This window comes from Bradyrhizobium sp. I1.14.4 (assembly GCF_050435825.1).
GTDB lineage: Bacteria > Pseudomonadota > Alphaproteobacteria > Rhizobiales > Xanthobacteraceae > Bradyrhizobium.
Window position 1 is genome coordinate 112112 of sequence record NZ_JBNDLA010000003.1, and the last position, 461373, is coordinate 573484.

Consider the following 461373-nt stretch of genomic DNA (forward strand, 5'->3'; position numbering starts at 1 on the left):
GGCGCAGCCATGGCGCATTGCTGGAGCGAGCCGTTCCAGTTGAACACCAGATGCTGCTCCTCGCAGGTGGCGGGCGACAGCACGGCACATACAGTGACAATCAGATCAATCGGGTTCATGCATGAAACCTCGCGGGCGTCGTCAAAAGATAACATAAGCGCTACGCCCACAGCAGGCGGAAGTTTCAATTCCGTGCGAGGATCGAGCGGAACCTGGCACGGCCCCGCGCCCAATCGCGCCAGCCTTACCCCAGCCGGCAACCGTGGGACCGGCGCCTTGCCGCCAGTTCATTTCGTCAATAAGCTGGTTCCCCAAACTGCTAACAGGCTGATGGCTCTTACGGAAACCCCCTGGCGCGGCATCGCGGTCGCTGTGTGCTTGCTGGCGCTCGTTGCCGGCACTTGGGCTCTCACGTGTCAAGTTCGGCGAGCGGCTGCGCAGCCGCAGCCGGGCAAGTCGGATTCGGGCCGCACCGAGCCTTCCCACACCGCAAACAGCGGCCAGGCAGCGGTCAAGCTTACGCCCAACCAGCAGGGACAGATCGGGCTCGAAACCGCGGTAGCGGAAGCTGCTCCGCATCCTGAGCAATTCCGCGCGTACGGTGCAGTGCTGGACATCTCCCGCATCACGGAGCTCGCCAACAGCTACGCCAATGCGCAGGCTCAACTCCAGACGGCGCAGGCCAAGTTCGAAGTCGCGAAGAGCGCATTCGACCGGACCAAGAATCTCGTCGACTCCGCCGCGCTGCCGAAAAAGGAAGCCGAAACCGCAGAGGGAACGTTGCGGACCGACAAGGCCGCGCTTGCCGCGGCGGAATCGCAGCTCAGGACTCTCGCGGCAACAGCACAGCAGGAATGGGGGCCGGTGATCGGCCGCGGAATCGTCGAGCGCTCGCCCGCCGTTGTCAGGTTGATCGAGCGCGATCAGTTTCTGGTTCAGGTGACGCTGCCTCCCGGCGTGACTGTCACCGGGACTCCGGGAACGGCTCTGGCGCAGGCGCCGACGCGAAATGCGAATATCGATCTCCAGTACATCTCCGCGGCAACACGCACCGACCCCCGTATTCAGGGATTGAGCTATTTCTTCTCAGCGCCCGGCGATAGCGGCCTGCTGCCCGGCATGAACACCACTGCTTATGTGCCGTCGGGCAACACTTACGAGGGCGTGTTCATCGAAGATACCGCGATTGTGCGATGGCAGGGCCGATCGTGGGTTTACCTGCGCGTGAGTTCCGACAGCTTCCGACGGCATCCGATCAGCACGGATCAGCCGGTCTCGGATGACGACTACGTCGTCAGAGACATTCCATCGGGATCCGAAATCGTCATCCGGGGCGCACAGGTCTTGCTGTCCGAGGAGGCCAAGAGCGAGCTTCGGAGCGGCGACGACAATGACTGACGGCATCGGCTCCAACAGGTCAGGGCCGCAAGCCGCTCTCGTCGCGTTCGCCATCCGCTTCCGCGGCATCGTGCTCGCGCTTTCGTTCGCGCTGCTGGGCTATGGCCTGTTCACGCTCGGCGAAGCCAAATACGGAGTCTTCCCCGAATTCGCACCGCCACAGGTCACGATCCAGACAGAAGCTCCCGGCCTCAGCCCGGAGCATGTCGAGATTCTGGTCACGCAGCCGATCGAAACGTCGATCAACGGCTTGGCCGGCGTCGAAAGTCTGCGCTCATCGTCGATCCAGGGCCTCTCCGTGGTGACGGTCGTCTTCCAGCCGGGTAGCGATATCTACCGGGCGCGCCAATTGGTGACGGAGCGTCTCGCGGTCGTGGCCGCGCGGCTGCCGCAAGGCGTGCAGCCGCCGTCGATGACACCATTGACTCCGCTGGCCGGCACGGTGCTGGTCATTGGTCTGACGTCCGACCAGCGCTCGCTGATGGATTTGCGCACCATTGCGGACTGGACCGTGGCAAGACGGCTTCTGGCCGTACCGGGCGTGGCACAAGTATCCACTTACGGCAAGGATGTCAGGTCTCTGCAAGTGCAAGTCCGCCCGGACGACCTGATCCGGTTCCGGGTCGGCCTGAATGATGTACTGACCGCCGCACGCAAGGCCACCGGCGTACGGGGCGCCGGCTTCATCGATACCGCCAATCAGCGCATCACGCTGCAAACCCTGGGGCAGTCTTTGACGCCCGACCAGCTTGCCCGCACCGTTCTTCTGCACGAAGGCGGCGCAAGCGTAGTTCTCGGCGACGTCGCCACCGTCTTGACCGCTCCCGAGCCGCCAATCGGGGCCGCCCTCATCGACGGCTTGCCTGGCATCATGCTCATGGTCAGCCAGCAATACGGCGCGAATACGCGAGAGGTCACCGCGCGGGTGGAAGCCGCCCTGCAAGAACTGCGACCTGGCCTTGAAGCCGACGGTATTCAGCTCCATGCGGACATATTCCGCCCCGCCAATTTCATCGACGCGGCGACCGAGAACGTGCTCAACGCCTTGGTGATCGGTGGGGTGCTCGTGGTCGTTGTTCTGTTTCTATTTCTGTTCGACTGGCGCACCTCGATCATCAGCTGCACCGCCATCCCTCTATCGTTGATAGCGGCCGTGCTCGCACTGCAATGGATGGGTGAAACGCTCAACACGATGACGCTGGGCGGCCTTGCAATCGCGATCGGCGAAGTCGTCGATGACGCCGTGATCGGCGTCGAGAATGTCGTACGTCGATTGCGCGAAAACCGCCGGGCAACGGCGCCGCGATCCGAGGCTCGCGTCGTACTTGAGGCCTTCCTCGAAGTGCGTACCGCGGTTGCCTATGCGACGTTTGCGGTGCTGCTGGTCTTCTTTCCGATCCTGGCGCTCTCCGGCATTGCCGGCCGTCTCTTCGGCCCCCTGGGCATCGCCTACATCTTCGCCGTGCTCGCCTCGCTCGCGGTCGCCCTTACGGTGACGCCGGCGCTCTCCATGCTGCTCCTCGTCGAGAGGACCGGCGGACAGCGCTCGCATGAACCTCCTGCGGTGCGGTGGTCCCGGCGCCACTACCAGGCCTTGCTGCGTCGCATCGGCCGTTACCCGAAGCTGGTGATGACGGCGGCCGCGGTTTTGACGATCGGCGCGGCGATGCTGCCTTTCTTCGGCGGGACCTTCCTACCGGATCTGCGGGAAGGCCATCTGATTCTGCACGTCTCTGCGATCCCCGGCACCTCGCTCGACGAATCTCTTCGTATTGGCAAACTGATGACGGATACGCTCCGACAAATCCCGGGTGTACGCAGGGTGGCGCAGCATGCAGGCCGGGCCGAGGCCGGCATCGACACGGTTGGTCCGCATTCCAGCGAGTTCGAGATCGACCTGGAGCCGGGGCTCTCGGGTCAGGCACAATCCGCAGCAGAAGCGCGCATCAGGGTAGCTCTGGCCGGCTTCCCCGGGGTTTCCTTCTCGAGCAAGACTTACCTGACGGAACGCGTCGAGGAGACCGTCTCCGGCTTCACCGCGGCGGTGGTCGTCAACATCTACGGGCCCGATCTCGACTCACTCGAGCGCACTGCGCGCGACGTCGCCCGAGAACTGGATGAAGTCGCGGGTGCCGTCGACGTGCAGCAACGATCCCCGCCGGGGATGCCGCAGGTAAATGTGACGCTTCGCCCGACGGATCTGCAGCGCTGGGGGCTCGATGCGGTCGAAGTGCTCGAACTGATTCGCACCGCCTATCAGGGCGATGTCGTCGGCCAGGGATATGAAGGCAATGCCGTCTTCAATGTCATCGTGATTCTCGACGCGCATGCCCGCGCCCGGCTCACTCAGATCGGTGACCTGCCGGTGCGCACGCCGAGCGGCGCCTACATTCTGCTGAAGCAAATCGCCGACGTCTACGAGACCTCGGGCCGTTATCAGATTCAACACCTGAATGCACAGCGCGTTCAGACCGTAACGGCGAACGTCAGCGGACGCGATCTCGAATCCTTCGTGGCTGCCGCCAAACGCAAGCTGGCCCGCGAGGTCGTGCTGCCGCCCGGTGCTCATGTGGAATTTGCCGGAGCGGCCGAGGCCCAAGCCCGGTCGCGTCACGATCTCATCGTCAACTCGTTGCTGGCCGGGACGGGTATCGTCGTTCTGCTTTCGATGGTTACCGGCCATTGGCGAAATCTGTTGCTGGTAATGATCAACTTGCCGTTTGCCTTTGTCGGTGGCGTGTTCGCATTGGCGTTGACTGGTGGCCTGCTTTCGCTCGGATCGATGGTCGGCTTCGTCACGCTGTTCGGAATCACGCTGCGCAACTCCATCCTCATGATCTCGCACTACGAGCACCTCGTCCTCGTCGACGGTCGCGTGTGGGGGTTGGATACCGTGATCGAGGGCGCGGCCGACCGCCTCGTCCCGATCCTGATGACGTCTCTCGTGACCGGCCTGGGATTGCTGCCGCTCGCGATCGGCGCAGGAGAGCCGGGACGTGAAATCGAGGGCCCGATGGCGATCGTCATCCTTGGGGGTCTGATGACCTCGATGGCGCTTAGTCTGCTGGTGCTGCCTAGCCTCGCGCTTCGATATGCGCGTTTCAAGGACCGCCCCTGAGTACACGCAAGGCGTGTGACGATCTGAACCAGGGTTCGCTTCACAAGCGGCAGCAGCGCCGACCAAGTATTGGCGCAGCAAAATCCGGCAATGGACGGTTGAGATTTGGGGCGGATCAGGCTTTGCTCGACGACGCCGGAGCGATCAATTCGACAGGCGCCCAGAAATCGAAAGACCCGTCGATACTGCTACGGCTTCGACGGCGTTCACCATCGAAGCCGTACCAGGCCGCCAGGTGGTCTTACTTGCGCGCTGCGCAGGCGTACATGTTGATTTCCATGCCGACCGGCACTTCGACGATCTTCGGTGTTTTCCAGGCCATTTCCTTCTCCCAAGTAAAAGTTGGCGCGAGCCTCGCGCCGCGCGGCAAGCTAGGGCTGGCGTTTCCAGGGCGCAAGCTGGGGTGGTAAGGACCCGACTTCGCTGCTGGACATGCCGAAACGGACGACGGCTCGCTGACGTCCGCCCGGCTTTGAAGCGGCAGGGAAATTCCGACACTGATCTGTCAGGCATTTTCCGGCTGCCGGGTGGCGACGCACGGATAAGGAGACCAGATGGCTCCAGCCGAGTCTTGTCCAAGAGCGAAATCGCAACTTTTTTTGTTATGCGTGGAATCCAGCGTCAATATCCGGAATCGGCCCGGCAAAATACGCGGGGCATGCGCCTATTTGAGCAAACGCAGCAGGGCCCGGCCGGCACGCGATTTCAATTCCTTCGCATCCAGCGTTCCGTCATTGTCGGGATCGGCGGCCTTGAAACGCTGCTCGACGACCGCGAGGTATTCGTCGAGCGTCAGGGTGCCGTCATGATCCGGATCCGCCATCTTTAGCTCTTTCGCGGTCAGCCGTCCGCGCAATTCACGCACGTCGAGCGTGCCGTCATGATCGGGATCCAACTTCGCGAACAGGTCGGCGGCAGCCTTCTTGGCTTCGGCAAGATCAACCGTGCCGTCATTGTCGGGATCGAGCATCTTCAGCGCGCTGTTGCGCCCGGATGCCGCCAAGGCGGGGCCCGACAGGACAGCCACGGCCAAAGTCAAAGCAAGCGATCGGCGCGAAATCATCATTTGTCTCCCTTAAGTACCGCTCCGGCAAAAGATACGGAGCGCGCCCTGCGATCGAAGCTCACCATAGCAGCTTCGATCATGCTTCCTACAGTTAGTGCAATCGGCGAGACCCTGTCGGGTTTCGGGTGGAAAGAGACGGCCTCACGGATCATCTGTGGCGTCTGCCGATTGCATTGCACCAGAACGAGCGAGGTAACCTCATGAGCGACATTTGCCGGACCATGCTGGGCTGCCTCGTTGCGGTCGGTCTGATCGCGCCCGTGTCCGCGCAGAACGAGGCCCCTGCCCGATCGGCTGAGACGGTCCGGCAGCGCACGCTCACTGGCAAGGAGCGGCTCGGCCGCAAATGGACCGACGAGCAGCGGATCGACAATTGCAACGTGCCGCCGGACAAGCGGGGCACGAAGGCGCGTCCAACTGTCTGCCCCCATGCACCGTCAAGCTGATCGAGCCATTCGCGCTGCGACATAACCGCGAGCTGTGCGTGGTGTTGTGTATTCCACGCCACGGTAAGCTACGGACGCCCTTGCGAAAAACCTGATGTGCTCAACCTGCCTCCTGCGGTTGGCTGGGGTTCGTTCACGTTTTCGTATTGACCCGTTTTGCTTTCAGGCGGATGGTTCCATCCGCAACGTCAGGAATAGGCGTGCAGAAAAAGGTTCATTGGGAGGATATGATGAGACGCATTGCGCTGGCCGCAAGCCTCGTGATTCTTGCATCGTATGGTGCAAGCGCTCAGACCAACGAGCAGTTGGTCAAGGGTGCGACTGATACATCGAACGTTCTCAATTATGGAATGGGTTACAATCTTCAGCGTTTCTCGACGCTGAACCAGATCAATAAGGACACGGTCAAGAATCTGGTCCCGGTCTGGAATTACAGTTTGAACGACGACCGCAGCGAGGAATCGCAGCCGCTCGTCTATCAGGGCGTCCTCTACATCACCACACACAACGCCACGATCGCGGTCGACGCCAAGACCGGCAAGCAGATCTGGAAGACCAAGGTCGAATATCCCGCCGAGACGCCGCGTATCGTCTGCTGCGGCATCATCAATCGCGGTGCCGCGCTGTATGACGGCAAGGTGTTCCGCACCACCCTCGACGCCAACGTGATCGCGCTCGATGCCAAGACCGGCAAGGAGCTGTGGCGCGAGAAGGCTGCGGACATCAAGGAAGGCTACTCGATGACGGTGGCGCCGCTGGTCGCCGACGGCGTCCTGATCACCGGCATCTCGGGCGCCGAATTCGGCACCCGCGGCTTCATCGACGGCTGGGATCCGGCGACCGGCAAGCGCCTCTGGCGTACCCACTCGATCCCGACTCCGGACGAGCCCGGTGGCGATACCTGGAAGGGCGACACCTGGAAGCTCGGCGGTGGATCGACCTGGATCACCGGCTCCTACGATGCCGAATTGAACACGGTGTATTGGGGCATCGGCAACCCCGGGCCGTTCAACTCGGCGGTGCGTCCCGGCGACAACCTTTACACCTGCTCGGTGCTCGCGCTCGATCCAAAGACCGGCAAGATCAAGTGGCACTACCAGTTCTCGCCGAACAATCCGTTCGACTATGACTCGGTGGCCGAGATGGTGCTCGCCGACATGAATGTCGAGGGCAAGCCGACCAAGGTGCTTATGGATGCCAACCGCAACGGCTTCTTCTACGTGCTCGATCGCACCAACGGGAAGCTGCTCGCGGCCAATCCTTATGTGAACGTCAACTGGGCCACCGGGATCGACATGAAGACCGGCCGCCCGATCGAGACCGACGTTGCCAAGGATGCACGTGACGGCAAGAAGGTCACGGTCTACCCGTCGATCCTCGGCGGCAAGAACTGGGAGCCGATGTCGTTCAATCCGCAGACCGGCCTCGCCTACGCCAACACACTCGCCTTCGGCGGCAAGTACAAGGCCGAACCGGTGACGTTCAAGCAGGGCGAATGGTATCTCGGCATGGATCTCACCGATCCCTGGGAATGGGGCACCGGACCGCGCGGCCATCTCAAGGCGATCGATCCGATGACCGGCAAGGCGAAGTGGGAAGCGCCGAGCGACATTCCGCGCTTCTCCGGCGTCCTCTCCACCGCCGGCGGCGTGGTGTTCTCCGGTCAGCTGACCGGCGAATTCGAGGCGTTCGACGCCGACACCGGCAAGAAGCTCTGGCAGTTCCAGACCGGCTCGGGCATCGAAGGACAACCCATAACCTGGCAGCAGGACGGCGTGCAGTATGTCGCCGTCGCCTCGGGCTATGGCGGCGTCTATTCGCTGTTCTCCGGCGACGAGCGGCTTGCCAAGGTCCCACCCGGCGGCTCGCTGTGGGTTTTCGCGGTCAAGAACTGAGCGCGGAGCCCACGTGACTGAAAGAGTACCCCCGTTGACGGCGGCGATCTTCGCCGCCGTCACGGCGGCCTTGATCACGTTGATCCCGGCGGCCGCACAGCAAGCCAATGCAATCGACCTTCAGGGTCGAGCCGACCAGGGCAAGGTCACCTACGCCAAGAACTGCTCGCATTGCCATGGGCCCAACATGGTCAACTCCGGCACCATCACGCCGGACCTGCGCGCGTTTCCCGACGACAAGGCACGCTTCGTGACCACCGTGAAGCAGGGCAAGAATGGCAAGATGCCGCCCTGGGCCGACATCCTGAGCGAGCAGGAGATCGCCGACGTCTGGGCCTTCCTGTCGAACCGGAGGCCCCAATGAGGGCCCTCGTGACGGCTCTGCTCCTCGCCATGACGGCGGCAGCGCATGCCGCCGACGAGCCGCTCAAAGTATGCCTCGACGAGGATCTCCCGCCGCTGTCGGCGCATCATCGCGGCAAACCGGATGCCGGCTTCGACGTCGCGCTCGCGCAGACCATTGCAGAGCGCCTCGGACGGCCGCTCAAGATCCAGTGGTTCGAGAGCAAGCTCGACGAGGATTCCAGCCCCGCGCTGGAAGCCAATGCGTTGCTGTCGGACGGGCGCTGCTCGCTGGTCGGCGGCTACGCTCTCACCACGGATTCGCTGAAGGTGCCCGGCGTCACGACGGCAAAGCTGCCTGACTTCGACGGAGCGACGCGCGACGATCGCCGTCGGCGGATCCCAATCGGCGTGCTGGTGCCAAGCCAGCCCTACATCTATTCGCCGATGACCATCGTCCTCGGTCCCAAAGCCAAGGACAAGATCAAGGGCCGCAAGATCGCCGATATCGGCGATCTCGCCGGCCTGCGCCTCACGATCGAAAGCGGCACGCTGGGCGATGCCATCCTGATGACCTTCGACAAGGGCAAGCTGATCGAAGACATCACCCATCTCGTTCCAGGGCGCAGCGACCTGCTGGGGGAGCTCGAGCGCGGCGAATTCGACGCAACGCTGCTCGACCTGCGCCGGTTCGACGCTTACCGCGCGAGCCATCCCGACACTGGGATCACCGCCTCCGGCTATTATTATCCGATCGGCGCCAACCGCGGTTACGCCGCACTCGAAACCGACAAGGCGCTGCTGGAAGCCGTCAACAAGGTGCTGTCCGACCTGCAAGCCAAAGGCACCATCGCCGAGCTTGGCAAGGCCGCAGGCCTCACCTGGCTCGCACCACGCGAACCGATCATCCTCGGCGACGTCTGGCTGAAGATCCTGAACCGCTGAGCCACTCGCCCTGCTATTTCAGATAATTGGCCAGGTTCATGCTCTGGATCTTGGCGATCGCCGAATAGGACGCCGTCAGCTGCGCCTGATAGGTCGAAAGCTGCGCCGTCACCGCAGCAACATCGACGCTGGTGAGGTTGGTCGACAGAGTCTTCGCAAAGTTCTGGTAATCGCTCTGGCTGGTGCTGGCGGTCTCGATCTGCGACGCCGCGGTCGAAAGCTTTGCCTGCACCGTGGATGTAGCGTCCAGTGCATTGCTGGCGAGATCGAGCGCCTGCGAGATATCGCTCGACGACAACGTCGTGCTGTTGCCGACGTATTTCAATAGCCGCATGACCTGCTCGAAGGCCGGATTTTCCGCGGTAACGCCGTAGGCAATCGACTGGCTGTCCGAAACGCGCACCGACGCGATCTCGCTGTCGCCTTGGTAGTAACTGGTGTCTGCTGTCGTCAGCGATCCGGTTCCGGTCCCAAAGGTCGACAGATCCGCCGACGCGGTATCAGTGCGGGCGCCGCTGAAAACATATTCGCCGTCATACTGGGTGTTGAGCAGCCCCTGCATCTGCGACATGGCCTGCTGGGCATAGTTGATCACCGATGCCGTCGCCGTGCTGCTGCCGGTGGTGGCTGCGCTGAGCTGGGTCCGAAGCTGCGTAATGATATCGGTCACCGAACCGACCGCCGAATACATCGCCTGCACCTTGTTGTCGGCGAGGTTGCTGGCATCGATATAGGACTGGGCGCGGGTCACCGAGACCTGCAAATTGATCACGCGCCCGGCGCCGGAACCGTAACCACCGAAATCCTCGGATTGCAGCCCGGAGGACTCCTGCACCTGCTCGTTGGCCATCACCGCCTGCACCCGCAGCGCGCTTGATATCATCTGGTCCGACTGTGCGAAGGTGGCAACACGCATCATCATGACAACGCCCTCACACTCAGCTTGAGCTCATCGCGGTCATCAACGCGGAGAACATGGCGTTGATGGCCGTAATGATCTGGGACGCGGCAGCGTATTTGTTCTGCAACGAACTCAGATTCGCACTTTCCTGGTCAAGGTTGACGCCGGACTGCGACGACAGGGAACTCGCATAGGTCGACTGCGCGGTCTGCTTGGCGGTGTAGGCCGCCGACGCCTGGGTCGCCTTGCCGGCGACGTTGGCGACGATCGCAGCCGCATAATCGGTGAAGGAGCCGGTGGTGGCGCCCAGCCCGCCCGCCATGGCGAAACTGGTCGACCCTGTCAGCGTGCTCGAGAGCAAGTTCACCACCGTCGCCGAGCCCGGCGACAGCACCGAGTTTCCGACCGTCAACGTGGATGACGCGTCGAGCGTCGACGTCGGCAGCGCCGCCGTGCCGCTGAGGATGTCGCTGCGCACCGCGATGTCAGAAGCGCCGGTCCCCGTGATCAGGCCGTTGAGCCCGAAATAGTCCGAAAAGCCCTGACCCGAACTACCGACCGAACTCGTCATCTCGTTGATGGCGACGCCGTTGCCGGATCCGGTTGCCGAGATCGACAGATGTCCGTTGGCATCGACCGAAGCTGACAGACCCGAGATACCATTGATCGCGTTAACGAGATCACCAACCGTCGCATAGGACGACAGATCGAGGTCCTTGTAGGACACGAGATTGCCGCTCTTGTCCGCAACCGCGATCCGCACCGTGCCGGTTGCCGACAACGGCGTTGAACTGCTGACGGTGGCTATTCCGGTCAGGCTGACCGGCGGCGGCACCGATGTGCCTTGGTTCGATACGGCATTCACGCTCGAGGCAAGCTGCTCGGCGAGCTCATCGAGCTGCGACTGCGCGGCCGGCAACGTCTGGTCACGCAGGGTAATCAGCGCGCTGACCTTGCCGGAGGAAATCTGCGAGGTGATGTCGACCCCGTTGACGGTGATGCCACTAAAGCTGTTGGATGATCCGGTGCCATACGTCGTCGATGCCGTGACGTTCGACGCCGGCGTATAGCTCAGCGGGTGCGCCGTGCTGTCGACCAGGGCCTGTCCCGAGCCGGTATAGACCTGCAGATCACCGCTCGACGTGGTGAAGTAGCTCACATTCATTTGCGACGCGAGGTCCTGCAGCGCGCTATTGCGCTGGTCCTCGAGATCGGCGGTGGGTTGGCCCGCGGCCGCTTCCTGCTTGATCTGCTTGTTGAGGTCCGAGATCTGCTGCAGATCGGTATTGATGTCGCTGACCGACGAGGCGATGTCCTGGTCCGCATTGGCGCGCAGCTTCTGGATCCCGCTTGAGGTCTGCTGCAGCTGGGTGGTGACCGCGGCGAGCGCGCTGACGGCGTTCGACTGCAGCGACGCACTGCTCGGCGTGCTCGCCAGCGACGACAACGCCGACTCGAACGCCGCAATCGTATTGGCCAGCGAGGTGCCCGTCGTGGCGCTGTCTGCGCTCGACGTGCTACCGTAGAGCTGCTCGAGCTCGGTCAGATAGCTGTTGTTGGTATCGGCGGCGCCAAGATCGGAATCGGCTCCGACCAGAGACTTCAGGAGCAGCTTGTCGACGGCGCTGCTGATGCCGGTGATCGTGACGCCGGTACCGACACCGGAGGTGACGCTGCTGCTCCGGTTGGCGGTCTTCTCGGTATAGCCCTTGGTGTCGGCATTGGAGATATTGGCCGAGGCTACGCTGATCTGCACCTGCGTGGCGGATAGCCCGCTGAATGCGATGCTCCGTGCAATATCGAGCGACGACACGGCCAAATCCCTCCGGCGCCGACCCGATCAGGCCCGCACGTTGGTGCCATAGGACATCGCGGGCGTGACCCGACGGCCGCCGGCCCCATAAGGCGATACGTTGGCGATCTGCTCGCGGATCGCCTGCATGATCGCCTCGATCCTGCGGTTGCTGGCATCGATCGCTGCACGCAGCCGCATCACGTTCTCGTCCATCGCGACCCGAAGCTTCAGGATGCGATCCATCAGCTGCTCACGCAGCACGCGGTCGTTGACGTTGAGATTTGCGGTCTTGCCGACCGCCTCCGCCACACACTGCTCGAACAGGGTGGCGAGCCGGTTCTTCTCGTCGACCTGCTTCAGCCGGGAGGCCGGCAAGCCCTTGGCGAGCTCGACGTTCTCCTCGTTTACGATCGCAATCAGATTGTCGATCAGTGCGATCAGCGACCTGGCGCGCTCATCATTGCCTGCGGGATTGATCTTGATGTTGCGTTCCGGTGTCATGTCATCGCTCCCGTTCAAGCTAGTGTCCGCGACGCAGGGCGCGAACCGATAGTGCGCTGCGCCCGTACGCGGTGATTGCCGTTACCCGGACCGCGGCCCGGTTGAGTTCCTGGTCGAGCCGCGCGCATTCGCGCATGAGCTGATCTCGCAATGTTCCGACGTCGTCGAGCAACGTACGGAGCTGCGCCCGATCGCTCGGCTGAACCGAGGCGGCCCTCGCCTTCAGCCGCTGCAGCCTGACCAGCAAGCGGTCATTCTTCTTTTCGGTCATCATCGCGACACCGCCGAAATCAGCGTATCGAACATCTTGTTGACGGTGGTGATCACCTGCGACGCGGCCGAATAGGCCTGCTGCGCCGAGATCATGTTGGAGAACTGGCCGCTGGTGTCGGTGGTGCTCGATTCCAGTTCGCTGCCGTAGATCGTGCCGGCACCGTTGGTCCCCGAGGTCTGCAGCGTGGCGCTGCCGGAGGCTGCCGTCGCGGAATACATGCCGTCGCTCGCCGCGTTCAATCCGTTGGGATCGCTAAAGGTCGCGACCGCAATCTTGTAGATCGTGATGGTCTGCCCATTGGAGTAGGTGGCATCGACCACGCCGCCCTTTCCGATCGCGATGCTGCTCAGCTTGCCGTAAGGGAGGCCGTCCGACGTGATGCTCGTGAGATCAACGGCTGGCGTGGTCTCGCCCGATGAGTATTGCGTGAGGCCGTCGGTCTTGCCGGCCGTACCGAGATTGAGCGTGATGGCCGTGCCATTGGCGGTGGAGCTGTCGGCCGCACCGTCCTTCCAGCCCGTCACCGAGATTGTTGGCGGGCTCGGAACCGTCGAGGCGAGCGAGCCGTCGCTATTGAAGGTGATATCCACCGTATCGGTGATCGCGTTGGCGCTGGCCGTACTGGAGTCCGATGCGAGCTTCGGCTGCTCAAAGCTGGCCTGCCAGGTATTGTCGGCGGTCTTTTTCCAATCGATCTGAATCGTGCTCGCCGTGCCCAGCGAATCGTAGACCGTCATCGAGCTGTTGAAGGTCGCGCCGACCGCGGCATCGGCCGGCAGATTCGCCGCGACGGTGGTCTTGGTGGTGGCGCTGCCGCTGGTCGAGACCACCTGCGTGTTGATCGGCCCGAGGCTCGCGGCCGAGGCATTGCCGAGGATGTTACCTTGAGCGTCAGTGCGCCAGCCCTCGAGGTAATTGCCGTTGTTGACGAGGTAACCCGAATTGTCGGTGGTGAACGCACCGTTGCGCGTGTACGAGGTGGTGCCGCCGGACGTCGCGTTGCTGGTCACGAAGAAGCCGCTGCCCTGGATCGCGACGTCGGTGGCGTTGGTGGTCGCGGACAGCAAGCCCTGCTGGGTGATGTTGGCGCGGCCGGATACCGTGACACCGCCGGACGTATATGAGGTGGCGCTGTTCGACGCCGTCACCAGATCTTCGAACATCGCCGACGTGGTCTTGTAACCCGTGGTATCGGCGTTGGAAATGTTGTCGGAAATCATTGCCAGCGACTGGCTCTGCGCATTGAGCGCCGAGATCGCCGAGGAAAGAGCACCAGTGAGACTCATGATATTACTCCGGAAGCAATCAGGACGTGACGCCGATGATGTTGGCGGCGCTGACGGGGACGCCGTTCACGAGCAGCGACGGCGTCGAGCCGGAGGCATCGATCCCGGTCACCGTTCCCGTCATCGTGGTGTAGCTAAGCAGCGAGTTTCCGGCGGAGTCGGTCGCGGTCACCTGGATCGTGTACTGGCCGCCGTTGCTGAGCTGGGTGCCGCCCGTGGTCTGGCCGTTCCAGGTGAAGGTGTTTGAGCCCGCGGTTCCGCTCCCCTTGCCGCTCCACACCGTATTGCCCGAGGAGTCCTGGATCGCGATCGCGACGTTGGAAGCGGCCGAAGTGAGCGAGTAGCCGAAGGTCGCAGAGCCGTTGGTCAGCTCCGCCGTGTTCGTCTTCGCTTCGACGGTGTGGCCGATATAGTTGACGGAGTTGAGCGTCACGAGGCTCGAAAACGAGCTCGCGAGCGACGTCATGCTGGCGTTGGTCGACTGCTGCTCGGTGAAGTTGGCGTAGGAGGTGAGCTGGTTGATGAAGTCGGTCGTGCTGGTGGCGTTCAGCGGATCCTGGTTTTGCAGCTCGCTGACGAGCAGGTTGAGGAAATCGGTCGAGCTCATCCCCATCGACGCACTCGACGATGAGCTCGAGGCGGCGGAGGTTGCTGCAGAGGTTACCGAGGAAACGGTCATGACAAGGCTCTCTTCGCCGCGGGCTAGGGCGACGGAACGCGTTGGAACATTGGGATCGTGAAGTCGTTCGCAGATAAAACGGATGACGCGGCGAATTCAGGCGCGGATTCATCCGCGCGGAATCACTTGATTAATCGGCAGAATTTGCCGTGTCGGCCGTGGCCACGAAGACTGCAAACGCGCGCAGGCCGGCCCGCCGCGAAAGCGCGGACCGCAGTAACAAGGAGTGCGGAGAGTTCAGAGCGAGAGGCTGATCGGCAAATCCGGCTCGCCGAGCATCAACACTGGCGGCGCCAACGCGGGCAACAAGCAAAGGGCGAGCAACAGCGCCGGCAGCACCTTGCCGTGCGGTGCGGATTCGCCCGGACCTTGCGCATCGTTCGACTGATCCTCGGACGGGGCTTGCCCCGCGGTCGGCTCTTGGGGCAATTTCTCTTGGGGCAGTTTCGCCGCCGCGGTCACGATGCGGTCGACAAGGCCTTTGGGAGCACGAACCGGCGGCGCCGCGAGCGCGCGTCGTACCGCGCTCGCCTCCTCGTAGAGCGTCCGCGCTTCAACCGAGGATGCGAGGAGCTGGACGGCGGCAAGGCGCTGGTCATCGGGCCAGCGGGACAGATCCTCCCCCAGCCGGTCGATCAGGTCTTCGAATGTCGCAACGTCCATCCCGCGCGCAGATCCAGCCTCGTCGCCAAGGCTGTCATAAAGCATTCGCGGGACGGCGGAAATCAATTTCCGCCGAGGTCGCGTCAGGTCCAGCATGATGTCCGCCGCGCAGCCATTTTCCCACCAGGACGCCTGCCCGGGCGCCCTGCCCCCACCCGGAAAAGCCGCTTCGCCGGGTAATTCGCGCCTTGTCCGCGCTTAGCGGCCGGCGACTGATTCGAGCGTCCTGGCCTTGGCGGCCTTGCCGGCGGTTGCCTCGACGAACTTCCAGGCGTCCCGGAGTTCCGTCAGGCTGGCGATGATGCGCCGGAAATTCTCTTTGGCCTGCGGCCGGCCGTAGGCGCGCAGGCACGCCATGATCAGGGCGTTGTAAGTCCGGTACAGACGATCGGCCATCGCGCCGCCGCGGGTGAAGTCGAGATTGTGGCTCAGTCCGCGCAGGATCGCGGTCGCCCGCGTCAGATAGGTGTGCCCTTCCTCGAAGCGCTTCGCTTCGTGCGCTTCCAGCGCCTTCTGCAGCAACGTGATGGCGCCGTCGCACAGCATCACCACCGCCTTCAACGGCGGAACCGCCACCGCTGCGGATCGATAGGCATTGTTGGCGTGGTAGGCCGTGGCATTCTGGGTCATTATTTACTCGATGATGCGTTCAGGAGGGCGCTCAGGTAGCCCAGCGTGTTGTTCGCGCTTTCGATGGCGGCCTGATAATTGGCGTATTGAACCTGCAGCTGCGCCTTGAACGTTGCCGCATTGCTCTGAATATCGTTGACCTGCGACTGCAGATCGGTGTCGCGCGACTGCAGGTTGGAGATCATGGTCTGGAGTTGACCGCTGGTCCCGGAGCTGGTGTGCGCGAGCTGGTAGAGCTGCGTCGCAAGGCCGGAGGTCGACGTCACGGTGATCGATTGCGAGGTCGAGCCGGTATAGCTGAATGCCATGCCGGCGTAGATCGTGCCCGAATTTCCGATGATCGTATTGCCGACTACCGAAAAGCCGGAACTGTCGCCGCCGACGGAAACGCCGGTCAGCGTGCCGGTCGAATCCACCGCCACGTCGAGCGTGAAGGATTGCGGCGACGTGCCGGTATTGACCACACTGAGCTGACTGGACGAGGTCGTGGTCTGCGCGGACAGCAGCTTGGTGACGCCGGCAAGGTTTTGCGTCAGCACGGTCGACAGCGTGCCGGTATCGAGCTGCAGCTCGTTGTTCTCGTTGAAGGACAGGCCGAGATCGGCCATCGTCATCCCGTTCACTGTCCCGCTGAGCACCTGCTGGAGCTGGGTCATAATATCGCGCATCGTGCTGTCGCCGAACAGCACTGCGCTGGAAGCGGCCGTGCCGTCGGAATTCTGCGCCGACTGCGCGATCACCTGGTCGCGAAACGCATTGTAGTTGGTTACGAAGGTCTGCAGCGCGGACGTGATCTGGCTGGTGTCGGTCTGGATGCTGATATTCAGGCTGGTGCCACTGGGCGTCGGCTGCAGCAGGTTGAAGGTGACGCCCGGGAGCACGTCGGAAATATCGTTGGTGTTGCGGGTGAGCGCGATTCCGTCGAGGGAGAATTCCGCGGATTGCGACTTCTGCAACACGTCGGTGAAGGCCCCGGATGTGTCGGTAACGCCGAGCTTGTTCAGGATATCGTCGCCTGACGTCGACGAATAGGTGATATCGGCGGCGTCCTGGGTCCCAGTCAGCACCATCTCATAGGAGCCGCTCGACACCTGAACGATGGAGGCCTGGATATTGGTGGTCGAGGTCTGAGCATTGATGGTGTCGACGACATCCTGCATCGACATACCGCTGGTGATCGAGATCGCCGTGCTGCCGCCGCCCGCCAGGCCCAGCGAAAACGTGCCGGAGAGGCCAAGCGCCGTCGACATGCTGGCCTGCGAGGAGCCGATCACCTTCTGCGCGGCCGCGAGCTGGGTGATCTGGAGACTGTGATCGCCGGTCGCCGAGCCGCTGTTGACGCTCATGTTGAGCGCCGAAGAGGCGCTGACGTCACCGGTCGACGAGATCGTCGCCGAACGCGTGGCGAACGCGTTGGTGGCGATCGAGTTGATGATCGACGTGCTGAGCGACGACAACCCCGTGGCCAGCGTCGACAGCTCGGTCTGCAGGGATTGGTAGGCGGTGATCTTGGCCTGGTTCGCGGTGATCGACGTGGTGATCGTGGTCGCCTGCGCGAGCTTGGCGTTGACCTCCGCGTCAATCAGGGCAGTCCAGTCGATACTGGCCGAATTGGTCGTGCCGGTCGTTGTCACCGTGCTGGCAGAACTGGCCGACGTCGTACCTGATGTGCTCGAGGTGGCGCTGCTAACCGTCATGTCGACACTTCCGCCGCAATAGGAATCGGGCCGGCATCATGCCGGCCCGATCTGTCCTTCGAATTAGCCGAGCAGCTTCAGCAGGTACTGCGGCATCTGGTTCGCCGCCGTTTCCGCCGAAACCGCGGCCTGGGTCTTCACTTCGGCCGAAGACAGCGTCGCCTGCTCGGCGGCGATATCGACGTCCTTGATCGCCGAATTGGCGGACTGCAGGTTCTGGGTCTGGGTCGAGATCGAGTCGGCGCTGAAGTTGAAACGGGACTCCTGGGCACCGATCTCGGCGCGGGCGGACGACACGGTGTCGATCGCGCTGTCGAGGGCCGACATTGCGCTGGTCGCGCTCGACAGGCTGGAGACGTCGAGCGAGGTCACGCCGAGCGAGGACGCCGTCAGGCTGGTCAGGGTGATCGTGATGGTGTCGGCCGAGGTCGAGCCAACCAGCACCGAGACGCCCGAGGAGAACACGCTCGAACCGTCGAGCAAGCTCTGGCTGCTGTAGCGGGTGCCGCTGGCGATCGAGTCGATTTCGCCCTTGAGCTGCGTGAATTCCGAGTTGATGTAGGCACGGCTGGAGTCGGCCACGGTGCCGGAGGCGGATTCGGAAGCCAGAGACTTCATGCGGGCCAAGATGTCCGAGATGTTGGACGCACCGCCGTCGGCGGTCTGCAGGATCGACGTCGCCTGCGCGGCGTTGGTGGCGGCCTGCTGCAGCGTCGTGATGTCGGAGGAGATGCGGGTCGAGATCGCGAGGCCGGCCGCGTCGTCGGAAGCCGAGGTGATGCGCGAGCCGCTCGACAGCTTCGACAGCGCGCTGGTTTCCTGCATCGAGTTAATGTTGAGGTAACGAACCGCGGAGTTGGCGGCGGTGTTGGTGGAGATTGCGGGCATGAGTAGCTCCTGTGCTGATGGGGCATGGCATGCCGCATCGTGAAAAAGAGAGGTGACGCGGATCCAGCCCCCGTCCGCCCGATCAAACGGATCGGCCGCCGGTGGTCAGGCGCGAAATCTTCAGAAGCCGGAATTTATGGTTAGCAGTCGGTAAATGCGCCGCGCAGGTCGCGCTCGTGCCGCTTGAGCATTTCGCAGCTGTTGCCGCCCGCGCTTCAGCAGCGACTCCACCGCGGCTACGGTCGTGTCCATCACCTCGGCGATCTCGCCGTTGCTCATGTTCTCGTGATAGGAGAGGATTACCGCGACGCGCTGCTGCTCGGGCAGCCGCCGCATCGCGACCTCCAGAAGATTGCCGATTTCGTTGCGCTCGATGACGGTGCTTGCGTCGAGCTGCGTGTCGGCAACCTCGGGCACGACATCGACATTCTCGGTGCGCGGCTTGCGGCGCAGATCGATGCAACGGTTGCTGACGACGCGATAGAGCCAGGTCGAGAACTTGGCGCGGCCATGCTGCCAGCGGCCGCGATGCGTCCACACCTTCAGCATCGTGTCCTGCACCACGTCTTCGGCATCGGCGGCGTTGCCGACGATGCGCAGCGCGATCGCGTAGGCGCGATCGACATGACGTTCGACGAGAGCACGAAACGCCGCCTCGTCGCCGGCGGCAAGGCGGTCGAGCAGTTCCTTGTCCTCGTCCTGGATCTCGACGGTGTCGAGCGGACCCGCATCAGCAACCGTGGGGACGTTGCTCCAGGGGGCAACCGCTTCGACCGGCGCAACCGCGGCCGTCGTGGCCTCGATCTCGGCCGCTGCCGTCATATCAAGCGCGTAACTCATGCCCCGCTCTCCAACCAGCGCCGCTGGCACACATCCCATACGGCTTCTGAGCGTTGAACGGAGGGGCCGAGCAAACCAGGCGAAGTTTTTTCGTTATTTTTCAAATGCTTAGCTGGATTATTTTGCCGACCACCCGGCAAAAGCTGCCGCTGCGCCAAGGCGTGGGGAAAAATTCGACGGGGTTTGGAGCAGTCGTTCAGCATCGTCTCGCATTCTCGCGGGAAAGATCGTCGCGCCGGAAAACGCTGTTGTCACACCAACTAACGCCACGCGAACACATGCATGCGCGGAGCATGCGAGTGATCCATCATCGTTGGTCGCCATCTTGCATTCGACGATTGCGACTAGGCAGTTTTTTCCGAATCACCATTTCGACGTTATCGGATTTTTTGAATCTGTCAGTCGTGAAGCGCGCGTTTTCGAATCTTGCATCAACTTTTTTGAAATGACGCGCCTGATTTGTCTCACGCACGCGTTCAACGCATAAGGACAGGCGGGAATTTTGTGTATGGCGATCATGACGATCGACGCGACGCGTCGAGCGCAGAATGTTTCTGCATGTTCATTCGATGTTTTCGATACATTTCTGTTGCGCGCCTGCACGACGCCGGATGGCGTATTTGAAAGGGTTTTTCAGCTTTCCTACGTTGCTGAAAAATTTCCAGATATGTCTATCAGTTTCGTTCAGCATCGAATCCAGGCGGAAGCGCGTGCGCGCAAGCTCGCGCGCGAGCGTAGCGGATCCACTGAAGTTCGCATCGCCGACATCTACAAGTACTTTCCGTTCAGGCTGTTCGGCCTAAACCGCGATGCGTTGCAGGATCTCGCGCGGATCGAGTTCGAAGCCGAGCTCGAGCTCTGCCGCGTCAATCCGGAAATGCTTGAGCAATATCTGGACATGAAACACAGCGGTTTTCGTGTCGGCTTCATTTCCGACACCTGCTGGAGCACCGACCAGCTCGCGCAACTGCTGCGTTCCTGCAGCCCCGGACTGGCCTGGGATTTCCTCTACGCATCCTGTGATCACGGCAGCAGCAAGAGCGAAGCGCTGTTTGAGACCTATCTCGTCGAGCAAGGCATCGATGCGGCAAGCTCATTCCATGTCGGCGACAATCACAACGCCGACATCAAGAGCGCCCAGCGTCACGGCATCCGCCCGCGCTACTATCCGCAAGCCAGCGCGGCATTGGCCTCGAGGTTTCAGCGCGAAACATCGATCTTCGAATTGCTGTGTCCCGATCAGCCGTCGCGGCTCGATTGCGGCGCCCGCACGTTGCGGCGCGTGGTGACGGCGCGGAGCGCAGAGCATTCTCCCGCTTTCAACCTTGGTGTGACCGTGCTCGGCCCGGTGATGGCGGCGTTCGACGCGTTTATTGAAGCGCGGCGTGCGGCGCTCGCTCGCGACGGCGCGCGGGTTGCGATCGGATTCCTCGGCCGCGACGGTCTGCTGCCGTACCGGGTCCGGCAGGCAAATCACGGTGAGACCGGCGCCTATCTCGAGATCAATCGTCGTGTCAGCCTGGTCGGGTCCGCTGATACGCTTGAGCCTTTATCCGAGCTGCTGAGCCGCGTCGTCAAGATCGACGCGGCGACCTTTGTCGATATCGTCAAGGTGCGGCCACCCGCCGTGATGAAGTTCTTTGCGCAGTATCCCGACGGCATTGCGAGCGGCCGCGAACTGGCCGATGCCCTGCCCGATCTGATGGACCCGCGCGAAATCACCGATATCGCTGCCGGCGTTCGGGCCCGTCTCCTCACCTACCTTCGCGCGCGGATCCGGGATTTCGACGGCTGCACCGATCTGATCCTGGTCGACCTCGGCTATTCCGCAAGCGTGCAGAAGTCGCTGCGGCGCATCTTCGATCGCGAAGGCATTCGCATCCGCCTGCACGGCGCTTATCTGCTGACGCTTGACGATGCCTTTGACGATATCTCCGACGACGACACCGCCGAGGGCTTGATCTCGGATCGCATCGTCACGCCACACGTCAAGCGCATGCTGATCCGCAACGTCGCGTTGCTGGAGCAGCTTTGCTGCTCCGCGGAAGGATCGGCGCGCGACTATCACGCCGGCGAGGTGTTGCGCGAGGGCGATCAACGCCCCGGTGCTCAGCTGGCGCTGGCGGCCGAGGTGCAATCCGGGACGCTGGCCTATGTCTCGCGCGCCCGCGAGCTGGCGCCGCGCTGCGCATTGCAGCCCGACGCGGACCCCACTGTTGCGGCACGCTGGACCGCCGCTGTCCTCGGACGTCTCCTGCTGCTGCCCGAAGATGATGAGCTCGTGCTTCTCGGCGGCATCAAGCATGACGTCAATCTCGGTACCCAGGCGCTGGCGCCGCTGCTCGACGCCAACTTCATCAATGACTGCATCGTTGCGCGCGGCCTGGCGGCGGCCTGCACGGCCCCGGCGCCTCCAATGTGGCTAGCCGGCAGCTTTGCCGCGTTGACGCCCTCGCACGCTTATCTCTACACGCTGTTCGGCGCCAATCGCCTGCCCGCGAACGTGTTCGGCGAGTCTCAATGCGGGACGCTGCAGGTCGGCCTGTTCGGGCGCGACGGTCAGGCGTCGCTGGAAGCCATCAGCATCTATCATACCGGGTTCGGCGACCTCCGCCTGCGAATTCCGCTGTCGCGCCGCATGGCAGTTGCGACCATCGCTCTGCCGCTGGCGAAGCTCACCCGCGGCGGGATGCTCAACGGCATCACGGTCCAGTATGGCGAGAGCGCCGCCAAGGCCGCGGAGAGTTCGAACGCGACGGCGATCGCCGAGGGACGGCTCATCGATGCCGGCCTCGAGAGGCGCGGCCGTCAGTTCAGCGCCACCGCCGAGGACGGTATGCTGCTGATCCCGGTCGATGGATTCGAAGACGATGTTGCGATCTACACGGTCGCGCTGACCACCCTCGACCATGACTGCATTCTTGCAGTCGGGGACCGCGAAGGCAACGCAGCCCCCTCGGCCAAGCTGACCTGGCGCAGCGCCAACGGCACGCCGGCAACCAACGGCAGCTGAATTGTCCGCCTGATCTGGCCGCCTCGCTCGTAGAAGGTTAACGAGGGGTAGCGCGGGCATGATTTTGGCTGACACGGTGCAAGCGGACGGCTTGCAGGCGAATTTCGACCAATTGCTGGCGGCGAACGGCATCCGGATGAACGCCGCACAGCGCCGGCGGCTCGCATGGCTGTCCGAGCGGCTCGGACACGCGGCCGTCCATCAGGCCGGTTCTGTGCCGGCCCGCAACCACGGCGTCATCATCCTGGTTGAGCCGCCGAGCGGCCCCGCCGCCGAGATGCTTTGCCGGTCGCTTCGCGCCGACTGTGCGGTCGTCGTTCCCTTCGGCGAGAACCCCGCCTTCGATTTCCTGAAGTCCAAGCTGACCGACTTCGGGACCATCGGGCCGAGCTTCGAGGGCCCGCACGAGATGTGGTGGGGCGGCCTCAATTGGCGCCCGATCGCTCCCGAGGAAGGCTCGAGGTCCGATCCACCGCTGCGCGTGGTCTGCTGCTATCCCCGGGGATTTGGCGACGACCACGCCCGCGCGCTCCGGGAGAAGCTGGCCGAATTCCGGATCGCCTGCGACATCGCGCCGATCGACACTGCGGATGGCGAGCACATGCGGGCGTCCGAGAAGTCCGCCTTCATGCTGCGGATGTGGGAGCAACACCGCGAGCCGCTGCTCTTCATCGAGGCCGATGCCACGCTCAGCGAGCCGCCGCTGCTGCCGTCATTCCTCAGTTGCGACGTCGCGATCCACAAATGGAATCGGTGGGAGATGTCGGCGCGCACCCTCTATCTCGGCCGCACCGCGGCCGCCGAAGCACTGCTGCGCAACTGGCATCACATCGCGACTGCCTATCCCGCGGTTTGGGAGGGTTACCTGCTCGACCAGGCTTGGAGCCTGACATCGTCGCAGATGGCGCTCGACACTGCCTGGCTGCCGCGCTCGTACCACGCCCCGGCCGGAGACGCCGGCACGCCTCGCCACACGACGGTCGTTCACAATCTGCCCACCGATAACAGCGATCTTGGACCCGACGCCGAATTCGGCGTCGCGATGCGGGCCGCGCGACGCGCCGGCCGCAGCGGGGGGCGTGACGCCATGATCGTGATCAAGTCGCAGGCGGCCTCGAATGACGCGATCACCGTGATCATGCGCGATATCGCGACCAGTGACACGCGCGAAATGGCTGCCAGCATCGAGGCGCTCACCGGCGCGTTCGCCGCTGATTGCGGCGGATTCGGCCGGCTCGAACTCGCGCTCTGCGCCTGGCAGGACGATATCCGCGCGGCGAAGTCGGCAGCGAAAAGCGCGAACAACCGGATCATCGAGATCGCGCCGTGGCAGACATTGCCGGTCGATCTATTCCGCACCGTAGGCCGATCCCGCGATGCCGGCAGCGTCGTCGTCATGGCAGGGCAGCGCGGCTGACGCCGGCAGCACAACTGAATAAGGGAAGGGCATCCACATCATGAAGACCATTATCCTTCTCACGGGCGTCGAAAGCCAGCAATTCGCGCTCACCGAGCTGTTGAAGGCGCACAATCCGGCGCTGTCGTTCCGCTGCGCGGTGACCGCCGAGGACCTCGCAGCGATCGAGCCAGAGGTCTTGCGCGAAGCCCGGCTGTTGGCCTTCACCACCAGCGTCGTCGTGCCGGGTCACATTCTGGCAGCGCTTGGCCACGGCGCCTACAATTTCCACCCCGGCCCGCCGCAATATCCCGGCTGGGCACCGGCGCATTTCGCACTTTATGACGGTGCCCGCACGTTCGGCGCGACAGCCCATGCGATGGCCGCGCGTGTCGATTCCGGCCCCATCGTCGGGGTCGAGTCCTTCATCATTCCCGACAAGATCAGCGTGCGCGGGCTCGAGCAGATCGCTTATGTGCGGCTTGCCCATCTGTTCTGGCGGATGTCACGCGATCTCGCCCGCGATCCCTCGCCACTGAAGGAATTGGAGATCGCCTGGTGTGGCATCAAAAGCACCCGGCAGATGTATCGCGAGATGTGCGAGCTTCCGGCCGGCATTAGCGCCGGCGAGCTGGCGCGCCGGATCCGGGCCTTCCACGACGACTTCCGCGGCATCCCGCTGACCTGCTCGCTGCACGGCATCTGCTTCGAGCTGTCGACGACAGCCACGCAGGCACCCGAGGCGCCGCAGGTGATCTCGCCGCCGCTCGCCGCGGCCTCCTGAGAATTGGCCTCAACCGCGCGTCGCGCGGCCCCGGACCTCGCGGCGCTGCTGCAACAGCGCCCTCACCGCGCGCTCTGCGGCTCGCGCGGAGCCGAAATAGCCGCCATCGAGGCCGTCAAAGGCCCGATCTGAGGAGAAGAAGCAGAAGCCACGGTTATCGCTGACAACGATACCCGCGGTGCGATCCGATACTTCGATGACATAAGCTTGGGACATTTGGGCTTGGGACATGCGTGCTCAATCGCCGAATGGCGGCGCTCCTGTCTGATTGTCGGTGCTTTGGATTTGTCGAAGCGATCAACAACAACAGACGCCGGTTGCCGCCGAGACACAGCGATGCTGCATGCGGCTTCGCATGTCGCACATCAAGCTGCGGTGGTTATGTCTCATTGCGGTGACCTTGAACAACACGGATATCGCGCATCAATATCCGGCCGAAGCTCGTGGCGGTCAATGAAATGGCTGTCCAAAGATGACGGCCCGGCGCGACGCCTCATTCGCGACGAGCGGAAAAACAGTACAGTTTTTGTGGTACCGGTTGCAGACTGCTGAATTGGCCCGGCACCGACCATCCTGGTGCCCGGCCAATTTTCCTCAAGGCAGGATCGGCGGGTGATAGGTGAAAGTCGCCATCAGGATCGCGGCCAGCAGCATCACGATCGGGAAGTGGATGAAGAACTGCATCGACGTGTAGCCGATCAGGTCCTTCGACTTCAGGCCGAGAATGCCGAGCAGCGGCAGCATCCAGAACGGGTTGATGAAGTTCGGCAGCGTCTCGGCGATGTTGTAGACCATCACCGTCCAGCCGAGATGCGCGCCGATATCGTTGGCCGCCTTCATGATGTAGGGCGCTTCGATGATCCACTTCCCACCGGCCGACGGCACGAAGAAGCCGAGCAGCGCCGAATAGATTCCGACCAGAAACGAAAACACGGTGGAATTGCTTGAGGCGCCGACGAACCAGTGCGCGATCGTGTCCGATAGCGTCGTGCCGCTGCTGTTCGGCACCTTGGTCAGGATCTGCGCGATGCCGGCGTAGAACGGAAACTGCAACAGCACGCCGGAGACGCTCGGCATCGCCTTCGAGAAGGACTCGATCAGGCTGCGCGGGCGCCAGTGCAAGACGATGCCGAGAATGAGGAAGACGAAATTGTAGGTGTTGAGCCCCGACAGCGTGATCAGCGGATTGCCCGACTGGAACGTCTGCCACAGCCAGCCGCCAGCAAGGAGGGCGATCAGGATCGTCAGCAGCGGGCTGAACTCCAGCCAGTCGCCCGGACGGGCCGGCTTCCTGGCTTCGATGCGATCATCGCCAAGCGCAACGCCGAGGTCTGCCGCCGTCTTCGTTTGCTCTGCCACCGGCGTCGTGAAATAGCAGATCGCCGCCGACACGACGCTCACCATCGCGACGGTGACCATATTCTGCCAGGTCAGGATGGTTTCCGAGAAGCCGATCACGCCGGTGATCGGCAGAAGAGATGCAGGAATGCTGCCGGCATTGGCCTGGAGCTGTGCGGCGGAGGACGTGATGCCGAGGGTGAAGCCGCAACCGAGCCCGAGATAGCCGGCCGCGCCGGCCGCCCGATAATCGAGCCGGATGTCCGTGCGCCGCGCGATCTCCCGCACCAAGAGACCGGAGAAGATCAGGCTCAGGCCCCAGTTCAGCAGCGAGAGAAAGATGCTGAGCATCCCGACAAAGACCACCGCGCCGCGCCCGGTCTTCGGCACGCTCGCGAGCCGCGCAAGCACAGCCGCCACCGGCGGCGACATCGCCACGACATAGCCGCCGATCGCGACCAGTGCCATCTGCATCGTGAAGGGAATCAGGTTCCAGAACCCGTCCCCAAACGCTCGGCTGACTGCGAGCGGCGAGCCGCCATGCAGGATCGCGCCTGCCGCAACCACAATCACCGCGATCAGGACGAAGACGTAGGCATCCGGAAACCAACGCTCCGCGAACGACACCAAGGCTTGCGAAAATCGCGCCACGATGTTGTCCGCGACGGGTTTTCGCAGGCCCACGGTTTGATCGTGCATTGCATTCGTCATCAATATGATCCCCTTCCGGTAATGCGGTTACAGCCTTCAGTGCTGATTGGTCATCAAAGCGCGAGCGTCAGATCGGTGAGCGGCACGGCCTGGCAGGCAAGGCATTGCCCCTCGCTGCCATCGACGGGGCCGAGATGGGTGAACTCTCCATCGACGACCTGAACCGCGCAACTTTCGCATTGCCCGACGCGGCAGCCGCTCGGCAGCACGACGCCTGCCGCACTGGCCGCGTCGAGCAGCGTCCCCTGCTCCGGTCCCCAGGAGAAGCTCTGCTTGCTGTTGGCAAGCCGGACGGTACGCGGGGCAAGATCGCTCGGCACTGCCGGCGGTGACACGAAGCTTTCCGCAAAGATGTCGAAGCGCGGGATGCCGAGCGCAGTCACGGCCTCGATCTGCGCCGTGACGAAATCCGGCGAACCGCAGATGTAGACCAGCGGACGGCGTGCCAACAGCGGCTTGACCTGTTCGAGATCGAGACGCCCCCTGCGCAACGACTGCGACGCGACCGCGTCGAGCGCGAGCGGCGCGGAATAGAACGTCACCCGCGTCAGCCCCGGCGTGCAGGCTTCCAGCTCCGCAAGCCGCCGCGCAAACGGATGCTCGCGGCGGTTGCGGCAGCCATGGAGCAGCAGGATTTCGGCAACGCGATCCTGTGGCGCTACGTGTTGCAGCGTCTCGAGATGGCTGATGAAAGGCGTGATGCCGATGCCGGCCGCGAGGAGGATCAGTGGCCGCGGTCCCTTCAACGGGGGCGTGAAGATGCCGCCCGGCGGCTCCAGCAGAACCTCGTCGCCGACGGCTAGACCATGCAGGTGATCCGGCATGAAGAACCGCGCGTCGCCACTCCGCACTTCGTCGAAGAAGCGTCCCTTCACCGCGATCGACAGCGCATTCGGCAAATCGCCCGATCCGGTCAGCGAATAGGCCCGCATCTCCGTTGCACCGGGCAGCGAGGTCATCACGTGCTGGCCCGGCAGGAAGTCGGGCAGCGGGCCGCCGTCAAGCGGCCGCAGGCTGAGCGCGACGACGTTATCGGCCTCAGCCCTACGTTCGCGAACCGCGAACCGCCGCTGGCCGCTCCACACGCCGCGGCTGGCCACGCCGTCGCGCCTGATCTCGCAGACGATCGCGCGCAGCGGGACGGAGCCGCTGACCGGATCGCGCGCATCGTCGTGCAGAACCGCGTTGATGTTGCGCGTGCGGATGCCTGATGTCGCGGAACGATCGCGGCCGAGCGGCGGACAGTCTTCCCACCAACCGAATTCGGCGACGACGACGCGATCGTCAAGCGCTGCATTGAGACGCACCTTCAGACGCACGGCACCGCCGGGCGTCTCGACCACGGCCCAGTCGCCCTCCACAAGCCCGCGCCGCCCGGCGAGCCGCGGGCTGATCTCGACAGCCGGGTCCGGCGACTTGCGCCGCAGCGAGGCGATATGCCGATGTGAGGAGTGAACGAACCACCCGCTCTTGGCGGTGGAGAGCACAAGTGGAAAGCGTTCATCCGCCGCCGTCGTAAGTGGGCTGCCGACCGGCTCGACGTGATCGGGCAAGGGATCGTGCCCGTGTCCCAGCAACAGCTCCGAATAGATCTCGACACGGCGCGTCGGCGTCGCGAAGCCCGCCACCGTGCCGTCCTCGCCCGTGACGGCGTATTTTTCGTTGCGGAAGGCCTGCGGGAAGCGGCGCCCTTCGGGATGCTCGCGCAGGTCGTCGACACCGATGCCGAGCGGCGCCAACTGATAGTTCCAGCCGGCCTTGATGTCGCCGCCGAAGAACAATTCTCCCATGCCAAGCTTGAGCGCGAGTGCGGCGGCTATTTCATAGTCGGCCTTCACCGCGCCGACCGGCTCGACCATGCGCGGGCGAAACTGCACAGTCTCGACCGCGTCCTGCGTGATCTCGAACCCGATCTTGAGTGCATCGCGCTCCCATGGCGTGCTGGCCGGCAAAACGAAATCGGCGCTCTCCGCGGTCGGGTTCATGAACATGTCGATATGAACCTGGAATTCCAGCGCGTTCAGCGCGGCACGGTTACGCTCGGAATGGCCCTGCGAGACGACGAAGTTGGTGCCGAAGGCGACCAACGCACGTACTTGATAGGGCTCGCCCTCAAGCACGGCGCGGCTGAAATCGCGCGCCGTGATCCAACCCTTCGCCGGCGGGCCGAGCGGCAGTTCGGCAATGCCCAGCGCCTTGGCCTGCTGTTCCGGCGACAGGATGTTGTAGTCGTTGAGGGCGCGCGTCGGCGGCGGGACCGGCCAGCGATTGCCGCCGGGCCGATCGCAGGCGCCGGTCAGCGCGTACAGCGTTGCGATCGCCCGCTCGATCGCGGTGGCGTTGGTGTGCTGGCCCACGCCGGTCCAGGAATGATAGGCAAGCCGAGGCCGCGTGGCGAGCAGCGCGTTGAACGCGTCGACGTCCTCGACGCGCAGCCATGTCAGTTCCGCCACCCGCGCCGGTGTGTAAGGCGCAACGCGCTCGGCGAGCAATTCGAACGCGGTTGCCGCCGATATCATCCGGCCGTCGCGAGCAAGGATCGATAGCGCGCCGCGCAGCTCACCACTGCTCTCCGGCGCGTAGCTTGTATCGCATGGTACAGGCGAGCCCGACGCATCGAGACGAACGAAAGCCTCGGGCGCGCCGTTCGGCCACATCGCATCGGCGCGCAGGAAACGCCCGGTGGCGCGATCGACCAGCAACGATCCGTTGGTCCATGCGGTGACGAAGTCCGCATCGAAATTACCGGTCGCGATGAGATGACGGATCGCCCCCATCGCAAGCGCGCCGTCAGCGCCCGGGCGGATGCGCAGCCAGAGATCGGCCTGCTGACCCGAGCCGTTGGGCTTGGGATCGATCACCACAACCTTGGCGCCGCGGCGCCGCGCATCGGCGATCCGGGTCGCCTGGGCGAGCCAGGTGCGGGCGGGATTGTGGCCCCACAGGATAATCGCATCCGCATTGTCGTAATCGGGAAAGCCGATGCCGCGCCCGAAGGTCAGCGCGTGCGCATAGTCCTTGTGCCAGCCGCAGATCTCGACTGCATAGATCAGGTTGGGACTGCCAAAGCCGCGGATGAAGCGCTCGACCCACTCGAAACTGTCGACCATCGGCGTGCCGCTCGGCGTGGTGACGCCGAACGCCACCGCCTCGGCGCCGCTCTCGGCGCGGATCGTGCCGAGCCGCCCGGCGATCTCGGTCAACGCCTCGTCCCAGGACACCTCGACCCAGCCCGGATCGGCAGCATCGCGCGGCCGGGTCCGCTTGAGCGGGACAGTCAGACGGCGCGGGCTGGCGACGATTTCGGGGGCCGCGCGGCCCTTGGCGCAGAGCGCCCCGCCAGTCGGATGGTTTTTTAATACCTCTACACCGACAAGGCGCCCGTCCTCGACCACGGTGACGGCACCGCAGCGCGAACGACAAAGCGTGCAATAGCCGGGTACCCGCTGTTTCACTGTCGTTTCACGATCCAAGTCACCGGTTATGACGCATTCTTGTAGCGCGTTACACATTTACGTCATACGCTACCGAGCCCGTCAAGGCTAAGTAATAATCAGGGACGAATCAGAGTTCCCAGCGAGAGGCGGCAACGACCACCCATGGACCAGAATTTGCGAGAACAGGTGCTACAGCGGGTGCGCGCCGAGATCATTTCCGGGCAGAGCCTTCCGGGCACGATGTATTCGGTGCCGAGTCTCGCGGCGAGCCTCGGCGTCTCCTCGACACCGGTGCGTGAAGCGTTACTCGAGCTCAGCCGCAGCGGCCTGGTCGAGCCGATGCGCAACCGCGGCTTCAAGGTGGTGGAGCCGTCACTGACCGAGCTGCGCAACCTGTTCGACATGCGCGAGGTGTTGGAATTGCACGCCGCCGTGCTGGTCGCCGCCAATCCCCCGCAGGATCTTCCGGCCGTGCGCGGCTGGGCCGACCAGATCGCCAAGGCCGTCGAGACCGACGACGTCCAGCTCTATCTGGAAGCCGATCGCAACTATCATCGCGAGTTCATCGCAGCCGCCGGCAACGAGCTGCTGACCGACACGGTAATGGGCCTGCGGGACAAGATGCGGCTCTACGGCATCAGCTCACGCGCGGGCCTCGAGCGGCAGCAGGCTTCGGTGCCCGAGCACTACCGGCTGATCGAGCTCGCGCTCGCCGGCGAGACCGAGGCGCTGCCGACCTTGCTTCGCAGCCACATCCGCTCCTGGGAGCCGATCTTCGTCGATGCCCTGCTGCGCTCGAAAGAGCACGCGCGCGAGCCGCTGCGGCAGGCGCGCGGTTGACGCACGGGGCGAGTTGGATAGCTCGTCGCGGTGACCGGCTAGTCCAGAATGCTCTTGTAGTGCTCCGAGAAGACATCGCGGCCGATGATGAGCCGCATCACCTCGGAGCTTCCCGCCAGGATCCGATTGACGCGCGCGTCCGTGAACATCCGGCTGATCGGATATTCATCCATATAGCCTGCGCCACCGTGCAGCTGTACGCCAAGGTCAAGCATCTTCCACTCGACTTCCGACGACATCATCTTGGCCTTGGCGCCCATATTGCTGGTCAGGCGCCCCGCATTGTGCTCGGCCACGCAGTGATCGACATAGACCTGCACGAGGTCGATCTCGGCATCCATCTCCGCCATGCGGAACTGGGTATTCTGCTGTTCGGCCAGCGGCCTGCCGAACAGCTTGCGATCCATCACGTAGGCGCGCGTGATGTCGAACGCCTTGCGGCCATTGGCGATCGATCCGACCGCGGAGATCAGACGTTCCTCGGCAAGGCCCTCCATGAGGTAGTAGAAGCCCCTGCCGGGTTCTCCCAGCACGTTGGCCTTGGGCACCTTCACATTGTGGAAGAACAGTTCGGCGGTGTCCTGCGCCGGCATGCCCATCTTCTTGAGATTGCGGCCGCGCTCGAAGCCTTCCATGCCGCGCTCGACGATCAGGAGCACCATGGCATGCTTCTTCTCGGCACCTGCGAGCTTGGCCGCCACGATCACCACGTCTGAATTGATGCCGTTGGAAATATAGGTCTTCGCGCCATTGAGCAGGAAATGATCGCCCTTGTCGTCCGCCGTCGTCCGCATGCCCGCGAGGTCCGAGCCTGCGCCGGGCTCGGTCATCGCAATGGCCAGGATGGTCTCGCCGCTGACGCATTTGGGCAGGAACCGCTCACGCTGCTCCTCGGTGCCGAAGCGCTTGAAGTAGGAACCGACCAGGCGGCTGTGCAGCGTGTTGAACCAGCCCTTGCAGCCCGAGCGCGCGGTCTCCTCGATGATGATCTGCTCATAGCGGAAGTCCTCGTCGCCCATTCCGCCATATTTTTCCTCAGGCCAGATCATCAGGAAGCCGAGGTCGCCGGCCTTCTTGAACGCGCTACGGTCGACGATGCCGGCCTCCCGCCACGCCTCCATATGAGGCGCGATCTCGCTGGCGAGGAACTTGCGGTAGGAGCCGCGGAAAATGACCTGATCTTCGGTAAAGCTGCGCATCAATCACCCAATAGCGCCCTTATGGAAACCGGCCGGCGCGCGGCGAGGCACCGGTAAAAAAAATTTGGAGCGCCGGTTCTGCTTCAATCAAAACCGACGCTCCGTCATCGAAACAGTCGATGTCTTACTTGCCCTTCCAGTTCGGCGCGCGCTTTTCCGCAAATGCAGCCGCGCCCTCGCGGGCATCCTCGGAGACGAAGACAGGACCGACGATCTCCCGCTGCTTCTTCCACATCTGGTCTTCCGGCCACAGCCGGGATTCGACGATCACCTGCTTTGATGCCTTGACGGCGAGCGGGCCGTTGGCGCCGATCGCTGCTGCAAGCTCGAGCGCGGCGTCGAGCGCCGGACCATCGGTCACGCGGTTGATGATGCCGAGTTCGTAGGCGCGCTCCGCGCCGAAGAACTCGCCGGTCAATGCGAACTCCATCGCCACACGGAACGGCATCTGGCGCGGCATGCGGATCAGCCCGCCGGCTGCCGCGGCCAGCCCGCGCTTCACCTCGGGGATCCCGAACTTGGCGTTGCGGTTGGCGACGATCATGTCGCACGACAGCGCGATCTCCATCCCGCCGGCAAGCGCGTAGCCGTCGACGGCCGCGATCAGCGGCTTCTTCGGCGGCGCCTCGGTGAGGCCGGCGAAGCCGCGACCGGGGATCGACGGCCGCTCGCCCTTCAGGAACCCCTTGAGGTCCATGCCCGAGCAGAATGTGCCGCCGGCGCCGGTGACGATGCCGACGCCAAGAGCATCGTCGGCGTCGAGCCGGTCGATCGCCGCGGCCACGCCCCTGGAGAGGGCGAGGTTGGCCGCGTTCTTCGCTTCCGGCCGGTTCAGGGTAATGATCAGTATAGGCCCGCGGACTTCAGTGAGGACCGGAGCTTCTTCGGACATCGCTTTCATCTCCTGTTGCCGTGCGCAATCACTTAGCGCGGAGCCATCCGGATCGCGCCATCGAGGCGAACGTCCTCACCGTTGAAGTAGCCGTTGGTGATCATGGTCAGCGCCAGATGCGCGTACTCCTCCGGCATGCCAAGACGCTTCGGGAACGGCACCGACGCGCTGAGCGCGGCCTTGACGTTCTCAGGCGCCCCCTGCAGCAGCGGCGTGTTGAAGATGCCCGGCAGGATGGTGTTGACGCGGATGCCCTCGGCCATCAGGTCGCGCGCGATCGGCAGGGTCATGCCGACAACGCCGGCCTTCGAGGCCGAGTAAGCCGCCTGCCCCATCTGGCCGTCCTCGGCCGCGACCGAAGCCGTGTTGACAACCGCACCGCGCTCGCCGTGCTCCAGCGGGGCCAGCGACAGCATGCCCTGCGCCGACTTCGCGACGCAGCGGAAGGTGCCGACGAGGTTGATCTGGATGATGCGGTTGAAGGCGTCGATCGGGAAGTGGGTGGGTTCGCCGGTCTTCTTGTCCCGGCCGGCGGTCTTCACCGCGTTGCCGGTGCCTGCGCAGTTCACCAGGATGCGCTCCTGGCCGTGCGCCGCGCGGGCCTTGGCGAAGCCCGCATCGACCTGCTCGTCGGAGGTGACATCGACCTTGCAGAACACACCGCCGATTTCCTTGGCGATGGCCTCGCCCTTCTCTTCGTTGAAGTCGAAGATCGCGACCTTCACGCCTTGCGCAGCGAGCGCGCGCGAGGTGGCTGCGCCGAGGCCGGACGCGCCGCCGGTGACAACGGCGGCGACCGATGAATCGAGTTTCATGCAGGTTCCTTTCGCGCTCAGATGCGTTCGATGATGATGGCCGGCGCCATTCCGCCGGCGGCACACATGGTGACGAGACCGAAGCGTCCGCCGCTGCGCTCGAGTTCGTCGAGCGCCGTGCCGATCAGGATCGATCCGGTCGCGCCGATGGGATGGCCGAGCGCGATCGAGCCGCCATTGATGTTGACCTTCTCGCGATCCAGCTCGAGGTCGCGGATGAACTTTTCGGCGACGACCGCGAAGGCCTCGTTGATTTCCCAGACGTCGATGTCGTTCTTGGTCAGGCCGGCCTTGGCGAGCACCTTCTTGGCTGCCGGCACCGGGGCGTTGAGCATCAGCGTCGGGTCATCGCCCTGGTTGGCATAGGCCACGATCCGGCCGCGCGGCTTGAGGCCATGCTTCTCGGCATATTCCTTCGACGTGATCAGCACGGCGGCGGCGCCATCCACCACGCCCGAGCTGTTGCCGGCATGATGCACGCCCTTCCAGTCGAGATCCGGGTAGCGGCGCTGGATCTGCTTCTTGAATGTCACGCCGTTGCCGAGATCGAAATCGGCGAGTTGCTCGAAGCTGGGCTTCAGCGAAGCAAGTCCTTCGGCGGTGGTCTCGGGGCGCGGAAATTCTTCACGATTGAGGGCAACGCTGCCGTCGTCGTTGAGGACGGGAATCACCGACTTGGCGAAGCGGCCTTCATCGATAGCCCGCTTGGCGCGCTGCTGGCTGACCAGCGCCAGGGTATCGCAGGCCTCCCGGCTGATCCCCTCGCGCGTGGCGATGGCGTCGCCGCACACGCCCTGGTGCGACTGCGGGTGAATCTCGTCAAGCGCCGGATTGCCCGAACCCATCATCCGCGCCGGCTGCCCCGCCTTGGAGCGTTCGGCTGCGAGGGTCTGCTGATAGCTCATCATCTCGGTACCGCCCGCGATGACGCAATCTTCCATCCCCGACATCACCGATGCTGCCGCGAGGTTCACCGACGTGATGCCGCCGCCGCAGAAACGATCCAGCGTCGTGCCGCTGGCGTTGATGTCGTATCCGGCGGCGAGCGCCGACATGCGTCCGAGATCGCCGCCCTGCTTGCCTTCCTGGGTCGACGTCGACCAGATGATGTCATCGACGGTCGACGTATCGAGCTTGTTGCGCTCCTTGAGCGCGCCGAGCACCGTTGCCGCCAGTTGCTGCGGATGCAGATGCGACAGCGCACCCTTGCCCGGCTTGCCGATGCCGCGCGGCGTGCGGACCGCGTCAATGATGTATGCTTCAGACATGCGTTTCCCTTTGCTTTGGATGTGTCTTTACCGTGAGCTCGTGCCGATTGGTTCCGACCGTTTCCGCTGCGTCTTCTACCCGGAACAAGCCGAGGCGTCAGCGGTGTGGCGTCACCACAAGCGGCGCGGCAACCGAGTTGCGTTGATCTTCGAAGTACTCGAAGCGCGAGTTGATCGCTCGCAGCATGGACGGTTGCGCCTTCTCGCGCTCCTGCTCGTCGGCGCAGACGGGCTTGTCGCAACCCTCCGCGAACAACGGGACGCCCGGCGCGGCGGCGTGCGGACCGAGAGCATATTTCTGCTCTTGCGGCAGGTAGATCAATTGGCCGATCTGGGTGAGGGTCAAGGTGAGACGGGAGACCGTCGATCGCGGAAGACCGCAGCGATCGGCGATTTCGCGATTGCCCAGGCGTATGCTTCGACCTTCGAAGCAACGCACGATGTCGAATGCGCGCGATACCACCTGTATCACGCGCCGGTTGTCCGTGCCGGCGATGTCTTGCGCCATCAATACCTCAGATCGACGTCCCATCGTTTACGCCTCACTCCTCATTTATCGTACGGGTGAATGCAGCCCACCCTGGTTCGGACAGGACACGCCGATCCGCGACATCGCTGTCGCGCGCCCGACGCCGAGCGGCGCACGCGCGAACGGACCCGCATGCAGGATTGATCTGAAGGCAGGCGCCTGGTCTTCCAGCCCTGTGAAGCCGCGACCGCGCGGGGCAAGCAGCTTCGGATATCGATCGCCGGCCAGCATCAGGCGGATTCTTTCCCTAGGGTTCGGACCTTAATTAATTGATTAATTAGTCAGGTGATTAAAGTGAGCGCCTCGCCCTGTCAACCATCGTTGCCGCAGGGCGCCCCGCGCTCGGATGGCACCTCATGCATCGCTGAATTCGCTTGGGGGCGCAGCAGTTGCCGATCCGTCGTGACGAACTTCGGACCAATGCTGGACGGTGATGGAACGAAATGCGGCGACACGAAACTCCGCCCGCAGCAGCGTACGGACGCCGACACCTGACGCAAAGGCGGTCGCGGAATCACGCGCGACGAGCCGTCATCGGTCCGCGCGGCGATTGCCGGACATTGCAAGACGAACACGCAGGACAGATGAGATCGCGGATCGAAAAATTTGTGAGGGGCGAACAAAGACCAGCCGGGTTGTCTGAACAGACGCGACTGCTGGCCGGAATGACCGTTACGAGGGCTAAACCTAAGCTATGAAAGCTTGGTGGGCGCACCAGGGCTCGAACCTGGGACCCGCTGATTAAGAGTCAGCTGCTCTACCAACTGAGCTATGCGCCCGGAACTTGTCCGGAAATGACCCTCGCAAGAGAGGCCGTCGTTTAGCAAAGCGATTCCTTGATGTCCAGCAAGCTGGCGCAAGTTTTCCCGACTTTTACGCGCCCTCCCGGCCGACGAAAGGCCGCCGGATTCCCGCGGCCCTTCAGCGGCTAGGCGAGGACGCTGGCGGCTGGCGCTCAGAGCCGGCCGGAGCGCTCCTGATCCGGCCCGTCATCGCGGTCGAAACGATCGTGGTCAAGGCCGCCGCGACCACCACGTTCCCAGCGGTCCATGCCGCGCTCGAGGCGGTGGCGGCGCCAGCCCTCGGCGCCGAATCCACGCCCCTCCATGTGGGTGAGCATGGCCAGCCGCCGCTTCTGGTTGTCGTCGAGCGTCTTGTAGAGCGGGTCGGCGGCGTCGGCGATCTTCTTCAGCGAGGTCGCGGTCGCCGCCATGTTGTCGGCGCGCTCGCGCAGGCGTGCCACCGGATCGTCCGGCCTCTCGGCCTTGTCCGCATCGGTCTTCTCCGCGGCCATCCGCGCATTGGCACGATCGAGCCGCATCTTGGCGAAGTCGCGCACCGCGGCCTCGACCGGCGGCCACAGTTTCTCCTGATCGGCGTTGAGCTTCAGCCCGGCATGGACGGCGGCGATCCGCGCATCGAGGAACGCGGCCCGATCCTCGGGGCTCATCTGCGTATGTCCGTGGAACCAGGGACGATGCTGGGCATAGACCGCGGTCGAACCGGCTATCGTGAGCGCCGCGATACCGGCGAGCAGAACTTTCTTCATCGAAACCTCCTTTGAAGGTTGCCTGAGGATGATGCCGCCCGCGACTGCCTACAACTTACGGATTGGACAGACAGACCTCTCTTACCAAGATGTAATCGGTTTCATTTCCCGTCAGAAATCTTCTTAACCGGCAATCATCCCCAGCAATCGCGGCAGCCACAGCGAGATCTCCGGCACGTAGGTAATCAGCCCGAGGAACACCAGCATCGCGCACAGCCACGGCAGCACCGAGATCGTGATCTCGCTGATGCCCATCTTCGCGATGCTGCTGGCGATGTAGAGATTGAGCCCGACCGGCGGATGACACAGCCCGACCTCGGTGTTGACGATCATCAGGATGCCGAGATGCACCGGGTGCACGCCGAGCTTGGTCGCCAGCGGAAACAGGATCGGCGCCATGATCAGGAGGATCGACGACGGATCCATCACATTGCCGGCGAGCAGCAGGATGACGTTGACGACGAGCAGGAACATCCAGACCGAGAAGTTCTTGTCGATGATCCAGGCCGCCATCTCCTGCGGGATCTGTTCATGCGTCATCAGGAACGAGAACAGCACCGCGTTGGTGATGATGTAGAGCAGCATCGAGCTCATGCTCGCCGCCTGCAGCAGCACCTTCGGCACCTCGGAGAGCTTCAGCTCCTTGTAGACGAACACGGTGATGAAGAAGGCGTAGGTCGCGGCGACCGCGGCGGCTTCCGTCGGCGTGAAGATGCCGCCATAGATGCCGCCGAGCACGATCGCGATCAGCGACAGGCCCCAGATGCTTTCGCGGAAGGCGGTGAACTGCTGGCCGATGGTCGCGCGCGGCATCTTCGGATAGCCGTTGCGCTGCGCGACGAAGAAGGTCACCGCGGCCAGCATCAGCGCGAGCAGGATGCCCGGCACGATGCCGGCCATGAACAGCGCGCCGATCGAGGTGTTGGTGGAGACGCCGTAGAGCACCAGGATGATCGAGGGCGGCACCAAAATGCCGAGCGCACCCGAGGTCGAGATCACGCCGACGCCGAAACGCTTCGGATAGCCGTGATCGACCATCGCCGGCATCATGATCGAGCCGATCGCAACCACGGTGGCGACGCTCGAGCCCGAGATCGCCGCGAACATCGCGCAGGCCGCGACGCCGGCCAGCCCAAGGCCGCCGGGCAGATGCCCGACCAGCGAGGTCGTGAACGCGATCATGCGCCGCGCGACGCCGCCGCGGGTCAGGAAGGTGCCGGCCAGGATGAAGAACGGGATCGCCATGATGCCGAAATTGTCGAGGCCCGAAAACAATTTCAGGCCGACGCTCTCTATCGGCACCTCGGTCATGGTGAACAGGAAGGTGAGCACGGTCAGGCCGAGCGAAATCGAGATCGGCATGCCCGTCAGCATCAGGGCAAACAGCAGTCCGAAGATCAATGCGGCGCTCATCACGCTTCTCCAAGCGCGATCGGCGCAGTCTTGCTGGTCTCGACGCCATCGACATGGGAGGCGTCATGGTGCGGCAGTTCGTCGGTCCACCAGTAGTTCCAGCACACCTGCAGGAAGCGGAAGCACATCAGATAGGAGCCGAGCGGGATGCAGCCGTAGACGATCCAGCTCGGGATTTCGAGGTCCGGCGAGACCTGGTCGGTGTGCATCAATTCGAAGACGAACTTGGCGCCCATGGTGCCGACGATCGCGGTGAACAGCGCGCCGCCGAGCAGGCCGAAGGTGATGGTGCGCTTGCGCCAGGCATCATTGAGGCGGTTGATCAGGACGTCGACGCCGACATGGATGCCGGTACGCACGCCATAGGCGGCACCGAACTTCGCCATCCAGATGAACATGTAGATGCAGAGTTCCTGCGACCATGCGAGATTGATGCCGAACAGGTACGGATAGAGCACCGGAACGTCGACCAGAAAGCGGTGCACGACCGTGACGAAAGTCAGCAGCGTCGCGGCGCCCATCAGGCTCGCGATGATGATTTCCTCGAGCCGGTCCAGAATTTTCAGCAGCATTGATCTCCCCTGTCATGGCCGCCCCCTGCGGCCAGAGCACTAGTCTCCCTCTCCCCATTCTTACGGGGAGAGGGCTGGGGTGAGGGGCTCCCTCCGTGCGCACGTTGATAGTTGCGTTCGCGGAGACTCCCCCTCACCCGAAATTCAAGCTGCGCTTGAATTCCGATCTCTCCCCGCATGCGGGGTGAGGTGCACCGCCTCAGTTCATCGGGCCGCGGCCCGTTTCCTTGAGGAATTCGTCGATCAGCGGCTGACCGACGCGCGCGGCCACGTCCTTGTAGACCGGCATCATCGCCTTGCGCATCGCTTCGTCCTGCTCCGGCGTCAGCGAGATGATCTCGGTTTTGCCGGCCTTCTTGATCTCGGCGAGCGCGTCCTCGTTTTCCTTGGCGGACTGGCTGTTGCCGAACTCGGTGGCTTCCTTCATCGCTTTGGAGAGCTGCTCGCGCACATCGGCCGGCAGGCCGTCCCAGAACTTCTTGTTCACGACCACCACGTAGCCGATGTAGCCGTGATTGGTGACCGTGGCGTACTTCTGCACCTCATGCATTTTCTGCGTGTAGATGTTCGACCAGGTGTTCTCCTGGCCGTCGACCACGCCGGTCTGCAGCGCCTGGTAGACGTCCGAGAACGCCATCACCTGCGGAATCGAACCGAGCGCGCGGAATTGGGCCTCCAGCACCTTCGAGGACTGGATGCGGAACTTGAGCCCCTTGTAGTCCGACGGCGCGACCAGCTTCTTGTTCGCGCTCATCTGCTTGAAGCCGTTGTCCCAATAGGCGAGACCGGTCATGCCCTTGGAATCCAGCTTCTTGAGCAGCTGGGCGCCGAGCGGGCCGTCGGTCACCTTGCGCAGCGATTTCAGGTCGGGGAGGATGTAGGGCAGATCGAAGACTTCGAATTCCTTGATGCCGATCGGACCGAACTTCGAGTTCGACGGCGCCAGCATCTGCACCGCACCGAGCTGCAGCGCCTCGAGCTCTTCCTTGTCCTTGTAGAGTGTCGAGTTCGGGTAAACCTCGACCTTCACCTTGCCGCCGGTGTACTTCTCGGCGAGTTCCTTGAACTTGTCGGCCGCCTTGCCCTTCGGCGTATCCGAGGCCACCACGTGGCTGAACTTGAGGACGATCGGCGACTGCGCCGAGGCCTGCCCGACAAAGCTCAAGGCTGCGATCGACGCCGCAGCCAATATGAATTTACGCATGTTTCCTCCCGCGTAATTGCGGAGCACGAACACCGGCCCCGAGACATCCGGTCGCACCATTACAGAGAAGCAACGGCGATTGCCATTGCCCCTTTAGCAGGGGCTAATCGCGCCATTGCTGCGCTGCAAAATCAAACTGCGACGGTATTCCCTGCGGCTCTTGCGGCCACTTGATGACACTCGCCACAGGCTGTGCCCGGCCATGGCGGCGCGGTCAATGCGAGGTTTGGCAATGGCGAGTTCGCCAAGCGCGAATGCTGGTGCCTAACAGGAGCGTTCACGAATATCTCCGGCCATCGCGCGAGCGGTAGCGGCCAGTTACTCGGTGTCATCACCCGCGCATACGGGTGATCCAGTATCCAGAGACGTTCGTGCTTGAGCTGAGAGGCCGCGGCGTACTGGATCGCCCGCTTTCGCGGGCGATGACAGTTTGGATGGGGACGCGGCTTCGCATTCTCGCGACTTGATCTGTCCGAGCTTTGCTCTTCGTTCCGCCCTCTCTTGAACAGAGGGCGCAGGGAAAGCCGGGTGCCGATCGCACCCATGGGTCCCGCGTAATAAAAAACGCGGGATGTAGGACCACAGGTGTAACCGGAAACAACCCGGCTTCCCCTGCGCGATGGTTTTACGGCTTACTTCGTGCTCTCTCCGGCGAGACTTGGCTTTTTTGTCACCGCCCTCGCGAAAACTCTTGCGCGTTCTGCGAGAGGACACCTGCCACTTGGGCGTCAGGACCACACGACTTCACCGTCCGCTTCGCGTGCTCTCGTCAGTCGCACGCTCGGCGTCCACCGCATCTCACCGCAACACCCGTGACGATGCGCAGCGCCCCTCGATCGGGTGAGATGGGTCTATTGAACATCTGAGTTGGGTGAAACGCCAAGCGGAATATTTTCTTATCCCGATATTGACAGGTTTTGCTGATTTGCCCGTCGTGTCCAATGGGCAACACAACTCCGAACACCGCGCGGATCATCGGACGCCATCGAGGGTGTCGAACCTTGCTATTCGCCCGAATTGCGCGGCGCTTCGGCAAATTTTGTGAACGACATCACACATCCGGGCGGCGATCGAATGTAACATAGGGGCTAAGGGCGCAGGCTGAATTCGATCGACAACGCTAAGGCACCGACTCAGCGGTCCGCCCAATGGAGCGCGGCATGGTCGATCCATCAGTAGCAAAGCGGCTCGTCGAGGCCATCATTGCCAATTTGCCGGCTCCCATCCCCGGGAAGAGGCCGGTTCACACGCTCGGAATAGGCGTGAAGGGCAAGTTCGTAGCGTCGGACGTGGCGCGCACCTATTGCATCGCAGAGCATTTCAAGGGGCAGCCCATCGACGTGTCGGTGAGATTCTCCAACGGATTGGGGGGGCCGGAGCGGCATGATGGATGGTCCGATGTCCGGGGAATGGCGACACGTTTTCACCTGCCGGACGGCACCGCAAGCGACCTGATCGCTACGACGCTCGGCGAATTCTTCGTCCGCAATGTCGAGGACTTTTTCGAATTCTCCGAGATTGCGAAGCTCGAGCCCTATCAAAGAGAACGCTGGTGGCAGAAGCTTGGCGACATTCTGCAGCTCAAGGTGCCTCGGCGCAACCCGTACCCGAGCGAAACCAGGAGTGTCGATGCGGGAGCACTCCGTTATGCCAACCTGCACCGGTTCGCCCAGCTGGGAGTATTTCAGGTGGCTGCGATCGGCGCACCGGAGAGTTATGCCCGCGCGGCCTATCACGCCGTCCACACCTTCTGGGTGACGGGTCCCGATGGAGTTCGCCGCCCCGTTCGCTTTTCCTGGCAGCCGGTCGCAGGCGTTAGCAACACCGATCCCACGGCCGTGCCGCGTGATGACTATCTGCGCGAGGAACTGGCAAGCCGCCTGCGGCGATGGCCGGCCCGATTCATGCTGATGATGACGATCGGCGAAGCGGGCGACGCGCTCGACGATCCCACAAAGCCCTGGCCGGGAACACGAATCCGGGTCGCCATGGGGACCCTGACGCTGATCAAGGTGGCCGAAGATCAGGAGGCGGATGGCGAACGCATCAGCTTCAATCCCAACCGTCTCGCGCCCGGCATCGAACCCTCCGGAGATCCCATCCTCGAGGCCCGCCTGGGCGCCTATGAAGCCTCGCGTGAAATGCGCGGCGGTTGTCCCTTCAAGTGGAGGCCGGATGATGCCAAGTGATGCAGGTGTGCTCGATCGTTTTGTGGACTGGTTGCCCACGACCCTCTTTTTCAAGCGCGTGGCGTCATGGACCCTGGTGCCTTACTGGGCGCGGCGAACGCCGGTGAAGCCCTTGCCCGGGGGTCCCCACGCGTCGTTCCAGCGCAGTGACAATGTCCAGTGCATGATGAATCTGATCATGCCGCTCAAGATCAAGTCACCGATCGGACGAGCGGAAGCCGCGCTGGCGATCGCGCAAAACAAGGATGCGATCTACGCCGGATTGAACAATGTCGGCACGGTGCACTTCGCGCGCTTCGTCATCGTCGGCGACAACATCTGCATGTTCTCCGTCTACGACGGGGATTTCACCAATTACATTCGTGACTTCATCGCCACGATCGGCAGTGTGTTCAATGCCGTGGTCGAGCTCGTCGAAGGCGGAGATGACGTGATGCCTTGCGAGAAGAATGTCGATGCGTTCATCCAATGGGTGCACGAGCGCGACCTGTACCAGGTGCCGGACACCGCCACAGATTTTCTGAGAGACCAGGAAGCCTTGAATGGAGACAGGGCCGTATCACCCGTCAATGACGATCTGACCCTGCTTCCGCGCAAACTGGTCCTGCAGCTTCGCGCCAATCCGAACGTTTCGCTCGGCAGCGGCTACCGGGCCTATCCCGGATTCTCGGCGGCTCAGGTCCGCGAACGATTGGGGTTGGGCTGGTGAGCGCCATGATCGATTTAGCTGATCTGCAGGGCAACATCTTGCGTGGCTACACCAGGAAGCCGTACGTGCGCTACCTCATCCTGGAAGTCGCCGATCGCGTGGCGGCCAGGCGCTGGCTCGCCGCCTCGACATCCGGCCGCAGCGATGGTGCTCCGCAGATCACGAGCGGAGACTGGGGGGCAAGCAAGCCGGACACCTGTTTCAACATCGGCCTGACCTACGAGGGATTGCGCGCCCTCGGCACGCCGAGCGCTTCGCTTGAAATGTTCCCGAACGAGTTCATCGAAGGCATGACCGCCCGCGCCTTGAAGCTCGGGGATGTCGGGCCGAGCGCACCGGAAACCTGGCCGAAGCCCTTCAACGAGCCCAAGCGGATCCATCTCATCGCGACGATCTACGCCGAGAAGGCCGAGCAGCTGGACGACGTCCAGAAGCGCGCCCTCGCCGACACAAGCGCCGTCACACTGGTCGGCACCCGCGAGGGCTGCAGCTTCCCGGACGACCGCGTTCACTTCGGCTACCGCGACAACATCATGCAACCAAGGTTCGAGGGCATCCATGACTCGGATCGCTATGACGACGGACAACCGAGGGCTCCGCTCGGCACCGTATTGCTTGGGCATCGGACCAACCTCGAAGGTTTGATGTGGCGGGTTCCTCAGCCCGAAGAGTTGGGACACAACGGCACCTTCAACGCCTTTCGCGTGTTGAAGCAGGACGTCGCAGGCTTCGAGGAATATCTCGATCAGGCCGCCGACGAATTGCTCAAGCAACCGCAGGCCGTCGGCGAATTGCTGCCGCCCGGCGCCGAAGAGAAAATCTGCCAAATCCTCTCGATCGAAGGCCCGACGCCTCGTGGTGCCTTGCGCGAGATCGTCGCCGCCAACCTGTGCGGTCGATGGCGCGATGGCACGCCGCTGGCCCTTTCGGCAGACGTGCCTGATCCCAAACTGGTCAAGGCGGCGGATTTCGACTACGTCGGCGAGTCCCGTTGCCCCTACGGAGCCCATATCCGCCGGAGCAACCCGCGGGGCGGACAGATCGTGCAACGGGTCGCGAACAACAGCCGGCGCCTTGTCCGGCGAGGCGTGCCTTACGGGCCGGCCTATGATCGGACGCAGCCGCGCAAACCCGAACCGGAGCGAGGCCTGCTGGGCAACTTCATAGGGGCGAACCTCGGCGCCCAGTTCGAGGCCATGTCCTGCGATTGGCTCAACCTTGGCCTGCAAGACCCGCGCATCACCGGATCCAACGATCCGGTCACGGGCGCCAACGATCCCGCCGCCAGCTGGTTCGACTTGCCGCTCAAATCCGGCAGCACGATCCGGCTGCGGGGATTGCCGCGATTCGTCAGTACCCAGGGCGGCGCCTACGCGTTCCTGCCGAGCCTCCGGGCGATCCGCTATTTGGGATCGCTGACGACGTAAGTGGTCCAAACAGGCCGAGGGCCATTCGTCGGTCCGTGTCAGCAGCAGAGCGTCGATTTATCACTTCGCTAGCGCAGGATTTGCTAAAGCACGATGAGATCGGGTTGAATCGTCATCACGCTTTAGCTCTTTGTTTGAGCACGATCTTTTCGGAAACCCGCTTCGCACTTTTCCGGATCGCGCTCTAGCTCAGCATCCTCACCAGGTCATCAGCCTCACGCAGATCGCGGGATGTTTCCGCGGATGCAAATTTCGCGCGGGTCGAGATCAACAGGTCTCGTGCTTCGGCGCGCTTGGATGCGCTCTCGCCGGCGCCGAGCAGGCGCGCGATGCTGATCGCGGTGCGCAATTCCCAACCGACCGCCCCGAGCTTCCTGGCAGAGGCAAGCGAGCGTTTGAACAGGCGCATGGCAGCCCGGTCGTCTCGCGACGGTTCCTGGCACAACAGCGAGCCGTGGATCCGATAGATCTCGGCAGCAGCCCAGCGCTCGCCGGTTTGCTTCACCAGGGACTCAGCCGAAGCCGCGAAGCTTCGAGCCCTTTCGATCTGCCCGATCCGTCCGAATTCCGTGGCGAGCAGAATGCGATAGAGCGGCATCTGAATGCACCGGTCCTCCACGGGTAGCTTCTCGAGCAGGCCGCACAGTTGCTCGAGCACCTCCGGCGCAGAGCCTCGTGCAGCCAACGCAGAGGTCGCCCACAAGGGACCGATGACCCGGTACATCGGATAGCCATACTCGTCGGCGACCTTCAGGCCGCGTTGGACGCTGGCAAGGTTGGCCGCGAGATCGCCTTCATACCAGTGATCGGACACGCCAAGAATGGAGGCAAATGCCAACATGAACGGATGCCCGATCTCATTGGCGAGCTGCCGCGCCGTCTCACAGCACTCTCTGGCCCGGCCGGGCCGACCCAACAGCCATTCGATGTGCCCGGAATAGACCAGCGACACGATCAATGGATCATGCTGATAGATTTGGACCAGTTTGCCGTGATCACGAGCGTTGTAACGGGCGCTGATCAGAGCGGCGAGTTCACTCGCCTGCTCCAGGCGACCGAGAAAGAAATTGGCGATCAGGGCCGCGGTGTAGGCCATGAGGGCAGCCTCGTCGTCGCGCCACTCCTCGGCCCTGCGGACGAAATCCTGCGCATGCTCGAGGCCCTTGGTGAGCTCGCAGTTGACCAGCTTCGCTATGGTACTTCCCCACAGCACCGTCGCCTTCTCGCGAGTGGTGCCATAGCTCGCACAAAGCTTGAGTGCGCGACTGTAGGATCCATAGACGTGCGGATCGGACCACCCTGCGTTTGCGGTATAGGCCATCGCCAGGTTGGATTGCAGCGCGATTTCAGCTTCGAAGCGCTGTTGTGAAGCGGGCAGCCTCGGAATCAGCGAGAGACCTTCGCGCAGATGGGCCACGGCCTCCTTGGTGGCTGATCGGCGGAGCGCCGATTTGCCGGCCTGAAGCCAGGCCTCGATCGCTTCCGGAATGTTGCCTGCGCGCGCATAGTGATAGCCGAGCACGGCAGGCTGACTGCTCTCCCGGATCGCGGCCTCCTGAAGCAGCCACGATGCGACGCGCGCATGGAGCTCGCGCCGCTCCTCCTTGAGCAGCGAGGAGTAGGCGACTTCCTGTATCATCGCGTGCTTGAATGCGAAGACGTCTTTGGATTTCTCGACGCGATACACGATCTCGGCGCTCTCCAGTGCCCACAACGCGTGTTTCAGCGTTTGGTCCTTGCCTGGAAGCACGTTGAAAATACCGTCATAACTGAATTGCCTCCCGAAGACGGAGGCGATCTGGGCGACACGCTTGGCCGGACCAAGGCGATCAAGGCGTTCCATCAGCGAGTCTTGAATGCTCGACGGCACCAACGGTTCGGGCAATTTCTTGCTCAGCGCCAAACCGTCAGCGGCGCGCTCGACCGTGCGGGCATCGATCACGGCCCGCGTAAACTCCTCGATGAAAAGCGGCACGCCATCCGTTCTTGCGACGATCTGGCTGGTGATCCGGCGTGGGACGACGTCGCTGCCTGCAACGGCCGCCACCATTTGCTCGCATTCGTGCGGTGTCAGCTTTTGCAGAGCAATCCGCCGAACTGCCGAGCCCGACAACCAGTCTGCCTGGTAGTCATCGCGATGTGTGATCAGAATCATGACCCGCTCGCCAGAACAGCGAGCTGTTATTCGTCCCACCAGTTCGATGGTGGTCGGGTCGATCCACTGGACGTCCTCGGCAACGATCAATATCGGCCGCTTGTGCGAGGCCGCGATGAGAACATCGATGAACACCTGAAAAGCCCGGTCGCGCTCAAAGGGAGATCCGAGATCCACAGGTTCGTATTCCGCGCAGGCGGGTATCGACAGGACAGCCCCGTAGTAGCTGAGTGCGTCCGTGACGTTAGGCGCTTCTCTTGCCAAGAACGCGCGCAATTTTGCCAATGCGAGCTCCGCGCCGTCGGCCTCCTGGATGCCGGTCACGCGCCTGAGTCTCTCGATTTCCGGGGCAAGCGGCGTGTTAACGTGGAACGGCGAGCATTGCAGCGACACAACACTACGCCGAGACGCATCAAGGGAGCTGCGGAACTGGCGGATCAGGCGTGACTTGCCTATGCCGGGCTCGCCGGAAATGACGCCGACGTGTCCTGAGCCCGCTACCGTCTGCTGCCACATCTCGGCAAGCAGTGCGCTTGCGCTGGCTTGGTTAATCATCGGACCAAGAGGCAACCTCTGCGCCCTGTCGAACCTGCTCTCGCTGGACGCGAGAGCTTCCGCACTCCAGGCGTCGACCGGCTCCTCCACCCCCTTGAGCGTTCGTCGGCCAAGCGGCGCGTAGCTGAACGTTCCGCGGGTCAGCTCGTAAGTGCTCGCACCGACCACGACACCATTCTCGCTGGCGAGCCCTTGCAGGCGGGCAGCGACATGTGCGGAGCTGCCGAACACTTCCCGCCGATCGGGGGGCTCGCCGGGCACGCTGCCGACGACGACCAACCCGGTGTTCACCCCGATCCGCACACCAAGGCGGACGAAGCTGCCATCCGACAGCGGAAACTGATGTTCCTTGATCGCCGCGGCGACCGCCAGCGACGCACGCACCGCGCGTTCGGGATCATTTTCATGGGCTTGTGGCACACCAAAATATGCCAACAGTCCGTCGCCAATCAGTCTGGCGATGTGACCGCCGTAGCGGCTAATCTCCTCGTTGCAGATATCGCGATAGGTTTTGATAATCGTGAAGAATTCTTCGGGATCGATGCGCTCACTGAGGGGCGTCGAGCCGACGATGTCGACAAATGCCACGGTCAGCTGCCGGCGTTCGGCATGCAAAGGTTCGCTCCCGGCGTTTGTCGGTGACCGGGTCGACTGAGGTTCGCCCGCCTGATCCGGACTCGGCAGGCTGTTCATGACGCCACCATGTTCTATTTTCCCCCGTACCTGCCCCGAGGCTAGATCGACAGCAAGCCTCCCTTGACGCTGCCAAGCCGCCTGTACTCAGGCAGGTAGTTGCAAGGATTGAACACCATGCGCTCGCAGCCGTACAGCTGATTTCGCGCCGGAAAACTCCTGCTTTGGAAGGGTGTCGGTCCACCCCGCCCTCGGTCCCGGACGGCTATTCCGCGGCGGTCCGGATGTCGATCTTCTCGGCGCGGACCGCGCAGAACTTGAATTCCGGGATCTTGCCGAACGGGTCGAGCGCCGGGTTGGTCAGCAGATTCGCCGCCGCTTCCGCATAGCAGAACGGCATGAAGACCATGTTCTCGGGCACGTCGCGGTCGGCCCGCACCTTGACATCGACCGCGCCGCGGCGCGTCTCGAGCCGGATGAAGTCGCCGGGTACGAGGCCCTTCTTGCGCATGTCCTTCGGGGTCATGAACGCGACCGCCTCGGGCTCGATCTGGTCGAGCACCAGGGCCCGGCGCGTCATCGAACCGGTGTGCCAATGCTCGAGGACGCGTCCGGTCGACAGCACCATCGGATACTCGTCGTCGGGTAGCTCGTCCGGGGGGATCACCTTGGCCGGCACGATCTTGCCGCGGCCGCTCTCGGTCGGGAAGCCGGCGGTGAAGATGATCTCGTTGCCCGGCTTGTCCGGATCATCGACCGGATAGGTCACCGCGCCTTCGCGAACCAGGCGCTCCCAGGTGATGTTCTTCAGCGACGGCATCAGCTGAGCCATCTCGGTGAAGACCTCGCCCGGCCCCGCATAATTCCAGGGCAATCCCATCCGCTTGCCGATCTCCTGGATGATCCAGAGATCCTGCCGCGCATCGCCCGGCGGCTTGATCACCTCGCGCGCCAGCTGCACGCGGCGGTCGGTGTTGGTGAACGAGCCGGACTTTTCGGCGAACGCCGAGGCCGGCAGGATGACGTCGGCGTGGAACGCCGTCTCGGTGACGAACAGGTCCTGCACGACGAGATGATCGAGCTTGGCCAGCGCCTCGCGCGCGTGCTGCAGGTCCGGATCGGACATCGCGGGATTCTCGCCCTCGACATACATGCCGTGGATTTCGCCGGCATGGACCGCGTTCATGATCTCGACGACGGTCAGCCCGCGGACCGGATCGAGCTCCTGCCCCCACAGCTTCTCGAAGGCGCCGCGCATGTCGTCGCGGCCGACCGGCTGATAGTCGGGCAGGAACATCGGAATCAGGCCGGCGTCGGAGGCGCCCTGTACGTTGTTCTGCCCGCGCAGCGGATGCAACCCGGTGCCGGGGCGGCCGACCTGCCCGGTGATCAGGGCCAGTGCGATCAGGCAGCGCGCATTGTCGGTGCCGTGGACATGCTGGCTGATGCCCATGCCCCAGAAGATGATCGACGACTTGGCGTGGGCATAGGCGCGCGCGACCTCGCGCAGCGTCTCGGCAGGAATGCCGCAGATCGGCGACATCTTCTCGGGCGTGAAATCGACGATCTTGGCCTTGAGGTCTTCGTAGCCCTCGGTGTAGCCGGCGATGTACTGCTCGTCGGTCAGTCCTTCCGTGATGATCGTGTTGATCATCGCATTCAGCATCGCGACGTCGCTGCCCGGCTTGAACGCGAGGTGCTGCGTGGCATGGCGCGACAGAGACTGCCGGCGCGGATCCATCACGTACAGCTTGGCGCCGCGCTTGGCGGCGTTCTTGATGAAGGTCGCGGCGACCGGATGGTTCACGGTCGGATTGGCGCCGATCACCCAGATCACCTCGGCGTCGGCCGCGGCGGAGAACGGCGCCGACACCGCGCCTGAGCTCAATCCCTCGAACAGCGCCGCCACCGAGGAGGCGTGGCACAGCCGCGTGCAGTGGTCGACATTGTTGGAGCCGAAACCGGTGCGGACCAGCTTCTGGAACAAGTAAGCTTCCTCGTTGGAACCCTTGGCCGAGCCGAATCCGGCGAGCGCCTTCGCGCCCTTCTCATCGCGGATTTTCTTTAAGCCCGCCGCGGCAAGATCGAGCGCCTCTTCCCACGATGCTTCGCGGAAATGGGTGTAGGGATTTGCCGGATCGACCTGGTCGTTGACATCCTTCTTCACGCCCGGCAGCCGCACCAGCGGCTTGGTCAGGCGATTGGGGTGATGGATGTAGTCGAAACCGAAGCGCCCCTTGACGCAGAGCCGGTTGTGGTTGGCTGGGCCGTCACGTCCTTCCGCATAGATCACCTTCTCGTCCTTGACCTGATAGGTGACCTGACAGCCGACGCCGCAATACGGGCACAGCGAATCCACTTCGCGATCCGGATAGGTGACGCGCGTCTGCTTGTCGTCCAGCATCACCGCGGGCATGAGGGCGCCGGTCGGGCAGGCCTGGACGCACTCTCCGCAGGCGACGCAGGTCGATTCCCCCATCGGATCGTCGAAGTCGAACACGATCTTGGCATCGTGGTTGCGGTAGGCCATGCCGATCACATCGTTGACCTGCACCTCGCGGCACGCCCGCACGCACAGGCCACACTGGATGCAGGCGTCGAGATTGACGCGCATCGCCGGATGGCTGGTATCAGCGTGCCAACGCTCGGCAGCAGGGAAGCGGCTTTCGGTCACCCCGGTTTTCTCGGCCCAGTGCCAGAACTTCGAGTCCGGATCGTGCGAGGTCGCGCGCGCCGGCTGGTCCGCCACGAGCAGCTCCATCACCATCTTCTGCGCCGCCACGGCGCGCTGGCTGGCCGACTTCACCTTCATGCCGACCGTCGGCGTCCGCATGCAGGACGCCGCCAGCACGCGCTCGCCTTCGATCTCGACCATGCAGGCGCGGCAATTGCCGTCCGGCCTGTAGTCCGGCTCTGGCGAATAGCAGAGATGCGGGATCTCGGTGCCCTGGCGCTTCGCGACCTGCCAGATCGTTTCGCCGGCACGCGCTTCCACCTGGTGCCCGTCGAGCTCGAATTGAATCGTCAGGCCTTGGCTCGGCGGCGGAGAGTTCTGATCGTTGGTCATTCGAATCCTCGTCGAAATTCGTCTGCTCGGCCCGCCTACTCGGCGGCTTGCTGCGGACGAAACCCGTCCGGAAAATACTTGATGACGGAGGTCAGCGGATTGGAGGCCGCCTGACCCAGGCCGCAGATCGACGCGTCACGCATCGCCTGACTCAATTGGTCGAGCAATTCCTTGTTCCAGACCGGCTGCTGCATCAGCAGCGCCGCTTTCTCGGTGCCGGCGCGGCAGGGCGTGCATTGCCCGCAGCTCTCATCCTCGAAGAACTTCATCAGATTCAGCGCGGCATCCCTGACGTCATCGGCCTGCGAGAGCACGACGACAGCGGCGGAGCCGATGAAGCAGCCGTATTTCTCCAGAGTGCCGAAATCGAGCGGGATGTCGTCCATCGAGGCCGGCAGGATGCCGCCGGATGCGCCGCCCGGCAGATAGGCCTGCAGCGTATGACCGTCGGCCATGCCGCCGCAGAACTCATCGATCAGTTCGCGCACGGTGATGCCGGCCGGAGCAAGCTTGACGCCCGGATCCTTGACGCGTCCCGACACCGAGAAGCTGCGCAGGCCGTGGCGTTCGTTGCGGCCGTGGCTCTTCCACCAGTCGGCGCCCTTCTCGACGATGTCGCGGACCCACCACAACGTCTCGATGTTGTTGATCAGGGTCGGCAGGCCGAACAGCCCGACCTGGAAGGGATATGGCGGCTTGTGCCGCGGCAGGCCGCGCTTGCCCTCGAGCGATTCCAGCAGCGAGGATTCCTCGCCGCAGATATAGGCACCGGCGCCGCGCCGCAGATGCAGCATCGGACCGTCAGGCGGAAGCTTCGCGATCTCGCGCGCGAGAATCTCGCGGCAGGCCGGGTACTCGTCGCGAATGTAGATATAGACTTCGGGCGCCTCGACCACGTGGGCGCCGATCAGCATGCCCTCGAGGAAGCGATGCGGATCGGTCTCGAGATAATAGCGGTCCTTGAACGTGCCGGGCTCGCCCTCGTCGCCGTTCACCGCCATCAACCGCGGACCGGGCTCGCCGAGCACGGCGCGCCACTTGCGGCCGGCCGGAAAACCGGCGCCGCCGAGACCGCGCAGCGACGCATCGTCGAGCGCCTTCAGCAGCCCTTCCCGCGGCAGCTCGCCTGAGCGCAGGCGCGCCAGCAGCTGGTATCCGCCGTCTGCCACATAGGCGTCGTAGTCGACGTATGGGGGAAGGTGCACATGCGTGTCGCCGTTCTTCGCTGCGGCGAGCACATTGGTGACGGTCGCATGATCGACGAAGTTGTGGCCGACCTCTGCAGCGGGTGCGGTGTCGCAGCGGCCGACGCACGGCGCCCGCACCACGCGGATGCCCGGACCGGCGCGGTCCTGAAGATCCTTCAGCAACTGATCGCCGCCGAGCATCGCGCAGGTCAGCGAATCGCAGACCCGCACGGTGAGCGGCGCGATATCAGGCTCGCCTTCCTTCACGATGTCGAAGTGCGCATAGAAGGTCGCGGTCTCGAACACTTCAGCGAATGACAGCTTCATCTCGTCGGCGAGCGCGGCAAGATGCGCCGCCGAGATCTGATGGTGCTTGTCCTGGATCAGATGCAGGTACTCGATCAAGAGGTCGCGCTGCCTCGGCCGATCTGCGAGCAGCGCCTCGATCTCATGAGCGGCCACCGGATCGACCTGGCGTCCCTTAGGCGTGGCCTTCGCTCGCTTCCTGCCTTGTCCGGGATGCTCGAACGCGCGAACCTTGTGAACGTCGTCTCGACTCATGAAACCTCGCCTTGGAGCCCCGCTTTGCGCGAATGCGCTGCTTCAGCGAACCTTATTCTCTGGCATGCCAGAGGCAAGCAGTTTTAGAACGCCTCTAGCAGCGTCCGGTTGCCGCGCAGGCCATTGTTAATGTTTGCCTATCGGGCGATCTGAATTTGCTATCACACGCCTGTCCCGCTGCGCGGTCTCGACCGCGTTTCGGCTCACAGCAACTCGGCGTAGCCGAGAAAGCCGACGGCATCGCCCGGCGCGACCTGCACAACGGACTCGCCGAGTTCGACCAGTCCATCGGTCTCAATCAGCGACGACAGCAGACCAGCCCCTTCGCGGGGAAATTTGGTCGCCTCCAGCGAACCGTCCGCCGACCGGCGCAACGAGGCGCGGACATATTCACGCCGCCCACTTTTCTTTTTGTAGCTGAAGGCGGCCCGAACCGGCATCGGCAGCAAGGCAGACGGCACGGCGCCCGAGAGCGCCAGCACGGTCGGCCGCACGACGTGGACGAAGGTGACGAAGCTCGCCACGGGATTGCCGGGCAAGCCGATCAGCGGCGTGCCGTCGATGATTCCCATCGCCACCGGACGGCCCGGCTTGATCGCCATCCGCCATAGCACCAGCGACCCTGCCTGCTCGATGCCGGCCTTGACGTGGTCCTCTTCGCCGGTCGAGACGCCGCCGGTGGTCAGGATCAGGTCATAGCGGCACGCGACCTGCTTGAGCGCCGCGGCGAGCGCGGCTCGCTCGTCGCGCAGGATGCCGAGATCGCCGACCTCGCAGCCGAGCCGCCGCAACATCGCCATCAGCATAAAACGGTTGGAATCGAACAATTGAGCTTCGGTACGAGAGCCCCCGGGCGCGGCCAGTTCGTCGCCGGTGGAGAACACCCCGACGCGAAGCCGCCGTACCACATCGAGCGTGGTGAGCCCGAAGGCCGCGGCGACGGCGATGTCCTGCGGGCGCAGCCGCCGGCCCGACGCCAGCGCGACATGACCACGCGGAATGTCCTCGCCGGCCGGCCGCACATTGGCGCCGGCCTTCAGGCCGGCCGGCAGGATCACCTTCCCCGAATCGTCGATCCGAACGTCTTCCTGCATGAACACGGTGTCCGTGCCGTCGGGCATCGGCGCACCGGTGAAGATCCGCACCGCCTGGCCGGGCCGCGCGGGCTGCGCCGGCGCTCCCGCCTGCACCCGCCCGGCGACGGGAAACGCGCGCTCGCCGCTCGCCGGCAGGTCGGCGCCGGATACGGCATAGCCGTCGACGGCGGAATTCATGAAAGGCGGCAGCGGCAGGGGCGCGGCAACGTCACCGGCAAGGATGCGTCCATCTGCGTCCACCAGGGCAACGGCCTCCGTCTCGCCGACCGGCTTGACGCGCGAGGCGATGATCGCGACGGCCTCGTCGACCGACATCATCGGTCCGCCAAACGCGAAACAGTCGTCCGAAAGCTGCGCCATGATGTCCCTCAATCCTCGGCCATCGACAACATTTGTTCGGCCCTGATCGCGAACTGCGGCGTTATCCCTAAGCCGGACCGATCCTTGGCCAATCTCCTTGGTTGGCAGTTCCCGCAAACCGGCGGAAAGTGGCCAGTCGGTCTCCGATCGTGCTTATATCCCCTGCTCCATTGTCATGTGAACCCATCCGGACGCCGACCTGTGACCGAGAAGACCACCGCTCCCATTATTGTTCCTGATCCGGACGATCCGCGACTGACGGAGCGCGTCACAGGCGTCGATCAAACCGGCGAGCGGACCGAGATCAAGGTGCCGGTCGAGCGGCCGCTGACGCTGTACCTCAACGCGCAGGAGATCGTCACGATGATGACGATCAACGACTATCCCGAATACCTCGCGCTCGGCTACCTGCTGAACCAGAACATGCTGAAATACGACGACGTCGTCACCGAGGTCGAATATGACGACGATCTCGAGGTCGTCGTGGTGCGCACTGCGCACCACACCAATTTCGAGGCGAAGCTGAAGAAGCGGACGCAGACCTCGGGCTGCGCCCAGGGAACGGCGTTCGGCGACCTGCTTGAAGCCGTCGAGAAGGTCGCGCTGCCGAAGGCCGAGCTGCGGACCTCCTGGCTCTACCGGATGACGCACACCATCAACACGATGCCGTCGCTCTATCTGGAGGCCGGCGCCATTCACGGCTGCGTGCTGTGCAAGGAGAGCACGCCGGTCTGCTACACCGAAGATGTCGGCCGCCACAACGCCGTCGACAAGATCGCGGGCTGGATCTATCGCCACAACGTCGATCCGGCCGACAAGATTCTTTACACCACCGGGCGGCTCACCTCGGAGATGGTGATCAAGACGGTGCGGATGGGCATCCCGATCCTGGTCTCCCGCTCAGGGTTCACGGCATGGGGCGTCGATCTGGCGCGGCAGGTCGGACTGACGCTGGTCGGGCGCGCGCGCGGCAAGCGCTTCATCGCACTGTCGGGCCAGGAGCGCATCGTCTACGACCAGAACCTGGACTATGTCGAAGAGGAATCGATGCGTCACAAGCGCAAGGGCGAGGCCGACAATGACTGATATCCCGGGGACCGACATCCCGGGTGTGCTGCTGGCCGGCGGGCTCGCGCGGCGGATGGGCGGCGGCGACAAGCCGATGCGCAAGATCGCCGGCCGAACCATCCTGCAACGGGTGATCGACCGTCTCGCGCCGCAGTGCGGCGGGCTAATCATCAACGCCAACGGCGACCCCGCGCGCTTCGCCGGGTTCGGCCTTCCGGTCGTTGCCGACGATGTCGCCAACTATCCCGGCCCCCTCGCCGGCATCCTGGCGGCGCTCGACTGGACCGCGGCGAACCGGCCGGATGCGAAATGGGTGCTCAGCGCGGCGGGTGACTGTCCGTTTCTTCCGCGGGATCTCGTCAAGCGGCTGGAACAAGCGCGCGTGGCGCAGAACGCCGAGCTCGCCGTCGCCGCATCCGGCGGGCAGACGCATCCGGTCATCGGCCTCTGGAACGTGCGCTTGCGCAACGAGTTGCGCCACGCGCTCGTCGAGGAGGATATGCGCAAGATCGATCGCTGGACCGCGCGCTATCCGCTCGCGACGGTCGAGTGGCCGACCGAGCCGCTGGATCCGTTCTTCAATGCCAATACCGTTGAAGACATCATGGAAGCCGATCGCCTCGCCGCGCTTGACGACGGCTGAGACGCCTGTCTGCATTTGACCTCGCCGACGCGACCGGCAACAGCCGATCGCGTCGAGCCGACTCCCAGCCCAGGCGGAGACTCAGCGGAGGCTGCCAGCAAGGGGCCTGCTGGTTGCCCGCGATCAATGCCCCGCAGCGATCCTGGTCGGACCGCAGGCGCCGTCCTCTGCGTTGTCGTCGCTGTCGTGACCACGACCATGGTCCTTCATCTGACCATGATCGCCATCGCAATTGACCGGAGCGAACGACACCCCGCGGTAGACCGCTCCGAACGCGGGCGGCACGACGACCTCAAACGCTTCATTCGCCGGCAGCTTGGTTGCCGCGACCTTGTCCGTGATGGCAACCACCTGATTCGGATCGGCGCCGGGTTCGACCGAGTTGCCGACGGTCGACGTAACGGCGAAAATCGTCGCGGTGCCGTCGCGGCTCACGCGGCCGGTGATGCTGCGCAGGCCGCCGGTTGCCGGATCGGTCGGATAGCCGTTCACATGATAGGAACTGCCGAGGCTCAGGCCCTTCTGCAGCGTGTAGGCAAGGGTCCAGCTGCCGTTGGCATAGATCCATTTCTGCAGGCCGGCCGTCGGCGACGTGGCCGCGTCGGCGAGATTGCCGTCGCCTTCCTGGGCGACATAGAGCGTCGTTGCATTGGCGAACCAGATGCCGAAGGGATAGAAGCCGTTCGCGCCAGAGTTCGCCGTGGGATTGTTCGGGAAGCCCGGAAGAATGCTGAACGTCGTCGAGGCGGCGGTATCCGGGGTCGGCAGAACGCCCGGCTGGCCAACCTGATAGACCGTGTTGATGCCGTTGCTTCCGCTGCCCTTGGTCACGAAGAGCGTGTTGTCAGAGATCGCGAGGCCGCGGAAATTGTCGTCCTTGCCGGACTTGTCGATAGCAAAGCCGAGCTGGGCAACCGAGAAGCCGAACTGGAAGCCGTTCTTGCTGCCAGGCGTTCCCTGCTGCACGCCAACCACGGCATCAGAACCATCGACTCCCGGCGTTGCGAGTTGCACGCCGGTATCGTTGACGACAAGTACTGGCTGGATGCCGCTGCCGTTGCCGGCGTTGCCAACCGTGAAATACTGGTCGGCCTGGGTGCCATTGACCCTGTTGGCGCGGATCGCGCCGCGGCCATTGTCACCGCTATAGACGTTGACCTTGGTCCGGTGCAGCGAGCCGTCGAAATCCAGCTCCGCCACAACGCGCGCATGCACGCTGGTGTCCGGGTTGGTGGGATCGACATGGTTGGGCGAATTGGAGTTGGAAACATCCAGCTGGTTCACCGCAGCATCGTAGCCCATGAAGGTCACGGCCTTGCCGTCGGGCGACAAATGCAACGACAATTCAGACTTCGAACTGAAGCTCGTCACCGCCACGTCCGCCGGGACCGTCAGCGCGCCGATTTCGCGAAGGCGACGGCCTTCCAGATGAAATTTCTTGATCACGACCAGCGCGGTCACGCCGAAGTTCGAATCAACGGCCACGTTGTTGAAGACGCCCGGATAGGTGCCGTCGGCCACCGCCGTCGCGCCGGTCGGCAGCGTCTGGCCTACCACGACAGTCGACGGCTTGCCGGCGTAGACTGCTGTGCTGACGAGCAATTCATGCGGATTGCCGACGGTCTGCGATAGTGCCGGATGGACTGCAAACAGCACCGGTGAGAGCGCCGTCGTGGCAATCAGGCGCCGGACAATGGCGCGGCGTGTTGTTTGCGATTTGGCGATTGATTTGAACATAAGCCCCCCATTTTTGAAAATTTGAATGGGTTCCTCATACGGGGCCGACCGCGACACCCTTGTGACAGATCGCCGCAGTCGTGTTCACGTTCTGTAAATCTCGCAGCGCCTGCCCGCCGATGCAGGATTCGCTAAGGCGCGAAGAGATTGGGTTGGACCTTCATCGCCTCGGCCCATGGCTTGAGCATGATCTCGGCGCGAGCTTTCGCGTTTGCCGCGAGAAAACCGCTTCACACTTTTCCGAATTATGCTTTAGCCGGCCTGTTCGCCAACCCGGCCGACCCGATTCGTTCCGATGGCGCGCAGATAATCCAGCATCAGACGGCTGGTTGCGGACAGATGCGCGACGTCGCGGACCACGATCTTCAGCTCGCGCCGCCCCCAGTCGTCGCGCAGCGGGATCGCGCGAAGACCCATGCCGGCGCCGACGACCTCGAAGGCGCGATCGGGGATCAGCCCGAGCCCCATATTCGCCTGCACCATGCGACAGACCGCATCGAATCCGGGCACGTTGATGCGCAGCCGCATCGTCTTGCCCACTTGCGTGGCCGCATATTGCGAGCGCAGATAGATCGAACTCGCGGCGTGCAGGCCGATGTGGTCAAAATCGAGCGTCTCGGTGAACAGCAATTTCTCGCGGCCGGCCAGCGGATGGTTCGGCCGCATCACGACCACCAGATTGTCGTAGCGGTAGTGGAAGGCCTCGAGCGCGCGGCTGTCGGCCTCCGCCGAGCAGATGCCGAGTTCGGCGGCGCCCTCCTCGATGCCGCGCACCACCTGCCCGCTCGGCCGCTCCTGCAGATCGACGCGGAGCAATTCATGCGCGGCGAAGAAGGCGGAGAGATCCTCGGGCAGATACTGCACGATCGCCGAAAGGTTGGCGAGCATGCGGACATGGCCGCGCACGCCTTGCGAATATTCCGACAGCTCAACCGCGATCTTCTCGACATTGAGCAGTGTGACCCGGGCGTGGTGCAGCAGCGCCTCGCCGGCCGGCGTCAGCGCCATGCCCTTGGCGAGCCGCTTGAACAGCGTGACGCCGAACGCCAGCTCGAAATCGTTCATCCGCTTCGACACCGCCGACGCCGCGATCCCCTCACGCTGCGCGGCGCGGGTGAGGTTCTGCTCGTCGCAGACCGCGACAAACAGGCGAAGTGTGATGAGGTCGACGCGGCGGGTGAGCGCGGTCTCCGCGGGAGTGGCGGCGCGCGGGATATCTGACACGATGGAGGCAAGCGGCATGGGCGGCGTCCCCGGGAAAACACGCAGGGTAGCGCCGAGAGTGGCGCGGAAGATTCCAAAGCAGTGCGAGATAGAACGGATTGTTGGGATAGGATTCCAATAATCGTCAAATGAAGCGGATTCTATCCCAAGCCGATCACCCACAGCCGTCATTGCGAGGAGCGAAGTGACGAAGCAATCCATGCGTCAGCAAGCGGAGAGATGGATTGCTTCGCTTCGGTCGCAATGACGCAGGAAACGTAGGGCCCGCCCTACGTTCTGCCTCCCAAACAAAAACGCGGCGCCGGGGCGCCGCGTTTCCGAATGCGTGATAGGGCGAACCGTCAGCCCGCAACCTTGGCGGCCGGGACGTCGCGCTGGCGCTTCATCACGATCTTGTTCAGCGCACCGAGATAGGCCTTTGCGGATGCGACCAGCGTGTCCGGATCGGCGGCGCGCGCGGTCATCGAACGGCCTTCATGCGCGAGACGCACCGAGACTTCGGCCTGTGCGTCGGTGCCTTCGGTCACGGCGTGGACTTGGTACAGCTCCAGCTTGGCCTCGTGCGGCACCAGACGCTTGATGCAGTTGAAGACGGCATCGACCGGGCCGTTGCCCTCGGCTTCCTCGATCTTGATCTGGCCGTCGACGTCGAGCTTCATGGTCGCGCGCTGCGGGCCATGGGTACCGGCGATCACGGTCAGCGAGGCCAGCTTGATGCGGTCGTGCGCGGCCGCCATCTCTTGGTCGACCAGCGCCTCGATGTCCTCGTCGTAGATGTCCTTCTTGCGGTCGGCCAGCGCCTTCATCCGCGTAAAGGCATCCTCCAGCTGGTTGGCGCCGAGCTTGTAGCCCATCTCCTCCAGCTTGTGGATGAAGGCGTGGCGGCCGGAATGCTTGCCGAGCACCAGCGAGGACTGCTTCAGGCCGACCATCTCGGGCCGCATGATCTCGTAGGTTGAGGCGTCCTTCAGCACGCCGTCCTGATGGATGCCGCTCTCATGCGCGAATGCGTTACGGCCGACGATCGCCTTGTTGTACTGCACCGGGAACGAGGTCGCGGCCGACACCACCTTCGAGGCGCGGGTGAGCTGGGTGGTGTCGATCTTGTTCCAGTACGGAAACTTGTCGTTCCGCACATTGATCGCCATCACGATCTCTTCCAGCGCGGCATTGCCGGCGCGCTCGCCGATGCCATTGACGGTGCACTCGACCTGCCGCGCGCCGCCCATGATGCCGGCCAGCGAGTTCGCGACCGCCATGCCGAGGTCGTTATGGCAATGCACCGAGAAGACCGCCTTGTCGGAGTTCGGCACGCGCTCGATCAGCGTCCGCATGAAGTGGGTGTATTCCTCCGGCACGGTGTAGCCGACAGTGTCGGGGATGTTCACCGTGGTGGCGCCCGCCTTGATCACGGCTTCCACGATCCGGCACAGATAGTCCATCTCGCTGCGGGTGCCGTCCTCGGCCGACCATTCAACGTCGTCGATCTGGTTGCGGGCGCGGGCAACCATCGCGACCGAGGTCTCGAGCACCTCCTCGGGGGTCTTGTTCAACTTCACCCGCATATGCAGCGGCGAGGTCGCGATCACGGTGTGGACGCGACCACGCTTGGCGAATTTGACCGCTTCGGCGCAACGATCGATGTCGGCCGGATGGGCGCGGGACAGGCCCGCGATGACCGAGTTCTTGGAGCGGCGGGCGATCTCGCTGACTGCCTGGAAGTCGCCTTCAGAAGTAATCGGGAAGCCGGCCTCGATGACGTCGACGCCCATATCGTCCAGCAACTCGGCGACCTCGAGCTTCTCCTCGAAGGTCATGGTGGCGCCGGGGCACTGCTCGCCGTCGCGCAGGGTGGTATCAAAAATGATGACGCGGTCCTTCTCGGACTTGTTCGCGGTGGCCATGTCAGAAGTTCCTTTAAGCTTTGCGCCCGTCATGTTGCTCCTTGAGCAATTACTTGGGCGATATCAGGGTCCGGTGATCTCGAACACACCCCTGAGTGCCCAGGCGCAAACGCCCAGCCGGCCCTCAGGGGCAGGTAAGAAGAAGGCCGCCAATAAGCAGGGCGGGCGTTGCGGCCGGAATCGCGGCGGCAGCCAAGGCCACCTCCTCCGAAATCCCATCGATTTGGCCGCGAATCAGCATTGCCAGACCCTGTTGAGCGCCGAAATCCTCAGGCAAAACCGTTGACGGTTGGTTGCCGGGATGCGCCATACGCGGTCGTTCTAAACGATTATGGCAAGCCGCCGCAATGGGCAAAGATGGTCAGCGGGGTTGACCTAACGTGGCGCATGGCAGGGCGCGTTCCACCCCGTTCTCGCCTCCTCACCTCCGGCCGCGAGAGCTCGCGCGCAGGCTCGACGGCGAGCGGCCGTAGAGGTCGGCGAAGGCGGCGTTGAAGCGGCGGACGCTGCCGAAGCCGGCGCAGAAGGCGATCTCGATCATCGCATCGTCGGTGGTGTCGATCAGGCGCTTGGCGCGCTGGACGCGGCGGGTGGTCGCGACCTGCTGCGGGCTGGCGCCGACATGGCGCTCGAACAGCCGCGCAAGATGGCGCGAGGTGATACCGAGCCTGTCGGCCAGCGCTGCGACCGAGCCGCGCTCCAGCGCGCCGCCGTCGATCAGCTTCAGCGCACGCGCGACCGTTGAGCGCGTGCCGTTCCATGCCGGACAGAACGGCGCGGTTTCGGGACGGCAGCGCAGGCACGGCCGATAGCCCGCCGCCTCGGCCGCGGCGGCGGTCGGGTAATAGGCGACGTTGCGCGGCAACGGGTGCTTCACCGGACAGACCGGGCGGCAATAGATCCGCGTGGTCTTCACCGCGGTGAAGAAACGGCCGTCATAGCGCGCGTCGCGCCGCAGCCGCGCAGCGTTGCAGACCTCGAAGCTGAGCATGGCCGAAGAGTAGCGCATCGTACGGCCGAGAAAAGTGACTGACGGTGACGAGGTCCGATTCCGGCCAGCGTGAACCGCCGGGCCGATCTAGATCGAACCGATCGATCACCCCGGAGATATCGCCATGACCAGCCCGACCGCCAAAGACATTGTCCTCAACGCCTGGCAGACGTTCAGGACCCGCGACACCGGCCTTATCGCCGCGCTGTTCGCGCCGGATGCCGAATGGATCGCGCCGGCCCGCAACGCCACCGCGGTGGCGCTCGATTACACCGATCACATGATCGGCGCGGATGCGATCGCCCGCTTCATCTCGACCGAGATGCACCGCCTGTTCTCCGAGATCGACATCGCGTTCCGCGCCGTCCATGCCGATGGCGACAGCGTGATCGTCGAGGAGCGGATGCGCGCGACGCTGCCGGGCGGCCGGGCCTACGACAACGACTATTGCTTCGTGTTCGTGGTCGAGGCTGGCCGCATCAAGCAGGTGCGGGAATACATGGATACGCGCAAGGGCTGGCAGTTGGTGTTCGGAGAAGCTGCGATGTGAGAACTACCGTGGGACACCGGCTCGTGTGGCTCCGCCAGCACTCGGGTAAGGGACGCACCGGCGAAGGGGTTCCCTCCCGCCCTGCAAGGGGGAGGGAGCCGAAGAGAGTGCTCACCTCACGTGACCCCTGTCGCTCCTCACATGAACAATCGATGCCGGGACAAACCCTGCATCATGCGTTCGCGGCGAAACCATTCCTACACCATGATGTCATGCATGACACCGGTCAGTGACAACCACGGCGCGTGGGCGGCCGCGCAAATCAATCATTGCTCAACAGGTTGCTTCTAGTCTGCGGACGGCGACCGGGTGTTAAGGGCGCGACCTTTTTGGTTAAGGAGATATGGGGATCATGCCCGCGACGAAAATGGCCGAAGGGCTCAACCAGCAACAAGTCGGATTCAATCTCTTCCTCGTCGGTTTCCTGATCCTGTTCCTCGAACTCGCCTGCATCCGCTGGTTCTCGGCCAAAGTCGTCTTCCTTCAATTCTTCACCAACATCGTGCTGCTCGCCGCGTTCCTCGGCATGTCCTGCGGCTGCCTCGCCGCACGGCGAACCACCAACTGGCTTGCGCTGTTTCCGGGGCTCGCCCTCGTGACCTTCGCCGCCGTGGCCACGATCATGGTGCTGTATTCCAACTGGGGCCAGTTCGCGGTCGATGTCGGCCATCAGGCGTCGCCGCAGGAGGTGTTTTTCGGCACCGAATATCGCAACCCGGATCTCGCCAAGTTCGTCGTGCCGATCGAGGCGATCGCCGGGCTGTTCTTCGTGCTGATCGCACTGATGTTCGTCGGCCTCGGCCAGACGCTCGGCCGCGCCTTCGACGCCTACCCCAACCGCGTCGCCGGCTATTCGCTGAATATCGGCGGCAGCCTCGCGGGCATCATCGGGTTCTCGCTGCTGTCGTTCGCGCAGGCGCCGCCGGTGGTCTGGTTCGGCATCAGCTGCACCGGCATCGTCTACCTGCTCTACCAGGACAAGGCGCTGTCGATTCTGCGTCTTGCGACGATCATCATCGTGGTGGGATTTACCGCCTTCTACACCGATCGTTCCGACAGCCATGACATCCGCTGGTCGCCCTATTACGCCGTCGACCTCAACAAATCGAACGGCGTGATCACCGTCAACAGCATCGGCCATCAGGAAATGATGCCGTTCAGCGAACGCGGCTCGTCCTATTCGCTGATCCACCTGCTGCAGAAGCACAGCGGCGGCGCGCCGTTCAAGGACGTCATGATCATCGGCGCCGGCTCCGGCAACGACCTGGCGCACGCATTGCGCTTCGGCGTCGAGCGCATCGATGCGGTCGAGATCGATCCCGTGATCCAGAACATCGGCATCCACAACCATCCCGACAAGCCCTATCAGGATCCGAGGGTGATGCCGCATCTCGACGACGGCCGCCATTTCCTGCGCACCACCGAACGCAAATACGATCTGGTCGTTTACGCCCTCGTCGACTCGCTGATCCTGCACAGCGGCTACGCCAACATCCGCCTCGAAAGCTATCTGTTCACCGAACAGGCGTTCCAGGACGTCCGCCGCGTGCTGAAGCAGGACGGCGTGTTCGTGATGTACAACTACTATCGCCAGGGCTGGATCGTGCAACGTGTCGCCGAGATGGCGAAGCAGGTGTTCGGCTGCGATCCGCTGGTGCTGCCGCTGCCCTACAAGGAAACGCTGACGTCATCCGAAGCGGTCGGCTTCACCACCATCATCGCAGGCTGCAATCCGCGCATTTCCACCGCGTTCCGCGACCGCGGCAAGTTCTGGCTGAACAGCCTTCCGCCGGAAAACCTGTCGGTCAACGGCTTCGACAAAGCGCAGGACAAGGGACAGGACAAGGCTGCAGCCCAGCGCGGCGACTGGGTGCCGCTGGCGCCGGCGAAACTGGTGGTCGACAACGAAGGCGCCAGGCAATCGACCAGCGACGACTGGCCGTTCCTCTATGTCAGCGGCAGGTTGATCCCCGATCTGACCGTTCGCTCGATGGTCCTGCTCGGCGTGCTCGGGCTCGGCCTGGTCTATCTGTTCAAGCCGAAGGGCGCCTGGCGGCCCAACAACCGGATGTTCTTCCTCGGCGCGGCGTTCATGCTGCTCGAAACCAAGGCGGTCGTGCAGATGGCGCTGCTGTTCGGCAGCACCTGGGTGGTCAACTCGGCGGTGTTCTTCACCGCGCTGCTGCTGATCCTCGCCGCCAACCTGTATGTGATCAAGGTGCCGTCCACCCGGCTGGTGCGGCACTATGCCGGACTGCTGGCGCTGCTGGCAGTCTCGGTGCTGGTGCCGCTCGACACGTTCCTGAGCGGCGGCATCGTCTGGCGCTACATGATCCCGTGCGCGCTGGCGCTCGGCCCGATGTTCTTCGCGGGCGTGATCTTCGCCCGCTCGTTCCGCGACGAGGCCAATCCCGACCAGGCGTTCGGATCGAACATCGCGGGATCGGTCATCGGAGGCCTCGCCGAGTCATGCTCGACCCTGCTCGGCTTCCGCTATCTCCTCCTCGTGGCGATCGGCTTCTATCTGCTGTCCGCCTGGATGCCCTCGCGCAAGGGATAGCGATCGCGCGGCGCGAACGGCAGACGGCGCACGCTACTTCTTCGCGGGCGCCTTCTTCTCCGCCGCCCCGCCCTTGCCCTCCGCCTCCAGCGCGGCGCGGACGCGCTTGAATTCGCTCAAGTCGGCCTTGTCGACCTCGGGGAATTTCAGATCGAGCCTGTCGAGCGCATTGACGATGGTCGAACCGATCACGACGCGGGCGAACCATTTGTGGTCGGCAGGCACGACGTGCCAGGGCGCCTCCCTGGTCGCGGTATGGTGGATCATGTCCTGATAGGCGGCCTGATATTTGGCCCACAGCGCGCGCTCGGAGACGTCGGCCATCGAGAACTTCCAATTCTTGGCCGGCTCCTCGAGCCGGTCGAGGAAGCGCCGGCGCTGCTCCTCCTTGGAGACGTTGAGGAAGAATTTCAGGATCACGGTGCCGTTGCGCGACAGATAGCGCTCGATCGCGGAGATGTCCTCGAAGCGCTCGCGCCAGATGTCCTTGGTCACCAGCTTCTTCGGGATCTTCTGCTTGGCCAGCACATCGGCGTGCACCCGCACCACCAGGCACTCCTCGTAGTAGGAGCGGTTGAAGATGCCGATACGGCCGCGCTCCGGCAGCGCGATCATGGCGCGCCACATGAAGTCGTGGTCGAGTTCCTTGGTCGAGGGCTGCTTGAACGAGGACACCTCGCAGCCCTGCGGATTGACGCCCTCGAACACGCTCTTGATCGCACTATCCTTGCCGGCGGCGTCCATGCCCTGGAAGATCAGCAGCAGCGACCAGCGGTCCTGGGCGTAGAGCTTCTCCTGGAAATCGTTGAGCCGCTTGCGATTGGCCTCGATGATCTTGCCGCCGGCGTCCTTGTCGATGCCGCCCTTCTCGGCGGTCGGATACGACTTCAGGCGAAATTCGCCAGAGCCGTCGAAGCGGAACGGCGCGACGAAGGGTTTCAGCTCATCGGCGAGCGATGGGGACGGTTTGCTGCTCATGGCCTCTCGACGGCTTGCGTGGCGATTTGATCCGGTCGATCACGCTACCAAGAATGCCCTTGGGCAGGAAGATGATGAACAGCACCAGCAGCACGCCATAGACCAGGTTGTCCCAGCCGACCGCCTTGGTGCCGAACGAGATCCGCAGCACCTCGGCCAGCACGATGGTGATGACGGCGCCGACCGTCGGCCCCAGCGCGACGTAGACGCCGCCGACGATCGCCGCGAACACCATCTGAAGGGACACCGCGATGCCGCTCACGGTGTCCGGCGAGATGAACATCTGGTACTGGCAATAGAGCGCGCCGGAAAGCGCAGTCATCAGCGCGCTGATCAGGGTGATCTTGAGCTTCTCGGCGGTGACATTGACGCCGGCCGCTGCCGCCGCGTCCTCATCCTCCGAGATCGCCTCCATGGCGTGGCGGATCATGCTGCGGTCGATCGCGCGCCAGATCACGAGGCCCATGACCCAGACCGCGAGCGCGATCAAGTACCAGGTGATCTTGTCGTCGAATTGCAATGCGAGCAGCCCCTTGCCGCTCGGCGCGCGTTGCGGCGTGTAGCCGAGCGAGCCGCCGGTATAGTCGCGGGTCGCGGTGATGACCTGCAGCACGATGCCCGACAGCGCCAGGGTCACCAGCACGAAATAGTGCCCGGTGATGCGGAAGCGAAAGCACGGATAGGCGACGACAAGCGCGAGCACGCCCGCGGTCGCCATGCTCAGGGGGATGCCGATCCAGGGCGAGACGCCGAGGTGATTCCACAAGAGCGCGGTGACATAGGCGCCGATGCCCATGAAGCCGCCATGGCCGAGCGAGACCAGGCCGAAGCGGCCCATGATCGACCACGACGTATAGGCGAACGACCAGATCAGGATCAGCACCAGCACGTGCAGATGGTAGGGGTCGCGGTGCACGAACGGCAGCGCGACGAGTGCGATCAGCGCGATGGCCCAGCCGGCGGCCTGCCTGTTCACGAGCGCCTCGCCAGCAGGCCCGCGGGCCGGATGAACATCATGACGATGAAGAAGGCGAAGGCCAGCACGTAGCCCCATTCGAGATCGGAGAACAGGCCGCCGAGCGAGATGATCTCGGCGAACACGAAGGCCGCAATGAAGCCGCCGATGAAATTGCCGAGGCCCCCGAGCACGCAGATCAGGAAGGTGATCGGCCCGAACGAGAGGCCGACGAACGGATGCACGTCATATTGCAGCACCAGCAGGCAGGCGGCGAGGCCGGCCAGCCCGCCGCCGATCGCCGAGGTGACGAGATAGATCCGCTTGGCGTCGACGCCCATCAGCGGCATGATCTGGCGGTCCTGCGCGATGGCGCGGATCGCGGTGCCGGTGAAGGTGCGGGTCAGGAACAGATAGACGCCGATCATGCCGACCAGCGCCGCCGCAAACGACAGCAATCGCGCGTAACTGAAATTCATCTCGCCGAGCGCAAGCACCGGCAGGCGGATGCCGAGATTGCGGAAGTCGATGCCGAAGGCAACGGTGGCAAAGCTCTGCAGGATGAACAGCACGCCGCCGGTGGCGAGCAGCTGGTTGATCGGCGGTGCCGTCAGCAGGGGCGCGATGACCAGGAAATGCAGCGCGGCGCCGAGCAGCGCCACCAGCAGGATGACCAGCGGCGCGGCGGCCCAGTACGGCAAATGAAAAACCTGCACGAGATAGTACATGCCGTACATGCCGATCATCACGAGCTCGGCATAACAGATCCAGGTGACGTCGATGACGCCGAAGATCAGGTTCAGCCCGAGCGCCAGCAGCGCCAGCACGCCGCCGAGCAGGATGCCGTTAATGACGGCCTCCAGCAGGTAGATGTCGAAGATGTCGAGGAAGGATTGCATGGCTGCCTCTTTCTTACCTCTCCCGCTTGCGGGGGTCGAGACGAGCGAAGCTCGCTCTTAGGTCGGCGCGCGACGAGCGACGCCAAGCGTCGTCCGGAGCGCACCGGGTGGGGGCTCTCTCCGCAATTCGACTCGTGGAGACACCCCCCACCCCGGCCCTCCCCCGCAAGCGGGAGAGGGAGTAGACCTCGCGGTGATCGTCCCGACCAATCCAATCATCCCCTACACCCCCAAATACGCCTGCTTGATGGTGTCGCTTGCCGCCAGCTCCGCCGCTGACCCGGTGGCGCGGATGCTGCCGGCTTCCAGCAGATAGGCGCGGTCGACCACGCGCAGCACCTGCTGCACGTTCTGCTCGACGATCAAGACCGTCAGCCCGCTGGCGCGGATGCGCTTGACGAGCTCGAACACCTGCTGCACCACCACCGGCGCGAGCCCGGCCGACGGCTCATCGAGCAGCAGCAGCTTCGGGTTCGACATCAGCGCGCGGCCGATCGCGCACATTTGCTGCTCGCCGCCCGACATGGTGCCGGCCATCTGCTGCAGGCGCTCCTTCAGCCGCGGAAACAGCTCGAACACGAACTCCAGCCGCTCGGCGTAGTGCGCCCGGGCGCCCGGCATGTAGGCGCCCATCTTCAGATTGTCTGATACCGTGAGCCGCGGAAACAGCCGGCGATTTTCCGGCACATGCGCAATCCCGAGGCTGACGATGTGGTGCGCAGGCGTCGTGACGACGTCTGTGCCTTCCATCGCGATGGTGCCTCTGGTCGGGCGGATCAGCCCGGAGATCACGCGCATCAAGGTGGTCTTGCCGGCACCGTTCGGGCCGATCACGCCGACCGCCTCGCCCGCTCTGACGTCGAGGCTGACGTCGAACAGCGCCTGGAAGCTGCCATAGCCCGCGTCGATCGATTTCAATTCCAGCATGCCGGTCACGCCCCGATCCGGCGGCGCGCCTGCTCGGCGACGGCGGCAGCCAGGCTCGCATCCGCATCGGTGCCGAGATAGACCTCGATCACTTTGGCATCGCCGGCGACATCGGCCGGCAGGCCCTCGGCGATCTTCTCGCCGTGATCCAGCACCATCACGCGATCGACCACCCGCATCAGCACACCCATGATGTGCTCGACCCAGATGATGGTGATGCCGAGTTCGTCGCGGATACGGCGCAGCATGTCGGCGGCCTGGTCCATCTCGGTCTCGTCAAGCCCGCCGAGGCTTTCATCGGCGAGCAAGAGTTTCGGGCCGGTGGCGAGCGCCTTGGCGAGTTCGAGCTTCTTCAACCCGGCCGCGCCCAGGCCCTCGACGCTACCGTGACGATCGGTCGGCAGGCCGACCATCGCGAGCGCGCGTTCGGCCGCCTCCTCGGCCTTGCTGCGGCTGTGACGGCCCCGGCCGTAGAAGCCGGCGAGCACGACATTCTCGAAAATGCTGAGACGATGGAACGGCCGCGGAATCTGGAAGGTGCGTCCGATGCCGCCGACGATGATCCGGTGCGGGGCGAGGCCCGCGATCTCGCGGCCGTCGAACAGGATCGAGCCTTCGGTCGGCGGCAAGGTGCCCGAGAGCATGTTGAAGATCGTGCTCTTGCCCGAGCCGTTCGGGCCGATCAAGCCGAGGATTTCGCCCTGCTCGACGCGGAACGACACGTTGTTGACGGCGCGAAAGCCGCCAAACCGCTTGACCAGACCTTCGACGACGAGCACGGCGGTCCCTTTCGCGAGCGAGCTATTTGTAGCTGTACGTGGTGCCGGCCGGCAGCGGCAGCACGGTCTCGCGCTGCATCTGGCTCTTCGGCCACACCACATAGGATTTGTCGTCGATATATTGCAGCACCACCGGAAACGAGCGCGCGTTCTGCCCGGCGTACTGCTCGCCCTCGCCGTAGAACTTCACCCCGTAGCCAAGCATGGTGCCGCCCTCGGGAATGTCGGTGTCGAGCGCGGCCTTGCGCAGCGCGTCCGGATCGATGCCGCCATACTTCCTGATCGCGCGCGGCAGTACGTCGTCGAGGAACACATAGGCGTTGGCCGCACCGATGCCGACATGGGCGGAGCGGATCGGCACCCCGGGCTTCAGCCGGTCGAACTCCTCGCCGACCATCTTGATGACCGGCGGCAGCTTGGCATCCATGCCGTTCTGGTTGGCGAGCCAGATCGAGATCGGGTCGGTGTTGAAGAGATAGTTGGCGTCGGCGCCGAGGCCTTCCTTCAGCTTCTCGTAGACGCCATAGCCGGCGCCGTGGCCGACGATGGCGCCGAACTTCAGCCCCTGCTCGCGCGCCTGGCGGAATAAGAGGGTAATGTCCGGATTGTAGCCGGTGTGGAAGATCACGTCGGGCTTGGCCCGCTTCAGCTTGGTCACCAGCGCCGACAGATCGGGCGCTGTCGCCGAATAGCCCTCCTTGAGCACGATGTTGAAGCCGGCCTTCCTGGCGCCGGCCTCGTTGCCCTTGGCAACGTCGACGCCATAGGCACCGTCCTCATGGATGATGGCAACGCGGAGGTCCTTCGGCTCCTTGCCGAACTTGGACATGGAGTATTGCGCGATGAAGTCGGTCGTCATCACGCCGTACTGGTTGCCGGCGGCCTGCGGGCGGAACACGTATTTGTAGTTCTTGCCGTCGAACACGCCCGACGAGATGCAAGTCGTGATCCACATGAACTTCTTCATCTGGTCGACCCTCCCTGCCACCGGTACGCATTGCGCCGAGGAGAAGAAGCCCATCACCATGTCGACCTTCTCCTGCTCGAGCAGGCGGACGGCCTCGTTGATGGCGATATCGGGCTTGCTCTGCGCATCGGCATAGACCGCCTCGACCTTGTACCCCTCGACGCCGGTCCTGGCGTAATGGTCGAGCATGATCTTGACGCCGGTATATTGCAGCTCGGAGCCGCCGCCGGCCAGCGGGCCGGTCAGATCGAAGATCACACCGATCTTGATCTTCTTGTCCTGCGCGTGCGCGGCATCGGCCGCGCCCAGCGCCGCAACCGCGACCAACAGACCCGCGAGCCAGCGGGCGGCCCTCCTGACCGGCATGAATCCCTCCCCAGAGATTGTGCACTGCATTTTTGTTATCGTGCTGCCCTATCACAGGGGGAGCGGCCGATGATGTCAAGCGCGATGGCTGCGTCGCCGCGGCGCAGGCTTGCGCAAAGTTTCGGCGGTACGGTGCGGACGCGCGATGGCAGGACGCGTACTCATAAAACCCGCGTATGCTTTGCCGTCATGAAGGCGACGTGGAAGCCGGTCTGAATGAACGCCGGCTATGGGCCCACAATCGGACTCATGCATAGCGGCAGGAGCTCTACTCGATCACCTCATCGGCGGTGGCCAGTGGAAAGGACGGCACGGTGAGCCCGAGTGCTTTCGCAGACTTCATGTTGATCACCGGCTCGAATCTGGTTGGACAGTGCATGAGATCTCATCGAGCGATCCGGTGACATAGCGCCGATCTCTACATTGGCAAACTCGTCAATTTTCTTGAGAATCATATTACGGTTGCGAACGAAATGTCGCAGCCGGCACACCCCTCAAAAAAGGCGGCCGCTCGGGCCGCCTCTTCCTCTTCTTTGTGTCGAGGGATTACTGGCAGAGATGTTGCAGGCCGTCCGGCCCCTTGAACGTGGTGCCGGGCGTGCAGGAAAGGTTGTTGTGGGCGGCGTAGGTCTTCCAGTCGCGGCCGCCATAGCCGTAGCCATAGTAGTTGCCATAGCTGTTATCGTAGTAGCTATAGCTGTTGTCGAAGGCTCGGAAGGGGGCAGTTGCGATCGCCCCCGCGGTCGCGACGGCGCCGCCTACGACATTGCCCGCCACCTCACCGGGCCCGGCAGGCCTGCGGTACACTCTCTCGCTCGGCAAGGCGGCGTTGGCGTTACGGATCCGCTGGCTTGGGTAGGCCGCGTCACGCTGAAAGTGGCGCTGGCCTGTGGCGTGAGTTTGAGTTCCCTTGGTCCTGGTTTGGGCCTGCGTATACTTCGCATCCTTGGCTATTTTGCCCTCGGCCATCGCTGGGCTCGCGAGCACCGAAGCAACAATGGCCGCGGTGCCGAGGATGGCAAGACTTGCAGTCTTCAGTTTCGGCATTGGACGCTCCCTTTTCTGTGATTTGTGACCGAGGCAAGCATCACCGCCGAGGGATGTTCCGCGTGCCGCTTCTCAAACCCATGTGATCGGGCATTCAAGTCCCCGAGAAGCGGGGAATATTCGGAACAAGGACATGCCGCCGGCCCGCCAAATCAAGCGGAGAGCAGCGGCGGTTCGCACCAGTTCACGAGATTACGATGAACTGCGAATTTGTCCCTGCGCCTTTGGGCGGCGCGCGCACTTTCGCGCCTTTCCCGGAATCACGGAGAGTGAGCCGGTTCCTGTAGATCGGCAATTTCATCGGCCAGCAGGTCGCCAGTATCAAGCGGCGCATGTGCCGACGCAAACCACTCCCCGCGCGCCGCAGCCCTCCGGCGTGCGCGCTCGCTGATCGGCAGCCTTAACAGCTCGATGAGATGATACATCTCCTGTTGGGCCAGTCGATGCGACCGATCCGGGCGCTCGCCGAGGATTGCTTCGTCCAGTGTATCAAGGACGGTGAGACCGGAAGCGGAGAACTGCCGATACACGCTTCGTTCAGAACAACCTCCGACATCCCTGTACCCGAGCCTTGTTCCTGCTTCGGCAAGACCCCGCCGCGCCAGCCGGCGCGCCGATGAGCGGTTGTGGATGACGACCCAATCGGTATGGCCCCGGTCAAATTGGCGGCGTCGCCTGCGGGCGTCGCACACCAACTCCGCATAGTGACCGGTTCCCGTCACCTCGTGTGTGATGGGATCGATTGAGGCCAGCGTGCCGAGGTCGAGAAAGCTGTCAGTGACCGGCGTCAGCAGCGTATCCGCCACGAGGTGGGCGAGACGCATCAGGTAAGTATCCGTTGAAGGGGTATCGATCACCAGGAAATGGAGAGACTCCTTGAGGCTGGAGACCGCCTCCCCGAAAGCCGCCAATTCTGCGGCCTCATTGTCGTCCAGCTTCGCCCCCTCCGCACGCCGAACGTAACGATGCAGCGGAATTTCCAGATTGACCCGTCGGTGGTTGGCCCAGATGCGCCGGTTTTCGATGTATCGCGTGAGAGCCCTTTGATTGCTGTCGAGATCGATGGTGCCGACCCGCTGGCCCTGCTTCAGAAGCGCGACAGCCAGATGCATCGCGATCGTCGTCTTTCCTGAGCCACCTTTCTCATTCCCGATGACGACCACGTGCGGCGCCCCCGGCACTGCAATCGGTGCCGTGTACAGCATCACAGGCCTGGCAAATCTGCAATTATCGCTGAGAGATGAATTCGATCAACGACGCTCGGTTCCAAAGGACGTCGTGGCAAAATCCGAAATGGCGAGGCGGTTACAAAGATCCATGGATTGACAAGCCTCTCCAACACCGGCGCATGCACTTTCTGAGTTACCAGGATCGCCCTAGAGTCGCCAACGTCGCCACGGAACGCCCCATCGTCGTTGCGGAAATGCGCCGCCAAGCAGCCGGATGATCAGCAGCAGCACAATGGCACCGATAGTGGCGACAATGATGGTGTTGACGAAGCCGCTGCCGATGTGAATGCCCAAGCGGGGCAATAGCCATGTGCCGATCAGGGCACCGACAATTCCGACGGCAATGTCGCCGATCAGACCAAAACCCACGCCTGCAACAATCTTTCCCGCCAACCAACCTGCGATAAGGCCAGCCAGCAGGATGACTACAAGGCCTTCACCTGAAATGTACATCTTGGCCTCCTTCGGTCGAAAGAGGGTCGGCCGACTGATGTGCAAGACTAACCGCAGAAAGTCCCCAGAGTTCCTAGCGGCGACTTTCCGTGGGCACTCAGGTCCGCAATGGTTCAAAGCCGTCGATGACGGCTAACCTGGCGACGCCATAGGCACCGTCCTCATGGATGATGGCAACGCGGAGGTCCTTCGGCTCCTTGCCGAACTTGGACATGGAGTATTGCGCGATGAAGTCGGTCGTCATCACGCCGTACTGGTTGCCGGCAGCCTGCGGGCGGAACACGTATTTGTAGTTCTTGCCGTCGAACACGCCCGACGAGATGCAGGTCCGAACACGCCCGAGGAGATGCAGGTCGTGATCCACATGAACTTCTTCATGTGCTCGACCCGGGCCGCCACCGGTACGCATTGCGCCGAGGAGAAGAAGCCCATCACCATGTCGACCTTCTCCTGCTCGAGCAGGCGGACGGCCTCGTTGATGGCGATGTCGGGCTTGCTCTGCGCGTCGGCATAGACGGCCTCGACCTTGTAACCCTCGACGCCGGTCCTGGCGCAATGGTCGAGCATGATCTTGACGCCGGTATATTGCAGCTCGGAGCCACCGCCGGCGAGCGGGCCGGTCAGATCGAAGATCACGCCGATCTTGATCCTCTTGTCCTGCGCCTGCGCGGCAGCCGCCACGCCCAGCGCCGCAAGCGCGACCGACAGACCCGCGAGCCAGCGGGCGGGCCCTCCTGACCGACATGAATCCCTCCCCAGAGATTGTGCACTGCATTTTTTGTTGTCGTGCCGTTCTATCACAGGGGGAGCGGCCGATAATGTCAGGAGCGATGGCTGCGTCGCCGCGGCACAGGCTTGCGCAAAGTTTCAGCGGAACGCCACAGACGTGCGGCACCGGGCGGGTACTCATAAAACCCGCGTCGGCTTTGCCCTCAAGGGCGACATAGAAGCCGGTCTGAATGAACGTCGGCCATAGGCCGGAAACCGACGATATTCACTTTTGCGATTTCCGCTTGCTTGCTCCTTTGAGGCTAGTAACCGAAGTTGCGCTCGTGCCACCGGTCATTTGCAGACAGACCAGCAAATCAACGTAGCTCGCGTTTCCGCCAGCGGTGGCCTCGCCTTCACATTGGGCTCGGGTGGGTGCGGAATAAGAAGTCCAGATCGGCCCCAATTGTTGCTCCGCCGAGTTCTCGTCGCTCATGCATTTGTCGAGACTTTGCGGCAAAACCAACCCCATCTCCTTGTCGGCTTCTACGGAACCTTTGCAGGTCGCCGCAACGTCGAATTTTGGTACCTGGTCGGAAACCTGGATCAGCAGTCCGGCTCCTGCTGCGAGTCCTAGAATGGCTGCGTTCATGGCAATTCCTTTCTGAAAAGCGAGGTCACCCGGCTCTTCCGCGCAGCCATAACTGCGGCGGAGAGCCCAGAACATCTCAATAGCAAGGCGGATATGGATAGTAGCCGCACCTTGGACGCACCACAGGTGCAACCACGGCGCCACCGACAACTGCCCCGCCAACGACCGCGCGGCGGCTGGTCCGTCTTGCCACGCCGGCCACGCTTCCGGGTGTCGCAGGACGACCTACCCGTGCCTGAGCACCCACCACACCAAATGAAAGTCCGCCCTTTGACGGCGGTTCTATCGTCAGCAATGTTGCCGACATCAGAGCGATGGCGATCGTCGCAGCAAGTCTCGAAACAGATACCTTCATCGTCGTTCTCCTCAACTTGTGGATCTTGGAGCGATCGCGCTGCGCACGATCGATCTCGTCAGCACGACAACTTTTCGATGGCGATATTCACTGCATGCACTTCCGGACGAACTGGATTCGCTCGAGAAGACCGAGGCCTTGCGCTTCCGCCTGCTTGCGGCAGCCCTCACGCTTGTCCAGGCGCAGCCCGATTTTCTGAACTAGACTCAAGCCGACACCGCTTGAAACCTCCGGAGTGGCGGCTTCGGCCGAGGTCTTGCCGGCATCGGGTGACGGCCCGTCGCCGGCCGCTCGGACCACGGCTTCAAGTCGCTTGATGTCTTCGGAGCTCAGTTTCGGCCGATCGATATTCAGCGTGACCTTGCTCAGCTTGCCGGTGAAGGTAAACGGCGTGCTGTAGTCGTTGTCGTCGACCGGTGTGCCGGTATCCGACCCGATATCGAGAGCCTCATCCCACTGGAGGATGAACGGAAGCGTGTGCTCCATCTTCTCCGTCGCGACCGTGTTGCCGTCGACCTTCAGCACCCCAGTGCCGCCCTTTCCGATGCCGCTGTAGTCGCCGAACACCATGGTTGCGGCCCCGAGACCATCATATTTGAAGTCGAACTCGATCTGGTGCTTGCCGGGCGTCAGTTCCGGCCCTTCCCAGCGCACACGCTTGAGGTCGACCAGATTCCAGGTGAACACCGGCCTGTTTTTCAGGAGGTAGAAGCCGTAGCCGCCGAACCGTCCACCTTGGGTAATCAACATGCCCTCGGCGCCACCCTGCGGAATCTCGACGTCGGCCTTGAAGTCGTAGGACGTATTGAGCACGCTCGGGGCATCGCCGTTCGGTATGCCGGTCATCGGCCGGGTCCAGGCGAAAGATGTACGGCCGGCACTTAGACTCGGTCGCGGTGTCACCAACCGCCCGGCCACAGATGAATCAAGCGGCAGCACCTGATATTTCTCGGCTTCCTTCCAGAACAGATCCTGCATCTCCTTCAGCTTGGACGGATTCTTGGCCGCCAGGTCCTCGTACTGCGTCCAGTCGTTCTTGAGATCGTAGAGCTCCCAGGGGTAATCGAGCGGGCTTGGCAGCTTGGCAATCGTTACCCAGGGTGGCCGCAACACCTTGGTGCTGGCGATCCATCCGTCGTGATAGATCGCGCGGTCGGCGAACATCTCGAAGTACTGTGTCGTGTGCGTTGAGGGCGCGTTCTCGTTCTTCTTATCGAACGTGTACATCATGCTGACACCCTCGATGGGGCTCTGTTTGATGCCGTCTACCATCGTTGGCTGCTTGATATTCGCCGCCTCGAGGATGGTCGGCACGACGTCGATGACATGATGGAATTGATTGCGGATCCCGCCCCTGTCCGTGATCACCGCCGGCCATGAGATCGCCATGCCCTGGCGGGTGCCGCCAAAATGCGACACGATCTGCTTGGTCCACGAGAACGGCGTGTCGAACGCCCAGGCCCAGCCGATCGACATGTGGTTGTAGGTGCGATCGGTGCCCCAGACGTCGTAAAAGTATTTGAGCTGCTCGTCGACGGACGGATTGGCCTGGTTGAACATCGCCACTTCGTTCGGCGTGCCGTTCGGCTGGCCCTCCGCACTCGTGCCGTTGTCGCCGTTGATATAGATGATCAAGGTGTTGTCGAGTTTGCCGAGGTCGTCGATTGCTTGAACGACGCGGCCGATCTCGTTGTCCGCATACGCGACGTAGGCCGCAAAGATGTCGACCTGTCGCAGGAACAACTTCTTTTCGTCGGCATTGAGCTGGTCCCATTCCTTGATAAGGTCCTGCGGCCACGGCGTCAGCTTGGCGTTCTGCGGAATCACACCGAGTTTCTTCTGGTTTTCGAAGATCGTGTCCCGCAGCCTGTTCCAGCCCTGATCGAACAGGTGCATCTCGCTGATCTTCTTCACCCATTCCTGGGTTGGATGGTGCGGCGCGTGGGTGGCACCCGGTGCGAACTTGATGAGGAAAGGCTGATCAGGCGAAAGTGCATGGATGCGATTGACATAGTCAATTGCTTCGTCGGCCATTGCCGTCATCAGATTCCAGCCGGGTATTCCAACGTAAGGATAAATCGGAGTGGTGTTGCGAACGAGGTTTCCCGGCTCCCACTGATTGGTGTCGCCGCCCATGAAGCCATAGAAGTATTCAAAGCCCAGGCCGGTCGGCCATTGATCAAACGGGCCGGCCTGGCTCGCCTGATATTCAGGTGTGTTGTGATTCTTGCCGAACCACGCCGTATGGTAGCCGTTGTCCTGCAGGATTCGGCCGATGGTCGCCTTGTCCTTGGTGATGACACTGTCGTACCCGGGATAGCCGGTTGCCTGCTCGGCGACCACCCCATAGCCGACCGAGTGATGGTTACGACCGGTGATCAACGCCGCCCGTGTCGGCGAACAAAGTGCCGTAGAATGGAAATTGGTATAGCGAAGACCGTCCTTCGCAATCCGGTCGAGCGCCGGCGTCGGGATGACGCCGCCGAATGTGCTGGGGACGCCAAACCCGGAATCATCGGTGATGATCAAGAGCACGTTCGGCGCCCCCTTGGGTGGGACGATGCGCGCCGGCCAGTACGGTTTTGACTTCGTCGCCTCACGCTCGATCTTGCCGCCGAATTTTTCGGGCGGAGCCGGCAACTGCGAGCCGTCGATCGTCGTGGTGGCACTTGGCGCGCCCGGCGTGCCGGTGACTTGCTGAGCTGCTGCCGAAAACGAAACGATGAGTGTCAAGCTGAAGGCCAAAAACGACGATTTGTGAAGAGTCATAGCCGCACTCCTTGCTCGCAATAGAGGTCAGAGAAGTCAGGCAGATTCCGTGCAATCGAGGTCGGAAAACTTTGCGTAACAAAATTGATAGATTCAGTATTTGATCTGGATCAAGCAGCTGCTTCCGTTCTCAGATCGGTTCACCTGCAAGCAGACTTGGCTTCCATAAATCGAAGCTCATACAGTCTACGCGATCTGGCACACTACGCTATCGAATTCGCCGCGTCACCAATGCGACAGTCGGACGTACCGGATTTTTACGGGTGCCGCATCCGGCACGTTCGACGAATTAGCTCACTCTTGGCGTCAATTCCTTCCGTGAATTGATCCGGATCAATCGCGGAAAGCTATCCTAGTAGCTACCGCTTCCCCCTCAGAAGCGGACCTTATGCGTACACGCCTAGGCTGGCAGCTGCGTTTCGATGAACGCAGTGACGAAACGCGGCATGGCGGCGTTAAGATCGGCACGGCTGCGCACCAGATGGATGCCCGCGAGCTCCGGATTTTTCTGGCGCGCGAGGTTGGACTCGATCCGTGCACGCAGCGCGTCGCCCGGCATGTCGACCCGCAGGATCTGCATCATCGCGAGCGCAGTCCCGGTGTAGATGCAGTGCCAGTCGGCGTCGCCGCGGCAATCCGACGGCACGAGCCCCGTCTCCTCCTCGAGTTCCCGCATCACGCTGGCGGCGATATCGACGGTCTCGCCCCTGATGTCGTCGAGATCGGGCGTTCCGGAGGGGAAATAGATGCGTCCGGCATTCGCGGTCTGTTCGCCCATCACCCCACACACGAAGGCACCGTCGCTTGAGAGCAGCGCGCCCATCCCGAAGCCGTTGAAGATCTCACGGTCGGGAAAGCCCCAGTCGCGCCAGGCGAGGAAGCTCGCGAAATCGGTCTCGAAATAGCTCGCGCTGAGCCGCTCGCCGGCAAACACCGGATCGCGCCCGAGCAGGACGCGACCGTTCCACAGGTTCGGGTTCAGCCGCTGCTGCTCGGCGAAATGCGCATCGATCTCGCCCCGCCGCTCGTCCGCGAACGGCCATGGGCGCCGCTGCAATGCCAAGTCGAGCGCGGAGACGCGACAGATGAGCGGAGACTGCATGTCACTCACCGCAAACTCATTTCGGCATGAGCTCCGCGCGAATTACTTCGCGCTTCCGGTCGTCTTCTTGGCCTGATCGACATATTTGTTGGTGTAGGTCTTGGTGACGTCGATGCCCGCCTTCGCGACCTCAGGCGAGCCCTCGCTGAACACCGCGAGCACGGCTTCGGCGCCCTTCGGGTCCATCTTGCCGGTTTCCGAGAACATCGGGATCGTGTTCTTCAGCGCTGCGAGATACTGCGCCCTGTCCTTTCCGACGATCTCGTCCGGCATCTTGGCCATAATGTCTTCGGCGGTGTGCGAATGGATCCAGGCCAGCGTCGCCATGATGGCGTTGGTCAGCGCCTGCACCTCCTTCTCGTGGCCGTTGACCCAGGCCGCGGTCGAATAGAGCGCGCCACCGGGATATTCGCCGCCGAACACCGCAAGCGTGTCGTGCTGGGTGCGGGTGTCGCTCAGGATCTTGAGATCGGAATGGCTGCCCTGCAGAACAGTGACGGCGGGATCGAGCATCACGGCAGCGTCGATCTGGCCCTGCTCCATCGCCGCGACCGCCGTCGCGCCGAGGCCGACGCCGATCACGGCGACGCCCGTGGGGTCAAGGCCGTTCTTCTTCAAGAGATATTTCAGGAAAAAATCGGTCGAGGAGCCCGGCGCGCTGACGCCGACCTTCTTGCCGGCGAGATCCTTGATCGAATTGATCTCGCCGGTGTGCTTGGGCGAGACCACGAGCACAAGTCCGGGATAGCGGTCATAGACCACGAAGGCCTGCAGCTCCTGCTTCTTGGCCGCGAGGTTGACGCAGTGGTCGAAATAGCCGGAGACGACATCGGCGCTGCCGCCGAGCACGGCCTTGAGCGCATCAGAGCCGCCCTTGAGGTCGACCAGTTCGACCGCAAGCCCGGCCTTGTCATATTCGCCAAGCTGCTTGGCCAGCACGGTCGGCAGATAACACAGGCAGGCGCCTCCCCCGACCGCGATGGTGATCTTGCTTTGCGCTGCGGCAAGGCCCGTCGACAGGGTCAATGCCAGCAGCGTTCCGGCAAGCTTGCCAAGCAGTTTGTTCATGACGTCCTCCGTTCGACTGGCCGGCAAGATAGAGGAGCCGACACGGCTTGAGAAGGCGACTTTCCGATAGCTGGTCAAGCCGGCGGCGGCGACATAGCATCTCGGATACAAGAAAAGCCGAAGAAGCACCAAGAATACTTCAGGGGAAACATCAAGGGAGGTCTTCATGAATCGCATTGCAACCGCGCTGTCGATTGCCGCCGCCTTTGCCGCCGGCTGCGGCGTCACCCATTTGCTACGGCCGGCGCTCGCGGCCGAGAGCATCACCGCGCAGGTCATCCACACCGGCGAGATGGACGGCGACAAGCTCGGCGACGCCAACAAGGTCGGCTTCCGTTCCAAGATGTTCGTCTCGGCCGACGGCGCCACCATCTCGATCCAGGACGGCAATGTGCCGAAGCACATGCACCCCAACACCAACGAGATGCAATTCGTGCTCGAGGGCACCGGCACGGTCTGGCTCGGCGACAAGGAAGTGACGGTGAAGCCGGGCGACCTGATCGTGATCCCGAAGGGCACGCCGCATGGCGGCACCAAGCCGCAGGGACGCGCCATCAAGGCGATCGCAATCAAGACGCCGCCGCAGGCGCCGGACGATACCAAGCTGTTGGACTGAGAACGGGTCTCGCGAACGCGCGCCCGATGACGGGCCTCAATCTCCCCACAAACTCGTCATGCCCGGGCTTGTCCCGGGCATCCACGCCTTCGTTTCCAGGTGAAGAAAGACGTGGATGGCCGGGACAAGCCCGGCCATGACGATGCATGAAGGCCAGTCGCTTTCAGAAAGGATTTCTCTCGCGGAGGCTGCCACGCTTCGTCTTGCCCCTGCAATCTCGCCGTCAATGACGCCCGGTCATATGACGATTGACAGATAATTCACTTGCCTCAGTCCCGGCCGCTTCGTAATATGATGATCGTCATTTATAGAGGGCGGAACCATGAGCCTGGACGATCACCCCACGGTCAGGGCTGTGCGCGCACGCAGCAGTCGACCGGTCCGCGATGTCCCGGTTTCATCGGAGTTCATCAAGGAGATCGCGCGGAATTGCGGCGCCGATGACGTCGGCATCATCGAGTTCGAGCGCGCGGCCATCGCGCCGCAGCGGGACTTCATTCGAAAGGTCTATGGCCGGACGCGCTCCCTGCTTGCGATCGCCTGCAGCATGAACCGCGAGCCGGTGCGCTCGCCTTCGCGCTCGGTCGCCAACGAGGAATTCCACGGCACCTACGATCACGTCAATGAGACCGCACGCGCCATCGTCCGCGCGCTCGACGAGCACGGCATCCCGGCCTGCAATTCAGTCGCCGCGTTCCCGATGGAGATGGACCTGCCCAGGATCATGATGGTTCAGCACAAGCCGATCGCCGTCGAAGCAGGCCTCGGGCGCATGGGAATCCATCGCAGCGTCATCCACCCGAAATTCGGCAGCTTCGTCCTGCTCGGCACCGTCCTGCTCGGATGCGAGGTCGACGCCCATGACCAGCCGATCGACTACAATCCCTGCCTGGAATGCAAGCTGTGCGTCGCCGCCTGCCCGGTCGGCGCCATCAAGCCGGACGGCGGCTTCGATTTCCTGTCCTGCCACACCCACAATTATCACGACTTTCTCGGCAACTTCACGCAGTGGGTGGAGAAGGTCGCGGAGTCAAAGGACGCCAAGGACTATCGCGCCCGCGTTCCCCGCACCGAGACGCTGAACATCTGGCAATCGCTGTCGTTCAAGCCAGGCTACAAGGCGGCCTATTGCATCTCGGCCTGCCCGGCCGGCGAAGACGTAATCGGGCCCTTCCTCCACGATCGCGACGCGCATTTCGCCGACGTGGTGAAGCCGCTGATCGACAAGGACGAACTCGTCTACGTGATTCCGGATACTGACGCCGAGGACGCGGTGACGCGGCGCTTTCCTCACAAGAAGGTCCAGCATGTCACGTCCGGCCGCCATAGCGGCAGCATCCAGGCCTACATCTTCTCGCTCTCGCTCGGATTTCAGCGCGGCCGGGCGCGAGGTCTCGATTCCGTGACGCATCTGCGCTTCACCGGTGCAAGCGCGCTGGATATGACGGTCGTGATCAAAGGCAAGGATCTCCAGGTGGTGCCGGGGCGTCATGTCGGAGATGCGGCTTTGACCATCACCGCAGATGCCCAGGCATGGCTGCGCGTGCAGAACCGCGACCTCGAGCTTGCCGACGCGATTGCCACAGGGCTGGTGAGCTACAGCGATGAGAAGCTGTTCGCGGCCTACATGCGGTGCTTTCCGCTCTGAGCGAATTGCTCACACCAACAGACCGCCGCCGTCCACCGGAAGAGTCTGCCTGGTGACATAGCTGTTCAGCATCAGATAGAGATAGGCCGTGGCCGCTTCGGCCGGCGAGGCGGCGCGCGGCAGTGGCAAGCCCGCCACATAGCCGCGCACCCTCTCTTCCGGCATCTGTCTGACACGCTCGGTGAGAATGAGCCCGGGGCACACGGCATTGACGCGGACCGGCGCAAGATCGACGGCAAGGCCGCGGGCCAGGCTCTCGATCGCGCCCGCAGCCGCGGTCACGAACGGCATGCCTTTTTGCGGGCGATGCGCCAGCAGGCCGCCGGTCAGCGTGATCGATCCGTTCGGAGCGATCACGCGGCTGCCGTGCTTGACCGCCGCGAGCGCGCCCCAGAAGCGGAGAGCGAGGCCCTCGCGCGCGGCGGCGAGATCGAGATCGCGCGTCGCGGCGAACACCGGCAGGTCCCAATCGCCCGCCGTGATCGCGAGGTGATCAAAGCTGCCGACCTGATCGAAGAAGCGCGACACGCTGGCTTCGTCGCGCAGATCGACGATGCTGCCCGCAGATCCCGGCAACCGCGCAACCGCCGCATCGACATTGGCCGCCTTGCTGGAGGCAATCACCACCCCCGCACCCCGCTCCCGCGCCAGCGTAGCGACGGCGAAGCCAATCCCCGACGATCCCCCGATTGCGATCACACGCTTGCCATCGAGCGACATCGCAGCATCTGCCATGGCTGGTCTCCACTTCTTACTGCGCTGAATAGGCCAGTTGATCGAGATCGGCGATCAAGCCCGGCCCGACCGGTTCCCATCCGAGCTTCTTGCGCGTCTGCGCGCTGGAGGCCGGCATGTCGTATGCCGCGAAGGTGCCGAGCCAACCAAAGAAGGCCTCGGCCTCTTGCGGGGCGATGGATTTGGCCGGCAACGTCAGGCGACGCCCGATCGCTTCGGCAATCTCGCGCATCGGAACACCCTCTTCCGCGACCGCGTGATATCTCGCGTTCGGCTCGGCCTGTTCGATCGCCAGCCGGTAGAGACGCGCCACGTCGAGGACATGCGCCGCCGGCCAGCGATTTTGCCCGTCGCCCACATAAGCGCACGCGCCCTTTGCGCGGTACACCTCGATCAATGGGGTGATGAGACCCTGCCGGACCGGATCATGGACCTGGGGAAGACGCATGACCGATGCGCGGACGCCCTTCAGCGACAGAGCCGTCTGCTCCGACACGCGCGGGAACGGGAAGTCCGGCGATATCATCTGCGTCTCAATCGCAAGCTGGCCGGCCCCGGCCAATCCCGCCAATCCACCGGTCACGATCAGGGGCCGGTCCGATCCCGCCAGAACAGAACCCAGGGCTTCGATGGCGCAGCGGTCGATCTCGCAGCTCTTGGCGAAATTGGACCAGTCGTGAACGAAGCCCAGGTGAATGACAGCATCCGAAGCGGTTGCCCCCTTGCGCAAGCTATCAAGGTCCTCGAGCGAGCCGCGAAGAACCTCCGCACCGAAGGCAGAGATCGCGTTCGCCCCCTCGTCCGAACGGGCCATGCCAAGAACCTGATGTCCGGCGGCGATCAGGTCCTTGACGACGGGAGTGCCGATAAATCCGGTGGCACCAGTAACAAACACACGCATGAGGAAGTCTCCAAGTTTCGTTGGAGACAAATCTGGCCCCGCGCGCTATCCTGTTAAAGTAGTGACCTTATCATGGTATAGTTTCTAACAGCATGAGCGCGTCAGTCGAACAAGAGAACCTGCTCGGCGCTTACCTGAAGGACCGTCGCAGCAAGCTCGATCCGGCGACATTCGGCTTTCCACCCGCGCGGCGGCGGACGCCGGGCCTGCGCCGCGAGGAGGTGGCGCAGCGCGCCAACATCAGCGCGACCTGGTACACGTGGCTCGAACAGGGCCGCGGCGGCGCGCCGTCGGCCGATGTGCTCGACCGCATCGCGCGTGCGCTGATGCTGACCGATGTCGAACGCGAGCATCTGTTCCTGCTCGGCCTCGGCCGCACGCCCGAGGTGCGTTACCAGAAGAATGAAGGCGTCTCGCCGCGGCTGCAGCGCGTGCTCGACGCGTTGCTGCCGAGCCCCGCGGTGATCAGGACCGCGACATGGGACATCGTCGCCTGGAACCGGGCGGCGACCGTGATGCTGACGGACTATGGATCGCTGCCGCCGCGCGAGCGCAACGTGCTGCGCTTCATGTTCCTCGATCCGCGCGTCCGCGCCGCGCAACACGACTGGGCAAGCATGGCGCGCTTCGTCGTCGGGGCGTTCAGGGTGGACGCGATGCGCGCCGGCGCGGCCGCCGAGGTGCAACCCTTTGTCGATGAACTCTGCCGGCTCAGCCCGGAATTCGCGGCGCTCTGGCGCGACAACGACGTGCGAACCCATGGCGAGGGCGTCAAGCAGCTCCGGCACCCGATCCTCGGCCAGGTCAAGTTCGAATATTCCGCGTTCGCGGTCGATGGCCGGTCCGACCTCAGCATGATCGTCTACAATCCTGTTGATCCGGAGGTGGCCGAGAAGATCCGCAGGCTGATGGACATCCCGCCTGACAAGACCTAATCCCGCGTCACCGCCGTCGGCCGCCACACCAGCAGCCGCTTTTCGACCATCGTCACCGCCATGTCGATCAGGATGACGAAAGCCGACAGCACGAACATACCGGCGAACACGCCGGCGACATCGAACACGCCTTCGGCCTGCTGGATCAGGTAGCCGAGGCCGGCGGCGGAGCCGAGATATTCGCCGACCACCGCGCCGACCACGGCAAAGCCGACCGAGGTGTGCAGCGAGGAAAACATCCAGGACAGCGCCGAAGGCCAGTAGACGTGGCGCATCAGCTGCCGCTCGTTCATGCCGAGCATGCGGCCATTGTCGAGCACGGTGGTCGGCACTTCCTTGACGCCCTGATAGACGTTGAAGAACACGATGAAGAACACCAGCGTCACGCCGAGCGCGACCTTGGACCAGACGCCGAGCCCGAACCACAGCGCGAAGATCGGCGCCAGCACCACGCGCGGCAGCGCGTTGACCATCTTCACATAGGGATCGAACACCGCGGCGACGCGCGGCTGCCGCGCGAACCAGAAGCCGACCAGGATGCCGCCGGCCGAGCCGATCACGAAGGCGAGGATCGACTCCCACAGCGTGATCGCGAGATGCTTCCAGATCACCCCGCTCGAAAACCACTTGACGATCTGGCTGAAGACGTCGACCGGGTTGGAGAAGAAGAACGGCGGCAGCAGCACCTTGCCGAACACCGGCACGGTGGAAAAGAACTGCCACAACGCCAGCGTGACGACGGCGACCAGAACCTGCAGGGAAAGCAACGTGACGCGCGACATCAGGCGGCTCCCGCCTGCGTCGACTGGACATAGCCCTTCATCACCTCGTCCTTCAGTACGCCCCAGATCTCGCGATGCAGGGCATGGAAATCCTTCTCCATCCTGATCTCGGCGATGTCGCGTGGCCGCGGCAGCGTGATGCGCCAGTCGCCGATGATGCGCGCGCTGGGCCCGGCCGACATGATCACGACGCGATCGGCGAGCGCGATCGCCTCCTCGAGATCGTGGGTGACGAACAGCACCGCCTTGCGGTCGGCGGTCCACAATTCCAACAGCAGATTGCCCATGATCTGCCGCGTCTGGGCGTCGAGCGGGCCGAACGGCTCGTCCATCAGCAGGATCTTCGGATCGCGGATCAACACCTGCGCGAGGGCGACGCGCTTGCGCTGGCCGCCCGACAGCATGTGCGGATAGCGATTGGCGAAGGCGCCGAGCCCGACCGCTACGAGCCATTTCTGCGCCCGCGCGAGCGCCTCGGCGCGCGGCGTGCCTGAGATCTCGAGCCCGATCGCGACATTGTCGATCGCGGTCTTCCACGGGAACAGCGCGTCGGCCTGGAAAAGATAGCCGGCGTCGCGGTTGAGGCCGCTGAGCGGCCGGTCGAAGATCCTTGCCGTTCCTGCCGCGGGTTTCAACAGCCCGGCGGTAACATTGAGCAGCGTCGACTTCCCGCATCCGGTCGGGCCGACAATGGCGACGAACTCGCCATGCGCCACCGAAAGATTGGCCTGCTCGACCGCGGTATAGACGCGTCCATCCGCCAACCGAAACGCCACCGTCGCACCGTCAAGCGCGACCGCCGTCGGCTCCGTCATCGCCACGCATCCCTCCCGAACTTTGCGAGATGGCTTAGCGGTTCGGGCCGGCAAGTTCAACGCAGGAAGATGGCGCAGGCTGCGGTCACGCAGTTTTCAGACAGGCCGGGTTGCGCAAATGCGCAACCCGGTTGCGCATTGCGCCGACATCGTCGAGGCTGCGGGCCAAAGCGGCGGACAAGGAGAAACTCATGCGGATCGCAGTGGTGGGCGCTGGCGGCGTCGGGGGCGGCTTTGGTGCGGCGCTCGCGCATGCCGGAGCCGACGTCACCTTTATCGCGCGCGGTGCCCATTTGGCCGCCATGCGCAGCGAGGGGCTGAAGGTTCAGGGCGGCCGCGGCGAAAGCCATCTGGTCCCGACCCAGGCGACCGACGACCCGGCGCGCGTCGGCCCGGTCGATGTCGTGCTGTTCTGCGTCAAGCTGTGGGACGTCGAAAGCGCCGGCCAGCACATCAAGCCGATGATCGGCCCCGACACCGCCGTGATCCCGCTGCAGAACGGCATCGACGCGCCTGACAGGCTGATCTCGATCTTGGGACGCAACGCCGTGATGGGCGGCGTGGCGCAGATCAGCGCCTCGATCATCAAGCCCGGCGTGATCAACCAGGTCGGTACCTTCATGCGCATGATCTTCGGCGAGCTCGACGGCCGCATCACGCCGCGCGGCAAGGCGCTGCTCGAGCTCTCCCTGAGGGCCGGGTTCGATGCGACGCTGAGCGAGCAGATCAACACCGAGCTCTGGATGAAGTTCATAGGCCTCGCCACCAATGCCGGCATGACCGCCGTCACACGGCAGCCGATCGGCAGACTACGCGACGATCCCGATCTGCGCCCGTTCTTCGTGTCAGCCTGCGAGGAGATCATCGCCATCGCCCACGCCAGCGGCATCAAGCTGCCGCCGGACCCGCTTGCGAAGGTGCTCGACTTCATCGGACACGCGCCGCCGGCGATGAAGGCCTCGATGGCACTCGATCTCGAACGCGGCAACCGGCTCGAACTACCCTGGCTGAACGGCAAGGTGGTCGAACTCGGCCGCAAGCTCGGCGTACCGACGCCGACGCACGACATGCTCTATGCGGTGCTGAAGCCCTATGCGATGGGTGCGCCGTCCTGAAATCCCAGCAGGACTGAAATCCGCCGGCCGGCCTCACGCACCAGCCTGGAAAATTCCAGCAGCTTCTGCTCGTCGATGCGCGCGCTCGGCCCGTAGAGACCGACCGAGCCGACGACGCTGCCGCGGTGATCGAAACACGGCGCGGAGACCGCGACCGTGCCGGCGAAGATCTCGCTGTGGCTGGTCGCATAGCCGTTGCGCCGGGCAAATGCCAACGCTTCCTCCAGCCGCGCGCGGTCGGCACTCTTCGGGATGGTGGCGAGAAGTGCGGCCTGCCGCGCCGGGTCCATGAAGGCCAGCATCGCTTTGCCGGTCGAGCCCCGGGTCAGGCTCGAACTGTCGCCGACGCCACGGCTGATCGAGAGCACGTGACGGCTCTCGCATTCGAGGATGCAGATGCCGCGATCCTCCTGCATGCGGAACAGCGCGGCGGTCTCGCCGGTCGCCTCGCGCAGGCCTTCGACAACCGGACGTGCGATCGTGACGACTTCGAGCCCCTTCAGCCAGACATGCGACAGCTTCATCACGCCGTGCGACAGGCGGAAGCGCTGCGGGTCGCCTTCGGCCTGGATCAGGTCGCGCTGCGCCAGCGTCTGCAGCAGGCGATAGAGCGTCGGCCGGCTTAGCCCGACGCGCTTCTGGATCTCGATCACGCTCATCGCCGGCTGATCGGGCGTGAAGCATTGCAGGATCGCGATCGCGCGATCGACCGCCCGCACGCCTGACGCCCCCCGCTCCGCGCCGAGCTCCGTGTCTTGGGCTTCAGCCTTCGGTTTCTTCGCCATCCATCCACATCCGCAAATTCGACAGGGCGCGCTGCATCCAGCGCGCTTGACCAATCGGCACGCCCGGATAATATCGCATATTATGATAATAATGTCCATCAGATGGACATATAAAAATCGACCGGAGGATTGCAGTTGCCGCAGACAGACGCCTTGCGCACATGGGCCGCCTTCGCGATCGCCACGCTGATGCTCTCGGCGCCGCTGGCGCACGCCGGGCCCGACGGCTCGGACATCTCGGACGGAGTGGTGCGGATTGCGGTTCTGGGCGATTACGGCAGCGGCCGGGATCTCGGCGGGCCGGGCTCGGTGACCGCCGCCAAGCTTGCTGCCCAGGATTTTCACAACAAGGTGCTGGGCAAGCCGATCGAGATCATCTCGGCGGACCACCAGAACAAGCCCGACGTCGCGGTCGGGATCACGCGGCAATGGTTCGATGTCGAACATGTCGACGCCGTGACCGATCTCGCGGTGAGCTCGGTCGGCCTTGCGGTTGCCGGACTTGCGACGCAGAGCAACCGGACCGCGCTGGTCTCGGGCGCCGCGACGTCCGATTTGACCGGCGACAAATGTTCGCCCGTCATCACGCATTGGGCCGACGACACCTACGCGCTATCGGCCGGCCTGGTCGGCGAGCTCAGCCGCCGCGTCGGCAAGGAATGGTTCTTTGTCGCGGTCGACTATTCGTTCGGCAGCGCGATGGTGAAGGATGCGTCGCGCGCCGTCACCGATGCCGGCGGCAAGGTGAAAGGTGCGGTGCGCTATCCGTTCAACACCACCGACTTCTCGTCCTTCTTGCTGGCCGCGCAAAACTCCGGCGCCAAGGTGGTGGCGCTGGCCGGCACCGGCGCCGACACCGTCAACGCGGTGAAGCAGACCCACGAATTCGGCCTGCAACAGGGCGGGCAGACCATCGTCGGCATGCTGACCTTCATCTCCGACGTTCATTCGATCGGCCTGCGCGACGCGCAGGGCATGTACATCGCGTCCCAATATTACTGGGATGACGACGACGGCACCCGCGCCTTCGCCAAGCGCTTCATCGAGATCGAGAAGCGCGAGCCGACCAAGCTGCAGGCGGCGACCTATGCCGCCGTGCGCCATTATCTGAAGGCGATCGAGGCCGGCGGCAGCGACGAGGCCAAGGCGGTCAACGACGAGATGCGCAAGCTGCCGGTCGATTTCTTCGGCCGCCCCGCGCATATCCGCAAGGACGGCCGCGTCGTGTACGACCTCTCGCTCTACCGCGTGAAGAAGCCGGACGAGAGCAAATATCCCTGGGACTACTACCAGAAGATCGCGGTCATCCCCGGCGAGAAGGCGTTCCGCGCCGAGGGAACGGGCGGCTGCAAGCTCGACAAATAAGACGCACCATTATTCGCCGCGACGCACGGTCGCGCATGTAGGAACAAGGAGGAGCCGATGCCGCTTCGCAACGATTTCGATCAGCTTGTCGACGTCAAGGGTGGCTTCATCAGCCGCGAGATCTTCGTGGACGCCGATATCTACCGCCAGGAACTCGACAAGGTGTTCACCCGCGCTTGGCTGCTGGTCGGTCATGAAAGCCTGGTACCCAATCCCGGCGATTTCTACGCCTCGCGGATGGGCGAGGAGTCCGTCATCCTCTGCCGCGACAAGACGGGCGAGATCCACGTCTTTCTCAATTCGTGCCGGCATCGCGGCATGAAGGTGTGCCGCTACGAGCAAGGCAACACGTCGCTGTTCACCTGCCCGTATCACAGCTGGACCTACACCACCGACGGCAAGCTGCAGGGCGTTCCGCTGCACCGGACGCTCTATGACGGCGTCCTCGACCGCGAGGCCAACTCGCTGGTCTCGGTGGCGAAGCTCTGCAACTACAAGGGCTCGATCTGGGCGACCTGGGACAAGGATGCGCCCGACTTCATCACCTATCTCGGCGATGCCAAGATACATCTCGACCAGGCGCTCGACTGCCGCGACGGCCGCGAGGGCGGCTCCGAGGTGATCGGCGTCCACAAATGGGTATTCCCCGCCAATTGGAAATTCGCCGCCGAGAATTTCCTCGGCGACACCTATCACAATCCGAGTCACCGCTCGGTCGATCTGATCGGCATCGGGCCGAGCGCCGCGGCCGGCAAGAAGGGCCGCCGCGACGACGAACTGGAGAAGGCACAACACGTCTGGATCAGCTTTCCGGGAGGACACGGCGTGCACAGCGCGATCCAGCCCGAAGCCAATGAATACACCGAGTCCTTCCTCGACAATCCGATCCTCGAACAATACTTCCGGCACTGCTTCGAGGAGCGCAAGCGGCGGCTCGGCGAAGGGGCGCGACTGCTGCCCTTCGTCGGCACGATCTTCCCCAACACCTCATATCACGGTCGCCAGCCGCGCGGACTTTGCGCCTGGCATCCGCACAGCCCGACCTCGACCGAAGGCTGGCGCTTCTTCCTGGTCGACAAGGACGCGCCGAAAGAAGCCAAGGATTATCTGCGCCACTACTACATGCGCTACTCGGGCCCGGCCGGCATGACCGAACAGGACGACATGGAGAACTGGCTCTATGCGACCGCGGCGAGCACCGGCACGGTCGCGCGGCGCTATCCCTTCAACTATCAGCAGTCGATGGGCGCCTACACGAGCGGTCATCCGCTCGGCGGCGATGTCTCTACGCAAGTCACCGAGCAGATCGCGCGCGGCTTCTATCGGCGCTGGACCACCTACATGCAGGGCGGCGACTGGCACCAGTTGCTTGGATCCCCCGCAAGCAACCGGGAGGCCGCAGAATGACCGCGCCTCGGAAAACCGTCCTCGTCAGCGGCGGCACCTTCGGCATCGGCCGCGCGATCACACTCGGCCTCGTTCGCCGCGGTCATGCGGTGGTGGCGTTCGGCCTCGAGGCGCCACAGGTCTCGAGCACCGCGCAGAACGCCATTCCGGCCCTGCGCCAAGAGCTCGATCGCGAGGGCCTCTCCGCCGAATTGATGGAAGCCGATGTGTCGCAATCGGGCGATGTCGGCAAAGTGGTCGCGCAGGCCATGGCGCGGTTCGGCCGCATCGACGGCGTCGTCAACAACGCCGCGATCGGTCCGCTCGGCACCGTGCTCGACACCGACGAGGCGCTGTTCGATCGCATTATCGCCGTCAATCTGAAGGGACCGTATCTGACCAGCCGCGCGGCGATCCCCCACATGATCGCACAGGGCGGCGGCTCGATCGTCAACATCGGATCCGGCGCCGGCTGGGGCAAGCCGAACATGGCGGTCTACAGCGCGAGCAAGGGCGGTGTTGTCGCGTTGAGCGCCGCCATGGCCTACGACTTTTTCCACCAGCGCATCCGCGTCAACACCGTGATCCCCGGTGGTGGCGGCATCGTCAGCGGCATGAGCCTCGGCCGCGTCGGCGGCGACACCGCACGCTTCGGCAAGGGCGCGGCGGGCACCGCCGCGGGCCGCGTCGCCGCCGGTGACGATATCGCCAATGTCGTGGCCTTCCTGCTGTCGCCGGAAGCGGAAACGCTGTCCGGCACCGTGATCGATGTCGGCTGCTTCGCCCAGCAGGGCGGACCGATCCCGCCCAAGCCGACGACCTGACAACCCCGAGATGCCTGATGAGGAGCTACCGATGACGACGACCGTTCAGGATCAGGACAGGCAAGAGCATCCGGCCAATGCCACGATCGAGCGATCGGCGGCCTATTACCGGCTGAAGGCCGATGTCGAAGATTTCTACTACCACGAGGCCGATCTGCTCGATGACCGACGCTTCCGCGACTGGCTCGACTTGTTGAGTGACGACATCAGCTATTTCATGCCGATCCGGCGTAATGTGAAGTTCGGCCAGCAGGCCGCGCGCGAGAACACCAAACGCGGCGAAGGCATCAGCTGGTTCGACGAGGACAAGTGGACATTGACCAAGCGCGTCGAGCAGATCCTGACCGGCGTGCACTACGCCGAGGAGCCGCTGTCGCGGATCACCCATATGGTCAGCAATGTGCAGATCAAGGGCGCGCGGCCGAATATCGACGCGGCACATGAGCTCGATGTCATCAGCCGCTTCCTCGTCTATCAGAACCGCGTCGAGTACGAGACCTACATCTTCGTCGGCCGCCGCAACGACACGCTGCGCCTGACCGGCAATGGCTGGAAGATCGCAAGGCGCGAGATATTGCTTGAACAGAATATCCTGCTGGCCAAGAATCTCACGACGTTCTTCTGAGCGGGGCCGAGCGGGGCCAAGGGTTGCGTGGGTAGCAGGGGTAGCAAGGGCGGCGATGATTGACGTGATGGCGATCAAGGTGGGGGCGCGGCTGAAACTCGAGGCCGGCGTCGTCGCCGAGGTGGTGGACAACATGGACGACGGTCAGTGGCTGCAGGTGCGTTATCTGGAGTGCCCTGCCCGGCCCGGCGACGTCGGCACCGTGGAGCTGTGCCACGCGCAGGACGTCATCAAGGTACTCAGCGAGTAGTTGCGGCCAACGGACAACAGATCATGCTGCGATTTGAATACATGCCGAGCGATTTCCATCCACTGTTCCTGTTCCTCGGCGAGGCTGCAGACGTCGCCGCGCTGGCAAAGCTGTTGCGGCGCTTTGCCGAGAACCCGCAAGTCATTGCCGTGGCGGAACGGATTCCCGACGCCGTGTCACGCGACGAACTGGTGCTGGCGCCGGCCGACGACGAGTTCGGCATGCGGGATCTCGGCGGCCGGTTTGCCTGGAAGCTGACGGATTGGCAGGCAGAACGGATCGCCGAGCGCATCGAGCTCCTGACGCCCGAGGATAACAAGTCCGGCTCGGAAATCGTCGAGATCGGCAGCGAGGGCGAGATCCCGGTCAAGGTGTCGCGCGGCGAGTTCACCGACGACTTCCTGGTCACGCGCAGATAGCGGCGGGCAGATCGCGTGAGCTCACAACGCAAGCCAAAAGTCCTGATTGCGGGCGCCGGGATCGGCGGCCTCGTCGCGGGGTTGTCGCTGCTGCAGCGTGGGATCGAGGTCGAGATCTTCGAGCAGGCGTCCGAGCTGCGCGAGCTCGGCGCCGGCGTCCAGCTCAGCGCCAACGGCACGAGCGTCCTCGTCGCGCTCGGCCTCGAGCAACAGATGCAGGCCATCGCCTGCGAGCCGTCGGGCAAGGAGATCAGGCTGTTCAGCACCGGGCGAACCTGGAAACTGTTCGACCTCGGCGCCTCCTCGCGCGGAATCTATGGCGCGCCCTACTGGATGGTGCATCGCGGCGACTTTCACCGCGTGCTGGTCGACGCGTTCAATGCGCGGGCACCGGGGCGACTTCATCTCGACAGCCGCTGCTGCGGTTTTGACCAGGACGCCGACGGCATCTGGCTGCTACTCGCCAATGGTGAGCGGCGCCGCGGCGACGTCGTGGTCGGCGCCGACGGCGTGCACTCCGAGATTCGCCGGCAGATCGGCGGCGACAGCAAGCCGTTCTTCTCCGGCGTGGCCGCCTGGCGCGGTCTGGTGCCGATGCAACGGCTCCCGGCGGGCCTCAGGCGCGACGTGGGCACCAACTGGATCGGCCCCGGCGGCCACGTCATCACCTATCCGGTTCGCCGCGGCGAGCTGTTGAACTTCGTCGGCATCTTCGAGGGCGAGAGCTGGTCTGTCGAGTCGTGGACCGAACGCGGTACCGGCGAGGCCTGCAGCGGCGCCTTCGCCGGATGGAATCCGGAGATCCATGCCATCATCGACAACCTCGATGTTCCCTACAAATGGGCGTTGCTCGGCCGCGATCCGCTCGATCGCTTCGTCGTGGGGCGCGCTTGCATACTCGGCGACGCCGCGCATCCGACGCTGCCGTTCCTGGCCCAAGGGGCCAACATGGCGATTGAGGACGGTATGGTGCTGGCGCGCTGCCTCGAACGCTTCCCGCCCGATGAGGCGCTGCAGCGCTATCAGGCCGCGCGGCTGACGCGAACCAATACAATCGTGGTGAAGTCCGCCGAGAATGCCAGGCGCTTCCACAATCCGGCGCTCGCCGATGCCGAAGGCGCCGACGACTATGTCTCGCGCGAATGGCAACCGGAACGGGTGCGCGAGCGCTATGATTGGCTGTTCACCTACGACGCGTCGAGCGTGCCGGTCTGACGGCAGGCGTTCGTCACGCCTCGTGCTCCCGCGTCAGTGAGTGCGATGACGGCCGCGATGCGCCCGGCGCTTCGGAGGCAGTTGCGGAGCAAAAAAGGGATTCACCGAGCACATCGCGGACCGGCCAGACGCACTCGCCTGGCACTGCGGGATCGAGGTAAAGCTGCAGTCGATGTAGTTTCCGCCGAACCTGCCGCCATAGACATGCATGCACACCGGATAGTTCGGATCGTAGGCCTGCCCCGCGGCAGGTCCGGCCAGCGCGACCGCAAATGCGGCGATCGCGAACAGTTTCAGGCGCATCGGTTTCTCCCTGTCGTTCGGACGGTTTCCTCACAACTGCCGAAGTTAGTCAACAGCACCGGCGACGCGACGGCCATGCGGACTAAGCCGGGCGGCAAACCTGAGCGCGCTAAAGCATGATCCGGAAACGTGCGAAGCGTTTTCCGAAAGAATCATGCTCATACAAGGAGCCAAAGCGCGATGACGATTCAGCCAAATCTCATCGCGCTAGTCGCGCTGGCGATCTCGGCGCCCCCGCTCCTTCGGAGCGGTTTTCGGACCTTTGTAGAAGGGATTGACCGAGCATGTGGCCGACCGACCCGAGGCCGTTGCCTGGCATTGCGGAAGCGACGTGAAGCTGCAATCGACGTACTCGGGCGTCAGCCGGCCTTCATAGACTTCCATGCAGACCGGATAGTTCGGATCGTACATTTGCGCGGCGGCGGGCCCGGCGATGCAAACACCGATCGCGGCGATGATGGTGAATTTCAAGCGCATCGCGTTCTCCTCAAGCCTGGTCCGGAGCGCCGGGCACACGGCTATCGCTGTTCATCAGCCGGCTTGCCGTCGCCCTCACCGAGACAACGGATCATGAAGGCTGTCGTGTCCCGCGGCAGAACTTGCGCGGCACGCGCCTTGAGACGGCATTCGAGTTGTGCGATCTGGCGCGCCCGCTGCCGTTCCGATGGCAGCGTCGATTGGCGCAACCGGCGCAACGTCATCGGCGAGCCGTCCGACTCGAAGCTCAACTCGTACTTCTTGCCGTTCTGGTCGGTGGCGGCGCAGGTGATCGTGGACACCTGCCGCGTGATGAAGCTTCCGACCTGACGGCAGGAGCCTGTCGACATCTCGACCAGCGGCACCGGCAGCCCATCAACGCGCGGGCGGTCGCTCGACTTCAGCAACATGCGGTCGACCGCAAGCTCGAACAGATTGTCCTGGGTGCGCTCGGTGCTCTCGCCGGAGAACGAGACGATGTGACTCTTGTCGGCGGGATCGTCGAGCACCACGGTGAATTCGGAACGGCCGCGCAGGGTGTGGAAGTAGGCGACTGCCTTGCACGTATAGCTGCGGCCGGCGACCGTGACATTGCGGCAGCTGCCGGACATCAATGCATACAGATCGACGTCGTAGACCGGACCGGCGGCAACGGCGAGCGCAGGCAGGCAGACGACGGCAGCCGCAATCAATTGAGCGAAACGGGAGATCATGCTGAAACGTTCGAAAACAGGGTCGGTGGAGCGGTCCATGGCCCAAGGTCGCTGATTTCCACGGACTGTGCAACGAAGAAGCAGGCCCAAATGTGGACGCCCCGGGAACGACCGGGGAACGCAGCGCAATCCGTGCTGAAAGGTCGCGTCAGATTTGCGGGCCGGACAGCGTGACCTCGCGCTCGGCGCGGAACACGTTGCTGTAGAGGTTCGCGATCCACTGGCGGCCGCTTGCCGTCATGTTCAGGCAGTTGATGGCGCCCTGGATGTGCGGCGCAACCATATTCCAGTAGAATTGCGGATATCGATCGACGATGTCCGCCGGCGATTCATAGCCGAGCTGGCGGTTGATGCCGACTTCCTCGAATTCGTGATAGAGCGCGTTGGCCTTTCTGATGTAGTTGGGATCGCCGAGCTGCCCGATGAAATCCGCCGCCCGGACGATCGCCGCCTCATCGTCATATTGCTGGCCTTCGGACGCCGGAAACCGCGTGCCCTCGATGTTGCGCGCGACGCGTTCGCGATCGAGCGGAATGACGGCCTCGAGCCTGTCGAGCACATACAGCTTCGAGCGGTCGACGTGATACGGCATCAGCCCGGCATCCGACGAACCGCGCGGCAGCACCACCTTGTTGCCGGACGCATCGATGACGTAACCATCCGGTCCGTCGCCCTTCAGCAGCCCACGCACATAGCCGATGTCGTGGGTCAGGCAGGCGATGATCGTATGGGTGTAGTCCTCGGCGGTGACATGCGTGTGCAGCGCGCGACCGCGAATGATCTCGTGCCCGGCCAGCGTGACCAGCATCGTATGCTCGACATTATGGTAGAGCGCATCGCTGTTGCCGATGCATTCCAGCGCGATGCGTGCCGCAGCCGGCAGCAGTTCGCCGAAGCGGGCCTGCGAAGCCCCAAAGGTGCGACTGACCCATGTGGCGAGAAACTTCTCCAAAGCGCCTGCCGCCAACTCAGGTAACGTCATCATCGATGCAGCCCCCGACCGCGCAACGTTCCTCGCTCGCCCCGATCTCACGTCGTAGTTGGGCTGCAACTATAGCGTATCTGCGGGCGTGCGGCTACGCGCTGACGAACGTAACGATTCGCACCGGCCGTACTTTCCCGGCCTTGCCGGCCGCGAAGCCAAAGCCGCTGATGTGGCATGAACCCTGCATGATTCGGGTCAGACCGGGTTAATCCCACTGATAAAGGCCGTCATGCTTGTTACGCTCGTCGCTATCCTCTGCAATGCTCAACTCTGCATGGAAAAGGTCGTCACCACGAGCGACCAATCCGGCATCACCATGGGCGCCTGCGCAGTGAACGCGCAGATCGGCATCGCCGATTGGCTCTCCAAGGGCCCGTATCACGATTGGCACCTGCAGAGCTATAAGTGCATCATGGGCAAATACGTACCCAAGAACGAAGTGTGATGTGCTCACAGCCCTGCAGGGGCTGATCCGCTTCTGGTGCCCGATGGAACAGAAACCACGCGGCGCAGACGTCTGCGCCGCAAGCCAAAAGTCCGTTTTGCGAAACCACGGGCGCAACCGGTTGCGCCTCAAGTCAAAGTCCATTTTATGGGCTATCACTGTCGCACACAATGGTGAGACGTGAGGTCGCCCTGGAATGCCCGCAACGCCGCTGATTGCCTACGCGCATGTCGGCAAGAGTTTTGACGATGGTCGCGTGGTGGCGGTCGACGACGTCTCGCTTGACGTAGCCGAGGGCGAATTCCTGGCGATCGTCGGCGGCTCGGGCTCGGGCAAGACGACGCTGCTGCGGCTCGCCAACCGCCTGATCGAAGCCGACCGCGGCCAAATCGCCGTCGAGGGTGAAGACGTCAGCCGCATCGACCCGATCCTGCTGCGGCGCCGCATCGGCTATGTCTTCCAGAGCGGCGGGCTATTTCCGCATCTTTCCGTCGCCGGCAATGTCGGCATCACGCCGAAGCTTCTCGGCTGGCCGCAGGCGGAGATCTCGGCGCGGGTCGACGAATTGCTCGACCTGGTGCGGCTCGACCGCTCACAATATCGCGACCGTCTGCCGCACGAGCTCTCCGGCGGCCAGCGCCAACGCGTCGGCGTCGCGCGCGCGCTGGCTGCGAAGCCGCGCATCGTGCTGATGGACGAGCCGTTCGGCGCGCTCGATCCGCTCACCCGCGACGCGCTCGGCGACGATTATCGAACACTGCACCGCGCGCTCGGCCTGACCACGGTCATGATCACCCACGACATGACCGAGGCGTTGCTGCTGGCCGATCGTGTCGCGGTGATGCATGGTGGCAGGCTGCTCGCCCAGGGCACGCCTGCGGAACTCTCGGCCGACAGCGATGCCTATGTCGGCGAACTCATGCGCACGCCGCGGCGACAGGCGGAGCGCCTGGGCGCATTGCTGCCGCGGGACGGCACGGCATGAGCCTGTCAGCCGATCCACGCTGGAGCGAGGCGCTTTCACATTTGCCTGATTATCTCGGCAGTCATGTGCGGGTCAGCGTGGCCGCGCTGGCGCTCGGGCTTCTGATCAGCCTGCCGCTTGCGATCGTGGCACGCAACCGGCCGGTGTTGCTCGGCACGCTGCTTGGATTTGCGAGTATCGTGCAGACCGTACCCGGCCTAGCTTTGCTTGCGCTGTTCTATCCGCTGTTGCTGGCGCTCGCCGCGGTGACAGCGGCGTGGCTCGGCTTCAGCTTCTCCGCCTTCGGCTTTCTGCCGGCGGTGCTGGCGCTCGCGCTCTATTCGATGCTGCCGGTGTTGCGCAACACTATCACCGGCCTGTCGGGCGTCGATCCGGCGGTGCTGGAAGCCGCCCAAGGCGTCGGCATGACGCCGCGGCAATCGCTCGCCATGGTCGAGCTGCCACTGGCGCTGCCGGTGATGATGGCGGGGATCCGCACCGCCGCGGTGTGGGTGATCGGCACCGCGACGCTGTCGACGCCGATCGGCCAGACCAGCCTCGGCAATTACATCTTCGCGGGGCTTCAAACGCAGAACTGGGTGTTCGTGCTGTTCGGCTGCATCGCCGCCGCGGTACTCGCGCTTGTCGTCGACCAGTTGCTTGCGCTGATCGAGAACGGCTTGCGCAATCGCCGCCGAACCCGGACTGCGCTCGGCGGACTCGGCATAGCGGCCCTGATCGCGGCGACGCTGGTGCCCGCGATCGCGCGTCCGCACGCGCGCTATGTCGTCGGCGCCAAGACGTTCACCGAGCAATATGTGCTGTCGGCATTGATCGCGCAGCGCCTGCAATCGGCCGGCCTGCCGGCCACGATCCGCGCCGGCCTCGGCTCCAACGTGATCTTTGACGCGCTCAGATCGGGCGATATCGACGTCTACGTTGACTATTCCGGCACGCTGTGGGCCAACCAGTTCCACCACACCGACATCAGGCCCCGCATCGAGCTATTGGCCGGGCTGAAGACGACGCTGGCGAAGCAGGACATCACGCTGTTTGGCGAACTCGGCTTCGAGAATGCCTATGCGCTGGTGATGCCGAAGAAGCGCGCCGATGAGCTTGGGATCCATTCGATCGCCGATCTGGCGTCGCATGCCCCGACAATGTCGATCGCCGGCGACTATGAATTCTTCTCGCGGCCGGAATGGGCCGGCATCCAGAAGGCCTATGGGCTGACATTCCGCGCCCAGCGCCAGATGCAGCCGGATTTCATGTACGCCGCGGTCGCCTCCGGCGAGGTCGACGTCATCGCGGGCTACACCAGCGACGGGCTGATCGCGAAATACGGCCTGATTACGCTTGAGGACAACACGCACGCTATACCACCCTATGACGCCATCGTACTGCTGTCGCCGAAGCGGCGCGACGATGAGGCTTTCAAGACGGCGCTGCGGCCGCTGCTCGGCAAGATCGGCATCGCCGAGATGCGCGAGGCCAACCTGCGCGCGGCGGGCAATGATGCATCATCATCGCCCGACGCCGTGGCGCGCTGGCTGTGGGAGAAGGTCGGGGAAAAATAGCGCAGGAAGGGTAGAGCGAAGGAAGCTTCAAAGTCCCTTGATGATTCCCGCGTCGATCAACAGGCGGTTGAAGCGGCGCGCTTCCGCGCCGTCCTTGCAGGAATAGAACGTGCCGTTGCAGCGAAGCATGATGGCTTTCTGCTCCTCGAACGACGGATCGAGCGGAATGCCGGCGGCTTCCTGAATCACCAGCGGCAGGTAGGCGGCGTCGATCGTGTCCATCACGGCCGGGCTCTTCACCGGTTCGAAGTTGATGGCGTCGATCGCGTAGTATGTCGCGTAGTAGCTCGGATCGTAGCTCATGAGCTTCTTGCCGATGCCGGCTTCGTCGAGATCGGGGTCGAGCAGCTGCGGCGAGAATTCCGGCTGATGATCGCCATAGCGCACGATCAGGAACGGCTGCGACGGAAACTTCTTCTTCAGCGACGCGACGAAGCCGGCATAGTCGTTGGCGCTCATCGACTGCCGGCGCAGGTACTCGTCGACCGAAGGCGAATTGCCCGGCCGCTTCCATGCCGGCAACAGGTCGGGACGGAATTTCGTCTCCCACGGGAAATGATTGGCGGCGAGATAGACGAAGGTGAACAGCGGCGTGCCAAGCGTCGTCTGCTCGGCCATCAGCTTCAGCGCCTTGTCGTAGAAGAAGCTGTCGGGCTCGACGTCCTTGGCATGCAGATCGTGCGCGTCGTAGAAGCGCTGGATGCCGGTCGTGGTCTGGAAGTTGCGCGCGCTCATGAACGCGCCGAACGCCGGATACAGCGAGAGCGTCTCGTAGCCGCAGCGGCGCAGCGCCAGCGGCAGGCCGCGCGCGACCCGGCCGGACGCGATGCGGGTGACGAAATAGGAGAACCGGCCGAACGAGCGCGAGGACAGTCCCGCAAGCACGTTGTACTCGGTGAACCAGCTCGGTCCGCCATTGCTCTCGGCGAGGAACTTGCGCTCGACGCCGTCATAGGATTTGAACTGGCGGCCATAGCCCGGCGGCACCTTGATACCCGAGGCGGCGCGGATGTCGAAGCTCGATTCATCATGGATCATGATGATGTTCGGCCGCCGGCCGGCGGGATGGCAGGCGTCGACGAGGGGGATCCTGAGCTGCTCGCTCGCGCTCGGATCCGACTCCATGAAGCCATAGGCGACGAAGTCGGAGACCGCCGTCACGCCGGAGCGCGCGAACTTCGACAGATAGCCGTCATCGTAATAGCCGCGCCAGGCTTCATCCGGCCAGGCGAAGGCATAACCCGAGAGCGCGGCGGTGCAGGCCAGGCAGGCGGCCGCGGCCGGCAGGCGGCGGATGCGGAACGGATCGAGCCACCACAGCGCATACATCAAGGGCAGCGTGACGAGGCCGGCGCCGATGATCGACCAGCGCAGGTTCGGAAAGATCGTGAGCAGGAACGCCGCGGTGTCGCGATCGATCACCATCAGATCGACGAAGTTCGCGGTCATCTGCACGACGTCGTGCTTGAACCGCGACAGAAGCACCAGCACCACGACCAGCGTCAGCGACAGCGCACCCGACAGCGCCGGCCTGCGCAGCAGCGCGACGAACAGGAAGTTCAGAATTCCCCAGGCGAGCAGGAAGCAGAGCCGCGAGCCGAAATCGGTCTCGGTCCGCAGCATCAGGATCAGCGCGCCGAGATGCGGTGCGGCGACCGCCATCAGCCGCCAGATGCCGAGCGCGGCAAGACCGCCGGCCAGTGCGGCAACCGAGGAATTTTGCTGAGGCGCGGGCGCCATGGAGGGACGCAATACAACCCGGCGCAATGCCACGGCCTTGACTGGCAATGGCCAGGAGGCACACCGCACAGCCGGTGTCTGCGCGACGTCACGAAACCGTAATTGAATCGTCATGAACGCGCAATGAATTTGCCCGCCGGGTCCGGCACCGGCGCGCGCTAGACCTTGGCCGCAGGCGCCGCACTCCCTGCAAGGCCCGCAATGAAGAGATCGACGATGTCGGCGGCCATCTGCTCGACCTCCGCATCGGCGACGCCCCAGCGCGGCAAATGGCCGTCGATATGCATCCGCGCAAAACCATAGACCAGCGCGCGGCCGGCGATCTGGACCTGTTTGAGGTCACGCGTCCCGAGCTGACCGGCCGAAAATGCCTCCGCCAGCGTGCGCTCGGTCAGGCCGATCAACTCGGCGTTGTCGCTGGAGACGCCGGCCGAGCGGTCGTGGTCGAAGAAGCGACGGCTGGAGATGATCTCGAAATGGGTCGGGTTCTTCATCGCCCAGCGCAGATAAGCGATCCCAAGGCAGCGGAAGCGGCCGAGCGGATCGTCTGATGGTGCATTGGCGAGCGCCACCTCGATCTCGACGCGGAAACGGCGTTGCGCCTCCTCGGCCACCGCGTTCATCAGGGCGTCCCGGCTCGGGAAATGCCGGAACGGTGCGCCCGGCGAAACCCCGGCGCGGCGGGCGGCTTCGCGCACGCTGACCGCCTCCGGCCCGCCCTCGCCGACCAGTTGCATGGCGGCGTCGATCAGGACCCGGCGGAGGTCACCATGGTGGTACGGCCTGGCCGCCGACGCCCGCGCCGGACGCGGCTTGGCGGGCCGGCGCCCGGCAGGCGGGCCTTTGGCGGGGCGACGCATTGCGCACCTCTAGCATCACCCGCTTGTGAATGTAAGCGATGATTACACGGATTGACCGCGCTCGATCGCAAAATGTAACTGATGATTACATCAGCAAATGGAGGCAGGATATGGCGACGCATCGAAACTGGTTCGAAGGTTGGCGGCTGTTCGGCCTGCTCGCGCTGACCCTGATCGGACTTTCGATTTGGATCGCTGCGATGCGGCAGTTCGAGGTCGAGGGCGCGCGGATGGTGGTCCGCTTCACCGCACGGACGTCCCTGCTGTTCTTCTGCCTCGCCTTCTCGGCCGCGGCGCTGGCGCGGCTCTGGCCGAACGCCTGGACGTACTGGCAGCGCCGCAACCGCCGTTATCTGGGCGTCACCTTCGCGGCCTCGCACGGCATCCATGCGGTCGCGATCGCCGCGTTCGCGATGCTCGATCCGCCCGGCTTCGCAGCCGCAACCTCCGTAGTCTCCTACATCTTCGGCGGCATCGGTTATCTCGTCATCATCGCACTGGCCGCAACCTCGTTCGATCGCACGGCCGCGATGCTCGGCTCGCGCGCCTGGCGCAGGCTGCACCTGATCGACGGCTACTATCTGCTGCTGCAGTTCATGGTCTCGTTCGGCAAGCGAATTCCCGAGATGCCGCTCTACGCGCTGTTCCTCGTGCCGCTCGCCGCCGTGTTCGCGCTCAGGATGATCGGCATGGTCGCGCGGCCCGCACCACACCAGGCGCAGGCGAACTGAGATCAGGCCGCCTCACACCAAGTGAAACTTGCGGCCGAGCTGGCGATGAACCGACAGCACCGCGCGATCGACGTCGCTGATCAGGCTGTCGCCGATCACGACGTTCGGAATCTGCCAGTTGCGTCCGATCTGCGCATCGGGCAGCGCGGCGACCGCCGGCACGCGCGCGGTCTCGCAGCCGGGCTGGGCGCGCAACGCCTCCTCCGCGAGCTGGGTCAATTCGTCCTGGCTCTTTCCGTCGGTCATGCCCAAGGTCCTGACTCAGGAAGATGGCTCACTGATGGCCAAGATTCTCCAGTTCCTTGGCACGGGTTTCCGTCATGCTGCGCATGCATTCGCCGGCATCGAGGCGCGCGATGGTGCCCTCGCCGAGGTCGTAGTACAGGCAGTTGGCGTCACGGTACTGGATCCACAGCCGCTGCGCGGTGCGCAGCTGTTCGCGCTGCTTGTCGCCGGAAGCATCCTTCAGCGCCTGCTGATGGGCGACGTTCATCCGCTTGTCCCACTGCGCGGTCTTGGCCTTGAGGCACTCGACCATCTGGTAGGTGTTGCCGTCGCAGGACTGCTCGGGATCGCCCTGGTCGCCGGCGTGAGCGACCGGCGCGAGGGCGATAAAGAAGGCGGCCGCAACCAGGGCCCTGAGCCTGAACACGCCTGTCGCGAGACCCGATTCCATGCCGCCTTCCCTCTTTCAATCGATACCGCAGTCGGACCATACATGAGTGCGGCCGCAATGCATCCCGTTCACCTTCAGGCGCGCCGCCGCTGGCCTTCCCGATCGGCGCAGGATATTTCATGGACGTGGAGGGACCATGCGCCGCGCCGTGACGCCTGCGATCGTTCTGGCCGTGTTCGGCCTGCTCGTTGGTGGGCTGTTTCGTTATGCCTTCGATGAATCCAACGAGGCCTCGGTCGCGAACTATATGCGTAGCGCCCTCGAGGGCGCCGCCATCAGTCTGATCGTCTGGGGCACGCATCTCTATCTGACCGCGCGCGGCACCTGGTTGCGGCGCCTGCCGCTGATTGTCGAGCTCACCGCGCGCTCCGTCATCCTGGCCGTCACCGTCGCGCTCGCCGCGATTGTGCTTGAGGTCGTTCTCTACGGGCATGGGCTAGAGGCGAAGTGGATTCGCGATATCTTCCTGAAGATCATAGGCTTCGCGCTGCTGCTCTCGATCCCGATCACGACGATCTACGAGCTGGTCCGGATGATCGGCGGGCGGACGCTGCTCAACGTCGTGCTTGGGCGCTATCGCCACCCGGTACGCGAGGAACGCGTGCTGCTGTTTCTCGACCTGGTCGGCTCGACGTCGCTGGCCGAGGCCATGGGCGAGCTGCGCGTGCAGGAGCTGCTGACGCGCTTCTTCTTCGACATCGACGACGCGATCGTGGGGCATGGCGGCGAGGTTCACGCCTATGTCGGCGACGAGGTGATCGTGACCTGGCCGGCCGGCACATGCCAGCCGTCGCGGCGGTATCTCGACTGCGTGTTCGCGATCGAGGACCGCCTCGCCAAGCGGGCCGATCAATATCGCAAGGAGTTCGGCGTGGTGCCCACATTCCGCGCCGGGATGCATGCCGGACCGGTCGTCATCAGCGAATGCGGGGACTCGCGGCGGCAGATCGCCTATTTCGGCGACACCGTGAACGTCACGGCGCGGCTTCAAGCGCATTGCAAGGAGGTTGGCCGGCCGCTGCTTGTATCGGGCGAGCTGCTTCGCCTGCTGCCCTCGGACCGGGACGTTGCCATCGAGCCGCTTGGCTCGACGCAGTTGCGCGGGCGCGCCGCATCGATCGACATCTTCGCCGTCACGCGGTGCGCATCGTCCTAAACAATCTGTTAAGGCGCGCTCACCTCGCCTGGCGCTGCGGCGAAGGCGCGAAATGAATCATGTCCGGTCGCGGCTCGTTAACGATGCGACGCCACCACATTTGCACCGGGTTCCACCTTAACGCAGGTGTAAGACAACTAGCGATATCGTGCAGACTGTTGTCATCCAAGAAAAACAAGGTTGCCCATCGATGGCGCAACAGGCGTCACAATCGATTATTGCCGAACTCGAAGATGCGGTCCGGGACGGGACGTCAGCCAAGCGCGTGCAGACGCTGCGGCAGGTCACCGATCTGTTCCTGAACGACGGCGACCGCCTCAACGACGAACAGGTCAAAGTGTTCGACGACGTGCTTTGCCTGCTCGTTGCCCGCGTCGAGACGCGTGCGCGGGCCGAGCTCAGCAAGCGGCTCGCACCGCTCGACTACGCGCCGTTTGAGGTGATTCAGCACCTCGCCTGGGACGACGACATCAGCGTCGCGGGCGATGTGCTGACCCACTCCAGCCGCCTCTCAAACGACGCACTGCGCGAGATCGCCGGCAGCAAGGGACAGGACCATCTGTTCGCGATCTCGGCGCGGGAGAACCTGCCAGCCTCCGTCACCGACGTGATCATCGAGCGCGGCGAGGACAGGGTGATCCGGCGTCTCGCCAAGAACGCCGGCGCACAGTTCTCCGACAATGGCTATTCCAGCATCGTCGCCCGCGCCGAAGACGACGACGAGCTGGTCGAGATCCTCGGGCTGCGCATCGACATTCCGGCCAAGCTGCTGCGCGACCTCCTGCAGCGCGCCAAGGATACGGTGCGCGCCCGCCTGCTCGCGATCGCCTCGCCCCGGGCCCGCGAGGAGATCAGCCAGGTGCTGAACGACATCGCGCAGGAAGAGGCCGCGGCTCCGCGCCGCAACTACGGCATCGCCGAAGAGCTGGTCAAGCTGATGAAGCAGCTGAACGAGCTCGACGACGCGGCGGTCTACAAATTCGCCGAGGACGGCAAGTTCGACGAGGTCACGGTCGCACTCGCGGTGCTCAACGACATGCCGATCGCGATGATCGAACGCCTGATGCTCGGCCTCCGCTCCGACCTGCTCCTGATCCCGTGCCGCTCGGCGCGGCTCAACTGGCCGACGGTCGAAACTATCCTGCGCAAGCGGCCGCTGCCGCATCCGCTCGACCATGCGACGATCGAGGTCGCGCAGCGCGATTACCGGCGGCTGTCGCTGGAAACCGCACAGCGCACCGTGCGGTTCTGGCAGCTGCACAACAGGATCGAGAAGCAGCCGATGGCGGCCGGTTGAACTTCCACCCGCGCCTTCATGCAAAAGAAAAAGGGTGGGCAACGCGCCCACCCTTTTCGTTTTGGCGTGCAGGGCAAGCCGGGCTTGCCCTGCAAATTCAACCTCAGTTCTTGCTCTTGTCGACCAGCGCGCCCTTCTTGATCCAGGGCATCATGTCGCGCAGCTTGGCGCCGACTTCCTCGATCGGATGCTGAGCGAGCTTGGCGCGGGTCGCCTTGAACGAGGTCTGGTTGACCTTGTTCTCCAGCATCCAGTCGCGGGCGAACTTGCCGCCCTGGATGTCGGCGAGCACGCGCTTCATCTCCGCCTTGGTCTCGGCCGTGACGATGCGCGGACCGGTGACATACTCGCCGTATTCGGCGGTGTTGGAGATCGAGTAGTTCATGTTGGCGATGCCGCCTTCATAGATCAGGTCGACGATCAGCTTGACTTCGTGCAGGCACTCGAAATAGGCCATCTCGGGCGCGTAGCCGGCCTCGACCAGGGTCTCGTAGCCGCCCTTGATCAGCTCGACCAGGCCGCCGCAGAGCACCACCTGCTCGCCGAACAGGTCGGTCTCGCACTCTTCCTTGAAGGTGGTCTCGATGATGCCGGCGCGGCCGCCGCCGATCGCCGAGGCGTAGCTGAGTCCGAGGTCATGGGCGTTGCCCGACGAATCCTTGGCGATCGCGATCAGGCAGGGCACGCCGCCGCCGCGCTGATATTCCGAACGCACGGTGTGGCCGGGGCCCTTCGGCGCGATCATCAGCACGTCGAGGTCGGCGCGCGGATCGAGCAGGTTGAAGTGCACGTTGAGTCCGTGGGCGAACACGAGCGCCGCGCCCTTCTTCATGTTGTCGTGCAGGTGCTCGCGATAGATGTCGCCCTGCAGCTCGTCCGGGGTCAGCATCATGACGAGGTCGGCCCACTTGGCGGCTTCGGCGACTTCCATCACCTTGAAGCCGGCGTTCTCGGCCTTCTTGGCCGAGGCCGAGCCCTTGCGCAGCGCAATCGCCACTTCCTTGACGCCTGAATCCTTCAGGTTCAGCGCATGGGCGTGACCCTGGCTGCCGTAGCCGACGATGGCGACCTTTTTGCCCTTGATCAGGTTCAGGTCGGCATCGCGATCGTAGTAAACTCGCATCGTGGTTTCCTCGTTTGAAGGGGGCCAAAATCGGCCGATGAATCAGGCTTTCGGAAGGTCAGAGCCGCCGGGCGCCCGCGAATTTCCGGCGTTGTCTAGAGCATTTTCCCCCTCAGGGGAAACCCCCATCTCGCATGGCGCGGTGCGGCATCATGCGTCCATGAAGACCGGGTAGAGCGAGGCCAGCAGCAGGATGGCCATCACCACATTGAAGATCCGGATCGCCCGGGGCGAGGTCAGGATCGGCCGCAAGGCGGTACCGAACAGCGCCCAGACGATGCAGGACACTGTCCCCAGGATCAGGCTCAGGCCGACCTGGATCGCGATGTTCCAGGGGAAGGCGGCGATCGCCGCATAGGCCGTGATGGTGCCGATCACCATCACCCAGCCCTTGGCATTGATCCACTGGAACATGGCCGCTCCCCAGAAGGTCATCGGGCCGCGGCCGGGCTTGCCGTCCTTGTCCGCCGAGGGCGGCTCGGCCATGGCGATGACGGCGGCGAGGTAGACGAGGTAGGCGACACCGCCATATTTCAGGATCGTCTGCAGCACAGGATAGGCGATGAAGACGGCCCCTAACCCGACGCCGACCGCGCCGACCATGAAGGCAAAGCCGATCGTGATGCCGGCGATGTGGGGCACCGTGCGGCGGAAGCCGTAGGTCAGCCCCGACGACAGCAGCATGATGTTGTTGGGGCCCGGTGTGAAGAACATCACGACGGCAAACACGACAAAGGCAAACAGCAGCGAATTCGACATGGTGCCCTCACGCGACTTTCGGCAGAGCTTTTGGACGTTTCGACAGCAGCATCACGGCGATGCCCGTGATCACCGTGACCATGCCGGCCAGCCGCAGCGGCCCGAATGTCTCGCCGAACACGATGCTGGAGGCCGCGGAGCCCACGAACGGCACCAAGAGCGCGAACGGCACCACTTGTGCGGCCGGATAATCCCTGAGCAGCCGGCCCCACAGCCAGTAGGCGATGCTGGTGGAAACGGTGCCGACAAACAGCATGGAGACAATGCCGGCCGAGGACAGATGCGACAACGCCTGCCACATCGGCTTCGCGCCAAGCGTCAGCAGCGACAGGCCGAACAACGGGATCGCGGCACACAGGCACAGCCATGCGAACAGGTCGAACATGCGCGCGCCCTGCGCCGGCCGCAGCAGCAGGTTTCCGATTGCGAACGAAATCGGCGAGATCATCAGGATGGCAAAGGCTGCGACGCTGAAATCGTATCCGACGGTGCCGCAGATCATCAGCAGGCCGATCACGGCGATGGCGATGCCGACAGTCTGCAGCCGCGACGGCGATTCGCCGAACAACACCGCAGCAAAGCCGATGGTGAACAGCGCCTGGCTCTGCACGATCACGCTGGTAAGCCCGACCGGCATGCCATGGGCGATGGCGATGGATTGCGCAAGGAACTGGCCGAGGAACAAGGTCAGGCTGATCCCGATCAGCAGCGGCCACGACACCTGGCGCGGCCTGCGCAGGAACAGGCACGGCACGGCCGCAATGCCAAAGCGCAGCGCCGTCATCAATTCGGGCGGCAGCTCATCGAGCGCGATCCGGCTTGCGACGAACGCGAGCCCCCAGATCACCGCAACCATGACGGCGATGCCAACATCGGCCGACTTCATTGTTCTTCTTCTTTGGTTCCGTTTTGCTCAGTCGGTCGGGATCTAGATCTGCTCGTCGGGTTTCGGTTTGCGCAGCAGATAGGTGCCGTGCAGCGGTGCGTGATAGTCGGCGGAAACCATCGTGAATCCGGTCTCGGTCAGCATGCGCTCCATCACCCAGCCGAAGGTCGAGTATTCGTCGCGCATGTGGGTCATCACGCTTTCGCGCTCGAAATCGTGGTTCTTGATCGAAAAATCGGCCCACCCCTCGACATCGCGATCGACACCGTCGGGCATGCTGACAAACACCATGTCGCGCAGATAGAAGTTCGCGCCGGGCTTCAGCGCGTTGAAGATCCGCGACAGCGCCACAGCCTTCCAGAAATCCGGCAAATGATGCAGCGTGAACTCGCTGACGATAAGATCGTAGGAATTCGGCTGATAGGCGAAGGACAGCAGCCCGGCCGGCTGGGTCCGGATCGCCGCCTTGCGGTCGCGCGCGTAGATTTCGGCAAGCCCGATCATCGCCGGCGAGATGTCTATGGCGTCGACCTCGGCGCCCATCAGCGCCGCCTCAGTCGCCAGCACGCCGTTGCCGCAGCCGATATCGGCGATCCGCCAGCCCGGCTTGGCGCCGAGCATGGTCAGCGCCTGACGGGCGCGGACATCGCTGTCCTCGCTGACGTCATAGATCGACGCGATCGCGGTATCGAGACCGACCTGCCGCCGTTGCGTGTAGTACCAGTCGCGCGCCAACATGATTCACATCCCTTCCGGCCCACGCGTGATCGCGGCCACCCCGGTTCGTGACACCTCGACCAGGCCCAGCGGCCGCATCAGGTCGATGAACTGACTGATCTTGGACGAATTGCCCGTGATCTCGAACACAAAGCTCTCGGTCGTGGCATCGATCACCCGGGCGCGGAACGCGTCCGCCAGCCGCAGCGCCTCGACGCGGTGGTCGCCACCGCCTCTCACCTTGACCATCGCAAGCTCGCGCTCGATCGAGCTGCCGGTCAGCGTCATGTCGACGACCCGGTAGACCGGGATCATGCGGTCGAGCTGATGCTTGATCTGCTGGATCACCATCGGCGTGCCCGTGGTGACGATCGTGATCCGCGAGAGATGCTTCTGGCTCTCGGTCTCCGAGACGGTGAGACTTTCGATGTTGTAGCCGCGGCCGGAGAACAGGCCGATCACGCGTGCGAGCACGCCGGGCTCGTTCTGCACCAGCACGGACAAAGTGTGCGTCTCGGTGGGATCGTGACGCTCTTCGAGGAAGTAGGCGGATGCGGGCTGGTTCATGGTTGTCCCCTTACATTCTTTTCACGCCACCGCCCGCTCGGCGGCCGGCGCAACATCCGCCCCGATCCAGGTCCGGAACAGATCGAAATCGATATTGCCGCCGCTCAGGATCAGGCCGACCCGCTTGCCGGCGAGCTTGCCCTTTTCCTGCAGCGCCGCCGCAAGCGCCGCGGCGCCTGCGCCCTCGGCAAGATTGTGGGTGTCGGTCCAGTAGGCGCGGATCGCCTGCCCGACCTCCTCGTCGGTGACCTGCACGATGCGGGACGCACCCTTCCGAATGAGAGCGAACGCATCCCCGTCCGGAATCCGCGTCGCCATGCCGTCGGCAAGGGTGTTGCTGGTCTCGGTGGTCACGATCTTTCCGGCCGCAAACGACAGCGCGTAGGACGGCGCCTCGGTCGACTGCACGCCGACGATCTCGGTCTTCAGACCGAGCAGGTCGCGCGCCATGATGCAGCCGGAGATGCCGGAGCCCTGCCCGATCGGCACATAGAGAATGGCAAGGTCGGGCGCGGCGCGGAACAGCTCGAGCGCGTAGGTCGCAACGCCCAGCACCAGGTCCGGGTGGAACGACGGCACCATGTGCAGGCCGGCGAACTGGGCACGCCGCTCGGCCTCCTCGCGCGCAGCCTGAAAGTCCTCGCCGTGCTCGACGAGCTCGGCGCCGAACGCGTGCATGGCGCGGTTCTTCTCGACCGAGTTGCCGCGCGGCACGTAGATTGTTGCCGGCACGCCGTGACGGCCCGCCGCGAAGGCAAGGCTCTGGCCGTGATTGCCGCGCGTCGCCGAGATGATGCCGGGCACCTCGGGCCGCTCGCGCTTCAGCCGCTCGAGATAGACCAGGCCCCCGCGCACCTTGAAGGCGCCGGTCGGCGTGTGGTTCTCATGCTTGACCACGACCTCGGTGCCAAGCCGCTCGGCCAGCAGCGGCCAGGCATACGCCGGCGTCGTCGGCACCGCAGTGCCGACGATCCTGTGCGCGCGCTCGAGCTCGTTGAGATCAAACATCTTGGCTTCCAGTCACTCTGCTCTCTCGCTTGTCATCCCCGCGAAAGCGGGGATCCAGTATTCCAGAGACGCCCGAGAGCAATCGAGACGCCGCGGCGTACTGGATCGCCCGGTCGAGCCGGGCGATGACAGTGGAGTTTGTGTCGCGCATCATCACACCAATGCCTTGCCACCGGAGAAGGCCTTCGCGGTGGCCTCATCGGTCGCTTCTTCCGGCAGCAGCATCTCGTTGTGCGCCTTGCCCGACGGGATCATCGGGAAGCAGTTCTCCAGCGCGGCGACGCGACAGTCGAACAGCACCGGGCGCTTGATCGAGATCATCTCCTTGATCGCGCCGTCGAGATCGGAAGGCTTGGTCGCCTGCAGGCCGACGCAGCCATAGGCGTCGGCGAGCTTGACGAAGTCCGGCAGTGCCTCGGAGTACGAATGCGACAGGCGATTGCCGTGCAGCAGTTGCTGCCACTGCCGCACCATGCCCATGTACTGGTTGTTCAGGATGAAGATCTTGATCGGCAGCTCGAACTGAACCGCCGTCGACATCTCCTGGATCGTCATCTGCACCGAGGCGTCGCCGGCGATGTCGATCACCAGGCTGTCCGGATGCGCCACCTGCACGCCGACCGCGGCCGGCAGGCCATAGCCCATGGTGCCGAGACCGCCGGAGGTCATCCAGCGGTGCGGCTCCTCGAAGCCGAAGAACTGCGCGGCCCACATCTGATGCTGACCGACTTCGGTCGTGATGTAGGTGTCCTTGCCGCGGGTCAGCTCGAACAGGCGCTGGATCGCGTATTGCGGCAGGATGATATCGTTGTTCTTGCGGTAGGACAGCGAGTTGCGCGCGCGCCATTGCGCGATCTGCTGCCACCACGCCTTGATGTCCGGCTTCCTGGCTTCCGCCTTGAACACCTGCAGCAAGTCGCCGAGCACGTTGCCGGCGTCACCGATGATCGGCACATCGACGCGGATGTTCTTGTTGATCGAGGACGGATCGATGTCGATGTGGATCTTCTTCGAGCCCGGCGAGAACGCGTCGGTACGACCGGTGATGCGGTCGTCGAAGCGCGCGCCGACGCACAGCATGACGTCGCAATCATGCATGGTCATGTTGGCTTCGTAGGTTCCGTGCATGCCGAGCATGCCGAGCCAGTTCGGACCCGACGCGGGATAGGCGCCCAGCCCCATCAGGGTCGAGGTGATCGGAAAGCCGGTCACCTCCACCAGCTGACGCAGCAGTTGCGAGGCCTCGGCGCCGGAATTGATCACGCCGCCGCCGGAATAGATCACGGGACGCTTTGCGTTGGCGAGCAGCGCCACCGCCTTGCGGATCTGCGTCGCGTCGCCCTTCACGCGCGGCGTGTAGGAGATGTGCACGTCCGACTTGCGCGGCGGATGATAGGTGCCGGTGGCAAACTGCACATCCTTCGGCACGTCGACCACGACCGGGCCGGGCCGGCCGGTGGTGGCGACATAGAAGGCCTCGTGCAGCACCCTGGCGAGGTCATTGACGTCGCGGACCAGCCAGTTGTGCTTGGTGGCGGGCCGCGTGATGCCGACGGTATCGCACTCCTGGAAGGCGTCGTTGCCGATCAGGTGGGTCGGCACCTGGCCGGTGATGCAGACCAGCGGGATCGAATCCATCAGCGCGTCGGTCAGCGGCGTCACCATGTTGGTCGCGCCAGGACCCGACGTCACCAGCACCACGCCGGGCTTGCCGGTCGAGCGCGCATAGCCTTCCGCGGCATGGCCGGCGCCCTGTTCATGGCGGACCAGGATGTGCTCGACTTCGCTCTGCTGGAAAATCTCGTCGTAGATCGGGAGCACCGCACCGCCGGGATAGCCAAAGACATGCTGCACGCCGTGATCGATGAGCGCGCGCACGATCATCGCGGCGCCGGTCATCTGATTGGGATCGTGGCTCTTGTCGGTCATGGTTCGCTCCGGATGCGCTTGTTTTTGCGCGGCTTTTGTCAGTTCTCGTCAGTTCTGCTTCGGGCAATAAAAAGGGGCCCCAGAGGCCCCATGCACACCGCCCGAATTTGGATGGCCGCTAGCCATCCCCGGCGGTGTGCCTGGGTACGACGACGATAAGCAGTTTGGTAATAATGTTGCGCACGAGACGACCCAGTCTTCCCAAAGGTTGCGCGAACATAGCGGCCAAAGCCCGAATGTCAAGGCAAGGCAAGCAGTTTCGCGATTTCCGCACTCTACCGGGGTTCCGCTCGTTCGGCGAGTGTTTTTGCGCAGGCGAACGCGCATGGCTGACGGGCGTGGGGGCGATCTGTAGCTCGAGGCGCAATCCGGGGCCGGGGGCCTGCGCCAGTTGAAACACCCGGCTTCGCTTCGCTCCATCCGGGGGCTACGATATCTGCCGTTCCAGCCACCCCATCGCCCCCTCCGGCGCCACCCAGTCGAATTCAGGAAGCTGGTGGCGAAACCAGGTGAACTGGCGCTTGGCGTAATGGCGGGTGTCGGCCCGGCCGATCTCGGCTGCCTCTTCCCGGCTGATCTCGCCCTTCAGGTGCCGGATCAGCGCCGGCACGCCATGGGCCTTCATGGCTGGCAGCAGCGGATCGAACCCGCGCGCCGCAAGCGCCGCAACCTCGTCGAGCGCGCCGGCATCGAGCATCGCGCCGAACCGCGCGTCGATCCGTGCATAGAGCCGCTCGCGCTCCGGCGCGAGAAATAGCGCGTGGAATTCGCTCCGAGGCAACAGCGGCGGCAGGCCCTCGCGATGCCAGTCCGGCAGCGGGCGGCCGGTGGCCTCGACGACCTCGAGCGCACGCGCGATGCGGGTGCGGTCGCGCGGCTTCAGCCGTTCGGCCGACACCGGATCGCGCGCTGCAAGCTCGGCATGCAGTGCGTCGACGCCGCGCTGCTCCAGCCTTGCGCGCACGCCGTCGCGCACCGCCGCCGGGATCGGTGGCACCGCCGACAAGCCGCGCGTCAGCGCCTTGAAATACAGGCCCGACCCGCCGATGAAAATCGGTAGCCGTCCCTGCGCTCGCGCCTCGCCGAGCACCTTCGTCGCATCGGCCACCCAGGCGCCGGCGGAGAAATTCACGCCGGCGTCGACGTGGCCATAAAGCCTGTGCGGAACCAGCGCCTCCTCGGCGGCCGTCGGCCGCGCGGTGATGATCCTGAGGTCGCGATAGACCTGCATGGAGTCGGTGTTGATCACGACCCCGCCGGTCTTTTGCGCGAGCGCCAGCGCCAGCGCCGACTTGCCGCTGGCGGTCGGCCCTGCGATAAGCACTGCCTTGTCCAACAATCCCGAATGCGCCTGCATGTCCCTCGTTGCCACGCTGATCTGCAATCCTGCAAGCCCCGCGCTCGACGCCACCATCGTCGACGGCGCGCGAGCCGTGCTGCCCTCACCCGACCCGGCGCAGTGGCTGTTCAACGAGGTCGCCGTCGACATTCCGTTCGAGAGCCAAAATTCCAGCGAAGACGCCGGCAGGGACGGCATCAAAGCCATCGAGGAGCGACTGCGCCAGGCCCGCGGCGACCTGCCGATCGACATTGTCGTGCAGCCTCGGACGGCCCGGCGCAAGAAGCTTTTTCTGGCCGACATGGATTCGACCATGATCGGTCAAGAGTGCATCGACGAGCTCGCCGACTTCGCCGGGCTGAAGGCCCATGTTGCCGCCATCACCGAGCGCGCGATGCGCGGCGAGATCGAATTCGAGTCCGCGCTGCGAGAGCGCGTGGCGCTGCTCAAGGGCCTGCCGGTCAGCGTGGTCGACGAGGTGCTCGACAAGCGCATCACGCTGACGCCGGGTGGCCGCGAGCTGGTCATGACCATGCGCGCGCACGGCGCCTATACCTGCCTGATCTCGGGCGGCTTCAGCTTGTTCACCAATGTGGTTGCGGCCAAGGTCGGCTTCCAGGAGAACCGCGCCAACCAGCTGCAGGTCGCGAACGGCAAGCTGACCGGCGAAGTGGTCGAGCCGATCCTCGGCCGCGCCACCAAGCTCGCCACCCTGATCGAGCTCACCGAATCCTTCGACCTCGACGATATCGACACGCTGGTGGTGGGTGACGGCGCCAACGATCTCGGCATGATCCAGGCCGCTGGCCTCGGCGTTGCCTATCACGCCAAGCCGGCGGTCGCAGCCGCGGCCGCGGTCCGGATCGACCACGGCGATCTCACTGCGCTGTTGTACGCGCAGGGCTATCGGAGGGACGAGTTTGTGGCCGGGTGAACCCCAATTCTCGTCATCACCCACGCATGCGGGCGATCCAGTATTCCAGAGAAAGTTGCGATAAATCGAGACGCCGCGGCGTACTGGATCCCCCGCTTTCGCGGGGGATGACAGTGAGGGGCGAGGCGTCAGCGCACTCTACTGCACGCCGAGCGCGACGAAGCGCAGTTCGCCGTCGCCGTTGGAGACCAGCAGCAGCACCGACTTCTTGCCGTCCTTCTTCAGCTGATCGACGCGCTTTTTGATGTCGGCGGCGTTGGCCACCGCCTCCTGCGCCACCTCGACGATGACATCGCCGGCCGACAGCCGCTTCTCGGCGGCATCGGAGTTGCCGTCGACGCCGGTGACGACGACGCCCTTCACGCTGTCCTTGATCTTGTACTTGGTGCGCAGGTCCTTGCTCAGCGCCGCGAGGTCGAGACCGAGCGCCTTCTGGGTCACCGGCTTCTCGGCGGGGTCGTCCTTCGCCTTGGCGTTGGCCTGCTGAACCTTCTCGTTGTCCTCCAGCCGGCCGAGCGTGACCTTGCGGGTCTCCTCATTTCCCTTGCGGATGATGACGACGTCGACCTCCTTGCCGACCGCGGTGTCGGCAACGATGCGCGACAGGTCCTTCGGGTCCTTGACGTCCTTGCCGTCGAACTTGACGACGACGTCGCCGGGCTCGATGCCGGCCGGCTTGGCCGGGCCCTTGTCGTCGATGCCGGCAACCAGCGCACCGCGCGCCGGCTTGATGTTGAGGCTGTCGGCGATCTCGTCGGTGACCTGCTGGATGCGCACGCCGAGCCAGCCGCGGCGCAGCTCGCCGAACTTCTGCAGCTGGTCGACGACGCCGGCCACCGTCTTCGACGGCACGGCGAAACCGAGGCCGATCGAGCCGCCGGTCGGGGAGATGATCAGCGTGTTGACGCCGATCACCTCGCCATCGAGGTTGAACAGCGGACCGCCGGAATTGCCGCGATTGATCGCGGCGTCGGTCTGGATGTAGCTGTCATACGGGCCCTGGCTGATGTCGCGGTTCTTGGCCGAGACGATGCCCGCGGTCACCGTGCCGCCGAGGCTGAACGGGTTGCCGATCGCGACCACCCAGTCGCCGAGGCGGATCTTGTCGCTGTCGCCGAACTTGACCGCGGTGAGCGGCTTCGGCGGCTTGAACTTCAACACCGCGAGGTCGGTCTTCTTGTCGACGCCGACCAGCTCGGCCTTGATCTTGGTGCCGTCGTTGAGGATCACGTTGATCTCGTCGGCGTCGGCGATGACGTGATTGTTGGTGACGACGATACCCGCGGTATCGACGATGAAGCCCGAGCCGAGCGAGTTGGTCTTGCGCGGCTGGAACTCGCCACCCTTCTCGCCGCCCTTGCCAGGCGGCCCGCGGCGGTTCTTGAAGAAGTCGTCGAAAAATTCCTCGAATGGCGAGCCCGGCGGCAGCTGTGGCATCGTCCGGTCCTTGGCCTCGATCGTCTGCGACGTCGAGATGTTGACGACGGCGTCGATCACCTTCTCGGCGATGTCGGCGATGCCCTCGGGACCGCGTGCAAACGCCGGCACGGAGCTCAGCATGCTCGCAGCACCGATCGAGATCGCGGCTCCCACCATGCGGAGGCGACGGCTCAGGGCTGGTCTGGCAGCGATCATGTCGGAATTTCTCCAGGCAGACGGGTTCAAATTAGCTGGTCGCAGAGTGCGCCCGTGGTCGCATAGCGCGACCGTGGTCGCGTAGTGCGCCCGTGGTCACAGAGTGCGCCCGAACGGGCATATGGCGCAAGCATCTCAGCCGGGCATTTCGGCGAAAAACCGGCTGCGAGAGGCTCACGATTATGTTCATTCCGGCACGATCTGCGCGCTGGAACAGGCAATGCTCAGCGCCGCACCGCCCAGATCAGGACAAGTCCCGCGACCGCCGAGCCGATGCCGACGATACGCAGCACGTTGTCGGGTGTCGCAAGCGCGCTCTTCATCGCCCGGCGCATCCAGGCGGGGCTTGCCGCGAACAGGATGCCTTCGAGCACGAACAGGATTCCCAACCCGATGAGGAAGTCGCCGAACGCTATGGACTTCATCGGATGGCAGCCTCCCGCTCGATGTTTGTTGTTCTTGGGTGGCGGCGAAGCGTTGTCCGCTTCGCCGCCAAGTCTTGATGTTCAAGTCGTGATGTTCAAGTCGTGACGTTACTGCTTCGGCGCGGCGGCCGCCTCAGGCGTCCTGCCGTTGGCACTGCCAAAGTATCTGAAGAATTCCGAGTCCGGCCGCAACAGGAAACGCGTGTCGCCGGACTTGAGGCCGTTCTCATAGGCCGTCATCGAGCGATAGAACGCGAAGAAGTCCTTGTCCTTGCCGTAAGCCTCGGCGAACAGGCGGTTGCGCTCGCCGTCGCCGGCACCCCGGGTCTGTTCCGCGGCCGAGTTCGCCTCGGCGACGATGACGGTCGCTTCGCGATCGGCCTTCGAGCGGATCTCCTGCGCCTTCTGATCGCCCTGCGCGCGGAACTCGGCCGCCTCGCGCTGACGCTCGCTCTTCATCCGGTCGTAGACCGCCTGGCTGTTCTGCTCCGGCAGGTCGGCACGGCGGATCCTGACGTCGACGACCTCGATGCCGTAGCCGTCGGCCTCCTTGTCGAGTTGCTCGCGAATCCGCGACATCAGCTTCTCGCGTTCGTCACGCACCACCGTGATGAAGTTGACCTCGCCGAGCACGCGGCGCAGCGCCGCGTTCAACAGCGTGGTGAGCTGCAGGTTGGCCGCCTGGATCGAGCCGACGCTGGTGTAGTAGCGCAGCGCATTCTTGATGCGATAGCGCGCGAAGGCGTCGACCACCAGCCGCTTCTGGTCGGAGGCGATCACCTCCTGCGACGGGTTTTCGAGATCGAGGATGCGCTTGTCGACGTTGATCACCGAATTCCACGGCGCCTTGAAGTGCAGCCCGGGATCGGTCACGACATCGACCGGCTCGCCGAACCGCAAGACGATGGTCTGCTCGGTCTGCTGCACGGTGAATATCGAGCTGTATCCGACGGCGAGGACAATGAAGAGGATGATCAGGGACACAATCCCGGTGACGGGGGACCTCATCGCGTGGCTCCCTGCTGGCCGGTCGTGGCCGGCGCTGCTGCCGGCGGACGCCGCGGCGTCAGTTCGCCGAGCGGAAGGTAGGGCACGATGTTCTGGCCCTGGCCGCCGTCATAAACGAGCTTCTCGGAGCTACCGAGCACTTTTTCCATGGTCTCGAGATAGATGCGCTCGCGCGTCACGTCGGGTGCTTTCTTGTACTCGTCATAGACTTTCAGGAACCGCGCGCTCTGGCCCTTGGCCTCGGCGACCGCCTGCTCCTTATAGCCTTCGGCGGCCTGCAGGATCTGAGCGGAACGACCACGCGCTTCCGGCACGATCCGGTTGGCGTAGGTCTGTGCTTCGTTCTGCTTGCGCTCGAGGTCGGAGCGCGCCGCCTGCACGTCGCGGAATGCGTCGATCACCTGCGCCGGCGGATCGACCTTCTGCATCTGCACCTGCGCAATCTGGATGCCCGCTTTGTAGGTATCGAGCGTATTCTGCATCAGCTCCTGGACGTTCTGCTCGGTGACGTTGCGCGCCCCGGTCAGAATCGGCTGGATCTGCGAGCGGCCGATCACCTCGCGCATCGCGCTTTCGGCAACCGCCTTCACGGTGCCTTCGGGATTCTGGATGTTGAACAAATATGCGCCGGCCCCGCCCGGCTTGATACGCCACAGCACGGTGAAGTCGACGTCGACGATGTTTTCGTCGCCGGTCAGCATCAGGCTCTCTTCCGGCACGTCGCGCATGGTGCGGCCGCGCCGTGCGGGATCGTCGATCAGGGTCATGCCGATCGAGATCGTGTTCACGCGCAGCGCCTTCGGCAGCAGCACCGTCTCGATCGGATATGGCAGGTGATAGCGCAGGCCCGGCTGCGCATCGCGGTCATACTTGCCGAAGCGCAGCACGACGCCGAGCTCTTCGGACTGGACGCGGAAGATGCCGGTGGCGAACCAGATCGCCAGCGCGGCGACCAGCACCAGCGCGATACCCATGCCGCTGAAATGCCCGCCGGGCAGCCACTGCTGCAGCCGGTCCTGACCGCGCCGCAGCAGATCCTCAAGATCCGGCGGCCTCGGCCCGGATGACTGCGGACCGGTGCCCCATGGCCCTTTCGGACCCGAGCCCCAGGGCCCCCCGCCTTGATTTTTCCACGGCATCAAACATCTCCTCGACAAGTCCGGACGGGACGCCCGGCCTCGAATGTCCGGCCCGGTTATAGGGGACCGCTAGGGCCCTTACAACGCAAGCTTCCTCGGCGGACGAGCTATGCGCCGGGGCATAATTGTCAATGCAACATTGGTTAACCCCGGCCGCGCCGACGATATGTCACATAGGAGAAGTCGGCGCTGTCGTCCGGACCTGCCGGATTTCTTACGCGCGCGACCTCGTCCCACTCCTTCGGATCGATTTTGTCGAACCGTGTATCGCCGTCCGGACGGGCGTGGACCTCGGTGATCTCGAGACGATCGGCCGTGCCCATCCACTGCGCGTAGATCTCCGCGCCCCCGATGATTGCAATCTCAGTGGCGAAACGCCGCAGCGCGTCACCAAGCGCAATTGCGCGGGCGTTTTCGAATGACGTCGTGGCGATGGCGCCGCGCGCGCGGTAGTTCGCATCGCGCGTCACCACGATGTTGGTCCGTCCCGGCAGCGGCCTGCGCAGGGATTCAAACGTCTTGCGTCCCATCACGACAGGCCGGTTCATCGTGATGGCCTTGAAGCGCTGCTGATCGGTCTTCAGCCGCCACGGAATTGCATTGTCGTTTCCGATCACGCCGTTCTCGGCGACTGCAACGACGAGCACGATCTCCATCAGCGCGCCTCTTCCGCGAGCGCCGACAGCGCCGGACCGGAGACGCGGCAAATCGTCCATTCGTCCATCATCTCGGCGCCGAGCGATTTGTAGAATGCGATCGACGGCGCGTTCCAGTCGAGCACTGCCCATTGCAACCGCGACCAGCCATTGGCGAGGCAGTGCTTTGCCAGATGCACCAGGAGTGCCTTGCCAATCCCCTTGCCGCGCAGCGCCGGGCGCACGAAGAGGTCTTCGAGATAGATGCCGTGGCGGCCGGCAAAGGTCGAGAAATTGACGAACCAGACCGCGAAGCCGGCGGGTTCGCCGTTCCATTCCGCGATGTCGCAAGTGAGCCGCGGGTCTGCGCCGAACAGCGCGTCGGCGATATCAGCCTCGCTGGCGTGGACCTCGTGGGAGAGCTTTTCGTATTCGGCGAGCTCGTGGACCAGCGAGAACACCAGTCCGGCCTCATCGGGCCGCGCGCGGCGGATGGTCAGCGACATTCAATCCCTCAGACCGCGACTCATACAGCCACCTCGGCCTTGATGTGCGGATGCGGGTCGTAACCCTCGAGTTTGAAGTCCTCGTAACGGAACGAGAAGATATCCTTCACGTCGGGATTGATCGCCATCGTCGGCAACGGCCGCGTCGGCCGCGTCAACTGCAGGCGCGCCTGCTCGAGATGGTTCGAGTAGAGATGCGCATCGCCGAGCGAGTGCACGAAATCGCCGGGCTTGAGGCCCGTCACCTGCGCGACCATCATGGTCAAGAGCGCATAGGAGGCGATGTTGAAGGGCACGCCGAGGAATACGTCGCCGGAGCGCTGATAGAGCTGGCAGGACAATTTGCCGTTGGCGACATAGAACTGGAACAGGCAGTGGCACGGCGGCAGCGCCATCTTGTCGACCTCGGCCGGATTCCAGGCGCTGACGATCAGCCGCCGCGAGTCCGGATTGCGCTTGATCATCTCGATCACGTTCGCGATCTGGTCGATGCTGCGGCCGTCCGGTGCCGGCCAGGAGCGCCATTGCGAGCCGTAGACCGGGCCGAGATCACCGTTAGCGTCGGCCCATTCGTCCCAGATCGTGACACCGTTGTCGTTGAGATATTTGATGTTGGTGTCGCCGGCGAGGAACCACAGCAACTCGTGCACGATCGCCTTCAGCGGCAACCGCTTGGTGGTCAGCATCGGGAACCCGGCCGACAGGTTGAAGCGCATCTGATGGCCGAAGATCGACAGCGTGCCGGTGCCGGTGCGGTCGTGCTTCGCCGCGCCGTCGGCGAGGATGCGTTCGAGCAGGTCGTGATACTGGTTCATGGCGTCTGTTTCGGGCCTTCGAGAGAGCGGCGAATTTAGCGGCGGAGGCCGCCGGCCGACACGCTGATTCGGCTGGATGTGCCGATTATACCCCGAAAAGTGAGCACCCCAGCGCCAAACGACAAGGGGGCGGAACTCGCGTTCCACCCCTGCTCTATCCGCTTGATTGCGCTAGCTTAAGTCGCCGGTTTCAGCACCGGGGTCCATTTTGCGATCTCATTCTTGACGAGGGTCGCGAGCGCCTCCGGCGTGCGGTTGGCGGGCGCCGGGATCACGCTGCCGAGCTCGAGCAGGCGCTTGCGGACGTTTTCATCATCGAGCGCCTTGATGGCCGCAGCATTCAGGGCGGCGATGATCGCGGGCGAGGTTCCCTTCGGCGCGAAGATCGCGTTCCAGGCCTGGGCCTGGAAGGCCGGCAAGCCGGCTTCCGTCGTGGTCGGCACGTCGGGCAGCGACGGGTTGCGCTCGGGGGTCGCGATTGCATAGGCCTTGATGGTACCGGCGTTGATCTGCGGCACCGCGTTGACGATCTGGTCGCACATGTAATCGACCTGGCCGGCGACCAGCGCGTTCATGGCCGGGCCAGTGCCGTTGAAGGGCACGCCGACCGGTTTGATGTCGAGGATCGAGTTCAAGAGTTCGCAGGAGGCATGCGAGACCGAGCCGATGCCGGCATGCGCGGCATTGACCTTCTCGGCATTGGCCTTCACGTAGACGACGAATTCCTTGAGATCCTTCGGAGGAAAATCCTTGCGGGCAAGGATCAGGATCGGCGTGCCCGCGAGCAGCGCGACGGGCTCGAAATCCTTTTCCGGGTGATAGGCAAGCTTCGGATAGAGCGGCACGGAAGCGGCGTGCGTGCCCATGTGTCCGGTGACCAGCGTGTAGCCGTCATTGGCGGCGCGAGCGGCGCGCGTCGTAGCCGTGGTACCGCCGGCGCCGACCACGTTCTCGATGACGATGCTCTGTCCGAGCGTCTGCGCCATGTGCGCGGTGACGATGCGCGAGATGACGTCGGTCGGACCGCCGGCTGCGAATGGCACGATCATGGTGATGGTGCGGGTCGGATAGTTTTGCGCAGACGCCGGCACGGCGAATGCGCTCAGCGCGGCAAATGCCGAAAGGCATGCGCCCGCAAGCGAGCGAATGGACATCATCTCAATTCCTCCCGGGAACGTTTGACCAATAAAATGCCGGCCAAATCGGCCGGCATTTTCATTTCACGGGACGACATCGAGTGTCGATTCGACTTCCGCCTGCGGCGCGCCGACGCAGGGCCGGCGGAGCACTCAGCCCTCGGACTCCACGAACACCTCGTCGCGCTTCGCACGCAAGGTCGGCAGCACGGCAAGCACCAGGAGGCCCGCCGCGATCGCCAGCAGCACCGCCGACAGCGGACGCGAGACGAACACGCTCCAGTCGCCGCGCGAGATCAGCAGTGCGCGGCGCAGGTTCTCTTCCATCAGTGGGCCCAGCACCATGCCGAGCAGCAGCGGCGCCGGCTCGAAATCGTGCTTGATCAGCCAATAGCCGACGAGGCCGAACGCGCCTGCGAGCACGACGTCGACCGGTGCGTTGTTCACCGAGTAGATGCCGATCGCGCAGAACACCACGATCGAGGGGAACATCAGCCGGTACGGCACGCGCAACAGACGGACCCAGATGCCGACCAGCGGCAGGTTGATGATGATCAGCATCAGATTGCCGATCCACATCGAGGCGATCATGCCCCAGACCAGGTCGGGCTGCTTCACCATCACTTGCGGACCCGGCACGATGCCATGGATGGTCATCGCGCCGACCATCAGCGCCATCACCGCATTCGGCGGAATGCCGAGGGTAAGCAGCGGGATGAACGAAGTCTGCGCCGCGGCGTTGTTGGCGCTTTCCGGCGCCGCCACGCCCTCGATCGCGCCGCGGCCGAACCGCGACGGATCCCTCGCAATCTTCTTCTCCAGCGTATACGCCGCAAACGACGCGATCACCGCGCCGCCGCCCGGCAGGATGCCGAGGATCGAGCCGAGCACGGTGCCGCGGACGATCGCCGGCGCGGAATCCACCAGGTCCTTCCTGGTCGGCATCAGGCCGGTGATCTTCTGCTGCACCAGGTTGCGGTCCATTTCCGCGCCATGGTCGAGGTTCCGGATGATCTCCGCGAAGCCGAACACGCCCATCGCAACGGTGGCAAAGCCAAGGCCGTCGGCAAGCTCGGGGATGTTGAACGCCATGCGTGAGGCGCCGGTCTCGATGTCCGAGCCGACCATCGACAGCAACAGGCCGAACACGATCATCGCGATCGCCTTCAGCACCGAACCCTTGGCGAGCACCACCGCGAAGATCAGGCCGAGCACCATCAGCGAGAAATATTCGGCGGGGCCGAACGCCAGCGCGAGCTTGGTCAGCGGCGCGCCGAGCACGGCGATCAGCACGGTTGCGACGCAGCCGGCAAAGAACGAACCGATCGCAGCGATCGCCAGCGCCGGACCGGCGCGGCCCTGCTTGGCCATCTGGTGGCCGTCGAGCGCGGTGACCACGGAGGTCGCCTCGCCCGGAATATTGACCAGGATCGAGGTAGTCGAACCGCCATATTGCGCACCGTAATAGATGCCGGCGAGCATGATCAGCGCACCGACCGGCGGCAGGCCGAAGGTGATCGGCAGCAGCATTGCGACGGTGGCGATGGTGCCGATACCCGGCAGCACGCCGACCAGCGTGCCGACCAATGCGCCGATAAGGCACATCAGAAGGTTGATCGGCGAGAATGCGACCGCGAAACCGTGGGCGAGATTGGCAAACAGTTCCATCACGTCCTCACTGGATCATGAAACGCGGGAACATCGGCATCGGAAGTCCCAGCACATAGGGGAAAAGCAACGCGCAGCCGAGCGTCAGACAGCCGCCGACGATGATGGCTTCGATCCATCTTGTCTCGTGCGAGCCCATCGCCGCGATCAGGAAGGCGGCAAAGGCGGAGACGACGAGCCCGAGCGGGCGGATCGCCAATGCAAAGAACACGATCGCCGCTGATACGAACAACGGGCCGCGCCAGGAATAGGCCGCGATATGCGGACCGTCCTGCAAAATCCCCATCAGCGCGACAACGCCGCCGAGCAACAGCAGCAGCACGGCGAACATGCGCGGCGCGGTTCCGGCGCCGAACGAAAATCCGTGCATGCCCTGCAGATCGCTCGAGGCCCACAACGCAAACAGCGCAACCGCCATCATGGCGAGCCCGCCGACAAAGTCCTGCGGACCGCGTACCCATTTCGGCAACATCGACTTGACCGGCGCCTCGCTCGGCGTATCGCTCATGACTTCGCTTCCCCCGTCAGGGCTGTCCCGCCCATATTGATTGAATGGCTTGGCTTGTGGTGCGTTGACCGAAAGCCTTGCTAGCGATTTTCGTCAGATAACGCCAGCAAAACCCAAGAGACCTCCGGCAAGCAACATCCATAAGGGATTGATCCGTGTCGCAAAGGCAAGCGCAGCCGCGACAATGGTGATCAGGACCGCGATCCAACTTTGGTCTGATGTCTGCGCCACGATCAGGCCGCTGGCGGCCATCAGGCCGATCGACAGCGGAACCAATGCGGCCTGAATGATCGCCGGCCAGCGCGCGTCGCGCGAACGATCGAGGACGCGGCTCACATAATAGGCAAGCAGTGCGGTCGGCCCGCACATCGCCACTGTTGCGGCAAACGCCCCGGCAACGCCTGCGACAGAATAGCCGATCAGCGTCACAATCAGCACGTTCGGCCCCGGCGAGAGCTGCGAGATCGCGAACACGTCGGCGAACTGCTTGTCGGTCAGCCAGTGATGCACGTCGACGGCGGCGCGGTGCATTTCGGGGATCGCCGAATTGGCCCCGCCGACCGCAAACAGCGACATCAGACCGAAGGTCCAGACCAGCGCCGCGATCGGGTTGGAATCCGAGCTCATGCCTTCACCATGCGGCGCGCCAGGATCGTCGTCGCGATGCTGAGCGGGATCGCCACCAGCAGCACGACCTGGAGCGGCCACCGGATCAGACCGATTGCGACGAAAACCGCCGCCAGTATGGCGAGGCCCGTGACATCGCGCCGCTGCAAGAGCGGCATCATCATCTTGAGGACGACGGCGAACAGCAGCCCGACCGCGGCACAGGCGACGCCGGCGAGCGTCCGGCGCAGCACGTCGATATCGCCGTAGCGGGCATAGAGTGCGGCAAGGACGGTCGCGATCACCATCGGCGGCCCCACCAGCCCGGCGAAGGCCGCGAGCCCGCCGGCGATGCCGCGAAAGCGCGAGCCGAACACGACCGACAGGTTGACGATGTTCGGACCTGGCAGGAAATGGCACAGCGCGAAGGTCTCGTTGAACTCTTCCGCCGTCATCCAGCCGTGCTGCTCGACGATCGACCGCCGGGCCCAGACCAGGACCCCGCCAAAGCCTGCCAGCGACATCCTGGCAAAGGCCAGGAACAGCTCGAGCAGGCTGGGCCGGTGGGCCGGAGACGGTACGGAGGCATCCGGCGCCGGGGCGGCAACCGGCGGGGATTCCGGGGGCATGGACAAAATCTAGAACGACGCGGGGACGGTGCCAAGACACAGCGCCAGGACGCGGACCAGCCCAAATCGGCGCGTTTTCACCGCTGAAAAGGCCTGAATCGGCTCTGTTTTTCTACAGCTTTGCCGCTATATTGGGGGTGCCGGTTCGCCGGCTATGGAAATAAATGACCGTCGCAATAAACCATTCGGACCCGGGGGCGGTACCCGGCGCCTCCACCAAAACCCACCTCAAGCCCTTTGCTTCAGTGGCTTTTGGCGGGGGCGAAATAGGATCGACGAGGGCGTAAAGGGCGCGTTTTTTCTCGGTATGGTTCCGCCGTTATCGGGCTAATGCAATAGTTGCCAACGACAACTTTGCTCCGGTTGCTCAGGCTGCGTAACGCGGTTTGAAAGACCATCTTAAAGTCCTAACGGGTTAAGCTCCGTTAGGCGGGGTTCGGAGGCACCTGGCAACAGAAGCCTCCACTTTATTCTCCGATCGGGCGTCCAGCCCGCATCATCCGCTGCCAGCCCTGCTGATTTCCGGCTCCCGGCGGGGTAGCATGGGCAAAAGGGCGAGTCGGACGATCCGGCGATGCCTCGCCGTCCATTTTCGAAGCGACAGGTTCACCATGGCGACCGATCACATCCGATATGACGTGCTGGCGCGCGATGCGCTGCGCGGGGTGCTGCGCCGGGTCTTGTCCGACGCCGCCGAACATGGCCTGCCGGGTGAGCACCATTTCTACATCACCTTCCTGTCGCACGGCGATGGCGTGAAGCTGTCGTCGCGGCTGCTCGCGCAATATCCGGAGGAGATGACCATCATCCTGCAGCACCAGTTCTGGGACCTCGTGGTGACGGAAGATCGGTTCGAGGTCGGCCTGTCGTTCGGCGGGATCCCCGAGCGGCTGACCGTGCCGTTTGCCGCCGTGACGCGCTTCCTCGATCCTTCCGCGCCGTTCGATCTGCGGTTCGATGTCTCGGACGCGCTGACCGAGGAAGCTGCTCCCGCCGCGGCGCCGGCCTCTCCCCTTCTCGCACCGGCCGCCCGCGCGGCAGTCGAGGCCGAGACGGCCGAGACCGAGCAGGAGCCGGCGAAGCCCAGCGAAGGCGCCGAGGTCGTGCGGCTGGATCGCTTCCGCAAGAAATAATCTAAACGCAGATCACGCCTCGACCTTGTAGGATGCTTGGTAGGATGCTTGCGAGGGCCGGGATGACAGATCGTCTTCCCGGATTATCTTCTGCATGAACGTGCCTCCGCGCGGACGCCTGACGTGACGCGGCGGAAAGCCCGGCGCGATGCCGGGCCGCGTTCTGATGACGCAACGGAGAGCATCCATGGCTCAATCGACGACACCATCAAACGCCGCCACCCGTAGCGAGACCGACAGTTTCGGTCCGATCGACGTCCCAGCCGACCGCTACTGGGGCGCGCAGACCGAACGCTCGCGGCAGAATTTCAAGATCGGCCACGACCGGATGCCGATCGCGATCATCCATGCACTCGGCGTCGTCAAGCTGGCCGCAGCCGAGACCAATCGCGAACTCGGCCAGCTCGATGCACGCCGCGCCGACGCCATCATCAATGCCGCCAGGGAAGTGGTCGAGGGCAAGCTCGACGATCATTTTCCGCTGGTCGTCTTTCAGACCGGTTCGGGCACGCAAACCAACATGAACGTGAACGAGGTGATCGCCAACCGCGCCAACCAGATGCTCGGCGGCGAGCTCGGCGCCAAGCAGCCGATCCATCCGAACGATCACGTCAATATGAGCCAGTCGTCGAACGACTCGTTTCCGACCGCGATGCATATCGCGGCGGCGGGCCGCATCATCGCCGACCTGATCCCGGCCCTCACCGAGCTGCATCAGGCGTTGCACCGGAAGCAGGAGGCGTTCGCCAACATCGTGAAGATCGGACGCACGCATACCCAGGACGCGACACCGCTGACGCTCGGCCAGGAATTCTCCGGCTACGCCGCGCAGATCGAGAGCGGCATCGCGCGGCTGCACACGGCGGTCAAGGAGCTGTTTCCGCTGGCGCAGGGCGGCACCGCCGTCGGCACCGGCCTCAACTCGAAACCGGAATTCGCCAACGCCTTCGCCAAGCATGTCGCCGAGATCACCAAGCTACCGTTCACCAGCGCAGCAAACAAGTTCGAGGCGCTGGCTTCCAACGACGCCTATGTGCTGGTGCACGGCGCGATCAATTCGGTGGCGACCGGCCTGTTCAAGATCGCCAACGACATCCGCTTCCTCGGCTCGGGCCCGCGTTCGGGCCTCGGCGAGTTGATCCTGCCCGAGAACGAGCCGGGCTCGTCGATCATGCCGGGCAAGGTGAACCCGACCCAGTGCGAAGCCATGACCATGGTCTGCTGCCAGGTGTTCGGCAATCAGACCACCATCACCGTCGCCGGCAGCCAGGGCCATTTCGAGCTGAACGTGTACAAGCCCGTGTTGGCATATTGTATGATAAATTCCATCCAGTTGCTGTCCGACGTTGTCCGCTCATTTACTGAGCATTGCGTTGTCGGAATACGCGCCGACGAAAAGCGCATCAACGAACTGATGCAGCGCTCGCTGATGCTGGTCACGGCGCTCGCGCCGAAGATCGGTTACGACAATGCAGCCAAGGTCGCCAAGTCGGCGCACGCGCACGGAACGACGTTGAAGGAAGAGGCTTTGCGGCTTGGATTTGTGTCTGCGGATGAATTTGATCGCCTCGTGCAGCCGGACAAAATGACACACCCGGGCTGAGCGGACGCCGCGCAATGTCCGGATAATTACGGTCAGACCGCGTGATATAATTATGCATCATAACGCCTAAAGACTAAGGCCCGTTACCTATCAGCTCTGCGCCGGCGCATGGTACAGACGTCTAGTTTTCGCAGAGCGAAACGGATTCTTTGATGCTATCACAAGCATCAAATGGGGATTCGGGATGGATATCGAGCCGGGCGCGTAGCGCGATCGCTCTTGTTTTTGTCACGATGCATCACCAATTCCGCTCTGGGGACGATGAGGACGACGAGCATGGGCGACGTGGTCAACCTGAAACGATTCAAGAAGCGCGGTGAGCGCGAACAAGCGGCTCAGCAGGCCGAAGCCAATCGTGCGCTATTCGGTCGCACCAAAGCCGAGCGAGCGCGTGACGAATTTCTCGGCGAGCGCAACGCGCGCGTGCTCGATCAGCATCGCATCGAAAATGGAGACGCATCATGAAGTCTCCTGTCGTCAAGCGTTCGATCGTCGTGGCCGGACACAAGACCAGCGTCAGCCTCGAAGAGGCCTTCTGGAACGGCATGAAGGAGATTTCCGGACTGCGGAACATGACGCTGTCGGAATTGGTCGGCGAGATCGACAACAACCGTCAGCAGGGCAATCTGTCCTCCGCGATCCGGCTTTTCGTGCTCGACTACTTCCGCTCGCGCGCGACCCCGGCCGTGCCCACGGATGTCAGGCCGCAACAGGTCGACACGCGCCAGCAGGCCTGATCGCCTCTCCGACCGTCGATCCAGGCGGTCGTTCGTTGCGCGGATTTCAGCATGAAGGTGAATCGCATCGTCGCGAACGTTGCCGCATCAGACATCGCGGCAGCAAAGTCGTTCTATCGGGACATCCTTGGCCTCGAGCCGCTGATGGATTTCGGTTGGGTTGCGACTTACGGCTCATCCGAAACGATGCAGGTTCAAATCAGCTTCGCTTCCGAAGGCGGCTCCGGCACAGCGGTGCCTGATCTCTCGATCGAGGTCGACGACCTCGACGAAGTCCTGCGCCGGATGAAGGCCGCCCACATTGCGATCGAATACGGACCGGCGGACGAGCCGTGGGGCGTGCAGCGCTTCTTCGTCCGCGATCCCTTCGACAGGCTGATCAATATTCTCCAGCACCAATCCTGAATTTTTTAGTTCTGCATCGCCGGACGGGGCGGCGGATTGGCGACCTGCGGCGTCAGCGATAATGGCGGTCGCAGCGGCCTCGACCTGGCCGCGCCAGGCACCGGCTTGACCTCGATCGGCGGCGGCAGTGGCGCGACCTGCGGTTGGCTCGCAACCGGCGCAGGCGGCACGACGGCCGGCGCGGTCGCAACTGGCGGGACAATCGGCGGCCGCGGCGCCACGATCTTCGGCTTCGCGGGCACGCGGCGCGGATCACGGCCGGGCACCGGCACGTCCGCAGAGGGCACCGCCGCCGAATTTGAGTTGGACGCGTCCGGCGCCGGTTCGGCGGGAGGCGGGAGCGCCGCCGGGGTCGGCGGCGGCACCGGTTCGCCGCGCTCGATCGCATCGAGCCGCCTAGTCTCGCGATCGATCGCGCGCACCGCAAGCCACGACGACAATGCCGCAATGTCGATGCTGCGCGTCAGCCCGTCGGGCGTGCCCACCGCAAGCAACTGGATTTCCGGGCGGCTGTTGGCGGAGCCCACCTGCGTCGACGCCAGCGCGGTGCGGATGTCGGCCTGGTCGGCCGGAATGTCGTAGCCGCCGGATACGATGGCGTTGGCGCCGTTGGCCGTGAGCGCAGTGGCGCCGACCCGGATGCGGCCGTCGCGGATGTTGAAGGGGATTTGCGCCGAAGCGATCGACAGCCCGCCGGCCGCGAGCGCCGGTTCGACGATCTGTCTCAGCCGCGTGTCGTCGGTCGCCTGACCGGAATCGCTGGCGCGGATCGCGATGTCGAACGCGCGCGGGTCGAGACCCGGAAGGTTCAGCCCCTCCAGCGTGACGATGCCGCTGCCGGACATTGCGCCGGTCAGCGCCGAGGCGCTGCGACCCTGCGTCAACAACGTCATCTGCATCGAGGCACGTCCCTTGGGCATCGCGAGACTGCGATAGCGCAAGGCTGAACCGTCGACGCCCGACAGCTGCACATTGGCGTTCAGCGCAAGTCCGTTGACGCCCTGTCGCGCATCGATGGAGGCGGTCGCCTCACCGCCGCCGATCTTGCCCTTGACGCCGTCGAAGGTCAGCGACTGCCCGTCCGACCTGATGGTGCCGCTGACCGGCTGCAGTTCGGCGCCGCCCGGCAGCAGACCGTGCAGCGCTTCGAACGTGACCTTGCCGCGCCAGGCGCTCGTCAGCCCCTGGCCGAGCGGCTCGGTCGTATCGTGACCGGCCGCGCCGATCGCAGCCGCGAAAACCGGCGCCAGCGTGATCTGATCGAGGCCGACTTCGCCCTCGACGCTCTTCTGATCGGCAAGCGTCAGCGCCAGCCGGCCACGCAGCCGCGAACCGGCGACAATGCTGTCGAGATCGTCGAAGGTCAGCCTGTCGCCCGCGAGCGTCAGGCGTGACGACAGGCGGATGTTTGCGGCCGGATCTGAGGATTTCAGATTGAGCAGCGGACTAATGTCGGCACTGCGAACGCGGAGGCTGACACTCGATTTGCTCTCGCTGGCCCCATCCTTGGTCCAAGGCTCCGCAGTCCCTTCCGCGTCCGCGTCGAGCCCCGCGCCCCAGAGCCGCGCCTTCAGCCGCAACGGCGCATGCCACGCGCCGCTCACCGCGCCCTCGAATTGCGTCGAGCCCGCGCCGGCTGCGACCGCGCGGTCAAGCCCAAGCAGCGCCAGCAGCGCATTGCCCTCGCCGGCGGAGAATTTCGCCTCGGCCGTCACGTCGCTGCGGCGAAGTGCGTCAAAATCCAGCGCACGGATCGCAGCGATCGGCGGCGTCGCCGAGATCACCGTATTGCCCTTGAGCTGCGGCGCGTCGAGATCGAGTGTCGCGCGCGCACTGACGCGATCGGCGGCCTTGCCCTTGCCGAGGTCGAGCGCGAGCTTGGCGCGGACCGGACCGGCATCCGCGCGGAGCACGCCGAGTCGTGCGGCAAGCTCCGGCGCGAACGGCTGGACCACGGCGGTAAGCCGGCTAAGCGACGCGGCGGTCGCGTCGACCGCGAGCTTGCCGGTCGAATTGGCACGGTCGAAATTGCCGCTGCCGTCCAGCGTGACATTGTCGGGCTGGCCGATCTTTACGCGCTCGAGCACAATGCTCTTCGGGCCATAGGCGATCTTCGCGAGCAGCGGCCGCAATTCCTGCCCCGAAGAGATCGCGCGACCGACGTCGAGCGACAGCTGCGCCTCGTCCGGCCATTCGGCTTGCGGGCCGGCCAGCGAGCGGATGAATGCCGCGGTCGCATCGAGATCGAGCCGCTCCGCCTTCAACTGCGCCTCGACCTTCGAGCTGTTCGCCGCCTCGCGATGCAGGACCGCGACGCGGCCCTCGACCGTGCCGCCCTCGATCTCCGCCTTCATCGCGTCGATCGAGAACCCGGCCGGCGACACCGCGACGTCGCCGCGCAACCGCAGCGGCTTCTGGCTGCGATAGGTGATGTCGCCGCGTCCCTGCAGCCAAGTCATCAACGCATCGGGATCTGACGATTCGATATTGAGCGCGGTCTTGAAGCTGTTCGAGGTCCCGGCCTGCGCGCTGGCGCCGCTCATCGAGACCCGCGTGGATCCCGGCGCGCGAAACTCCAGCCGGCGCACCGTCCAGGATTTCGCATCCGATTGCAGCTCCGCCGAGATCTCCTGCAGGGGACGCCCGCCGAGCATGATCTGCTCGGACGCAAGCTCCACCTGTGCCGGAATCGGGCTTTGCGGAAGGCCCGACAGGACCGCGCGCATGGCCGGCAGCACACGGACCGGCTCGACATTGCCGTTACTGCCGTCCTTGGCCGCGAACTTGTCGCCATCGAGCTGCCGTGCCGTGAGCGAGGCGCGCAGCAGCGGCGACGCGCCGAAACGGAGATCGCCGCTGCCCGCGAGCTTCAGCGCACGGTCCTCGGCGCCATAGCTCACCTCGACCTGGTCGAGGCGTGCCGCCGAATAATCCGATCTCACCTTCGCAGCGATCCGCCAGGGTGGCATATCGCTGCCGCCGCGCTGTCCCGCCGTACCCGCCAGCGTCACGGTCCCCTCGAACCGCGGCGCGCGGGCCTCGAAGGTCAGGATGCCGTCGAGATCGGCCGACACCGGCCGCTGCCCTGGATCGATGTTGAAGTGCAGGCGGGTGCCGCTGCCGTCGGCGCTCTGCCCCGAGGAGATCCGAAACGGGTAGCGGTTGCCATCGAACATGAAATTGCCGTCGCCGCGGACCGCGCCGGCAAGCGAGCGGACATCACCGCTGAAGGCAATGTCGTTCAGCTCGAGCGTGCTGCGGCTTGCGGCATCATGCAGCGCGACGCGGCCGGTCAAATTGAGACGGTCGATCGCAAGCGAAGCAAGGTTGAAAGTCCCGCTCGACGGAGACCAGTCGATCCGCCCCTTCGGATCGAGCCCGAGATCGAGCGACACGCCATTGATGGTGAGCTCGTTCGCGCGCCACTCGCCGCGCATTAGCGAGCTCAGGCTGAGCTCGACATCGAGATTGGCGGCCCGGACCTTGCCGAGGTCGTTGGCGCCGCCAAGGGTGACGGCTTTCAACCGCAGCGAGGGCGCAGGCAGCAGACGCGCGTCGAGATTGCCGGCGACACGAATCGGCGCGCCGATGATCTTGGATGCCTCCGCCTCGAACTGCGGCCTGAACTGGTTCCAGTCGACGAAATACGGACCGACCAGCGCGGCGACCAGTGCGAGAATGAAGGCGATTGCCAGGCCGAGCAGCGTCGTCTGCACGGTGTCTCCCTTTGAGTCCGCTCCGCGGTGCTGAACCCTCGGCCGGAGCAACCCAAATATAGAGACAAGTATGGCGAAGTCACAGCGGCTTTACCGCTGCGGCGTCAGGCGGATGACGGTTTTCCGCTCAAGCGTGCGTGCACACCGGCCGTCCCGGCAGGATTACTGCCCTGCCGCGCATCCGGGATGTCACCAGCTCGCAGGGAGCCGCTTCAGCCCGCGCAGCACGAAGGTCGGCCGCCACTCCGGATTTTCCGCGTCATCGAGCCGCAGGTCGGGAATCCGGCGCAGCAGCGTCGAGATCGCGATCTCGGCCTCGATCCGCGCCAGCTGGGCACCGAGGCAGAAATGAATGCCGCCTCCGAACGACAGCGGCTTCACGTTCGGCCGCTGGATGTCGAGCTTTTCCGGATGGTCCGGATACACAGCCTCGTCGTGGTTGGCCGAGCCCAGCAGGCACAGCACGCTCTCGCCCTTCGGGATGTGCTTGCCGCCGAGATCCTCGATGTCTTCCAGCGCGACGCGGCCGGTTAGCTGCACCGAGGAATCGTAGCGCAGGAACTCCTCGATGGCGTTGGTGATCAGGCCGGGATTGGCCTTGAGGAGCGCAAGCTGATCCGGGTTGCGGAACAGCGCGAGCAGGCCGTTGCCGATCAGGTTCACGGTCGTCTCATGGCCGGCGCCGAACAGCAGGATGATATTGGCGGTCAGCTCCTCGTTGGTCAGCTTCTGGCCGTTCTCCTCGGCCTGCACCAGTTGCGTGGTGAGGTCGTCGCCGGGCTGTTTGCGGCGCAGCTCGAACAGCTGGTGGAAGTACATCGCGGCCATCGCGTTGCCGGCGTTGCCTTGCTTGATCTCCTCCGCCGATAGCGGCACCGGCTCGAGCAGACGGCCGCCGTCGCGCGAGCCGTTGTAGAAGGCATCGCGATGCTCCTCGGGGATGCCGAGCATGTCGCAGATGATCGTCACCGGCAGGCGGAACGCGAAATCCTCGATCAGGTCCATCTTTCCCTGCGGAATGATGCGGTCGAGCGTCTCGTCGACGACGTGCTGGATGCGCGGCCGCATGTCCTCGACCCGGCGTGCGGTAAACGCCTTGACGACAAGGCCGCGCAGGCGGGTGTGGTCGGGCGGATCCTGCTGCAGCATCCAGTGGCTCATGCTGCGGATGACCGGCTCCTCCATGATCTTGGGGCCGTAGCGGCGGATCGAGCGCTCGACATAGTCCTTGCCGAACCGCTTGTCGCGCAGCACGAGGCTGGCTTCCGCGTGCCGGCTTGCCACGAAGGCGCCGTGCGCGTTGACATGCATCGGATCGAGGCGGCGCAGCCGCTCATAATACGGATAGGGATTGCGAATGAATTCGGGCGCCAGTGGATTGAAAAGCGGCTCGCCGCTGGCCGGCTGAACTTGCTCGTTCATGGTGACCTCGTTCGTGCGCTACGCCGGTGCCTGCACTCTGGCGCGCCTTGGTGTCATCCTCAAGACCGCACCAACACGGGTACAGCCATTCTGGTTTTAGCAACTCTGGTCTTATCAATGCAACTCGATACACTCTTGTATCGAGTTGCATTCTGCCCTAAACTGCGCCGATGTCAAGGGTTCGAACCAGGCCGACACGGGACGACACCTGCGAGAAGCTGTTCGAGGCGGCGGCGCGGGTGTTCGAGGAACAGGGAATCGGCGGCGCCAGCATCGAGGCCATCGCGGCTGCGGCGGGCTTCACGCGCGGCGCCTTCTACTCGAACTTCAAGAGCAAGGACGAGCTGATCTTCGCGATGCTCGAGGATCACGTCGAGCAATCGATCCGGCGCAATCTCGATTTGCTCGCCAAGCACAAGGACCTGGCCGACTTCCTGGAGGCATTGCGCACCGTGGACCGCAGCCGGCAGGATCCGCTCGGCCGCTCGCCTCTCCTGCATATGGAGATGATCCTGTTCGTGGCGCGCGCCGAGAAGCGCCGGCCCGAACTCGCAAAGCGCCTGCGCGCGCGGCGCAAGCTGATCGCCGACATCGTCGAGACCGCGCAGAAGAATAGCGGCAGGAACGCCAGACTCAATCCGGACTGGACCGGCGCGATCGTGCTGGCGCTGGAAGATGGTTTCCGCCTGCACCGCCTGATCGATCCGGAGACCACCCCCGCCGACAGTTGCCTGCGCGCGATCACCGACCTGCAGCGGGCGATCGGCGTTTCATCCGCCTGATGCGTCAGGCAGCGCTCGCGATCTTGTGCATCTGTCCGGCGACGGCGCGGACCTTGCCGGGCGCGGCCTGCCAGATCGCGAACGCCGACAGCAGGCTCACGACGATCCCGAGCAGGAACGCGCTCGTATAGCTGCCTGAGAGATCATAGAGCTGGCCGGTGATCCAGGGACCTGCGGCTCCGCCGGCGAGCGCGGCCAGCATCACGGTACCGAAAATGCTGCCGTAATGCTTGCCCTGGAAGATCTCCAGCACCACCGGCCCCATCACCGATGTGAGGCCATAGCCGAGCGCGCCCTGGGTGAACACCATCAGATAGATCAGCGTCATGCTTGGCCAGTATTTCAAGGCGGCGAGCGCAGCGAAGCAGATCACGAAGCCGAAGCAGGAGATCGCCCACACCCATTCACGGCCGATGCGATCGGAGAGATGCCCGAGCCAGATCTGGCCGGGAATGCCGAGCAGGCTGACGACGCCAAGTGCCCAGACGCCGACATTGGAGCTGAAGCCGATGTCGAGCAGGAATTTGGTCTGGTGCACCTGCACTGCGTACCAGATGTACAGGCCGCAGAAATAGCCGATCGCAATCCACCAGAACCGCGCGGTGCGCAGCGCACGCGGCAGCGTCCAGTCGGTGCCGGCCCACACCGGATCGACGATGTTCGATGCCGGCTTGGCGGACGTCGCCGTCGGCGCGGCATCGCCGTCCGGCTGCAGGCCGACGTCCTCCGGCCGCTTGTGCAGCAGCAGATTGATCGGCGCCAGCACGACCAGCACCACGATCCCCATCGCGGTGCAGGCGGTGCGCCAGCCGGCGTGCTCGATCATGTGCTGCACCCATGGCAGCAACGTCACCGAGCCGATGCCGACGCCGGCAAAGGCGAGCCCGATCGCCAGTCCGCGACGGCGAATGAACCAGTTCGGCACGAACAGCGATTGCCCGGAATAGCCGAGGCAGACGCTGCCGGAGCCGACCAGCACGCCGATCGTGAGATAGAGATGCCAGGGTTGCGTGGTCAGCGGCGCCAGCAGCAGGCCTGAGCCCATCAGCAACACGCCAAGCTCCATCACCGCGCGCGGCCCGCTGCGGTCCATCAGCCGGCCGATCAACGGACTCGCGATCGCCGAGGCGACAAAGCCGAACGAGAATGCGCCCGCTGTGACGCCGCGCTCCCAGCCGAATTCGGAGATGATCGGCGGATAGAACAGCGAGAACGCCGTTCGTGCGTTGACGCCGATGGCCATGGTGACGAACGTCACCGCGACGATGATCCAGCCGTAGAAGAAGGGGACTCGCATCAGGCGCAGCATTCCTTCCGCAACAGAGCAGGCTGCAACGGCACCGTAGCGGACTTTGGGCGGCCGGCAGCAGGCTCTGCCACCAGCCAGATTTCACAACGACCTGGAGACAGACGACCTGGAGACAGAAGGGTCGACGCATTCGTCGACCCTCACCGCCACAATCGACCGCCCTGATCCCCTCGTCAACGCTTGCGCGGACGCTTGGCCGCCTTTTTGCCGACCTTCTTCTTGCTGACGGCTTTCTTCCTGCCGGCGCCTTTCCCGCCGCCAGATTTGGTCTGCCTGAACGGTGGCCTGCGGAGCGAAAGCTCGGGCCAGGCGATCGGCTGTTCATCCTTATCGGGATCGTTGTCGCCAGGCGGGTCTTCCGCACTGTCATCCATCGGCCCTTGCACGACCAGATGGACCAGATATGCGTTGCCGGCTGCATTCAGGTAGTTCGCGAGCGGTTCATTGTTGCTCGGAAACAGATGCGGATGACTAACCACGCTGTTTTCCTCGACCGAGAACTTCACCGCCTTAATCGCGGTTCGGGTCATTGCATCGCCCAGGATCTTCTTGATCGCGTCCTGGGTCTCCTGAGAGAGCACATGATGGAGAAAGAAGAACCATTTCCGCTTGGCATCATCCTTTCCGTAATCCTTGCTCGGGTAGGCACCGATGCGGAACGCCACGCGCCGCAATCTGTGGCTCGTATCGAACAGCTTTTCCTTCTTGTTGTGCTTACGAAGACTAGCCAGATCCTTACCGCTGAAGAGCTCATTCAACCGGTCCACGATTTCGGCATCGGGACCGCTGCCGACGGGAAGTAGGGCACCCATTTGTCTTCTCCCTTTGTGCAATTTGATTCAGACGTAAAAACTGAGACAGATAGCACCGCGGAATAGCCGGCGCGGTCCCCGGTCGAACCAGGACATGTTTGCGTTTTGGCCAATGATCGGCCCAGCACGCGCTTGGATCGCGCTTGCGAGCTCTCGGGCCGCAGGTGGCAAGCTCGGTCAATTCCTCGATGCTCGATACCGCGCGCTCGATCGAGAGCGTCCGCCCGGTCTGTTTGCGAAGCCGGGCCGCGCCCTTGGCGAGAATCCAGCGGTCTGCCGCGCACTCACAACCTAGCTCGGAATTGGCGGCGAGCCGGCCGCCTTTCGACAGATGGTGTCCGACCTCGTGAAGCAGGGCGAAAACCAGGCCATCGGCGTTCATGGCTGCGTGGTAAGCCAGTCCACCATAGATCCGCACGACGCGATCGTTGCCACGAATGAAGGCCTGAGCATTGACGGTGGCGCTTCCTTCGTCGAGTTCGAAAAGCAGATCGGGAAACGCGCACCTGAAATCGGACAGGATGTCGCAAAGGAGCGTGTCTCTGCACGTGCGGGCGCTTCCTTTGCCGACCGGTTCGCCCATCATATTCACGAACAACATGAGATCGTCCGAATGAGATCAGAACAATTTTCGCTCGCAACTCAAATATTATTGGCTTCGTTCGAATTTCGACTCGCTTTGACCGTCTTTCCCGCGCCATCGACAAAAGGCGCGAATAGCATCGCGCCGGTCTCTTGGAGCAGCGCCGTCGCGCGGTCCAACTCCTTTGCTCCCTCCCCGGCCTCATCGCTGCGGCCCGAGCGCAGCAACAGATCGGCCCGAACCGATCGGGCAAGGCATTCCGGAATGCGCGCGTGTCGCTCGACCGCGACCGCAATGGCCTCATCGACAGCGGACAATGCTGCCGCCACATCACCCTTCTGCCGATATGCATTTGCCAGATCCGCTAGGATCCGCGCTTCGTTTTCGAGGCCAGCCCTACGCGTTCGCGCGAAGTCAAGCGCGGCCGTCAGATCCTCGATCGATGACGTGATCCGGCCCGCCACCATATGCGACAGGCCGCGGCTGGCCTGGGCGTAGACGCGCAAATACGGGTTCCCGCTCTTGATCGCGAGCGAAAAGGCGCGATCGGCATGGTGCTGGGCCAGTCCGACGTCGCCTTCGGACCACGCGAGATCGACGTAGGCGAGGCTCGGGATCACGTAGTGAATGGCGTCGACCTGGCTGCCATCCAGTTGCAGCACGCGGTCGAGCAACGGCCGGGCTTCGGACCCGCGCCCCAGCATCACGAGAGTTTGCCCGCGCATGGCCGTGAGCCAGATCTCGACGTCGAAGCCAAGCGTCTCCCGGTCGGTTTTCACGATCTCCGAGGCGCGCGCGGCCGCCTCCATGTTCATCTGCAGCGCCTCCGACATCCGACCTGAGAGCCGCAGCGCATGGCAGAGAATGGCCTTCAACGTGACCTGGACGCTGGTATCTGTGCCGGTGTCGGCAAGCGCCTTGGCCTCCAGCACCCGGTCGACATACTCGTCCGCCGAACCGCCATTCGCCAAGATCCGACCGTAGGCGGCATGGATCAGCGTGTTTGCACGCAGATCCCCGATCGCGAGCGCGAGGCTGCGGGCCTCCTCGAAATAGATCTGCGCATCCGCGGCAGAAATTCCCTCGCGCCAGCCGAAATTCACGATCTGACCGCAGGCCATCATCTTCAGATAGTCCGTCATTTGCGACGGAGGCTGGTGCATCAGGAGTTCACGCACCTTCTTCCAGCTTCGCAACGCCTGACTGGGATCGTTCGCGCCGACCCAGACCGCCGCGCGCATGTGCTGCTGCGCGGCCTTCAGGTGTTCACCGGCATGCTCCCAGTGGTAGGCGAGAAGCGACGCCCGTTCCTCGGCGCGGTCCTTGAACAGTTTCTCGATCGACTGCGCAACGGCCGCGTGAAGTTCGCGACGCCGCTCGTGCAGCAGCGACAGATAGGCAACCTCCTGGATCAAAGGATGACGAAATGCGATCAGCCGCTGCTCGAAGGGCGGCACGTCATAGAGCAACTCGGCGCGCCGCAGGTGTCCGACGGCTTCCAGCAGTTCGGCCTGCTCCAGTCCGGCAACCGCATCGAGAACGGGCAGCGAAATCTCGCGCCCGGCAACTGAAGCGACCTCGAGGGCTCTTTTGGCGCGTTCGTCGAGGCGATCGATGCGCGCCGCAACGACGGCCTGCACGGTCGTCGGAAGCGGGATCGTGTCGATGCCGCCCTTCAGCCGGTATGCGCCCTTCTCGCCTTCAAAGTCCCCGCGCTCGACGAGGGCGTTCACGAGCTCTTCCAGGAAGAACGGATTGCCGTGCGCGCGCTCGACGATGTTTCTGCTCAACAGCGCCAGCGATGGATCGGAACCAAAATGGTCTCGCAAGATCGATTGCGCCTCCGCGGGTCCGAGCGGAGCCATGTTGATCTGCCGATAATGCGATCGCTGCATCAGCGGTGCGGTCAATCCGGCCCTGAAGTTGACGAGCAGCATGGTTGTGGTCCCGACGACCGCGTCGGCAAGCGCCTCCACGAACTCCTCGCTTGCCGGATCGATCCAGTGCAGATCGTCGATCAGGACGACCGTCACGTTGTCACGCGGTGCAGAGCGCACCAGCTCGCCGACGAAATCGAGCAATTGGGTCTTGCGGGCCTTGGGATCGAGTTTCGGCGCGGGCCGGCGCGGGTCCGCGAGCCCGAGGAATTCCAGCAACACGGATGCCAGATGGTCGGAGACCGGCATTGCCGCCAACCGGTCGTAGATGCGGCGGCGCGAGACATCCGGCGGCTCTTCCTTGATGCGGAGGCCGAAAATATCCCGGAGCAACGCCAGCACCGGCTGAAACGGCGTCACGCGGCCATGCGCGAGCACGCGCGCTTCAAAGACACGGATGCCTCTGCCGCGACAACTTTCGGCAAATTCAAAGCAAAGGCGGCTCTTTCCAATGCCGGCCTCGCCGACGACGCCAACCACCCGGCCATCGCCCTTGCGCGTGTTCTCGAGTTCGGCTGTCAGAGCCGCAAACTCGTCGGTACGGCCGGTGAGCGGGCTCAACCGTCGTCCGGTTCGGAACACACCGCTCGACGGCGCATGTTGAAGGCCCCGCAGCCTGAGCACCTCGACGGGGGCCGCAAGCCCCCGAATGGCCTGTTCGCCAAGCGATTCCACCTCCACGAACTGCTTCGCGACCGCGTAGGTTTCACGCGAAACCAGAATGCTCCCCGGTTCGGCAAGCTGTTCCAATCGACTGGCGAGATGCACATTTGCACCCGCCGCATCGTAGGTTTGATAGATGCCGTGCTCGATGGCCTGGAAGACGACCTCACCGGTGTGGACGCCGACGCGGATTTTCAGGTCCATATCATGCAGGCGCTTGACGTCATCCTGCATGGCCAGTGCCGCGAGACAGCCTCGAACGGCGTGATCCTCATGGGGCTGAGGGGCGCCAAACATCGCCATGACGCCGTCGCCCTGGGCCTTGTTGACGACGCCGCCGTAGCGATGCACCGCCTCATTCATGAGATCGAGCACGGGCTGCAAACGCCTCATGCCCAGTTCGGGATCTCCGAGACTATCGATGATGCCGGTTGAGTTGCTGATGTCGGCGAAGAGAATCGTGAGGCGCTTACGCTCTCCACCCTTGGCGTGCAGACTCCTCAGGGCATGCTCGTGCGACGGCTGACTTTGGGTCGCGTCAATCGCCGTGACCAGCGCAACCCCGCATTTGCCGCAAAAGCGGCTGCTTGATCCGTTCAGGTGGCCGCAAGCTTCACAGGCAATTCCGAGAGAGGCCCCGCACCCTTCGCAATACTCATTGGTCGCCTTGTTCTGACAACCGCAACGCAAACATTGCATCATTGGCCTCTTGAAGAGAGCTGCAGAGGCAGGCAACCGCAACAAGCCTTAAAACCAAACACGAAAATGATCGACAATCGGGTATCGCTGCGAAGCTTAGCAAAGCCGCCTGGACCTGTCGTGCCATTTTATGACGCACACGTGCAGATTGCGCCGCGACGTCAGCCTGGGCCGAGCCCGATCACAAGTTGCCGGCACCTGGCCGCCAAGCATACAAGTTGCATCAACTAGGTCTGCCACGCGTGGCTTTCATGGCCGAAATAGGCGCGCTCGAGCCGGTGCGCGAGGTCGCTTTCCCCGGTCGGCGCTTCAAGCGCGATCGCGCCCTGCACCAGCGCGTAGACGCGATCAGCACAGGCCAGCGCCTTCTCGAGCAGCTGCTCGACCAGCAGCACCGAGGTTCCCTGCTCGCGCAGCCTGCCGATGACGTTAAGGACGCGATCGACCAGCACCGGCGACAGCCCTGCGGACGGTTCATCGAGCATCAGCAGCCGCGGGCGACGAACCAGGCCCTGGGCCACCGTCAGCATCTGCTGTTGCCCGCCCGAAAGCGCGCCGCCGCGCTCGTGCCGCTTCTCGGCGATCTCGGGAAAGAATGACAGCGCCTCCTCGATACGCACGGCGCGTTCGGCGCGCGGCAGGTCATAGCCGGCGAGCAGCAGATTGTCGGTCACGGAGATCTGCGTGAACACGCGATGTCCCTCGATCACATGCACGAGCCCGGCACGCGCGGCATCGCGCGGCGTGGCGTTGGTCATGTCGCGTCCGCCGAACCGGATCTGCCCGGCATTGACCGGCAACAGTCCCGACATCGCGCGCAGCAGCGTGGTCTTGCCGGCGCCGTTGGGACCCAGCAGCGCAACGACCTCGCCGGCGGCAATCGTCATGTCGATGCCGTGCAGCACGCGGATCTTGCCGTAGCCGGACTCCAGCGCGCTCGCGTTGAGCAGAGGTTCAGCCGCCGAGGTAAGCACTGACGACCTCCTTGTGGACGCGGATCTCCGCCGGCGTTCCCGCTGCCAGCGTGCGGCCGAGATTGAGCACGGTGACCTGGTGGCAGATATCGAAGATCAGATCGGCATGATGCTCGACCAGCAGCACGCCGGTGCCGCGGGCGCAGACCGCCTTGATCAGACTGCCGAGCCGCTCGATCTCGTCGTTGGAGAGGCCTGCGGCGGGCTCGTCGAGCAGCAGGAAATCCGGATCGAGCATCAGCGCCCGCGCGATCTCGATGAAGCGCAGCTCGCTGTGCTGCAGACGGTCGGCGCGCGCATCGGCGAGCGCCTCGAGGCCGACGACACCGAGCAGCGCGCGGGCCTTCGCGGCGAGCATGCGCTCGTCCGCGCCGTTGCGCGGCAGTGCGAGCATCGCCTCGACGAAATTGGCCCTGCCCTCGATCGCGCCGCCGATCATGACATTCTCCAGCACCGAGGCTTCGCCGATCACGCGCGGCGTCTGGAAGGTGCGCGCGATGCCGCAGGCGGCGCGCTTGACCGGCTGGCCCGCGGCCAGGACTTCATCGCCGAGCGTCATGGTGCCGGCGTTCGCAGCGTAATAGCCCGAGATCACGTTCAGCGTCGTGGTCTTGCCGCTGCCGTTCGGGCCGATCAAGCCGTGGATTCGGCCGGGCGCGACATCGAGATCGAGGCCGTCGATCGCCCTCACATTGCCGAAGCTGAGCGCGATGCCGCGCAGCTGCAGCGTCCTGCCGCCGCTGCTCCGGCGCACGATGTCGGCGAGCGCGGCCGGGCGCGGAACGATGGCGCGGTTGATGGCGAGCGGACGGCGGTTGCGGAAATCGAGCAGCGTCGCGATGCCGCCGGGCATCACCAGCACGATCAGCAGCAGCAGCACCGCGTAGAGGAAGGTCGACCATGCCGCCAGCGGCGCGGCGATCTCGGGCAGGATGGTCAGGATGATGGTGCCGAGCATCGGCCCGAGGATCGAACCGCGGCCGCCGATCAGGATCGCGATGAAGAACAGCACCGAGAGATCGAAAGTGAACGCATCAGGCGTGATGTAGGTCTGCAGGGTCGCGAACAGCCCGCCGGCGATCGCTGCCAGCGCACCGGCAAACAGGAAGATCGCGATCAGCATTTTCGGCTTGGAAATGCCGCTGGCCTCGGCCGCGACCTCGGCGTCGCGCACCGCGATCAGGGCGCGGCCGAAGCGGCTGCGCGCGACATTGGCGCTCATCCAGGTGGTCAACGCGGCGAACGCGATGCACAGGGCGTAAAAACCCCACGGCGTGTTGAACGGCGCCGGGAATTCGGGACCGGCAATGCCGATGCCGCCTCCGGTCACGCTTTGCCAGGCCAACGCGATCTGGGTCACGATGGTCGCAAATCCCAGCGTCGACATGGCGAAGTAGAAGGTGCGCAGGCGCAAGGCCGGCAGGCCGACGATGACGCCGAAGATCGCGCCGATGAGGCCTGCGACCGGCAAGGCGGCAAACACCGGAATGGCCGGCATCACATTGCCGGCGACCAGCACGCTGGTCGAATAGGCGCCGAGCGCCAGCAGCGCGACATAGCCGATCGCAAGGTGGCCGGCAAAGCCGACCACGAGATTGAGGCCTGACACCAGCACCCAGTAGATCGCCATACGGGTGCCGATCAGCACCCAGTAATCGTTGCTGACGAAGGGCAGCAGCAGAGCCAGCACGAGAATGCCGAAGAACGGAAGGATGTGCGGCAGCGCAGCGCGCCATGCGCCGCTGTCGGTTCGGGGCGGAGTGGCTGCGAGCGAGGTCATCACACCCTCCGCGCGGTCGAGGCGCCGAACAACCCTTGCGGCGCGGCAAGCAGCACCACGATGAACAGCGTGAACACCGCGACCGAGGAAAAGATGCCGCCGACCAGGAAATTCGCTGCCTGCTGGAACAGGCCGAGCGCCAGTCCGCCGATGATCGCGCCGCGATTGTTGCCGAGCCCTCCGAGCGCCACCGGCACGAAGCCGTAGAAATTGAGCAGCGCGCCGTTGGCGAAGAAGGCGAGCAGCAACTGCCCGCCGGAAAATCCGGCGATGCCGCCGACCATGCCGGCGAGCGCATAGCTTGCGACGCGCAGATTGCGCTCGGGCAGGCCGAGCGCCCGTGCGGCGAAATTGTCCTCCGCGATGGCGAGGAACGCGCGGCCGACCAGCGTCCGGCGGTAGAGATATTCGAGGCCGATGATGGTGACGGCACAGGCTGCGACCGGCAGCCAGAACTTTTCGTCAAGGATGCCCTCGCCGAGCCCGACGATGCGCGGGAACGGCTGCGGCTCGGTGCCCCATTTGATCGCCGTGACCTGCTGGATCATCAGCGCGACCGCGAGCGTCGAGAGCACGTAGAGATGCTGGTCGAGGCTCTTGAGCACCGGACGCACCGCGACGAATTCGGTGATGATCCCGATCACCGCGCAGCACAGCAGCGTCAGCACGAAGCCGACAGCGATCGGCAGGCCGAGCTTCAGCGTGAACATCGAGCCGAACACGCCGCCCAGCATCGCAAGCTGGCCCGCGGTGAAGCTCATCACCCGCGAGGTCGAGAACATCGTGTTGTAGGTGACGCCGACCAGCGCGTAGATCGCGCCCGCCGCGAGACCGGATGCAAGGATCGAGGCCAGCATCGGCTGCGCCCTCGCCCTTCTATGTGTACCCCGGCGCCAGCGCGAAGCTGCCGTCCTTGGCGGTAGAGGCTTCCGACATCACGATTTCTTCGGTCAAATAGCCGTTATGCTCGGTCGGCGAGAAGCGATAATTGCCGAAATAGCCCGGATAGCTCGACAGCGAACTCCAGTATTTGACGATGCCGGCGCCGTCGGTCGAGCCGCTTTCCGCGACCGCCTTGGCGATCAGCTCTATGCAGTCGATGCCGCCTGCGACCCACCACAACAGCGTATCGTTGAGCGCGATGTTGACCTTGGTCAGGCGCGCAACCAGGTCCGCGCTCTTCGGCGGCAGCTTGCCGGCGCTGTCATAGCTGCAGCTCTTGTAGCCGATCGCATAGACCTTCTTCCAGTTCTCAGGCTTGGCGACCAGGCTCGCGAGCTCGCCCGAGGCCATCGAGGGATGCCCGACGAAGGGAACGTCCCAGCTCATCGCGGCGCGGGTGTTGAACATGCGCGCCTCCATGCCGGTCGAGACGCTCCACACCACGATCGCCTCGGCGCCGGCGTTCCTGGCGCGCAGCATGTCCGGCGTCATGTCGGGTTGCGTGGCGTCGATGTTGGCCTGATAGGCCACCTCGGCGCCGTCCTTCTTGAACGCCGCGACGGAGGCGCCGACCGCGGTGACGCCATAGCCGGTGGTGTCGCCGATCACGGCGACCTTCTTCACCTTGAGGATCTTGAGGCAATAATTGCGCACGGCGTCGTCCCATTGATTGTTTGACGGCGCGATCCGGAACGCATTGGGGAACTTGACCGGATCGATCAGGGTCTCGACGACGCAGGGGTGCAAATCGGGCATCTTGGCGCGCGCCATGATCGGCGTCGTCGCCAGCGCCTCGCCCGAATTCAGCGGCCCCCAGATCGCGTGAACCTTGGCCTGGCTGATCAATTCCTGCGTGGCGTTCACCGCCTTGGTCGGGTCGCCCTGGGTATCGCGCATCACCAGCTCGATCTTGCGGCCCTTGACCCCGCCGGCGCCGTTGATGGCGTCGACCGCGAAGTTGACGCCGCGGTTGAAGCCGACGGTCGGCGCCGAGCTCGGCCCGGTGATCGCCGCGAGACAGCCGATCCTGATTGGTTCCGATTGTGCGATAGCAGGAGCTGGGAAGGAGAATGACGCAGCGCCCAGTGCACCGGCGCTGCCCAACAAAACGTCACGGCGTGAAATGGCCATGTGATGCACTCCCTTTTTCCTTTTCGGCACCCGTCGTTTGGCTGCGGGACGTCCGTTCATTGATTGTCCGCGCGCTCACGGGCCGCGGTTTTGCAAGCACAAGTTTGATCCGGATGTGAAGGTCTTGTCCAGCCCTTCTGCGGAAGATGATCGGTGTCCTGCGTTCATGGCGCGGTCGCAGCGTCTGCCGCATTGACGGAGTGAGTTCTGATTCAACCGTCAAGCCACTTGTTCGGTGTCATCACACGCGCATGCGGGTGATCCAGTATTCCAGAGACGCCAGTGCTTGAATCGAGACGCGCAGATTGAACACCTGAGTTGGGTCTGCCGTCGCCGGGCAATCCGGAGAGTGGCGCGCGACGAAGCAGCCACGGAAGGGAGGTTCCTTCCCGGGGCCGGCCTCCGAAGGCGATCGATCGCGCCAGGACACGGGCCTGTGACCATAGTTGAAGTCCAACTTGACGAAACTTCTGGATTGTTGGCTGCGTAGACGCCAAGACAGAAGCGCTATTCTGCGAAGGTTCTTTGATGCACGACGTCTCGATCCCGGCGGCTTTGATCGCCGGCCTAGTCAGCTTTCTGTCGCCCTGCGTGCTGCCGCTGGTGCCGCCCTATCTGATCTACCTGACCGGTGCAACCATCGAGCAGGTCAACCAGGACGGCGCCACCGCGGCCTCCAAGCGCGCGGTGATGACGGCGGCGCTGATGTTCGTGCTTGGGTTCTCCACCGTGTTCGTCGCGCTCGGCGCCAGTGCGTCTTTCGTCGGCGGATTGGTGCGCGCCTGGTCGGCCGAGCTCTCGATCCTGGCCGGCATCGTCATCATCATCATGGGCCTTCACTTCCTCGGCGTGACCCGGATCGGCCTCCTGATGCGCGAGGGACGGCTCACCGCGCCCAAGCCGGTCGGGTTGTGGGGCGCCTATGTCATGGGCCTCGCGTTCGCCTTCGGCTGGACGCCGTGCATCGGGCCAATTCTGGCCGCGATCCTCTCGATGGCAGCCGCGGAGGCCACGGTGACAAAAGGTGCCGGCCTGCTCGCGGTCTATTCCGCCGGGCTCGGGATCCCATTCCTGCTTGCCGCCTTCATGGTCAAGCAGTTCTCCTCGCTGTTCACGCGGATGAAGCGTCATCTTGATACGGTCGAGCGCGCGATGGGCGTGCTGATGGTGATCACCGGCATCGGCTTCCTGACCGGCGCGGTGTCTGGTGTCAGCGTCTGGCTGCTGGAAACATTCCCGGCGCTGCAGAACATCGGCTAGCCCTTCGCACCTGCACAGGCGCGTGTCCGCTGGCTTTTGGCCAAGCGATATCGGACTATTTCCGCGAGCATCGCAACCGCCAGCTGAGTCGAGACCGATGACCGAAGTTCATCCGACACGCGCCAACTGGCCGATCTTCCGTTCGCTCAAGGCGTTCCAGCCCGGCAACCTCCCCGGCGACCTGATCGCCGGACTGACGCTCGCCGCGATCGCGATCCCGGAGCAGATGGCGACCGCCCGACTGGGCGGCTTCTCGCCGCAGATCGGCTTCTTCGCCTTCATGGCCGGCTCGCTCGGCTTTGCGATGTTCGGCGCCAACCGATTCCTGTCCTGCGGTGCCGATTCCACGATCACGCCGATCTTCGCCGGCGGGCTTGCACTGATGGCGACGGCGGGCTCGCCCGACTATCAGGCGTTCGCGATGGCGCTGGCGCTGATGGTCGGCGTGATCATGATCGCCGGCAGCCTGTTCAAGCTCGGCTGGATCGCCAACCTGCTGTCGACGCCGGTGACGGTCGGCTTTCTCGCCGGCATTTCCGTCCACATCCTGGTCTCGCAACTGCCCGGCGTGCTCGGCCTGACCACGCCGGACGGCCCGACACTCTACAAGCTCGGGGTTCTCGCCGAGGAGATCGGCCAAACCAACTTCTACACGCTGGTGATCGGGCTTGGCGTGCTGGCGCTGGTCGCCGGATCGGAGACGATCAGCGCGCGCATTCCGGGCGCACTGATCGGCCTTGTCGCAGCGACCGTCGCAGTCATCGCCGGCCATCTCGAAAGCAAGGGCGTCAAGGTGGTCGGCATCGTGCCCGGGACGTTGCCGGCGCCCTCGTTTCCCGAGATCGCGCCGGAGCGATGGGTCAAGCTGTTGTCGCTGGCGATCCTGATCGCTGTTGTCGTCATGGTGCAGACCGCGGCGACGACGCGCTCGTTCCTGTCCGATCCGGACCAGCCGGCCGACGTCGATCGCGACTTTCTCGGCGCCGGTGCCGGCAGCCTTCTATCCGGGCTGTTCGGCGCCTTTCCCGTCAACGCCAGCCCGCCGCGGACCGGCATCGTGTCGGAGACCGGCGGACGCACACAGCTCGCCGGGCTGGTCGCCGCGGCCATCGTGCTCGCGCTGCTCGCATTCGGCGCAACGCTGCTGCAGCACGTGCCCGACGCGGCGCTCGGTGGCGTTCTGCTGTTCGTGGCGTTGCGCATCATCCGCGTGAAGCAGATCGCCGCGATCTACCACCAATCGTTCTACGAATTCCTGCTGGTGGTGGCGACATCAGCTGCGATCATCGTGCTGCCGATCGAGCAAGGCGTCGCGGTCGGCATCGCCCTGTCGCTGCTGCACGGCATCTGGACCACGACGCGCGGCCAGCTGGCGGAATTCGTCCACGTGCCCGGCACCACGATCTGGTGGCCGACGGGCCCGCACGTCACCGGCGAGCGCAAGCCCGGCATCGCCGTCGTCGGCTTGCAGGCCCCGTTGTCGTTCCTCAACGCGGAAGGCTTCCACAGCAGCGTGCTCAAGACCATCGGCGGAGCGACGCCGAAGCCACGCCTGCTGGTGATCGAGGCCAGCGGCATGATCGAGATCGATTTCACGGCGGCGCAGGCGCTACGCGACCTGTTTCGCGAATGCCGGGATGACGGTGTCACGGTGGCGGTGGCGCGGCTCGAATCCGCGCGCGCACAGAACGCATTCGAGCGCTTCGATCTCTACGATGTGCTGCCGAGAGACCACGTCTTCCACAGCGTCGATGAAGCCGTCCGCACGCTCGGCAGGCAGAGCTAAGGATTGGCTTGATTGTCGCCGCGAAGGCGCTGTGCTCCCTCTCCCGCAAGCGGGAGAGGCGCGCCGAACGTGTCGCAAGACCGATCGAACCTGACTTCAAGCCGCTCGGGTAAAGCGACTCAAGCCTGCTCGCCCTCGAGCGTCGGATGCTCCTTCAGCACCTCCGCCTTGATCGAGCCCGCGTGGATGGCACGGAACAGCGCCCGCCCCGTCTTGATGTTGTTGGCCTTCATGCAGAGACCGACGATCTCGCGCACCGCGGAATCCCGCACCAGCTCGTCGGAGATCTTCATCGCGGTCTCCATCGCGGCCTTGGCGGCTCGCTCGTAGCGATCACGCTCGATCAGCTGATTCTTCGGTGAACGCTTGTTGGGTGAGCCGACCGCCTCGGCACAGCCGGCGGCATCGCGGCAGATCGCACGGATTCGCTGCGCAGCCTCGATGTCGCCGAGCGGCTGCTCGACGGGATCGTCCCAGATATCCGTCCGCTTGGCCTTGCTGAACCACGACATCGCCAGATCCTGTGGTCGGAAGATCCGAAGAATTAGGCCGCAGGAACGATCTTCCCGGGATTGAAAATGTTCTGTGGATCGAGCGCGTGCTTCAGCGCCCGCATCGCGTCGAGCGCCTCCGGGCCAAGCTCGGCCTTCAGATATTTCTGCTTGCCCTGGCCGATGCCGTGCTCGCCGGTGCAGGTGCCGCCCATGGCCTGCGCCCGTTCGACCAGGCGGTGCATGAAGTCCTCGCCGCGCGCCATTTCGTCCTTGTTGTCGATGTCGCAGACCAGCGAGCAGTGGAAATTGCCGTCACCGACATGGCCGACGATCGGCGACAGCAGATTGAGCCGCTTCAGATCGTCCTCGGTCTCGGTAACGCAGTCGGCGAGCCGCGAGATCGGCACGCAGACGTCGGTCGCGACCACGCCGATGCTGTCGCCGGGGCGCAGCGCCTTCACCGACCAATAGGCGTCATGCCGGGCCTGCCACAGCTTGGTGCGGTCTTCCGGCTTGGTGGTCCAGGTAAAATCGCCGCCGCCGCATTCGGCGGCGATGTCGCGGAAATTCTTCGACTGCTCGGCGACCTCGACCTCGCTGCCGTGGAATTCCAGCAGCAGCAGCGGCGTCTCCGGCAGCGACAGTTTTGAATAGCTGTTGCAGGCCTTCACCTGCTCGGCGTTCAGCAGCTCGATCCGCGCCACCGGGATGCCGGTCTGGATCGCGAGGATGGTGGCCTGGCAGGCGCCGCGCACGGTCTCGAACGAACAGGCGGCGGCAGCGATGGTGTCCGGAATGCCGCGCAGGCGGATGGTGAGCTCGGAGATGATGCCGAGCGTGCCTTCGGCGCCGACGAACAGATGCGTCAGGTCGTAACCGGCCGACGACTTCTTGGCGCGCGTGCCGGTCGTGATGATCTCGCCGTCGCCGCGCACCACTTTCAGCGCCAGCACGTTCTCGCGCATGGTGCCGTAGCGCACCGCGTTGGTGCCGGAGGCGCGGGTCGAGGTCATGCCGCCGAGCGAGGCGTCGGCACCGGGATCGATCGGGAAGAACAGGCCCTGGTCGCGCAGATGCTCGTTCAGCGCCTTCCGCGTCACGCCGGGCTGGATCACGCAATCGAGGTCCTCCGCGTGCACCTCGAGCACCTTGTTCATGTCGCGCAGATCGATGCAGATGCCGCCTGCGGGCGCGTTGACCTGGCCCTCGAGCGAGGTTCCGGTGCCGAACGCAATGACGGGCACGCGGTTTGCGGCGCAGATTCGCACCACGTCCTGGATGTCGGCCGTTTCCTGCGCCATTACGACCGCATCCGGCGGCTGGGTCGGCAGCCATGTGGTGGTATGGGCGTGCTGTTCGCGCACCGCCTGCGATGTGACGAGCCGGTTGCCGAACCGCGCCGCCAGCGCGTCAATCGCGCGCTTCAGGGCCTGCGGCTCAGGTCGCGTCACATTGCCCGAAATCGTTGTCGCCACGTCAAATTTCCTCCCGGCTTTAGCCGACCGTGGCAAAGCTTGTATAAGGGGTCAAGAGAGCCTGACTTGAAAAAGTAGACGCCGGAGTCACAGAAAAGTTCATGCTCGAACGCCAACGAACCGGGGATGGAGAATGACTTCAGTGACTGCCGCCAGCGAGACGCCGATTCCGCCCGCCCCATTCAAATCTTCCGTGATGCAGATCGAGCCGCAATGGATCGATTACAACGGTCATCTCAACATGGCCTATTACAATGTGATGTTCGACCGCGCCATCGACGAGATGTGGCTGCAGCTCGGCATCGGGCCGGCCTATATGAAGGCGCGGCACTGCTCGACCTTCACCGCCGAGTGCCACGTCCGCTATCTCAGGGAAATCCATCTCGGCGACCCCGTGCAGGTCTCGGTCTACCTGCTCGGCGCCGACGAGAAGCGGCTGCACACGTTCGAGGAACTGCGCCACGCCACCGAGAGCTGGCTGTCGTCGACCTCGGAAAACCTCACGCTGCACATCGACATGGAGGCGCGCAAGGTGGCGCCGTTTCCGCCTGACATCCGCGCCCGGGCGCAAGCAATCGTGGACAGCTATGCAGGCGTGCCGCGTCCCGAGGGCATCGGCCGCAACGTGGCGATGCCCTCGAAGTAGCGAAGCGGTTTCATACGAAGGCTGTCCCGCACGTGATGCGGGATAGCCGCCGCTTCGCGCGAAGAAAACGCGTCAGACAAAGCGCCGCGGCCTCGCTAGACCCTTGTGCGGCCGCGCACCAAGCCGACCACCGCCGACACCAGGAACAGGATGACGGCGATGAAGAAGATCGCCTTGGCGATTTCGACCGAGGCGCCGGCGATGCCGCCAAAGCCCAGAATGCCCGCGATCAGGGCGATGACCAGGAACGTGACGACCCAGCTCAGCATGATCAAAACTCCGCTTCGTTTCCTTGCGCGGACTTCTGCCCGGCGCCGCACCTGTTGAAACAATCCTGCGGGAAATCGCTGGTTCCTGAGCGTGAAACCGCGAAATTTTCGCCGATTTCAGGAACCAAACCGGGGGCGCGCTGCTGCCAAAACCGTTCCTGTCGGCCGTGATAAAACCTGTCAAAACGGCCGATCAGGCCCTATATGGCCCTCAATCCCTGTTAAGAAGGCTCCCCTTCACCGTCCCGCGGTGCCATCGTGGGGCCGAGACGATTCGCCAATGACCGAGCCGAGCAAATTGCCCCATCACGGCGTTCCCGAGCACCAGCCGGTGGCTGGCGGCATCGCCGCGCGGGCGCGGGCGGCGGCGGGCGCTCCGCAATATCTCAACGGCCTCAATCCGGAGCAGCGCGAGGCGGTCGAGACGCTTGACGGCCCGGTGCTGGTGCTCGCCGGCGCCGGCACCGGCAAGACGCGGGTCCTGACCACGCGCATCGCGCATATCCTGAGCCAGGGCCGCGCGCGGCCGCAAGAAATCCTGTCGGTGACATTCACCAACAAGGCGGCGCGCGAGATGAAGCTGCGGCTCGGCCAGATGCTGGGCCAGGCGGTCGAGGGCATGCCGTGGCTCGGCACCTTCCACTCGATCGGCGGCCGCATCCTGCGCATCCATGCCGAGCTGGTGCAGCTCAAATCCAACTTCACGGTGCTCGACGTCGACGACCAGGTGCGGCTGCTGAAGCAGTTGCTGCAGGCCGAGAACATCGACGACAAGCGCTGGCCGGCGCGGATGCTGGCCGGCCTGATCGACAGCTGGAAGAACCGCGGGCTGTCGCCGTCGCAGGTGCCGGCGGGCGAGGCCGCCTCGTTCGGCAACGGCAAGGGCGGCAAGATCTACGCGACCTACCAGGAGCGGCTGAAGATTCTCAACGCCGCCGACTTCGGCGATCTCCTGCTCGAGAACATCAGGCTGTTCCGTGAGAATCCGGACGTTCTCCGGCAGTACCAGAGCCGCTTCAAGTTCATCCTGGTCGACGAATATCAGGACACCAACGTCGCGCAATATCTGTGGTTGCGCCTGCTGTCGCAGGCGCCGTCTTCCTCCACCTCGCCCCGCTTGCGGGGAGAGGTCGGATTGCGAAGCAATCCGGGTGAGGGGGATTCTCCGCAGACCGTGCTCGCTGAAGCAGCCCCTCACCCCGACCCTCTCCCCGCGAAGGGCGGAGCGAGGGAGCAGATCGCGCTTGCCGCAGCGACTTCCCAAGCTCCGCTCAAGAACATCTGCTGCGTCGGAGACGACGACCAGTCGATCTATGGCTGGCGCGGCGCCGAGGTCGACAACATCCTGCGCTTCGAGCACGATTTCCCCGGCGCCAAGGTCATCCGCCTCGAGCGCAATTATCGCTCCACCGGCCATATCCTGGCCGCCGCCTCGCATCTGATCGCGCACAATGAAGGCCGGCTCGGCAAGACGCTGCGTACCGAGGATGTCGACGGCGAGAAGGTCACCGTCACCGGCTCCTGGGACTCGGAAGAGGAAGCGCGCGCGATCGGCGAGGAGCTCGAGGAGCTGCAGCGATCAGGCGAGAACCTCAACAACGTCGCGATTCTGGTCCGCGCCTCGTTCCAGATGCGCGAGTTCGAAGACCGCTTCGTCACGCTCGGCCTGCCCTACCGCGTGATCGGCGGCCCCAGATTCTATGAGCGCGCCGAAATCCGCGATGCGCTGGCCTATTTGCGCACCATCAACTCGCCGGCCGACGATCTCGCCTTCGAGCGCATCGTCAACGTGCCCAAACGGGGGCTCGGCGATGCCACCGTGCAGATGCTGCACGACCATGCCCGCAAGCGCCGCATTCCGCTGTTCGAGGCGGCTCGCGCCGTGGTCGAGACCGACGAGCTGAAGCCGAAGGCGCGCGGGTCCTTGCGCGATCTCGTCATGCAGTTCGACCGCTGGCGCGCCCAGCGCGAAGTCATCTCGCATACCGCGCTCGCCGAGATCGTGCTCGACGAGAGCGGCTATACCGAGATGTGGCAGAAGGACCGCTCGGCGGACGCCGCGGGCCGGCTGGACAACCTCAAGGAGTTGGTGCGCTCGATGGAGGAATTCGAGAACCTGCAAGGGTTTCTCGAACATATCTCGCTGGTGATGGACCGCGACGGCGACGCCGGCGACGAGGCGGTGTCGCTGATGACGCTGCATTCGGCCAAGGGCCTGGAATTCGACAACGTGTTCCTGCCGGGCTGGGAGGAAGGCCTGTTCCCGAGCCAGCGCACGCTGGACGAACAAGGCCGTGCCGGGCTCGAGGAGGAGCGCCGCCTCGCCCATGTCGGGCTGACCCGCGCGCGCCGCCGCGCGAAGATCTATTTCGCCACCAACCGCCGCATCCATGGCACCTGGTCGACCACGATCCCGTCGCGCTTCCTCGACGAGTTGCCGGCGCACAATGTCGAGATCACCGAATCCAAGGGCGGATCGGGCTGGGGCGGCAGCGGCGGCTACGGCGCCTCGCGTTTCGACAACCTCGAATCATTCGGCTCGAGCTATTCGACCCCGGGCTGGCAACGCGCCCAGGCCAACCGCAATCGCGGCGGCGGGGGACGTAGTGGCGGCTTCGAGGAGCGGCAATCCTCCTTTTCGTCCGATGCCTTCAATCGGACCAAGCGCGGCCCGATGGTCATCGAGGGCGAGCTGGTGGCGAAATCCACCGGCACGACGTCGGAATTTTCGCCGGACGACCGGGTGTTTCACCAGAAATTCGGCTACGGCCATGTGGTGAAGATCGACGGCAACAAGCTGACCATCGCCTTCGAAAAGGCCGGCGAGAAGAAGGTGGTCGACAGCTTTGTGGAACGGGCGTGACAGAGAGGCCTTCTCTGTTCGTAGCCCTTGACCCCAGTTGAATTCATGGGTTGAGATGGCCCCATGGTCCGGGGTGGGTTTTTCCTTTTAGTCGTCGTGCTCACTGCGCCGTCGCTGGCGGTCGCGGAGACGATGAGCTTTGGCGATTCTGCAGCGCAGCTCGCCAAGGCTTGCGGCGCTGACATCACCGCGAACTGCCGCGGCGTCAACCTCGACTCCAACCGCCTCAAGGAATGCCTGTCGCGCAACCGCGACGTGATCTCGCCGCAGTGCAAGGAGAGCTACTTCTCCACCCTTGATGCGATCCAGAAGCGGATCGCGGCGCGCGTGACTGTTGCGAATGCGTGCGCCCGCGAGATCGTCAAGGTCTGCGGCGGCTCGACCAAGGAGACCAGCAAATCGGTGCCCTGCCTCGTCAGCGCCAAGGGCCTCAGCCGCAATTGCGCCCAGGCGATCAATGACGCGGGGTATCAATGATGCGGCCGTCGAGGCGAGGCCTGCGCGATCCCGGCCTTTTGGGCCTGCTCGGCACGCTGGTGTTGCTGGCGATGCCGCTCGCGCCGGCGCATGCGCAAACCGCCATCACACGCGACGACGTCATCGCCAAGCTGAATCATTTCGAGACCGATGCCGAGATCGACGTCCCCGCGTTGCGCCAGCAGGTGCTCGAACGATCGCGGTCGCGATCGAGGAACGAGCCACCGCCCTCGAGCCGCCCGCCGATCGCCCCCGACCTGACCAAGCTGCCGACGTTCAATGTCGACATCCGGTTCGACGTCGACACGCCGATCGTGATGCCGGAGTCGTACCAGACCGTCGGGCGCATCGCCGATGCGCTGACGCACGCCTCGCTGCTGCCGTACACCTTCCTGATCGTCGGTCACATCGAATCGACGGGACGGCGCGAGAACAACGTGCTGCTGAGCCAGCGCCGCGCCGACGCGATCCGCGACATCCTGGTCAACACCTTCAAGATCACGGCGAAGCGCCTGCAATCGGTCGGACTTGGCGAAGAGCAATTGCTCGATCCCGCCCGCGCCAATGCGCCGGTCAACAACCAGGTGCAGATCATGCTGGTCGCGAAGGTCGCCGATAGCGTGCCGCCCGCGCACCCCGCCCCGGCGGCGGCCAAGAAGCCGGCGAAACCGGCGAAGCGGCACTGATTCGATTGAGTAGCACGGACGTTGGAACTGCGTCGCCTCTCCCGCTTGCTGGCAGGGCTACCGCATACGGCTATCGGCCAGAGCCCATAGCCCAGCCATGACAACACGTCAGTCGCAGAAGTCCGCAAGTGCCATATGCGATGGCATCGGGCGAGGGGCGCCTCTACGATTTCGGGATAATAGAAGAGGACCACTGATTTGCCCGACGAGTCAAGTTGCCGTGTCCACCGGCAGCCGCCGACTCCTTTGCATGGGGTTGTTTTCGATATTTTGGCAGTGCGCCCCTGCCACGGCAGGCTATCAGCCTCGTTCGATAGCCCGGCCATGACGTGGACACGTCAGTTGCAGAAGCCCGCAAGCCGGAGAGCCCACGCCGCAGAATAAATTTCTCCCTTGCCGGGCGATTGAAGAACGGACCGTACGTTCCTATCTGCGCTTGACCCCGCATCGCGCCCCGCCCGGGCCCCAATCCGTGCGAGTCCCCCTCCCTCACGCTTCCGATCCTCCATGTCGCCGATCATTTCCGTATCCAATCTTTCAAAGACCTACGGCTCCGGTTTCAAGGCGCTGAAGGGCATCAATCTCGATATCGTCAAAGGCGAGATCTTCGCGCTGCTCGGGCCGAACGGCGCCGGCAAGACCACGCTGATCAGCATCATCTGCGGCATCGCCAATCCGAGCGATGGCCGCATTACGATCGGCGGGCACGACATCATCGGAGACTATCGCGCGGCGCGGTCGATGATCGGGCTGGTTCCGCAGGAACTGCACACCGACGCATTCGAATCGGTCTGGGCAACCGTCAGCTTCAGCCGTGGCCTGTTCGGCAAGCCGAAGAACCCCGCCCATATCGAAAAGGTGCTGCGCGACCTGTCGCTGTGGGACAAGAAGGACGACAAGATCATCACGCTGTCCGGCGGCATGAAGCGCCGCGTGATGATCGCCAAGGCGCTATCGCACGAGCCGCAGATCCTGTTCCTCGACGAGCCCACCGCCGGCGTCGACGTCGAATTGCGCAAAGGCATGTGGGAAGTGGTCCGCACGCTGCAGGCTTCCGGCGTCACCATCATCCTGACCACCCACTACATCGAGGAAGCCGAGGAGATGGCCGACCGCATCGGCGTCATCAACAAGGGCGAGATCATCCTGATCGAGGACAAGGCGACCTTGATGCAGAAGCTCGGCAAGAAGGAGCTGACGCTGCAATTGCAGAACAGGCTTGAGGCCATTCCCGCAGTTCTGTCCGCTTACAATCTCGAACTGTCCGGCGATGGCCGCACCGTGACCTACGACTACGATACCAAGGGCGATCGCACCGGCATCACCAGCCTGCTCAACGATCTGCGCAATGCCGGCATCCGGATCTCCGATCTCGATACGAAGCAATCCTCGCTTGAGGACATCTTCGTCAGCATCGTGAGGGCGCCATGAACTATCGCGCAATCCGGGCCATCTATCTGTTCGAAATGGCGCGCACCTGGCGCACGCTGCTGCAGAGCATCGTCTCGCCGGTGGTGTCGACATCGCTCTATTTCGTGGTGTTCGGCGCCGCGATCGGCTCGCGCATCACAGAGGTCGAGGGTGTCAGCTACGGCACCTTCATCGTGCCGGGGCTCGTGATGCTGTCGGTGCTGACGCAGAGCATTTCCAACGCCTCGTTCGGCATCTACTTCCCGAAATTCGTCGGCACGATCTACGAGATCCTGTCGGCGCCGATCTCCTATTTCGAGATCGTGGTCGGCTATGTCGGCGCCGCCGCCACCAAATCGATCATCCTCGGCCTGATTATCCTCGCGACAGCCGGCTTGTTCGTGCCGCTGCATATCGCCCATCCGGTGTGGATGCTGACCTTCCTGGTGCTGACGGCCGTCACCTTCAGCCTGTTCGGCTTCATCATCGGCATCTGGGCCGACGGCTTCGAGAAGCTGCAGATGATCCCGATGCTGGTGGTGACGCCGCTGACCTTCCTCGGCGGCAGCTTCTACTCGGTGAACATGCTGCCGTCGGGTTGGCGCACCATCACGCTGCTCAATCCCGTGGTCTACCTGATCTCCGGCTTCCGCTGGAGCTTTTACGAGATCGCGGATGTCAGCGTCCCGCTGAGCCTCGGCATGACGATCGGATTCCTGGTGGCCTGCATGGCCATCGTGGCGTGGATCTTCAAGACCGGCTACCGGCTCAAGAACTGACGCTTGTAGCCGGGCTACGCGCCTATCATCAGTAACAATGGAAATGGCCGTGGCGGTAATAGCCGCGGCAGCGGTGGCCACGGCGGTAGCCACGATCCGGGATGCCGAAGACGCCCTTGACCGCGCCCATGGCGCCGCCGACGCCGGCGCCGACGGCGCCTCCGACCACGCCGCCCACCGGGCCGCCGATCCGGTTGCCCTCATAGGCGCCCTCATGGGCCCCGCGGACGATACCCTGGGCACGGCCGGCATGAGGGACTGCGACCAGCGCCAAAGCGAAGGCTGCGACTGCAAGCGGGACCCGCGCGGAGAGGCCGGCTCGGACGACGGCCGCGGTCTTAACCTTGGTATTGTTCATCTGGATTCCTTAAAACGCGACGCGATTGCGCCGCCGGACGGCATTGTGAAACGCCCATGCGGCCAAATGGTTGCGCCAAGATGATCTATTGTTTGAGCATGAAACCGCTGCGCACTTTTCCGGATCATGCTCCCGGCCAATTGCGGCGGTTGTCGCGGCCTGCTCGCGAAAAAGTCAGCACGGCGTGACCGGCAGGCCCGGCTTCGGCCTTGTTTGCGCCGCGCCCGGGATCAACGATAGGCCCTCATCGATGGCCTTGGCCCGCTACTGGAACCAAATTCGGATTCCGTGCATATTGGTTGCCGGGGACGGAGAGCCGCGGCTTCGCGGTCAGGCCTGGAGGCCAAAGGTAAAATGCGTTCGTTCCTCATTGCGTTCACTTCCGTGATGCTGTTCACGGCCGGCGCCGCGCAGGCCAAGGTCGATATCACCATCGACAAGGACAACCAGCAGATGACCGTCGCAGTCGACGGCGTCGCGCGCTATCACTGGCCGGTCTCGACCGGCATCCCCTCGCGCGAAACGCCGAGCGGCAGCTTCCGCGCCTTCCGCATGGAAGAGGATCACTACTCCAAGGAATTCGACGACGCGCCGATGCCGCATTCGATCTTCTTCACCAAGATCGGGCACGCGATTCACGGCACCGACTCGGTGAACCGCCTTGGCACGCCGGCCTCGCATGGCTGCGTGCGGCTGTCGCGCGACAACGCAACGACGCTCTACGCGCTGGTCCAGAGGGAAGGCGTGCTCAACACCTCGGTCACGCTGACCGGTTCGTCCCAGGTCGCGCTGGCGCGCAATCCGCGCGGGCGCAACGGCACCGCGGTCGCCCGCCGCGCGCCGCAGCAATATGACGAGCAGTCCGCTACCGCTGGCGACCCCGTCGTGCTGACGCCGCAGCCGCGCGAATATCCGGCGCAGGCCCGCGCCGATGACGGCTACATCTATCCGGCCGACGGCAGCTCGACCGCGCAGCGCTACCCGGCGCCGCCGTCAAGCCGCCGCGTCTACGACGCGCAGGCCTATGGCCAGCAGCAGTATTACGGCAACCAGGGCTACGCGCCGGCGCCGCAAGGCTACTATCAGCCGCGTCCGTACTACCAGCAGCAGCGCAGCTTCTACGGCAACAGCTATCAGGACTGAGACGCGCTCCTGATCCGCTGGCGGCGGCGCCATCGCGCGCCGTCAGCTCCGAAGGCCTCCTCACCGGCTTGTGACCGTCTTAAAGGGCCCGCGACGTCATGCGCCGTGGCCCGTCGCCGCGTCGTCATCTGATTGTAAAATTAGCCCGGTATTCGGCGGCAATGGCGCCCGCTTCGCCACGGAAGGGCCGATTCACGCGGAATGCCCCCATGAAATCAGGGCCAGAAGCGCGGGTCACGTACGCAAGTTCAGAGGTCAAAATGAAACGGGGCATCGTTGTCCTTTGCCTGTGCATCGTGGCGATGGCCGCCTACTACACGACGGACAAATGGGCGATCCGTCACGTAACGGTGACGTTCAATGATATCCTGCGCGACGACCGCAGCGTGGCGGTCGAGATCGCGATCCGTCGTGACCGGGAAATGCAGGCCGTTGCCGAGATGGTCGAGCTGCCGGTCGCGATCCTGAGCCACGGCAACACCGTCAAGAACACCGAGTACTCGTTCCTCACCAATGTGTTCGCCTCGCGCGGCTACCTCGTGATCAGCGTTCAGCATGATCTCGATACCGATGCACCGATGGTGACCAAGGTCGGCGAGGAATATGTTGGCCGCCGCATGCAATACAATCGCGGTGTCTTGAACATCATGGCTGCGATCAACGACATCAAGAAGCTTTATCCGAATGCGGATTATCGTCACCTGACGCTGATCGGTCACTCCAACGGCGGCGACATCTCGATGTTCTTCGCCAAGCAGCATCCCGACCTGGTCAAGAAGGTCGTGACGTTGGACAATCTGCGCGTCCCCTTCATCACCGACGGCAAGATCAAGATCCTCTCGTTCCGATCCAGGGATCCGCATTTCAAGGCCGACCCCGGCGTCGTTCCTGACGACGAGATCTGCGCCAAGGCCGGGATCAAGGTGATCAGAACCGAGTTCCAGCACAACGACCTCAGCGACCGCGGCCCTGACAGCGCGAAGTCGTCGATCCAGGCCGGCGTGCAGCAATTCCTCGACGAGGACACCGGCGAGAGCACGCCGGCGATGCCGCTGCTGGCCGCTTCGGCGTCCACGTCTGCGAATGCAACGCCGGCGGAGACGAAATAGCTTGTCGAGGTGACCGACGTGGAGCTGGCGCGCTCCGGCGCGACCACGCAGCACCTACGCATGCACGTTGCGATAGCCTATGGCAACGAGCCAGATTGCGGAAACCAGGAAATAGAACGCGCCAAAGCCAGAGCGGATTCTCGATGTCGCGCAGTCTCTCATCGTCGCGGGAGGCTATAACGGATTCAGCTATGCCGACACCTCGGATACGATCGGCATCAGGAAGGCGAGCATCCACCACCACTTCCCGACCAAGGCCGAATTGGTCGCGGCGCTGGTGGATCGTTACAGGCAGCAGACGGAGCTGGGCCTGAAGGCTCTTCAAGAGCAGTTCGCTAGCCCGGCCGGCCAACTACAGTCTTATGTGAACTTCTGGCAGACCTGCATTCGAGACGCCTCGTTGCCCTTCTGCGTCTGCGCGATGCTTGCCGGCGAGATGCCGATGTTGCCGGAAGAGGTCGCATCTCGCGTCCGCGCCTATTTCCATCATCTCGCACGATGGCTTACGTCGGTGCTAGAGGCTGGAGCGGCACAGCACCTGTTCCGGCTGGAGAAGCGGCCGGAAGAGGAGGCCCAAATGCTGATGGCATCGGTCCATGGAGCAATGCTCTCTGCGAGAGCTTTCGACGATGCCGGACTGTTTGTCGCGATCGTCAAACCCCAGATTGCAAAGTTGCTGGTACCGGACTGCTAGAGCATGATCCGGAAAAGTGCGAAGCGGTTTTCCGGAACGATCATGCTCAAACAATGAACTAAGGCGCGATGACGATTCACCCCAATCGCATCGCGCTTTAGAGAGTTGTCGGGGCGAAAGTCGTCAACAGATGATCGGTTAGGGCCGGAGCCGTCATCCGGCGCTTCGCTCGGCTTGCAGGGTCTGGCGACAACGAGACCGCTCAGACCTACTGCTCGCCGTCACGCAAGCGCCGATAGACCGCACCCAGCACGTTCGAATAGTCGTCGGTCCAGACCCGCTGCTTCTCGTCGGCGTCGGTCTCGGTCCAGACGTCCGACGATGCGAGCGTGCCGACATCGGCCTCCTCGCGCGCGGAGACCACGACAGAGGTCGAGAAGATGTACTCGTTGTCGCGGCCGGAATCCTCGCTGTAGACCCAGCTTTTCATGTCGTTGGCATCGGCGATGCCGACCACGACGCTGGCGAGTTCGAGATGGCGGTTGGAGACGTGCATCACGACCGCGCCCTCCGGCGCCAGCTTCTCCTTGTAGATCGCCATCGCCTCTTCGGTCGCGAGATGGATCGGGATCGCGTCCGACGAATAGGCATCGACGATGATGAGATCGTAGACACCGTCCGGCTCCTTGGCGAAGGTCAGCCGCGCGTCGCCGATCACAGGCTTCAGCTTCGGCTCGCAATTCTGGATGTAGGTGAAGTATTTCGGGTCGCGCGCGGTATCGACCATCGACTGGTCGATCTCGAAGAATCGCCAATCCTCGCCGGGGGCCGACGCGCAGGTCAGCGTCCCCGAACCGAGCCCGATCACCGCCACTTTCAGCGGCGCGCCCTTGCGCTCGCGGATCGCGGTGATCGCCCGCCCGATGCCGCCATCCTTGTGATAGTAGCTGATCGGCTCCGGCCGCCCGGTAACCGGCGTCCCGTCGTCGTTCCTGAACTTCTCGGCGCCGTGGATCGTGGTGCCGTGCATCAGCACGTGATACTGCCCGTTCGTCGTCACCACGATCTTGTGGACGCCGAAGAAGCTACGCACGGTTTCGACGCGGCCATGGTCGGATGGATAGGCGCGCAGCACCACCAGCGCGACGACGACGGTCGCAAAAATCTTCCAGCGGTTGGCGTTCAGCGTCAGCGCCAGCAGCGCCGAGAGCACGCCGACTGCGCCGATCACCCAGACCCGGTGGTCGTCGAACCAGTTGAACATATCGCCGGCCGAATGGCTTGGCGCGATCAACGCCACCGCCAGCACCGCAAGGAACGGCCAGTACCAGGCGCTCCAGCGCGGCAGCCGCTCCGCGCCGCCGGGCGGACGGCACAGCGCCGCAAGCGCGAGCAGGATCGGATATTCGGCGACCCATGAGAACGTGAACGGCGCGATCAGCCCCGCGAACAGGCCGCCCAGCATGCCGCCGAACGACAGCGCGACGTAGAAGCCGGTGAGATATTTCGCCGCCGGGCGGGTGCGTGCGAGTTCGCCGTGACAGGCCATCGCGATGATGAAGAAGCAGAGCTGATGGCCGCCGAGCGTCAACAGCAGGTTCTGCTCGCCGCCGACCGCGAGCAGGATCACGACGCCGGCAATCGCCAGCGGCTGTGCCAGCAGCATCCATTTGTGCGGCAGCAACGGCCGCGACTGGAACACCAGCACCCAGGTCAGGAGATACAGCGACAGCGGGAGCACCCAAAGCAAGGGAGCCGCCGCGACGTCGGTCGAGATATGCGCTGTCACCGCGATTAGGAGGCCGGACGGCACCGCGGCCAGGAAGATCCAGCGCGCCCGCAGCGCCCACGACGGCGCCGGCGCGTTGGCATCATCGACTTGCATGTTGCGTGCAGCGGCATTGGCCGGCGACCGCAACAGCAGCACGCCACAACCCGAGATCAGGACGATCAGCGATCCATAGCCGCCGGTCCAGATCAGGTTCTGGGTGCGCAACGTGAACATCGGCTCCAGCAGCACCGGATAGGACAGCAGCGCCAGGAAGCTGCCGATGTTCGACGACGCGTAGAGGAAATACGGGTCGGGGCCGTCGGGGTGCCCGGTGCGCACGAACCAGGCCTGCAGCAGCGGGTTGTTGGCGGCGAGCGCGAAGAACGGCAGGCCGATCGAGACTACGAACAGGCCGAGCAGCCAGATCGCATAGCCCGAGGTTGGCGGCTCGCCCCAGCCACTCCGGATCGACAGCGGCAATGTCAGCAGCGCGACGACGAGCAGCACCAGATGCACAGCGATCGGCACAACACGGCTGTTCAGCTTCATCAGCAGATGCGCGTAGGCGTAGCCGCCGAGCAGCAGCGACTGGAAAAACACCATTGCCACCGACCACACCGCCGGCGAGCCGCCGAGCCGCGGCAGCACCATCTTGGTGAACAGCGGCTGCACCGAGAACAGCAACAGGGCGCTGACGAAGATCGCGGCGGTGTAGACAACCAGCACCAGCCGGTTTCGCGAAGCGGTCGGCTCAGATGTCATGAAAGCTCCGGCATGGATCCGGCGGGCGCCGGAGGCGGACGGTCCGGCAGATCAACACCGGGCGCCATGTATTGAATCATAGGGGCATGCACCGGGCAACACGGGCACCGATGCCAATCGCTTGAACTGCTCAGGTGACACGGGCGTCGGCGGCGCCTTCCGTACCGGGGGCGTCCATTTGCGGCCGGAACGGCGTACGTCCCATCCAGGGCTGAATCTCAAGATGCTGCAACCAATCCTTGACCGAGGGAATCCAGCCGAGATCGTCCTTGACGTGCTGCTCGCCGACCGTGCGCACCGGCACCTGCTTGCCGGCGCTGTTGGTCAACGTTGCGCCGAAGATGGCTTCGCACAAGAAGATACCTTCGCTGTGGTGGCGAAGCGCACGATGCCGCACGTCGGCCAGATGCGCCTTGCTCTCGTCGAACCAGTCGTGGATCGGGAGATAATCCTCTGGTGTTCCGCCGAACAGGCGCGCGGAGCGGACTGCATGATGATAGGGATGCGCCATCGCAGGCTACCTCACGATCTCGATATTGCAGGTCACCGGATCGGCGCCAGGGTCGTCAATCACGGTGCAGGCGTCGAGATCGACTGTGAACGCACCATAGAGGACATGTTCGCCGGTGCCATAGCCGCTGCCGAGCAGCATCGTCGCAAACTCCGTGCACAACCAATCGCGAACAAAGGAGGCGATCTGGTTGCGCTCGCTGGCGCCGTCGTGCCGGCTCGTCACCCCGCGGGCGACTAGCCGATCGAGCAGCTTGCGCTCGACAAGCTGCTCCACGAGCGTGTCCGCGTCGATGCGCGTTCCGTCGCGAGGCGTGGCACTGTCGAGCCAGGTAAATCCCTCGTCATTGCCGCCGTCATAGCGGCAGTAGAGCCGTTGCACGCCGAGATCGCGGAGCACCGGTACCGCGGCCGCGAGCAGACGCTGCCGGGCAAAGGCGGCGTGCGCGGCGCGCGCTCCATGCCCGGCTGCGACCGCCTGCGCGTTTTGCGCGGCCGGAGGTCTCCGGCCGCGCAGGCGATCCCAGAGGCTCGGTCGCGGAAACGGGACCCTTTCGGGAGCCGGCGGTTCGGGCGGGACGTCCAGAGAAAAGTGAACGGGACCGTGGACCCCGCCGTATCCCGGCGCCGGCAGGTAGACAAATTGGTCGGCGCGCGGCGGTGGTGGATCGGAATTGTCGTCCGACCACTCGATATCGCTTTGATCGAAAACAAACGGCATGGGTGCTCCACGGCTTCGGGGGCGGGACATGAGCCGACCATTTCTCGCAGACAAGTTGCGGCCCCGCACAATCGCCGTCGAACTATCGTATCTGGATCGGTACGGTTTTGTGACCCGACGCGGCCCGCTGTGGTGAGATACGGACATTCGGACTATAGAAGCGCCATGTCCAATCGAGAATATGATGCCGCCATCATCGGTGCGGGGCATAACGGCCTCACTTGCGCAGCCTATCTCGCGATGGCGGGGTTGCGGGTGAAGGTCGTGGAACGCCGCAAGGTGGTCGGCGGCGCCGCCGTCACCGAAGAGTTCTGTCCGGGCTTCCGCAATTCGGTCGCCGCCTACACGGTGAGCCTGCTCAACCCGCAAATCATTTCTGACCTGAAACTTGCCGATCACGGCCTCAAGATCGTCGAGCGGCGCGCCCAGAACTTCCTTCCCGCGCCCGACGACAGTTACCTGCTGACCGGCGAAGGCCGCACCCAGCAGTCGGTCGCGAAGCTCAGCGAGCGCGACGCAGCCACAATCGGCGTGTTCTCGAGGGAACTCGAAGCCATCGCCGACGTCCTGCGCCAATTCGTGCTGCGCGCGCCGCCGAACCTCGTCGAGGGCTTTGGCATCGGCGCCATGAGCGAGGCCTTCAATGCGCTTGGCACCGCCAACATCCTGCGGCGGCTATCGCTGGAACAACAGCGCGACCTGCTCGACCTGTTCACGCGATCGGCCGGCGAGATACTCGACGAGCGTTTCGAGAACGACCTCGTCAAGGCGCTGTTCGGCTTCGATGCCATCGTTGGCAATTATGCGAGCCCCTACGCGGCGGGCTCAGCCTATGTGATGCTGCATCATGCGTTTGGCGAGGTGAACGGCAAGAAGGGTGTCTGGGGCCACGCGATCGGCGGCATGGGTGCGATCACCCAGGCGATGGCAAGCGCTGCGCGCAGCCATGGTGTCGAGATCGATACCGATGCGCCCGTCCGCGAGGTGATCGTCGAGAAGGATCGCGCCACCGGGGTCATCCTCGACGATGGCAAGACCGTCCGCGCCAAATATGTCGTCTCGAACGTCAATCCGAAGCTGCTGTACACTCGCCTGGTGCCGGGGGGCGCACTGGCGGGCGAATTCCTCGCGCGCATCTCACGCTGGCAGAACGGGTCCGGCACATTCAGGATGAATGTAGCGCTGAGCGCCCTGCCCTCGTTCAGCGCGCTGCCCGGCCCAGGCGATCACCTCACCGCGGGCATCATCATCGCCCCAAGTCTCGGCTACATGGATCGCGCCTGGCGCGATGCGCGCGAATTCGGCTGGAGCCGCGCGCCCGTCGTCGAGGTGCTGATCCCCTCGACGCTCGACGACAGTCTGAGTCCGCCGGGCCAGCATGTCGCGAGCCTGTTTTGCCAGCACGTCGCGCCGCAACTGCCCGACGGCAAATCGTGGGACGACCATCGCGAGGAGGTCGCCGATCTGATGATCGCAACCGTCGACCGGTATGCGCCCGGCTTCGCGGGCACCGTGGTCGGCCGCCAGATCCTGTCGCCGCTCGACCTCGAGCGGCAATTCGGCCTGCTCGGCGGCGACATCTTTCACGGCGCGCTGACGCTAAACCAGCTGTTCTCGGCGCGGCCGATGCTCGGCCATGCCGACTACCGCGGGCCTCTCCGAGGTCTCTACCATTGCGGGTCTGGCGCCCATCCCGGCGGCGGCGTCACCGGCGCCCCCGGGCACAACGCCGCGCGAGCTATCCTGGCCGACCATCGCGCGCTGTTCTCATAGAGCGGACGACGCATCACGCGCACCGATGGCGTGGCAAGCTGTGGACAGGCTTGTTGAGAAGCTGTGGATCTGCGGTGGGCGGACCCGGTGCCTTTGACGCGAAAGCCGGTGGACATCACGGTGGACCGGCTGTGCAGCGAAGGGGGACAACCCCGGGACAACGCGCTTGATGTCTTCTTGACAGGTCGCGTGAGACTCTGTGGACAAGCTGCCAAAAGAAAACACCGGGCGACGGATCACCCGGTGTTTCCCTGAGAACGCCGTCTGCGAAATTTACTTCAGCGAGCCGGCAATCGTGCTGAACGTCCCGCTCAAATTCGTGCCGACGCCATTCACCGCGGCGATGATGGCGATGGCGATGCCGGTGGCAATCAGTCCGTATTCGATGGCGGTCGCGCCGGACTCATTCTGCAAGAATCTAACGATAAAAGCCTTCATTGCTGCCCTGCCGTTGGTTGTGATGCCTTGGAACGAACGGTGTTCCCGAGTTCCTCCACCGTAGTAGTACGGCGGTATCTAAGGTTGTCTGAATCGCGAACCTATCAATTCTCGCGATATTCGATTGAATCTGGCTTGAAATTTTAACAAAAACCGCGCTACCGGCGTCCGATGACCCCGTCCACACACCGCGCCAGCATCACCCTTTCCGACGAATCGACCGCAAAGCGCGTGGTAGACGCGCTTTCCGAGCTGTTTTTCGAGGATCAGGCGGCTTTTGCGGCTTTCGAACGGCCGGATGCCCGCTGGGACGTCACGGTCCATTTTGCCGAAGCGCACGACCAATCCTTACTCCGTGAGCTGGTCGGACAGGTGGTGCGGCAGGATGTCGCATCGACTTTGGTATTTGATACCGTGGAAGCGAAGGACTGGGTCAAGGCCAGCCTGGAGGACCTTGTCCCGGTCGCGGCCGGCCGCTTCATCGTCCACGGCCAGCATGACCGGCTCAAGGTACCGCCCAACAAGCTCGGGATCGAGATCGAGGCGGCGCTCGCCTTCGGCACCGGCCATCACGGCACCACGCGCGGCTGCCTGCTGCTGCTCGACCACGTGCTGAAGGCATACCAGCCCCGCCGCGTGCTCGATCTCGGCACCGGGACTGGCGTGCTGGGGATCGCCGCCGCCAAGGCGCTGCACGGCAAGGTGCTGGCCAGCGACATCGACCCGCCGTCGGTCAGGGTCGCCGCGGAGAACGCCCGGCTCAACGGGGCAGGACATCTTGTGGACGTGATCCGCGCCACCGGATTTGCAGCGCCGCGCTTTGCGGAAGATGGTCCGTTCGATCTCGTGCTCGCCAACATCCTCGCCAATCCGCTGCGGCAGCTGGCCGGGCCGATGGCGCGCCACCTCGCTTCGTTCGCGCAGGTGATTCTCTCCGGCCTGCTGACGCACCAGGCGCCGGCCGTCATCGCCGCCTATCGGGCCCGCGGGCTGGTGCCGCTCCGGCATCTGAAGATCGAGGGCTGGAGCAGCCTGCTGCTGCGTTCCGTGAAATGACCGCGACCGGCAGACAGTGCGGCGACTGCACGCTCTGCTGCAAGGTGATGGCGATCGAGGAGCTGGCAAAGCCCGCCAACGCATGGTGTCCGCATTGCGAGCCGGGACGCGGCTGCCGGACCTACCCGAGCCGGCCGGCGGAATGCCGCTCGTTCAGCTGCGTCTGGCTGGTCAACGAGCTTTTGGAGGAGCACTGGAAGCCCTCCCGATCGAAGCTTGTCCTGACCACATCCGAAGACGGCCTCGAGGTCAGATGCGATCCGGGCTTCCCGGACGCCTGGCGCAGGCAGCCGTTTTGCAACGAGCTCAAGGAATGGGCGATATCCGGCCAGACGCTCGACATGACCATCGTCGTCATCGTCGGTCAGCGCATGACGCTGCTGACGCCCGAGCGCGACTTCGATCTGGGTATCGTCGGCTCCGATGAGCGGATCGTGCGCGAACTCGAAGGCACCAAGGTCGTCGGTGTGACCGTGGTGAAGGTGTCCGACCTCGGGCAGTAAACGCGATCTGCAGGTTATTTCGGCGCGTCGGAATCGCGGCCGGCGGTCTCGACCTTGTCCTGACCGGCTGCGCGGCCCTGATTTGCTCCGCGCCTTGCCCGCGCTTCGGCGAAGCGGTCCAGCATCTGAACGATGACGCCACGTTGCTTCTGTTCGATCGGAGCGATCGGGCCGCGGGGGGCCGGCGGCGAGATCTTCTCAAACGTGAATGCAGGCATCGTGCATCTCCTCACCGTTGAGTTGAGACACTCCTGGACACTCCCCGTACGCTTGACCGATGACGCGTAGTGGACATCGTCCGGCCAGTTCTACTATGTCATGTTTCAAGCATAAGTTATGCCAAAAATATGGTCACGCTTGACTGCGCTTGCGCGAAGATCATGCTCCATCCGAAGAGAGTGCGACAGTGATGTTCGAAGCCCATTTCCAGACGTTCGAAGAGCCCGAAGGCGGCGTGGCGCTGACCGCACGGCTGAGCGCGTTGCGCGAGGAACTGGCGCGGCGCAAGCTGACGGGATTTGTGGTTCCGCGCGCCGATCAGCAGCAGAATGAATATGTTGCCGCGTCCGAGGAGCGGCTTGCCTGGCTGACCGGCTTCACCGGATCGGCCGGACTCGCGATCGTGCTGAGCAAGGAAGCCGCCCTGTTCGTCGACGGCCGCTACACGCTGCAGGCCGCCAAGCAGGTCGACCGCAAGGCCTGGCAGGTCGAGCCGCTGGTCGAGCCACCGCCGGAGCATTGGGTGACCCGGCATCTGGCGGCCGGCGACCGCCTCGGATTTGACCCCTGGCTGCACACTTCTGCGGCAGCCGAACGGCTGGCGGCCGCCTGCACCAAGGCCGGTGCCGAGCTGGTCGCCGTCGACAGCAACCCTGTCGACACGATCTGGCACGAACGGCCGGCCCCGCCGCTCGGCCCGGTCACGGTCCACGGCGCGCAGTTCTCCGGCGAGATCGAGGCCGAGAAGCTGAAGCGCATCCGGATCGAAATCAACCGGCTCGGCGTCGATGCGCTGGTGCTCTCCGACAGCCACGCGGTGGCCTGGACCTTCAACATCCGCGGCGCCGACGTCTCGCATACGCCGTTGCCGCTGTCCTATGCGCTGGTGCCGAAGGACGGCCGGCCGCTGGTGTTCATCGATCACCGCAAGCTGTCCAACGCGACCCGCGACCATCTCGAGCAATCGGCCGATGTCGAGGAGCCGGCGGCGCTGGCGCCAAAACTCACCGAGCTCGCCAAGCGCGGCGCCTCGGTCGCGCTCGACAGTGCGACCGCCGCCGATGCGCTGAGCCGCCTGATCACGGGCGCCGGCGGCAAGCCGGTGCGCGGCAGCGACCCGGTCAGCCTGCTGAAGGCGGTCAAGAACCTCACCGAGATCGAAGGCACGCGCACGGCGCATCGGCGCGACGCGGTGGCGCTGACGCGCTTCCTCGCCTGGATCGACCGCGAGGCGCCCTCAGGCCACCTCACCGAGATCGACACCGTCGAGGCGCTGGAAACTTTCCGGCGCCAGACCGGCGCGCTGAAGGACGTTTCGTTTCCGACCATCGCCGGCACCGGGCCGAACGGCGCCATCGTGCATTACCGCGTGACGCGCAAGAGCAACCGCCGCATCGAGCCTGGCGATCTCCTGCTGATCGATTCCGGCGCGCAATATCAGGACGGCACCACCGACGTCACCCGCACTATCGCGATCGACAAGCCGTCCGACGAGATGCGCGATCGCTTCACCCGCGTGCTGCGCGGCCATATCGCGATCGCCCGCGCGATATTCCCCGACGGCACCACCGGCGCACAGCTCGATACGCTGGCGCGGCAATATCTCTGGCAGGCCGGGATCGATTTCGAGCATGGCACCGGCCACGGCGTCGGCAGCTATCTCAGCGTCCATGAAGGCCCGGCGCGGATTTCCAAGCTCGGCACCACGCCGCTGAAGCGCGGCATGATCCTGTCCAACGAGCCCGGTTACTACAAGACCGACGCCTACGGCATCCGGATCGAGAACCTCGAGCTCGTGATCGGCACCGACATTGCCAGCGCCGAGAAGCCGGTCAACGCATTCGAGACCCTGACGCTGGCGCCAATCGATCGCCGCCTGATCGAGGTGAGCATGCTGAGCCAAGGCGAATTGAGTTGGCTCAACGACTATCACGCCCGCGTCGCGCGTGTGGTGCGTCCGCATCTCGACGACAACGCCACCAAGCTGTGGCTGGACGAGGCGACCGCGGCGCTGACGTAGCGGCGGGCGCAAGCATCCGCACACTCAGTGTCATCCCCGCTATCGGTGTCATCCCCCGCGAAAGCGGGGGATCCAGTACGCCGCGGCCGATCGGCTAAAAACTCCGCCCTCTGGAATACTGGGTCCCCCGCTTTCGCGGAGGACGACAGTAGGAGATGTTGCGCGAGACGAAACATCAGCGCTGCACCTCCTGAAATCGCATGGGCGTATGCCGAAACACCCGTATTCCGCGCGGACGGGCACGCTACAGTCTTTCCACAATGCTGGATCGGACCTGAATGCACGGCGTGACGGGGAAGCCGCCCGGCGCGGCCCAAGACAACCAAGACAACAAGGACAGCATCGCGACATCGAAGGTCATGCTGCTGATGCTCGTCGTGATGACGGGCGTCGCGCCGATCTCGCTTTATATGCTGGTTCCGGCACTGCCGGTGCTGGCGACCACGTTCGGCCGCGATATCTCGATCGCGCAGATGACCGTGTCGCTCTACATGGTCGGCATTGCTCTCTCGCAGCTGATCATGGGGCCGCTGTCCGACAAGTTCGGCCGCCGCCCGGTGCTGCTCGCCGGCCTCGGCCTGATGGTCGTGGCCGGCGTCGGCTCGGTGTTTGCCGAGACCCTGCCGCAGCTGATCGCGGCGCGCTTCCTCCAGGCGCTCGGCGGCGCCAGCGGCATGGTGATCAGCCGCGCCATGATCCGCGATCTCTATCCGCGCGAGCGGGTCGGCGCCATGATCAGTCTCGTCGTCGCCGCGCTGATGATCGCGCAGATGGTGAGCCCGCTGACCGGTGGTCTTCTGGAGACCACGGTCGGCTGGCGCGCGATCCTCTATTTCATCACCGCGGCGTCGCTGACCGTCGCGATCTTCATCGCGCTGGCCTTGCCCGAGACCCGTCGCGACCGCGCCGACAGTTCGAGCTTTCGCGGCGATCTCGGCAGGCTGATGCGAAGCCGCGCCTTCGTCGGCTATCTCTTGTGCCAGGTGCTGGCGTCGCAGATCATCTTCGCCTTCGCGGGCGGCGGTCCCTATATCGTGGTGACCCAGATGGGCCGCAGCAGCGCCGAATACGGCGCCTGGTTTGCGATGACGGGGTTCGGCTACTTTGTCGGCAATCTGCTGTGCGTGCGCTTCGCGCCGCGGCACTCGCTGGAAAGGCTGATCTGGTTCGGCCTCGCGCTGCAGGTCGGCGGCAGCCTGTTGAACCTGATCTGGAGTCTTGCGGGGCTGAACCAAGCCCCGCTCTGGCTGTTCGGCACCCAGATGATCGTGATGGTCGCCAACGCCTTCGTGATGGCCAATTCGGCCGCCGGCGCCATCAGCATCCGGCCCGAGGCCGCCGGCACCGCCTCCGGCGCCATGGGTTTCCTGCAGCAGGGCATCGGCTCGCTGATCTCGCAATTCGGCGCCTATCTCGGCGGCCACTCGTCGACCACGCTGCCGCTGACCTCGGCGATATCAGCGATCTCGATCGCCTGCGCCTGCACCATGATCTTCGTCGTGCCGCGGCGGAAATTGGTGGTGAGCGAAGAGCTGATCGCGCAGGCCGAGGAGGATGAGCAGGGGATGATGTGAGGCATGCGCGCCGCACCCTCAACTCGTCGTCCCCCGCGCATGCGGGGATCCAGTACGCCGCGGCCCATCGAGTGAAGCATCGCCGTCTCTGGGATACTGGGTCACCCGCCTTCGTGGGTGACGACAGCTGAGAATGGCGCGACGGCGCGTGTCACTCCCCGATCAGCTTCAGCCACTCATCTTCGGTCAGCACCTGGACGCCATGCTTCTGCGCTTCGGCAAGTTTCGAGCCGGCGCCGGGCCCCGCAACGACATAGTCGGTCTTTTTCGACACCGACCCGGCCGCCTTGGCGCCTAACCGCTCTGCCGTCGCCTTGGCTTCATCACGCGTCATCTTTTCGAGCGAGCCGGTGAACACCACGGTCTTGCCAGCCACCACCGAATTGCTCTTGGGCTTCTCGGCGTCGATGATCTCGTCGAGCTCCTTGGTCAGCCGCTCGACGATGCCGCGATTGTGGCTCTCGCCGAAATAGTCCGCGATGCTCTTGATCACGGTGTCGCCGATCTGGTCGAGCGCATCCATGTCCGCGATGGCTTCCTCGTCACCCTTGGCGACCTTGAGGCAAGCCTCGTGGAACACGTCCCAGGAGCCGTAGCCGCGCGCCAGCGCCAGTGCGGTGGTCTCGCCGACATGGCGCATGCCGAGCGCATAGATGAAGCGCTCCAGCCCGATCCTGCGGCGGCTGTCGATCGCGGCGAACAGATTGCGCACCGAAGTTTCGCCGTAGCCTTCGATGTCCTCCAGCTTCAGCTTCGCGTTGCGCTTTTGCAGCGTGAAGATATCAGCCGGCTCCCTAACCCATCCCTCATCGAAGAAATATTGCAGCTGCTTCTCGCCGAGGCCGTCGATATCGAACGCCCGGCGCGACACGAACAGCTTGAGATGCTCGATCTTCTGATAGGGACAGGCGAACTCGCCGGTGCAGCGCGCGCGCGAGCCCTCCTCGCCGGTCGCGGTCTCCTCGCGCACTACATCGGTGTGCAGCGGGCACGGGCACTTCTTCGGGAAGTGGAATTCCTTCGCGCTCTTCGGCCGCTTGTCGATCACGACGTCGACGACCTGCGGGATCACGTCGCCGGCGCGCTGGATCACCACGGTGTCGCCGACCCTGATGTCGCGCCCCTCGCGCAGCACCTCGCCCTTGTTGCCGATGCCCTTGATGTAGTCTTCATTGTGCAGCGTGACGTTCTGCACGATCACGCCGCCGACGCCGACCGGCTCGAGCTTGCCGACCGGCGTGAACGAGCCCGTACGCCCGACCTGGATCTCGATGTCGCGCAGCACAGTCATGGCGCGCTCGGCCGGGAATTTGTGTGCGATCGCCCAGCGCGGCGTGCGCGAGACGAAGCCGAGCCGCTCCTGCCAGTCGATGCGATCGACCTTGTAGACGACGCCGTCGATATCGTAGTCGAGCTCGGCGCGCTGCTCCTCGATCTCGCGATGGAAGGCGATCAGCTCCTCGACCGAGTGACACAGCTTGGTCAGAGGGTTGGTCTTGAAGCCGCAGCGCTCGAACCAGTGGATCATGCCGGTCTGGGTGTCTTCCGGTATCGCGCTCATCTCGCCCCAGGCATAGGCGAAGAAACCGAGCGGTCGCGAGGCGGTGATACCAGGATCCTTCTGCCGCAGCGAGCCGGCCGCCGAATTGCGCGGATTGGCGAAGATGGTGTTGCCTTCGGCCTTCTGCCGCTCGTTGAGCGCCAGGAACGCCTTCTTGGTCATGTAGACCTCACCGCGCACCTCGCAGATCTCGGGCACGTTGCGACCCTTCAGCTTCTGCGGGACGTCCTCGAGCGTGCGGATATTGGCGGTGACGTCCTCCCCTTCGGCGCCGTCGCCGCGGGTTGCCGCAGTGACGAGCTCGCCGCCCTCATAGCGTAACGACATCGAGAGCCCGTCGATCTTCGGCTCGGCCGAGAAATCGATCTTATCGTCCGGCAGCTTCAGGAAACGCGTGATACGTCCGACGAAGTCGACCACGTCGGCCTCCGCAAACGCGTTGTCGAGCGACAGCATCGGCAGCGAATGGCGGATCTTCCTGAAGCGTCCGGACGGCGCGGCACCGACCTTCTGAGACGGCGATTCCGCGGTGACGAATTCAGGGAAGCGCTTCTCGATCGCGTTGTAACGCTGCCGCAGCGCGTCGTACTCGGCATCGGTGACGCTGGGCGCATCGTCCTGATAGTAGCGCTTGTCATGGCCCTCGAGCTCGAGCGCAAGCCGGGTCAGCTCGACCCTGGCCTGTGCCTTGGTGAGCTTGTCGACGTCGACGAGCGCTTTCTTCGCCTTGGCAGCCATGGGCAAATTAACTCGCCGCCCTGAGCAGCCGTTCCGCAGCCGCCCTCGCCTCCGCGGTGATCTCGGCACCGGCCAGCATGCGTGCGATCTCCTCGCGGCGATGGTCGGCCGCGAGTGCGTTGACACGGGTGGCGACCCGCTTACCCTTGTCGAGCGCATCCTTGGAGATCAACAGATGCCGGCTGGCGCGGGCCGCGACCTGCGGCGCATGCGTCACCGCCATCACCTGCACCTTGCCGGCAAGCCGCGCCAGCCGCGAGCCGATCGCATCCGCCACCGCGCCACCGACACCGGTGTCGATTTCGTCGAACACCAAGGTGGGCGCCGAGCCGCGATCGGCCAGCACGACCTTCAGCGCCAGCAGGAAGCGCGACAGCTCGCCGCCGGAGGCGACCTTCATCATCGGTCCCGGCTTGGTGCCCGGATTGGTCTGGACCCAGAACTCGACACGGTCGATGCCTTGCGGACCCGGCGAGGCCGCGTTGCTCTCGACCTGCGTCATGAATTTTGCGCGCTCGAGCTTGAGCGGCGCGAGCTCGGCATTGACGGCCTTGTTGAGTTTCTCGGCCGCCTTGGTGCGTGCCGCCGACAATTTTGCCGCAGCGGCAGCATAGCGGTTGTCGGCTTCACCGGCGGCCGCTTCCAGCTTCTTGAGCCGGTCGGCGCCGGCATCGATCAACGCGACGTCGTTGGCGTATTGGCTCGCCAGCGCAGCGAGCAGGTCGACCGGTGTCGAATATTTGCGCGAAGCGGCGCGCAGCGCGAACAGCCGCTCCTCGATGCGCTCGAGCTCTGCCGGATCGAAATCGGTTGCCGCCAGCGCGGCGTTGAGGTGCTGGTCGGCCTCCTCCAACGCGTTGATCGCGATGTCGATCGCCTTGACGGCAGGCTCGATCAGTCCGGGCGCATTGGCGGCGCGCCGTTCCAGCCGCCGTACAGCGGCGGACAGCGATGCCACCGGCGAATGCGACCCGCCGATCGCCTCCTGCGTCTCGCGCAAATCGGTTGCGATCTTCTCGCCCTGCATCATGGTGGTGCGGCGGGTGGCGAGCTCGGTCTCCTCGCCCTGCTTCGGCGCCAGCGTCTTCAGCTCCTGCGACGCATGGCGCAGATAGTCGGCCTCGCGCGCGGCGCGCTCCATGCCGGCGCGATGCTCGTCGAGTGCTGCATTTGCGGTCCGCCGGGCTTCCCACAACGCTTCCAGCGCCGCGACGTCCTTCTCGTGTCCAGCGAAGGCGTCGAGCAATTGGCGGTGTGTCGAGGCGTCGACCAGGGCGCGCTCGTCATGCTGGCCGTGAATCTCGACCAGAGCGGCGCCGACCGCCTTCAGGGTCTGCACGCTGATTGCCTGGTCGTTGATGAAGGCGCGGGTGCGGCCGTCGGCGAGCTGCACGCGGCGCAGGATCATTTCGCAACCTTGTTCAGAACTCGTGTCGTCGAGGCCGTTCTCGGCCAGGATCCTGGCCGCCGGATGCCCGGTCGGGACATCGAACGTGGCGGTGACCTGCCCCTGCTCGGCGCCATGACGCACCAGTCCGGCATCGCCGCGGCCGCCGAGCGCCAGCGCAAAGGCATCGAGCAGGATGGATTTGCCTGCACCGGTTTCGCCGGTCAGCACCGCCAGGCCACGGGAAAATTCGATATCGAGCCGTTCGATCAGGACGATGTCACGGATCGACAGACGCGCCAGCATGCGAGGACAATTCCTAGCCGAGACCTATCTTCTTGAAAGTCCTGCTGATCCAGGAACCCTGATTCTCGCTCGGCTCGAGACCGCCGGACTTTACTAGATTATAGGCGTCCTTGTACCAGCGGCTGTCCGGAAAATTGTGGCCGAGCACCGCAGCCGCGGTCTGCGCCTCGCCGGCGATGCCGATCGCCATATAGGCCTCGGTAAGCCGGTAGAGCGCCTCTTCGACATGGCGCGTGGTCTGGTACTGGGTGACCACGGTCTTGAAGCGGTTGATTGCGGCCGTGAAGTCGCGCTTCTCGATGTAGTAGCGCCCGACCGCCATTTCCTTGCCGGCAAGCTGGTCGCGCGCAGCCTGGATCTTGGCCTTGGCCTGGGTGGCGTATTCCGAGGTCGGATATTTACGCACCACCTCTTCGAGCGCCGCGATCGCCTTCTCGGTGCGGCTCTGGTCGCGCGAGATGTCCGGGATCTGGTCGAAATGCGATGCCGCGATCAGGTACTGGGCGTAGGACGCGTCCGGGCTGCCGGGATGCAGCGTGACGTAGCGGGTCGCGGAGCCGATACAGCTGTCATAGTCGCCGGCCTGGTAGAACGAATAGGCCGACATCAGGAGCGACTTGCGCGCCCAGTCCGAATAGGGATGCTGACGGTCGACTTCCTCGAACTTCTTCGAGGCGGCCTTCAGGTCCTTCTTCTCATTCATCATGTACAAGCCCTCATTGTAGAGCTTGTCTGCGGGCTCATCGACGAAGGTGTCGTCCTTGGCCATGAACTTGTCCCACAGCGCGCCGGTGCCGCAGCCTGAGAGCGGCAGTGCCAGCACGATCAGGCCCGCCGCGAAACGCAGCGTGCGCGCGGCCTTCGTCAGGCCGGAGACGTCAGAAGATTCGCGTGGTTCGAGCGCCATACGCATTGCCGACATGAATTGTAAAACCTGACGCCTTTGATGCGGTTAACGGCGACCCCACTCCACCCATGAACCGCGGTCATGGATGCAATAATTCCCGTGCCATTGGCTGCCGTCACTCGCAACCGCAGGCCTGTTTAACCGAAAAATGACCGTGGACCAACCGAATACGGAGCCAATCCGCCGGGAATAAGGCGATCCGACGAAGCTCACACCCTGCTGTGGTTACTACGGAAATTAGGCCCGACCGCCTGCGGCGATCAGGACACGTCCGGGCCGTAGGCCGGGGCGACGAGACCGCCCACCGTGCCTGCACCGGCTTCGACATGGCCGCGGACCGGCCGCCGAGCGGTCTCCGATTCGACCACCCGCCAGGCGCTGCGGTCGGCGAGCAGCGCCTTCAGCACCGCGTTGTTGAGCTTGTGACCGCCCCGTACCGAACGATAACTGCCGAGCAGCGGCAGGCCGGCCAGCGCGAGATCGCCGATCACGTCGAGCACCTTGTGGCGGGCGCACTCGTTGGCGTAGCGCAGGCCTTCGGCGTTGAGCAGCCGGGCCTCGTCAAACACCACCGTGTTGTCGAAGGAAGCGCCGAGCGCGAAGCCTGCGCCCCACAGCCGCGCCACGTCACTCATGCAGCCGAAGGTGCGGGCGCGAGCGACCTCGCGGCGGAAACCCTCCGGCGAAAGATCGAAAGAGTAGGTCTGCTGACCGATCACCTTGTTGGTGAAATCGATCTCGACTTCGGCGCGGAACCCGCCGGCGAACGGACGCAGCTCGCCGGTCGCATCGCCAATCTTGACTTGCACCGGCTTCAGCACCTGAATGAAGCGGCGGACGGCGGGCTGGGTCACGATGCCGGCCTGATCGATGGCTGCCACAAACGCCGCGGCGCTGCCGTCCATGATCGGAACTTCCGCCCCGTCGACTTCGATCGTGGCGTTGTCGACGCCCATGCCGCGCAGCGCCGCGAGCACATGCTCGGCGGTCGAAACCAGCGGCCCTTCGCGGTCACCCAATACCGTGGCAAATTCGGTAGCAATCACGGCATCGGCGGTGGCCGTGACTTCGCGGTCGGCACCGTCAAGACCGGTGCGGACAAAGATAAAGCCCGCATCGACAGGTGCAGGTCCCAGCGTGAGACTGACAGGAAGACCGGAATGAACGCCTACGCCAGTCACGGTGGCTTGCGACCGAAGCGTTGTTTGACGGCTGAACTTCATTCGATAATGCCCACTACCCGACTTCGCTCAATTCAAGTGGCCAAACTTCCCCAAGGCCGACTCGCTTGAGCTCCCCAAGTCACGGCAGACCATAGTGATTTCCTAAACCTCGCCAACTCACGCTTCTTTACCGATTGTTACCCCATCTCCGCCGCATTCACGCCCAAGGTTAACCAACTTGCGGCAGCGAAAACGGTCCTTGGCGGGCGGCCATCTGACCATCGAAAGAATAATTAATGATTTAAAATCAGTTGCTTGTTTGTCAGATGCAACCACCTGCCCGCCAAAAGGAGAAGGCCCCGGCGGTTCCCCGCCGAGGCCTTGTTTGTCGCCAAGGTTGTAACAAACTTCAGTTTGCCTGCCGGCGCAGGAAGGCCGGGATATCAAGATGGTCGTCGCCCTGTGGCGCCGGGGCAACAGGCGCCTGGCGGCCATGAGCGTCCAGTCCCTGCGGTGCCGGGCGCTTCGCATATTCTGATACCGGCAATTCGTTGGCCGAAATCTGCTGGGCGACGCTGCGAGCCGCCTTGCGCTCGGGCAGCGGCGGCATTGTCGGCATCGCCGGTCCGGCGGCCCGGGCCGCGATCGGCGGCTCGGTCTCTTCGTCGCGACGGCCGAGACCGACATTGGCCAGCCGCTGCAGCAGCGACAGCCGGGTCTTCTGCGGGTGCTCCGCCTCGCCGTCACCATGGGCCTGGCGGATTTCGGCCTGCGCCGGCATCGGCAAATCCTCGAACTTCGGCATCCGCGGGGCACGGACCGGTGACCGCTCGGCCGCCTGCGGGATGAAGGTCTCGGGCGGCATCGGTTCGTGCTGCTCGGCCCTGGCTGCCTCGTGGTCCGGGAACAACGTGGGCTTCTGGGCGATCGGCCGCACCGTGACGTCACCGTAGGAGGCCGGCTGCATCGGCGCCTGAGCAGCCGGTGCGCTGTCCGGGGCAACCGCGGCGGCGATCGCCGCGAGCGCCGCACGCTCGACGGCCGGACGCCCCTGGGGCGCGGCGGCGATCGGAGCGACCGTCACGCCGGTCGGCGGTTCCAGCTTCTGGGCACGCTCGGCCATGCGCTGATTGTCGGCGCGCAGACGGGCGGTCAGATCGGCCAGCCGGCTCTCCGGCGAACCGCCCGACTGCTGCGCGGCGGGAGCCTGGGCACGGGAAGCGATCGCGGCCTGCTCGATCCCGGTTGCGACCACCGAGACGCGAATCACGCCGTCGAGCGATTCGTCGAAGGTGGCGCCGACGATGATGTTGGCGTCGGCATCGACTTCTTCGCGGATGCGGGTTGCGGCTTCGTCGACCTCGAACAAAGTGAGGTCCTTGCCGCCCGTGATCGAGATCAAGAGGCCGCGGGCGCCCTTCATCGAGCTATCGTCGATCAGCGGGTTGGCGATCGCAGCTTCGGCGGCAGTCAGCGCGCGCTTCTCGCCGGTTGCCTCGCCGGTGCCCATCATCGCCTTGCCCATTTCCCGCATCACGGCGCGGACGTCGGCGAAGTCGAGGTTGATCAGGCCTTCCTTGACCATCAGGTCGGTGATGCAGGCGACGCCCGAGTACAGCACCTGGTCGGCCATCGCGAAGGCGTCGGCGAAGGTGGTCTTCTCGTTGGCGACCCGGAACAGGTTCTGGTTCGGAATGATCAGCAGCGTGTCGACCACCTTGTGCAGCTCGGCGATGCCGTGCTCGGCGGTGCGCATGCGGCGCTGACCTTCGAAGTGGAACGGCTTTGTCACCACGCCGACGGTGAGGATTCCCATCTCGCGGGCGGCCTTGGCGATCACGGGCGCAGCACCCGTGCCGGTGCCGCCACCCATGCCGGCAGTGACGAACACCATGTTGGCGCCGGTGAGATGATCGCGCAGCTCGTCCATGACTTCCTGCGCGGCCGCAGCACCGACATCGGGCTGCGAACCGGCGCCGAGGCCCTGGGTGACCTGGGTGCCCATCTGCACGATGCGCTGCGCCTTCGACATGGTCAGCGCCTGCGCGTCGGTGTTGGCGACGACGAAGTCGACGCCCTGCAACCCGGCGGTGATCATGTTGTTGACGGCATTACCACCCGCGCCGCCGACGCCGAAGACGGTGATCCGCGGTTTCAGCTCGCTGATGTCAGGGGGTGTCAGATTGAGTGCCATGGTTGCCTCTCTCGATTATGCGCGAGTTGGTTCGTCCCGGCCGCTGGCCGCGGGAGCTGGTGAAAATGCAATGAGCCGGGGTGCGGTCATCAGAAGCCTTCGCGAAGCCATCGTCCGACCTTTCCGAAGTAACCGTCTGTCCCTGTCCTGAGCTGCCGCGTACGCCGCGGTTCGACATGTTCAAGATGAGCGTATTGCGGATAGACCAAGAGGCCCGTCGGCACCGAGAACGAGGCGCCCTTCGCCTCGTTCGGCAGCCGGCCGAAACCGAGCGGGCGGCCGATGCGGACCTGACGGTTCAGGATGCGGGTGGCAAGCTCGATGGTGCCGGTGAGCTGCGACGCACCGCCGCTCAGCACGACACGCGCCCTCGGCTCTGCCGCAAAGGGGGAATCCGCGAGCCGGTCACGGACCATTTCGAATATCTCCTCGGCGCGATGCCGGACAATGTTCGCGATCGTGGCGCGGGACACGATTTGCGGAGTCTCCCGATCATCGCCTGCAGTGGGAACGGACATCAGCTCGCGCGAGTCCGAACCGCCGGTCAGCACCGTGCCGTATAAAGTCTTGATTCGCTCGGCATCCGCAATGCACGCGCCGATGCCGCGCGCAAGATCCATCGTGATGTGTTGCCCACCGAGCGCAAATCCGGATGCGTGCACGAGGCGGCCGCCGGAGTAAGTCGCAATCGTCGTCGATCCTGCGCCCATCTCGACGACGGCGGCGCCAAGATCGGCTTCGTCGTCGGTCAGGACCGACAGGCCGGCGACATAAGGGCTCGACGCCATGGCTTCGACGTTGAGATGGCAGCGCTCGACCACCAACATGAGATTCTTTGCGACCGTCGCATCCGACGTGACCACGTTCATGTCGACGCCGAATTGTCGCGCTACCATGCCGCGCGGATCGCGGATGCCCTTGACGCCATCGAGCGCGTAACCGACCGGCAGCGCGTGCAGCACGGTGCGGCCCGCGCCGGCAGCGTGGCGCATGCCGGCCGAGGTGACGCGGCTGATATCGTCCGAGGTCACCGAGCCGCCGCGGATATCGGCTGCAGCCTCAACCAGCTGGCCATGCAGCCTGCCGCCGGAGACCGACAGCAGGACGGACTCGACACGGACCTTGGCCATGCGCTCGGCCAGCGCCACGGCGTGGCGCACCGCCTTCTCGCATTCGGCGAGATCGACGACGGAACCGGCCTTGACGCCGCGCGACTGGATCTGGCTGTAGCCGATCAGCTCGACCGCATGGGTGCGGCCGCGCAACGCCTCGTTCGGCGGCGACGGCTTGAGCCGCGCGATCATGCAGGCGATCTTGCTGGAGCCGACGTCGAGCGAAGCCACCATCGCGGTGCGCCTCGACATCGGACGCGTCTTGGGGGTCAGATTGCGATCGAGGCCGGTCATGCGGAGTCACCGGCCTTCTTCTTGGACTTCTTGTCCTTGAACAGTTCGTCGCGCGCCTTGCCGGCTTCCTCGGACAATTGCACGATCAGGCGATCGGGCAGGCGCATGTCGACGGCGACAATGTCGCGCGAGAACAGCTTCTCGTCCTTGTCGAGCCTGGAGAGCGCGGCGAGTGCATTGCCGACGTCGTTCTCGGGCAGGCGAACGTCGAGGCCATCCTTCAGGCGCAGGTTCCAGCGCCGCTCACCGACGAAGATCGCAGCCTTGGTCACCGAGCGCACCTGCGGATAGCGGTCGAGCAGCGCCAGGAAGTCCTGGGCGCGCGTATCGGCGCCCTTGCCCACCACCAGCGGCAGATTGAGGAAGCGGCGCGAAACGTAGGGTTCGAGCACCGCGCCGTCTGAGGCGATTACCGACAGGCGGCCGTTCTGCTGCCACAGCGCGAAGGCGGTGCGCTCGACGATGTCGATCTGCAGCCGGCCGGGATAGAGCTTCAGGATCGTGGCATCCGCGATCCAGGGATTGGCCTTCAGCTTGGCGCGCACGGTATCGGCATCGAGGAACAGCAGCGAAGAGCGGCCGTTGACGCCGCCGATCGCAAGCACCTCGTCCTGGCTCAGCTGCTTGCGGCCGTTGATGCCGACGGTGGTGATGCGGAAGCCTGCGGCATTGGCGAGCGCGTTGCGGGTGTCGCTCAGTGCCGTGGTGAACTCCTCGGCATGGCCGCCCCTGACGATGCCGAAGCCCAGGCTGCCGAACAGGATCGCAAGCGTCGCAACCAGGCCGATGCGGCGCGGCAGGTAGCGTTCGACCAGCAGGATGTAGCGGTTCCGCGGCTCGCGATCGATCACCTGCGGCCGCTTGGCGGGACGCCGGCGGCGGCGCGCGAGATGGACACCGACATACTCGCGCAACAGCACCACCGCTCCAATAGCGGCTGCTCTCAGGTCAGCTTGAGGCCCCAGCGATCGCAGCGATCGAGTGAGGCGTCCTGCACCATCCATTGCACGAGCTCGTTACGTGTTGTCCCGCAAACCCCGCGGGTCCCAGCACAAATCACGTCTCGGCAAGACCGGTGGGATTAGAGTGGCCCCCTGTTCCCTGGTTGCGATCCTCGAAGCGGAAATCCGCGACAGCTCACGCCCCGGCAGCCAAGCGCTACATGCGCCGCCAGCGTTAACCTTCGGGCTTCCTGGTAAACAAACGGTAAACGAGACCCACCTGGAGCGTGTTTTGATCAACGCTGTGAGTACTTTGCCGCGAACCCGTTAGCATTTTAGCAACAGCGCCCGGTTCCATCCGGCCGGGTCGGGTGGGTTCTCGCCCGATCGGCCTTAACTTCTGACGCGGCGGCGGGCCAGCTCGATCTGGTCATTCAGGAAGTCGGCAAAGGGGATGCCCTGTGCTTTCAATGCCTTAGGGTACAGTGATGCGGCGGTGAGGCCCGGCAGCGTGTTGGTCTCGAGGTAGACCGGCCCGCTCAGCGACACGATGAAATCGCTGCGCGAATAGCCCGTGCAGGACAGCGCGCGGTGCGCCCGCAGCGCATGGTCCATGATCGCGGCGCTGACCTCGGGCGCGAAGCGGCCAGGACAGATCTCCTGGGTCGACTTCAGAAGGTATTTGGCTGTGTAGTCGAAGCCCCCTTCCGCCGGCACGATCTCGATCGGCGGCAGCGCGAACACCGTGCCGTCGGATTGCTCAAGCACGCCGCAGGTCGCCTCCACGCCCGACACGAACGGCTCGATCAGATACTCTTCATGCTTCGCGGCACTGCGGACTGCGACGAGGTCCTGCTTTGCATTGACGAAGATCAGCCCGTAGCTCGATCCGTCCTTGGCAGGCTTCGCGATCAGCTTGCCGTATTTCGCGAAGGCGTCGTCGATCTGCTCGACGCCGATGCCCTGCGGCGCATTCAAACCCGCGATTGCAGCGAAGCGTTTCGCCGACGGCTTGTCGAACGCCAGATGCGACGACGCCGAGCCGGAGCCGGTGAACGCGACGCCGCGCATCTCGCACATCGCCTGCAATTCGCCGTTCTCGGCGCGGCCGCCGTGCAGGCCGAACACCAGCACACGCTGCTCGGCGCCCGCCTGGTCGAGCGCCTGGTCGAGTGCGATGCCGCGGCCGTCGGGCTTGAAGTCGACCTCGAAGGGGCGCGCGTGGCCCAGCAGTTTCTCGGACGTCACCGCATGCACGGTGTCGTCAACGTCCCAGAACCAGAGGTCCGCGTCGGGCAGCGCGCGGTGCAGCGCCTGCGCGCTCGCCACCGAGACCAGCCGCTCCTTGTTGGTGCCGCCGAACAGAATGGTCACCTGCATCAGCTTTTTCCGATCCGCTTGATTTCCCAGTGCAGCTCAATTCCGCTGGTTTGCTTGACCCGTTCACGCACCGTCTCGCCGAGGGTCTCGATGTCGTGCCCGGTGGCGTTGCCGGTGTTGATCAGGAAATTGCAGTGCATCTCCGACACCTGCGCGCCGCCCACCCTGAGGCCGCGGCAGCCGGCGGCGTCGATCAGTTTCCAGGCGCTGTTGCCGGGTGGATTCTTGAAGGTCGAGCCGCCGGTCTTCTCGCGGATCGGCTGCGCGGTCTCGCGATGGGTCTGCACCTCGGTCATGCGGGCGCGGATCGCCTCGGCATCGGTGATCCTGCCGCGGAAGCGCGCCGAGGTGAAGACGATGGACGGATCGACGCCGCTGTTGCGATAGACGAACTTCATGTCGGCATTGGAGAATGTGTGCCTCACGCCGTCGCGGCCGATGCCGGTGGCCTCCACCAGCACGTCCTTGGTCTCGCTGCCATTGGCGCCGGCGTTCATGCGCAGCGCACCGCCGACCGTGCCGGGAATGCCGAAGAAGAATTCCATACCGCCGATATCAGCAGCCGCCGCCGTCTCGGCCACGCGCTTGTCGAGCGCCGCAGCACCGGCGGTGACGACATCGCCGGCCGCGCTGGTCTCCCCGAACGCACGCGGCGCGAGCCGGATCACGACGCCCGGCATGCCGCCATCACGCACGATCAGATTGGAGCCGACGCCGACGACATAGACCGGCAACTCCCGCGGCAGGCGCTTCAGGAAGTAGGCGAGATCGTCCTCATCAGCCGGCGTGAACAGCACCTGCGCCGGACCACCGACGCGAAACCAGGTCAGCTCGGCCAGCGACTGGTTCGCCAGCAGCCGCCCGCGCAGCTCCGGCATCGCGGCTTTCAGGTCGGGCGTGATGTCGGGGAAGGTCATGCGTGACCTCCCCATCCGTCATGGCCGGGCTTGTCCCGGCCATCCACGTCTTGCAGTATCTCCGCATGGCAGGGGGATACGTCTATTTTCTGACCAACCGTCCGAACGGCGTGCTCTACGTCGGCGTAACCAGCGATCTCGTCCGCCGGATATTCGAGCATCGTTCTGGATTCGTCGATGGATTCACCAAGCGCTACGGTTTGAAGCGGTTGGTCTACTTCGAGCAATTTGACGACATCCGCACGGCTATCCAGCGCGAACACACCATCAAGCATTGGCCACGCGCTTGGAACATTCGCACGATCATTGCAGCAAACCCGAACTGGGATGACCTGTACGACACGATAGCGCAGTGAAGACGTGGATGGCCGGGACAAGCCCGGCCATGACGTGGATGGATACGAGGCCATCATCACCCCAACGCCTTCAATTCGTCGGGCAGTGCGTAGGCCCATTGCGTGATGTTGCCGGCGCCGAGACAGACGACGAGGTCGCCGGACTTGGCGAGGCCGTGAACGATCTTCGCAAGCTCCCCCGCGTTCGGAAGCGGCACCACCTGGCGATGGCCCTGCGCGCGCAGCCCGGCGGCGAAATGGTCGCGGTCGATGCCTGGGATCGGTGCTTCGCCGGCCGGATAGACCTCGGCGACCACGACCGCGTCGGCGTCGTTGAAGCAGCTGCAGAATTCCTCGAACAGCGATTGCAGACGGGTGAAGCGATGCGGCTGCACCACGGCGACGATCTTGCCGTTGGTGGATTCCCGCGCCGCCTTCAGCACGGCTGCGATCTCGACCGGATGATGACCGTAATCGTCGATCACGGTGATACCGTTGGTCTCGCCGGTCTTGGTGAAGCGCCGCTTGACGCCGCCGAAGCCGGCCATGGCCTGGCGGATGACGTCGTCGGAAACGCCGAGTTCGTGCGCAACCGCAATCGCTGCCGTTGCATTCGACGCGTTGTGGCGTCCCGGCATCGGCAGCATGATATCGGCGATCACATGGACGGCGCCGGACTTGCGATCGCGGATCGCCACCTTGAATTTCGACCCGCCGCCCATCGGCGTCAGATCCAACAGCTGCGCATCGGCCTGCGGATTCTGACCATAGGTGATGATGCGGCGATCCTCGATCTTGCCGACCAGGCTTTGCACCACCGGGTGATCGGTGCACATCACCGCAAAGCCGTAGAACGGAACGTTCTCGACGAAATTGCGGAATGCATCCTGGATCGCCTCGAAGGTCTTGAAGTGATCGAGATGCTCGGGATCGATATTGGTGACGATGACGACATCGGACGGCAGTTTCAGGAAGGTGCCGTCGCTCTCGTCGGCTTCGACCACCATCCAGTCGCCGGCCCCTAACCGCGCGTTGGAGCCATAGGCATTGATGATGCCACCGTTGATCACGGTCGGATCGAGGCCGCCGGCATCGAGCAAGGTCGCCACCATCGTGGTCGTGGTGGTCTTGCCATGGGTGCCGGCGATTGCGACGCAGCTCTTCAGCCGCATCAATTCCGCCAGCATCTCGGCGCGCCGCACCACCGGAATGCGCTGCGCACGCGCAGCCATCAGTTCGGGATTATCGCGCTTGATCGCAGTTGAGACCACGACGACGTCGGCGCCATCGACATTCTCGGCGGTGTGGCCGACCGAGACCTTCGCGCCCTTCTTGCGCAGCCGGTCGAGGTTGTAATTGTCCGACGCGTCCGAGCCCTGCACGGTGTAGCCGAGATTGATCAGCACCTCGGCGATGCCGCTCATGCCGATGCCGCCGATCCCGACGAAGTGAATGGGTCCGATCTCGCGCGGCAGTCTCATGTTGCTAACACCTTCATCGTGCCCGGACTCATCCGGCAATTCTCCGACTTATTAAAGGCTGACATGGCCGGGACAAGCCCGGCCGTGGCGTCCCAAGGCCGAAAACTCTTCGAAAGCGGCCTAAATTCCAGCCACTTTCGTCACCAGATCGGCGAGCCGCTCAGCGGCATCGAGCCGGCCGACGCCGCGCGCAGCCTGCGCCATCGCAGTCAATTTCGCAGGCTCCGCGGCGAAAGCCGTGATTTCGGCCGCGAGCCGCTCGGGCGTGAAGTCGCTCTGCGTGATGCGCAGCGCGCCGTTCGCCTGCGACAGCACGCCGGCATTGGCAAACTGGTCCTGATCGATCGCGCCCGGCAGCGGCACCAGAATCGCGGGCCGGCCGATCGCGGCGAGCTCGGCGACGGTACCGGCGCCGGAACGCGAGATCACCAGCTGGCTCGAGGCGAGGCGTGCCGGTAGGTCAGCGAAGAACGGCGCGAGCTCGGCATTGATCTTGAGCCGGTCATAGACCTCGCGCACCCGATTCATATCCTCTTCGCGCACCTGCTGGGTGATGATCAGACGGCTCCACAGCGCGGGCGCGAGCTGCTCGATCGCCGGCGGCACGATGTCGCTCATCACCCGCGCGCCCTGGCTGCCGCCGACGACCAGCAGGCGCAGCGGCCCATTCGCCTCGGGCGGCGTGTATTTGACCGCAGCCGCCGCCAGGATCGCCGGCCGCATCGGCGTGCCCACGGTGGTCGCCTTGCCGGCGAGCGCGGGATCGCGATCGAGCACGCCGGGCAGCGAAGTCGCGATCGCGTTGACGCGGCCGGAGAGGAAGCGGTTGGCGCGGCCGAGCACCGCATTGGCATCGTGGATGATGCCGGGGACGCCGAGCATCCGTGCCGCCATCAGCGGCGGCAAGGTCGGGTAACCGCCGAAACCGACGACGGCTGATGGCTTCAGCCGGCGCACCAGGTTGGTGGCAACCAGCGTGCCGTAGCCGAGCATCAGCACGGTCCGCGCCAGCGAGACCGGATTGCGGCTGCGCACGGTCGCGCTCGGCACCAGGTCGATGCTCTCCCGGCCGAACAGGCCGGAATAGCGCAGCGCGCGGCCGTCGGTCGCGAGCCGGACGCGCAGGCCACGCCTGATCAATTCCACGGCGAGCGCTTCGGCCGGGAACAGATGGCCGCCGGTGCCACCGGCCGCCAGCAGAATCAAGGGCGCGTTGTCCATGGCCGCCTTTTACATCGTCATTGCGAGCGAAGCGAAGCAATCCATAGCGCCGCACATCGGCTGGATGGATTGCTTCCGCCTTCGCCGAGGCTTCGGCGGACAAGTCGTCGCTTCGCTCCTCGCAATGACAACAAGGGTCACCTACGCGTAAGCGCGCTGCGCGCTGGCGCCTTCCATCGATTCGATCTCGGTGCGCGGCCGCTGCCGCGTCAGCGCCAGCATCATGCCAACGCCATAGGCGAGCGAGACGAACGAGGAGCCGCCATAGGAGATGAACGGCAGCGTCATACCCTTGGCCGGGATCAATTGCAGATTGACCGCCATGTTGATCGTCGCCTGCACGCCGAACAGGATCGCAAGCCCCGACGCCGCGAAGCGCGAGAACATGTCCTCGGTGGCATAGGCGCGGGTCAGCGTGCGGATCACGATGAAGCCGAACAGCGCGACCAGCATCAGGCAGAGGATGATGCCGAACTCCTCGGCGGCGACCGCGAACACGAAGTCGGTGTGGCTGTCCGGCAGGCTGCGCTTGGCGATGCCCTCGCCCGGCCCGAGCCCGAACCAGCCGCCGTTCCAGAACGCTTCCATCGCGGTGTCGACCTGGAAGGTGTCGCCGGAGGCGGGATTCATGAAGCGCTTGATGCGGCCCGCGACGTGCGGCACCAGGAGATAGGCGCCGAACAGGCCGGCGCCGGCGGCTCCGGCGAGCCCGAACACCCAGATCATCCGCATGCCCGCGATGAAGAACAGCGCGCCCCAGACGGTGAGGATCAGCATGGTCTGGCCGAAATCGGGCTCCATCACCAGCAGCGTCACCAGCGTCAGCAGCAGCACCAGCGCCATCGAGGTCGCCGGCATCTCCGGCCGCTTGGTCGATTCCGCAAACAGCCAGGCCGCGACGATGACGAAGGCGGGCTTTGCGGCTTCGGAGGCCTGGATGTTGACGCCGAGCAGCGTGATCCAGCGCCGCGAGCCCTTGACCTCGGGCCCGACCAAGAGCGTGAGCACGATCAGCACGATCGAGACCGCGAACACGACCAGCGCGGTGCGCCGGATCTGCCGCGGCGTCATGAACGACACCCCGATCAGCACGATCAGTGACGGCACCAGGAACAGGACGTGGCGGTTGAAGAAGTGGAAGGGATCGAGCCCGATCCGGGTCGCGACCGGCGGGCTCGCCGCCAGCGACAGGATGACGCCGGCCAGCATCAACGCGGCGATCGCCACAAGCAGCAGCTTGTCGACGGTCCACCACCAGTCCGAGAACGGGGTGCGTTGGTCACGGGCGAGCATGGGCGTCCCCAGGATGGCAGAGATAACGTCCATTCGTGGCGCAGGACGGTTTCCAAGGGGTTAACGGGATCGGTAACTTTTGAGGGAGGTGGGTTGGGCCCATGCACGGATGTCGTCCCTGCGAAAGCAGGGACCCATACCCCGCAGCGGATGTTGTGAACGGGACTCGTCGTTCCGGCGTCGCGCAACAATCGACGTCGGTGGTTATGGGTTCCTGCTTTCGCAGGAACGACACCGATTTTTGTTGCGCGACCGATGATTCAAACGTCCGCATTCTCGCGACATGAATTGTCCGAGCCTTGCTCTTCGTTCCGCCCTCTCTCTTCGAACAGAGGGCGCAGGGAAAGCCGGGTGCCGATCGCACCCATGGGCCCCGAGCAATGGGTAGAAAGCTCGGGGGTAGGACCACAGGTGTAACCGGAGCAATCCGGCTTTCCCTGCGCGATGGGCTACGGCTTATACTGCTCTCCCCGGCGAGACTGGGCTTTGTTGTCACCGCTTTCGCAAGATGCTTTCGCATCTTGCGAGAGGACACCTGCCACTAGGGCGTCAGGCCTGCACGACTTCACCGTCCGCTTCATGCCCACTCGTCAGTTGCGCAATCGGCGTCCACCGCATCCCACGCCGCGTTCGTGACGACCGCGAAGCGCCCCTCGATCGGGTGAGACGGGCAGACCATACACTGAGTTGCACTTCGGATAAAGCGAATTTTTTTGACTTGCAGGATTGACAGGTTTTGGCCGAGTTGCCCGTCGTGTCGAATAGGCAACACCGGTCCGAGCAACCGTAGGATGCGTAGAGGCGCAGCGAAACCATCGCGCTTCCGCGGATCGGGATTGATGGGTTTCGTTCCGCTCTACCCGCCCTACGCCTCCGTCGTCACACCACCGGCTTGACGCCGGGCAGTGCCTGGACGATATCGCGGAAGGCGGTGCCGCGGATTTCGAAATTGCGGTACTGGTCGAACGACGCGCAGGCCGGCGACAGCAGCACGACGGCTTCCGCCAGCCCCGACGCTTCCGCGTCGCGCGCGGCGCTGGCGATTGCGACGTCGAGCGTGCCGGACATGTCGTGCGGCACGCGGTCACCGAGCGTGCCGGAAAATTCGGCCGCCGCCTCGCCGATCAGATAGGCCTTGCGGATGCGCGGGAAATAGCCCGTGAGGCCCGTGATGCCGCCGGCCTTCGGCTTGCCGCCGGCGATCCAGTAGATGTCGGCGAACGACGACAGTGCATGCGCGGCCGCATCCGCATTGGTGCCCTTGGAGTCGTTGACGAACAGCACGTTGCCGCGGCGGCCGACCTGCTCCATGCGATGGGCAAGACCCGGGAAGCTGCGCAGGGCGTTCTGCAACACATCGGTGGCGATCCCCATCGCCAGCGCGCAGGCCGAGGCGCAGGCTGCGTTCTGCGCATTGTGCAGGCCGCGCAGCGAGCCAATGCCGCCGAGCCGTGCCACCTCGCTGCGCGCCGCACCCGACGCGCGCACGATGGTCTCGTGCTCGACATAGAGGCCGTCGGGCAGCGGATTCTTCACCGAGATGCGCACCACGCGCTTGCCCGCGCGATCGAGCCGGTCGGCGATGTCGCGGCACCAGCCGTCGTCGACGCCGACGATCGCGGTGCCACCTGCCTGCACGCCCGCGACCAGCCGCTCCTTCACCGCGGCGTAATGCGCCAGCGTGCCGTGGCGATCGATGTGATCCTCGCTGATATTGATCAGGATGCCGACCGAGGGATCGAGCGACGGCGCGAGGTCGATCTGGTAGGACGACATCTCGATCACATGGACGCGGCCCATCCGCGGCGATTCCAGCGACAGGATCGCAGTGCCGATATTACCGCCCATCTGGGCGTCGTAGCCTGCAACCTTCATCAGATGCGCGATCAGCGCCGTTGTGGTCGACTTGCCGTTGGTGCCGGTGATGGCGACGAACGGCGCATTCGGCGCGTGACGGCGCCGCTCGCGGCAGAACAATTCGACGTCGCCGATCACCTCGACGCCGGCGTCGCGTGCCTTCAGCACGCTCCAGTGCGGCGCCGGATGGGTCAGCGGCGCGCCGGGGGTCAGGATCAGCGCGGCGAAATTCGCCCATGACACGGTGCGCAGGTCAGCGGTTGTGAAACCGGCTTGCGCCGCCTTGGCGACGTTGTCGGCATTGTCGTCGCCCGCGATCACTTCCGCGCCACCGGCCTTCAGCGCGTGGCAGGTCGCGAGCCCGGAGCCGCCGAGCCCGAAGACTGCGACCGTCTTGCCAGCGAAGGAGGTGACCGGGATCATGGTAACGCTCAGCGCAGCTTGAGGGTGGAGAGGCCGGCGAGCGCCAGCATCACCGAGATGATCCAGAACCGGATCACGATCTGCGGTTCGGTCCAGCCCTGTTGCTCGAAATGATGGTGCAGCGGCGCCATCCGGAACACGCGTTTTCCGGTGAGCTTGAACGAGGTGACCTGCACGATGACCGAGACCGCCTCCAGCACGAACAGGCCGCCGATCACGGCGAGCACGATCTCGTGCTTCACCGCAACCGCGGTGGCACCGAGCATGCCGCCGAGCGCGAGCGAGCCGGTGTCGCCCATGAAGATCGAGGCCGGCGGCGCGTTGAACCAGAGGAAGCCGAGGCCTGCGCCAAGCACCGCGCCGCACAGCACCGCCAGTTCGCCGGTGCCGGCGACGTAGTTGAGCTGCAGATAGTCGGAGAACACCGCGTTGCCGGTGAGGTACGAGATCATGCCAAAACTCGCGGCGGCGATCATCACGGGCACGATCGCAAGACCGTCGAGGCCATCGGTCAGGTTCACCGCGTTGCCGGCGCCGACCATGACAAAGGCGCCGAAGATCACGAAGAACCAGCCGAAATTGATCACGAGATCCTTGAAGAACGGAATCGCGAGCGAGGTCGAGGACACGTCGCGCCCGAGCCGAACCAGCGCATAGGTGGCGGCGAGCCCGATCACCGCCTCGATCAGCAGCCGCAGCTTGCCGGCGAAGCCGCTGTGTGACTGCTTTGTGACCTTCAAATAGTCGTCATAGAATCCGACGAAGCCGAAGCCGAGCGTCACCGCAAGCACGATCCAGACATAGGGGTTGAGCGGGTTGGCCCAGAGCAGTGTCGACACCACGAGTCCCGACAGGATCATCAGCCCGCCCATGGTGGGCGTGCCCTTCTTGGAGATCAGATGCGACTGCGGACCATCGGTGCGGATCGGCTGGCCCTTGCCCTGCCGCAGGCGCAAATGATCGATGATCCAGGGGCCGAACAGGAACACGAACAGCGCGCCGGTCACCATCGCGCCGCCGGTGCGGAAGGTGATGTAGCGGAATACGTTCAATGCGCTGCGGAATGCCGCGAACCCCGGAACGGTGTTGGACAATTCGATCAACCAGTAGAACATTCAGGAAGTCCTATACCGCTTCTTCGTGCGCGGCCTTGTCGGGGAAGCGTTTTTCCAGCGCGCTGACAATGACCTTCATCTTCGATCCCAGCGAGCCCTTCACCATGATCACGTCACCGGCACGGACCGCGGCAACCGCCTGCGCTTCGAGCGCCGCCGAGCTCTCGGCATAGCCTCCCCGCTTGCCGGTGGAAAGGGCATCCCACAGATTCCGCATCAGCGGACCACAACAATAGACGAGGTCGATGCGGTTGGCGGTCACGGTCTCGTTGAGGCTGCGGTGCAGTTCGGGTCCGGCCGGCCCGAGTTCGAGCATGTCGCCGAGCACCGCGATACGCCGGCCATGCGGCCCGGTCCTGGCCTGGCCGAGCACATTGAGCGCGGCGCCCATCGAGGCCGGGTTGGCGTTGTAGCTCTCGTCGATCAGCGTCGCCTCGCCATGGCCGACCTCGAGCGTGCGGCGGAAGCCGCGGCCGGTCGGCGCCTCGAGCTGCGACAGCGACAACGCCGCGCGCGCGATGTCGGCGCCGAGCAGCGAGGCGCCCGCGAGCACCGCGAGCGAGTTCATCGCCATGTGCCGGCCGGGCATGCCGATCTTGTAGGTGATGTCATGGTCCAGAATTTCGGCATGCACCGCCGAGCAGGTCGCGTGCAGCGAGAGGTCGATCAGCCGCGCCTCGGCGCGCTTGTCGGCGCCGAACGAGACGATGCGCGAGATGCCGGCCTTCTTCGCCTGCTTCTGCAGCCGGGCGAATTGCCCGTTGTCGCGGTTGAGCACGATCGCGCCATTGGGTTCCAGCCCTGCGAAGATCTCCGCCTTGGCGTCGGCGATCGCCTCGAGCCCTGCGAAGAATTCCAGATGCACCGGCTCGATCGTGGTGATGATTGCGACATGCGGCCGCACCATCTTGACCAGCGGCGTGATCTCGCCGGCATGGTTCATGCCGATCTCGAACACCGCAAAGCGCGTGCTCGCTGGACAGCGCGCCAGCGACAGCGGCACACCCCAGTGATTGTTGAACGACGCCACCGACGCATGGGTTTCGCCCTGCGCCGACAGCACACGGCGCAGCGCCTCCTTGGTCGAGGTCTTGCCGACCGAACCTGTCACCGCGATGATCTGCGCGTTGAGCCGCGCGCGCGAGGCATGCGCGAGCTCGACGAGGCCGGCGAGCACGTCGTCGACCACCAGCAGCGGCGCGTCAGCGGCAAACTTGTCGCGCTGCGCGGTCTCGACCACGGCGAGCCCGGCGCCGGCCTTCAGCGCTGCCTCGACAAACGCATGGCCGTCATGGACGTCGCCCTTGATGGCAAAATACGCATCACCCGGCGCAATCGTGCGGCTGTCGATCGAGAGGCCGGTGACGCCGTCCGGCAGCGTGCCTTGCGTGGCGGCGCGCATCGCCGTCGCCATCGCATCCGAGGTCCACAACATCGTGCTCATGCGCCCTCCTCGGCCAATGCATTCGCGACCGCCTCATGATCGCTGAACGGCAGCGTCGTGTTGCCGACAATCTGCCCGACCTCGTGGCCCTTGCCGGCGACGACCAACGCATCGCCCGGCTCGAGGCTCGCAATTCCGGCCCGGATTGCCGCGGCGCGGTCGCCGATCTCGCGCGCACCTTTCGCCGTCGCCATGATCGCGGCGCGGATCGCCTCGGGCTTCTCGCTGCGCGGATTGTCGTCGGTGACAATGATGTGATCGGCATTCTCGGCCGCGATCGCGCCCATGATCGGGCGCTTGCCGGCGTCGCGGTCGCCGCCGGCGCCGAAGATCACCACGAGCTTGCGCTTCGCATAGGGCCGCAGCGCCTGCAGCGCCTTGGCGAGCGCATCGGGCTTGTGAGCGTAGTCGACGAAAATCGGCGCGCCATTGTGCTCGCCGACGAATTCCAGCCTGCCCTTTGCGCCTTCGAGACGTTCGAGGCAGCCGAACACGGCATCGGCGTCGCTGCCGGTGCCGATCGCGAGGCCCGCGGCAACCAGCGCGTTCTCGATCTGGAATTCGCCGACCAGCGGCAGCCGGATCGCGTATTTGCGTCCGCGGTGCTCGATCACGAGGTTCTGGGCAAAACCTTCGATCGCGGCTTCGGCGAGCTTGATCCCCTCGCCCGCATCGGCGTTGCGGCCGACGGTGATGATGCGCAGGCCGCGCGCGCGCGCCGCATCGATCACCTCGGCCGAGCAATCATGATCGGCCGAGATCACCGCGGTGCCGCCAGCCGCGACGAGATCGCGGAACAGCCGGAGTTTTGCGTTCAGGTAATGCGCGACGTCGGGATGATAATCCATGTGGTCGCGCGACAGATTGGTGAAGCCGCCGGCGGCGATGCGCACGCCGTCGAGACGATACTGGTCGAGGCCGTGCGACGACGCCTCAAACGCCAGATGCGTGACGCCGTCGCCGGCGATCTCGTCGAGCTGGCGATGCAGCGCGATCGGATCGGGCGTGGTCAACGAGCCGTACACCGTGCGCTTGTCCGAGACGAGGCCAATGGTGCCGATGCTCGCGGAGGAATGACCGAGCCGCTGCCAGATCTGGCGCGTGAACGCCGCGACCGAGGTCTTGCCGCTGGTGCCGGTCACCGCCGCGATCGTCGCGGGCTGGCGCGGATAGAATTTTGCCGCAGCGAGCGCCAGCGCGCGGCGCGGATTTGGCGTGATGACGAACGGAACGCGGGCGTGACCTTGCGGCAGATGGTCGCTGGCGAGCGCGACCGCGCCCGCGGCAATCGCCACATCGACGAAGCGGGCGCCGTCGGTCCTGCTGCCGGCCAGCGCGAAAAACAGGTCGCCAGGCTTCACCGCACGGCTGTCGACCGCAAGCCCTCCGACAGTGACAGAAGAGGCACTCGGATCGATCGTGGCGTCATCGCTGAAGAGGTCGCGAAGTCTCATGATCTTCCAGTCTGGCCGGCGCTGTTCTGGCGCCGCGTTCATCTACGCCTTACTGGGTTGTTCTGGATGCCGCAAGAATAAGGCGGTCGGACGGCGGCAGGTCGAATCGCGGTTCGACGCCCAAAAGCGGCGCAATTCGGGCGATCACCTTGCCCCCGGTCGGCACCGCATTCCAGCCCGAAGTGATGAAACCATGTGTTTCGGGCGTCGTCTGCGGCTCGTCCAGCATGATGAGAATCTGATACTGCGGGTCGTCGGCGGGCATGATCGCGGTGAAGGAGTTGAGCACACGCTTCTTGGCATAGCGGCCGTTGATGACCTTCTCGGATGTGCCGGTCTTGCCGCCGATATAATAGCCCTTGACGTCAGCGGACTTGGCGGTGCCGATCTCGGCATTGAGCCGCATCAGGTACCTCATCTTGTCGCTGGTCTCCTGCCTGACCACCCGCTTGGCCATCGCCGCCGCTTCAGCTTCGGTTCGCTTCAGGAACGTCGGTGGAATCAGGTAGCCGCCGTTCACCAGGGCGTTGATGCCCATCACCGCCTGCAGCGGCGCCACCGACAGGCCCTGGCCGAACGCGATAGTCACTGTGTTCAACTCGCTCCAGCGGCGCGGCACCAATGGGGCCGCGCTCTCGGGCAACTCGGTGCGCAGCCGCGTCAACTGGCCCATTTTGGCCAGGAACGCCTTGTGCGCCTCGACGCCTTGCGACAGCGCGATCCGCGCTGCGCCAATGTTGGAGGAGTAGGTGAAGACTTCCTTGGTGTTGATGGAACGTCCCAACGGATGGCTGTCATGAATGGTGAATTTGCCGTAGTGCAGGTTTCCGCGCGCGTCCCACATGGAGTTCAGGTTGATCTTGCCGGAATCGAGCGCCATCGCCAGCGTGAACGCCTTGAAGGTCGAGCCCATCTCGTAGACGCCGGTGGTCAGGCGGTTGATGCGCTCGGGATCGTGTGCCTCCTTCGGATTGTTCGGATCGAAATCCGGGAGAGACACCATCGCAACGATTTCGCCGGTCCTGACATTGGAGATGATGCCCGACGCAGCCTTGGCCTTGAACTTCTCCTTGGCCTTGAGCAGTTCGTCGCGCAGCGCGTGCTCGACGCGCAGATCGATCGACAACTCCACCGGCTGCTGCAGCCGGTCGGTGGCGAAGCCCGCGCGATGCAGATCGGCCAGACCGTTATTGTCCAGCCACTTCTCCATGCCGGCGATGCCCTGGTTGTCGATGTTGACGAGGCCGATCAGGTGGGCGACCTCATTGCCGGTCGGATAGACCCGCTTGTTCTCGCGCAGGAAGCCGATGCCGGGAATGCCGAGGCGGTGGATGTCGAGTTGCTGCTTCGGCGTGATCTCGCGCTTCAGCCAGACGAAGCCCTTGCGCGACGACAGGCGGTCGCGCACCTCGGCGGTGTCGAGATCGGGCAAGGTCGCGGTCAGAAGCTCGATCGCCTCGTCCTTGTCGATGAGGCGGCGCGGCTCGCCGAACAGGCTCGGCGCCTTGACGTCGGTGGCGAGAATCTCGCCGTTGCGGTCGATGATGTCAGGCCGCGCGGTGGCGATAGCGTCCTGCGAGGCGGTGCGCCGCGCACCATGACTGTCGGCACCGACGGCAAACAGCACCAGCCGGCCGGCCAGCACGCAATAGACCGCGGCGAAAGCAAGGATCGCAAGACCGACGCGCGCGCGCGCCTTCGCAGCACGGTCGACATTGCTGCCGTACAGCAGCGTACGGATCAGCCGCTGGCTCCAGGGCTCAGCGGATTTCCCGGCGGGTCTATTGGCGGGTGCCGGATCGGTCATGGCTGGTCCCGTCATTGCTGATCTCCCCCGCCCTGCTCGGAGTCCTCGGGCGCGGGCTGGTCGGCGGCCGGCTGGTCGGTCGCCGGTTTGTCAATCGATCCGGTCGTGCTGTCGGGCGCCGCGGCGGCCTCGATGGTGTCGATCATCGCGCCGATCGGATCGCGCGAACCGGGCCGCGTGAAGCTTGGCGGCCGCTCCGGCAGGTTCTTCAGGGAATCATACTGGTTGGCGTTGATCGGCTTCAGCGGCAGATGGCGATCGGCAAGCCCCTGCAGCCGCAGCGGCGCATCGAGCTTGGCCCATTGGGCGCGCAAGGTGGCGATCGCGTTGCGCTGCTCGCGGATCTCGGCATTGAGCTGCAGCACACGTTCGACGCGCGCGGTCGATTCCATCTTGATGCGGTAGACATAGGACGCCGCGAAGATCAGCATGCCGATGACGAGGAGATGGAGAAGGCGCATCGTCACCCTCCCCGCTTCAGGTCGGACAGCCGCGGCCATGACGGCAGGTCGTCGTCCGCATGCACCGGCGCCGCGGTGCGTTCGGCCGCGCGCAGCTTGGCCGAGCGTGCCCGCGGATTGATTGATATCTCCGCCTCGCCAGGCGTCACCGGCCGTTTGGTCAGGATCTGAAAGCTCGGCGCGGATTGCGCCACTTCAGGCAGGTGCCGCGAACCGCCGGAAACCTTGCCGCGTTCGGTGAGGAAATTCTTGACGATACGGTCTTCCAGCGAATGGAAGGAGACCACGGCGAGCCGGCCGCCCGGCTTCAGCACGCGCTCCGCGGCCGCGAGCGCCCGGTGCAGCTCGTCGAGCTCTTCATTGACGAAGATGCGCAGCGCCTGGAAGGTCCGCGTCGCCGGATGGATCTCGTTCGGCTTGGCGCGCACGACTTTCGCGACGATGTCGGCAAGCGCCGCCGTGGTCGTGATCGGCGCGTCCTTGCGCGCGGCGACGATGGCGCGTGCGACGCCGCGCGAATGGCGCTCCTCGCCGAAGATATAGACGATGTCGGCGAGCTGTTTCTCGGAGGCCGTCGCGACCACATCGGCCGCGGTCGGGCCGCTCTGTGCCATCCGCATGTCGAGCGGACCGCCCAGACGGAACGAGAAGCCGCGCTCGGCCTGGTCGAGCTGCATCGAGGAGACGCCGACATCCATCACGACGCCGTCGACCGTCTCCGCTCCCTGCGCGGCGCAGACCTCGGCGAGATTGGAGAAGCGGTCCTCGACGAGCGTAAGGCGGCCGCCGGCGCCGTCGACCAGATCGAAACCGCCTGTTATCGCGGTGCGGTCGCGGTCGATGCCGATCACGCGCGTATCGGCGACGTTGAGAAGCATGCGGCTGTAGCCGCCGGCGCCGAAGGTCGCGTCGACATAAATGCCGCCGGCGCGCGGATCGAGATACGCGACCGCCTCGCGGCCCAGCACGGAAATGTGACGCGGCGCACGCTCGCTCATGCGCGGTCCCCGCAAAGGGCCGCGTAACTGGCATGCAAGCTGGCTGCGCGCCGACTCATCGCGTCTCGAATCCTCGCGCTGGCCGTTCCGGCGAAAAAGCCGCTGCGTGATGCCAGCGCCAACTCCCGTCCTCGGCCGCAAATCCTGATATCCGACCGGAATTGGGAGGGTTTCCATGGGATTTCGCGCAACAGCGGACCTTGGCCGTCCCCCGAAACCGGTTCGGCACTTCACCTCTCAGTAACGGCACTTAACGTTAAGAAAACGTTGATGATCGGTTAGCGCAATCGCGCGACTTTGATCCGTATTCGAGTGATGCTCCCGGCTCTCACCTCGGTCATAATGCGCCCCCCTGGAACCGGCGGGTCGATTGCGAGGCCGGCAGGGTAAAGGAATAGTAAACGCCTATTTGTTTATCGATATGTCAAAATGCTGTTCTCCAGTTCGGGTTTGAGTGATTCGTATGGCTTCTGGTTCGTCCTCGTCCGGCAACGCTGATTCGAAGCGTCAGCGCGTCCTTCCCGTTCCAAAGGGAGTGGCCGACGTGAAGACGTTCACGCCGGATTCCTCGATCGCCTCCGACGTGATCCCGTCGGTGAATTTCGGCGAGCGTGCCAATGGCCGGCAGCCGGACATGATCGTGCTGCACTACACCGGGATGCCCGACGTCGAGGGCGCGATCACCCAGCTCTGCACTGCCGGCACCGAGGTCTCGGCACATTACATCGTGCTCGAGGACGGACGCATCGTGCAATGCGTGCCGGAGAGCAAGCGCGCCTGGCACGCTGGCGTCGCCGTATGGGCCGGCGAGGACGACATCAATTCCTGCTCGATCGGCGTTGAGATCGTCAACCGCGGTCACGATTGGGGCTATCCGGATTTCCCGCTGCGCCAGATCGCGGCGGTCATCGCGCTGTGCCGCGGCATCATGCTGCGCCGCAAGGTGGTCTCGCATCGCGTGCTCGGCCATTCCGACGTGGCGCCGGGGCGCAAGAAGGATCCCGGCGAGAAATTCCCCTGGCACTCGCTGGCCAATTCAGGCGTCGGGCATTGGGTGCAGCCGGCGTCGATCGTGCGCGGCGATGCGCTGCAGCTCGGCGCGATCAGCGACGGCGTCTCCAAAATGCAGACCGCATTCCGGCGCTACGGCTACAACATCCCGACCAACGGCAAGTTCGACGGCCCGACCATGGAGGTCGTCACCGCCTTCCAGCGTCATTTCCGTCCCGAACGCGTCGACGGAATCGCCGACCGATCCACCATGGCGACGCTGCACGCGCTGCTCGAAAGCCTGCCGCCGGATGCGGCGAACGCGCCCGCGGTCGCGACGCGCTAGGCTGGCGATCGCCTCTCCGCCGTCATTGCAAGGAGCGAAGCAATCCATGTTGTGCCGCGAGGTCGTTTTCCGGCCGAGTGTGCATGTGCAAAATGGAACCTTTCCCTATGTGCCGCCTTGATTAAGCGGGGCAGTCCGAGGAGATTGGTCCATGTTCAAAGCACTCATCGCGGGAGCTGTCGCGATCGGCCTCGTCGTCGCTCCGGCAGCCGCAGTTGCCATGTCGACCCATGACAAGACCATGTCGACCCACAGCAAGACCCACAAAGTCCATCATGCGCAGAAAAAGATGGCACCCGGCACCACGACCGGCATGTCGAGTGGAACGACGACCGGGACATCGACCGGCGGCGCCAAGGCAAAGACAGGGTACTGAGCGCATTCGACGCCGCGCGGCACGCTGACGATCGTTGATGCGAGAGCGTTTTCGAGCGTGAAGAAAACGCGTCAGAACAAGAATCCAGAGCCCCATTCCGGGTAAAGCGGAACGGAAGAGGCTCTGGAGGCGTGCCTCACGGGCCGCACACGAGATGAGGTGAAGTCACCCCATCTCGGCTATCCGCCGCGCGTAGAGCCGCCGCAGCGGCTCGAGTTGCGTCGCGGCGGTTGCGGCGAGATATGCATGTCGCGCTTCGTCCGTGCGGCCGAGGCGGCGCAGCAGGTCGGCGCGCACCGCGGGGAGCTGGTCGTATCCTTTCAGGCTGCCGCGCGCGTCCAGCGCGTCGATCAGATCGAGCGCGCGCGCCGGACCGTCGACCATCGACACCGCGGCAGCGTGGTTGAGCTCGATCACCGGCGACGGGCTGATGCGGAGCAGCACCTCATAAAGTCCGGCGATCTGCGGCCAGTCGGTGTCCTCAAAGCTCGGCGCCCGCGCATGCAGCGCGGCGATCGCGGCCTGCACGGCGTACGATTGCGGCCGGCCCGGCATCCGCAGCGCCTCCTCGACCAGCCTCACTCCCTCGGCGATCTGCTGGAAATCCCACAGCGAACGGTCCTGCTCCTCGAGCAGCACGATGTCGCCGCCTGCGGTCTGGCGGCCGGCGCGGCGCGCATCATGCAACAGCATCAGCGCCAGCAGGCCCTTGATCTCGCCGCGCGCCGGAATCAGCGCATCGAGCAGCCGCGCCAGCCGGATCGCCTCGCGCGCAAGATCGGGCCGCATCAGGTCCTCGCCGGCGGTCGCGGCATAGCCTTCGGTGAAGACGAGATAGATCACCGCAAGCACGCCGGTGAGGCGCGGCTCCAGCGCCTCACGATCCGGCACCTCATAGGGAATGCCCGCGAGCTTGATCTTCTGCTTGGCGCGCAACAGGCGCTGCGCCATCGCGTCCTCGCTCACCAGGAACGCGCGCGCGACCTGGGCCGTCGTCAGACCGCACACCGTGCGCAAGGTCAGCGCAACCTGGACCTCGGCGGCGAACGACGGATGGCAGCAGGTGAAGATCAGCCGCAGCATATCGTCATCGAGCGTCGCATCGGCCGGTTCCGGCGACGCCTCCGCATCCAACAACAGTTGATGCGTCAGTTCCTGCTGCTTGCCTCGAAACGAAACCGCGCGGCGGACGCGGTCGATCGCCTTGTTGCGGCCGACATTGACCAGCCAGGCGCGTGGATTGGCCGGAAATTCACCGATCGGCCAGCGCTGCAGCGCGACCGCGAAGGCGTCCTGCAGGGAATCCTCGGCCAGATCGAAATCGCCGACGAGACGGATCAGCGTTGCGAGCGCCCGGCCCGCCTCGTCGCGGAAGATTTTCTCGATCTGGCTCGGGGTCATGGCCATCAATCGTCACTCAGCGGCCGCGCCAGGCGACGCGGCCGCTGCATTCGTGATGGGATAATGGCGTCATCGCGGGTTGTCGTAGATCATCACCGGCCTGACCTCGATCGATCCGTCCCTGGCGCCGGGAATCCGCGCCGCGAGGCCGAGCGCGGTGTCGAGATCCTTGGCCTCGACCAGATAGTAGCCGCCGAGCTGCTCGCGGGTTTCCGCGAACGGCCCATCGGTGGTCAGCGTCTTGCCGTCACGAACCCGCACGGTGGTTGCCGTCGACACGGGCTGCAGCCCGTCACCCGCCTTGAAGTGGCCGCTCTGGATGATGGACTGGGTGTAGGCGCCGTATTCCGCCGACAAGGCCTTGCGGTCCTCGGCGGTCATGTGGGCGTATTGCGCGTCGCTCCGGTAGATCAGCAGCAAATATTGCATCTCGTCTCTCCTCTTGATCGGCTGGATCGCCGACACCCAGTCGAACGGGCGACAGGTCAAACGACATCTTCAGGATAAATTATTTTGGCCGCTTTGGCGGCCGTTATCTGCTTGACGGATCGGGCGAAAACGCCCATGCCGTGGGGGTCAGTCGGCCGGACGGCCGCTCCCGCAAGCGCCGAAAGGCCGCGGGGGAGGAAAGTCCGGGCTCCATCGACATGCGGTGCCGGATAACATCCGGCGGGGGCGACCCCAGGGAAAGTGCCACAGAGAACGAACCGCTCCCTCTTCGGAGGAAGTAAGGGTGAAAAGGTGCGGTAAGAGCGCACCGCGTTTCCGGCAACGGAGACGGCATGGCAAACCACACCGGGAGCAAAACCGAATAGGGACGGCAACGCGGTTAGTTCGCGCATGCGCGATAACACCGCAGGGCGATGTCAGGCCCGCTGTCCGGGTAGGTTGCCCGAGGCAAGATGTAAATCTTGTCCCAGAGGAATGGCCGTCGCGCACCATTCGCAAGAAAGGTGCCCTACAGAACCCGGCTTACAGGCCGGCTGATATTTTTGGTCCATGAGGGGCTCGGCGCAACACGCCGGGCCCCTCGCCAATTGCGCCACTACGATTGCATCTCATTTGCTAGAATACCTGCCTCGCGGAGGAACGCAGATGGACCTTCAGAAGATCATGGCGAAGGCACGAGATATCGCCAAGAGCACCGGCACGATCACGACCGAACAACTCAACGGCTTGTGCCCGAACACTATGGAGTCCGATGATATCGCGGCGCTCTTTGCGGCCCTGCGAGCCGAGGGAATTCAACTCAAGGACAACGGCGCAGAAGAGTAGATGTCGTCGTCTTCGGACCCTAGGCGACGATCTGTTGCAACATCGCCATCAGCGCTTCCGGCGCGGTGACGTTCGGCGAGTGGCTGGCGTCGATCTCGAAACTGCGCCAGCCGGCTTCGTTCTTCGTGCGCCTGGCGAACTGGCCGAACGTATCTGCTGGCGTGATGCGGGTGGCGTAGATGTAGCTGCGCGGCAGGCTGGTCTCGCCATGTCGCAGCTTCAGCTTCTGCTCAAAGCATTTGATCGGCATGTCGACGCGACGCGCGGCCAGCCATTCGACGTCGGCGGGAGACGTATCCGGCGGCGTCGGCATCGGCGGAATGCGCCAGCCGTCGCCGTTGCGCGCTACCTCCCGCATCTTGTCGATCGCCACCTCGTTGAGATCGAACAGCGACTGGCCGTCGCGCGGCACGAAGGCGTCGATATAGATCATCTGCGCGATGCGCTCGCGCACCCGATCGGCGACGCCGGTCGCGACCATGCCGCCATAGGAGTGGCCGACCAGCACGATGTCACGCAGATCTTCGTAGGAGATGACGCTGAGCACGTCCTGGATATGCGCCTCCAGGTCAAGCCCTTGATGCGCAAGGTGCGCGCGCTCGCCGAGCCCGGTGTAGCTCGGCGTGACCAGACGGTGCCCGGCCGCCTGCATCAGGGGATGCATCTTCTTCCACGCCCATCCTGCCGACCAGGCGCCGTGACAGACCAGAAAGGTTTTTTGCGAATTCGCAGTCATGGGGATGCTTCCATTCCGATTGTCGTTGATGAGCCGCGATTTTGAAGTGTACCCGCCGCCAGCGTCGTGTAAACGTCGCGGCAACGATCATAAGAACGAGATGAGGATGAACCCGGCGGGCTACGCGGTCCTGTTCTTCGGCGCGCTTGCCGGCGGTTTCGTCTCCGGCCTCGCCGGCTTCGGCACCGCGCTGATGGCGCTCGGCATCTGGCTCTATGTGCTGCCGCCGACGCTCGCGGTGCCGCTGGTGCTGGTGTGCTCGGTGATCGCGCAGGTTTCGACGCTGCCGTCGATCTGGAAGAGTATCGATTTCCGCCTGGTCTGGCCGTTCGTCAGCTGCGGCCTCGCCGGCGTACCGATTGGCATCTTGCTGATCGCGCGGGCCGACCCTGAGGTCTTCAAGCTGACGATCGGCGTCTTCCTCCTGGTGTTTCCGACCCTGCTGTTCCTGCAGCGCAAGCCGATGTCGATCGCCTTCGGCGGCAAATGGGCCGACGGCGCGATCGGATTTGCCGGCGGCATCCTCGGCGGCCTCGCCGGACTGTCCGGCCCGCTCCCGATCCTGTGGGCGAGCGTGCGCGGCTGGGGCAAGGCGCAGCGCCGCGGCGTGTTCCAGGTCTTCAACTTCACGATCCTGGCGGCCGCGCTCTGTGTGCAGATCGCAAGCGGCCTGGTGAAACCCGAACTGATCTGGCTGGTTGCGTGCGCGTTCCCGGGGACGCTGCTCGGCGCCTGGCTCGGTTCGCGCGTCTATCACGCGCTCAGCGACCGCAATTTCTCCGACGTCGTGTTGCTGCTGCTGTTGCTGTCCGGCGTCGCGCTGGTGTGGAACGGGCTGGCACCAAGATAAGACGTCGGCGCGTGGCTGCCGGAGGTCAATCCGTCAGCCACGCGCCATTGCTCACTCCGCCGCCGCAGCCTGGCCGAACTCGGTGGCCTGACGCTCGAACAGGCCGCGGTAGATGCCGCCTTGCCGCGCCGCAAGCACCTCGTGCGTGCCCTGCTCGACGATCTCGCCGCGATCGAACACCAGGATGCGATCCATGCTGCGCACGGTCGACAGCCGGTGTGCGATCACGATCGAGGTCCGGCCTTTCATCAGCCGCTCCATTGCCTGCTGGATCAGCGCCTCGGATTCCGAATCGAGGCTCGAGGTCGCCTCGTCCAGGATCAGGATCGGCGCATCCGCGAGGAAGGCGCGCGCCAGCGCCACGCGCTGCCGTTCGCCGCCCGACAGCTTGACGCCGCGCTCGCCCACCAGCGTGCCGTAATCCTTCGGCAACCGCATGATGAAGTCGTGCGCGTTTGCAAGCCGCGCCGCCTGCTCGATCGCCTCCATGCTGGCGCCCGGCCGACCATAGGCGATGTTCTCCGCCAGCGTGCGGTGGAACAGGATCGGCTCCTGCTGCACGATCGCGATCTGGCTGCGCAGCGATTGCTGCGTCGCCTTGGCGATATCCTGACCGTCGATCAGGATCTTGCCGCCGGAGACGTCGTAGAGCCGCTGCACCAGCTTGACGAAGGTCGTCTTGCCGGAGCCGGAGCGCCCGACCAGGCCGACGCGCTCGCCGGCATCGATGTCGACCGACAGCCCGTCATAGAGCGGCCGGCGATGGCCGCCATAGTGGAACGTGACGTCGTCGAACACGATGCCGCCGCCCTGGATATCGATCGTCCCGGCATCGACCGCATCGACAATGCCGAGCGGCTCGCCATGGATCTGCACCAGTTCCTCCATGTCGTTCACCGAACGCTGCAAATTGTTGATGTGCATCCCGACATCCCGCAAGTACGCATGGATGATGTAGTAGCTGGTCAGCACATAGGTGACGTCGCCCGGCGTGGCGTGGCCGGCCGCCCACAGCAGGATCGCGCCGCCGATCACCGAGGCGCGGAAGCACAGCAGCACCAGGAGCTGCGCCGTCGAGGTGTGGTTGTAGCGGAACCAGGTCCGCCGCACCCGCCGGCGCCAGCGGCTGATGACGCCGTCAAGCCTGATATCCTCGCGCGTCTCGGCACCGAACGACTTCACCACCGCGTTGCAGGTCAAGGCATCGGCCAGCGTGCCGCCGACCTTGGTGTCCCACGCATTGGAGACGCGCGCGGCCGGCGCGACGTAGCGCACCTGGAACACCATGGTCATCGCGACATAGATCACCGAGCCTACGGCAATGACCGCGCCGAGCGATGGCCAGTGCAGCCCGAGCAGGATCATCGAGCCGAGCAGCACGACGACCGACGGCAAGAGCGCCATCAGGATGGTGTCGTTCAACAGGTCGAGCGCCCACATGCCGCGCGTGATCTTGCGCACGGTGGAGCCGGCGAACGAATTGGCGTGCCAGTCGGTCGAGAAGCGTTGCACGCGCATGAACGCCTGCTGCCCGACATCGGACATCGTCTTCAGCGTGAACGGCACGATGGTCTGGATACCGACCAGCCGCAGCATCAGCGACAGCGCACCGAGGCCGACGATGGCGCCGAACGCCAGCATCGCCGCATGGCGCGCGGCAGCATCGGTGGCGCCCGCGGTCAGCGCGTCGACCAGATGGCCGGAAAATACCGGCATGAACAGGTCGGCCGCGGTCGCGCCGAGGAATCCCGCGGTCACGGCGGAGGCGCGGTGCGGCTGCTCCAGCCAATGGCGAAACACGAACGGAAGCACGATCCGGATCGCGGCCGGTCGCTTGGTCGTCAAAGAAGTCATGGCACATTCCGGCCACGCTTGTGTCGCGCCGGCCGGCTCCATCTGAAGCGACGTGCGGGCGGAATCCGGCCACGAGCGTCGCAGGAAATTGTCGATAACGTGTTGGGAAGCTTTGATGATCGGGGATCAGGCCCGATCAGCGCTGGGACCTAGTGCGCAAGAGCGCCAAGCAGCATCGAACGCGGGCGCACGGTCTGCGAAACAAACGACATCATGTGCATCTCCCCGGTTCGTGAAACGATGTGGTGCTTATAAATGCATCACGCGCGATTGGCAAGATGACAAGCGCGTGAGTGCGTCAATGTGTCGGCGATATCAGCTATTCACGCGACCGGGCGCACGCCACGCGCGAACGCGATGCGCTCAATGCGCGTCGCCGCCGCCTGCGGTCATCGGCGGCGGCTTGTTGACGAACAGCACCAAAAGGCTGAGCGCGACATAGAACAGCGACAGCATGAAGAAGGCGTCGCCATAGCCCATCACCGCGGCCTGGCGGTGCACGATCTGCGAGAGCTGCTTCATCGCCATGATGGCGGAATCGCCCATGCCCTGCATGCGCTGGGTGAACATGTTGAGGGTCTCGACCGCGGTGGTGTTGCCCCAGGTCACGCGGTCGTGGAGCCGCGAGATGTGCAGGTCGGTGCGATCGTTGAGCACCTCGTTGATGACGGCGAGCCCGACCGCGCCGCCGAGATTGCGCATCAGGTTGAACAGACCGGAGGCGTTCTTGACGCGGTCCTGCGGCAACGTGGCGAGCGCGATGTTGTTGGTCGGCACCATCGCGCACATCATGCCGATGCCGCGCAGGATCTGCGGCAGCAACAGCTCGTAGAAATCATAGTCGCGGGTGATCCAGGTCATCTGCCAGGAGCCGAGCGCGAAGGTGACGAGGCCGAAGGCGATGATGTAGCGCAGATCGACCTTCTGCATCAGCCGGCCGACGACGGGCGCCATGAAGAACATGGTGACGCCGGAGACGAACATGGTCTCGCCGATCATCAGCGCGCTGTAGCCGCGGATCTCGGCGAGATAGCGCGGATAGACGTAGGTCAGGCCGTAGAGCCCGATACCGATGCAGAACTGCAGCACACAGCCGACCGCGAAGTTGCGGTTGGAGAAGGCATAGAGATCGACGATCGGCTCCTCCGCGGTCAGCACCCGCCAGAAGAAGGCGACCGCCGAGACGAAGCAGACCGCGGCGCAGACCGCGACCGAGGTGTCCTGCAGCCACTCGTATTGCGGACCTTCCTCCAGCACATATTCGAGCGAGCCGAGGAAGCCGCCCATGAAGATCAGGCCCCACCAGTCGAAGCGATCGAGCAGCGCGAAGTTCGGCTGGTCGAAATCGACCAGTGCCAGCACGCCGATGGTGATGATGATTCCGGGCACGATGTTGATGAAGAACAGCCAGTGCCACGACATCAGATCGGTGATGTAGCCGCCGACAGTCGGGCCAACGGTCGGCGCCAGTGTTGCGACGAGGCCGATGATCGGCGCCACGATGTAGAACTTCGAGCGCGGGAAGATCGTGTAGGCCGATGCGAACACCGTCGGGATCATGCCGGCGCCGAGAAAGCCCTGCAGCGCGCGCCACAGGATCATCTGCTCGATCGAGGAGGCGAAGCCGCAGAGCAGGCTCGACGCCGTGAAGCCGAACGCCGAGATCGCAAACAACAGCCGCGTGCCGAGCGCCCGCGACAGGAATCCGGACAGCGGGATCGCGATCACCTCGGCGATCAGATAGGCGGTCTGCACCCACGACACTTCGGTCGAAGACGCCGACAGGCCGGCTTGGATCTCGGACAGCGAGGCCGAGACGATCTGGATGTCCAGGATCGACATGAACATGCCGAACACCATGATGATGAACGCAACCACCCGTTTCGGCTGGAGACGCTCCGACTCCGAAGCGCCGGTCATCATCGAGGGGGAAGCAGTGGTCGCGTCGGCCATGGGCTTATCAAGCTCCGCGCTTCGAACCCGCAGTTCGAAACTTCAAGGCATCACTGCGGATGGATCATCATCGGCGCGTCGAGGTCGGTATCGGCGTCGGCGTCGGCCGCGCCCTCGCGTGTGTCGACGGTAGTGTAGACCGACATGCCGGCGCGCAGCATCCCTTGCTTCGCGACGCTGTTCGGCACGCGGATGCGGACCGGCAGGCGCTGCACGATCTTGGTGAAGTTGCCGGTGGCGTTGTCGGGCGGCAGCAGCGTGAACACCGAGCCGGCCGCCGGCGAAATGCTGTCGACGATGCCGGTGAATTTGCGGAAGCCGTAGGCGTCAACCTTGATCGTCACCCGCTGACCGGTGCGGATACGCTTGAGCTGCGTCTCCTTGTAGTTGGCGTCGATGAAGACGCCGTCGAGCGGCACCACATTGCCGAGCCGCTGGCCGACATTGATGTAGTCGCCGGTATTGACCAGGCGGTTGGAGAAGGTGCCGTCGACCGGCGCGCGCACCTGCGTGAAATCGAGATCGCGCTCGGCCTTGGCGAGCTGGGTCTGCAATTCGGCAAGCTGGGCACGGGCCTCGGCCTGCTGCGCCCTGGTGACCTCGACATTGTCCTTGGCCGCATCATAGGCCGCCTGCGCGGACCGTACGCTGGCCGCGCCCTGGTCGCGGCCCGCTTCCGAGACTTCGAAGGTGGCGCGCGAGGCAAAGCCCTTGGTGCTGAGCGCCTGCTGGCGGTCGAAATCGAGATCGGCGCGCTTCAAGCCGGCCTGGGCTGACACCAGCTGCGCCTGCGCCTGCTCGACCGAACTCACCGCGGCCGCAACCTGACGGCCGATACGCTCGATCGTCGCCTGCTGGGTCCCGATCCGGGTTCGTGCGGCGTCGACCGCGATGCGATAGTCGCCGTCATCGATCCGGAAGATCACATCGCCTGCCCGCACAACCGCGTTGTCGCCGGGCAGGATGGCCGCGATATGGCCAGCGACGCGCGCGCCGAGCATGGTGTTGTTGGCGCGGACATAGGCGTCGTCGGTCGAGACATAGAAGCGCCCGACCATCACGTAATAGGCGGCATAACTCGCGGCGGCGAGCGCAAGCAGGCCGACGATGCCCATCAACACGAATCTGCGCTTGCCGGATTTCGGCGCTGCTGCGACGGAAGTTGCCGGCTGCTCGGGCGCAGAAGCGGGCGGCATATCGACTTGACGCTTGTCGCCTGGTCCCTTGGCTTCGTCAGCGCGGCCCTGCTCGCCGAGATCGGCGGATGCGTCGCGCGCCGTCGCGTCCTCGGCCATCTCAGGCTCGGAACGAACAACGCGTGCAGCCTGATCTCGTGCTGCGGCCATAGCCGAGGCTCCCCACAAAAAAATCTTGACGCCCGCATTGGCGGAATAAGCGCCGTGCGGTGCATCGTCATCGCATAGATACCATTGACCGAACGGTTCGGTCAATCTATATTCCGCAACGTAGATTATAAGGCTTCGATTCTTCCCTCTCCCATTCTGGGTTGAGTTCCTTCGCGAGAAGCTAAATCAATGGTTGCAGCGCCTCGAATCTCTCCCCAGTCCGTCGGCGACGAGGAATCATCGAAACGCCGCCAGATACTGGACGGCGCCCGCAAGGTGTTCCTGGAGCTCGGCTTCGACGGCGCCAGCATGGGCGAGATCGCGCGCGCCGCCGCCGTCTCCAAAGGCACGCTCTACGTCTATTTCCCCGACAAGGCCGGACTGTTCGCGGCGATCGTCGAGGAGGAGAAGCTCGAGCAGGGCAAGGTCGCCTTCAACTTCGATCCGGCGCGCGACGTCGACACCACTCTCCCCGAATTCGGCCGCGCCTATGTCGCGGTGCTGTGCCGGCCCGGCGGCGGCTCGGCGATCCGCACCGTGATGGCGATCGCCGAGCGGATGCCCGAACTCGGCAGCCGGTTCTACACCCACGTGATCGCCCACACCGTCGACCGCTTCGCCGCCTATCTCGAGGCGCGCGCCGCACTCGGCGAGCTCGTGATCGACGACTATCAGCTCGCCGCCTGGCAGTTCATGCAGATGTGCCAGGCGACGCTGTTCCAGGCGTTCATCTTCCAGGCCAATCCGTCGCCCTCGCCGGAGCGGATCGCGACCGTCGTCGACAGCGCGACGCGCGTGTTCTTCGCGGCGTACCGGCCGAAGCAGGCGAACTGATCTCGCGGACATCATTGCACGCCTCGCCCTGCCGTGAATGACGCGACGAGCCTGGCGCGCTACGCTCGGTCACCGACGCCAATTCGAGGTGATCACCCGCCATGAACGACCTTAGCATCCGACCGATGCGTCCGGACGAGATCGCGCTCGCGGTGGATTGGGCCGCGGCCGAGGGGTGGAATCCCGGTCTCGCCGATGCGCCCTGCTTTGCCGCCGAAGACCCGCAGGGATTCTACATCGGCGAGCTCGATGGCCGGCCCGCGGCGGTGATCTCCTGCGTCAATTACGGCGCGCAATTTTCCTTCCTCGGCTTCTACATCGTGCGTCCGGATCTGCGCGGCCGCGGCCATGGCCTGAAGATATGGAATGCCGCCATCGCGCATGCGCGTCCGCGCGTGATCGGGCTCGATGGCGTGGTGGCGCAGCAGGCGAACTACCAAAAGTCCGGCTTTGAACTCGCTTATGCCAATGTGCGCTACGGCGGCACGGTCGCCGCACCGCCGGCGCCGAACGGGCGCATCGTCGCGCTGGCCGATGTGCCGGCCGCACTGATCGAGGCCGATGATGCCACGGTGTTTCCGGCGCCACGGCCGGCATTTTTGCGCGCCTGGATCAACGCGCCCGGACACATGGGGCGCGCGCTGATGCGCGATGGCAGGCTGGCCGGCTGGGGCGTGATCCGTCCATGCCGGACCGGCCGCAAGATCGGTCCGCTCATTGCCGATGACCGCACCGGCGCCGAAACCATTCTGGCGACATTGCTTGCGAGCGCAGGCAGCGGCGAGATCTTCCTCGACGTCCCCGCGGTCAACCACGACGCCGTCGCGCTGGCGCAAGGCCTCGGACTGTCCCCGGTGTTCGAGACCGCGCGGATGTATACCGGCGCGATCCGGCCGTTGCGGATCGATCGCGTGTTCGGCGTCACGACGTTCGAGCTCGGCTAGAAACTCCAGATCTAGTTCGCCGCCGCGTTGACCTCCGGCGCGGCAACGTTGTCCTGCTCGATCTCCTCGGGCAGTCCGGCGAAGCGGCGCAGCGCCTTCGCCATCTTCACGCGGCCGCTGACGCCGGTGATGATGACGTCGACCATCACGAACGACGAGTGGAAGTGGCCGTGCGCCTTGAGTTGCTCGACCTTGACGCCGGCCTTGGCGAGCGCGTCGCCATAGGCACGGCCTTCGTCGCGCAGCGGATCAAACTCCGCGGTCGCGATGAACGCCGGCGGCAGGCCTTCGAGCTTGCCGCGCAACGGCGCGACGCGCGGATCGGTGCGGTCTGCCGGTGAGCAGTACAGGTCCCAGAACCAGAACATCAGGCCCCGCGTCAGGAAGTAGCCGGCCGCGTTGTCGACATAGGACTGCCGCTCGAAGGTCGAGTCGGTGACCGGGCAGATCAAGAGCTGGCCTGCGATCTCGGGCCCACCGCGATCGCGCGCGAGCTGGCAGGTGACGGCCGCGATATTGCCGCCGGCGCTCCAGCCCGCGACCAGCACCGGACCTGCCCTGCCGCCGAGCTCGGCGGTGTGGGCGGCGATCCAGCGCGTCGCCGCATAGCCGTCCTCGGCCGCAGCCGGGAAGCGATGCTCGGGCGCGTGGCGATAGCCGACGCTGACGATGATCATGCCGGTGCGCCGGCACAGATCGCGGCAGAAAGGATCGTCCGATAGCTCGTCGCCGAGCACCCAGCCGCCGCCGTGGAAATACACCACGATCGGATGCGGCCCCGGCGTCGCCGGCCGATAGAGCTTGTACGGCAGCGGACCGTCCGCGCCCTGCAGCATGCCGGTGCCGACCTCGCCGACTGGCCGTCCGGCAGGACGGCCCTTGTTGAACTCGTTGAGGAAGTCGCGCGCGCCCTGCGCGCCCATGGTCTCGATCGGCGGCAGGTTCATCTCCGCCAACATGCCGAGAACCAGCCGTACATCCGGCTGCAGCCGCACCACCTCGCCGTCATTGCATTGTTCGGCAACACCGGGACCACTGAGCTTGAAGCCGAGCATGCCGCGCCCGACCACCTCGTTGCAGATGCTGCGATACGGACCGACGCCGCCGGTATAAGGCATCACCCCCTGCGGCTTGCCGGGCACGTTGGCGCCTGTGTACCAGGTGTTGGCGAGCCGATGCAGCGTCAGCGTTGCGCAGTCGGCCATGTGCCGTTCCCAGCCGGCCTGCGCGGTGTCGGTTGCTTCCATCGCGGTGAAGCCGGCGTCGCGCAGCGCGGCGATGCGGTCGACCACCCAATCGACATGCTGCTCGATCGACACGGCCATGTTCGACAGCACCGACGGGCTGCCGGGACCCGTGATCATGAACAGATTGGGGAAGCCCGCGACGGTGACACCGAGATAGGTCTGCGGTCCATGCGCCCAGACACCCGACAGCGACTTGCCGCCGCGGCCGGAGATCGGATGCACCGCCATGATCGCACCGGTCATCGCATCGAAGCCGGTGGCGAACACGATGACGTCGACATCGAAGCTGCGCTTGTCAGTCGAGATACCGCCGGCCGTGATCGCCTTGATCGGCTCCTGCCGCAGATTCACCAGGGTCACGTTCGGGCGGTTGTAGGTCGCGTAATAATTGGTATCGAGGCAGGGACGCTTGGCGCCGAACGGATGGTCATACGGGGCCAGTGCCGCAGCGATCTCCGGGTCCTTCACCACGGCGCCGATTTTCTCGCGGATCAGATCGGCGACCAGCCGGTTGCCGTCGACATCGACCGCCTGGTCGGCCCAGAGTTGGGTCAGGATGTGGACGAGGTCACCCGCCGCCCACGCCTTCTCGAAACGCTCGCGGCGCTCGGCATCGCTCAATTGCCAGCTCACCACGGTCTGCTGCGGATATGGCACGCCGGCCATCGACCAGCGCGCCTGCTCGCGATAGGCCGCGCGGTCGCTCTCGAAGAAAGTTTTGCGATCTTCCGGCGCCGGGCCGTTGCCGGCCGGCAGCGCGAAGTTCGGCGTGCGCTGGAACACGGTGAGTTGCGCGGCCTGTTCGGCGATCAACGGGATCGACTGAATGCCGGACGATCCGGTGCCGATCACGGCAACGCGCTTGCCCTTGAGATCGACGTCCTGATGCGGCCAGCGGCCGGTGAAATAGATCTCGCCCTTGAAATCCTTGACGCCGTCGATCTCCGGCGGCTTCGGCGACGACAGGCAGCCGGTCGCCATGATGTAGTAGCGGCACGAGACATTGGCGCCGTTGTTGGTCGAAATCAGCCAGCGCGCGGTTGCGTCGTCCCAGGTCGCTTGCGTGACCTTGGTGCCGAACCTGATATCGCGGCGCAGATCGTAGCGGTCGGCGACGAAGCCGAGATAGCGCAGAATTTCCGGCTGGGTCGCGTACTTCTCCGACCAGGTCCATGCCTGGTCGAGCTCGGGATCGAAGGTGTAGCTGTAATCGATGGTCTGGATGTCGCAGCGTGCGCCGGGATACCGGTTCCAGTACCAGGTGCCGCCGACATCAGCGCCCTCCTCGAGCGCAACCGCCGAGAAGCCCGCCTTGCGCAGCCGATGCAGCAGATAGAGACCGGCGAAACCGGCGCCGACGACCGCGACGTCGACTTGCTGCGTGGTGCCGCTCTGGGTGGAGTCCGAAGCGCGTGCTGCAACTGCTGCGTCTGGCATGCCATTCCTCCCGTATGTTTTGATTTGACGGAAGGCTAGTCCGGCGCTTTCAGTTTGTCATCACGACAAACGCAATCTGAGGTCGCCGCAATTGTGACGCACGCGGCCTGGAGCGAAACGCGCAGCGCGTAGACGCAATTGGTCAGATCGAGCGCATCAAGCCACCATCGACGCGGATGTTCTGGCCGGTGATGTAGCCCGCACCGTCGGAGACGAGGAAGCTGATGGTCGCTGCGATCTCCTCCGCCTTGCCGTAGCGCTTCATCGGCACGCTGTCGCGGCGCTCCTCGGTTGCGGGAAGGCTGTCGATCCAGCCCGGCAGCACATTGTTCATGCGGACATTGTCGGCCGCGTAGCTGTCGGTGAACAGTTTTGTGAACGCGGCGAGCCCGGCGCGGAACACCGCGGAGGTCGGAAACATCGCGCTCGGCTCGAATGCCCAGGCGGTGGAGATATTGACGATCGCGCCCGACTTCTGCGCCTGCATGTGAGGTGCGACCAGACGCGTCGGACGGATCACGTTCATCAGATAGACGTCGAGACCGGTGTGCCACTGCTCATCGGTCAATTCCAGCACGCCGGCGCGCGGACCGTGGCCGGCGCTGTTGATCAGCGCATCGATACGGCCCCAGCGCGCCATCACGCCGTCGACGGCGCGCTTCAGATCATCGTTCGAACGGTTCGAGCCGGTGAAGCCGATGCCACCGAGTTCGCCGGCCAGCGCCTCGCCCTTGCCCGACGACGACAGGATCGCTACGCGAAAGCCATCGGCGGCAAGCCGGCGCGCCGCCGCCGCTCCCATGCCGCTGCCGCCTGCGGTAACGAGTGCGACCTTCTCCAAAGCCATGACCGATATCCCCATTGATGACGAACCTGGCGCAAGGTCTATCATCAGCCATCGCGCGGCGCGACATCCGGTCCGCTTTGCGTCACCGGATCAATTGAGGCATGGTGACCGCTGTCCCTGCATCAGATCCTGACCACATGACATCCCTCCTTCGACACCTCGTCACCGCGGCCGTGCTGCTGTTCGCCGGTCCCACCCTCGCGCAGACCCGCTCCATTATTGTTGCCTCGACGACATCGACCGAGCAATCCGGCCTGTTCGGCTATCTCCTGCCGCGCTTCTCGCAGGCGTCGGGCATTGCCGTGAAAGTGGTCGCGGTCGGCACCGGACAGGCGCTCGACATCGGGCGGCGCGGTGATGCCGATGTCGTGTTCGTGCACGATCGCGTGGCCGAGGACAAATTCCTGGCAGAGGGCTTTGCGACCAGGCGATACGACGTGATGTACAATGACTTCGTCATCGTCGGCCCGAAGGCCGATCCGGCGCATATCGCCGGGGACAAGGATGTCGCCGACGCCCTGCGCAAGATCGCCGCGGCGAAATCGGCCTTCATCTCGCGCGGCGACCACTCCGGAACGCACGAGGCCGAGTTGCGGCTCTGGAAAGATGCCGGCATCGATCTCGGTTCCGCAAAAGGCCAGTGGTATCGCGAGATCGGCCAGGGCATGGGTCCGGCGCTCAATATGGCAGCGGCGTCGAACGCCTATCTGCTGTCGGACCGCGGCACCTGGCTGTCGTTTCGCAATCGCGGCGAGCTTGCCGTGCTCACCGAGGGCGACCGGCGGCTGTTCAATCAGTACGGCGTGATGCTGGTCAATCCGGCGAAGCATCCGACGGTAAAGGCCGCGGACGGACAGGCCTTCATCGACTGGCTGATTTCGCCGGCCGGGCAGTCGGCCATCGCCGGCTACAAGGTCGGCGGCGAGCAGCTATTTTTCCCCAACGCCGCGCACTAGCAGAAACGCGATCGTGCTGACGCTGACGCTCAGTGCAAGCAGGATCACACCGAGGCCGAGACCGAGCGCCAGCTCGCCCTTGCTGGTCTCGAGCGCGATCGCGGTCGTCATGGTTCGCGTATAGCCGCTGATATTGCCGCCGACGATGATGATGGCACCGACCTCCGCGATGGCACGGCCGAAGGCGGCGAGGAACGCCGTGAGCAGCGAGGTGCGACCCAGCGAGAAAACCAGCGCAAGGCTGCGCAGACGGGACAGGCCGTCGGTGCGGATCAGGTCGGCATATTCCGCCCACAGCAGCGCGACCGGACGATGCACCAGCGCAACCACGATCGGCGTGGCCAGGATGATCTGCGCCACGACCATCGCCGTCGGCGTGAACAACAGGCCGGCGAAGCCCAGCGGTCCCGATCGCGACAGCAGCAGATAAAGCCCGAGCCCGACCACGACCGGCGGCAGGCCGAGACAGGCATTGGCGAGCACGATCACGATCTGCCGGCCGCGAAATCTGGATATCGCAAGCCAGCCGCCGATCGGCGCGCCGATCAGAAGCGCGAGCAAGCTTGCCAACAGGCTGACGCGCAACGACAGGGCGACGATCCCAAGCAACACCGGATCGCGATCGGCTATAAGTGATACGGCCGCCGTGATCGACTGTGCGAAGTCATTCATGCCGGCCTAGCAGCCACATTTTGTCCCGCACAACACGCGCCTCTTTGCGGAGCGATCGATCGCTCACGCCGGCGCGCCATCCTTGAGCAGCTTGGCCACGGCCGCAACCAGCTCATCGGGCGAAAACGGCTTGTTCAGCAGCACGCTGTCCGGCACGCCCCTGGTCGGCCACTCGTCACCGCCGCCGCCGGTGATGTAGAGCACCGGGAATGATGGATCGATCTCGCGGGCGCCGCGCGCCACGCGCCAGCCGTCGAGCCGGCCGAGCAGGCGGATATCGGTGACCAGCGCGCTGTATTTGGTCCGGAACGCTTTGAGCAGCGTCAACGCTTCCTCGCCCGAGCCTGCAATCGCCGGCTCATAGCCGCCGTCCCTCAGGGCATCCTCCACCATCATCTGAAGATCACGATCGTCTTCAATGACGAGAATGATCGGCGCGTCTTGCAAAGCCATCCCCCAAACAATCAGCCGGGTACGCCCCGACTCAGCGAGCCTATGCAACAAAAGTGGCTACCGTTTGCGCGGTGTCACCCAGTAAAAATACGGATATCAGACGCGTCCCTATTCGTCGGCGAATTCGTCTTCTTCGTTGACCCCCGCCTTGCCCCGCGGGGCCGGCTTTCTGCCGCCGAGCGATCCTGTGACATAAGGTTCGCGCGTTGCATAGGGGCTACGGCCGCCGGCACGCGCCGCGACCTCTTCGCCGGAGACGGCGGCAGGCTGGCAGATGAGGCGCCGGCTGGCCCGGCGCATCAGATCCACATGGATGTGGTCGTAGTGATAGACGTTGGACCCCGGCGCCAGCACCGTGGTGAATTGCTGGCAGGCGGCGGCCTGGACATCGCGCAGAAAGCCCTGCTCTTCCGGCAGGCCCTTCCAGCCGTCCTTCACGGAGATGCGGCGGCCGTCGGCGAGCGTGAAGGCCGCGATATCGAGCGCATTGCCGAAGGCGTGCTCGGAAATGTGTGCGTGCGAATTGCCGTTCATGCCGCGGCACGAATAGGCCGAGATCTGCTTGATCTCGACGACGCGTGCACCGAACCAACGTTGCGCCGCCGGCTGCACGGAATCGGCGAGCCAGCGCTCCAACACCGAGACGATCGGGCAGGCCAGCGTTGCCGCCGGCTTCACCGCGACCGGGCCGACCGTCGTCACCGGGCTGCCGGTCGACGGACCGAGCCGCTGCGGCGGTGCCGCGTCGCGGGGCTGCTGGGAATAAGGCGCAGGTGAATAAGGCGCGGCCGCGCCCTCGCGCTGCGGATTAGAGGGCAGGCCCGGATAATAAGGTCGCTCGCCGCTTGCGTCGGGCGAGCCCTCCGGCGGCAGGTCGATCTCGCCTTGCTGCGGCGGGACGCCGGGCGCCGACAGCAAGACCGGCCCGTTCGGTTGGCTGCCATAGTTCGGCTGGCCGACGGCCTGATCGGAATACGGCGCCTGCGCGGGCGGCGGGCTCGGCTGCCGATTGATCGGCCAACGCGGCTGGTTGCCGACCGACGCCGGCGGACGCAGGCTGTCGTCGGCAAATCCGTAGGCGGAGCCGGCTTCGCCGAGCGCGGCGACCTTGAGCGGGAACTCGGCGCCGCAGACACCGGGGCCGGAGATCGGATCGATGCGGACGAGGTCGGGGCTCTCCTTGACCGCGCCCGATTTCAGGCATGCCGCCTCAGCCTCGGCCCGCCACGGTTCGCGCTCGGCAGTCTGAAACAGACCGCGGCCGCAACCAGCAAGCGACACAAGGACAAGGGAGCCGACGAGATACAAACGAACTCCACGCGTCATGGCGCGGAGGTTCTGCGAATTTGATTAAAGACTCTTCAACGCATTTCGACGGATTGACTTCAGGCGTTTTTAACCATGCATTGGAACCCGGCAGGGCAACGCGCGCTACCGCATCGATCTCGTTGTGTCACCAACTGTGGCGAATGCTCTGCATCAACGTCGCAGCGAGGTAATCGCGCCGCACTGTTGTGATCGAGAATGCATTGGAGTTCGACATCCTGTGCCGGGCGTCACTCACCTTTCGATTGTATTTCTAAACACAACAATCTTACTGAGACATGACAGACGGTATCCGGACGGGTGGCCCGTCCGCAACCGGCAAGCCGTGGAATTTATTTGCAGGCGCTCCAACATCTTGATTCGGCGCCTGTTTGAGCCACGCATCGCAATGCGGCATCACGTGAGAACATCGAGCCCGACAGCATGACTGACTTTTTCGGCCGGGAACCCATTGCTAGCTTCGGTGTTAATGCGGGCAGCGTTGTGAACCGAGGGAGTTTCCCAATGGATTTCGCGAGTCCTCTGCTGAGCAAGCTGAGCATTGTGGCCGCGTACATCGCGTTAGCCTTCGTCGGCGCCATCATTCTCGGCGTGTTCTAGAACATTCGACGTGGCATGAATTCAGCGCCCGGCGGCCACCCCCGCCGGGCGCTTTGCTGTTCTGCGCCGGCCACGTGCCGCAACGAAGCGTCCGGTCCGACGGCGTTCAATCACAAGCTGAACATCCCTGCGTTCACGAGCGCGGCTTGCCCTGGGTCTGCCCCTGCGTGATCGCCCGCGCCCGCGAGTGCGAGACCCCGACCCAGTCGGCGGCGCTGCAGTAGAAGCGGCCGAGCGCGCAGGCCTCGACGCGCATCCTGTCCGCGCCCTTCAATTCGATCGTGCCGTAGTGGACGTTGCCGCTGTCCTGGTTGTAGACGCTGCCATTCCAGCGCGCGTCCTTCTTCGGCTTCACGTTGATGAGGATGGCCTCACCGAGATCGCGCGTGGTCTTGTCGAGCGCATAGCCGCACAGCGCCATGCCGCAGCGACGAACGCGCACCAGGTTGTTGGTGTCGGTCTGCCAGTCGCCGATCGGACCGTCGTCCGGTTCGTCGGGCTCGCGCGAGACATGCTCCACAGGCCGCTTCGGGCGCGCAAGTGCTGCTGGCATCGCGGCTGCCGGTGCGGGCGGCGGAGGCGGAGCTGTGATGGCCGGCGGTGGCTGGAGCGTCATCACGCGCGGCGGCGGCGCTGACGGTGGTAGTGCGGCAGCAGGCGGCACCGCGGCAGCGGGCTCATAGACGATGACCGGAGGCGGCACGGGAGGCGCAGCCGCCACAGCTGCCGGCGGCGTGCTTGCAGATGTCGTCGCGGGCGTCGGCTTCAGCGCGCGGCCGTTGCCAGCGCCGTCATCGCGTCATCGCGTCTGGGCGTGCCCGACACCGAGACGCAGGACAGCGAGCGGCAGCGCGTGGACTCGAGATGGACGCGGTGGCCGCCAATCGAAAACGAGATGCCTTCGCCGGCATGGGCGAACGGCGTGAACAGCAGCAGCGCAACGAACAGACAGAAGCGCTTCATCGAAGCCTCCAAGACATCCGATGACGCTTAAGGGCGCGGTGCTCGCGGCGCAGTGATCTCGGTCACCGAGACCGGCCATTCGGCCGCGCCCGCCAGCGTGATGCGCATCACAGAACCGGCCCCCGAGGCCGCGTAGCGTTCCGGACCAATCGATGCAACCCCGCTCAACGCCAGGGAGAACCCCAAGAAGCTCGTTGCGATCGCCGCGCTGCTGATGGCCACCACATCAGCGCATGCCGGCGGCACCGGCATCACCTTCCAGATCGACGGCCAGCGCATCCATGTCGAGGCGCCGCGCATTTGCAGCGCGCTGTCCTGCATCCGCATCTCGGCGCCGGGCTACAACGGCACGATCGGCGGCATCAGCAAGAATCTCGGCTCGAAGTCCGACGATGATGACGATGTCGCGTCGACGACCGCGCCTCCGCCTGCGCCCGCTCCGGCGCCGGCTCAGATCGCCGCGCCGCAGCCGGCCGCGCCAGTGGTCGCCACTGTCGCGCCGCCGGCTCCACCCGCTGCGCCACCGACAACAGTTGCAACCGCGGCCCCCGCGCCGGTTGACGCCGCTCCGGCTGCGCCTGCGCCGCAGCCGCAAGCCGCTCCAGTTGCCGCCGCGCCGGTACCGGCGCCGACCGGACCGATCAGCGTCTGGACCACCGAGGAGAGCAAGGGCAACGTCCGCGTCGAAGCGTGCGGCGCCAACCTTTGCGGCTATTCCGTCAAGAGCAACGAGCGCATCCTGATCAACATGACGCCCGACGGCAGCAAGTGGAGCGGCCGCATCCACGATCCCGATTCCGGCCGCAACTACGACTCGACGATCGCGATGAAGGGCCCGAATGCGATGCGCGTGTAGGGCTGCGCCTTCGGCGGCATGTTCTGCGGCGGCCAGACCTGGAAGCGGGTCAGCTAGAACGCAAGCTCGACACGACCTGATGTCCGCTGCCGCGCGAATGGCAAGCGGACAGCAGATTTTTTTGTCTCACGATCACAGTTGGTAGCTCGGACCGGCCCGACGGTCGCTTCATGTCGATCGTCGGACGCGCTATAAGAGCAGCAGTGTCGAGGTTGGGTTGAACCCGCGGGCGGCTTGCGATGGCGATGACAGCTCTTGAGCTTGGTCTCCGAGGCGCGGTGGTCGCGTTGTTCCTGGTGGTCTGCGCGGTGCTGCTGCTGCGCTACGCGGCGGTCCATCGCGCCGCTTACCTCGGCGCCGCCTTGGGTGCGGCCGGCGCGGCCTACGCGATCACGACGGCGCCGTTCTTTCCCACATGGTCGTTCGGCTGGAGCTCGCCGATCGTCGCGTTCGCGATGGGCTCTCCGGTCATTTTCTGGCTATGGGCGCGCGCGATCTTCGACGAGCATTTTGTGCTGCGGCGCTGGAATGCGGCACTATGGGCGTGCGTGGCCGGCATCGGCCTCGTGACCTACAACGGCTGGAGCAGCTGGCCCAATCTTGCCGCGGCGTGCGGCCGCCTGCTGGCGCTGGCGACGATCGCCTTCGCCGTGCTCGGGATCGTGCAAATCCCGAAGGGATGGCGCATCGCCGTGACAACGGCACGCGGCCGGATCTTGATCGCGCTGGTGGTCGGCATCGGCCTCCAGATGATGCTCGCCGCCGCGGCAGGGCTCGCCGCAATTCCGAACACCTCCATCAGCCTGAGCGGCGCACTCGGTCTTGGCGCATTTGCGCTGATGTCGATCTGGATGATGCTGTTCGATCCGCCCGAGAGCCAGCCGGCCGTGGCCGGTACAGGCTCCGGCGGCCGAGCCAGCCGGATTCCCGGATCGTTAGCACCCGACGGCCCGTCGCCCCAGGATCGCGCATCGCTCAGTCACCTCAAACATCTGATGGCAACCGAGCGGACCTATCGGCAGGAGGGGCTGACCATCGGCGTGCTGGCGGTCAAGCTCGGCATGCCGGAATACCGGCTGCGCACGCTCATCAATGACGGGCTCGGCCACCGCAACTTCAACGCCTTCCTCAACCGCTATCGGCTTGACGAGGCCAAGGCGGCGCTCGCCGATACCAGCCAGGCCGAGGTGCCGGTGCTGACGATTGCGCTCGATGCCGGGTTCCAGTCGCTGGCGCCGTTCAACCGCGCCTTCAAGGCGGACACCGGGCTGACGCCGACCGAATTTCGCCGGAGGGCGGGGCAAACGGCGGATGCGGCGGACATCGCCCGTTCGGAGTGACAATTCGCTCCTCGATTTCAGAAATCGATAGGCCGGCAGCCCCATAATCTGCCTAGCTGTGCTGTGACGACACCGCCGCCGGCCGTGCGCGTCGCGTTGCGAGGCAGCTATGTCATACAGGCCGACGGTTCACCCGCTATGACCAACTCGAGCGTCACGGACATCGATGCTTCGCCCGTCGCGGGGCGTTGGCCTGATGGCATTCTTGTTTTCGCAATGGTGCTGGCTCCTGTCGGACTGGCTATCTTGATGACCGCTGGCGGTGTCCTGGCGATCGCGTGCTGGCAGATTGTGTGGGGCCTCCCCGTTGAGCTGCCAACGCGCGCGAATCTTCAGCTCTTCGGGATGCTGTCCTATGTCGCCGGCAGTTGGATCGCGGTGGCCGCGGTCTGGTTCTGGTCGTCGCGCCGCGGGCTGCGCCGCGATGTGTTCATATTTCGTCCACTGACCCGGCCGGCCTTGGCGGCGAGCCTGGTGGGCTTCGTGGTCGCGATGTATGCGGCGCCCGCCATGACGACTTGGCTTTCTCACGTGACCGGTAGCGCCGGTCCTGGAGGAACGCGGGTCGATTTCCATGCTCCGCACTCAGCCGCTGTTTACGTCTTGCTCTTCGTGCTCACCGCCCCGCTGTGCGAGGAAATTCTCTATCGCGGATTGCTGGTTGCCTCGCTGCGCCGCATCGGCTGGAGCAAGCCCGCGATCTGGCTGGCGGGCAGCCTGCTCTTCGGAGCCAATCATGCTATTCCGCTCGGCCTTGTCTGGAGCATCGTGATGGTCGGGCTCGGCGCGATATTGTTCGCGTTGCGCTTGCGCTACGATTCCCTCACGCCGGCCTGGCTCACCCATCTTCTTTTCAACGCGCAGCCATTGCTGATCCTGCCTTTGATCAGCCGGTTCGCACCCGCGTTGCATCCCGGATATTTCTCCTGATAGCGGAGCGGCAAGATCGCCGGGATTTCAAGACGGCAAACCATCCATGCATCGCCGGCTCGGCATGCTCGCCGTGTAACCAAGGAAGCGGAGTTCGCAACGACCGATGAAGCATTTCCTCACCGCCGCCAGGCTGCTGGCGCTCGACCTGGCATCGACCTTTGTCTTTCTTGTTGTGTTCCTGTTGACCCACAACACCGCGCTTTCGGTCGGCCTCGGCATCGCGTTCGGCGTAGCGCAGATCGGCATCCAGATCGCGCGCCGGAAGCGGATCGAAACCATGGAATGGCTGAGCCTGTTCCTGGTCGTCACCGCCGGTACCGCGACGCTCCTCACGAATGACGCGCGCTTCGTGCTGTTCAAGCCGAGCGTGATCTACGCAATCGTCGGCGCCGTGATGCTGAAGCCCGGCTGGCTCAACCGCTATCTCCCCGAGGTCGCACAAACCGTCGTGCCCGACGTCGCCGTCAAGGTCGGCTACGCCTGGGCGGCCCTGATGTTCGTCTCGGCCGCCGTGAACGCATTCGTCGCGCTGACCTGCGAAATCGCGACATGGGCCCTCGTGATGCCGACCTTCGGCATCGTGAGCAAGGTCGTGGTGTTTCTCGGCGGCTTTGCCGCGATCCGCTTCACCGCCAGGCGCCGCATCCGCGCCATGCCCGAGGCCCAGCGCGAGGCCCTGCTGGCGCTCGAGGGGGCTCCGGCCACCGCCACACCGTAAGCGCAAGGGTTGCCCGGCCGCGTGTGATTGACGAAACAAGCGGGCGCGCGACGAAGCCATTTTGGCGAAGCCGCCCAACATCACCCCGCACAAGCGCGGCTGACGAAATCCCTCCCGACAGCGACCAAGCACCGCGCCTCCGGCACCGGAGCGCGGTGCTTGATCGTTTTGGTCCGCCATGACAACAAGGCAGGACCGTTCATTCGGCATTCAGCCTGACGCGGCTCAATTGCCGATCCCCACTGCCTCCCGGGAATCGATGGTGATGCGCCGCACCTTTCTCTTCGCGCTTCTGCTTGGTGTCGGCGTCATGGGTTGGCATGCAACGGCCAATGCCGCACCGGACCTGACACAGCTCGCGCAAGCGCAGCCTGTACAGGCGCCCTCGCCTGCCCCGTCGCCGAGTGCGACGCCTTCAACGCCGGCGCCTGCTGCGCCCGCTCCGGCTGCCACGCCGCAGGCCGCAGCGCCCGAGCCGATCGGCAACGTCGCGACACTGACCGGAACCGCCACGGTCACGCGCAACAACACCGCGACGCCGCTGCAGATCCGCGACGACATCTTTGCCAATGACGAGGTCGCCACGTCAGCGACCTCCTCGCTCGGCATCACCTTCAACGACGGCACCACCTTCAACCTGCGCGCCAACGCCAAGATCACGATCGACAATTACGTCTACGAAGACGGCGGCCCGCAGAACAGCGCGCTGTTCAACGTCGCCAAGGGAACGGCGGCCTTCGTCGCCGCCGCCGTCGCCAAGACCGGCGACATGAAAATCTCGACCCCGACCGCGACGCTCGGAATCCGCGGCACCACCGGCCTTGTCGAAGTGCCCGAAGGCGCCACCGCAACCAGCAACAATGTCGGCATCAAGCTCTATCCCGACGCCGACGGACATGTCGGCCGCATCGAGGTCAACGATCGCAGCGGCACCTCGCTCGGCGTGCTGACGCGCGGTGCGAGTGGTTTTGCGATTCGTCCGGGCACCGGTGGCGCGCGCTTCGCCGCGGTGCCGCTGACGATCTCGCCGCAACAGATGACGCGTGACCAGGGCTTTGTGCGCCAGGTCCACAGCGCACAGACGCTGGGCCGCCAGGTCGTGACCGAGCAGCGCGACTTCCGCCGCGCCAATCCCGATTTCCGCAGAGCCAATCCGGCAGCGCCCTATCCGAACCGCGGCCAGCCGGTGCAGCCCAATCAGCAGCGCCAGAACGGCTTGCCCGGCCAGAATCGCAATGCCCCGCAACAGCCGGGTCAGCAGAACCGTCCGGGCCAGTTGCAGCAGCCCGGTCAGCCGAACCGTCCCGGCCAGCCGCAGCGACCGGGCACGCCTGGCCGGCAAGGCTCTCAACAGCCGGGCACGCAGCAGCAAGGCGCGCAGCACGCGCTGCCCGGCCAACCCGGCGGCGCGACGCTGCCGCACGCGCCGGGCGTCCAGACGCCAGCCCGACAACGACCCGCGGGACAACAGCCCGCGCGCCAAGACCCCGCACGTCAAGGCGGTGCGACGCAGCCCGCCGGACAACAGTCGCCTGCACGTCAAGGCGGCCTGCAGCCCGGCCGCACACAGGCGCCGGGCGGCGTGCGCCAGCCGGGTCAACCGGGCGTGCCGCGACAGGGCGCGGCGCAGCCGCTGCCGCCGGCACCCGGCCAGGCGCGCCCCGGCATTCAGCAGGCTGCACCCGGCGGGCGCCCAAGCGTGCAACGGCCCGCCGTGCCGGCGCGCCCCGGCTTCCAGCAACGGCGCGCGCCGCCGCCCCGCGCGGCAAAGCCGCGGCCGAGGGACAAGCGCCAGTAACTGAGCGGTCGCATTAATTGCTCCAGCTTCTCCGACAAGCTGCCGCGAACGAGCGAATGGCGCCGGCGAGAACGCCGGCGCCGCGCTGAAATCGACGAGCAGCGGCAGATCAGCCCTGCCTGGTGATCACGGCCTCCAGATATTCGCCGGGGATGACCAGCGTGCCGTCCGTGGCGACATTGAACTGGTCCATCAAGCCGAACATGTCGGCGGCGAGCAACTGCTGCTTGACGGCATCGATCGCCCCGAAGGCTTTCAGCACCGGGCCGTAATAGGTGCGGAAGATCTCGAGGAAATGCTCGCGCGACCTGTAACGGAAATTGAAGTGCCTGCGCCTGACATCAACCGTCGCCTGCGGACCGAACAAGGCGGCGAGATGCGCCTCGGTGCCCCACAGCGCGGGCGATTTCACGCCCGGGGCCGGCGGCACATATTTGCCGATGGTCTTGAACACCTGTCCGATGAAACCCTCCGGCGTCCAGCTCGCAAGGCCGATCTTGCCGCCGATGCGGCAGACGCGGCGCAGTTCATTCGCCGCCTGCTGCTGGTCGGCGGTGAACATGACGCCGAATGTCGACAGCACGACGTCGAAGCTGGCGTCCGCAAACGGCAGCCTTTCCGCGTCCGCCTCCTGGAACGTCACCTGCAGGCGTTCTGCGGCCGCCCGCTCGCGGCCGCGCTCGAGCAGCGCCCCGACGTAGTCGGTCGAGACCACGTCGGCAAAGCGCCGCGCCGCCGCCAGCGTCGCATTGCCGTTGCCGGCGGCGACGTCGAGCACCATTTGACTGCTGCGCAGGTCGACTGCCTCGCAGAGCATCTCGCCGACGATCTGGAGCGTGGTGCCGACGATCGCGTAGTCGCCCGAGCTCCAGGTGGCTTGCTGGCGTGCCTTGACGGCGGCGAGATCGACGGTGGGCATTTCGGTCTGAACGTTCATGTGTATCTCCTTTGGAAAATATCGCGCGGCTCGCGGCGAAGCCGCTGGCTTCGCCTGAAGTCCGCGAGTTGCGCTAAGGGCGTCGTGCAATGACTTCAATGTGCTGCGAGCTAGGTGCGACGGTCGAGAAGGACCGGGATGGCAGATGCGGCAACAATGCTCCAATCCGAGCGGTGCCTGCAGCCGTGTTTGCTACGCTGAGGCGAGGCGGCGTGCTGCGCGAGAGCTGCGCCATGCTCCGGAACGACAGGTTCCTTCGCTCTGGTGAACACGGGTGAAGACAAACCCGCGATCATCAGCCCGAGGACCGCGCTTCGAATGATCGGTCGAGAGCAGCGGTTGTCGGCGTCCTTCGACCGCCGGCCGCCGGGCTCGTGCGGCATCAGGCTACTGGCCTGCCGCTCGCGGTTCGCAAGCATACCCGCAACCGATTGATTGACGATTCGACGGAAGCGCAAAAGCAAAAAGGAAAAATGCCTTCGCACCGAACCTGACACGGACTCCATGAATGAAATCGGCATAATCGTTTCCTTGATCGAGATATTGGTGGCGCTCCGGAAAATGGCTTGGCCGTGATGCGCCATGCGACGCCTCGCAGGCGTCATTCGGCTGCAATGGGCGGTTCGACGGGATCACCACGCACCACCACGGTTGTCGCGACCTTGTAGAATTCCTCGCCCGGCATGCCGACGCAGCGCGCATGCTCCCGGATCGAGTCACCGTCACGCGCCTCGTAGATGCAGAAAGTGCCAATGCGACCATCCGCCTCATGAACCACATAGCTGCGGATCCAGCGGACCCGGTCCGGCATCTGCTCGTCGCCGATCCTGGCGGACGTTGCGCCGGCGAGCTCCAGCTCGCTCATGTTTGCCCAGGCGCTCGGACGGCGAATGACATAGAGTTCCATCGAAATCTCCTCAATTGCGACTGTTGAACAGCAGGCCGCGGTGATCGCGAGCCGTGAGGAGCTATAGGCGCCCTCGACGCTGACTGTCCTTACCGCGGGCTGATTATTGTCTGATCACGGTCTAATCTTTGCCTGAACCTTTTCCGCCTTGCGCGGACTCATCAAAATGGCCTTTGCATTTGGACTGTTCGAGCTTGATGAAGCCGGCCGCGTTCTGCTGTGCGCGCGGCAAGAGGTCGCATTGCAGCCGCGTGTGTTCGATTTGCTGGTTTACCTTGTTCGCCACCGCGACCGGGTGATCTCCAAGGAAGAACTCCTCGAAGCCGTCTGGCCTGACGTTACGGTCACCGACAACTCGCTTCAGCGTGCGGTCAGTACGTTGCGCGCCGCGCTTCGCAAGGGCGGCATGGACGAGGCGATCCGAAACCTGCCGGGCAAAGGATATCGACTCCTCCTCGAGTCCGGGGTCAAGCAGCCGGAACGCATTGGCCACAACCACGTCGACGGCGCGATCGGTGCCATCGGACTTGGCCGGCGTGCAACGGCCGCACAATTATGGCTGCAGGCAGCAAACCTGTTTGAGAGCGCGGATGAAGACGGTCCGCTCAGCGCCGCTGATTTGCGCGATTGGGCGCTTGCCCTGCAATGCCTCGGCAGAGCCGCGGCGGCCATTCCGATTCTGGTTCGCGCGGTCGCCGCGCGCAGCGAGGCCGGCGATGCTGGCGGAGCCGCGGTCGACGCGATCGCGCTCTCGGGCCTGCATTTCGAGAGCGGTCAGGCCGCGATCGGAAAAGGCTGGCTCGCGCGAGCCGAAGATTGGGCCTCGAGGCTCGACGATGCTCCGACGACTGCCCTGCTGTTATGGATGAAGTCGAAACTGGCTGCATTCAATGGAGAGCCGGAACAGGCACTCGCGTTGGCCGACGCTGCCTACACTTCCGTCAGATACAAGGATGCGCTCAACATCGAAGCTCTGAGCCTGGCCTATCGCGGCTTCTATCGGCTATGCCTCGGCGACACCCATGGAGGACTGGCCGATCAGGACCATGCCGCCGCGGTTGCACTGTCCAGCACCAATCTGGACCCGATCATGGGCGGCAACCTCTACTGCAACATTCTCTGGGCAGCCCGGATGTTCGGAGACTGGGCACGGGCCGACCAGTGGACGCGGAGCTACCAGAATTTCTGCTCGGGCAGCGGCATGGAATTGACAGGTTCATGCCAGCTGCATCGCTCCGAAGTGCTCGGCATCCGGGGCTCGCTCGACGAAGCGCTGGCTCGGATTCAGGACGCGCTCGCGCGCCTGGCGAGCGATGCGCCATGGTCGATAGGCGATGCCAACCGGGTGCTGGGCGATATTCTGTCTGCGATCGGCAACGACGACGCAGCGCTCGAAGCCTACGACAGAGCCTACACGCTGGGCTGGTGCCCGGAGCCGGGCCGCGCCATGCTGTTGCTCGCAAGAGGCGAAGCGGAAGCCGCCTATGCAAGCCTCGAACGCAGTTTGATCGGCAAGACCTGGTGGACACTGCAACGCCGGGGAATCCTGCTCGCGCATCTGGCGCTGGTTGCGGCACACACGCATCGGACCGGTCGGGCAAAGGCATTGATCTGCGAGCTTTCGGGAAGCCCGGATCGCTGGCCGATGCCCTCGATCCGCGCGCTCACCAACGAAGCGCAGGCAATCCTCGCGCTCTGGCGGCAGGATGACGAAGCAGCCATGCGGCATCTCCATCTCGCCCGCCAACTGTGGTCCAGCATCGAAGGGCGGGTTCAGATCGTGCGGTTGAGGCTTCAGATTGCCAGGCTCCAACTGGAGCGCGGCGACGTTCGCGGCGCCATGGCCGAGGTCCACGCAGCGCAACTCGTGGCAAGGGACCTGGGTTCACCCAAGCTCGGTGCTGACTGCCTTGCCTTGCAGCATGACATCGACGTTTGGCAGCCGGCCAAGGCTCCGGCCATGCGACATCAAGTCATGTGCCGCTGATCATGCCGCGCGGCGCAGCCAGTCGCGCACGCGCTCGATCAGATTCTTGCGCGGAGCGGGCTCAACGGCCGAAGCAACCTGTTCGATCTCGCGCACAGGTGACGACGGCTCGTCGGACGTAGCCGCAGCCATGGCATGCGCGGTCTCGACCACCTCGCCGGCATCCGCAGCGGTATGCTCCGGCGCGATGGCGGGCTGATCCGCTTCGGCATCCACCGCCGGCGTTTCCGATAGATCAGGCGTATCGGTCATGTCCGGCATCTCGTCGGGGGCCAGGGTGCCAACGACGATCGGCGTCTCGGCACCCACGGTCATTCCAGCGACCGCAGGCGGATCGACGACCACGGGCGTGCCAGCGACCGGCTCGTCGGTGGCAAGGCGCGCGCGCCGTCGCTCCGCGGCAGCAGCCCGCAAACGTACGCGCCGCTTGCGCTCGGCGTTCGCCGCGGCCTGCAACGCGATCGGGCCGACATTCTCCAGGAACGTGCGCTCATAGCTGCGCGACAGGCGGTCGAGCGCCGCGTCGAGCGGCAGCCAGTCGACTTCCCTGATGTCGCTCATCAATTCGTGCACCGCCTTGCCGCCGGCATCCATACGCCAGTAATGCACCACCTTCGAGCGCCCGCCGGACTCGTAGACCAGTGTGCCGAGGAATTCGTGCACGTCGACGGCGTGGCCGGTTTCCTCCAGCACCTCGCGCTCGGCAGCGGCGCGCGCCGTCTCACCGTCATCGAGCTTGCCCTTCGGCAACACCCACTCATTGCGCTTGCGCAGGCGCACGACGGCGAAGTGCTGCGGAGCGTCCCGCCGCAGCACAATGCCCCCCGCCGCCAGAACAGGCGTCCGCGCCATCTCGTGTCCATCAGGTTTGCGATTTAGGATCGTCCCGCGACGATCGCCGCCATCCTAAAGCATGATCCGGAAAAGTGGAAACCGGTTTTCCGCGGAGATCATGCTCAAACAATGACCACGATCGAACAGGCGAGATCACATCACGGGTTTTCGCAGCAGCGGTTCGCCGCATTTGATGCGCGTTCCCTCCGCGACATTGTCAGAGAATTCGAAGTTGTCGGGCGCGAGAACGATGATGGTCGAGCCGTGCTCGAACCAGCCGAGTTCATCGCCCTTCTTCACATGCGCGTCACAGGGAAAATCCACCGGACCCCCGCTCTGCGCATTCAACGTGATGTCGAGGAAATGCAGGCGAAGGCTGGCCACCAGGATCGCGGCGACCGGAACCAGCGTCAGCGCTTCGCCGGTTGAAAGCTTCGCGCGGAGCACCGCGCGCTCGTTCTTGCAGAACAGACGCTCAATCCGCTTCAGCGCGATCGGATTGACGTTCCAGACGTCGCCATGAATGAACGTGACGTTGTCGATCGTGAGGTCGTAGGGCGCGTGGAAGCGGTGATACATGCTCGAGGTCAGCCGCAGCGTGACGAAGCGGCCGTTCCGGTGCTGCTCCACCAGCGCGGGATCGCCGACCAGATCGAGCAGCGAATACGGCGCGCCCTTGACCTGGAACAATTGCCCGTCCTCGATCCGGCCATGCGCGCCGACGATCGCATCCGACGGGCTCGCGATGATGGCGGGGTCGGCCGCCGCCGGGCGCAGGCCGGGCTTCAGCTCGCGGGTGAAGCAGTCATGCAGGCTCCTGAACTCGGTCTTCTTCGCCTCCGACAGATCGAGATCGGAAAACAGCTTCCAGCAGGCGATCGAGGCGTCGCGCACCAGGGGATTTTCGACCTTGGAAAACCAGCCCATTAAGCGGGTGGCCGCCGCCCGCGGAATCCGGTTGGTTAGCAGGAAATTGAGGTCCTCCTGCTGGGTGAATGCCGAGATCAGGCCCTTGACCGTCATGAATCTGTTAGGTGCCGAGGCTAGCGCTTCTGTCATGGAAACATCCCTTCCGATTCTCTCGCTGTCCGCCGCCGCCCTTGCCGGCGCCGCCGCAGCTTTCCCCAAAATTCAGGCCCGCCTCGCGCTGTCGCGTGCCAAGCACCGCTCGCTGACCGGACATTCCAAGATGTCCAAGATGGTCGCGCGCATGGTGCCGCACTACGAATTCGACATCGACGACTTCTTCCGCTCCGACGGCGCGCCCTCCGAGGTCGCGATGCAGCGCCAGGACGGCTTCTTCCGCCTCGCCGGCCTCTACGGGGGTCGCTACCCCAAGGGCCGCGCGCTCACCGCAGAGGTGACGGAACGCATCTCCGACCTGCAGTTCACCGAAACCTACCGCGTGCCGTTCCAGTACAGCCGCCTGGTGCGCGAACATCTCGGCACCTCGGCCTTCGTCGAGGCCTCCAGCGGCGTCACCGTGACCGACGTCGACGGCAATGTGTGCTACGATCTGACCGGCTCCTACGGGGTCAACATCTTCGGCAACGACTTCTACAAGGAGTGCATCGCCGAGGGTGAGAAGCGGGCGCGCGCACTCGGCCCCGTGCTCGGCCCCTATCACCCTGTTATCACCGACAACGTCAAACGGCTCTGCGAGCTCTCCGGCCTTGACGAGGTCTCGTTCCACATGTCCGGGACCGAAGCCGTGATGCAGGCGGTGCGGCTCGCGCGCTACCACACCAAACGGACGTACCTGGTTCGTTTCGCCGGCAGCTATCATGGCTGGTGGGGCGAGGTGCAGCCCGGCGTCGGCAATCCGGTATCGCCGCACGAGACCTACACGCTCGCCGACATGTCGGAGAAGACGCTGCACGTGCTGCGCACCCGCAGGGACGTCGCCTGCGTGCTGGTCAACCCGCTGCAGGCGCTGCATCCGAATTCCAACGCGCCCGGCGATTCCGCGCTGGTCGACTCTTCCCGCTCCTCGCGTTACGACCGGGCCGCCTACACCGAGTGGCTGAAAAAGCTGCGCGAGGTCTGTACCGAGCGCGGCATCGTGCTGATCTTCGACGAAGTATTCGTCGGCTTCCGCCTCGCCGCCGGCGGCGCCCAGGAATATTTCGGCGTCAAGGCCGACATGGCGACCTACGGCAAGAGCCTTGCCGGCGGCCTGCCGGTCGGCGTGGTTTGCGGCCGCAAGGACCTGATGCGCCGCTTCCGCGACGACCGTCCGGCCGACATCTGCTTTGCCCGCGGCACCTTCAACTCGCATCCCTATGTGATGACGGCGATGGACGAGTTCCTGAGCCGGCTCGCCAGCCCGAACTTCCGCTCGATCTACAACGGGCTGGACGAGACCTGGAACGGCCGCGCCAAGGCGCTCAATGACCGCCTCATCGCGCAAGACCTGCCGGTTCGCGTCGGCAACCTCTCGTCGATCTGGACGGTTTATTACACCGAGCCATCCCGCTACAATTGGATGCTGCAATACTATCTGCGGGCCGAGGGACTGGCGCTGAGCTGGGTCGGCACCGGCCGCCTGATCTTCACCCTGAATTACACCGACGCCGACTTCGCCGAGGTCACCGATCGATTCGTTGCGGCCTGCGAGAAGATGAAGCGCGACGGCTGGTGGTGGCACAAGGCCGGCCTCACCAACAAGAACATCAAGCGCCAGATCCTGAAGGAGATGGTCGCCGTGAGGTTCAAGCGCTGAGATAGCGCGCCGGCCCTCTGCTCCCTCGCCCCGCGCTTGCGGGGAGAGGGTTGGAGTGAGGGGCTGCATCCGCGAAATCGGTAGCAGACGGACTCGCGGTGAGCCCCCCTCACCCGGATCGCATCTATCGATGCGATCCGACCTCTCCCCGCAAGCGGGGCGAGGCGAGGTGCGCGCGCAGTTGAAAGCGCTCAACAAGTGATTATCCGCCGTAGCCCTTGAGACGTAGATGCCCGGGACAAGCCCGGGCATGACGCGGTTTGAAGACGCTGGGATCAACGATCAGGCGTGCTTGACGTGCTTCTCGAGACCCGGATCGATCAGCTCGCCCTTCATCAGGAACAGCGGCGCCTTGTGATAGAGCTTCAGGTCGTGGAAGGGGTCGGTGACGATCTTGGTCATCCAGACCAGCCCGGTCTCGATGTCGCGGATGAAGAACAGGTGGATGGTGCGGAACAGCAGACCGCCGATGCCGACCGCGAGCCAGACCTTGGCGACCTGACGGGTGAAGTCGCCCATCGTGACCCAGGGCTTGAACAGGCCGAACAGCGTCGGATCGAAGTACAGCACCATCGGCGAAAGCGCCCAGATCGCCATCAGCACGACCTTGCGCTGCAGATTGTAGCCGACCTTGATGTCTTCCTTGTGCTCATGGGTCGCCTGGTTGACGTGGTCATAGCCCTTCGGCTCGAAGAAGAAGTGACCGGCCTGGCGGGAGGTCATCGAGACCAGCCAGCCAACCAGTGCCGACACGACCGGATCGAAGAACAGCATCACATAGGCAAACAGGAAGCTCAGCGCGCTGACGAAGTGCAGGCTCTGGTTGATCCGGCTGTGATGGTAGAAGCGATGGTCATCCCAACGCTGGGTACGCAGCTCTTGCAGAAAGTTCTTGATCATTGGTTCCCCCAACATCTTTCGGGACAGGATTTACAGGGATTCGATGTATCGCGTGTGACATCATCATAATGACATATGACAATGCGAAGCGACGCCTTGACGCAACCGGAGAAGGGTTTCGCCTCATCCCGAACAGGTTTGCGGGGATGAGGCGGAGGAGATCGTAGCCTCCCGGTCTAGGGCGCGCTGTGCGCGACCTCACCCGGGAAGATCGAGGCTAGGGTTGCCTCAGGCGGCCCCTTTTACGCGGCCCCTCTTACGCGGCCTTGGCGACGTCGGCCTTGCGGAAGCGGACCAGGGAGAAATGACCGAGCGGCGGGATCAGGCGGCGTTCGGCGAGTTCCATGCCGCGCGCGCCCGCCAGCCACTTGGTGTAGCGCGACCAGGCGAATTCGGCGGTCCGGAACCCCAGCGGGCGCACCACCGGCTGCAGCTTCTGCTCGATGAAGCGGCGGACGCCGGCATCGGCGCTGACGCGGGTCAGGATGATCAGTTCGCCGCCCGGACGCACCACGCGGGCGAACTCGTCGAGCGCGGCTTCCGGATTCGGCACCGCCGACAGCACGTACTGCGCCATCACGACGTCGAACGAATTGTCGGGGAATTCGAGCTTCTCGGCGTCCATCACCGCGAGGCCCTCGACATTCTTCAGGCCCTGCTCGGTGACCCGCTTCTTGGCCTTCTCCAGCATCGCCTCGGAGATGTCGGTGCCGAAGATGCGGACATTCTGGCTATAGAGCGGCAGCGAGATGCCGGTGCCGACGCCGACCTCGAGCACGCGGCCGCCGATCTTGTTGGTGGCCTGGATCGCAGCCTGCCGGCCCTTGCTGAACACGCCGCCGAACACGAGGTCGTAGATCGGGGCCCAGCGATCATAGGCCTGTTCGACCGTCTCGCGGTCGAAGTCCATGGAACGGTCGGCGCCCAGCTTGATGATTTCAGCCATAGAGAGTCTCTCGTCTTTCGTTCGATTGAGCTGTTAATTCGGAACCGCACTGCGGCCGGCAACGCGACGGGCGGGCCGCGGCGCGCGGCTCGGCTGCAACGTGGCCAGATTGCCGATGAACTGACGCGCACTGTTTTCCCAGGAACGCTCCAACGCAAAATTGCGGCAATCCGCGCGCGACATTGTCAGCGCGCGCAGGCAGGCGCTGCGCAGGTCATTGTCGATCGCGCCGATCGGATGATCTGCGATGACATCCTTCGGACCGGTGACCGGGAACGCCGCCACCGGCGTGCCGCAGGCCAGCGCCTCGAGCTGCACGACGCCGAAGGTGTCGGTCAGGCTCGGGAACACGAAGACATCGGCTGCGGCGAGGTGCGAGGTCAAATCCTGGCCCTTCTTCTCGCCAAGGAAAATCGCGTCGGGATATTTCTGTTCCAACGCCGCCCTTTGCGGGCCGTCGCCGACCACGACTTTGGAGCCCGGCAGGTCCAGCGACAGGAAGCCGTCGAGGTTCTTCTCCACCGCGACACGGCCCATCGTCATGAAGATCGGCCGCGGCAGATCGAGCAGGGCCGGCTGATCCGGATTGAAGATCCTGGTGTCGACGCCGCGGGTCCAGAAGCCGAGCCTGCGGAAGCCGCGCTCGGCAAGCTCGGTGCGCAGCGAGTCGGTCGCGACCATCGTCATCGAACCGGCCGCGTGGAAGTGGCGCAGCACGGCATAGCCGACGCTGTCGGGAATGCCGGTACGCACTGAAACATATTCGGGGAAGCGCGTTGTATAGGAGGTGGTGAAGGCGAGCTTGTTGCGCTGGCAATAACCGCGCACCGCCCAGCCGATCGGCCCTTCGGTCGCGACGTGGATCGCCTCGGGCGCGGCCTCCTCGATCCGGCGCGCGATCTCGCGCCGGTTCGGCAGCGCCATCCTCAGGCCCGGATAGGTCGGCACGCCGACCGAGCGGAAGCCGTCGGGGGTGAGGAATTCGATCTCGGCCCCGAGGGTCGCGGCGCTGCGCGCAAGCGACGTCAGCGTCCGGACCACGCCGTTGACTTGCGGATGCCAGGCATCGGTCGCAACGAGTATGCGCATCGCAGGAGATCCAAATCGTTAATCTTGATTCTGCTCGCACGACGTTCTGACATGGATGTTTCAAACGTATGACGTCATCGAAATGTTAGGTTGTTTTTCACGGCAAACCGCCGGTTTCTCGTGTAAGATGACAACCAGATGTCAGAGCAAAGTGAAAATCCCGGCCCCACGCGCCGCAGGCTCAGACGGCGAAACTCGTCGCTGCTGATCCTTGCGGCCGGCATCCTTGTGTTCGGTCTCGCCGCCGGCGCGCTGTATTACGCGCTGCGTCCGGTGACGCTCTCGATCGCGGTCGGCCCGACCGGCAGTGACGACGTCAAGCTGATCCAGGGCTTCGCGCAGGCCTTTGCGCACGACGGCAGTTCGGTGCGATTGAAGCCGGTCACGACGCAGGGCGCCGCTGAAAGCATCGCGCTGTTCACGGCGAACAAGGTCGACCTCGCGGTGGTGCGCGGCGATCTCGATCTGCCCGCGAGTGCCGAGTCGGTTGCGATCCTGCGCAAGAATGTCGTGGTGCTGTGGGCGCCCTCGGGCGCGAAGGGCAAGCGGCGCGCCGCGAAGATCAAGAGCATCGACGATCTCGCCGGGCACAAGGTCGGCGTGGTCGGCAGCACCCAGGCCAACGTCACGCTGCTGCGCGTGATCCTGACCGAGTCCGGCGTCAACCCCGACAAGGTCACGGTCAGCCAGTTCGCCGTCAACAAGATCGCCGACCTCGCGCGCGATCCCTCGCTCGACGCCTACATGACTGTCGGTCCGCTCGACAGCAAAATCACGTCCGAGGCGATCGCGGCGACGGCGGCGGCGCGCGGCGAGCCGAAATTCCTTCCGATCGACGTTTCGGAAGCGATTGCGCAAAAACATCCGCGATACGAATCCGAGGAGATCGCGGGCAGCATCTTCTCGTCGTCGCCGGCGCGCCCCGAAGACAAGGTCGAGACCGTCAGCGTCAATCACCTCGTCATCGCGCAGCATGCGCTGGAGGAAGCCACCGTCGGCGCACTCGACCGGCAATTGTTCACGCTGCGGCTCCAGGTCGCGCGCGACCTGCCGGCGGCGGCCAAGATCGAGAAGCCGGACACCGACAAGGATGCCGCGCTGCCGGCGCATCAGGGCGCGGCCGCCTATATCGACGGCACCGAGCGCACCTTCCTCGAAAAATACTCCGACTACATCTGGGGCGGCATCCTGCTGATCTCCGGCCTCGGCTCGGCCGGCGCCTGGTTGCGCCACTACATGAAGCGCGACGAGCGTGAGCACTACATCACCCACCGCGACAATCTGCTGATGCTGATCTCGCGGGCGCGCGGCGCCGAGACGCCGGAACAGCTCGCGGCGATGCAGGGCGATGCGGATGCGCTATTGCGCGAGGCGCTCGATTGCTACGACGACGGCGCGATCGAGGAAGGCGACCTCTCGGTGATCGGGCTGACGCTCGAGCAATTCCATCACGCCGTCTCCGACCGCCGCGCCGTGATCAACGGCGACAGGCCGGGCCTGCCGAGGATGCGCGCAAGCTAGCCCGCTCGGGCACACCAATTCTATTGCACCGAGAGCAATGTTTGGATTGCGCCTGCATGCGTACGCCCCCATGCTGCGCCACGCAATGATCGCATCCCTCATCGCAGACCTGCCCTCGGCGTTCGTGCTCGCGGTCGCCCTGGCCGGAGTCTTCCTGATCTCCTTCATGAAGGGCGCGTTCGGCGGCGGCTTTGCCATCGTCGGCATTCCGCTGCTCTCGCTGGCGATGGACCCCATTGCGGCCGGCGCGCTGCTTGCGCCACTGTTCATCGTCATGGACCTTACGGCGCTGCGTTTCTGGCGCCCGAGCACGTGGTCGCGCGTCGACCTCGCGATGCTGCTGCCGGCGCTCGTGGCCGGCATCGTGCTTGGCTATTTCGCGCTGCGCGATCTCGACCGGCATGCCGTCGAGATCGTGATGGGCGTGGTGACGCTGGCGTTCGCCGCGCTGTGGTTTGTCGGCGGCGGCGAGATCAAGCCGCGGCCGCGCTCGACGGTCAAGGCGACGCTCGCCGGCCTCGCCTCCGGCGTCACCACAATGGTTGCCCATTCGGGCGGACCACCCCTTGCGATGTACCTGCTGCCGCTCGGCATGCCGAAGGCGCTTTACGCCGGCACCACCAGCCTGTTCTTCACGGTCGGCAATTTGCTGAAGGCCGGCCCGTGGCTCGTGCTCGCGACACCCTCGAGAAGCCTGTGGTTATTAATGGCGCTGTGCCTGCCAGCGGTGCCCGCCGGCGTCTGGGCCGGATGGCGGCTGCACGAACGCCTCGACCAGCGCGCGCTGTACCGCGCCTGCTACGCCATTCTCGTGATCACCGCGGCAAAGCTGCTGTGGGACGGACTGGCCGGATACATCCGGTCTTGAGCACCGACGTCGCTCCTGCTTCTCGTCAGGAAGATCGCTTGCTCCGGCTGCCGCTCACGGTCACGGCCAGCGGCCCGATCCCCTCAGGCATTCCGACCATATCCTCCGGCTCGAGGCGCTTGCGCGCCACGAACGAAAAGCGGCTGCGCAGCTTCAGGATCGGCTTCTCGATCCAGTGCCAGGAGAGCGCCGCGAACATCGTGATCAGCACGAGCGCGACGGCAAACTGAACAACCAGCGAAGCGTTCGGCAGCCACACCTTCACCACCTGCTGCATCGGAAAGCCGTACAGATAGATCCCGTAGGAATAGTCGCCCCTAGAGAACAGAGGCAGCCGCGGCAGCTTCGATACGCCGAGGAACACGGTGACATAGACCAGCGCCGGAGCAATGACGGCATTGAGGACGGGCTGGGTGATCCAGGCTGCCGGCCCGAGCAATGCGGCTCCGAGGCAGAGCACGCAGCAGGCGGCGAGAATGCGCCCGTCATAGGGAATGCGGTCGCGGTAAAGGTAGATTGCGATCCCGAGCAGGCAGGCGACCGGCAGTTTTGCACCGCGCCCGAGGAACAGCGCCGTGCTGAAGATCTTGTCATGCAGCGTGCCCGCGACGCCGGGAGGGAGTTGTGACGGATTGGCGGCATGCCCCGTGACCTGCACGGCAAAGCCGACGCCCACCAGGACGACAACGCTGAGGACGATCAACGCCGGCTTGCGCAGCAGCCCCATGGTCATGATGACCGCCATCACCGCGTAGCAGGCATATTCGAATGGCACGGTCCACAGCGAACTGTTGACCTCCGGCGCCGGATTGCCGCTGAACACGCCCGGCAGGGTGTAATTGACGAGGCCGACGATGTTCGTAAAATATTTGTAGGTGCCGGCGTTGGTGAAATAGTTCGAGAGCGGCAGCGTCGTGAAGATCGGTCCGAGGATCAGCGCCGAAAGCACGATCTCGACCGCAAGTGCGGGAATGATCCTCATTCCGCGATTGATCAGGAATTCCTTCAGGCTGAGCCGCAACCCGCTTGCGGCGATCAGGAATCCGCTCAGTGCGAAAAACATCACGAGGATCGCAAATTGCGGAAACCAGACGATCCACATCGGATCGGACTCGCCGGCGCCGGTAGCAACATACGGCGTATGTCCCGCGACGACGGAGATCGCGAGCGCAATGCGCAGAAAATCGAACCCCGGACCAAAGCCTTTTTGCTGATCCAGCATGCTCCCGATCGAAGGCGCTGGCATCATTTCCACTCCATTCCGAACCAACGCCTTCGGACAGCAAGCGCCGTGCCAGGATCGATGTCTTCGGATGGGACAGCCCTCCCCGGCAACCCGCCCTTAACCGTGCGACGAAACACGCACGAAACAATTCCCTAACGGCACGAAACCATTTTGGCGGTTTCGTGCAAACGTCCTGAAACGCCTCACCTGTACTGGTTTGACCCAACGACGCGCCGGAACTGGCGCGCAGGGCGCAAACAACAGGGGTCGACAATGTTCAATTCCATCAAGCTGAACGCACGTCTCGCTGCCGCCGCCTTCGGTGCGCTGGCGATTGGCACCGTCGCTTTCTCGAACTCCGCCGCGGCCGCTCCGCTGCCGATGTTCCCGTTCATCCTGACGCCGCCGACCGAGGCGGTGCAGCCGCCGGCGCAGTCGATGCCGCAGGCGCAGGAGGAAGACCGTTCCGTTGAATTGCCCGCCCGCCTGCGCCGCCAGGTCGTTGCCTATCCGACGCGCGAGGCGCCCGGCACCATCATCATCGACACCCCGCACACCTATCTCTATCTCGTACTCGGAGGCGGCCAGGCCATCCGCTACGGCATCGGCGTCGGCCGCGACGGCTTCACCTGGTCGGGCACCCAGACCATCACCAAGAAGGCGGAGTGGCCGGATTGGACCCCGCCGCCGGAAATGATCGCCCGCCAGCCCTATCTGCCGCGCCAGATGGCCGGTGGCCCCGGCAACCCGCTCGGCGCCCGCGCCATGTATCTCGGCGGCACCATCTACCGCATCCACGGCACCAATGCGCCGGAGACGATCGGCACCCACGTGTCCTCCGGCTGTCTGCGCCTCACCAATGCGGACGTCACCGACCTCTATTCGCGGGTCAGCGTCGGCACCAAGGTGATCGTGCTGCCGATGACCGACCGCCGTGCCGACCTCGGCTCGGCCGTCCGCTGAGCCCGACACATTCAGACATTAACGACGGCTCCGGCATCAGCCGGGGCCTTCGTTGTGTTCATAATCGTTAACGTCCAGGTGATCTCGGGCGACCGATCCGCTTCCGCCCTCGAAGCAGCTTGATCCCGCCACACTGGCGCCCTCGTCGGGAGGCCTGTACAACCGTCAAGTTGATTTTCATCCGGGGGGACGATGCGTCTACCGATGCATCCAAGGACGATCGCGCTCGGGCTCACGGTGGTGGCGATCTCGTTCGTGATCAGCCTCAAGGCGATGGATTGGCTCGCGCCGAGCGTCACGGTTCAGACGCCGCCGCTCGCACAGTTGCCGCCGTTGCCGCAGGCGCCGCGCTCCTCGACGATCGTGGCGCAGGTCTCCGTCGCGCTATCGGCAATCCGCGACGCCGCCGAACGCGGCGCGCCGAAGACCTTTGGCGGCAAGGCCGACAATCCGGTCCAGCAAGTCCTGCAGAATGCCGACATCGGCTGGACCGCGTCGCGCGGGCCGATCGCGGCCACCGGCGCGCAGGACGTGCTGACGCTGACGACCCCGATCAACGGCACGCTCAAGGTCACCGGATCGCTGTCCGCGAAGGCGACCGGCGCCGTCACCGACGCGCTCGGCAGCCTGCTCGGCGGCAATGTCGCCAAGCAGATCGGCGCCGTGAACATCAAGAACATCAACGCCAACGCCGACATCAAGGGCAGCGTCACCCTGACCGCGCGGCCGAAGCTCGGCGCGTCCTGGCGGATCGAGCCGAACCTGCAGGCGCAGGTCAATCTCGGCGACACCAGCCTGTCGGCGGCCGGCGTCCGCATCAGCGTGCCGGCCCAGGTCAAGCCGGTGATCGACAAGGCGGTCGCCGACCAGATTTCCGCGGTCGAGGAGCGATTGCACAACGATCCGGTGTTCCAGAACAACGCCCGCGCGCAATGGACCAAGGCCTGCCGCTCGATTCCGCTGCAAGGCACCGGCGGCACCGCGTCGATGCCGCCGATGTGGCTCGAGTTGCGGCCGACCCGCGCGATCGCCGCGCAGCCGAAGGTCGATGCGTCCTCGCTGATCCTGACGATGGGGATCGAGGCCGAGACGCGGATCACGGAGACGCAGACCACCCCGAACTGCCCGTTCCCCGACAAGCTCACGATCGTTCCGCCGATGCCGAGCCAGATCTCGGTCGGCCTGCCGGTCGACCTGTCTTTCACCACGCTGACGCAGCTCGTCGAGGCGCAGCTGAAGGGCAAGACCTTCCCCGAGGACGGTTCCGGCCCGGTCGACGTGACCGTCAAGAGCGCCAGCATCGCCGCCTCCGGCGACCGGCTTTTGATTTCGCTGCTGGTGCACGCCAAGGAGAAGAAGAGCTTCTTCGGCTTTGGCGCCGAAGCGACCGTGCACGTCTGGGGCCGGCCGCGGCTCGACCAGCAGGCGCAGACGCTGCGGCTGACCGACGTCGAGTTGGCGGTCGAATCCGAAGCCGCGTTCGGCCTGCTCGGCGCCGCCGCGCGCGCCGCGATCCCGCACATGCAGCAGGCCCTCAACGACCGCCTGGTCGTCGACCTGAAGCCCTTCGCGACCAACGCGCAGCGGAAGATCGCCGCCACCATCGCCGACCTGCAGAAGAACGAGGAAGGCATCCGCGTCGACGCCGACGTCAACAGCATCCGCCTTGCCGGCATCACCTTCGATTCGAAGACGCTCCGGGTGATCGTGGAAACCGACGGCACCATCAAGGCCGCCGTCACCGCGCTGCCGGCGCTTTGAGCCGGATCTTCACGCTTCGGCTGCGGGGCCGATCGCGTCTGGACGGGATTTTAGTGCCCGCTCAGCACCAACGTCTTGATCGGAAGCAGCAGGGCCTGAATCCGCAACAGCATCGCGTGCACAAGCCCGACGGCATCGACGACATGCAACCCGAAGCTCTTGAATGAACCGAGTTTCCCTGACGAGATCAGTTCGTGGTTGCTGGTGTAGGCGTTAGCGACGCAACTGCTGCCGGGCGTCACGCCCTCCAGTCCGCCCTTGTAGATCGGCTCCATGAAAACAAGAATGGTGCCTGGACGCGCCACCTGCTGAGCCTCGATCAGTTGTTCGCCGCCCCTGAACTGGCCCGCCGCGATATAGTCCTGCACATTGGTCACCACCATCGGAATGATCGTCCACGGCTTGGAAATGCAGGTGGCCTCGGCCACCATTCCGACCTTCATGACCTGAGCCTCGATCTGACCAAACCCGGCCATCAGGGCACGCCGTCCCGCACCCTCCGGAATCAGAACACCGGCCGACCGTATCATTGGATTGACGATATCTCCCGGCCTCAGTCCGAACTGCTCGACCCGCCCGTCGACACCGGCGCGAATGAAGGTCTTGTCCAGATCGACCTGCGCTTCGGCCAGCGCCGCTTCTGCGCTTGCCTTCTCCGCCGGCAACAGAGCGCTCAGTCGCGTCGCCGCGGATTGCTTGGACGCGGTCGCAGCGTCGAGAGTGCCCTGGCGACCCGCGGCGGCCACTTCGAGCTTTTCGATGTCGCGTTGCGGAACGATGCCGGGGTTGCGCTTCTGCAATTCGCGTTTGGTGTCGAGTTCGTCCGTTGCCTGCTGCAGCGCGCCTTTCGCCTCCTGAAGCTGGCCTTCCGCCTTCAGGATATCGGCGTCCGCCGCCAGCATGGCGGCATCGACTTCGGCGATCTTGCGCCTGGCTGTCAGCAGCGCTGCTTCCTGCTTGGCGCTGTCGAGTCTGAAAAGCACGTCACCTTGCTTGACGGCCGCGCTGACATCGACGTGAACCTCCGCGACCCGGCCGGCGACTTCGGGCACAATCGGAATAGTGCGATAGTACAACGTCGCCGACGTGGTCGACGGATGAAAGTAGAAGATCATCGTGATCAAAGCGACCGTCAGCATGAGACAGGTCACGATGCCCCATCTCAGTTCGAACCACACCGAGTAGAGCGTGATCTCATGGCCGAACCGTTTTCCCTGCCGATAGCGGCGATAGAGATAATCCGGAAAGATCGTCACCAGCGAACAAAGCAGCACCTCAAGCATGGCCCTGCGCCCCATTCTTGGCGGCGCCGATGTTGGACGCGTCATCGGTTGGGGCGGCGGGAGCGGCAGCTTGGTGCGGTGCCTCGGTCGGATCGTCCGGGGGCGGAACGCCGGCCATCTTCTCGACCGATCCCGCGATCCGGCGCAGTGGCGTGCTGAAGTCCGGCAGATCGACCATCGCCAGCAGCAGGCCGGCGACCCAGAATAAGTGGACATGGGTGAACAGCGCCAACAGGCCCAACACCGCCACGATCTCGAATTGCAGCTTTTGCGACTTGTGCGCCATCCGTTCGGGCAGCGTATGCAAATGCAGATAGAGATTGCCGACCACCAGGACTGCGGCAATCAGCAAGATGCCGACCATCACCATCAAGACATCGGTATCGCCCGGAGCCGTGATGAAGCCTGGCAGGTGATGTGGCGCACTTGGATGAAGTGAGTCGCTCACTGGCTGCTCCATCCCAAAAGGCAGAGGCGGTGAAATTGGGCCGACGCCGGCGTCGGCCGAGAGTTCCATCCTTGCACAACGCTGGAGCTTGGCAAGCCCAGGGTTGCCTCAAGTGTCTGGTGCAACGCGTCTGGTGCAACGCATCAAGGCCAGTCGTGCACACGACCGTTCGCGCGAAGGCTCAATTCCGATTGCCGTCGAAGGCCTGGCCCAGCCGCTCCACTTCAAGGCTGGCGCAAAACAGCGCGAACAGACATCCGATCAGCAGTATTCCCCGGCGGACCACCAGCGGAAGGTCGATGTCCCGCCCCAACTCCGGAAGGTGCCTGAACACAATGACGGAGAACAGAGCGCTGCCAAACACAAAGCTGAGGCGGCCGAAAAACAGCAACACATGATACAGCATCATGTTCGGACGCCGAAACGGAATCGGGACGCGGCGCAACCGGTACCAGAACGCAATCTGCATAATGCAGAGGATGCCGAGCGTCATGAGGTCAGCAGCATCGTCATGCGGGAGTTGTCGTCCCGGGCTCACGACCACCTGCCCGAATTCGGGCAATTGCTGACAGACGAAAACAACGACGCCGACGATCTGGACCGCAAGCAGCGGCAGGTAGACGGGGACGTTCCAACGGCTGCTCGTCTGCATCGAAAAATACTGATGGTTCGGGGATACCCGACGTAAGAGGGCTGTTCGCGCCGCGCTCTCGATCAGCTCTGTACAGGAGAACCGGGCCGGTGTCTGCGATTGCGGCTGCGGATCGTCGATCCACGGGGCGCCATGCCCAAAAAGTCGTCTTTGCGACACCTTGCCGCACCGGATAGAAGGTGCCCCGTGGAAGCAACCCCCAAAGCAATAATCAGGGAGAGAACACGATGAAATCGCTCTTGGCCGCAGCGGCGGCCGGCCTCGCGCTTGCGGCCTCCGGCACCGCAGCCACCGCCCAGATCTCCGACGACGTCGTCAAGCTCGGCGTGCTCACCGACATGTCGAGCCTCTATGCGGACGCCACCGGCAAGGGCTCGGTCGCCGCCGTCGAGATGGCGGTCGCCGATTACGGCGGCAAGGTCAAGGGCAAGCCGATCCAGGTCGTCGTGGCCGATCACCAGAACAAGCCTGACGTCGGCGTCAGCATCGCGCGCAACTGGTACGACAACGACAAGGTCGACGCGATCCTCGACGTGCCCACCTCGTCGGTCGCGCTGCCGATCTCGGCGCTGACGCGCGAGAAGAACAAGATCAACATCAACTCCGGCGGCGGCTCATCCGACATCACCGGCACCGCCTGCTCGCCCAACACCGTCCATTGGACCTACGACACCTACGCGCTGTCGAACGTGGCCGGCAAGGCGATGGTCAAGCGCGGCGACGACACCTGGTTCTTCGTCACCGCCGACTACGCCTTCGGCATGGCGCTGGAGCGCGACGCCGCCAACGTCGTCAAGGAGACCGGCGGCAAGGTGCTCGGCGACGTGCGTCACCCCCTCAACTCGTCGGACTTCTCGTCCTTCCTGCTGCAGGCACAAGCCTCCAAGGCCAAGGTCGTGGCGCTGGCGGATGCCGGCGGTGACACCACCAACGCGCTGAAGCAGGCCGCCGAGTTCGGCCTGACCCAGGGCGGCCAGAAACTGATCGCGCTGCTGATGGAAATCACCGACACCCATGCACTGGGCCTGAAGGCGACACAGGGCCTGATCGTCACCGACGCGTTCTACTGGGACATGAACGACGAGACCCGCGCCTTCTCGAAGCGCTTCAACGAGAAGGTCGGCCACATGCCGACCATGATTCAGGCCGGCCTCTATTCGGCAACCATGCATTACCTGAAGGCGATCGAGGCCATCGGCACCGACGAGGCGCCGAAGGTGATGGAGCAGATGCGCAAGACGCCGGTCAACGACTTCTTCGCCAAGAACGGCCATATCCGCATCGACGGCCGCATGGTGCACGACATGTACCTGTTCGAGACCAAGAAGCCCGAGGAATCCAAGGGCGAGTGGGATCTCTACAAGCTGATCGCCACCGTGCCCGGCGACGAAGCCTTCCGCCCACTCGACAAGGGCGGCTGCCCCTTGGTGAAGTCGAACTAGCCCCGTTCGCCACGTGTCGCGCTCTTCGTGGGGAGAGACCCCTCGCCCGCGTCGCATCCTTCGATGCACCTCTCCCGCAAGCGGGAGGGGTGCATCGAAGCTGTCGCCAGACCGGTCAATCTGACTCCCACTTGGTCGCGCCTTAGAGCGTTTTCGAGCGAAATGGACAGCGATTCGCGTGAAGAAAACGCGCATCAAAGCACAAACTAGAGCTTCGGTTCTGGTTCGATCAGAATCGAAATTGCTCTAGGCGCCATCGCGAATTCGTGGGGGCGGCTTTGCGCGCGCTTACGAACCTTCGAACTTGAATGAGACTTTCAACTTGGCACGGTAAGCTTCGACCTTGCCCGCGGCGTCCAGTTGCAGATCGAGCTCAACGACCTCGGCGACCCGCAAATCGCGCAGGGACTCTCCGGCCCTGCTGACCGCCGCCGCGGCCGCCTTTTCCCAGGAGTCCTTGCTGGTACCGATCAGCTCGATAACCTTGTAGACGCTCTCAGCCATGTCGTCCTCCCGTTGTTGTCACGCAGGACGCAAACGCTCCTGCCGCGATCAACCTAACATCGGGATTTCCGGGCTGATAGGATGCGCCGCACCAATCAGCGTGCAGGGTGGCGCGCCAGCACCGTGTACAACTTCGACCACGCGATCACCCGGATCGCGCAATCGATCTCCTCCGTTTTTGGAAGCACTGGCTCTATCGGCCGACACGACGTGAACGGTGGCGCGGCACATGAACGATGCCGATGCCGCTCTCCTGGGCCTGAAGCGCCTGCAGCACCGCCGGCGGCTCCAGCACCAGCCTCGCCGCCGGCGTCGGCGCCCCGTTGTTGAGCACGTCGCGATAGGGATAGAGCGCCTGGTAAGCGGCCGGCTCGGAGATCGCGGCCTGGGCCGAGGCCGCCGTCGCCGTGATGGCCGACAGCGCCGCAGCCAGCGCGATGGTTTTGAACGTTCCGGCGACGTGGGGAAATCCTTGTAGTCATAATCCTTGTAGTCATGGTAACGCTCCGGCGATTTACATCGCATACGATTAATTCGCTCGCGCCTGATAAAGTCACAGCACGACCGGTCTTCAAGTATCCCGATTTAATCGGATGCGATTTATTCGGGCGCAGGGCTTCAAATGTCCGTGTGATCCGCGATGCCATGCCCGGCCGGCAAGGCCGGCCTGTTCGCACAGCGCGGCCGACGCCCGGGTCGCGTCAGCCGGCGCGCTGGCGATCGCATGTGCAGACCGATGCGAAACATCGGAACGAGATGGCCTCGGCAGCGCCGGATGCGCGTGCTTTCGAACCGGTCAAATTCGAGCAAGATCGGACACGCGGCCGAGGTTGGCAGGGTTTAACATCCACGCCATAGTGAACGACTATCCTGGTCATGAGCCAATGTGGGGTCAGCTATGGACGGGTCACCTTCAGGTAACGAGAACCGAAGCACGTCGGAACCGCCACAAGCCGCGCGCCAGCAGAATGCGCCCGCTGCAACACGCACACCGGCCATCATCGTCGGCATCGTTGCAGCGGTCGTCGCCGGGCTGTCCGCGTACTACCTGCTGCGGCCGGAGCCGCTGCTCGTGCAGGGCGAGGTCGATGCGACGCGGCTCGACATCGCCGCGCGCGTCGACGGCCGGGTGAAGGAAATCCCTGTCGAACGCGGTCAAGACGTCGCTACGGGCGCGGTGCTGGTGCGGATCGACAATCCCGAAACACTGGCGAAGCAAGAGCAAATGAAGGCGGCCAAGGTCGTCGCCGAAGCGCAACTCGCCAACGTGATGGTCGGAACGCGCGTCGAAACCGTCGCTGCGCGCAAGGCGGAGATGGAGCGCGCCGAAGCCGCGCTGGTGCTGGCGCAGAAGACGTTTGATCGAGCCAAGACCTTGACCGAGCAGGGCAACGCTCCGCAAGCCCGCCTCGACCAGACCACCGACGCGCTGCACGAGGCCGAACGCGGGCTCGATCAGGCCAAGTCCGCCTATGAGCAGGCGGTCAACGGCTACACCAAGGAAGAGCGCGCGATCGCCAAGGCCAATGTCGAGAAGTCCGAAGCGGACATTCAGAGTGTCCAGTCGATCATCGATCAGCTCGCGGTCTACGCCCCGGTCGCCTCGCAGATCTATCAGCGCAATGTCGAGCCGGGCGAATATGTCTCGCCGGGCGTGCCGCTGGTGACCCTGATCGATCTGGCCGATCTGTGGGTCCACTTCGACCTGCGCGAGGATCTGGTCAAGGGTCTGAAGGTCGGCGACAAGTTCGACGTCCGCATTCCGGCGCTCGACGACCGTCATGTCACGGTCGAGGTCAAGCTGATCGCAACCAAGGGCGAATATGCGAGCTGGCGCGCCACGCGCGCCACCGGCGATTTCGACTTACGGACATTCTCGATCCGCGCCTACCCGGTTCAGCCGGTGCCCGAACTACGGCCGGGAATGAGCGCCTATCTCGACTGGCGGTCGCGCCAATGAGGCTGGCGTCGAAGCCCGGATTTTGGCTGGTCGCGCAGCGCGAGTTCCAGTGGCTGTTCGGCGATCGCGTTGCGCTGCTCCTGATCTTCGGCGTTCCCTTGTTCGCGTTCGTGGTGCTCACCACCGTGTTCAGCCAGCCGGTGATCCGCGGGCTCGGCGTGACGATCGTCGACGCCGACAAGTCGGATGCCTCGCGCGCGCTGGCGCAGCGTGTCGCGGCGTCCCCAAGCCTGAAAATCGTGGACGACCCCGGTTCGCTGTCGGCCGCCGTGCAGGACATCCGGTCCGGCAGGGCGATTTCGGCGATCTTTGTTCCGCCGAATTTCGAGCGCGACCTGAAGGCCGATCGCCGCCCGCAGGTCGTCGGCTTCTACAACCAGCAATTCCTGACGGCGGCCGGCATCGCGTCCTCGGGGCTGAACGATGCACTGACTGCCGCGGCGAACACGGCCGCTCCGGCCAAGCGCGCGGCACCGGCGCCGGCCTCCATGGGCACGCTGAGCGCGGAGACCATTGCATTGGTCAACCCGCAGAAGAACTACGCGCAATTCCTGTTGCGCGCGCTGCTGCCGACCATCATCCATGTCGTGATCACGCTCGCCGCGGGCTATTCGGTCGGCTCCGAATTCCGCCGCCGCAACGCCCGCGAGTGGCTCGCAAGCGCCGGCGGCGATCCGGTCGCCGCACTGGCCGGCAAGCTGGCGCCGCTGTTCTGCATCTTCGTCGTGATCATGCTGGCACAGACGTTCGTGCTGCAGGGCGTCCTGCAGATACCCTTCAAGGGCGACGCGCTGCTGATGATCGCCGCCGGTTCACTCCTGATCATCGCCTATCTGTCGATCGGCGCGCTCTTGCAGCTTCTGGTCGGCGACCTCGCAACGGGGTTGGGACTTGCCGGCCTGATCGCCTCCCCCGCGTTCGGTTATGCCGGCGTCGGCTTTCCGACCATCGGCATGAATACGTTTGCGCAGGTCTGGAGCGCGATCCTGCCGCTGCGCTGGTACATGGCGGTGCTGATGGGCCAGGCGGCGCGCGGACTGCCGGTATCGGAATCCGCGATTCCCTTCGCCGCGCTCGCCGGCCTCACACTGCTGTTTGCCGGCCTCGCATGGCTGCGCATGGCAAGCCTCACGCGCAGGGGCTGGTTCGAGATCGCGCGGCCTGCCGATCCGCCGGTCAGCGAGCGGACACCGCCGGGCATCGGCGGCGCCTTCATGGCGGAGTGGCGGCGCGTGCTCGGAACCCGCAGCGCCTTCACCCTGCTGTTCCTGGCTCCCCTGATCTACGGCATCTACTATCCGCAACCCTATCTGAACCAGATCCTGCGCAAGCTTCCGATCGCGGTCGTCGACGATGATCTGAGCGATCTCTCCCGGCAGATCGTCGAGACGCTCGATGCCAGCGGCACATTGAGCGTGACAGTTCGCGCCCGCACGCTTGCGGAGGCGCGCACCGCGATCGATCGCGGCGATGCGTTTGCCGCGGTCCAGATTCCGCCCGGCGCGGAGCGCGACGTGCTGAAGGGAGTTACCGCTCATATTCCGGTCTACGCCGACGCCACCTACCTGTTCGTCTTCAGATCGACCGCAAGCAGCGTCGCAACCGCGATCGGCACATTAACGTCGGAGCTGGTTTCGCGGGGTGGCCGCTCCGACGGAAGTCTCGTCAAGGCGAAGCTGGCGAGCCTCAGCCCGGCCAACCTGCTGCTGCAGCCGATCTTCAATCCGGTCGGCGGCTATGCGAGCTACATCGTCCCGGCGGCGTTCATCCTGATCCTGCAACAGACGCTCCTGATCGGAGCGGCGATGTTGACCGGCACGGCGCTGGCGAGTCCCGGCGGCGCATTCGCGGGCGTGTTCGGGCGCGGCATTGCTCATCTGACCATCTATTTGCCGGCGCTCGCGCTCTACCTGATCGTGCTGCCGCGCGTCTATGGTTTTTCGGCGCTCGGGCATTTGCCGCAGCTCTTCGCGCTCGCGACCGTCTTCGTACTGGCGACGAGCTTCCTGGGACAGGCGATCGGCGCCTGGTTCACGCGACCGGAAAACGCCACCATCCTGCTGCTGGCCACCAGCCTGCCGCAGTTCTTCACCGCCGGTTTCGCATGGCCGCGCGAGGCAATTCCCGCCGCAGCCACCGCACTGGGACGGCTGTTTCCGGCCGACTCCGCCATCGATGGGATCGTGCGCATCAACCAGCTGGGCGCCAGCATCTGGGAGGTCGGACACGACTGGCTCTGGCTGTGGTGTCTTGCAATCGGCTATTTCGCACTTGCCGTCGTCTCCGCGCTGCTGCTCAAGGGAGGACGGCAACATGCCCAAGAATATGCCCAAGGCTAGGCGCATCGCCATGATTGCGGTTCCGCTGGTGCTCGTCGCGGGCGCGCTGATCTATTCCGAGAACCGCGCCAGGTCGGCGCCCGCGATCGTCGGCGTCGTACGGTCGACCGAGGTCCGGATCGAGCCGGAAGTGAACGGCCAGCTGCTGTCGATCGCAGTGGGGAAAGGTGCCCAGGTACGCGCCGGCGATGTCCTCGCCAGGCTCTCCGCAGTTGAACTGACCGCGCAGGCCGACCAGGCGCGGGCTGCGCTCGCCTCCGCGGTGGCGAGCCGCAACAATGTCTATGCCGGCGTTCGCCGCGAGCAGGTCGATTCGCTGAAGGCGGCAATCTCCAAGGCCAACTCGCGCCTCGAATATGTGGAGACCCAGCTCAAGAGGATCAGCACATTGGCGAGCCAGAGCTTTGAAACACAGCAGGCACTGGATCAGGCCGAGAATGACGTCGCCGCGGCACGCGCCGGCGAGGCGGCGGCCCAGGCGAACTACGACGCCGCGGTGGCGGGTCCGACCAAGGAGGAACGGGCCATCGCCGACGCGCAGGTGCAGGCCGCCGCGGCCGCCGTCACGGTGCTCGAGCGCCGGCTCGACAAGATGGTCCTGCGTGCGCCGGTCGACGGCATGGTCAGCGTCGTTGCCGCGGAGGTAGGCGAGAACATTCGCGCAGGTCAGCCGATTCTCGCGATCGAGGCCGCCGGCAAGCAATGGCTCTCGTTCAACGTACGCGAGGACCATCTCAACGGTCTTGCCATCGGAAAGACCGTGAACGTGATACGGAATGCGGCGGGCGGCGCGACCAAGGCGCAGGTCAGCGAGCTGCGGCCGCTTGGGGTCTTCGCCACCTGGCAGGCCGAGCGCGTGATCGGCGATCATGATCGCAATACGCTGCGTCTGCGCCTCGACCCTGAGGCCACAGCTGGTCTCGAGCCCGGCATGACCGTCCAGATCGAACATTAAAGGGCGCGACGCTCGGTCGCCGCCCCGGGGCATCTTGGAGGCTTTTGTCGGCCCGCTCCGCCTAACGGTCATCCGACTGTCAGCAGATTGCGACAAGAAGACAACAGCGTCGGCCTTTTTCGGATCGACGCTTCCGGGCATTCGGCCCGATACGACACAAGAGAGGGAGGCTTGACCGTGAAGCACATTCGTTCACGACGGAAGGGACATGTTGCAGCGATGCTGCTCGGTGCGGCGGCCTTGGCGGTCCACCTGCCGTCGATGGCATCAGCGCAAACCGGCTCGGCGCCGGCCGGCGCCAAGCCCTTCCTGACCGTCGACGGAAAGCAGCCACTTGTGATAGGGCATCGCGGCGTGCCGGGCCTGGTGCCCGAGGAGACCGAGGCATCGTACGAGCTGGCCGCCGATCTCGGAACGGACGCGCTCGAAGAGGACCTGCACCTGACCAAGGATTGCGTGCTGGTGGCACGTCACAATCCTTGGCTGAGCGACAACACCAACGTTGCCGAGGTGGCGAAGACCAATGCCGCGGTTGCGGCCCGCAAGCGCACGGTGCCGGGCGTTCTCGTCAAGGTGAAATGGGCGCAAACTCCCGCCGGCGGGCCGGCTGCATACCCCACCGACCTCGTTGATCCGGCCGACCCAAAATCGGTGCTGAAAGCGCTGATCGTCGACGGCGACGACCATACCAATGATTGGTCGATCACGGATTTCACCATGGCCGAGCTGAAGACCTGGATCGCCGGCACCACCTATGATGCGGCCAATGAGCGACCCAAGCTGTTCAACGGCAAGTTTCCGATCGTCAGTTTCCAGGAAATCATCGATATCGCCAAGGCCAAGAGCAAGGCGACGGGACGTTCGATCGCGGTCTATCCCGAAACCAAGAATCCGACCTGGAACAATGCCCAGGCCATCGCCAACGGCTGCGGCGCGCCCGGCAGCCACCCGCTCGAGGATGCCCTGATCAAGATCATCAACGACAACGGCCTCAACGCGAAGGACGCTCCCATCATCGTGCAGAGCTTTGAGCCCGGCAGCCTGAAATATATGCGCAGCCGCGGATTGGAAACGCGGCAGGTCCAGCTCATCGACGGCAACGGCGTCGACTTCAAGACCGGCAAGGTCCTGCTCAACAACATCGCCAATTCCCGTCCGTACGACTGGACGGTTGCCGGTGACTCCCGCACCTTCGATGCGATGCTGACACCCGAAGGCCTCGCGGAGATCAAGACCTATGCCGACGGCATCGGTCCGTGGAAGGCCTATATCGTGCCGTTCAAGGTCTCACCCTGGAAGGACAGCAACGCCGACGGCAAGCCCACCAAGGGATCGACGGCGGAGGCCACAACCCAGGACGCAACCAGCGTCATTGCCGATGCGCACAAGCTCGGCCTGTTCGTGCATGTCTTCACGTTCCGGAACGAGAAGAAATACCTGGCCGCCGACTATCGCGGCGATCCCAGCCTGGAATATCTGAAATTTTTCCGTCTCGGCGTGGATGGGGTTTTCACGGATTTCACCCACACCGGTATTGCCGCCCGCGCCAGCTATCTGCGTGAACTGGGCTGGTGACGCCGGCGACGCAAAACGAGCCGGGCGCAGGCTTGCGCAAGCCGGATTTCGTGCTCGGCATAACAAGGCGAGCCCGGCATCGCCGGGCGCGCTTGCATCACTTCTGGAAAACCCGCAGCGTTGCGATCTGGAACGGACGCAGCGACAAACGACAGCCCCGCGCTGCCGTCGGCAAGGCCTCGATGCGGTCTTCCAGCGTGTTGCTCATCCACACCGACGATATGTCGACGCCGAAATCGAGCATCGCGGCGGCGCGAACGCCTGCGCTCTCATAGAGCCGCACCACCCAGCCTTCGCCGCCCTCAGCGGGCTTGATCGTATCGACGACCACGTTGGCCGGCGACGCCGTCAGGAACGAGTGTCGCAACGGCGCGGGCCGGCCTCCCCCGGTCCAGAGCATCGGACGCTCAAAACACAAGGCGCGCCCGACCGTGTCGGCGGCACGCCAATCGCCTTGATGGGGATAGATCGCATAGCGCATCCGGTGACGCCCGATATCGGCCTGCGGATCAGGCAACTCTGCGCCGCGCAGCAGCGTCAGCGCGAGCTGGTTGCCGAAGGCCGAATAGCCATGACGGCAATCGCTGAACAATGACACGCCGAAATCCGGCTCGGCCATATCGGCCCAGCGATGACCCGGCACTTCGTACCTGGCCGCATCGGCATCCGTATTGGCATGCGTCGGCCGCTCGGTTGCGCCGAACATGGTCTCATAGGTGACGTTCGATGCCCGGCAGGCCACGGGGAACATGACCTTCAGCGTCGTCTTGCGCTCCTGCCAATCGACCGTCGTTTCGAATTCGAGATGATCCGCGCCGGCATCGAGGCGGATCACCTGGCAGAGCCGGCTGGCGCGTCCGAGCCCGCGCTCGAAGCGCACCTCGCCGCGCAGCCCGCCATCCGACACCACCTCGCAACTCACCTCCCCCGTCACGTCGCGCGCGGTCTCAAGCGCAAATGGATCGATATCCCATGCCTCGAAGTCGAGAGGCCTGTCATCGAGCAGCAGCAGGCGCGCCGCCGATGATGCGAACGTCTCGCGGCCGGTCGGTACATGCAGCAGCGATCGGACGAGTCCAGTGCGGTCAATTCGCGCCTTCAGCCGCGTATTCGACAGCACGAAGCCGTCCGGATCGGCGGAGACGGCAACAACTTCAGCGGTCGTCGTGGTTTCTCCCGCCGCAAACGGCGCGGCGACGACATGGCGCAGCACGCCATCGGGATCGGACGCGATCTCGGCGCGCGCACGGCCCAGCGTGTTGACCGGCGTCCAACCGGCGTCTTCGGAATCGCGCGGCGATTCGGAATCGCACGGCGATTCGGAATCGCACAGCGCCGCCAGCAGGGCTTGCGTGCGGCGCCCGGCTTCCTCCGCCACCCCGGCGAGTTCGACCTCCGCCCGCTCATAGACCTCGCGAATGCTGCTGCCGGGGATGATGTCGTGGAACTGGTTGACCAGCAGCGTACGCCACAGCCCTTCGATCTCCTGCGCGGAGGGCGCCGGTTGCTGCCAGGCGCTCGCAACCGTGGTCACGAATTCGAGTGCCTGAAGGCCAGCCTCGCAGGCGCGGTTGAGGCGCTTGGTCTCGGCCTGCGTGGTGTAGGTGCCGCGGTGATATTCGAGATAGAGCTCGCCTTCGATCGTCGCCAGATCCTGCGCAGACATCGCCAGGCGGTCGAAGAATTCGTCGGCGGTACGGATTTGAATCCGCGGAAGCCCCTGCAGGTCCTTGGTCCGCTGCAACGTTTCGAGCATCGTCTCGTCGGCGCCGCCACCGCCATCGCCATATCCGAACAGATAGAGCGCATCGGGTGATCGATCGGCGTCCTTGTAGTTGGCGGCGTGATAGCGGAGCTCCGCAAGCTGCGCCGATCCGTTGTAGGTGTCCGCCGGCGGGAAATGTGCCAGCACCGTGCTGCCGTCCAGTCCACGCCAATGGAAGCTGTGATGCGGCGGCGAGGTGAACTTGTTCCAAGACAGCTTCTGGGTCAGAAAGCGTGACATCCCCGCCGACTGCATCAGCTGCGGCAGCTGAGCATCGTAGCCGAACACGTCAGGATTCCAGAACACAGTGGAGCGTGCGCCGAACGTTCGCTCGAAATAGCGCTGACCATAGAGGAACTGTCGGCACATCGACTCGCCCCATGGCAGGTTGCAGTCCGGTTCGATCCAGCTGCCGCCTACCGGAATCCATTGACCCGCCTCGGCCTTGGCGCGGATCCGTGCGAACAGATCAGGGTCGTGCTGCTCGATGACGGCATATTGATAGGCCTGCGAGCAGGCGAACTTGAAATCGGGATATCGGTCCATCAACGCGACGGCCGTGGAGAAGCTGCGCTGCGCCTTGCGGCGGGTTTCCGCCAGCGGCCACAGCCACGCGGTGTCGAGATGGGCGTGGCCGATCGCCGACATCTCGTGGGCAATGGTGCCGTTGCGCGCCGCCAGCAAGCCGTTGAGGATCTCCCGCGCTGCCGGCCATGTCGCGCGATCGTCGGGATCGGCGATGTTGCAGACACGGTTGAGATCGTGCAGCAGGCGTCCCGCCCAGGTCCGATCCAGCGCCGGCTGCGCTGTCTCGCCAACGGCTCCGTATGACCTGCTCTTTGTCGTCGGGTCCCGATCGGCCTCGAGCTGACGAAGCACGTCGTAATCAAAATAGAACGCGGAGGCCTCGGGATCGCAGCGGCGCAGCTCGCACGCCGCCAGCGCGTAGGCCTGCGGGTCGCTCCAGAACGCACCGAACAGACCGTTGCAGGCAATTTCCACATGGAAGCCTACGGTCTCCCCACCGCGCGCCGACTGAATGAGCGGCGCGACATGGCGGCCGGGATTCAGCCCCTGCGACGAGCGTCCGTCGAGCCAAAGCAGAGCTTCCGACCGGCTGTCCCAATACAGATCCACGCGCGAGCCGGCCCAGGCCGCCGGCACCTCGGCCACGACCCGCACCCAATAAGTCGCCCATAGCGGCCCCAGCGTCTCGCCCAATGCGACCGGCCGATAATCGAGATCGAGCGCCTCCCCAAGGCTGATTCGCTCGGTGGGACCGGCGAGTTCGAGCGAGGTGACCGGCACGCGGTCGGCACGAGTCTTCTGTTGCAGCCGCTCCGCGAACAGCTCCAACCGGCGCCGCGTGTACTGCGGGTAGCGGCCGCGAATCCGGGCTACCGCGGGATTGCCGCCATCTCGATCCGTTTCATTCATCAGGTTTTTCAGCCATGTGACGAATGAGTACCTAAGCCGAATTCGTTGAGGCTTGATTATGGCAACGGGTCGCTTCGCGGACCTCACCACACCAAGGGTGGAGGCAATATCCAAAACTGTCTTTGCCTGACCCAATCCTTATACCCTGGGCTCGGGTTTTATCCACCTCGCCAGCAAGAAGCGCGCCCGGCAGCAACCGGGCGCGCTTGTCTCTCACGCAACGCGATGTGCGTTAGTCGGTCGAGTACTTGAACTCAGGCATCGCCTTCAGCTCATCCTTGGTCGAACTGAACACGGCGTGATCCGGATACCAGGGATTCGGCTTCGACGCGGCTGCCGCCGGCGCCGCGCCCGTGGTCGTCGACTTGCTGGTGCTGTCGGCGCCGGTGTTCGAGGCGCCGGTGTAGGCGATCGGCTCGCTGACGAACTTCACCTTGTCGAACGGAACCGCAACCAGATGCTCGCCGACACCAAGGAAGCCGCCGACGCCGATCACGACCGCCTTGATGGCACCGCTCTTGTCCATCAAGAGATCGTTGATCGAGCCGACGCTCTCGTTGCTATCGTTGTACACGCTGAGGCCGGCGACCTTGGACGCGCGCCAGTTGCCCTTATACGAGGACGGCGACGTGGTTGACGTGGTCGAGGTCGACGCCCCCGGAGACATCTTGTCGCCCTTGTCGGTTGGCGTCTGCGCAAAGGCGACGGTTGCAAGCAGCGCGGTGCCGGCGAAGCCGGCGATGATGGATTTGACCAACATTGATGGCTCTCCTCTCGTAAAATCGATACAGGGAGAACCTGTCACCTTCGCAACTGTTCCTAACCGAACGCGCGCCCAAAAGCCGCTCCAATGCAGAGGAACGCCATGGAAGCGATGCGGCAAGCCCAAGCGCGCCCCCTTTCCAACGCATGGAGCGTTACGGTGCTTGACGAAAGCGATCGTCACCTCTCAAGTACGCTGCGGTTGAGCCTCACGACTGCGCCGGACGCGCAGTCCCTGATGTGACGATGTTTGGCTCACTAAGTCGTCCCGGCGAACCGCGCTGCACAAGCCGGCGCTCGCCCCCGTACGCAGCATCAATCGACACGCGTCGATCGTGGGCGCCGATCACCACGCAATCAGAAACCGCCCCAATAGGGCGGCACGCCGTAGAAGCGATGCAGCTCGACTTCCTGCGAGCGATCGCCCCAATCGAAATCCTTGTCGGCGCGGAACGACGGCGCGCGTTTCAGCTCGTCGTCCTCGATGTCGAGCTCGTAGGCCTCGAACTTCGGGTTGTAGTGCAGCCGGCCCCACGGCAGCGGAATGAGGTTGGTTCCGATACCGAGGAAGCCGCCGAAGCTCAGCACCGCGTATGACACCTTGCCCGAGATCTTGTCGATCATCAGCCGCTCGATATGGCCGATCATGTCGCCATTCGGACGGCGCACCGCCGTCCCCTCGACCCGGTCGCTCGCAATGAGTTGATGCGGTCTGGTCCTGACATCGACGGTCATCTCACCCTCCTGACCTGAAAGGGAAACAACGCGCCGCCGGGGGAACGGGTTCCGCCCCGGATATGACAACCAGCCTTCCCTTTTCGGGCCGCCGTGGTCTTGGCGATTCCGGGGGGCGCGGCCGGAAGAGTTCGGCCCGAATTTCAACGCATTAGCTTGATGACAGAACGATAACTATTCTCTGCGGTGGCGACCTGTTAACCCGATCTGCCGGGCAAGATTCCAGAAATGCACTGAAACAAAATTCCTGAGCCGCTTTCCCCGAATCACGGACAAAAGATCGGTATGACCCAGGCTGCGCCCAATATCCTTGTCGTCGAGGACGACCGCGAGACACGGTCCCTCATCGCAAAATATCTCCGCACCAATTCCTGTCATGTCACGACCGCCTCTGACGGCCGCGAGATGGCAAAGGCAATGACCGACCACCGCGTTGATCTGCTGGTGCTCGACGTCATGCTGCCCGGCGAGGACGGCCTCAGCCTGTGCCGCAAGGTGCGGGCGGAGTCGCAGACGCCGATCATCATGCTGACGGCCCGCGGCGAGGACGTCGACCGCATCCTCGGCCTCGAGATGGGCGCCGACGACTATCTGGCAAAGCCGTTCAACCCGCGCGAGCTGCTGGCGCGGATCAATGCGGTGCTGCGCCGGCAAGCCGCCGCACGCAACGCCAGCGCGATCGAGGGTGCGACCACGCTGACCTTCCTCGGCTGGCGCATCGACATCCGCCTGCGCGAGCTGCGCAACCCGGATGGAGCGCGCGTCGCCATGACCAGCGCCGAGTTCGACCTGCTCCGGACCTTCTGCGAGCGGCCCGGCCGCGTGCTGTCGCGCGACAGCCTGCTCGACCTGACGCAGGGTCGCAGCGCCGGCTCGTTCGAGCGTTCGATCGACGTGCTGGTCAGCCGCATCCGCCGCAAGATCGAGCCCGATCCGCAGGAGGCCACCATGATCAAGACGGTGCGTTCCGGCGGCTATGTGTTCACTCCGAGGGTGGAGGCGGTTGCCGCCACGAGCAACTGACGATGAAGCTGCTGCGCGTGCTGAGTCTGCGGGGGATCGGCGCCCAGATGGCGGCGCTGGTCGTCGTCTCGATCGTCGCGCTGCACCTGATCATCACCGCCACCTTCCTGATCCATCGCCCGGACCGGTCGGAGCCTCCGGATCGCTGGCACACCCAGCTCGCCGCCGCCGCGCAACTCCTGGGGCATTCCCCGGCATCGGAGCGTCCGCGGCTCGAGGCCGACGTTGCCCGCACCTTCCCACAACTTGCGATCGGCGACCTGCCGGCCGATAGCGGTGCGCTCACCGAGACCGACAGCCCGAGCCTGCACGCGCTGCGCCGGCTCGGCGCCGGCTATCGCGTATTCCTGCTGCCGCGCGAGGCGGGCAGTCCGCCGCATGACGGCGAGACTCGCCGCGTCGCGATCCGCCTGCCGGACGGCGCGATGTTCGCCGCGAACCTGATGCCGGATCAACACATGCGGCCGTTCTGGGGCGGGCCGTGGATGATGACGGTGCTGTTCGCCGTCATCAGCGTCACCCTGCTCGGCCTGTGGGCGGCTTGGGCGCTGACCGCGCCGCTGTCATCCTTCGTCAAGGCCGCCGAGACCTTCAGCCTGAACGGCGCCGCGGCTCCGCTGCCGGAGCGCGGCCCCGAGGAGATCCGCTCGCTGGCCAAGGCGCTGAACCGGATGCGCGAGCGCATCACCACATTGATCGACGATCGCACCAAGATGCTGGCCGCCATCAGCCATGATCTGCGCACGCCGATCACGCGGATGCGGCTGCGCGCCGAATTCATCGAGGACGAGACCAATCGCCACCGCATGCTGCGCGACCTCGACCAGATGCGCTCGATGCTGGAATCGGTGCTGTCGTTCCTGCGCAACGACCGCAAGCTCGAGGAGATGACGCTGGTCGACATCGCGAGCACACTGCACCTCGTCACCGACCAGTTCGCCGACATGGGACACAAGGTCAACTACGAAGGCCCGCAGCACGCGATGGCGACCGCGCGGCCCGCCGACCTGCATCGCTGCATCACCAATCTGGTGGACAATGCCGCGCGCTTCGGCGGCGAAGTGACCGTCCGCCTCGACGTCGGGCCCGATCGCCTCGTCGTCGACATCGAGGACGATGGCCCCGGCATTTCGGACGCGCACAAGGCAAGCGTGCTGGAGCCGTTCGTGCGCGGCGACCAGGCGCGCAACATGGATGAGGCCGAGGGCTTCGGACTTGGCCTGTCGATTGCCAACGCCATCGTGCTCGCGCATGACGGCACCTTGTCGCTGCACGATCGCAAGCCGCACGGGCTGGTGGTCCGGATCGAATTGCCGGCGCGACAGCAGCCGTTGCAGAAATCCGCGGCCTGATCAGGCCAAGCCGATCGGCGACGAAGCTGACTGATAACTAAGGCGTCAGGCGGCGAGCGGCGTAATAAGCTCCGCTTCCTCGTAGATCGCGATGGCCTCGAAGCGGTAATTGCAGGCGCGGCAATTCCACAGATAGGACGTGCGGCCTTCGCCGTGCTCCACCCAATCGGGGCGGGCAATCGGCTTGCCGCATTGCGCGCAGGGATTTTCGCGAGGCATATAGCCGGTGTCCTGACGGACCATGGCGCATCTCCCGAATGTTGTTTCTTGCGTGCTTTGGAATGACAGGCGCGCTGACTAAACGCTGCCATCAAACGGAGTGTAGACCTTCACTGAGTCGTTTGCACGACAAACCGGTATGGATGGCGTGCGGCAAAGTCGGCCAAAAAAACTGAAGCAGAAAATTTGCGGCAGACAATTTTCGGCTGAGACGATTGAAGCGAACAATTTGCAGCATCTCGCAATTGCGTCGCCCGGTTCGCCGACATCCGGACAATCACGAACGCAGATCGTTCGCTTGTGCGAAGGTTTTGCCACATTCCTGCCCGCTCGCCGTACCAATGAGACCGCAGAACCGACGCGCGTTTGATCACCCGGGCGAACCGAGATGAAGACCGTTCAGAGCCTTAGCTTCCTGGCCGCCATCGCGGTGCTGGCGTCCTGCGCCAGTGCGCAGGCGCAATCGCGGGCGCAATATGAGGCGATGGTGGCGGCCGAGGCCCAGGCAAACCTGGTGCCGGAAGAGCTGGTGCATCGCGTCATCGTCCGTGAAAGCAAGTACCATCCGCAGCTGATCGGGCGCGGCGGCACCATCGGGCTGATGCAGATCAAGCTCGGCACCGCGCGCGGCCTCGGCTACACCGGTACCGCCGAGGGTCTGCGCGATCCCGGGACCAACCTCAAATACGGCGTCAAATACCTCTCCGGCGCCTATCGCGCCGCCAATGGCGATCACGACCGAGCCGTGCGTTATTTTGCGGGCGGGTATTACTACGTCGCAAAGCGCCAGCGCGGGGGTCACCTCAAGGAGGCGATGCATGGCGGCGCCGGTGCACCACCGAAAGAGCTCGCCAGACAGGGGCAACTGTCGGACCAAATGTCGGCCGACACCGCCGAGCCGAAGCCGGAACAGGCCGAAAAATAAAGCCGATCGCGTTCACCCCGCGGGCGCGCAGGGCACAGCCCCCGCTGTCCTCGACGCGCCCCCTCACCGCAAATCATGCGATCATTCGGCAGCGCACCTCTTGCGCGCGGCTGCGGCACCTCGGCGCGCCGGCGCCCAGCATACACGTTGACACACAAGCCCATCCGCCTACATTAGGGGCGTTCCGAGGGGTGCTCCGAAGGAGGAGCTGAGATACCGCAAGCTTGGGCTTAGCCAATATGGCGATCAGTCCGGGACCGCGGTGACCCTTTGAACCTGATCCGGGTCATGCCGGCGAAGGGACAGGGATGTATCAGACGTCACGACTGCGGGGGGATTCCCCCGTCTCCATCATCGGCGCAGGCATAGCCGGCGCTTGGCATGCGTTGTTGCTCGCAGAGGCCGGACGTGCGGTCACCCTGCATGAGCGCAGTGACGCCGCGATGACGGAATCCACAAGCCATTGGGCCGGCGGGATGCTGGCGCCCTGGTGCGAAGCGGAGGCCTCCGAGCCGGTGATCTCGCGCCTTGGCCTGCGCTCGCTCGACCTGTGGCGGCAGCATTTTCCGGAAACGGCGTTCAACGGCTCGCTGGTGGTGGCGCATCCGCGCGACCGGGCCGATTTCGAGCGCTTTGCCCGCCTCACCACCGGCCACATCAGGCTCGACGCCGAGGGCGTTCGCGCGCTCGAGCCGTCGCTCGAGGGCCGCTTCCGTGACGGCCTGTTCTATCCCGACGAGGGCCATGTCGAGCCGCGCCGCGTGCTGCCGCGGCTGCATGCCGCGATCGCCAGGGCCGGCGGCGCCATCGAATTTGGCAGCGAAGCCGAGGCCCGTGATCTCGACGGCATTGTGATCGACTGCCGCGGCCTCGCCGCGCGCGACCGCGAGCCGACGCTGCGCGGCGTCAAGGGCGAGATGATCATCATCGAGACCGCGGAGGTCGAGCTGTCGCGCCCGGTGCGACTGATCCATCCGCGCTGGCCGCTTTACGTGATCCCGCGCGGCGACGGCCGCTTCATGCTGGGCGCGACCTCGATCGAGGCCGAGGACAATGGCGTCAGCGTGCGCTCGGCGCTGGAACTGCTCGGGGCCGCCTACGTCGTGCATCCGGCCTTTGGCGAAGCGCGCATCGTCGAATTTGGCGCCGGCCTGCGCCCGGCCTTTCCCGACAATCTGCCGAAAATCAGGATCGAGCAGGAACGCATCACGGTGAACGGACTCTACCGTCATGGCTTCCTGCTCGCGCCGGCGCTGGCCGAGCTGACGCTCGCCTATCTCGCGCGCGGCGAAATCGACAATGAGGTGATGCAATGCGCGTGATCGTCCAATGCGTGTAATTGTTAACGGCGAGCAGCGCGAGATCGCGGCTTCCAGCGTCGATGCGCTGCTGGCCGAGCTCGACTACGAGGGCTCGCATTTCGCGATCGCGCTGAACTACGACGTGGTGCCGAAGAGCCGCTGGGCCGAGACCGCACTCAAGGCCGGCGACGAGATCGAGATCATCACGCCGCGGCAGGGAGGGTGATGGGATGCGCCATCGCACCATTTACTCCGCTGTCATCGCCCGGCTTGACCGGGCGACCCAGTACGCCGCGGCCTCTCGGTTCACGGCATGGCCTCTGGAATACTGGATCCCCGCTTTCGCGGGGATGACGACCACATTTGAGGAGACACCTCGGACATGGTGAATTTCTACGGCAAATCCTTCCCCTCCCGCCTCTTGATCGGCACCGCGCTGTATCCATCGCCTGCGATCATGCAGAACGCGATCCGCGCCTCCGGCGCCAGCATCGTCACGGTGTCGCTGCGGCGCGAGGCGGCGGGCGGCAAGACCGGCGATGCGTTCTGGGCGCTGATCCGCGAGCTCGGCGTCACCGTGCTGCCGAACACCGCGGGCTGCCGCAGCGTGCGCGAGGCCGTCACCACCGCAAAGCTCGCGCGTGAATTGTTCGACACGCCGTGGATCAAGCTCGAGGTGATCGCCGACAACGACACGCTGCAGCCCGACGTGGTCGGCCTGGTCGAGGCCGCCGCCATCCTGGTCAAGGACGGTTTTGAGGTGTTCCCCTATTGCACCGAGGATCTTTCCGTCGCCACGCGCCTGGTCGAGGCCGGCTGCAAGGTGGTGATGCCGTGGGCAGCGCCAATCGGCAGCGCCAAGGGCATCACCAACCGCGACGCGCTGAAGCTTTTGCGCGACCGCCTGCCCGACATCACGCTGGTGGTCGACGCCGGGCTCGGCGCGCCGTCGCATGCCGCCGAGGCGCTCGAGCTCGGCTATGACGCCGTGCTGCTCAACACCGCGGTTGCAAAAGCCGCCGACCCCGTTGCGATGGCCAACGCCTTCCGCCTCGGCGTCGAGGCCGGCCGCACCGCCTACGAAGCCGGGCTGATGGAAGCCCGCGACTTCGCCTCCCCGTCCACCCCTGTCGTTGGGACTCCGTTCTGGCATGCCGTATCCTGATCCGTTCTATCCCGTCGTCGACAGCATTAAATGGGTCGAGCGCCTGACCAAGCTCGGCGTCGGCACCATCCAGCTCCGCGCCAAGGACCTCGACGATGCCGGGGCGCTGCAGATCGTCAGCGATGCGCTCGCGGTCACCAAGGGCACGCCGACCAAGCTCGTCGTCAACGACTACTGGCGCGCGGCGATCGTCGCCGGCGCCGAGCATCTGCATCTCGGCCAGGAAGACCTCGCGGGAGCCGACCTTGCCGAGATCCGCAAAGCGAAGCTGACGCTCGGCGTCTCCACCCATGACGACGCCGAACTCGCCACCGCGCTCGCGGCCAAACCCGACTATGTCGCGCTCGGCCCGATCTTCTTCACCACGCTGAAGTCGATGCGGTTCGAGCCGCAGGGCGTCCCGAAGATCACCGAGTGGAAGAAGCGCATCGGCTCCATCCCCCTTGTCGCGATCGGCGGCATCAAGTTCGAGCACGCCGCCGAGATCTTCGCCGCCGGCGCCGATTCGATCGCCGTCGTCAGCGACGTCACCCAGAACGCCGACCCCGACGCGCGGGTCCGGCAGTGGCTCGGCCTCAGCGCGGAGGCCGCATGATGCGCACGTTCGCCCCGCCGACTCTGCCGTCATCGCCCGGCTGGACCGGGCGATCCAGTACGCCGCGGCTTCTCCGTATCCCGCCGCAGCCTCTGGAATACTGGATCCCCGCTTTCGCGGGGATGACAGCGGTACTCATCTCTCGCGCAGCAATGCCAACGAATTGAAGCAAGGAGGATCCCTCATGAACATTCGCTCCAACCCCGACACCACGCTCCCCGCCGTCACCACCGGCTCGCTGCCCGCCTCGCGCAAGATCTTTGCGACGCCGGAGGCCGCGCCCGACCTGCGCGTGCCGCTGCGCGAGATCATGCTGTCGGAAGGCGCCGGCGAGCCGAACCTGCCGGTCTATGACACCTCGGGCCCCTACACCGATCCCGCCGTGACGATCGATGTCAACAGCGGCCTGCCGCGCAACCGGCTCGCCTGGGTCAAGGAACGCGGCGGCGTCGAGGAATATCAGGGCCGCAGCATCAAGCCGGAGGACAACGGCAATGTCGGCGCCTCGCACGCGGCAAAGGCGTTCACCGCGCACCACATGCCGCTGCGCGGCCTCGACGGCCACAAGATCACGCAGCTCGAGTTCGCCCGCGCCGGCATCATCACCAAGGAGATGATCTACGTCGCCGAGCGCGAGAATCTCGGCCGCAAGCAACAACTGGAGCGCGCGGAAGCCGCGCTTGCCGACGGCGAGAGCTTCGGCGCGGAGGTCCCGGCCTTCATCACCCCGGAATTCGTCCGCAGCGAGATCGCGCGAGGACGGGCCATCATTCCCTCCAACATCAACCATGCCGAGCTGGAGCCGATGATCATCGGCCGCAACTTCCTGACCAAGATCAACGCCAATATCGGCAATTCGGCGGTGACCTCGTCTGTAGAAGAGGAGGTAGACAAGATGGTGTGGGCGATCCGCTGGGGCGCCGACACCGTGATGGACCTCTCCACGGGGCGCAACATCCACACCACCCGCGAATGGATTTTGCGCAACTCGCCGGTGCCGATCGGCACCGTTCCGATTTACCAGGCACTGGAGAAGTGCGAAGGCGATCCCGTCAAGCTGACCTGGGAGCTCTACAAGGACACGCTGATCGAGCAGTGCGAACAGGGCGTCGACTATTTCACGATCCACGCCGGTGTGCGGCTGCCCTACATCCACCTCACCGCCAACCGCGTCACCGGCATCGTGTCGCGCGGCGGTTCGATCATGGCGAAGTGGTGCCTGGCGCATCACAAGGAGAGCTTCCTCTACAGCCATTTCGACGAGATCTGCGACCTCATGCGCAAGTATGACGTCTCGTTCTCGCTCGGCGATGGCCTGCGCCCCGGCTCGATCGCGGATGCGAACGATCGCGCGCAGTTCGCGGAGCTGGAGACGCTCGGCGAGCTCACCAAGATCGCATGGGACAAGGGCTGCCAGGTCATGATCGAGGGCCCCGGCCACGTGCCGATGCACAAGATCAAGATCAACATGGACAAGCAGCTCAAGGAGTGCGGCGAGGCGCCGTTCTATACGTTGGGACCGCTGACGACAGACATCGCGCCGGGCTACGACCACATCACCTCGGGCATTGGCGCGGCCATGATCGGCTGGTTCGGCTGCGCCATGCTCTGCTACGTCACGCCGAAGGAGCATCTCGGCCTGCCCGATCGCAACGACGTCAAGGTCGGCGTCATCACCTACAAGATCGCGGCTCACGCCAGCGATCTCGCCAAGGGCCACCCCGCCGCCCAGCTGCGCGACGACGCGCTCAGCCGCGCCCGCTTCGACTTCCGCTGGCAGGACCAGTTCAACCTCGGCCTCGACCCCGAGACCGCGAAGAACTTCCACGACGAGACCCTGCCGAAGGAAGCCCACAAGGTCGCGCATTTCTGCTCGATGTGCGGCCCGAAATTCTGCTCGATGAAGATCACCCAGGACGTCCGCGACTACGCCGCGACGCTCAACGATCCGACCGGCGTCGGGGCGTCGATCTCAGGCACCATCGAGGACGGCATGGCGCAGATGAGCGCCAAGTTCAAAGAGATGGGCGAGAACTTGTATCTCGACGCGGACAAGGTGAAGGAGAGCAATCGGGTGTTGTGAGGAGTCGGAAGCGACGCCGGCTTGCACGGCGTCGCTGCCACCATGGAGTGCTCACCCCTTAAGGTCCGAACACCTTTGTTGCACCGACTAACACTCCGGGCGACAAAATATCGATCAGAGGACGTTCCTGTCTAAATGGGCGCGCCATGATAAAGACCACCAAGCAAATAGCGGCTTATCGTCAAATCGTCGCAGCGATAGAACACCTGCATAAAAAGGACTATGAGTGCGCGATAACGCTCGCAGGCGCAGCCGAAGGGCAAGTGAAAGAAAGATCACAGATCACCTATTTCGATTAATCCTGAAGAAGTTCAGTTCGGACGAAGCTAACGCCTTCATACATTGGCTCAAACACCCATCTGGTCCGGACGGCGCAGAGATAAGCCAACAGGAAGTCGTCATAACGATCGTCCGCGCAATACAAAAGTACATCGGCACCTACGAAACAAACCATCCACACTTTACGACATTCAGCGAGTGGTGCATTGCAAGCGGCTATACGAAGAAGCCGCTCATGGAGGAAAAGGTCTGATCGGAAGGACAGACCCATCACCCGGCCACTAGCACGCGCCCGTCATCTACTAATTTTTCTTGTCGTACTTAAAAACTGGCGTGAGAGCGCGCACTTCAGGAAAGAGTTGCACCAACTGCTCGGTTACGTGGCAGGAGTATTTTTGCAGAGGACCAGTCAACATTCCGCTCTGGCAAAGCATGACCCGATCTAGATAAGGAGCATACGGCTCCAACCAACGAGTAGAAATCGGCTTGGTTCTTGAGTCGAGTACGTGCCAGATCGCCCGAATTATCACTCCTCACGATTTCATCTATCTTCTGGATCGCTCGTCGATACTCACCCACTGTATCTTCCATCTTCTCCCATTCCGGGTCGCGACCGCTAAACGCGGCGTCCAAATCGTCTTGGGAATAAGACTTGGGTCCCTCTTCGATCAACAACAGGAGTTGGGCGATGAATTCGCTATCTCGCATCTGCTTTCGCGATGCAGGTTGGATAAACGGAAAATTCCTTAGGAGAGTCGCGAAGGTCCATTCCGACAATTCCTCCACCTTGGAAATAAACAACCCCGAAAACTTTGCGTGGCGCAACTCTTGACGAGTCAGCTTGGCAACGTTTCGATTAATGCGATCGAACACCGTATTAATGAGGTTTTCATCCTCCGATGGAATGAATTCGACAGCAAATTGATATCTCCAGAAACCGCGCTTTGTGTCGTCATCCAAATCTTTGAAGTATTTGTCGCGATGTTTTGCAATCGACGCCTCGGAGGAGACGGGAAATTGATTCCCGGCAAACTCGAATAGAGTGAGCAGCCGCTGTTTACCATCGACAACGCTGTACTTTGCCACACCTTCTGGAGCGATATCCTCGTAAAGAAATATAGCTGGACAAGGATACTCATTGAGAACGGTGTCGATGAAGAAATCCTTGTAGGGTTGATTCCAGATGCTCCTCCGTTGATAGGGAGGATCCATTTCTAGAAGGTTCCTGTTATACAGATCCCATAGCCAGGACAGGGATTGGAAGGTTGCTTTTCGTTGCACTTTGCTCGCGCCATAGCTGCGGTTAGACATGTAACTACTTTTAAATGAACACCCTATGAGCAGAGAACGCAATACAGAGACGGTTGATAGGACCGATCTAATCTCCGTCCTGCGCCACAAAAACCTATTTATACAGCAAGCGCGGCCCGAATGAGGGTAGCAACGGAATCAAGCCACTGATAGACGAAAGTCTATGCCAACGCGCTAACCGCCACCGCCTTTACGTTGGGCCCTGCCCCAAGCTCAATCTCCCGATACCCCTCCGCCGCCACCCCATTAATGATCGCCAAAAACTTCGGCGTGCCGCCGTTGTAGACGAAGTACCGGACCGTCCCCTCTTCGTGGCCGGCGACGTTGGAGTTGTAGCCGGTGAACCACGACTTGGCTTTGCGCATCAGCATGATCTCGTACATCTTGACGACATGCGCGGTCCAGCGCTGCTGCGCCTCTTCCGTGGCGTCGGCGCGGGTCAGGCCGCGGTCCCACATGTATTGCAGGAGATTGGTGCACCAGTTGACGCCGTTCTCGATGCCGCGCGGGAAGTTGGTCGACGCGGAGGCGCTTTGCGGGCCCGTGGGCATCAACAGGTTCGGGAAGCCGTGGACGAGCATGCCGAGGAAGGTGGATGGCGCGTGCTTCCATTTGTCGGCGAGTTTTTCGCCGCCGATGCCCCTGATGTCGATCAGGTCATACGCGCCGGTGATGGCATCGAAGCCGGTGGCGTAGACGATGATGTCGAAGTCGTAGTCGCGCGCCGTGGTGCGCAGGCCATTCTCGGTGACGCGCACCAGCGGAGTCCCGCTGAGATCGACGAGATGGACGTTGTCGCGATTGTACGCCTCGAAATAGTTCGTCTCCAGCGGCAGGCGCTGCACGCCAAGGCCGTGATCTTTCGGGATCAGCTTTTCGGCAACCTTGGGATCATTGACGCGGCGGCGGATGCGATCGGCGATATAGGCGGACAGCTCGGCATTGGCGGCCTCGTCCATGAATATCTCACGGAAGTTCGCCAGCCAGATGCCGAAGCCGGGCTCATCGTACAGCCTGTCCCACAGCTTAAGCCGCTCCTCGCGGCTCACCTCGTAGAAACCGCGCTTGTCGGGTCCGTGCACGAAGCTGCCGGGCGTCAGCGCGCAGGCGGCGAAGATCTCGTCATAGCGGGCGCGGATGTCGGCCATTTCCTCGTCAGAGATCGCGCTGTTGTTGAGCGGCGCGCTCCAGTTCGGCCGGCGCTGGAACACGGTGAGCTCGCCGACCTTGTCCGCGATCTCGCCGATCACCTGGATGCCGGTGGCGCCGGTGCCGATCACGGCAACCTTCTTAGCCGCGAGATCGACCGGCTCGTGCGGCCAGTAATAGGTGTGGAATGAGCGGCCCTTGAAGTCGTCGATCCCCGGCAGGCGCGGCATGGTCGGCGCCGAGAGCAGGCCGATCCCCAGCACGACGAAGCGGCAGCTCAGCTCGCGGCCGTCACTGATCCTGAGCTGCCAGAGATCGCGCGCCTCGTCGAAGCGCATCGCCTCGACCTTGCAGTTGAACTGCATATGCCGGCGCAGATCGAACTTGTCGGCGACGTAGTTGAGGTAGCGCAGATTCTCGGGCTGGCCGGAGAAGCGCTCCTTCCAATGCCACTCGTCGAGCAGCTCGCGCGAGAACGAGAAGCCGTAGGTGTAGCTCTCCGAGTCGAACCGGCAGCCCGGATAGCGGTTCCAGTACCAGGTGCCGCCGAGATCGGGCGCGGCTTCCAGCACGGTGGCATCGATGCCGAGATCGACCAGCCGCTTGATCTGGTAGATGCCGGCAACGCCGGCGCCGACGACAATCACCTCGTAATGGGTTTTCGCCTCTCCCGTCATGTCCGCTCCAAAATTCTTCTTGATCTGTTGGGCTGGATTACAGACCCTTTTGCCCGGTGAGGCAACCGCGCGCGAGGTGCGTTACGGTCAGGCGACTTGTGTTGAGGCGCTGCCTGCACCACATCGATTACTGCAATTCGACGCGCACATCCGGACGGGCATCATGACCGACAATCTCACCGGCGTATGGGACGGCAGCTATGTTCAGCCGGGTGCCGGCATGGTCACGTTTCTGGCGACGCTGATCGACGCCGGCGGCGCGCTCGGGGGCAGCGTGACCGAACCGTGCGTGATGCCGGGCTGCCCGCTCTGCACGCATAATGCCTCGCTCGCAGGTCACCGGTCCGGCAGCGCGGTGTCGTTCGTCAAACGCTACGAGCCGCCGGGCTACGGCTATCACACGGTGCACTATGAAGGCGCGGTCAACGCCGACGCGACGGAGATCGACGGGCGCTGGAGCATCCGCGGCACGGCGTTCTCCGGATCGTTCCTGATGGTGCGCGCGACCGGACCGGCGCAAGCGGTGACAACGGAGGACGAGATCAAGGAGCCGGTGCGCTAGTTCGTAATGGAATTGGTCGAACGACGACCGCGACGGCACTGCGCTCCCTCTCCCCGTTCTCACGGAGAGAGGGTTGGGGTGAGGGGCTGCTTCCACGAGTTCGCAACGCGGTGAGACCTGTACCCCCTCACCCGGAACGCATCTATCAATGCGTTCCGACCTCTCCCCGCAGGCGGGGCGAGGTGAAGCGGAGTCCGCCGCTCGATTCCAGGTGAGGTCATGTGCTGGCGCGTGTATGCTCCACTCAATCCTCCTTTCAGATGCCCGATAACAATCTCCACCGCCTCCCCGACCAGCTCCGCGCCGATCTGCGCCTGGTATTCGTCGGCACCGCCGCCAGCACGCGCTCGGCGGCCGTCGGGCACTATTACGCGCATCCCGGCAACCGGTTCTGGCGCGCACTGCATGAGGCCGGGATCACGTCGCGGCGCTATCGGCCGGATGAGTTCACAGCCCTGCTCGCGCTCGGCATCGGCTTCACCGATCTCTCCAAGACCGGCGCCGGGATGGATCATGAGATCGCGCGGCAGACGTTCGATGTCGTGAGCTTCAGGATGAAGATCGAGACGTTTCGGCCGAAGACGGTGGCCTTCACCAGCAAGAAGGCGGCGAGCCTGTTTTACAACACGCCGACCAGCGCGCTCGCGCTCGGCCGGCAGCCGCACATGAGCGGCTTTCCCGAGGTGTTCGTGCTGCCGTCGCCATCAGGCGCGGCGTCCGGACACTGGACATTGCGGCCGTGGCGCGAGCTGGCTGAGGCGATCACAGGATCGTAGGATGGGTAGAGCGCTGCGCTCTATCCATCATACGAAGCACTTACTCCTTCAACGTGATCGCAAGCCCGCTGAGGTCGACATTGGCCATCAGGCCGACCTGCTTGCCGCTCAATTCGAGCACCGCGCCGTTCTGGTTGGTCAAGAGGATGCCACGCACGCCGGCGCCGAGCGCGACGCCCATGCCGGCCGCGGCATAGACGCCGGCGATATCCTGGGCGCGGCGGATATTGCGCACCCGCCCCTGCAACGTGGTCTGGGAGCCGCCGAACACGAGGCCATAGTCCAGCCCGCCGGCGGTGAGCCCGTAGGTCTGGCCGTGGAAGGTCAGGACGCCCTTGCCGGCCGAGCCGCCGAAGATCCAGCCGCCCTTGAAGATCACGAGCGTCACCGCGCCCTCGTCAGCCAGTGCGGCGGACGTTCCGGTGAGCAGCGCCAGCGCGAGCAGCGCGGCGCGGACGGCGGATGACAATCTCATGGGGAGTTCTCCGGACGAAGTGAAAGCGAGGCGAATCGCGGCAATCCAGCTGACGGCGACAGCGTTGAAATGCCAGCAAGACAGGCGGGATTGCGCTTGTTCCTGATCTTGCGGAGTCTATCATCGCCTGCGCAGGCACGCGACGGTCGCTGCATACGCGCCCACCGCTTTGCGCCATCGCTGAGGTGTTTGCGCAACAGGGATCGGCCTCGATGCACGATTTCACTCCACTTTCCGGCCTCGCCGGCGGCGCGCTGATCGGGCTCGCCGCGGCGCTGCTGATGCTGCTGACCGGGCGGATCGCCGGCGTCACCGGCATCGTCGGCGGCCTGCTCCAGCCCGATACCGCCGACCGCGCCGCCGACCGCTCCTGGCGCATCGCGTTCGTCGCGGGGCTGATCGCGGCGCCCCTGATTGCGGCGCTGTTCGGCGCACCGCTGCCGCGGCCGGCAATGAATGCGAGCCTTGTCGTGATCGCGATCGCGGGCCTTTTGGTCGGGTTCGGCACCAGGATGGGCAATGGCTGCACCTCCGGCCACGGCGTCTGCGGCTTCGCGCGGCTGTCCGGCCGCTCGATCGTGGCCACCATCACCTTCATGCTGACGGCGATCGCGACGGTCGCGATCGTCAGGCACGGGATCGGAGGCTAGCGATGCCTGTTCTCGCAAGCTTCGTCTGCGGCCTGATCTTCGGCGCGGGCCTTCTGATCTCCGGCATGACCGATCCGCGCAAGGTGCTCGGCTTCCTCGATCTGTTCGGCGCGTGGGACGCGACGCTCGCCTTCGTGATGGCAGGCGCGGTCGCAGTTGCCGCATCCGGCTTTGCGATCGCGCGGCGGCGGACCGCGCCCGCTCTCTCGGCACGCTTCCTCTGGCCCGACCGCAACGACATCGATGCGCCGCTGGTTGGCGGCGCCGTGCTGTTCGGCGTCGGCTGGGGCCTGGTCGGCATCTGCCCCGGGCCGGCACTGGTCAACCTCGCCGGGCTTTCGCTGCCGATCGTGGTGTTCGTCGTCGCGATGCTGGCTGGCATGATCGGCAACGAGCTTTGGCGCCGGCGCATGATGGCGCCGCGCGCCATCGAAACTTCTCCCCTTCCATCTCGCGCAGACGGGTGACCCCAATGACAGAAAACACAGCGATCAAGCACTTCCCTCCTCCGCCCGGCGTCAAGGCGCCGCCGCTTTCGTTCGGCGCCCGCGTCGGCGATCTCTTGTTCATCTCGGGCATTCCCGGCTTCGACGCCAACCGCCAACTTCCCGACAGCTTCGAGGCGCAGTTCGCCAACGTCGTGACCAATTTCCGCGCCGTGCTGGATGAGGCGGGCTCCACGATGCGCGATCTCGTCAAGGTCAACGTGCTGCTGACCCGCGCCGGCGACGTCGCCACGATGAACGTCCTTTATGCCGGCGCGTTCGGCCCCGCGCCCTATCCCGCGCGCACCACCTGCGTCGTGGTGGCGCTGCCCGATCCGAAGATGCTGATCGAGATCGAGGGCGTGGCGCAGGTCAAGGGGTGATGTCGTGACGGGTCGCCAATCAAGCCCTTCAGCAGTCCTCGGGCGCATCGCGCCGCGAGAACGTGGAGGCACGACTTACGGACCGTACCACACACGTCCCTGCGAAAGCAGGGACCCATAACCACAAATGCCAATTATTGCGCGACGTCGGAACGCCGAGTCCCGCCTACAACGTCCGCCGCGGAGTATGGGTCCCTGCTTTCGCAGGGACGACGACGTAGAGAGAACGGTGCAGATCAATCCTGTCTGCGCAGCTGTGCAGACGTTCGCTAAAACAACGACCCCTGCCCATCGTCCTCGCGCGGCGTCACCTTGCGCGATGCGGCCTTCTTCGCCACTGGCGCGTCCTCTGCCGCGATCTCTTCCGCGGTCATCGGCAGCAGCAATTGCGCATCGTCGTTGGCGACGGCGTTGACGCGCATCGTCACCTGGTGCCAGGCGAACTCGCCGACGTCGGGGCCCTTCAGCATCGGCATCACGTCGTCGACGTCGTTGGGCAGGCAGTCGAGCCAGCGCGCGAATTGCTCGGGCCTGATCGTGACGGGGACGCGGTGATGCAGCTGCGCTAGATCGGGACTCGCCGGCGCGGTGACGATCGCGACGGTGTCCTGCTCCTCGCCATTCGGCCCCATCCAGGTCTCGGCGAGCGCGGCGAAGGCGACCGGATGGCCGTCGCGGCGATGGATGAAGAACGGCCGCTTGCGGCCGCCGGCATCCTGCCATTCGTAATAGCCGTCGGCCGGGATCAGCGCGCGGCGCCGCTTGATCGCATTCTTGAAGGCCGGCTTGTCCCGCACCGTTTCGGAGCGGGCGTTGATCAGAAGCGAGAAGGTCCGGGGGTCCTTGACCCAGGACGGAATCAGGCCCCAGCGCATTAACTGAAAATGCCGGCCGCCATTCTGCAGCAGCACCACCGGAATCGGCTGGGTCGGCGCAACATTATACCGTGGCGGAAAATTCGGCTGCTCGATATAGCCGAACATCTCGCGCAAGGCCGCCGGCGGCGAGGTAATGACAAAGCGTCCGCACATTTGCCGTCCAGAATGGTATCCGTTTATGCTGCCTTAACTTGGACCGTTAAAGACTGCGATCAATGACCTCAACGGCCGCCATAGCGGGCTCTTCCCCGCGACCGACGTATCCCGGCGAGGCGCGGGCGGCGCTGTTGCGCGCCGCCAACATCAATCCCCGCACCGGGCTTGCGACCGACTACCTCAATCACTTCAACGAAGCCATCATGTTGCTGGAGATGGTCCCGGACCTGCCGGAATGCGCCAGCGATTTCCTGGAATGGCAGCCATTGTCCTATGCCGAGCATTTCACCGCGTCCAATTTCAAGGCGCGCGATCTCGCGATCGAGGCCTATGAGACCGCCGATGCCAGGATCCGGGCTGAATTCGACCAGCTCACCGACAGCATGACGAAGATCCTGACCGAGGTTGGCACGGCGATGCGGCAATTGCAGCAGGACAGGAGCCGGGTCGCGCTCGCCGAGCAGGCGATCGTCTGGGTCAAGCCGCTGGTGATGCAGACCGCCGGTGTCATCAACGGCGCCGCAGAGGCCGATGTCGACAGCATCATGGCGGGCGCCTGATTTATCGGGCATGATCGCCGTCACAACTGGTTCCCATTGCTGTGATCTCTCCCGAACCTCCGATCCGCCCGCAGCTCGCCGTCTCAGGCGCGATTTTTCGCGACGGCAAGGTGCTGCTGGTCCGCCGCGCCCGCTCGCCCGGCAAGGGCTTCTATTCGCTGCCTGGCGGCCGGGTCGAGTTCGGCGAGACGCTGCACACCGCCCTGCACCGGGAGATCGACGAGGAGACCGGGCTGCGGGTCGAGATTCTCGGACTGGCCGGCTGGCGCGAGGTGCTGCCGACCGGCCCCGGCACCGGGCATTACATGATCATGACATTCGCGGCGCGCTGGGCGTCCCGCGAGCCGGTGCTGAACGACGAGCATGACGACTTCAAATGGCTGGCTCCGGAGGAGATCGGCGACCTCAAGGTCACCGGCGGCCTGCACGAGGTCATTGCCGCGGCTCGGCGGCTGGTTTGAGGCCTGTTTGGGGCGCTTGAGCGAGCTCTGCCGCCTTGCCTCGGGCGCATTGAGGGGGCATACCACCGCCATTCCGGAACCCCTGATGATCAAAGCCTTTCTCGCCGTTGTGATCCTGATGTCGGCATGCCTTGCGACGCCCGCCCGGGCGCAGGACGCGGCTGCGCCGTTCGACGGCGACCTGCAGCGGCTGGCCGAGATCCTCGGTGCCCTGCACTATCTGCGCGGCATCTGCGGCTCCAACGAGGGCACCAAATGGCGCAATGAGATGCAGGCGCTGATCGATGCCGAAACCCCCTCCGGCGACCGCCGCGCCCGCATGGTCGCGGGCTTCAACCGCGGCTATAACGGCTTCCAGCAGACCTACCGGACCTGCACCCCCGCCGCCACCGTGGCGATCCGCCGCTACATCGAGGAAGGCTCGAAGATCTCGCGCGACCTGACGGCCCGCTATGCCAACTGACCGCGCGATCTTCTTCGACCTCGACGGCACCCTGACCGACCCGAAACCCGGCATCACCGGCTCGATCCAGTATGCGCTGGAAAAGCTCGGCCGGCCGGTTCCTTCGCAGGACGACCTGACCTGGTGCATCGGGCCGCCCTTGCGGGCAAGCTTTGCGATGCTGCTCGGCGGCGAGGAACTCGCCGACCGCGCGGTCGAGCTCTACCGCGAGCGGTTCGGCGATATCGGGCTGTTCGAGAACAGCGTCTATCCCGATATCGCCGAGGTGCTGGCAGAGCTGCGTGCGCGGCCAGGCCGCATGTTCGTGGCGACCTCAAAGCCGCACGTGTTCGCGACGCGGATCGTCGCGCATTTCGGCCTCAGTGGATATTTCGAGCAAGTGTTCGGCTCCGAGCTCGACGGAACCCGCGTCAACAAGGTCGACCTGCTGGCCTATGCGCTGGCGCAGACCGGGGCCGATCCGGGGAAGGCCCTGATGATCGGCGACCGCAGCCACGACGTGATCGGAGCTACGCGAAATGGCATCCGCGCGGTCGGCGTCACCTATGGCTATGGCACGCCCGAGGAGCTGACCGCGGCCGGTGCCAGCCATCTGTGCGCCTCGCCGCGCGCGGTGCTGGACCATATCCACAGCTCATTTGGTTGATGCGGGCCGGGATAGCCGGAATTCCCCTTTAAATGCCGAAGCGGCCGTTAACCTTTTCGAAAGATGTGGGCTAGTCGGTACCCGCATGCGTGATACATCTCGCGGACCTCGCAGTGGTTCGCTCCTCGAACCGCGCGCATTCATTTTGCAGAGTTTCATGCGCCATCCAGCGTCCTTCCCCCATCACCATGACGACCCGCGGCCCGATCACGAGCAGAAGCAGGCCGCGCTGGGCTACCTGAACGAGGCCTGGGCGGAAGCGCGTCACGACGGCGTCGACGGCGACTGCCTCGCGCAGGCGAGCCTGTTTGCCGCGCTGGCCGAGTTGGTCGGCACCTATGGCGAGGACGCGGTGGCGAAGTTCGCCGAGGGCCTCGCCGCGCGCGTGCGCAACGGCGAGTTCTCGCTGGCGCTCGCTCGGCAGTAGAACCATAGCGTTTTCGAGCGAAGTGGGCCGCCGGTTCGCGTCAAGAAAACGCGTCAAACGCGAATCTACCGCTTCAGCGTCTCGAGGAACCGGACCGGCTCCCCTAGCGACGGCGTCGTGACCTCGCCCTGCCACATCACCCGCCTGCCGCGCACAAAGGTGCCGACCGGCCAGCCCTGCACCCGCACGCCGTCATACGGCGTCCAGGCTGCGCGCGAGGCGATCCACTTGTTGGTGATAGTCTCGCTGCGCTTGAGGTCGACGATGGTGAAGTCGGCGTCGTAGCCCGCCGCGATCCGGCCCTTGCAGGCGATGTTGTACAGCCGCGCCGGTCCCGCGCTGGTGAGATCGACGAATCGCTGTAGCGACAGCCGCCCGGCGTTGACGTGATCGAGCATCAACGGCACCAGCGTCTGCACGCCGGTCATGCCTGACGGCGAGGCCGGATAGCTCTTGGCCTTCTCCTCCAGCGTATGCGGCGCGTGGTCCGAGCCGAGCACGTCGATAATGCCTTGCTCGATGCCGTACCAGATGCCGGCGCGGTGATCGGTCGAACGCACCGGCGGGTTCATCTGGGCCAGCGTACCGAGCCGCTCATAGCACTCCGGCGCGGCCATCGTGAGGTGGTGCGGCGTCGCCTCGCAGGAGGCGACATCCTTGTGGTCGCGCAGATACAGAATTTCCTGCTTGGTCGAGATGTGCAGCACGTGGATGCGCTTGCCGGTCTCGCGCGCGAGATTGACCAGGCGCTCGGTCGCCATCAACGCGGCGGTCTCGTCGCGCCAAACCGGATGCGAGCGCGGATCGCCCTCGATCCGCAGCGGCTTGCGCTCGTTGAGGCGGTATTCGTCCTCGGCGTGAAATGCCGCGCGCCGCCGGATCACCTGAAAGATCCGCCGCAGGCTCTCGTCGTCCTCGACCAGCAGCGCGCCGGTGGAGGAGCCGATGAACACCTTGACACCAGCGCAGCCCGGCGCGCGCTCGAGCTCCGGCAAATCCTGCACGTTCTCGCGGGTGCCGCCGATGAAGAACGCGAAGTCGCAATGCATGCGATGGTGGCCGCGCTTGATCTTGTCGGTGAACGCCGCTTCGGTGACGGTCAGCGGGTTGGTGTTCGGCATCTCGAACACGGCGGTGACCCCGCCCATCACGGCGCTGCGCGAGCCGGTCTCGAGATCTTCCTTCTGCGTCAAGCCGGGCTCGCGGAAATGCACCTGGGTGTCCATCACGCCGGGCAGGATGTGCAGACCCTTGCAGTCGATCACCTCACCGGCCGAGGCCTGGGCGAGCGAGCCGATCGCAGCAATGCGTCCGCCCGCGATACCAATATCGCGCACGCCCTCGCCGTCCTGATTGACCACGGTGCCGGATTTTAGAATGGTGTCGAAATGCTGATTCATCGGTCCTCGGCGCCCGCTTTCTGCTGTGGCGCGGGCCTTGTTCGGCGCACTCTAGCGCCTTAGCTTGGCAGGGGATATCCGCGAGGACAGCGTTTCCCAAGGAACTTGGAAAAAGAGTCGATTTAGCAAATGAAAGCAGCGTTTCTTCCAGATCGAGGCGTGGTCAAGGTCTCTGGCGAGGACGCCCGCAACTTCCTCAACGGCCTCGTTACGACCGACATCGAACAGTTGCGGCCGGGCCAGGCCCGGTTCGGCGCGCTGCTGACACCGCAGGGCAAGATCATCGTCGATTTCCTGATCACCGAGGTACCTGCCGGCCATGGCGGCGGCTTCCTGATCGACGCGCCGCGCGCGCTTGCCAAGGGGCTCGCCGACAAGCTCGGCTTCTACAAGCTGCGCGCCAAGGTCGTGGTCGAGAACCTCTCCGACAGCCTCGGTGTGCTGGCCGCCTGGGATGGCGAACCGGCGGCGATACCCGATCTCGCCTTCGCCGATCCGCGCAACCCATCGCTCGGCTGGCGCATCCTGATCCCGGAAGACCTGAAGCAGAAACTCACTGAGCTGATCGACGCCGATCTCGTCGACAGCAGCGCCTACGAGGCGCACCGGATCGCGACCGGCGTACCGCGCGGCGGACTCGACTTCATGTATGGCGACGCCTTCCCGCACGAGACCAATATGGACCGCCTCAACGGCGTCGATTTCGACAAGGGCTGCTATGTCGGCCAGGAGGTGGTGTCGCGCATGCAGCACCGCGGCACGGCGCGTACCCGCACGGTGAAGGTCGTCCTCGACGGCCCCGCGCCCGAAGCCGGCGCAACGATCCTCGCCGGCGACAAGCAGGTCGGCACCATGGGCTCGACCGCAGGACAAGACGGCCTCGCGCTGGTGCGCATCGATCGCGTCGCCGATGCGCTCGATGCCGGCCTTGTGCTGACCGCGGGCGGCCTGTCGCTTCACCTCGCCGACCCCAACGTTGTCCGCCCCACACCCAAGCAAACCGTCGCATGAGCCGTACCGCGCAACTGCATCCCGACGGCAAGACGCGCTGCCCGTGGCCGGGCGAGGATGCGTTCTACGTCGCCTATCACGACAATGAGTGGGGCGTGCCGGAATATGACGACCGCGCGCTCTATGAAAAGCTGATCCTCGACGGCTTCCAGGCCGGCCTGTCCTGGATCACGATCCTGCGCAAGCGAGAGAATTTCCGCAAAGCCTTCGACGATTTCCAGCCCGAGAAGATCGCGCGCTACACCGACAAGAAGGTGCACGCGCTGATGAACGACGCCGGCATCGTCCGCAACCGCGCCAAGATCGAAGGCGCGGTGGCGAGTGCGAAGGGCTACCTGGAGATCATGGAGAAAGGCCCCGGCTTCTCGAAATTCCTGTGGGACTTCGTCGACGGCAAGCCGAAGGTCAATCAGTTCAAAACCACCGCGAGCGTGCCGGCCTCGACGCCGGTCTCGATCAAGGTCTCGAAGGAGCTCGGCGCGCGCGGCTTCAAATTCGTCGGCCCCACCATCGTCTATGCCTTCATGCAGGCGACCGGCATGGTCAATGATCACCTCGTCACCTGCTTCTGCCACCAGATCTGCAGCGGCAAGCTCCGCACACCGCGGCTCAAGAAGAAATGACCGCGCGCAAATCGACGGAGGCAACCCGCGCCTGGCAGCGGATGTTGTCCGGACGCCGGCTGGACCTGCTCGATCCGTCGCCGCTCGATATCGAGATCGTCGACATCGCACATGGGCTGGCGCGGGTCGCGCGCTGGAATGGCCAGACCAGCGGCGCGCACATCTTCTCGGTGGCCCAGCACACGCTGCTCGTCGAAGCCGTGATGCGCCGGCAGATGCCGCGCGTCGACATCAGCCATCGTCTCGCCGCGCTGCTGCATGACGCACCGGAATATGTCATCGGCGACATGATCTCGCCGTTCAAGGCGGTGCTTGCCGGCGAATACAAGGCGGTGGAGAAGCGGCTGCTGTCGGCGATTCATATCCGCTTCGGCCTGCCTGCGGCGCTGGCGGATGAGATCACCCAGCAGATCAAGGCCGCCGATCGCGGCGCCGCCTATCTCGAGGCCACGCGCCTGGCGGGATTTTCGCAAGCCGAGGCCAAGCGGCTGTTCGGCCGCGATCCGGAATTGCCCGAAGCGACCGAGCGCGACTATCTGACGCCATGGACCGCAGCGAGGGCCGAAAAGCAGTTCCTCGAACGCTTCAGCGCATTACACGTGTCATAGGCGCGGCACAACGAAACCTGCGGCCGGTTGCGCCGCAAAACGAAGAGCGGGCATGGCGCGGCCCGCCTTTGCCCACCCGGGAGCAGCCGTTATAATCCCGCACACCCGATAGCCAAGGACCATCATGCTTCACGTTTGCTCGCTTGCCGCGCTCTCCGACACGGTTCGTGCCACCGGCGCCAGCCATGTGCTGACCGTGATGGCCAATGTCGACCAGGTGCAGCGGCCGCCCTCCGTGCTTCCAGCCAACCATCTGAAGGTGTCGATGGACGACATCGTCGAACAGATGGACGGGTTCGTTGCGCCGAACGAGACGCATATCGAGCGCGTGCTGACTTTCGTGCGCGGCTGGGATCGCCGCGCACCGATGGTGGTGCATTGCTACGCCGGCATCAGCCGCTCGACCGCGAGCGCATTTGCCACCGTCTGTGCGCTCAATCCGCACCGCGACGAAATGTCCATCGCCCGGCTGATCCGCGAGGCCTCGCCGATCGCGTCCCCCAACCGCCTGATCGTCAGCCTCGCCGACAAGGTGCTGGGACGCGAGGGCCGGATGCTGCGCGCGCTCGATGCGATGGGTCCCGGCAGCATGAGCGTCGAAGGCCGCCCCTTCCAGATCGAACTGGAATAGCACGAACGTGCCATACCCGATGGCTTGAACTTCCGGTCCCCTCAGCTGCACTACTAGGTTGCGACGGGCGGCCGGCTGGCCGATGGTCCGGCGCGCCCTGCCGGAGGCCCGATGTTCGATTCGCCGTTCGATTTCCTCACGCTCGTCATCGCCATTGTTGCGATCATTTTCGCGCGCAAGGCGCTGGGCCAGATCTCGGTGCTCCAGCGCCGGCTGGATGCAATCGAGGCCGCAGGCGTGGCCGTCGCGCGGACGGCCGTCCCGCCGCCGCTGGCGCCGCTCCAGGAATTCGAGCAGACCCTTTCCACAGCACCTCCCATCGCGCCGCCACCGCTCCCGGAGGCCGCTCCCGGCGAGCCGGACGCCCAGGCAGAGCCCACCGTGGACGCTGCAAGCGCCACGCCACCACCTCTGCCAGAACCGCCAGCCCCGCCGCAGCCGGCACCCGGCTTCGAGGAGACGCTCGGCACGCGCTGGGTGGTGTGGATCGGCGGCCTGACGCTCGCGCTCGGCGGCTTCTTCATGGTTCGCTACTCGATCGAGGCCGGGCTGCTCGGCCCCGGCGTGCGCACATTGCTCGGCGGATTGTTCGCGCTGGCGCTGCTCGGCGCCGGCGAATGGACGCGGCGCAAGGAAAGCATCTCCAACATCGCAGCGCTGCCGATCGCTAACATACCGGCGATCCTCACCGCGGCCGGCACTGCAGTCGCGTTTGCCACCGTCTACGCCGCCTATGCGCTGTACGACTTCCTCGCGCCGGCAACCGCCTTTATCCTGCTCGGCATGGTCGCGCTCGGCACGCTCGCGGCCGCGCTGCTGCATGGGCCAGCGCTTGCAGGGCTCGGCATCGTCGGCGCCTTCGTCACGCCGATCCTGGTCTCCTCGGACAAGCCCGACTTCTGGTCGCTCTACATCTACCTCGCCATCGTCACGGCGGCGGCGTTCGGCCTCGCGCGTATCCGGCTGTGGCGCTGGCTCGCCGTCACGACGATCGCCTTCGCGTTGTTGTGGACCTTCCCGTGTCTGCAATGCGGGCCGGAGATGGTCGCGCCGCACGTCTTCCACGTCATCGCAGGCTTCGTGCTGGCGGCGCTGCTCGTGGTCTGCGGCTTCATGTTCGGCCCCGACGGCGATGGCGAAGAGATCGAGCCGATCTCGTCGGGGTCGCTCGCGGCCTATCTGTTTGGTGCGATGCTGATCGTGCTCAACAGCGCGCACGCCGACATCGCGATGATCGGCTTTGCGCTGCTGACGGCGGGCAGCCTTTTCGTCGCCTGGCGTGCGCCGGCGGCTACCGGTGCGATCGGCGCAGCATCTGCCTTTGTCTTCATCGTGTTCGGCGAATGGGCCGTCCGCCGCAACGTCGACGTGCTGGTGCTGCCGGGCGGTGCAATTCCGGGCATCGGCCCGTCCGCGACCGATGGCTCGGTCTCGCTGCATCTCGTCACCGCAGCGATCTTCGCAGCTGCGTTCGGCATCGCCGGCTTCCTTGCACAATTCCGTTTCGCCACGACGAAGATCACGGTGACCTGGGCTGCGGCAGCCGTGTTCACGCCGGTCGCGCTGCTGGTCGCGCTGTATGCGCGCATTGCACATCTCGACCGCTCGATCCCGTTCGCGATCCTCGCCGTGCTGCTCGCCGCGGCCTACGCTGCCGCGACCGAAGCGCTGGCCCGGCGCGGCGAGCGTCCGGAGCTGTCGCCCTCGATCGCACTGTCGGCGACCGGTGCCCTCGCCTCGCTGGCGCTTGCGCTGACCTTCGCGCTCGACAAGGGCTGGCTCACCATCGCACTGGCGCTGGTGTCGGTGGGCACGGCCTGGCTGTCGGTGCAGCGGCCGATCCCGTTCCTGCGCTGGCTCGCCGCGATCCTGGCCGGCATCGTGGTGCTACGGATCGGCTACGAGCCGCGGATCGCGGGCGATGCCGTCGGCACCACGCCGATCTTCAACTGGCTGCTGTGGGGCTATGGCGTTCCGGCGCTGTCATTCTGGGCCGGAAGCCATTTCCTGCGCCGCAACGGCGACGACGTCCCGCTGCGCATGGTCGAATCCGCCGCCATCCTGTTCACGGTGCTGCTCGCCTTCATGGAGATCCGCCACGCGGTCAATGGCGGTGACGTCTATCGCGATAGCGCTGGACTGACCGAGGTCGCGTTGCAGGTCGGCGTAACGCTCGCGATGGCGATCGGGCTGGAGCGGCTGCGGCTACGCAGCGGCAGCATCGTCCACAATGTCGGCGCGGTGCTGCTGACCGCGTTCGCCGGGCTTGCCAGCCTGTTCGGGCTGCTGGGGCTGGAGAACCCGATGCTGTGGTGGCAGGACGTCGGCGGCAGCTTCATCAATCTGCTGCTGCTCGGCTATGCATTGCCGGCCGTGCTGGCGCTGCTGTTGTCCTACGCGGTGGCGGGCCATCGTCCCGCAAGCTACGCCAACACGATCGCCGCCGGCGCGCTGGTGCTTGCGCTCACTTACGTCACGTTCGAAATCCGCAGGCTCTATCATGGACCGGTGCTGACGCGCGGCGAGACCACGGGCGCGGAGCAATACACCTACTCGATCGCCTGGCTGATGTTCGGCGTCGCGCTGCTCGGCATCGGCATCGTGGTCAATTCGGAGCGGGCGCGGCTCGCTTCCGCTGCGGTGATCGGTCTCACGATCCTGAAGGCGTTCCTGGTCGACATGTCGACGCTATCAGGCGTCTACCGGGCGCTGTCGTTCATGTGCCTTGGCATCGTGCTGGTCGCGATCGGCTGGCTGTATCAGCGCATCCTGTTCCGCAGGCGGGCAGCTTCGCCCGCGCTGCAGACTGAGGCTTAGAGTTTATTGTCCTGAAGCAAGAACCTCAGTCGACGGATTCAGCGACCAGGCGAATCCGGAACACGGGCTTCCGGCTTTCGTCGAGCAGCTCCATGTGCCATTCACTGTCTTGCTTCATGTTGCGCGAAATGCTGCCAAGGAAATTGCCGCATACCTTGGTCATCTCGGCCCAGGCCACGTCACGGCTCTCAAATTCCGTCGCGTGGTCGGACGCACCGGCGTAATCGCCATCACTGATACGGAAAAAATACTGCGCCATATCACTACTCAAATCGGTGTCCCCACCATCCCGCCTCTCGGCGAACGCTAGGGTATTGAGTAGCTATCAACGCGTGGCGACCGCCATCCGTATGACTACGGCTTGGGCGGTATTCCCGCTAGCGCGCAGATGAGGCGTTAGTCGGTGGAGCGGCGCAATTCCGGCGCACTCTCGACCTTGGCGGGCTCGGCCTTGACCGGCTCGAGCTTCGCGCTTCCGACCTGCGGTGTCTCGACGCGCGATACTTGTGAGGCATCCGCGGATCGGGTGCGCGGATGCAGCGAGCGCGGACGGGCCACCGCGCGCGCCATCAGCATCTGCTGGCCGCCCTGGTGACGGAATTCGCAATAGGCGAAGCCCATGCCGGAGACCGAGCCGCGGAATGAGCGCTCGTCCTGCTTGTCGAGGTTGAAGCACGGTTCGAACGGAATGCCCTTCAGGGAAGCGCACACACTCTGACCGCGGATTTGCAAGGTATTGCCCGGCAGGCGAACGTGGCGGATCGGGCCGGAGCCGGAGAACTGGATCGAGCCTGCGGCGCCCATGTCGTCTAGGATGCGGCCGGCGCCGCGGGTGCCATCGAAACAGGTGAACGCGAATACCTTGCCGGCGACGAACCTGCGGGCCTCATCGGCATTCATCATGCCAGCGAACGCCGGCACGACCATCGCTCCGGCCGTGACGGCCCCCAACACCAAACGCGCAAGCATGAGCTACTCCACTTACGAGCGCGGGCACCCGCTCCTTGTGAGCATGATCCCCGCACCAACGCTTCTCGACGTCTGCGCGAGGAAACCCGGCCCCCCGGGATCATGCTGCAAGTCTCTTTACCCGCTGCTTACCATACCAACAGTGGCAACATTGGAGCAGCTTGGTTGGTAAAGTCTGAACGTCCTCAGACTATTTTTACCACGATCCGGCCGCGGACCTGACCGCCGAGGATTTTCGCCCCGTAGCCCGTGACCTCGTCCAAGGCGATTTCATGAGTGATATCAGCCAGTTTTGCCTTATCCAGATCGCTCGCAAGACGGCGCCAGGCGATTCTGCGCAATTCGATCGGGCACATCACGGAATCGATGCCGAGAAGGCACACACCCCGCAAAATGAAGGGCGCGACCGACGACGGCAGGTCCATACCGGCCGCCAGACCGCAGGCCGCGATGGCGCCACCATATTTGGTCATCGACAGTAGATTGGCGAGCGTGGTCGACCCGACGCTGTCGACGCCGCCGGCCCAGCGCTCCTTCGCAAGCGCCTTCGGCGCACCTGACAGCTCGGCGCGATCGATCACCTCGGTGGCGCCCAGACCCTTGAGATAATCGGCCTCCGACATCCGCCCCGTCGACGCGATGACGTGATGGCCGAGCTTCGACAGCACGGCGATCGCCACCGATCCGACGCCACCGGCGGCGCCCGTGACGACCACCGGGCCGCTCTTCGGGGTGAGACCGTGCTTCTCCAGCGCCAGCACCGACAGCATCGCGGTATATCCGGCGGTGCCGACCGCCATCGCGTCGCGGGCCGAGATGCCGTCAGGCAGCCGCACCAGCCAGTCGCCCTTGACGCGGGCCTTCTCGGCATAGGCGCCGAGATGGGTCTCGCCCATGCCCCAGCCGTTGCAGACGACTTTGTCGCCCGCCTTCCAGTCCGGATGGCTGGATTGCTCGACGGTGCCGGCGAAATCGATGCCGGCGATCATCGGGAACCTGCGCACCACCGGCGCCTTGCCGGTTAGCGCGAGGCCATCCTTGTAGTTTAGCGTCGACCATTCGACGCGGACGGTGACGTCGCCATCCATCAGCTCGGCCTCGTCGAACTGGGTGAGTGCGGCGGTGGTACCCTTGTCCGCCTTGTCGATCCTGATTGCCTTGAACGTAGCCATGATGTGCACTCCCCGTAATTCTGGTTTCGGGGAGTGTTTAACCCATCAGGCAGGCTGCGCAACCGGGCGCGCGACCGGCGCTTCGACGATCGGCAGATTGATCAGCGCCGACAGCACGCCAAACACCACCGACAGCCACCAGATCGGGGTGTAGGAACCGTACTGCTCGAACACGATGCCGCCGAGCCAGACCCCGAGGAAGCCGCCGACCTGATGGCTGACGAAGGCGAAGCCGTACAGCGTCGCAAACCAGCGCGTGCCGAACATCAGCGCCACCAGCGCCGAGGTCGGCGGCACCGTGGAGAGCCAGGTCAGGCCGGAGATCGCGCCGAACGCAATCGCCGAGAACGTCGTGATCGGAAACGAGATGAAGGCGATGATCGACAGCGCGCGGGTGAAATAGATCACCGACAGGATGTAGCGCTTCGGGAATATGTTCTGCAGCCAGCCGACGCTGAGCGAGCCCACGATGTTGAACAGGCCGATCGCCGCGATCACCCAGCCGCCGGTCGAAGTCGGAATACCGCGGTCGGCGAGATAGGCCGGCAGATGCACGGTGATGAAGGCGAGCTGGAAGCCGCAGGTAAAAAAGCCGAGCACCAGCAGCACATACGAGCGATGGCCGAACGCCTCGGCGAGCGCGGTCTTGAACGATTGCTGATCGGCGGGCGCTGCATCCTTCGTCTCCGTCGGCGGCGTCGAAAGTGCCAGCGACAACGGCAGGATCAGCAGCATCAGCGCGCCGAACACCAGGAGCGCGGTCTGCCAGCCGAAATTGTCGATCATCGCGACGCCGAACGGGGCGAACAGGAACTGGCCGAACGAGCCGGCCGCAGTGCCGGCGCCGAGCGCGATGCCGCGCTGTGCGGGCGGCAGCAGCTTGCTGAACGCCGACAGCACCAGGTTGAACGAGGAGCCCGACAGACCGAAGCCGATCAGGACGCCGGCGCCGATGTCGAGCGACAGCGGCGTCGTCGAATAGCGCATCAGCAGCAGTCCCGCGGCGTAGAGCAGTGCGCCGACGACCATCACGCGCAGCAGGCCGAAGCGATCGGCAATCGCACCCGCGATCGGCTGGCCGAGGCCCCACAACAGGTTCTGCAGCGCCAGCGCGAGGCCGAACACGTTGCGGCCCCAGGCGAATTCATGGCTCATCGGCTGCACGAAGAAGCCGAGGCTGGAACGCGGGCCGAAGCTCAAGAGCGCGATCGCGCAGCCGCAAACAATGATCACGAGCGGCGCGCGCCAGGTGCCCGATGTCGGTCGAAGATCCCCGGTGGTAACGGCCATCTTGTCTTCCCCGCAACTGCTTCGCGGGAACCGTCCCGCCGAACGTTACGGGGAGTTAATGCATATGCATGAAAATCCCAAGAGGGGCCGGAGAAGAATAAGAGAAAAATATTCGCCTGCAGGGCTGCCCTGCAGATTTTGCGACTGTCGTCTCGGGCGCGACAACGTCGCGAACCCGGAATCTCGAGGTGACAGCCGGAACATCGGGTTTGCGGTGTGGCGCTACGGGCCATCCCGGAATGACGCGTCTGCGAAAACCCTATCGCTTGGCGCTGGCCTGCTCTGCTGAGCTCTGGGCGGCTTCGGCGAGCTGCGCCGAGATCTTGGCGGTCTCGGCCGGGTTGCCCCAGCTCGGCGCGTCGCTGCCGTCGCCCCAGGCGCGCGGGCGATAGAAGGTGTGGACGCCGAACTTGTACGTCTTCTTCATTTCGCTGACCCAGGACGGCCGCACCCAATAGGCGTGGTAGTGGGTCGAGCGATCAACTTCCGGCAGCCACAATTTGCCGTCGAGCATCGCCTTCGCGATCTTCCTGGCGCGATCCCACATGTCGGGCTCGCGAACGACGTCGGGCGTGTTGTCGCAGGCGAAGGTGAACTGACAGGCGTAGTGGCGGTTCTTGTTCTGGTAGACCACGCCGCACACCGTCTCCGGATATTTGCCGGAGAAGGCGCGGTTCAGCACCACCTGGGCGACCGCGATCTGGCCGCGCACCGCTTCGCCGCGCGCTTCGAAATACACGGCCTCCGCGAGGCACTTCTCCGACTTGGCGCGCGCCTTCTCGTCGAACAGGCCGAGCCGCTCCGCCGGCGTCTTGGTGTGCTGGTCGTCGGCGTTGACCTCGCCTTTTGGCGCGATGCTCTCACCCATCTCGCCGGCCTTGACCGGGCCGTCCGCATCGACCGGCAGTGATGCCATCACCTTCATGTCGGGATCGGGCTGTGCTGCCGGCGTCACGACGACCGGCGCCTCGCCGGGCTGCCAACGCTCGAGATTCTCGGGTGTGCCGAGCGACGAGCCGAAGAACAGGCTCACGGTCTTGAATGCAAACGGATCGCGCTCGCGCGCTGCATCGGCGGGCGCCGCAGCAGGCTTCGCGGGCGCCGGTTTCCGATCGTCGAGCGGACTGGCCTCGAGCGACAGCGACACGTCGTATTGTTGCGACAACGGCTTCGCATATTGCGGCAAGGGCGGCGCGCGGAGCGCTTCCTGCAATTCCGGATCGAGCGGCGCGTTGTCCGCCGGCGCGGTCACGGTCTTCATGCCCTTGACCGACGAATTCGACGTCGCGGGATCCTCGTTCGCCGGAGCCGTGTTTGCGGGCTCTGCGGGATCAAGCTGGTCAGGCCGCCTGACGACGAGACGATCGCCCTTCAAGGTGCGATCTACCTTGGGAAAATCCGATGCCTGGTAGCGCGGCGGCGGCGCCGCGATCGGATTGCGCGTCACCGTGCCGACGATGTCGACGCTCGAACTGTCCAGCTTTGCGAGCAGGATCTGCGGATCTTGCGGCGCCGAGGTTCCGATCGGACGGCCGAAGCTGTAGGTCGCGACCTGGATCGAGCCGACCGCGGAGGCGAAAACGCGCTTCTGCCAGCGCTCGGCGACGCCGGGCTGCCGGGCCAGGAGCGAAGCAATATCCTGATATCCGAGCTCGGTCGGCACAAGTGCGAAGATGCCAAGACCGAGACCGAAGAGCGCAAGACGTGCGCCCTTCGGCTGGTTACGCGACACAAACATCGTACGCTCACGCAACGCTTACTGAGTGCAATCGAACGCGGTACATCCGCGCAATTCGACCTTTCCCGTTGCTAACTTGTTTAGGTTGCCGCGGAGTTAATCGGCGTTGCTCGCGCGCTACACTCAAGCGATCGCGCATGTGTCGCGCGCTGCATCATGCGCCTTGGTAAACGCGCGGCGCAGGAAAGTCGTAAACAACAGGTCAACGAAGATGGTGAACAAGCTGTTGCGCGCGACCGTCGCTGCGCGGTGGCTAAACAGCGCGCACCAAGAAAAATGGCCGGGACTTGGTCCCGGCCACTGCACTCTCTGAACCGACCGATCGCTACGCCTGGCTGGCGATCTCCTTGCCGAGCGCGGCCTGCGCTGCGGCGAGACGCGCGATCGGCACGCGATAGGGCGAGCACGAGACGTAGTCGAGCCCGACCTCGTGGCAGAACGCGACCGATGCGGGATCGCCGCCATGCTCGCCGCAGATGCCGACCTTGAGGCTCGGCCGCGTCTTGCGGCCGCGCGTGACGCCGATCCTGACGAGCTCGCCGACGCCGTCCCGATCGACCGAGATGAACGGATCGATCTCCAGGATGCCCTTGGCGACATAGGTGCCAAGGAAGCTCGCAGCGTCGTCGCGGCTGATGCCGTAGGTGGTCTGCGTCAGATCGTTGGTACCGAAGGAGAAGAACTCCGCGGTCTCTGCGACCTCGCCGGCCATCAGGCAGGCGCGCGGCAGCTCGATCATGGTGCCAACCTGGTAGGTCAGCTTGACGCCGGTCTCCTTCATCACCGCATTGGCGGTCGCATCGATCCGCGCCTTGACCAGATCGAACTCGGCCTTGGTCGCGATCAGCGGCACCATCACCTCGAGACCGACCGCCTTGCCGGTGCGCTTGCCGGCTTCGACGGCGGCCTCGAAGATCGCACGCGCCTGCATCTCGGCGATCTCGGGATAGGCGATCGCGAGACGGCAGCCGCGGAAGCCGAGCATCGGGTTGAACTCGGACAGTTCGCGGGCGCGGTCCGCGAGCTTGCGCGGATCGGTGTTCATGGCGCGCGCCACTTCCTCGATCTCGGCCTGGGTGTGCGGCAGGAACTCGTGCAGCGGCGGATCGAGCAGGCGGATCGTGACGGGCAGGCCCTTCATGATCTCGAACAGCTCGACGAAGTCGGCGCGCTGCATCGGCAACAGCTTCGACAGCGCGGCGCGGCGCGACTGCTCGTCCTCGGAGAGGATCATCTCGCGCACGGTGCGGATGCGGGTCTCCTCGAAGAACATGTGCTCGGTGCGGCAGAGGCCGATGCCTTCGGCGCCGAACTTCACCGCGGTGCGCGCGTCATCGGGCGTGTCGCCGTTGACGCGGACGCCGAGCTTGCGAACCTCGTCGGCCCAGCCCATCAGCGTGCCGAACTCGCCGGACAGTTCCGGCTCGATCATCGGCATGCGGCCGGCCAGCACCTGCCCGACCGAGCCGTCGATGGTGATGACGTCGCCGGTCTTGAAGGTGCGCGAGCCCACGCTCATGGTGCCGCGGCCGTAATCGACGCGAATGGTGCCGCAGCCGGAGACGCAGGGCTTGCCCATGCCGCGCGCGACCACCGCCGCGTGCGAGGTCATGCCGCCGCGAGTGGTCAGGATGCCCTGGGCGGCGTGCATGCCGTGAATGTCTTCCGGGCTGGTCTCGATGCGGACCAATATGACCTTGCGTCCGTCGGCCTGCAGCTTGGCCGCTTCGTCCGACGAGAACACGATCTCGCCGGAGGCAGCGCCGGGCGAGGCCGGCAGGCCGGTCGAGATCACGTCGCGCTTGGCGGCGGGATCGATGGTCGGGTGCAGCAGCTGGTCCAGCGAGGCCGGGTCGATCCGCGTCACCGCGTCCTTGCGCGAGATCAGCCCCTCATTGGCGAGCTCGACCGCGATGCGCAGCGCCGCCTTCGCGGTGCGCTTGCCGCCGCGGGTCTGCAGCATCCACAGCTTGCCCTGCTCGACCGTGAACTCCATGTCCTGCATGTCGCGGTAGTGCTTCTCGAGCAGCGTGTAGATCCGCGTCAGCTCCTTGAACGCGGCCGGCATCGCGGCTTCCATCGACAGCTTGTCGGAACCGGATTCCTGGCGCGCCTCTTCGGTGATGTCCTGCGGCGTGCGGATGCCGGCGACGACATCCTCGCCCTGGGCGTTGATCAGGAACTCGCCGTACAGCTTGCTCTCGCCGGTCGAGGGGTTGCGGGTGAACGCAACGCCGGTCGCCGAGGTCTCGCCCATGTTGCCGAACACCATCGCCTGCACGTTGACGGCAGTGCCCCAGGATTCCGGAATGTCGTGCAGCTTGCGATAGGTCACCGCGCGCGCGTTCATCCAGGATGAGAACACCGCGCCGATCGCGCCCCACAGCTGGTCATGAGGATCCTGCGGGAAGTCGTGACCGGTCTCCCTGGCGACCGCTTCCTTGTACTTGCCGACCAGCTCGACCCAGTCGTCGCCGGTGAGGTCGGTGTCGAGCGAATAGCCCTGGCCGTCCTTGAAGGTGTCGAGGATATCCTCGAAGTGATGATGCTCGAAGCCGAGCACCACGTCGGAGTACATCGTGATGAAGCGGCGATAGCTGTCATAGGCGAAGCGGCGATCGCCGGACAGTTCGGCGAGCGCTTCGACCGTCCGGTCGTTGAGGCCGAGATTGAGCACGGTATCCATCATGCCCGGCATCGAGGCGCGCGCGCCGGATCGTACCGAGACCAGCAGCGGGTTCCTGGCGTCGCCGAACGTCTTGCCGGTCAGCTTGCCGACATAGTCGAGCGCCTTCTCAACCTGTGCTTTCAATTCCTTCGGATACGTCTTGTCGTGTTCGTAGAAATAGGTGCAGACCGAGGTCGGAATCGTGAAGCCGGGAGGCACCGGCAGGCCGAGATTGGCCATTTCCGCGAGGTTGGCGCCCTTGCCGCCGAGCAGATCGCGCAAGGTCGCCTGGCCCTCGGCCTTGCCGTCACCGAACGTATAGACCCACTTGCCCGCCTTGATCGCAGCCGGGGCCGCCTTCTTCGCAACCGCCTTCGCCGGCGCCTTGCTGGCCGGCTTTGCCGCCGGCCTGGCGGCGGCTTTCGGCGCCGCCTTCGGGGCGCTCTTCTTCAGGACCTTGCGCGCCTGTGGCACCGCCTTGCGGGCCGGTGCGGAGGACTTTGATTTCGCTGCAGTTTTCTCGGCAGTTTTCTTGGACTTCGCGACGGCTTTGGCCATGTCAGACAACAATCCGAAAAGAGGGGTCGAAGATGCGCGCCTTACACCATTTTGGGGGGGTCCGCGCAAGCCGCGAAACCCCGCTTTCCCGCTACAGGTGCAGCCAGCGCAAGAGACCCATCCCCACGAGCCCGACGAAGATCAGGTAGATCGCGACGATGTAGTTGAGCAGCCGCGGCATGATCAGGATCAGGATGCCTGCAATCAGAGCGACAATGTGCGGCAAATGCCCAGCGGTGATGACCATTGAAGTGTTCTCCGGCGGTTTTTGGAAGAGCGAATCGAGCGGCAGTTTATCCGCTGCGGGGGTTCCCACATCAAGACGCCCGTCGCGGCCTGAGAGTTCCCGCAACTCACGAAAATTACTCCAAATTGCCGCGTATTTGGCGGCGGGTTTCCCGGAACATCACCACGTCAGATGCATTGGCTCGCCGTGCGCATCGGCGAAGGCCGGCGCGCGCGCAAAAAGAATGGAGCGAGCCATGCGAAACAGAATATTTGCCGTTGCAGCGGTTGCTGCTGCGATCACGGTGCCGGCTGTTGCCGCACAGGCCCAGACCGTTGGCGTTGTCCGCGGTGGCCCGCCGGTTGCAGTCGAGGATGACGAGGGCATTGCGATCGAGCAGCGCCCGGCATTCCGCGAGTATATCGTGCGCGAGCGCGTACCGAACTACACCATTCCGGATCGCGTCGTGGTCGGCACCGTGCTGCCGGATGCCGGCGTGACCTATTACGACGTGCCGCAACGGTTCGGCGCGACGCCCTATCGCTACACCGTCGTGAATGGTGAGACCGTTCTGGTCGAGCCGCGTTCGCGACGGATCGTTCAGGTGGTCGACTAGCTCTGCGTCAGCGCGATAGCCTGAACGAACAGTCCGGGCGCCGCGCAAGCGGATGTGCGCGAAGATCGACCGGACCAGAAAGCCCCGCCCGGCCTCCCCTCCAGGCGGGGCTTTTCTGTCGCGTTGCGATCAAGTTTGAATGTCGCGCCGGCTTACGATTTGAGGATCGAGAGCAGCGTCGAGGTCGACTTGTAGCTCTTGATCGCGGCGTCCTGGAAATCCTGCGTCCAGTTGGCCGCCTGGCGTTCCTCCGCACTCATCGAGGAATATTGCTTGAGGATGCCGAGGCTGAACTGGCGCGGATCGCCGGCCGACTGGCTCTGCTTCAGCGCGTCGAGCACGGCAAGGCGCGTCCGCGTGTTGAGTTCCTGCTTGGCCGCGAAGATTTCCTCGCCTGAGAATTTCTTGTCCTGGTTCAGCGAGATCGCCGAGAGCGAGCGGTTGTCGAGCGAGGACAGGTCCGCGAGCTGCCCGGTTTTGCGCCTGACGTCGTAGACCAGCTCCTTGCCGTTGCTCGCCGCCTCGCTCTTCTGCCGATCTAGGAAGGCGCGCACGTCGCTCGCCACGCTGCTGAAGTCGCGCGTGTTCCCCGTTGCGGGAGATGTGGTTCCCGCCAGCGCGGCCGCGATCGGGTCTCCGGAAATCCCTGACGGCGCCGTGTTCGGATCCTGCTGCGTCGCCTGATACCCCTTCAGCACCGCAGCGCGCTGGCTGGCCCAGGTCGCGGTTGCCTTCTCCTCGTCGCTGGCGCCATCGAGATAGTCGAGTGCGGCCTTGTAGCTGACGCTGTAGTCGCCGGTCAGGCGCGTGGTCGCAAGCGACGGCGCCAGCGCCTTGTCGAAGCGCTGCTTCAGTTCGGTGGCGGCGACCGCCTGCTCGTCCGGCGTGAACTTGCCGCCATTGTTGGTCGAGATCGCAAACAGCGAGCGACGGTCCAGTGTCGAGAGATCGATCGTGGTCTTGCCGTCGACGATCGGCGCCTTGACGCCGGCGACCGTGTAGAGCCGGTCGAGCGTGACGCGCGCGTCGCTGCTGACGGTTGCAAAATCCGGCAGCGGCGCCTTGGCGAGTTGCGCGCGGGCGGCGTCCGACAGCGTCAGGTTGGTTGCAGCGTTTGATGTCGAGGACGCCGACAGGTCGCCGGCCGAGCCGTCGCCCGACAGTGTCGCTGCCAGCGAGGGCGTCGCCGCGGCGCGCGCATAGGCCGAACCATATTGGGCGTAGGGATTGGGCGTGGTGCCGATCGAGGTCATCGGGGCGGTCCCTGCATTGGCGCCAGGGGCGATTTCTTAAAAAACCGTTGATCCGGCGCGACCTTCGCAGGGCATGGTTAACAAATTGCAAACTGTGTCTAAATATTTCCGGGGGCACCTGTCAGAGGCGGTCGCTCACCTGTCGACGACCCAGGTGTGGCGGTGCTGCGTGTAGACCGATTGCGACGGCGCCGGAAAATCGGGGTCCGCGAAGGCGCCGACCGCAATTGCGATGAGGTCGGGCGCGCGGCCGGGCTCCCAATAGACCGACGACCCGCAAGTCGGGCAGAAATGAAACACCACCGGAGCGCCGCTGTCGCCGATACGGGTGTACTGCCGCGCCTCGCCTTGCGGCTCCACGTCGGCGCGGCGAAAGAAGGCGGCAATGCCGTAGGTGCTGCCGGTTCGCTTCTGGCACTCCAGGCAATGGCACAGCGCGATCTTCGCTGGCTCCTGGTGGCAGGTCACCCGGAGCTGCCCGCAGGCGCATGTCGCCAGTCTCGTCATGCTTGCCTCCCATCGCTCTTGCTTGCCACCAGCCGGTGAATCTTCTTGCCCGAGGAAACGCTGACCAACGCCTCATCGAGCAACAGGCTCGTCGCCCTGAGCTCGGCCCGCACCTGCGCCGCATCGAATGCAGCATAGAGCCGGCCGTGAGCATCGCGCAGGTCGGTGCCCTCGGTGACGCGCCAGCTCAGATAGAGGACGCCGCCGGGCTTCACGATGTCGAACATGCGGCGGACCGACGGCGCGATCAGCGCGTGATCGAGATGCATGATCACGGTCTCGCACAGCACATTGTCGAAGCTGTTGGCCGCGATGCCGCGGAGGTCAGGCAATTCGGCATGCGCAAAGCGCAGCTTTGGATATCGCGCGCGGGCTTCCGCGAGCAGACCCTGCGAGGCATCGTAGCCTTCGGCCGGAAAGCCATTGGCGTTCAGCCATGCCACCTCGCGGCCGCTGCCACAGCCGATATCGGCGGTCGCGCCGCCCTTGACGAAGAAACGCGCGACGATCTCCTGCAAATCGACCGGCGCCGGCTGATCGTGCCAATCCTGCGCAAACGCCGCCGCTTCCCTGTCGTAAGCGGCGAGCGTGGCGCGATCCATCGATCAGCCCTCGATCCTCGAGAAATCCGCCACCGCACGCGTCGCGGCGCGGATCTCGTTGAGCAGTTTCAGGCGGTTTTCGCGCACCTTGGGATCGTCGTCGTTGACCTTGACCTTGTCGAAGAACGCATCGACCGCCGGGCGCAGCTTGGCCATCACGCTCATCGCACCGGCGAAGTCTTCCTTGGCGACGGCGGCGGAGGCCTCGGCCTTCACCTGGTCGATCGCCTTCGCCAGCGTCTTCTCCTCGTCGAGCTTGTAGAGCGTGGCGTCGGGCGCGCCGTCGAAGGTCCGCTTGTCCTTCTTCTCCTCGATCGCGAGGATATTGCTGGCACGCTTGGTGCCCGCGAGCAGGTTCTTGCCGTCGTCGCTGTCGAGGAATTTGCCGAGCGCCTCGACGCGACGGACGACGAGCAGCAGATCGTCTTGGCCACCGAGCGAGAACACGGCGTCGACAAGATCGTGCCGCGCGCCCTGATCACGCAGCTGAACCTTCAGACGGTCGGCGAAGAAGGCGAGCAGATCGTTCGGCAGTGTTTCGGCGTCAGTCTTGACCGACAGTCCGAGCAACGCGGATTTGGCTGCCTTCAGGATCGGCAGGCGCAACGCGTTCTCGACGATCAGCCTGATCACTCCCAGTGCCGCGCGACGCAGCGCATACGGGTCCTTCGACCCGGTCGGCTTCTCGTCGATCGCCCAGAAACCCACCAGCGTATCGAGCTTGTCCGCCAATGCCACGGCCACGCTCACCGGGTCCGTCGGCACGCGGTCAGCCGGCCCCTGCGGCTTCCAGTGCTCCTCGCTTGCGGCTGCGACGGAGGCATCCTCGCCCTGCGCCAGCGCGTAATACTTGCCCATCAGGCCCTGCAGCTCGGGGAATTCGCCGACGACTTCGGTCAGCAAATCCGCCTTCGCCAGGCGCGCGGCGCGCTTGGTCTTCTCGACATCGGCGCCGACCAGCGGTGCGATCTCGGCGGCGAGCCGCTCTATCCGTTCAATCCGCTCCGCCTGGGTGCCGAGCTTCTCGTGGAACACGATCTGCTCGAACTTCGGCAGCCGGTCTTCCAGCTTGGTCTTCAGGTCAGTCTCGTAGAAGAATTTTGCGTCACTCAGACGCGGGCGGATCACGCGCTCATTGCCGGCGACGATGGTCTTGCCGCCGTCGGGCGCCTCGATGTTGGCGGTCAGCACGAACTTGTTGGTCAATTTACCCGTCTTGGGATCCTTGACCACGAAGCACTTCTGGTTGTTGCGGATGGTGGCGCGGATGACTTCATCCGGGATCGACAGGAATTCCTGCTCGAACGATCCCATCATCACGACCGGCCATTCGACGAGGCCGGAGACCTCGTCGAGCAGCACCTGATCCTCGACCAGCTCGAGGCCCTGCGCGAACGCAAGCTCCTTGGCGTCCGCGAGGATGATGTCCTTGCGCGCCTGCGGGTCGAGGATCACCTTGGCCGCTTTCAGCTTGGCCTCGTAATCCTCGAAGCGGCGCACGCTGATCGCACCCGGCGCCATGAAGCGATGGCCGTAGGTGGTCTGCCCGGCCTCGATGCCGTCGACCGAGAACCTGACGATGTCGGGCTCCTCGGTCTCCAGACCGAAGGTCGCGGTGATGGCGTGCAGCGGGCGCACCCAGGTGAGCGAGCCTGATTTCGCCGAGCGCGCGCCCCAGCGCATCGATTTCGGCCAGGGGAAGGTGCGGATGATCACCGGCAGCATTTCCGCGATCACGTCGATCGCGGCGCGGCCGGGCTTCTCGATCAGCGCGATGTAGAAATCGCCCTTCTTCGGATCGGTCTGGATCTTGGCCTCGCTGATCGAGGACAGGCCCGTGGCCTTCAAAAATCCCTGGATCGCAGGCTCGGGTCCGCCGACGCGCGGACCGCGGCGCTCGTCCTTCAGGTCGGGCTGGCGCGCCGGAATGCCGTGGACGGTGAGCGCAAGCCGCCGCGGGGTCGCGAACGCCTTGGCGCCTTCATAGACGAGGCCCTCGGCGACCAGCTTGTCGGTCACCATGCGGCGCAGATCGTCCGCCGCCTTGGCCTGCATGCGCGCGGGGATTTCTTCGGAAAACAGTTCGAGGAGAAGATCGGGCATCAGACCGCCCTGCCCGTTTCAGTGTGGATCCAGGCCTCGCCGCAGGCCTTCGCCAGGTCGCGCACGCGGGCGATGTAGCTCTGCCGCTCCGTCACCGAGATGACGCCGCGGGCGTCGAGCAGGTTGAACACGTGGCTCGCCTTGATGCACTGGTCGTAGGCCGGCAAGGCCATCAGGTGTTCCTTGATATTGCTGTTCTCGCGCCAGCCGGCGGCGAGATATTTGCGGCAGGCGTCCTCGGCCATCCTGAACTGCTCGAACAGCATCGCGGTGTCGGCATATTCGAAATTGTGCCGTGAGTATTCCTGCTCGGCCTGCAGGAAGACGTCGCCATAGCTGACCTTCTCGGCGCCCTCGCGGCCGTTGAAGTTGAGGTCGTAGACGCGGTCGACGCCCTGCACATACATCGCAAGCCGCTCGAGCCCGTAGGTGAGTTCGCCCGCGACCGGCGCGCATTCGACGCCGGCGACCTGCTGGAAGTAGGTGAACTGCGACACTTCCATGCCGTCGCACCAGCATTCCCAGCCGAGACCCCAGGCGCCCAGCGTCGGGCTCTCCCAGTCGTCCTCGACGAAGCGGATGTCATGAACGGCGGCGTCGATGCCGATCGCGGCCAGCGACTTCAGGTACAGTTCCTGAAGGTTCGGCGGCGACGGCTTCATGATCACCTGGAACTGGTAATAGTGCTGCATCCGGTTGGGGTTTTCGCCATAGCGGCCGTCCTTGGGCCGCCGCGAGGGCTGCACATAGGCAGCGTTCCAGGGCTTTGGCCCGAGCGCGCGCAGCGTGGTCGCGGGATGGAAGGTGCCGGCGCCCATTTCCATGTCGTAGGGCTGCAGGATGACGCAACCCTGCTCGGCCCAGAAACGCTGGAGAGCCAGGATGAAGCCCTGGAACGAGCGTTCCGGGCGCATGTGGTCAGGCAGGACGTCCATCGTCAGCACAGGTCTCGCGAGGGGGTTTTGAAGCGCGCGGGACCGTATCGGCGGCAGCCAATGGAATCAAGGCGATGGGAGTTGTTTCGGCGTTCTCTCTTCACCTCTCCCGCAAGCGGGAGAGGGAGAGCAGTTCCGGTGCGGCGAATTGCGGAGACCGAAGCCCTAGCCCGGGCGATAGGCTCCGGTCACGGGGTCGCGGCGCAGGGTCTTGATTTCGCTCGCACGCGTGGCCTCGGCCACACGGGCAAGTCGCGCCTCTTCCAGTTCCTGGTTGATCCGGACGGCCGTCTTGTAAGCCCAGCGGACCACGGCCAAGCTGCCCAGGACGCCTGCGAATGCAATCAGCGGCGGCATCGGTCGATCCTTGTCGTTCACGTCGGTCAGGCCCCCAATGACCAGCATTCTCGCGCAACCCGGCCTGCGCCGCAATCGCGGTTTTGGGGCTAAATGGCGCGCTCAAATCCGCGTGTTCACAGCCCGAATCTGGCCCAAATTGCCCGTGTTTCCAGCGCCGAGATCAGATCGTCCGGCAGCGCGGCGATCCCGTCCAGCGCCGCCAGCGAGCCCGCCCCGGGCGCCCGCCGGCCGAGCAGGCCGGACAGCATACCGCTGGCGGGCGCAATCACCGGGGTCAACACCTTGTCGCCATAGCGGGCCCGCAGCGCGGAGCGAAGGTCGGCGATCCCGTCCGCGAGCCCGAGCCCGATCGCGGTCTCGCCGGCCCAGTATTCGCCAGTGAACAGCTCGTCGTCGGGCCCCTTCAGGCGGCTGCCTCGGCTCTGCTTCACCAGTGCGATGAAGATCGCATGGATCTCGCGCTGGATCGCCTTCAGCCGGGCGACGTCGTCGGGGTTTTCGGGAAGGAACGGGTCGAGCATCGCCTTGTGGCTGCCCGCCGTATAGAGCCTGCGCTCGACCCCGATCTTCTTGATCAGCCCCTCCAGGCCGAAGGTGCCGCCGACCACGCCGATCGAGCCCAGGATCGAGGACGGGTCGCAATAAATCTCATCGCCCGCGCAAGCGATCATATAGCCGCCGGAGGCCGCGACGTCCTCGACGAACACCAGCACCGGCAGCTTCTTCTCGGCCGCCAGCTGCCGGATACGCAGATAGATCTGACGCGACTGCACCGGGGAGCCGCCCGGCGAGTTGATCACCAGCGCCACCGCCTTGGCATTCCGGGTGCCAAAGGCGCGCTCCAGCATCTTGGCGACGCCGGAGAGCGTCATGCCGGGCCGCAGCGGCGTCACCGCACCGATCACACCTGCCAGCCGCACCACCGGCACGACTGTCACGCCGCGCCGGAAGCGCGCCGGCAGCATTCCCTGCATGCGGTCGAGGAACCCTGAACGTCCTCCAGAATGTCGTTGGCGATCACTTATCTGTTCACTCATGCCGTTACCTCGAATTAACCACTTTTTATCACGCCACTGTCATTGGATTCCGTGGAACGCGTTTTGCATTTTGTCATTGGGGTTGCAATTCGCGGCGGAGAGGGACTCATGAAGATCTATCTGCTGATTTTGCTGATCGGTACACTTCTGACGGCGATCCGCTTCACGTCCAGGCCGGAACGCCAGTCCGAAACGGCCTCGCAGTGATTTAGTGCCAGTACGACGCGGGCAGCGTCCCTGCCCGTCAGCGCCGCGCCAGCGGCAATTCTCCCTTCCCAGCCAAGATCTCCTGCACCCATTTATTGGGCACACCTGACTCTTCATTGAGCAGCAGTGCGGCATGCAGCCGCGTCGGCGCCCGGCCGCCCTTGATGGCCCGCACCAGGATTCGGATCGCCGGCGACGCCGCCTCGCCGTGAACCGGCAGGATCTCGAGGCCGCCAAAGCCGCGGTCCAGCGCGGCCAGCACCTCGGCAATCCCGTCGGCCCGCCAGATCAGCACAAGCTGGCCGTTCGACTTGAGAATCCGCCGCGCCACGTGAACCCAGCCGGCAAGCGTTGTCGCGGTCGCGACATGGGCGCGCTCCCGCACGCCGTCCGGCGAGGCCCGGTGCCTGCTGGGATCGTTGAACGGCGGGTTCATCAGCACGACGTCGGCGCTGTCGGGCGTAAGGCCGGCGTCATCGAACACGGAAGCACTGGCCTCGACATCGAGCACGATCACGTCGGCCATGATCGCGTTGGCATCGGCGTTATTCCGCGCAAGCTCTGCCAGTGCGGGGTCGATTTCGACCAGGACCAGATCGACCCCCCTCACCCGCCGCGCCACCGCGAGCCCGGCCGCGCCGACGCCGGCGCCGAGATCGACGACGCGGTCACCCGGGCGCGCCGGCGTCGCGGCGGCCAGCAGGATCGCGTCATGGCCGGCACGGTGGCCGCTGCGGGGTTGCCGCAGGCGCAACTGCCCGCCGAGGAAACCGTCCTCGGTGATCTCAGCGGCCGGATTACTCATCGGCCCGCAATTCGTGGCCGAGGCCGGCATCGGTGAGGAGCTGGCGCGCCTCGTGGTTGTCATCCTCATGCACCAGGATCCGCCGCGGCAGCACGCCGAGCGACCCTTCGATGATGCTCATGTTCTGGTCCAGCACCAAATGATGGATGTTAGCGCTGTCCAGCAGCGCGCCGACGGCGGAGACCAGCACCACGTCATTGGTCCGTACCAATTCCCGCAAAATACACTCTCCTGTCGTCCCGCCAGTGCGGCACTTGCGCCACATGTCAATAACTTGATGGCCTTGCCGCTGCACCGCGCAGTTTCTATTGTTATAGCTGAGCATAATGCGAATTCGGCAAAATTGGAGACCAGCGTGGCGGTTATTGTACCCTTCGAAAGCCCGTCCAATGCTTCGATCGACGGGCTGGTGGGACTTGTCGCCGCCGACATGGAGCGAGTCAACGCGACGATCATTTCGCGGACCGGCTCCGAGGTCACCATGATCCCCGAAGTCGCCAACCACCTGATCTCCTCCGGGGGCAAGCGGCTCCGCCCGATGCTGACGCTGGCGATGGCCCAGCTCGCCGACTATTCCGGCGACGGCCATATCAAGCTCGCTGCCGCGGTCGAGTTCATGCACACCGCGACCCTGCTGCATGACGACGTGGTCGACGAGAGCGAGCTGCGCCGCGGCAAATTGTCCGCGCGAATGCTTTGGGGCAACGAGGCCAGCGTGCTGGTCGGCGACTTCCTGCTCGGTCAGGCGTTCCGAATGATGGTCGAGGTCGGTTCGCTTCGCGCGCTCGACATTCTGTCCGCAGCGGCCGCCACCATCGCCGAGGGCGAAGTGATGCAGCTTGCCGCGGCGAAGAACACCGCGACCACCGAGGACGAATATCTCGCCGTGATCCGCGGCAAGACGGCGGAGCTGTTCGCCGCCGCCTGCGAGGTCGGCCCGGTCATCGCCAACCGGCCCAAAGCCGAGCAGACCGCGTGCCGTTCGGTCGGCATGAACCTCGGCATCGCCTTCCAGCTCGTCGACGACGTGCTCGACTATGGCGGCAAGTCGGCCAAGCTCGGCAAGAATGTCGGCGACGATTTCCGCGAAGGCAAGATCACGCTCCCCGTCGTGCTCGCGTTCCGACGCGGCAACGACACCGAGCGCAAGTTCTGGATCCGCGCGCTGGAGCGCGGCGAGATCGGGGCGTCCGACCTCGATCACGCGACCGGGCTGATGACCAAGCACCGCGCGCTCGAGGACACGATCAGCCGCGCCCAGCACTACGGCGCGATGGCCGTCGACGCGCTGGCGCTGTTCCCGCCCTCGCCGATGAAGACGGCGCTGGAAGAGGTCGTGGCGTTCTGCCTGGCAAGATCGCATTGAGTACGGCTTGCAATTACCGCGCATCATAGACGGTGTCGTCCCTGCGAAAGCAGGGACCCATACGCCGCGGCGAGAGTTGTGACGGCAGTCGTCGTTCCGAAGTGTTCAAACAATAACCACTCGTGGTTGGGTCCCTGCTTTCGCAGGGACGACGCTGAGGATGGTTCTCGATTCAAGTTGCCACACCACACACCGTCATCACCCGCGCATGCGGATGATCCGGTATTCCAGAGACGTCTGTGCTTGAGCCGAGAAGCCGCGGCGTACTGGGCAAGAGGTAGAAAGCTCTGGGGTAGGACCACAGGTGTAACCGGAGCAATCCGGCTTTCCCTGCGCGATGGGTTACGGCTTACTTCGTGCTCTCCCCGGCACACCGGGGAATGACAAGCAATCTTAGTCCTCCACCGGCACCCAGATCTCAAGCCCGCCGTTACCGCTGTTCTTGTCGAACTTCTCGTCGTAGCGCTCGAAGTTTGGCGCGTCCGCGACCTTCATGCCGGATTGCGGCAGCCAGCGATTCCAGATCGTGTTGACGGTGCGGCGGATGGTGGAGATGTGGTCGGCGTGGGTGAACACCACGTACCTCTGCGCCGGAATCCGGACGCGCGCGAATTCGCGCGGCAGGTCGGAGAAATCGGCGACCTCGACACCGGCGATGTAGTCGAAATTGCCGGCATCGTCGCCGTTGCAGCAGACGCCATAGGCGACATTGCCGACTTGGCGGGGAATATGTGCGCATTGCTGATGGAAGCCATGCCACTGGTTCGGAATGCCGGCGGTGCTGCCATTGGCGTGGTTGTAGCGCTCGCCGATGCCGGCGACGAGAAACGCCTTGCCGGTCGCGACGCGCGGCGGATCGAGATGATCGAGAGCTGTCGAGATCATGGTGATCGGCTCCTGAAGCTTGAGCGTCGTCAGGCACGTTGTCGCGCGCACCGTCTCGGGCGTGACGCCGAAATGGTCGCGAAACGCGCGGGTGAATGCTTCGTGGGAGCCGTAATCCGCATCCAGCGCGAGAGTGAGGATATCGGGCGCACCGGCCGCGAGCTCGCGCGCAGCCTCGCTGAGACGGCGCGCCCGCACATAGCGCATCACCGAGAACCCGGTCGCCTCCGCGAACGCCCGCACCAGATGGAAGCGCGAAACCCCGGCGACGTTCGCAATGTCATCGAGCGTCAGCGACCTGCGGAGATGGCTTTCGATGTACCAGAGCGCCTTCTGGGCTGGGTTCATGGACGACGGCCTTCCTGCAAAGCCCGGGCATCATGCATGGCTGCCGCGCGCGCCATTTGACAGTCCTTGCTGCGCAGCGGCGAAACTGATTCCGCTCTGCGAAATTTTACCGCAAAGCCGTCGCTGGCAACAGCGTTGCAATCGTGCATACTCGCAGTTGCATCGATCCGACGGCTCATCAAGCTGCCCGAAATCAAGACTGCACGAGCCGCGGCCAGCATGTCAGGGAGGACAATGATGCACCACCACCGCTCGAGCTATGCCAACTGCGTCAAGTCTGCGGCGCTTGCCGCGCTTTTGACGATCGCCGTCGCAAGCGCCGCCAACGCGCAGAAGAAATACGATCCCGGCGCGACCGACACCGAGATCAAGGTCGGCAACATCATGCCCTATTCGGGCCCGGCGTCAGCCTACGCCACGATCGGCAAGACGGAAGCGGCCTATTTCAACAAGCTCAACAGCGAAGGCGGCATCAACGGCCGCAAGGTCAACTTCATCTCCTACGACGACGGCTATAGCCCGCCAAAAATGGTCGAGCAGGCCCGCAAGCTGGTCGAGAGCGACGAGGTGCTCTTGATCTTCAATCCGCTGGGCACGCCGGGCAACACGGCAATCCAGAAATACATGAACGCCAGGAAAGTGCCGCAGCTGTTCGTCTCCACCGGCGCCGCCAAGTGGAACGATGCCAAGAACTTCCCGTGGACCATGGGCTGGCAGCCGAGCTACCAGGTCGAAGCGCGCATCTATGCCAAATACATCCTGCAGAAATATCCCGGCAAGACCATCGGCGTGCTCTATCAGAACGACGATTTCGGCAAGGACTATCTGATCGGCCTGCACGACGGGCTCGGCGATCAGGCCAAGAAATTGATCATCGTCGAATCCTCCTACGAGACCTCGTCGCCGACGGTGGATTCGCAGATCGTGCAGATCAAGGGCGCCAACCCCGACATCTTCGTCAACATCGCAACGCCGAAATTCGCGGCGCAGGCGATCAAGAAGGCCGCCGAGCTGGGCTGGCATCCGGTGCAGTTCCTGACCAACGTCTCGGCCTCGATCGGGGGCGTGATGAAGCCGGCCGGCTATGAGGCAAGCCAGGGCGTACTGTCCACGCAATATCTCAAGGACCCCAAGGACGCCGAGTGGAAGAACGACCCGGCCATGAATGAATGGCGTGCATTCATGGCCAAGTGGTATCCCGAAGGCGACCTCGACGATGCGGCGACCGTGTTCGGCTACGGCGTCGCCAAGGGACTGGAGCAGGTGTTGCGGCAATGCGGCGACAACCTCACCCGCGAGAACCTGATGAAGCAGGCGGCCAGCCTCAACTTCGAGATCGGCATCTATCTGCCCGGCACCAAGATCAAGACCGGGCCGGACGACTATGCACCGATCGAACAGTTGCAGATGATGCGCTTCAAGGGCGAGAGCTGGGAGCGGTTCGGCCCCATCATGAGCGGCGAGAAGAGCAGTTAGGGGCCTTCCTCCACAACTTTGGGCTCCGTGATGCCCGGCCTCGCGCCGGGCATCCACGTCTTCGACACGATTCACGGGCAAGATTTTTCACAAGCAAGACTTTTCACAAGCAAGGCTTTCACAAGCAAGACTTGCAGGAATCAGGACCTGGAACGGCCGGAACCCGGGCGAGCGGACCCGACGCCGCACTCAAGCTCGCCGCACTCGGGCTAAAGTGTCCGGCCATCACGACCCCAGGCCCATTCTGCGATCGGAAGGACAACAACAATGAAGATCACCGACGTTCGCGCCCACCATATCCGCATTCCCTATGACGCAGGGCCCGCGAGCTTCCGCCAGGGAGCTTCCGCGATCTCGGCACTCGACATGGTGCTGGTCGAGGTTTCGACCGACGCCGGCCTGACCGGCTGGGGCGATGCCTTCGCCTATGTCTGTCCGAAGACGAGTTGCACGGCGGTGGCCGAGATGATCGCGCCGCAGGCACGCGGCCTCGAGGTGCCCGACGCCGCCGGGATCCCCGCCGCGATGGAGCAGATCCAGCGCAACCTGCATCTGTTCGGCCGCTATGGCATCACGATGTTTGCGATCTCGGCGCTCGACATTGCGCTGTGGGATCTCGCCGGCAAGGTGAAGGGCGTGCCGCTGCATCAATTGATCGGCGGCGCGAAGCGCAGCACGATCCCGGCCTATGCGAGCCTGATGCGGATCGGCAATCCGACGCATATCGCCGCCGAATGCAAGAAGGCGATCAAGCTCGGCTACTCCGCGATCAAGCTGCACGAGACCACCGTGCCTGCCGTCGCCGCGGCGCGCGAGGCGATCGGTCCCGGCGTGCCGCTGATGGTCGACATGAACTGCCCGCTAGATGGACCGGCGGCGATTCAGTTTGCCCGCGACTGCAAGCAGGCCGCGCCGATGTTCCTGGAGGAACCGGTCTGGCCGCCGGAGGATTTTGCGACGCTCGCGGAAGTGCGCAGGGAGGGCCGGCTCGATATCGCGGCCGGCGAGAACGCCTGCACCGTGCATCAATTCCGCCAGATGATGACCGCGGGCGCCGTCAGTCACGCGCAGCCGTCGGTGATCAAGGTCGGCGGCGTCACCGAATTCCTGCGCGTGGCCGTGCTCGCCGACGAGTTCGGCGTCCAGGTGATTCCGCACTCGCCCTATTTCGGGCCGGGCTTCCTCGCCACGCTGCATCTGATGGCAATCCGCGACGCGGGGCTGATCGAAATGTTCTTCATGAAGCGCCCTGCCTGCCTGTGGGGCGATCGCATCGACGTCGACGCCAACGGCCATGTCGCCGTGCCGCAGGGCCCCGGGCTCGGCTACGAGCCGGATCGCGACGTGATGGAGAAATATCGGGTGGCGTAAAGGCGCGCCGCGAAGGAGGCGCGCCCCCTCTCCCGCTTGCGGGTAGGGCCTTCACATTGCGCTCGATCCCTCCACAAACTCCTTATGCCCGGCCTTGTGCCCGCCTACGCTGAGGCTTCGGCGAGGCTGACATGGAAGCACGGCGAAGCCTTGGCGTAGCCGGCTGCCGGGCATCCACGTCTTGGCTTCCGCGTGAGAAAGACGTGGATGGCCGGGACAAGCCCGGCCATGACGAATGCGAAGTGGCAGCGCCAGGAAGGCAATTTGCGGATCGACCTTTGCTACTTCGTCCCTTCCTTCGCGGCAGGCGTCGCATCCTTCGCCGGCGGCGCGTCGGCTTTCTTCTTCATATCCTCGGTCAATTTGACTTGCGCCGCCTGCAGGTCGGTGACGAGCTTCTGCAGACCCGCGGCTGCACTCTTCAGGCTTTCGATCTGCCGGTTGGCGGCGTCGAGCTTCTGCTGATGATCCGATGTGAGCTTGTTGATCGTCTTCTGCAGAAAATCGATATTGCTCTGCAGACAGCTCGTGCGCCGCTCCATCGTTTTCTCGACGGTGCAGATCTCGATGCCGGGAACGTCCTGCGCGCGCGCGGTTCCGACGACGCCGAGTGAAAGCGTCACGAGCAAGACAAGAGCGAAACGAGCGATCATCAGCATCCTCAACCAAATGCGTCATTCACAGTTTTGTGCTCACGACGCTGAAAGCAAGGCAGACATACCACACTGATACCGCATTCGAGCGCTGTGCTTCACCTCATTACGGGGACTACTCGTGGGGACGGGGGCCTTCGGAACTTGTTTGGTTCGACCCCTTTTGGCTCGACCTTGGGCAGTGGAGACAGATCACATGGCGACGCGCGAAAAACGGCTGGCGCAATTCGATGGCAACGGCGAACCTTCGCCGGAACAGCGCGTGGAAGTGCTTTGTGAGGATCATAGCGGAACGTATCAGCTGCCGTTCGCCTGCCGCTTCGTCGACGGCCAGTGGCGCAATGACACGACCGGTGGCGCGCTGGAAGCCAACGTCATCGCATGGCGGATGCCGCGCGAAAAGCACTTGGCCTGAAGCCGCGAGGCGTCGCTCTCGCGCATGAATCCGGAGGACTGGTACCGGCTTTCCCTCGCGACCAACGCGATGCGTTTGCGCGGGGATCATGCGCGGGTGTTGTTTCAAAACGCGACGCGCACGCGCCGGACTTTAAGATTTGGAACGCGGATGGAACGAACCGCGTCCGAATCACTGATTGAGCGCCGTACTCCGTTGTTCACGGCTAGATGTGGTCAGGAGCCCGATTCGGCGCACCACATACAGGAGCATGATGATCGGCCGCAGCCAGCGGCCGACAACAAAGGTTAATTCCTCCGCAGATGACATTTGCGATCCCTCCGTGCGATCATTTCCACGGCGTGATCGGCGGCACCGTCTCGGTCGCCGGCGGCACATCCACGGTCTTGAAATCGGCGGGGCTGACGATCTCGAGGTATTCCATGTCCTTCGAGTAGTCGAACAGGTAATGGGTGATGCCGGGACGCTGATGGATGACGTCGCCGGCCTCGACCAGCGTCTCCTTGTCCTCGTACATGAAGCGCGCCCAGCCCTTGGTCATGATGACGATCTGGAAATCGCACAGATGCTTGTGCCAGCCGGTGCCCTGCTCCGGCGGCAGGTCGGGATTGGCCTTGACCAGATGGCAGATCACCTGCCCCCCGGTGGCATCGGCGATGCCGAGATCGCGATACAGGAAGAAGTCGCGCAGACCTCCGCCCTTGAACTCGGTGTCACCGGGTTTGACGTGGGAGAATTTGCTGACGACGGCGTGCTGGTTCATTTCAAGCCTCCACGGTTCTCGTGTTCGCGAGATCGCGGCGCGGCTCACCGTCCAAATTTTCGGCAGCGTCGCATCGTCGCGGTCACAGCTCCAGCATCGCTATGCGAAATCCTTGCCAGCCCGCCCGCGCTGCGGCGATCGGTCTTGCCACGCGCGGCCATCACAGCGGAAGCATTTGGCGCATGGCACATATTTACGTTCGGCCCGTGCTGCGCTCGATCGTCGCGCGGCGCCAATGTCTGACGCCGACGGCACGTCCATTGAGCAAGGCCTGCCTGGAGCTTGAGCCGCCGGCGCAGGCAGGCCGGCCCGGGCGCTGCCTAATATTCGACCTCGAGCTCCTCGACATCGGCGGGCTCCGCCTTCGCGGCCTCGATCCATTCCTGCATCTCGGGCATCGCCATGATGGTTTTGGCATACACCGCGAGGGCCGGTTCGAGCTTCACATCATAGGTCATGAAGCGGGTCACGACCGGCGCATACATTGCGTCCGCCATGGTACGGCGTTCGCCGAACAGGAACGGCCCGCCGGACTTGCCGAGGCAATCGCGCCAGATGGTGCAGACGCGGTCGATATCGGCCTGCGCGCGCGACCAGATCTTGAAGCCGGGAAAGTGCCCCTTGAGATTGACCGGCAGCGAGGACCGCAGCGTGGTGAAGCCGGAATGGATTTCGCCCGAGACCGAGCGGCAATGCGCGCGCTGGATCCGGTCCTCCGGCAACAACCCGGCGTGCGGCATGATCTCGTTGAGATACTCGCCGATCGCCAGCGTATCCCAGACGGTCGCGCCCTCGTGGCGCAGGCAGGGCACCAGGATCGACGAGGACAGCAGCAGCAGCTCGGCCCGCGCCGATGGGTCATCGGGTGCGGTGACCACCTCCTCGAACTCCAGCGCGGCGAATTTCGCCAGCAACCAGCCGCGCAGCGACCAGGACGAATAGTTCTTGCTGCTGATGGTGAGTGTCGCCTTCGCCATGCCCGCTCCTCACGCCCTGAACGCGTCGCCGCTCCCGGTGACCGCGCGCCGGTCCAAGCCGCCGCGCCCCGAAGCCGGTCATTTTCGCAGCAAGCCACGTGCCAATTTGCCGGGCAGCCCGCCCCCTCTGTGGCGTCGATATTGCATATCCAGCCGGGCCAGGGGCGGATGCGTATGATGTCAATGATGTACCAAGCCTATCAGAACCACATGGACCTCACGGCGCCATGGCGGACCGGGGCTGCAGCGGCGCTGAAATACCTGAATCTGGTGCCGCAGGGCGCCGCCGACCGGGTGTACGGCCGGCTCGCGGCCGCGCTCGAGCTGATCTCGCGCTCCACCTTGACCTATGCCCGTCCCGACTACGCTATCGGCAGCGTGACGGTCGGCAACAGGGAATTGCAGGTGACCGAGGAGGTCGCCTATGCGACGCCGTTCGGCTCGCTGCTGCGTTTCAGGAAGGTGGACGGACCGGAGCAGCCGCGCCTGCTGCTGGTGGCGCCGATGTCCGGCCATTTTGCCACGCTGCTGCGCGGCACCGTGAAGACGCTGCTGCAGGACCACGACGTCTACATCACCGACTGGCACAATCCGCGCGACATCCCGCGCAGCGAGGGCCGCTTCGGGCTCGAGGATTACACCGACCATCTGATCGACTTCCTCGACCAGCTCGGCCCGCGCGCGCATATGGTGGCGATCTGCCAGCCTTCGGTGTCGGCGCTGGCCGCTGCCGCGGTCATGTCGGAGGACAATCATCCGGCACGGCCGGCGTCGCTGACCCTGATGGCCGGGCCGATCGACACGCGGATCCAGCCGACCAAGGTGAACGCGTTCGCCAAGAGCAAGCCGATCAAGTGGTTCGAGGACAATCTGATCAACTACGTGCCGATGCAGTGCAAGGGCGCGTTGCGTCAGGTCTATCCCGGCTTCGTGCAGCTCACGGCCTTCGTGTCGATGAACCTGGAGCGCCACATCAAGCAGCACATCGACCTCGCCGACCATCTCGCCAAGGGCGAGACCGACAAGGCCGAGCTGATCAAGACCTTCTACGACGAATATTTCGCGGTGATGGATCTGCCTGCGGAATTCTATATCGAGACGGTGCGCGATGTGTTCCAGGAGCATCTCTTGCCACAAGGCATGCTGATGCATCGCGGCCGCCCGGTGAACCCGGCGGCGATCCGGCGCATGGGCCTGATGACGGTGGAAGGCGAGAAGGACGACATCTGCTCGATCGGCCAGACGCTCGCCGCCCAGGACCTCTGCACCGGCGTTCGCACCTATCGCAAGGTCCACCACATGCAGGCCGGCGTCGGCCATTACGGCGTGTTTTCCGGCAGGCGCTGGAACAACGAGATCTACCCGCTGTTGCGCGATTTCGTGCATGTGAATTCGTAACAGAGCAACGTCGTAACTCATCGCTTCTGCGCCGCGCTTGCATGACGGCGAACGGCTGGTCACGCATCCCCTCAGGCGGTAATCTCCCCGCCACGACGACCATTCCCAAGAATCGTCCAGGGAGAAACTCCATGCGCGCGCCTACTGGCTTCCGTGCCCTTACGTTTGCCGTCATCGGCGCCCTCGCCCTCACCTCAGCCGTATCCGCCGCCGAAGTCCATGTGATGATTTCGGGCGGGCTGACGGCGGCCTACAAGGCGCTGGTGCCGGCGTTCGAGCGCAAGACCGGGCACAAGGTGGTGACCGCCTTTGGGCCGTCGATGGGCACCACAACAAATGCCATTCCGGTGCGGCTCGAGCGCGGCGAACCGGCCGACGTGCTGATCATGGTCGGCTATGCGCTGGGTGACCTGATCCAGCAGGGCAAGGTCGTGGCCGGCAGCCGCGTCGACCTCGTGAAGTCGCCGATCGGGATCGCGGTCAAATCAGGCGCGCCGAAGCCGGACATCGGCTCGGCCGACTCGGTCAAGCAGGCGCTGCTGGCGGCGAAATCGATCGCCTATTCCGACAGCGCCAGCGGCGTCTATGTCTCGACCGAGATGTTCCAGAAGCTCGGGATCGCCGACCAGATGAAGGACAAGGCGCGGATGATCCCGGCGACCCCGGTCGCCGAGATCGTCGCCAAGGGCGAGGCCGAAATCGGCCTGCAGCAGATCTCGGAGCTGAAGCCCGTTGCCGGCATCGACATCGTCGGTCCGCTGCCGGAGCCGTTACAGAAGATCACAGTGTTCTCCGCCGGCATCGCGACCGTCTCGAAGGAGCCCGAGGCGGGCAAGGCGTTGATCGGCTTCCTCGCCTCGCCGGACGCGCGCGACGCGCTGGTCAAGAGCGGGCTGGATCCGATTGCGGCCGGCGCGACGCATTAGGTGCAGTCGCCTTGACTCAATTCGGTACTGCCGCGGGGCACGCTTCGCCTCTCCCGCGTGCGGGGGAGGCCGACGCGCTCGAAGAGCGCGGCGGATGGGGGCTTTCTCCACTCGAAGACTCTGACCCGCGGAGACACCCCCACCCGGCCCTCCCCCGCAAGCAGGAGAGGGAGAACAGCTCCCTCGCGAGCGGGTCATGCCCATTCCCTACCGCAAATGATGCGCGCCGAAGGCGAGCAGCACGATGACGACGAGCGCCAGCAGCAGCGTGGTCGACTTCCAGAACAGCACCGGGTTGCGCTCGATCAGCGGGGTCGACGACGTCGTCAGATACTTTGCGTTGGGATTGCGCAGGTCGAACAGGAACTCGGAAAAGCTGTCGTAGCGCTTGAGCGGATTGGCATGCACGGCGCGCTCCAGCGTGCCGTCGACCCAGTTCGGGATCTCGCGGCCGCGATGCGCGGCCGGACGGTAGACCAGCCGGTTGAAGTCGGATCGCGTGCGGGCGCGGGCGATCTGCGCGCCATAAGGCAAGCGGCTGGTCAGCATCTGATAGGTGACGACACCGAGCGAGAACAGGTCGGAGCGCGCCGTGCCGCCCTCGCCCAGGAAATATTCCGGCGCGGTATATTGCTGGGTGCCCAGAATATCCTCGACGCCCGCCGGCGCCGCCTCGGCGACACCAGAGATCCGCGTCGAGCCGAAATCGATGATCTTCACCGTTCCGGTGTTGTCGATCATGATGTTGTCGGGCCGGACGTCCTGGTGCAGCATCTCCTTGCGGTGGAACGCGCGCAACCCTTTTGCAATTTGCTCGGTGATGCCGCGTACTGTCTCCAGCGCGGGCGCCGGATTGTCGATCATCCACTGCGTCAGGGTCTGGCCGTCGATATATTCCATCGTGACGTAGAGGAAATTGCGCTTGCGCTGCGGCAGAAACGGCTTCAGCACATGCGGGCTGTCGATCCGCCGGGCGACCCACTCCTCCATCATGAAGCGCTTCAGATAGGCCGGATCGTCGCGCAGGTCGATCGAGGGGATCTTGATCGTGACGGTGGTGCCGCTCTCCTCGTCGACCGCGAGATAGATGTGGCTGCGGTGTGATGCGTGCAGTTCGCGCAGGATGCGGTAGCCGTCGAACAGCATCCGCGCCTCGAGCAGCGGCGGCAGCGGCAGCTCGGTCGGCTGGCCGAACACCTCACTGGCATCGCCGTTGGGCAATTCGTCGATCCGGATGATCTGCGCGGTGAGATTGTCCGGGCTGCCGTTGTCATAGGCCTGCTCGACGATCGATTTCGCTGAAACGTCGAGGTCGGCGGCGCCGTCCAGGATCGTCTTCGCAAGCTGGCGCGCCGGGACGTGTTCGTAGACCCCGTCGGTCACCAGCAGGAAGGTGTCGCCGCGCTCCAGCGTCAGATTCTGGTAGTCGATCTCGAGCTGCGGGTTCACGCCCAGCGCGCGGCCGAGATAGCTCTGCTGCGAGGAAATCACGACGCGGTGGTCGTTGGTCAACTGCTCGAGGCTGTTGCCCGCGACACGGTAGATCCTGCTGTCGCCGACATGGAACAGATGCGCCGTGGTCGACCTGATGACCAGGGCGCTGAGCGTGCAGACGTACCCCTTGTCCTTGTCGTAGGGGTTCTGGCTGCGCCGCGTCTGCGCGTGCAGCCAGGAATTGGTCGCCTCCAGCACCCGCTGCGCCGAGGTCTTCACCGACCAGGATTCCGAGGTGCAGTAGTAGTCGGTCAGGAAGCTCTTGACCGCGGACTCGGCGGCAATGCGGCTGACGCTGCTCGAGGAGATGCCGTCGGCGAGCACCACGGCGATGCCCTTCAGGCCGAGCAGCGGCTCATCGGGGATCAAGACGCCGTGGAAATCCTGATTGGTGTCCTTGCGGCCCTGATCAGAGAATTGCCCGACCGATATTTTCAGCGCGCGCGGCATCGACCGTCCCAGAGCGAATGGGGCCCTCCGTGACAGGAGAGCCCCATAAGCCGGTCAGGATCAAGCCGCCAGGCGCTGGCGCTTCGGCGCCGTCTTCACATGCGTGGTGTAGAGCGTAAGCCCGGTGAAGGCGAGGCCGCCGGCGAGGTTGCCCAGCACGGTCGGGATTTCGTTCCAGATCATGTAGTCCATGATCGAGAACTTCGCATGCAGCATCAGTCCCGACGGGAACAGGAACATGTTCACCACCGAATGCTCGAACACCATGTAGAAGAACACCAGGATCGGCATCCACATCGCGATGACCTTGCCGGGCACCGTCGTGGAGATCATGGCGCCGACGACGCCTGTGGAGACCATCCAGTTGCAGAGCATGCCACGCATGAACAGGGTGGCCATGCCCGCGGCGCCATGCGCCGCATAGCCCAGCGTACGTCCCTCGCCGATGTTTCCGATAGTCATGCCGACCTTGTCGGGATCCTGCGTGAAGCCGAAGGTCGTCACGAACGCCATCATGAACGCCACCGTGAGCGCGCCGGCGAAATTGCCGATGAAGACAAGGCCCCAGTTTCGCAGGACACCACCGAGCGTGACACCGGGGCGCTTGTCGAGCAGCGCGAGCGGCGAGAGCACGAACACGCCCGTCAGCAGATCGAAGCCCAGCAGATAGAGCATGACGAAGCCAACCGGAAACAACAATGCTCCGACGAGCGGCTGACCGGTGTTGACGTTGATGGTCACGGCGAACCAAGCTGCCAGCGCGAGGATCGCGCCGGCCATGTAGGCGCGGATCACGGTGTCGCGGGTCGACATGAAGACCTTGGATTCGCCGGCGTCGACCATCTTGGTGACGAATTCGGACGGTGCGAGATAGGCCATGCGTAAATTCCCCTTGTGCAATTCGGCCGCGCCGGTTGCCTGCCGGAAGCGACGCGGGTTGGTTGAAATGCTCGTCCGTCCGGGGAAGCTGGGGTTCAACGCGTGCTCGAGACGCCCGCGGGGCGCCTTGATCCCCTTGCTTCGGCCTACACTGGCTTGGGCAATCCGGAGGACGGCAGTCGTCGTTGACTAATGCGATCAAAAGCAATCGACATGCCAACCGGCGCCGCCGGCGCCTCGCTCGAAACACCTTTTAATACAACGACTTAGCTAGTGTGCGCGAGAGCCGGCCGGAGCGATGGCGCGGATTTAATCAGCTTGCACAGATGTCGCCCAGGGGATGCGCGCCTCTCCATCTCCGTCATCCCCACGCCAAGGCTTCGCCTTTGCGCGGGGATGACGGGAACAGGTCAGGATGACGGGGATAGGGTCGATACGCGCCGCTACTTCACTTCGACCCGGTGCGGACCGGCGAACCCTTCAGCCCGTTGTTGTCATAGGCCTTGCGCAGCGTGCCGTTGGCGATCGCATCCGTCATGAACTTCGTGGCGAACGCCGCAGCCAACGGATGGTTGAGCGGCACCGCGACCGCGGTGACCGTCTGCTTGAAGGTCTCGTCCAGCACGCGCGTGCCCGGGATCTTGTTGGCCATCGCATTGAGCTGGTCGCGCGACAATGCGAACGCGTCGATCTCGCCGCTCTTCAATAGATTGAAGATCTCGTCATAGGTCTGATAGCCCGTGACCTTGGCGTGCTTGAGATGCGCGATCGCGCCGCGCATCGTCGTGGTGGCGTTGACGGCAGCGACCTTGACACCGTCCTGGTCCAGCGCGGCGAAATTCGCGATCGTCGAGCCCGGCTTGACGATGTAGGTGGCGTCGGCGACCTCGTAGATCGGCCCGAACGTCATCCTGGCCTCGCGCTCGGGATCCTTGGGCAGGAAGGTGATGTCCCAGCTGTTGTTGGCTGCCGCATCGGTGATCTGGCCCGAATTCTGGTGCACGACATATTCGACGGGAATACCGAGCTGCGCCGCCATCTCGCGGCCGAGATCGACGGGAACGCCGGCATAGCCGGTCTCGGTCCTGGTCGACCAGAACGCGCCGCCCGCCGGGCTGAGCGCGATTGCGACCCGGAGCTTTCCGGTCGGCGCGATCTGATCCTTCAAGGCGTCGGCATCGGCTGATGTGGCCATCGTCATTACTCCAAGAACGAGGCCCGCCAGACGCAGCAGTCGAGACAACATCGGACTTCCTCCACGCCGGATCTTGCTGTCCGGCCGGCGCGCAACAAACCGCACGGCGCGGCCTTGTGCAAGCGCCGGTTCTCGCAAAGGAGCTATCCGTATCGGCCTATCTGACCCGGATGGTGATTTTTTCGGAGACGACCGGTGGGTTGAAGGGATAGTGCTTGGCGTCGCCCAGCACCAGCTGCAAGGTGTGCTTGCCGGGCGCCAGATCGAGCTGCGTTTCGGTCTGGCCGGCACCGAAGTGCAGATGAGACTTGTCCGACGGGATCGGCTCATTCGGATTCAACGGCTCATTCACATCGACCAGAAGATGGTGATGGCCGCTGTTCGGATAGTCGTCGCCGGCATGGGTGACGCCCATGTTGCGCAGCCCAAAACGGCACCAGAACGGGCTCTTCAGAGTCACCCCGCTGTGCGGCCAGAGGAAATACAGCTTGGTGTCTTTTCCTGCCGGCTTGCTCTGCGCGTTGGCCGGGCTCGCGAGCAACGTCAGGGCCGCCGCGAGCATGATCAAGCCTGCACTTTTCATAGCCCCTCCATGAAACCCAGCAACTGCAGATAATCTCTTAGGGAGACAGCGCGACCCGGAAACCGTGGGTCGGGTAGCGAACGTTGGTGTCGTAATTGTCGCGGTTGGCCGGACGAACGTAGCGCGCGTCATTCTTCCAGGAGCCGGAGCGGATGACATGGGAGGCGCAGTCACCGCCGGACCAGACCGCACCGTCGGCCGGCGCGCCCTGGTAGTTCCTGTGCCAGCAATCCTCGACCCACTGATCGACCCCGCCGCCCATGTCGTAGAGGCCGAACGGATTCGGCTTGAGGCTGCCGACCTTGACCGGCTGATCGGCGGCACCGTCGCCGCCACAATCCTTGCAACCGGCGTAGCCCGATTGCATCTGGTCGCCCCACCAGTATTTCGATTGCGTTCCGCCGCGTGCCGCGTATTCCCACTCGGCTTCGCTCGGAAGCCGGTAAGCCTTCTTCGTCCCGTCGGCGAGCCACGTCACATATTGCTTCGCATCGCTCCAGCTTACATTGGTGACCGGCACGTCGTCCTTGCCGCTGGCCGTGAAGCCACAGGCCTTGGCCGCCGCGCAGGCATTCCATTCCCGAACCGTGACCGGATATTTGCCCATGGCGAACGGCTTGACCGTCACCTTGCGGATCGGCCGCTCCGAGGGGTCTTCATTGCTTCCCATCGAGAAGCTGCCACCTTGAAGCGAGACCATTTCGGGCTCTCGCACCGACACGGCGGGACTCGCGGAGGGTACGGCTTGAGGCGACGCTTGCTGCGTCGGTGCGGCACCCGGGATCGGACTTGCAGCCTGGCCTGGAGCCGGGCTCGGTGCCGGCTGCGGAACGGCAGGTGACGCCGCCGGTGACGGAGGCGCCTGCGCCAATTCGGCCGGCTTGCCGCGCGGTTGCGCGAGCATGTACCACAGCACGCCTCCCGCGATGATTGCGATCGCCAATCCGAGCAGCGTGAGCAGGATGGACTCGCGGCGCCTGCGCGTCCTCTGGTAAGCGGCAGCGTCCGGCAGCACGCGATAAACCCGGACCGGATCGGTGATGTTCTTGACCTTGCGATCGCCGAGCGATTCGTATCCGCAGACCATCTTGTGCTTGATCTGCTCGTAGATGCCACCCGAGATGAAAACGTCACCCGGCGCTGCAATCCCTTCCAGGCGCGAGGCGACGTTGACGCCGTCGCCATAGATATCGTCGGGCTCGATGATGATGTCGCCGAGGTTGACGCCGATCCGGTACTCGATCCAGTGATCTCTCGCTATCGCCGCGTTGCGGCCGATCATGTTCTGCTGGATCACGATGCTGCAACGGACCGCCTCGACCGGGCTATCGAACATCGCGATAAAGCCGTCGCCGGTGGTCTTGACCAGCTTGCCATGGTGCTCGGCAATGGTGGGCTCGATGAGATCGCGCTCGATCCGCTTGACGCGGGTATGCGTGCCCTCTTCATCAAGTTGCATCAACCGGCTATAGCCGGCGATATCGCCAGCAACGATCGCTGCGAGCCGCCGCGGCATTGTATTGCCGGGAGGTTGCGGCCGGCCTGACTTGAAGTCGCGAATCTCTCCCATGGCGCTCAGGCTGCTCCACAATTAGGTGCTCGCGGCGCTACCGGCGCCCTCGTCCCCGAGGCCCGGTTAAACCTACCACACCTTCGGGTTGGAACAAAGTTCGCGAAGCGTGACCAAGTCACTGATTGTCGCCTTCGGCCGAGCAGGCCACTTGCCGGGCGGGTCTTGTCTCAACGGCGAACCGGGCGGCAAGTCGCCACTGTGTCAGCCCGCCTGCGTGGCCGGCGTCCGGATCTCGCGCGGCAGGATGATCGCGGCCGCGATCGCCAGCAGGCACAGCGCAGCGAAGGCGCGCAGCATCATGGAGAAGCCGCCCTGGTCGTACAGCCAGGCGACCAGCCCGACGGAAGCGCCCGCTGCGGTGAAGCCGACGAAATAGCGCACCGCATAGGCGCGTGAGCGCCATTCCTCGGTGGTGTACTTGCCGACCATGGCATCATTCACCGTCACCTGGCCGAACGCGCCCATCACGATGCCGATCGAGACCACGATCAGCGGCAGGTTGGACAGGCTCGCCGCGAGATAGAGAAAGGGCGCCAGCATGAACGACAGCGGCAACGCCACCGTCTTCAGCGAATGTTTGTCGAGCAGCTTGCCGATGGTGTACTGCGTCATCGCGCCGAACACGTAGACCCCGGCCGCGATCACGCCGAGCAGCGCCGGGCTCCTGGTCAAATCGGCGAGCCGCTCGGCGAACAGCTTTGGCAGCGCGACGGTCACGGCGTTGAAGGTGGTCGAGATCGCGATCACCACGATCAGGAGCGACAGCACCACGCGCCACATGTCTTGCTTGGCGACGCGCACCTGCGCTGCGGCCTGCCTGGAGCCCTTGCGATCCTCATGCACCACCGTCATCGCAAAGCCGATGCCGATCAGCACGGTGACCGTGCCGGGCACGATGAAGGCCCAGCGCCAGCCGAGATACTGACCGATCACGCCGGTGACCAGCGCCGACGAGGCGACCCCAAGATTGCCCCAGACGCCGTTGATGCCCATCTGGGCACCGAGTTTCTCGGCATAGGACACGATCATGGCGGTGCCGACCGGATGGTAGATCGAGGCGAAGATGCCGATCGCCAGCAACGCGGCGCCGAGCTGCAGCGGCGTCTGCACGAAGCCGACCGAGATCATCGACAGGCCGATGCCGACGAAGAAGATCACCATCATGTGGCGGCGGCTCCAGCGGTCGCCGAGCCAACCCGTGATCAGCGAGCCGGCGCCGAAGGCGATGAAGCCCGGCGTCGCATAAGGCAGGAGTTCCGAATAGGCCATGCCGAGCGCCGGGCCCATGATGATGACGGCGGCGGCGAAAATCAGCATCGCATAGTGATCGATGAAATGGGCGGCGTTGACGAAGCTGATCACCCGGCTCGGACTGTTGCTTGGACCATTCATGGGCAGATCTTTCACCGGCACGTCTCTCACGCGATTCTTCAAATGCTCGAAAAATAGGTTATAGGTGCTTGTCCTGACGGGATGTCGCCAATGACTATCGCTGAACCGCCAATAAGAGCTCTCCACAAGGACCGGCGCGTCACCGGCGACGGCGTGCACATGGTCGCGCGCTCCTACGAGAAGGGCGTCCGCCTCGACCCGCACATGCACCGAGAGGCGCAGCTGGTCTATGCCGCCACCGGCACCATGCAGGTGACGACGCCCAAGGGCCGCTGGCTGGTGCCGCCGGACCGCGCGGTGTGGGTCCCTGCCCTGCTCGCGCATGCGATCGACGTGCTCGCCGATATCGAGATGCGCACGCTGTATTTCGACCAGGCCTGGCTTGCGCGCGAAGCGCGCAGCGACAGTCTCGACCATGAATTCGTGGTGCGCGTCTCGCCGCTGGTGCACCAGGCGATCCTCGCGCTGTTCGACACGTCGTGCGGGCGCGAGCGCACCGACCTCCTGATCAGGCTGGTGATGCTGGAGCTGCACCAGGCCGAAGATCCCGCGACCTTCATCCCGCTGCCGCAGGAGCCGCGCTGCCGCCGCGCCGCCGATATCGTGCTGGCCGATCCGACAAAGGACCACGAGATCGATGCGCTGGCGCGCACGGTCGGCACCTCGGCGCGGACGCTGTCACGCTTGTTCTCGGCGGAGACGCAGCTCTCCTTCAAGAGCTGGTGCCAGCGCGCTCGTATCGCGGCCGCGATCGAACGCCTGTCGACCGGCGCGAATGTTTCTGTCAAGCAGGTCGCCTCCGACCTCGGCTATGCCAGCGTGCCGGCATTTTCCCACGCGTTCCGCCAGGTCACCGGCAAGACACCGACCGCATTCGCGGAGAAAACGTGCGAGAAAACGTGAACAGGATTTGTCACCGGGCGCAGCGATGACGAATTATACCGTTGTGGCGCTGCGACATATTTCCGTACGATCCATGCGCTTGATTGCAGTCCTCCCGACCTTAAATCCCGTGTAAGGTCCGTCTTCACTGGATACGACCTGCTGGATACGACCCGCACATGGCCAACGCCTTCTTCTCCGATCTGCTCTCGACGATTTCCGAACGTGGCCGCGTCCTGCTCGGCCGGGCCAGCCCGGCCAACGACAAGCAGGACGCTTCCGAACTTCTGGAACTGTGCGAGGCGCTGTTGTCCGGCCGCGGCGAGGCTTCAGGCACCGCCATGGCGCGCGAAGTGCTCGACCGCTACCACCACCTCGATGCCGCCGGCCGCCTGTCGTTCTTCCAGACGTTGGCCCGCGATTTCGGACCCGATCACGCCAAGCTGGCGCAGGCGATCGAGAGCTGGCGCGCCAAGGTGAATGACAACACCAATGGCGACGACGCCAGCGACCTGCATTTCGCCTCCGAGCCGCGCCGCCAGGAATTGATTCGCCGGCTCAATCGCGCGCCGGGCGGCACCGGCGAGCTGGTGTCGATACGCTCGGATTTGCTTTCATTGATGAAGGGCAACAAGGACCTCGCCGCGCTCGATCGCGATGTGGTGCATCTGCTCTCGTCCTGGTTCAACAGGGGATTTCTCGTGCTGCGCAGGATAGACTGGTCGTCGCCGGCCAATATTCTGGAGAAGATCATCCGCTACGAGGCCGTGCATGAGATCCGCGACTGGGACGATCTGCGCCGCCGCATCGATCCGGTGGATCGCCGCTGCTACGCGTTCTTCCACCCGGCGCTGGCCGACGAGCCGCTGATCTTCGTCGAGGTCGCGCTCACCGAGGCCATCCCGGGCGCGATCGCGCCGCTGCTTGCGGAAGAGCGCGAGCCGGTGCTGGTCGAGCGGGCCCGCACCGCGGTGTTCTATTCGATCTCCAACACCCAGCGCGGCCTTGGCGGCATCTCGTTCGGCAGCTTCCTGATCAAGCAGGTGGTCGAGGAGCTGCGCCGCGAATTGCCGAAGCTCGACAACTTCGTGACGCTGTCGCCGGTGCCGGGCTTCATGCAGTGGGTGAAGCAGGCCGATGACGTGCCGCTCACCGAGGAAGACCGCCAGCTCCTGGAAAGCCTCGGCAAGCCCGACTGGTTCGAGAACGCCGAGCTGGCCACGCAGCTCCGCGCCGTGCTGGAGCCGCTCGCCGCCTACTACTTCCTGAAGGCGCGCACGCCGAAGGGACGGCTGATCGATTCCGTCGCGCGCTTCCATCTCGGCAACGGTGCGCGGCTGGAGCGGATCAACTGGCTCGGCGACCTCTCGCCCAAGGGCCTGCGGGAATCCGCCGGCGTGATGGTCAACTACCTCTACCGCCTCGACGACATCGAGAAGAACCACGAGGCCTATGCCAACAATGGCGAGGTGATCGCCTCGAGCGCGGTGAAGAAGCTCCTGAAGGGCGACGGCCGGCGGCTGCTGGATATGCGGCTGTCGTAAGGAGCCGCTCTTGCGATCTCGTCATGCCCGGCGTTGACCCGGGCATTCACGTCTTTGGTCACGCAGTCGCGTACCGCGGCCGCAGCCCCGCCGGCAGATGCGCATCGAGCCAGGCAGCGATCACGCGCTCGTTGCGATGGTAGAGCAGGCCCACAGCGATCACGGCAATGCCGATCAGCGACAGCGAGAACGGAAACCACAGCGAGTCCTTGAAGACGACGTCGGCGAGATGGCCGAGATAGAGGCAGATGCCGAACGCGCCGAACACCGCATAGGCGCGCCGCATCAGAATCACGGCGATCGCGGTCAGGCCGATATTGAGCAGGCAATAGATCGCCTTCCCCAATTCAGTGGAGCTTTCGGACGCGGTGATCCCACCCCAGAACGCCATCAGGCCGAACAGATGCAGCCAGAACGCATAGTCGCCGTTGCGGCTGCGATAGTCCACGATCCACGCCACCGCGAGAACGGCCAATCCGAACCAGACCGATACCCGCCGGCGCATCTCGAAATCGGCATGATCCATGCCGCCGAACCACGGCGCCAGATCCATCGACATGAACCACAGCGCGACCGAGATGATCGCGACGATGAAGGCAAAGCGAAAGTAGCGCAGCGCAACGACGCCGGCGGCGACCGTCGCGATCTCCATGAAGATCCAGCTGCCCTTCACCCAGACGTAGAAATCATGCACGGTTCCGGGCTTGCCGAACTTGCCCCACCAGCCAAGCTCGTCCTGGATGCCATAGACCGCAAGCGGCGCCATCGAGACCGCGATCGCAATCAGCAAGCCGCCGGGAACCCGCAGATTCTTGCCGTACCAGAGGCGGTGACCGGCCACAGCGAAAGCGGTGGCGTAGGCGATTGCGCAGGCCGTAAGCGCCCGGCCGCCCATCTGGGTGAACGCCAGGGTCGAGAACAACCCCATGGCGCCGATCACAATGAGCGCGCCGGCGTACCAGAGCACGTGCGCGGCATCGAATTTTGCGGCCGGGCTTGCGTCACTCGCCGAGCCCTGCCCTGCGCTGCTCGCGAGGAAGGCGAGCAACCGCTCCAGATCAGGCGCACTGATCACCCCGGCATCCGCGGCTTCCCGGAGATCCTTCGCTGAATATGGCATGCGGCTACCTCACTGCCGGTTCCGCGCCTTCCGGGTATTCTGGAAAGGCGCCTCTTTCCATGAGTATAGGGAAATATGAGCAACGTTCAAGAAATTCGTTGAGCGACGCTCACAATGTTGTTAGCGGAACCGCCAATTCGTCATGCCGATCCCCGTCCGGGCATGGGATCCGCCCAACGCGGCGATCGAGGCGCTGACCAATTAGCCCATATGGGCGGCGCGGACCGGCCGGTTGCAAGGACGTGCGACGGCGCGCACGGCAGGAATGGCCCAGCCGGCTCGGCGAGCTCCCGCTGAACGGTCCGCGCGAGCCTGCCGGCATCAATTGCCTCTATCGCCCCGACGACATCGAGCGGCGCCACGACGGCCGTCCCAACAATGGCGACATGGTCGCCGCGCGTGCGGCGAACAAGTTGCTCAAGGGTGAAGGCGGACGGCTGCGCGACATGCGACTCGGGCAAACGCGACTCGAGCAAACGCGAACACCTTTCTCCGTCCGTCCTCATGTCCGAAGCTTGTCTCGAACATTTTCGTTTGCTGCCAGCGAGGGCCGTCCGGCTCGCCAAGGTCAATGCCGCCAGCGACGCGCGCAAGATTTCTGATGGATTCGCAAACGTCGCCGTCGAATCCTGACATCGTCCTGACAGCGCGAGCCCGCGCGACGAGAAACAGTTCTACAATTCGACATTCATCGAGCTTGCGACAATTTCACGATACATCGGCAGCGCTTTCCGTATGCTCGTTGGCGGGGTTGGTCGTGAAATCGCATGGGGACTAATCATGAAGAGAATTCTGCTCAGCGTCGCTGGCTTCGCGGCAATCAGCGCGCCGGCCTTTGCAGCCGATCTCGCTCCGCGCACATATGTACCCACGAAGGCGCCACCGATGATCTCGCCTGCCTACGATTGGAGTGGCTTCTATGTCGGCATCAACGGTGGCGGCGGATGGGATAGGAATTGCTGGAACAACACCAGTCTCTTTGGCACGTCTGTGAGCCCAAGCGTCGGCGAAGGTTGCGCCAGCAACTCGGGCGGCACGGTCGGCGGTCAGATCGGCTATCGCTGGCAGTCCGCATCGTGGGTATTCGGCGTCGAAGCGCAAGGCAACTGGGCCGACCTCTCCGGATCCAACCAGAGCCTCGTATTTCCGAACATCACGAACCAGAGCAGGGTCGACGGATTCGGACTGTTCACCGGTCAGATCGGCTATGCCTGGAATAATGCCCTGCTCTATGTGAAGGGCGGTGCGGCCGTCACCGACGATCAATATTCCGGCTGGTCAAACGCAACGGGCATCGAACTGGGCTCGGCCAGCGACACCCGCTGGGGCGGCGCCGTCGGCGTCGGCTTCGAATATGGCTTTGCGCCGAACTGGTCGCTGGCCGTCGAGTACGACCATCTCTTCATGGGGACCGACAATAACACATTCATCGGCGTTGCTCCCGCCAACCTCGGCGTCAACACGCGCAACGAAGATATCAGCCAGGATATCGACCTCGTTACTGCCCGCATCAACTACCGCTTCGGCGCTCCCGGCATTGGGTACTAGAGCATGATCCGCAAGAGAGGCTGCGAGAGAGACTGCGAGGGAGACTGCGAGGGAGACTCGCACATGAAAATGGTACGCCAAGCGATTCTCGTTTCGTTTGCCGTCGCTTCGATCGGGATGCTTGCTTCCAATGCGGCCTGGGCGCGCGGCGGCGGATTCCATGGCGGCTTTGGCCGCGGCGGCTTTTATCGCGGATATGGCTGGGGCATCGGACCCGGCTTCTTCGCGCCCGGCTACTACTACGGCTATCCAGCCTACGGTTATCCCTACTATGGCGGCTGCTATCTGGTCCGGCGCCGGGTGCATACAGCCCGCGGCTGGCGCTACCGCACCGTGCGGGTCTGCGATTGAAGCGGCGGTCATGGCGAGGATGGCAAAGCCTCGCCTCGTCTTTGCGGGGAACGTAGCGGCGACGACTGCGCTCCCTACTCCGCCAGCGCCTTCATCTCCTTGTAGAGATCCGACTTGCCCTCGAAGCCGATGCCGGGAAGGTCGGGCATCACGATGTGACCGTTCTCGACGCGCACGCCGTCGGGGAAGCCGCCATAGGGCTGGAACAGGTCGGGGTAGCTTTCATTGCCGCCGAGGCCGAGACCGGCGGCGATGTTGAGCGACATCTGGTGGCCGCCATGCGGAATGCAGCGGCTCGGCGACCAGCCGTGGGTCTTCAGCACCTCGAGTGTGCGTTGATACTCGCAGAGCCCGTAGGACAGCGCGCAATCGAATTGCAGCCAGTCGCGATCCGGCCGCATGCCGCCGTAGCGGATCAAATTCCGCGCGTCCTGGTGGCTGAACAGGTTTTCGCCGGTCGCCATCGGGCCGGGATAGAACTCGGCCAGCGCCGCCTGCACCGCGTAATCGAGGGGATCGCCGGCCTCCTCGTACCAGAACAGCGGATACTCCCGCAGCATCTTGGCGTAGGCGATCGCGGTCTCCAGATCGAAGCGGCCATTGGCATCGACCGCAAGCTGCGCGTCGCTGCCGATTTCCTTCAGCACCGCCTCGATGCGCTCGCGGTCCTCGGCCGGCGGCGCGCCGCCGATCTTCATCTTCACGACGTTGTAGCCGCGATCGAGATAGCCGCGCATTTCCTTGCGCAGCGCGCCGAGGTCCTTGCCCGGATAGTAATAGCCGCCGGCGGCATAGACGAAGACACGCGGATCGGCGCTCACGCCATGGCGCTCGGCAAGCAGCCGGAACAGCGGCTTGCCGGCGATCTTCGCCGCCGCGTCCCACACCGCCATGTCGATGGTGCCGACCGCGACCGAGCGCTCGCCATGGCCGCCCGGCTTCTCGTTCGACATCAGCGTCGACCAGACCTTGTCCGGATCGAGATTGTCGCCGGTGGCATCGAGCAGCGATTTCGGATCGGCTTCCAGCAGGCGCCGCGCAAAGCGCTCGCGGATCAGGCCGCCCTGCCCGTAACGGCCGTTGGAATTGAAGCCGTAGCCGACCACCCGCCTGCCGTCGCGCTCCACATCGGTGACCACGGCGACCAGGCTCGAAGTCATCTTGCTGAAGTCGATATAGGCGTTGCGGATCGGCGAGGAGATCGGTTTTGTAACCTCGCGGACGTCGACGATGCGGACGGACATGGTGCTCAATCCTTTGACGCGTGTGCTTAACTTCCCGTCATGCCCGGGCTTGTCCCGGGCATCCACGTCTTTCCTTCACTGGCGCCCCAAGACGTGGATGGCCGGGACAAGCCCCGCCATGACGGCTCCATGAAGTGTTTCTGTACGTCGCCTTGATCAGGACTTCGCCTTATCCTTGAAATACGGCTCGACCGGTCCGTGCACCTTGATGGTCAGCGGATTGCCGTAACGGTCCTTGGCGTTGCCGGCGGTGACCCGCACCCAGCCTTCGCTGATGCAGTACTCCTCGACATTGGTCTTCTCGGCACCTTTGAATCGGATGCCGACATCACGCGAAAGAATCTCCGCGTTGTAATACGGGCTGTTCGGATCGACCGAGAGGCGGTCGGGAAACTGGTCGTTGGTGTCGTCGCTCATAGCAGCGCCTCGATTTCCTTCTTCAATCCTTCGGGCCGGGCGGTCGGCGCATGCCGCGCCACGACCTTGCCGGCCCGATCGACCAGGAACTTGGTGAAGTTCCATTTGATCGCCGGCCCGAGCAGGCCCGACTTCTCTCGTTTCAGGTGTTCGTACAATGGATGCGCACCGCCGCCATTGACGTCGATCTTGGCGAACATCGGAAACGTCACGGCGTAGTTGGTCTCGCAGAACGCGGCGATCTGCCTGGCATCGCCCGGCTCCTGCGCGCCGAACTGGTTGCAGGGAAAACCCAGCACGGCAAAGCCGCGCGCCGACAGTCCGGCATGCAGCTCCTGCAGGCCCTTGTATTGCGGCGTGAACCCGCAGGCGCTCGCCGTGTTCACGATTAGCAGCACCTGCCCCTCGAACCGTTGCAGGGGCACCTCGTCGCCTGTGAGCGACTTGGCGGAAAAATCGTAGACGGTTGCCATCACTCTCTCGTTGTTGCGCGCATGATCTCCGCGCAAACGCGTTCGGCGTTTGTCGCGAGGGAAAACCGGTATCCACTTTTCCGGATCATGCGCTAGCTCACCGGATCGATCGGCGACGACGGCATGCCGCCGGCTTCCACCGCCTCGCCCGCGGCAAGGCAGAGGTCCTCGCGGTAGCGGCCGGCCACCAGTTGCACGCCGACCGGAATCCGTCCGACAAGGCCAGTGGAGACGACAAGCCCCGGAAGACCCATGAAAGGGATCGCGATCTGCGGCAGCTGCGCGTGCCACACCCGCGCGAACGAGGCCTCGTCCTTGCGGTCGAGATGATCGGGGAACGGCAGCTCGCCGGAGACCGGCATCAGCAGAACCGGGTATTTATCGAGGAAGGCGAACCATTCGCGCGTCAGTGTCGCGCGGCGGGTCAGCGCCTGCGACAGGTCGAATGGATGCACCTTGGCGCGGACGCCGCGCAGGCAGGCCAGCGCGCCGGGATCGCCCTCGCGTTCGGCGAAGGCGAGCTGCGCCTCGTAGCCGTCGCCGAGCCAGAGCCGGGTCTGGATCTCGGCCGCCTCGCGCAGGGACGGCGTGTCGGCGATCTCCTCGACGATCCAGCCCGCCTTCTGCAATCTCTTGCCGGCATCGACCACCGCAGCGACCACTTCCGGCACCGGATTGAGGCCATCGGGATTGAGGCACATCGCGACGCGTTTCTCGCGCGGCGGTCCCTCGAGCGGCACCGGCGCGTACCAGGGATCGCGATGGTCCGGCGCCGACATTACAGCGAGCGAGATGCGCAGGTCGTTGACAGTCCGCGCCAGCGGGCCCGACACCGCGCTGATCTGCGGGCCGATCGGGCGTTCCGGCAACGCTGCGTTGAACGCGGGAATGCGCCCCATGCTCGGCCGCAGGCCGTGCACGCCGCAGGCATAGGCCGGATAGCGGATCGAGCCGGCGATATCGGTGCCGTGCGCGATGTGGCCGATGCCGGCCGCGACCGCGGAGCCCGCGCCGCCCGACGAGCCGCCCGGCGTGATGCCGGGATCGCGCGGGTTCTTGGTATCGCCATGGATCAGATTGGTGGTGAACCAGCGATAGGAGACCGCGGGACAGTTGGTGCGGCCGAGCAGCACCGCGCCGGCCTTGCGCAGATTGGCGACCACGGGATTGTCGACCTTGGCGATCAGCTCGCGCTGCGCCTTCAGCCCGTTGGTGGTGGCGTAGCCTTCCTGGTCGACATTGACCTTGATCGTGATTGGCACGCCGGCAAGTGGCCCGACCACCTCACCGCGCGCAATTGCCGCATCGATCGAGGCGGCCTGCGCCAGCACGTCGTCCGGCCGGTGATCGACCACCGCATTGATCTTCGGGTTGACGGCGTCGAGCCGGGCGAGCCCGGCCTCCGCCGCCTCCTTCGCCGACACCTTCTTCGATTTGATGAGGCCGGCGAGCTCGGTTGCCGACAGGCGCCAAAGATCCTGCATGAGATACTCCGTGTGACGCAGGCGTTTTAGCGCCGTGCGGAGAACAAGGCCAGCGGCCCGCCGCCTGATGTTTCAGCGGACATGCGCGATGTAATAGGCAAGGTCGCCGATCTGCTCCTTGGCGACCGTCTGCATCACGTCCGCCATGGTGGCGTCGTAGCCGTGGCGGCTGTTGTCCTTGTACTCGGCCAGCGTCTTGGCGAGGTAGTCCTCGCGCTGGTTGGCGATGCGGGGGACGTTGTCCTTGCCCGAGAAATCGGTGTTGTGGCAGCTGTTGCAGCGGTTCTGCTGCGCCAGCGCCTCGCCGCGCGCCATCCGCGCCGGATCGCCGGCGTCGGCAGGCGGCGCGGGCTTCGGCAAGGTGGCGATGAAATCCGAGAAGGCGCGCAAATCGTCGTCGGTCATCGACTTTGCCATCTCGTTCATCGGGTCGAACACCCGCAGCTTCTCGCGAAACATGAAGAGCTGGATCAGCGCATAGGGCGCCTGCTGGCCGCCGAGCGAAGGGGTGTTTTCGGTTTCCGAGGTGCCACGTTCGCCATGGCAGGCAAAGCACGGCGCGGCGCGCTCCTGGATGGTCTCGGCATTTGCGGAGAAGCTGAGAGCGGCCAGCGCCGTGGCGATCGCGAGCTTACGCATCGGTCCATCCTTGCATGCAGTTCAAAAAGAAAATCGGGGGCAGCGGATGCTGCCCCCGATCGCTGGCTTCAACTTACTGATTGGCGACCTTCGGCTTGCCGTAGCTGACGCGATAGACGGCACCGTTCCAGTCGTCGGAAACGAGCAGCGAGCCGTCCTTCAGCAGCATCACGTCGACCGGGCGGCCGACATACTTGTTGTCCTCGAGGAAGCCGGTCAGGAACGGCTCGATCGACTTCACGGTGCCGTCCTTGTTCAGCCTGACGGCAACGACGTCGCCGCCCTGCTTCTGCGACTTGTTCCAGGAGCCGTGACGCGCGACGAAGATCACGTTCTTGTAGGTCTTCGGGAACTGGCTTCCGGTGTAGAAGCGCATGCCGAGCGAGGCGGTATGCGGGCCCATCAGGCCGACCGGCGCGGTGTAGTCCTTGCAATTCTTGCCCCAGCCGAGCTCCTGATCGATGATGTTGCCCTGGTAGCAGAACGGCGCGCCGAAATCCTCGCCCGCCTTGGTGACGCGGTTGAGCTCGTCTTCCGGCACCGTCTCCGACAGCCAGTCGCGGCCATTGTCGGTGAAGTACATCTGCTTGGTCTCGGGATTCCAGTCGAAGCCGACCGTGTTGCGCACGCCGAGCGCGTAGACCTCGGCTCCGGAGCCGTCGAGATTCATGCGGCGGATCTGGCCATGATCGGCGTCGTGCAGCACGTTGTTGCCGGGCTGGCCGACCGGGACATAGAGCTTGTTGTCGGGACCGATGGCGATGAACTTCCAGCCATGCGCCTCGTCCTTCGGCAGCTTGTCGTAGATGACGGTCGGCTTCGGCGGATTGTCGAGATTGTCCTCGATCTTGTCGATCTTGGAGACCTTCGACAGCTCGGCGATGTAGAGCGTGCCGTCCTTGAAGGCGACGCCGTTCGGGCGATAGAGGCCGGAGGCGATCACCTTGACCGAGCGCTTGCCGTCCTTGTTGACGATCGCATAGACCTTGTCGACGAGCCGGCTGCCGACGAACACGGTGCCCTTGTCGCCGAGCGCCAGCGAGCGCGCATTGGCCATGCCGGCGGCATAGACCTCGACATTGAAGCCGGCCGGTACCTTGAGCTTGGCGAGCGGCAGCTTGTCGGGTGCGGCCGGCAGCGGCGGAGGCGCCACCGGCGCGAGCTTGGCGGCGGCTTCATTGTCCGGGCGCCCGAGCAAGGGCGAGCCCGGCGGCAGCGGCTGGGCGGCCGGGGCGGCACCTGTCGCCGGCGCGGCCGGCTGCTGCGCCGCAGCAGAGAGCGTCAACGCTCCCAGCATGGCCCCCGCGAGCAGCAGGCTGCGCGGTGCGAACGAGTTTTTTTTCATGATGATCTCCCCTGGGTGGAAGCCGTTGTTCATTGCGCCATTAAGGTCCAGCGGCGCCGTTCGGCTTTCCGTTCATAGCCTTGCGAATTTGTCCGGACAATTGCAATCGGAAACATGCTGACATCGGCCAACGCATGGTTGTGGCCGCGGCGCGGCCTTGTCGGTGTCCCTCAGTGCCTTGTCATCGAGCGATCCGGGCGATCGAGGATCGCCTCGGTGAACGGAAACTCCAGCACGATCTCCCCCTCGTCGTCGGTTACCTCGATCACCGCGCTAAGCAGCGCGCCGTCGGCACCTTCGGTCTTCAGCAATTCGCGAATCATAGCGCGCGCCATTTCCCACGCACGATCGGGGTCCCGCAGGATTTCGCCGTCGGGGTCGGAGATCAGCTCGTCGCCGATACGGGTGTTGAAGAAATAGCGTGGCATCGGCTGAACTCGGCTCGCTTAGTTGCTCCCGTCGCCGGGAGCACAGAATCGTCATCAGGACCTTCGGAGGACCGCGTGGCCCCTGTCTCCTAGTCCAACATCACCATTCACCGTGTGGCGAACAACAGGAAAAAGGTCTGATGCCACCGGGTTTTGACCGGAAGAGCGCGCACAAATTTGTGAGTGGGCGGATTTGCCTCCCGCAGTGCAGCAAGCGGTTCCGCAGGGCAGCTTGCAAAAAATTTAAGTGGCGAACTTTTCCAACCACAGTAGTTTACTGCGCAGGGCGGAAAGTTCGTCCGGTTGCAACAAGGAGAGCCAAATGGCCTGGAAAGCACCGAAGATCGTCGAAGTGTCGGTCGGCATGGAAATCAACATGTATATGTGCGCCACCCGCAAGTAAGCGGCAGCGCCCTATACACGTTTAGCGTTTTAGCGCAGGTGGACATCCGGGCGTAACGCGCTCCCGAGCACGGGAGTGTGTTTCAAATCCGGGGTCCACCTCGTAACGTTTTTGGGCCCGAGTCATCAGGGTCTGTGTCGAACGCCTCCAGGGGACGGATCATGCTTCGTGTCGTCGTCCTGGGTGCCGCGGCGGGTGGCGGCGTCCCGCAATGGAACTGCGGATGTGCCGTTTGCAGGACGGCGCGAAGCGACCGTCCCGAATTGCAGAGCACGCAAGCCTCGATCGCGGTCAGCGGCGACGGCGCGCACTGGTTCCTGGTCAACGCGTCCCCCGATCTCCGTCAACAGCTGATCGCGACGCCGCAGCTGCATCCGAAGCACGGCGCCTTGCGCCACAGCCCGATCGCGGGCGTCATCCTCACCAATGGCGAGATCGATGCCGTCGCAGGGCTGTTGTCGATGCGCGAGGGCTCGCCGTTTGCGATCTACGCGCATGAGCGGGTGCTGGCGATCCTGCGCTCGAACAGCATCTTCAACGTGCTGAGCGAAAAGCACGTCGACCGCCGGCCGATCGCGGTCGACCAGGCCTTCGAACCGGCCCTGCCCGACGGATCGCCGTCGGGGCTCGAGGTGCTGCCGTTCGAGGTTCCGGGCAAGGGTGCGTGGTATCTTGAGGGCAAGGCACACCCGGCGGGCGCCGATGGCGCCGGCGATACGCTCGGCCTGCGTATTGCGGACAGGCGCAGCGGCAAATACTTCTACTTCCTGGCCGCCTGCGCCCGGGTGACCGACGACCTGAAATCACGGCTCAAGGGCGCCCCGCTGGTGTTCTTCGATGGCACGGTGTGGCGCGACGACGAGCTGATCGCGGCGGGCCTTGGCAACAAGACCGGCCAGGGTATGGGACATATCGCGATGTCGGGCGATCAGGGTGCGATCGCCAGCCTCGCCGGGCTCGACATCGGACGAAAAGTGTTTTTGCATATCAACAACTCCAACCCGGCGCTGCTTGGGACCTCGGCCGAACGCAAGGCGGCCGAACAGGCAGGCTGGCAGATTCCTTCCGACGGAACGGAGATCGTGCTGTGAATGTCGTGCTGACCTCAGGAATGACCGCGCTCTCGATCGGCAAGGGCATCACGCTCGACAGTGCCGAGGAGATGGAATCTGTGCTGCGCACGATCGGGGCGACGCGCTATCACAGCCTGCATCCGTTCCACCGCCTGCTGCATGGCGGCAAGCTGAACAAGGGCCAGGTCCAGGCCTGGGCGCTGAACCGCTATTACTACCAGAGCACGATCCCGCTGAAGGACGCGATGGTGATCTCGCGCTTCCGCGACCGCAACACGCGGATCGAATGGCGCCACCGCATCGAGGATCACGACGGTGACCTCGGCCATGAGGGTGGCATCGAGCGCTGGCTCAAGCTGACCGAAGGCCTCGGCCTCGACACGGCCTATGTGGAGTCCACCGAAGGCATTTTGCCGGCGACGCGCTTTGCCGTGGAAGCCTATGTGCATTTCTGCCGCGACCGCACGCCGCTGGAGGCAATCGCCTCCTCGCTCACCGAATTGTTCGCGCCGAACCTGCACGAGGAGCGCATCTCGGGGATGCTGAAGCACTACGACTTCGTCAACCCCGATATCATGAGCTATTTCAGCCGCCGCCTGGCCCAGGCGCCGCGCGACGCCGGCTTTGCGCTCGACTACGTCAAGCAGCATGCCAGGACGCCCGCCGAGCGCGAGGCGGTCTGCAACGCGCTGATCTTCAAGACCAACGTGCTGTGGGTGCAGCTCGACGCGCTCTATCACGCCTATGTCGACGGCCGGATTCCGCCCGGCGCCTTCGTGCCGAAGACAAGTTGAAGGCAGCATCATGGCCAGCCGCAACATCAGCGTCAGTGAGATCAGCCGGCCGAAACTGCCGCGCCACACCAAGCTGAAATTCGACGAGACGCGGCAGGTCTGGGTGATCCTGGCGCCGGAGCGTGTGCTGGCGCCGGACGAAATCGCGGTCGAGGTGCTGCAGCTCTGTGACGGCGTGCGCAGCGTCGCCGGGATGGTGGACCAGCTCGCGGAAAAATATGCAGCCCCGCGCGAGGCGATCGCGACCGACGTGATCGCGATGCTGCAGGATCTGGCCGACAAGGGTTTTCTCACCGAAGCGCGCGAGAGCACGGCATGACTGACACGCTCGCCAGTAACAAAACAACGACAGCAGGCCCGACCGACGGGCTCGCGGTGCTCGAGCAAACGCGCTCGGCAGCGGAGACCCACGGCATCCCGCTCGCGGTGCTGCTCGAGGTCACCCACCGCTGTCCCTTGCAATGCCCCTATTGCTCGAATCCGGTCGAGCTCGATCGCGGCTCGACCGAGCTCACCACCGACGAATGGAAGAAAGTGCTGAGCGAGCTTGCCGAACTCGGCGTGCTGCAGATCCATTTCTCCGGCGGTGAGCCGACGGCACGCAAGGACATCGTCGAGCTGGTGCAGCACGCGACCGATGTCGGGCTGTATTCCAACCTGATCACCTCGGCCGTGCTGCTGACAAAGGACAAGCTGTCGGCGCTGGCCGATGCCGGTCTCAGCCACGTCCAGATCAGCTTCCAGGGCAACGAACCCATGGTTGCCGATCGCGTTGCCGGCCTCAAGGACGCGCATCGCAAGAAGCTCGAAGTCGCGAAATGGACGCGCGAGGTTGAACTTCCGCTCACCGTCAACGCGGTGATGCATCGGCAGAACCTGCATCAGCTCTCCGACATCATCCAGATGGCGGTCGATCTCGACGCCGACCGGCTCGAGGTCGCCAACGTGCAGTATTACGGCTGGGCGCTGAAGAACCGCGCCGCGCTGATGCCGACGATCGAGCAGATCGAGGAAACCAGCCGCATCGTCGAGGAAGCCCAGGCGCGCCTGAAGGGCACACTCGCGATCGACTATGTGGTGCCGGACTATTACGCGCTGCGGCCGAAGAACTGCATGGGCGGCTGGGGCCGCCAGTTCTTCAACATCTCGCCGGCCGGCAAGGTGCTGCCGTGCCACGCCGCCGAAAGCATCACCGGGCTCGAATTCGAATCGGTGCGCTCGAACCATTCGATCGCCTGGATCTGGCAGAACTCGGAGGCCTTCAACCGCTACCGCGGCACGGGCTGGATGCCGGAGCCGTGCAAATCTTGCGAATTCCGCGAGGTCGATTTCGGCGGCTGCCGCTGCCAGGCCTTTGCGCTGACCGGCGATGCCGGCAACACCGACCCGGCCTGCGCGCTGTCGCCGCGGCATGAGGAGATCTTCAAGCAGGCCGAGCAGGAATCCGCCGGCACGCAGAACCGTTTCCTCTATCGCAACTTCGCCGGCGGCACGCTGGAGACGGACGCAGGCCAAGACAAACGCCAAGAAAAACGCCAAGACACACGCCAACACAAACCACAGGACGAACGCAATGGCGCCTGACGCCGATGCCGGCAAGGCGGCGAGGCGCGCCGATCCCTTTGCTCCGCTGACGTCCGAATGGCTCGATGTCGGCCATAGCCACGATCTCCATGTCGAAAGCGTCGGGCGTGAAGGCGGCATTCCCGCGGTCTACCTGCATGGCGGTCCCGGCAGCGGCTGCCAGCCGGATCATCGCCGGCTGTTCGATCCCGAGCGCTTCCACGCCGTGCTGTTCGACCAGCGCGGCTGCGGCCGCAGCCGGCCAAAGGGCAGCCGCCACAACAACACGACGCAGCATCTGATCGCGGACATGGAGAAGATCCGCGAACGCTTCGGCTTCGCGCGCTGGATGGTGGTCGGCGGCTCCTGGGGCGCGACGCTGGCGCTGGCCTATGCACAGGCCCATCCCGAGCGTGTCAGCGGTTTGGTGCTGCGCGCGACGTTTCTCGGTACAGCCGAGGAACTGGAGGACGTGTTCCTGCGCGCTTTGCCGCGCTTCTATCCCGGCCTCTACGACGACTTCCTCAACTTCCTGCCCGAGAACGAGCGCGCGGCGCCGCTTGCGGCCTATTACCGCCGCATCCTCGATTCCGACGCCGCCGTGCATGTGCCGGCGGCGCGCGCCTGGCACGACACTGAACGCACGCTGTCGGAGCACACGCCGAAGCAGACCCGGCTCGACCTCGAGGCATCAGGCGCCCTGCCCTCGACGCCGTTCATGGAGGCGCATTACTTCGCCAACGGCTGCTTCATGCGGCCGAACCAGCTGATGGACGAGGCCGGCAAGCTCGCCGGCATTCCCGGCATCCTGGTGCAGGGCCGCTACGATCTGCTGTGCCCACCAGCTACATCGCACGCGCTCGCCGCGCGCTGGCCGGGCAGCGAGGTCCGCATCGTCGATGGCGCCGGCCACATCCTCTACGATCCCGGCATCCGCAACGCCGTGATGAAGGCGATCGCGGATTTGGCTTCTGCCAAGTAGCACCGTCATCGTCTTTGCCGCAACAAGCCCGGCCATGACGAGGATGAGCCTATCGATCAAGCCTAGACCAGATTCAAATCCTTCGGCTTGATGCCGGTAAGGAACTCAACCGTCTTTTCCCTCAGTGTTTGCACTTGCCGGGAGGACATGCCGGCGCTGCTGCCCGTGGCGCGGGCGCGGGCCTTGGCGGCGCGGCGATCCGCGGCGGCGGTGCTGCGCGTTGCGCCTGCATCGCCGGCCGTGGTGGCGGCGGCGCGGCGCGCGGAGCCGGTGCGGGTGCCGGACGCGGCGCAACGGCCGCGGCGCGGGGCGGTGGAGGAGCTGCGTGCGGCGGGGCTGCGGCGCGCGCTGGCGGAGTTGCCGCATGCGCCGGCGCGGGCCGGGAGACCGGCGCCGGCGACACCGCGGCATGCGGGGGCGCCGAACGCGCCGCCGGCGTCGGCCGTGCCGATGTCGCACGGTTCGCCGGCGACGGCGCCGTTGCGGGCTTCACGTTTGCATTCGGTGCGGTCGCGGCATGCGTGAGCGGTTGCTGTCTCCCCGGCTTGCCGGCGGTCGCGGGCGAGGCGGGCGAGTTTGTCACCGGGGCGGCAGCGCCGGGCTTGGCCGGAGCAGCGGGTTGCGCATTGGCAGGCGCCATGGCTGTGGCCGGCTTGCCTGATGTGACCGCATTCGGCTTTGCCCCAGGCTGCGCGGCACCAGGTTGCGCGGCACCCGGCTGTGTGGCGCCATGCTGCTGCGGCGCGTTGGCCGGCGCGGTCGCCGACTGCGGCAGCGGCGGTCCATTCTTCGCGCCCGGCAAAGTGTGCGCACCCGGCGCGCCCATCGCATTCGGCGTGGTGGCCGCGTTCGGCACAGCGCCGGGCGCCCCCATGGCCGCGCCTTGTGCTGGCGACACGCCTTGCGGACCGCCCGGCCGTGCCAGATTGGCGCGCTCCATCGCCGCGGCCGGCAGTTGCGGTGCCGCCGTGACCGGCGCGCCGCCCATCGCCGCCGTCACCCCGGCCGCATGGAGCTGCGCCGGCGTCGGGTTGGGATTGTTGATGACCGTGTTGATGACAGTCGTATTGTGGATGTTGTTGAACACGATGTTGTTCTGCGGCGGCACCACATAGGCCGGTGCGGCGACATAGGCCGGCATCGCCACGAAGAACGGCGTCGGCAGCACGAACAATCCGATCGGCGGAGGCGGCGGCGGCAGCACGACGAAGTCCGGCGGCGGCGGCGGCAGGAAGAATACCGGCGGCGGCGGCGGTGGCGCGAAGTCGAACACCGGATCGCTGTAGTAGAGCACCGGACGATCGACATAGACGACCTCGTCGGGCGGCGGCGGTGGCACGTCGTAGTCGAGCGCCGTGAACTGCGGCGGCGGCTCCAGCGCGGCCGACAAATAAGCGAGCCGGCGCCGGGCGTCATATGCATGCGGCCCGCGCGGATAGCGCCGCAGATACGACCAATATGCATCAGGCGTGTCGGCGTTGTAGGTGCGGCGCCACGTAATGGCCTCGCGCCGCGCCGCCACGATCGCGCGCACGCGCTTGGCCAGCGGATCGCTCGGATAGGCCTGCAGATAGTCCTGGTAGCCCTGCAGCGTGTCGCGCTCCAGCGCCGCGGCGTAGGCATCCTGCGCCGGGAAATCGCGGATCGGCTTGGTGCGCAGTCCGGCATCGACCTGCTGCGGCGGCGCATCCGGCTTGCGCTCGAAGAACATGAAGGGCGCGTCGACCTTCTGGGCATTCCACGGGATCTCGGCGCCCTTGGTCATCTCGTTGACGCGCAGGCGAACGCGGTCGAACACCTCGGGCAGGGTCAGGCCGCCGGCGCGGATCATTTCCGCCAGCGCTTGCGCGTACGGCCCGTAAGGCGGCGCGCCGTCAGGAGCGACGGTGCCGGGCGCGGAGTTGAAGGCGATCAGCATCTTCGGATCGGGATCGACCAGCGCAAGACCGCCGGCCAGCGGCTGGCCATCCTTGGCGAAGGGATTGCTGCGCGCCGCATCGAGCACGACCACGCCGGCCTTGATCGGCAATGCCGAGAGCTGATGGCTGTAGTCGGAGATACGGATCGCCTCGACCGGGACGTCGGTGTCGCGGGCGATCTTGGCGTCGACCGGCACGAAGTAGTTCTCGCCGGTGAGCTGCACGCCGTAGCCGGCGAGATAGACGAAGGCGACGGCATTGGGCCCGGCGTCCTGCACCTTCTGGATGAAATCGCGGAACGACTTGCGCAGCGTTTCGCTGTCGAGATCGCGCGCCCCGATCACGTCGAAGCCGGCGGCCTGCAATGTCTGCGCGATCAATCCGGCGTCGTTCGCGGCGGTCTGCAACGCGCCGGCCTGATAGGCGCCGTTGCCGACGACGAGCGCGAGGCGTTTCTCCTGATCCTGCGCATGCACTGGAAGCGACGCGAGCGACAGCAGACCGACGATTAATGCCCACAGAATGCGCGCCATAGCGGTCGTCCTTTTCTATTCAGCAATCAGCGAACTGCATGGAAATGCTACCTCTGTGAACCCGCGCTGAACAGGATTACGGCAATTGTGGCGATCCTTGGTTTGCACGGTTTCGGGCGCTTGGAACTGGCTTCCCCGACCCGCGTCATTCAGCGATATTGTGCAGATAAAACGGGCAAAAAAGGAGCACTCGATGCCAATCGCCGGACAAGGCATGCTGCTGACCTCGATGGATATCGACGGCTTACACGAAGCTGAATTCAATCGCTGGTATGACCGCGAACATCTCGAAGAACGGGTCGCCATCGACGGGTTCCTGGAAGCCCGCCGCTATGTCGCCCATGACGGCAAGCCGAAATATCTCAGCCTCTATTCGACCGAGACCTTCGACGTGCTCGAGAGCCCGGCCTACCGCAAGGCGCTCGCCAACCAGACCGACTGGTCGAAGGCCAACATCGCGCGCTTTCAGAACATGATCCGCGGGGTGGCGCGCATCACGATCAGCCGCGGCGTCGGCAGAGGTGCCGCGCTCGGCATCATCCGCCTGCGCCCGCCGGCCGACGGGGCGGACAAACTCCGCGCTGCATTGCGGGAGCAACTCGATCCAACCTCGCGCGACGGCATCATCTCGATGCATCTGCTGGAGAACGACCCGGTGCTGTCGAAACCGCTCACACCGGACGCCGAGAAAGCGGATCCCGGCGCCGGCGACTGGTTCGTACTGATCGACGCCACCGATGTCAGCGCGGCCCCTGCTGCCGCGGCAAGCATCACCGGCAACGCAGCCTTGAAGCCGCTCGTGGTCACCAGCGGCGTCTACAGGTTGTTGTGGGATATCGCGAAGAGCGATCTTCCGAGCGATTGATACAGCGGTGGCGGTGCAGTCCATGTTGCACTGCCACATAACGCAATCGAGATTAACGCTAGACGCGCATCAGCCGCGCGAAAGCTGATGATCGCGCAATTTTGCCTTTGCCTTCCCTCGAACGGCTCTAATAAGATAAGCCTATGATCCAATTCAAAAACCAGAACAACGCCACGTGAGCGTTCGTCGTCAACGATAAGGTCGCGCGGTCAGGCATTTTCGCGCGGGTCAAAGGTAGGAATGAAACCGACTGATATCTCGGCGCCGGATTACTTCCATAAAGTAGTCGATTGCCAATGGGCCTGCCCCGCACATACCCCCGTTCCCGAGTACATCCGGTTGATTGCTGAGGGGCGTTATAGCGACGCCTACATGATCAATTGGCAGTCCAACGTGTTCCCCGGAATCCTCGGGCGCACCTGTGACCGTCCATGCGAACCGGCGTGCCGCCGCGGCCGGGTCGAGGACAATCCGGTCGCGATCTGCCGCCTGAAGCGCGTCGCGGCCGACTTCAAGGACGACATCAAGCATCGCCTGCCGAAGCCCGGGCCGAAGAACGGTAAGCACATCGCGCTGGTCGGCGGCGGCCCCGCCTCGCTTACCGTGGCGCGCGATCTGGCGCCGCTCGGCTATCACTGCACCGTGTTCGACGGCGATCCCAAGGCCGGCGGCATGATGCGCAGCCAGATTCCGAAATTCCGCCTGCCCGACAGCGTGATCGACGAGGAGACCGACTACATCCTCAACCTCGGCGTCGAGTTCAAGGGCGGCCAGCGCGTCGACAGCCTGAAGCAGTTGTTGGCCGAAAACTACGACGCGATCTTTGTCGGTAGCGGCGCGCCGCGCGGCCGCGAGCTCGAGATTCCCGGCCGCAAGGAAGCTACCGCCAACATCCATATCGGCATCGAGTGGCTGGCCAATGTGTCGTTCGGCCATGTCGACAAGATCGGCCGCCGCGTCATCGTGCTCGGCGGCGGCAACACCGCGATGGATTGCTGCCGCACCGCGCGCCGCCTCGGCGGCGAGGACGTCAAGGTGGTCGTCCGCTCGGGCTTCGAGGAAATGAAGGCCTCGCCCTGGGAAAAGGAAGACGCGATCCACGAGGATATCCCGATCCTCAATTTCATGGTGCCGGTGGCATTCAAGCACGTCGGCGGCAAGCTCATCGGCGTCACCTTCCAGAAGGTGAAGGCCGAGTACGACGCCAACGGCCGCCGCAATCTGGTGCCGGCGGGCGAACCTGACCAGACCATTCCCTGCGACGATGTGCTCGTTGCGGTCGGCCAGGAGAACGCGTTCCCCTGGATCGAAGCCGATTGCGGCATCGAATTCGACAAGTGGCACATGCCGAAGGTCGACCCCAAGACGTTCGTCTCGACCAATCCGAAAGTGTTCTTCGGCGGCGATGCGGCGTTCGGGCCGAAGAACATTATCTGGGCGGTGGCGCACGGCCATGACGCCGCGCTGTCCATTCACCGCATGCTGTCCGGCGAGGACATCAACGAGCGTCCGCTGCCCGAGGTGCACATCTCCTCGCAGAAGATGGGCATCCACGAGTGGAGCTACGACAACGACATCTCCGCCGACAAGCGCTTCAAGGTGCCGCATCGCGACAAGGTGATCGCGCTGAAGGACATCCGCGCCGAAGTCGAGCTCGGTTACGACCTCAAGCTTGCGCTTGGCGAAGCGCAGCGCTGCCTGAATTGCGACGTGCAGACGGTGTTTTCCGCGCCGCTCTGCATCGAATGCGACGCCTGCGTCGACATCTGTCCGATGGACTGCATCACCTTCACCGAGAATGGCGAGGAGGATGATCTGCGGCAGCGGCTCAAGGCCCCCTCGCCGCATCACGACCAGGCAATCTACGTCGCCGACGGCCTGAAGACCGGGCGAGTGATGGCAAAGGACGAAGACGTCTGCCTGCATTGCGGGCTGTGTGCCGAGCGCTGCCCGACCGGCGCCTGGGACATGCAGAAGTACCTCATCGATATGGTTCAAGCGGGATCAACATGTCAGTCCAAAGCCCGATCAGCAGCGTAAACGACTTCGTCGTCCGCTTCGCCAACGTCAACGGTTCGGGCTCGGCCTCCGCCAACGAGCTGTTCGCGCGCTCGATCCTGCGCCACGGCGTGCCGGTGTCGCCGCGCAACATCTTCCCCTCCAACATCCAGGGCCTGCCGACCTGGTATGAGGTACGCGTCACCGAGGACGGCCATCTCGGCGCCCGCGGCGGCGTCGACTTGATGGTGGCGATGAACCCGCAGACCTGGGACAAGGACGTCGCCTCGATCGAGCCCGGCGGCTACCTGTTCTACGATTCGACCAAGCCGATGCCGACCTCGAAGTTCCGCGAGGACATTACGGTGATCGGCGTGCCGCTGACCGCGATCACGAACTCGACCTATACCGATCCGCGGCAGCGCCAGCTGTTCAAGAACATCATCTATCTCGGCGCGCTCTGCGCGCTGCTCGACCTCGACCCCAAGCTGGTCGAGCAGCTGATCGGCGAGCAGTACAAGGGCAAGGAGAAGCTGCTCTCCTCCAACGTCCACGCGCTGCATCTCGGCCGCGACTGGGCGCTGCAGAACCTGAAATGCCCCATCGGGCTCCGGGTGAAGAAGGCCGACAAGGTCGGCGACCGCATCTTCGTCGAGGGCAATAGCGCGGCCGCGCTCGGCGCCGTCTATGGCGGCGCCACTGTGTGCGCCTGGTATCCGATCACGCCGTCATCGTCGGTGGCGGAAGCCTTCACCAGCCACTGCAAGAAGTATCGTCACGATCCCGAGACCGGCAAGGCGAAATACGCGATCGTGCAGGGCGAGGACGAGCTCGCCTCGATCGGCATCGTGATCGGCGCGTCCTGGAACGGCGCGCGGGCCTTCACCGCGACCTCGGGCCCCGGCATCTCGCTGATGACCGAGTTCATCGGCCTATCCTATTTCGCCGAGATCCCGGCCGTCATTATGAACATCCAGCGCGCAGGCCCCTCGACGGGCATGCCGACCCGCACCCAGCAATGCGACGTGATCGCCTGCGCCTACGCCTCGCACGGCGACACCAAGCATGTGCTGCTGTTCCCGGAAGATCCGGCGGAGGCGTTCGAGTTCGCGGCGGCCGCCTTCGATCTAGCCGAGCGTCTGCAGACCACGATCTTCCTGATGCTCGATCTCGACATCGGCATGAACCACCGGCTGTGCCGCCCGCTGAAGTGGGACGACGCAAAGCAATATGACCGCGGCAAGGTGATGACGGCGGAGATGCTCGAGGAAGGCCGCGACTTCGGCCGCTATCTCGATGTCGACGGTGACGGCATCCCCTATCGCACCTATCCGGGCACGCATCCGACCAAGGGCTCCTACTTCACCCGCGGCACCTCGCGCGACCGCTACGCGCGCTATTCCGAGGAAGGCGCCGTCTACGCCGACAACATGCAGCGCCTGGTGCGCAAGTTCGAGACCGCGCAGGACATGGTGCCGCGGCCGCTGCAGGCCAATGCAGCGAAGCCGACCAAATATGGCGTGCTCTATTTCGGCTCGACCTCGCCCGCGATGGACGAGGCGATCGGTATCCTGGAGGCGCGCGGCCATCACCTCGACCGCATGCGCATCCGCGCCTTCCCGTTCCACTCCAGCGTCGCGAGCTTCATCGCCGATCACGACTTCGTTTACGTGGTCGAGCAGAACCGCGACGCCCAGCTTCGGCAGCTGATCGTCAACGAGAACGGCATCGACCCGGTCAGGCTGGTGCCGATCCTGCACTATGACGGCACGCCGATCACCGCGCGCTTCATCGCCAACGCCATCGGCGACCACCAGGATCATCTCAAGGTGACCCCTCTCCGCAAGGCCGTGACATGACCTACATTGCAAAGCCGAAGTTTCATCATCCTGGCCTGAAGAAGAACGAGCTGGGTTATACCCATCGCGACTACGAGGGGAAGATTTCGACCCTGTGCGCCGGCTGCGGCCACGATTCGATCACCGCCTCGATCATCGAGGCCTGCTACGAGCTCTCGATCGAGCCGCACCGGGTGGCGAAGATTTCCGGCATCGGCTGCTCGTCGAAGACGCCGGACTATTTCCTCGGCAATTCGCACGGCTTCAACTCGGTGCACGGCCGCATGCCGTCGGTGCTGACCGGCGCCAACCTCGCCAACCGCGACCTGATCTATCTCGGCGTCTCCGGCGACGGCGATTCCGCCTCGATCGGCTTCGGCCAGTTCGCGCATTCGATCCGGCGCGCCGTCAACATGACCTATATCGTCGAGAACAACGGCGTGTACGGCCTGACCAAGGGCCAGTTCTCGGCGACCGCCGACCGCGGCTCGAAGTCCAAGAAGGGCGTCACCAACACCGACAATGCGATCGACCTGGTCGCGATCGCGCTGCAGCTCGGCGCCACCTTCGTGGCGCGCAGCTTTTCCGGCGACAAGGCCCAGCTGGTGCCGCTGATTGCGGCTGCGATCCGCCACAGGGGCGCCTCCTTCATCGACGTGATCAGCCCCTGCATCGCCTTCAACAACCACGCCGGCTCGACCAAGAGCTTCGACTATGTCCGCGAGCACAATGACGCGGTGAATCGCCTCGACGTGCTGGTCGGCCGCGAGCCGATCAGCGTCGACTATGCGCCCGGCACCGTGCAGGTGGTCGAGCAGCATGACGGCTCGCGGCTCGCGCTGCGCAAGCTCGACGCCGACTACGATCCGCACGATCGCCTCGGCGCGATGACCTTCCTGCAGAAGCATGCGGCCAAGGGCCAGATCGTCACCGGCCTGCTCTATGTCGATCCGGATGCCGAGGACCTGCACACCCATCTCGACACCGTCGAGACGCCGCTCAACGCGCTGGACGAACAGGCGCTGTGCCCCGGCTCAGCCGTGCTGGACAAGATCAACGCCAGCCTGCGCTGAGCGCGCGTTTTTCGCGTCACAATGACGTGGCAACAAGCTCGCTGTCGTCCCTGCGAAAGCAGGGACCCATAGCCACCGATGCAGATTGTCGGGCTACGCTGGAACGACGAGTCCCGTTCACAGCAGAAGCCGCGGCGTATGGGTCCCTGCTCCCGTGCGCAATTGCGCACTAGGCAGGGACGACAGCGGGGTTGGTGACGGCTACTTGTCGCTCAGGACGTCGCCGAACAGCGCCCATGACTTGCCGTCGAACCGCGCCATCTGGATCTGGCGGATCGGCGTCACGTTGTCGGGCTCGGTCTGCACCTTGATGCCCGGCAGCAGCATCGGCAATTCGAGCGCCTTCAGATTGGTCGCCTGCTTGATGATGTTGTCGCGGCTATAGTCGCCGTTGCAGTTCTTCAACACCGCCGTCATGACCTGCGCGACCGTGTAGCCCTGCACGTTGAACAGGTCGCCCGAGCTCGCGTTCGGCTGGTACTTCTTCATCCAGGCCGAGAACTCCTTCTGCGCGGGATCGTCGGCCCAGCGCGAGTCGGTCGGGTCCTTCAAATAGAGCCCGGTCACGACGCCGACGACGTTCTCGAGTCCCGCCGGTTCAAGCACCGCCGAGACGGAATTGGAGACGGTCGGCAGGATCGTCAGCGGTTTCCAGCCCATGCTCGCCGCCTTGCGCAGCGCCTGCGCGGCGAATTTCGGCGTCGCTTCGGCGAAGAATACGTCCGCACCCGACTCGCGCATCGTCACCATCTGTGAATCGATGGTCGGGTCAGTCGTCAGATAGGTGGTCTCCGCGACGATCTGGCCGACATGCTCGCCGAGCCCGTCCTTGAAGCCCCTGAGATAGTCCTTGCCGGCGTCTTCGTTCGGCGTGATGACGGCGATCTTGGCATCCGGCCTGGTCTTCAGGATGTACTTTGCGTAGAGCCGGCCTTCGAGCTCGTAGGTCGGATTGAAACCGACCGTCCAAGGAAACTGTTTCGGGTCGCTCCAGCGGGTCGCTCCGGAGGATACGAAAAGCTGCGGCACGTGCTTGATGTTCAGATATTTCTGCACGGAGATATTGGGCGCGGTGCCGACTGCGCTGAAGATCGCAAGCCCTCATCCTGCTCGACGAGCTTGCGGGTCTGCTCGACCGTTTTCGACGGCGAATAGGCGTCGTCGAGACTCTCGAAGTCGATCTTGCGGCCGTTGATGCCGCCCTGATCGTTGAGCATCTGGAAATACGCGGCTTCGGCACGTGCGATCGTGCCGTAGGCCGACGCCGGACCGCTATAGGGCGCAGTGTTTCCTATTCTGATCGAGCTTTCGGCTGCAATGGACGGCGAGATCGACGAGGCCGTGAGCGCGGTGAAGGCGAGCAAGCCCGCCAGACGGGAGCGAGTTGACAAGAGCATATCCTTTTCTTGGTTTTCTTGACGCGGCGCACATTATCAATCGCGCTCGCGCAGGCAATCACCAAGAAGACTTCGGTGAAATTTCCGCATGCCGGCAATCACATTCGCGCACGGGACGTCATGCGCTTTCAAAATCCGGAATGTTGCCGGGATGTTCATGATGTGAGCCTTCGATAGACACGAAGGTTCACCGAGCAAGACTTGCATTCCGCGCGACGGTCCACGCCGCGCTCATCTCTTCGATTGTGTAGTCCTCAGGCCGCGACCGCGGCCGCGCGCGGGCTGACGACGTATTCCTTCAGCACCTTGTCGGCGCCGTCGACTTCGGTCAGCGCCACGTCGTAGGTCCACAGATCGGCGAGATGCTGCAGCACGCGCCGCGTGTCGGTCTCGTTGAGCTGTGCGCCCTTCACGGTGGTGTGACGCAGCATCAGGCGGCGATCGCCGTCGAGATCGACATCCACGACCTCGATATTGGCGTCGACGAAGCCGACGTCATATTGCCGCGCCAGCTCGCGTCTGACACGGCGATAGCCGCGCTCGTCATGGATCGCATCGACCTTGATCCCCGCGGTTTCGGCGGGGTCGTCGTGCAGGTGAAACATGCGGAAGCGCCGGATCAACGCCGGGCTGAGGAACTGGTTGATGAAGCTCTCGTCGCGATAGTTGCTCCAGATCTCGCGCAGCACGCCCTCGACATCGCCCTTGCCGGCTATGTTGGGGAACCACTCGCGGTCCTCGTCCTCCGGATTCTTCACGATACGCTCGATGTCCTGCATCATGGCGAAGCCCAGCGCGTAAGGATTGAATCCGGAGTAGCGGCGGTCGTCGAACTCGGGCTGGAACACCACATTGGTGTGCGACTGCAGGAATTCAAGGAAATTGCCGTCCGTAATCCGCTCCTGCTGATGCAGCCGGCTCATGATGCGGTAATGGACGTAGGTCGCGGTGCCCTCGTTCATCACCTTGGTCTGGCCCTGCGGGTAGAAGTACTGCGCGATGTGGCGCACGATACGAATGAGCTCGCGCTGCCAGGATTGCAGGCGCGGCGCGGTCTTCTCGAGGAAGTAGAGGATGTTCTCCTGCGGCAGACCGAGCAGCGCGCGGCGGCGCTCGGCGGTGAGCGCGGCCTTGCTCTTGGTCTTGGTGTTCGGCACCGTCCGCCACAAATCGTTGAACACGCTTTCCTCATGCTGGCGGCGCTCGCCGGAACGCTTCTCCTCGGCTCGCAGGTCGAGCGTCTTCTTCCCGGGATAGCGGTCGACGCCGTGCGACATCAACGCATGCGCGGCATCGAGCGTCCGCTCCACCGTCTCGCGCCCATGGCGGTCCTCGCAGGCCGCGATATAGCCCTTGGCGAATTCGAGATAGTCGAGGATGCCGTCGGCGTCGGTCCACTGCTTGAACAGATAGTTGTTCTTGAAGAAGTGATTGTGCCCGAATGCCGCGTGCGCGATCACCAGCGTCTGCATCGTCGCCGTGTTCTCCTCCATCAGATAGGAAATGCACGGCGAGGAATTGATCACGATTTCATAGGCGAGGCCCATCAGGCCCTTGCGATAGGACGCTTCCTGGAACGCAAACTGCTTGCCGAACGACCAGTGCTTGTAGAACAGCGGCATGCCGACCGACGAATAGGCGTCGAGCATCTGCTCGGCGGTGATCACCTCGATCTGGTTGGGATAGACGTCGAGCCCGAGCTCGGTGCGCGCGATCTTCTCGCAGGCGTCGTGAACCCGTTGCAGCGTCTGGAAATCCCAGTCGGCACCCTCGAACAGCAGCTCCCCGGAAGAACCCATCACGCTACACCCTTTCCTGCTTGCCGCGGCGCTTGAACAGGTCCTGGAACACCGGGAAGATCTCGCCGCGCTCGCTCACCTTGCGCATCGACAGCGGCGCGCCCTCATTGCGCAGACGCTCATAGAGCGTCCAGAGCGAGGAGTCCGGCATGTCGAAGGTGTAGTTGGCGGCTTCACCGACCTCGAGATAGGCGAAGAACTGGCAGACCGGCAGGATCTTGTCGGTCAGGAGATGCCCGGTCAGCGCGCTGTCGGACGTCATGTTGTCGCCGTCCGAGGCCTGGGCGGCGTAAATGTTCCAGTCGGCCGGGCGGAAGCGGGTGCGGACGATGTCGTTCATCGCAACCAGCGCGCTCGACACCAGCGTGCCGCCGGAAGCCGGTCCATGGAAGAACGTGTCCTCGTCCACCTCCTCGGCGCGGTCGGTGTGCCGGATGAACACGATCTCAACGTGACGGTAGCGCCGCTTCAGAAAGACATAGAGCAGCATGTAGAACCGCTTTGCCAGATCCTTCATGTGCTCGGACATCGAGCCCGAGACGTCCATCAGGCAGAACATCACGGCCTGCGCCACCGGCTTCGGCACCGTCTCGAAGCGGCGGTAACGGATGTCGATCGGATCGATGAACGGGATCCGCTTGGCCTTGGCCTTCAGCGCTTCGAGCTGCGCCAGCAGCTCGCGGCGGCGCGTGGCGTCGTCGCATTCCGCAAGCTCCGCCTCAAGCGCCTCGATCTCGTCCTTGCGCGGCCGGCGCAGCGCCACACGTCGCGCCAGCGCCCGGCTCACCGTGCGGCTGATCGAGATGTTGGCGGGCGAGCCCGATGTCGCATAGCCCGCACGCCGAATGCCCTCGCTCTCGGTCTCCGCGAGCTTGCGCTTGGCAAGGTCCGGCAATTCGAGGTCGTCGAGGAAAAGATCGACGAACTCCTCGCGGCTGAGCACGAAGCGGAAGGCGTCCTCGCTGTCGCCCTCGCCGGCGCCGGAGCCCTTGGCGCCGCTCTGGTTCGGGCGCTGCAGCCAGTCGCCCTCGACGAACTTCTTGTTGCCCGGCAGCACCATGTCACGCGTGCCGCCTTCGCGCCGGAACCGCGGCTCATCCATGCCGTCCAGCGGAATTGTCACCTCGCCGCCCTCCAGGACATCCTTGATGTCCCGGTCCTGAGACGACTTCTTGACGGCTCCCTGCACCAGCGCCTTGGCGCGCCGCAGGAAGCGCTGGCGGTTCTCCAGACTCTTGCTACCCGGATTCAACCGCCGATCGACGATATGCATGACCACGTTGCATCTGCCTCACGCCGGATGCGATCATGACCAGTCGCATCGCATTTTTATTGGACGAGACGGGACGGGACGAAACGGAAGGCCGGTACCGGCCTTCCGGATCGTGCACTAGCCGGCCTGCTTCACCCGCATGTACCATTCGACGAGCCGGCGGACCTGGCGCTCGGTATAGCCGCGCTCCACCATCCGCTCGACGAACTCGCCGTGCTTCTTCTCGGTCTCGCCGTCCTTCTTGGAGCCGAACGAGATGACCGGAAGCAGATCCTCGACCTGCGAGAATATCCGCTTCTCGATCACATCACGAACCTTTTCGTAGGAGGTCCAGCTCGGGTTCTTGCCATTGTTGTGCGCCCGCGAGCGCAGCGAGAACTTGACGACCTCGTTGCGGAAGTCCTTCGGGTTGGCGATGCCGGCCGGCTTCTCGATCTTTGTTAGCTCCTGATTCAGGAGCTCGCGGTTCATCAGCTGCCCGGTGTCGGGATCCTTGAAGTCCTGATCCTCGATCCAGGCGTCGGCATAGTCGACATAGCGGTCGAACAGGTTCTGGCCGTAGTCGGAGTAGGATTCCAGATAGGCCTTCTGGATCTCGTTGCCGATGAATTCGGCATAGCGCGGCGCGAGATCCGCCTTGATGAATTCGAGATAGCGCTTCTCGGTCTCGTCAGCCAGTTGCTCGCGGCGGATCGCCTGCTCCAGCACATACATCAGATGCACCGCGTCGGCGCCGACCTCGGTGGTGTCATGGTTGAAGGTCGAGGCCAGCACCTTGAAGGCAAAGCGGGTGGAGACGCCGTCCATGCCCTCGTCGACGCCGGCAGCGTCCTTGTATTCCTGCACGCTGCGCGCCTTCGGATCGGACTCCTTGAGGCTCTCGCCGTCATAGACGCGCATCTTGGCGAACAGCGTCGAGTTCTCGTGCTTGCGCAGGCGCGACATCACCGAGAAGCGGGCCAGCGTTTCCAGCGTGGCCGGCGCGCACGGCGCGGCGGCGAGCTCGGAGGTCTGGATCAGCTTCTCGTAGATCTTCTGCTCCTCGGCGACCCGCAGGCAGTACGGGACCTTGATGACGCAGATGCGGTCGATGAAGGCCTCGTTGTTCTTGTTGGTCTTGAAGCTCTGCCACTCCGCCTCGTTGGAGTGCGCGAGAATGATGCCTGTGAACGGGATCGCGCCGATGTTCTCGGTGCCGATGTAGTTGCCCTCCTGCGTCGCGGTCAGCAGCGGGTGCAGCATCTTGATCGGTGCCTTGAACATTTCGACGAACTCGAGCACGCCCTGGTTGGCGCGATTGAGGCCGCCGGAATAGCTGTAGGCGTCGGGATCGTTCTGGGCGTAGGTCTCGAGCTTGCGGATGTCGACCTTGCCGACCAGCGAGGAGATGTCCTGGTTGTTCTCGTCACCGGGCTCGGTCTTGGCGACCGCGATCTGGCGCAGCCGGGAGGGCTGGATGCGCGCGACGCGGAATTGCGAGATGTCGCCGCCGAAGGCTTCGAGCCGCTTGTAGGCCCAGGGCGACATCAGCCCGCTTAGCCGGCGGCGCGGAATGCCGTACTTCTCCTCGATCATCGGCCCGAGCTGCTCGGGGTCGAACAGCCCGAGCGGGCTCTCGAACACCGGCGACAGCTCGTCACCCGCCTTCAGCACGTAGATCGGATGGACTTCCATCAGCGCCTTGATGCGCTCGGCGAGCGACGACTTGCCGCCGCCGACCGGCCCGAGCAGATAGAGGATCTGCTTGCGCTCCTCGAGGCCCTGCGCGGCGTGACGGAAGAAGCCGACGAGGCGCTCGATCGTGTCCTCCATGCCGAAGAAGCCGGCGAAGGCCGGATACGACCTGATCGTACGGTTCAAAAAGACACGGCCAAGGCGGGGGTCCTTGGCCGTGTCGATCATGTGGGGCTCTCCGATCGCCGCCAATAACCGCTCGGCCGCATTGGCATATCGCATCGGATCACTTCGACACGACTCCAGATACTCAGCCATCGACATGTCGGTCTGACTTCGTGCTTCAAACGACCTTGCGAAGGCGTTGAACAAAGAATCGTTGTACATGATCCCTCTCTCCACGATATGTATCGCCGCACGACTGACACGAGTCGTAACCAGAGCATCCTAGGATCGAATCAGCGTCGGCACGCTGGGTCCATTGGACACTCGACCGACTCACTTCGGCAATGCACGGCGCGTGCAGCCTCTGCCTTATCAACAGGCAGGAAGCTTAATGGTTCATCAATATCCCCCGTTGGTGGCCTGTTTTTGACGGTTGTAACCCCTCCGCCACATCCGTGGTTTACCGGGGCCCAGGCCTCCGAAGCGGACATCCGAGCGGGGCAACTTCCCTGTCCGGAGATGAACGTTAGGCTTCCCTGAAAAGGTGTGGCCGTTCAGCCTTGGCGTCAAGATGTGCGCGTCACAGACTCGCATGAACAAACTGTCAGGCGACGTTGAACGTGCCTCCTTGTCGCCGCGACTAAGGCAACGAGCCCCGCGCAGTTCCGCGCAGCACCATTGCCGCGCTCTAGAGATGACACCTTGGAGGCGCAGGCTATTCCCGAGGCGGTCATGAAGCAGGCGTTCCTTGTTGTCGCACTTGCAGCCGCAACCTGCGCCGGCGCGGCGTTAACCGTCCAGGCGCAAGAAGACGTCGACGGGGCCGAGGCGGCCACCTTCGACAACAGGATGTTCGCAGGCCCGCCCGGCGCGAAAGCCTCTGCCTGCTTCGTGCGGCGATACGATGCAAATCATCTGGCGCAGCATCCGAAGCAGAAGGTCAGCGCGATGAGGCTTTTGGTGTCAGCCGAACACGCACCGGAGGACAAGACCACCAATTATTCGTTCCGGCTCGGCGTCACGTACCGCCACCGCACCGGCAAATTCGACTCCAGCGGCTACTGCAACCACGCGATCGCGACCGAATCCGGACACGAAATACGCTTCGAATGCAGCGTCGATTGTGAAGGTGGCGGTATCACCGTGGCGTTGTCAAAGGACAACAGATCCGCGACCGCACGCCTTGGCCGCATCGTGGTGTGGAATCGCAACAAACCCGACGACGATGCGGGCGAAGCACTGTTCGCCGGCGCCGACGACAAGATCTTTCGCGTCGATCGCGCGGACGGCAGCGAATGCGCCGAACTTGTGACCGACCGCAAGGAACTCGCTGCGCTCCGTCACAAGTGATAGGCTCGCCCAAATCGGCAACACCCGGTCAACAATAATTGCGCGAGGGACGCCATGCATCGACGCAGCATCCTGTGGGGCACTCTCTCGGCGATCGGCGCCGCTCTGGCAGCGTCACGGGCGAACGCCGCCACCGAGGCCCCGCCGCAAAAGCTGAAGGTGGTCTATCACCTCGACGACCTCGACAAGGTCAATTTCGTGATCGGCAACATCCAGAACCATCTCGACGGCGTCGGCGGCCCCGGCAATGTCACGATTGCTCTCGTGGTGCACGGCCAGGCGCTGAAGGCGTTTCATGCGGCAGCCGCCAATCCCGACCTGTCAAAGCATGTCGGGCAGTTCATCCGGGACGGGATCGAGCTCGCCGCCTGCGCCAACACCATGAAATCGCAGAACATCGGCCTGAAGGACCTGCTCCCCGGCTTCGTCGCCGCCGAGCGCGGCGGCGTGGTCCGCCTCGCCGAGCTGCAATCCCAGGGTTACCTCTACCTGCGGCCCTGACGTGGGTGCACCGCGACGCGTCATAAAAATGTGCTGAGATCAGGGTCTGCTCGGACCTCGTTCCGAGGGGATCGAAGTGTTGTGAATGGCGTTATCCCTTGGGAATGCTGATATTCCGCCCGGGCCCCCACCATGTTGACAATCCGCCTCCGTCCCCGAAAGCTGCCCGGGAACCCAAAAATCGACCCTCGATCGAACGAGAACAGGCACCCATGAACCCCGTCAAAGCACTCGAAAATCACCGCCAGGCCGTCTGGCTGGACTTCCTCGCCCGCGGCTTCGTCGCCAAGGGCGACCTGAAGCGGCTGATCGAGACCGACGGCGTCAAAGGCGTGACGTCCAACCCCTCGATCTTCGAGAAGGCGATCGGCAGCTCCGACGAGTATGATTGGGCGATCGGCCAGGCCCTCAGGAAGGGCGACCGCTCGGTCGCCGACCTGTTCGAACATCTCGCGATCGAGGACATCCAGCACGCCGCCGACGTGCTGCGCCCGGTCTACGACCAGAGCCACGGCGGCGACGGCTTTGTCAGCCTCGAAGTGTCGCCCTATCTCGCGATGGACACCAAGGGCACGATCGCCGAGGCCGAGCGGCTCTGGAAGGACGTCCACCGCAAGAACCTGATGGTCAAGGTGCCGGCGACGCCGGAGGGCCTGCCGGCGATCGAGTATCTGACCGGCGACGGCATCAGCATCAACATCACGCTGCTGTTCTCGCAAAAGGTCTATCGCCAGGTCGCGGAAGCCTATCTGAAGGGCCTGGAGAAGTACGTCGCCAAGGGCGGCGATCCCTCCCATGTCGCGAGCGTCGCCAGCTTCTTTGTCAGCCGCATCGACAGCGCCGTCGACAAGCAGCTCGACGAGAAGATCGCACGCGCCAACGATCCCTCCGAAAAGGAGCGGCTCGCGGCATTGAAGGGCAAGGTCGCGATCGCGAATGCAAAACTCGCCTACCAGGACTACAAGCGGCTGTTCGCAGGCAGCCGCTGGGACAAGCTCACGGCCAAGGGCGCCAAGCCGCAGCGGCTGTTGTGGGCATCCACCGGCACCAAGAACAAGGATTATAGCGACGTGCTCTATGTCGAGGAGTTGATCGGCCCCGACACCGTCAATACCATGCCGCCGGCAACGCTCGATGCCTTCCGCGACCACGGCAACGTCCGCGACAGCCTCGAGGAGAACGTCGAGGACGCCCGCCACCTGCTGGAGGAGCTGGACAAGTCCGGCATATCGCTCGATGCCATCACCGAGGAACTGGTGAAGGACGGCGTCAAGCTGTTCGCCGACGCGGCCGACAAGCTTTACGGCGCGGTCGCCCACAAGCGCGCGACCTCGCTCGGCGGCGGCATCGACCACCAGAAGCTGGCGCTCGGCGCCACCATCGAGAGGGCGGTCGAGAAGAGCACCGAGGAATGGCGCGCGTCGGCCAAGATCCGCCGGCTCTGGCACAAGGACAAGTCGGTCTGGACCGGCGATGACGAGGACAAATGGCTGGGCTGGCTCACCAGCGCCGCAACCGCCGACGTCGCCGACTACGAAGATTTCGCAGAGCGCGTGAAGGGACAGAACTTCACCGACGCCGTCGTACTCGGCATGGGCGGATCGAGCCTCGGGCCGGAGGTGCTGGCGCAAACCTTCCCGCACCGGTCCGGATTCCCGCGGCTGCACGTGCTCGACTCCACCGACCCGGCGCAAGTGCGCGCGATGGAGGAGTATGTCGACATCTCGAAGACGCTGTTCATCGTCTCCTCCAAATCCGGCGGCACCACCGAGCCGAACGTGATGAAGGACTATTTCTTCGACCGGGTGGCCAAGGCGGTCGGCAAGGACAAGGCCGGCCATCGCTTCATCGCTGTCACCGATCCGGGCTCATCGCTGCAGAAGGTCGCAATCAAGCAGGGCTTTGCCCGCATCTTCTACGGCGATCCGGCGATCGGCGGCCGCTATTCCGTGCTGTCGCCGTTCGGCCTGGTGCCGGCGGCCGCCGCCGGCATCGATGTCCGCAGCCTGCTCGGCCATACGCTCGCGATGGTGCGCTCCTGCGGCGCCGACGTGCCGCCGCAGCAAAACCCGGGCGTGCAGCTCGGGCTTGCGATGGGCATCGCCGGGCTCGAAGGCCGCGACAAGGTGACGATCTTCTCCTCGCCCGACGTCGCCGATTTCGGCGCCTGGGCCGAGCAGCTGATCGCGGAATCGACCGGCAAGGACGGCAAGGGCCTGATCCCGATCGAGGGCGAGCCGATCGGCGATGCTGCGATCTACGGCAACGATCGCTTCTTCATCGACCTCCGCACCGAACGCGAGAACGATGCCGCGCATGAGGCAAAACTCGCCGCGCTGGAGGCCGCGGGTCATCCCGTGGCGCGCATCGTGATGAAGTCGATCGACCATATCGGCCAGGAGTTCTTCCGCTTCGAGATCGCAACCGCGGTCGCGGGCTCGATCCTCGGCATCAACCCGTTCAATCAGCCCGACGTCGAAGCCGCCAAGATCAAGACCCGCGAACTGACGGCGGCGTTCGAGAAGACCGGATCGCTGCCGGTCGAGCAGCCGGTGGTATCGGCCGACGGGGTCGATCTCTACACCGATACGCAGAACGCCGAGGAGCTGCGCAAGGCCGGCGCCAATGGCGACCTCAATTCCTGGATCAAAGCGCATCTCTCGCGCTCAGGCCGCGGCGACTATGTCGCGCTGCTCGCCTATATCGAACGCGACGGCGACACCATCGACGCCATGCAGACGATGCGGCTGAAGGTGCGCGATGCAAAACACCTTGCGACCTGTGCCGAGTTCGGCCCGCGCTTCCTGCATTCGACCGGGCAGGCCTACAAGGGCGGGCCCGATAGCGGCGTGTTCCTGCAGGTCACGACCGACGATCGCCAGGAGCTGCCGGTGCCCGGCCAGAAGGCGAGCTTCGGCGTGATCAAGGCGGCGCAGGCGCGCGGCGATTTCGACGTGCTCACCGAGCGCGGCCGGCGGGCGCTGCGTGTGCATCTCAAGGGCGATCTCACCTCCGGGCTTGCGGCGCTCGATGCCGCGATCTCGGCCGCGCTGAACTGACGGAGGCCAGGATGCAACTCGGCATGATCGGCCTCGGGCGGATGGGTGGCAACATCGTCCGCCGCCTGATGACCAAGGGCCACACTACCGTGGTCTACGACAAGGACCCCAAGGCGGTCGCTGCGCTCGTCGCGGACAATGCCGCCGGCGCCTCGTCGCTGGAGGATTTCGTCCTCAAGCTGGAGGCGCCGCGCACCGCCTGGGTGATGCTGCCGGCCGGCAAGATCACGGAAGCGACGATCGACGCGCTCTCAAGGCTGATGCAGCCCGGCGACGTCATCATCGACGGCGGCAACACCTTCTGGCAGGACGATGTCCGCCGCGGCAAGGCGCTCAGGGAGCGCGGGCTGCATTATGTCGATGTCGGCACCAGCGGAGGCATCTGGGGCATCGAGCGCGGCTACTGCATGATGATCGGCGGCGACAAGCCCGTCGTCGACCGGCTCGACCCGATCTTCAGGGCACTCGCGCCCGGCATCGGCGACATCCCGCGCACCTCCGGCCGCGACGGCCGCGATCCCCGCATTGAGCAGGGCTACATCCACGCCGGCCCAATCGGCGCCGGGCATTTCGTCAAGATGATCCACAACGGGATCGAATACGGCCTGATGCAGGCCTATGCCGAAGGCTTCGACATCCTGAAGAACGCCAATATCGAGGCTTTGCCGCCGGAGCATCGCTTCGATCTCGACATCGCCGACATCGCCGAAGTCTGGCGGCGCGGCAGTGTGATCCCGTCCTGGCTGCTCGACCTCACCGCCTCGGCACTGGCGCAGAACCACACGCTCGACAGTTATTCGGGCTTCGTCGAGGATTCCGGCGAAGGCCGCTGGACGGTCAATGCCGCGGTCGACGAGGCGGTGCCCGCCGAGGTGCTGACGGCCGCGCTCTACACCCGCTTCCGCTCGCGCAAGGATCACACCTTCGCGGAGAAGATCCTCTCGGCGATGCGCGCAGGTTTTGGCGGCCACAAGGAGCCGCCGAAGAAGGCTTAGAGCGTTTTCAAGCGAAGTGGGCACCGGTTCGCGTGAAGAAAACGCGTCAAAACAAGAATCTGGAGCCCCCGTTCCGATTCAACCGGAACGGAAGGCTCTAGAAAGAACCGCGGAAGGTCACGTGCAGAAGAAACCCGATCCATGCTCCTTCATCATCTTCGGTGCCACCGGTGATCTGACGCACCGGCTGGTCGTCCCGGCCCTCTACAATCTCGCCGCCGGCAATCTGCTGCCGGAGAAATTCTGCGTCGTCGGCATTGTCCGCAAGGGCATGTCGGGCGAGCAGCTGACCGACAGCCTGATGCAGGGACTGCGCAAGTTCGCGACCCGCCCGGTGGACGAGGCGGTCGCGAAGCGGCTGTTCGAATGCGTCACCTCGATCGAGGCCGATCCGCGCGATCCGCCCTCCTTCGATGCCATGAACGAACGGCTCGAGAAGCTCGAACAGGCCCGCGGCACCGGCGGCAATCGGCTGTTCTATCTCGCGACCCCGCCGAGCGCCTTCCTGCCGATCAGCCAGCAGCTTGGACGCACCGGCATGCTGGAGGAGAACGGCGCCTGGCGGCGGCTGATCATCGAAAAGCCGTTCGGCACCGATCTGGCGTCGGCCAAGGCGCTGAATGCCGCGCTGCTGAAGCTGATGGACGAGCACCAAATCTACCGGATCGACCACTACCTCGGCAAGGAAACCGTCCAGAACATCCTGGTGCTGCGCTTCGCCAACGGCATGTTCGAGCCGATCTGGAATCGCAACCACATCGACCACGTCCAGATCACCGTCGACGAGAAGCTCGGCGTCGGCCATCGCGGCAGTTTCTATGACGCCACCGGCGCGCTGCGCGACATGGTGCCGAACCATTTGTTCCAGCTGCTGTCGCTGGTGACGATGGAGCCGCCGGCGCGGTTCGACGCCCATGCCGTGCGCTCGGAGAAAGCCGAGGTGCTGAGCGCGATCCAGACCCAGAGCGAGCATGAGGCGCTGTCCAATTCGGTGCGCGGTCAGTATCGCACCGGCCGGATCGGCGACACCGAGATCGAGGACTATCTCAAGACCCCCGACGTCAGGCCCGACAGCTCGACCGAGACTTACGCCGCGCTGAAACTGACCATCGACAATTGGCGCTGGGCCGGCGTGCCGTTCTACCTGCGCACTGGCAAGGCGCTGACCAGCAAACGCACCGAGATCGCGATCAAGTTCAAGCAGGCGCCGTTCGCGATGTTCCGCGACACGGCGGTCGAACGCCTGTCGCAGAACTACCTGGTCATCTCCACCGAGCCGACCGAAGGCATCGAGCTGCAATTCAACACCAAGGTGCCGGGTCCGGCCATCGACATCGACGGCGTCGAGATGAAGTTCCGCTACAAGGACTACTTCAAGGCCGAGCCGTCGACCGGTTACGAGACGCTGATCTATGACTGCATGATCGGCGACAATCTGCTGTTCCAGCGCGCCGACAGCGTCGAGGCCGGATGGCAGGCGGTGCAGCCCTTCCTCGACGCCTGGAAAAGTGCCGGCGGACGCGGCCTGCAACCCTACAAGGCCGGCAGCGAAGGCCCGGAGGCGGCCAACGCGCTGCTCACGCGCGACGGCCGCAGCTGGCGGAAGCTGGGCTGACATGACCGCGAGCGGCGAGCCCAAGATCATCACGGTCGCCGATCCGGCGGCACTGGCGAAGGCGGCCGCCGAGCGGGTGATCGCAAGGATCGCCGAAAACAGCGGCCGGATCGCGGTCTGCCTCACCGGCGGCTCCAGCCCCAAGGCGCTCTACCAGCTGCTGGCGACGCCGGAATATCGCCAGAGGATTCCGTGGGACTGCATCGACTGGTTCATCGGCGACGAGCGCCTGGTGCCGCGCAACGACCCGCTGCACAATATGAGCATGGCGCGCCAGGCCTTCCTCGACCGCTGCGCACCGGCTGCGAATGTGCACCCGATCGCAACCGACACTGCCGATCTCAGGGATCCCGACGTCAGCGCGGCGCTGTACGAGAACGAGCTGATGGCCTTCTACGGCGCCGAGCGGCTCGATCCGCAGCGGCCGCTGTTCGACCTGGTGCTGATGGGCATCGGGCCCGATGGCCACACCGCCTCGCTGTTTCCCGGCTTCCCCGCGGTCGAGGACACGCAGCGCTGGGTGGTCGGGGTGCCCAAGGCCAATGTCGAGCCGTTCGTGCCGCGCGTGTCGCTGACCTTGCCCACGCTCGCCTCCTGCCGCGAGATGCTGTTCGAGGTAGCGGGCGAAAACAAGCGTGCGATCTTGACGCGCCTGTTCGCAGGCGAGAACCTGCCGGCAAACCGCGCCCGATCGCTGGGCGAAACCGTCTGGCTGATCGATCAGGCCGCGATGCCGGAGGATTTTCGTGGGTGACTTTCTTGGGTGACGGGCACAACCCTTGCGCACTGGTCGTGATGGGCGTCTCCGGCTCGGGCAAGAGCACCGTCGCCGACCGCCTTGCGATCAGGATCGGCTGGCGCTTTGAGGACGGCGACAGTTTTCATCCGCCAGGCAATGTCGCGAAAATGCATTCGGGCCAGCCACTCACCGACGAGGATCGCCGGCCCTGGCTACGTGCGATCGCCGCCGAGATCGACCGTACCTGCGGCATCCGCGAACGCGCCGTCATCGCCTGCTCCGCGCTGAAGCGCGCCTATCGCGACATCCTGGTGCATGGCCGCGACGACGTCCGCATCGTCTTCCTCGACGGCACGCAGGAGCTGGTCGCCACGCGTCTTGGCGCGCGCAAAGGCCATTTCATGCCGCCGGAGCTCCTGGCCAGCCAGTTCCGGACGCTGGAGCCGCCAACGCCGGACGAACGCCCGATCACGGTTGCGATCGACCGTTCGGTCAAAACCATCGTCGAAGACATTGTCAGTCAACTAAAGCTGGACCGCTCATGACCCGCATCACCCTTGTCGTATCAGATGTCGACGGCACGCTGCTCACCAAGGACAAGACCTTGACCGACGGCGCCATGGCGGCGGTGCGCAGGCTGCATGAAGCCGGCATCGGCTTCACCATCGTCTCCAGCCGGCCGACGATCGGGATGGGTTTCCTGGTCGCGCCGCTCGCGATCACGCTGCCGATCGGCGCCTTCAACGGCTCTTCGATCGTCGATCCGCAGTTCAAGCCGCTCGAGCAGCATCTGATCCCCACGGCCGTGGCCAGGCGCTGCGTCGATCTGCTCGGCGAGCGCGGCGTCGACATCTGGCTGTTCACCAACGACCGCTGGCTGACGCGCAATCCCGACGGCGAGTACACCGCCCACGAGCAGCACACGATCAAGCATGATCCGACCATCGTCGGCGATTTCACGCCCTATCTCGACCAGGCCTGCAAGATCGTCGGCGCGAGCTCGGATACGGCCCTGCTGCAACGCTGCGAAGCGGAGATGCAGCAGATGGTCGGCCATGATGCGACCGCGGTCCGCTCCCAGACCTACTATCTCGACGTCACCCCGCCCGGCCACGACAAGGGCACCTTCGTCGAAGGCATCGCGAAACGTCTTGGCGTGTCGCTCGATAATGTCGCCACGATCGGCGACATGCAGAACGATCTGCCGATGTTCGCGAAAAGCGGCGTCTCGTTTGCGATGGGCAATGCCAGCGACGACGTGAAGGCGCGCGCCACGCATGTCACCGAGACCAACGAGCACGATGGTTTCGCGCGCGCGATGGACACCGTGTTGCAGCTTCGTTGAAGCGTCCCGGCGATCGCATCCCGCAGCCCCGCCATTGCGGGCGAGGGGCTGCTTGCACGGTTTCGGAATATTGGAAATGTATTCCTGATTTGCCCGACGTGTCAAGTCGCCCGGTCGAACGCCGGCAGCCGCCGGCTCCTTTGCATGGGGTTGTTTTCGATATTTTGGCAGCGCGCACCTGCGGCAAGCTGGAGAGCGAGGGTAGCATCGCCGCGATCGCTGGTTCAACTTAACTTCATCACGCTTTAAGTCGACCGCTGCACCGCGGGCTTCTCGGCGTCGGCCCTGGCGGCGCTGAGATTGTGCGCCGTGTTGATCAGCGCGATGTGGGTCAGCGCCTGCGGAAAGTTGCCGGTCTGCCGGCCGGCGCCGGCGTCGAACTCCTCCGCCAGCAGTCCGAGATCATTGGCGACCGTCACCACGCGCTCGAACATGGTCTGGGCCTTGTCGACATCTCCCGCCAGCACATGGGCGTCGGCGAGCCACAGGCTGCAGGCCAGGAACGCACCCTCGATCGGCTGGATTTCATCGGACACCTCGCGCGGATCATGCCGCAGCACGAACCCGTCGGGCATCATGTGCCGCTCGACCGCCTCGATCGTGGCTTGGATGCGCGGATCGTCCGACGGCAGGAAGCCAACCGCCGGCAGCAGCAGCAGGCTGGCGTCGAGCAGCTTTGAGCCGTAGCTCTCGACGAAGCTGTTGAGACCACGGTCGAAGCCCCGTTGGCAGACGTCGCGATGGATAGCCTCGCGCAGCACCCGCCATTTGACCAGCGGTGCCTTGAAGCCGAACCGCTCCGCGCTCTTGATGGCACGGTCGAAGGCGACCCAGCACATCACCTTGGAGAACACATAGTGTCTGGGAGCGCTGCGGCGCTCCCAGATTCCGTGGTCGGGCTGGTCCCAGACATCGGCGAGATGACTGACGACGGTGCATTCGAGCGACCAGTTCTCCTCATCGAGCTTCAGCTTGGCCATGCGGGACTGGTGGAAGGCGTCGATCAGTTCGCCATAGACGTCGAGCTGAAGCTGTGCATGCGCGGCATTGCCGACGCGGACCGGCCGCGCCCCTTCGTAGCCGGACAGCCATCCGGCCTCCCATTCCAGCAGGCGCCGCTGGCCCAGGATGCCGTACATGATCTGCATGTTGGCGGGAGCGCCGGCCGCAGCGCGCAGCAGCCAGTTGTGCCAGGCCGCGGCTTCCTCGGTATAGCCCGAATTCATCAGCGCCAGCAGCGTGAAGGTGGCGTCGCGCAGCCAGCAGAACCGGTAGTCCCAGTTGCGCGCGCCGCCGAGCTTTTCCGGCAATGACGTGGTCGGCGCCGCGACGATGCCGCCGGTCGGCCTGAAGGTCAGCGCCTTCAGCGTGATCAGCGAGCGCATGACGAGGCCGCGCTGATAGCTGCCGTCATAGGTCGAGCGGCTGCACCAATCCTTCCAGTAGTCCTCGGTGTCTTTCAGTGCCGCCTCGGGATCGATCGGCTCCGGCACGGGCTGATAAGACGCTCCGTACGTCAGGACGAACGGCACGGTGTCGCCCTCGCCGACCTCGAAAGCGGCGATCGTGGTCAGATCCTTGCCTGAAGTCGCGACCGGCGTGCGCAGCACGGTCATGTCCTGCCCGCTGATCGCCAGCAGCCCCTCGCCGTCCGGGTTCTTCTTCACCCAGGGGACATCGACCCCGAAGCCGAAGCGGATCACCAGCTCCATGTGCATCTTGACGCGGCCGCTGATGCCACGAACGAGGCGGACCACGTCGGAGGCGTTGCCGCGCGGCGGCATGAAGTCGATCAATGCGACCACGCCGCCTTCGGTCTCGAACCGCGTCTCCAGGATCAGCGTATCGTCCCAATAGTGGCGCGAGATCTGCTTGATCGTCCCGGAGGGCGCCAGCAGCCAGCGGCCATTCCTCGATGTGCCGAGCAGCGCCGCGAAGCAAGCATCGGAATCGAACGCCGGCCAGCACAGCCAATCAATCGAGCCGTCGCGGCCGACCAGCGCCGCGGTCTCGCAATCGCCGATCAATCCATAGTCTTCGACATGAGAAGCCACGCGCCGTGCTCCACGTTACCCTGCGTGCGACCGCTCGCGGGTTGCGCGCTTGAGCGCATCGGTGTCAATCGCCGACGCGAGATGCTCGATCGACACCGGGAGCCGCCGTTTCCAGTTCGGATGCTCATAGACGGTACCCGGGATGTTCGGCTGCTCGACAATGCCGAGCAGATCTTCCATCGAAACCGCCATCATCCGCGTTCGCGTCCGTGCCAGGAAGTTCGCCACCGCATAGAAATCGTGGGTGCGGATGTCGTGCCGGTGCAGCACGTCGTCGAGCTGGCCGAGCGCGTGCCAGCGTCCTTCGTCGGTCTCGCCGGGATCGATCCCGAGCGCGCGTTTGGTCTTGAGGTCGCTGAATGAGCGCCAGCCGGCATAGGTCGAGAGGTCGTGGGTGTTGAAGGTGACCAGCGCGTTCGGCAGATAGTAGTCGGCATTGCGGAAGGCGCCCTGGTCGTCGGTCTCGAACATCATCACGAGATAGGACCAGATGCCCCAGCCGTTCATCTGCTCGCGAAAACCTTCCGGCACGGTGCCGAGGTCCTCGCCGATCACGACGCAGCGGTTCGCGACGCTCTCCTGCGCGGTCGCCGCCAGCAGCGCCTCGAACGGCATCAGCACATAGGCGCCATTGGCCGGGCCGAAGCCGCGCGGCACCAGATAGAGCCGCTTCAGCCCGAAGGCATGGTCGAGCCTGATCGCGCCGGCGTGGTGCATCGACGCGCGCAGCATCTGCCTGAACGGTTCGAACGAGCGCAGTTCGAGGCCCGCGGCATTGAAGCCGGCAAGTCCCCAGTCCTGGCCTGCGGTGTTGAGCGGGTCCGGCGGCGCGCCGACGCCGAGATGGCGCGAGATCGCGGTCTGCTCATTCCAGGCGTCGAAGCCATCCGACTGCACGCCGACCGCGACGTCGAGATACAGCCCGACCCGCATGCCGAGCTTGTGCGCCAGCGCCTGGCAGGCGCCGAGTTGTCGGTCCGCGGTCCATTGCACGAACTCGACGAACTCGACCTCGGCGCCGCTGTCGCGTGCCCCTCGCAATTTGGCGCACGCCATATCGTTAGGCTGACGCCATTCGTCCGGCCATTCCCACCACGGCGTGTTGAATTTGCGCCTGATGGCCTCGAAGCAGGCGAAGCGCGACAGCAGCGTGCCCTGTTCCTTGCGATAGGTCTCGAAATCCTGCCAGCGGCCGAGGCCGGGATTGGCCTTGAAGGCCGCGAAGGCCGCGCGCAGCGCAGGCCACTTCAGCGCCGCAACACCGACATAGTCGACCATGTCGTGGCTGCGAAGGTGCGCCAGCGCAGCTTTCGTCCCGGCATCGATCCGGAATTCGGGAATCTTCTCGACGTCGATATAGAGCGCGTTGAGGAACAGCCGGCTGTTCGGCGAGTATGGGCTGCAATCGCCTGGCCGATCGTCGAACAATGCATGCAGCGGATTGAGCCCTATGCCGTCGGCGCCGAGCCGATGGGCGAATTCGAGCAGCCCCTGCAGATCGGTGAAGTCGCCGATGCCCCAGTTGCGCGCGGACCGCACCCCGTAGAGCTGGACCGCGACCACCCAGCAGCGGTCGAACTCGCCGCCGAACGCGCCTTCGGGCGCCACCAGGAGCGGCAGCTCCTCGCTGCCCGATGCGTCCGACAGCTGCAATCGATGCACGCCTTCGGGCAGACCGGACGGCCACGTCACACTCCGCTCATGCGCTTCGCCTTGCGCGAGCACCCGAGTGCCGTTCGTGACCTTCCATTGCACCGGAAGCCGGGCCGCCTGCGAGAGCCGCGTTTGCCCGCCATGGCCGCCTCTGACGACCACGGGATCGGCGACGATCCGCCGCGGCATCTGAGGCGGCAGCGCGGCGAGGATCGCCGCGAGCGCCTCGGGGGTTGTCACACGACGGCGACCGCTACCATCGATATACTCGGTCTGGATTCCCAGGGTCTGGGCTTTGGCGTAAAGGTCCATTCGGCACGCTGCCTGCTCACAACGGTATTGGGATCGTTGCTAAATTGTACAGATACGGGAAAGGGATAGTTGATGTTCAACGCTCTACCCTATCCGGCGTTCCCACCGGGAACCATCGCCCGGGGAGCGGCTTTCTATGTGGGTCTGGCGCGCCTCCTTTCCGGGGCCGGGACGTCATTTGCGTTTTCAATGGCGGCATCACCGTGAACAAAACCCTCCGGCCTGTCGAGAGTGCGCATGGCACTTTTCATATCACCGATGTCTATCCGTCGGTGGATGGCGGCCGCTTTCCAGTCAAGCGCATCGCGGGAGAACCTGTCGAGGTATGGGCCGACATCTACCGGGACGGACATGACGTGATATCAGCGGCATTGGTTTGGCGGCGCGAGAGCGACGGCGACTGGCAGTGCGCGCCGATGACGCTGCATAGCGACGACCGCTGGGGCGGCGCCTTCGTGCCCGACCGGCCCGGCCGCTACACTTTCGCGATCGAGGCCTGGACCGACGAATTCGCCAGCTGGCGGCATCGCTTCGAGCAGAAGCAGCGCGACGGCGCCGACCACACCCTGGACGCAATCGAAGGCGCGGGCATGCTGACCCAGGCGCAGGCCGGTGGCCCGGCCGCAGCCGCCGTCATCATCAGGCAGTGCGAAACCTTTCTGCAGACCGGCGAGCCGGGCGCGCTGCTCGCACCGGAATTGCGGGACGCGATGGCCGGCAGCCAGTTTCGCCGCGACCTGATGCGATCGCAGCTCTACCCCCTGACCGCCGACCGGCCGCGGGCACGCGCCGGCGCGTGGTACCAGATGTTTCCCCGCAGCCAGGGCAAGACGCCGGGCGCGCATGCGACATTCAACGACTGCATCGCGCGGCTTCCCGACATCGCTGCGATGGGCTTTGACGTCGTGCTGCTGGTCCCGATCCACCCGATCGGGCAGCAGCATCGCAAGGGCCGCAATAATACCGCCATTGCGCAAGCAGGCGATCCCGGCAGTCCCTACGCGATCGGCTCGGCCGAGGGCGGGCACGACGCCGTGCATCCGGCGCTCGGCGCGCTCGATGACTTCCGCGCCTTCGTGGCGGCATGCCAGGCCCACGGTCTCGAGGTCGCGCTCGACTTCGCCGTGCAATGCTCGCCCGATCATCCCTGGCTGACCGAGCATCCGCAATGGTTCAGGCGGCGCCCGGACGGATCGATGCGCACGGCCGAACACCCGCCGCAGCGCTGGGACGACGTCGTCAATCCGGATTTCGGTTCCGAGGATGCCGCCGCGTTGTGGCGCGCGCTGCGCGACGTTGTGCTGTTCTGGGTCGAGCAGGGCGTAAAAATCTTCCGGGTCGACAATCCGCACACCAAGCCGCTGGCATTCTGGGAGTGGCTGATCCGCGAGGTGCAGGACCGCGATGCGGACGTGCTCTTCCTTTCGGAAGCCTTCGCGCGGCCGAAACTGATGAAGGGTCTCGCCAAGCTCGGTTTCACGCAGTCCTACAGCTATTTCACCTGGCGCACGCAGCGCGGCGAGCTCGAACAGTATCTCGGCGAGTTGATCTCCTATCCCGAACGTGACTTCTTTCGGCCGAATTTCTTCGTCAACACACCTGACATCCTGCCCTTCCACCTGCAAAGCGGTGAATCCTGGATGTTCAAGTCGCGTCTCGCGCTGGCCGCGACGCTCTCAAGCAATTACGGCATCTACAGCGGCTTCGAATTGCTCGAGCACACGCCGGTGCCCGGCCGCGAGGAGTATCTCAATTCCGAGAACTACGAGATCAGGGTTCGCGACTGGGAGCAGCCCGGGAACATCAAGCCCTATGTCGCGGCCCTCAACCGGATCAGGCGCGGAAACGCGGCCCTGCAACAATTCGCCAATTTGCGCTTTATCAATGTCGATGACGACGGCGTGATCGGCTACATCAAGGAGGCGGTCGATCAGGGCAATGCGATCGCGGCCGCGATTGCATTGTCGTCCGAGCCGCGTGACGTCTGGCTTCCGCTCGGCGACGTCGTGGTCGGCCGCGGCGATGCCCGCCGCCCCGTCACGGTCGTGGAAGACCTCGCCACCGGTGAGCGTCACGCGCTCGAATGGGGCGGCATCCGTCTACGTATTGATCCTGCGCGCGATCCCGCGTTGCTGTTGCGCTGTATCGCTTGAAGGAGCCGTGATGAACGTATTCTCCGTCGACATCAAGGAGAAGGTCGCGACCGAGACTGCGGACCAGCTGTGGTACAAGGACGCCATCATCTACCAGCTGCATGTCAAGGCGTTTGCCGACAGCAACAATGACGGTATCGGCGACTTCGCGGGGTTGACGGAGAAACTCGGCTATTTGCAGGAGCTCGGCGTCACGGCGCTGTGGCTGCTGCCGTTCTACCCCTCCCCCGGCCGCGACGACGGCTACGACATCGCCGACTATGGCGACATCAATCCCGATTTCGGGACCATGAAGGACTTCAAGCGCTTCATCCAGGAGGCCAAGAAGCGCGGCCTGCGCGTCATCACCGAGCTCGTCGTCAACCACACCTCGGACCAGCATGCGTGGTTCAAGCGCGCGCGCCGCAGCCCGCCGAATTCGAGCGCGCGAAGCTGGTACGTCTGGAGCGACACCGACCAGAAATATCTCGATACCCGGATTATTTTCACGGATACGGAAAAGTCGAACTGGACCTGGGATCCGGAGGCCGGCCAGTTCTACTGGCACCGCTTCTTCTCGCACCAGCCGGACCTGAACTTCGACAATCCGCGCGTGGTGCGCGCCATCGTGCAGGTGATGAAGCGCTGGCTCGACACCGGCGTCGACGGATTCCGGCTCGACGCCATTCCCTATCTGTGCGAGCGCGACGGCACCAACAACGAGAACCTGCCGGAGACGCATGCCATCATCAAGCGGCTGCGCCAGGAGCTCGACGCCTATGCCAAGGGCAAGATCCTGCTGGCCGAGGCCAATCAATGGCCGGAGGACGTGCAGGAATATTTCGGCCATGGCGACGAATGCCACATGGCCTATCACTTCCCGCTGATGCCGCGCATCTACATGGCGATCGCCCAGGAAGACCGCTTTCCGATCACCGACATCCTCAGGCAGACGCCCGACATTCCGGCAGCCGCCCAGTGGGCGCTGTTCCTGCGCAATCACGACGAGCTGACGCTGGAAATGGTCACCGACGTCGAGCGCGACTATCTGTGGTCGACCTACGCCAACGACCCGCGCGCCCGCATCAATGTCGGCATCCGCCGCCGGCTTGCGCCGCTGATGGACAACGACCGGCGCAAGATCGAGCTGATGAACTCGCTGCTGCTGTCGTTCCCCGGCACCCCGATCATCTATTACGGCGACGAGATCGGCATGGGCGACAACATCTATCTCGGCGACCGCAACGGCGTGCGGACGCCGATGCAGTGGTCGCCGGACCGCAACGGCGGCTTCTCACGCGCCGATCCCGCGCGGCTCTACGCGCCGATGATCATGGATCCGGTCTACGGCTACGAGTCCGTCAATGTCGAGGCGCAGTCGCGCAGCCTGTCGTCGCTGCTCTCGGCGACCAAGCGGCTGATCGCGGTGCGCAAGTCAACGCTCGCCTTCGGCCGCGGCACCATGACCTTCATCCGCCCCGAGAACCGCTCGGTGCTCGCCTATGTCAGGCAGTATCAGGGCGAGGTCATCCTGTGCGTCGCCAATCTGTCACGCTCGGCGCAGGCGACCGAGCTCGACCTTTCCGCCTTCAAGGACCGCATCCCGCTCGAGATGCTCGGACGGACGCGCTTCCCGGCAATCGGCGAATTGCCCTACATGATCACGCTGGCGCCCTACGGCTTCTACTGGTTCCAGTTGCAGGAGCGCGACAAGTCCGAGCCGGTGACGCCGCGCGCGGTGCCGGAATTCGAGACCCTGGTGGTGCCGCTCAATTCGACCTGGACCTCGCTGGCACGGGAGCGCGGCGTGTTCGAGCACGACGTGCTGCCCGGCCATCTCGCCCGTAGCCGCTGGTACCCGGAGCATTCCCCTAAGGCGATCCAGCCGACGCTGGTGTCCGCGATCCCGTTCTGCGACATCGGCGACAACCGGCCCTGGCTGATCTTCTTCGAAACCACGCAGCGCGGCACCACCAGCCGTTACATGCTGCCGATGCAGATCGAGTGGGTGCGCTTCGACCGCGAGCGCTACAACCCGCGCGCCTTTGCCGCCGTGCGCCAGGGCGCGCGCGAGGGCACGCTGCTCGACGTCGCCACCGACCAGATCTTCACCGGCCTGTTCCTGCGCAATCTGCGGGAAAACCTCACCGTCGATGAAGGCGAGCAAGGCCTGAAGCTCGAATTCCGGCCGACCAGCCGCTTCTCCGACAGGCCGGTGCGGCAGCCCGAGCGGATTCGCGTCTTCGAGAATGATCAGCCGCATTCGACCGCGCTGGTCGACAACGAATACGTCACCAAGATCTACCGGAAGCTCGAGGTCGGCATCAATCCGGAGATCGAGATGGGCCGCTTCCTCACCGAAGTGGTCGACTTTCCAAACACCCCCGCTCTGCTCGGCACCTCTGAACTAGTCGAAGGCGACAAGCGCAGCGCCATCGCGGTCCTGCATACGATGGTGGTCAACCAGGGCGACCTCTGGTCAGTCGCCGCCTCCCACCTCGACCGCCTCATCGAACGGCAGCGCCTGCTCGCGGTGAGCGAGCACCCGGCGGAGAATGCCGATCAGGCAACCTATCTGCGTCACATGTCGCATAGCGGAAAGCGTCTCGCCGAGCTGCATGTGGCGCTCGCCAGCAACCGGGACGTGCCGGACTTCGCGCCCGAGCCGACCAAGTCCGAGGACCTGCAGCGCTGGAACGATGAGATCATGGCGCGCGCCGAGCGCGTGTTCGACACGCTGAAGCAGCGGCGCGGCTCCCTGAGAGATGCGGACCGGCTGCTGGCCGATCAGCTGCAGGCCCAGCACGACATGCTGCCGGAGCGGCTCAAGGCGCTGCTGCCGCGCGAGAGCGATGGGTTCAACATCCGTCACCATGGCGACCTGCATCTCGGCCAGTTGCTCGTCGTCAAGGACGACGTCTTTATCATCGATTTCGACGGCGGGCCGGGCCGCACCATCGCCGAGCGACGCCGCAAAGCACCGCCGGCGCGCGACGTTGCCGGCCTGATCCGCTCGATCGACTATGCGGCGACAGCGGCGCTGGAACGGACGCTCAAGGTCGCCCCTGACGAGAGCGGCAGGCTCAGCCTCGCCGTGGCCGGATGGCGCGATCAGGCCGCGGATACCCTGCTGGCTGCCTATCGCGAGACCATGGCCGGACAGCGCCTGTGGCCCGCCGACGCCAGGGCGGCCGACCGCCTGCTCAACTTTTTCCTGCTTGAGAAAGCCTTCTACGAGATCGAGTATGAGCTGGCCAACCGGCCGGATTGGCTGCGGGTGCCGCTGACCGGCCTGTTAAGAATTTTGGCGCAACAGCCGCACGAGGTTGCATGAGCAAACTGCCCGCCGAGGCCTATGCCATCATCGAGGGCCGCCACTCCGATCCCTTCCATTATCTCGGGCTTCATACCGAGGGGGATCGCAACGTCGTGCGGGCCTTCCTGCCCGATGCCGCCAATGTCGAGGCGATCGGCGAGCATGGCGAGACGGCACCGCTCGCGCGCATCCATGACGCCGGCCTGTTCGCAGGTCCGTTGCCGAACGGCTCGACGCGCTATCAGCTCCGCGCTCGGTTCGGCGACAACGTCGTCGAATTGGAGGATGCCTACCGGTTTCCGCCGATCCTGAGCGATTTCGATCTCTATCTGCTCGGCGAAGGCACGCACCAGCGCGTCTACGACACGCTCGGCGCGCATCCGATGACACTCGACGGCGTCGACGGCATTGGCTTCGTGGTGCTGGCGCCGAACGCGCGGCGGGTCAGCGTGGTCGGCGACTTCAATTTCTGGGACGGAAGGCGCCATCCGATGCGGGTGCGCGGCCCGGGTTACTGGGAACTGTTCATCCCGCGGGCACGCGTCGGCGACCACTACAAGTTCGAGATCATCGGGCGGAACGGCCAGCATCTGCCGCTGAAGTCCGATCCCCTGGCGTTCGCCGCCGAGGTGCGTCCGAAGACCGCCTCGATCGTGATCGACGAGCGCAAGATCCCGCACCCGCGCCCGGCGCCCGATCGCGTCAACGCGCTGAGTTCGCCGATGTCGATCTACGAGGTTCATCTCGGATCGTGGCGGCGCAAGGGCCGCAATGAGTGGCTGACCTATCGCGAGATGGCGGAGCAGCTTCCCGCCTATGCCAGCGACATGGGCTTTACCCATATCGAATTCCTGCCCATCACCGAGCATCCGTTCGACGGCTCCTGGGGCTACCAGCCGACCGGCATGTTCGCGCCGACCAGCCGCTTCGGCTCGCCCGATGATTTCGCCGCGCTGATCGACGCCTGCCACGGCGCAGGGCTCGCCGTGCTGCTCGACTGGGTCCCCGGACATTTCCCCGACGATCCCCACGGCCTCGGCAATTTCGACGGCACCGCGCTGTACGAGCACGCCAATCCGCTGCAGGGCCGGCACCTCGATTGGGGCACGCTGATCTACAATTACGGGCGCACCGAGGTGACCAACTTCCTGGTGTCGAACGCGCTGTTCTGGCTCGAACGCTACGGCATCGATGGGCTGCGCGTCGATGCGGTCGCCTCCATGCTCTATCTCGACTACAGCCGTCCCGCGGGGGGGTGGATTCCAAACAAATATGGCGGCCGGGAGAACATCGAGGCGATCGATTTCCTGCGCCGCTTCAACACCGAGCTGTTCGCGCACTTCCCGCAGGCGACGACGGCGGCGGAGGAATCCACGGCGTGGCCACAGGTGTCGCGCCCGGTCGAATATGGCGGGCTCGGCTTCGGCTACAAGTGGAACATGGGCTGGATGCACGACACGCTGAAATACATCGGCAAGGATCCCATCCACCGCAAATTCCATCACGGCGACATCCTGTTCGGCCTGCACTACGCCTTCTCGGAGAACTTCATCCTGCCGCTGTCCCACGACGAGGTCGTGCACGGCAAGCGTTCGATCCTCGGCCGCATGCCCGGCGACGACTGGCAGCGTTTTGCGAATCTGCGCGCCTATTACAGCTTCATGTTCGGCCACCCCGGCAAGAAGCTGATGTTCATGGGCTGCGAGTTCGGCCAGGAACGCGAGTGGAACCACGACTATTCGATCGATTGGCATTTGCTGCAACAACCGAGGCACAGCGGCATCCAGAACCTGGTCCGCGACCTCAACCGCCTTTATCGCGCGCTGCCGGCGCTGCATGAGCTGGACTGCGACCAGGCCGGCTTCGAATGGATCATCACCGACGACGCCGGCAACAATGTGTTTGCCTGGATCCGCAGGGGCAATGCCGAGCGCGCACGCTGCCTCGTGGTCGCGAACTTCTCGCCCAACGTCTATCGCAACTATCGCGTTGCCGTGCCGTTCGCAGGCAAGTGGCACGAGGTGTTCAACTCGGATTCCGCGCATTATGGCGGCACCAATGTCGGCAATGTCGGCGAGGTTCTTGCCTCGGAGGGCGCCACGCCCGAATTGAGCCTCACCATTCCGCCGCTGGCAGCGATCTTCCTCGTACCGGAAGCTTGATTCATGCGACTGACCGGGGGCACGTCCGCACGGCTCGGTGCAAGCTGGGACGGCAGAGGCACCAATTTTGCGCTGTTCTCGGCGAATGCGGAGAAAGTGGAGCTGTGCCTATTCGACGGCCAGGGCCGCCGCGAGCTCGAGCGGATCGAGATGCCGGAGCGCACCGAAGACGTCTGGCACTGCTATCTCAACGACGTCTCGCCAGGCCAGCTCTACGGCTATCGCGTCTACGGGCCCTACGCGCCGGAGCGCGGCCACCGCTTCAACCCCAACAAGCTCTTGCTCGATCCCTACGCCAAGCGGCTCGCCGGCCGGCTGGTGTGGAGCGATGCTCATTTCGCCTACCGCACCGGCAGCGCGCGCGAGGACCTCTCCTTCGACCGGCGCGACAATGCCCGCGGAATGCCGAAGGCGGTGGTGGTCGACGAGACCTTCAACTGGGGCCGCCGCGAGATCCGGCCGCAGATTCCCTGGGAAGACACCATCATCTACGAGGCCCACGTCAAGGGCCTGACGCAGAAGCGCGAGGACGTGCCGCCGAACCTGCGCGGCACCTATGGCGGCCTGTCGTCGCCGGCGATGATCACCCACCTCAAGCGGCTCGGCGTCACCACCATCGAGCTGTTGCCGATCCATGGCCTGATCGACGACCGCATCCTGGTCGAGAAGAAGCTGACGAATTACTGGGGCTACAACACCATCGCCTTCTTCGCGCCCGAGGCGCGCTACGCTCAGGACAATGCGCTCGACTCCTTCCGCACCACGGTGGCCCGGCTGCACGATGCCGGCATCGAGGTGCTGCTCGACGTCGTCTACAACCACACCGCCGAGGGCAACCATATGGGCCCGACGCTGTGCTTCCGCGGCATCGACAACGCCTCCTACTATTGGCTGGATCGCGAGAACCCCCGCTTCTACGACGACTTCACCGGCTGCGGCAGCTCGGTCAACCTCACCCATCCGCGCGTGCTGCAGATGGTGATGGATTCGCTGCGCTACTGGGTCGAGGTCTGCCATGTCGATGGCTTCCGCTTCGATCTCGCCACGACACTTGCCCGCGGGCCGAACGGGTTCGACCGCAACCATCCTTTCCTCACCGCGATACGGCAGGACCCGGTGCTGGCGACCGCGAAGATGGTCGCCGAGCCCTGGGACCTTGGTCTCGGTGGCTACCAGGTCGGCGCGTTTCCATCGCAATGGTCGGAGTGGAATGACCGCTATCGCAGCGCGATGCGGCGTTACTGGAGCGGCGAAGGCAGCCTGATCGGCGACATCTCGGGCCGCATGACCGCCTCCTCGGATTTGTTTCATCACGACAACCGCGCGACCCGCGCCAGCGTCAACCACATCACGGTGCATGACGGCTTCACGCTCGCCGACCTCTTCAGCTACAATGAGAAGCACAATGAGGCCAATGGCGAGGACAATCGCGACGGCTCCAACGACAATCACAGCAACAATTGCGGTCATGAAGGCCCGACCGACGATCCTGCCATCATCGCGCTGCGCCGCCAGCTGCGGAAGAATGCACTGGCCTGCCTGCTGCTCGCGCAGGGCACTCCGTTGATCCTCGCCGGCGATGAGGTCGCCAACACGCAGGACGGCAACAACAACGCCTATTGCCAGGACAACGAGACCGGCTGGATCGGCTGGGAGAACCTCGGCACGGATGATGACGCCATCGATTTCATCGGCCATCTCACCGCGCTGCGCCGCCGCTTCGGCCAGATCCGCTGCCAGAGCTGGCTCGACGGCCGCCGCACCGACGGCAGCTATGGCGTGCTGTGGCTGACGCCGGCCGCGGAGGAGATGAAGGAGTCCGACTGGAAATTCCCCGAAAGCCGTTTCCTGGCCTATGTGCTGGGGCCGATGGAACCAGGACAGGCGCCGATCCTTATCGTGCTGAATGCCGCGCCGCAGGAGATCGTGTTCAGGATGCCGAGGATGGCGGAATACAGGAGCTGGCAGCAGGTCTTGAACACGACCAAAGCGGTGCAAACGGGTGAGCAATTTGCATCCGGCGCCGATACCACGGCACCGCCGCGCTCGGTGCTGGCATTTGCAGGCTCCGCATGAGTACGCAACATTTCGGCGCAGAGCTGACACCTGATGGCGCGCGGTTCCGGCTGTGGGCGCCGGCGGCCAGGCGCGTCGACCTCCTGCTCGACAGGCCGCAGACGCGGAGCCGCGATGTGCACGCACTGGCGCGCGATGCGGCCGGCTGGCACGTCGCCGAAATCCCGGACGCGCGCGCCGGCACGCGTTACAAATTCCGCATCGATGACGAGGTCGATGTGCCCGATCCGGCCTCGGCCTTCCAGCCGGACGATGTGTTCGGCGCGAGCGAGGTGATCGACCACGCCGCCTTCAAATGGCGCGCATCCGGGTGGCGCGGCCGCCCCTGGCATGAGGCTGTCGTTCTCGAGGCTCATGTCGGCACCTTCACGCCTGAGGGCACCTACCGCGCCATGATCGACAAGCTCGATCATCTCGTCGCAACCGGTATCACTGCGCTCGAACTGATGCCGCTGGCGGATTTCGCAGGGAGGCGCAACTGGGGCTATGACGGCGTGTTGTGGTACGCGCCCGACAGCGCCTACGGCCGTCCCGACGACCTGAAGACCCTGATCGACGAGGCGCATCTGCGCGGGCTGATGGTGATGCTCGACGTGGTCTACAACCATTTCGGCCCCGAGGGGAATTATCTCGGCCGTTATGCGCCCTCCTTCTTCAGTGACGCACATACCCCGTGGGGCAGCGCGATCGATTATCGCGTGCCCGAGGTGCGGGCGTTTGCGATCGGGAGCGTCGTGAGCTGGCTGCGCGACTATCGCTTCGACGGGCTGCGCTTCGACGCAGTCAACACCATTGTCGAAGCCGGCGAAGTCTCCGTGCTCCATGATTTCAGCAAGGCCGCAGGCCAACTCGCCAGCGAAACCGGCCGGCAGATCAACCTCGTGCTTGAAAATGGCGACAACATTGCAAGCCTGCTCGACGCCGCCGCGGACCCACCGCACGGCAAATTCCGCGGCCAGTGGAACGACGACTATCACCACGCCTGGCACGTGCTGGTGACCGGCGAAACGCAGGGCTATTATGGCGACTATCGGGCGCCGAAGCAGGACCTCGCACGCGCGCTATCGTCCGGCTATGTCTATCAGGGCGAAGTCTCGGCGTTCTGGGGCGGCAAGGCCCGCGGCGAGCCGAGCGGCGCGCTGTCGCCGACCTGCTTCATCAACTTCCTGCAGAATCACGATCAGATCGGCAACCGGCCGCTGGGCGATCGGCTCGAGTGCATCGCGAAGCCGGAGGCGATCGAGGCGGCGCTGGCGGTTATGCTGATCGCGCCGACCACGCCGATGCTGTTCATGGGCGAGGAATGGGGCGCGACCACGCCCTTTCCGTTCTTCTGCGATTTCAAGGGCGACCTCGCCAACGCAGTCCGGGCCGGGCGGCGTCGCGAGTTCGCCTGGGCCTATGCCAAATATGGCGACGACATTCCTGACCCGCTCGCCGAGGAGACGGTGCGATCGGCGGTGCTCGACTGGGCAGCCCTCGGCCACGATCCCGCCCGCGAGCGGCTCGCGCTGGTGCGCGACCTGCTCGCCGTGCGTCGGCGCGAGATCACGCCGCGGCTCACCGGGGCACGCTTCGGAGGCGGCCGCGTCACGGGCGATCTCTTGACCGTGCATTGGCGGATGGGTGACGGTCGCACGCTGTGGCTCACCGCCAATTTGTCGGATCGAGCCATCACCGGCACGGCGGAGCCGCAGGGAACTGCGATCTGGGGCGGTGCGTTGTCGAGCGACCTCCCCGGCTGGGCGGTGCGCTGGCACATCGGATAGCACAATGCCTCCGGCGATCCCGATCGCGACATACCGACTGCAACTCACTGCCGATTTCGACTTCGATGCCGCCGCCGGCGTGGTGCCGTATCTGAAGGCGCTCGGCATCAGCCATGTTTATGCGTCGCCCTTCATGAAGGCGCGCAAGGGTTCGACCCATGGCTACGACGTCGTCGACCACACCAAATTCAACCCCGAGCTCGGCGGTGAAGAAGGCTTTGCACGGTTGAGCGACGCGCTGAAGCGCCACGGCCTCGGCCTGATCCTGGACTTCGTGCCGAACCATGTCGGCGTGCACTTTGCCGACAATCCATGGTGGCTCGATGTGCTGGAATGGGGACCGGCGTCGCCGCATGCGGTCTCCTTCGACATCGACTGGGAGCTGCTGCCCTATCGTGCGCGCGGCGGTGTGCTGCTGCCGATCCTCGGCTCGTCCTATGGCCAGGCGCTGGAGCGTGGCGACATCGAGCTGCGCTACGACGCGAACGAAGGCAGCTTCTCCGCCTGGTATTTCGAGCACCGGCTGCCGATCGCGCCGGAGCGCTATGGTGAGGTGCTGCGGACCATCGTCCGCGAGGCCGGCGCAGACGACAGCCCGGCCGGACGGGCGATGCTCGAGCTCGCCGCGCGATACCGCGGCCTGCGCCACCCGAACCGCATCGAGGCTCCGACGCTAAAGGCGGCGATCAGGGCAATCGCAGGCGACGCCGAGATCATCGCGCGCGGGCTCGATGCCTATCGCGCCGGTGAGAACCGCCCTGCACAGACACTAGCGTTGCATCATTTGCTGGAGCGTCAGCACTACAAGCTCGGCCACTGGCGGCTTGCCTCCAGCGACATCAACTATCGCCGCTTCTTCGACGTCAACACGCTGGCCGGCCTCAGGGTCGAGGACGCCGCCACCTTCGAGGCGAGCCACAGTCTGGTGAAGCGGCTGATCGCGGAGGACCGGCTGCAGGGCCTGCGGCTCGACCATATCGACGGCCTGCGCGATCCCGCCCAGTATTTCCAGCGACTGCGTCGTCTGATCCGCGCCGCGCAGGGCGCCAGGGCAAAGCCGTTCTACATGGTGATCGAGAAGATCCTGGGCGAAGACGAGAAGCTGACGAAATTCAGCGGCGTCCACGGCACCACCGGCTATGAATGGATGAACACGATCAGCCGGGTGCTGGTCGATGCCGGCGGGCTCGATCCGCTCAACGAGATCTGGCGGCAAATCAGCAACCAGTCGCCGAATTTGACGCCGGTGCTGCGCGAGGCCAAGCGCCGCGTGCTGGAGACCTTGCTGACCAGCGAATTCACCGTCCTGGCGCGGCTGCTCGCGCGCATTGCCAGCGGACACTATTCGACCCGCGACTTCTCGGCCGACAGTCTGCGGCAGGCGCTCGAGCTCTACGTGCTGCACTTCCCGGTCTATCGCACCTATCTCACCGCCTCCGGCCCGACGGCGCACGACCGCGCGCTGATCAGCGAGACCATCGCGCGCGCCCGCGCCGACTGGTTCGCCGCCGATGAAGGCATCTTCGACTTCCTGCGCGATGCCTTGACCATGGACCTGCTGAAGCCCGGCCGGCCGCCGCACAGCGCGCCGCGGGTCCGCCGTTTCGCGCTGAAGGTGCAGCAGTTCACCGGGCCGATGATGGCGAAGTCGCTGGAGGACACGACCTTCTATCGCTACCACCGCCTGCTGGCGCTCAACGAGGTTGGCGGCGATCCGGCGGCAAGCGCGATCGCGCCCGAGACCTTCCACGCCATGATGCAGGTCCGGGCGCGCGAATGGCCGCACGGCATGACCGCGACCGCGACCCACGACACCAAGCGCGGTGAGGACGCCCGCGCCCGCATCATGGCGCTTGCGGAGATTCCCGGCGAATGGACCAGCGCCGTGGCACGCTGGAAGGTGCTGAACGCGCCGCATCTGGTACTCGACGGCGAGATGCGTGCGCCATCGGCGACGTTCGAATATATGCTGTATCAGGCCCTGGTCGGCGCCTGGGATCCGGACGACACCGCGCTTGTCGCGCGCATCCAGGCCTATGCGCTGAAGGCGGCCCGCGAGGGCAAGCAGGAGACCAGCTGGCTCAATCCGCACAAGCCCTACGAAGCGGGCGTGAAAACCTTCATCGACCGGATCCTCGATCGTACCACTTCGCCTGAATTTCTCGATGCGCTGAACACGCTGGCAGAGCGCACCGCGCTGATCGGCGCGCTGAATTCGCTCAGCCAGATCACGCTGAAGGCGACCATGCCCGGCGTGCCGGATTTCTACCAGGGCACCGAAAGCTGGGATCTTTCGCTTGTTGACCCCGACAACCGCCGTCCGGTCGACTTTGCCCAACGCGCGGAAATGCTGGCAACGCTTGAGGCGCCGGATTGGGGCGCGCTGGCGCAGATCTGGCGCGACGGCCACCTCAAATTCGCATGGACACGGCATCTCTTGCGGCTACGCAACGAGCTGCCCGACGTCTTCACCAGCGGCGGCTACCAGCCGCTCGCGGTCAGCGGGGCGCATCGCGATCATGTCATCGCATTCGCGCGACGCCATGGCCGTGAGGCGGTCATCGTCGCGGTGGCGAAATCATTTGCGCCGTTCACGCAGGGCGGGCGCCACTGGCCGCGCCCTGACGTCTTTGAAGGTGAGATCGACGTGGCTGGATACGCGCTCCCGGACGGGACCTCCAGGATTCAGCTCTCAACGCTGTTCGCCAATCTGCCGGTCGCGGTGTTGAACGCGAAAGCCGCAGCGGCAGCCAGGCAAACCTCAAAGCGCGTGCGCGCACACAATTAGCACCCGCGTCAGCGCTTGGTCAGCAGCAGCTGCCCGCTCTTCTGAATGGCGGCCTGTGCAACCTCGGCGAAGCGCTGCAGCAGCCACGGCAGCGTCACCTCGACGCGCACACGGGTATCCTCGACATCGAGATGCCCGGCCGCAACCTGTCCCAGCGCGCGGATGCGAAAGCTCATGCGGTTATCCTCCCAGCGCTCCTCGTCGACGCTCATTACCGGCACGTTCGCCGCTGCGCGCGACAAGCCCGTCTTCAGGCGGCGCATGGCCTCGTCGCGGCCGAGGCTGTGGGGAATCGAGACGATCAGCGGCGCTGACATCGTGGTGCACTCCTCCATGGATTCCGTTCATGTAGTTCTGTTCCAACGTAAACGGAAGGCCACACGGCTTTATCGCGCCGCTCAACCCGGAACCTTCGCAGTGAAGGGCTGTTTCCTCTCCGGAAGGGCAGAGACAACGGGCCCGCCGGGCTGAGGAGGAATTGAGATGTCACTTGGAACGATCATTCTTATTATTCTGGTCATCGCGCTGCTTGGCGGCTTCAGCGGCATCGGCGGCGGACCGTTCTACGGCACCGGCTATTACGGGGGCGGCGGCCTCGGCCTGGTGATCGTGATCCTGCTGATCCTGCTGCTGCTCGGACGACTGTAGCGCGCGTAAGCGTGCTGCGTCGGCACCACATCAATGACTGTCATCACCCGCGAAAGCGGGTGATCCAGTATTCCAGAGACGTCGACGATTGAACCGATGAGCCGCGGCGTACCGGATACCCCGCTTTCGCCGGGGATGACGAGGAGAACGCGCGTGCTCCTGACGGTCCTCACTGTGCCGCGAGCTTCTTCATCGCCGCCTTGATCGACGACGCCGCATCGTCATAGCCGTCCCAGGCCTTGGTCTTTGCAAGCAGCGCCGGCACCGACCGCACCGTGTACTTCTTAGGATCGAGGTCGCCGCGAACCTGGCTCCAGGTCAGCGGCATCGATACCGTCGCGCCCGGACGTGCCCGCGGTGACAACACCGAGACCGCGGTCGAGAGCCGGTCGTTGCGCAAATAGTCGAGGAAAATCTTTCCGGTGCGCTTGGCCTTGGACATGTTGACCAGGTAACGCTCCGGATCGTCCTGCTCCATCCACTGGCAGATGACTTGCGCGAACGCTTTGGCCTCCTTCCACGTCACCTTGTCTCTGGCGCCGGAGAGCAGCGGCGTTACGACGTGCAGACCCTTGCCGCCGGTGGTCTTGCAGAAGCTTTCGAGACCGACCGCGGTGAGCCGCTGGCGCATGTCCTTGGCGGCGTCGATCACATCGGTGAACGCGAGGTCGGGCGCGGGATCGAGATCGAACACCAGCCGGCCCGGCGTGTCATAGGCATCGGGCGCGCAATTCCAGGGATGGAGCTCGAGGCCGCCGAGCTGCGCGACCGCAGCGAGGCCCTCGACCTGGTCGACCTGCAGATAGGGTTTGCGGTCGCCCGAGACCTTGGCGAGCTTCAAGAGCTTCGACGTACCGGCCATGGCATGGCGCTGAAAGAAGGTCTCGCCCTTGATGCCGTCGGGCGCGCGCACGATTGAGCACGGCCGCCCCTTGAGATAGGAGATCATCCATTCGCCGACCGCCTCGAAATAGTTGGCGAGGTCGAGCTTCGTCACCGGCTCGCCATCGCCGGCGTCCGGCCACAATGCCTTGTCCGGGTGGGAGATAGCGACGCCCATCACCTCACCGGATGATCTGCCGGATGATTCCCCCTTGGCCATCGGCTGCACCACTTTGGTTACGACCGGCCGCTCGGCCTCGACCTCATGCGGCGGCTTGTCCTGGCGCAGGCCCTTGAACGCCGCCTGGCGGATATTGCCGGCGTCGGTCCAGCCGGCAAACTCGATCTCGGCGACCAGCTCCGGCTTCAGCCAGTGCACGTCGCAGGTCTTCTTCGGCGCATCCTTGCCGCCGAACGGGCTCTTGTCGGACGCCGCCGCCTTCAGCGCCGGCATGATGCGGCGGACCGTGTCCTGGCCGAAGCCCGTGCCGACGATGCCGACGAAGGCCAGATGATCGCCGCGATAGACGCCCGCCATCAGCGAGCGGAATTTGCCGTTTGTGGTCTTCCAGCCGCCGAGCACCACCTCATGGCCGGCGCGGATTTTTGCCTTGGTCCAGTCGTCGGAGCGGCCGGAGCGGTAGGCGCCGTCGAGCCGCTTGGAGACGATGCCTTCCAGCCCGAGCTTGCGCGCGGAATCGAGCACTGCGTCGCCGCGCTCCTCGAAATGCTCGACATAGCGGATCAGGACATTCTTGCCCTTGCGTGCCCCGAGCAGCGCCTTCAGCCGCGCCTTGCGCTCGGCAAGCGGCAGCGGGCGGAGATCCTCGTTGCCGGCAAACAGCAGGTCGAACGCGTAGAAGATCAGCCGGTCGGTCTTGCCGTCGGACAGCGCCGCCTGCAGCGTCGAAAAATGCGGCGTGCCGTTCTTGTCGAGCGCGACGATCTCGCCGTCGATCAGCGCATCCGGCAGCTTGCCGGCCTCCTTCACGATCGCGCCGAACTTGTCGGACCAGTCGAGCCCCTTGCGGGTCTTCACCACGGCCCCGCCGTGCTCGACGCGGAGCTGCACGCGATAGCCGTCGAACTTGATCTCGTGGCACCAGCCCGCGCCGTTACGCGGGCTCTCGACCGCGGCGCAGAGCTGCGGCGCGACGAAGTCCGGCACCTCCGCCACCTGCTTCGATTTCGCGTTCGGTCGCTCCTTCAGTTGTGCTTTGGGCGCCGGCGCCTTGGTCCTGGCGCGCGAGTCCGCAGCCATGCCGTGATTGGACTGCCAGACCGCGTCGGCCTTGATTGTAGCCTTGGCCTTGCCGTTGCCGTTGGCCAACATGAAGGGTTTCGGCGCCCGGCCCCTGCCGGCTGCGATCTGCGCCATCGAGCGGCCGGAGGCGACCGAGCGGTCCTCGTCGAGGATCGCTTCGCCATTGCCGTCCACCGCATATTCATCGCGGTGCTTGATCAGGAGCCAATTGGTGCGCTTGCCGCCAAAGCGGTCGTTCTTCATCCGCACCAGCACCCAGCTGCCGTGCAGCTTGTCGCCATCAAGCGTGAACTTCAGGTCGCCCTTCTTGAAGCCACGTTCGGGATCGTCCGACTCCCAGGTGCCGCGGTCCCACAGCTGCACCGTGCCGCCGCCATACTGGCCTTCCGGTATGGTGCCTTCGAAGTCGCCGTAGTCGAGCGGATGATCCTCCACCTCGACCGCCAGCCGCTTGTCGTGCGGATCGAGCGAGGGCCCCCGCGTCACCGCCCATGACTTGAAGACGCCGTCGAACTCGAGCCTGAAATCATAATGCAGTCGGGTCGCGTCGTGCTTCTGGATCACAAAGCGCCGCTGCTTGCCGGGCGCCACCTTGACGTCGCCGGACGGCTCGCCGGTCTTTTCGAAGTCGCGCTTCTTGCGATAGGTGGACAGGTTTCTCAGCGACACAACAAAACCTCGGCGCAAACGACGACCGCCGCCTCCGTGCGACCATCAGGAACCAAAACCCACGGTATCCGTTCAAGTTCCAAACTCAAGCTGTTTGGAGAAGATCATGGCCGCTCCCCGCGCCTACTGGAAAGGCACGCTCAAACTCTCGCTGGTGTCGTGTCCGGTGGCGCTCTATCCGGCCTCGACCGCGGTCGAGAAGACCCGCTTCCACATGATCAACCGGGAGACCGGCAACCGGCTGAGGCAGCAGATGGTCGATACCGAGACCGGCGACGTCGTCGAGGGCGACCAGAAGGGCCGCGGCTACGAGCTACGCAAGGGCAAATATGTCGAGATCGAGAAGGACGAGCTCGATGCAGTTCAGATCGAGAGCAACCACACCATCGATATCGATTCCTTCGTGCCCGAGGGCGAGATCGACAAGCGCTATCTCGACCACCCCTATTATATCAGGCCCGACGGCAAGGCTGGCGCCGACGCGTTCGCGGTGATCCGCGACGCCATGAAGGACCAGGACCGCGTCGCGCTGGCTCGCATCGTGCTGACCAACCGCGAGCACGTGATCGCGATCGAGCCGTTCGGCAAGGGCCTGGTCGGCACCACATTGCGCTATCCCTACGAACTGCGCGACGCCGACGACTATTTCGACGACATCAAGAGCCCGAAGGTCACCAAGGACATGATCGAGCTCGCCGGCCACATCCTCGACAGCAAGGCCGCGCATTTCGATCCGTCGAAATTCAAGGATGAGTACGAAACCGCGCTGAAGGCGCTGGTCCGCCGCAAGGCCGCCGGCAAGCCGATCAAGGCCACCGAGCGCGAGGAGAAACCCAGCAATGTCGTCAACCTGATGGACGCGCTGAAGAGAAGCCTGAAGGATCGGAAAGGCGGCGCACGGCGCTCGCGCTCCACGGCGCGCCGCCCGCCCTCGCACCCCCGCGCCGCCAAAAAGGCGCACCGGTCGGGTGCGCGGTCACGCAAGGCAGGATGAATTCCTTTCCACCGTCATTGCGAGGAGCTCGCGACAAAATTGCAATGCAATTTGCTCTGAAGCGACGAAGCAATCCATCTTTCCGCATAAGTGGAGAGGTGGATTGCTTCGCGGAGCCTGTCATCCGGCGGCGCTTCGCGCCGACCGGGTGGCTCGCAATGACGGTGAGAGACGTTTGGCGCCCTACCGCTTCTTCGCCGCCTTGCGCTTCTTGGCCGTCTTGCGTTTCTTCGCCGTTTTCTTGGCGGCCTTCCTCGGCACCTTGCGGCCCTTGGCGCGCGCCTCTGACAGGCCGATCGCGATCGCCTGCTTGCGGCTCTTCACCTTCTTCTTGGAGCGGCCGCTGCGCAGCGTCCCGGCCTTGCGCTTCTTCATCACGCGCTCGACATCGCTTGATGCCTTCCGCGAGTATTTTCTTGCCATCGCTTTTCTCCCGGTAAGGGAAAACAAGCCTCGATGGGGACGAAAGTTCCGAAGCTAGTCCGCCGCGCGCAGCCGATAGCCGATGCCGGTCTCGGTCAGCACGAATTGCGGGCGCTCGGGGTCAGCCTCGATCTTCTGGCGAAGCTGGCGCACATAGACGCGCAGATATTGCGCGTCGGTCAGTTCGTCCCACAACTCCTTCAAGAGGAAGCGATGGGTCAGCACCTTGCCGGCATGCTGAACCAGCACGCGCAACAGGTCATACTCCTTCGGCGACAGCTTGATCTCCTTGTCGTCGACCTTGACGATCCGGCGCACCAGATCGACCGAGAGATCGCCGGAGCGGAACACCGGCCGCTCGCCCTGCACCTGCAGCTGGTGACGCAGTGCCGCGCGCAGCCGCGCCAGCAATTCGTCCATGCCGAACGGCTTGGTCAGATAATCGTCGGCGCCGAGATCGAGCGCCTGCACCTTACCGGCCTCGTCGCCGCGGCTCGATAGCACCACGATCGGGACGCTCTCGTTGCGGCCGCGAATCATGCGTAGCAAATCGTGGCCCTGGATGTCAGGCAATCCGAGATCGAGGATGATCAGCGCTGGCCCATCGCCCAGCATCTCAAGTGCGATTTTGCCGTTGGACGCCTCGAGGATGTCGTAGCCCTGCGTGCTCAGCCCCATCCGCAGCAGCTTGCGGATCGGCGGCTCGTCATCGATGACCAGGACTTTGATCGGCGTCGCATTCATGCAGCAGTGTCCAGCGCGTTGGTGTCGGCCGTAACAGGCAGGCGGATGGTGATGACGGCGCCGCTCCGGTCGGAGCGGTTGGCCGCCGCGATCGTGCCGCGCATCGCCTCGACGAAGCCGCGCGAGATCGCGAGACCGAGGCCGGTGCCGGGGCGGACATGGTCGCCCTTCTCGGCACGATAGAACTTGTCGAACACGCTTTCGAGCTCGGCGGGAGGAATGCCTTTGCCCTCGTCCAGGATCTGCAGCGCGATCGTGTCGCGGTCCCGGACGCCGCGGATCGAGATCGTGGTGTCCGACGGTGCGTATTTGGCCGCGTTATCGAGCAGGTTGAACAACACCTGCTCGAACAGCACGGCGTCGAGCTCCAGCATCGGCAGGTCGGCCGCGAGCTCCAGCGACACCCGGTGATGCTTCAGGATCTTGCCCGCCCGGCGCAGCGCGCTGCCGACGATCTCGCCGACATCGTGCCGCGCGGTGTTGGGCACGATCGCGCCGGATTCCAGTTTGGTCATGTCGAGCAGATTGGCGATGAAACGATTCAGCCGCTCCGACTCGTCGATTACGGTGGCGAGCAGATCATGCTTCTGTGCGTCGCTCAGACTGGCGCCGAGATCGCGCAGCGCCGAGGCCGAGCCGAGCACCGAGGCAAGCGGGGTCTTGAGGTCGTGCGAGATCGAGGTCAGCAGCGCGCCGCGCAGCCGGTCGGATTCCACCGTGCGCTTGACGCGATCCATGTCCTCGACCAGCAGCACGCGTTCGATCGCGAGCGCGCCCTGATCGACCAACGCGTCGAGCAGCCGGCGCTGGTCCGGCGTCAATAGCGGCCCGGTGCGGTCGTCGTCGATGCCGATCACGCCGATCGGGCCACGGCCGGTGCGCATCGGCAGGAACAGCCGCTTGCCGCCCGGCAGCGTGTCCGAACCGCGGCCGGCCGGGCGATCGTTGCCCCACGCCCAGTTGGCGGCGGCGAGATCGGCCTGATCGAGCTGGTCCTCGGGCGGATAGCCGCTCTTGACGGTCAGCATGCCGCCCTCCGGCAGCAGCAGCACCACCCGCACCTTCAGCATCAGCGCGATCTGATAGGCCGTCGCCCACAGCACGTCGTCGAGCGTCGCGGTGCCGGCGAGCTTGCGGCTGAACGCATAGAGCGATTCGGTGGTGCGGACGCGGCCGATCGCGGTGTCGGCCTGAACCCGCACCCGCGCCGCGACGTTGGAGACCAGAAGCGCGATCAGCATGAAGAAGAAGAACGCCGCGACATTGGTCGGGTCGGTGATGGTGAAGGTGTAGACCGGCGGCAGGAAGAAGAAATTGTAGCACAGCGAGGCCGCGACGCTGGCCAGCAGCGACGGCCACAAGCCGTAGCGCGCGGCCGCGCCGACCACCGCGGTGATGAAGACGAGGTCGACATTCTCGATACCGAAGAACGGCTGGATCAGCTTGGCCGCGCCGAGCCCGATTGCGGTCAGCAGCAGCGCCATCAGATAGGGCCGCGGATTGAACGGCTCCTGTCGCTGCGCGGTCTGCACCGCCGCCTTGGCCACTGGCAATTCGTCGCCGGCGATCACGTTGACGCTGATATTGCCGGCGCGGCGCACCAGATCGTGCACGACCGAGCCGTGCGTCAGCTCGAACCAGCGCGAACGCGTCGACTTGCCGATGATGATCTGGGTGACGTTGTTGGCCTGGGCGAAATTAATGACGTCGTCGGCGATGCGGCGGCCGATGCCGGGAAGCGTCAGCGCCTCGCCGCCGAGCGATTCCGCGAGCCGCATGGTGTCGACAAGCCGGTCGCGCTGCTCGTCGCTCAGTTGCAGGCTGCGCCGGGTCTCGATGCTGACGGCGGTCCATTGCGCGTGCAACCGGTCGGCCAGGCGCTTGGTGTAGCGCACGAGGCCGGCCGCGCGCGGGTCCTCGCTGAGGCACACCAGGATGCGCTCGCCGGCCGCCCAGGGACCGGCAATCGCGTTGGCCTGCATGTGGTTGAGCAGCTGCTCGTCGACCCGCTCGGCGGTCCGGCGCAGCGCCAACTCGCGCAGCGCGGTCAGATTGCCCGGCGAGAAATAGTGCTCCAGCGCCCGCTCGGCCTGCTTGGGCACATAGACCTTGCCCTCCTTCAGCCGCTGGATCAGATCGTCGGGCGTGAGGTCGATCAACTCGATGGCGTCGGCGCGATCGACCACCGAGTCGGGCACGGTCTCGCGCACCCGCACATGGGTGATCTGCGCGACGACGTCGTTGAGGCTCTCGATATGCTGGATGTTGATCGCGGTGTAGACGTCGATGCCGTGCGACAGCAGCTCCTCGACGTCGAGATAGCGCTTGGGATGCCGGCTGCCCGGCGCGTTGGTATGGGCGAGCTCGTCGACCAGCGCGAGTTGCGGCCGCCGCGCGATCAGGGCGTCGAGGTCCATTTCCTCGAGCGTCTGGTCGCGATAGGCCAGCCGCTTCCGCGGTATCACCTCGAGGCCCCTGAGCAGTGTCTCGGTCTCTACCCGCCCGTGGGTTTCGACGACGCCGACCACGACGTCGACGCCCGCCTTGAGGCGGGCGTGGGCGCTTTGCAGCATCTCGTAGGTCTTGCCGACGCCAGGGGCGGCGCCGATGAAGATCTTCAGCCGTCCCGAGCGATCGGTCTCCCGGCGCGCCGCCTCCAGCAGCGCATCCGGCGAGGGTCGTTTATTGGGGTCGCGCTGATTGGCCATACCGCAATATAGTCATCCTGCGAGAGCGGGCCTACTCCCCTATTTCGCCCTTGCCGCGTCGAGCGCCAGGTTGAGCGCAAGAACGTTAACGCGGGGCTCGCCGATCACGCCGGCGAAGCGGCCCTGCGTGTTCTGCCTCACCAGCTCGCGCACCGTGTCCTCGGACATGTTGCGCGCCTTGGCCACCCGCGGCACCTGGAACAGCGCGGCGTCCGGCGAAATGTCCGGATCGAGTCCGCTGGCAGAGGTGGTGACCAGATCGACCGGGACGCTGGCGGACGGGTTCTCCGCCTTCAGCTTTTCGACATCCTCCTTGACCCGGTCGTTCAGCGCCTTGCTGGTCGGGCCGAAGTTGGAGCCGCCGGAATTGGCCGCGTTGTAGGGCGCAGGCACGGTCTTGGAGGAATCGTTCGGATCCGGCGCGACCGTCGCCGACGGCCGGCCGTGGAAGTATCTATCGTCCTTGAACTCCTGCCCGATCAGGGCGGAGCCGATCACCTTGCCGTCCTTCTCGATCAGGCTGCCTTGGGCCTGCCTCGGAAAGATGACGCCGGCGATCCCGGTGACGGCGAGCGGATAGGCAAGGCCCGTGATCGCGGTCAGCAGGACCAGCACGAGGATGGCGGGGCGGATTTCTCTGAGCATGATAGGTCTCCTAAGTCTCCTTCGTCATTGCGAGCGAAGCGAAGCAATCCATGGTTCGGCATAACGGGTGGATGGATTGCTTCGTCGCGTCGCTCCTCACAATGACGGTTGTACGGGTTACGCCAGGCCCAGGGCGGCGACGATGAGGTCGATCGCCTTGATGCCGATGAACGGGATGATGATGCCGCCGAGGCCGTAGATCATCAGGTTGCGGCCGAGCAGCGCGCCGGCGCCGACGGCGCGGTACTTGACGCCTTTCAGCGCCAGGGGAATCAGCGCGATGATGATCAGCGCATTGAAGATGATCGCCGACAGGATCGCGCTCTGCGGGCTTGCCAGATGCATCACGTTCAGCACCTCGAGCTGCGGATAGAACGCGAGGAACATCGCCGGGATGATCGCAAAGTACTTTGCGACGTCGTTGGCGATCGAGAACGTGGTCAACGCGCCGCGGGTCATCAACAGCTGCTTGCCGATCTCCACCACCTCGATCAGCTTGGTCGGGTTGGAGTCGAGGTCGACCATGTTGCCGGCCTCGCGGGCCGCCTGCGTGCCGGTGTTCATGGCGACGCCGACGTCGGCCTGCGCCAGCGCCGGCGCGTCGTTGGTGCCGTCGCCGCACATCGCGACCAGCTTGCCCTTGGACTGCTCGTCGCGGATCAGCTTGAGCTTGTCCTCGGGAGTTGCCTGCGCCAGGAAGTCGTCGACACCGGCCTCGGCCGCGATCGCGGCCGCGGTCATCGGGTTGTCGCCGGTGATCATCACGGTGCGGATGCCCATGCGGCGCAGCTCGGCAAAGCGCTCGCGGATGCCGCCCTTGACGATGTCCTTCAGGTGCACGACGCCGAGCAGCTTGCCGTCCTTGGCTACGGCCAGCGGCGTGCCGCCGGCCTTGGCGATCTCGTCGGCGATGGCCTGGATCTCGCGCGCTTCTGCGCTCATCGTCGCCGCGACCGCACGGACGGTATTGCCCGAAGCGACCGCACGCGGTTCGCCGCCGTCGACATAGCTGAGGATGGCGTCCACCGCCCCCTTGCGAACCGATGACGCGCCGGCATCGATGCCGCTCATGCGGGTTTGCGCCGTGAACGGCACGAAGGTCGCAGCAAGCTCGTGCATGTCGCGTGCACGGATGCCGTGTTTCTCCTTGGCGAGCACCACGATCGAGCGGCCCTCCGGCGTCTCGTCGGCCAGCGAGGCGAGCTGCGCCGCGTCGGCGAGGTCCTGCTCGGAGACGCCGCGGATCGGGCGGAACGCGGTCGCCTGGCGGTTGCCGAGCGTGATGGTGCCGGTCTTGTCCAGCAGCAGCGTATCGACGTCGCCGGCGGCTTCCACCGCGCGGCCGGACATCGCCAGCACGTTGAAGCGCACCAGCCGGTCCATGCCGGCGATGCCGATCGCCGACAGCAGCGCGCCGATCGTGGTCGGGATCAGCGTAACGAACAGCGCCACCAGCACCACGACCGGGATCGAGCCGCCGGCATAGGCCGCATAGCTCGGAATCGTCACGGTGGCGAACACGAAGATGATGGTGAGGCCAGCGAGCAGGATGTTGAGCGCGATCTCGTTCGGCGTCTTCTGCCGCTCGGCGCCCTCCACCAGCCTGATCATGCGGTCGATGAAGGTCGAGCCCTGCGCCGCGGTGATGCGGACGTGGATCCAGTCCGACAGCACCTGGGTGCCGCCGGTGACCGCCGAACGGTCGCCGCCGGACTCGCGGATGACCGGCGCAGACTCGCCGGTGATCGCGGCCTCATTGACGGAAGCGACGCCCTCTATCACCTCGCCGTCGGACGGGATGTTGTCGCCGGCCTCAACCAGTACGAGGTCGCCGACCTTGAGCGAGGTGCCGGGCACCATGCGATAGGTCCGGTCGGTGCTGGTCAGCAGCTTGGCCTGGCTCTCGGTGCGGGTCTTCTTCAGCGATTCCGCCTGCGCCTTGCCGCGGCCCTCGGCGACGGCTTCGGCGAAGTTGGCAAACAGCACCGTGAACCAGAGCCACAGGATGATCTGGAAGGTGAAGCCGAGATTGGCGTTGCCGGTGACGAGGTCGCGCACGAAAATGACCGTGGTCAGCGCCGCCACGACCTCGACCACGAACATGACGGGATTCTTCGCCATTAATCGGGGATCAAGCTTGACGAAAGCCGACCAGATCGCCGGCACCAGGATCTTCGGGTCGAGCATGGTCGACGCCGTCACCTGCTTCTGCAGTTTCATGGTTTCCATGGATGTTACTCCAGACATAGCGGATCAAAACAGGGTGTTGGCGTTGCCGGCGAGGTGCTCGACGATCGGCCCGAGCGCCAGCGCCGGGAAGAAGGTCAGGCCGCCGATGATCAGGATCACGCCGATGACGAGGCCGACGAACAGGCCACCGGTGGTCGGGAAGGTGCCCGCCGATGCAGGGATCGACTTCTTCTCGACCAGCGATCCCGCGATCGCCATCGCCTGCACGATCATGAAGAAACGGCCGACGAACATCGCGGAGGCGAGCGTCAGATTGTAGAACAGGGTGTTGCCGGTGAGACCGGCGAATGCCGAGCCGTTGTTTCCGGTCGCGGACGTGTAGGCATAGAGCACCTCGGTGAAGCCATGCGGGCCGGCATTGGCCATCGAGGCCACCGCCGACGGCAGCACCACGCCGACCGCGGTCCAGCCGAGATACATCAGCGGCAGCACCAGGATCGCGAGCATCGCCATCTTGACCTCGCGCGCCTCGATCTTCTTGCCGACATATTCCGGCGTGCGGCCGACCATCAGGCCGGCGACGAAAATCGCCAGCACGACGAACAGCAGCATGCCGTAGAAGCCGGCGCCGACGCCGCCGACGATGACTTCGCCGAGCTGCATGTTGATTAGCGGGATCATGCCGCCGAGCGCGGTGAAGCTGTCATGCATCGCATTGACCGCGCCGCAGGACGCAGCGGTGGTGATGACGGCAAACAGCGAGGACGCGACGATGCCGAAGCGGACCTCCTTGCCCTCCATGTTGCCGCCGGTGAGACCGAGTGCGTGCAGCGCCGTGGTGCCATTGGCTTCCGCCCAGTAGGTGACGGTGACGCCGGCGACGAACAGGATGCCCATCACCGCGAGGATCGCCCAGCCCTGGCGCTCATTGCCGACCATGCGGCCGAACACGTTGGTCATCGCAGCACCGAGCGCGAAGATCGAGATCATCTGCACGAAGTTCGACAGCGCGGTCGGGTTCTCGAACGGGTGCGCAGCGTTGGCATTGAAGAAGCCGCCGCCGTTGGTGCCGAGCATCTTGATCGCGACCTGCGAGGCCACCGGCCCGAGCGCGATGGTCTGCTTGCCGCCCTCCAGCGTGGCGGCGTCGACATAGGCACCGAGCGTCTGCGGCATGCCCTGCGAGACCAGGAACAGCGCATAGACGATGCAGATCGGCAGCAGCACGTAAAGCGTGCAGCGGGTGACGTCGACCCAGAAATTGCCGACCGTGCGCATCGACGAACGGGTGAAGCCGCGGATCAGCGCCATCGCGAGTGCGATGCCGGTCGCCGCCGACAGGAAGTTCTGGTGGGTCAGGCCGAGCATCTGGACCAGATATGACAGCGTGCTCTCGCCGCCGTAGTTCTGCCAGTTGGTGTTGGTGATGAACGAGATCGCGGTGTTGAAGGAGAGATCCTCGGCAACCGCCGACTGTCCGGCCGGGTTGAACGGCAGCACCGCCTGCAACCGCATCAGGCCGTAGATGAGGGCGAAGCCGCCGACATGGAACAGCAGCATGGCGACCGTATAGGTCAGCCAATGCTGCTCGCGCCGCTCGTCGACGCCGCCGACCCAGTAGATCGCGCGCTCGACCGGGCGCAGCACGGGAGAGAGGAAGGTGCGGTCGCCGTTGAACACGCGGGTCATGTACCAGCCGAGCGGTTTGACCAGCGCGACCGCGATCGCGCAAAATAGAATGATTTGAATCCAGCCGATGACGGTCATTGCGTCAAGCCTTTCGAATGGGAGCGAAGCGCAGCAGCGACGCGAACATGCCGAGCAACAGCCCGGTCAGCACCGCGTCGGCTAACAGAATTGTGCAAAGCGCTGACATCGCGGGCCGCCTAGAAGCGTTCGGGCCGCAGCAATGCGTAGGTGAGGTAGAACAACAGGCCGAGCGAGACGAGGCCGGCGAGCGAGTAATCGAAGATCATCGCCGCCTCCGTTACAGCCGTTCGCAGGCGTAGGCGTAGCCGATGCCGGCCGCGAAGAAGCCGATCGCGAGCGCCGCCATGAGAATGTCCATCATGTGAGACTCCTATACGTCACAGGGCGCGGGCAACCGCATAAGCGCTCCGCGCCGGATGGCCGTGAGGTGCCATCCAGGGCATAGGTTTTCGAGAGGTGGCGAATAGGGACGTTATAGGAATCGTATAAAGGCCACGGTGGCCGACGCGCGCTGTTTGGTCGATCTTGCCACCGGCTCGTCATGCCCGGGCTTGTCCCGGGCATCCACGCCTTGGCTACCACAAAGAAAGACCGTGGATGGCCGGGACAAGCCCGGCCATGACGAGTTTGCGGGAAGACAAACCAGATGCTCCGCCCCCAATGGCGAGGGTGACGACACGTTCAATCTTTATGGAATCCCTATATCTCTGCCTCTCGCCTCATCTCGTTTTCAAATGGCGGTCTGGCCATTTTGGGCGTGCGGCCAATGCCTTGATCTAGCCTTCTTGGGCCGCGCGTAGAACGAGATGACGCCATGTCAATGCTATCCGCGAACACCTCCACCGACCTCGGCGAACGGCTGCGCGACGCTTATGCCGTTACGGCCGAGTTCATGGCCGACATCATCGGCCAGACCTGCCGGCGCTTTCCCTCGGTCGGACCGAGCGGCAAGACCTCACGTGTCGAGGGCCTGATCCAGTCCGGCGCCTGGACCGACGCCGCGATCGCGCTGCTCGATCTCGAACTGCCGCAATGGCAGATCCGTCGCCTGGTCTATGATGAGGGCGAGTGGCACTGCGCCTTGTCGCGCGAACGTGAGCTTCCCGACTGGCTGGACCAGTCGATCGAGACCCACCATACCGATCTCGCGCTCGCGATCCTCAGCGGTTTCGTCGAGGCGCAGCGGATCTCCGCGCCCGAGAACCGAGCCAGTGTGCCCACCGTCCGCCGCGATACGCGCTCGCTGTACGAGCCGCTTTTCGTCGACAATATCGGCTGATGGCGGCGCCGCCGTGAGTGCCAAGAATTTGCGCGGCGAGAACCGCAAGTCGCCTGGCCTGAGCGCCACAAGCCATCGCAATGCACAATGGCACGCGCCAGCATCGCCCGTGACACCGCGCCATATTGAGGTTCCAGAACGGCGCCCCATATCCACGGCAAGGGAGTGGTTGCCGTGCAGACCTTCAAGGCGGCTCTCGTTGTGGCGGCCATTCTGGTCGCTCTGGTTGTTTCCATCCGTCCCGGCACGGCCGCGGACAACAGCCGTCTGGCCCTGACCATTTCCATCGATGGGGCGATCGGGCCGGCATCGGCCAGCTACGTCAAGGACGGCTTGGCAAAGGCGGCCGAGCGGCACGCCGAGATCGTCATTCTGCGCCTGAATACCCCGGGCGGTCTCAGCACCAGCATGCGCGAGATCATCACCGACGTGCTGGCCTCGCCCGTTCCCGTCGTCGGTTACGTTGCTCCCTCCGGCGCCCATGCCGCGAGCGCCGGGACCTATATTCTCTATGCGACCCATATCGCGGCCATGGCGCCCGGCACCAATATCGGCGCCGCGACGCCGGTGCAGATTGGCGGCCCGCTACCGGGTCTGCCGGGCGGCACCCCGGACAAGGACGGGAAGGACAAGAAGGACGGCGACCACCCGTCGGGGAAGGATAGCATGACGATGAAGGCGACCAATGATGCCGTCGCCCTCATCCGCAGCCTCGCCGAACTGCGTGGCCGCAATGCCGACTGGGCCGAGAAGGCAGTCCGCGATGCCGCCACCCTCTCCGCCAGCGCCGCGTTGCAGGCCAATGTCATCGAGTTTACCGCGCGTGATCCGGCCGACTTGCTCAGCCAGGTCGATGGCCGGACGGTGGATCTCGGCGGAGGCAAGACACAACGCCTGGCGACGAAGGATGCCGTGATCGAAGCCATCGATCCCACCTGGATCTCGCGCGCGCTTGCGGTCATCACCGACCCCAACATCGCATTCGTTCTGCTGATGGTCGGCATCTACGGCCTGATCTTTGAATTCATGTCTCCCGGTGCCGTGGCGCCCGGGGTTGTCGGTACGATCTGCCTCCTGCTAGGCCTCTACGCGTTGAACATGTTGCCGATCAACTACGCCGGATTCGCCCTGATGCTGGTCGGGATGGCGCTGCTCGCGATCGAAGCCTTCAACCCGACCGTCGTGATCGGCCTCGGAGGAATCGTCGCCTTTGTGCTGGGAGCGGCCATGCTGTTCAGGATCGAGGCGCCCGGATACCGGCTGTCATGGCCGCTCATCGGCATCGTCGCGGCAATGTTCGGTGGGCTCATTCTTGTCGTGCTCGGCGCGCTGCGCCGCGCCCGCAACGGCCCGGTCCGGACCGGTGCGCAAGCCATGCGCGGCCTGCCGGCCGAAGTTCTCGACTGGTCCGATACCACGGGTCACGTCTTCGCCAACGGCGAACGCTGGCAAGCCCGCGGCACCGAGACGTTCAAGGCGGGAGAGACGGTCGAAGTCGACAACATCATCGATTTGACGCTGGTGGTACGGCGTACGCCGGCCGCCATCAGCGAAGGAGGTACAGCATGATGCTTGATTATTTCGCCTATGCGGCGGTCGCGCTGCTTGTCATCATATTCCTGACCCAGGCGGTGCGCGTGCTGCGCGAATACGAGCGCGGCGTCATCTTCACGCTCGGCCGTTTCACCGGGGTGAAGGGCCCGGGGCTCATCATCCTGATTCCGGTGGTGCAGCAACTCGTGAAGGTCGATCTCAGGGTAATGGTGCAGGTCGTACCGCCGCAGGACGTGATTTCCCGTGACAACGTCTCGGTCAAGGTCAACGCCGTTCTCTACTTCCGTATCGTCGATCCCGAGCGCGCCATCATCAAGGTCGGCGACTATATGGCTGCGACCAGCCAACTTGCCCAGACCACGCTGCGCTCGGTGCTCGGCAAGCACGAGCTCGACGAGATGCTGGCGGAACGCGACAAGTTGAACGCCGACATCCAGGAGACCCTCGACAAGCAGACCGACGTTTGGGGCATCAAGGTCACCGCGGTCGAGATCAAGGACATCGATCTCAACGAAACCATGGTGCGGGCGATCGCCAAGCAGGCCGAGGCGGAACGGCTGCGGCGCGCCAAGGTGATCAACGCGATGGGCGAGCAGCAGGCCGCCGAGAAGCTCGTCGAGGCGGGCCGCATCCTCGCCCAAGAGCCGCAGGCGATGCAGCTGCGCTATTTCGCGGCGCTGCATGACATTGCCGGCGAGCGCTCCTCGACCGTGGTCTTCCCGCTGCCGATGAATCTGCTCGATCACCTGACGCGCCGAAGTGAAGCGACCTGACCCGGCTGATGCTTGGCCCGCCAGGCCGGACCCGGGCCGCGCATATGGTACGCCTCGGGCCGGTAACTGCCGATCGGCTCCTCGCCGATCCAGGCGAGGAATGCGAGCAGGCCTTCCGCGGCGCGGCGCGGCAGGGCAGCGATGAATGAGACTGCGCGCATCTCAGCAGTCCCACTTCGAGCCGAGCACGACCGGCGGGCGCGGATATTTCTCCGTATCGCCGCCGAGCAGGCCGACATTGAGATTGGCCCGTGCCCAATCCTCATGGCCGCGATGCAGCAACATCTCGTTGCGGAGCCGATGAATCTTGGCGGCCGCAATGGCGCGGTGAATCGTCCTGAACGCATGACCGATCCGCCGGATGGTCCGCCGCAGCGTCGCCGGCATGGCACCGGCCGAACCGTGCGGCCGGACATCGTGTACATGGAGCAAGGTCATGTCCCACCTTCCTGTATGCAGCGGGCGAACGCACCGCGTCACGCCAGAAGATGCTGGGAAGGGCGTAAGAATTCGAGAGGACCCGCCGCGGTGCGGCATAGGCGCCGCATAAAGACCGGCCGCACCGCCTGCTGTGACGGGCCGACCCCGGACCGTCGGAACAGGACGGATCCGCGCGTGTTGACCAGCGCCCATTCGGTGCTAGCCTTTTGATCGCGAATTGTCGTCAAGCGGATTCGATAACCGCGTCGAGGGTGGAGATCATGAACCTCGCATCGCCAACTGTCGCAACCGCCGGGCCCGTCCACTCCGATGGCGTAATCGCGGCAGGCGTCTACGTCGAGGGACGACGCGTTGCCAATATCGCGATTGATGAAGCAGCGGACTGGCGCAACAAGCCGGATCACGTCGTGTGGATCGGCCTGCACGAACCCGATATGGCAATACTCAGCAGCTTGCAGCGGCAATTCCAGCTGCACGACCTGGCCATCGAAGATGCGGATCACGCGCATCAGCGGCCGAAGATCGAGCAATACGGCGATGCGCTGTTCATCGTGGCGCGCACCGCGCAGCTCGACGGCGAAAGTATCGCGTTCGGTGAGACGCATCTGTTCGTCGGCGAGGGATACATCGTCTCGGTCCGACACGGCGCCTCGACGTCCTACACGCGGGTCAGGGAGCGCTGCGAGAGCTGTCCGCGCGCGCTTGCCCGAGGCGAGGACTACATCCTCTACGCCATCCTCGATTTCATCGTCGACAACTACTCGCCGGTGCTCGAGACGATCCAGGACGAGGTCGAGACGATGGAGGCGGAGGTACTGGCGAGCGCGATGACGCGGGCGCAGATCCAGCGGCTCTATCTGCTGCGACGTGACCTGCTGCGGCTGCGCAACGCGATTGGACCGTTGGTGGAGGTCTGCCGCAGGCTGGAGCGCGACGATCTGCCGATGGTGCGCGACACGATGCGGCCCCTGTTCCGCGACGTCACGGATCACGTCCGCAACATCCAGGAGCGGATCGACTCGCTGCGCGAGGTGCTCGCCTTTGCGTTTGAAGCAAGCCTGCTGGTCGGTCAGGCGCAGGAAACGGCGATTTCCAAGAAGCTCGCTTCATGGCTAGCGATCGTTGCGGTGCCGACCGCCGTCGCCGGTATCTACGGCATGAATTTCAAGTACATACCGGAGCTGCAATGGGAGTACGGCTATTTCGTCGTAATGGGCCTGATGCTGGTCGCATGCGGCGGGCTGTTCTGGCGATTCAGGCGCTCCGGCTGGCTGTAGGCGGCGATCCAAACATCGAGCCATTCCGGTCCGGGCAGCGTGCGGCTGTCGCACCGCAGCCATGCCGCAAATCGCGAGATTTCGGACAATTTTGCCCTCGATCGGCGGCGCGAGGGGCCGGTTTACGGTCGGCGGCAAGACCGGTAACCTCGCCCGCCAATGCGACGTGGAGAGTACCCATGCGGCCCAAGGATCAGACCAACTGGATGCTGTCGGATGCGATCGAGGCGCTCGCCCGCGCCGAACGGTTGCACCAGAGCTTCCTCAATTTGCATCCGCGCGCGGGCGGCAACGAGCCGAGCTGGGAACCGCCGATGGACGTGATCGAGACCGAGCAGGAGATCCTGATCCTGGTCGCGCTGCCGGGGGTCGATCCCGACGAGGTCGAGGCCGCGCTTGACGGCGGCACGCTGGTGATCTCGGGCCGCCGCACCCTGCCCTCGGAACTCCGCAACGCCCGCATCCTGCGCCTCGAGCTGCCGCAGGGCCGCTTCGAGCGCCGCATCGCGCTGCCGACCGGCCGCTACACCATCAGCCGCTTTGCCGCGCATGGCTGCGTCGGCCTGCGGCTCGGAAAATCGAGCTGAGGATTTCGACATGGCTGCATCAGACATCTCAAGCCCAGCATCGAGCTCGATGCCGATCCCGAGCGACGCGCTGATCATCGTCCCGGTCCGCAACACCGTGCTGTTTCCGGACGTCATCATCCCGATCACGATCGCGCGTGCAACCTCGATCGCCGCGGCCCAGCAGGCGGTGCGCGAGCAGCGGCCGATCGGCATCCTGCTGCAGCGCGATCCCGAGGCCAACGATCCCGGCCCCAACGGGCTCTATCGTGTCGGCACCGTCGCCAACATTGTGCGCTACATCACCGGCGCCGACGACAGCCACCACCTGGTCTGCCAGGGCGTGCAGCGCATGCGCGTGCTCGACTATCTGCCCGGCACGCCGTTCCTTGCCGCCCGCGTGCTGCAGATCCCCGAGCCGACCAACACTTCAGCCGAGATCGAGGCGCGCTTCCTCAATCTGCAGCGCCAGGCGCTGGAGGCCGCGCAATTGCTGCCGCAGACGCCACCCGAATTGATCGCCGCGCTGCAGGGCACGACGTCGCCGGCCACGCTGGCCGACCTTGCGACCTCCTACATGGACATCAAGCCGCAGGAGAAGCAGGACATCCTGGAGACCGTCGACCTCGTGGCGCGGATGGACAAGGTGTCGCGGCATCTCGCCGAGCGCATCGAGGTGCTGAGGCTAAGCCAGGAGATCGGGCAGAAGACCAAGGCCGTGTTCGACGAGCGGCAGCGCGAGGCGATCCTGCGCGAGCAGATGGCGACCATCCAGCGCCAGCTCGGCGAAGGCGATGGCAAGGCCGCCGAGGTTGCCGAACTGACCAAGGCCATTGCGGACGCCAAGATGCCGCCGGAGGCCGAGAGCCAGGCGCAGAAGGAATTGCGGCGCTACGAACGGATGCCGGAGGCGGCGGCCGAATCCGGCATGGTGCGCAGCTATCTCGACTGGCTGATCGAGCTGCCCTGGAGCATTCCGGAGGAAAAGCCGATCGACATCGCGGAGGCGCGCAAGATCCTCGACCAGGACCATTACGGGCTGGAGAAGATCAAGAGCCGCATCATCGAATATCTCGCGGTGCGCAAGCTCGCGCCCGGCGGCAAGGCGCCGATCCTCTGCTTCGTCGGGCCGCCCGGTGTCGGCAAGACCTCGCTCGGCCAATCGATCGCGCGCGCGATGTCGCGGCCGTTCGTTCGTGTCTCGCTCGGCGGCGTGCATGACGAGGCCGAGATCCGCGGCCATCGCCGCACCTATATCGGCGCGCTGCCCGGCAACATCATCCAGGCGATCAAGAAGGCCGGCGCGCGCAATTGCGTGATGATGCTGGACGAGATCGACAAGATGGGCCGCGGCATCCAGGGCGATCCGTCGGCCGCGATGCTCGAAGTGCTCGACCCCGAGCAGAACGGCACCTTCCGCGACAATTATCTCGGCGTGCCGTTCGACCTCTCGCGCGTCGTCTTCATCGCCACCGCCAACATGCTCGACGGCGTCCCCGGGCCGCTGCTCGACCGCATGGAGCTGATCAGCCTCGCCGGCTACACCGAGGACGAGAAGCTCGAGATCGCCAAGCGCTATCTGGTGCGCCGCCAGTTCGAGGCCAACGGGATCAAGGCCGAGCAGGTCGAGATCGACCCGGATGCGCTGCGGCTGATCATCCGCAGCTACACTCGCGAGGCCGGCGTCCGCAATCTGGAGCGCGAGATCGGCAAGGTGCTGCGCAACGTCGCGGTGCAGATCGCCGAAGGCAGCACGAGCCACGTCACCATCGCGCCGAAGGACATCGTGTCGCTGCTCGGCCAGCCCAGGTTCGAGAACGAGATCGCGATGCGCACCAGCATCCCGGGCGTTGCCACCGGGCTTGCCTGGACGCCGGTCGGCGGCGACATCCTGTTCATCGAGGCCTCGCGCACGCCGGGCCGCGGCGCGCTGATGATCACAGGACAGCTTGGCGAGGTGATGCGCGAGAGCGTGCAGGCTGCGCTGACCCTGGTGAAGAACCGCGCCTCGCAGCTCGGCATCGACCCCGGCGTGTTCGAGAAGAGCGACATCCACGTCCACGTTCCCGCCGGCGCGACGCCGAAGGACGGCCCCAGCGCAGGCGTCGCGATGTTCACCGCCCTCACCTCGCTCTTGACCGACCGCACGGTGCGCAGTGACACCGCGATGACCGGCGAGATCTCGCTGCGCGGCCTCGTGCTTCCGGTCGGCGGCATCAAGGAGAAGGTGGTCGCCGCCGCAGCCGCAGGCCTGACGCGAGTGATGCTGCCGGCGCGCAACAGGCGCGACTTCGACGACATCCCCGCCGGCGCCCGCGCCAAACTGGAGTTCATCTGGCTCGAACGGGTCGACGAGGCGATCGCAGCCGCACTGGAGCCCGCCAAGGCGACACCAGCCGCCGCGGAGTGACGCCGGGAGACGCTCTGTCAAACACTGCAAAAGGGGCGTGAGCGATCGCTGTCACGCCCCATTGATCCGTACAGGATGGAGCTGACACAGCTCCTTCCACGTCATTGCGAGCCGCCCGGTCGGCGCGAAGCGCCGCCGGATGACAGGCTCCGCGAAGCAATCCATCCCACCGCGTATGCAGAACGATGGATTGCTCGTCGCTATCGCTCCTCGCAATGACGGGTTGCGTACATTTGCAGCCCTCAGCTCTTCGCCATGCATTCTTCGATATAGAACCAGCGGTCGTCGCCGGTCAGGCCCTTCGACTTCACCTCGGCGCGGCAGGCCTTCAGCTTGGGCTTGTTGGCGCGCCACTGGGCCTTCATCGCCTTCAGTTTCTCCATCGTCAGCTTCATCTTCGACGGCTTGGCCGTCGTGGCCGCGGGTGTCGGCGCGGCCGGCGCCGCGGTCTGGGCCGAGGCGGCATGAAGCCCCACGGCAAGCAGCGCGGTGGCAAGGAAAATCCGGGTGCAAAACATTGAAAAATCCCCCAATCCCATTTCTGTTCATTGAATAAAGCGAACGCCGCAGGCGCCGGAGAATCGGCAACCCGCGGGGACAATTGCCGCGATCAGAGGATTTTGACCGCGCTGAGCAGCGTCATGTAGATGCCCCAGGCCAGCGGAATGCCGACGAACAGCCAGAACAGAGCCGCCCTGCCGTCCAGACCACCCTTGCCGATGCCGAACGATCCGGTCGCACCGTTGCCGCCGGTCGCCGTTGCCGCCTGCAGCTTCGCCACTTCGGCATCGCTCATGTGCCATTTCGGATCGACCGGCTTGATAAGGTAGTTGCAGATCAGGCCCGCGATCAGCATGCCGCACAGGATGTACATCGTCGTGTTGTAGAGCTGGTCGCGCGGCACGCCGGCGGCCAGCTGGAATTCACGAATGTAGTTCACCACGACGGGACCGATGATGCCCGCGGTCGACCACGCCGTCAGCAGGCGGCCATGGATGGCGCCGACGAACTGGGTGCCGAACATGTCGGCGAGGTAGGCCGGCACGGTGGCGAAGCCGCCGCCATACATCGACAGGATGATGCCGAAGCCGAGCACGAACAAGAGCTTCGATCCCATCGCGGCGAAGGTCGGCGCCAGCGCGTAAAGCGCAATGCCGAGAATGAAGAACGTGTAGTAGGTGTTCTTGCGGCCGATCATGTCGGACAGCGAGGCCCAGAAGAACCGGCCGCCGATGTTGAACAGCGACAGCAGGCCGGCGAAGCCGGCGGCGATCGCCGCGATCTGCGCCTTCTGCGATGCGTCGAGCGCATTGAAGCCGACACTGGGCAGCCCGATCAGCTTGCCGGCGAAGATCTCCTGCAGCATCGGCGACGCCATGCCGATCACGCCGATGCCCGCCGACACGTTCAGGCACAGAACCCACCAGATCAGCCAGAATTGCGGCGTCTTGTGCGCGTTGTCGAGATGAACGTTCTTGGTCGAGATCATCGCGTTGGTCTTGGAGGGCGGTGTCCAGCCCTCCGGCTGCCAGCCGCTCGGCGGCAGGCGATAGCGGAAGGCGCCGATCATCATGAACACGAAATAGATCGCGCCCATGGTGAGGAAAGTCTCCCAGACACCCACCGAGGTCGGGGTCTTGAAATAGTTCATCAGCCTGTCGGCGAGCGGGGCGCCGATCATCGCGCCGCCGCCGAAGCCCATGATCGCCATGCCGGTCGCCATGCCGCGGCGGTCAGGAAACCACTTCACGAGCGTCGACACCGGCGAGATGTAGCCGAGCCCGAGCCCGACGCCGCCGATCACGCCGGAGCCAAGCCACATCAGCCAGAGCTGATGCGTGTAGACGCCCAGCGCGCCGATCACGAGACCGCCGGCCCAGCACAGCGCCGCGACGAAGCCGGCCTTGCGCGGACCGGCCTTCTCGAGCCAGCCGCCCCAGATCGCGGCGGAGACGCCGAGCAGCACGAAGAACAGCGTATACATCCAGCCGAGGCTCGCGACCTTCCAGTCGCAGGTCGTTGTGAACAATTCCTGGACCAGCGAAATATCGGGGCACGCCTTCGGCGCGCTCAGCCCGATCGCGCGCGACAGCGGCAGCCAGAACACCGAGAAGCCGTACGCCATGCCGATGCACAGATGGATGCACAGCGCAGCCGGCGGCACCAGCCAGCGATTGAAGCCGGCGGTCGCGATCGTGTGTTCCTTGTCAAGGAAACCTGCGCCTGCAGTCGATACGCGTCCGGCGCTGCTCATCGTCGTCATTGAAACCTCCCTGCAGCCGCCGTTACGTCTGGCGCTCTGCCGTGTTCGATCCCGTCTCACCCCTTTGCGGCGCAATCATCGCATTGCTCCGCCAATTCCACGCATGCGCCGGGATCAGCCACGCGCATTCCGGAAATGCTAACCCCCAATGCGGCCGGATATGCCCGGCCGCACGGCCCGCTCTGAACGTTAGGCTGCCCTGCACTGCCCCACATGCCCTGATCCGGGCACGACCCATCTCCCAACCCGGTGGAGATTATCAATTCGCGCAGAATGGAAAATAGGTGTCGATTGGCAAAAGGTAGATATCAAGCTGGATCTAGCGCGTACGCGGCGCTGCAGCATTTGAATTGTCTATCGCTCCATTTGCCTTCTCGATCAGGAAAACGATCCGAACCTCGCTTCGTTCGGTGATCTCGACCTTGTCGCCGGTCTCCTGGATCAGCGCCGGGATATCGATCACCGAAAGCGGATCGGTGCAGTGCACTTCGAGGAAATCTCCCGCCGTCACGCTCCTGAGGGCTTTGCGCGTCTTCAGCGCGGGGAGCGGGCATTTCAGGCCGGTGAGATCGAGCTTTGTCGTTGTCATGGTTCGACCATGGCGAAGCCGTCATGCACCGTCAACGTCGGCGCCCCTCACCTGTTCAGCCGGCGGCCGGAGCCGACGCGAGCACGTCGTCGACCGGAATCGCAGAACGCAGCATCAATTCGGCAACGTCCTCGATGTCATCGAGATGCGCGACCGGCAGCGTGGTTTCGACGGCGACGTCGCTGGCGATCCCGACCACACGCGGGTCGTGCGGAAACAGCAACGGCTTGCCGTTGGCGGCGCGATACACCTCGATCTTGTTGACCGGCTCGCGCTTGAACCCCTCGACCACGACCAGATCGACCCGCGCCATCTTGGCGAGCAGCTCCGGCAGCCGCGGCTCCTGGGCCCCGCGCAGCTCATGCATCAGCGCCCAGCGCCGTGTCGAGGACACCAGCACCTCGGTCGCGCCGGACTGCCGGTGCACCCAGGAGTCCTTGCCGGGCACATCGACATCGAATTCGTGGTGGGCGTGCTTGATCACGGAGACGCGCAAGGCCCGGCCCTGCAGATAGGGGATCACCCGCGACAGCAGGGTGGTCTTGCCGGCGCCACTCCAACCTGCGAGGCCAATCACTTTCATACGTGTCTCCGCAGCCATGCCAACGTTCAGGCATCCACGTCTGCTGTTCCGCTCGAAGGGAAGGCATGGATGGCCGGGACAAGCCTCGGCCATGACAAAGCCGTGACTTGCGTCCAACGCTGCTTATATCAGCCTTGAAGCAATGTCATGCCAGCCCCGCCAAAGGATGACGATCGGCTAAGCTCCCTAGTGGAGCGCCTTCGGAAACTCCTGGAGCAGCTGCCCCCACAGCACCGCGAACGCGACCAAACCACAGGCACCAAGCGCCAGCGTGAATTTCGGCGATCGGCCGATGGCGACGAGCAGCCAGGCCGGCAGGAAGAACAGGCCGAACACCATGCCCAGCGGAAACACCGCAAGCCACTGGAAGCCGGTGCCGTCGCCGCCCGGCACACGGGCGATGGCGTAGAAGGTGTAGAGCCAGAACAAGGTGCCGGCTGCCGCGACGGCGGCAGCGACCTTCCGAAAATTGATCGTGTCGAGTGCCATAATGGATTGGTCGCGGCGATTCCCGAACCAGTTCAGGGGCCGCCGCCTGGCTCGGCCTTGTCCCGCGGCCGCTCGCTATCCCGCAGGTTCAGTCGGTCCGCTGGCTGACGGGCCTCCCCGGCTTGGCAAGCCTTGCCGATTGGCTCTCTCTGGGAGGTTGGCAACGCGCCCGGAACCGCTTCCGCAGGCGCTGCTTGTCGACCGCCAGCACTTCTTCCAGTGTTGTATTGCGAAAGCGAAGCCTTCTTAACATCGCACCGCTCCCTGAACGGGTGGGAGCCCCATGGATCGCTCTGCCACCGACGCCCACGACAGGCTCATGTCGGTGATACGAGATAACCAGGGATCGGACACTTTGCTCCAAGAGAACCATTGCCCCTTTCGTCTCACATCCCGCGCCATCCGACTATCCAGCGGATATACCTCGAAGTTTCCAATGCACGGGGCGACCGGAACACGATAATGTGCGTCGCGGGAGTAACACTTATGCCTCGCTCGCCTTCGATCGCGCCGCATCAAATCGACCACGACACCTATCTGGTGCTGAACGATTTTGGCCGACTTGGCCGTGCCTGGTGCGAAACCGATGAAGAGGGCACGGACCGGAAAGCGCTGATCCGCCGTCTCCTAGATGACCAGTTCAGCCACCCGGTCCGCATCGTGGCCTTCAATACCAGCGAAGGATGGTCGCGCGACGTAACGACCGACATTGCCGACGAGCTCCGGCGCCGTTTCGTCGAATACGATGAGGTCCCGCGATCCGTGCTGGAATTCGTCGAGGCGGCCATGCGGCACTGAGTTGGATCCGCAGTCGCAACACCTCAAGCGCGCAATTGCGCATCGGGGAATGACGAAAGTGATGGCTGTGTGACTGCCCGACGGGCAACTCAGCAAAACCTGTCAATCCCCCGCGATCAAAATATTTCGGTTTATCGGAATAGCAACTCAGTGTATGGTCTGCCCGTCTCACCCGATCGAGGGGCGCTTCGCGGTCGTCACGAACGCGGCGTGAGATGCGGTGGACGCCGATTGCGCGACTGACGAGTGCGCATGAGGCGGACGGTGAAGTCGTGCAGGCCTGACGCCCTAGTGGTAGGTGTCCTCTCGCAAGATGCGAAAGCATCTTTGCGAAAGCGGTGACAAAAAAGCCCAGTCTCGCCGGGGAGAGCACGTATAAGCCGTAGCCCATCGCGCAGGGAAAGCCGGATTGCTCCGGTTACACCTGTGGTCCTACCCCCGAGCTTTCTACCCATTGCTCGGGGCCCATGGGTGCGATCGGCACCCGGCTTTCCCTGCGCCCTCTGCAAGAGAGAGGGCAAAACGAAGAGCAAGGCTCGGACACATCATGTCGCGAGAATGCGGACGTGTGACTCACAGGTCGTGCAGCAAATTAAGTGTCGTCCCGGCGAAGGCCGGGACCCACAACCACAAATGATTATTGTTGAGCGGTGCTGGAACGACGAGTCGCATTCACACAATATCCGCCGCGGCGTATGGGTCCCGGCCCCCGTGCGCAATTGCGCACTAGGCCGGGACGACAGCGGTGATTGCTGCGGCGTTCTTGAGGTTACCATGCAGACTCCAACAATCGTTGCTACACCGGCCTGAACCCCGCAGCTGTCAATGCAGCCCGGCCTTCATCCGATGCCAGCGCGTCGAGAAAGGCCTGCACCGCGGGCCGTTGCTTGCGCGCCGTCACCAGCGCGAAATCGTAATGCTCTTCAGCGAGCGGAATGAAACCGAGCCCGGACGCGTGGGCGACCGGCGCGATGGTCATGCCCCAGTCGGCGCGATGTTGCGCCACCGCGGCCGCGACCGCATTGTGCGAGCGCGGCTGATTCCAGTAGCCGTCAGGCCGGCTGCCTGCCAGCAACCGATCGATCAGGATACGCGTGCCGGCGCCCTGGTTGCGGTTGACCATGATGCAGGCGGGATCGGCGAGCGCGGCGCGCACCGCCTCTTCCGCGCTCAGGCCGGCAAAGCGCGTGTCGTCCTTGCGGAACACGATGCCCTGCATGCGCCGCCAGCCGGGCACGAGCTCGAGGCCGTGGGCCAGATACGGCGTGTTGTAAGTTTCGGTCTTGTCGTCGAACAAATGGATCGGGGCGAGATCGCATTCGCCGCGCCTGGCGGCGGCGAGCCCGCCGAGACTGCCGACCGCGATCGAACGCACCACCAGGCCGGCATGCGCCAGCGGCGCGGTGACGAGATCGAGCCCGGTGCAATGGCTGCCGACGATGACGAGATCGGGCACCCGCACATGCGGCGTGAACAGCGTCACCTCGGCGTCGCTGCCGGCCGGCAGCTGGTCGGCAAGCGCCTCGATCTTCAGGAAGCCGTCGGCCTGCGCAAACGCGGTGATCGCGCCCGAGCCCTTGCCGCTCGGATAGGCGATCAGGCCGTCGGCGCCTTCGACCAGCGACACCATCACGAACTCGGTACGCCCGAGCTCGGAGGCGACGCGCACCGGCACCTTCGCCACGACCTTGGCATCCGACCGCGGCGGCAGGCCGGCCATCCGCCGCAGCACCGGCACGATCATGTCGTGGAAGGTGAACATCGCCGAGGTCGGAAAGCCCGGCAGGATGACCACCGGCTTGCCGTCGCAGACCGCAAGGCAGAGCGGCTTGCCCGGCTTCAGCGCCACCCCATGCGCGATGATGCCGGGCTTGCCGAGCCTTCTGATGATCCGGTGCGAGACGTCGCCCGCGCCCTTGGAGGTGCCGCCCGACAGCACCAGCATGTCGTTGTCCGCCAGTGCCTTTCGCATCGCGGCTTCGAGCATCGCCTCGTCATCCGCGATCGCGCCAAGGAACGAAGCGTCACCGCCGTTCTCGGCAATCGCCGCCGTGACGATCGCGCCATTGGTGTCGTAGATCGCAGCGGGCCGCAGCTTCTCACCGGGCTGCACAAGCTCGTCGCCGGTCGAGAGGATGGCAACGCGCGGCCGGCGCACCACCTGAACGTCGGCGATGCCGCAGGCCGCGAGCATGCCGATCTCGCGCGAACCGACGATCGTTCCGGCACGCAGCAGCGCCTCGCCGCGGGCGATGTCGGAGCCGGCATAGGACACGAACTGCCCGGGCGACGCTGCGCGCCGGACCTCGATCGCATCATTGCCGGCAGGCTGGGTGTGCTCGACCATCACGATCGCGTCCGCGCCGCGCGGCACCGGACCACCGGTCGCAATCGTCGTCGCGGTGCCCGACAGCACCGGCCGGCTCGGCGCGGTACCACACGAAATGGTCTCGTCGTTCAGCGCGAGTTGCACCGGCGCGGCCTCGCCGGCGCGCGCAAGATCGGCCGAGCGCACGGCAAAGCCGTCGACGTTGGAGCGATCGAACGGCGGCACGTCGATCGGCGCCACCACGTCCTCCGCCAGCGCACGGCCGAGCACATCGGCGAGCGGTCGCGTCTCGGACGGCGATTGGCGCGGGAACAGCGCCGCCTCGAAGCGCGCGATCGCCTCCTCGCGCGACAGGATGGTCAGGAACTGGTCCTGCGCGACGGAGGGGTTGGGTTTCGGCGTGAACGTCTCGGTCATCTCGGGAACTCACTCCCGCAACATATAGGCATCGACGGGCGTGCCCGCAGCAAAACCTTCGCCGCCGCCGGGAACCACGAGGAAGGCTTCGGCGCGCGCGATCGCGTCAAGCGACAGATCGCCGACCGCCAGCGCGGCCCATCGGCCCTGCCTCCGTTCGAGCAGCACCATCTCGGCGAGGCCGACGCTGGACGCAATCTTGCGCGCCAACGGCAATCCAAGCGTCTTGCGCGCGCGATGTCCCGCGAGGCGATCGAGCACCGGCAGCGCAATGGCGCACCATGCCCCAAAGGCCTGATCCGGCCCGCCCGGCAGCGCGACGACCGGCGTCACCCCGATCCGCGCAACGGCTGCCGTGCGGCCGGGCTGCAATGCAATGCCGTGCACGAGCACCTCGCCGCGCGAGGCCAGCGCCGTCACTGTCGCGTCCGTACGGCCGACGCCGGTGCCGCCGACTGTGATCAGCAGATCGCAGTTGCCCGTGTCGAGCGCGCTTGCGATCGCGGCCGCGTCGCGCCCCGTGGCTTCGACGCTGATGACATCAGCCCCGGCCGCGCGCGCGGCTTCGGCGACGAATTGCACCGTCGCACGACCGCCGGGAGTCTGGCCGCCGGGAATGTTGACCAGGCGCAGCCGTGGCCGCCTCACGCCAAGCTTCTGCAGTCCCGCGGTGCGCGCGAGCAGGAGATCGCGCGGCAGCACGCGCCGCCCCGGTTCGGTCATCGCGCGCCCTTCGCCAATATCGCGACCGCCGCGGCGCACGCCCTGTCCCGGGACCGCCTCACCGAGCACCTGCGCAACCGGACCGGACGTATCGACCACGTCGGCATCGACGACGCAGTCGGTGCCGTCAGGCATCACGTCGCCGGCCTCGACCCAGACCGGCGGCGCGATCAACGGCAGAGGCGCGTAGGACGACGCACCCACCAGGTCGTTGGCACGCATCGCCCAGCCATCCGCAGCCGCCGCATCACGCGGCGGCTGCGCACCGAGCGGCGGCATCTCGGCCGCGACGCTGCGCAAGGCGTCAGCCAATGGCAGTTCGATCGGCGCCACCGGCGCGAGCGTACCCAGCACGGCGTGCAGCGCCACGTCGAGCGGCGTCAGCGATCCCGGCAGGCGTTGAGCGTTGGTCATGGCCCGCTATGGACTGAATCCGATGCGAAATAAACTCCCCCGGCGCCTTCCCTGAACAGCGCCATTAGACCGAAGGCGCGTTGACGCGGAGCCCAAAATGGTTGCAAAAGAAACCAATATGGCCGGGTCCGAGAGACCAGGCGCAAGCAATAATGGCCAATGTGCCAACCAGGGAGGGAAAACAGGATGATCGCCAAGGGACTATCCGTGTTCGCGACGTTTGCCGCCGCGCTGCTGGCCTCGTCGGCCGCGCTCGCGCAGGTGTCCGACGACGTCGTCAAGATCGGCGTGCTGACCGACATGAACGGGCCGGCCTCGACGCCGACCGGACAGGGCTCGGTCACCGCCGCGCAGATGGCGGTCGACGATTTCGGCGGCAAGGTGCTCGGCAAGCCCATTTCGGTGATCGTCGGCGATCACCAGCTCAAGCCGGACATCGGTGCGACCATCGCGCGGCGCTGGTATGACGTCGATCAGGTCGATCTGATCGTCGACGTGCCGGTGTCGGCGGTCGGGCTTGCGGTGCAGAACATCGCCAACGAGAAGAAGAAGCTGTTCATCACGCACTCGACCGGCGCGACCGATTTTCATGGCAAGTTCTGCTCGCCCTACGCGATACAGTGGGTGTTCGACACCAGGGCGCTTGCGGTCGGCACTGCGCAGGAGGTGGTGAAGCGCGGCGGCGACAGCTGGTTCTTCATCACCGACGACTACGCCTTCGGCCATTCGCTGGAAAAGGACGCCTCCGCGATCGTGACCAAGAACGGCGGCAAGGTGCTCGGCGCGGTGCGACCGCCGTTTGCAACGCCCGATCTGTCGTCCTTCATCCTGCAGGCGCAGGCCTCGAAGGCCAAGATCATCGGCATTGCCGGCGGACCTCCGAACAACACCAACGAGATCAAGACCGCCGCCGAGTTCGGTGTCTTCGCCGGCGGGCAGCAGATGGCCGCGCTGCTGGCGCTGATCACCGATATCCACTCGATCGGGCTGTCGGCTGCGCAGGGCCTGCTGCTGACCACCTCGTTCTACTGGGACATGGACGACAAGACCCGGGAATGGTCGAAACGCTATTTCGCCAAGATGAACCGGATGCCGACGATGTGGCAGGCCGGCGTTTATTCTTCGGTGACCGCCTATCTGAACGCGATCAAGGATGCCGGCACCGACGATCCGCTCAAGGTCGCGGCCAAGATGCGCGAGAAGCCGATCGAGGATTTCTTCGCCCGCAACGGCAGACTGCGCGAGGACAATCTGATGGTGCACGACCTCTGGCTGATGCAGGTCAAGACCCCGGCCGAGTCGAAGTATCCGTGGGACTATTACAAGATCCTGGCCAAGATCTCGGGCGAGGACGCGTTCGGCCCGCCGGACCCGGCCTGTGCGATGGCGAAGAAGTAAGCTGGCGAAAGGGGAATAGCGAGTGGCGCATAGCGGACAGCGAATGAAGACGGAGAACCACCATTCGCCATTCGCTACTCCCTATTCGCCCGCTTCAGTTCGCCACCCCGATCTCGCGGAAATATTTGAGGACGCCGGGGTGGATCAGGTTGATATCGGGTGCGGCGGCGACGGTGTTCGCCGCCGTGGTCTCGCAAGCCTGGGCGAGCTTCTTGCAGAAGGTCGCCTCGACGCCGTGCAGCGTCTTCGCCAGCCGGTAGGCGACATCGTCGGGCAGGGTCTCGCGCACCAGGATGTAGCTCCAGGAGCCGACGGAAGAGATCGCCGCGGTCTGCTTCGGATAGCTGCCCGCGGGGATCGTCAGCGGCTTCAGGAAGGTGTGCTTGGCGCGGATGCGGGCGATCTCGTCCGCGGTCGGTGCGATGAAACGTGCCCCGGTCGCGCTCTCGGCCATCTTGGTGAAGCCGGGCCAGCCGATGCCGGCGCCCCACAGCGCCGCCGCGCGGCCGTCCTCGACCATCGCGGGCCCGTCGCCGGCACGATCGAGATAGATCGACTTGAAGTCCTCGTCCTGCTTCAGCCCGATGCCGTCGAGGATATAGCGCGACAGGATCGGCAGACCCGAGCCCCTGGCACCGAACGCGACGGGCTGGCCGACCAGATCCTGGATCGTCTTGTAGGGACTGTCGGTGCGCACCACGAACATGCCGGGACTCGAATACATCGCGGTGAGGATCTTCAGCCTGGTGGCTGGCGGCCGGCCGATGCCCATGAAGGCCTCGTAGGACGGCTCGCCCGCAACGGTCGCGATATCGACGCTGCCGGCCTCGAGCAGCGGGATGTTCTCGTTCGAGCCATTGGTGTTGCGCGGCTCGATCGACAGCGTCGGATCGGCCGCATTCATCACCTCGGCGAAGGCATTGCCATAGAGCGGAAAGCCGCCGCCCGGCGTCGCCGTGGCGAAACTGATCGTGGTTTTGGAGATGGTCTTGCTCCCCTCTTGCGCCGCCGCGCCGCCTGCGAACAGCAGCGCGCCGGCGCAGATCATAACAGCGAATTTCATCTCGAGCCTCAAGCCTTCCACGTGGGCCAGACTATCGTCGCACGGCTGATGTCATAGGCAAAGGCAGCGTTTTGTGAAACCATGGCGGCAACAGTCACAAGAAAATGACGGGAAGAGACGATGATCCGGTTTGCACGCATTGCGTTGCTTGGTTTGACTTGTTGCATTGCCTCGGTTGCCCCCTCGTCCGCATCCGACTATCCGAACCGTCCGGTGCGCTGGCTGATCGGCTTTGCCGCCGGCGGCCCGGTCGACATCGTCGCCCGCATCATGAGCCAGTGGCTGTCGGATCATCTCGGCCAGCAATTCGTGGTCGAGAACCGTGCCGGCTCCGGTGGCAACATTGCAGCAGCTGCTGCGGTCAACTCGCCGGCGGACGGTTACACGCTGCTGTTCGTCGCGCCCAACAACGCGATCTCGACCTCGCTCTACAGGAAGCTGCCCTATGACTTCCTGCGCGACACCACTCCGGTCGCCAGCATCATGCAGCTCACCAACATGCTGGTGGTCTCGAACGCGATGCCGGTGAAGACGGTTCAGGAGTTCATCGACTATTGCAAGGCCAATCCGGGCAAGATCGCCTACGCCTCGTCCGGCAACGGCACCTCGGTGCATATGTCGGCCGAGCTGTTCAAGGCGATGACCAAGTGCGACATGCAGCACGTGCCGTATCGGGGATCTGCGATCGCCTTCCCCGACATCATCTCCAACAAGGTGCAGCTGATCTTCGACAATCTGCCGTCGGCGCTGGAGCAGTCGCGCGGCGGCAGCGTCCGCGCCCTCGGCGTGACCTCGCCGCAGCGCTGGCCGGGCGTGCCCGACGTGCCCGCGATCGCCGAGACCGTGCCTGGCTTCGAGGCGGTCGGCTTCTACGGCATCTCCGCGCCGAAGGGCACGCCACCGGAAATCGTCGATACCCTCAACAAGGCGGTCGGCGAGGCCCTGAAGGATCCCAAGCTCGTGGCGCGCCTCGCCGAGGTCGGCGGCATCCCGAAGCCGATGGCTCCGGCCGAATTCGGCAAACTGGTGGCCGACGAGACCGAGAAATGGCGCAAGGTCGTGGAGTTCGCCGGCGTCTCGGTGGACTGAGGCGCGATGGTGAGGGAGCCGGATGGTCGTGGAATGCGGCTTTCGACCGTTGTTCCAGCGCCGCGAGCCGTGGGACGTGGCAACGGCCGTGTGCGACGCCGGCCCCGGGGCGGCATTGCCGAAACCCCACGCACCCTGTAAATGGAGCCCGCACCGTTGCCGGCCGCGCCCCGCGGCCCGCAAGGCGGCGGGGCCTGTAGCTCAATGGTTAGAGCCGGCCGCTCATAACGGTCTGGTTGCAGGTTCGAGTCCTGCCGGGCCCACCAGCAAATCAATGTCTTAATCGGATTTGCTTAATTGACCTGATGAACCACCGCACCAGAAACGCCCTGCTTTGTCGATCGTTGCCGCAACCGATAAGTCTCCGCGCGCTCCCATCTCGAAAGAAGTTGGCCCGCACCCTCGCCAGAGGCAGCGCCGACACGGCTGCTATTCAAGCCCGCCAGAAGGGTTTTCCGACTTCCAGAGCGATGTCGCTCCAGGACAGCCCGACATCATGCAAGTCGCGGTCGGTCCATTGCGCCAATTCGCGGCGCTGCCGAACCCGGTCGCGCCAAGTGTGCAGGGTGTCGCTGACTTGCTTCACAAAACCCCAACCATGATGATTTGTCATCGCATCGTGCGTGAAAGCGGACATTTTTGGCTCCTATTTAACCTCAAGTGTCTCAAGCCCTTCATCGTCCCTCCTTTGCGCGGCCATGCCAGATCGCGACCGCACCCGCGAGCAACACAGCGGCCGATATCACCAGCGAGGCATGTGCGCCCGCAATGAACGCGTTGTCCCCTCCGACCAGCGAGCCGAACAGGGAAACACCAAGCACGCTGCCGGTTTGTCGCGTCGCGTTCAGCACGCCGGCGGCGATGCCGGATCGCGACTTCTCGACACTGCCGAGCAGTGTCGAGGTCAAAGGCGGCACGAGCAGGCCGAGCCCACCGCCGAGGACAACGAGCTGCGCGCCGATCGCCCAGTAGCTCGTGCCTGAGGCCATCGGCAGCAGCGCAATGCAGCCCGCGGCGGTGATTACCGAGGCCAGCGCGATGGTTTGCGGCGCGCCGAGGCGCTCGCTGACTGACGCGGCGACGAGGTTGGCGGGCAGCACCATGGCCATCATGGGCACGAAGGCGAGGCCCGTTGCGAACGGCGACCAGCCATTGACCTGCTGGAAATAGAGGCTCAGCACGAAGATCAGGCCGTAGAAGGCAACGTTGAAGAGGAGCCCGACCAGCGCAGTCAGCGCGAACATGCGATGGCCAAACAGAGAGAGCGGCAGCATCGGTTGTGGCGCGCGCGCCTCGCGCCATACGAACAGGAGTCCGATCACGGCCGCCGTCGCGAAGCCCATGATGACGAGCGGATGACTCCAGCCGAGCGCGCCGCCCTCGATCAGGGCGCCGGCCAGCGCGCCGAGCGCTGTGATCGCCGCGATCTGGCCCGGCAGATCGATCGCGCGCTGCGCGAGCCGCGGCGTCTCCTCCGCATAACGCCACGCAAGCCAGAGGCCGGCGGCGCCAATCGGTAGGTTGACCAAAAAAATGGAGCGCCAGCCGACCAGCGCGATCAGCGCGCCACCGACGAACGGCCCCGCAGTCAGTGCGACGCTCGCACCTGCGGCCCAGAAGCCGACCGCGCGGCCGCGCGCCTTCGGATCGGTGTAGGCGTGATTGAGCAGCGTCAGCGAGTTCGGCACCAGGATCGCTGCCGCCAGGCCCTGCACCGACCGCGCGGCGATCAGGAACATCGCCGACGGGGCCAGTGCGCATGCGAGCGAAGCCAACGTGAAGATCGCAAAGCCCCCTATAAATATCCGTTTGGCGCCAACGCGGTCACCGAGCGCCCCGGCGGTCAAAATGAAGGCAGCGAACGCGATGGTATAGGCCGTCACCACCCACTGCAGCTCGGCGACGCTGCCGCCGAGCGAGGTACCGATGCTGCTCAGCGCGGTATTGACGATGGTGATGTCGAGCTGCACCACGCCAAGGCCGAGGCTCATGGCCGTAAGCGCCAGCGCCTTCGCGAGATGCGAATGGAATGACGTGTCGGAGCGGGCTTGTTCCGGCTGCCTTGTGTTGAGCGAAGTTGTTTGCATTGATCACACTCAGTTGTCTGTAAGAGTTTGACGGGTCGGATAAACTGGTTTTGCGAGTATCATTCGATAGCAATCGAATTTTCGAAGCCGCGGGATCATCTGTCGCTTCATGGCGGCACTTGCTTTCGCGGGGCATGTTGGTTTCCAGGCAACCTATGTCCCGTGATCGAACCAGTCTCGCGGAACTACTACCGTCTTGGCCGAAGTATTTGCGCTTGGCGCTGCGTCCTCATCGGCGTAGGAGAAACACATGGACACGGGACCCAAAATCGCCCAGGTCGCGGCACTCGTCGGCGATCCGGCGCGCGCCAACATCCTTAGCGCGCTGATGGATGGCCGAACATTGACCGCCTCGGAGCTCGCTTATGTGTCAGGCGTGGCGCCGCAGACAGCGAGTGGCCATCTTGCGAAACTCAGCGACGCAGGACTGCTCGCGCTCGAAAGGCAGGGCCGACGACGATATTTCCGCCTGGCCTCTCCGCTCGTCGCGCGCATGCTGGAAGGTCTCATGGTCCTGGCGCAGGAAGGCCCCGCCCGGCAGCGCAATCTCTGGCGCGGCGGAGAGACGCTTCGACACGCGCGCACGTGCTATGACCACATGGCCGGCCGCATCGCCGTCGCAATCGCCGACCGGCTGGTCCAACAGTCGTTTATTCTGCTCGACGAGGATGGCGGACAACTAACCGATGCCGGTCGGTCATTCTTCGATGAGTCGGGCGTCGATCTTCGCCTCGCCCCCAAGCGCCGAGTGTTCTGTCGCCCCTGTCTCGACTGGAGCGAGCGCCGGCCGCATCTGGCCGGGGCGGTCGGCGCTGCCATTCTTCGTCACGCTCTCGATCACGATTGGGTCGAGCATGTCCGGGATAGCCGCGCGCTCGTCGTGACGTCTGTTGGTGTCAGAGGCCTCGCCACAACGTTCGGCATCGAGGGCGCACCCCCGACGGACAGCCGAAGGGCGGATTGCATCACTGTCCCCGGGGCTCGTAGCGGTCATCCCGGTTGAGTAAGCGCACGCCGGGACGTAGGTAGCAGTGCGATCGGCCGCTTCCGCAGATGACTTCCTTTTTCGTCAAATAGCGAAAGCTCCTTGGTCTACTTTGCCCACCCGCTGTCCCGACGTATGGCGATGGACCGCACCAGTTTCGCACCAGAAACGCATATCAACGAATGCGCGCGTTACTCTCCCGCTCATAACGGTCTGGTTGCAGGTTCGAGTCCTGCCGGGCCCACCAAGAAATCAGTGACTCATCAGGAGCTAGTAGCGGGATCACCGCACCAGAAATGCTCCGACTTGCTCACCTGTCGCTGTACTCAGACGGTTCCACCTAGTCCGCTGGGTTCGGTCCGACAACAGCGCTTCCTTCTCAATCGCAGATTCGGCGGCTTCATCGCACGAATTGGTCAGTCCGCACTCTGCAGGCAGCCCCGCCCACTTCAAAAGCTGAGTTGCCTGATTTAGGCGATAATCGCGCGCAACAAGTATGCCCTATTTGCAAGCGGCGAAGGGGGTTCGTGATGCCCTCCAGGATCACTGACGACGTCATCGGTGCGCTGCAGCATTGCCGGTTGAAGGCATATTTTCAACTGCGCGGTGAGCAAGGGACCATGTCGGGGTACGAGAAGCTCTTGGTTGAGCAGCGAGCCAATCTCGGGCCCGCAATAATAGAAAAGATCCGGCGCGAATACGGCCAAGCCGAGACGGTGAACGACCTTAATTTGTCGGCAGCGCGTCTTCGCAAGAAAGCGTCGTTTATTCTTGGCGCCCTTCTGGAGGATGATCGCTATGCTGTCCACTTCGATGCCCTTCGCAAGATCGATGGCCCCTCGGCACTCGGAGACTTCCGATATGAACCGGTGCTGTTTTGTACGGCGCCTCGGGTTCGCGCTCTCGATCGCCAGCAACTCGCCACACGCGCGGTTATTTTAGGCCGGCTGCAAGGCGGCGCGCTTCCTAGCGGCGGGACTGTATATCTCGGGCGCAACGGCGCGAGGACGAACATTCGGTTCGGATCAGCACTGGCGGCGGCGGAAACTCTTCTACATGATGCCGAGCGCCTGCAGCGCGCCGATGTCCCACCGAAGCTACTATTGAACGACCATTGTCAAATCTGCGCATTCCGCGATCGTTGCCGTGACCAGGCCATCCGGGAGGACAATCTAAGCCTTCTGCGTGGCATCGGTGAAAAAACGATCAAACGATACGCCCGCAAGGGCATTCTCACGCTAACCCAGCTCGCACATACCTTTCGGCCTCGGCGTCGCGGCAAACGCGCCGATACTCCGCTCACCCGGCGAGATCATGCGCTGCACGCGCTAGCCATTCGGGACCGAACAATCTATGTGCTGGGCGCACCCACAATTCCAGAAGCGAGAGTGCGCATCTATGTTGATATGGAGGGTGATCCTGAAGTCGGCTTCATTTATCTGATCGGGCTCGTTGTTTGCGATGGCGGGCGCGTCGAGCGCTACTCGTTCTGGGCCGACGATGAAAAAAGGGAAGCCGAAATATTCACTCGGTTTGTCGATATCGTTGGGCAGTATGACGCACCGCGCCTTTACTCCTACGGCAACTACGAGAGAACCGTTATCGCGCGCATGCGACGTAGAGCCCGGCGTAAGAAGCCCGTTGATGCAATTTTGGCCGCGCTCACGAATGTACTCACTATCATTTACCCGCATTTCTATTTTCCCACTTACTCAAACGGCCTCAAGGAAACGGCAGGCTGCCTCGGCTGCCACTGGACCGAACAAGACGCTTCCGGCATCGAGAGCGTCGTTTGGCGCAAGAATTGGGAAAAGACCGGCGATCCTTCATGGAAAGCCAAGCTGATCCAATACAATCTCGAAGATTGCGAAGCGCTACGCAGGGTCTGCACCTTCTTGGCCGAAGCGCCGAACTCCAATGCCAACGGCCAATCGGACGAAACGCTACGCGTGGCATCCGTGGCGCAGCTCGATAAGCTGGCCCGCACCGTCACTTGGTCCAAATTTGCGCATCCCGACTTCGAATTCGTGAATAAGCGAGCCTATTTCGACTACCAGCAACGCCACGTGTTCGTGCGAGCGAAAACAAGGCGAAAAAGGCAAAGCCGCAACACGGGGCGCCGACACTGGCAAAACCGGGACTTGCGGGTAACACACCGGGTACAAATCACGGCAACCCGCTGCCCCCTCTGCAAGAGCAGCGACATCATATCTCTCGACCCGAAGAGACGGCCGAAGAGTGTGCAAACTAGGCGGAAGCGGGCCTTCGATCTCGTCATTACTCCCGGCTCCATTCGCCGGAAGGTGATAGAGTTCAGGGCCATCGCCTATCGGTGCGGGTGTTGTAAGCAATGTTTCACGCCTGAGCGCTACGAGCGTCTGACGCGGTATTTTCATTGCTTCATGAGCTGGTTCGCGTACCAGCACATCACTCATAGGCTCGGCGTGAGGTCTCTCGCTGCGCTGTTCTATGAGACCTTCGGCATTCGGGTGAACTGGTGGGAGTTCAACGATTTTCGGCATCTCCTCGTTCGCAAATACCGCAAGACCTACCACAAGCTTCTCGCGCAACTAATCGCCGGGCCGGTGCTGCATATCGACGAAACTGAAGTGAAGTTGAAGGACGGCAAGGGCTATGTCTGGGTTTTCGCCAATGCCTCGGCCACGGTCTACATCTTCCGCCACTCCCGTGAGGGAAAATTTCTCCACCAAATGCTCAAGGACTTTAGGGGCGTATTGGTCTCTGATTTCTATTCGGCGTACGACGGACTCCCTTGTTTGCATCAGCGATGCCTTATCCACCTGATGCGCGACATGAACCGGGCGATTCTTGACCATCCATTTGATCAAGAGCTTCAATCCATAACGACGCCGTTCGGAGCTCTTCTGCGAGCAATCGTTATCACTATCGATGAGTACGGTCTGAAGCGGCGCTATCTGCAGACTCATGCGAAGGCCGTGAGTGCCTTTTTCAATGCGCTCACAGCGCGGACCTTCGAATCGGAAGAATCCAAAGCCTTACAAGAGCGCCTGCTCCGAAATCGCGAGCGTCTGTTCACGTTTTTGCAGCATGACGGCGCATCGTGGAACAACAATCTGGCCGAAGATGCCATAAGGCGCATTAGCAATTATAGAGAAGATGTCGGGCGAAGCGTCAAAGAGGCCGGCCTTACGGAGCATTTGGTATTACTGAGTCTTTATCAAACCTGCCGCGTCAGAGACATAAGCTTTCTGAAATATCTACTGTCGCGAGAGTGCGATATGGATGCGTACGCGGGGGAAAAGCGTCGTCACCGACGCGCGCCGCGCATTGAGGTTTATCCAAAGGGTTATTTGCCCTCCTCGATCGGCTCGCTCCGTCGGGCGAAAACTGCTCGGGCGAGCGATACGAGGGCCGTGGAAAGCGACTGACCGCTTGGCCCTATGCGACGCTGCCAGCGGCTGCGGCGCACTGAGGTGATCTTTCAGATATTGCAGTTAAATTTTCCAAGCCCTATATTGGCCTTCGAAAAGGAACCGACCATGACCACCCATGTGCTGCAATTCGTCGAACTCTCGGACCGGGATCGCAAGGCAGCCAAGTCCCTTGGCAAGCTCCGCAAGGGCGATCAGGTTGAGGTCCGGGTCCGACGCAAGTCGGGCGAGGATCAGGTCGTGAAGCTCCCACTAGAGGCCGCAGCCTTGCTCGAGGCCGCACTCGGTCACCTCCTCCTGGGGGAACGTGTCGCTGTCCTCGCCGAGGATCAGGAGCTCAGTCCAAACGACGCGGCTGACATCCTGGGAATTTCCCGACCATTGGTCGTTCATCGCATGGACATCGGCGACCTGCCGTTCCGGTATGTCGGCAAGCATCGCCGCACAAAGCTCAAGGACGTATTTGCACTGAAGACGCGGATCGAGGCCCAACAGGCCGCAATGGAGGCGCTTGCCGAGGACGCCGAGGACCTCAGGCAGCGCCATGGCGCTTGAACCGTCGGTCGCGGTCTTCGACGCCTGCATTCTGTATCCCTTTCATCTCAGGAACATCGTCGTTCAGGCCGCGGTAGATCGCCTCGTCGAGGCGCGCTGGACGGACGCGATACATGACGAATGGATCCGAAGCCTAACGACCGACGTGCCAGCCATTCCAATCGAGCGCCTGCAGATCACCCGGCGGTTGATGAATGACGCGCTCCCCGCGGCGACGGTCGGCGGCTACGAGAAGCACATTCCGACGGTAACCCTGCCCGATCCGGATGATCGGCATGTCGTCGCAGCGGCAATCGCCGCCAAGGCATCGCTCATCCTGACGTGGAATCTGCGCCACTTTCCAGAGAACGAGCTGAAGAAATTCAGTCTTCGAAGGATGAATCCCGACGATTTTCTCTCCGAACTCTTCAACAAGGTGCCGGACCTGGTGATCGGCTCTCTCGCGAACGCTCGGCGGAATCTGAGCAAGACCCGAGTTGCAGCATCAGACTTCATCGCAATTCTCAAGGGGCAAAAACTCGTTCAACTAGCGAAGCGAGTCGAGAAGTCCACTTCCAGTCTGTAGGCACGCCCCGTCATGGCTCGACTTTGCCCGATGGTCGTTTTCCTATGGACGTGAAGTGGCGCACCAGTTTCGCACCAGAAACGATCTCATCGAAACGCAACGAACACGATCAAACGCAGACGAAAACACAGCAAAATCAACAGACCCGATCGTTATCCTCCCGCGCATAACGGTCTGGTTGCAGGTTCGAGTCCTGCCGGGCCCACCAGCGGAATCAACGCGCGGCTTCGAATCCGCCGAGCACCGCCGTCAGATTGGCCCCGAGGATCTCGGAGAGATAGCCGCCCTCCTGCACCAGCACCGTCGGCAGTCCGAAACGCGCCAAGGCTTCACCGATCCGCCGGAAGCCGTCGGTGGTGACGGCAAGACCCGCAAGCGGATCCTGCTCGGAGGCATCGAGGCCGAGCGCGACCACGAGCGCGGTCGGCGCGAAGGAACGGATCGCCTTCTCCGCAGCCGCGAGCGCGTTCATGTAGTCGTCGTCGCCGGTGCCCCTGGCCAGGGGAATGTTGAGATTGGCGCCGAGGCCGCCTCCGGCGCCGCGCTCATGCGCATAACCCCAGACGAACGGATAGAAGAACGACGGATCGGCGTGGATCGACACGGTGAAGACATCCGGCCGCTCGTAGAAGATGCCCTGCGTGCCGTTGCCGTGATGCACATCGACGTCGAGGATCGCGACGCGCTCGTGTTTCTGGCGCAGATGCTCGGCCGCGATCGCACTGTTGTTGAGAAAGCAGAAGCCGCCGGCGAGATCGCGATAGGCGTGGTGGCCCGGCGGACGGCACAGCGCGTAGACGGCGTCCTCACCGTCGAGCACCATCTGCGCGGCGGTGGCCGCAACGTCGCTCGAGGCGCAGGCGCCGGCCCAAGTGCCGGGCCCAATCGGGGCCGCGGTGTCCGCCGTGTGCCAGCCGAGCTTGCCGACAATATGGGTCGGATAGGTGCCGGCGTTGCGCACCGGATGGATGTTCGCGATCATCTCCGGCCCGGCATCGCCGAGCGCGGACCACGCATCCCAGGCTTCAGCGAGAAAGCTCAGATATTCCGGACTGTGCACGCGCGCCCGCGGACCCTGCCCGAACCTGGTCGGCTCGATCAGCGTGTGCTTGCCGGCCTTCAGGCCTGCCAGCAGGCGGTCGGCGCGCTCGGGCTGCTCGGTGGTGCGCTGGACCACGCCGCGGACCAGGAAGAATTGCGGATCATGGCTGCGGTGCAGATCACTGTAGACGGCCTTCACGAGACACTCCTGTTCGATGAATGAGTGAGATGGATCGCGCGCCATCGCGTCTGAGCGAGACCATATGCGCTTATTTCGCCGGCACCGGCCACGGCGGAATCTCGCGCACCAGCCGTCCGACTTCGCGCCAGGCATGACCGATGTGATAGTCAACATGCGCGACGATGCGTTCGGGGTAACCGGCTTCGATCGCGGCGAGCACCGGCTCATGCGTGCGAGCGATTTCGTGCGGATCGTCATACAGGCGGCCGATCAGGCCGATCACCATGCGCAGCTCCGAGGCGAGGTCGTCGAATAGCCGCAGCATGCGCCGGTTGCCGGCGATCTCGCAGATCAGGCGATGAAAGCGGTAATCCTCCTCGACCTGCCGCGCCGGGTCGTCGAGATCGGCCATCTCGTGCAGCACCTCGATCTGTCGGCGCAGCATGTCGCGCGTCTCTGATGTCAGGTTGCGTGCGGCGAGCACCGCGGCGTGACGCTCGACGCAGAGACGCAGATCGTAGATCTCGTCGATATCATCAGCGGCAAATTGCCGGACGAAGAAGCCGCGGCGTGGATTGGCGACGAGCAAACCTTGCTGTTCGAGCAGCCGGGCGGCCTCGCGCACTGGAGCCCGGCTCACCCCCAGCTCGCGCGCGATTCCGGCTTCGACGACCTTTGATCCCGGCGGCAGCCTTCCCTGAACGATGGCTTCGGTCAGGCGACGGGCGACCTGTCTGACCAAGTCTGTCTCATTAAGGGCCGGCAAGCCGACCGGAGGGGACATTGTGCGCATCAAAAGGGGTCCGTTTGGACCCTTGTACATTATTTAATCGCTGATTGTCGACAGTTTAGACTTGATCAGCGCTTAGATTGTCGACAGTTTAGTGGCGCGGGTATTGCAACGCAACAAGAACGGCCCGTGGACAGGGACTAGCAGCAACGATGACGACGCATGTGCGGCCCGAGGCCGTGAAGGATCAGAATCAGCAATTTCGCATCGACCTTGCCGCGGCCTACCGGCTGATCCACCGGCTCGGTCTCGACGACAGCATCTACACCCACATCTCGGTGCGACTGCCCGGCAGCCATGACCGCTTCTTGATCAATCCGTATGGCATGCGCTTCGAGGAGGTGACGGCCTCGAACCTCGTCACCGTCGACCTTGACGGCGTCGTGATCGACGACCCGCTCGGGCTCGGCATCAATCCGGCCGGCTTCACCATCCACAGCGCGGTGCATGCGGCGCGGCCGGACGTTGCCTGCGTGCTGCACACCCACACCGTCGCCGGCGTGGCGGTGTCCTGCCAGAAGCAGGGACTGTTGCCGCTCAATCAATGGTCGATGCAATTCACCGGCTGCCTCGCCTATCACGATTACGAAGGCATCGCGCTCGATCTCGACGAACGGCAGCGCCTGGTCGCCGACCTCGGCGACAAGTTCGTGATGGTGCTGCGCAATCACGGAATGCTGACCTGCGGCCGCTCGGTCGCCGAAGCCTTCAAGCTGATGCACAATCTGGAGCGATCCTGCCGCGCGCAGCTCGCGATCCAGTCCGCCGGCGCCGAGATCGCGCCGCTGTCGGATGCGGTCGCGCACAAGACTGCCGGCCAATACGCCACCTTCTACGACGGCATCGAAACGAAGGGCGTGCCCGACAGCGAATGGGCGGCGTTCAAGCGCATGCTCGCGCGCAGCGATCCGGATTTTGTGAACTAGAGCGTTTTCGAGAGAAGTGGATACCCGGTTCGCGTGAAGAAAACGCGTCAAAACAGGAATTGTCAGCCATTGCCCGGAGCCCTGGCCGGACCATCCAGCAAGAGAGATTGGACATGTTGAAACGAATTCTGCTGAGCCTCCTCGTGGCGAGTGCCCTGAGCACCGCAGCTGTTGCGCAGGAGCCGAAATCCGGCGGCGTGATCAATGCGGTGATCCAGCCGGAGCCGCCGGGCCTGATGGTCGGCCTGATACAGAACGGACCGACCCAGATGGTCGCCGGCAACATCTACGAAGGCCTGCTGCGCTACTCGCCGAAGCTCGAGCCGCTGCCTGGTCTCGCCGAAAGCTGGAGCGCCAGCGAGGACGGCAAGGTCTATACGTTCAAGCTGCGCAAGGGCGTCACCTGGCACGACGACAAGCCGTTCACCGCGGCCGACGTTGCCTTCTCGATCGATTTCCTCAAGCAGACCCATCCGCGCGCCCGCGGCAACCTCGCCCAGCTCGACAAGGTCGAGACGCCGGATGACTATACAGTCGTGTTCACGCTGAAGCAGCCGTTCGGCCCGTTCCTCGGCATCTTCGAGGTCGGCTCGCTGCCGATGATCCCAAAGCACATCTACGAAGGCACCGACTACAAGACCAATCCCGCGAACAACACCCCGATCGGCACCGGCCCCTTCATGTTCAAGGAATGGCAGAAGGGCTCGTTCATTCGCCTGGTCAAGAATCCGAACTACTACATCAAGGGCAAGCCCTACCTCGACGAGATCTATTGGCACGTGATCCCCGATGCCGCCGCGCGCGCGGTGGCGTTCGAGACCGGCAAGGTTGACGTGCTGCCCGGCGGCTCGGTCGAGAACTTCGATGTGCCGCGCCTCACGAAGCTGAAGAACGTCTGCGTCACCGGCGCCGGCTGGGAGTTCTTCAGCCCGCACTCCTGGCTGTGGCTCAACAACCGCTCTGGCCCGACCGCGAACAAGAAATTCCGCCAGGCGCTGATGTATGCGATCGACCGCAACTTCGCCAAGGACGTGATCTGGAACGGTCTCGCCAAGGTCGCGACCGGCCCGTCGGCCTCCACGATCAAGTACTACACCGACAAGGTGACCACTTACGACTATAACCCGGCCAAGGCAAAGGCGCTGCTGAAGGAGGCCGGCTACAATGGCGAGAAGGTCCGCCTGCTGCCGTTGCCCTATGGCGAAACCTGGCAGCGCTGGGCCGAAGCCGTGAAGCAGAACCTGCAGGACGTCGGTGTCAATGTCGAGATGATCGCAACCGACGTACCCGGCTGGAACCAGAAGGTCTCCGACTGGGATTACGACATCGCTTTCACCTATCTCTATCAGTATGGCGATCCCGCACTCGGCGTTGGCCGCAACTACATCTCGAGCCAGATTTCCAAGGGCTCGCCGTTCAACAACGTCGAAGGCTATTCGAACCCCGAGATCGATCAGCTGTTCGCTGACGGCGCCACCGCCTTCCCCGACTCCAAGCGCGAAGAGATCTATCTCAAGGCGCAGAAGATCCTGACCGACGACGTGCCGGTGGCCTGGCAGCTCGAGCTGCAGTTCCCAACCATCACCCGCTGCAACGTCAAGAACCTCGTCACGACCGCGATCGGCGTCAACGACGGCTTCCGCGACGCCTGGCTCGACAAGTAGCGACCATCCGGCCGCGGCGCCATCCAGCGCCGCGGTCTTCCGCCCGTTCCTCGAACGCAACCGACGCCACCGATGCTCGCATTCATTGCCCAGAGACTTGCCAAGGCCATTGTCGTCCTGCTCGCGATCGTGGTCTTCAACTTCATGCTGATCCGCATGGCGCCGGGAGACCCGGCGATGGTGATGGCGGGCGAGGCCGGCGCCAGCGACAAGATCTTCGTCGCGCAATTGCGCGAGAAGTTCGGGCTCGACCAGCCGCTGCCGGTCCAGCTCTATCGCTACGTCAAAGGCATCGTGACGCTCGATCTCGGCTTCTCGTTCCGGCAACAGATGCCGGTCGCCAAGCTGATCGCCGAGCGGCTGCCGGCGACGTTGCTCTTGACCGGCACCGCATTCGCGATTTCGCTGCTATTCGGCGTCTTGTTCGGAACGCTGGCCGCGCGCTTTGCGGGCACCTGGGCCGACACCGCGATCACGATACTGGCGCTGATCTTCTACGCCACGCCACTGTTCTGGGTGGCGCTGATGGCGATCCTGCTGTTCTCGGTCGCGATGGATTGGCTGCCGAGCTTCGGTTACGAGACGGTCGGGGCAAATTACACCGGTCTCGCCCACGTGCTCGACGTCGGCGCGCATCTGATCCTGCCGGCGACGACGATCGGCCTGTTCTTCATGGCGACCTATGCCCGCATGACCCGCGCCTCGATGCTGGAGGTGCAGCGGCACGACTTCGTCAAGACCGCCCGCGCCAAGGGCCTGCGCGACGCCGTGATCCAGCGTCGCCACGTGCTGCGCAACGCGCTGCTGCCGGTCGTGACGCTGGCGGGCTTGCAGGCCGGCACGCTGGTCGGCGGCGCCGTGCTCACCGAGACCGTGTTCGCCTGGCCCGGCATCGGCCGCCTGATGTACGAGGCGCTGCTGCAGCGCGACTATAATCTGCTGCTCGGCGTCTTCGTAGTGTGCTCGGCGATGGTGCTCGCCTTCAACCTGATCACCGACCTGATCTACCGCTCGGTCGATCCCCGCATCGAGTTCGCCTCATGAGCAGGTTCCTGCGAACGATGCTGCGCAACCCCGGCGGCGCGATCGGCCTTGCGATCCTGCTGTTTGCGATTGCGATCGCGATTTTCGGACCCCTGCTGTTTCCCACTTCGCCCTGGCGCATGGTGCAGCGGCCGTTCCTGCCGCCCTTCGCGGTGTCCGGCCTGCCGCTCGGCACCGATGCGCTCGGCCGCGACGTGCTCGCCGGCATCATCTATGGCGCCCGCGTCTCGCTGCTGGTCGGCCTCGTCTCGACCATGGCCGCGCTCGCGGTCGGGATTCCGGTTGGTGCCCTCGCCGGCTATTTCGGCGGCAAGATCGGCGACGCCCTGATGCGCTTCACCGAATTCTTCCAGACCGTGCCGAGCTTTGCGCTCGCAATCGTGCTGGTCGCGATCCTGCAGCCCTCGATCGTCTCGATCGTGTTGGCAATCGCGATCGTGAGCTGGCCGCCGGTCGCCCGCCTGGTCCGCGGCGAGGTGCTGTCGCTGCGCACCCGCGAATATGTCCAGGCCGCAATCGTCACCGGGCAATCGCACCGCTGGATCATCTGGCGCGAGATCCTGCCGAATGCAATGTCGCCGGTGATCGTGCTTGCCTCGCTCATGGTCGCGACCGCGATCCTGCTGGAATCCTCTCTTTCCTTTCTCGGCCTCGGCGATCCCAATTTGATGTCCTGGGGCTACATGGTCGGTGCCGGCCGCACCGTGATCCGCCAGGCCTGGTGGATCACGGTATTCCCGGGCATTGCGATCCTGCTCTCGGTGCTGGCGTTGAACCTGATCGGGGAAGGGCTCAACGACGCGCTTAACCCGCGCCTCAACAAGGAAGGGCGTTGACGCATGTCCGCCGCGACAACCGTTTCGATCAGGAACCTCAAGCTCGCGCTGCCGCCGGGCTCCGACCGTCCCTACGCCGTCGACGACGTCTCGTTCGATCTTGCGCCCGGCGAGATCCTGTGCGTGGTCGGCGAGTCCGGCTCCGGCAAGTCGATGTGCGCACATGCGCTGATGGGGCTGTTGCCGGACACCATCATCCGCGAAGCCGGCGAGATCGCTTATGGCGGCCGGAACCTGCTCACCCTCGACGACGCCGGCTGGCTTGCCCTTCGCGGCCGCCATATCGCGATGGTCTTCCAGGAGCCGATGACCGCGCTCAATCCGCTGATGCGGATCGGCGACCAGATCGCCGAAATGTTCGAGGCGCACAATCTCTTGACGCCGAGGCAACGCAAGCAGAAGGCGCTGCAGCTGCTGCGCGAGGTCGGCTTGCCCGAGCCCGAACGTTCGGTGCGCGCCTACCCGCATCAGCTGTCCGGCGGCCAGCGCCAGCGTGCGATGATCGCGATGGCACTGGCGCTGGAGCCCGCCATTCTGGTCGCGGACGAGCCGACCACTGCGCTCGACGTCACGACACAGGCGCAAATCCTTGAGCTGATCCGCGACCTGCAGCGCCGCCGCAATATGGCTGTCATGTTCATCACCCACGACTTCGGCGTCGTCTCCGATATCGCCGACCGCGTCGTCGTGCTCCAGCACGGCAAGGTGGTCGAACAGGGCGTGGCCGACGACGTGTTGCGGCGACCGCAACATCCCTACACCCGGGCGCTGCTCGCGGCCGTGCCCTCGATGCAGCCGCCACCGCGTGCGCCGCTTGCGGATCGCGCCAGGGCCGTCGAAGTGGTTGGCCTCGACAAGACCTATGTCAGCGGAGGCGGCTGGTTCCAGCCGGAACGCCGTGTCCAGGCTGCGAAGCAGGTCAATTTCGACATCCTGCAAGGCGAGACCGTCGGCCTGGTCGGCGAATCCGGCTCCGGCAAGTCATCCGTCGCCCGGCTCGTCATGCGGCTGATCGAGCCCGACCAGGGCACGGTGCGCCTCGGTGGCACAGATTTCACCCGTATCGCCGGCCGTGCGCTGCGCAAGGAGCGCAGCCGCATCCAGATGATCTTTCAGGATCCGTTCGCGTCGCTGAACCCTCGCCGCAAGGTCGGCAACATCGTCGCCGACGGGCCGATCGCCCACGGCACCGATCCGGCGGTCGCACGTCAACGCGCCGCCGAACTGCTCGGCCTCGTCGGCCTCAGCGCCAGCGCGATGGAACGCTATCCGCACGAATTCTCCGGCGGCCAGCGCCAGCGCATCGGCATTGCGCGCGCGCTTGCGCTCGAGCCGGAAATCATCGTCGCGGACGAAGCCGTCTCCGCACTCGATGTCTCGGTGCAGGCACAGGTGCTGAACCTGCTGGAGGACCTCAAGGCGCGGCTGGGCCTGTCGATGCTGTTCATCACCCACGATCTGCGGGTGGCTGCGCAAATCTGCGATCGGATCGCGGTGATGCAGCGCGGCGCGATCGTGGAGCTGAAACCGACCGCCGCGCTGTTCTCGGCCCCCGAACATCCCTACACGCGCGAGCTCCTTGCTGCGGTGCCCGGCCAGATTTCCTCGTCGCGTGCGGCCTGAGCCATGCGTTGCGTGTTGATCAGCAGCAGCCTCGATCTTCGCGACTATTTCGGTGCGGAGCTCGCGCGCATTGCGCCGCGCATCGAGGTGGTCGATCATGCCGGCGGTGCCGCCGACGTCCGTCTTGCTTTGGCCTGGCACCCGCCCGAAGATGCGTTCGAACGCTATCCTGATCTACGGGCGGTGTGCTCGATCGCCGCCGGCGTCGACAACATCATGGCCTGCCCGAGCCTGCCACCCGGCGTCGACGTGGTCCGTGTGGTCGATCCCGGACAGGCGCAGATGATGTCTGGCTTCATCGCCTGGCATGCTATCGGGCATCAGCGCGGCTTTGCCGCCTTCAGCGCCCAACAGCATGACCGGATCTGGCAACGCCGCGCGCAGCGGCGCACGGAGGATGTCCCGGTGGGCATTCTCGGCAATGGCGAAATCGGCCGGCGCGTCGCCGTCGACCTCGCCCATCTCGGCTTTCCCGTGATGTCCTGGAGCCGGACCGCCAAGGTCATCTCATCGGCGAGCCGCAGTTTCCACGGACCGGCCGGCCTTGCCGCGATGCTCGGCGAGACCGAGCTGCTGGTCAACCTGCTGCCGCTGACGCCGGAGACGCGCAACATCCTCAATGGTGATCTGTTCGGCCGGATGCGCCGCGGCGGCTACCTGATCCAGGTTGGCCGCGGCGAACATCTGGTGGAATCCGATCTGCTCGCAGCACTTGACAGTGGTCAGCTGTCCGGCGCGGCGCTCGACGTCTTCGCGACCGAACCGTTGCCCGAGCCGCATCCGTTCTGGCATCATCCGCAGATCGCCATCACCCCGCATGACGCCAGCGACGTCAGTGTCAGCGCCGTCGCAGCCACGCTTGCCATGACGGCGGACGCGATCCGCGCCGGACGGCGTCCGCCGCATGCGATCGACCGCGCACGCGGTTATTGATTGCGACACCGAGGAGCGTCAGATGCAGAACTCCCGTTCGCCTGCCGATCCCGCGCACCCGCTCGATGGGCTGCGCGCAGCCGGGCCGATTGCGGAGGTGCAGGCGCAGAAGCTGGCCCGCAAATACTATGGCCTGTCGGCCGAGATCCGCCGGCTCGACAGCGAGCGGGACCAGAATTTCCGGCTGCGCACGCAAGACGGACCCGAATACGTCCTCAAGATCGCCAACCCCGCCGAGGACCGGGCCGTCACCAATCTGCAGACCGAAGCGCTGCGCCACATCGCGGACCGTGATCCGCTGCTGCCGATTCCGCGCATCATTCCCACACAGGATGGCGCGGCCGAGCTCGAAATCGGCTTCGACGACGGCACGATGAGGGTCGTGCGGCTGCTATCGTTCCTTGCGGGAACGCCGATGCATCAGGCGACGCCGTCGGCGGCGTTGCGCCGCGATGTCGGCCGCTGCGCGGCGCGGCTCGCTTTGGCGCTGCGCGATTTCGTTCATCCCGGCGCGAGCCACAAGCTGCTGTGGGACATCCAGCATGCCACCGAACTGCGGCCGCTGCTCGATGCGGTACCGTCTGCCCAGCGCGTTCTCGTCGAGCGCGTCCTCAACCATTTCGAGGCGGACGCCATGCCTGTGCTGGCGCGACTTCCAAAACAAGCGCTGCATAACGATCTCAATCCGCACAACATCGTCGTCGACGCGACCTCGCAGGCCCACGTCTGCGGGATCATCGATTTCGGCGACCTGACGGCGACGGCCCGCATCAACGACCTGGCGATCGCGGCAGCCTATCAGGTGACCGACAGCGACGATCCGCTGGCGCCGGCGCTCGATCTGGTTGCGGCCTATCACGCGGTCTCGCCGCTCGAACCGCGCGAGCGCGGCATCCTGTTCGACCTGATCGCGACCCGCATGGTCTTGACGATCGTGATCAGCAGCATCAGGGCTGCTCGCTATCCTGAGAACAGCGCGTATATTCTGCGCAACAACAGGCAGGCTTCGGCCCGGCTCGCCCGGATCGGGACGCTGAGGCGAGCACGAGCCGCAGAACAGATCGAACGTGCCTGCCAGGGGGAGTGACACAATGCCGGCCGAAGCCTCGACCCAGGAGCTGATCGCGCGCAGAAACCGCCTGCTCGGGCCCGCTTACCGGTTGTTCTACGAGCAGCCGGTGCATGTCGTGCGCGGCGAAGGTGTCTGGCTGTACGACGCCGCAGGCAACCGCTATCTCGACGCCTACAACAATGTCGCCTGTGTCGGCCATTGCCATCCGCATGTGATCGAGGCGATCGCGCGGCAGGCCGCGGTGCTCAACACCCACACCCGTTATCTGCACGAGACGATCCTCGATTACGCCGAGCGGCTGCTCGCGACCTTTCCGGCCGAGATCAGCCAGGTGATGTTCACCTGCACCGGCAGCGAAGCCAACGATCTCGCGCTCCGCGTCGCCCGCACCTGCACCGGCGGGCGAGGCGTCGTCGTCACCCGGACCGCCTATCACGGCGTCACCGGCGCGCTCGCCGAGCTGTCGCCGTCGCTCGGCCTGCCCGAGCCGACCGCGCCTCATGTCCGGCTGATATCGGCGCCGCAGTCCGCCGGCGATGAAACGGGAGAGATCTTTGCAAGCTACATTCGTGCCGCGTTCGAGGATATGGCCCGCAGCGGCATTCGCCCGGCCGCGCTCCTGGTCGACACGATCTTCTCCAGCGACGGCGTATTCGCCGATCCACCGGGTTTCCTGCGGCCGGCGGTGGATGCTGCGCGTGCGGCCGGGGCGCTGTTCATCGCCGACGAGGTGCAGCCCGGCTTTGGTCGCTGTGGCGAGGGGATGTGGGGCTTTGCCCGCCACGGCGTCGTTCCCGACATGGTCACGATGGGCAAGCCGATGGGCAACGGCCACCCGATCGCGGCGATGGCCGCGAGACCGGAGTTGCTGAAGGAGTTCGGCGCGCGCTCACGCTATTTCAACACTTTTGGCGGCAATCCCGTGTCCGCCGCCGCCGGCATGGCCGTGCTCGACGTGATCGAGCGGGAAAGCCTGGTCGAGAACGCCAGGCGCACTGGCACCTATTTGCGCGAGCGGCTCACCACGCTGTGCGCAAGGCATGAACTCGTGGCGGAGGTTCGGGGCGCCGGCCTGTTCATCGGCGTCGAGCTCCGCCGCGGCGGCTCGCCCGCCGCAGATGAGACGGCGAAATTGGTCAATGCGATGCGCAGACGGCGTGTTCTGATCAGCGCCGCCGGCCCCGGCGCCAATGTGCTGAAGATTCGCCCGCCCCTGACATTCGGCACGGAGCACAGCGATCTATTGGTCGAGGCGCTCGATCAAGCGCTGCAGGAAATTTCGATAGGCTGACGGTCTCCTGCGTCCAGGCCGCCCTTCGACAATCGGCCTGCCACGACGATGACGATCTCGCGGCGCATGCCGTCCTAGAGCATTTTCGGTTCGGATAGAATCAGAACCGAAGCTCCAGATTCTTGTTTTGACGCGTTTTCTTCACGCGAACCGGTGTCCACTTCGCTCGAAAACGCTCTGGACATAACTCTCAAACGCGAGCCGCTGCGCCGGCGTCAGATGCAAGCCATGCTTGGTGCGCCGGTCCAGAAAGTCGGCGGGCCTTTTGGCCCACTCCTTCTCTCGGAGATACGCCGCCTCGCATTCATAGAAGTCGCCGCCGAAATGACGGCCCAGATCGGCGGTGATGCGGGCCGGACCCAGCAGCTCGCGTGCGCGCGTCCCATAGAGACGGGCATAGTGATGGATAAGCGTTCGCGGCAGGTCGGGATAGTCGCGCGCCAGCCCGTTGGAGAAATCATCGAAGGTGCCGCCGATGTCGCCGCCGGGCAGCGGCCTGTTCGCGGTCCAGGCCGGCGACAGCTTCGGAAACCACGGCGCGAGGCGCCGCAGCGCCTGCTCCGCCAGCCGGCGGTAGGTCGTGATCTTGCCGCCGAAGATCGAGAGCAGCGGCGGCGCGCCATCGGCGCCGTGGACTTCGAACACATAGTCGCGCGTCACGGCCGACGGATTGTCGGCGTTGTCGTCGTAGAGCGGCCGGACTCCGGAGAAGGCGTGCACGATCTCGCCGGGCTGCGGCGGCGTCCGGAAATAGCGGCGCAGCACCTGCAACAGATAATCGGTCTCGTCCTCGCCGATCGCAACGTCCTCGGCCCGACCGTGATAGGGAATGTCGGTGGTGCCGATCAACGCGAGATCGTCCTCATAGGGGTTGACGAAGATCACCCGGCGGTCGCTGTTCTGCAGCAGGTAGGCCTGCGGCCCGTTCCAGAATTTCGGCACCACGATGTGGCTGCCCTTGACCAGCCGCACGCTCTGGGCGGAGTTCAGTCCGACCACGCCCTGGATGACGTCCTGAACCCACGGCCCGGCGGCGTTGACCACCGCGCGCGACCGCACGACCTGCGCCGCGCCGTCATCGCTCTGCATCTCGAGCAGCCAGATCTCGCCGTCCCGGCGCGCCCGCACCGCTCGCGTGCGCGGCAGGATGCGGGCGCCGCTCTGCGCTGCATCGATCAGATTGAGGATCACCAGCCTGCTATCATCGACCCAGCAATCCGAATATTCGAAGCCTTGCCGGAACTGCCGATGCAGCGGCGCGCCCTCCGGGGCTCGCGACAGATCCAGGCTGCGGCTCGCCGGCAGCTGCTTGCGCCCGCCGAGATGATCGTAGAGCAGCAGCCCGGTCCGGACCAGCCAGGCCGGCCGCTGCTCCGGCGAATGCGGCAGCACGAAACGCATCGGCCAGATGATGTGCGGCGCGGACGCAAGCAGCACCTCGCGCTCGATCAGCGCCTCGCGCACCAAGCGGAACTCGTAATATTCGAGATAGCGCAGCCCGCCATGGATCAGCTTACCCGAGCGCGACGAGGTGCCCTCGGCGAAATCATCCTTCTCGCAGAGCAGGACCTTCAAGCCGCGGCCGGCGGCGTCGCGGGCGATGCCGGCGCCGTTGATGCCGCCACCAATGACCGCGATATCGACCAGCCCGTGATCTGTGCCTGCGACCGGCGCAGTGCCCGTCATCGCTTGCTGCTGCGCCGTTTCTCGGCGCGGCGCGGAGCCGCCTTTGCCGTCGCGCGGGCCTTGTTCGGCTTTGGCGCCTGCAAGCCATAGGTGGAGAACCCCTTCGCGGTGTCGGCAATCTCCTCATCGGTCAGGATGACGCGCGAATCGAGTGCGAGCGAGAGGTAGTACTGACGCGCGATGGTCTCGAGCTCGACCGCGAGCCACATCGCCTTGTCGAGATTGGCACCGAGCGCGATCATGCCGTGATTGGCGAGCAGGCAGCCGTTGCGCCCTTCGAGCGCGGCGATCGCATGATCCGAAAGCTCCTTGGTGCCGTAGCGCGCATAGCCGGCGCAGCGGATGTCGGCGCCGCCGAACGCCGCCATCATGTAGTGGCAGGCCGGGATCGGCTTGCGCGCGATCGCAAGCACGGTCGCATAGGTCGAGTGGGTGTGGACGATGGCGCCGACATCGGGCCGAGCGCGCGTGATGTCGAGATGGAAGCGCCATTCGGTGGACGGCTGCAGCGGCCCCTCCCACGCCCCATAGTCGCCCTCGAGCGGCATCGACGCGATCATCTCCGGCTTCATCGAATCGTAGGGGGTCGCCGACGGCGTGATCAGCATCCGGTTCTTGTAACGGGCGGAGATGTTGCCTGATGTCCCCTGGTTGAGACCCGATGCATTCATCCATCGGCACTTGGCGATGATCGCCAAGCGCAACTGTCGTTCCTCACGGGTCATACGAATTGCCTTTCCTCTTCAGCACGGATTGCGTGGCGGCTCGCCGGCCAGGAAACGGCGAACCTCTTCGGCCGCCTGCTCGGCAGCCACGGTGACGGTACGCACGGAAGCGCCGGCGATGTGCGGCGTCAGCGTGACATTGGGAAGCTGCAGCAGCGGCCAGTCCGCCGGGACCGGCTCGACCGCGAAGGTATCGAGCATGGCGCCGCCGAGGTGCCCCGATGCCAGCGCGTCATGCAGCGCCGCGTAATCGACCAGCGGACCGCGCGCGGTGTTGATCAGGAACGCGCCCGGCTTGATCCGCGCCAGCGCATCGCGCCCGATGAAGCGGGTGGTCTCGGGCGTGACCCGCGCATGCAACGTGATGACGTCGGCGCGGCCGAGCAATTCGCCGAGCGCGACATGTTCGACGCCGTCATTGCGGTCCTGCGCGCTGAGCTGGACATAGGGGTCGGCGACCAGGATCCTGCAGCCAAAGGCCTTAAGCAGCCTCACCACGCGGCAGCCGATCGCGCCGTAGCCGACAATGCCGACCGTCATCTCACCGAGCTCGCGCCCGGTGCGGTCGGCGCGATAGAGATCGCCGCGCCATTCCCCGCCGCGCAGCGCCTCGTGGCCGCTGCGGATCAGGCGCGTCTCGGCGAGAATGGCACCGATGGTGAACTCCGCCACTGCGCTCGCATTGCGGCCGGGCGTATTGACCACCAGCACGTTGTGATCACGTGCCGCCTGCATGTCGATGTTGACGGGGCCACCGCGCGACACCGCGATGAACTTCAGCTTCGGCAGCCGCTCCAGCATCGACCGCGAGATCGGCGCCAGGTGGGTGACAAGCAATTCGGCATCGCCGATAAAGCCAATGATCTCGTCCGGCTGCCCCATGAATTCCTTCAGGCCATCGAGCTTCGAGCCGGCATAGCCGTGCTCCATCGGCTCGTCCGGCCAGGGCTGCTCCAGGGTGCGGATATCGACGCCATCGCCGCAGGCTACGCGGATGTGCTCGGCAAACACCGAGGGCAGCATGAAGCGGTCGCCGACGATGGCGATGGACTTAGACATGGTCGCCTCCGGCGCGCAGCGCGGCGAGTTGCTTCCAGACCGGCCGCGACGCCAGCCTCGCATCAAGATAGGTCGGGAAGATGCTGGCGTAGCGCTTCGCCAGCGTAGCGTCAGGCGGTTGTGGGGCACTCAGATGCGGCGCAACCCACTGCTCGGCACAGGTGCGCATATCGGGGTGGGCGTCGATCGCGACCGCCGCGATCATCGCCGCGCCTGCGGCGCCGGCTTCGCCGCGGCTGCAGATGCGGACGTCGCAATCCAGTGCGGCCCCGAGGATGGCGCCAAGCGCACGGCTCTTCGCCGCGCCGCCTGTGATCCTGACATCGCGCGGCAGCGGCCCCATCGCGGCATAGCAATCCCGCGCTGCGAAGGCGAGCCCTTCCATCACGCCGCGCATCAAATCCCCATAGCGGTGGCGCGAGCGCAGGCCGAAGAATTGCGCACTGGCCTCATGCGAGACGAACGGACCACGCTCGCCGGCATCGGAGATGAACGGGTGGAACAGCACCTCGCCGGGCTTGGCCCGCAACACCTGATCGTCGAGCCGGCGGATCAGTTCAGCGCGCGTGCGCGTCACGCCCTCCGCCGCCAGCAGGTCGCATGCGAGATCGAGCATCCAGTCGATGTTCAGCGTCGCCGCCATGTTGGACTGCATCTGGGCATAGTGGCCCGGCACCGGGAACGGCATGGTGTAGCCGGTTGCCTCCCGATTCAGCATCACCGCATCTGCGATTGAGACCAACCGCATATGCATGCCGGTCGAACCGATGATCGTGCAGCCGACGTCAGGTGACGGATCGTAGAGCCCGGCGCCGAGCGCGTTGCAGATCACGTCCACATAGCCGAGGCAGACCGGCACACCTTCCGGCAGGCCTGTCTCCATGGCCGCGCCCGCGCTGAGCGGATGCGTCATGACCGCACCGTCAACGACCGGTGGGAACAGGCGCGTCAGCTCAGCGATACCGATCAACCGTGCGGTCTCCGCATCGAAGCCTCGCTTGCGGAAGTCGCCGCAGGAGAACGTGGCTTCCGACGGATCGGTTGCGCGCTCGCCGGTGAGCAGGAAATAAAGCCAGTCCTTGCAATGGAAGGCTGTTGTCGCCCTGGCGATCGTGTCGGGCATCTGCGCCTGCAGCCATGCCAGTTGCGGTCCCTGCTGGCAGGCATTGAGCCCGGAGCCGGTGCGGCGATAGAGCGGCGCGTTGCGCTCGCTGGCACGGATCTCCTCGACAAGCCGCGCGGCGCGAGAGTCCAGCCACAGCAGCGCCGGCCCAACCGGCCGGCCATCGTCATCGATCAGCCAGGTACCGTCGCCCTGCCCGGTCACAGCGATCGCCGCGATCCGTGCCGACAAGTCAGGCACGGCATTCGCGAGGGCGCGAATGACCGCGACCGTATCGCTCCAGGTCCGCGCCATGTCCTGCTCGACATGGCCGCCGGCGAGGCTGCTGTACACATTAGGCTGCGAGATATCGGCAAGCTGCTCGCCGGCCAGCGTAAACGCCACCGCCTTGATCAGCGAGGTGCCGGCATCGATGCCGATAATGACGTCGCGGCTTGCAGAAGCGGTCATCGTCAAGACACCTCCGCATGGCGCATGCAGGTTCCGTCGCTGCCAAAGATGTGCAGGTGACGCGGCTCCAGCGCGAACGGGACAATGTCGCCCGGCCGCGCGGCGACGCGGCCCGGCGTGACCGCGATCAGCATGCGGCCGCCGCAGTCGCCGGCGACATGGGACTGATCGCCGAGCCACTGGTTGGAGACGACCTTGACCCTGACATCGCCGGTCCCGACCACGATCTTCTGCGGACGAATGCCGATCCGAACCTGCGGTGTACTCGTGAGCGCCTTCGTCGCCTCACTGTCGAGCCCGGCGCCGCCGATATCGAAACGCATGTCGGTTCCGACCGACAGGCAGATACCGCCGTCCGACCGCGTGACCCCTGCTTCGAGCAGGTTCATCGGCGGCTCGCCGATGAAGCTCGCGACGAACAAATTGGCGGGCTGGCCCTTCAACTCCTTCTCGCTGGCGAACTGCTGCAGCACGCCGCCTTCCATCACCGCGATGCGGTCGGCCAGCGCGCTCGCTTCGGTCTGGTCGTGGGTGACGAAGATCGCGGTCATGCCGCGCTCGGCGAGCAGGCTCTTGATGCGGCCGCGCAGCACCGCGCGCAGTTGCGGTTCGAGCTGTCCCATCGGCTCATCGAGCAGATAGAGATCGGCGTCACGCACCAGCGCTCGCGCCAGCGACACGCGCTGCTGCTGGCCGCCGGAAATCGCGCGCGGATAGCTGTCGAGGATATCCTCGATCTCGACCAGACGGGCAATCTCGTCGACACGACGCGTCACCTCGTTTCGTGATAGTTGCGCGGATTTCAGCGCGAACGCGATGTTCTCGCGAACCGTGAGCGGCGGGTAGAGTGAGTAGCCCTCGAAGGCCATCGCGACCTTGCGCCGCGCCGGCGGCAGCTCGTGGATCCGCCGCCCGCCCAGGGCGATCGATCCGGCCGAGACGTCCTCGAATCCTGCGATCATGCGCAGCGTCGAGGTCTTGCCGCAGCCCGACGATCCCAACAGCGCGACGATCTCGCCCTTCTCGACCGCCATGTCGAGCGCGCGCACCGCGTGCACCGGCGCCTTGCCGCGGCTGCGGTAGACCTTGTCGATGCCTCGAAGCTCGAGCATGTCCATGACCATCCGCTCCTATGCCGCCCTGAGCCGGGGCGACGGCCCGATCCGGAGCCCGGTCGCGCGATCGAACAGCATCGCGGCATCGGGCGCGAAGCGCACGAAAACGCTATCGTCGGCGGCCCCTTGCGGCGCATCCGGCGGCAGGGCAGCCAGCCATTCGGTCCCGTCGGCAAGACGAAGCAGCAGCACCGCCTTCTCGTGCATCGGCGTGATCGCAAGGATACGCGCCGGGATGGCGTCGTCCGTGGACACGGGCGAAACCGCGAGATCCTCCGGCCGGACGCCGAGCCAGCACGGACCCGCAGGCGCTACGCCATCGGCGGCACCGAGCCTCGTCCTGGCGCCGGCGACCACCGCCGACAGCATGCCGTGCTCCGCGACCGGCGAAACCTCGGCAAGGTTGATGGTCGGATCGCCGAACAGTCGCGCGACCGCGACCGAGGCCGGTTGGGCATAGATATCGGCAGGCGTCGCGACCTGGGCGAGCCGGCCGTCGATCAGCACCGCGATGCGGTCGGCGATCGCCATCGCCTCGCGATAGTCCTGGGTCACGTAGAGCACCGCGGCAGTGCCACGCCGCAGCAGGTTCGGCAGCTCGAGCCGCATCTCGTAGCGCAGCTTGGCGTCGACGTTGCGCAGCGGATCATCCAGCAGCAGCACATCCGGATTGCCGATCAGCGCCCGCGCCAGCGCGGTCCGCTGCTTCTGTCCGTTCGACAATTCGCGCGGCGTATGGCCGAGCACGTGCTCGATCTTGAGCAGTTTGCTGATCGCGGCGACGCGGCCCGCGACATCGTTGCCACCGGCCCTGGCGCGCAGGCCGCTTGCGATATTTTCGCGGGCGGTCATGTGCGGAAACAAGGCGAAGTTCTGGAACGCCATGCCGATGCCGCGCCGCTCGGGCGCAGCGCCGACGACCGAGCGGCCGCCGACGGCGATGTCGCCGTCGTCGGGCTCGAACATGCCCGCGATCATGCGCAGCAAGACCGTCTTGCCGCTGCCGGACGGTCCGAACACCGCCACGATCTCGCCGGGCTCGACCGCCAGCGACAGCCCGTCGGCGGGCCGCGCCGCACCGAACGCCTTGCTCACCGAATTGATCTCGAGACGCGCCATGGGGTCAGCCTTTCACCGCGCCGAGCGAGAGACCTTCGACCAGATAGCGCTGCGCATAGAGCGCAAGCAACAGGGTCGGCGTCACCGACAGCACGATCGCCGCCGCGATCTGACCGTACTGGATTCCCGACGCGGTGACGAAGGCGAGCGCGCCGACGGTCACCGGCTGCTTGTCGGCGGAGGCCAGGATCAGCGCGAACACAAAGTTGTTCCAGCAGAAGATGAACGACAGCAGCCCCGCCGCGGCGATCCCGGGTCCAGCCAGCGGCACCGCGATCCTGGTGAAGGCCTCGCGCCAGGAATGCCCGGCCAGCCGGTAGGCGTGCTCGATATCGGGGCTGATATCCTCGAAATAGCCGCGCACGATCCACAGAATCAACGGCAGCGCGATCAGCTGATAGACCCAGACGATACCGAAGTAGGTGTCGTTGAGGCCGAGCTCCTGGTAGTACAGCGACAGCGGCAGCAGCACGAGCAGCGGCGGCGCGAAGCGGAACGACAGCAGCGTGAAGGCGATGGTTTCGCCGAGGCGGAATTTGAAGCGCGCAAAGGCATAGGCGGCCGGTACGCCGAGCAGCAGCGCCAGCAGCACCGCCGCGCTCGACAGCACGACGCTGTTGAAAAGGTTGCGCATGAAGGAGATCTGCAGATTTCCGGCCGCGGTGCGCAACTGGCCGGAAATCAACGCCTCGTAATTCGCAAGCGTCGGCTCGAAGAGGATCCGCGGCGGGATCCGCAGGATCTGATCGTTGCTCTGGAACGACATCAGGAAGATCCAGACGATCGGAAACATGAAGAAGATCAGGATCAGGGTCAGCGCCACGCCGCGGAAGATGCGACCGGCAAGGCTGGAATGTTCCATCGTGCCTCACCCCGTCATGCGTGGCCGTGCGCACGCGCGCGCAACCGCAGCCAGTTCTTGATGAAGATGTTCGACAGGATGTTGGTGATGAGCCAGAGGATCATCAACAGCGCCGCCGACCTGCCGACATTGGTGTACTGGAAGAATTCCAGATAGGCCTGCACCTGGAACACCATCAGCCGGTCGCCCGGCCCGCCCTGCGTCATCGCATAGATGATGTCGAACTGCTGGATCGAATCGAGCAGCCGGAACAGCGACGCCGTGATGATGTAAGGCGCAAGCATCGGGAGTGTGATGCGGAAAAAGACGAAGCTCGCCGGCACGCCGTCGAGTGCCGCGGCCTCGAACGGCTGCCGCGGCAGCGAGCGCAGCCCCGCCAGCAGCAGGATCATGATGAAGGGCGTGTAGACCCAGACGTCGACCAGCACGACCGTGAACAGCGCGCTCGACGGATCGGACGCCCATTTGAAATCGGTGACCCCGAACAGGCCGACCAGATAGGACAGGATGCCGAAGCTCGGATTGGTCATCAGCTTCCACATCAGCGCGGCGATCGCCGGCGCCGTCATCAGCGGCAGCAGCAGCATGATCGACACCGCGTTGTGGAAGCGAGTCGGCCGCCGCAGCAGCAGCGCGATGCCAAGGCCGAGCAGGAGCTCGACAACGACCGTCACCGCGGTGTAGGTGATCGAGACGCGCAGCGTATTCCAGAACGCCGGATCGGACAGGAAGTCGATGTAGTTGCCGGCGCCGATGAAGCCGCGCAAATAGGGCAGGTTCAGCCGGTAGCGCTGCAGCGAATAGACCGCCGCGGTCACGAACGGAACCAGGATCGCCACACAGACGAGCAGCGCCGGCAGGCTGAGCAGATAGGGCAAGAGGCGCACGCGCGGCCTTGGTTTGGCCGGCGCTGCCTGCGCGTTCGTCTGGAGAAGTTGGACCATGCTCATGATGATAAGAGATCACGTTCGGCTGGCAACGCCGCCGGCTCGGAGCGGGGCAACGATCCGAGCCGGCGGATGGGTGCGTGCGGTGGATTAGGCACCACACGGTCGATCCGTCAGCCGAGACCGGCTTGCTTGAGCTGGCGGTTGATGCTGTCGGCGAGCTTGTCGAGCCCTTCGTCGACGCTGACCTCCTTCGCCACCATCTTCTGCAGCGAGGCGGCCCATTCGGTCGTCAGGTCGAAGAACAGCGGCTGCGCCGTGAAGTAGATCTTGGCGCCGGGCGACGACATGTCGTGCTGTTCGAGATAGCCGGGATAGGACTTTGCGATGCGGTCGCGGAACTCGCTGTCCTTCCACACCGATGCGCGCACCGGGTTGACGAAGTCCATCTTGCGCGCGCCGAACAAGTCGTGCTCGACCGAAGCGGCCCACTGCATGAACAGCCAGGCCGCGTCCTTCTGCTTGGAGAAGCTCGACATCGCGAGCGACCAGATCCAGACATTCGGCGTCGGCGCCTTGGCTGCCGGATTGGCGGCGAACGGCGCGTAGCCGAGATGCCCCTTCTCCTTGTTGTCGCCGCCGTTCATGAAGTAGCCGAGGATGTCGGCGTCGAAGATCATGCCCGAGGCGCCGGCGCCGAGATCGGTGCCGACCTGGTACCAGGTATAGGTCGACCAGTTCTTTGGGCCAGAGGTCTGGATCATCTTGACCCATTTCTCGTGAAAATCCTTCGAGGCCTTGGTGTTCATCGCGGCTTTCAGCTTGCCGCCCTCCATCACAAAGTCTTTCTGGCCGAAGCTCGAATAGGCCGACAGGAACCCCGGATGGATGGTCGCCCAGGAACGCGAGCCGCGTACGCCGACGCCGTAAGGGCCGCCGGCATCCTTGGTGATCTTGGCCGCGACCTCCAGCATCTCGTCGAGATTCTTCGGCGGCTTGACACCGACCTTGTCGAAGACGTTGCGGTTGTAGGTGATGTTGTTGAGCTCATAGCCCCACGGGATGCACCATTGCTTGGCCTTGCCCGAGCCGAGCTCGGAGCCGGCGACGCCGTCCCACGCTGTGGAGGCGCGCAAGCCCGGCAGCACGTCCTCCCAGGCGAAGGCCGGGTTGGTCTTGGCGGGATCCTTGATGTAGGTGTTGAGGTCTTCGATCCAGCCCGCCGGACCGTAGGTCCAGGTCATGTAGGCGCCGGTCATGAAGGCGTCGTACTGGTCCGACTTCGACGACAGCGCCGCCGTCACCTTGTCGAAATAGACGTCCTCCGGGAAGATGTCGTAGGTGACGTTCATGCCGGTGAGCGTCTCGAACGCCTCGATATCGCCGATCATCGCGTCGACGTAAGGGTGCTTGTTCAGCAGCAGCTTGACGCTCTTGCCGCTCTGGGCCTTCCAGTTGAAGTCGGCGGCCATCGCCTTCGACATCGAGGAGGCGAAGGCGGCGTTTGCGGCGATGCCCGCGATGCCGAGCTTGGCGGCGCCGTCCAGGAGATCGCGGCGGCTGACGCGTTTGGTAGCGTAGGAGTCGAACAGATTCTTCTCGCGATCGAACATGTATTTCCTCTCCTTGTTGACGCTTGTTATGTGTCCTTCCGGGTCTTGCTTCTTGTCTTGCCGGATGTCGTCTCCGGCTTGTCGGTAGCGAGCGCCTTTGCAGTCGCTTCGTCGATGATGAGGCCGTGCAGAACGCCGCTGCGCAGCACGCCGCGCAGCGCGGTCACCTTGGCCGGCCCGCCGGCGATGGCGACGATCCGGTGCTTCCTGAGATCGGGCATGCTCATGGAGGTGGCGCGCGCCGAGAGATCGGTGTCCAGCACCGTTCCGTCGGCGCTGAAGAAATGTCCGAGCAGGTCGGCGCAGGCGCCGACGCGCTTGAGCTCGACGACCTCGTCGGGCCTGATCATGCCGCTCGAGACCAGGAAGCCGTCGCGGCTGACCTGGCCGATACCGACGAACAGCAGCGAGGCCTTGCGCGCCAGCGCGAACACGTCGGCAATGCCGAATTGCTGCATCAGCACGGCGCGGTCGGCGACGGAATTGGCAAATACCGGCACCGGCAACAGATAGGCTTCCGCGCCGGTGCGTTCGGCGAGCTTGTGAATCACGTCGAACGGATTGGCGGCAAATTTCCGCGTCAGTCCGCCGAGCAGCGACACGAATTGCGCGTCGCGCGCCGGGGTCTGCGGCATCTGCTCGACGACGGCGGCGAGTGTGCGGCCGTGACCGACGCCGATCACCTTGTCCTGGCCGCGCTCGAGGATCTGGCGCAGGAAGCTCGCGCCTTCCAGCGCCAGCGCCTTGAGCGGCAGGTCGCTCTCGCCGAGATCAGGCGCGACGCGGCAGAACGAAAGGCCAAAGCGCCGCGCGAGATCGTTCTCCAGCGCGACGCATTCGGCGACCGGTCCCTCGACGAAAACGCGGATCATGCCCTCGCGGCTGGCGCGCGCAATCAGGCGATGCGCTTTGGTACTCTGGATGTTGAGGCGGTCAGCAACCTCCGACTGCGTCAGCCCCGCCGCGAAATACAGCCACGCCGCTCGCGTCGCGAGCGACGCCTCGCCGTCGATTACCGGCAGCCTGTCGGGCGGGGTAGCCATGTCCGGAAAAGTCCGCTTGCAAATTTCTTCACGTCCTGCAAAAAATTGCAGAGGCCGGAGGGGGCGTCAATCCCCCAAACGTGCTGCAGCGCAACCAATGTCGAAGCGCGGGCACAGAGAGCGGTGAAGTCGCATGGGAGGTTTGTATCTCGGCATCGATGTCGGAACCGGAGGAGTCCGCGCCTGCGCAATCGATCCGCAGGCCGGCATCCGCGGCTTCGCATCAGTCGCCCTGCCCGCACCGCGCGTCGACGGCAACGCCATCGACCAGAAACCGGAGCTCTGGTGGCAGGCGGCGGTGGCGGCGATCCGCAAGCTCGGCGAGACCGTTGGTCTCGGCGACATCACGCGCATCGTCGTCGACGGTACGTCAGGCACGCTGCTGCTGGTCGATGCGGCCGGCCGCCCCTGCTCGCCGGGGCTGATGTACAACGATGCACGCGCCACCCAGGAGGCGACGCGCGTGGCAGCGGTCGCGCCGCGCGACAGCGGCGCGCATGGCGCTAGCAGCGCGCTCGCCAAGCTGCTCTATCTGCTGAATCATGGCTATATCGGCGATGCGCGCCACGCTGTTCATCAGGCGGACTGGATCGCGGGCCGGTTCGCGAACCGTCATGGCATCAGCGACGAGAACAACGCGCTGAAGCTCGGTTACGACCCGGTCGCGCGCGCGTGGCCGCCCTGGCTTGACCAGCTCGGGGTGCGAGGCGATCTGCTTCCAGACGTGCTGGTGCCGGGAACGCCGTTTGCCGAGATGGATCCCCAGATCGCGCGGTCGCTCGGGCTGCCGCCCACCGCGCAGGTCGCGGCCGGCACCACCGATGGCGTTGCGGCCTTCATCGCGACGCGTGCCGACCAGCCCGGCGATGCCGTCACCTCGCTCGGCTCCACATTGGTGGTGAAGCAGCTTGCGACCCAGCCGATCTTCGCGGCCGATCAGGGGGTCTATTCGCACCGGCTCGGCGAACGGTGGCTTGCCGGCGGCGCATCGAACTCCGGCGGTGCCGCGCTCCTGGTGCATTTCACCGCCGACGAGATGGAGCGGCTGACACCGCAGGTGACGCCGGACCAGCCGACCGGGCTCGACTACTACCCGCTGCCGAAACCCGGCGAGCGTTTCCCGATCGCCGACCCGGCGCTGGCCGCGCGGATCACGCCGCGCCCGGCGGAAGATTGTCGCTTCTTCCAGGGCCTGCTCGAAGGTATCGCCTCGGTCGAAGCGCTCGCCTACCACCAGCTGGCGCGGCTCGGCGCACCGCGTCTGCGCCGCGTCATCGGCATCGGCGGCGGCGCGAGGAACGATGCCTGGACCAGGATCAGGCATCGCATTCTCGGTGTACCCGTGTCGGTCGCCGAACAGACCGAAGCAAGCTACGGCGCCGCACTGCTCGCACTGAACGGAGGTCCGCCATGAAGGCCGATGCGACCGCGATCGCCGGCCTTCACGCCATCGCCGACCGTTTCGATCATGTGCTGCTCGACCAATGGGGCACACTGCACGAGGGCATGGCGGTGTTCCCTGCGGCGCTGGATTGCGTGGCAAGACTGCGCGAGGGCGGCAAGCGCATCTTGATCCTTTCGAATTCCGGCAAGCGCGCCGGCAGCAACCAGCGGCGCCTCGCGGCGCTTGGCCTGCCGCCGGACGCCTATGACGGCGTGTTGTCGTCGGGCGAGGTCACCTGGCGTGGCCTGCATGCGCGCGAGAAGGCCCCCTTTGCCGAGCTCGGACGCGCGTGCTTCCTGATCTCGCGCGACGCCGACCGCTCGATCGTCGACGGCACCGACCTTGTGGTGGTCTCGCACATTCGCGAGGGCGATTTCATCCTGCTCGGTGGGCTCGACGATGACGCGGCGGAGCCCGAGCGCTGGCGTGCGCAACTGACGGCCGCGGCCGCACGGCAACTGCCGATGCTGTGCGCCAATCCTGACCTCGTGATGTTCGGCGTCGCGGGACTGATCCCGGCGCCGGGCGCGCTCGCCGCATTTTACCAATCGCTCGGCGGCACCGCGCTGTTCGTCGGCAAGCCGTATCCGCCGATGTTTGCCGCTGCGCGCGATCAATTGGGCCATCCGCCGCCGGAACGGATCCTCGTCATCGGCGACTCCCTCGATCACGATATCGCCGGTGGACGTGCCGCCGGCATGCTGACGCTGCTGATCGGCTCCGGCGCGCACCGGGCGACGCTTTCGCGGGCGAGCGATCTGCCGCAGGCGATCAAGACCGTCGCCGGCGCAGCGGCGCGGATGCCGCACTGGACGATGGACCATCTGACCTGGTGAGAACAGCCCGATGCGACCGCCTCAAACGCTGGACGAACTGCGCCGCATGTCGGCACGCGTCGGCAGGAATATCCTGCTGGTGCAAGGCGCCGGCGGCAATTCATCGGTCAAGGATGGCGACGTGCTGTGGGTGAAGGCGTCGGGCACCTGGTTGGCCGACGCCGAGGACAAGGACATCTTCGTGCCGGTCGCATTGTCGGCCGCGCGCGCGGCCCTGACGCAAGGCGACGAGCGCGTGCCGCTCGCACCGAACGCCGGGACGACGCTGCGCGCCTCGATCGAGACCTCGCTGCATGCGCTGATGCCGCACCGGATCGTGCTGCATGTCCATTCCGTCAACACCATAGCGTGGGCGGTGCGAACCGACGCTAGCGACGAATTTGCACGGCGATTGGACGGGCTGGCCTGGCGTTACCTCGACTATCACCACCCGGGGCTGCCGCTCGCATGCGCGGTCAGTGAGGCGATCGCACAGGATGCGGTCGATGTCCTGATCCTCGGCAATCACGGCCTGGTGGTCGGCGCAGCCACCTGCGACGCGGCGGAGGCTCTGGTCGCCGACGTCGAGAAGCGCCTCGCGCTGGAGCAGCGTCGCGCGCCGGCTGCAGACTATGACGCGCTCCGGAGAATCTGCGCAGGAACGCACTTTCGTCTGCCGCAGGACCCTCGCGGCCACGACATTGCCACCGACCGCTACAGCCGCGCGATCGCGACCAGCGGCTCGCTCTATCCTGATCACGTCGTCTTCCTCGGCCCCGGCCTGCCGGTCCTGGAGCATCGCGAGAACCTGAGCGTCATGATCGCCCACGCCACTGCGGACGGGTTGCCGCCGCCGGTTGCGCTTCTCGTGCCAGGCATCGGCAGCCTCATCCGCGAGGACGCAAGCGATGGCGCGGAAGCCATGCTGAGCTGTCTTGCACTGGTCACCTGCCGCCTGCCTCTGACCGCACGGATCAACTATCTGACGGCAGAGAATGAGCATGCGTTGCTGAACTGGGATGCCGAGCGATATCGCCGGCAACTGACTGCCGATCGCTGATCCGATCCGAACCGAACCGAACGATTGAGCTCTCAAACCTCGAAGCCACCCCGCTCATCCCTTCTCGGCGGACAGGAACAGGCGATAGGCCGGATTTTCGCTCTCGTTCCAGTAGGGATAGCCGAGTGCATCCAGCGCTTGGACGAACCGCGCGCGCTCCTGAGGCTTGACCTCGATTCCAGCCAATATGCGCCCGTAGTCGGCGCCGTGATTTCGGTAGTGGAACAGCGAGATGTTCCAGTCGGGCGCCAGGCTCTCGAGGAACGTCAGCAACGCGCCGGGACGCTCCGGAAACTCGAAGCGATAGATCAGCTCGTCCTTGAGAAGCGGGGCGCGGCCACCCACCATGTAGCGCACATGGTCCTTGGCCATCTCGTTCTCGCTCAGATCCAGGATCGGATAGCCCTCGCGCCGAAGCAGCTCCATGACTTCCCGCTTCTCGGGCTCGCCCCGGGTCAGCGCGATGCCGACGAAGAGTTGAGCCGGCGCGGTCGTCTCGGCAAAGCGGTAGTTGAATTCCGTGATGGCCCGCGAACCGAGAACGCGGATGAAGTGCCGATAGCTGCCGGGACGCTCCGGCACGGTCACGGCAAGCAGCGCCTCGCGGTGCTCGCCGACCTCGGCGCGGTCGGCAATGGTGCGCAGCCGGTCGAAGTTCAGATTGGCCCCGCTGTTGACGGCAATCAGGCTCCCGTCGCTTAGCGCGCCGCGCTCGGCATAGGCCTTCAGCCCGGCGAGGGCCAAGGCCCCGGACGGCTCGGCAACCGATCGCACATCATCGAAGATATCCTTGATGGCCGCGCACATGGCGTCGGTATCCACGGTGACGACCTCGTCAAGCAGATCGCGGCAGAGACGGAACGTCTCCGCGCCGACCTTGCGGACTGCGACGCCGTCGGCGAACAGTCCGACCTGGTCCAGAGCGACAACATTCCCCTTGGCGAGCGCTGCCGCCATCGACGCAGCGTCTGCCGGCTCCACGCCGACGACCTTGATCGAGGGGTTGAGGAATTTCACGAAGGCGGCGACGCCGGCCGCCAGTCCGCCCCCACCGATCGGCACGAAGATCGCCTCGATCGTATCGGGATGCTGCCGCAGGATCTCCATCCCGACGGTTCCTTGACCGGCAATCACATCAGGATCGTCGAACGGATGCACGAAGGACAGGCCGCGCGCGACCTCGATTTCCCTGGCCTTGGTTTGCGCGTCGTCGAACGTGTCGCCATGCAGGACAACGTCACCGCCCAGACGCCGGACGGCTTCGACCTTGATGGCCGGCGTCGTCCTCGGCATGACGATCGTCGCTGGAATGCCGAGCTTGCGCGCCGCCAGCGCCACGCCCTGCGCGTGGTTGCCGGCCGACGCGCAGATGACGCCCAGCCTTCGCTGCGCGTCCGGCAGCTTGACGATCTTGTTGTAGGCGCCGCGAAGCTTGAACGAGAAGATCGGCTGGAGGTCTTCCCGCTTCAGCAATACGGCGCGCGACAGTCGCTCCGAGAGCCGCGGCATGGAATCGAGAGGCGTCTCGACCGCCACGTCGTAGACACGGGCGGTCAGGATGCGTTGGGCGTAGTCGCGGAGCGCATTCGCGGTCATCGGGTCGCTTTTGTCGATGGGAGGCATCCTTATCGGTTGCACCTGCCCATCGTCGGCGCCGACCTGCGAGCAGACGGCACGGAGCCGGCCGCTGCATCCAGGTCGAACCTTCGCATGACCGGAGGCTGGAGTGAAGCAAAGACCGCTGGATCAATCGCCTGGCCGAGCGCACATGAAGTCATCTGGGCCGTCGTAGGGGCACCGCCAAAATATCGAAAACAACCCCATGCAAAGTAGCCGGCGGCGGCCGGCGTCGACCGGGCAACTTGACACGTCGGGCAATTCAGGGATATATTTCTAGTATTCCGAAACTTACCGGCGAGGCGCCTCCAGCACCGCAGCTGAATCGGTGCCCCAGCCAAAAATGCCGCCCTGGCGTTGACCGCTTCACGCCATGAGACGCGACGAATTCCATCCCCTGCCATGGTCACCGGGCGCTTCCCAGCCCGATTCGGAGACGATCAGCGTGTCCTCGAGCTTGATGTAGCCGCGCGCCGGATGCAGCAGCGCGGTTTCGATCGAGATCACCATCCCGCATTCGAGCGGCCGGTCGGCGTCATAGGGCGCGTAAGGCACCGGGCCGGTCGCGGTGAGGCGCGGCGCTTCGTGACTGACAAGCCCAATGCCGTGTGCGGTGAAGTCGAGCACGGCGCGATGCGGAGAGGCTTGGACGGCCGCCTCGCCCGCCGCGATAATGTCGCCCCCCATCGTGCCCGGCCGGATTGGGCGCCGGGCCACCTGCTGGATGTCCTCGATTTCTTGCAGCAACTCACGCAGCTCACTGTCGGGCTTGCCCAGAATGCCCATGCGGCTGAGGTCGCCGATATAACCCCGGTAGTTTCCGCCGGAATCGATCGAGATCACGTCGCCCTCCGCAAGACGCTGGTTCGACGGCGCGCGGTTATGGCTCTTGCCCGCGGCAATCAGGCAATATTCGAACACGAGATCACGTTGCTGCTCCTCGCGGCGCAGACGGGCGACGACGTCGTTCTTGGTCATGCCCGGCGCGCAGCCCTTGAACGTGGCCATCATCGCCTCAACGACCCGTTCGGAAGCCTCCCTGATGAGATCCAGTTCGGCCGGTGACTTCAAGGCACGAAGCCGTTCCAGCGTGAAATGGGCCTCGCGGACCTCGACGTGGCCAAGACCGGCAAGCAGGTGATCCCTGGCGTCGGCCGGCAGGAAGCCGGCCTCGATACCGACGCGCTTGGCGGCGCCCCCGAGCTTTCTCACATGATCAATGGCGATGCCGATCGCGTCGACCGTTCCCCACGCGCCCGCTTTGACAATCGGCGCCGATATCCGTCCGAGCTCACGTTCGAACTTCTCCATGCGGTTGCCGATGTAAGCGGAATTTTCAGGGTGCCCTTTCTGGTAGACGAAGACAGGCAGATAGCGGCTCGTGCCGATCGCCTCCATGACGTCGAAGAAGAAGAAACGATATCCACCGAGCAGGTACTGCACGTTGTGACGCGAGGTGACGATCAAGATGTCGAGCCCCGCCTCATCCATCAGGCGATCGAGCTTGGCAGTATCGAACGGCGCCGCCTCCGCGACCATGTCGTGCGCATTGTCCATGGTAAAACCTTCCGTCTTTCACACTGCGGTTTTCGCGGCCAGTGACTTCGATGCACTGGTCGAACCTGCGTTTTCACCAAACAGAACCACCGGGCGTCCGTGCGGCTCGACGCCGAGGAACGTAAAGGCAAGTCCGATCAGGAGGCCCGCGCCGGCAAGAAAGCAGAACGCCGGCATCACCGCTGACGCGGTCGCGCTGGGATGCACGACATTGTCCGCGCCGGCGATCAATGCGAGACACAGCGGCCCGACGATCTTGCCGACCCCGTTCGAGAGCTGAGCAAGGCCGACCGCGCGCCCCGAAAGCTGAACCGGGAAGATCTCCGCGGGATAGGGCCCGATGTTCGAAAATCCACCATCGAAGAACACAGCGCCGACGATCAGAAAGACCAGGAACAGCGGGACTGAGCCGACAAAGTCGTTGTGAAAATAGGCGGCCAGCGCCAGCGAGACCGCGGTGCCATAGCCCATCAACTGACCACACGGCTTGCGGCCGATCCGGTGCGCCAGAAAAGCAAAGCCGGTCCGGCCAGCAACGCCGGCGAGGCTGACATAGATGAACATCTTCGCCGCCTCCTGGGGCGCGACGCCAAGCAGCAGCGCCACGATCGTCGGCCCCCACAGGAAAACGCCGTAATTCGCCGTGCTGGCGCCGAACCAGATCAGGACTGTCAGCCAGAAGCGCCGCTGCTCGGCAAGCAGATCGGCAAATGTCGCCGGGTTCGCCGGCGGCAGTGTGGGCAGGACAAATGACTCGTCGCCAACCTGATAGAGCTTTCGGATATTCGACTGCGCCTCGCGCACACGGCCCTTGCTGATCAGCCAGCGCGGCGATTCCGGCATGATGATCATGGTCAGAATTCCGAGGATGATCGGCAGGAATCCGACCGCCGCCAGGCCGCGCCATCCCACCAGCGGCAACAGAAAGCTCGCCGTCACCGACGCCGAAAGCACGCCGAAGGCGACCGGAACGACCACGAGGCTCGTAACCAGTGTGCGATGACGGGTCGGTGCGAATTCGACGATGGCAGGAACTGCCGCCGCGGCGCCCGCGGCAAGGCCGAAGCCGACGAAAAAGCGCAGGATCGCAAACGCAATCCAGCCGTCTTCCGGAATGAAGGCGATCGCGCCCGAGGTCAGGCCGCACAGCAGAACGCCGGCAATCGCCAGCGGCTTGCGCCCGAAGCGATCCGCGAGGACCCCCGCAACGAATGCCCCCAGCATGGCCCCGATGCCGGCGCTCATCAGCATGATCGAGGTCTGGCCAAACGTCAGGTGCCATTTCGGCGCCAGCACCGAGACCAGAAATCCGACCACAAAGAAATCGAAGAAATCGACCACGCCCGTGACGGCGAAGATGATGATCGATAGCCAATAGCGCGTCGTCACCGGCGCTTCGTCGAACGGCACCGCGCTCGCTTGCTCAGCCATGGTCTCCCCCTGTTGTTGTCAAGCCGCCTTCTTTTTCGAATTCAGAAATGCCGTCACCGCCTCCGCCACCCGCTCGGGGGCCTGGATCGAAGCGACATGGCCAACGTCCGCGATCGTCTTGGTCTCGACGCACACAAGATCGCGGGCGAGCGCAAATGTCTCCGCGTTCGGGATCAGCCGGTCGTCAGCCCCCGCCAGCAGCAAGGTCGGGCGATCAAAGCCCGTCAGATCGGCGGCGACGGGCTGCGCGAGCAAGGCGCCACGTCGCGCCTTCTGGCCGTCGTCGCGGTTCGAGCCACGAAAGATGTCGATCAGTTCGGACCGCGCACGCAGGTAGTCCAGCGGGAAGAAGTATTCCGCGATCTTCGGCGCGTTGCCGGCGGTGTCCGCGCGATAGGACGCGAGCCTGCGGAAGACGTCCGCATTGACGTCCAACGGGCTTCTGTTGACCTTCCAGGTGCTGCTCAGGATCAGGCGGTCGATGCGGCCGGGATCGCGGGCCGCCAGCACTTGCGCGATCAGGCCGCCGAGCGAGGTCCCGAAGACATGGGCACGACCATAGCCGAGCCCTCCGATCAAGGCCGCGGCATCATCAGCCAGATCGGCCAGCGAATAGGACGACGAAGGATTCCTGGTGGCGCCGGAATCGCGCTGGTCATACGCGATCACGGTGAAATGCGGCGCCAGCACAGGCGCAAGGCCGTCGAACATCGAATGATCGGCTTCGCCGCCATGCAGCAGCACGATCGGCTCGCCGCGTCCGGTTTTCTCAAACGCCGTGACGACGCCGTTGGACTCGAACGATTGCATTGGAGACTCCGCTAATGCAGCAACGTCGAAAGCGCACCGGCCAATTCCTTCGCCGGATCCGACGGCACCCACGGCATCCGCCACGCCACATGTCCATCAGGGCGCACCAGCACGGCGCCGCGCATGCCCAGCTGGAAGCCATCCGCCGGGTCGGCTGACGGCAGTTGTTTGAGCGAGAGCGGCAGACCGGTCTTCTCCGATACCTGCTTCCCTGCCTCCAGCCACTCGCTGCCGAGCGGACCCGTGACGACGGTGAATGCCCTGTCGAACCAGTCGAGCGTCGATTTCTTGCGGGAAGGCTCGAGCCACATATGCGGAAAGCGCGCGCCGGGGCGGTCCGTCGGCGTGTAGTAGCGGGAGTTCAACGCCTTCGCGACAGTGCCATCGGGGATCACCGCGCCCTCCTCGTAATTGTGTCCGAGGTTCTGCCCGATGCTGTGCAGATGATTGTCCATATCGTTGATCCAGAACCTGATCCGGTCCGGATTGCGCGATCGTACGGCGTCGTCGGTCAGCCCAAATCGCAGCCGATTGCCGTAGCTGAAATTGGCATTGGATTGCGCGATCGGGCGGCGTTCGCCGGAATAGCTGTCGAGCAGCTTTTCGTCGGCGCGGCCCTTCAACACGAAGGCCAGCTTCCAGGCGAGATTATGCGCGTCCTGAACGCCGGAGTTCAGGCCGAAGCCGCCGGTCGGCGGAAAGCGGTGGGCGCAGTCGCCGACCAGAAACACCCGGCCCTTTCGAAAGGTCTCGGCCACCTGCATGCTGACGCGCCAGATCGAGCGATTCAGAAGCGTGACGTCGAGGTCCGGAATGCCGACATGGCCGCGCGCGATCTCGATGAACTCCTGGTCGGTCCACGGCCGCTCGCGATCGTCCTTGGTCAGGCCGATCTGCGTCACGGTGAGCCAGCGATCCCGGCCATTGGTGTTCAGGATGCCGGCGCGCGGCAGATCGGGCCTTTCCGGGACGATGATGAAGCCGGCGGCCTCGCCCGCGATCGGCAACCGCGACAGATCGGCACGCCAGTATTCATTCGACATCACCGCCAGCGTGGCCGATCCGACCATGTCGATCCCCGCGCTGCGCCGCGTCTGGCTGCCCGCGCCATCGGCGGCGATCAAATAGGTCGCCGTCCACTGCGTCACCTCGCCGGTCTTTTCGCAACGCGTCGTGACGTTGACGCCGCTGTTGGTCTCCTCGAACGATTCACAGGCCGTGCTGAACAGGACCGTGGCGAGTTTCGACTTCTCGACCACGCGCAGAATTTCCTCCTCAACGGCGTCCTGGGCGACCAGGCTCTTCCAGGCGGGGGTATGTCCGACATTCGGCTCGGGACGGGTGCGGCCGAACTCGTGACCCGCAATGCTGTCGAGGAACACGAACATGTCGGAGTTGTCCTGCAGGCCACGGTCGCGGATCGCCTGCTCGATCCCCCACTGCCGGAAGATCTCCATGGTGCGGACCCAGCAGCCGCGCGACTTCGGATGATCTGTCGTCGTCGGGCTCTTCTCGACCACCACGCAGTCGATGCCGAAGCGGTCGAGCAGCAGCGACATCGCGAGGCCGACCGGCCCGCCGCCGGCGATGAATACGGACGTCCGGCGTGCCTCATCGGTGGCGATGCCCATCCTTGTCTCTCCTCCGTTTGATCGTTGCGAAGAGACTGCTCCTTTTTTGGTATCTCACAAGAATATGTTTGATATGGTATCCATCTCGATTTGAGATGGAGCGCGCCCATCGTGGACTTGCGACAGATCCGTTATTTCGTTGCCGTCGCCGAGCGTGGCGGCTTTGCCGCCGCAGCGAGCACGCTGAACGTCGCCCAGTCGGCGCTCAGCCGCCACGTCAAGGAGCTCGAAGACGAATTGGGCGGCGCCTTGCTCGAACGCGGTGCGCGCGGTGTCTCCGTTACGGAATCCGGCAAGGTGCTGCTCGCGCGCGGGCGTTGGCTGCTTGGAACAATCGACGACATCAAGGCCGAGGTGCGCACGGAAAATCGGGAGCCCAGCGGTACGGTCCGGATGGGCGCGCCGCCAAGCCTCGGCGATATCCTCTACCCGCCGCTTGCCCAGACATTCGTGAAACAATTTCCACGCGTGCGGCTCGAGCTAAGTGAAGGCTTGACGGAAAATGCATCCGAACGCCTGTTACGGGGTGAGCTCGATCTGGCGATTGTGACGACGCCGCCCCCCAACGATCACCTCGACTATGAACTGCTCATGGTCGAACAGGTGTTCCTGATCGGGCCGCCGCGCGATCCGCTGCTGAAGCGCGGCAGACTGACCCGCAAGGAGTTCGACGCCCTGCCGTCCGCCGTGGGCCCGCTCAGCCGCAACCCGTTCCCATCGACAATGCGCTGCGCGGTCCGGGTCGACAACAGCACCCCGATGAAGCGCATGGTGGCCGCGGGCCTCGGCTATGCCCTGCTGCCCTTCTCCGGCATTCACCAGGAAGTGGCTGCCGGCGCGCTATCGGCGGCGCTGTTGCCGTGGATGCGCGCCGACCGCGTGCTGGCGCTGCCGCGTGGACGGCCGGTCAGCCGGGCAACGCGTGAAGCGATTGCAACCTTGAAGAAAATCTGTCGCGCCCTGATCGATGAGGGAATCATCCTGACTGCGCCGGTGCGCAAGACCTGAGCGCGTCATTCCCCTGCAAACGATCTGCTTGCTCCGTGCTGGTGCCCTACGCGCGGGCCCCGTTCGCCGCATCCCGCCGCCCGTTCCAGACGGCCGGCCGGGCCCCACCGCGTCTCACTCCGGCTGTCCGGTCAACCAATCGTCTTGACCATAGTTGTCATGACAACTATAGAGTCATTCCAAGATTGGCGATCAAGCCGGCTGTTCCCGCCGTGGACGGACGAGAGCCGTGAAACGGCCATGGCTCTGCAGGCGACCTTGTGGGTCGCCTTGCGCAGCCGGCGGTAAGTCGAAGGGAGGACGTGATGAACGCTGCTTCGCAGAACCACGCGGCACGGCTGCGGGAGATCTCCCGGCTGATTGACGACCGCCCCAGCGAACGCATTTTCGAAGTCGATCGCCGGATCTTCACCGATCCTGACGTGTTCGACGCCGAGTTGCGCCATATTTTCGAGGCGACATGGAATTTCATCGGCCTGGAATCCCAGATCGCCCGGCCCAACGACTTCGTCACCACCCATATCGGCCGGCATCCGATTCTCGTGATGCGGAGCGCCGAAGGCAAAGTCGGCGCATTCCTCAACACCTGCCGGCATCGCGGAACGATCGTCTGCCCCTTTAAGCAGGGACGGCAGAAATTCCATGTCTGCCGCTATCATGGCTGGGCCTACGACTCGAGCGGACGCAACATCTCGGTGACGGAGGAAGCGAGCGGGCAGTATCCGCCGTCGTTCTCGAACAGGAATCACGACCTTCTTCCGGTCGCGCGGCTTGGCTCGTATCGCGGATTCCTGTTCGCAAGCCTCTCGGCCGACGTTCCGCAGCTGGAAGAGTTTCTCGGTGACACCCGCGCCTTCCTCGATCTCATCATCGATCAGAGCGACAGCGGTGAAGTCGAGTTCGTGCCCGGCGCCAGCACCTACACGTTCGATGCAAACTGGAAGCTGCAGTTCGAAAACGGTCTCGACTACTATCATTTCGCGACCACCCACAGCTCCTACGTCGATATCCTGAAGAAGCGCAACGCCACCGCAGGACCGGACGCCGGTTTCACGGTTGAGCCGGAAGGCGAACAGGAAGGGCAAGGCAGCTTCAGCTTCGACTATGGCCACGCCGTCAACTGGTCGATCAAGCGCACGCAACTGTACGGTCGTCCGCTCGGCATGGATCCAGCGCGTCTCGATGCCGTGCGGCAGCGCGTCGGCAGCACCCGCGCCAAGTGGATGCTTCGGCAACGCAACCTCACGATCTTTCCAAATCTCCAGGTCATCGACATCCTGTCGGCGCAGGCGCGAACCTGGCGGCCACTGGCGCCCGACAAGACCGAGATGGTGTCGCATTGCCTTGCTCCAGTCGGCGAAAGTGCCGCCGCGCGCACGCTTCGTATTCGCAATTACGAGGACTTCTTCAACGCATCCGGGCTCGCGAGCTCCGACGACAACGTCATGTATGAATTCTGCCAGACCGGCTACGACGCGACGGCCGCCGCCCCTACGCAAGGCTATCTGCGCGGCGTTGCGAACGTCGGCCACGGCGAAACCGCGCATACGCGCGAGCTCGGCATAACCCCATCCGAATGGTCGTTCGGCCCCACCAGCTTTGGCGGCGAGACGAATTTCCACCCCGGCTATCGCGAGTGGCGCCGGCTGTTGCAGCACGCCGCGGGGGAGACGGCGTGATGGCTGGCAACGCAAACAAGCAAACGGATGCTTACGCGGTCGCCGCCGCGACCATCTTCCGCGAGGCCCGCCTGCTCGATGCCGGCGAATGGGCCGACTGGGTCGCGATGTACAGCGAGGATGCCGTCTATTGGGTACCGGCATGGCTCGACGAATACACCACCACCAATGATCCCAATACGCAGGTCTCGTTGCTCTACCACGATGCACGGCGCGGGCTGGAAGAGCGGATCGCACGCATCGAGTCGCGCAAATCGATCACCGCGCTGCCGCTGCCGCGCACCGTGCACCAGATCTCGAACCTGGAAGCGTCCGAGACCGGGCCTGACGAGATCACATGCGAGTCGGTGTTCTCGGTCCACGTCTACGACCCGCGCGTCGCCAAGGAGCATCTGCGCCACGGGCGCTATCAGCACACGCTGAGACGTGAAGGCGAGACCTGGAAGATCACGCGCAAGATTATCACGCTGGTCAACGACCGCGTCCCGACCGTGCTCGATTTCTACAGCATCTGAGAGGGCAAATGACGGATCAAGGAATCTGGCACGAAGCTGCCGCGCTCGGCGCGTTGAGCGAAGGCGAGCCCTATGGCATCGAGATCGCCGGCCATCACATCGCGCTCTATCGCATCGGCAATGAGTACTACGCCACCAGCAATATCTGCACGCATGCGGAGGCGCTCTTGTCGGACGGCATCCTGGACGGCTGCGAGATCGAATGCCCGCTGCATATGGGCCGCTTCGACATAAGGACCGGCGAGGCGCTGACCAGTCCGGTCGAGATCGACATCCGGACCTATCCCGTGCGCGTGGCAGGCGACCGGTTGGAAGTCTGCCTGCCCGCATGAGGCGACCATCAAAAATCAAGAATCGGGGGAAGCTGGGATGACCGAAGTCGTGATGGACAAGGCGGCGAGTGCGACCGCCGACCCGGAGATCGAACGCACCACCATCCGCAAGGTCGCGCTGCGCCTGATGTGGTTCGTGATGGCGATGTACTTCCTCGCCATTCTCGACCGCGGCAACATCTCCTTTGCCGCGCTGCAGATGAACAAGGAGCTCGGCCTCAACGCCGAGATGTTCGGCATCGCGGTCGGGATCATGTACTTCACCTATTCCATCTTCGAGATCCCGAGCAATCTCATCCTCAGCAAGTACGGCGCACGCGTCACGCTGACGCGGATCGCGATCCTGTGGGGCATTGCCACGGTGCTGATGGCCTTCACGCAGGGCCCGCTGAGCCTCTATGCATTCCGTGGCTTCCTGGGCTTTGCCGAGTCCGGCCTGTTTCCCGGCGTCATGCTGCTGCTGAGCCTCTGGTTTCCGTTCAGCTACCGCGCCCGCTACAACGCGATGTTCAATTATGCCGTGCCGATCTCCTACATCTTCGCCTCGCTGATCTCCGGCGCCATCCTCGAGCTGAACGGAACGCTCGGGATTTCGGGCTGGAAATGGCTGTTCATCCTCGAAGGCGTACCGCCCATCATCCTGGGGATCGTCGGCATCTTCTATCTGACCGACCGCCCGCAGCAGGCGAGCTGGCTGTCGACGGCGCAGCGCAACTGGCTGACCGGTGCACTGGAGCGCGATGCCAAGGCAACCGGGGTGGTGCATGCCGAAGGCGTGCTCAGGACCATCACCAAGCCGATGGTGCTGCTGTTCGGCCTGTGCAATTTCGCCCTGTTCTGCGGCCTGGCGTCGCTGTTCCCCTGGCTGCCGCAGATCATCAAGTCGTTCGGCCTGCCGAATTCGCAGGTCGGCTTCGTGACCGCGATCCCGCCGATCGCCGGCCTGATCGGCATGATTGCACTGTCGCGCCACTCCGATCATGTCGGTGAGCGCTTCTACTATGCCGCGACGACCTTCGTGATCGCCGCAGCGGGCTTTGCGATCGCGGCCTTTTCCACATCGCCGATCTGGATCATCATCGGATTCATGGTTGCCAATGTCGGCGTCTATGGTACGCAGGCCGTGTTCTGGACTATTCCGCAGTCCTACATGTCGCGGCAGAGCGCGCCGGGAGCGATCGGCCTGGTCGGCATGATCGGCAGTATCGGAGGCGCGACGATCCCGATCGTGATCGGACGCGCCAAGGACGCTTCGGGCAGCTTCACCACCGGTTTCCTCGTAGTAACAGGCGTTCTCCTCGTCGCGGCGGTCCTGGTGTTGATCGCGCGCACACAACTCGTGAAAGAATGAAAAATCGGACTGCCACAAGTCGCACCAAGGCCCCTGATCCGCGCCACGCCCCGCAGGAGGACGCGCGCTCGGAGCTGGTGATCGATTTCGAACGCTATGTGCCGACGGTGCTGTCGAGCCTGGTCGCCAAGTTGCGCGCGAATGCCAATGCGTTCTTCCCGAAAGCCTACGGCGTCTCGCTCGCGGAATGGCGGGTGCTGTCCTTTCTCAGGGAACATGAGCCCGCCAGCGCCTACGACATCTGGACCAACGCGCAGCTGGACAAGGCCGTCGTCAGCCGCGAGACGACATCGCTGAAGAAGAAGGGGTTGATCAAGCTGACGCCGGTCAGGGGCAGCGCCCGGAACCGGAGCGAGATCCGGTTGACAGCTCAGGGTGTGGCGCTGCTTGACCGCAGCCTCGACGAAATCCTGCGCCGGCACAGCAACCTCACGGCCGGCCTAGATGCCAAGGCGCTGGATGCCTTCTTCCGTGTCGTTGAGCACATCGAGCACCGCATTCCTCACATGGCCGATCCGTCCGAACATGCCGCGCCGGCCCATGCGCCGGTCAAGCGCATTGCGAAACAGAGATCGCCAACCGGCGCCTGAAGGCGCCAGGCCGGGAAGACGGCGATCGCGCAGATCGAAATTCGAGTCACGGTGCGGTGAGTGCACGAAGGAACCGGGCGTAATTTAGGTTTCAGTAAGCAAGTTGCAGCTAGGATCGATCAGTGAGTTGCGTATAGGAGACTTCCAGTGATCGACTTTGACGAACTTCGTAGTATCGCCGCGGATGTTCGTATCTTTATCGATGCTTCGGAAGACAAGGGCGGCGCCTTGAAGGCCATCGTCGAGGCCTACGATGTCGTCCTCGGCATTTTCCCGGCCGGCCCTGGAATGGACCTTCACGTGGTCAAGGGCACCGAGGTCCTCCATCACATCGCGCAGACCCAGGCCTCATCGGGCTTCACGCATACCGCGATCGCATTCCAGACCCGCGAGCAGGCTGTTGCGCTTGAGCACCTGATGGCGGCCTAGCCACCGGCGCAGAGCCGCTGACGACCGCGCATTTTGCTTTGAGATCAAACGATTGTCCGCCCTGCGGCGGGGCGATATGCACTTTGTGCCAGTCTCGTCCCCAGGGCGCGCGGCCAAACAAAACGACGTCCCGACCCATCAATCCCGTGCCGTCGTCCGCGTTGCCATCCCGGGCAAAACCGGCAAGAATCCCGTCCACGATTCCGTCGTGGGACGCGTGGATATGGGCCAGCACCTGACGGTCAGCACCGGCGAGCTTGACGGCTTCGAGGGACTCCACGACGCCGTCAAAGGCTCGCATGTCGAAGTCATGCAGCTTGAACGCGGCAAGCTGCGCGGTACGTTGTCTCATGTCGGGATCGGCGATTTTTCGCTCAGCATCGGCGCATTCAATGTCGGGGTGCGCACGCAGCGCATCTCGACCGATCCCAAGCTGATCATCGGAATGCTGCTGCGCGCGACGAACCGCGTCACGCATTGGGCATTCGACATGCAGCCGGGCGACGTGCTGGTGATTCCTCCGGAGGTCGAGCATGACGGAATCTTTCACAGCGCCTCGTCGTATGCCGCGATTCGCTTCGACATGGCTGACCTGCCTGACGTGTTCGGCGGCGAGCCACGGCTCGCCGATGCCGAAACATGGAGCGCCAAAAACCATTTTCGTGCGGACCGCACCATCGGCATGAGCGCCGCAGACAGGCTGCCGCAGATCGTCGAGCACCTCGCGCGCTATCCGGACGCGCTGTCGGAATCGTCAGCCGAATTCTGGAAACGCGCGATCATTGATTGCGTGACCGCGACAGTCGTCACGTCGCTGCCGCCCGATGGAGCGGGCTATCTGCCGTCGGCGATGAAGCTGGTGCGCCAGGTCGAGGATTATCTGCA

General features: G+C 64.5%; 407 protein-coding genes, 2 tRNA genes, 2 other RNA genes, 4 pseudogenes and 1 riboswitch (2 of these 416 only partly in view). Of the genes and pseudogenes, 177 read left to right on the forward strand and 238 right to left on the reverse strand.

What is annotated here, in order from left to right; all coding sequences use genetic code 11:
• Positions 1-119: the 5' portion of a hypothetical protein gene (locus ABIB78_RS07665; RefSeq protein WP_429023259.1), read on the reverse strand. 118 nt of this gene lie to the left of the window's left edge; 119 of the gene's 237 nt are visible here — the first part of the coding sequence; it begins with the start codon at positions 117-119; its stop codon lies off the left edge, out of view.
• 157 nt (positions 120-276) lie between these two features.
• On the opposite strand from ABIB78_RS07665, the gene ABIB78_RS07670 reads away from it, so the two are divergent.
• Together ABIB78_RS07670 and ABIB78_RS07675 are read left to right on the forward strand one after the other, a co-directional pair.
• Entirely contained in the window at positions 277-1398 is a 1122-nt protein-coding gene (locus tag ABIB78_RS07670) for an efflux RND transporter periplasmic adaptor subunit (protein WP_429023261.1), read from the forward strand.
• Positions 1391-4516: an efflux RND transporter permease subunit gene (locus ABIB78_RS07675; protein WP_429023263.1), complete on the forward strand. Its 3126-nt coding sequence runs from the start codon at positions 1391-1393 to the stop codon at positions 4514-4516. The genes ABIB78_RS07670 and ABIB78_RS07675 overlap by 8 nt, the downstream gene beginning before the upstream one ends.
• A 241-nt stretch (positions 4517-4757) precedes the next feature.
• Here the strand turns inward: ABIB78_RS07675 and pqqA (ABIB78_RS07680) are convergent, their stop codons facing one another.
• Both pqqA (ABIB78_RS07680) and ABIB78_RS07685 read right to left on the reverse strand, forming a co-directional pair.
• Positions 4758-4838, reverse strand: coding sequence for a pyrroloquinoline quinone precursor peptide PqqA (gene pqqA, locus ABIB78_RS07680; protein ID WP_009031067.1), 81 nt, complete (start codon positions 4836-4838; stop codon positions 4758-4760).
• Positions 4839-5180: 342 nt separating this feature from the next.
• A complete protein-coding gene (locus ABIB78_RS07685) occupies positions 5181-5579 on the reverse strand; it encodes an EF-hand domain-containing protein (protein WP_429023265.1) in 399 nt (132 codons plus the stop codon).
• Positions 5580-5782: 203 nt separating this feature from the next.
• Here ABIB78_RS07685 and ABIB78_RS07690 point away from each other — a divergent pair, with 203 nt between their 5' ends.
• The 4 genes from ABIB78_RS07690 to ABIB78_RS07705 all read left to right on the forward strand — a co-directional run bounded on the left by ABIB78_RS07690 (position 5783) and on the right by ABIB78_RS07705 (position 9210).
• Positions 5783-6028, forward strand: a complete 246-nt coding sequence (locus ABIB78_RS07690) for a hypothetical protein (RefSeq protein WP_429023267.1) — start codon at positions 5783-5785, stop codon at positions 6026-6028.
• Between the two features lie 230 nt (positions 6029-6258).
• Positions 6259-7923, forward strand: coding sequence for a methanol/ethanol family PQQ-dependent dehydrogenase (locus tag ABIB78_RS07695; protein ID WP_429023269.1), 1665 nt, complete (start codon positions 6259-6261; stop codon positions 7921-7923).
• A gap of 70 nt (positions 7924-7993) precedes the next feature.
• Positions 7994-8287, forward strand: coding sequence for a c-type cytochrome (locus ABIB78_RS07700; RefSeq protein WP_429024032.1), 294 nt, complete (start codon positions 7994-7996; stop codon positions 8285-8287).
• Positions 8284-9210 (forward strand): substrate-binding periplasmic protein, encoded by a 927-nt coding sequence (locus tag ABIB78_RS07705; protein ID WP_429023271.1) that lies wholly within the window; start codon positions 8284-8286, stop codon positions 9208-9210. Before ABIB78_RS07700 ends, ABIB78_RS07705 begins: the two co-directional genes overlap by 4 nt.
• Positions 9211-9223: 13 nt before the next feature.
• On the opposite strand, the gene ABIB78_RS07710 is transcribed toward ABIB78_RS07705, so the two are convergent.
• From ABIB78_RS07710 to ABIB78_RS07760, 11 genes and pseudogenes are all read right to left on the reverse strand, one after another.
• Positions 9224-10132 carry a flagellin gene (locus ABIB78_RS07710; RefSeq protein ID WP_429023272.1) on the reverse strand — a complete coding sequence of 303 codons (909 nt, stop codon included), beginning with the start codon at positions 10130-10132 and terminating at the stop codon, positions 9224-9226.
• A 16-nt stretch (positions 10133-10148) separates the two neighbouring features.
• On the reverse strand, positions 10149-11924 hold the full coding sequence (gene flgK / locus ABIB78_RS07715; RefSeq protein WP_429023274.1) for a flagellar hook-associated protein FlgK: 1776 nt from the start codon (positions 11922-11924) through the stop codon (positions 10149-10151).
• Between the two features lie 27 nt (positions 11925-11951).
• Entirely contained in the window at positions 11952-12407 is a 456-nt protein-coding gene (locus tag ABIB78_RS07720; protein ID WP_429023277.1) for a flagellar protein FlgN, read from the reverse strand.
• Positions 12408-12426: 19 nt separating this feature from the next.
• Complete coding sequence (locus tag ABIB78_RS07725; protein WP_429023279.1) at positions 12427-12678, reverse strand: hypothetical protein; 252 nt, start codon at positions 12676-12678, stop codon at positions 12427-12429.
• Positions 12678-13967, reverse strand: coding sequence for a flagellar hook protein FlgE (gene flgE, locus ABIB78_RS07730; protein ID WP_429023282.1), 1290 nt, complete (start codon positions 13965-13967; stop codon positions 12678-12680). The genes ABIB78_RS07725 and flgE overlap by 1 nt, the downstream gene beginning before the upstream one ends.
• A gap of 19 nt (positions 13968-13986) precedes the next feature.
• Positions 13987-14646, reverse strand: coding sequence for a flagellar hook assembly protein FlgD (locus ABIB78_RS07735; protein ID WP_429023284.1), 660 nt, complete (start codon positions 14644-14646; stop codon positions 13987-13989).
• A 237-nt stretch (positions 14647-14883) separates the two neighbouring features.
• On the reverse strand, positions 14884-15405 hold the full coding sequence (locus tag ABIB78_RS07740) for a hypothetical protein (protein ID WP_429023287.1): 522 nt from the start codon (positions 15403-15405) through the stop codon (positions 14884-14886).
• A gap of 102 nt (positions 15406-15507) precedes the next feature.
• Positions 15508-15939: a flagellar export chaperone FliS gene (gene fliS / locus ABIB78_RS07745; protein WP_429023289.1), complete on the reverse strand. Its 432-nt coding sequence runs from the start codon at positions 15937-15939 to the stop codon at positions 15508-15510.
• On the reverse strand, positions 15939-17636 hold the full coding sequence (gene fliD, locus ABIB78_RS07750) for a flagellar filament capping protein FliD (RefSeq protein WP_429023291.1): 1698 nt from the start codon (positions 17634-17636) through the stop codon (positions 15939-15941). Before fliD ends, fliS begins: the two co-directional genes overlap by 1 nt.
• Before the next feature lie 63 nt (positions 17637-17699).
• Positions 17700-18524, reverse strand: coding sequence for a flagellin (locus tag ABIB78_RS07755; RefSeq protein WP_076859051.1), 825 nt, complete (start codon positions 18522-18524; stop codon positions 17700-17702).
• A gap of 140 nt (positions 18525-18664) precedes the next feature.
• A pseudogene (locus ABIB78_RS07760) lies at positions 18665-19364 on the reverse strand (RNA polymerase sigma factor).
• Positions 19365-19872: 508 nt separating this feature from the next.
• Between ABIB78_RS07760 and ABIB78_RS07765 the strand changes: the two are divergent.
• The 3 genes from ABIB78_RS07765 to ABIB78_RS07775 are packed head-to-tail and all read left to right on the forward strand — an operon-like array spanning position 19873 to position 24557.
• Positions 19873-22377 carry a hypothetical protein gene (locus tag ABIB78_RS07765; protein ID WP_429023293.1) on the forward strand — a complete coding sequence of 835 codons (2505 nt, stop codon included), beginning with the start codon at positions 19873-19875 and terminating at the stop codon, positions 22375-22377.
• A gap of 58 nt (positions 22378-22435) precedes the next feature.
• Positions 22436-23794, forward strand: coding sequence for a hypothetical protein (locus ABIB78_RS07770; protein ID WP_429023295.1), 1359 nt, complete (start codon positions 22436-22438; stop codon positions 23792-23794).
• A gap of 37 nt (positions 23795-23831) precedes the next feature.
• Complete coding sequence (locus tag ABIB78_RS07775; RefSeq protein ID WP_429024033.1) at positions 23832-24557, forward strand: formyltransferase family protein; 726 nt, start codon at positions 23832-23834, stop codon at positions 24555-24557.
• A 9-nt stretch (positions 24558-24566) separates the two neighbouring features.
• On the opposite strand, the gene ABIB78_RS07780 is transcribed toward ABIB78_RS07775, so the two are convergent.
• The 3 genes from ABIB78_RS07780 to ABIB78_RS07790 form a co-directional block, all read right to left on the reverse strand.
• The gene (locus ABIB78_RS07780) at positions 24567-24788 is read right to left on the reverse strand and encodes a hypothetical protein (protein ID WP_429023296.1); all 222 of its coding nucleotides are present in this window, start codon (positions 24786-24788) and stop codon (positions 24567-24569) included.
• Between the two features lie 363 nt (positions 24789-25151).
• A complete protein-coding gene (locus ABIB78_RS07785) occupies positions 25152-26606 on the reverse strand; it encodes a short-chain fatty acid transporter (RefSeq protein WP_429023298.1) in 1455 nt (484 codons plus the stop codon).
• Between the two features lie 53 nt (positions 26607-26659).
• Positions 26660-30061, reverse strand: coding sequence for a molybdopterin-dependent oxidoreductase (locus ABIB78_RS07790; protein ID WP_429023300.1), 3402 nt, complete (start codon positions 30059-30061; stop codon positions 26660-26662).
• Positions 30062-30205: 144 nt separating this feature from the next.
• Here ABIB78_RS07790 and ABIB78_RS07795 point away from each other — a divergent pair, with 144 nt between their 5' ends.
• Positions 30206-30883: a GntR family transcriptional regulator gene (locus tag ABIB78_RS07795; protein ID WP_429023302.1), complete on the forward strand. Its 678-nt coding sequence runs from the start codon at positions 30206-30208 to the stop codon at positions 30881-30883.
• A gap of 38 nt (positions 30884-30921) precedes the next feature.
• On the opposite strand, the gene ABIB78_RS07800 is transcribed toward ABIB78_RS07795, so the two are convergent.
• From ABIB78_RS07800 to ABIB78_RS07845, 10 genes and pseudogenes are all read right to left on the reverse strand, one after another.
• The gene (locus tag ABIB78_RS07800) at positions 30922-32082 is read right to left on the reverse strand and encodes an acyl-CoA dehydrogenase family protein (protein ID WP_429023303.1); all 1161 of its coding nucleotides are present in this window, start codon (positions 32080-32082) and stop codon (positions 30922-30924) included.
• Positions 32083-32206: 124 nt separating this feature from the next.
• Positions 32207-32974 (reverse strand): crotonase/enoyl-CoA hydratase family protein, encoded by a 768-nt coding sequence (locus ABIB78_RS07805; protein ID WP_429023306.1) that lies wholly within the window; start codon positions 32972-32974, stop codon positions 32207-32209.
• Positions 32975-33006: 32 nt separating this feature from the next.
• Positions 33007-33789, reverse strand: a complete 783-nt coding sequence (locus ABIB78_RS07810) for an SDR family NAD(P)-dependent oxidoreductase (protein ID WP_429023308.1) — start codon at positions 33787-33789, stop codon at positions 33007-33009.
• Positions 33790-33806: 17 nt separating this feature from the next.
• Entirely contained in the window at positions 33807-35057 is a 1251-nt protein-coding gene (locus tag ABIB78_RS07815; RefSeq protein WP_429023310.1) for an acetyl-CoA C-acetyltransferase, read from the reverse strand.
• 268 nt (positions 35058-35325) lie between these two features.
• Positions 35326-35589 (reverse strand): annotated as a pseudogene (locus tag ABIB78_RS07820) (helix-turn-helix domain-containing protein); the annotation flags it as partial.
• 700 nt (positions 35590-36289) lie between these two features.
• A tRNA-Lys gene (locus ABIB78_RS07825) sits at positions 36290-36365 on the reverse strand.
• 176 nt (positions 36366-36541) lie between these two features.
• The gene (locus ABIB78_RS07830; protein WP_429023313.1) at positions 36542-37135 is read right to left on the reverse strand and encodes a Spy/CpxP family protein refolding chaperone; all 594 of its coding nucleotides are present in this window, start codon (positions 37133-37135) and stop codon (positions 36542-36544) included.
• A gap of 123 nt (positions 37136-37258) precedes the next feature.
• Positions 37259-38548 carry a TRAP transporter large permease gene (locus tag ABIB78_RS07835; protein WP_429023317.1) on the reverse strand — a complete coding sequence of 430 codons (1290 nt, stop codon included), beginning with the start codon at positions 38546-38548 and terminating at the stop codon, positions 37259-37261.
• On the reverse strand, positions 38548-39120 hold the full coding sequence (locus tag ABIB78_RS07840) for a TRAP transporter small permease (RefSeq protein ID WP_429023320.1): 573 nt from the start codon (positions 39118-39120) through the stop codon (positions 38548-38550). Before ABIB78_RS07840 ends, ABIB78_RS07835 begins: the two co-directional genes overlap by 1 nt.
• A 199-nt stretch (positions 39121-39319) precedes the next feature.
• On the reverse strand, positions 39320-40324 hold the full coding sequence (locus tag ABIB78_RS07845) for a TRAP transporter substrate-binding protein (RefSeq protein WP_429023322.1): 1005 nt from the start codon (positions 40322-40324) through the stop codon (positions 39320-39322).
• 1160 nt (positions 40325-41484) lie between these two features.
• On the opposite strand from ABIB78_RS07845, the gene ABIB78_RS07850 reads away from it, so the two are divergent.
• Genes ABIB78_RS07850 through ABIB78_RS07860 form a run of 3 tightly spaced genes read left to right on the forward strand, consistent with a single transcriptional unit; the run spans position 41485 to position 44649 of the window.
• Entirely contained in the window at positions 41485-42513 is a 1029-nt protein-coding gene (locus ABIB78_RS07850) for a catalase (protein ID WP_429023324.1), read from the forward strand.
• Positions 42500-43222, forward strand: a complete 723-nt coding sequence (locus ABIB78_RS07855) for a hypothetical protein (RefSeq protein ID WP_429023326.1) — start codon at positions 42500-42502, stop codon at positions 43220-43222. Before ABIB78_RS07850 ends, ABIB78_RS07855 begins: the two co-directional genes overlap by 14 nt.
• Positions 43219-44649, forward strand: a complete 1431-nt coding sequence (locus tag ABIB78_RS07860; RefSeq protein ID WP_429023328.1) for a Dyp-type peroxidase — start codon at positions 43219-43221, stop codon at positions 44647-44649. The genes ABIB78_RS07855 and ABIB78_RS07860 overlap by 4 nt, the downstream gene beginning before the upstream one ends.
• Positions 44650-44833: 184 nt before the next feature.
• Here ABIB78_RS07860 and ABIB78_RS07865 read toward each other — a convergent pair whose 3' ends face one another.
• The 4 genes from ABIB78_RS07865 to ABIB78_RS07880 all read right to left on the reverse strand — a co-directional run bounded on the left by ABIB78_RS07865 (position 44834) and on the right by ABIB78_RS07880 (position 54264).
• On the reverse strand, positions 44834-48052 hold the full coding sequence (locus ABIB78_RS07865) for an AAA family ATPase (protein WP_429023329.1): 3219 nt from the start codon (positions 48050-48052) through the stop codon (positions 44834-44836).
• Positions 48053-48257: 205 nt separating this feature from the next.
• Complete coding sequence (fdhF, locus tag ABIB78_RS07870) at positions 48258-51059, reverse strand: formate dehydrogenase subunit alpha (protein ID WP_429023331.1); 2802 nt, start codon at positions 51057-51059, stop codon at positions 48258-48260.
• 35 nt (positions 51060-51094) lie between these two features.
• Positions 51095-52807 (reverse strand): NAD(P)H-dependent oxidoreductase subunit E, encoded by a 1713-nt coding sequence (locus tag ABIB78_RS07875; RefSeq protein WP_429023333.1) that lies wholly within the window; start codon positions 52805-52807, stop codon positions 51095-51097.
• Between the two features lie 203 nt (positions 52808-53010).
• A complete protein-coding gene (locus ABIB78_RS07880) occupies positions 53011-54264 on the reverse strand; it encodes a molybdopterin molybdotransferase MoeA (protein ID WP_429023336.1) in 1254 nt (417 codons plus the stop codon).
• Positions 54265-54465: 201 nt separating this feature from the next.
• On the opposite strand from ABIB78_RS07880, the gene ABIB78_RS07885 reads away from it, so the two are divergent.
• On the forward strand, positions 54466-55350 hold the full coding sequence (locus tag ABIB78_RS07885) for a formate dehydrogenase accessory sulfurtransferase FdhD (RefSeq protein WP_429023338.1): 885 nt from the start codon (positions 54466-54468) through the stop codon (positions 55348-55350).
• Entirely contained in the window at positions 55343-55975 is a 633-nt protein-coding gene (gene mobA, locus ABIB78_RS07890) for a molybdenum cofactor guanylyltransferase MobA (protein ID WP_429023341.1), read from the forward strand. The genes ABIB78_RS07885 and mobA overlap by 8 nt, the downstream gene beginning before the upstream one ends.
• Positions 55976-56098: 123 nt before the next feature.
• Here mobA and ABIB78_RS07895 read toward each other — a convergent pair whose 3' ends face one another.
• The 5 genes from ABIB78_RS07895 to ABIB78_RS07915 all read right to left on the reverse strand — a co-directional run bounded on the left by ABIB78_RS07895 (position 56099) and on the right by ABIB78_RS07915 (position 61849).
• Positions 56099-57712 (reverse strand): hypothetical protein, encoded by a 1614-nt coding sequence (locus tag ABIB78_RS07895; RefSeq protein ID WP_429023343.1) that lies wholly within the window; start codon positions 57710-57712, stop codon positions 56099-56101.
• A gap of 252 nt (positions 57713-57964) precedes the next feature.
• The gene (locus ABIB78_RS07900) at positions 57965-58954 is read right to left on the reverse strand and encodes a LysR family transcriptional regulator (protein WP_429023346.1); all 990 of its coding nucleotides are present in this window, start codon (positions 58952-58954) and stop codon (positions 57965-57967) included.
• 323 nt (positions 58955-59277) lie between these two features.
• Positions 59278-60840, reverse strand: coding sequence for a 2-isopropylmalate synthase (locus ABIB78_RS07905; protein WP_429023349.1), 1563 nt, complete (start codon positions 60838-60840; stop codon positions 59278-59280).
• Between the two features lie 124 nt (positions 60841-60964).
• On the reverse strand, positions 60965-61150 hold the full coding sequence (locus ABIB78_RS07910; protein ID WP_429023351.1) for a hypothetical protein: 186 nt from the start codon (positions 61148-61150) through the stop codon (positions 60965-60967).
• A 111-nt stretch (positions 61151-61261) separates the two neighbouring features.
• Positions 61262-61849, reverse strand: a complete 588-nt coding sequence (locus tag ABIB78_RS07915; RefSeq protein ID WP_429023354.1) for a bifunctional transcriptional activator/DNA repair enzyme AdaA — start codon at positions 61847-61849, stop codon at positions 61262-61264.
• A 106-nt stretch (positions 61850-61955) separates the two neighbouring features.
• Between ABIB78_RS07915 and ABIB78_RS07920 the strand changes: the two genes are divergently transcribed.
• Entirely contained in the window at positions 61956-62381 is a 426-nt protein-coding gene (locus tag ABIB78_RS07920; RefSeq protein WP_429023357.1) for a nuclear transport factor 2 family protein, read from the forward strand.
• A gap of 352 nt (positions 62382-62733) precedes the next feature.
• The gene (locus ABIB78_RS07925; RefSeq protein WP_429023360.1) at positions 62734-64941 is read left to right on the forward strand and encodes a spermidine synthase; all 2208 of its coding nucleotides are present in this window, start codon (positions 62734-62736) and stop codon (positions 64939-64941) included.
• A 33-nt stretch (positions 64942-64974) separates the two neighbouring features.
• Here ABIB78_RS07925 and ABIB78_RS07930 read toward each other — a convergent pair whose 3' ends face one another.
• From ABIB78_RS07930 to ABIB78_RS08005, 16 genes are all read right to left on the reverse strand, one after another.
• Positions 64975-65919 (reverse strand): polyphosphate kinase 2 family protein, encoded by a 945-nt coding sequence (locus ABIB78_RS07930; protein WP_429023363.1) that lies wholly within the window; start codon positions 65917-65919, stop codon positions 64975-64977.
• Entirely contained in the window at positions 65885-66895 is a 1011-nt protein-coding gene (locus tag ABIB78_RS07935; RefSeq protein WP_429023365.1) for a branched-chain amino acid ABC transporter permease, read from the reverse strand. The genes ABIB78_RS07930 and ABIB78_RS07935 overlap by 35 nt, the downstream gene beginning before the upstream one ends.
• Positions 66892-67773: a branched-chain amino acid ABC transporter permease gene (locus ABIB78_RS07940; protein ID WP_429023368.1), complete on the reverse strand. Its 882-nt coding sequence runs from the start codon at positions 67771-67773 to the stop codon at positions 66892-66894. The genes ABIB78_RS07935 and ABIB78_RS07940 overlap by 4 nt, the downstream gene beginning before the upstream one ends.
• A 222-nt stretch (positions 67774-67995) precedes the next feature.
• The gene (locus ABIB78_RS07945) at positions 67996-68700 is read right to left on the reverse strand and encodes an ABC transporter ATP-binding protein (protein WP_429024034.1); all 705 of its coding nucleotides are present in this window, start codon (positions 68698-68700) and stop codon (positions 67996-67998) included.
• A gap of 5 nt (positions 68701-68705) precedes the next feature.
• Positions 68706-69479 (reverse strand): ABC transporter ATP-binding protein, encoded by a 774-nt coding sequence (locus ABIB78_RS07950; protein WP_429023371.1) that lies wholly within the window; start codon positions 69477-69479, stop codon positions 68706-68708.
• 22 nt (positions 69480-69501) lie between these two features.
• Complete coding sequence (locus ABIB78_RS07955; RefSeq protein ID WP_429023374.1) at positions 69502-70812, reverse strand: ABC transporter substrate-binding protein; 1311 nt, start codon at positions 70810-70812, stop codon at positions 69502-69504.
• Between the two features lie 546 nt (positions 70813-71358).
• Positions 71359-71859 (reverse strand): hypothetical protein, encoded by a 501-nt coding sequence (locus ABIB78_RS07960; RefSeq protein ID WP_429023376.1) that lies wholly within the window; start codon positions 71857-71859, stop codon positions 71359-71361.
• Positions 71860-72119: 260 nt separating this feature from the next.
• Positions 72120-73064 carry a division plane positioning ATPase MipZ gene (locus ABIB78_RS07965; protein ID WP_429023379.1) on the reverse strand — a complete coding sequence of 315 codons (945 nt, stop codon included), beginning with the start codon at positions 73062-73064 and terminating at the stop codon, positions 72120-72122.
• Positions 73065-73235: 171 nt separating this feature from the next.
• Positions 73236-73541, reverse strand: a complete 306-nt coding sequence (locus ABIB78_RS07970; RefSeq protein WP_429023380.1) for a GlsB/YeaQ/YmgE family stress response membrane protein — start codon at positions 73539-73541, stop codon at positions 73236-73238.
• Positions 73542-73638: 97 nt separating this feature from the next.
• Complete coding sequence (locus ABIB78_RS07975) at positions 73639-73785, reverse strand: hypothetical protein (RefSeq protein ID WP_429023383.1); 147 nt, start codon at positions 73783-73785, stop codon at positions 73639-73641.
• The gene (locus ABIB78_RS07980; protein WP_429023384.1) at positions 73785-74222 is read right to left on the reverse strand and encodes an ABC transporter substrate-binding protein; all 438 of its coding nucleotides are present in this window, start codon (positions 74220-74222) and stop codon (positions 73785-73787) included. The genes ABIB78_RS07975 and ABIB78_RS07980 overlap by 1 nt, the downstream gene beginning before the upstream one ends.
• A gap of 313 nt (positions 74223-74535) precedes the next feature.
• The gene (locus ABIB78_RS07985; RefSeq protein WP_429023386.1) at positions 74536-74901 is read right to left on the reverse strand and encodes a hypothetical protein; all 366 of its coding nucleotides are present in this window, start codon (positions 74899-74901) and stop codon (positions 74536-74538) included.
• 76 nt (positions 74902-74977) lie between these two features.
• Positions 74978-75208 carry a hypothetical protein gene (locus tag ABIB78_RS07990; protein ID WP_429024035.1) on the reverse strand — a complete coding sequence of 77 codons (231 nt, stop codon included), beginning with the start codon at positions 75206-75208 and terminating at the stop codon, positions 74978-74980.
• A 135-nt stretch (positions 75209-75343) separates the two neighbouring features.
• Positions 75344-78025, reverse strand: a complete 2682-nt coding sequence (locus ABIB78_RS07995; RefSeq protein WP_429023389.1) for an arylsulfatase — start codon at positions 78023-78025, stop codon at positions 75344-75346.
• A gap of 400 nt (positions 78026-78425) precedes the next feature.
• On the reverse strand, positions 78426-79127 hold the full coding sequence (locus ABIB78_RS08000; RefSeq protein WP_429023390.1) for an NUDIX hydrolase: 702 nt from the start codon (positions 79125-79127) through the stop codon (positions 78426-78428).
• A 42-nt stretch (positions 79128-79169) separates the two neighbouring features.
• Positions 79170-80195, reverse strand: a complete 1026-nt coding sequence (locus ABIB78_RS08005) for an ABC transporter substrate-binding protein (protein ID WP_429023392.1) — start codon at positions 80193-80195, stop codon at positions 79170-79172.
• Between the two features lie 166 nt (positions 80196-80361).
• Here ABIB78_RS08005 and ABIB78_RS08010 point away from each other — a divergent pair, with 166 nt between their 5' ends.
• Positions 80362-80811, forward strand: coding sequence for a cupin domain-containing protein (locus ABIB78_RS08010; protein ID WP_429023394.1), 450 nt, complete (start codon positions 80362-80364; stop codon positions 80809-80811).
• A 322-nt stretch (positions 80812-81133) separates the two neighbouring features.
• On the forward strand, positions 81134-82459 hold the full coding sequence (locus tag ABIB78_RS08015) for a 4Fe-4S binding protein (RefSeq protein WP_429023396.1): 1326 nt from the start codon (positions 81134-81136) through the stop codon (positions 82457-82459).
• A 9-nt stretch (positions 82460-82468) separates the two neighbouring features.
• On the opposite strand, the gene ABIB78_RS08020 is transcribed toward ABIB78_RS08015, so the two are convergent.
• Together ABIB78_RS08020 and ABIB78_RS08025 are read right to left on the reverse strand one after the other, a co-directional pair.
• Positions 82469-83194, reverse strand: a complete 726-nt coding sequence (locus ABIB78_RS08020; RefSeq protein WP_429023399.1) for an SDR family oxidoreductase — start codon at positions 83192-83194, stop codon at positions 82469-82471.
• 16 nt (positions 83195-83210) lie between these two features.
• A complete protein-coding gene (locus ABIB78_RS08025; RefSeq protein WP_429023401.1) occupies positions 83211-84095 on the reverse strand; it encodes an SDR family oxidoreductase in 885 nt (294 codons plus the stop codon).
• A 92-nt stretch (positions 84096-84187) separates the two neighbouring features.
• On the opposite strand from ABIB78_RS08025, the gene ABIB78_RS08030 reads away from it, so the two are divergent.
• On the forward strand, positions 84188-85030 hold the full coding sequence (locus tag ABIB78_RS08030; RefSeq protein WP_429023403.1) for a helix-turn-helix transcriptional regulator: 843 nt from the start codon (positions 84188-84190) through the stop codon (positions 85028-85030).
• Here ABIB78_RS08030 and ABIB78_RS08035 read toward each other — a convergent pair.
• Both ABIB78_RS08035 and ABIB78_RS08040 read right to left on the reverse strand, forming a co-directional pair.
• Entirely contained in the window at positions 85027-85812 is a 786-nt protein-coding gene (locus ABIB78_RS08035; RefSeq protein ID WP_429023405.1) for an ABC transporter permease, read from the reverse strand. The two genes, ABIB78_RS08030 and ABIB78_RS08035, sit on opposite strands and share 4 nt — an antisense overlap.
• Positions 85812-86627: an ABC transporter ATP-binding protein gene (locus ABIB78_RS08040; RefSeq protein WP_429023407.1), complete on the reverse strand. Its 816-nt coding sequence runs from the start codon at positions 86625-86627 to the stop codon at positions 85812-85814. The genes ABIB78_RS08035 and ABIB78_RS08040 overlap by 1 nt, the downstream gene beginning before the upstream one ends.
• 191 nt (positions 86628-86818) lie before the next feature.
• Here ABIB78_RS08040 and ABIB78_RS08045 point away from each other — a divergent pair, with 191 nt between their 5' ends.
• Positions 86819-87742, forward strand: coding sequence for a ketopantoate reductase family protein (locus ABIB78_RS08045; protein WP_429023410.1), 924 nt, complete (start codon positions 86819-86821; stop codon positions 87740-87742).
• On the opposite strand, the gene ABIB78_RS08050 is transcribed toward ABIB78_RS08045, so the two are convergent.
• On the reverse strand, positions 87718-88527 hold the full coding sequence (locus tag ABIB78_RS08050) for an IclR family transcriptional regulator (protein ID WP_429023413.1): 810 nt from the start codon (positions 88525-88527) through the stop codon (positions 87718-87720). The two genes, ABIB78_RS08045 and ABIB78_RS08050, sit on opposite strands and share 25 nt — an antisense overlap.
• A gap of 129 nt (positions 88528-88656) precedes the next feature.
• Between ABIB78_RS08050 and ABIB78_RS08055 the strand changes: the two genes are divergently transcribed.
• From ABIB78_RS08055 to ABIB78_RS08085, 7 genes are all read left to right on the forward strand, one after another.
• Positions 88657-89892 carry an ABC transporter substrate-binding protein gene (locus ABIB78_RS08055; RefSeq protein WP_429023416.1) on the forward strand — a complete coding sequence of 412 codons (1236 nt, stop codon included), beginning with the start codon at positions 88657-88659 and terminating at the stop codon, positions 89890-89892.
• 57 nt (positions 89893-89949) lie between these two features.
• Positions 89950-91299 (forward strand): aromatic ring-hydroxylating oxygenase subunit alpha, encoded by a 1350-nt coding sequence (locus tag ABIB78_RS08060; RefSeq protein ID WP_429023419.1) that lies wholly within the window; start codon positions 89950-89952, stop codon positions 91297-91299.
• Positions 91296-92102, forward strand: coding sequence for an SDR family NAD(P)-dependent oxidoreductase (locus ABIB78_RS08065; protein ID WP_429023422.1), 807 nt, complete (start codon positions 91296-91298; stop codon positions 92100-92102). The genes ABIB78_RS08060 and ABIB78_RS08065 overlap by 4 nt, the downstream gene beginning before the upstream one ends.
• 31 nt (positions 92103-92133) lie before the next feature.
• A complete protein-coding gene (locus ABIB78_RS08070; protein ID WP_429023424.1) occupies positions 92134-92727 on the forward strand; it encodes a 3-phenylpropionate/cinnamic acid dioxygenase subunit beta in 594 nt (197 codons plus the stop codon).
• 67 nt (positions 92728-92794) lie between these two features.
• Entirely contained in the window at positions 92795-92977 is a 183-nt protein-coding gene (locus ABIB78_RS08075; protein WP_429023426.1) for a hypothetical protein, read from the forward strand.
• Positions 92978-93000: 23 nt separating this feature from the next.
• Positions 93001-93396, forward strand: a complete 396-nt coding sequence (locus tag ABIB78_RS08080; RefSeq protein ID WP_429023428.1) for a hypothetical protein — start codon at positions 93001-93003, stop codon at positions 93394-93396.
• A gap of 15 nt (positions 93397-93411) precedes the next feature.
• Complete coding sequence (locus ABIB78_RS08085) at positions 93412-94611, forward strand: FAD-dependent monooxygenase (RefSeq protein WP_429023430.1); 1200 nt, start codon at positions 93412-93414, stop codon at positions 94609-94611.
• Positions 94612-94644: 33 nt separating this feature from the next.
• On the opposite strand, the gene ABIB78_RS08090 is transcribed toward ABIB78_RS08085, so the two are convergent.
• The 4 genes from ABIB78_RS08090 to ABIB78_RS08105 all read right to left on the reverse strand — a co-directional run bounded on the left by ABIB78_RS08090 (position 94645) and on the right by ABIB78_RS08105 (position 97089).
• Positions 94645-94914, reverse strand: a complete 270-nt coding sequence (locus tag ABIB78_RS08090) for a DUF3551 domain-containing protein (protein WP_429023432.1) — start codon at positions 94912-94914, stop codon at positions 94645-94647.
• Positions 94915-95121: 207 nt separating this feature from the next.
• Positions 95122-95391 (reverse strand): DUF3551 domain-containing protein, encoded by a 270-nt coding sequence (locus ABIB78_RS08095; RefSeq protein WP_429023434.1) that lies wholly within the window; start codon positions 95389-95391, stop codon positions 95122-95124.
• A gap of 41 nt (positions 95392-95432) precedes the next feature.
• On the reverse strand, positions 95433-96104 hold the full coding sequence (locus ABIB78_RS08100; protein ID WP_429023435.1) for a hypothetical protein: 672 nt from the start codon (positions 96102-96104) through the stop codon (positions 95433-95435).
• Between the two features lie 148 nt (positions 96105-96252).
• Positions 96253-97089: a metal-dependent phosphohydrolase gene (locus tag ABIB78_RS08105; protein ID WP_429023437.1), complete on the reverse strand. Its 837-nt coding sequence runs from the start codon at positions 97087-97089 to the stop codon at positions 96253-96255.
• Positions 97090-97318: 229 nt separating this feature from the next.
• On the opposite strand from ABIB78_RS08105, the gene ABIB78_RS08110 reads away from it, so the two are divergent.
• The 3 genes from ABIB78_RS08110 to ABIB78_RS08120 all read left to right on the forward strand — a co-directional run bounded on the left by ABIB78_RS08110 (position 97319) and on the right by ABIB78_RS08120 (position 100075).
• A complete protein-coding gene (locus tag ABIB78_RS08110; RefSeq protein ID WP_429023438.1) occupies positions 97319-97534 on the forward strand; it encodes a hypothetical protein in 216 nt (71 codons plus the stop codon).
• A 196-nt stretch (positions 97535-97730) separates the two neighbouring features.
• Complete coding sequence (locus ABIB78_RS08115) at positions 97731-98519, forward strand: ATP-binding cassette domain-containing protein (RefSeq protein ID WP_429023440.1); 789 nt, start codon at positions 97731-97733, stop codon at positions 98517-98519.
• Positions 98516-100075, forward strand: a complete 1560-nt coding sequence (locus ABIB78_RS08120; protein ID WP_429023442.1) for an ABC transporter permease/substrate-binding protein — start codon at positions 98516-98518, stop codon at positions 100073-100075. Before ABIB78_RS08115 ends, ABIB78_RS08120 begins: the two co-directional genes overlap by 4 nt.
• Positions 100076-100102: 27 nt before the next feature.
• Here the strand turns inward: ABIB78_RS08120 and ABIB78_RS08125 are convergent, their stop codons facing one another.
• Complete coding sequence (locus ABIB78_RS08125) at positions 100103-101815, reverse strand: sulfatase-like hydrolase/transferase (protein WP_429023444.1); 1713 nt, start codon at positions 101813-101815, stop codon at positions 100103-100105.
• Between the two features lie 158 nt (positions 101816-101973).
• Positions 101974-102675, reverse strand: coding sequence for a TetR/AcrR family transcriptional regulator (locus ABIB78_RS08130; RefSeq protein ID WP_429023446.1), 702 nt, complete (start codon positions 102673-102675; stop codon positions 101974-101976).
• 110 nt (positions 102676-102785) lie between these two features.
• On the opposite strand from ABIB78_RS08130, the gene ABIB78_RS08135 reads away from it, so the two are divergent.
• A complete protein-coding gene (locus ABIB78_RS08135) occupies positions 102786-103406 on the forward strand; it encodes a hypothetical protein (protein ID WP_429023448.1) in 621 nt (206 codons plus the stop codon).
• 12 nt (positions 103407-103418) lie between these two features.
• Here ABIB78_RS08135 and ABIB78_RS08140 read toward each other — a convergent pair whose 3' ends face one another.
• The gene (locus tag ABIB78_RS08140) at positions 103419-103652 is read right to left on the reverse strand and encodes a hypothetical protein (protein WP_429023450.1); all 234 of its coding nucleotides are present in this window, start codon (positions 103650-103652) and stop codon (positions 103419-103421) included.
• Between the two features lie 28 nt (positions 103653-103680).
• Positions 103681-104082: a lysozyme inhibitor LprI family protein gene (locus ABIB78_RS08145; protein WP_429023452.1), complete on the reverse strand. Its 402-nt coding sequence runs from the start codon at positions 104080-104082 to the stop codon at positions 103681-103683.
• A 136-nt stretch (positions 104083-104218) separates the two neighbouring features.
• Between ABIB78_RS08145 and ABIB78_RS08150 the strand changes: the two genes are divergently transcribed.
• Together ABIB78_RS08150 and ABIB78_RS08155 are read left to right on the forward strand one after the other, a co-directional pair.
• Positions 104219-105238 carry an adenylate/guanylate cyclase domain-containing protein gene (locus tag ABIB78_RS08150; RefSeq protein WP_429023455.1) on the forward strand — a complete coding sequence of 340 codons (1020 nt, stop codon included), beginning with the start codon at positions 104219-104221 and terminating at the stop codon, positions 105236-105238.
• Between the two features lie 190 nt (positions 105239-105428).
• Positions 105429-106535 carry a DUF2336 domain-containing protein gene (locus tag ABIB78_RS08155; RefSeq protein ID WP_429023457.1) on the forward strand — a complete coding sequence of 369 codons (1107 nt, stop codon included), beginning with the start codon at positions 105429-105431 and terminating at the stop codon, positions 106533-106535.
• A 103-nt stretch (positions 106536-106638) separates the two neighbouring features.
• Here ABIB78_RS08155 and ilvC read toward each other — a convergent pair whose 3' ends face one another.
• The 8 genes from ilvC to miaA form a co-directional block, all read right to left on the reverse strand.
• Positions 106639-107658, reverse strand: a complete 1020-nt coding sequence (ilvC, locus tag ABIB78_RS08160) for a ketol-acid reductoisomerase (protein WP_028342350.1) — start codon at positions 107656-107658, stop codon at positions 106639-106641.
• A 150-nt stretch (positions 107659-107808) separates the two neighbouring features.
• Positions 107809-108417 carry a LysE family translocator gene (locus ABIB78_RS08165; RefSeq protein WP_429023460.1) on the reverse strand — a complete coding sequence of 203 codons (609 nt, stop codon included), beginning with the start codon at positions 108415-108417 and terminating at the stop codon, positions 107809-107811.
• Between the two features lie 7 nt (positions 108418-108424).
• Positions 108425-109303: an EamA family transporter gene (locus ABIB78_RS08170; protein ID WP_429023462.1), complete on the reverse strand. Its 879-nt coding sequence runs from the start codon at positions 109301-109303 to the stop codon at positions 108425-108427.
• A 42-nt stretch (positions 109304-109345) separates the two neighbouring features.
• On the reverse strand, positions 109346-110041 hold the full coding sequence (locus ABIB78_RS08175) for a class I SAM-dependent methyltransferase (protein ID WP_429023464.1): 696 nt from the start codon (positions 110039-110041) through the stop codon (positions 109346-109348).
• A 3-nt stretch (positions 110042-110044) separates the two neighbouring features.
• Positions 110045-110587, reverse strand: coding sequence for an acetolactate synthase small subunit (ilvN, locus tag ABIB78_RS08180; protein WP_244067285.1), 543 nt, complete (start codon positions 110585-110587; stop codon positions 110045-110047).
• A gap of 21 nt (positions 110588-110608) precedes the next feature.
• Entirely contained in the window at positions 110609-111595 is a 987-nt protein-coding gene (locus ABIB78_RS08185; RefSeq protein ID WP_429023467.1) for a threonine dehydratase, read from the reverse strand.
• Between the two features lie 153 nt (positions 111596-111748).
• The gene (locus ABIB78_RS08190) at positions 111749-113524 is read right to left on the reverse strand and encodes an acetolactate synthase 3 large subunit (RefSeq protein ID WP_429023470.1); all 1776 of its coding nucleotides are present in this window, start codon (positions 113522-113524) and stop codon (positions 111749-111751) included.
• Between the two features lie 427 nt (positions 113525-113951).
• Entirely contained in the window at positions 113952-114881 is a 930-nt protein-coding gene (miaA, locus tag ABIB78_RS08195; RefSeq protein WP_429024036.1) for a tRNA (adenosine(37)-N6)-dimethylallyltransferase MiaA, read from the reverse strand.
• On the opposite strand from miaA, the gene serB reads away from it, so the two are divergent.
• Positions 114880-115797: a phosphoserine phosphatase SerB gene (serB, locus tag ABIB78_RS08200; RefSeq protein ID WP_429023471.1), complete on the forward strand. Its 918-nt coding sequence runs from the start codon at positions 114880-114882 to the stop codon at positions 115795-115797. The genes miaA and serB overlap by 2 nt on opposite strands.
• A gap of 138 nt (positions 115798-115935) precedes the next feature.
• Here serB and ABIB78_RS08205 read toward each other — a convergent pair whose 3' ends face one another.
• From ABIB78_RS08205 to ABIB78_RS08260, 12 genes are all read right to left on the reverse strand, one after another.
• The gene (locus tag ABIB78_RS08205) at positions 115936-117432 is read right to left on the reverse strand and encodes a Do family serine endopeptidase (RefSeq protein WP_429023472.1); all 1497 of its coding nucleotides are present in this window, start codon (positions 117430-117432) and stop codon (positions 115936-115938) included.
• A 224-nt stretch (positions 117433-117656) separates the two neighbouring features.
• Positions 117657-117857 carry a DUF2065 domain-containing protein gene (locus tag ABIB78_RS08210; protein WP_429023473.1) on the reverse strand — a complete coding sequence of 67 codons (201 nt, stop codon included), beginning with the start codon at positions 117855-117857 and terminating at the stop codon, positions 117657-117659.
• A 108-nt stretch (positions 117858-117965) separates the two neighbouring features.
• On the reverse strand, positions 117966-118865 hold the full coding sequence (hflC, locus tag ABIB78_RS08215) for a protease modulator HflC (protein WP_429023475.1): 900 nt from the start codon (positions 118863-118865) through the stop codon (positions 117966-117968).
• Positions 118862-120004, reverse strand: a complete 1143-nt coding sequence (hflK, locus tag ABIB78_RS08220; RefSeq protein WP_429023477.1) for an FtsH protease activity modulator HflK — start codon at positions 120002-120004, stop codon at positions 118862-118864. Before hflK ends, hflC begins: the two co-directional genes overlap by 4 nt.
• Before the next feature lie 143 nt (positions 120005-120147).
• Positions 120148-120660 carry a dihydrofolate reductase gene (locus tag ABIB78_RS08225; RefSeq protein WP_429023479.1) on the reverse strand — a complete coding sequence of 171 codons (513 nt, stop codon included), beginning with the start codon at positions 120658-120660 and terminating at the stop codon, positions 120148-120150.
• Positions 120660-121145, reverse strand: a complete 486-nt coding sequence (locus ABIB78_RS08230) for an N-acetyltransferase family protein (RefSeq protein ID WP_429023482.1) — start codon at positions 121143-121145, stop codon at positions 120660-120662. The genes ABIB78_RS08225 and ABIB78_RS08230 overlap by 1 nt, the downstream gene beginning before the upstream one ends.
• A 20-nt stretch (positions 121146-121165) precedes the next feature.
• Positions 121166-121960 carry a thymidylate synthase gene (locus ABIB78_RS08235; protein WP_429023484.1) on the reverse strand — a complete coding sequence of 265 codons (795 nt, stop codon included), beginning with the start codon at positions 121958-121960 and terminating at the stop codon, positions 121166-121168.
• A 176-nt stretch (positions 121961-122136) separates the two neighbouring features.
• Positions 122137-123117, reverse strand: coding sequence for a tripartite tricarboxylate transporter substrate-binding protein (locus tag ABIB78_RS08240; RefSeq protein WP_429023486.1), 981 nt, complete (start codon positions 123115-123117; stop codon positions 122137-122139).
• Between the two features lie 132 nt (positions 123118-123249).
• The gene (locus tag ABIB78_RS08245; RefSeq protein ID WP_429023488.1) at positions 123250-124764 is read right to left on the reverse strand and encodes a tripartite tricarboxylate transporter permease; all 1515 of its coding nucleotides are present in this window, start codon (positions 124762-124764) and stop codon (positions 123250-123252) included.
• Positions 124765-124771: 7 nt separating this feature from the next.
• A complete protein-coding gene (locus tag ABIB78_RS08250; protein WP_429023490.1) occupies positions 124772-125272 on the reverse strand; it encodes a tripartite tricarboxylate transporter TctB family protein in 501 nt (166 codons plus the stop codon).
• A gap of 93 nt (positions 125273-125365) precedes the next feature.
• Positions 125366-125899: a chromate transporter gene (locus ABIB78_RS08255; protein WP_429023492.1), complete on the reverse strand. Its 534-nt coding sequence runs from the start codon at positions 125897-125899 to the stop codon at positions 125366-125368.
• Entirely contained in the window at positions 125896-126507 is a 612-nt protein-coding gene (locus tag ABIB78_RS08260; protein ID WP_429023494.1) for a chromate transporter, read from the reverse strand. Before ABIB78_RS08260 ends, ABIB78_RS08255 begins: the two co-directional genes overlap by 4 nt.
• A 101-nt stretch (positions 126508-126608) precedes the next feature.
• Here ABIB78_RS08260 and ssrA point away from each other — a divergent pair.
• The 6 genes from ssrA (at position 126609) to ABIB78_RS08290 (ending at position 130385) form a co-directional block, all read left to right on the forward strand.
• Positions 126609-126974, forward strand: a transfer-messenger RNA (tmRNA) gene (ssrA, locus tag ABIB78_RS08265).
• Positions 126975-127118: 144 nt separating this feature from the next.
• Positions 127119-127640, forward strand: coding sequence for an SspB family protein (locus ABIB78_RS08270; RefSeq protein WP_429023497.1), 522 nt, complete (start codon positions 127119-127121; stop codon positions 127638-127640).
• 187 nt (positions 127641-127827) lie between these two features.
• The gene (gene fumC, locus ABIB78_RS08275) at positions 127828-129243 is read left to right on the forward strand and encodes a class II fumarate hydratase (RefSeq protein ID WP_429023500.1); all 1416 of its coding nucleotides are present in this window, start codon (positions 127828-127830) and stop codon (positions 129241-129243) included.
• Between the two features lie 276 nt (positions 129244-129519).
• On the forward strand, positions 129520-129708 hold the full coding sequence (locus ABIB78_RS08280; protein WP_429023502.1) for a DUF4169 family protein: 189 nt from the start codon (positions 129520-129522) through the stop codon (positions 129706-129708).
• The gene (locus ABIB78_RS08285; protein WP_024580116.1) at positions 129705-129980 is read left to right on the forward strand and encodes a ribbon-helix-helix domain-containing protein; all 276 of its coding nucleotides are present in this window, start codon (positions 129705-129707) and stop codon (positions 129978-129980) included. Before ABIB78_RS08280 ends, ABIB78_RS08285 begins: the two co-directional genes overlap by 4 nt.
• Before the next feature lie 51 nt (positions 129981-130031).
• Positions 130032-130385, forward strand: coding sequence for a VOC family protein (locus ABIB78_RS08290; RefSeq protein ID WP_429023505.1), 354 nt, complete (start codon positions 130032-130034; stop codon positions 130383-130385).
• A 5-nt stretch (positions 130386-130390) separates the two neighbouring features.
• Here the strand turns inward: ABIB78_RS08290 and ABIB78_RS08295 are convergent, their stop codons facing one another.
• Together ABIB78_RS08295 and ABIB78_RS08300 are read right to left on the reverse strand one after the other, a co-directional pair.
• The gene (locus tag ABIB78_RS08295; protein WP_429023507.1) at positions 130391-134101 is read right to left on the reverse strand and encodes an AsmA-like C-terminal region-containing protein; all 3711 of its coding nucleotides are present in this window, start codon (positions 134099-134101) and stop codon (positions 130391-130393) included.
• Between the two features lie 189 nt (positions 134102-134290).
• A complete protein-coding gene (locus ABIB78_RS08300; RefSeq protein ID WP_429023509.1) occupies positions 134291-135523 on the reverse strand; it encodes a cytochrome P450 in 1233 nt (410 codons plus the stop codon).
• Between the two features lie 170 nt (positions 135524-135693).
• On the opposite strand from ABIB78_RS08300, the gene ABIB78_RS08305 reads away from it, so the two are divergent.
• Positions 135694-136305 (forward strand): TetR/AcrR family transcriptional regulator, encoded by a 612-nt coding sequence (locus ABIB78_RS08305; RefSeq protein WP_429023512.1) that lies wholly within the window; start codon positions 135694-135696, stop codon positions 136303-136305.
• Positions 136306-136309: 4 nt separating this feature from the next.
• Here the strand turns inward: ABIB78_RS08305 and ABIB78_RS08310 are convergent, their stop codons facing one another.
• From ABIB78_RS08310 to ABIB78_RS08345, 8 genes are all read right to left on the reverse strand, one after another.
• Positions 136310-137602, reverse strand: coding sequence for an MFS transporter (locus ABIB78_RS08310; RefSeq protein WP_429023515.1), 1293 nt, complete (start codon positions 137600-137602; stop codon positions 136310-136312).
• A 185-nt stretch (positions 137603-137787) separates the two neighbouring features.
• Positions 137788-138426, reverse strand: coding sequence for a hypothetical protein (locus ABIB78_RS08315; RefSeq protein WP_429023517.1), 639 nt, complete (start codon positions 138424-138426; stop codon positions 137788-137790).
• Entirely contained in the window at positions 138365-139027 is a 663-nt protein-coding gene (locus ABIB78_RS08320) for a hypothetical protein (RefSeq protein ID WP_429023520.1), read from the reverse strand. Before ABIB78_RS08320 ends, ABIB78_RS08315 begins: the two co-directional genes overlap by 62 nt.
• 41 nt (positions 139028-139068) lie before the next feature.
• Positions 139069-142308, reverse strand: coding sequence for an AAA family ATPase (locus ABIB78_RS08325; protein WP_429023521.1), 3240 nt, complete (start codon positions 142306-142308; stop codon positions 139069-139071).
• A gap of 227 nt (positions 142309-142535) precedes the next feature.
• A complete protein-coding gene (locus ABIB78_RS08330; protein WP_429023524.1) occupies positions 142536-143282 on the reverse strand; it encodes an ABC transporter ATP-binding protein in 747 nt (248 codons plus the stop codon).
• Positions 143263-145062 carry an ABC transporter permease subunit gene (locus ABIB78_RS08335; RefSeq protein ID WP_429023527.1) on the reverse strand — a complete coding sequence of 600 codons (1800 nt, stop codon included), beginning with the start codon at positions 145060-145062 and terminating at the stop codon, positions 143263-143265. Before ABIB78_RS08335 ends, ABIB78_RS08330 begins: the two co-directional genes overlap by 20 nt.
• A complete protein-coding gene (locus tag ABIB78_RS08340; RefSeq protein WP_429023530.1) occupies positions 145062-145919 on the reverse strand; it encodes a branched-chain amino acid ABC transporter permease in 858 nt (285 codons plus the stop codon). The genes ABIB78_RS08335 and ABIB78_RS08340 overlap by 1 nt, the downstream gene beginning before the upstream one ends.
• 19 nt (positions 145920-145938) lie before the next feature.
• Positions 145939-147135, reverse strand: coding sequence for an ABC transporter substrate-binding protein (locus ABIB78_RS08345; protein ID WP_429023532.1), 1197 nt, complete (start codon positions 147133-147135; stop codon positions 145939-145941).
• Positions 147136-147663: 528 nt separating this feature from the next.
• Between ABIB78_RS08345 and ABIB78_RS08350 the strand changes: the two genes are divergently transcribed.
• The gene (locus tag ABIB78_RS08350; protein ID WP_429023534.1) at positions 147664-148395 is read left to right on the forward strand and encodes a cytochrome c biogenesis CcdA family protein; all 732 of its coding nucleotides are present in this window, start codon (positions 147664-147666) and stop codon (positions 148393-148395) included.
• A 97-nt stretch (positions 148396-148492) separates the two neighbouring features.
• Positions 148493-150181 (forward strand): SulP family inorganic anion transporter, encoded by a 1689-nt coding sequence (locus tag ABIB78_RS08355; RefSeq protein WP_429023537.1) that lies wholly within the window; start codon positions 148493-148495, stop codon positions 150179-150181.
• 119 nt (positions 150182-150300) lie between these two features.
• On the opposite strand, the gene ABIB78_RS08360 is transcribed toward ABIB78_RS08355, so the two are convergent.
• Together ABIB78_RS08360 and ABIB78_RS08365 are read right to left on the reverse strand one after the other, a co-directional pair.
• A complete protein-coding gene (locus ABIB78_RS08360; protein WP_429023540.1) occupies positions 150301-150693 on the reverse strand; it encodes a hypothetical protein in 393 nt (130 codons plus the stop codon).
• A gap of 32 nt (positions 150694-150725) precedes the next feature.
• Positions 150726-152150 carry an FAD-binding oxidoreductase gene (locus ABIB78_RS08365; RefSeq protein ID WP_429023542.1) on the reverse strand — a complete coding sequence of 475 codons (1425 nt, stop codon included), beginning with the start codon at positions 152148-152150 and terminating at the stop codon, positions 150726-150728.
• A gap of 133 nt (positions 152151-152283) precedes the next feature.
• Between ABIB78_RS08365 and ABIB78_RS08370 the strand changes: the two genes are divergently transcribed.
• On the forward strand, positions 152284-152796 hold the full coding sequence (locus ABIB78_RS08370) for a thioesterase family protein (protein ID WP_429023545.1): 513 nt from the start codon (positions 152284-152286) through the stop codon (positions 152794-152796).
• A 95-nt stretch (positions 152797-152891) separates the two neighbouring features.
• Here ABIB78_RS08370 and ABIB78_RS08375 read toward each other — a convergent pair whose 3' ends face one another.
• Positions 152892-153065, reverse strand: coding sequence for a DUF1328 domain-containing protein (locus tag ABIB78_RS08375; RefSeq protein ID WP_016846258.1), 174 nt, complete (start codon positions 153063-153065; stop codon positions 152892-152894).
• A gap of 280 nt (positions 153066-153345) precedes the next feature.
• Between ABIB78_RS08375 and ABIB78_RS08380 the strand changes: the two genes are divergently transcribed.
• The 5 genes from ABIB78_RS08380 (at position 153346) to ABIB78_RS08400 (ending at position 159280) form a co-directional block, all read left to right on the forward strand.
• Complete coding sequence (locus tag ABIB78_RS08380) at positions 153346-155928, forward strand: ATP-dependent helicase (RefSeq protein WP_429023549.1); 2583 nt, start codon at positions 153346-153348, stop codon at positions 155926-155928.
• Between the two features lie 63 nt (positions 155929-155991).
• Positions 155992-156405, forward strand: coding sequence for a hypothetical protein (locus ABIB78_RS08385; RefSeq protein ID WP_429023550.1), 414 nt, complete (start codon positions 155992-155994; stop codon positions 156403-156405).
• A complete protein-coding gene (locus ABIB78_RS08390; protein WP_429023552.1) occupies positions 156402-157091 on the forward strand; it encodes an OmpA family protein in 690 nt (229 codons plus the stop codon). Before ABIB78_RS08385 ends, ABIB78_RS08390 begins: the two co-directional genes overlap by 4 nt.
• A 507-nt stretch (positions 157092-157598) precedes the next feature.
• The gene (locus ABIB78_RS08395) at positions 157599-158522 is read left to right on the forward strand and encodes an ABC transporter ATP-binding protein (RefSeq protein WP_429023554.1); all 924 of its coding nucleotides are present in this window, start codon (positions 157599-157601) and stop codon (positions 158520-158522) included.
• Positions 158519-159280, forward strand: a complete 762-nt coding sequence (locus ABIB78_RS08400) for an ABC transporter permease (RefSeq protein ID WP_429023556.1) — start codon at positions 158519-158521, stop codon at positions 159278-159280. The genes ABIB78_RS08395 and ABIB78_RS08400 overlap by 4 nt, the downstream gene beginning before the upstream one ends.
• Before the next feature lie 28 nt (positions 159281-159308).
• Here ABIB78_RS08400 and ABIB78_RS08405 read toward each other — a convergent pair whose 3' ends face one another.
• Positions 159309-159638 carry a hypothetical protein gene (locus tag ABIB78_RS08405; RefSeq protein ID WP_429023558.1) on the reverse strand — a complete coding sequence of 110 codons (330 nt, stop codon included), beginning with the start codon at positions 159636-159638 and terminating at the stop codon, positions 159309-159311.
• A 354-nt stretch (positions 159639-159992) separates the two neighbouring features.
• On the opposite strand from ABIB78_RS08405, the gene ABIB78_RS08410 reads away from it, so the two are divergent.
• The 3 genes from ABIB78_RS08410 to ABIB78_RS08420 all read left to right on the forward strand — a co-directional run bounded on the left by ABIB78_RS08410 (position 159993) and on the right by ABIB78_RS08420 (position 162584).
• Positions 159993-160781: a L,D-transpeptidase family protein gene (locus ABIB78_RS08410; protein WP_429023561.1), complete on the forward strand. Its 789-nt coding sequence runs from the start codon at positions 159993-159995 to the stop codon at positions 160779-160781.
• Between the two features lie 260 nt (positions 160782-161041).
• Positions 161042-161890, forward strand: coding sequence for an alpha/beta fold hydrolase (locus ABIB78_RS08415; RefSeq protein ID WP_429023564.1), 849 nt, complete (start codon positions 161042-161044; stop codon positions 161888-161890).
• A 136-nt stretch (positions 161891-162026) separates the two neighbouring features.
• Positions 162027-162584, forward strand: a complete 558-nt coding sequence (locus ABIB78_RS08420) for a TetR/AcrR family transcriptional regulator (RefSeq protein ID WP_429024037.1) — start codon at positions 162027-162029, stop codon at positions 162582-162584.
• A gap of 208 nt (positions 162585-162792) precedes the next feature.
• Here ABIB78_RS08420 and ABIB78_RS08425 read toward each other — a convergent pair whose 3' ends face one another.
• The 3 genes from ABIB78_RS08425 to ABIB78_RS08435 form a co-directional block, all read right to left on the reverse strand.
• A complete protein-coding gene (locus ABIB78_RS08425; protein ID WP_429023566.1) occupies positions 162793-165057 on the reverse strand; it encodes a spermidine synthase in 2265 nt (754 codons plus the stop codon).
• 130 nt (positions 165058-165187) lie between these two features.
• Positions 165188-165568, reverse strand: coding sequence for a DUF6915 family protein (locus ABIB78_RS08430; RefSeq protein ID WP_429023568.1), 381 nt, complete (start codon positions 165566-165568; stop codon positions 165188-165190).
• Positions 165569-165574: 6 nt separating this feature from the next.
• Positions 165575-166288: a hypothetical protein gene (locus tag ABIB78_RS08435; RefSeq protein WP_429023570.1), complete on the reverse strand. Its 714-nt coding sequence runs from the start codon at positions 166286-166288 to the stop codon at positions 165575-165577.
• A gap of 165 nt (positions 166289-166453) precedes the next feature.
• Between ABIB78_RS08435 and ABIB78_RS08440 the strand changes: the two genes are divergently transcribed.
• Positions 166454-168061 (forward strand): phytoene desaturase family protein, encoded by a 1608-nt coding sequence (locus tag ABIB78_RS08440; RefSeq protein ID WP_429024038.1) that lies wholly within the window; start codon positions 166454-166456, stop codon positions 168059-168061.
• Positions 168062-168334: 273 nt separating this feature from the next.
• On the opposite strand, the gene ABIB78_RS08445 is transcribed toward ABIB78_RS08440, so the two are convergent.
• Positions 168335-168499 carry a Flp family type IVb pilin gene (locus ABIB78_RS08445; protein ID WP_429023572.1) on the reverse strand — a complete coding sequence of 55 codons (165 nt, stop codon included), beginning with the start codon at positions 168497-168499 and terminating at the stop codon, positions 168335-168337.
• A gap of 171 nt (positions 168500-168670) precedes the next feature.
• Here ABIB78_RS08445 and ABIB78_RS08450 point away from each other — a divergent pair, with 171 nt between their 5' ends.
• Positions 168671-169555, forward strand: a complete 885-nt coding sequence (locus ABIB78_RS08450) for a 50S ribosomal protein L11 methyltransferase (protein WP_429023574.1) — start codon at positions 168671-168673, stop codon at positions 169553-169555.
• Positions 169552-170058 carry a hypothetical protein gene (locus ABIB78_RS08455; protein WP_429023576.1) on the forward strand — a complete coding sequence of 169 codons (507 nt, stop codon included), beginning with the start codon at positions 169552-169554 and terminating at the stop codon, positions 170056-170058. The genes ABIB78_RS08450 and ABIB78_RS08455 overlap by 4 nt, the downstream gene beginning before the upstream one ends.
• 14 nt (positions 170059-170072) lie before the next feature.
• On the opposite strand, the gene ABIB78_RS08460 is transcribed toward ABIB78_RS08455, so the two are convergent.
• On the reverse strand, positions 170073-170276 hold the full coding sequence (locus ABIB78_RS08460; RefSeq protein ID WP_429023578.1) for a hypothetical protein: 204 nt from the start codon (positions 170274-170276) through the stop codon (positions 170073-170075).
• Positions 170277-170467: 191 nt separating this feature from the next.
• On the opposite strand from ABIB78_RS08460, the gene ABIB78_RS08465 reads away from it, so the two are divergent.
• Positions 170468-172297 carry an aminopeptidase P family protein gene (locus ABIB78_RS08465; protein ID WP_429023580.1) on the forward strand — a complete coding sequence of 610 codons (1830 nt, stop codon included), beginning with the start codon at positions 170468-170470 and terminating at the stop codon, positions 172295-172297.
• A gap of 278 nt (positions 172298-172575) precedes the next feature.
• Positions 172576-173871, forward strand: coding sequence for a multidrug effflux MFS transporter (locus ABIB78_RS08470; protein ID WP_429023582.1), 1296 nt, complete (start codon positions 172576-172578; stop codon positions 173869-173871).
• 151 nt (positions 173872-174022) lie between these two features.
• Here the strand turns inward: ABIB78_RS08470 and ligA are convergent, their stop codons facing one another.
• From ligA to murB, 10 genes and pseudogenes are all read right to left on the reverse strand, one after another.
• The gene (gene ligA / locus ABIB78_RS08475) at positions 174023-176170 is read right to left on the reverse strand and encodes an NAD-dependent DNA ligase LigA (protein WP_429023584.1); all 2148 of its coding nucleotides are present in this window, start codon (positions 176168-176170) and stop codon (positions 174023-174025) included.
• A 7-nt stretch (positions 176171-176177) separates the two neighbouring features.
• The gene (gene recN, locus ABIB78_RS08480) at positions 176178-177863 is read right to left on the reverse strand and encodes a DNA repair protein RecN (RefSeq protein ID WP_429023586.1); all 1686 of its coding nucleotides are present in this window, start codon (positions 177861-177863) and stop codon (positions 176178-176180) included.
• A gap of 13 nt (positions 177864-177876) precedes the next feature.
• Positions 177877-178785 (reverse strand): outer membrane protein assembly factor BamD, encoded by a 909-nt coding sequence (locus ABIB78_RS08485; protein ID WP_429023588.1) that lies wholly within the window; start codon positions 178783-178785, stop codon positions 177877-177879.
• Positions 178786-179030: 245 nt separating this feature from the next.
• On the reverse strand, positions 179031-179993 hold the full coding sequence (lpxC, locus tag ABIB78_RS08490) for a UDP-3-O-acyl-N-acetylglucosamine deacetylase (RefSeq protein ID WP_429023590.1): 963 nt from the start codon (positions 179991-179993) through the stop codon (positions 179031-179033).
• A 349-nt stretch (positions 179994-180342) separates the two neighbouring features.
• Positions 180343-182127: a cell division protein FtsZ gene (ftsZ, locus tag ABIB78_RS08495; RefSeq protein ID WP_429023592.1), complete on the reverse strand. Its 1785-nt coding sequence runs from the start codon at positions 182125-182127 to the stop codon at positions 180343-180345.
• 89 nt (positions 182128-182216) lie between these two features.
• Entirely contained in the window at positions 182217-183533 is a 1317-nt protein-coding gene (gene ftsA, locus ABIB78_RS08500; protein ID WP_429023594.1) for a cell division protein FtsA, read from the reverse strand.
• The gene (locus tag ABIB78_RS08505; RefSeq protein ID WP_429023596.1) at positions 183530-184537 is read right to left on the reverse strand and encodes a cell division protein FtsQ/DivIB; all 1008 of its coding nucleotides are present in this window, start codon (positions 184535-184537) and stop codon (positions 183530-183532) included. The genes ftsA and ABIB78_RS08505 overlap by 4 nt, the downstream gene beginning before the upstream one ends.
• A pseudogene (locus tag ABIB78_RS08510) lies at positions 184477-184746 on the reverse strand (hypothetical protein); the annotation flags it as partial. The pseudogene ABIB78_RS08510 and the gene ABIB78_RS08505, both read right to left, overlap by 61 nt.
• A gap of 121 nt (positions 184747-184867) precedes the next feature.
• A complete protein-coding gene (locus tag ABIB78_RS08515; RefSeq protein ID WP_429023598.1) occupies positions 184868-185854 on the reverse strand; it encodes a D-alanine--D-alanine ligase family protein in 987 nt (328 codons plus the stop codon).
• Positions 185854-186771, reverse strand: a complete 918-nt coding sequence (murB, locus tag ABIB78_RS08520) for a UDP-N-acetylmuramate dehydrogenase (RefSeq protein ID WP_429023600.1) — start codon at positions 186769-186771, stop codon at positions 185854-185856. Before murB ends, ABIB78_RS08515 begins: the two co-directional genes overlap by 1 nt.
• 20 nt (positions 186772-186791) lie before the next feature.
• Between murB and ABIB78_RS08525 the strand changes: the two genes are divergently transcribed.
• Entirely contained in the window at positions 186792-187127 is a 336-nt protein-coding gene (locus ABIB78_RS08525) for a GIY-YIG nuclease family protein (protein WP_429024039.1), read from the forward strand.
• Positions 187128-187183: 56 nt separating this feature from the next.
• Here ABIB78_RS08525 and murC read toward each other — a convergent pair whose 3' ends face one another.
• The 10 genes from murC to rsmH form a co-directional block, all read right to left on the reverse strand.
• Positions 187184-188587 carry a UDP-N-acetylmuramate--L-alanine ligase gene (gene murC / locus ABIB78_RS08530; protein WP_429023603.1) on the reverse strand — a complete coding sequence of 468 codons (1404 nt, stop codon included), beginning with the start codon at positions 188585-188587 and terminating at the stop codon, positions 187184-187186.
• A gap of 120 nt (positions 188588-188707) precedes the next feature.
• Positions 188708-189808 carry an undecaprenyldiphospho-muramoylpentapeptide beta-N-acetylglucosaminyltransferase gene (gene murG, locus ABIB78_RS08535; RefSeq protein WP_429023606.1) on the reverse strand — a complete coding sequence of 367 codons (1101 nt, stop codon included), beginning with the start codon at positions 189806-189808 and terminating at the stop codon, positions 188708-188710.
• Between the two features lie 141 nt (positions 189809-189949).
• Complete coding sequence (gene ftsW, locus ABIB78_RS08540) at positions 189950-191101, reverse strand: putative lipid II flippase FtsW (RefSeq protein ID WP_429023608.1); 1152 nt, start codon at positions 191099-191101, stop codon at positions 189950-189952.
• 879 nt (positions 191102-191980) lie between these two features.
• Complete coding sequence (murD, locus tag ABIB78_RS08545; protein ID WP_429023610.1) at positions 191981-193381, reverse strand: UDP-N-acetylmuramoyl-L-alanine--D-glutamate ligase; 1401 nt, start codon at positions 193379-193381, stop codon at positions 191981-191983.
• 8 nt (positions 193382-193389) lie between these two features.
• On the reverse strand, positions 193390-194496 hold the full coding sequence (gene mraY, locus ABIB78_RS08550) for a phospho-N-acetylmuramoyl-pentapeptide-transferase (protein ID WP_429023612.1): 1107 nt from the start codon (positions 194494-194496) through the stop codon (positions 193390-193392).
• 10 nt (positions 194497-194506) lie between these two features.
• The gene (locus ABIB78_RS08555) at positions 194507-195940 is read right to left on the reverse strand and encodes a UDP-N-acetylmuramoylalanyl-D-glutamyl-2,6-diaminopimelate--D-alanyl-D-alanine ligase (protein ID WP_429023614.1); all 1434 of its coding nucleotides are present in this window, start codon (positions 195938-195940) and stop codon (positions 194507-194509) included.
• A complete protein-coding gene (locus tag ABIB78_RS08560) occupies positions 195937-197394 on the reverse strand; it encodes a UDP-N-acetylmuramoyl-L-alanyl-D-glutamate--2,6-diaminopimelate ligase (RefSeq protein WP_429023616.1) in 1458 nt (485 codons plus the stop codon). The genes ABIB78_RS08555 and ABIB78_RS08560 overlap by 4 nt, the downstream gene beginning before the upstream one ends.
• 49 nt (positions 197395-197443) lie before the next feature.
• Entirely contained in the window at positions 197444-199201 is a 1758-nt protein-coding gene (locus ABIB78_RS08565; RefSeq protein ID WP_429024040.1) for a peptidoglycan D,D-transpeptidase FtsI family protein, read from the reverse strand.
• A gap of 11 nt (positions 199202-199212) precedes the next feature.
• Positions 199213-199662, reverse strand: a complete 450-nt coding sequence (gene ftsL / locus ABIB78_RS08570) for a cell division protein FtsL (protein ID WP_429023618.1) — start codon at positions 199660-199662, stop codon at positions 199213-199215.
• A 2-nt stretch (positions 199663-199664) separates the two neighbouring features.
• Positions 199665-200660 carry a 16S rRNA (cytosine(1402)-N(4))-methyltransferase RsmH gene (gene rsmH / locus ABIB78_RS08575; protein ID WP_429023619.1) on the reverse strand — a complete coding sequence of 332 codons (996 nt, stop codon included), beginning with the start codon at positions 200658-200660 and terminating at the stop codon, positions 199665-199667.
• 463 nt (positions 200661-201123) lie between these two features.
• On the opposite strand from rsmH, the gene ABIB78_RS08580 reads away from it, so the two are divergent.
• Together ABIB78_RS08580 and ABIB78_RS08585 are read left to right on the forward strand one after the other, a co-directional pair.
• Positions 201124-201996, forward strand: a complete 873-nt coding sequence (locus ABIB78_RS08580; protein ID WP_429023621.1) for an N-acetylmuramoyl-L-alanine amidase — start codon at positions 201124-201126, stop codon at positions 201994-201996.
• Positions 201997-202147: 151 nt separating this feature from the next.
• Entirely contained in the window at positions 202148-202372 is a 225-nt protein-coding gene (locus ABIB78_RS08585; RefSeq protein WP_429023623.1) for a hypothetical protein, read from the forward strand.
• Positions 202373-202537: 165 nt separating this feature from the next.
• On the opposite strand, the gene ABIB78_RS08590 is transcribed toward ABIB78_RS08585, so the two are convergent.
• The gene (locus ABIB78_RS08590) at positions 202538-203773 is read right to left on the reverse strand and encodes an RNA polymerase sigma factor (protein ID WP_429024041.1); all 1236 of its coding nucleotides are present in this window, start codon (positions 203771-203773) and stop codon (positions 202538-202540) included.
• A 69-nt stretch (positions 203774-203842) separates the two neighbouring features.
• Positions 203843-204202: a YciI family protein gene (locus ABIB78_RS08595; RefSeq protein ID WP_429023625.1), complete on the reverse strand. Its 360-nt coding sequence runs from the start codon at positions 204200-204202 to the stop codon at positions 203843-203845.
• Positions 204203-204349: 147 nt separating this feature from the next.
• On the opposite strand from ABIB78_RS08595, the gene rnpB reads away from it, so the two are divergent.
• Positions 204350-204764: RNase P RNA component class A (rnpB, locus tag ABIB78_RS08600), an RNA gene on the forward strand.
• 104 nt (positions 204765-204868) lie between these two features.
• The gene (locus ABIB78_RS08605; RefSeq protein ID WP_429023627.1) at positions 204869-205048 is read left to right on the forward strand and encodes a hypothetical protein; all 180 of its coding nucleotides are present in this window, start codon (positions 204869-204871) and stop codon (positions 205046-205048) included.
• A 19-nt stretch (positions 205049-205067) separates the two neighbouring features.
• Here ABIB78_RS08605 and ABIB78_RS08610 read toward each other — a convergent pair whose 3' ends face one another.
• The gene (locus tag ABIB78_RS08610; protein ID WP_429023629.1) at positions 205068-205784 is read right to left on the reverse strand and encodes an alpha/beta fold hydrolase; all 717 of its coding nucleotides are present in this window, start codon (positions 205782-205784) and stop codon (positions 205068-205070) included.
• Positions 205785-205890: 106 nt separating this feature from the next.
• Here ABIB78_RS08610 and ABIB78_RS08615 point away from each other — a divergent pair, with 106 nt between their 5' ends.
• Positions 205891-206634, forward strand: a complete 744-nt coding sequence (locus ABIB78_RS08615; protein WP_429023631.1) for a sulfite exporter TauE/SafE family protein — start codon at positions 205891-205893, stop codon at positions 206632-206634.
• A gap of 51 nt (positions 206635-206685) precedes the next feature.
• On the opposite strand, the gene ABIB78_RS08620 is transcribed toward ABIB78_RS08615, so the two are convergent.
• The 3 genes from ABIB78_RS08620 to ABIB78_RS08630 form a co-directional block, all read right to left on the reverse strand.
• Positions 206686-208488 (reverse strand): ABC transporter ATP-binding protein, encoded by a 1803-nt coding sequence (locus ABIB78_RS08620; protein ID WP_429023633.1) that lies wholly within the window; start codon positions 208486-208488, stop codon positions 206686-206688.
• A gap of 363 nt (positions 208489-208851) precedes the next feature.
• Positions 208852-210441: a DHA2 family efflux MFS transporter permease subunit gene (locus ABIB78_RS08625; protein WP_429023636.1), complete on the reverse strand. Its 1590-nt coding sequence runs from the start codon at positions 210439-210441 to the stop codon at positions 208852-208854.
• A gap of 50 nt (positions 210442-210491) precedes the next feature.
• Complete coding sequence (locus ABIB78_RS08630) at positions 210492-211787, reverse strand: HlyD family secretion protein (protein WP_429023638.1); 1296 nt, start codon at positions 211785-211787, stop codon at positions 210492-210494.
• A 189-nt stretch (positions 211788-211976) separates the two neighbouring features.
• Here ABIB78_RS08630 and ABIB78_RS08635 point away from each other — a divergent pair, with 189 nt between their 5' ends.
• Together ABIB78_RS08635 and ABIB78_RS08640 are read left to right on the forward strand one after the other, a co-directional pair.
• A complete protein-coding gene (locus ABIB78_RS08635) occupies positions 211977-212621 on the forward strand; it encodes a TetR/AcrR family transcriptional regulator (RefSeq protein ID WP_429023641.1) in 645 nt (214 codons plus the stop codon).
• Positions 212622-212722: 101 nt separating this feature from the next.
• The gene (locus ABIB78_RS08640) at positions 212723-213565 is read left to right on the forward strand and encodes a GNAT family N-acetyltransferase (protein ID WP_429023643.1); all 843 of its coding nucleotides are present in this window, start codon (positions 212723-212725) and stop codon (positions 213563-213565) included.
• 11 nt (positions 213566-213576) lie between these two features.
• Here the strand turns inward: ABIB78_RS08640 and ABIB78_RS08645 are convergent, their stop codons facing one another.
• Together ABIB78_RS08645 and ABIB78_RS08650 are read right to left on the reverse strand one after the other, a co-directional pair.
• Positions 213577-216249: a flavin-containing monooxygenase gene (locus ABIB78_RS08645; protein ID WP_429023645.1), complete on the reverse strand. Its 2673-nt coding sequence runs from the start codon at positions 216247-216249 to the stop codon at positions 213577-213579.
• Positions 216250-216391: 142 nt separating this feature from the next.
• Positions 216392-217096 carry an SDR family oxidoreductase gene (locus ABIB78_RS08650; RefSeq protein ID WP_429023647.1) on the reverse strand — a complete coding sequence of 235 codons (705 nt, stop codon included), beginning with the start codon at positions 217094-217096 and terminating at the stop codon, positions 216392-216394.
• Positions 217097-217233: 137 nt separating this feature from the next.
• On the opposite strand from ABIB78_RS08650, the gene ABIB78_RS08655 reads away from it, so the two are divergent.
• The gene (locus ABIB78_RS08655; RefSeq protein WP_429023650.1) at positions 217234-218052 is read left to right on the forward strand and encodes an extracellular solute-binding protein; all 819 of its coding nucleotides are present in this window, start codon (positions 217234-217236) and stop codon (positions 218050-218052) included.
• Here the strand turns inward: ABIB78_RS08655 and ABIB78_RS08660 are convergent.
• The 3 genes from ABIB78_RS08660 to ABIB78_RS08670 all read right to left on the reverse strand — a co-directional run bounded on the left by ABIB78_RS08660 (position 218026) and on the right by ABIB78_RS08670 (position 220503).
• On the reverse strand, positions 218026-218724 hold the full coding sequence (locus ABIB78_RS08660; RefSeq protein WP_429023652.1) for an ABC transporter permease: 699 nt from the start codon (positions 218722-218724) through the stop codon (positions 218026-218028). The genes ABIB78_RS08655 and ABIB78_RS08660 overlap by 27 nt on opposite strands.
• 63 nt (positions 218725-218787) lie before the next feature.
• Complete coding sequence (locus ABIB78_RS08665; RefSeq protein WP_429024042.1) at positions 218788-219171, reverse strand: response regulator; 384 nt, start codon at positions 219169-219171, stop codon at positions 218788-218790.
• A gap of 114 nt (positions 219172-219285) precedes the next feature.
• On the reverse strand, positions 219286-220503 hold the full coding sequence (locus ABIB78_RS08670) for an extensin family protein (RefSeq protein WP_429023654.1): 1218 nt from the start codon (positions 220501-220503) through the stop codon (positions 219286-219288).
• Positions 220504-220926: 423 nt separating this feature from the next.
• On the opposite strand from ABIB78_RS08670, the gene ABIB78_RS08675 reads away from it, so the two are divergent.
• A complete protein-coding gene (locus ABIB78_RS08675; protein WP_429023657.1) occupies positions 220927-221103 on the forward strand; it encodes a hypothetical protein in 177 nt (58 codons plus the stop codon).
• A 133-nt stretch (positions 221104-221236) separates the two neighbouring features.
• Here the strand turns inward: ABIB78_RS08675 and ABIB78_RS08680 are convergent, their stop codons facing one another.
• Positions 221237-221656, reverse strand: a complete 420-nt coding sequence (locus ABIB78_RS08680; RefSeq protein WP_429023659.1) for a DUF2147 domain-containing protein — start codon at positions 221654-221656, stop codon at positions 221237-221239.
• A 212-nt stretch (positions 221657-221868) separates the two neighbouring features.
• Positions 221869-222066, reverse strand: a complete 198-nt coding sequence (locus ABIB78_RS08685; protein WP_429023661.1) for a hypothetical protein — start codon at positions 222064-222066, stop codon at positions 221869-221871.
• A gap of 214 nt (positions 222067-222280) precedes the next feature.
• Between ABIB78_RS08685 and ABIB78_RS08690 the strand changes: the two genes are divergently transcribed.
• From ABIB78_RS08690 to ABIB78_RS08710, 5 genes are all read left to right on the forward strand, one after another.
• Positions 222281-222922: a DUF2147 domain-containing protein gene (locus ABIB78_RS08690; RefSeq protein ID WP_429023663.1), complete on the forward strand. Its 642-nt coding sequence runs from the start codon at positions 222281-222283 to the stop codon at positions 222920-222922.
• 239 nt (positions 222923-223161) lie between these two features.
• Positions 223162-224262, forward strand: coding sequence for a helix-turn-helix domain-containing protein (locus ABIB78_RS08695; protein WP_429023665.1), 1101 nt, complete (start codon positions 223162-223164; stop codon positions 224260-224262).
• 138 nt (positions 224263-224400) lie between these two features.
• Positions 224401-225192, forward strand: coding sequence for a CPBP family intramembrane glutamic endopeptidase (locus ABIB78_RS08700; protein WP_429023667.1), 792 nt, complete (start codon positions 224401-224403; stop codon positions 225190-225192).
• 106 nt (positions 225193-225298) lie between these two features.
• Positions 225299-225913: an inner membrane-spanning protein YciB gene (locus ABIB78_RS08705; RefSeq protein WP_429023669.1), complete on the forward strand. Its 615-nt coding sequence runs from the start codon at positions 225299-225301 to the stop codon at positions 225911-225913.
• 265 nt (positions 225914-226178) lie between these two features.
• Complete coding sequence (locus tag ABIB78_RS08710) at positions 226179-227711, forward strand: FecR domain-containing protein (protein WP_429023670.1); 1533 nt, start codon at positions 226179-226181, stop codon at positions 227709-227711.
• A gap of 109 nt (positions 227712-227820) precedes the next feature.
• Here the strand turns inward: ABIB78_RS08710 and ABIB78_RS08715 are convergent, their stop codons facing one another.
• The 3 genes from ABIB78_RS08715 to ABIB78_RS08725 form a co-directional block, all read right to left on the reverse strand.
• Positions 227821-228648 (reverse strand): methyltransferase domain-containing protein, encoded by an 828-nt coding sequence (locus ABIB78_RS08715; RefSeq protein WP_429023671.1) that lies wholly within the window; start codon positions 228646-228648, stop codon positions 227821-227823.
• A 110-nt stretch (positions 228649-228758) separates the two neighbouring features.
• On the reverse strand, positions 228759-229232 hold the full coding sequence (locus ABIB78_RS08720) for a hypothetical protein (RefSeq protein WP_429023673.1): 474 nt from the start codon (positions 229230-229232) through the stop codon (positions 228759-228761).
• Between the two features lie 17 nt (positions 229233-229249).
• On the reverse strand, positions 229250-229555 hold the full coding sequence (locus tag ABIB78_RS08725; protein WP_429023675.1) for a nickel-binding protein: 306 nt from the start codon (positions 229553-229555) through the stop codon (positions 229250-229252).
• A gap of 166 nt (positions 229556-229721) precedes the next feature.
• Between ABIB78_RS08725 and ABIB78_RS08730 the strand changes: the two genes are divergently transcribed.
• Positions 229722-231542 (forward strand): winged helix-turn-helix domain-containing protein, encoded by a 1821-nt coding sequence (locus tag ABIB78_RS08730; protein ID WP_429023677.1) that lies wholly within the window; start codon positions 229722-229724, stop codon positions 231540-231542.
• On the opposite strand, the gene ABIB78_RS08735 is transcribed toward ABIB78_RS08730, so the two are convergent.
• Complete coding sequence (locus ABIB78_RS08735) at positions 231543-232394, reverse strand: NUDIX domain-containing protein (RefSeq protein WP_429023679.1); 852 nt, start codon at positions 232392-232394, stop codon at positions 231543-231545.
• Positions 232395-232529: 135 nt separating this feature from the next.
• Entirely contained in the window at positions 232530-233399 is an 870-nt protein-coding gene (asd, locus tag ABIB78_RS08740; protein WP_429024043.1) for an archaetidylserine decarboxylase, read from the reverse strand.
• Positions 233400-233433: 34 nt separating this feature from the next.
• On the opposite strand from asd, the gene ABIB78_RS08745 reads away from it, so the two are divergent.
• Positions 233434-235098: an aminotransferase class III-fold pyridoxal phosphate-dependent enzyme gene (locus ABIB78_RS08745; RefSeq protein WP_429023681.1), complete on the forward strand. Its 1665-nt coding sequence runs from the start codon at positions 233434-233436 to the stop codon at positions 235096-235098.
• 282 nt (positions 235099-235380) lie between these two features.
• Here the strand turns inward: ABIB78_RS08745 and ABIB78_RS08750 are convergent, their stop codons facing one another.
• From ABIB78_RS08750 to ABIB78_RS08760, 3 genes are all read right to left on the reverse strand, one after another.
• Positions 235381-235998: a hypothetical protein gene (locus ABIB78_RS08750; protein ID WP_429023683.1), complete on the reverse strand. Its 618-nt coding sequence runs from the start codon at positions 235996-235998 to the stop codon at positions 235381-235383.
• 256 nt (positions 235999-236254) lie between these two features.
• On the reverse strand, positions 236255-236944 hold the full coding sequence (locus ABIB78_RS08755) for a class I SAM-dependent methyltransferase (RefSeq protein WP_050629930.1): 690 nt from the start codon (positions 236942-236944) through the stop codon (positions 236255-236257).
• Positions 236945-236977: 33 nt separating this feature from the next.
• Positions 236978-238033, reverse strand: coding sequence for a glycosyltransferase family 4 protein (locus ABIB78_RS08760; RefSeq protein ID WP_429023685.1), 1056 nt, complete (start codon positions 238031-238033; stop codon positions 236978-236980).
• Positions 238034-238171: 138 nt separating this feature from the next.
• Between ABIB78_RS08760 and ABIB78_RS08765 the strand changes: the two genes are divergently transcribed.
• Together ABIB78_RS08765 and ABIB78_RS08770 are read left to right on the forward strand one after the other, a co-directional pair.
• Positions 238172-239554 (forward strand): TAXI family TRAP transporter solute-binding subunit, encoded by a 1383-nt coding sequence (locus tag ABIB78_RS08765; protein WP_429023687.1) that lies wholly within the window; start codon positions 238172-238174, stop codon positions 239552-239554.
• Positions 239555-239639: 85 nt separating this feature from the next.
• On the forward strand, positions 239640-240422 hold the full coding sequence (locus ABIB78_RS08770; RefSeq protein WP_429023689.1) for a sulfite exporter TauE/SafE family protein: 783 nt from the start codon (positions 239640-239642) through the stop codon (positions 240420-240422).
• Between the two features lie 25 nt (positions 240423-240447).
• On the opposite strand, the gene ABIB78_RS08775 is transcribed toward ABIB78_RS08770, so the two are convergent.
• Positions 240448-241644 carry an acyltransferase family protein gene (locus ABIB78_RS08775; protein ID WP_429023691.1) on the reverse strand — a complete coding sequence of 399 codons (1197 nt, stop codon included), beginning with the start codon at positions 241642-241644 and terminating at the stop codon, positions 240448-240450.
• 276 nt (positions 241645-241920) lie between these two features.
• Between ABIB78_RS08775 and ABIB78_RS08780 the strand changes: the two genes are divergently transcribed.
• Together ABIB78_RS08780 and ABIB78_RS08785 are read left to right on the forward strand one after the other, a co-directional pair.
• Complete coding sequence (locus ABIB78_RS08780; protein ID WP_429023693.1) at positions 241921-242610, forward strand: L,D-transpeptidase; 690 nt, start codon at positions 241921-241923, stop codon at positions 242608-242610.
• A 192-nt stretch (positions 242611-242802) separates the two neighbouring features.
• Entirely contained in the window at positions 242803-244371 is a 1569-nt protein-coding gene (locus ABIB78_RS08785) for a DUF4403 family protein (protein ID WP_429023694.1), read from the forward strand.
• Between the two features lie 50 nt (positions 244372-244421).
• Here ABIB78_RS08785 and ABIB78_RS08790 read toward each other — a convergent pair whose 3' ends face one another.
• The 3 genes from ABIB78_RS08790 to ABIB78_RS08800 all read right to left on the reverse strand — a co-directional run bounded on the left by ABIB78_RS08790 (position 244422) and on the right by ABIB78_RS08800 (position 246913).
• Positions 244422-245654, reverse strand: coding sequence for an HlyD family secretion protein (locus tag ABIB78_RS08790; RefSeq protein ID WP_429023696.1), 1233 nt, complete (start codon positions 245652-245654; stop codon positions 244422-244424).
• Positions 245647-246102 (reverse strand): hypothetical protein, encoded by a 456-nt coding sequence (locus ABIB78_RS08795; protein WP_429023698.1) that lies wholly within the window; start codon positions 246100-246102, stop codon positions 245647-245649. Before ABIB78_RS08795 ends, ABIB78_RS08790 begins: the two co-directional genes overlap by 8 nt.
• A 181-nt stretch (positions 246103-246283) precedes the next feature.
• Positions 246284-246913, reverse strand: a complete 630-nt coding sequence (locus ABIB78_RS08800) for a hypothetical protein (protein WP_429023700.1) — start codon at positions 246911-246913, stop codon at positions 246284-246286.
• A gap of 68 nt (positions 246914-246981) precedes the next feature.
• Here ABIB78_RS08800 and ABIB78_RS08805 point away from each other — a divergent pair, with 68 nt between their 5' ends.
• On the forward strand, positions 246982-248196 hold the full coding sequence (locus ABIB78_RS08805) for an ABC transporter substrate-binding protein (RefSeq protein WP_429023702.1): 1215 nt from the start codon (positions 246982-246984) through the stop codon (positions 248194-248196).
• A gap of 288 nt (positions 248197-248484) precedes the next feature.
• Here ABIB78_RS08805 and ABIB78_RS08810 read toward each other — a convergent pair whose 3' ends face one another.
• Entirely contained in the window at positions 248485-248700 is a 216-nt protein-coding gene (locus tag ABIB78_RS08810; RefSeq protein WP_076865646.1) for a dodecin family protein, read from the reverse strand.
• A gap of 898 nt (positions 248701-249598) precedes the next feature.
• Here ABIB78_RS08810 and ABIB78_RS08815 point away from each other — a divergent pair.
• The 4 genes from ABIB78_RS08815 (at position 249599) to ABIB78_RS08830 (ending at position 255529) form a co-directional block, all read left to right on the forward strand.
• Positions 249599-250660: an HlyD family secretion protein gene (locus tag ABIB78_RS08815; protein WP_429023704.1), complete on the forward strand. Its 1062-nt coding sequence runs from the start codon at positions 249599-249601 to the stop codon at positions 250658-250660.
• The gene (locus ABIB78_RS08820) at positions 250657-252999 is read left to right on the forward strand and encodes an ABC transporter permease (protein WP_429023706.1); all 2343 of its coding nucleotides are present in this window, start codon (positions 250657-250659) and stop codon (positions 252997-252999) included. Before ABIB78_RS08815 ends, ABIB78_RS08820 begins: the two co-directional genes overlap by 4 nt.
• Complete coding sequence (locus tag ABIB78_RS08825; protein ID WP_429023708.1) at positions 252974-253954, forward strand: HlyD family secretion protein; 981 nt, start codon at positions 252974-252976, stop codon at positions 253952-253954. Before ABIB78_RS08820 ends, ABIB78_RS08825 begins: the two co-directional genes overlap by 26 nt.
• 177 nt (positions 253955-254131) lie before the next feature.
• Entirely contained in the window at positions 254132-255529 is a 1398-nt protein-coding gene (locus tag ABIB78_RS08830; RefSeq protein ID WP_429023710.1) for a glycerophosphodiester phosphodiesterase family protein, read from the forward strand.
• 97 nt (positions 255530-255626) lie between these two features.
• On the opposite strand, the gene ABIB78_RS08835 is transcribed toward ABIB78_RS08830, so the two are convergent.
• The 3 genes from ABIB78_RS08835 to ABIB78_RS08845 form a co-directional block, all read right to left on the reverse strand.
• Complete coding sequence (locus ABIB78_RS08835; RefSeq protein ID WP_429023712.1) at positions 255627-258731, reverse strand: alpha-mannosidase; 3105 nt, start codon at positions 258729-258731, stop codon at positions 255627-255629.
• A 232-nt stretch (positions 258732-258963) separates the two neighbouring features.
• Positions 258964-259491 (reverse strand): PRC-barrel domain-containing protein, encoded by a 528-nt coding sequence (locus ABIB78_RS08840; RefSeq protein ID WP_429023714.1) that lies wholly within the window; start codon positions 259489-259491, stop codon positions 258964-258966.
• A 359-nt stretch (positions 259492-259850) separates the two neighbouring features.
• Positions 259851-260228, reverse strand: coding sequence for a PRC-barrel domain-containing protein (locus tag ABIB78_RS08845; RefSeq protein WP_429023716.1), 378 nt, complete (start codon positions 260226-260228; stop codon positions 259851-259853).
• Between the two features lie 285 nt (positions 260229-260513).
• Here ABIB78_RS08845 and ABIB78_RS08850 point away from each other — a divergent pair, with 285 nt between their 5' ends.
• Together ABIB78_RS08850 and ABIB78_RS08855 are read left to right on the forward strand one after the other, a co-directional pair.
• The gene (locus ABIB78_RS08850) at positions 260514-261251 is read left to right on the forward strand and encodes a response regulator (protein ID WP_409902747.1); all 738 of its coding nucleotides are present in this window, start codon (positions 260514-260516) and stop codon (positions 261249-261251) included.
• A gap of 2 nt (positions 261252-261253) precedes the next feature.
• The gene (locus tag ABIB78_RS08855; protein WP_429023718.1) at positions 261254-262603 is read left to right on the forward strand and encodes an ATP-binding protein; all 1350 of its coding nucleotides are present in this window, start codon (positions 261254-261256) and stop codon (positions 262601-262603) included.
• 45 nt (positions 262604-262648) lie between these two features.
• Here ABIB78_RS08855 and ABIB78_RS08860 read toward each other — a convergent pair whose 3' ends face one another.
• The gene (locus tag ABIB78_RS08860; RefSeq protein WP_429023720.1) at positions 262649-262846 is read right to left on the reverse strand and encodes a hypothetical protein; all 198 of its coding nucleotides are present in this window, start codon (positions 262844-262846) and stop codon (positions 262649-262651) included.
• Between the two features lie 364 nt (positions 262847-263210).
• On the opposite strand from ABIB78_RS08860, the gene ABIB78_RS08865 reads away from it, so the two are divergent.
• From ABIB78_RS08865 to thiC, 6 genes are all read left to right on the forward strand, one after another.
• Positions 263211-263747, forward strand: a complete 537-nt coding sequence (locus ABIB78_RS08865; protein ID WP_429023722.1) for a transglycosylase SLT domain-containing protein — start codon at positions 263211-263213, stop codon at positions 263745-263747.
• A gap of 177 nt (positions 263748-263924) precedes the next feature.
• A riboswitch (TPP riboswitch) is annotated at positions 263925-264068 on the forward strand.
• Positions 264056-265069 (forward strand): FAD-dependent oxidoreductase, encoded by a 1014-nt coding sequence (locus tag ABIB78_RS08870; RefSeq protein WP_429023723.1) that lies wholly within the window; start codon positions 264056-264058, stop codon positions 265067-265069. Its footprint overlaps the riboswitch before it by 13 nt.
• Before the next feature lie 7 nt (positions 265070-265076).
• Positions 265077-265274, forward strand: a complete 198-nt coding sequence (gene thiS / locus ABIB78_RS08875) for a sulfur carrier protein ThiS (RefSeq protein WP_429023725.1) — start codon at positions 265077-265079, stop codon at positions 265272-265274.
• Positions 265275-265430: 156 nt separating this feature from the next.
• Positions 265431-266213, forward strand: coding sequence for a thiazole synthase (locus ABIB78_RS08880; RefSeq protein ID WP_429023727.1), 783 nt, complete (start codon positions 265431-265433; stop codon positions 266211-266213).
• Positions 266200-266808, forward strand: coding sequence for a thiamine phosphate synthase (locus ABIB78_RS08885; RefSeq protein ID WP_429023729.1), 609 nt, complete (start codon positions 266200-266202; stop codon positions 266806-266808). Before ABIB78_RS08880 ends, ABIB78_RS08885 begins: the two co-directional genes overlap by 14 nt.
• A gap of 184 nt (positions 266809-266992) precedes the next feature.
• Positions 266993-268891: a phosphomethylpyrimidine synthase ThiC gene (thiC, locus tag ABIB78_RS08890; RefSeq protein ID WP_429023731.1), complete on the forward strand. Its 1899-nt coding sequence runs from the start codon at positions 266993-266995 to the stop codon at positions 268889-268891.
• A gap of 627 nt (positions 268892-269518) precedes the next feature.
• Here the strand turns inward: thiC and ABIB78_RS08895 are convergent.
• Positions 269519-270481 (reverse strand): DUF262 domain-containing protein, encoded by a 963-nt coding sequence (locus ABIB78_RS08895; RefSeq protein WP_429023732.1) that lies wholly within the window; start codon positions 270479-270481, stop codon positions 269519-269521.
• Between the two features lie 161 nt (positions 270482-270642).
• Entirely contained in the window at positions 270643-272307 is a 1665-nt protein-coding gene (locus ABIB78_RS08900) for a flavin-containing monooxygenase (RefSeq protein ID WP_429023734.1), read from the reverse strand.
• Between the two features lie 163 nt (positions 272308-272470).
• Between ABIB78_RS08900 and ABIB78_RS08905 the strand changes: the two genes are divergently transcribed.
• Both ABIB78_RS08905 and ABIB78_RS08910 read left to right on the forward strand, forming a co-directional pair.
• The gene (locus ABIB78_RS08905) at positions 272471-272869 is read left to right on the forward strand and encodes a hypothetical protein (RefSeq protein WP_429023736.1); all 399 of its coding nucleotides are present in this window, start codon (positions 272471-272473) and stop codon (positions 272867-272869) included.
• Between the two features lie 260 nt (positions 272870-273129).
• Positions 273130-273645: a mismatch-specific DNA-glycosylase gene (locus tag ABIB78_RS08910; RefSeq protein WP_429023738.1), complete on the forward strand. Its 516-nt coding sequence runs from the start codon at positions 273130-273132 to the stop codon at positions 273643-273645.
• A gap of 40 nt (positions 273646-273685) precedes the next feature.
• Here ABIB78_RS08910 and ABIB78_RS08915 read toward each other — a convergent pair whose 3' ends face one another.
• Complete coding sequence (locus ABIB78_RS08915) at positions 273686-274120, reverse strand: hypothetical protein (RefSeq protein WP_429023742.1); 435 nt, start codon at positions 274118-274120, stop codon at positions 273686-273688.
• A 212-nt stretch (positions 274121-274332) separates the two neighbouring features.
• Between ABIB78_RS08915 and ABIB78_RS08920 the strand changes: the two genes are divergently transcribed.
• From ABIB78_RS08920 to ABIB78_RS08930, 3 genes are read left to right on the forward strand one after another with little or no spacing between them, the layout of a single operon-like run.
• On the forward strand, positions 274333-274770 hold the full coding sequence (locus ABIB78_RS08920) for a YeeE/YedE family protein (protein WP_429023744.1): 438 nt from the start codon (positions 274333-274335) through the stop codon (positions 274768-274770).
• Positions 274771-274772: 2 nt separating this feature from the next.
• Positions 274773-275237 (forward strand): DUF6691 family protein, encoded by a 465-nt coding sequence (locus ABIB78_RS08925; protein ID WP_429023746.1) that lies wholly within the window; start codon positions 274773-274775, stop codon positions 275235-275237.
• Positions 275238-275242: 5 nt separating this feature from the next.
• Entirely contained in the window at positions 275243-275638 is a 396-nt protein-coding gene (locus tag ABIB78_RS08930; protein WP_429023748.1) for a RidA family protein, read from the forward strand.
• 269 nt (positions 275639-275907) lie between these two features.
• On the opposite strand, the gene ABIB78_RS08935 is transcribed toward ABIB78_RS08930, so the two are convergent.
• A complete protein-coding gene (locus ABIB78_RS08935) occupies positions 275908-276669 on the reverse strand; it encodes an SOS response-associated peptidase (protein WP_429023750.1) in 762 nt (253 codons plus the stop codon).
• 62 nt (positions 276670-276731) lie between these two features.
• On the opposite strand from ABIB78_RS08935, the gene ABIB78_RS08940 reads away from it, so the two are divergent.
• The 5 genes from ABIB78_RS08940 to ABIB78_RS08960 all read left to right on the forward strand — a co-directional run bounded on the left by ABIB78_RS08940 (position 276732) and on the right by ABIB78_RS08960 (position 279229).
• Complete coding sequence (locus ABIB78_RS08940; RefSeq protein WP_429023752.1) at positions 276732-277232, forward strand: hypothetical protein; 501 nt, start codon at positions 276732-276734, stop codon at positions 277230-277232.
• A 41-nt stretch (positions 277233-277273) separates the two neighbouring features.
• Positions 277274-277693, forward strand: coding sequence for an NUDIX hydrolase (locus ABIB78_RS08945; RefSeq protein WP_429023754.1), 420 nt, complete (start codon positions 277274-277276; stop codon positions 277691-277693).
• A gap of 85 nt (positions 277694-277778) precedes the next feature.
• Positions 277779-278156 (forward strand): TIGR02301 family protein, encoded by a 378-nt coding sequence (locus tag ABIB78_RS08950; protein WP_429023756.1) that lies wholly within the window; start codon positions 277779-277781, stop codon positions 278154-278156.
• The gene (locus ABIB78_RS08955; protein ID WP_429023758.1) at positions 278146-278802 is read left to right on the forward strand and encodes an HAD family hydrolase; all 657 of its coding nucleotides are present in this window, start codon (positions 278146-278148) and stop codon (positions 278800-278802) included. Before ABIB78_RS08950 ends, ABIB78_RS08955 begins: the two co-directional genes overlap by 11 nt.
• A 157-nt stretch (positions 278803-278959) precedes the next feature.
• Positions 278960-279229, forward strand: a complete 270-nt coding sequence (locus ABIB78_RS08960) for a hypothetical protein (protein WP_244069696.1) — start codon at positions 278960-278962, stop codon at positions 279227-279229.
• 65 nt (positions 279230-279294) lie between these two features.
• On the opposite strand, the gene ABIB78_RS08965 is transcribed toward ABIB78_RS08960, so the two are convergent.
• A complete protein-coding gene (locus tag ABIB78_RS08965; protein ID WP_429023760.1) occupies positions 279295-280629 on the reverse strand; it encodes a dihydroorotase in 1335 nt (444 codons plus the stop codon).
• 129 nt (positions 280630-280758) lie between these two features.
• Between ABIB78_RS08965 and ABIB78_RS08970 the strand changes: the two genes are divergently transcribed.
• The 5 genes from ABIB78_RS08970 to ABIB78_RS08990 all read left to right on the forward strand — a co-directional run bounded on the left by ABIB78_RS08970 (position 280759) and on the right by ABIB78_RS08990 (position 286319).
• Positions 280759-281640 (forward strand): YgfZ/GcvT domain-containing protein, encoded by an 882-nt coding sequence (locus ABIB78_RS08970; RefSeq protein WP_429023762.1) that lies wholly within the window; start codon positions 280759-280761, stop codon positions 281638-281640.
• Complete coding sequence (locus ABIB78_RS08975) at positions 281637-282263, forward strand: DNA-3-methyladenine glycosylase I (protein ID WP_429023764.1); 627 nt, start codon at positions 281637-281639, stop codon at positions 282261-282263. The genes ABIB78_RS08970 and ABIB78_RS08975 overlap by 4 nt, the downstream gene beginning before the upstream one ends.
• Entirely contained in the window at positions 282260-282871 is a 612-nt protein-coding gene (locus ABIB78_RS08980; RefSeq protein ID WP_429023766.1) for a YfbR-like 5'-deoxynucleotidase, read from the forward strand. Before ABIB78_RS08975 ends, ABIB78_RS08980 begins: the two co-directional genes overlap by 4 nt.
• A 124-nt stretch (positions 282872-282995) precedes the next feature.
• Positions 282996-283502, forward strand: coding sequence for a tyrosine phosphatase family protein (locus ABIB78_RS08985; RefSeq protein ID WP_429023767.1), 507 nt, complete (start codon positions 282996-282998; stop codon positions 283500-283502).
• 111 nt (positions 283503-283613) lie between these two features.
• Positions 283614-286319 carry a DUF2339 domain-containing protein gene (locus tag ABIB78_RS08990; protein ID WP_429023769.1) on the forward strand — a complete coding sequence of 902 codons (2706 nt, stop codon included), beginning with the start codon at positions 283614-283616 and terminating at the stop codon, positions 286317-286319.
• Between the two features lie 25 nt (positions 286320-286344).
• Here ABIB78_RS08990 and ABIB78_RS08995 read toward each other — a convergent pair whose 3' ends face one another.
• The 7 genes from ABIB78_RS08995 to ABIB78_RS09025 form a co-directional block, all read right to left on the reverse strand.
• A complete protein-coding gene (locus ABIB78_RS08995; RefSeq protein WP_050403167.1) occupies positions 286345-286578 on the reverse strand; it encodes a DUF6894 family protein in 234 nt (77 codons plus the stop codon).
• A gap of 137 nt (positions 286579-286715) precedes the next feature.
• Positions 286716-287288 carry a hypothetical protein gene (locus ABIB78_RS09000; RefSeq protein ID WP_429023771.1) on the reverse strand — a complete coding sequence of 191 codons (573 nt, stop codon included), beginning with the start codon at positions 287286-287288 and terminating at the stop codon, positions 286716-286718.
• A 185-nt stretch (positions 287289-287473) separates the two neighbouring features.
• A complete protein-coding gene (locus ABIB78_RS09005) occupies positions 287474-288460 on the reverse strand; it encodes an MDR family oxidoreductase (protein WP_429023773.1) in 987 nt (328 codons plus the stop codon).
• A 45-nt stretch (positions 288461-288505) separates the two neighbouring features.
• Positions 288506-289750, reverse strand: a complete 1245-nt coding sequence (locus ABIB78_RS09010) for an MFS transporter (protein WP_429023775.1) — start codon at positions 289748-289750, stop codon at positions 288506-288508.
• Between the two features lie 259 nt (positions 289751-290009).
• Positions 290010-291488: a cell wall hydrolase gene (locus tag ABIB78_RS09015; protein ID WP_429023777.1), complete on the reverse strand. Its 1479-nt coding sequence runs from the start codon at positions 291486-291488 to the stop codon at positions 290010-290012.
• Positions 291489-291813: 325 nt separating this feature from the next.
• A complete protein-coding gene (ppdK, locus tag ABIB78_RS09020; RefSeq protein WP_429023779.1) occupies positions 291814-294714 on the reverse strand; it encodes a pyruvate, phosphate dikinase in 2901 nt (966 codons plus the stop codon).
• A gap of 91 nt (positions 294715-294805) precedes the next feature.
• Positions 294806-294961 (reverse strand): DUF3096 domain-containing protein, encoded by a 156-nt coding sequence (locus ABIB78_RS09025; protein WP_084518327.1) that lies wholly within the window; start codon positions 294959-294961, stop codon positions 294806-294808.
• Positions 294962-295196: 235 nt separating this feature from the next.
• On the opposite strand from ABIB78_RS09025, the gene ABIB78_RS09030 reads away from it, so the two are divergent.
• Positions 295197-295556, forward strand: a complete 360-nt coding sequence (locus ABIB78_RS09030; protein WP_429023781.1) for a DUF1236 domain-containing protein — start codon at positions 295197-295199, stop codon at positions 295554-295556.
• 152 nt (positions 295557-295708) lie between these two features.
• Here ABIB78_RS09030 and ABIB78_RS09035 read toward each other — a convergent pair whose 3' ends face one another.
• The 9 genes from ABIB78_RS09035 to ABIB78_RS09075 all read right to left on the reverse strand — a co-directional run bounded on the left by ABIB78_RS09035 (position 295709) and on the right by ABIB78_RS09075 (position 303585).
• Entirely contained in the window at positions 295709-296809 is a 1101-nt protein-coding gene (locus ABIB78_RS09035) for a hypothetical protein (RefSeq protein WP_429023783.1), read from the reverse strand.
• A gap of 135 nt (positions 296810-296944) precedes the next feature.
• Positions 296945-297316 (reverse strand): GFA family protein, encoded by a 372-nt coding sequence (locus ABIB78_RS09040; RefSeq protein WP_429023784.1) that lies wholly within the window; start codon positions 297314-297316, stop codon positions 296945-296947.
• Positions 297313-297918: a class I SAM-dependent methyltransferase gene (locus ABIB78_RS09045; protein ID WP_429023786.1), complete on the reverse strand. Its 606-nt coding sequence runs from the start codon at positions 297916-297918 to the stop codon at positions 297313-297315. Before ABIB78_RS09045 ends, ABIB78_RS09040 begins: the two co-directional genes overlap by 4 nt.
• 3 nt (positions 297919-297921) lie before the next feature.
• A complete protein-coding gene (gene glyS / locus ABIB78_RS09050; RefSeq protein ID WP_429023788.1) occupies positions 297922-300021 on the reverse strand; it encodes a glycine--tRNA ligase subunit beta in 2100 nt (699 codons plus the stop codon).
• Complete coding sequence (locus ABIB78_RS09055) at positions 300021-300956, reverse strand: glycine--tRNA ligase subunit alpha (RefSeq protein WP_429023790.1); 936 nt, start codon at positions 300954-300956, stop codon at positions 300021-300023. The genes glyS and ABIB78_RS09055 overlap by 1 nt, the downstream gene beginning before the upstream one ends.
• A 165-nt stretch (positions 300957-301121) precedes the next feature.
• Positions 301122-301313, reverse strand: coding sequence for a hypothetical protein (locus ABIB78_RS09060; RefSeq protein WP_429024044.1), 192 nt, complete (start codon positions 301311-301313; stop codon positions 301122-301124).
• Positions 301314-301429: 116 nt separating this feature from the next.
• Positions 301430-302353, reverse strand: coding sequence for a S49 family peptidase (locus ABIB78_RS09065; RefSeq protein WP_429023792.1), 924 nt, complete (start codon positions 302351-302353; stop codon positions 301430-301432).
• A gap of 244 nt (positions 302354-302597) precedes the next feature.
• Positions 302598-303365 carry a tRNA1(Val) (adenine(37)-N6)-methyltransferase gene (locus ABIB78_RS09070; protein WP_429023794.1) on the reverse strand — a complete coding sequence of 256 codons (768 nt, stop codon included), beginning with the start codon at positions 303363-303365 and terminating at the stop codon, positions 302598-302600.
• Positions 303358-303585 (reverse strand): DUF2007 domain-containing protein, encoded by a 228-nt coding sequence (locus tag ABIB78_RS09075; protein WP_173638095.1) that lies wholly within the window; start codon positions 303583-303585, stop codon positions 303358-303360. The genes ABIB78_RS09070 and ABIB78_RS09075 overlap by 8 nt, the downstream gene beginning before the upstream one ends.
• Positions 303586-303720: 135 nt before the next feature.
• On the opposite strand from ABIB78_RS09075, the gene ABIB78_RS09080 reads away from it, so the two are divergent.
• Complete coding sequence (locus tag ABIB78_RS09080) at positions 303721-304731, forward strand: polyprenyl synthetase family protein (RefSeq protein ID WP_429023796.1); 1011 nt, start codon at positions 303721-303723, stop codon at positions 304729-304731.
• A gap of 393 nt (positions 304732-305124) precedes the next feature.
• On the opposite strand, the gene ABIB78_RS09085 is transcribed toward ABIB78_RS09080, so the two are convergent.
• Positions 305125-305964: an AraC family transcriptional regulator gene (locus tag ABIB78_RS09085; RefSeq protein WP_429023798.1), complete on the reverse strand. Its 840-nt coding sequence runs from the start codon at positions 305962-305964 to the stop codon at positions 305125-305127.
• A gap of 234 nt (positions 305965-306198) precedes the next feature.
• Between ABIB78_RS09085 and ABIB78_RS09090 the strand changes: the two genes are divergently transcribed.
• On the forward strand, positions 306199-307440 hold the full coding sequence (locus ABIB78_RS09090) for an ABC transporter substrate-binding protein (protein WP_429024045.1): 1242 nt from the start codon (positions 306199-306201) through the stop codon (positions 307438-307440).
• Between the two features lie 267 nt (positions 307441-307707).
• Positions 307708-308811, forward strand: a complete 1104-nt coding sequence (locus ABIB78_RS09095; protein ID WP_429023800.1) for a mandelate racemase/muconate lactonizing enzyme family protein — start codon at positions 307708-307710, stop codon at positions 308809-308811.
• Positions 308812-309092: 281 nt separating this feature from the next.
• Here ABIB78_RS09095 and ABIB78_RS09100 read toward each other — a convergent pair whose 3' ends face one another.
• Positions 309093-309464, reverse strand: a complete 372-nt coding sequence (locus tag ABIB78_RS09100; RefSeq protein ID WP_429023802.1) for a hypothetical protein — start codon at positions 309462-309464, stop codon at positions 309093-309095.
• A 196-nt stretch (positions 309465-309660) separates the two neighbouring features.
• Between ABIB78_RS09100 and ABIB78_RS09105 the strand changes: the two genes are divergently transcribed.
• Positions 309661-309879 (forward strand): hypothetical protein, encoded by a 219-nt coding sequence (locus ABIB78_RS09105; protein WP_429023804.1) that lies wholly within the window; start codon positions 309661-309663, stop codon positions 309877-309879.
• 328 nt (positions 309880-310207) lie between these two features.
• Here the strand turns inward: ABIB78_RS09105 and ABIB78_RS09110 are convergent, their stop codons facing one another.
• On the reverse strand, positions 310208-310642 hold the full coding sequence (locus ABIB78_RS09110; protein ID WP_163160486.1) for a cupin domain-containing protein: 435 nt from the start codon (positions 310640-310642) through the stop codon (positions 310208-310210).
• A gap of 320 nt (positions 310643-310962) precedes the next feature.
• On the reverse strand, positions 310963-311619 hold the full coding sequence (locus ABIB78_RS09115; RefSeq protein ID WP_429023806.1) for a glutathione S-transferase: 657 nt from the start codon (positions 311617-311619) through the stop codon (positions 310963-310965).
• A gap of 174 nt (positions 311620-311793) precedes the next feature.
• On the opposite strand from ABIB78_RS09115, the gene ABIB78_RS09120 reads away from it, so the two are divergent.
• Together ABIB78_RS09120 and ABIB78_RS09125 are read left to right on the forward strand one after the other, a co-directional pair.
• On the forward strand, positions 311794-313017 hold the full coding sequence (locus tag ABIB78_RS09120) for a polyhydroxyalkanoate depolymerase (protein WP_429024046.1): 1224 nt from the start codon (positions 311794-311796) through the stop codon (positions 313015-313017).
• Between the two features lie 131 nt (positions 313018-313148).
• Positions 313149-313943 carry an extracellular solute-binding protein gene (locus ABIB78_RS09125; protein WP_429023808.1) on the forward strand — a complete coding sequence of 265 codons (795 nt, stop codon included), beginning with the start codon at positions 313149-313151 and terminating at the stop codon, positions 313941-313943.
• Between the two features lie 207 nt (positions 313944-314150).
• Here ABIB78_RS09125 and ABIB78_RS09130 read toward each other — a convergent pair whose 3' ends face one another.
• From ABIB78_RS09130 to ABIB78_RS09155, 6 genes are all read right to left on the reverse strand, one after another.
• Positions 314151-315887 (reverse strand): protein kinase domain-containing protein, encoded by a 1737-nt coding sequence (locus ABIB78_RS09130; RefSeq protein ID WP_429023810.1) that lies wholly within the window; start codon positions 315885-315887, stop codon positions 314151-314153.
• A 60-nt stretch (positions 315888-315947) separates the two neighbouring features.
• Entirely contained in the window at positions 315948-316766 is an 819-nt protein-coding gene (locus ABIB78_RS09135) for a formate/nitrite transporter family protein (protein WP_429023811.1), read from the reverse strand.
• 448 nt (positions 316767-317214) lie between these two features.
• Positions 317215-317961, reverse strand: coding sequence for a transporter substrate-binding domain-containing protein (locus tag ABIB78_RS09140; RefSeq protein WP_429023813.1), 747 nt, complete (start codon positions 317959-317961; stop codon positions 317215-317217).
• Between the two features lie 157 nt (positions 317962-318118).
• Complete coding sequence (locus tag ABIB78_RS09145; RefSeq protein ID WP_429023815.1) at positions 318119-318544, reverse strand: DUF4399 domain-containing protein; 426 nt, start codon at positions 318542-318544, stop codon at positions 318119-318121.
• A gap of 37 nt (positions 318545-318581) precedes the next feature.
• On the reverse strand, positions 318582-320114 hold the full coding sequence (locus ABIB78_RS09150) for an SUMF1/EgtB/PvdO family nonheme iron enzyme (RefSeq protein ID WP_429023816.1): 1533 nt from the start codon (positions 320112-320114) through the stop codon (positions 318582-318584).
• 204 nt (positions 320115-320318) lie between these two features.
• Complete coding sequence (locus tag ABIB78_RS09155) at positions 320319-321509, reverse strand: MFS transporter (protein WP_429023818.1); 1191 nt, start codon at positions 321507-321509, stop codon at positions 320319-320321.
• A 90-nt stretch (positions 321510-321599) separates the two neighbouring features.
• On the opposite strand from ABIB78_RS09155, the gene ABIB78_RS09160 reads away from it, so the two are divergent.
• Positions 321600-322412 carry a helix-turn-helix domain-containing protein gene (locus tag ABIB78_RS09160; RefSeq protein ID WP_429023820.1) on the forward strand — a complete coding sequence of 271 codons (813 nt, stop codon included), beginning with the start codon at positions 321600-321602 and terminating at the stop codon, positions 322410-322412.
• Positions 322413-322570: 158 nt separating this feature from the next.
• Positions 322571-323935, forward strand: coding sequence for a malonyl-CoA decarboxylase (locus tag ABIB78_RS09165; RefSeq protein ID WP_429023822.1), 1365 nt, complete (start codon positions 322571-322573; stop codon positions 323933-323935).
• Between the two features lie 58 nt (positions 323936-323993).
• Here the strand turns inward: ABIB78_RS09165 and ABIB78_RS09170 are convergent, their stop codons facing one another.
• Positions 323994-325055: a hypothetical protein gene (locus tag ABIB78_RS09170; RefSeq protein WP_429023823.1), complete on the reverse strand. Its 1062-nt coding sequence runs from the start codon at positions 325053-325055 to the stop codon at positions 323994-323996.
• Between the two features lie 780 nt (positions 325056-325835).
• Between ABIB78_RS09170 and ABIB78_RS09175 the strand changes: the two genes are divergently transcribed.
• On the forward strand, positions 325836-326603 hold the full coding sequence (locus ABIB78_RS09175; protein WP_429023825.1) for an outer membrane protein: 768 nt from the start codon (positions 325836-325838) through the stop codon (positions 326601-326603).
• A gap of 63 nt (positions 326604-326666) precedes the next feature.
• Positions 326667-326954 (forward strand): hypothetical protein, encoded by a 288-nt coding sequence (locus tag ABIB78_RS09180; protein WP_429023826.1) that lies wholly within the window; start codon positions 326667-326669, stop codon positions 326952-326954.
• Positions 326955-327028: 74 nt separating this feature from the next.
• Here ABIB78_RS09180 and ABIB78_RS09185 read toward each other — a convergent pair whose 3' ends face one another.
• From ABIB78_RS09185 to ABIB78_RS09215, 7 genes are all read right to left on the reverse strand, one after another.
• Positions 327029-328198 (reverse strand): mandelate racemase/muconate lactonizing enzyme family protein, encoded by a 1170-nt coding sequence (locus tag ABIB78_RS09185; protein WP_429023828.1) that lies wholly within the window; start codon positions 328196-328198, stop codon positions 327029-327031.
• 156 nt (positions 328199-328354) lie between these two features.
• The gene (locus tag ABIB78_RS09190) at positions 328355-328615 is read right to left on the reverse strand and encodes a DUF3297 family protein (RefSeq protein WP_429023830.1); all 261 of its coding nucleotides are present in this window, start codon (positions 328613-328615) and stop codon (positions 328355-328357) included.
• Positions 328612-329088, reverse strand: coding sequence for a glutathione peroxidase (locus ABIB78_RS09195; RefSeq protein WP_429023832.1), 477 nt, complete (start codon positions 329086-329088; stop codon positions 328612-328614). The genes ABIB78_RS09190 and ABIB78_RS09195 overlap by 4 nt, the downstream gene beginning before the upstream one ends.
• Before the next feature lie 92 nt (positions 329089-329180).
• Positions 329181-330572 carry an amidase family protein gene (locus ABIB78_RS09200; RefSeq protein WP_429023834.1) on the reverse strand — a complete coding sequence of 464 codons (1392 nt, stop codon included), beginning with the start codon at positions 330570-330572 and terminating at the stop codon, positions 329181-329183.
• 72 nt (positions 330573-330644) lie between these two features.
• Positions 330645-331211 carry a c-type cytochrome gene (locus tag ABIB78_RS09205; RefSeq protein WP_429023836.1) on the reverse strand — a complete coding sequence of 189 codons (567 nt, stop codon included), beginning with the start codon at positions 331209-331211 and terminating at the stop codon, positions 330645-330647.
• A gap of 73 nt (positions 331212-331284) precedes the next feature.
• Positions 331285-332556, reverse strand: coding sequence for a PQQ-dependent sugar dehydrogenase (locus ABIB78_RS09210; RefSeq protein ID WP_429023838.1), 1272 nt, complete (start codon positions 332554-332556; stop codon positions 331285-331287).
• Between the two features lie 170 nt (positions 332557-332726).
• The gene (locus ABIB78_RS09215; protein WP_016839844.1) at positions 332727-332984 is read right to left on the reverse strand and encodes a DUF6894 family protein; all 258 of its coding nucleotides are present in this window, start codon (positions 332982-332984) and stop codon (positions 332727-332729) included.
• Positions 332985-333306: 322 nt separating this feature from the next.
• Here ABIB78_RS09215 and pqqA (ABIB78_RS09220) point away from each other — a divergent pair, with 322 nt between their 5' ends.
• The 6 genes from pqqA (ABIB78_RS09220) to pip all read left to right on the forward strand — a co-directional run bounded on the left by pqqA (ABIB78_RS09220) (position 333307) and on the right by pip (position 337799).
• Entirely contained in the window at positions 333307-333387 is an 81-nt protein-coding gene (pqqA, locus tag ABIB78_RS09220) for a pyrroloquinoline quinone precursor peptide PqqA (RefSeq protein WP_035635412.1), read from the forward strand.
• A gap of 161 nt (positions 333388-333548) precedes the next feature.
• Entirely contained in the window at positions 333549-334478 is a 930-nt protein-coding gene (gene pqqB, locus ABIB78_RS09225; protein WP_429023841.1) for a pyrroloquinoline quinone biosynthesis protein PqqB, read from the forward strand.
• Positions 334479-334498: 20 nt separating this feature from the next.
• A complete protein-coding gene (gene pqqC / locus ABIB78_RS09230) occupies positions 334499-335254 on the forward strand; it encodes a pyrroloquinoline-quinone synthase PqqC (RefSeq protein ID WP_429024047.1) in 756 nt (251 codons plus the stop codon).
• 10 nt (positions 335255-335264) lie between these two features.
• Positions 335265-335573 (forward strand): pyrroloquinoline quinone biosynthesis peptide chaperone PqqD, encoded by a 309-nt coding sequence (gene pqqD, locus ABIB78_RS09235; RefSeq protein ID WP_429023843.1) that lies wholly within the window; start codon positions 335265-335267, stop codon positions 335571-335573.
• Entirely contained in the window at positions 335570-336838 is a 1269-nt protein-coding gene (gene pqqE / locus ABIB78_RS09240) for a pyrroloquinoline quinone biosynthesis protein PqqE (RefSeq protein ID WP_429023845.1), read from the forward strand. The genes pqqD and pqqE overlap by 4 nt, the downstream gene beginning before the upstream one ends.
• The gene (gene pip / locus ABIB78_RS09245) at positions 336828-337799 is read left to right on the forward strand and encodes a prolyl aminopeptidase (RefSeq protein ID WP_429023847.1); all 972 of its coding nucleotides are present in this window, start codon (positions 336828-336830) and stop codon (positions 337797-337799) included. The genes pqqE and pip overlap by 11 nt, the downstream gene beginning before the upstream one ends.
• Positions 337800-337920: 121 nt before the next feature.
• On the opposite strand, the gene ABIB78_RS09250 is transcribed toward pip, so the two are convergent.
• Positions 337921-340251 (reverse strand): caspase family protein, encoded by a 2331-nt coding sequence (locus ABIB78_RS09250; protein WP_429023848.1) that lies wholly within the window; start codon positions 340249-340251, stop codon positions 337921-337923.
• Between the two features lie 193 nt (positions 340252-340444).
• On the opposite strand from ABIB78_RS09250, the gene ABIB78_RS09255 reads away from it, so the two are divergent.
• The 4 genes from ABIB78_RS09255 to ABIB78_RS09270 all read left to right on the forward strand — a co-directional run bounded on the left by ABIB78_RS09255 (position 340445) and on the right by ABIB78_RS09270 (position 346025).
• Complete coding sequence (locus ABIB78_RS09255; protein ID WP_429023850.1) at positions 340445-341116, forward strand: hypothetical protein; 672 nt, start codon at positions 340445-340447, stop codon at positions 341114-341116.
• 240 nt (positions 341117-341356) lie between these two features.
• Positions 341357-343156: an FAD-dependent oxidoreductase gene (locus ABIB78_RS09260; RefSeq protein ID WP_429023852.1), complete on the forward strand. Its 1800-nt coding sequence runs from the start codon at positions 341357-341359 to the stop codon at positions 343154-343156.
• The gene (locus ABIB78_RS09265) at positions 343126-344973 is read left to right on the forward strand and encodes a 2-oxoacid:acceptor oxidoreductase subunit alpha (protein ID WP_429023854.1); all 1848 of its coding nucleotides are present in this window, start codon (positions 343126-343128) and stop codon (positions 344971-344973) included. The genes ABIB78_RS09260 and ABIB78_RS09265 overlap by 31 nt, the downstream gene beginning before the upstream one ends.
• A complete protein-coding gene (locus tag ABIB78_RS09270; RefSeq protein WP_429023856.1) occupies positions 344970-346025 on the forward strand; it encodes a 2-oxoacid:ferredoxin oxidoreductase subunit beta in 1056 nt (351 codons plus the stop codon). Before ABIB78_RS09265 ends, ABIB78_RS09270 begins: the two co-directional genes overlap by 4 nt.
• A 201-nt stretch (positions 346026-346226) precedes the next feature.
• Here ABIB78_RS09270 and ABIB78_RS09275 read toward each other — a convergent pair.
• The 4 genes and pseudogenes from ABIB78_RS09275 to ABIB78_RS09290 form a co-directional block, all read right to left on the reverse strand.
• Positions 346227-347422: pseudogene (locus ABIB78_RS09275) on the reverse strand (ABC transporter substrate-binding protein).
• Positions 347423-347676: 254 nt separating this feature from the next.
• On the reverse strand, positions 347677-349221 hold the full coding sequence (locus ABIB78_RS09280; RefSeq protein WP_429023858.1) for a SpoVR family protein: 1545 nt from the start codon (positions 349219-349221) through the stop codon (positions 347677-347679).
• Between the two features lie 4 nt (positions 349222-349225).
• Positions 349226-350494 (reverse strand): YeaH/YhbH family protein, encoded by a 1269-nt coding sequence (locus tag ABIB78_RS09285; RefSeq protein WP_429024048.1) that lies wholly within the window; start codon positions 350492-350494, stop codon positions 349226-349228.
• 117 nt (positions 350495-350611) lie between these two features.
• The gene (locus ABIB78_RS09290) at positions 350612-352555 is read right to left on the reverse strand and encodes a PrkA family serine protein kinase (protein ID WP_429023860.1); all 1944 of its coding nucleotides are present in this window, start codon (positions 352553-352555) and stop codon (positions 350612-350614) included.
• 510 nt (positions 352556-353065) lie between these two features.
• Between ABIB78_RS09290 and ABIB78_RS09295 the strand changes: the two genes are divergently transcribed.
• The 8 genes from ABIB78_RS09295 (at position 353066) to ABIB78_RS09330 (ending at position 361937) form a co-directional block, all read left to right on the forward strand.
• On the forward strand, positions 353066-353683 hold the full coding sequence (locus ABIB78_RS09295) for a hypothetical protein (protein WP_429023862.1): 618 nt from the start codon (positions 353066-353068) through the stop codon (positions 353681-353683).
• Between the two features lie 54 nt (positions 353684-353737).
• Positions 353738-354184 carry a DsrE family protein gene (locus tag ABIB78_RS09300; protein ID WP_429023864.1) on the forward strand — a complete coding sequence of 149 codons (447 nt, stop codon included), beginning with the start codon at positions 353738-353740 and terminating at the stop codon, positions 354182-354184.
• A gap of 212 nt (positions 354185-354396) precedes the next feature.
• The gene (locus ABIB78_RS09305) at positions 354397-357243 is read left to right on the forward strand and encodes a bifunctional transaldolase/phosoglucose isomerase (RefSeq protein ID WP_429023865.1); all 2847 of its coding nucleotides are present in this window, start codon (positions 354397-354399) and stop codon (positions 357241-357243) included.
• An 11-nt stretch (positions 357244-357254) separates the two neighbouring features.
• The gene (gene gnd / locus ABIB78_RS09310; RefSeq protein WP_429023867.1) at positions 357255-358238 is read left to right on the forward strand and encodes a phosphogluconate dehydrogenase (NAD(+)-dependent, decarboxylating); all 984 of its coding nucleotides are present in this window, start codon (positions 357255-357257) and stop codon (positions 358236-358238) included.
• Between the two features lie 121 nt (positions 358239-358359).
• Positions 358360-359853: a glucose-6-phosphate dehydrogenase gene (gene zwf, locus ABIB78_RS09315; RefSeq protein WP_429023869.1), complete on the forward strand. Its 1494-nt coding sequence runs from the start codon at positions 358360-358362 to the stop codon at positions 359851-359853.
• Between the two features lies 1 nt (position 359854).
• Positions 359855-360607, forward strand: coding sequence for a 6-phosphogluconolactonase (gene pgl, locus ABIB78_RS09320; RefSeq protein ID WP_429023871.1), 753 nt, complete (start codon positions 359855-359857; stop codon positions 360605-360607).
• A gap of 41 nt (positions 360608-360648) precedes the next feature.
• The gene (locus ABIB78_RS09325) at positions 360649-361137 is read left to right on the forward strand and encodes a gluconokinase (protein WP_429024049.1); all 489 of its coding nucleotides are present in this window, start codon (positions 360649-360651) and stop codon (positions 361135-361137) included.
• Complete coding sequence (locus ABIB78_RS09330; RefSeq protein WP_429023873.1) at positions 361134-361937, forward strand: HAD family hydrolase; 804 nt, start codon at positions 361134-361136, stop codon at positions 361935-361937. Before ABIB78_RS09325 ends, ABIB78_RS09330 begins: the two co-directional genes overlap by 4 nt.
• Positions 361938-362182: 245 nt before the next feature.
• Here the strand turns inward: ABIB78_RS09330 and ABIB78_RS09335 are convergent, their stop codons facing one another.
• Positions 362183-363991 (reverse strand): glycoside hydrolase family 15 protein, encoded by a 1809-nt coding sequence (locus ABIB78_RS09335; RefSeq protein ID WP_429023875.1) that lies wholly within the window; start codon positions 363989-363991, stop codon positions 362183-362185.
• Positions 363992-364006: 15 nt separating this feature from the next.
• Entirely contained in the window at positions 364007-365956 is a 1950-nt protein-coding gene (malQ, locus tag ABIB78_RS09340) for a 4-alpha-glucanotransferase (protein WP_429023877.1), read from the reverse strand.
• A gap of 203 nt (positions 365957-366159) precedes the next feature.
• Between malQ and ABIB78_RS09345 the strand changes: the two genes are divergently transcribed.
• The 6 genes from ABIB78_RS09345 to treY are packed head-to-tail and all read left to right on the forward strand — an operon-like array spanning position 366160 to position 380199.
• Positions 366160-368109 (forward strand): alpha-1,4-glucan--maltose-1-phosphate maltosyltransferase, encoded by a 1950-nt coding sequence (locus tag ABIB78_RS09345; protein WP_429023878.1) that lies wholly within the window; start codon positions 366160-366162, stop codon positions 368107-368109.
• Positions 368110-368119: 10 nt separating this feature from the next.
• Positions 368120-371422, forward strand: a complete 3303-nt coding sequence (gene treS, locus ABIB78_RS09350; RefSeq protein WP_429023879.1) for a maltose alpha-D-glucosyltransferase — start codon at positions 368120-368122, stop codon at positions 371420-371422.
• On the forward strand, positions 371419-373566 hold the full coding sequence (gene glgB / locus ABIB78_RS09355) for a 1,4-alpha-glucan branching protein GlgB (RefSeq protein WP_429023881.1): 2148 nt from the start codon (positions 371419-371421) through the stop codon (positions 373564-373566). The genes treS and glgB overlap by 4 nt, the downstream gene beginning before the upstream one ends.
• Before the next feature lie 3 nt (positions 373567-373569).
• A complete protein-coding gene (gene glgX / locus ABIB78_RS09360; protein ID WP_429023883.1) occupies positions 373570-375642 on the forward strand; it encodes a glycogen debranching protein GlgX in 2073 nt (690 codons plus the stop codon).
• Positions 375639-377411, forward strand: coding sequence for a malto-oligosyltrehalose trehalohydrolase (gene treZ / locus ABIB78_RS09365; RefSeq protein WP_429023885.1), 1773 nt, complete (start codon positions 375639-375641; stop codon positions 377409-377411). The genes glgX and treZ overlap by 4 nt, the downstream gene beginning before the upstream one ends.
• 4 nt (positions 377412-377415) lie before the next feature.
• Positions 377416-380199 (forward strand): malto-oligosyltrehalose synthase, encoded by a 2784-nt coding sequence (gene treY / locus ABIB78_RS09370; protein ID WP_429023887.1) that lies wholly within the window; start codon positions 377416-377418, stop codon positions 380197-380199.
• 8 nt (positions 380200-380207) lie between these two features.
• On the opposite strand, the gene ABIB78_RS09375 is transcribed toward treY, so the two are convergent.
• Entirely contained in the window at positions 380208-380516 is a 309-nt protein-coding gene (locus ABIB78_RS09375) for a polyhydroxyalkanoic acid system family protein (protein WP_429023889.1), read from the reverse strand.
• A gap of 166 nt (positions 380517-380682) precedes the next feature.
• Here ABIB78_RS09375 and ABIB78_RS09380 point away from each other — a divergent pair, with 166 nt between their 5' ends.
• Positions 380683-380847, forward strand: coding sequence for a DUF3309 family protein (locus ABIB78_RS09380; protein WP_076865768.1), 165 nt, complete (start codon positions 380683-380685; stop codon positions 380845-380847).
• 169 nt (positions 380848-381016) lie between these two features.
• Here ABIB78_RS09380 and ligD read toward each other — a convergent pair whose 3' ends face one another.
• A complete protein-coding gene (ligD, locus tag ABIB78_RS09385) occupies positions 381017-383662 on the reverse strand; it encodes a DNA ligase D (RefSeq protein WP_429023891.1) in 2646 nt (881 codons plus the stop codon).
• Between the two features lie 106 nt (positions 383663-383768).
• On the opposite strand from ligD, the gene ABIB78_RS09390 reads away from it, so the two are divergent.
• Complete coding sequence (locus ABIB78_RS09390) at positions 383769-384656, forward strand: Ku protein (protein ID WP_429023893.1); 888 nt, start codon at positions 383769-383771, stop codon at positions 384654-384656.
• A gap of 183 nt (positions 384657-384839) precedes the next feature.
• On the opposite strand, the gene ABIB78_RS09395 is transcribed toward ABIB78_RS09390, so the two are convergent.
• From ABIB78_RS09395 to ABIB78_RS09425, 7 genes are all read right to left on the reverse strand, one after another.
• Positions 384840-385079, reverse strand: a complete 240-nt coding sequence (locus ABIB78_RS09395; RefSeq protein WP_429023894.1) for a DUF6496 domain-containing protein — start codon at positions 385077-385079, stop codon at positions 384840-384842.
• Between the two features lie 54 nt (positions 385080-385133).
• Complete coding sequence (locus ABIB78_RS09400; RefSeq protein WP_429023896.1) at positions 385134-385823, reverse strand: response regulator; 690 nt, start codon at positions 385821-385823, stop codon at positions 385134-385136.
• Complete coding sequence (locus tag ABIB78_RS09405) at positions 385820-388531, reverse strand: DUF4118 domain-containing protein (protein WP_429023898.1); 2712 nt, start codon at positions 388529-388531, stop codon at positions 385820-385822. Before ABIB78_RS09405 ends, ABIB78_RS09400 begins: the two co-directional genes overlap by 4 nt.
• Before the next feature lie 39 nt (positions 388532-388570).
• Positions 388571-389176 (reverse strand): K(+)-transporting ATPase subunit C, encoded by a 606-nt coding sequence (locus ABIB78_RS09410; RefSeq protein WP_429023900.1) that lies wholly within the window; start codon positions 389174-389176, stop codon positions 388571-388573.
• Positions 389177-389293: 117 nt separating this feature from the next.
• Complete coding sequence (gene kdpB / locus ABIB78_RS09415; protein ID WP_429023902.1) at positions 389294-391405, reverse strand: potassium-transporting ATPase subunit KdpB; 2112 nt, start codon at positions 391403-391405, stop codon at positions 389294-389296.
• A 24-nt stretch (positions 391406-391429) separates the two neighbouring features.
• The gene (gene kdpA, locus ABIB78_RS09420; protein WP_429023904.1) at positions 391430-393133 is read right to left on the reverse strand and encodes a potassium-transporting ATPase subunit KdpA; all 1704 of its coding nucleotides are present in this window, start codon (positions 393131-393133) and stop codon (positions 391430-391432) included.
• 119 nt (positions 393134-393252) lie between these two features.
• Positions 393253-393342, reverse strand: a complete 90-nt coding sequence (locus ABIB78_RS09425; protein ID WP_016846764.1) for a K(+)-transporting ATPase subunit F — start codon at positions 393340-393342, stop codon at positions 393253-393255.
• A 548-nt stretch (positions 393343-393890) separates the two neighbouring features.
• On the opposite strand from ABIB78_RS09425, the gene ABIB78_RS09430 reads away from it, so the two are divergent.
• The 3 genes from ABIB78_RS09430 (at position 393891) to ABIB78_RS09440 (ending at position 396682) form a co-directional block, all read left to right on the forward strand.
• Positions 393891-394355, forward strand: coding sequence for a hypothetical protein (locus ABIB78_RS09430; protein WP_429023907.1), 465 nt, complete (start codon positions 393891-393893; stop codon positions 394353-394355).
• A gap of 174 nt (positions 394356-394529) precedes the next feature.
• Positions 394530-395924, forward strand: coding sequence for an NfeD family protein (locus ABIB78_RS09435; RefSeq protein ID WP_429023909.1), 1395 nt, complete (start codon positions 394530-394532; stop codon positions 395922-395924).
• A complete protein-coding gene (locus tag ABIB78_RS09440; RefSeq protein ID WP_429023911.1) occupies positions 395921-396682 on the forward strand; it encodes a slipin family protein in 762 nt (253 codons plus the stop codon). The genes ABIB78_RS09435 and ABIB78_RS09440 overlap by 4 nt, the downstream gene beginning before the upstream one ends.
• Here the strand turns inward: ABIB78_RS09440 and ABIB78_RS09445 are convergent.
• Both ABIB78_RS09445 and ABIB78_RS09450 read right to left on the reverse strand, forming a co-directional pair.
• Positions 396652-396843, reverse strand: a complete 192-nt coding sequence (locus ABIB78_RS09445; RefSeq protein WP_429023913.1) for a hypothetical protein — start codon at positions 396841-396843, stop codon at positions 396652-396654. The genes ABIB78_RS09440 and ABIB78_RS09445 overlap by 31 nt on opposite strands.
• A 1-nt stretch (position 396844) precedes the next feature.
• A complete protein-coding gene (locus ABIB78_RS09450; RefSeq protein ID WP_429023915.1) occupies positions 396845-397120 on the reverse strand; it encodes a hypothetical protein in 276 nt (91 codons plus the stop codon).
• 263 nt (positions 397121-397383) lie between these two features.
• Between ABIB78_RS09450 and corA the strand changes: the two genes are divergently transcribed.
• From corA to lon, 3 genes are all read left to right on the forward strand, one after another.
• Positions 397384-398400, forward strand: coding sequence for a magnesium/cobalt transporter CorA (corA, locus tag ABIB78_RS09455; RefSeq protein WP_429023916.1), 1017 nt, complete (start codon positions 397384-397386; stop codon positions 398398-398400).
• Between the two features lie 179 nt (positions 398401-398579).
• Positions 398580-398987: an Hsp20/alpha crystallin family protein gene (locus ABIB78_RS09460; protein WP_429023918.1), complete on the forward strand. Its 408-nt coding sequence runs from the start codon at positions 398580-398582 to the stop codon at positions 398985-398987.
• 10 nt (positions 398988-398997) lie between these two features.
• Positions 398998-401376, forward strand: coding sequence for an endopeptidase La (gene lon, locus ABIB78_RS09465; RefSeq protein ID WP_429023920.1), 2379 nt, complete (start codon positions 398998-399000; stop codon positions 401374-401376).
• Positions 401377-401618: 242 nt separating this feature from the next.
• Here lon and ABIB78_RS09470 read toward each other — a convergent pair whose 3' ends face one another.
• From ABIB78_RS09470 to ABIB78_RS09490, 5 genes are all read right to left on the reverse strand, one after another.
• A complete protein-coding gene (locus ABIB78_RS09470) occupies positions 401619-401894 on the reverse strand; it encodes a hypothetical protein (RefSeq protein ID WP_429023921.1) in 276 nt (91 codons plus the stop codon).
• 92 nt (positions 401895-401986) lie between these two features.
• The gene (locus ABIB78_RS09475) at positions 401987-403639 is read right to left on the reverse strand and encodes an OFA family MFS transporter (RefSeq protein WP_429023923.1); all 1653 of its coding nucleotides are present in this window, start codon (positions 403637-403639) and stop codon (positions 401987-401989) included.
• A gap of 319 nt (positions 403640-403958) precedes the next feature.
• The gene (locus tag ABIB78_RS09480; protein ID WP_429023925.1) at positions 403959-404228 is read right to left on the reverse strand and encodes a sulfurtransferase TusA family protein; all 270 of its coding nucleotides are present in this window, start codon (positions 404226-404228) and stop codon (positions 403959-403961) included.
• Between the two features lie 55 nt (positions 404229-404283).
• Entirely contained in the window at positions 404284-404811 is a 528-nt protein-coding gene (gene mobB / locus ABIB78_RS09485) for a molybdopterin-guanine dinucleotide biosynthesis protein B (RefSeq protein ID WP_429023926.1), read from the reverse strand.
• Positions 404812-404997: 186 nt separating this feature from the next.
• Complete coding sequence (locus tag ABIB78_RS09490; RefSeq protein ID WP_429023928.1) at positions 404998-405300, reverse strand: hypothetical protein; 303 nt, start codon at positions 405298-405300, stop codon at positions 404998-405000.
• A 462-nt stretch (positions 405301-405762) separates the two neighbouring features.
• On the opposite strand from ABIB78_RS09490, the gene ABIB78_RS09495 reads away from it, so the two are divergent.
• Positions 405763-406098, forward strand: coding sequence for a hypothetical protein (locus ABIB78_RS09495; RefSeq protein ID WP_429023930.1), 336 nt, complete (start codon positions 405763-405765; stop codon positions 406096-406098).
• A 796-nt stretch (positions 406099-406894) separates the two neighbouring features.
• On the opposite strand, the gene ABIB78_RS09500 is transcribed toward ABIB78_RS09495, so the two are convergent.
• Complete coding sequence (locus ABIB78_RS09500) at positions 406895-408844, reverse strand: molybdopterin biosynthesis protein (protein WP_429023932.1); 1950 nt, start codon at positions 408842-408844, stop codon at positions 406895-406897.
• Positions 408845-408853: 9 nt separating this feature from the next.
• Entirely contained in the window at positions 408854-409981 is a 1128-nt protein-coding gene (locus ABIB78_RS09505) for a molybdopterin-binding protein (RefSeq protein WP_429023934.1), read from the reverse strand.
• Positions 409982-410167: 186 nt separating this feature from the next.
• Between ABIB78_RS09505 and ABIB78_RS09510 the strand changes: the two genes are divergently transcribed.
• On the forward strand, positions 410168-411379 hold the full coding sequence (locus tag ABIB78_RS09510) for an ABC transporter substrate-binding protein (RefSeq protein ID WP_429023936.1): 1212 nt from the start codon (positions 410168-410170) through the stop codon (positions 411377-411379).
• 94 nt (positions 411380-411473) lie between these two features.
• On the opposite strand, the gene ABIB78_RS09515 is transcribed toward ABIB78_RS09510, so the two are convergent.
• Positions 411474-412442, reverse strand: a complete 969-nt coding sequence (locus tag ABIB78_RS09515; protein WP_429023938.1) for a TAXI family TRAP transporter solute-binding subunit — start codon at positions 412440-412442, stop codon at positions 411474-411476.
• Between the two features lie 120 nt (positions 412443-412562).
• Between ABIB78_RS09515 and ABIB78_RS09520 the strand changes: the two genes are divergently transcribed.
• Positions 412563-413531: a Bug family tripartite tricarboxylate transporter substrate binding protein gene (locus ABIB78_RS09520; protein WP_429023940.1), complete on the forward strand. Its 969-nt coding sequence runs from the start codon at positions 412563-412565 to the stop codon at positions 413529-413531.
• 190 nt (positions 413532-413721) lie between these two features.
• A tRNA-Ile gene (locus ABIB78_RS09525) sits at positions 413722-413797 on the forward strand.
• Positions 413798-413964: 167 nt separating this feature from the next.
• On the opposite strand, the gene ABIB78_RS09530 is transcribed toward ABIB78_RS09525, so the two are convergent.
• On the reverse strand, positions 413965-414168 hold the full coding sequence (locus tag ABIB78_RS09530; RefSeq protein WP_429023942.1) for a DUF1127 domain-containing protein: 204 nt from the start codon (positions 414166-414168) through the stop codon (positions 413965-413967).
• Positions 414169-414205: 37 nt separating this feature from the next.
• Positions 414206-415618 carry an MFS transporter gene (locus ABIB78_RS09535; protein ID WP_429023944.1) on the reverse strand — a complete coding sequence of 471 codons (1413 nt, stop codon included), beginning with the start codon at positions 415616-415618 and terminating at the stop codon, positions 414206-414208.
• Between the two features lie 250 nt (positions 415619-415868).
• Here ABIB78_RS09535 and ABIB78_RS09540 point away from each other — a divergent pair, with 250 nt between their 5' ends.
• From ABIB78_RS09540 to ABIB78_RS09555, 4 genes are all read left to right on the forward strand, one after another.
• Positions 415869-416621 (forward strand): ArsR/SmtB family transcription factor, encoded by a 753-nt coding sequence (locus ABIB78_RS09540; protein WP_429023946.1) that lies wholly within the window; start codon positions 415869-415871, stop codon positions 416619-416621.
• 512 nt (positions 416622-417133) lie between these two features.
• A complete protein-coding gene (locus ABIB78_RS09545; protein WP_429023948.1) occupies positions 417134-420013 on the forward strand; it encodes a TM0106 family RecB-like putative nuclease in 2880 nt (959 codons plus the stop codon).
• Between the two features lie 111 nt (positions 420014-420124).
• Positions 420125-420571, forward strand: coding sequence for a DNA-binding protein (locus tag ABIB78_RS09550; RefSeq protein WP_429023950.1), 447 nt, complete (start codon positions 420125-420127; stop codon positions 420569-420571).
• On the forward strand, positions 420561-421136 hold the full coding sequence (locus ABIB78_RS09555) for a PIN domain-containing protein (RefSeq protein ID WP_429023952.1): 576 nt from the start codon (positions 420561-420563) through the stop codon (positions 421134-421136). Before ABIB78_RS09550 ends, ABIB78_RS09555 begins: the two co-directional genes overlap by 11 nt.
• A gap of 214 nt (positions 421137-421350) precedes the next feature.
• Here ABIB78_RS09555 and ABIB78_RS09560 read toward each other — a convergent pair whose 3' ends face one another.
• Both ABIB78_RS09560 and ABIB78_RS09565 read right to left on the reverse strand, forming a co-directional pair.
• Entirely contained in the window at positions 421351-422376 is a 1026-nt protein-coding gene (locus ABIB78_RS09560; protein ID WP_429023953.1) for a histone deacetylase family protein, read from the reverse strand.
• A 70-nt stretch (positions 422377-422446) separates the two neighbouring features.
• Entirely contained in the window at positions 422447-423100 is a 654-nt protein-coding gene (locus tag ABIB78_RS09565) for a GntR family transcriptional regulator (RefSeq protein WP_429023954.1), read from the reverse strand.
• Positions 423101-423300: 200 nt separating this feature from the next.
• On the opposite strand from ABIB78_RS09565, the gene ABIB78_RS09570 reads away from it, so the two are divergent.
• From ABIB78_RS09570 to ABIB78_RS09605, 8 genes are all read left to right on the forward strand, one after another.
• Positions 423301-424074, forward strand: coding sequence for a class II aldolase/adducin family protein (locus tag ABIB78_RS09570; protein WP_429023956.1), 774 nt, complete (start codon positions 423301-423303; stop codon positions 424072-424074).
• Between the two features lie 113 nt (positions 424075-424187).
• On the forward strand, positions 424188-425738 hold the full coding sequence (locus tag ABIB78_RS09575; RefSeq protein ID WP_429023958.1) for an ABC transporter substrate-binding protein: 1551 nt from the start codon (positions 424188-424190) through the stop codon (positions 425736-425738).
• A gap of 72 nt (positions 425739-425810) precedes the next feature.
• Entirely contained in the window at positions 425811-426782 is a 972-nt protein-coding gene (locus tag ABIB78_RS09580) for an ABC transporter permease (protein WP_429023960.1), read from the forward strand.
• Positions 426779-427618 carry an ABC transporter permease gene (locus tag ABIB78_RS09585; protein WP_429023962.1) on the forward strand — a complete coding sequence of 280 codons (840 nt, stop codon included), beginning with the start codon at positions 426779-426781 and terminating at the stop codon, positions 427616-427618. The genes ABIB78_RS09580 and ABIB78_RS09585 overlap by 4 nt, the downstream gene beginning before the upstream one ends.
• 3 nt (positions 427619-427621) lie before the next feature.
• The gene (locus ABIB78_RS09590; protein ID WP_429023964.1) at positions 427622-429241 is read left to right on the forward strand and encodes an ABC transporter ATP-binding protein; all 1620 of its coding nucleotides are present in this window, start codon (positions 427622-427624) and stop codon (positions 429239-429241) included.
• Between the two features lie 3 nt (positions 429242-429244).
• Entirely contained in the window at positions 429245-430174 is a 930-nt protein-coding gene (locus ABIB78_RS09595; RefSeq protein ID WP_429023966.1) for a 2-hydroxyacid dehydrogenase, read from the forward strand.
• A gap of 22 nt (positions 430175-430196) precedes the next feature.
• Positions 430197-431261 (forward strand): phosphotransferase, encoded by a 1065-nt coding sequence (locus tag ABIB78_RS09600; protein ID WP_429023968.1) that lies wholly within the window; start codon positions 430197-430199, stop codon positions 431259-431261.
• Between the two features lie 4 nt (positions 431262-431265).
• The gene (locus tag ABIB78_RS09605) at positions 431266-432537 is read left to right on the forward strand and encodes an aspartate aminotransferase family protein (protein ID WP_429023970.1); all 1272 of its coding nucleotides are present in this window, start codon (positions 431266-431268) and stop codon (positions 432535-432537) included.
• 141 nt (positions 432538-432678) lie between these two features.
• On the opposite strand, the gene ABIB78_RS09610 is transcribed toward ABIB78_RS09605, so the two are convergent.
• From ABIB78_RS09610 to ABIB78_RS09655, 10 genes are all read right to left on the reverse strand, one after another.
• Positions 432679-434223 carry a glycerol-3-phosphate dehydrogenase gene (locus tag ABIB78_RS09610; protein WP_429023972.1) on the reverse strand — a complete coding sequence of 515 codons (1545 nt, stop codon included), beginning with the start codon at positions 434221-434223 and terminating at the stop codon, positions 432679-432681.
• On the reverse strand, positions 434220-434948 hold the full coding sequence (locus ABIB78_RS09615; RefSeq protein ID WP_429023974.1) for a class II aldolase/adducin family protein: 729 nt from the start codon (positions 434946-434948) through the stop codon (positions 434220-434222). Before ABIB78_RS09615 ends, ABIB78_RS09610 begins: the two co-directional genes overlap by 4 nt.
• 18 nt (positions 434949-434966) lie before the next feature.
• Positions 434967-436007: a 2-hydroxyacid dehydrogenase gene (locus ABIB78_RS09620; RefSeq protein ID WP_429023976.1), complete on the reverse strand. Its 1041-nt coding sequence runs from the start codon at positions 436005-436007 to the stop codon at positions 434967-434969.
• The gene (locus tag ABIB78_RS09625) at positions 436000-437580 is read right to left on the reverse strand and encodes an FGGY family carbohydrate kinase (RefSeq protein WP_429023978.1); all 1581 of its coding nucleotides are present in this window, start codon (positions 437578-437580) and stop codon (positions 436000-436002) included. Before ABIB78_RS09625 ends, ABIB78_RS09620 begins: the two co-directional genes overlap by 8 nt.
• 2 nt (positions 437581-437582) lie before the next feature.
• Complete coding sequence (locus ABIB78_RS09630) at positions 437583-438698, reverse strand: ABC transporter ATP-binding protein (RefSeq protein ID WP_429023980.1); 1116 nt, start codon at positions 438696-438698, stop codon at positions 437583-437585.
• Positions 438699-438710: 12 nt separating this feature from the next.
• The gene (locus tag ABIB78_RS09635) at positions 438711-439814 is read right to left on the reverse strand and encodes an ABC transporter ATP-binding protein (RefSeq protein WP_429023982.1); all 1104 of its coding nucleotides are present in this window, start codon (positions 439812-439814) and stop codon (positions 438711-438713) included.
• A 4-nt stretch (positions 439815-439818) separates the two neighbouring features.
• On the reverse strand, positions 439819-440676 hold the full coding sequence (locus ABIB78_RS09640; protein ID WP_429023984.1) for a carbohydrate ABC transporter permease: 858 nt from the start codon (positions 440674-440676) through the stop codon (positions 439819-439821).
• Between the two features lie 14 nt (positions 440677-440690).
• Positions 440691-441620 (reverse strand): carbohydrate ABC transporter permease, encoded by a 930-nt coding sequence (locus ABIB78_RS09645; protein ID WP_429023986.1) that lies wholly within the window; start codon positions 441618-441620, stop codon positions 440691-440693.
• Positions 441621-441736: 116 nt separating this feature from the next.
• The gene (locus ABIB78_RS09650; protein ID WP_429023987.1) at positions 441737-443176 is read right to left on the reverse strand and encodes an extracellular solute-binding protein; all 1440 of its coding nucleotides are present in this window, start codon (positions 443174-443176) and stop codon (positions 441737-441739) included.
• A 26-nt stretch (positions 443177-443202) separates the two neighbouring features.
• Positions 443203-444219, reverse strand: a complete 1017-nt coding sequence (locus ABIB78_RS09655) for a sugar-binding transcriptional regulator (protein WP_429023988.1) — start codon at positions 444217-444219, stop codon at positions 443203-443205.
• Positions 444220-444352: 133 nt separating this feature from the next.
• Between ABIB78_RS09655 and ABIB78_RS09660 the strand changes: the two genes are divergently transcribed.
• Genes ABIB78_RS09660 through ABIB78_RS09670 form a run of 3 tightly spaced genes read left to right on the forward strand, consistent with a single transcriptional unit; the run spans position 444353 to position 447538 of the window.
• Entirely contained in the window at positions 444353-445633 is a 1281-nt protein-coding gene (locus ABIB78_RS09660) for an FGGY-family carbohydrate kinase (RefSeq protein ID WP_429023989.1), read from the forward strand.
• A complete protein-coding gene (locus ABIB78_RS09665; RefSeq protein ID WP_429023990.1) occupies positions 445630-446499 on the forward strand; it encodes a TIGR01459 family HAD-type hydrolase in 870 nt (289 codons plus the stop codon). The genes ABIB78_RS09660 and ABIB78_RS09665 overlap by 4 nt, the downstream gene beginning before the upstream one ends.
• 10 nt (positions 446500-446509) lie before the next feature.
• Positions 446510-447538 carry a class II aldolase/adducin family protein gene (locus tag ABIB78_RS09670; RefSeq protein WP_429023991.1) on the forward strand — a complete coding sequence of 343 codons (1029 nt, stop codon included), beginning with the start codon at positions 446510-446512 and terminating at the stop codon, positions 447536-447538.
• 54 nt (positions 447539-447592) lie between these two features.
• On the opposite strand, the gene ilvA is transcribed toward ABIB78_RS09670, so the two are convergent.
• From ilvA to ABIB78_RS09695, 5 genes are all read right to left on the reverse strand, one after another.
• Positions 447593-449134 (reverse strand): threonine ammonia-lyase, biosynthetic, encoded by a 1542-nt coding sequence (gene ilvA, locus ABIB78_RS09675; protein WP_429023992.1) that lies wholly within the window; start codon positions 449132-449134, stop codon positions 447593-447595.
• Positions 449135-449521: 387 nt separating this feature from the next.
• Complete coding sequence (locus ABIB78_RS09680; RefSeq protein WP_429023993.1) at positions 449522-450712, reverse strand: M24 family metallopeptidase; 1191 nt, start codon at positions 450710-450712, stop codon at positions 449522-449524.
• A gap of 18 nt (positions 450713-450730) precedes the next feature.
• Positions 450731-452143: an MFS transporter gene (locus ABIB78_RS09685; protein ID WP_429023994.1), complete on the reverse strand. Its 1413-nt coding sequence runs from the start codon at positions 452141-452143 to the stop codon at positions 450731-450733.
• Positions 452144-452161: 18 nt separating this feature from the next.
• Entirely contained in the window at positions 452162-452953 is a 792-nt protein-coding gene (locus ABIB78_RS09690) for an alpha/beta fold hydrolase (protein WP_429023995.1), read from the reverse strand.
• Between the two features lie 11 nt (positions 452954-452964).
• Positions 452965-454584, reverse strand: coding sequence for an FAD-dependent monooxygenase (locus ABIB78_RS09695; RefSeq protein ID WP_429023996.1), 1620 nt, complete (start codon positions 454582-454584; stop codon positions 452965-452967).
• A gap of 90 nt (positions 454585-454674) precedes the next feature.
• Here ABIB78_RS09695 and ABIB78_RS09700 point away from each other — a divergent pair, with 90 nt between their 5' ends.
• The 8 genes from ABIB78_RS09700 to ABIB78_RS09735 form a co-directional block, all read left to right on the forward strand.
• The gene (locus tag ABIB78_RS09700) at positions 454675-455592 is read left to right on the forward strand and encodes a LysR family transcriptional regulator (RefSeq protein WP_429023997.1); all 918 of its coding nucleotides are present in this window, start codon (positions 454675-454677) and stop codon (positions 455590-455592) included.
• A gap of 305 nt (positions 455593-455897) precedes the next feature.
• The gene (locus ABIB78_RS09705; RefSeq protein ID WP_429023998.1) at positions 455898-457271 is read left to right on the forward strand and encodes an aromatic ring-hydroxylating oxygenase subunit alpha; all 1374 of its coding nucleotides are present in this window, start codon (positions 455898-455900) and stop codon (positions 457269-457271) included.
• Positions 457271-457786 carry an aromatic-ring-hydroxylating dioxygenase subunit beta gene (locus ABIB78_RS09710; RefSeq protein ID WP_429023999.1) on the forward strand — a complete coding sequence of 172 codons (516 nt, stop codon included), beginning with the start codon at positions 457271-457273 and terminating at the stop codon, positions 457784-457786. The genes ABIB78_RS09705 and ABIB78_RS09710 overlap by 1 nt, the downstream gene beginning before the upstream one ends.
• An 8-nt stretch (positions 457787-457794) precedes the next feature.
• Positions 457795-458118, forward strand: a complete 324-nt coding sequence (locus ABIB78_RS09715) for a non-heme iron oxygenase ferredoxin subunit (protein WP_429024000.1) — start codon at positions 457795-457797, stop codon at positions 458116-458118.
• Positions 458119-458155: 37 nt separating this feature from the next.
• Positions 458156-459469 (forward strand): MFS transporter, encoded by a 1314-nt coding sequence (locus ABIB78_RS09720; RefSeq protein ID WP_429024001.1) that lies wholly within the window; start codon positions 458156-458158, stop codon positions 459467-459469.
• Positions 459466-460059 carry a MarR family winged helix-turn-helix transcriptional regulator gene (locus ABIB78_RS09725; RefSeq protein WP_429024002.1) on the forward strand — a complete coding sequence of 198 codons (594 nt, stop codon included), beginning with the start codon at positions 459466-459468 and terminating at the stop codon, positions 460057-460059. The genes ABIB78_RS09720 and ABIB78_RS09725 overlap by 4 nt, the downstream gene beginning before the upstream one ends.
• Before the next feature lie 147 nt (positions 460060-460206).
• Positions 460207-460488: a hypothetical protein gene (locus ABIB78_RS09730; protein WP_429024003.1), complete on the forward strand. Its 282-nt coding sequence runs from the start codon at positions 460207-460209 to the stop codon at positions 460486-460488.
• Between the two features lie 223 nt (positions 460489-460711).
• Positions 460712-461373, forward strand: the 5' portion of a protein-coding gene (locus tag ABIB78_RS09735; protein ID WP_429024050.1) for a helix-turn-helix domain-containing protein. It continues 292 nt past the right edge of the window; the window shows 662 of its 954 coding nt (coding positions 1-662); the start codon lies at positions 460712-460714; its stop codon lies off the right edge, out of view.

Bases quoted from the DNA above. Each gene is read 5' to 3' on its own strand.
- ABIB78_RS07675 (WP_429023263.1), top strand. From the start codon at position 1,391: ATGACTGACGGCATCGGCTCCAACAGGTCAGGGCCGCAAGCCGCTCTC.
- pqqA (WP_009031067.1), bottom strand. From the start codon at position 4,838: ATGGCCTGGAAAACACCGAAGATCGTCGAAGTGCCGGTCGGCATGGAA.
- ABIB78_RS07685 (WP_429023265.1), bottom strand. From the start codon at position 5,579: ATGATTTCGCGCCGATCGCTTGCTTTGACTTTGGCCGTGGCTGTCCTG.
- ABIB78_RS07690 (WP_429023267.1), top strand. From the start codon at position 5,783: ATGAGCGACATTTGCCGGACCATGCTGGGCTGCCTCGTTGCGGTCGGT.
- ABIB78_RS07695 (WP_429023269.1), top strand. From the start codon at position 6,259: ATGAGACGCATTGCGCTGGCCGCAAGCCTCGTGATTCTTGCATCGTAT.
- ABIB78_RS07705 (WP_429023271.1), top strand. From the start codon at position 8,284: ATGAGGGCCCTCGTGACGGCTCTGCTCCTCGCCATGACGGCGGCAGCG.
- ABIB78_RS07710 (WP_429023272.1), bottom strand. From the start codon at position 10,132: ATGATGATGCGTGTTGCCACCTTCGCACAGTCGGACCAGATGATATCA.
- ABIB78_RS07720 (WP_429023277.1), bottom strand. From the start codon at position 12,407: ATGACACCGGAACGCAACATCAAGATCAATCCCGCAGGCAATGATGAG.
- ABIB78_RS07725 (WP_429023279.1), bottom strand. From the start codon at position 12,678: ATGACCGAAAAGAAGAATGACCGCTTGCTGGTCAGGCTGCAGCGGCTG.
- flgE (WP_429023282.1), bottom strand. From the start codon at position 13,967: ATGAGTCTCACTGGTGCTCTTTCCTCGGCGATCTCGGCGCTCAATGCG.
- ABIB78_RS07735 (WP_429023284.1), bottom strand. From the start codon at position 14,646: ATGACCGTTTCCTCGGTAACCTCTGCAGCAACCTCCGCCGCCTCGAGC.
- ABIB78_RS07740 (WP_429023287.1), bottom strand. From the start codon at position 15,405: ATGCTGGACCTGACGCGACCTCGGCGGAAATTGATTTCCGCCGTCCCG.
- fliS (WP_429023289.1), bottom strand. From the start codon at position 15,939: ATGACCCAGAATGCCACGGCCTACCACGCCAACAATGCCTATCGATCC.
- fliD (WP_429023291.1), bottom strand. From the start codon at position 17,636: ATGACGGTTAGCAGCGCCACCTCGAGCACATCAGGTACGACGTCGGCC.
- ABIB78_RS07755 (WP_076859051.1), bottom strand. From the start codon at position 18,524: ATGCCCGCAATCTCCACCAACACCGCCGCCAACTCCGCGGTTCGTTAC.
- ABIB78_RS07765 (WP_429023293.1), top strand. From the start codon at position 19,873: ATGGCGATCATGACGATCGACGCGACGCGTCGAGCGCAGAATGTTTCT.
- ABIB78_RS07770 (WP_429023295.1), top strand. From the start codon at position 22,436: ATGATTTTGGCTGACACGGTGCAAGCGGACGGCTTGCAGGCGAATTTC.
- ABIB78_RS07780 (WP_429023296.1), bottom strand. From the start codon at position 24,788: ATGTCCCAAGCCCAAATGTCCCAAGCTTATGTCATCGAAGTATCGGAT.
- ABIB78_RS07785 (WP_429023298.1), bottom strand. From the start codon at position 26,606: ATGACGAATGCAATGCACGATCAAACCGTGGGCCTGCGAAAACCCGTC.
- ABIB78_RS07795 (WP_429023302.1), top strand. From the start codon at position 30,206: ATGGACCAGAATTTGCGAGAACAGGTGCTACAGCGGGTGCGCGCCGAG.
- ABIB78_RS07800 (WP_429023303.1), bottom strand. From the start codon at position 32,082: ATGCGCAGCTTTACCGAAGATCAGGTCATTTTCCGCGGCTCCTACCGC.
- ABIB78_RS07805 (WP_429023306.1), bottom strand. From the start codon at position 32,974: ATGTCCGAAGAAGCTCCGGTCCTCACTGAAGTCCGCGGGCCTATACTG.
- ABIB78_RS07810 (WP_429023308.1), bottom strand. From the start codon at position 33,789: ATGAAACTCGATTCATCGGTCGCCGCCGTTGTCACCGGCGGCGCGTCC.
- ABIB78_RS07815 (WP_429023310.1), bottom strand. From the start codon at position 35,057: ATGTCTGAAGCATACATCATTGACGCGGTCCGCACGCCGCGCGGCATC.
- ABIB78_RS07830 (WP_429023313.1), bottom strand. From the start codon at position 37,135: ATGAAGAAAGTTCTGCTCGCCGGTATCGCGGCGCTCACGATAGCCGGT.
- ABIB78_RS07835 (WP_429023317.1), bottom strand. From the start codon at position 38,548: ATGAGCGCCGCATTGATCTTCGGACTGCTGTTTGCCCTGATGCTGACG.
- ABIB78_RS07840 (WP_429023320.1), bottom strand. From the start codon at position 39,120: ATGCTGCTGAAAATTCTGGACCGGCTCGAGGAAATCATCATCGCGAGC.
- ABIB78_RS07845 (WP_429023322.1), bottom strand. From the start codon at position 40,324: ATGCGTAAATTCATATTGGCTGCGGCGTCGATCGCAGCCTTGAGCTTT.
- ABIB78_RS07850 (WP_429023324.1), top strand. From the start codon at position 41,485: ATGGTCGATCCATCAGTAGCAAAGCGGCTCGTCGAGGCCATCATTGCC.
- ABIB78_RS07855 (WP_429023326.1), top strand. From the start codon at position 42,500: ATGATGCCAAGTGATGCAGGTGTGCTCGATCGTTTTGTGGACTGGTTG.
- ABIB78_RS07865 (WP_429023329.1), bottom strand. From the start codon at position 48,052: ATGAACAGCCTGCCGAGTCCGGATCAGGCGGGCGAACCTCAGTCGACC.
- fdhF (WP_429023331.1), bottom strand. From the start codon at position 51,059: ATGACCAACGATCAGAACTCTCCGCCGCCGAGCCAAGGCCTGACGATT.
- ABIB78_RS07875 (WP_429023333.1), bottom strand. From the start codon at position 52,807: ATGAGTCGAGACGACGTTCACAAGGTTCGCGCGTTCGAGCATCCCGGA.
- ABIB78_RS07880 (WP_429023336.1), bottom strand. From the start codon at position 54,264: ATGGCGCAGCTTTCGGACGACTGTTTCGCGTTTGGCGGACCGATGATG.
- mobA (WP_429023341.1), top strand. From the start codon at position 55,343: ATGACTGATATCCCGGGGACCGACATCCCGGGTGTGCTGCTGGCCGGC.
- ABIB78_RS07895 (WP_429023343.1), bottom strand. From the start codon at position 57,712: ATGTTCAAATCAATCGCCAAATCGCAAACAACACGCCGCGCCATTGTC.
- ABIB78_RS07900 (WP_429023346.1), bottom strand. From the start codon at position 58,954: ATGCCGCTTGCCTCCATCGTGTCAGATATCCCGCGCGCCGCCACTCCC.
- ABIB78_RS07905 (WP_429023349.1), bottom strand. From the start codon at position 60,840: ATGGCCACCGCGAACAAGTCCGAGAAGGACCGCGTCATCATTTTTGAT.
- ABIB78_RS07910 (WP_429023351.1), bottom strand. From the start codon at position 61,150: ATGGCGCATCCCGGCAACCAACCGTCAACGGTTTTGCCTGAGGATTTC.
- ABIB78_RS07915 (WP_429023354.1), bottom strand. From the start codon at position 61,849: ATGCGCTACTCTTCGGCCATGCTCAGCTTCGAGGTCTGCAACGCTGCG.
- ABIB78_RS07920 (WP_429023357.1), top strand. From the start codon at position 61,956: ATGACCAGCCCGACCGCCAAAGACATTGTCCTCAACGCCTGGCAGACG.
- ABIB78_RS07925 (WP_429023360.1), top strand. From the start codon at position 62,734: ATGCCCGCGACGAAAATGGCCGAAGGGCTCAACCAGCAACAAGTCGGA.
- ABIB78_RS07930 (WP_429023363.1), bottom strand. From the start codon at position 65,919: ATGAGCAGCAAACCGTCCCCATCGCTCGCCGATGAGCTGAAACCCTTC.
- ABIB78_RS07940 (WP_429023368.1), bottom strand. From the start codon at position 67,773: ATGCAATCCTTCCTCGACATCTTCGACATCTACCTGCTGGAGGCCGTC.
- ABIB78_RS07945 (WP_429024034.1), bottom strand. From the start codon at position 68,700: ATGCTGGAATTGAAATCGATCGACGCGGGCTATGGCAGCTTCCAGGCG.
- ABIB78_RS07955 (WP_429023374.1), bottom strand. From the start codon at position 70,812: ATGCCGGTCAGGAGGGCCGCCCGCTGGCTCGCGGGTCTGTTGGTCGCG.
- ABIB78_RS07960 (WP_429023376.1), bottom strand. From the start codon at position 71,859: ATGCCGAAACTGAAGACTGCAAGTCTTGCCATCCTCGGCACCGCGGCC.
- ABIB78_RS07965 (WP_429023379.1), bottom strand. From the start codon at position 73,064: ATGCTGTACACGGCACCGATTGCAGTGCCGGGGGCGCCGCACGTGGTC.
- ABIB78_RS07970 (WP_429023380.1), bottom strand. From the start codon at position 73,541: ATGTACATTTCAGGTGAAGGCCTTGTAGTCATCCTGCTGGCTGGCCTT.
- ABIB78_RS07975 (WP_429023383.1), bottom strand. From the start codon at position 73,785: ATGACGACCGACTTCATCGCGCAATACTCCATGTCCAAGTTCGGCAAG.
- ABIB78_RS07985 (WP_429023386.1), bottom strand. From the start codon at position 74,901: ATGAACGCAGCCATTCTAGGACTCGCAGCAGGAGCCGGACTGCTGATC.
- ABIB78_RS07990 (WP_429024035.1), bottom strand. From the start codon at position 75,208: ATGTCGGCAACATTGCTGACGATAGAACCGCCGTCAAAGGGCGGACTT.
- ABIB78_RS07995 (WP_429023389.1), bottom strand. From the start codon at position 78,025: ATGACTCTTCACAAATCGTCGTTTTTGGCCTTCAGCTTGACACTCATC.
- ABIB78_RS08000 (WP_429023390.1), bottom strand. From the start codon at position 79,127: ATGCAGTCTCCGCTCATCTGTCGCGTCTCCGCGCTCGACTTGGCATTG.
- ABIB78_RS08005 (WP_429023392.1), bottom strand. From the start codon at position 80,195: ATGAACAAACTGCTTGGCAAGCTTGCCGGAACGCTGCTGGCATTGACC.
- ABIB78_RS08010 (WP_429023394.1), top strand. From the start codon at position 80,362: ATGAATCGCATTGCAACCGCGCTGTCGATTGCCGCCGCCTTTGCCGCC.
- ABIB78_RS08015 (WP_429023396.1), top strand. From the start codon at position 81,134: ATGAGCCTGGACGATCACCCCACGGTCAGGGCTGTGCGCGCACGCAGC.
- ABIB78_RS08020 (WP_429023399.1), bottom strand. From the start codon at position 83,194: ATGGCAGATGCTGCGATGTCGCTCGATGGCAAGCGTGTGATCGCAATC.
- ABIB78_RS08025 (WP_429023401.1), bottom strand. From the start codon at position 84,095: ATGCGTGTGTTTGTTACTGGTGCCACCGGATTTATCGGCACTCCCGTC.
- ABIB78_RS08030 (WP_429023403.1), top strand. From the start codon at position 84,188: ATGAGCGCGTCAGTCGAACAAGAGAACCTGCTCGGCGCTTACCTGAAG.
- ABIB78_RS08035 (WP_429023405.1), bottom strand. From the start codon at position 85,812: ATGTCGCGCGTCACGTTGCTTTCCCTGCAGGTTCTGGTCGCCGTCGTC.
- ABIB78_RS08040 (WP_429023407.1), bottom strand. From the start codon at position 86,627: ATGACGGAGCCGACGGCGGTCGCGCTTGACGGTGCGACGGTGGCGTTT.
- ABIB78_RS08045 (WP_429023410.1), top strand. From the start codon at position 86,819: ATGCGGATCGCAGTGGTGGGCGCTGGCGGCGTCGGGGGCGGCTTTGGT.
- ABIB78_RS08050 (WP_429023413.1), bottom strand. From the start codon at position 88,527: ATGGCGAAGAAACCGAAGGCTGAAGCCCAAGACACGGAGCTCGGCGCG.
- ABIB78_RS08060 (WP_429023419.1), top strand. From the start codon at position 89,950: ATGCCGCTTCGCAACGATTTCGATCAGCTTGTCGACGTCAAGGGTGGC.
- ABIB78_RS08065 (WP_429023422.1), top strand. From the start codon at position 91,296: ATGACCGCGCCTCGGAAAACCGTCCTCGTCAGCGGCGGCACCTTCGGC.
- ABIB78_RS08070 (WP_429023424.1), top strand. From the start codon at position 92,134: ATGACGACGACCGTTCAGGATCAGGACAGGCAAGAGCATCCGGCCAAT.
- ABIB78_RS08075 (WP_429023426.1), top strand. From the start codon at position 92,795: ATGGCGATCAAGGTGGGGGCGCGGCTGAAACTCGAGGCCGGCGTCGTC.
- ABIB78_RS08080 (WP_429023428.1), top strand. From the start codon at position 93,001: ATGCTGCGATTTGAATACATGCCGAGCGATTTCCATCCACTGTTCCTG.
- ABIB78_RS08090 (WP_429023432.1), bottom strand. From the start codon at position 94,914: ATGCGCCTGAAACTGTTCGCGATCGCCGCATTTGCGGTCGCGCTGGCC.
- ABIB78_RS08095 (WP_429023434.1), bottom strand. From the start codon at position 95,391: ATGCGCTTGAAATTCACCATCATCGCCGCGATCGGTGTTTGCATCGCC.
- ABIB78_RS08100 (WP_429023435.1), bottom strand. From the start codon at position 96,104: ATGATCTCCCGTTTCGCTCAATTGATTGCGGCTGCCGTCGTCTGCCTG.
- ABIB78_RS08105 (WP_429023437.1), bottom strand. From the start codon at position 97,089: ATGATGACGTTACCTGAGTTGGCGGCAGGCGCTTTGGAGAAGTTTCTC.
- ABIB78_RS08110 (WP_429023438.1), top strand. From the start codon at position 97,319: ATGCTTGTTACGCTCGTCGCTATCCTCTGCAATGCTCAACTCTGCATG.
- ABIB78_RS08115 (WP_429023440.1), top strand. From the start codon at position 97,731: ATGCCCGCAACGCCGCTGATTGCCTACGCGCATGTCGGCAAGAGTTTT.
- ABIB78_RS08120 (WP_429023442.1), top strand. From the start codon at position 98,516: ATGAGCCTGTCAGCCGATCCACGCTGGAGCGAGGCGCTTTCACATTTG.
- ABIB78_RS08125 (WP_429023444.1), bottom strand. From the start codon at position 101,815: ATGGCGCCCGCGCCTCAGCAAAATTCCTCGGTTGCCGCACTGGCCGGC.
- ABIB78_RS08130 (WP_429023446.1), bottom strand. From the start codon at position 102,675: ATGCGTCGCCCCGCCAAAGGCCCGCCTGCCGGGCGCCGGCCCGCCAAG.
- ABIB78_RS08135 (WP_429023448.1), top strand. From the start codon at position 102,786: ATGGCGACGCATCGAAACTGGTTCGAAGGTTGGCGGCTGTTCGGCCTG.
- ABIB78_RS08140 (WP_429023450.1), bottom strand. From the start codon at position 103,652: ATGACCGACGGAAAGAGCCAGGACGAATTGACCCAGCTCGCGGAGGAG.
- ABIB78_RS08145 (WP_429023452.1), bottom strand. From the start codon at position 104,082: ATGGAATCGGGTCTCGCGACAGGCGTGTTCAGGCTCAGGGCCCTGGTT.
- ABIB78_RS08150 (WP_429023455.1), top strand. From the start codon at position 104,219: ATGCGCCGCGCCGTGACGCCTGCGATCGTTCTGGCCGTGTTCGGCCTG.
- ABIB78_RS08155 (WP_429023457.1), top strand. From the start codon at position 105,429: ATGGCGCAACAGGCGTCACAATCGATTATTGCCGAACTCGAAGATGCG.
- ilvC (WP_028342350.1), bottom strand. From the start codon at position 107,658: ATGCGAGTTTACTACGATCGCGATGCCGACCTGAACCTGATCAAGGGC.
- ABIB78_RS08165 (WP_429023460.1), bottom strand. From the start codon at position 108,417: ATGTCGAATTCGCTGCTGTTTGCCTTTGTCGTGTTTGCCGTCGTGATG.
- ABIB78_RS08170 (WP_429023462.1), bottom strand. From the start codon at position 109,303: ATGAAGTCGGCCGATGTTGGCATCGCCGTCATGGTTGCGGTGATCTGG.
- ABIB78_RS08175 (WP_429023464.1), bottom strand. From the start codon at position 110,041: ATGTTGGCGCGCGACTGGTACTACACGCAACGGCGGCAGGTCGGTCTC.
- ilvN (WP_244067285.1), bottom strand. From the start codon at position 110,587: ATGAACCAGCCCGCATCCGCCTACTTCCTCGAAGAGCGTCACGATCCC.
- ABIB78_RS08185 (WP_429023467.1), bottom strand. From the start codon at position 111,595: ATGTTTGATCTCAACGAGCTCGAGCGCGCGCACAGGATCGTCGGCACT.
- ABIB78_RS08190 (WP_429023470.1), bottom strand. From the start codon at position 113,524: ATGACCGACAAGAGCCACGATCCCAATCAGATGACCGGCGCCGCGATG.
- serB (WP_429023471.1), top strand. From the start codon at position 114,880: ATGTCCCTCGTTGCCACGCTGATCTGCAATCCTGCAAGCCCCGCGCTC.
- miaA (WP_429024036.1), bottom strand. From the start codon at position 114,881: ATGCAGGCGCATTCGGGATTGTTGGACAAGGCAGTGCTTATCGCAGGG.
- ABIB78_RS08205 (WP_429023472.1), bottom strand. From the start codon at position 117,432: ATGATCGCTGCCAGACCAGCCCTGAGCCGTCGCCTCCGCATGGTGGGA.
- ABIB78_RS08210 (WP_429023473.1), bottom strand. From the start codon at position 117,857: ATGAAGTCCATAGCGTTCGGCGACTTCCTCATCGGGTTGGGAATCCTG.
- hflC (WP_429023475.1), bottom strand. From the start codon at position 118,865: ATGAGGTCCCCCGTCACCGGGATTGTGTCCCTGATCATCCTCTTCATT.
- hflK (WP_429023477.1), bottom strand. From the start codon at position 120,004: ATGCCGTGGAAAAATCAAGGCGGGGGGCCCTGGGGCTCGGGTCCGAAA.
- ABIB78_RS08225 (WP_429023479.1), bottom strand. From the start codon at position 120,660: ATGGAGATCGTGCTCGTCGTTGCAGTCGCCGAGAACGGCGTGATCGGA.
- ABIB78_RS08230 (WP_429023482.1), bottom strand. From the start codon at position 121,145: ATGTCGCTGACCATCCGCCGCGCGCGGCCCGATGAGGCCGGACTGGTG.
- ABIB78_RS08235 (WP_429023484.1), bottom strand. From the start codon at position 121,960: ATGAACCAGTATCACGACCTGCTCGAACGCATCCTCGCCGACGGCGCG.
- ABIB78_RS08240 (WP_429023486.1), bottom strand. From the start codon at position 123,117: ATGATGTCCATTCGCTCGCTTGCGGGCGCATGCCTTTCGGCATTTGCC.
- ABIB78_RS08245 (WP_429023488.1), bottom strand. From the start codon at position 124,764: ATGGAACTGTTTGCCAATCTCGCCCACGGTTTCGCGGTCGCATTCTCG.
- ABIB78_RS08250 (WP_429023490.1), bottom strand. From the start codon at position 125,272: ATGAGCGATACGCCGAGCGAGGCGCCGGTCAAGTCGATGTTGCCGAAA.
- ABIB78_RS08255 (WP_429023492.1), bottom strand. From the start codon at position 125,899: ATGAGCTCGGATTCCAACCCGATCGCGGCGCTGGTCTGGACCTTCGGT.
- ABIB78_RS08260 (WP_429023494.1), bottom strand. From the start codon at position 126,507: ATGCCCCCGGAATCCCCGCCGGTTGCCGCCCCGGCGCCGGATGCCTCC.
- ABIB78_RS08270 (WP_429023497.1), top strand. From the start codon at position 127,119: ATGGCGACCGATCACATCCGATATGACGTGCTGGCGCGCGATGCGCTG.
- fumC (WP_429023500.1), top strand. From the start codon at position 127,828: ATGGCTCAATCGACGACACCATCAAACGCCGCCACCCGTAGCGAGACC.
- ABIB78_RS08280 (WP_429023502.1), top strand. From the start codon at position 129,520: ATGGGCGACGTGGTCAACCTGAAACGATTCAAGAAGCGCGGTGAGCGC.
- ABIB78_RS08285 (WP_024580116.1), top strand. From the start codon at position 129,705: ATGAAGTCTCCTGTCGTCAAGCGTTCGATCGTCGTGGCCGGACACAAG.
- ABIB78_RS08290 (WP_429023505.1), top strand. From the start codon at position 130,032: ATGAAGGTGAATCGCATCGTCGCGAACGTTGCCGCATCAGACATCGCG.
- ABIB78_RS08300 (WP_429023509.1), bottom strand. From the start codon at position 135,523: ATGAACGAGCAAGTTCAGCCGGCCAGCGGCGAGCCGCTTTTCAATCCA.
- ABIB78_RS08305 (WP_429023512.1), top strand. From the start codon at position 135,694: ATGTCAAGGGTTCGAACCAGGCCGACACGGGACGACACCTGCGAGAAG.
- ABIB78_RS08310 (WP_429023515.1), bottom strand. From the start codon at position 137,602: ATGCGAGTCCCCTTCTTCTACGGCTGGATCATCGTCGCGGTGACGTTC.
- ABIB78_RS08315 (WP_429023517.1), bottom strand. From the start codon at position 138,426: ATGGGTGCCCTACTTCCCGTCGGCAGCGGTCCCGATGCCGAAATCGTG.
- ABIB78_RS08320 (WP_429023520.1), bottom strand. From the start codon at position 139,027: ATGTTGTTCGTGAATATGATGGGCGAACCGGTCGGCAAAGGAAGCGCC.
- ABIB78_RS08325 (WP_429023521.1), bottom strand. From the start codon at position 142,308: ATGCAATGTTTGCGTTGCGGTTGTCAGAACAAGGCGACCAATGAGTAT.
- ABIB78_RS08335 (WP_429023527.1), bottom strand. From the start codon at position 145,062: ATGACCTCGCTCGCAGCCACTCCGCCCCGAACCGACAGCGGCGCATGG.
- ABIB78_RS08340 (WP_429023530.1), bottom strand. From the start codon at position 145,919: ATGCTGGCCTCGATCCTTGCATCCGGTCTCGCGGCGGGCGCGATCTAC.
- ABIB78_RS08345 (WP_429023532.1), bottom strand. From the start codon at position 147,135: ATGGCCATTTCACGCCGTGACGTTTTGTTGGGCAGCGCCGGTGCACTG.
- ABIB78_RS08350 (WP_429023534.1), top strand. From the start codon at position 147,664: ATGCACGACGTCTCGATCCCGGCGGCTTTGATCGCCGGCCTAGTCAGC.
- ABIB78_RS08355 (WP_429023537.1), top strand. From the start codon at position 148,493: ATGACCGAAGTTCATCCGACACGCGCCAACTGGCCGATCTTCCGTTCG.
- ABIB78_RS08360 (WP_429023540.1), bottom strand. From the start codon at position 150,693: ATGTCGTGGTTCAGCAAGGCCAAGCGGACGGATATCTGGGACGATCCC.
- ABIB78_RS08370 (WP_429023545.1), top strand. From the start codon at position 152,284: ATGACTTCAGTGACTGCCGCCAGCGAGACGCCGATTCCGCCCGCCCCA.
- ABIB78_RS08375 (WP_016846258.1), bottom strand. From the start codon at position 153,065: ATGCTGAGCTGGGTCGTCACGTTCCTGGTCATCGCCCTGATCGCGGGC.
- ABIB78_RS08380 (WP_429023549.1), top strand. From the start codon at position 153,346: ATGACCGAGCCGAGCAAATTGCCCCATCACGGCGTTCCCGAGCACCAG.
- ABIB78_RS08385 (WP_429023550.1), top strand. From the start codon at position 155,992: ATGGTCCGGGGTGGGTTTTTCCTTTTAGTCGTCGTGCTCACTGCGCCG.
- ABIB78_RS08390 (WP_429023552.1), top strand. From the start codon at position 156,402: ATGATGCGGCCGTCGAGGCGAGGCCTGCGCGATCCCGGCCTTTTGGGC.
- ABIB78_RS08395 (WP_429023554.1), top strand. From the start codon at position 157,599: ATGTCGCCGATCATTTCCGTATCCAATCTTTCAAAGACCTACGGCTCC.
- ABIB78_RS08400 (WP_429023556.1), top strand. From the start codon at position 158,519: ATGAACTATCGCGCAATCCGGGCCATCTATCTGTTCGAAATGGCGCGC.
- ABIB78_RS08405 (WP_429023558.1), bottom strand. From the start codon at position 159,638: ATGAACAATACCAAGGTTAAGACCGCGGCCGTCGTCCGAGCCGGCCTC.
- ABIB78_RS08410 (WP_429023561.1), top strand. From the start codon at position 159,993: ATGCGTTCGTTCCTCATTGCGTTCACTTCCGTGATGCTGTTCACGGCC.
- ABIB78_RS08415 (WP_429023564.1), top strand. From the start codon at position 161,042: ATGAAACGGGGCATCGTTGTCCTTTGCCTGTGCATCGTGGCGATGGCC.
- ABIB78_RS08425 (WP_429023566.1), bottom strand. From the start codon at position 165,057: ATGACATCTGAGCCGACCGCTTCGCGAAACCGGCTGGTGCTGGTTGTC.
- ABIB78_RS08430 (WP_429023568.1), bottom strand. From the start codon at position 165,568: ATGGCGCATCCCTATCATCATGCAGTCCGCTCCGCGCGCCTGTTCGGC.
- ABIB78_RS08435 (WP_429023570.1), bottom strand. From the start codon at position 166,288: ATGCCGTTTGTTTTCGATCAAAGCGATATCGAGTGGTCGGACGACAAT.
- ABIB78_RS08440 (WP_429024038.1), top strand. From the start codon at position 166,454: ATGTCCAATCGAGAATATGATGCCGCCATCATCGGTGCGGGGCATAAC.
- ABIB78_RS08445 (WP_429023572.1), bottom strand. From the start codon at position 168,499: ATGAAGGCTTTTATCGTTAGATTCTTGCAGAATGAGTCCGGCGCGACC.
- ABIB78_RS08450 (WP_429023574.1), top strand. From the start codon at position 168,671: ATGACCCCGTCCACACACCGCGCCAGCATCACCCTTTCCGACGAATCG.
- ABIB78_RS08455 (WP_429023576.1), top strand. From the start codon at position 169,552: ATGACCGCGACCGGCAGACAGTGCGGCGACTGCACGCTCTGCTGCAAG.
- ABIB78_RS08460 (WP_429023578.1), bottom strand. From the start codon at position 170,276: ATGCCTGCATTCACGTTTGAGAAGATCTCGCCGCCGGCCCCCCGCGGC.
- ABIB78_RS08465 (WP_429023580.1), top strand. From the start codon at position 170,468: ATGTTCGAAGCCCATTTCCAGACGTTCGAAGAGCCCGAAGGCGGCGTG.
- ABIB78_RS08470 (WP_429023582.1), top strand. From the start codon at position 172,576: ATGCACGGCGTGACGGGGAAGCCGCCCGGCGCGGCCCAAGACAACCAA.
- ligA (WP_429023584.1), bottom strand. From the start codon at position 176,170: ATGGCTGCCAAGGCGAAGAAAGCGCTCGTCGACGTCGACAAGCTCACC.
- recN (WP_429023586.1), bottom strand. From the start codon at position 177,863: ATGCTGGCGCGTCTGTCGATCCGTGACATCGTCCTGATCGAACGGCTC.
- ABIB78_RS08485 (WP_429023588.1), bottom strand. From the start codon at position 178,785: ATGTCGGCAATGCGTATGGCGCTCGAACCACGCGAATCTTCTGACGTC.
- lpxC (WP_429023590.1), bottom strand. From the start codon at position 179,993: ATGAAGTTCAGCCGTCAAACAACGCTTCGGTCGCAAGCCACCGTGACT.
- ftsZ (WP_429023592.1), bottom strand. From the start codon at position 182,127: ATGGCACTCAATCTGACACCCCCTGACATCAGCGAGCTGAAACCGCGG.
- ftsA (WP_429023594.1), bottom strand. From the start codon at position 183,533: ATGACCGGCCTCGATCGCAATCTGACCCCCAAGACGCGTCCGATGTCG.
- ABIB78_RS08505 (WP_429023596.1), bottom strand. From the start codon at position 184,537: ATGGATGGTGCAGGACGCCTCACTCGATCGCTGCGATCGCTGGGGCCT.
- ABIB78_RS08515 (WP_429023598.1), bottom strand. From the start codon at position 185,854: ATGCAGGTGACCATTCTGTTCGGCGGCACCAACAAGGAGCGGCTGGTC.
- murB (WP_429023600.1), bottom strand. From the start codon at position 186,771: ATGACCTTCCCCGACATCACGCCCGACCTGAAAGCCGCGATGCCGGAG.
- ABIB78_RS08525 (WP_429024039.1), top strand. From the start codon at position 186,792: ATGGCCGGGCTTGTCCCGGCCATCCACGTCTTGCAGTATCTCCGCATG.
- murC (WP_429023603.1), bottom strand. From the start codon at position 188,587: ATGAGACTGCCGCGCGAGATCGGACCCATTCACTTCGTCGGGATCGGC.
- murG (WP_429023606.1), bottom strand. From the start codon at position 189,808: ATGGACAACGCGCCCTTGATTCTGCTGGCGGCCGGTGGCACCGGCGGC.
- ftsW (WP_429023608.1), bottom strand. From the start codon at position 191,101: ATGCTCGCCCGTGACCAACGCACCCCGTTCTCGGACTGGTGGTGGACC.
- murD (WP_429023610.1), bottom strand. From the start codon at position 193,381: ATGATCCCGGTCACCTCCTTCGCTGGCAAGACGGTCGCAGTCTTCGGG.
- mraY (WP_429023612.1), bottom strand. From the start codon at position 194,496: ATGTTCTACTGGTTGATCGAATTGTCCAACACCGTTCCGGGGTTCGCG.
- ABIB78_RS08555 (WP_429023614.1), bottom strand. From the start codon at position 195,940: ATGAGCACGATGTTGTGGACCTCGGATGCGATGGCGACGGCGATGCGC.
- ABIB78_RS08560 (WP_429023616.1), bottom strand. From the start codon at position 197,394: ATGAGACTTCGCGACCTCTTCAGCGATGACGCCACGATCGATCCGAGT.
- ABIB78_RS08565 (WP_429024040.1), bottom strand. From the start codon at position 199,201: ATGACCGATCCGGCACCCGCCAATAGACCCGCCGGGAAATCCGCTGAG.
- ftsL (WP_429023618.1), bottom strand. From the start codon at position 199,662: ATGCGCCTTCTCCATCTCCTCGTCATCGGCATGCTGATCTTCGCGGCG.
- rsmH (WP_429023619.1), bottom strand. From the start codon at position 200,660: ATGAGCGAGCGTGCGCCGCGTCACATTTCCGTGCTGGGCCGCGAGGCG.
- ABIB78_RS08580 (WP_429023621.1), top strand. From the start codon at position 201,124: ATGGCTTCTGGTTCGTCCTCGTCCGGCAACGCTGATTCGAAGCGTCAG.
- ABIB78_RS08585 (WP_429023623.1), top strand. From the start codon at position 202,148: ATGTTCAAAGCACTCATCGCGGGAGCTGTCGCGATCGGCCTCGTCGTC.
- ABIB78_RS08590 (WP_429024041.1), bottom strand. From the start codon at position 203,773: ATGACCCCGAGCCAGATCGAGAAAATCTTCCGCGACGAGGCGGGCCGG.
- ABIB78_RS08595 (WP_429023625.1), bottom strand. From the start codon at position 204,202: ATGCAATATTTGCTGCTGATCTACCGGAGCGACGCGCAATACGCCCAC.
- ABIB78_RS08605 (WP_429023627.1), top strand. From the start codon at position 204,869: ATGGACCTTCAGAAGATCATGGCGAAGGCACGAGATATCGCCAAGAGC.
- ABIB78_RS08610 (WP_429023629.1), bottom strand. From the start codon at position 205,784: ATGACTGCGAATTCGCAAAAAACCTTTCTGGTCTGTCACGGCGCCTGG.
- ABIB78_RS08615 (WP_429023631.1), top strand. From the start codon at position 205,891: ATGAACCCGGCGGGCTACGCGGTCCTGTTCTTCGGCGCGCTTGCCGGC.
- ABIB78_RS08620 (WP_429023633.1), bottom strand. From the start codon at position 208,488: ATGACTTCTTTGACGACCAAGCGACCGGCCGCGATCCGGATCGTGCTT.
- ABIB78_RS08625 (WP_429023636.1), bottom strand. From the start codon at position 210,441: ATGGCCGACGCGACCACTGCTTCCCCCTCGATGATGACCGGCGCTTCG.
- ABIB78_RS08630 (WP_429023638.1), bottom strand. From the start codon at position 211,787: ATGGCCGCAGCACGAGATCAGGCTGCACGCGTTGTTCGTTCCGAGCCT.
- ABIB78_RS08635 (WP_429023641.1), top strand. From the start codon at position 211,977: ATGGTTGCAGCGCCTCGAATCTCTCCCCAGTCCGTCGGCGACGAGGAA.
- ABIB78_RS08640 (WP_429023643.1), top strand. From the start codon at position 212,723: ATGAACGACCTTAGCATCCGACCGATGCGTCCGGACGAGATCGCGCTC.
- ABIB78_RS08645 (WP_429023645.1), bottom strand. From the start codon at position 216,249: ATGCCAGACGCAGCAGTTGCAGCACGCGCTTCGGACTCCACCCAGAGC.
- ABIB78_RS08650 (WP_429023647.1), bottom strand. From the start codon at position 217,096: ATGGCTTTGGAGAAGGTCGCACTCGTTACCGCAGGCGGCAGCGGCATG.
- ABIB78_RS08655 (WP_429023650.1), top strand. From the start codon at position 217,234: ATGACATCCCTCCTTCGACACCTCGTCACCGCGGCCGTGCTGCTGTTC.
- ABIB78_RS08660 (WP_429023652.1), bottom strand. From the start codon at position 218,724: ATGAATGACTTCGCACAGTCGATCACGGCGGCCGTATCACTTATAGCC.
- ABIB78_RS08670 (WP_429023654.1), bottom strand. From the start codon at position 220,503: ATGACGCGTGGAGTTCGTTTGTATCTCGTCGGCTCCCTTGTCCTTGTG.
- ABIB78_RS08675 (WP_429023657.1), top strand. From the start codon at position 220,927: ATGACTGACTTTTTCGGCCGGGAACCCATTGCTAGCTTCGGTGTTAAT.
- ABIB78_RS08680 (WP_429023659.1), bottom strand. From the start codon at position 221,656: ATGCCAGCAGCACTTGCGCGCCCGAAGCGGCCTGTGGAGCATGTCTCG.
- ABIB78_RS08685 (WP_429023661.1), bottom strand. From the start codon at position 222,066: ATGAAGCGCTTCTGTCTGTTCGTTGCGCTGCTGCTGTTCACGCCGTTC.
- ABIB78_RS08690 (WP_429023663.1), top strand. From the start codon at position 222,281: ATGGCCACCACATCAGCGCATGCCGGCGGCACCGGCATCACCTTCCAG.
- ABIB78_RS08695 (WP_429023665.1), top strand. From the start codon at position 223,162: ATGGCGATGACAGCTCTTGAGCTTGGTCTCCGAGGCGCGGTGGTCGCG.
- ABIB78_RS08700 (WP_429023667.1), top strand. From the start codon at position 224,401: ATGACCAACTCGAGCGTCACGGACATCGATGCTTCGCCCGTCGCGGGG.
- ABIB78_RS08705 (WP_429023669.1), top strand. From the start codon at position 225,299: ATGAAGCATTTCCTCACCGCCGCCAGGCTGCTGGCGCTCGACCTGGCA.
- ABIB78_RS08710 (WP_429023670.1), top strand. From the start codon at position 226,179: ATGCGCCGCACCTTTCTCTTCGCGCTTCTGCTTGGTGTCGGCGTCATG.
- ABIB78_RS08715 (WP_429023671.1), bottom strand. From the start codon at position 228,648: ATGAACGTTCAGACCGAAATGCCCACCGTCGATCTCGCCGCCGTCAAG.
- ABIB78_RS08720 (WP_429023673.1), bottom strand. From the start codon at position 229,232: ATGGCGCATCACGGCCAAGCCATTTTCCGGAGCGCCACCAATATCTCG.
- ABIB78_RS08725 (WP_429023675.1), bottom strand. From the start codon at position 229,555: ATGGAACTCTATGTCATTCGCCGTCCGAGCGCCTGGGCAAACATGAGC.
- ABIB78_RS08730 (WP_429023677.1), top strand. From the start codon at position 229,722: ATGGCCTTTGCATTTGGACTGTTCGAGCTTGATGAAGCCGGCCGCGTT.
- ABIB78_RS08735 (WP_429023679.1), bottom strand. From the start codon at position 232,394: ATGGCGCGGACGCCTGTTCTGGCGGCGGGGGGCATTGTGCTGCGGCGG.
- asd (WP_429024043.1), bottom strand. From the start codon at position 233,399: ATGACGGTCAAGGGCCTGATCTCGGCATTCACCCAGCAGGAGGACCTC.
- ABIB78_RS08745 (WP_429023681.1), top strand. From the start codon at position 233,434: ATGGAAACATCCCTTCCGATTCTCTCGCTGTCCGCCGCCGCCCTTGCC.
- ABIB78_RS08750 (WP_429023683.1), bottom strand. From the start codon at position 235,998: ATGATCAAGAACTTTCTGCAAGAGCTGCGTACCCAGCGTTGGGATGAC.
- ABIB78_RS08755 (WP_050629930.1), bottom strand. From the start codon at position 236,944: ATGGCTGAAATCATCAAGCTGGGCGCCGACCGTTCCATGGACTTCGAC.
- ABIB78_RS08760 (WP_429023685.1), bottom strand. From the start codon at position 238,033: ATGCGCATACTCGTTGCGACCGATGCCTGGCATCCGCAAGTCAACGGC.
- ABIB78_RS08765 (WP_429023687.1), top strand. From the start codon at position 238,172: ATGTCAGAGCAAAGTGAAAATCCCGGCCCCACGCGCCGCAGGCTCAGA.
- ABIB78_RS08770 (WP_429023689.1), top strand. From the start codon at position 239,640: ATGATCGCATCCCTCATCGCAGACCTGCCCTCGGCGTTCGTGCTCGCG.
- ABIB78_RS08775 (WP_429023691.1), bottom strand. From the start codon at position 241,644: ATGCTGGATCAGCAAAAAGGCTTTGGTCCGGGGTTCGATTTTCTGCGC.
- ABIB78_RS08780 (WP_429023693.1), top strand. From the start codon at position 241,921: ATGTTCAATTCCATCAAGCTGAACGCACGTCTCGCTGCCGCCGCCTTC.
- ABIB78_RS08785 (WP_429023694.1), top strand. From the start codon at position 242,803: ATGCGTCTACCGATGCATCCAAGGACGATCGCGCTCGGGCTCACGGTG.
- ABIB78_RS08790 (WP_429023696.1), bottom strand. From the start codon at position 245,654: ATGCTTGAGGTGCTGCTTTGTTCGCTGGTGACGATCTTTCCGGATTAT.
- ABIB78_RS08805 (WP_429023702.1), top strand. From the start codon at position 246,982: ATGAAATCGCTCTTGGCCGCAGCGGCGGCCGGCCTCGCGCTTGCGGCC.
- ABIB78_RS08810 (WP_076865646.1), bottom strand. From the start codon at position 248,700: ATGGCTGAGAGCGTCTACAAGGTTATCGAGCTGATCGGTACCAGCAAG.
- ABIB78_RS08815 (WP_429023704.1), top strand. From the start codon at position 249,599: ATGGACGGGTCACCTTCAGGTAACGAGAACCGAAGCACGTCGGAACCG.
- ABIB78_RS08820 (WP_429023706.1), top strand. From the start codon at position 250,657: ATGAGGCTGGCGTCGAAGCCCGGATTTTGGCTGGTCGCGCAGCGCGAG.
- ABIB78_RS08825 (WP_429023708.1), top strand. From the start codon at position 252,974: ATGCCCAAGAATATGCCCAAGGCTAGGCGCATCGCCATGATTGCGGTT.
- ABIB78_RS08835 (WP_429023712.1), bottom strand. From the start codon at position 258,731: ATGAATGAAACGGATCGAGATGGCGGCAATCCCGCGGTAGCCCGGATT.
- ABIB78_RS08840 (WP_429023714.1), bottom strand. From the start codon at position 259,491: ATGTTGGTCAAATCCATCATCGCCGGCTTCGCCGGCACCGCGCTGCTT.
- ABIB78_RS08845 (WP_429023716.1), bottom strand. From the start codon at position 260,228: ATGACCGTCGATGTCAGGACCAGACCGCATCAACTCATTGCGAGCGAC.
- ABIB78_RS08850 (WP_409902747.1), top strand. From the start codon at position 260,514: ATGACCCAGGCTGCGCCCAATATCCTTGTCGTCGAGGACGACCGCGAG.
- ABIB78_RS08855 (WP_429023718.1), top strand. From the start codon at position 261,254: ATGAAGCTGCTGCGCGTGCTGAGTCTGCGGGGGATCGGCGCCCAGATG.
- ABIB78_RS08860 (WP_429023720.1), bottom strand. From the start codon at position 262,846: ATGGTCCGTCAGGACACCGGCTATATGCCTCGCGAAAATCCCTGCGCG.
- ABIB78_RS08865 (WP_429023722.1), top strand. From the start codon at position 263,211: ATGAAGACCGTTCAGAGCCTTAGCTTCCTGGCCGCCATCGCGGTGCTG.
- ABIB78_RS08870 (WP_429023723.1), top strand. From the start codon at position 264,056: ATGTATCAGACGTCACGACTGCGGGGGGATTCCCCCGTCTCCATCATC.
- thiS (WP_429023725.1), top strand. From the start codon at position 265,077: ATGCGTGTAATTGTTAACGGCGAGCAGCGCGAGATCGCGGCTTCCAGC.
- ABIB78_RS08880 (WP_429023727.1), top strand. From the start codon at position 265,431: ATGGTGAATTTCTACGGCAAATCCTTCCCCTCCCGCCTCTTGATCGGC.
- ABIB78_RS08885 (WP_429023729.1), top strand. From the start codon at position 266,200: ATGCCGTATCCTGATCCGTTCTATCCCGTCGTCGACAGCATTAAATGG.
- thiC (WP_429023731.1), top strand. From the start codon at position 266,993: ATGAACATTCGCTCCAACCCCGACACCACGCTCCCCGCCGTCACCACC.
- ABIB78_RS08895 (WP_429023732.1), bottom strand. From the start codon at position 270,481: ATGTCTAACCGCAGCTATGGCGCGAGCAAAGTGCAACGAAAAGCAACC.
- ABIB78_RS08900 (WP_429023734.1), bottom strand. From the start codon at position 272,307: ATGACGGGAGAGGCGAAAACCCATTACGAGGTGATTGTCGTCGGCGCC.
- ABIB78_RS08905 (WP_429023736.1), top strand. From the start codon at position 272,471: ATGACCGACAATCTCACCGGCGTATGGGACGGCAGCTATGTTCAGCCG.
- ABIB78_RS08910 (WP_429023738.1), top strand. From the start codon at position 273,130: ATGCCCGATAACAATCTCCACCGCCTCCCCGACCAGCTCCGCGCCGAT.
- ABIB78_RS08915 (WP_429023742.1), bottom strand. From the start codon at position 274,120: ATGAGATTGTCATCCGCCGTCCGCGCCGCGCTGCTCGCGCTGGCGCTG.
- ABIB78_RS08920 (WP_429023744.1), top strand. From the start codon at position 274,333: ATGCACGATTTCACTCCACTTTCCGGCCTCGCCGGCGGCGCGCTGATC.
- ABIB78_RS08925 (WP_429023746.1), top strand. From the start codon at position 274,773: ATGCCTGTTCTCGCAAGCTTCGTCTGCGGCCTGATCTTCGGCGCGGGC.
- ABIB78_RS08930 (WP_429023748.1), top strand. From the start codon at position 275,243: ATGACAGAAAACACAGCGATCAAGCACTTCCCTCCTCCGCCCGGCGTC.
- ABIB78_RS08935 (WP_429023750.1), bottom strand. From the start codon at position 276,669: ATGTGCGGACGCTTTGTCATTACCTCGCCGCCGGCGGCCTTGCGCGAG.
- ABIB78_RS08940 (WP_429023752.1), top strand. From the start codon at position 276,732: ATGACCTCAACGGCCGCCATAGCGGGCTCTTCCCCGCGACCGACGTAT.
- ABIB78_RS08950 (WP_429023756.1), top strand. From the start codon at position 277,779: ATGATCAAAGCCTTTCTCGCCGTTGTGATCCTGATGTCGGCATGCCTT.
- ABIB78_RS08955 (WP_429023758.1), top strand. From the start codon at position 278,146: ATGCCAACTGACCGCGCGATCTTCTTCGACCTCGACGGCACCCTGACC.
- ABIB78_RS08960 (WP_244069696.1), top strand. From the start codon at position 278,960: ATGCGCCATCCAGCGTCCTTCCCCCATCACCATGACGACCCGCGGCCC.
- ABIB78_RS08965 (WP_429023760.1), bottom strand. From the start codon at position 280,629: ATGAATCAGCATTTCGACACCATTCTAAAATCCGGCACCGTGGTCAAT.
- ABIB78_RS08970 (WP_429023762.1), top strand. From the start codon at position 280,759: ATGAAAGCAGCGTTTCTTCCAGATCGAGGCGTGGTCAAGGTCTCTGGC.
- ABIB78_RS08975 (WP_429023764.1), top strand. From the start codon at position 281,637: ATGAGCCGTACCGCGCAACTGCATCCCGACGGCAAGACGCGCTGCCCG.
- ABIB78_RS08980 (WP_429023766.1), top strand. From the start codon at position 282,260: ATGACCGCGCGCAAATCGACGGAGGCAACCCGCGCCTGGCAGCGGATG.
- ABIB78_RS08985 (WP_429023767.1), top strand. From the start codon at position 282,996: ATGCTTCACGTTTGCTCGCTTGCCGCGCTCTCCGACACGGTTCGTGCC.
- ABIB78_RS08990 (WP_429023769.1), top strand. From the start codon at position 283,614: ATGTTCGATTCGCCGTTCGATTTCCTCACGCTCGTCATCGCCATTGTT.
- ABIB78_RS08995 (WP_050403167.1), bottom strand. From the start codon at position 286,578: ATGGCGCAGTATTTTTTCCGTATCAGTGATGGCGATTACGCCGGTGCG.
- ABIB78_RS09000 (WP_429023771.1), bottom strand. From the start codon at position 287,288: ATGCTTGCGCGTTTGGTGTTGGGGGCCGTCACGGCCGGAGCGATGGTC.
- ABIB78_RS09005 (WP_429023773.1), bottom strand. From the start codon at position 288,460: ATGGCTACGTTCAAGGCAATCAGGATCGACAAGGCGGACAAGGGTACC.
- ABIB78_RS09010 (WP_429023775.1), bottom strand. From the start codon at position 289,750: ATGGCCGTTACCACCGGGGATCTTCGACCGACATCGGGCACCTGGCGC.
- ABIB78_RS09015 (WP_429023777.1), bottom strand. From the start codon at position 291,488: ATGTTTGTGTCGCGTAACCAGCCGAAGGGCGCACGTCTTGCGCTCTTC.
- ppdK (WP_429023779.1), bottom strand. From the start codon at position 294,714: ATGGCCAAAGCCGTCGCGAAGTCCAAGAAAACTGCCGAGAAAACTGCA.
- ABIB78_RS09025 (WP_084518327.1), bottom strand. From the start codon at position 294,961: ATGGTCATCACCGCTGGGCATTTGCCGCACATTGTCGCTCTGATTGCA.
- ABIB78_RS09030 (WP_429023781.1), top strand. From the start codon at position 295,197: ATGCGAAACAGAATATTTGCCGTTGCAGCGGTTGCTGCTGCGATCACG.
- ABIB78_RS09035 (WP_429023783.1), bottom strand. From the start codon at position 296,809: ATGACCTCGATCGGCACCACGCCCAATCCCTACGCCCAATATGGTTCG.
- ABIB78_RS09040 (WP_429023784.1), bottom strand. From the start codon at position 297,316: ATGACGAGACTGGCGACATGCGCCTGCGGGCAGCTCCGGGTGACCTGC.
- ABIB78_RS09045 (WP_429023786.1), bottom strand. From the start codon at position 297,918: ATGGATCGCGCCACGCTCGCCGCTTACGACAGGGAAGCGGCGGCGTTT.
- glyS (WP_429023788.1), bottom strand. From the start codon at position 300,021: ATGCCCGATCTTCTCCTCGAACTGTTTTCCGAAGAAATCCCCGCGCGC.
- ABIB78_RS09055 (WP_429023790.1), bottom strand. From the start codon at position 300,956: ATGGACGTCCTGCCTGACCACATGCGCCCGGAACGCTCGTTCCAGGGC.
- ABIB78_RS09060 (WP_429024044.1), bottom strand. From the start codon at position 301,313: ATGCCGCCGCTGATTGCATTCGCAGGCGTCCTGGGCAGCTTGGCCGTG.
- ABIB78_RS09065 (WP_429023792.1), bottom strand. From the start codon at position 302,353: ATGAGTGAACAGATAAGTGATCGCCAACGACATTCTGGAGGACGTTCA.
- ABIB78_RS09070 (WP_429023794.1), bottom strand. From the start codon at position 303,365: ATGAGTAATCCGGCCGCTGAGATCACCGAGGACGGTTTCCTCGGCGGG.
- ABIB78_RS09085 (WP_429023798.1), bottom strand. From the start codon at position 305,964: ATGAACCCAGCCCAGAAGGCGCTCTGGTACATCGAAAGCCATCTCCGC.
- ABIB78_RS09090 (WP_429024045.1), top strand. From the start codon at position 306,199: ATGATGCACCACCACCGCTCGAGCTATGCCAACTGCGTCAAGTCTGCG.
- ABIB78_RS09095 (WP_429023800.1), top strand. From the start codon at position 307,708: ATGAAGATCACCGACGTTCGCGCCCACCATATCCGCATTCCCTATGAC.
- ABIB78_RS09100 (WP_429023802.1), bottom strand. From the start codon at position 309,464: ATGATCGCTCGTTTCGCTCTTGTCTTGCTCGTGACGCTTTCACTCGGC.
- ABIB78_RS09105 (WP_429023804.1), top strand. From the start codon at position 309,661: ATGGCGACGCGCGAAAAACGGCTGGCGCAATTCGATGGCAACGGCGAA.
- ABIB78_RS09110 (WP_163160486.1), bottom strand. From the start codon at position 310,642: ATGAACCAGCACGCCGTCGTCAGCAAATTCTCCCACGTCAAACCCGGT.
- ABIB78_RS09115 (WP_429023806.1), bottom strand. From the start codon at position 311,619: ATGGCGAAGGCGACACTCACCATCAGCAGCAAGAACTATTCGTCCTGG.
- ABIB78_RS09120 (WP_429024046.1), top strand. From the start codon at position 311,794: ATGATGTCAATGATGTACCAAGCCTATCAGAACCACATGGACCTCACG.
- ABIB78_RS09125 (WP_429023808.1), top strand. From the start codon at position 313,149: ATGCGCGCGCCTACTGGCTTCCGTGCCCTTACGTTTGCCGTCATCGGC.
- ABIB78_RS09130 (WP_429023810.1), bottom strand. From the start codon at position 315,887: ATGCCGCGCGCGCTGAAAATATCGGTCGGGCAATTCTCTGATCAGGGC.
- ABIB78_RS09135 (WP_429023811.1), bottom strand. From the start codon at position 316,766: ATGGCCTATCTCGCACCGTCCGAATTCGTCACCAAGATGGTCGACGCC.
- ABIB78_RS09140 (WP_429023813.1), bottom strand. From the start codon at position 317,961: ATGGCCACATCAGCCGATGCCGACGCCTTGAAGGATCAGATCGCGCCG.
- ABIB78_RS09145 (WP_429023815.1), bottom strand. From the start codon at position 318,544: ATGAAAAGTGCAGGCTTGATCATGCTCGCGGCGGCCCTGACGTTGCTC.
- ABIB78_RS09150 (WP_429023816.1), bottom strand. From the start codon at position 320,114: ATGGGAGAGATTCGCGACTTCAAGTCAGGCCGGCCGCAACCTCCCGGC.
- ABIB78_RS09155 (WP_429023818.1), bottom strand. From the start codon at position 321,509: ATGAATGGTCCAAGCAACAGTCCGAGCCGGGTGATCAGCTTCGTCAAC.
- ABIB78_RS09160 (WP_429023820.1), top strand. From the start codon at position 321,600: ATGACTATCGCTGAACCGCCAATAAGAGCTCTCCACAAGGACCGGCGC.
- ABIB78_RS09165 (WP_429023822.1), top strand. From the start codon at position 322,571: ATGGCCAACGCCTTCTTCTCCGATCTGCTCTCGACGATTTCCGAACGT.
- ABIB78_RS09170 (WP_429023823.1), bottom strand. From the start codon at position 325,055: ATGCCATATTCAGCGAAGGATCTCCGGGAAGCCGCGGATGCCGGGGTG.
- ABIB78_RS09175 (WP_429023825.1), top strand. From the start codon at position 325,836: ATGAAGAGAATTCTGCTCAGCGTCGCTGGCTTCGCGGCAATCAGCGCG.
- ABIB78_RS09180 (WP_429023826.1), top strand. From the start codon at position 326,667: ATGAAAATGGTACGCCAAGCGATTCTCGTTTCGTTTGCCGTCGCTTCG.
- ABIB78_RS09185 (WP_429023828.1), bottom strand. From the start codon at position 328,198: ATGTCCGTCCGCATCGTCGACGTCCGCGAGGTTACAAAACCGATCTCC.
- ABIB78_RS09190 (WP_429023830.1), bottom strand. From the start codon at position 328,615: ATGAGCGACGACACCAACGACCAGTTTCCCGACCGCCTCTCGGTCGAT.
- ABIB78_RS09195 (WP_429023832.1), bottom strand. From the start codon at position 329,088: ATGGCAACCGTCTACGATTTTTCCGCCAAGTCGCTCACAGGCGACGAG.
- ABIB78_RS09200 (WP_429023834.1), bottom strand. From the start codon at position 330,572: ATGCAGGATCTTTGGCGCCTGTCGGCAACCGAGCTCGCCGGCCTCATC.
- ABIB78_RS09205 (WP_429023836.1), bottom strand. From the start codon at position 331,211: ATGCGTAAGCTCGCGATCGCCACGGCGCTGGCCGCTCTCAGCTTCTCC.
- ABIB78_RS09210 (WP_429023838.1), bottom strand. From the start codon at position 332,556: ATGAAAAAAAACTCGTTCGCACCGCGCAGCCTGCTGCTCGCGGGGGCC.
- ABIB78_RS09215 (WP_016839844.1), bottom strand. From the start codon at position 332,984: ATGCCACGCTATTTCTTCAACACCCGTATCGGCGACGAGCTGATCTCC.
- pqqA (WP_035635412.1), top strand. From the start codon at position 333,307: ATGGCCTGGAAAGCACCGAAGATCGTCGAAGTGTCGGTCGGCATGGAA.
- pqqB (WP_429023841.1), top strand. From the start codon at position 333,549: ATGCTTCGTGTCGTCGTCCTGGGTGCCGCGGCGGGTGGCGGCGTCCCG.
- pqqC (WP_429024047.1), top strand. From the start codon at position 334,499: ATGACCGCGCTCTCGATCGGCAAGGGCATCACGCTCGACAGTGCCGAG.
- pqqD (WP_429023843.1), top strand. From the start codon at position 335,265: ATGGCCAGCCGCAACATCAGCGTCAGTGAGATCAGCCGGCCGAAACTG.
- pqqE (WP_429023845.1), top strand. From the start codon at position 335,570: ATGACTGACACGCTCGCCAGTAACAAAACAACGACAGCAGGCCCGACC.
- pip (WP_429023847.1), top strand. From the start codon at position 336,828: ATGGCGCCTGACGCCGATGCCGGCAAGGCGGCGAGGCGCGCCGATCCC.
- ABIB78_RS09250 (WP_429023848.1), bottom strand. From the start codon at position 340,251: ATGGCGCGCATTCTGTGGGCATTAATCGTCGGTCTGCTGTCGCTCGCG.
- ABIB78_RS09255 (WP_429023850.1), top strand. From the start codon at position 340,445: ATGCCAATCGCCGGACAAGGCATGCTGCTGACCTCGATGGATATCGAC.
- ABIB78_RS09260 (WP_429023852.1), top strand. From the start codon at position 341,357: ATGAAACCGACTGATATCTCGGCGCCGGATTACTTCCATAAAGTAGTC.
- ABIB78_RS09265 (WP_429023854.1), top strand. From the start codon at position 343,126: ATGTCAGTCCAAAGCCCGATCAGCAGCGTAAACGACTTCGTCGTCCGC.
- ABIB78_RS09270 (WP_429023856.1), top strand. From the start codon at position 344,970: ATGACCTACATTGCAAAGCCGAAGTTTCATCATCCTGGCCTGAAGAAG.
- ABIB78_RS09280 (WP_429023858.1), bottom strand. From the start codon at position 349,221: ATGGGTTCTTCCGGGGAGCTGCTGTTCGAGGGTGCCGACTGGGATTTC.
- ABIB78_RS09285 (WP_429024048.1), bottom strand. From the start codon at position 350,494: ATGCATATCGTCGATCGGCGGTTGAATCCGGGTAGCAAGAGTCTGGAG.
- ABIB78_RS09290 (WP_429023860.1), bottom strand. From the start codon at position 352,555: ATGTACAACGATTCTTTGTTCAACGCCTTCGCAAGGTCGTTTGAAGCA.
- ABIB78_RS09295 (WP_429023862.1), top strand. From the start codon at position 353,066: ATGAAGCAGGCGTTCCTTGTTGTCGCACTTGCAGCCGCAACCTGCGCC.
- ABIB78_RS09300 (WP_429023864.1), top strand. From the start codon at position 353,738: ATGCATCGACGCAGCATCCTGTGGGGCACTCTCTCGGCGATCGGCGCC.
- ABIB78_RS09305 (WP_429023865.1), top strand. From the start codon at position 354,397: ATGAACCCCGTCAAAGCACTCGAAAATCACCGCCAGGCCGTCTGGCTG.
- gnd (WP_429023867.1), top strand. From the start codon at position 357,255: ATGCAACTCGGCATGATCGGCCTCGGGCGGATGGGTGGCAACATCGTC.
- pgl (WP_429023871.1), top strand. From the start codon at position 359,855: ATGACCGCGAGCGGCGAGCCCAAGATCATCACGGTCGCCGATCCGGCG.
- ABIB78_RS09325 (WP_429024049.1), top strand. From the start codon at position 360,649: ATGGGCGTCTCCGGCTCGGGCAAGAGCACCGTCGCCGACCGCCTTGCG.
- ABIB78_RS09330 (WP_429023873.1), top strand. From the start codon at position 361,134: ATGACCCGCATCACCCTTGTCGTATCAGATGTCGACGGCACGCTGCTC.
- malQ (WP_429023877.1), bottom strand. From the start codon at position 365,956: ATGGACCTTTACGCCAAAGCCCAGACCCTGGGAATCCAGACCGAGTAT.
- treS (WP_429023879.1), top strand. From the start codon at position 368,120: ATGAACGTATTCTCCGTCGACATCAAGGAGAAGGTCGCGACCGAGACT.
- glgB (WP_429023881.1), top strand. From the start codon at position 371,419: ATGAGCAAACTGCCCGCCGAGGCCTATGCCATCATCGAGGGCCGCCAC.
- glgX (WP_429023883.1), top strand. From the start codon at position 373,570: ATGCGACTGACCGGGGGCACGTCCGCACGGCTCGGTGCAAGCTGGGAC.
- treZ (WP_429023885.1), top strand. From the start codon at position 375,639: ATGAGTACGCAACATTTCGGCGCAGAGCTGACACCTGATGGCGCGCGG.
- treY (WP_429023887.1), top strand. From the start codon at position 377,416: ATGCCTCCGGCGATCCCGATCGCGACATACCGACTGCAACTCACTGCC.
- ABIB78_RS09375 (WP_429023889.1), bottom strand. From the start codon at position 380,516: ATGTCAGCGCCGCTGATCGTCTCGATTCCCCACAGCCTCGGCCGCGAC.
- ABIB78_RS09380 (WP_076865768.1), top strand. From the start codon at position 380,683: ATGTCACTTGGAACGATCATTCTTATTATTCTGGTCATCGCGCTGCTT.
- ABIB78_RS09390 (WP_429023893.1), top strand. From the start codon at position 383,769: ATGGCCGCTCCCCGCGCCTACTGGAAAGGCACGCTCAAACTCTCGCTG.
- ABIB78_RS09395 (WP_429023894.1), bottom strand. From the start codon at position 385,079: ATGGCAAGAAAATACTCGCGGAAGGCATCAAGCGATGTCGAGCGCGTG.
- ABIB78_RS09400 (WP_429023896.1), bottom strand. From the start codon at position 385,823: ATGAATGCGACGCCGATCAAAGTCCTGGTCATCGATGACGAGCCGCCG.
- ABIB78_RS09405 (WP_429023898.1), bottom strand. From the start codon at position 388,531: ATGGCCAATCAGCGCGACCCCAATAAACGACCCTCGCCGGATGCGCTG.
- ABIB78_RS09410 (WP_429023900.1), bottom strand. From the start codon at position 389,176: ATGCTCAGAGAAATCCGCCCCGCCATCCTCGTGCTGGTCCTGCTGACC.
- kdpB (WP_429023902.1), bottom strand. From the start codon at position 391,405: ATGGAAACCATGAAACTGCAGAAGCAGGTGACGGCGTCGACCATGCTC.
- kdpA (WP_429023904.1), bottom strand. From the start codon at position 393,133: ATGACCGTCATCGGCTGGATTCAAATCATTCTATTTTGCGCGATCGCG.
- ABIB78_RS09425 (WP_016846764.1), bottom strand. From the start codon at position 393,342: ATGATCTTCGATTACTCGCTCGCCGGCCTCGTCTCGCTCGGCCTGTTG.
- ABIB78_RS09430 (WP_429023907.1), top strand. From the start codon at position 393,891: ATGTCAATGCTATCCGCGAACACCTCCACCGACCTCGGCGAACGGCTG.
- ABIB78_RS09440 (WP_429023911.1), top strand. From the start codon at position 395,921: ATGATGCTTGATTATTTCGCCTATGCGGCGGTCGCGCTGCTTGTCATC.
- ABIB78_RS09445 (WP_429023913.1), bottom strand. From the start codon at position 396,843: ATGCGCGCAGTCTCATTCATCGCTGCCCTGCCGCGCCGCGCCGCGGAA.
- ABIB78_RS09450 (WP_429023915.1), bottom strand. From the start codon at position 397,120: ATGACCTTGCTCCATGTACACGATGTCCGGCCGCACGGTTCGGCCGGT.
- corA (WP_429023916.1), top strand. From the start codon at position 397,384: ATGAACCTCGCATCGCCAACTGTCGCAACCGCCGGGCCCGTCCACTCC.
- ABIB78_RS09460 (WP_429023918.1), top strand. From the start codon at position 398,580: ATGCGGCCCAAGGATCAGACCAACTGGATGCTGTCGGATGCGATCGAG.
- lon (WP_429023920.1), top strand. From the start codon at position 398,998: ATGGCTGCATCAGACATCTCAAGCCCAGCATCGAGCTCGATGCCGATC.
- ABIB78_RS09470 (WP_429023921.1), bottom strand. From the start codon at position 401,894: ATGTTTTGCACCCGGATTTTCCTTGCCACCGCGCTGCTTGCCGTGGGG.
- ABIB78_RS09475 (WP_429023923.1), bottom strand. From the start codon at position 403,639: ATGACGACGATGAGCAGCGCCGGACGCGTATCGACTGCAGGCGCAGGT.
- ABIB78_RS09480 (WP_429023925.1), bottom strand. From the start codon at position 404,228: ATGACAACGACAAAGCTCGATCTCACCGGCCTGAAATGCCCGCTCCCC.
- mobB (WP_429023926.1), bottom strand. From the start codon at position 404,811: ATGAAAGTGATTGGCCTCGCAGGTTGGAGTGGCGCCGGCAAGACCACC.
- ABIB78_RS09490 (WP_429023928.1), bottom strand. From the start codon at position 405,300: ATGGCACTCGACACGATCAATTTTCGGAAGGTCGCTGCCGCCGTCGCG.
- ABIB78_RS09495 (WP_429023930.1), top strand. From the start codon at position 405,763: ATGTGCGTCGCGGGAGTAACACTTATGCCTCGCTCGCCTTCGATCGCG.
- ABIB78_RS09500 (WP_429023932.1), bottom strand. From the start codon at position 408,844: ATGACCGAGACGTTCACGCCGAAACCCAACCCCTCCGTCGCGCAGGAC.
- ABIB78_RS09505 (WP_429023934.1), bottom strand. From the start codon at position 409,981: ATGACCAACGCTCAACGCCTGCCGGGATCGCTGACGCCGCTCGACGTG.
- ABIB78_RS09510 (WP_429023936.1), top strand. From the start codon at position 410,168: ATGATCGCCAAGGGACTATCCGTGTTCGCGACGTTTGCCGCCGCGCTG.
- ABIB78_RS09515 (WP_429023938.1), bottom strand. From the start codon at position 412,442: ATGAAATTCGCTGTTATGATCTGCGCCGGCGCGCTGCTGTTCGCAGGC.
- ABIB78_RS09520 (WP_429023940.1), top strand. From the start codon at position 412,563: ATGATCCGGTTTGCACGCATTGCGTTGCTTGGTTTGACTTGTTGCATT.
- ABIB78_RS09530 (WP_429023942.1), bottom strand. From the start codon at position 414,168: ATGTCCGCTTTCACGCACGATGCGATGACAAATCATCATGGTTGGGGT.
- ABIB78_RS09535 (WP_429023944.1), bottom strand. From the start codon at position 415,618: ATGCAAACAACTTCGCTCAACACAAGGCAGCCGGAACAAGCCCGCTCC.
- ABIB78_RS09540 (WP_429023946.1), top strand. From the start codon at position 415,869: ATGGACACGGGACCCAAAATCGCCCAGGTCGCGGCACTCGTCGGCGAT.
- ABIB78_RS09545 (WP_429023948.1), top strand. From the start codon at position 417,134: ATGCCCTCCAGGATCACTGACGACGTCATCGGTGCGCTGCAGCATTGC.
- ABIB78_RS09550 (WP_429023950.1), top strand. From the start codon at position 420,125: ATGACCACCCATGTGCTGCAATTCGTCGAACTCTCGGACCGGGATCGC.
- ABIB78_RS09555 (WP_429023952.1), top strand. From the start codon at position 420,561: ATGGCGCTTGAACCGTCGGTCGCGGTCTTCGACGCCTGCATTCTGTAT.
- ABIB78_RS09570 (WP_429023956.1), top strand. From the start codon at position 423,301: ATGACGACGCATGTGCGGCCCGAGGCCGTGAAGGATCAGAATCAGCAA.
- ABIB78_RS09575 (WP_429023958.1), top strand. From the start codon at position 424,188: ATGTTGAAACGAATTCTGCTGAGCCTCCTCGTGGCGAGTGCCCTGAGC.
- ABIB78_RS09580 (WP_429023960.1), top strand. From the start codon at position 425,811: ATGCTCGCATTCATTGCCCAGAGACTTGCCAAGGCCATTGTCGTCCTG.
- ABIB78_RS09585 (WP_429023962.1), top strand. From the start codon at position 426,779: ATGAGCAGGTTCCTGCGAACGATGCTGCGCAACCCCGGCGGCGCGATC.
- ABIB78_RS09590 (WP_429023964.1), top strand. From the start codon at position 427,622: ATGTCCGCCGCGACAACCGTTTCGATCAGGAACCTCAAGCTCGCGCTG.
- ABIB78_RS09595 (WP_429023966.1), top strand. From the start codon at position 429,245: ATGCGTTGCGTGTTGATCAGCAGCAGCCTCGATCTTCGCGACTATTTC.
- ABIB78_RS09600 (WP_429023968.1), top strand. From the start codon at position 430,197: ATGCAGAACTCCCGTTCGCCTGCCGATCCCGCGCACCCGCTCGATGGG.
- ABIB78_RS09605 (WP_429023970.1), top strand. From the start codon at position 431,266: ATGCCGGCCGAAGCCTCGACCCAGGAGCTGATCGCGCGCAGAAACCGC.
- ABIB78_RS09610 (WP_429023972.1), bottom strand. From the start codon at position 434,223: ATGACGGGCACTGCGCCGGTCGCAGGCACAGATCACGGGCTGGTCGAT.
- ABIB78_RS09615 (WP_429023974.1), bottom strand. From the start codon at position 434,948: ATGACCCGTGAGGAACGACAGTTGCGCTTGGCGATCATCGCCAAGTGC.
- ABIB78_RS09620 (WP_429023976.1), bottom strand. From the start codon at position 436,007: ATGTCTAAGTCCATCGCCATCGTCGGCGACCGCTTCATGCTGCCCTCG.
- ABIB78_RS09625 (WP_429023978.1), bottom strand. From the start codon at position 437,580: ATGACCGCTTCTGCAAGCCGCGACGTCATTATCGGCATCGATGCCGGC.
- ABIB78_RS09630 (WP_429023980.1), bottom strand. From the start codon at position 438,698: ATGGACATGCTCGAGCTTCGAGGCATCGACAAGGTCTACCGCAGCCGC.
- ABIB78_RS09635 (WP_429023982.1), bottom strand. From the start codon at position 439,814: ATGGCGCGTCTCGAGATCAATTCGGTGAGCAAGGCGTTCGGTGCGGCG.
- ABIB78_RS09640 (WP_429023984.1), bottom strand. From the start codon at position 440,676: ATGGAACATTCCAGCCTTGCCGGTCGCATCTTCCGCGGCGTGGCGCTG.
- ABIB78_RS09645 (WP_429023986.1), bottom strand. From the start codon at position 441,620: ATGGTCCAACTTCTCCAGACGAACGCGCAGGCAGCGCCGGCCAAACCA.
- ABIB78_RS09650 (WP_429023987.1), bottom strand. From the start codon at position 443,176: ATGTTCGATCGCGAGAAGAATCTGTTCGACTCCTACGCTACCAAACGC.
- ABIB78_RS09655 (WP_429023988.1), bottom strand. From the start codon at position 444,219: ATGGCTACCCCGCCCGACAGGCTGCCGGTAATCGACGGCGAGGCGTCG.
- ABIB78_RS09660 (WP_429023989.1), top strand. From the start codon at position 444,353: ATGGGAGGTTTGTATCTCGGCATCGATGTCGGAACCGGAGGAGTCCGC.
- ABIB78_RS09665 (WP_429023990.1), top strand. From the start codon at position 445,630: ATGAAGGCCGATGCGACCGCGATCGCCGGCCTTCACGCCATCGCCGAC.
- ABIB78_RS09670 (WP_429023991.1), top strand. From the start codon at position 446,510: ATGCGACCGCCTCAAACGCTGGACGAACTGCGCCGCATGTCGGCACGC.
- ilvA (WP_429023992.1), bottom strand. From the start codon at position 449,134: ATGACCGCGAATGCGCTCCGCGACTACGCCCAACGCATCCTGACCGCC.
- ABIB78_RS09680 (WP_429023993.1), bottom strand. From the start codon at position 450,712: ATGGACAATGCGCACGACATGGTCGCGGAGGCGGCGCCGTTCGATACT.
- ABIB78_RS09685 (WP_429023994.1), bottom strand. From the start codon at position 452,143: ATGGCTGAGCAAGCGAGCGCGGTGCCGTTCGACGAAGCGCCGGTGACG.
- ABIB78_RS09690 (WP_429023995.1), bottom strand. From the start codon at position 452,953: ATGCAATCGTTCGAGTCCAACGGCGTCGTCACGGCGTTTGAGAAAACC.
- ABIB78_RS09695 (WP_429023996.1), bottom strand. From the start codon at position 454,584: ATGGGCATCGCCACCGATGAGGCACGCCGGACGTCCGTATTCATCGCC.
- ABIB78_RS09705 (WP_429023998.1), top strand. From the start codon at position 455,898: ATGAACGCTGCTTCGCAGAACCACGCGGCACGGCTGCGGGAGATCTCC.
- ABIB78_RS09710 (WP_429023999.1), top strand. From the start codon at position 457,271: ATGGCTGGCAACGCAAACAAGCAAACGGATGCTTACGCGGTCGCCGCC.
- ABIB78_RS09715 (WP_429024000.1), top strand. From the start codon at position 457,795: ATGACGGATCAAGGAATCTGGCACGAAGCTGCCGCGCTCGGCGCGTTG.
- ABIB78_RS09720 (WP_429024001.1), top strand. From the start codon at position 458,156: ATGACCGAAGTCGTGATGGACAAGGCGGCGAGTGCGACCGCCGACCCG.
- ABIB78_RS09725 (WP_429024002.1), top strand. From the start codon at position 459,466: ATGAAAAATCGGACTGCCACAAGTCGCACCAAGGCCCCTGATCCGCGC.